420 protein-coding genes, 7 tRNA genes and 1 other RNA gene (1 of these 428 running past the window's edge) are annotated in these 452,704 nt (G+C 64.3%); 211 read left to right on the top strand and 217 right to left on the bottom strand.

Features of this window, described 5'->3' with window-relative positions:
* Positions 1-68 precede the first annotated feature (68 nt).
* The 4 genes from ctrA (at position 69) to AC04PT_RS04600 (ending at position 5,295) form a co-directional block, all read left to right on the top strand.
* Entirely contained in the window at positions 69-791 is a 723-nt protein-coding gene (gene ctrA, locus AC04PT_RS04615) for a response regulator transcription factor CtrA (RefSeq protein WP_482872358.1), read from the top strand.
* A 59-nt stretch (positions 792-850) separates the two neighbouring features.
* Complete coding sequence (gene ligA / locus AC04PT_RS04610) at positions 851-2,983, top strand: NAD-dependent DNA ligase LigA (RefSeq protein WP_482872356.1); 2,133 nt, start codon at positions 851-853, stop codon at positions 2,981-2,983.
* The gene (recG, locus tag AC04PT_RS04605) at positions 2,980-5,070 is read left to right on the top strand and encodes an ATP-dependent DNA helicase RecG (RefSeq protein WP_482872355.1); all 2,091 of its coding nucleotides are present in this window, start codon (positions 2,980-2,982) and stop codon (positions 5,068-5,070) included. The genes ligA and recG overlap by 4 nt, the downstream gene beginning before the upstream one ends.
* A 102-nt stretch (positions 5,071-5,172) precedes the next feature.
* Positions 5,173-5,295 carry a hypothetical protein gene (locus AC04PT_RS04600; protein WP_482872354.1) on the top strand — a complete coding sequence of 41 codons (123 nt, stop codon included), beginning with the start codon at positions 5,173-5,175 and terminating at the stop codon, positions 5,293-5,295.
* A 182-nt stretch (positions 5,296-5,477) separates the two neighbouring features.
* Here the strand turns inward: AC04PT_RS04600 and AC04PT_RS04595 are convergent, their stop codons facing one another.
* Positions 5,478-5,924 (bottom strand): iron-sulfur cluster assembly scaffold protein, encoded by a 447-nt coding sequence (locus AC04PT_RS04595; RefSeq protein ID WP_482872353.1) that lies wholly within the window; start codon positions 5,922-5,924, stop codon positions 5,478-5,480.
* Between the two features lie 71 nt (positions 5,925-5,995).
* Between AC04PT_RS04595 and hisI the strand changes: the two genes are divergently transcribed.
* Positions 5,996-6,355, top strand: a complete 360-nt coding sequence (gene hisI / locus AC04PT_RS04590) for a phosphoribosyl-AMP cyclohydrolase (protein ID WP_482872352.1) — start codon at positions 5,996-5,998, stop codon at positions 6,353-6,355.
* On the opposite strand, the gene gluQRS is transcribed toward hisI, so the two are convergent.
* Positions 6,352-7,203 (bottom strand): tRNA glutamyl-Q(34) synthetase GluQRS, encoded by an 852-nt coding sequence (gluQRS, locus tag AC04PT_RS04585; RefSeq protein WP_482872351.1) that lies wholly within the window; start codon positions 7,201-7,203, stop codon positions 6,352-6,354. The two genes, hisI and gluQRS, sit on opposite strands and share 4 nt — an antisense overlap.
* Positions 7,204-7,229: 26 nt before the next feature.
* Positions 7,230-8,585, bottom strand: coding sequence for a methylenetetrahydrofolate--tRNA-(uracil(54)-C(5))-methyltransferase (FADH(2)-oxidizing) TrmFO (gene trmFO, locus AC04PT_RS04580; protein ID WP_482872350.1), 1,356 nt, complete (start codon positions 8,583-8,585; stop codon positions 7,230-7,232).
* 125 nt (positions 8,586-8,710) lie between these two features.
* Here trmFO and AC04PT_RS04575 point away from each other — a divergent pair, with 125 nt between their 5' ends.
* Positions 8,711-9,133: a PaaI family thioesterase gene (locus tag AC04PT_RS04575; protein WP_482872349.1), complete on the top strand. Its 423-nt coding sequence runs from the start codon at positions 8,711-8,713 to the stop codon at positions 9,131-9,133.
* A 197-nt stretch (positions 9,134-9,330) separates the two neighbouring features.
* Here AC04PT_RS04575 and AC04PT_RS04570 read toward each other — a convergent pair whose 3' ends face one another.
* Positions 9,331-9,555 (bottom strand): YjiS-like domain-containing protein, encoded by a 225-nt coding sequence (locus tag AC04PT_RS04570; protein ID WP_482872347.1) that lies wholly within the window; start codon positions 9,553-9,555, stop codon positions 9,331-9,333.
* Positions 9,556-9,650: 95 nt separating this feature from the next.
* Between AC04PT_RS04570 and AC04PT_RS04565 the strand changes: the two genes are divergently transcribed.
* The 4 genes from AC04PT_RS04565 (at position 9,651) to AC04PT_RS04550 (ending at position 13,302) form a co-directional block, all read left to right on the top strand.
* Positions 9,651-11,045, top strand: coding sequence for an aminotransferase-like domain-containing protein (locus AC04PT_RS04565; RefSeq protein ID WP_482872345.1), 1,395 nt, complete (start codon positions 9,651-9,653; stop codon positions 11,043-11,045).
* 163 nt (positions 11,046-11,208) lie between these two features.
* Positions 11,209-11,673, top strand: coding sequence for a 50S ribosomal protein L13 (gene rplM, locus AC04PT_RS04560; RefSeq protein ID WP_482872344.1), 465 nt, complete (start codon positions 11,209-11,211; stop codon positions 11,671-11,673).
* Positions 11,673-12,158: a 30S ribosomal protein S9 gene (gene rpsI / locus AC04PT_RS04555; RefSeq protein WP_482872342.1), complete on the top strand. Its 486-nt coding sequence runs from the start codon at positions 11,673-11,675 to the stop codon at positions 12,156-12,158. Before rplM ends, rpsI begins: the two co-directional genes overlap by 1 nt.
* Before the next feature lie 97 nt (positions 12,159-12,255).
* Positions 12,256-13,302, top strand: coding sequence for a glycosyltransferase family 2 protein (locus AC04PT_RS04550; RefSeq protein ID WP_482872341.1), 1,047 nt, complete (start codon positions 12,256-12,258; stop codon positions 13,300-13,302).
* Here the strand turns inward: AC04PT_RS04550 and AC04PT_RS04545 are convergent.
* The 15 genes from AC04PT_RS04545 to AC04PT_RS04475 form a co-directional block, all read right to left on the bottom strand.
* Positions 13,287-14,141, bottom strand: a complete 855-nt coding sequence (locus AC04PT_RS04545) for a sulfotransferase family protein (protein ID WP_482872340.1) — start codon at positions 14,139-14,141, stop codon at positions 13,287-13,289. The two genes, AC04PT_RS04550 and AC04PT_RS04545, sit on opposite strands and share 16 nt — an antisense overlap.
* A gap of 9 nt (positions 14,142-14,150) precedes the next feature.
* Positions 14,151-14,768: a TetR/AcrR family transcriptional regulator gene (locus tag AC04PT_RS04540; RefSeq protein ID WP_482872339.1), complete on the bottom strand. Its 618-nt coding sequence runs from the start codon at positions 14,766-14,768 to the stop codon at positions 14,151-14,153.
* Positions 14,761-15,645 (bottom strand): polyphosphate kinase 2, encoded by an 885-nt coding sequence (gene ppk2 / locus AC04PT_RS04535; RefSeq protein ID WP_482872338.1) that lies wholly within the window; start codon positions 15,643-15,645, stop codon positions 14,761-14,763. The genes AC04PT_RS04540 and ppk2 overlap by 8 nt, the downstream gene beginning before the upstream one ends.
* Positions 15,646-15,906: 261 nt before the next feature.
* Positions 15,907-16,866, bottom strand: a complete 960-nt coding sequence (locus tag AC04PT_RS04530; protein ID WP_482872337.1) for an alpha/beta fold hydrolase — start codon at positions 16,864-16,866, stop codon at positions 15,907-15,909.
* Position 16,867: 1 nt separating this feature from the next.
* Entirely contained in the window at positions 16,868-17,806 is a 939-nt protein-coding gene (gene metA / locus AC04PT_RS04525; protein ID WP_482872336.1) for a homoserine O-acetyltransferase MetA, read from the bottom strand.
* A 35-nt stretch (positions 17,807-17,841) separates the two neighbouring features.
* Positions 17,842-18,714, bottom strand: coding sequence for an ATPase (locus AC04PT_RS04520; protein ID WP_482872335.1), 873 nt, complete (start codon positions 18,712-18,714; stop codon positions 17,842-17,844).
* 112 nt (positions 18,715-18,826) lie between these two features.
* A complete protein-coding gene (locus AC04PT_RS04515; RefSeq protein WP_482872334.1) occupies positions 18,827-19,942 on the bottom strand; it encodes an OmpP1/FadL family transporter in 1,116 nt (371 codons plus the stop codon).
* A 124-nt stretch (positions 19,943-20,066) separates the two neighbouring features.
* On the bottom strand, positions 20,067-20,984 hold the full coding sequence (locus AC04PT_RS04510) for a DMT family transporter (protein WP_482872333.1): 918 nt from the start codon (positions 20,982-20,984) through the stop codon (positions 20,067-20,069).
* Positions 20,985-21,076: 92 nt separating this feature from the next.
* Positions 21,077-21,427 (bottom strand): DUF3147 family protein, encoded by a 351-nt coding sequence (locus tag AC04PT_RS04505; RefSeq protein WP_482872331.1) that lies wholly within the window; start codon positions 21,425-21,427, stop codon positions 21,077-21,079.
* 10 nt (positions 21,428-21,437) lie between these two features.
* The gene (locus AC04PT_RS04500; RefSeq protein ID WP_482872330.1) at positions 21,438-22,052 is read right to left on the bottom strand and encodes a COG3650 family protein; all 615 of its coding nucleotides are present in this window, start codon (positions 22,050-22,052) and stop codon (positions 21,438-21,440) included.
* An 89-nt stretch (positions 22,053-22,141) separates the two neighbouring features.
* Positions 22,142-22,966: a DUF533 domain-containing protein gene (locus tag AC04PT_RS04495; protein WP_482872329.1), complete on the bottom strand. Its 825-nt coding sequence runs from the start codon at positions 22,964-22,966 to the stop codon at positions 22,142-22,144.
* Positions 22,967-23,052: 86 nt separating this feature from the next.
* Complete coding sequence (locus AC04PT_RS04490; RefSeq protein ID WP_482872328.1) at positions 23,053-24,003, bottom strand: CorA family divalent cation transporter; 951 nt, start codon at positions 24,001-24,003, stop codon at positions 23,053-23,055.
* On the bottom strand, positions 24,003-25,250 hold the full coding sequence (locus tag AC04PT_RS04485) for a cation:proton antiporter (protein WP_482872327.1): 1,248 nt from the start codon (positions 25,248-25,250) through the stop codon (positions 24,003-24,005). The genes AC04PT_RS04490 and AC04PT_RS04485 overlap by 1 nt, the downstream gene beginning before the upstream one ends.
* Positions 25,251-25,371: 121 nt before the next feature.
* Positions 25,372-25,821, bottom strand: coding sequence for a GNAT family N-acetyltransferase (locus tag AC04PT_RS04480; RefSeq protein ID WP_482872326.1), 450 nt, complete (start codon positions 25,819-25,821; stop codon positions 25,372-25,374).
* On the bottom strand, positions 25,818-26,759 hold the full coding sequence (locus AC04PT_RS04475; RefSeq protein WP_482872325.1) for a nucleoside hydrolase: 942 nt from the start codon (positions 26,757-26,759) through the stop codon (positions 25,818-25,820). Before AC04PT_RS04475 ends, AC04PT_RS04480 begins: the two co-directional genes overlap by 4 nt.
* Before the next feature lie 111 nt (positions 26,760-26,870).
* Here AC04PT_RS04475 and AC04PT_RS04470 point away from each other — a divergent pair, with 111 nt between their 5' ends.
* Positions 26,871-27,749, top strand: coding sequence for a hypothetical protein (locus AC04PT_RS04470; protein ID WP_482872324.1), 879 nt, complete (start codon positions 26,871-26,873; stop codon positions 27,747-27,749).
* On the opposite strand, the gene mazG is transcribed toward AC04PT_RS04470, so the two are convergent.
* Positions 27,733-28,560, bottom strand: a complete 828-nt coding sequence (gene mazG / locus AC04PT_RS04465) for a nucleoside triphosphate pyrophosphohydrolase (protein WP_482872323.1) — start codon at positions 28,558-28,560, stop codon at positions 27,733-27,735. The genes AC04PT_RS04470 and mazG overlap by 17 nt on opposite strands.
* 87 nt (positions 28,561-28,647) lie before the next feature.
* Here mazG and speB point away from each other — a divergent pair, with 87 nt between their 5' ends.
* Positions 28,648-29,619 (top strand): agmatinase, encoded by a 972-nt coding sequence (gene speB, locus AC04PT_RS04460; protein ID WP_482872443.1) that lies wholly within the window; start codon positions 28,648-28,650, stop codon positions 29,617-29,619.
* Between the two features lie 3 nt (positions 29,620-29,622).
* On the top strand, positions 29,623-30,039 hold the full coding sequence (locus AC04PT_RS04455; protein WP_482872322.1) for a DUF1499 domain-containing protein: 417 nt from the start codon (positions 29,623-29,625) through the stop codon (positions 30,037-30,039).
* Here AC04PT_RS04455 and AC04PT_RS04450 read toward each other — a convergent pair.
* The gene (locus AC04PT_RS04450) at positions 29,980-30,240 is read right to left on the bottom strand and encodes a hypothetical protein (protein ID WP_482872320.1); all 261 of its coding nucleotides are present in this window, start codon (positions 30,238-30,240) and stop codon (positions 29,980-29,982) included. The genes AC04PT_RS04455 and AC04PT_RS04450 overlap by 60 nt on opposite strands.
* A 75-nt stretch (positions 30,241-30,315) precedes the next feature.
* Between AC04PT_RS04450 and prfA the strand changes: the two genes are divergently transcribed.
* The 4 genes from prfA (at position 30,316) to AC04PT_RS04430 (ending at position 33,039) form a co-directional block, all read left to right on the top strand.
* Positions 30,316-31,368 (top strand): peptide chain release factor 1, encoded by a 1,053-nt coding sequence (prfA, locus tag AC04PT_RS04445; RefSeq protein WP_482872319.1) that lies wholly within the window; start codon positions 30,316-30,318, stop codon positions 31,366-31,368.
* Positions 31,365-32,201 carry a peptide chain release factor N(5)-glutamine methyltransferase gene (gene prmC, locus AC04PT_RS04440; RefSeq protein WP_482872318.1) on the top strand — a complete coding sequence of 279 codons (837 nt, stop codon included), beginning with the start codon at positions 31,365-31,367 and terminating at the stop codon, positions 32,199-32,201. Before prfA ends, prmC begins: the two co-directional genes overlap by 4 nt.
* An 89-nt stretch (positions 32,202-32,290) precedes the next feature.
* Complete coding sequence (locus tag AC04PT_RS04435; RefSeq protein WP_482872317.1) at positions 32,291-32,452, top strand: hypothetical protein; 162 nt, start codon at positions 32,291-32,293, stop codon at positions 32,450-32,452.
* A complete protein-coding gene (locus AC04PT_RS04430) occupies positions 32,449-33,039 on the top strand; it encodes a DUF4167 domain-containing protein (RefSeq protein ID WP_482872316.1) in 591 nt (196 codons plus the stop codon). The genes AC04PT_RS04435 and AC04PT_RS04430 overlap by 4 nt, the downstream gene beginning before the upstream one ends.
* Positions 33,040-33,165: 126 nt before the next feature.
* Here the strand turns inward: AC04PT_RS04430 and rsmA are convergent, their stop codons facing one another.
* Genes rsmA through lptF form a run of 6 tightly spaced genes read right to left on the bottom strand, consistent with a single transcriptional unit; the run spans position 33,166 to position 40,539 of the window.
* A complete protein-coding gene (gene rsmA, locus AC04PT_RS04425; protein ID WP_482872315.1) occupies positions 33,166-34,014 on the bottom strand; it encodes a 16S rRNA (adenine(1518)-N(6)/adenine(1519)-N(6))-dimethyltransferase RsmA in 849 nt (282 codons plus the stop codon).
* Positions 34,015-34,054: 40 nt separating this feature from the next.
* Positions 34,055-35,014, bottom strand: a complete 960-nt coding sequence (pdxA, locus tag AC04PT_RS04420) for a 4-hydroxythreonine-4-phosphate dehydrogenase PdxA (RefSeq protein ID WP_482872313.1) — start codon at positions 35,012-35,014, stop codon at positions 34,055-34,057.
* Positions 35,011-36,243: a peptidylprolyl isomerase gene (locus tag AC04PT_RS04415; RefSeq protein WP_482872312.1), complete on the bottom strand. Its 1,233-nt coding sequence runs from the start codon at positions 36,241-36,243 to the stop codon at positions 35,011-35,013. Before AC04PT_RS04415 ends, pdxA begins: the two co-directional genes overlap by 4 nt.
* On the bottom strand, positions 36,231-38,342 hold the full coding sequence (locus AC04PT_RS04410) for an LPS-assembly protein LptD (protein WP_482872311.1): 2,112 nt from the start codon (positions 38,340-38,342) through the stop codon (positions 36,231-36,233). The genes AC04PT_RS04415 and AC04PT_RS04410 overlap by 13 nt, the downstream gene beginning before the upstream one ends.
* Positions 38,342-39,433 (bottom strand): LPS export ABC transporter permease LptG, encoded by a 1,092-nt coding sequence (gene lptG / locus AC04PT_RS04405; RefSeq protein ID WP_482872310.1) that lies wholly within the window; start codon positions 39,431-39,433, stop codon positions 38,342-38,344. The genes AC04PT_RS04410 and lptG overlap by 1 nt, the downstream gene beginning before the upstream one ends.
* Entirely contained in the window at positions 39,430-40,539 is a 1,110-nt protein-coding gene (lptF, locus tag AC04PT_RS04400) for an LPS export ABC transporter permease LptF (protein WP_482872309.1), read from the bottom strand. Before lptF ends, lptG begins: the two co-directional genes overlap by 4 nt.
* A 186-nt stretch (positions 40,540-40,725) precedes the next feature.
* Between lptF and AC04PT_RS04395 the strand changes: the two genes are divergently transcribed.
* Positions 40,726-42,201 (top strand): leucyl aminopeptidase, encoded by a 1,476-nt coding sequence (locus AC04PT_RS04395; RefSeq protein WP_482872307.1) that lies wholly within the window; start codon positions 40,726-40,728, stop codon positions 42,199-42,201.
* Positions 42,202-42,204: 3 nt separating this feature from the next.
* Positions 42,205-42,663, top strand: coding sequence for a DNA polymerase III subunit chi (locus AC04PT_RS04390; RefSeq protein ID WP_482872306.1), 459 nt, complete (start codon positions 42,205-42,207; stop codon positions 42,661-42,663).
* A 351-nt stretch (positions 42,664-43,014) separates the two neighbouring features.
* Here the strand turns inward: AC04PT_RS04390 and mgrA are convergent, their stop codons facing one another.
* The 10 genes from mgrA to tpiA form a co-directional block, all read right to left on the bottom strand.
* Positions 43,015-44,061 carry an L-glyceraldehyde 3-phosphate reductase gene (gene mgrA, locus AC04PT_RS04385; protein WP_482872305.1) on the bottom strand — a complete coding sequence of 349 codons (1,047 nt, stop codon included), beginning with the start codon at positions 44,059-44,061 and terminating at the stop codon, positions 43,015-43,017.
* A 112-nt stretch (positions 44,062-44,173) separates the two neighbouring features.
* A complete protein-coding gene (locus AC04PT_RS04380; RefSeq protein WP_482872304.1) occupies positions 44,174-45,805 on the bottom strand; it encodes an alpha-D-glucose phosphate-specific phosphoglucomutase in 1,632 nt (543 codons plus the stop codon).
* On the bottom strand, positions 45,793-47,781 hold the full coding sequence (locus AC04PT_RS04375) for a 4-alpha-glucanotransferase (protein ID WP_482872302.1): 1,989 nt from the start codon (positions 47,779-47,781) through the stop codon (positions 45,793-45,795). Before AC04PT_RS04375 ends, AC04PT_RS04380 begins: the two co-directional genes overlap by 13 nt.
* Positions 47,778-49,901 (bottom strand): glycogen debranching protein GlgX, encoded by a 2,124-nt coding sequence (gene glgX, locus AC04PT_RS04370; protein ID WP_482872301.1) that lies wholly within the window; start codon positions 49,899-49,901, stop codon positions 47,778-47,780. Before glgX ends, AC04PT_RS04375 begins: the two co-directional genes overlap by 4 nt.
* Positions 49,898-51,334 (bottom strand): glycogen synthase GlgA, encoded by a 1,437-nt coding sequence (glgA, locus tag AC04PT_RS04365; protein ID WP_482872442.1) that lies wholly within the window; start codon positions 51,332-51,334, stop codon positions 49,898-49,900. Before glgA ends, glgX begins: the two co-directional genes overlap by 4 nt.
* Position 51,335: 1 nt before the next feature.
* Entirely contained in the window at positions 51,336-52,595 is a 1,260-nt protein-coding gene (gene glgC, locus AC04PT_RS04360; protein ID WP_482872300.1) for a glucose-1-phosphate adenylyltransferase, read from the bottom strand.
* Positions 52,596-52,643: 48 nt separating this feature from the next.
* Complete coding sequence (gene glgB / locus AC04PT_RS04355) at positions 52,644-54,854, bottom strand: 1,4-alpha-glucan branching protein GlgB (protein ID WP_482872299.1); 2,211 nt, start codon at positions 54,852-54,854, stop codon at positions 52,644-52,646.
* On the bottom strand, positions 54,851-57,229 hold the full coding sequence (locus AC04PT_RS04350; protein WP_482872297.1) for a glycogen/starch/alpha-glucan phosphorylase: 2,379 nt from the start codon (positions 57,227-57,229) through the stop codon (positions 54,851-54,853). Before AC04PT_RS04350 ends, glgB begins: the two co-directional genes overlap by 4 nt.
* Positions 57,230-57,457: 228 nt before the next feature.
* Positions 57,458-58,102, bottom strand: coding sequence for an HD domain-containing protein (locus tag AC04PT_RS04345; RefSeq protein ID WP_482872296.1), 645 nt, complete (start codon positions 58,100-58,102; stop codon positions 57,458-57,460).
* Positions 58,103-58,113: 11 nt separating this feature from the next.
* The gene (tpiA, locus tag AC04PT_RS04340; protein ID WP_482872295.1) at positions 58,114-58,860 is read right to left on the bottom strand and encodes a triose-phosphate isomerase; all 747 of its coding nucleotides are present in this window, start codon (positions 58,858-58,860) and stop codon (positions 58,114-58,116) included.
* Positions 58,861-58,974: 114 nt separating this feature from the next.
* Between tpiA and AC04PT_RS04335 the strand changes: the two genes are divergently transcribed.
* The gene (locus AC04PT_RS04335) at positions 58,975-59,889 is read left to right on the top strand and encodes an isopenicillin N synthase family dioxygenase (protein WP_482872294.1); all 915 of its coding nucleotides are present in this window, start codon (positions 58,975-58,977) and stop codon (positions 59,887-59,889) included.
* A 93-nt stretch (positions 59,890-59,982) separates the two neighbouring features.
* Here the strand turns inward: AC04PT_RS04335 and AC04PT_RS04330 are convergent, their stop codons facing one another.
* Positions 59,983-60,378 (bottom strand): HesB/IscA family protein, encoded by a 396-nt coding sequence (locus AC04PT_RS04330; protein ID WP_482872293.1) that lies wholly within the window; start codon positions 60,376-60,378, stop codon positions 59,983-59,985.
* A gap of 73 nt (positions 60,379-60,451) precedes the next feature.
* Positions 60,452-60,814: an SUF system Fe-S cluster assembly protein gene (locus AC04PT_RS04325; protein WP_482872292.1), complete on the bottom strand. Its 363-nt coding sequence runs from the start codon at positions 60,812-60,814 to the stop codon at positions 60,452-60,454.
* Between the two features lie 196 nt (positions 60,815-61,010).
* Here AC04PT_RS04325 and AC04PT_RS04320 point away from each other — a divergent pair, with 196 nt between their 5' ends.
* Positions 61,011-61,316 (top strand): DUF1330 domain-containing protein, encoded by a 306-nt coding sequence (locus AC04PT_RS04320; protein ID WP_482872291.1) that lies wholly within the window; start codon positions 61,011-61,013, stop codon positions 61,314-61,316.
* A 23-nt stretch (positions 61,317-61,339) separates the two neighbouring features.
* Here the strand turns inward: AC04PT_RS04320 and AC04PT_RS04315 are convergent, their stop codons facing one another.
* The 3 genes from AC04PT_RS04315 to rimK all read right to left on the bottom strand — a co-directional run bounded on the left by AC04PT_RS04315 (position 61,340) and on the right by rimK (position 64,075).
* Positions 61,340-61,615 carry an NfeD family protein gene (locus tag AC04PT_RS04315; RefSeq protein ID WP_482872290.1) on the bottom strand — a complete coding sequence of 92 codons (276 nt, stop codon included), beginning with the start codon at positions 61,613-61,615 and terminating at the stop codon, positions 61,340-61,342.
* Positions 61,615-62,502, bottom strand: coding sequence for an SPFH domain-containing protein (locus tag AC04PT_RS04310; RefSeq protein WP_482872289.1), 888 nt, complete (start codon positions 62,500-62,502; stop codon positions 61,615-61,617). The genes AC04PT_RS04315 and AC04PT_RS04310 overlap by 1 nt, the downstream gene beginning before the upstream one ends.
* 187 nt (positions 62,503-62,689) lie before the next feature.
* Positions 62,690-64,075 carry a 30S ribosomal protein S6--L-glutamate ligase gene (gene rimK / locus AC04PT_RS04305; protein WP_482872288.1) on the bottom strand — a complete coding sequence of 462 codons (1,386 nt, stop codon included), beginning with the start codon at positions 64,073-64,075 and terminating at the stop codon, positions 62,690-62,692.
* 175 nt (positions 64,076-64,250) lie between these two features.
* On the opposite strand from rimK, the gene tgt reads away from it, so the two are divergent.
* Both tgt and lon read left to right on the top strand, forming a co-directional pair.
* On the top strand, positions 64,251-65,378 hold the full coding sequence (tgt, locus tag AC04PT_RS04300) for a tRNA guanosine(34) transglycosylase Tgt (RefSeq protein ID WP_482872287.1): 1,128 nt from the start codon (positions 64,251-64,253) through the stop codon (positions 65,376-65,378).
* 298 nt (positions 65,379-65,676) lie between these two features.
* Positions 65,677-68,082, top strand: a complete 2,406-nt coding sequence (lon, locus tag AC04PT_RS04295; protein WP_482872286.1) for an endopeptidase La — start codon at positions 65,677-65,679, stop codon at positions 68,080-68,082.
* Between the two features lie 85 nt (positions 68,083-68,167).
* Here the strand turns inward: lon and AC04PT_RS04290 are convergent, their stop codons facing one another.
* Together AC04PT_RS04290 and AC04PT_RS04285 are read right to left on the bottom strand one after the other, a co-directional pair.
* On the bottom strand, positions 68,168-68,353 hold the full coding sequence (locus AC04PT_RS04290; protein ID WP_482872285.1) for a hypothetical protein: 186 nt from the start codon (positions 68,351-68,353) through the stop codon (positions 68,168-68,170).
* Positions 68,354-68,771: 418 nt separating this feature from the next.
* A complete protein-coding gene (locus AC04PT_RS04285) occupies positions 68,772-68,966 on the bottom strand; it encodes a hypothetical protein (RefSeq protein ID WP_482872284.1) in 195 nt (64 codons plus the stop codon).
* Positions 68,967-69,219: 253 nt separating this feature from the next.
* Between AC04PT_RS04285 and AC04PT_RS04280 the strand changes: the two genes are divergently transcribed.
* Together AC04PT_RS04280 and AC04PT_RS04275 are read left to right on the top strand one after the other, a co-directional pair.
* Positions 69,220-69,294: transfer RNA gene (locus AC04PT_RS04280), tRNA-Val, on the top strand.
* A 105-nt stretch (positions 69,295-69,399) separates the two neighbouring features.
* Positions 69,400-69,475: transfer RNA gene (locus tag AC04PT_RS04275), tRNA-Val, on the top strand.
* 728 nt (positions 69,476-70,203) lie between these two features.
* Here the strand turns inward: AC04PT_RS04275 and gap (AC04PT_RS04270) are convergent.
* Both gap (AC04PT_RS04270) and AC04PT_RS04265 read right to left on the bottom strand, forming a co-directional pair.
* On the bottom strand, positions 70,204-71,205 hold the full coding sequence (gap, locus tag AC04PT_RS04270; protein ID WP_482872283.1) for a type I glyceraldehyde-3-phosphate dehydrogenase: 1,002 nt from the start codon (positions 71,203-71,205) through the stop codon (positions 70,204-70,206).
* Between the two features lie 111 nt (positions 71,206-71,316).
* Entirely contained in the window at positions 71,317-71,460 is a 144-nt protein-coding gene (locus AC04PT_RS04265) for a hypothetical protein (RefSeq protein WP_482872282.1), read from the bottom strand.
* Positions 71,461-71,597: 137 nt separating this feature from the next.
* On the opposite strand from AC04PT_RS04265, the gene ggt reads away from it, so the two are divergent.
* Positions 71,598-73,391 (top strand): gamma-glutamyltransferase, encoded by a 1,794-nt coding sequence (gene ggt, locus AC04PT_RS04260; protein ID WP_482872281.1) that lies wholly within the window; start codon positions 71,598-71,600, stop codon positions 73,389-73,391.
* Positions 73,392-73,400: 9 nt separating this feature from the next.
* Here ggt and AC04PT_RS04255 read toward each other — a convergent pair whose 3' ends face one another.
* Complete coding sequence (locus tag AC04PT_RS04255) at positions 73,401-73,754, bottom strand: c-type cytochrome domain-containing protein (protein ID WP_482872280.1); 354 nt, start codon at positions 73,752-73,754, stop codon at positions 73,401-73,403.
* A 153-nt stretch (positions 73,755-73,907) separates the two neighbouring features.
* Here AC04PT_RS04255 and AC04PT_RS04250 point away from each other — a divergent pair, with 153 nt between their 5' ends.
* Positions 73,908-74,486, top strand: a complete 579-nt coding sequence (locus tag AC04PT_RS04250) for a hypothetical protein (protein ID WP_482872279.1) — start codon at positions 73,908-73,910, stop codon at positions 74,484-74,486.
* Between the two features lie 39 nt (positions 74,487-74,525).
* Here the strand turns inward: AC04PT_RS04250 and gap (AC04PT_RS04245) are convergent, their stop codons facing one another.
* Entirely contained in the window at positions 74,526-75,530 is a 1,005-nt protein-coding gene (gene gap, locus AC04PT_RS04245; protein ID WP_482872277.1) for a type I glyceraldehyde-3-phosphate dehydrogenase, read from the bottom strand.
* Positions 75,531-75,723: 193 nt separating this feature from the next.
* Here gap (AC04PT_RS04245) and AC04PT_RS04240 point away from each other — a divergent pair, with 193 nt between their 5' ends.
* The 3 genes from AC04PT_RS04240 to AC04PT_RS04230 are packed head-to-tail and all read left to right on the top strand — an operon-like array spanning position 75,724 to position 77,462.
* Positions 75,724-76,104 (top strand): DoxX family protein, encoded by a 381-nt coding sequence (locus tag AC04PT_RS04240; RefSeq protein WP_482872276.1) that lies wholly within the window; start codon positions 75,724-75,726, stop codon positions 76,102-76,104.
* A gap of 36 nt (positions 76,105-76,140) precedes the next feature.
* A complete protein-coding gene (locus AC04PT_RS04235) occupies positions 76,141-77,121 on the top strand; it encodes a DUF808 domain-containing protein (RefSeq protein WP_482872275.1) in 981 nt (326 codons plus the stop codon).
* Between the two features lie 41 nt (positions 77,122-77,162).
* Positions 77,163-77,462 carry an N-(5'-phosphoribosyl)anthranilate isomerase gene (locus AC04PT_RS04230; RefSeq protein ID WP_482872274.1) on the top strand — a complete coding sequence of 100 codons (300 nt, stop codon included), beginning with the start codon at positions 77,163-77,165 and terminating at the stop codon, positions 77,460-77,462.
* Positions 77,463-77,559: 97 nt separating this feature from the next.
* Here AC04PT_RS04230 and tkt read toward each other — a convergent pair whose 3' ends face one another.
* Positions 77,560-79,581 (bottom strand): transketolase, encoded by a 2,022-nt coding sequence (tkt, locus tag AC04PT_RS04225; RefSeq protein ID WP_482872273.1) that lies wholly within the window; start codon positions 79,579-79,581, stop codon positions 77,560-77,562.
* Between the two features lie 223 nt (positions 79,582-79,804).
* Here tkt and AC04PT_RS04220 point away from each other — a divergent pair, with 223 nt between their 5' ends.
* Together AC04PT_RS04220 and AC04PT_RS04215 are read left to right on the top strand one after the other, a co-directional pair.
* On the top strand, positions 79,805-80,320 hold the full coding sequence (locus tag AC04PT_RS04220) for a hypothetical protein (protein WP_482872272.1): 516 nt from the start codon (positions 79,805-79,807) through the stop codon (positions 80,318-80,320).
* Positions 80,320-80,718 carry a cell division protein ZapA gene (locus tag AC04PT_RS04215; RefSeq protein ID WP_482872271.1) on the top strand — a complete coding sequence of 133 codons (399 nt, stop codon included), beginning with the start codon at positions 80,320-80,322 and terminating at the stop codon, positions 80,716-80,718. Before AC04PT_RS04220 ends, AC04PT_RS04215 begins: the two co-directional genes overlap by 1 nt.
* A 185-nt stretch (positions 80,719-80,903) precedes the next feature.
* Here AC04PT_RS04215 and grxD read toward each other — a convergent pair whose 3' ends face one another.
* The 5 genes from grxD to purL form a co-directional block, all read right to left on the bottom strand.
* Positions 80,904-81,269 carry a Grx4 family monothiol glutaredoxin gene (gene grxD, locus AC04PT_RS04210; protein ID WP_482872270.1) on the bottom strand — a complete coding sequence of 122 codons (366 nt, stop codon included), beginning with the start codon at positions 81,267-81,269 and terminating at the stop codon, positions 80,904-80,906.
* A complete protein-coding gene (locus tag AC04PT_RS04205) occupies positions 81,266-81,505 on the bottom strand; it encodes a hypothetical protein (RefSeq protein WP_482872269.1) in 240 nt (79 codons plus the stop codon). The genes grxD and AC04PT_RS04205 overlap by 4 nt, the downstream gene beginning before the upstream one ends.
* A 4-nt stretch (positions 81,506-81,509) precedes the next feature.
* Positions 81,510-81,740 carry a BolA/IbaG family iron-sulfur metabolism protein gene (locus tag AC04PT_RS04200; protein WP_482872268.1) on the bottom strand — a complete coding sequence of 77 codons (231 nt, stop codon included), beginning with the start codon at positions 81,738-81,740 and terminating at the stop codon, positions 81,510-81,512.
* Positions 81,741-81,809: 69 nt separating this feature from the next.
* Complete coding sequence (locus AC04PT_RS04195; RefSeq protein WP_482872267.1) at positions 81,810-82,679, bottom strand: hypothetical protein; 870 nt, start codon at positions 82,677-82,679, stop codon at positions 81,810-81,812.
* Positions 82,680-82,682: 3 nt separating this feature from the next.
* Positions 82,683-84,842, bottom strand: coding sequence for a phosphoribosylformylglycinamidine synthase subunit PurL (gene purL, locus AC04PT_RS04190; RefSeq protein WP_482872266.1), 2,160 nt, complete (start codon positions 84,840-84,842; stop codon positions 82,683-82,685).
* 150 nt (positions 84,843-84,992) lie between these two features.
* Here purL and AC04PT_RS04185 point away from each other — a divergent pair, with 150 nt between their 5' ends.
* The gene (locus AC04PT_RS04185) at positions 84,993-85,739 is read left to right on the top strand and encodes a maleate cis-trans isomerase family protein (protein WP_482872265.1); all 747 of its coding nucleotides are present in this window, start codon (positions 84,993-84,995) and stop codon (positions 85,737-85,739) included.
* A gap of 219 nt (positions 85,740-85,958) precedes the next feature.
* Here the strand turns inward: AC04PT_RS04185 and AC04PT_RS04180 are convergent, their stop codons facing one another.
* Entirely contained in the window at positions 85,959-86,858 is a 900-nt protein-coding gene (locus tag AC04PT_RS04180; RefSeq protein WP_482872264.1) for a LysR family transcriptional regulator, read from the bottom strand.
* 165 nt (positions 86,859-87,023) lie between these two features.
* Here AC04PT_RS04180 and AC04PT_RS04175 point away from each other — a divergent pair, with 165 nt between their 5' ends.
* The 8 genes from AC04PT_RS04175 to AC04PT_RS04140 all read left to right on the top strand — a co-directional run bounded on the left by AC04PT_RS04175 (position 87,024) and on the right by AC04PT_RS04140 (position 96,025).
* Positions 87,024-90,443, top strand: coding sequence for an indolepyruvate ferredoxin oxidoreductase family protein (locus AC04PT_RS04175; RefSeq protein ID WP_482872263.1), 3,420 nt, complete (start codon positions 87,024-87,026; stop codon positions 90,441-90,443).
* A gap of 193 nt (positions 90,444-90,636) precedes the next feature.
* Positions 90,637-91,515 (top strand): lysophospholipid acyltransferase family protein, encoded by an 879-nt coding sequence (locus tag AC04PT_RS04170; protein ID WP_482872261.1) that lies wholly within the window; start codon positions 90,637-90,639, stop codon positions 91,513-91,515.
* A 6-nt stretch (positions 91,516-91,521) separates the two neighbouring features.
* Complete coding sequence (gene murI / locus AC04PT_RS04165; protein WP_482872260.1) at positions 91,522-92,334, top strand: glutamate racemase; 813 nt, start codon at positions 91,522-91,524, stop codon at positions 92,332-92,334.
* Between the two features lie 89 nt (positions 92,335-92,423).
* Positions 92,424-93,452, top strand: a complete 1,029-nt coding sequence (gene argC / locus AC04PT_RS04160) for an N-acetyl-gamma-glutamyl-phosphate reductase (RefSeq protein WP_482872259.1) — start codon at positions 92,424-92,426, stop codon at positions 93,450-93,452.
* A 10-nt stretch (positions 93,453-93,462) separates the two neighbouring features.
* Positions 93,463-93,906 (top strand): cytochrome c maturation protein CcmE, encoded by a 444-nt coding sequence (ccmE, locus tag AC04PT_RS04155; protein WP_482872258.1) that lies wholly within the window; start codon positions 93,463-93,465, stop codon positions 93,904-93,906.
* A gap of 124 nt (positions 93,907-94,030) precedes the next feature.
* Positions 94,031-94,648, top strand: a complete 618-nt coding sequence (locus tag AC04PT_RS04150) for a holin-associated N-acetylmuramidase (RefSeq protein WP_482872256.1) — start codon at positions 94,031-94,033, stop codon at positions 94,646-94,648.
* Positions 94,639-95,172, top strand: a complete 534-nt coding sequence (locus AC04PT_RS04145) for a holin family protein (protein ID WP_482872255.1) — start codon at positions 94,639-94,641, stop codon at positions 95,170-95,172. Before AC04PT_RS04150 ends, AC04PT_RS04145 begins: the two co-directional genes overlap by 10 nt.
* Before the next feature lie 76 nt (positions 95,173-95,248).
* The gene (locus AC04PT_RS04140) at positions 95,249-96,025 is read left to right on the top strand and encodes an enoyl-CoA hydratase-related protein (RefSeq protein WP_482872254.1); all 777 of its coding nucleotides are present in this window, start codon (positions 95,249-95,251) and stop codon (positions 96,023-96,025) included.
* Positions 96,026-96,186: 161 nt separating this feature from the next.
* Here the strand turns inward: AC04PT_RS04140 and AC04PT_RS04135 are convergent, their stop codons facing one another.
* The 5 genes from AC04PT_RS04135 to AC04PT_RS04115 all read right to left on the bottom strand — a co-directional run bounded on the left by AC04PT_RS04135 (position 96,187) and on the right by AC04PT_RS04115 (position 99,927).
* Positions 96,187-96,666 (bottom strand): DUF4188 domain-containing protein, encoded by a 480-nt coding sequence (locus AC04PT_RS04135; protein WP_482872253.1) that lies wholly within the window; start codon positions 96,664-96,666, stop codon positions 96,187-96,189.
* A gap of 253 nt (positions 96,667-96,919) precedes the next feature.
* Positions 96,920-97,981 (bottom strand): methyltetrahydrofolate cobalamin methyltransferase, encoded by a 1,062-nt coding sequence (locus tag AC04PT_RS04130; protein WP_482872252.1) that lies wholly within the window; start codon positions 97,979-97,981, stop codon positions 96,920-96,922.
* Positions 97,978-98,637, bottom strand: a complete 660-nt coding sequence (locus tag AC04PT_RS04125) for an HAD family hydrolase (protein ID WP_482872250.1) — start codon at positions 98,635-98,637, stop codon at positions 97,978-97,980. Before AC04PT_RS04125 ends, AC04PT_RS04130 begins: the two co-directional genes overlap by 4 nt.
* 21 nt (positions 98,638-98,658) lie before the next feature.
* Complete coding sequence (locus AC04PT_RS04120; protein WP_482872249.1) at positions 98,659-99,588, bottom strand: methylenetetrahydrofolate reductase; 930 nt, start codon at positions 99,586-99,588, stop codon at positions 98,659-98,661.
* A 42-nt stretch (positions 99,589-99,630) separates the two neighbouring features.
* Positions 99,631-99,927, bottom strand: coding sequence for a virulence factor (locus AC04PT_RS04115; protein ID WP_482872248.1), 297 nt, complete (start codon positions 99,925-99,927; stop codon positions 99,631-99,633).
* 312 nt (positions 99,928-100,239) lie between these two features.
* Between AC04PT_RS04115 and AC04PT_RS04110 the strand changes: the two genes are divergently transcribed.
* Complete coding sequence (locus AC04PT_RS04110) at positions 100,240-101,352, top strand: Ppx/GppA phosphatase family protein (RefSeq protein WP_482872247.1); 1,113 nt, start codon at positions 100,240-100,242, stop codon at positions 101,350-101,352.
* A gap of 115 nt (positions 101,353-101,467) precedes the next feature.
* Positions 101,468-102,196 (top strand): RlmE family RNA methyltransferase, encoded by a 729-nt coding sequence (locus AC04PT_RS04105; protein ID WP_482872246.1) that lies wholly within the window; start codon positions 101,468-101,470, stop codon positions 102,194-102,196.
* Between the two features lie 375 nt (positions 102,197-102,571).
* On the opposite strand, the gene AC04PT_RS04100 is transcribed toward AC04PT_RS04105, so the two are convergent.
* From AC04PT_RS04100 to AC04PT_RS04085, 4 genes are all read right to left on the bottom strand, one after another.
* A complete protein-coding gene (locus AC04PT_RS04100; RefSeq protein ID WP_482872245.1) occupies positions 102,572-103,786 on the bottom strand; it encodes an NADP-dependent isocitrate dehydrogenase in 1,215 nt (404 codons plus the stop codon).
* A gap of 108 nt (positions 103,787-103,894) precedes the next feature.
* Positions 103,895-105,103, bottom strand: a complete 1,209-nt coding sequence (locus AC04PT_RS04095) for an MFS transporter (protein ID WP_482872244.1) — start codon at positions 105,101-105,103, stop codon at positions 103,895-103,897.
* Between the two features lie 176 nt (positions 105,104-105,279).
* Positions 105,280-105,915 (bottom strand): DsbA family oxidoreductase, encoded by a 636-nt coding sequence (locus AC04PT_RS04090; protein ID WP_482872243.1) that lies wholly within the window; start codon positions 105,913-105,915, stop codon positions 105,280-105,282.
* A gap of 131 nt (positions 105,916-106,046) precedes the next feature.
* On the bottom strand, positions 106,047-107,552 hold the full coding sequence (locus AC04PT_RS04085) for a class I adenylate-forming enzyme family protein (RefSeq protein ID WP_482872242.1): 1,506 nt from the start codon (positions 107,550-107,552) through the stop codon (positions 106,047-106,049).
* 88 nt (positions 107,553-107,640) lie between these two features.
* On the opposite strand from AC04PT_RS04085, the gene AC04PT_RS04080 reads away from it, so the two are divergent.
* The gene (locus AC04PT_RS04080; protein WP_482872240.1) at positions 107,641-108,267 is read left to right on the top strand and encodes a helix-turn-helix domain-containing protein; all 627 of its coding nucleotides are present in this window, start codon (positions 107,641-107,643) and stop codon (positions 108,265-108,267) included.
* A 78-nt stretch (positions 108,268-108,345) separates the two neighbouring features.
* Here AC04PT_RS04080 and AC04PT_RS04075 read toward each other — a convergent pair whose 3' ends face one another.
* Together AC04PT_RS04075 and AC04PT_RS04070 are read right to left on the bottom strand one after the other, a co-directional pair.
* Positions 108,346-108,579 carry a hypothetical protein gene (locus AC04PT_RS04075; RefSeq protein ID WP_482872239.1) on the bottom strand — a complete coding sequence of 78 codons (234 nt, stop codon included), beginning with the start codon at positions 108,577-108,579 and terminating at the stop codon, positions 108,346-108,348.
* A 284-nt stretch (positions 108,580-108,863) separates the two neighbouring features.
* Entirely contained in the window at positions 108,864-110,681 is a 1,818-nt protein-coding gene (locus AC04PT_RS04070) for an extracellular solute-binding protein (protein WP_482872238.1), read from the bottom strand.
* A 315-nt stretch (positions 110,682-110,996) separates the two neighbouring features.
* Here AC04PT_RS04070 and AC04PT_RS04065 point away from each other — a divergent pair, with 315 nt between their 5' ends.
* The 4 genes from AC04PT_RS04065 (at position 110,997) to AC04PT_RS04050 (ending at position 113,798) form a co-directional block, all read left to right on the top strand.
* Positions 110,997-111,770: a 3-hydroxybutyrate dehydrogenase gene (locus tag AC04PT_RS04065; protein WP_482872237.1), complete on the top strand. Its 774-nt coding sequence runs from the start codon at positions 110,997-110,999 to the stop codon at positions 111,768-111,770.
* A 120-nt stretch (positions 111,771-111,890) separates the two neighbouring features.
* A complete protein-coding gene (locus AC04PT_RS04060) occupies positions 111,891-112,931 on the top strand; it encodes a patatin-like phospholipase family protein (protein WP_482872236.1) in 1,041 nt (346 codons plus the stop codon).
* A 149-nt stretch (positions 112,932-113,080) separates the two neighbouring features.
* A tRNA-Ser gene (locus AC04PT_RS04055) sits at positions 113,081-113,170 on the top strand.
* A gap of 205 nt (positions 113,171-113,375) precedes the next feature.
* The gene (locus tag AC04PT_RS04050; RefSeq protein ID WP_482872235.1) at positions 113,376-113,798 is read left to right on the top strand and encodes a DUF2267 domain-containing protein; all 423 of its coding nucleotides are present in this window, start codon (positions 113,376-113,378) and stop codon (positions 113,796-113,798) included.
* 69 nt (positions 113,799-113,867) lie between these two features.
* Here AC04PT_RS04050 and AC04PT_RS04045 read toward each other — a convergent pair whose 3' ends face one another.
* Positions 113,868-114,245 (bottom strand): SnoaL-like domain-containing protein, encoded by a 378-nt coding sequence (locus AC04PT_RS04045; RefSeq protein ID WP_482872234.1) that lies wholly within the window; start codon positions 114,243-114,245, stop codon positions 113,868-113,870.
* A gap of 197 nt (positions 114,246-114,442) precedes the next feature.
* Here AC04PT_RS04045 and AC04PT_RS04040 point away from each other — a divergent pair, with 197 nt between their 5' ends.
* From AC04PT_RS04040 to AC04PT_RS04030, 3 genes are all read left to right on the top strand, one after another.
* Complete coding sequence (locus AC04PT_RS04040; protein ID WP_482872233.1) at positions 114,443-117,136, top strand: cation-translocating P-type ATPase; 2,694 nt, start codon at positions 114,443-114,445, stop codon at positions 117,134-117,136.
* Entirely contained in the window at positions 117,133-117,642 is a 510-nt protein-coding gene (locus tag AC04PT_RS04035) for a c-type cytochrome (protein ID WP_482872232.1), read from the top strand. The genes AC04PT_RS04040 and AC04PT_RS04035 overlap by 4 nt, the downstream gene beginning before the upstream one ends.
* A gap of 102 nt (positions 117,643-117,744) precedes the next feature.
* Positions 117,745-118,152, top strand: coding sequence for a universal stress protein (locus tag AC04PT_RS04030; RefSeq protein WP_482872231.1), 408 nt, complete (start codon positions 117,745-117,747; stop codon positions 118,150-118,152).
* A gap of 33 nt (positions 118,153-118,185) precedes the next feature.
* Here the strand turns inward: AC04PT_RS04030 and AC04PT_RS04025 are convergent, their stop codons facing one another.
* From AC04PT_RS04025 to AC04PT_RS03985, 9 genes are read right to left on the bottom strand one after another with little or no spacing between them, the layout of a single operon-like run.
* Complete coding sequence (locus tag AC04PT_RS04025) at positions 118,186-118,578, bottom strand: CBS domain-containing protein (protein WP_482872230.1); 393 nt, start codon at positions 118,576-118,578, stop codon at positions 118,186-118,188.
* Entirely contained in the window at positions 118,575-118,754 is a 180-nt protein-coding gene (locus AC04PT_RS04020) for a hypothetical protein (protein ID WP_482872229.1), read from the bottom strand. The genes AC04PT_RS04025 and AC04PT_RS04020 overlap by 4 nt, the downstream gene beginning before the upstream one ends.
* A 15-nt stretch (positions 118,755-118,769) precedes the next feature.
* Positions 118,770-119,741: an FAD:protein FMN transferase gene (locus AC04PT_RS04015; RefSeq protein ID WP_482872228.1), complete on the bottom strand. Its 972-nt coding sequence runs from the start codon at positions 119,739-119,741 to the stop codon at positions 118,770-118,772.
* Positions 119,742-119,745: 4 nt separating this feature from the next.
* Positions 119,746-120,969, bottom strand: coding sequence for an NADH:ubiquinone reductase (Na(+)-transporting) subunit F (gene nqrF / locus AC04PT_RS04010; protein ID WP_482872227.1), 1,224 nt, complete (start codon positions 120,967-120,969; stop codon positions 119,746-119,748).
* Positions 120,966-121,580 carry an NADH:ubiquinone reductase (Na(+)-transporting) subunit E gene (nqrE, locus tag AC04PT_RS04005; protein WP_482872226.1) on the bottom strand — a complete coding sequence of 205 codons (615 nt, stop codon included), beginning with the start codon at positions 121,578-121,580 and terminating at the stop codon, positions 120,966-120,968. Before nqrE ends, nqrF begins: the two co-directional genes overlap by 4 nt.
* The gene (locus AC04PT_RS04000; RefSeq protein WP_482872225.1) at positions 121,577-122,242 is read right to left on the bottom strand and encodes an NADH:ubiquinone reductase (Na(+)-transporting) subunit D; all 666 of its coding nucleotides are present in this window, start codon (positions 122,240-122,242) and stop codon (positions 121,577-121,579) included. The genes nqrE and AC04PT_RS04000 overlap by 4 nt, the downstream gene beginning before the upstream one ends.
* A 3-nt stretch (positions 122,243-122,245) precedes the next feature.
* The gene (locus AC04PT_RS03995) at positions 122,246-123,040 is read right to left on the bottom strand and encodes an FMN-binding protein (protein ID WP_482872224.1); all 795 of its coding nucleotides are present in this window, start codon (positions 123,038-123,040) and stop codon (positions 122,246-122,248) included.
* Positions 123,027-123,809 carry an RnfABCDGE type electron transport complex subunit D gene (locus AC04PT_RS03990; protein ID WP_482872223.1) on the bottom strand — a complete coding sequence of 261 codons (783 nt, stop codon included), beginning with the start codon at positions 123,807-123,809 and terminating at the stop codon, positions 123,027-123,029. Before AC04PT_RS03990 ends, AC04PT_RS03995 begins: the two co-directional genes overlap by 14 nt.
* Positions 123,806-125,071, bottom strand: coding sequence for a Na(+)-translocating NADH-quinone reductase subunit A (locus AC04PT_RS03985; protein ID WP_482872222.1), 1,266 nt, complete (start codon positions 125,069-125,071; stop codon positions 123,806-123,808). The genes AC04PT_RS03990 and AC04PT_RS03985 overlap by 4 nt, the downstream gene beginning before the upstream one ends.
* A gap of 123 nt (positions 125,072-125,194) precedes the next feature.
* On the opposite strand from AC04PT_RS03985, the gene AC04PT_RS03980 reads away from it, so the two are divergent.
* Positions 125,195-126,373 carry a cytochrome c3 family protein gene (locus AC04PT_RS03980; RefSeq protein ID WP_482872220.1) on the top strand — a complete coding sequence of 393 codons (1,179 nt, stop codon included), beginning with the start codon at positions 125,195-125,197 and terminating at the stop codon, positions 126,371-126,373.
* On the opposite strand, the gene AC04PT_RS03975 is transcribed toward AC04PT_RS03980, so the two are convergent.
* The 3 genes from AC04PT_RS03975 to AC04PT_RS03965 are packed head-to-tail and all read right to left on the bottom strand — an operon-like array spanning position 126,365 to position 128,051.
* Complete coding sequence (locus tag AC04PT_RS03975) at positions 126,365-127,339, bottom strand: glutathione S-transferase C-terminal domain-containing protein (RefSeq protein WP_482872219.1); 975 nt, start codon at positions 127,337-127,339, stop codon at positions 126,365-126,367. The two genes, AC04PT_RS03980 and AC04PT_RS03975, sit on opposite strands and share 9 nt — an antisense overlap.
* Before the next feature lie 51 nt (positions 127,340-127,390).
* On the bottom strand, positions 127,391-127,603 hold the full coding sequence (locus AC04PT_RS03970) for a hypothetical protein (protein WP_482872218.1): 213 nt from the start codon (positions 127,601-127,603) through the stop codon (positions 127,391-127,393).
* 19 nt (positions 127,604-127,622) lie between these two features.
* Positions 127,623-128,051: a DoxX family protein gene (locus tag AC04PT_RS03965; protein ID WP_482872217.1), complete on the bottom strand. Its 429-nt coding sequence runs from the start codon at positions 128,049-128,051 to the stop codon at positions 127,623-127,625.
* 101 nt (positions 128,052-128,152) lie between these two features.
* Here AC04PT_RS03965 and AC04PT_RS03960 point away from each other — a divergent pair, with 101 nt between their 5' ends.
* Both AC04PT_RS03960 and AC04PT_RS03955 read left to right on the top strand, forming a co-directional pair.
* Entirely contained in the window at positions 128,153-128,599 is a 447-nt protein-coding gene (locus AC04PT_RS03960) for a MarR family winged helix-turn-helix transcriptional regulator (protein WP_482872216.1), read from the top strand.
* Between the two features lie 294 nt (positions 128,600-128,893).
* Positions 128,894-129,964 carry a pectate lyase family protein gene (locus AC04PT_RS03955; protein WP_482872215.1) on the top strand — a complete coding sequence of 357 codons (1,071 nt, stop codon included), beginning with the start codon at positions 128,894-128,896 and terminating at the stop codon, positions 129,962-129,964.
* 56 nt (positions 129,965-130,020) lie between these two features.
* On the opposite strand, the gene AC04PT_RS03950 is transcribed toward AC04PT_RS03955, so the two are convergent.
* Positions 130,021-130,230, bottom strand: coding sequence for a hypothetical protein (locus tag AC04PT_RS03950; protein ID WP_482872214.1), 210 nt, complete (start codon positions 130,228-130,230; stop codon positions 130,021-130,023).
* Positions 130,231-130,280: 50 nt separating this feature from the next.
* On the opposite strand from AC04PT_RS03950, the gene AC04PT_RS03945 reads away from it, so the two are divergent.
* Positions 130,281-131,054, top strand: a complete 774-nt coding sequence (locus AC04PT_RS03945; RefSeq protein ID WP_482872213.1) for a heparin lyase I family protein — start codon at positions 130,281-130,283, stop codon at positions 131,052-131,054.
* Between the two features lie 9 nt (positions 131,055-131,063).
* Here the strand turns inward: AC04PT_RS03945 and AC04PT_RS03940 are convergent, their stop codons facing one another.
* Positions 131,064-131,690 (bottom strand): hypothetical protein, encoded by a 627-nt coding sequence (locus AC04PT_RS03940; protein WP_482872212.1) that lies wholly within the window; start codon positions 131,688-131,690, stop codon positions 131,064-131,066.
* A gap of 167 nt (positions 131,691-131,857) precedes the next feature.
* On the opposite strand from AC04PT_RS03940, the gene AC04PT_RS03935 reads away from it, so the two are divergent.
* On the top strand, positions 131,858-132,727 hold the full coding sequence (locus AC04PT_RS03935) for a protein kinase domain-containing protein (protein WP_482872211.1): 870 nt from the start codon (positions 131,858-131,860) through the stop codon (positions 132,725-132,727).
* Positions 132,728-132,776: 49 nt separating this feature from the next.
* Here the strand turns inward: AC04PT_RS03935 and AC04PT_RS03930 are convergent, their stop codons facing one another.
* From AC04PT_RS03930 to AC04PT_RS03915, 4 genes are all read right to left on the bottom strand, one after another.
* On the bottom strand, positions 132,777-134,288 hold the full coding sequence (locus AC04PT_RS03930) for a tetratricopeptide repeat protein (protein WP_482872210.1): 1,512 nt from the start codon (positions 134,286-134,288) through the stop codon (positions 132,777-132,779).
* A 209-nt stretch (positions 134,289-134,497) separates the two neighbouring features.
* Entirely contained in the window at positions 134,498-135,058 is a 561-nt protein-coding gene (locus AC04PT_RS03925; RefSeq protein WP_482872209.1) for a hypothetical protein, read from the bottom strand.
* Positions 135,055-136,836, bottom strand: a complete 1,782-nt coding sequence (locus AC04PT_RS03920) for a hypothetical protein (protein WP_482872208.1) — start codon at positions 136,834-136,836, stop codon at positions 135,055-135,057. The genes AC04PT_RS03925 and AC04PT_RS03920 overlap by 4 nt, the downstream gene beginning before the upstream one ends.
* A 3-nt stretch (positions 136,837-136,839) precedes the next feature.
* On the bottom strand, positions 136,840-139,047 hold the full coding sequence (locus tag AC04PT_RS03915) for a glycosyltransferase (protein WP_482872207.1): 2,208 nt from the start codon (positions 139,045-139,047) through the stop codon (positions 136,840-136,842).
* A gap of 6 nt (positions 139,048-139,053) precedes the next feature.
* On the opposite strand from AC04PT_RS03915, the gene AC04PT_RS03910 reads away from it, so the two are divergent.
* On the top strand, positions 139,054-140,937 hold the full coding sequence (locus AC04PT_RS03910) for a class I SAM-dependent methyltransferase (protein ID WP_482872206.1): 1,884 nt from the start codon (positions 139,054-139,056) through the stop codon (positions 140,935-140,937).
* Between the two features lie 28 nt (positions 140,938-140,965).
* Here AC04PT_RS03910 and AC04PT_RS03905 read toward each other — a convergent pair whose 3' ends face one another.
* A complete protein-coding gene (locus tag AC04PT_RS03905) occupies positions 140,966-141,265 on the bottom strand; it encodes a hypothetical protein (RefSeq protein ID WP_482872205.1) in 300 nt (99 codons plus the stop codon).
* A gap of 662 nt (positions 141,266-141,927) precedes the next feature.
* Here AC04PT_RS03905 and AC04PT_RS03900 point away from each other — a divergent pair.
* Positions 141,928-142,947 (top strand): hypothetical protein, encoded by a 1,020-nt coding sequence (locus AC04PT_RS03900; RefSeq protein ID WP_482872204.1) that lies wholly within the window; start codon positions 141,928-141,930, stop codon positions 142,945-142,947.
* 49 nt (positions 142,948-142,996) lie between these two features.
* Positions 142,997-143,500, top strand: coding sequence for a hypothetical protein (locus tag AC04PT_RS03895; RefSeq protein WP_482872203.1), 504 nt, complete (start codon positions 142,997-142,999; stop codon positions 143,498-143,500).
* Positions 143,501-143,683: 183 nt separating this feature from the next.
* Here AC04PT_RS03895 and AC04PT_RS03890 read toward each other — a convergent pair whose 3' ends face one another.
* Entirely contained in the window at positions 143,684-143,920 is a 237-nt protein-coding gene (locus AC04PT_RS03890; RefSeq protein ID WP_482872202.1) for a hypothetical protein, read from the bottom strand.
* A 564-nt stretch (positions 143,921-144,484) separates the two neighbouring features.
* On the opposite strand from AC04PT_RS03890, the gene AC04PT_RS03885 reads away from it, so the two are divergent.
* The 4 genes from AC04PT_RS03885 to AC04PT_RS03870 all read left to right on the top strand — a co-directional run bounded on the left by AC04PT_RS03885 (position 144,485) and on the right by AC04PT_RS03870 (position 146,627).
* Entirely contained in the window at positions 144,485-144,820 is a 336-nt protein-coding gene (locus tag AC04PT_RS03885; RefSeq protein ID WP_482872201.1) for a hypothetical protein, read from the top strand.
* Between the two features lie 44 nt (positions 144,821-144,864).
* Positions 144,865-145,428 (top strand): c-type cytochrome, encoded by a 564-nt coding sequence (locus AC04PT_RS03880; protein WP_482872199.1) that lies wholly within the window; start codon positions 144,865-144,867, stop codon positions 145,426-145,428.
* 1 nt (position 145,429) lies between these two features.
* Positions 145,430-146,323 (top strand): c-type cytochrome, encoded by an 894-nt coding sequence (locus AC04PT_RS03875; RefSeq protein ID WP_482872198.1) that lies wholly within the window; start codon positions 145,430-145,432, stop codon positions 146,321-146,323.
* 121 nt (positions 146,324-146,444) lie between these two features.
* Positions 146,445-146,627, top strand: a complete 183-nt coding sequence (locus AC04PT_RS03870; protein ID WP_482872197.1) for a hypothetical protein — start codon at positions 146,445-146,447, stop codon at positions 146,625-146,627.
* Here the strand turns inward: AC04PT_RS03870 and AC04PT_RS03865 are convergent.
* On the bottom strand, positions 146,624-147,949 hold the full coding sequence (locus tag AC04PT_RS03865; RefSeq protein WP_482872441.1) for a GH1 family beta-glucosidase: 1,326 nt from the start codon (positions 147,947-147,949) through the stop codon (positions 146,624-146,626). The genes AC04PT_RS03870 and AC04PT_RS03865 overlap by 4 nt on opposite strands.
* A 113-nt stretch (positions 147,950-148,062) precedes the next feature.
* Here AC04PT_RS03865 and AC04PT_RS03860 point away from each other — a divergent pair, with 113 nt between their 5' ends.
* Positions 148,063-148,191, top strand: a complete 129-nt coding sequence (locus AC04PT_RS03860) for a hypothetical protein (RefSeq protein ID WP_482872196.1) — start codon at positions 148,063-148,065, stop codon at positions 148,189-148,191.
* Positions 148,192-148,281: 90 nt separating this feature from the next.
* Here the strand turns inward: AC04PT_RS03860 and AC04PT_RS03855 are convergent, their stop codons facing one another.
* The 9 genes from AC04PT_RS03855 to AC04PT_RS03815 form a co-directional block, all read right to left on the bottom strand.
* Positions 148,282-148,560, bottom strand: a complete 279-nt coding sequence (locus AC04PT_RS03855; RefSeq protein WP_482872195.1) for a GNAT family N-acetyltransferase — start codon at positions 148,558-148,560, stop codon at positions 148,282-148,284.
* On the bottom strand, positions 148,557-149,213 hold the full coding sequence (locus AC04PT_RS03850; RefSeq protein WP_482872194.1) for a DsbA family oxidoreductase: 657 nt from the start codon (positions 149,211-149,213) through the stop codon (positions 148,557-148,559). Before AC04PT_RS03850 ends, AC04PT_RS03855 begins: the two co-directional genes overlap by 4 nt.
* 104 nt (positions 149,214-149,317) lie before the next feature.
* Positions 149,318-150,847 carry an aldehyde dehydrogenase (NADP(+)) gene (locus AC04PT_RS03845; RefSeq protein WP_482872192.1) on the bottom strand — a complete coding sequence of 510 codons (1,530 nt, stop codon included), beginning with the start codon at positions 150,845-150,847 and terminating at the stop codon, positions 149,318-149,320.
* 37 nt (positions 150,848-150,884) lie between these two features.
* Complete coding sequence (locus tag AC04PT_RS03840; RefSeq protein WP_482872191.1) at positions 150,885-151,613, bottom strand: ribonuclease activity regulator RraA; 729 nt, start codon at positions 151,611-151,613, stop codon at positions 150,885-150,887.
* Positions 151,614-151,851: 238 nt separating this feature from the next.
* Complete coding sequence (locus tag AC04PT_RS03835) at positions 151,852-153,270, bottom strand: carnitine 3-dehydrogenase (protein WP_482872190.1); 1,419 nt, start codon at positions 153,268-153,270, stop codon at positions 151,852-151,854.
* Positions 153,267-154,184 (bottom strand): 3-dehydrocarnitine:acetyl-CoA trimethylamine transferase BcoG, encoded by a 918-nt coding sequence (gene bcoG / locus AC04PT_RS03830; RefSeq protein ID WP_482872189.1) that lies wholly within the window; start codon positions 154,182-154,184, stop codon positions 153,267-153,269. Before bcoG ends, AC04PT_RS03835 begins: the two co-directional genes overlap by 4 nt.
* 37 nt (positions 154,185-154,221) lie before the next feature.
* Complete coding sequence (locus AC04PT_RS03825; protein WP_482872188.1) at positions 154,222-155,007, bottom strand: carnitinyl-CoA dehydratase; 786 nt, start codon at positions 155,005-155,007, stop codon at positions 154,222-154,224.
* Positions 155,004-157,034: an acetate--CoA ligase family protein gene (locus tag AC04PT_RS03820; RefSeq protein WP_482872187.1), complete on the bottom strand. Its 2,031-nt coding sequence runs from the start codon at positions 157,032-157,034 to the stop codon at positions 155,004-155,006. The genes AC04PT_RS03825 and AC04PT_RS03820 overlap by 4 nt, the downstream gene beginning before the upstream one ends.
* Entirely contained in the window at positions 157,034-158,194 is a 1,161-nt protein-coding gene (locus AC04PT_RS03815; protein ID WP_482872186.1) for an acyl-CoA dehydrogenase family protein, read from the bottom strand. The genes AC04PT_RS03820 and AC04PT_RS03815 overlap by 1 nt, the downstream gene beginning before the upstream one ends.
* Before the next feature lie 73 nt (positions 158,195-158,267).
* Between AC04PT_RS03815 and AC04PT_RS03810 the strand changes: the two genes are divergently transcribed.
* Entirely contained in the window at positions 158,268-159,218 is a 951-nt protein-coding gene (locus tag AC04PT_RS03810) for a GlxA family transcriptional regulator (RefSeq protein WP_482872185.1), read from the top strand.
* A 42-nt stretch (positions 159,219-159,260) separates the two neighbouring features.
* On the opposite strand, the gene AC04PT_RS03805 is transcribed toward AC04PT_RS03810, so the two are convergent.
* From AC04PT_RS03805 to gspG, 6 genes are all read right to left on the bottom strand, one after another.
* Positions 159,261-159,644 (bottom strand): carboxymuconolactone decarboxylase family protein, encoded by a 384-nt coding sequence (locus AC04PT_RS03805; RefSeq protein WP_482872184.1) that lies wholly within the window; start codon positions 159,642-159,644, stop codon positions 159,261-159,263.
* A 62-nt stretch (positions 159,645-159,706) separates the two neighbouring features.
* Entirely contained in the window at positions 159,707-161,620 is a 1,914-nt protein-coding gene (gspD, locus tag AC04PT_RS03800) for a type II secretion system secretin GspD (RefSeq protein WP_482872183.1), read from the bottom strand.
* Between the two features lie 8 nt (positions 161,621-161,628).
* The gene (locus AC04PT_RS03795) at positions 161,629-162,531 is read right to left on the bottom strand and encodes a type II secretion system protein N (RefSeq protein WP_482872182.1); all 903 of its coding nucleotides are present in this window, start codon (positions 162,529-162,531) and stop codon (positions 161,629-161,631) included.
* Positions 162,532-162,543: 12 nt separating this feature from the next.
* Positions 162,544-162,885 (bottom strand): type II secretion system minor pseudopilin GspI, encoded by a 342-nt coding sequence (gene gspI / locus AC04PT_RS03790; protein ID WP_482872181.1) that lies wholly within the window; start codon positions 162,883-162,885, stop codon positions 162,544-162,546.
* A complete protein-coding gene (locus AC04PT_RS03785) occupies positions 162,882-163,358 on the bottom strand; it encodes a prepilin-type N-terminal cleavage/methylation domain-containing protein (RefSeq protein ID WP_482872179.1) in 477 nt (158 codons plus the stop codon). The genes gspI and AC04PT_RS03785 overlap by 4 nt, the downstream gene beginning before the upstream one ends.
* Positions 163,355-163,831, bottom strand: coding sequence for a type II secretion system major pseudopilin GspG (gene gspG / locus AC04PT_RS03780; RefSeq protein ID WP_482872178.1), 477 nt, complete (start codon positions 163,829-163,831; stop codon positions 163,355-163,357). Before gspG ends, AC04PT_RS03785 begins: the two co-directional genes overlap by 4 nt.
* 106 nt (positions 163,832-163,937) lie before the next feature.
* On the opposite strand from gspG, the gene gspL reads away from it, so the two are divergent.
* The 7 genes from gspL to AC04PT_RS03745 are packed head-to-tail and all read left to right on the top strand — an operon-like array spanning position 163,938 to position 170,723.
* The gene (gene gspL, locus AC04PT_RS03775) at positions 163,938-165,071 is read left to right on the top strand and encodes a type II secretion system protein GspL (RefSeq protein WP_482872177.1); all 1,134 of its coding nucleotides are present in this window, start codon (positions 163,938-163,940) and stop codon (positions 165,069-165,071) included.
* Positions 165,068-165,520: a type II secretion system protein GspM gene (gene gspM / locus AC04PT_RS03770; protein WP_482872176.1), complete on the top strand. Its 453-nt coding sequence runs from the start codon at positions 165,068-165,070 to the stop codon at positions 165,518-165,520. The genes gspL and gspM overlap by 4 nt, the downstream gene beginning before the upstream one ends.
* Positions 165,517-166,998 carry a GspE/PulE family protein gene (locus AC04PT_RS03765; RefSeq protein ID WP_482872175.1) on the top strand — a complete coding sequence of 494 codons (1,482 nt, stop codon included), beginning with the start codon at positions 165,517-165,519 and terminating at the stop codon, positions 166,996-166,998. Before gspM ends, AC04PT_RS03765 begins: the two co-directional genes overlap by 4 nt.
* Positions 166,999-167,001: 3 nt before the next feature.
* Entirely contained in the window at positions 167,002-168,210 is a 1,209-nt protein-coding gene (locus AC04PT_RS03760) for a type II secretion system F family protein (RefSeq protein ID WP_482872174.1), read from the top strand.
* 46 nt (positions 168,211-168,256) lie between these two features.
* Positions 168,257-169,336: a penicillin-binding protein activator gene (locus AC04PT_RS03755; RefSeq protein ID WP_482872173.1), complete on the top strand. Its 1,080-nt coding sequence runs from the start codon at positions 168,257-168,259 to the stop codon at positions 169,334-169,336.
* Positions 169,333-169,872 carry a PulJ/GspJ family protein gene (locus tag AC04PT_RS03750; RefSeq protein WP_482872171.1) on the top strand — a complete coding sequence of 180 codons (540 nt, stop codon included), beginning with the start codon at positions 169,333-169,335 and terminating at the stop codon, positions 169,870-169,872. Before AC04PT_RS03755 ends, AC04PT_RS03750 begins: the two co-directional genes overlap by 4 nt.
* Positions 169,869-170,723, top strand: a complete 855-nt coding sequence (locus tag AC04PT_RS03745) for a type II secretion system minor pseudopilin (protein ID WP_482872170.1) — start codon at positions 169,869-169,871, stop codon at positions 170,721-170,723. Before AC04PT_RS03750 ends, AC04PT_RS03745 begins: the two co-directional genes overlap by 4 nt.
* A 69-nt stretch (positions 170,724-170,792) precedes the next feature.
* Here the strand turns inward: AC04PT_RS03745 and AC04PT_RS03740 are convergent, their stop codons facing one another.
* Positions 170,793-171,029, bottom strand: coding sequence for a hypothetical protein (locus AC04PT_RS03740; RefSeq protein ID WP_482872169.1), 237 nt, complete (start codon positions 171,027-171,029; stop codon positions 170,793-170,795).
* A 15-nt stretch (positions 171,030-171,044) separates the two neighbouring features.
* The gene (locus tag AC04PT_RS03735; protein WP_482872168.1) at positions 171,045-172,616 is read right to left on the bottom strand and encodes a DUF4331 domain-containing protein; all 1,572 of its coding nucleotides are present in this window, start codon (positions 172,614-172,616) and stop codon (positions 171,045-171,047) included.
* A gap of 278 nt (positions 172,617-172,894) precedes the next feature.
* Between AC04PT_RS03735 and AC04PT_RS03730 the strand changes: the two genes are divergently transcribed.
* The gene (locus AC04PT_RS03730; protein WP_482872167.1) at positions 172,895-173,950 is read left to right on the top strand and encodes a LacI family DNA-binding transcriptional regulator; all 1,056 of its coding nucleotides are present in this window, start codon (positions 172,895-172,897) and stop codon (positions 173,948-173,950) included.
* Between the two features lie 24 nt (positions 173,951-173,974).
* Here the strand turns inward: AC04PT_RS03730 and AC04PT_RS03725 are convergent, their stop codons facing one another.
* On the bottom strand, positions 173,975-175,216 hold the full coding sequence (locus tag AC04PT_RS03725) for an AGE family epimerase/isomerase (protein WP_482872166.1): 1,242 nt from the start codon (positions 175,214-175,216) through the stop codon (positions 173,975-173,977).
* A gap of 169 nt (positions 175,217-175,385) precedes the next feature.
* Between AC04PT_RS03725 and AC04PT_RS03720 the strand changes: the two genes are divergently transcribed.
* On the top strand, positions 175,386-176,366 hold the full coding sequence (locus AC04PT_RS03720; protein WP_482872165.1) for a sugar phosphate isomerase/epimerase family protein: 981 nt from the start codon (positions 175,386-175,388) through the stop codon (positions 176,364-176,366).
* A gap of 10 nt (positions 176,367-176,376) precedes the next feature.
* Here the strand turns inward: AC04PT_RS03720 and AC04PT_RS03715 are convergent, their stop codons facing one another.
* The 6 genes from AC04PT_RS03715 to AC04PT_RS03690 form a co-directional block, all read right to left on the bottom strand.
* Positions 176,377-178,980: an AAA family ATPase gene (locus AC04PT_RS03715; RefSeq protein ID WP_482872164.1), complete on the bottom strand. Its 2,604-nt coding sequence runs from the start codon at positions 178,978-178,980 to the stop codon at positions 176,377-176,379.
* A complete protein-coding gene (locus AC04PT_RS03710) occupies positions 178,977-180,107 on the bottom strand; it encodes a metallophosphoesterase family protein (protein ID WP_482872163.1) in 1,131 nt (376 codons plus the stop codon). The genes AC04PT_RS03715 and AC04PT_RS03710 overlap by 4 nt, the downstream gene beginning before the upstream one ends.
* A 141-nt stretch (positions 180,108-180,248) precedes the next feature.
* Complete coding sequence (locus tag AC04PT_RS03705; protein ID WP_482872162.1) at positions 180,249-180,656, bottom strand: universal stress protein; 408 nt, start codon at positions 180,654-180,656, stop codon at positions 180,249-180,251.
* 20 nt (positions 180,657-180,676) lie between these two features.
* The gene (locus AC04PT_RS03700; RefSeq protein ID WP_482872161.1) at positions 180,677-182,995 is read right to left on the bottom strand and encodes a TRAP transporter large permease subunit; all 2,319 of its coding nucleotides are present in this window, start codon (positions 182,993-182,995) and stop codon (positions 180,677-180,679) included.
* 93 nt (positions 182,996-183,088) lie between these two features.
* Positions 183,089-184,183 carry a TRAP transporter substrate-binding protein gene (locus AC04PT_RS03695; RefSeq protein ID WP_482872160.1) on the bottom strand — a complete coding sequence of 365 codons (1,095 nt, stop codon included), beginning with the start codon at positions 184,181-184,183 and terminating at the stop codon, positions 183,089-183,091.
* Positions 184,184-184,309: 126 nt separating this feature from the next.
* The gene (locus tag AC04PT_RS03690) at positions 184,310-185,911 is read right to left on the bottom strand and encodes a GMC family oxidoreductase (protein WP_482872159.1); all 1,602 of its coding nucleotides are present in this window, start codon (positions 185,909-185,911) and stop codon (positions 184,310-184,312) included.
* Between the two features lie 109 nt (positions 185,912-186,020).
* Between AC04PT_RS03690 and AC04PT_RS03685 the strand changes: the two genes are divergently transcribed.
* The 7 genes from AC04PT_RS03685 (at position 186,021) to AC04PT_RS03655 (ending at position 193,754) form a co-directional block, all read left to right on the top strand.
* Positions 186,021-186,806, top strand: a complete 786-nt coding sequence (locus AC04PT_RS03685) for an IclR family transcriptional regulator (RefSeq protein ID WP_482872157.1) — start codon at positions 186,021-186,023, stop codon at positions 186,804-186,806.
* Between the two features lie 208 nt (positions 186,807-187,014).
* Positions 187,015-188,640: a peptide ABC transporter substrate-binding protein gene (locus tag AC04PT_RS03680; RefSeq protein WP_482872156.1), complete on the top strand. Its 1,626-nt coding sequence runs from the start codon at positions 187,015-187,017 to the stop codon at positions 188,638-188,640.
* A gap of 52 nt (positions 188,641-188,692) precedes the next feature.
* Complete coding sequence (oppB, locus tag AC04PT_RS03675) at positions 188,693-189,616, top strand: oligopeptide ABC transporter permease OppB (protein WP_482872155.1); 924 nt, start codon at positions 188,693-188,695, stop codon at positions 189,614-189,616.
* A gap of 1 nt (position 189,617) precedes the next feature.
* Positions 189,618-190,571 carry an ABC transporter permease subunit gene (locus AC04PT_RS03670; protein WP_482872154.1) on the top strand — a complete coding sequence of 318 codons (954 nt, stop codon included), beginning with the start codon at positions 189,618-189,620 and terminating at the stop codon, positions 190,569-190,571.
* Position 190,572: 1 nt separating this feature from the next.
* Entirely contained in the window at positions 190,573-191,550 is a 978-nt protein-coding gene (locus tag AC04PT_RS03665; protein WP_482872153.1) for an oligopeptide/dipeptide ABC transporter ATP-binding protein, read from the top strand.
* On the top strand, positions 191,547-192,572 hold the full coding sequence (locus AC04PT_RS03660; RefSeq protein WP_482872152.1) for an ABC transporter ATP-binding protein: 1,026 nt from the start codon (positions 191,547-191,549) through the stop codon (positions 192,570-192,572). Before AC04PT_RS03665 ends, AC04PT_RS03660 begins: the two co-directional genes overlap by 4 nt.
* Positions 192,573-192,704: 132 nt before the next feature.
* On the top strand, positions 192,705-193,754 hold the full coding sequence (locus AC04PT_RS03655) for a fatty acid desaturase (protein WP_482872151.1): 1,050 nt from the start codon (positions 192,705-192,707) through the stop codon (positions 193,752-193,754).
* 19 nt (positions 193,755-193,773) lie between these two features.
* On the opposite strand, the gene AC04PT_RS03650 is transcribed toward AC04PT_RS03655, so the two are convergent.
* The 6 genes from AC04PT_RS03650 to AC04PT_RS03625 form a co-directional block, all read right to left on the bottom strand.
* Positions 193,774-194,709 carry a dimethyl sulfoxide reductase anchor subunit family protein gene (locus AC04PT_RS03650; protein ID WP_482872150.1) on the bottom strand — a complete coding sequence of 312 codons (936 nt, stop codon included), beginning with the start codon at positions 194,707-194,709 and terminating at the stop codon, positions 193,774-193,776.
* Positions 194,710-194,718: 9 nt separating this feature from the next.
* Positions 194,719-195,459 (bottom strand): 4Fe-4S dicluster domain-containing protein, encoded by a 741-nt coding sequence (locus AC04PT_RS03645; RefSeq protein ID WP_482872149.1) that lies wholly within the window; start codon positions 195,457-195,459, stop codon positions 194,719-194,721.
* Between the two features lie 124 nt (positions 195,460-195,583).
* Positions 195,584-198,430 carry a molybdopterin oxidoreductase family protein gene (locus AC04PT_RS03640; RefSeq protein WP_482872148.1) on the bottom strand — a complete coding sequence of 949 codons (2,847 nt, stop codon included), beginning with the start codon at positions 198,428-198,430 and terminating at the stop codon, positions 195,584-195,586.
* Positions 198,431-198,650: 220 nt separating this feature from the next.
* On the bottom strand, positions 198,651-199,601 hold the full coding sequence (locus AC04PT_RS03635; protein ID WP_482872147.1) for an NAD(P)-dependent oxidoreductase: 951 nt from the start codon (positions 199,599-199,601) through the stop codon (positions 198,651-198,653).
* A 65-nt stretch (positions 199,602-199,666) separates the two neighbouring features.
* On the bottom strand, positions 199,667-200,647 hold the full coding sequence (locus AC04PT_RS03630; protein WP_482872146.1) for a glucokinase: 981 nt from the start codon (positions 200,645-200,647) through the stop codon (positions 199,667-199,669).
* Between the two features lie 34 nt (positions 200,648-200,681).
* Complete coding sequence (locus AC04PT_RS03625; RefSeq protein ID WP_482872440.1) at positions 200,682-201,740, bottom strand: LacI family DNA-binding transcriptional regulator; 1,059 nt, start codon at positions 201,738-201,740, stop codon at positions 200,682-200,684.
* 244 nt (positions 201,741-201,984) lie between these two features.
* On the opposite strand from AC04PT_RS03625, the gene AC04PT_RS03620 reads away from it, so the two are divergent.
* From AC04PT_RS03620 to lpxB, 18 genes are all read left to right on the top strand, one after another.
* Positions 201,985-203,340: an ABC transporter substrate-binding protein gene (locus AC04PT_RS03620; protein ID WP_482872145.1), complete on the top strand. Its 1,356-nt coding sequence runs from the start codon at positions 201,985-201,987 to the stop codon at positions 203,338-203,340.
* A gap of 88 nt (positions 203,341-203,428) precedes the next feature.
* Positions 203,429-204,427, top strand: a complete 999-nt coding sequence (locus tag AC04PT_RS03615) for a carbohydrate ABC transporter permease (protein WP_482872144.1) — start codon at positions 203,429-203,431, stop codon at positions 204,425-204,427.
* Positions 204,428-204,439: 12 nt separating this feature from the next.
* Positions 204,440-205,579, top strand: coding sequence for a carbohydrate ABC transporter permease (locus AC04PT_RS03610; protein ID WP_482872143.1), 1,140 nt, complete (start codon positions 204,440-204,442; stop codon positions 205,577-205,579).
* Positions 205,579-207,234 (top strand): beta-galactosidase BglA, encoded by a 1,656-nt coding sequence (bglA, locus tag AC04PT_RS03605; RefSeq protein WP_482872142.1) that lies wholly within the window; start codon positions 205,579-205,581, stop codon positions 207,232-207,234. The genes AC04PT_RS03610 and bglA overlap by 1 nt, the downstream gene beginning before the upstream one ends.
* A 20-nt stretch (positions 207,235-207,254) precedes the next feature.
* Entirely contained in the window at positions 207,255-208,343 is a 1,089-nt protein-coding gene (locus tag AC04PT_RS03600; protein ID WP_482872141.1) for an ABC transporter ATP-binding protein, read from the top strand.
* 44 nt (positions 208,344-208,387) lie between these two features.
* Complete coding sequence (locus tag AC04PT_RS03595) at positions 208,388-210,022, top strand: hypothetical protein (RefSeq protein ID WP_482872139.1); 1,635 nt, start codon at positions 208,388-208,390, stop codon at positions 210,020-210,022.
* A 96-nt stretch (positions 210,023-210,118) separates the two neighbouring features.
* Positions 210,119-210,682, top strand: coding sequence for a ribosome recycling factor (gene frr / locus AC04PT_RS03590; RefSeq protein WP_482872138.1), 564 nt, complete (start codon positions 210,119-210,121; stop codon positions 210,680-210,682).
* 60 nt (positions 210,683-210,742) lie between these two features.
* Entirely contained in the window at positions 210,743-211,477 is a 735-nt protein-coding gene (locus tag AC04PT_RS03585; RefSeq protein WP_482872137.1) for an isoprenyl transferase, read from the top strand.
* 3 nt (positions 211,478-211,480) lie between these two features.
* Entirely contained in the window at positions 211,481-212,275 is a 795-nt protein-coding gene (locus tag AC04PT_RS03580; protein ID WP_482872136.1) for a phosphatidate cytidylyltransferase, read from the top strand.
* A complete protein-coding gene (gene dxr, locus AC04PT_RS03575) occupies positions 212,272-213,441 on the top strand; it encodes a 1-deoxy-D-xylulose-5-phosphate reductoisomerase (protein WP_482872135.1) in 1,170 nt (389 codons plus the stop codon). The genes AC04PT_RS03580 and dxr overlap by 4 nt, the downstream gene beginning before the upstream one ends.
* A gap of 21 nt (positions 213,442-213,462) precedes the next feature.
* Positions 213,463-214,812, top strand: coding sequence for an RIP metalloprotease RseP (gene rseP, locus AC04PT_RS03570; protein ID WP_482872133.1), 1,350 nt, complete (start codon positions 213,463-213,465; stop codon positions 214,810-214,812).
* A gap of 142 nt (positions 214,813-214,954) precedes the next feature.
* Positions 214,955-215,083 (top strand): hypothetical protein, encoded by a 129-nt coding sequence (locus AC04PT_RS03565; RefSeq protein ID WP_482872132.1) that lies wholly within the window; start codon positions 214,955-214,957, stop codon positions 215,081-215,083.
* Positions 215,084-215,244: 161 nt separating this feature from the next.
* On the top strand, positions 215,245-217,560 hold the full coding sequence (gene bamA, locus AC04PT_RS03560; protein ID WP_482872131.1) for an outer membrane protein assembly factor BamA: 2,316 nt from the start codon (positions 215,245-215,247) through the stop codon (positions 217,558-217,560).
* Positions 217,561-217,576: 16 nt separating this feature from the next.
* Positions 217,577-218,191 (top strand): OmpH/Skp family outer membrane protein, encoded by a 615-nt coding sequence (locus tag AC04PT_RS03555; RefSeq protein WP_482872130.1) that lies wholly within the window; start codon positions 217,577-217,579, stop codon positions 218,189-218,191.
* A 100-nt stretch (positions 218,192-218,291) separates the two neighbouring features.
* Complete coding sequence (gene fabZ / locus AC04PT_RS03550; protein ID WP_482872439.1) at positions 218,292-218,753, top strand: 3-hydroxyacyl-ACP dehydratase FabZ; 462 nt, start codon at positions 218,292-218,294, stop codon at positions 218,751-218,753.
* Positions 218,753-219,544, top strand: coding sequence for an acyl-ACP--UDP-N-acetylglucosamine O-acyltransferase (lpxA, locus tag AC04PT_RS03545; protein WP_482872129.1), 792 nt, complete (start codon positions 218,753-218,755; stop codon positions 219,542-219,544). Before fabZ ends, lpxA begins: the two co-directional genes overlap by 1 nt.
* A 4-nt stretch (positions 219,545-219,548) precedes the next feature.
* Positions 219,549-220,352 carry an LpxI family protein gene (locus AC04PT_RS03540; protein WP_482872128.1) on the top strand — a complete coding sequence of 268 codons (804 nt, stop codon included), beginning with the start codon at positions 219,549-219,551 and terminating at the stop codon, positions 220,350-220,352.
* A gap of 1 nt (position 220,353) precedes the next feature.
* Entirely contained in the window at positions 220,354-221,523 is a 1,170-nt protein-coding gene (gene lpxB / locus AC04PT_RS03535) for a lipid-A-disaccharide synthase (protein ID WP_482872127.1), read from the top strand.
* Between the two features lie 53 nt (positions 221,524-221,576).
* Here lpxB and AC04PT_RS03530 read toward each other — a convergent pair whose 3' ends face one another.
* Positions 221,577-222,242: an invasion associated locus B family protein gene (locus AC04PT_RS03530; protein WP_482872126.1), complete on the bottom strand. Its 666-nt coding sequence runs from the start codon at positions 222,240-222,242 to the stop codon at positions 221,577-221,579.
* Positions 222,243-222,778: 536 nt separating this feature from the next.
* Here AC04PT_RS03530 and AC04PT_RS03525 point away from each other — a divergent pair.
* A complete protein-coding gene (locus tag AC04PT_RS03525; protein ID WP_482872125.1) occupies positions 222,779-224,326 on the top strand; it encodes a helicase HerA-like domain-containing protein in 1,548 nt (515 codons plus the stop codon).
* Between the two features lie 3 nt (positions 224,327-224,329).
* Here AC04PT_RS03525 and AC04PT_RS03520 read toward each other — a convergent pair whose 3' ends face one another.
* From AC04PT_RS03520 to AC04PT_RS03490, 7 genes are all read right to left on the bottom strand, one after another.
* Positions 224,330-226,672 carry a methyl-accepting chemotaxis protein gene (locus AC04PT_RS03520; RefSeq protein WP_482872124.1) on the bottom strand — a complete coding sequence of 781 codons (2,343 nt, stop codon included), beginning with the start codon at positions 226,670-226,672 and terminating at the stop codon, positions 224,330-224,332.
* Positions 226,673-226,842: 170 nt separating this feature from the next.
* A complete protein-coding gene (locus AC04PT_RS03515; protein ID WP_482872123.1) occupies positions 226,843-228,144 on the bottom strand; it encodes a branched-chain amino acid ABC transporter permease in 1,302 nt (433 codons plus the stop codon).
* Positions 228,141-229,151, bottom strand: coding sequence for a branched-chain amino acid ABC transporter permease (locus AC04PT_RS03510; RefSeq protein ID WP_482872122.1), 1,011 nt, complete (start codon positions 229,149-229,151; stop codon positions 228,141-228,143). Before AC04PT_RS03510 ends, AC04PT_RS03515 begins: the two co-directional genes overlap by 4 nt.
* A gap of 3 nt (positions 229,152-229,154) precedes the next feature.
* Positions 229,155-229,526: a hypothetical protein gene (locus AC04PT_RS03505; protein ID WP_482872121.1), complete on the bottom strand. Its 372-nt coding sequence runs from the start codon at positions 229,524-229,526 to the stop codon at positions 229,155-229,157.
* 1 nt (position 229,527) lies between these two features.
* Positions 229,528-230,241: an ABC transporter ATP-binding protein gene (locus AC04PT_RS03500; protein ID WP_482872120.1), complete on the bottom strand. Its 714-nt coding sequence runs from the start codon at positions 230,239-230,241 to the stop codon at positions 229,528-229,530.
* 78 nt (positions 230,242-230,319) lie between these two features.
* A complete protein-coding gene (locus AC04PT_RS03495) occupies positions 230,320-231,096 on the bottom strand; it encodes an ABC transporter ATP-binding protein (protein WP_482872119.1) in 777 nt (258 codons plus the stop codon).
* 87 nt (positions 231,097-231,183) lie between these two features.
* Entirely contained in the window at positions 231,184-232,380 is a 1,197-nt protein-coding gene (locus AC04PT_RS03490) for an ABC transporter substrate-binding protein (protein ID WP_482872118.1), read from the bottom strand.
* Positions 232,381-232,556: 176 nt separating this feature from the next.
* Between AC04PT_RS03490 and AC04PT_RS03485 the strand changes: the two genes are divergently transcribed.
* On the top strand, positions 232,557-233,648 hold the full coding sequence (locus AC04PT_RS03485; protein ID WP_482872117.1) for a PQQ-dependent sugar dehydrogenase: 1,092 nt from the start codon (positions 232,557-232,559) through the stop codon (positions 233,646-233,648).
* Positions 233,649-233,704: 56 nt separating this feature from the next.
* On the opposite strand, the gene AC04PT_RS03480 is transcribed toward AC04PT_RS03485, so the two are convergent.
* Positions 233,705-234,706: a GlxA family transcriptional regulator gene (locus AC04PT_RS03480; RefSeq protein WP_482872116.1), complete on the bottom strand. Its 1,002-nt coding sequence runs from the start codon at positions 234,704-234,706 to the stop codon at positions 233,705-233,707.
* Between the two features lie 195 nt (positions 234,707-234,901).
* Here AC04PT_RS03480 and AC04PT_RS03475 point away from each other — a divergent pair, with 195 nt between their 5' ends.
* Positions 234,902-236,272 (top strand): class II 3-deoxy-7-phosphoheptulonate synthase, encoded by a 1,371-nt coding sequence (locus AC04PT_RS03475; RefSeq protein ID WP_482872115.1) that lies wholly within the window; start codon positions 234,902-234,904, stop codon positions 236,270-236,272.
* A gap of 74 nt (positions 236,273-236,346) precedes the next feature.
* Here the strand turns inward: AC04PT_RS03475 and AC04PT_RS03470 are convergent, their stop codons facing one another.
* Positions 236,347-236,988 (bottom strand): PAS domain-containing protein, encoded by a 642-nt coding sequence (locus AC04PT_RS03470; RefSeq protein ID WP_482872114.1) that lies wholly within the window; start codon positions 236,986-236,988, stop codon positions 236,347-236,349.
* Positions 236,989-237,342: 354 nt separating this feature from the next.
* Here AC04PT_RS03470 and AC04PT_RS03465 point away from each other — a divergent pair, with 354 nt between their 5' ends.
* The 11 genes from AC04PT_RS03465 to AC04PT_RS03415 all read left to right on the top strand — a co-directional run bounded on the left by AC04PT_RS03465 (position 237,343) and on the right by AC04PT_RS03415 (position 249,157).
* Positions 237,343-238,233, top strand: coding sequence for a YicC/YloC family endoribonuclease (locus AC04PT_RS03465; protein WP_482872113.1), 891 nt, complete (start codon positions 237,343-237,345; stop codon positions 238,231-238,233).
* 4 nt (positions 238,234-238,237) lie between these two features.
* Positions 238,238-238,885 (top strand): guanylate kinase, encoded by a 648-nt coding sequence (gmk, locus tag AC04PT_RS03460; RefSeq protein ID WP_482872112.1) that lies wholly within the window; start codon positions 238,238-238,240, stop codon positions 238,883-238,885.
* Positions 238,886-239,052: 167 nt separating this feature from the next.
* Positions 239,053-240,231 carry a trans-sulfuration enzyme family protein gene (locus AC04PT_RS03455; RefSeq protein ID WP_482872111.1) on the top strand — a complete coding sequence of 393 codons (1,179 nt, stop codon included), beginning with the start codon at positions 239,053-239,055 and terminating at the stop codon, positions 240,229-240,231.
* Positions 240,232-240,235: 4 nt separating this feature from the next.
* Entirely contained in the window at positions 240,236-241,282 is a 1,047-nt protein-coding gene (locus AC04PT_RS03450; protein ID WP_482872110.1) for a sensor histidine kinase, read from the top strand.
* Positions 241,283-241,649: 367 nt separating this feature from the next.
* Entirely contained in the window at positions 241,650-242,690 is a 1,041-nt protein-coding gene (locus tag AC04PT_RS03445) for a substrate-binding domain-containing protein (protein WP_482872108.1), read from the top strand.
* Between the two features lie 85 nt (positions 242,691-242,775).
* Positions 242,776-244,248, top strand: a complete 1,473-nt coding sequence (pstC, locus tag AC04PT_RS03440; protein ID WP_482872107.1) for a phosphate ABC transporter permease subunit PstC — start codon at positions 242,776-242,778, stop codon at positions 244,246-244,248.
* Positions 244,245-245,564 (top strand): phosphate ABC transporter permease PstA, encoded by a 1,320-nt coding sequence (gene pstA, locus AC04PT_RS03435; protein WP_482872106.1) that lies wholly within the window; start codon positions 244,245-244,247, stop codon positions 245,562-245,564. Before pstC ends, pstA begins: the two co-directional genes overlap by 4 nt.
* 24 nt (positions 245,565-245,588) lie before the next feature.
* Positions 245,589-246,392 carry a phosphate ABC transporter ATP-binding protein PstB gene (gene pstB / locus AC04PT_RS03430; protein ID WP_482872105.1) on the top strand — a complete coding sequence of 268 codons (804 nt, stop codon included), beginning with the start codon at positions 245,589-245,591 and terminating at the stop codon, positions 246,390-246,392.
* Positions 246,393-246,405: 13 nt separating this feature from the next.
* Positions 246,406-247,125 carry a phosphate signaling complex protein PhoU gene (gene phoU / locus AC04PT_RS03425; RefSeq protein ID WP_482872104.1) on the top strand — a complete coding sequence of 240 codons (720 nt, stop codon included), beginning with the start codon at positions 246,406-246,408 and terminating at the stop codon, positions 247,123-247,125.
* Between the two features lie 3 nt (positions 247,126-247,128).
* Positions 247,129-247,818: a phosphate regulon transcriptional regulator PhoB gene (phoB, locus tag AC04PT_RS03420; protein WP_482872103.1), complete on the top strand. Its 690-nt coding sequence runs from the start codon at positions 247,129-247,131 to the stop codon at positions 247,816-247,818.
* A gap of 85 nt (positions 247,819-247,903) precedes the next feature.
* On the top strand, positions 247,904-249,157 hold the full coding sequence (locus AC04PT_RS03415) for an NAD(P)/FAD-dependent oxidoreductase (protein ID WP_482872102.1): 1,254 nt from the start codon (positions 247,904-247,906) through the stop codon (positions 249,155-249,157).
* Positions 249,158-249,166: 9 nt separating this feature from the next.
* Here the strand turns inward: AC04PT_RS03415 and AC04PT_RS03410 are convergent, their stop codons facing one another.
* Positions 249,167-250,699 carry a hypothetical protein gene (locus tag AC04PT_RS03410; protein ID WP_482872101.1) on the bottom strand — a complete coding sequence of 511 codons (1,533 nt, stop codon included), beginning with the start codon at positions 250,697-250,699 and terminating at the stop codon, positions 249,167-249,169.
* Between the two features lie 358 nt (positions 250,700-251,057).
* On the opposite strand from AC04PT_RS03410, the gene ilvD reads away from it, so the two are divergent.
* Both ilvD and AC04PT_RS03400 read left to right on the top strand, forming a co-directional pair.
* Positions 251,058-252,893 (top strand): dihydroxy-acid dehydratase, encoded by a 1,836-nt coding sequence (gene ilvD / locus AC04PT_RS03405; RefSeq protein WP_482872100.1) that lies wholly within the window; start codon positions 251,058-251,060, stop codon positions 252,891-252,893.
* Positions 252,894-253,053: 160 nt separating this feature from the next.
* Positions 253,054-253,815 (top strand): helix-turn-helix transcriptional regulator, encoded by a 762-nt coding sequence (locus tag AC04PT_RS03400; RefSeq protein ID WP_482872099.1) that lies wholly within the window; start codon positions 253,054-253,056, stop codon positions 253,813-253,815.
* Positions 253,816-254,198: 383 nt separating this feature from the next.
* On the opposite strand, the gene tsf is transcribed toward AC04PT_RS03400, so the two are convergent.
* The 3 genes from tsf to pyrH all read right to left on the bottom strand — a co-directional run bounded on the left by tsf (position 254,199) and on the right by pyrH (position 257,036).
* Complete coding sequence (gene tsf / locus AC04PT_RS03395; protein WP_482872098.1) at positions 254,199-255,074, bottom strand: translation elongation factor Ts; 876 nt, start codon at positions 255,072-255,074, stop codon at positions 254,199-254,201.
* 107 nt (positions 255,075-255,181) lie between these two features.
* Entirely contained in the window at positions 255,182-256,057 is an 876-nt protein-coding gene (rpsB, locus tag AC04PT_RS03390) for a 30S ribosomal protein S2 (RefSeq protein WP_482872097.1), read from the bottom strand.
* Between the two features lie 232 nt (positions 256,058-256,289).
* Positions 256,290-257,036, bottom strand: coding sequence for a UMP kinase (gene pyrH, locus AC04PT_RS03385; protein ID WP_482872096.1), 747 nt, complete (start codon positions 257,034-257,036; stop codon positions 256,290-256,292).
* Positions 257,037-257,076: 40 nt separating this feature from the next.
* Between pyrH and miaA the strand changes: the two genes are divergently transcribed.
* The 3 genes from miaA (at position 257,077) to thpR (ending at position 259,634) form a co-directional block, all read left to right on the top strand.
* Positions 257,077-258,039 carry a tRNA (adenosine(37)-N6)-dimethylallyltransferase MiaA gene (miaA, locus tag AC04PT_RS03380; protein ID WP_482872095.1) on the top strand — a complete coding sequence of 321 codons (963 nt, stop codon included), beginning with the start codon at positions 257,077-257,079 and terminating at the stop codon, positions 258,037-258,039.
* A 72-nt stretch (positions 258,040-258,111) separates the two neighbouring features.
* On the top strand, positions 258,112-259,065 hold the full coding sequence (locus tag AC04PT_RS03375; RefSeq protein ID WP_482872094.1) for an AraC family transcriptional regulator: 954 nt from the start codon (positions 258,112-258,114) through the stop codon (positions 259,063-259,065).
* Positions 259,066-259,073: 8 nt separating this feature from the next.
* A complete protein-coding gene (thpR, locus tag AC04PT_RS03370; RefSeq protein ID WP_482872093.1) occupies positions 259,074-259,634 on the top strand; it encodes an RNA 2',3'-cyclic phosphodiesterase in 561 nt (186 codons plus the stop codon).
* A gap of 56 nt (positions 259,635-259,690) precedes the next feature.
* Here thpR and AC04PT_RS03365 read toward each other — a convergent pair whose 3' ends face one another.
* Complete coding sequence (locus AC04PT_RS03365; RefSeq protein ID WP_482872091.1) at positions 259,691-260,284, bottom strand: lytic transglycosylase domain-containing protein; 594 nt, start codon at positions 260,282-260,284, stop codon at positions 259,691-259,693.
* 172 nt (positions 260,285-260,456) lie between these two features.
* Between AC04PT_RS03365 and ssb the strand changes: the two genes are divergently transcribed.
* The gene (gene ssb, locus AC04PT_RS03360; protein ID WP_482872090.1) at positions 260,457-260,957 is read left to right on the top strand and encodes a single-stranded DNA-binding protein; all 501 of its coding nucleotides are present in this window, start codon (positions 260,457-260,459) and stop codon (positions 260,955-260,957) included.
* 88 nt (positions 260,958-261,045) lie between these two features.
* Here the strand turns inward: ssb and AC04PT_RS03355 are convergent, their stop codons facing one another.
* Entirely contained in the window at positions 261,046-261,456 is a 411-nt protein-coding gene (locus AC04PT_RS03355) for a SufE family protein (RefSeq protein ID WP_482872089.1), read from the bottom strand.
* Between the two features lie 119 nt (positions 261,457-261,575).
* On the opposite strand from AC04PT_RS03355, the gene AC04PT_RS03350 reads away from it, so the two are divergent.
* Positions 261,576-262,097, top strand: a complete 522-nt coding sequence (locus AC04PT_RS03350) for a hypothetical protein (RefSeq protein ID WP_482872088.1) — start codon at positions 261,576-261,578, stop codon at positions 262,095-262,097.
* A gap of 105 nt (positions 262,098-262,202) precedes the next feature.
* On the opposite strand, the gene rnd is transcribed toward AC04PT_RS03350, so the two are convergent.
* From rnd to purM, 3 genes are all read right to left on the bottom strand, one after another.
* Complete coding sequence (rnd, locus tag AC04PT_RS03345) at positions 262,203-263,360, bottom strand: ribonuclease D (protein ID WP_482872086.1); 1,158 nt, start codon at positions 263,358-263,360, stop codon at positions 262,203-262,205.
* An 81-nt stretch (positions 263,361-263,441) separates the two neighbouring features.
* Positions 263,442-264,023 (bottom strand): phosphoribosylglycinamide formyltransferase, encoded by a 582-nt coding sequence (purN, locus tag AC04PT_RS03340; protein ID WP_482872085.1) that lies wholly within the window; start codon positions 264,021-264,023, stop codon positions 263,442-263,444.
* Positions 264,020-265,072, bottom strand: coding sequence for a phosphoribosylformylglycinamidine cyclo-ligase (purM, locus tag AC04PT_RS03335; protein WP_482872084.1), 1,053 nt, complete (start codon positions 265,070-265,072; stop codon positions 264,020-264,022). The genes purN and purM overlap by 4 nt, the downstream gene beginning before the upstream one ends.
* Positions 265,073-265,364: 292 nt before the next feature.
* On the opposite strand from purM, the gene AC04PT_RS03330 reads away from it, so the two are divergent.
* Positions 265,365-266,942 carry an ATP-binding protein gene (locus AC04PT_RS03330; protein WP_482872083.1) on the top strand — a complete coding sequence of 526 codons (1,578 nt, stop codon included), beginning with the start codon at positions 265,365-265,367 and terminating at the stop codon, positions 266,940-266,942.
* 76 nt (positions 266,943-267,018) lie between these two features.
* Positions 267,019-267,095 (top strand) — tRNA-Ile (locus AC04PT_RS03325).
* An 81-nt stretch (positions 267,096-267,176) separates the two neighbouring features.
* Here the strand turns inward: AC04PT_RS03325 and AC04PT_RS03320 are convergent.
* Complete coding sequence (locus AC04PT_RS03320; RefSeq protein ID WP_482872082.1) at positions 267,177-268,490, bottom strand: ATP-binding protein; 1,314 nt, start codon at positions 268,488-268,490, stop codon at positions 267,177-267,179.
* 47 nt (positions 268,491-268,537) lie between these two features.
* Between AC04PT_RS03320 and AC04PT_RS03315 the strand changes: the two genes are divergently transcribed.
* The 5 genes from AC04PT_RS03315 to AC04PT_RS03295 all read left to right on the top strand — a co-directional run bounded on the left by AC04PT_RS03315 (position 268,538) and on the right by AC04PT_RS03295 (position 276,771).
* On the top strand, positions 268,538-269,455 hold the full coding sequence (locus AC04PT_RS03315; protein WP_482872081.1) for an MBL fold metallo-hydrolase: 918 nt from the start codon (positions 268,538-268,540) through the stop codon (positions 269,453-269,455).
* A 69-nt stretch (positions 269,456-269,524) separates the two neighbouring features.
* Positions 269,525-269,599 (top strand) — tRNA-Asn (locus AC04PT_RS03310).
* 444 nt (positions 269,600-270,043) lie between these two features.
* On the top strand, positions 270,044-272,437 hold the full coding sequence (locus tag AC04PT_RS03305) for a type I restriction-modification system subunit M (protein ID WP_482872080.1): 2,394 nt from the start codon (positions 270,044-270,046) through the stop codon (positions 272,435-272,437).
* Positions 272,434-273,729 carry a restriction endonuclease subunit S gene (locus tag AC04PT_RS03300; protein WP_482872078.1) on the top strand — a complete coding sequence of 432 codons (1,296 nt, stop codon included), beginning with the start codon at positions 272,434-272,436 and terminating at the stop codon, positions 273,727-273,729. Before AC04PT_RS03305 ends, AC04PT_RS03300 begins: the two co-directional genes overlap by 4 nt.
* Before the next feature lie 9 nt (positions 273,730-273,738).
* A complete protein-coding gene (locus tag AC04PT_RS03295; RefSeq protein WP_482872076.1) occupies positions 273,739-276,771 on the top strand; it encodes a type I restriction endonuclease subunit R in 3,033 nt (1,010 codons plus the stop codon).
* A 226-nt stretch (positions 276,772-276,997) separates the two neighbouring features.
* On the opposite strand, the gene AC04PT_RS03290 is transcribed toward AC04PT_RS03295, so the two are convergent.
* The 9 genes from AC04PT_RS03290 to AC04PT_RS03250 form a co-directional block, all read right to left on the bottom strand.
* Complete coding sequence (locus AC04PT_RS03290) at positions 276,998-277,663, bottom strand: hypothetical protein (RefSeq protein ID WP_482872075.1); 666 nt, start codon at positions 277,661-277,663, stop codon at positions 276,998-277,000.
* 1 nt (position 277,664) lies between these two features.
* The gene (locus AC04PT_RS03285; protein ID WP_482872073.1) at positions 277,665-278,660 is read right to left on the bottom strand and encodes a DUF4747 family protein; all 996 of its coding nucleotides are present in this window, start codon (positions 278,658-278,660) and stop codon (positions 277,665-277,667) included.
* Positions 278,661-278,884: 224 nt separating this feature from the next.
* Entirely contained in the window at positions 278,885-279,229 is a 345-nt protein-coding gene (locus AC04PT_RS03280; protein WP_482872072.1) for a hypothetical protein, read from the bottom strand.
* A 97-nt stretch (positions 279,230-279,326) separates the two neighbouring features.
* The gene (locus tag AC04PT_RS03275; protein WP_482872071.1) at positions 279,327-279,743 is read right to left on the bottom strand and encodes a hypothetical protein; all 417 of its coding nucleotides are present in this window, start codon (positions 279,741-279,743) and stop codon (positions 279,327-279,329) included.
* Between the two features lie 216 nt (positions 279,744-279,959).
* Positions 279,960-281,594, bottom strand: a complete 1,635-nt coding sequence (locus AC04PT_RS03270) for a hypothetical protein (RefSeq protein ID WP_482872069.1) — start codon at positions 281,592-281,594, stop codon at positions 279,960-279,962.
* 56 nt (positions 281,595-281,650) lie between these two features.
* On the bottom strand, positions 281,651-283,504 hold the full coding sequence (locus AC04PT_RS03265; RefSeq protein WP_482872068.1) for a hypothetical protein: 1,854 nt from the start codon (positions 283,502-283,504) through the stop codon (positions 281,651-281,653).
* Positions 283,505-283,749: 245 nt separating this feature from the next.
* Positions 283,750-284,541 carry a hypothetical protein gene (locus AC04PT_RS03260; protein ID WP_482872066.1) on the bottom strand — a complete coding sequence of 264 codons (792 nt, stop codon included), beginning with the start codon at positions 284,539-284,541 and terminating at the stop codon, positions 283,750-283,752.
* A 287-nt stretch (positions 284,542-284,828) separates the two neighbouring features.
* Positions 284,829-285,470 (bottom strand): hypothetical protein, encoded by a 642-nt coding sequence (locus AC04PT_RS03255; RefSeq protein WP_482872065.1) that lies wholly within the window; start codon positions 285,468-285,470, stop codon positions 284,829-284,831.
* A gap of 19 nt (positions 285,471-285,489) precedes the next feature.
* Positions 285,490-286,818: a tyrosine-type recombinase/integrase gene (locus tag AC04PT_RS03250; protein WP_482872064.1), complete on the bottom strand. Its 1,329-nt coding sequence runs from the start codon at positions 286,816-286,818 to the stop codon at positions 285,490-285,492.
* Positions 286,819-287,609: 791 nt separating this feature from the next.
* On the opposite strand from AC04PT_RS03250, the gene AC04PT_RS03245 reads away from it, so the two are divergent.
* The 4 genes from AC04PT_RS03245 (at position 287,610) to AC04PT_RS03230 (ending at position 293,370) form a co-directional block, all read left to right on the top strand.
* On the top strand, positions 287,610-288,458 hold the full coding sequence (locus tag AC04PT_RS03245) for a phosphate/phosphite/phosphonate ABC transporter substrate-binding protein (RefSeq protein WP_482872063.1): 849 nt from the start codon (positions 287,610-287,612) through the stop codon (positions 288,456-288,458).
* The gene (locus AC04PT_RS03240) at positions 288,458-290,275 is read left to right on the top strand and encodes an ATP-binding protein (protein WP_482872062.1); all 1,818 of its coding nucleotides are present in this window, start codon (positions 288,458-288,460) and stop codon (positions 290,273-290,275) included. The genes AC04PT_RS03245 and AC04PT_RS03240 overlap by 1 nt, the downstream gene beginning before the upstream one ends.
* Positions 290,276-291,092: 817 nt before the next feature.
* Entirely contained in the window at positions 291,093-291,329 is a 237-nt protein-coding gene (locus tag AC04PT_RS03235) for a hypothetical protein (RefSeq protein ID WP_482872061.1), read from the top strand.
* Positions 291,330-291,387: 58 nt separating this feature from the next.
* Positions 291,388-293,370 carry a multicopper oxidase domain-containing protein gene (locus AC04PT_RS03230; protein WP_482872060.1) on the top strand — a complete coding sequence of 661 codons (1,983 nt, stop codon included), beginning with the start codon at positions 291,388-291,390 and terminating at the stop codon, positions 293,368-293,370.
* A gap of 69 nt (positions 293,371-293,439) precedes the next feature.
* On the opposite strand, the gene AC04PT_RS03225 is transcribed toward AC04PT_RS03230, so the two are convergent.
* The 8 genes from AC04PT_RS03225 to AC04PT_RS03190 all read right to left on the bottom strand — a co-directional run bounded on the left by AC04PT_RS03225 (position 293,440) and on the right by AC04PT_RS03190 (position 302,214).
* A tRNA-Ser gene (locus tag AC04PT_RS03225) sits at positions 293,440-293,529 on the bottom strand.
* A gap of 125 nt (positions 293,530-293,654) precedes the next feature.
* Positions 293,655-294,374: an alanyl-tRNA editing protein gene (locus AC04PT_RS03220; RefSeq protein ID WP_482872059.1), complete on the bottom strand. Its 720-nt coding sequence runs from the start codon at positions 294,372-294,374 to the stop codon at positions 293,655-293,657.
* Positions 294,375-296,864 carry a DUF3772 domain-containing protein gene (locus AC04PT_RS03215; protein ID WP_482872058.1) on the bottom strand — a complete coding sequence of 830 codons (2,490 nt, stop codon included), beginning with the start codon at positions 296,862-296,864 and terminating at the stop codon, positions 294,375-294,377.
* A complete protein-coding gene (locus tag AC04PT_RS03210) occupies positions 296,864-297,898 on the bottom strand; it encodes a cysteine synthase A (protein WP_482872056.1) in 1,035 nt (344 codons plus the stop codon). The genes AC04PT_RS03215 and AC04PT_RS03210 overlap by 1 nt, the downstream gene beginning before the upstream one ends.
* Before the next feature lie 55 nt (positions 297,899-297,953).
* Positions 297,954-299,099 (bottom strand): NUDIX domain-containing protein, encoded by a 1,146-nt coding sequence (locus AC04PT_RS03205; RefSeq protein ID WP_482872055.1) that lies wholly within the window; start codon positions 299,097-299,099, stop codon positions 297,954-297,956.
* A gap of 5 nt (positions 299,100-299,104) precedes the next feature.
* Complete coding sequence (locus tag AC04PT_RS03200; protein WP_482872054.1) at positions 299,105-299,545, bottom strand: TrgA family protein; 441 nt, start codon at positions 299,543-299,545, stop codon at positions 299,105-299,107.
* On the bottom strand, positions 299,545-300,753 hold the full coding sequence (locus tag AC04PT_RS03195; protein WP_482872053.1) for a class I SAM-dependent methyltransferase: 1,209 nt from the start codon (positions 300,751-300,753) through the stop codon (positions 299,545-299,547). Before AC04PT_RS03195 ends, AC04PT_RS03200 begins: the two co-directional genes overlap by 1 nt.
* 60 nt (positions 300,754-300,813) lie before the next feature.
* On the bottom strand, positions 300,814-302,214 hold the full coding sequence (locus tag AC04PT_RS03190) for a cryptochrome/photolyase family protein (RefSeq protein ID WP_482872052.1): 1,401 nt from the start codon (positions 302,212-302,214) through the stop codon (positions 300,814-300,816).
* Between the two features lie 333 nt (positions 302,215-302,547).
* Here AC04PT_RS03190 and AC04PT_RS03185 point away from each other — a divergent pair, with 333 nt between their 5' ends.
* On the top strand, positions 302,548-303,153 hold the full coding sequence (locus AC04PT_RS03185) for a nucleotidyltransferase family protein (RefSeq protein WP_482872051.1): 606 nt from the start codon (positions 302,548-302,550) through the stop codon (positions 303,151-303,153).
* 61 nt (positions 303,154-303,214) lie between these two features.
* Here AC04PT_RS03185 and AC04PT_RS03180 read toward each other — a convergent pair whose 3' ends face one another.
* The 3 genes from AC04PT_RS03180 to AC04PT_RS03170 all read right to left on the bottom strand — a co-directional run bounded on the left by AC04PT_RS03180 (position 303,215) and on the right by AC04PT_RS03170 (position 312,748).
* Positions 303,215-309,253, bottom strand: coding sequence for a Hint domain-containing protein (locus AC04PT_RS03180; RefSeq protein ID WP_482872050.1), 6,039 nt, complete (start codon positions 309,251-309,253; stop codon positions 303,215-303,217).
* Positions 309,254-309,671: 418 nt separating this feature from the next.
* Positions 309,672-311,648 carry a Hint domain-containing protein gene (locus tag AC04PT_RS03175; RefSeq protein WP_482872049.1) on the bottom strand — a complete coding sequence of 659 codons (1,977 nt, stop codon included), beginning with the start codon at positions 311,646-311,648 and terminating at the stop codon, positions 309,672-309,674.
* An 812-nt stretch (positions 311,649-312,460) separates the two neighbouring features.
* On the bottom strand, positions 312,461-312,748 hold the full coding sequence (locus AC04PT_RS03170; protein ID WP_482872048.1) for an SH3 domain-containing protein: 288 nt from the start codon (positions 312,746-312,748) through the stop codon (positions 312,461-312,463).
* A 155-nt stretch (positions 312,749-312,903) separates the two neighbouring features.
* Between AC04PT_RS03170 and AC04PT_RS03165 the strand changes: the two genes are divergently transcribed.
* Both AC04PT_RS03165 and fdhD read left to right on the top strand, forming a co-directional pair.
* The gene (locus AC04PT_RS03165) at positions 312,904-315,207 is read left to right on the top strand and encodes an FdhF/YdeP family oxidoreductase (protein WP_482872047.1); all 2,304 of its coding nucleotides are present in this window, start codon (positions 312,904-312,906) and stop codon (positions 315,205-315,207) included.
* Entirely contained in the window at positions 315,204-315,971 is a 768-nt protein-coding gene (gene fdhD, locus AC04PT_RS03160) for a formate dehydrogenase accessory sulfurtransferase FdhD (RefSeq protein ID WP_482872046.1), read from the top strand. The genes AC04PT_RS03165 and fdhD overlap by 4 nt, the downstream gene beginning before the upstream one ends.
* Before the next feature lie 2 nt (positions 315,972-315,973).
* Here the strand turns inward: fdhD and ccoS are convergent, their stop codons facing one another.
* The 8 genes from ccoS to ccoN form a co-directional block, all read right to left on the bottom strand.
* Positions 315,974-316,123: a cbb3-type cytochrome oxidase assembly protein CcoS gene (ccoS, locus tag AC04PT_RS03155; protein ID WP_482872045.1), complete on the bottom strand. Its 150-nt coding sequence runs from the start codon at positions 316,121-316,123 to the stop codon at positions 315,974-315,976.
* On the bottom strand, positions 316,120-318,264 hold the full coding sequence (locus AC04PT_RS03150; protein WP_482872044.1) for a heavy metal translocating P-type ATPase: 2,145 nt from the start codon (positions 318,262-318,264) through the stop codon (positions 316,120-316,122). The genes ccoS and AC04PT_RS03150 overlap by 4 nt, the downstream gene beginning before the upstream one ends.
* A complete protein-coding gene (locus tag AC04PT_RS03145; RefSeq protein ID WP_482872043.1) occupies positions 318,261-318,713 on the bottom strand; it encodes a FixH family protein in 453 nt (150 codons plus the stop codon). The genes AC04PT_RS03150 and AC04PT_RS03145 overlap by 4 nt, the downstream gene beginning before the upstream one ends.
* Positions 318,710-320,137 carry a cytochrome c oxidase accessory protein CcoG gene (ccoG, locus tag AC04PT_RS03140; protein ID WP_482872042.1) on the bottom strand — a complete coding sequence of 476 codons (1,428 nt, stop codon included), beginning with the start codon at positions 320,135-320,137 and terminating at the stop codon, positions 318,710-318,712. The genes AC04PT_RS03145 and ccoG overlap by 4 nt, the downstream gene beginning before the upstream one ends.
* A 102-nt stretch (positions 320,138-320,239) precedes the next feature.
* Positions 320,240-321,106, bottom strand: coding sequence for a cytochrome-c oxidase, cbb3-type subunit III (gene ccoP, locus AC04PT_RS03135; protein ID WP_482872041.1), 867 nt, complete (start codon positions 321,104-321,106; stop codon positions 320,240-320,242).
* Positions 321,103-321,297, bottom strand: a complete 195-nt coding sequence (locus AC04PT_RS03130) for a cbb3-type cytochrome c oxidase subunit 3 (RefSeq protein ID WP_482872040.1) — start codon at positions 321,295-321,297, stop codon at positions 321,103-321,105. The genes ccoP and AC04PT_RS03130 overlap by 4 nt, the downstream gene beginning before the upstream one ends.
* Positions 321,298-321,307: 10 nt before the next feature.
* Positions 321,308-322,132 (bottom strand): cytochrome-c oxidase, cbb3-type subunit II, encoded by an 825-nt coding sequence (gene ccoO, locus AC04PT_RS03125; RefSeq protein WP_482872039.1) that lies wholly within the window; start codon positions 322,130-322,132, stop codon positions 321,308-321,310.
* A gap of 13 nt (positions 322,133-322,145) precedes the next feature.
* Positions 322,146-323,747 carry a cytochrome-c oxidase, cbb3-type subunit I gene (gene ccoN / locus AC04PT_RS03120; protein WP_482872037.1) on the bottom strand — a complete coding sequence of 534 codons (1,602 nt, stop codon included), beginning with the start codon at positions 323,745-323,747 and terminating at the stop codon, positions 322,146-322,148.
* Between the two features lie 144 nt (positions 323,748-323,891).
* On the opposite strand from ccoN, the gene AC04PT_RS03115 reads away from it, so the two are divergent.
* Positions 323,892-324,731 (top strand): universal stress protein, encoded by an 840-nt coding sequence (locus AC04PT_RS03115; RefSeq protein WP_482872036.1) that lies wholly within the window; start codon positions 323,892-323,894, stop codon positions 324,729-324,731.
* Positions 324,732-324,740: 9 nt separating this feature from the next.
* Here the strand turns inward: AC04PT_RS03115 and fnrL are convergent, their stop codons facing one another.
* The 3 genes from fnrL to AC04PT_RS03100 form a co-directional block, all read right to left on the bottom strand.
* Positions 324,741-325,466 (bottom strand): transcriptional regulator FnrL, encoded by a 726-nt coding sequence (gene fnrL / locus AC04PT_RS03110; protein ID WP_482872035.1) that lies wholly within the window; start codon positions 325,464-325,466, stop codon positions 324,741-324,743.
* Between the two features lie 101 nt (positions 325,467-325,567).
* A complete protein-coding gene (locus AC04PT_RS03105; protein ID WP_482872033.1) occupies positions 325,568-326,827 on the bottom strand; it encodes an ABC transporter substrate-binding protein in 1,260 nt (419 codons plus the stop codon).
* Positions 326,828-326,832: 5 nt separating this feature from the next.
* Positions 326,833-328,701, bottom strand: a complete 1,869-nt coding sequence (locus AC04PT_RS03100) for an SUMF1/EgtB/PvdO family nonheme iron enzyme (protein ID WP_482872032.1) — start codon at positions 328,699-328,701, stop codon at positions 326,833-326,835.
* Positions 328,702-329,020: 319 nt separating this feature from the next.
* Here AC04PT_RS03100 and AC04PT_RS03095 point away from each other — a divergent pair, with 319 nt between their 5' ends.
* Genes AC04PT_RS03095 through AC04PT_RS03080 form a run of 4 tightly spaced genes read left to right on the top strand, consistent with a single transcriptional unit; the run spans position 329,021 to position 333,531 of the window.
* Positions 329,021-329,212, top strand: a complete 192-nt coding sequence (locus AC04PT_RS03095) for a hypothetical protein (RefSeq protein WP_482872031.1) — start codon at positions 329,021-329,023, stop codon at positions 329,210-329,212.
* Between the two features lie 23 nt (positions 329,213-329,235).
* On the top strand, positions 329,236-329,634 hold the full coding sequence (locus tag AC04PT_RS03090) for a hypothetical protein (protein ID WP_482872030.1): 399 nt from the start codon (positions 329,236-329,238) through the stop codon (positions 329,632-329,634).
* Positions 329,627-331,861: a glycosyltransferase family protein gene (locus AC04PT_RS03085; protein WP_482872028.1), complete on the top strand. Its 2,235-nt coding sequence runs from the start codon at positions 329,627-329,629 to the stop codon at positions 331,859-331,861. The genes AC04PT_RS03090 and AC04PT_RS03085 overlap by 8 nt, the downstream gene beginning before the upstream one ends.
* Positions 331,858-333,531, top strand: a complete 1,674-nt coding sequence (locus tag AC04PT_RS03080) for a sulfotransferase (RefSeq protein ID WP_482872027.1) — start codon at positions 331,858-331,860, stop codon at positions 333,529-333,531. The genes AC04PT_RS03085 and AC04PT_RS03080 overlap by 4 nt, the downstream gene beginning before the upstream one ends.
* A gap of 50 nt (positions 333,532-333,581) precedes the next feature.
* On the opposite strand, the gene AC04PT_RS03075 is transcribed toward AC04PT_RS03080, so the two are convergent.
* The 4 genes from AC04PT_RS03075 to AC04PT_RS03060 all read right to left on the bottom strand — a co-directional run bounded on the left by AC04PT_RS03075 (position 333,582) and on the right by AC04PT_RS03060 (position 335,315).
* The gene (locus tag AC04PT_RS03075; protein WP_482872026.1) at positions 333,582-333,965 is read right to left on the bottom strand and encodes a hypothetical protein; all 384 of its coding nucleotides are present in this window, start codon (positions 333,963-333,965) and stop codon (positions 333,582-333,584) included.
* Positions 333,966-333,982: 17 nt separating this feature from the next.
* On the bottom strand, positions 333,983-334,372 hold the full coding sequence (csgH, locus tag AC04PT_RS03070) for a curli-like amyloid fiber formation chaperone CsgH (protein WP_482872025.1): 390 nt from the start codon (positions 334,370-334,372) through the stop codon (positions 333,983-333,985).
* 62 nt (positions 334,373-334,434) lie between these two features.
* The gene (locus AC04PT_RS03065) at positions 334,435-334,875 is read right to left on the bottom strand and encodes a hypothetical protein (protein ID WP_482872024.1); all 441 of its coding nucleotides are present in this window, start codon (positions 334,873-334,875) and stop codon (positions 334,435-334,437) included.
* Between the two features lie 354 nt (positions 334,876-335,229).
* Positions 335,230-335,315: transfer RNA gene (locus tag AC04PT_RS03060), tRNA-Leu, on the bottom strand.
* A gap of 182 nt (positions 335,316-335,497) precedes the next feature.
* Between AC04PT_RS03060 and AC04PT_RS03055 the strand changes: the two genes are divergently transcribed.
* Positions 335,498-336,112, top strand: a complete 615-nt coding sequence (locus AC04PT_RS03055) for an exopolysaccharide biosynthesis protein (protein ID WP_482872023.1) — start codon at positions 335,498-335,500, stop codon at positions 336,110-336,112.
* Positions 336,113-336,203: 91 nt separating this feature from the next.
* Positions 336,204-336,671, top strand: coding sequence for a disulfide bond formation protein B (locus AC04PT_RS03050; protein WP_482872022.1), 468 nt, complete (start codon positions 336,204-336,206; stop codon positions 336,669-336,671).
* Positions 336,672-336,846: 175 nt separating this feature from the next.
* Here AC04PT_RS03050 and AC04PT_RS03045 read toward each other — a convergent pair whose 3' ends face one another.
* A complete protein-coding gene (locus tag AC04PT_RS03045) occupies positions 336,847-337,272 on the bottom strand; it encodes an Lrp/AsnC family transcriptional regulator (protein WP_482872021.1) in 426 nt (141 codons plus the stop codon).
* A 117-nt stretch (positions 337,273-337,389) separates the two neighbouring features.
* Between AC04PT_RS03045 and rocF the strand changes: the two genes are divergently transcribed.
* The 4 genes from rocF (at position 337,390) to AC04PT_RS03025 (ending at position 341,013) form a co-directional block, all read left to right on the top strand.
* Entirely contained in the window at positions 337,390-338,316 is a 927-nt protein-coding gene (rocF, locus tag AC04PT_RS03040; protein ID WP_482872020.1) for an arginase, read from the top strand.
* Between the two features lie 35 nt (positions 338,317-338,351).
* A complete protein-coding gene (locus AC04PT_RS03035; RefSeq protein WP_482872438.1) occupies positions 338,352-339,395 on the top strand; it encodes an ornithine cyclodeaminase in 1,044 nt (347 codons plus the stop codon).
* Positions 339,396-339,637: 242 nt separating this feature from the next.
* A complete protein-coding gene (locus tag AC04PT_RS03030) occupies positions 339,638-340,339 on the top strand; it encodes an SDR family NAD(P)-dependent oxidoreductase (protein ID WP_482872019.1) in 702 nt (233 codons plus the stop codon).
* Between the two features lie 104 nt (positions 340,340-340,443).
* The gene (locus AC04PT_RS03025) at positions 340,444-341,013 is read left to right on the top strand and encodes a carboxymuconolactone decarboxylase family protein (protein ID WP_482872018.1); all 570 of its coding nucleotides are present in this window, start codon (positions 340,444-340,446) and stop codon (positions 341,011-341,013) included.
* A gap of 39 nt (positions 341,014-341,052) precedes the next feature.
* Here the strand turns inward: AC04PT_RS03025 and AC04PT_RS03020 are convergent, their stop codons facing one another.
* From AC04PT_RS03020 to purC, 8 genes are all read right to left on the bottom strand, one after another.
* Positions 341,053-341,652 carry a rhomboid family intramembrane serine protease gene (locus AC04PT_RS03020; RefSeq protein WP_482872017.1) on the bottom strand — a complete coding sequence of 200 codons (600 nt, stop codon included), beginning with the start codon at positions 341,650-341,652 and terminating at the stop codon, positions 341,053-341,055.
* Positions 341,653-341,791: 139 nt separating this feature from the next.
* The gene (locus AC04PT_RS03015) at positions 341,792-342,463 is read right to left on the bottom strand and encodes an aminotransferase class IV family protein (RefSeq protein ID WP_482872016.1); all 672 of its coding nucleotides are present in this window, start codon (positions 342,461-342,463) and stop codon (positions 341,792-341,794) included.
* Entirely contained in the window at positions 342,421-343,542 is a 1,122-nt protein-coding gene (locus AC04PT_RS03010; RefSeq protein ID WP_482872015.1) for an aminodeoxychorismate synthase component I, read from the bottom strand. Before AC04PT_RS03010 ends, AC04PT_RS03015 begins: the two co-directional genes overlap by 43 nt.
* A gap of 58 nt (positions 343,543-343,600) precedes the next feature.
* Positions 343,601-344,938 (bottom strand): sigma-54-dependent transcriptional regulator, encoded by a 1,338-nt coding sequence (locus AC04PT_RS03005; protein ID WP_482872014.1) that lies wholly within the window; start codon positions 344,936-344,938, stop codon positions 343,601-343,603.
* Between the two features lie 22 nt (positions 344,939-344,960).
* Positions 344,961-346,745 carry a sensor histidine kinase gene (locus AC04PT_RS03000; RefSeq protein WP_482872013.1) on the bottom strand — a complete coding sequence of 595 codons (1,785 nt, stop codon included), beginning with the start codon at positions 346,743-346,745 and terminating at the stop codon, positions 344,961-344,963.
* A gap of 52 nt (positions 346,746-346,797) precedes the next feature.
* Positions 346,798-347,472, bottom strand: a complete 675-nt coding sequence (purQ, locus tag AC04PT_RS02995; RefSeq protein WP_482872012.1) for a phosphoribosylformylglycinamidine synthase subunit PurQ — start codon at positions 347,470-347,472, stop codon at positions 346,798-346,800.
* A gap of 72 nt (positions 347,473-347,544) precedes the next feature.
* Complete coding sequence (purS, locus tag AC04PT_RS02990) at positions 347,545-347,775, bottom strand: phosphoribosylformylglycinamidine synthase subunit PurS (protein WP_482872011.1); 231 nt, start codon at positions 347,773-347,775, stop codon at positions 347,545-347,547.
* An 80-nt stretch (positions 347,776-347,855) separates the two neighbouring features.
* Positions 347,856-348,617 (bottom strand): phosphoribosylaminoimidazolesuccinocarboxamide synthase, encoded by a 762-nt coding sequence (purC, locus tag AC04PT_RS02985; protein ID WP_482872010.1) that lies wholly within the window; start codon positions 348,615-348,617, stop codon positions 347,856-347,858.
* A 165-nt stretch (positions 348,618-348,782) separates the two neighbouring features.
* On the opposite strand from purC, the gene AC04PT_RS02980 reads away from it, so the two are divergent.
* The 3 genes from AC04PT_RS02980 to AC04PT_RS02970 all read left to right on the top strand — a co-directional run bounded on the left by AC04PT_RS02980 (position 348,783) and on the right by AC04PT_RS02970 (position 351,584).
* Positions 348,783-349,097, top strand: a complete 315-nt coding sequence (locus AC04PT_RS02980; protein ID WP_482872009.1) for a DUF1476 domain-containing protein — start codon at positions 348,783-348,785, stop codon at positions 349,095-349,097.
* Between the two features lie 120 nt (positions 349,098-349,217).
* The gene (locus tag AC04PT_RS02975; RefSeq protein WP_482872008.1) at positions 349,218-350,123 is read left to right on the top strand and encodes a nitrilase-related carbon-nitrogen hydrolase; all 906 of its coding nucleotides are present in this window, start codon (positions 349,218-349,220) and stop codon (positions 350,121-350,123) included.
* A 63-nt stretch (positions 350,124-350,186) separates the two neighbouring features.
* Positions 350,187-351,584 carry an MBL fold metallo-hydrolase gene (locus tag AC04PT_RS02970; protein WP_482872006.1) on the top strand — a complete coding sequence of 466 codons (1,398 nt, stop codon included), beginning with the start codon at positions 350,187-350,189 and terminating at the stop codon, positions 351,582-351,584.
* Between the two features lie 67 nt (positions 351,585-351,651).
* On the opposite strand, the gene AC04PT_RS02965 is transcribed toward AC04PT_RS02970, so the two are convergent.
* A complete protein-coding gene (locus AC04PT_RS02965; RefSeq protein WP_482872005.1) occupies positions 351,652-352,146 on the bottom strand; it encodes a DUF421 domain-containing protein in 495 nt (164 codons plus the stop codon).
* Positions 352,147-352,381: 235 nt separating this feature from the next.
* Between AC04PT_RS02965 and AC04PT_RS02960 the strand changes: the two genes are divergently transcribed.
* The 5 genes from AC04PT_RS02960 (at position 352,382) to bmt (ending at position 357,172) form a co-directional block, all read left to right on the top strand.
* Positions 352,382-352,816 carry a YeeE/YedE family protein gene (locus AC04PT_RS02960; RefSeq protein ID WP_482872004.1) on the top strand — a complete coding sequence of 145 codons (435 nt, stop codon included), beginning with the start codon at positions 352,382-352,384 and terminating at the stop codon, positions 352,814-352,816.
* A gap of 3 nt (positions 352,817-352,819) precedes the next feature.
* A complete protein-coding gene (locus tag AC04PT_RS02955; RefSeq protein ID WP_482872003.1) occupies positions 352,820-353,263 on the top strand; it encodes a DUF6691 family protein in 444 nt (147 codons plus the stop codon).
* A complete protein-coding gene (locus AC04PT_RS02950) occupies positions 353,260-354,177 on the top strand; it encodes an MBL fold metallo-hydrolase (protein ID WP_482872002.1) in 918 nt (305 codons plus the stop codon). Before AC04PT_RS02955 ends, AC04PT_RS02950 begins: the two co-directional genes overlap by 4 nt.
* Positions 354,178-354,199: 22 nt before the next feature.
* Complete coding sequence (locus AC04PT_RS02945; RefSeq protein ID WP_482872001.1) at positions 354,200-355,915, top strand: SulP family inorganic anion transporter; 1,716 nt, start codon at positions 354,200-354,202, stop codon at positions 355,913-355,915.
* Positions 355,916-356,161: 246 nt separating this feature from the next.
* Positions 356,162-357,172, top strand: coding sequence for a betaine--homocysteine S-methyltransferase (gene bmt / locus AC04PT_RS02940; protein WP_482872000.1), 1,011 nt, complete (start codon positions 356,162-356,164; stop codon positions 357,170-357,172).
* 163 nt (positions 357,173-357,335) lie between these two features.
* On the opposite strand, the gene AC04PT_RS02935 is transcribed toward bmt, so the two are convergent.
* Entirely contained in the window at positions 357,336-358,451 is a 1,116-nt protein-coding gene (locus AC04PT_RS02935; protein WP_482871999.1) for a PA0069 family radical SAM protein, read from the bottom strand.
* Between the two features lie 166 nt (positions 358,452-358,617).
* Between AC04PT_RS02935 and AC04PT_RS02930 the strand changes: the two genes are divergently transcribed.
* From AC04PT_RS02930 to AC04PT_RS02915, 4 genes are all read left to right on the top strand, one after another.
* Positions 358,618-359,319, top strand: coding sequence for a corrinoid protein (locus AC04PT_RS02930; RefSeq protein WP_482871997.1), 702 nt, complete (start codon positions 358,618-358,620; stop codon positions 359,317-359,319).
* A gap of 127 nt (positions 359,320-359,446) precedes the next feature.
* Positions 359,447-360,082 carry a DUF1638 domain-containing protein gene (locus tag AC04PT_RS02925; protein ID WP_482871996.1) on the top strand — a complete coding sequence of 212 codons (636 nt, stop codon included), beginning with the start codon at positions 359,447-359,449 and terminating at the stop codon, positions 360,080-360,082.
* A 233-nt stretch (positions 360,083-360,315) separates the two neighbouring features.
* Positions 360,316-360,579 carry a DUF6471 domain-containing protein gene (locus AC04PT_RS02920; protein WP_482871995.1) on the top strand — a complete coding sequence of 88 codons (264 nt, stop codon included), beginning with the start codon at positions 360,316-360,318 and terminating at the stop codon, positions 360,577-360,579.
* Entirely contained in the window at positions 360,537-361,592 is a 1,056-nt protein-coding gene (locus AC04PT_RS02915) for a hypothetical protein (RefSeq protein ID WP_482871994.1), read from the top strand. Before AC04PT_RS02920 ends, AC04PT_RS02915 begins: the two co-directional genes overlap by 43 nt.
* A 186-nt stretch (positions 361,593-361,778) precedes the next feature.
* On the opposite strand, the gene aroB is transcribed toward AC04PT_RS02915, so the two are convergent.
* Together aroB and AC04PT_RS02905 are read right to left on the bottom strand one after the other, a co-directional pair.
* On the bottom strand, positions 361,779-362,891 hold the full coding sequence (gene aroB, locus AC04PT_RS02910; RefSeq protein WP_482871993.1) for a 3-dehydroquinate synthase: 1,113 nt from the start codon (positions 362,889-362,891) through the stop codon (positions 361,779-361,781).
* Positions 362,891-363,439, bottom strand: a complete 549-nt coding sequence (locus AC04PT_RS02905) for a shikimate kinase (RefSeq protein ID WP_482871992.1) — start codon at positions 363,437-363,439, stop codon at positions 362,891-362,893. Before AC04PT_RS02905 ends, aroB begins: the two co-directional genes overlap by 1 nt.
* Positions 363,440-363,607: 168 nt before the next feature.
* Between AC04PT_RS02905 and AC04PT_RS02900 the strand changes: the two genes are divergently transcribed.
* Genes AC04PT_RS02900 through AC04PT_RS02890 form a run of 3 tightly spaced genes read left to right on the top strand, consistent with a single transcriptional unit; the run spans position 363,608 to position 366,235 of the window.
* Positions 363,608-363,760, top strand: coding sequence for a hypothetical protein (locus AC04PT_RS02900; protein ID WP_482872444.1), 153 nt, complete (start codon positions 363,608-363,610; stop codon positions 363,758-363,760).
* Positions 363,750-365,300 (top strand): hypothetical protein, encoded by a 1,551-nt coding sequence (locus tag AC04PT_RS02895; protein ID WP_482871990.1) that lies wholly within the window; start codon positions 363,750-363,752, stop codon positions 365,298-365,300. The genes AC04PT_RS02900 and AC04PT_RS02895 overlap by 11 nt, the downstream gene beginning before the upstream one ends.
* 5 nt (positions 365,301-365,305) lie before the next feature.
* On the top strand, positions 365,306-366,235 hold the full coding sequence (locus tag AC04PT_RS02890) for a site-specific tyrosine recombinase XerD (protein ID WP_482871989.1): 930 nt from the start codon (positions 365,306-365,308) through the stop codon (positions 366,233-366,235).
* Positions 366,236-366,238: 3 nt separating this feature from the next.
* On the opposite strand, the gene AC04PT_RS02885 is transcribed toward AC04PT_RS02890, so the two are convergent.
* A complete protein-coding gene (locus AC04PT_RS02885) occupies positions 366,239-366,766 on the bottom strand; it encodes a flavodoxin domain-containing protein (protein ID WP_482871987.1) in 528 nt (175 codons plus the stop codon).
* A 251-nt stretch (positions 366,767-367,017) separates the two neighbouring features.
* Here AC04PT_RS02885 and AC04PT_RS02880 point away from each other — a divergent pair, with 251 nt between their 5' ends.
* From AC04PT_RS02880 to ssrA, 4 genes are all read left to right on the top strand, one after another.
* Positions 367,018-368,319, top strand: a complete 1,302-nt coding sequence (locus AC04PT_RS02880) for an HlyC/CorC family transporter (RefSeq protein WP_482871986.1) — start codon at positions 367,018-367,020, stop codon at positions 368,317-368,319.
* A gap of 80 nt (positions 368,320-368,399) precedes the next feature.
* A complete protein-coding gene (locus tag AC04PT_RS02875; protein ID WP_482871985.1) occupies positions 368,400-369,458 on the top strand; it encodes an alpha/beta hydrolase in 1,059 nt (352 codons plus the stop codon).
* A 98-nt stretch (positions 369,459-369,556) separates the two neighbouring features.
* Entirely contained in the window at positions 369,557-370,414 is an 858-nt protein-coding gene (locus AC04PT_RS02870) for a DMT family transporter (protein WP_482871984.1), read from the top strand.
* 155 nt (positions 370,415-370,569) lie between these two features.
* Positions 370,570-370,920, top strand: a transfer-messenger RNA (tmRNA) gene (ssrA, locus tag AC04PT_RS02865).
* Positions 370,921-370,963: 43 nt separating this feature from the next.
* On the opposite strand, the gene AC04PT_RS02860 is transcribed toward ssrA, so the two are convergent.
* Complete coding sequence (locus AC04PT_RS02860) at positions 370,964-372,136, bottom strand: FAD-dependent monooxygenase (protein ID WP_482871983.1); 1,173 nt, start codon at positions 372,134-372,136, stop codon at positions 370,964-370,966.
* Between the two features lie 71 nt (positions 372,137-372,207).
* Complete coding sequence (gene dksA / locus AC04PT_RS02855; RefSeq protein WP_482871982.1) at positions 372,208-372,630, bottom strand: RNA polymerase-binding protein DksA; 423 nt, start codon at positions 372,628-372,630, stop codon at positions 372,208-372,210.
* Between the two features lie 179 nt (positions 372,631-372,809).
* On the opposite strand from dksA, the gene AC04PT_RS02850 reads away from it, so the two are divergent.
* Positions 372,810-373,649 (top strand): AAA family ATPase, encoded by an 840-nt coding sequence (locus AC04PT_RS02850; RefSeq protein ID WP_482871981.1) that lies wholly within the window; start codon positions 372,810-372,812, stop codon positions 373,647-373,649.
* Positions 373,650-373,768: 119 nt separating this feature from the next.
* Here AC04PT_RS02850 and AC04PT_RS02845 read toward each other — a convergent pair whose 3' ends face one another.
* Positions 373,769-373,957: a hypothetical protein gene (locus AC04PT_RS02845; protein ID WP_482871980.1), complete on the bottom strand. Its 189-nt coding sequence runs from the start codon at positions 373,955-373,957 to the stop codon at positions 373,769-373,771.
* A 28-nt stretch (positions 373,958-373,985) separates the two neighbouring features.
* Here AC04PT_RS02845 and AC04PT_RS02840 point away from each other — a divergent pair, with 28 nt between their 5' ends.
* The 5 genes from AC04PT_RS02840 (at position 373,986) to AC04PT_RS02820 (ending at position 378,012) form a co-directional block, all read left to right on the top strand.
* Positions 373,986-374,450 (top strand): GNAT family N-acetyltransferase, encoded by a 465-nt coding sequence (locus AC04PT_RS02840; RefSeq protein WP_482871978.1) that lies wholly within the window; start codon positions 373,986-373,988, stop codon positions 374,448-374,450.
* A 3-nt stretch (positions 374,451-374,453) separates the two neighbouring features.
* A complete protein-coding gene (locus tag AC04PT_RS02835) occupies positions 374,454-375,830 on the top strand; it encodes a DUF2927 domain-containing protein (protein ID WP_482871977.1) in 1,377 nt (458 codons plus the stop codon).
* Between the two features lie 39 nt (positions 375,831-375,869).
* A complete protein-coding gene (locus AC04PT_RS02830; RefSeq protein ID WP_482871975.1) occupies positions 375,870-376,037 on the top strand; it encodes a hypothetical protein in 168 nt (55 codons plus the stop codon).
* Positions 376,038-376,044: 7 nt separating this feature from the next.
* On the top strand, positions 376,045-377,229 hold the full coding sequence (locus AC04PT_RS02825) for a vWA domain-containing protein (RefSeq protein WP_482871974.1): 1,185 nt from the start codon (positions 376,045-376,047) through the stop codon (positions 377,227-377,229).
* Positions 377,230-377,325: 96 nt separating this feature from the next.
* Positions 377,326-378,012, top strand: coding sequence for a M48 family metalloprotease (locus tag AC04PT_RS02820; protein WP_482871973.1), 687 nt, complete (start codon positions 377,326-377,328; stop codon positions 378,010-378,012).
* 162 nt (positions 378,013-378,174) lie between these two features.
* On the opposite strand, the gene AC04PT_RS02815 is transcribed toward AC04PT_RS02820, so the two are convergent.
* The gene (locus AC04PT_RS02815; RefSeq protein WP_482871972.1) at positions 378,175-378,714 is read right to left on the bottom strand and encodes an RSP_2648 family PIN domain-containing protein; all 540 of its coding nucleotides are present in this window, start codon (positions 378,712-378,714) and stop codon (positions 378,175-378,177) included.
* Complete coding sequence (locus AC04PT_RS02810; protein ID WP_482871971.1) at positions 378,711-379,904, bottom strand: RSP_2647 family RNA methyltransferase; 1,194 nt, start codon at positions 379,902-379,904, stop codon at positions 378,711-378,713. The genes AC04PT_RS02815 and AC04PT_RS02810 overlap by 4 nt, the downstream gene beginning before the upstream one ends.
* Before the next feature lie 174 nt (positions 379,905-380,078).
* Between AC04PT_RS02810 and edd the strand changes: the two genes are divergently transcribed.
* Together edd and eda are read left to right on the top strand one after the other, a co-directional pair.
* Positions 380,079-381,884, top strand: coding sequence for a phosphogluconate dehydratase (gene edd, locus AC04PT_RS02805; RefSeq protein ID WP_482871970.1), 1,806 nt, complete (start codon positions 380,079-380,081; stop codon positions 381,882-381,884).
* Between the two features lie 83 nt (positions 381,885-381,967).
* The gene (gene eda / locus AC04PT_RS02800; RefSeq protein WP_482871969.1) at positions 381,968-382,612 is read left to right on the top strand and encodes a bifunctional 4-hydroxy-2-oxoglutarate aldolase/2-dehydro-3-deoxy-phosphogluconate aldolase; all 645 of its coding nucleotides are present in this window, start codon (positions 381,968-381,970) and stop codon (positions 382,610-382,612) included.
* 27 nt (positions 382,613-382,639) lie between these two features.
* Here the strand turns inward: eda and AC04PT_RS02795 are convergent, their stop codons facing one another.
* Together AC04PT_RS02795 and glnE are read right to left on the bottom strand one after the other, a co-directional pair.
* The gene (locus tag AC04PT_RS02795) at positions 382,640-382,900 is read right to left on the bottom strand and encodes a hypothetical protein (RefSeq protein WP_482871968.1); all 261 of its coding nucleotides are present in this window, start codon (positions 382,898-382,900) and stop codon (positions 382,640-382,642) included.
* A complete protein-coding gene (glnE, locus tag AC04PT_RS02790; RefSeq protein ID WP_482871967.1) occupies positions 382,897-385,686 on the bottom strand; it encodes a bifunctional [glutamate--ammonia ligase]-adenylyl-L-tyrosine phosphorylase/[glutamate--ammonia-ligase] adenylyltransferase in 2,790 nt (929 codons plus the stop codon). Before glnE ends, AC04PT_RS02795 begins: the two co-directional genes overlap by 4 nt.
* Positions 385,687-385,845: 159 nt before the next feature.
* On the opposite strand from glnE, the gene AC04PT_RS02785 reads away from it, so the two are divergent.
* From AC04PT_RS02785 to AC04PT_RS02770, 4 genes are all read left to right on the top strand, one after another.
* On the top strand, positions 385,846-386,313 hold the full coding sequence (locus AC04PT_RS02785; RefSeq protein WP_482871966.1) for a YbaK/EbsC family protein: 468 nt from the start codon (positions 385,846-385,848) through the stop codon (positions 386,311-386,313).
* A gap of 111 nt (positions 386,314-386,424) precedes the next feature.
* The gene (locus AC04PT_RS02780) at positions 386,425-386,877 is read left to right on the top strand and encodes a DUF2852 domain-containing protein (RefSeq protein WP_482871965.1); all 453 of its coding nucleotides are present in this window, start codon (positions 386,425-386,427) and stop codon (positions 386,875-386,877) included.
* 60 nt (positions 386,878-386,937) lie between these two features.
* Complete coding sequence (locus AC04PT_RS02775) at positions 386,938-387,375, top strand: RDD family protein (RefSeq protein WP_482871964.1); 438 nt, start codon at positions 386,938-386,940, stop codon at positions 387,373-387,375.
* A 101-nt stretch (positions 387,376-387,476) separates the two neighbouring features.
* A complete protein-coding gene (locus tag AC04PT_RS02770) occupies positions 387,477-388,301 on the top strand; it encodes an arginyltransferase (RefSeq protein ID WP_482871963.1) in 825 nt (274 codons plus the stop codon).
* A gap of 16 nt (positions 388,302-388,317) precedes the next feature.
* On the opposite strand, the gene AC04PT_RS02765 is transcribed toward AC04PT_RS02770, so the two are convergent.
* The 5 genes from AC04PT_RS02765 to AC04PT_RS02745 all read right to left on the bottom strand — a co-directional run bounded on the left by AC04PT_RS02765 (position 388,318) and on the right by AC04PT_RS02745 (position 394,743).
* On the bottom strand, positions 388,318-389,127 hold the full coding sequence (locus AC04PT_RS02765; RefSeq protein WP_482871962.1) for a metallophosphoesterase family protein: 810 nt from the start codon (positions 389,125-389,127) through the stop codon (positions 388,318-388,320).
* Positions 389,127-390,026 carry a diacylglycerol/lipid kinase family protein gene (locus AC04PT_RS02760; protein WP_482871961.1) on the bottom strand — a complete coding sequence of 300 codons (900 nt, stop codon included), beginning with the start codon at positions 390,024-390,026 and terminating at the stop codon, positions 389,127-389,129. Before AC04PT_RS02760 ends, AC04PT_RS02765 begins: the two co-directional genes overlap by 1 nt.
* Before the next feature lie 233 nt (positions 390,027-390,259).
* Positions 390,260-392,614: a TRAP transporter large permease gene (locus AC04PT_RS02755; RefSeq protein ID WP_482871960.1), complete on the bottom strand. Its 2,355-nt coding sequence runs from the start codon at positions 392,612-392,614 to the stop codon at positions 390,260-390,262.
* 12 nt (positions 392,615-392,626) lie between these two features.
* Complete coding sequence (locus tag AC04PT_RS02750; RefSeq protein WP_482871959.1) at positions 392,627-393,550, bottom strand: TRAP transporter small permease subunit; 924 nt, start codon at positions 393,548-393,550, stop codon at positions 392,627-392,629.
* Positions 393,551-393,660: 110 nt separating this feature from the next.
* The gene (locus tag AC04PT_RS02745; protein WP_482871958.1) at positions 393,661-394,743 is read right to left on the bottom strand and encodes a TRAP transporter substrate-binding protein; all 1,083 of its coding nucleotides are present in this window, start codon (positions 394,741-394,743) and stop codon (positions 393,661-393,663) included.
* Between the two features lie 236 nt (positions 394,744-394,979).
* Here AC04PT_RS02745 and AC04PT_RS02740 point away from each other — a divergent pair, with 236 nt between their 5' ends.
* The 4 genes from AC04PT_RS02740 (at position 394,980) to ilvN (ending at position 399,829) form a co-directional block, all read left to right on the top strand.
* Entirely contained in the window at positions 394,980-396,410 is a 1,431-nt protein-coding gene (locus AC04PT_RS02740; RefSeq protein ID WP_482872436.1) for a cache domain-containing protein, read from the top strand.
* The gene (locus AC04PT_RS02735; RefSeq protein ID WP_482871957.1) at positions 396,407-397,045 is read left to right on the top strand and encodes a response regulator transcription factor; all 639 of its coding nucleotides are present in this window, start codon (positions 396,407-396,409) and stop codon (positions 397,043-397,045) included. Before AC04PT_RS02740 ends, AC04PT_RS02735 begins: the two co-directional genes overlap by 4 nt.
* Before the next feature lie 398 nt (positions 397,046-397,443).
* Complete coding sequence (locus AC04PT_RS02730) at positions 397,444-399,198, top strand: acetolactate synthase 3 large subunit (RefSeq protein ID WP_482871956.1); 1,755 nt, start codon at positions 397,444-397,446, stop codon at positions 399,196-399,198.
* Positions 399,199-399,265: 67 nt separating this feature from the next.
* Positions 399,266-399,829: an acetolactate synthase small subunit gene (ilvN, locus tag AC04PT_RS02725; RefSeq protein ID WP_482871954.1), complete on the top strand. Its 564-nt coding sequence runs from the start codon at positions 399,266-399,268 to the stop codon at positions 399,827-399,829.
* A 103-nt stretch (positions 399,830-399,932) separates the two neighbouring features.
* Here ilvN and AC04PT_RS02720 read toward each other — a convergent pair whose 3' ends face one another.
* Positions 399,933-400,295, bottom strand: a complete 363-nt coding sequence (locus tag AC04PT_RS02720) for a hypothetical protein (RefSeq protein WP_482871953.1) — start codon at positions 400,293-400,295, stop codon at positions 399,933-399,935.
* A gap of 237 nt (positions 400,296-400,532) precedes the next feature.
* On the opposite strand from AC04PT_RS02720, the gene AC04PT_RS02715 reads away from it, so the two are divergent.
* Positions 400,533-401,354: a helix-turn-helix domain-containing protein gene (locus tag AC04PT_RS02715; RefSeq protein ID WP_482871952.1), complete on the top strand. Its 822-nt coding sequence runs from the start codon at positions 400,533-400,535 to the stop codon at positions 401,352-401,354.
* 98 nt (positions 401,355-401,452) lie between these two features.
* On the opposite strand, the gene AC04PT_RS02710 is transcribed toward AC04PT_RS02715, so the two are convergent.
* A complete protein-coding gene (locus tag AC04PT_RS02710) occupies positions 401,453-403,129 on the bottom strand; it encodes a divergent polysaccharide deacetylase family protein (RefSeq protein WP_482871951.1) in 1,677 nt (558 codons plus the stop codon).
* A 171-nt stretch (positions 403,130-403,300) separates the two neighbouring features.
* Between AC04PT_RS02710 and AC04PT_RS02705 the strand changes: the two genes are divergently transcribed.
* From AC04PT_RS02705 to lexA, 7 genes are all read left to right on the top strand, one after another.
* Positions 403,301-403,882, top strand: coding sequence for an anthranilate synthase component II (locus tag AC04PT_RS02705; protein ID WP_482871950.1), 582 nt, complete (start codon positions 403,301-403,303; stop codon positions 403,880-403,882).
* Positions 403,879-404,895, top strand: coding sequence for an anthranilate phosphoribosyltransferase (gene trpD, locus AC04PT_RS02700; RefSeq protein WP_482871949.1), 1,017 nt, complete (start codon positions 403,879-403,881; stop codon positions 404,893-404,895). The genes AC04PT_RS02705 and trpD overlap by 4 nt, the downstream gene beginning before the upstream one ends.
* Complete coding sequence (locus tag AC04PT_RS02695; protein WP_482871948.1) at positions 404,892-405,545, top strand: uracil-DNA glycosylase; 654 nt, start codon at positions 404,892-404,894, stop codon at positions 405,543-405,545. Before trpD ends, AC04PT_RS02695 begins: the two co-directional genes overlap by 4 nt.
* Positions 405,542-406,351, top strand: a complete 810-nt coding sequence (gene trpC, locus AC04PT_RS02690) for an indole-3-glycerol phosphate synthase TrpC (RefSeq protein ID WP_482871947.1) — start codon at positions 405,542-405,544, stop codon at positions 406,349-406,351. Before AC04PT_RS02695 ends, trpC begins: the two co-directional genes overlap by 4 nt.
* Positions 406,344-406,820, top strand: a complete 477-nt coding sequence (gene moaC, locus AC04PT_RS02685; protein ID WP_482871946.1) for a cyclic pyranopterin monophosphate synthase MoaC — start codon at positions 406,344-406,346, stop codon at positions 406,818-406,820. Before trpC ends, moaC begins: the two co-directional genes overlap by 8 nt.
* Positions 406,817-407,995: a molybdopterin molybdotransferase MoeA gene (locus AC04PT_RS02680; protein WP_482871945.1), complete on the top strand. Its 1,179-nt coding sequence runs from the start codon at positions 406,817-406,819 to the stop codon at positions 407,993-407,995. Before moaC ends, AC04PT_RS02680 begins: the two co-directional genes overlap by 4 nt.
* A gap of 134 nt (positions 407,996-408,129) precedes the next feature.
* Positions 408,130-408,825 carry a transcriptional repressor LexA gene (lexA, locus tag AC04PT_RS02675; protein ID WP_482871944.1) on the top strand — a complete coding sequence of 232 codons (696 nt, stop codon included), beginning with the start codon at positions 408,130-408,132 and terminating at the stop codon, positions 408,823-408,825.
* On the opposite strand, the gene AC04PT_RS02670 is transcribed toward lexA, so the two are convergent.
* The gene (locus AC04PT_RS02670; protein ID WP_482871943.1) at positions 408,819-410,840 is read right to left on the bottom strand and encodes a ComEC/Rec2 family competence protein; all 2,022 of its coding nucleotides are present in this window, start codon (positions 410,838-410,840) and stop codon (positions 408,819-408,821) included. The genes lexA and AC04PT_RS02670 overlap by 7 nt on opposite strands.
* A gap of 78 nt (positions 410,841-410,918) precedes the next feature.
* Between AC04PT_RS02670 and gltX the strand changes: the two genes are divergently transcribed.
* Positions 410,919-412,340, top strand: a complete 1,422-nt coding sequence (gene gltX, locus AC04PT_RS02665) for a glutamate--tRNA ligase (RefSeq protein ID WP_482871942.1) — start codon at positions 410,919-410,921, stop codon at positions 412,338-412,340.
* Between the two features lie 73 nt (positions 412,341-412,413).
* The gene (gene gltA, locus AC04PT_RS02660) at positions 412,414-413,709 is read left to right on the top strand and encodes a citrate synthase (RefSeq protein ID WP_482871941.1); all 1,296 of its coding nucleotides are present in this window, start codon (positions 412,414-412,416) and stop codon (positions 413,707-413,709) included.
* Between the two features lie 161 nt (positions 413,710-413,870).
* Here the strand turns inward: gltA and lpdA are convergent, their stop codons facing one another.
* The 5 genes from lpdA to AC04PT_RS02635 form a co-directional block, all read right to left on the bottom strand.
* A complete protein-coding gene (lpdA, locus tag AC04PT_RS02655; RefSeq protein ID WP_482871940.1) occupies positions 413,871-415,265 on the bottom strand; it encodes a dihydrolipoyl dehydrogenase in 1,395 nt (464 codons plus the stop codon).
* A gap of 70 nt (positions 415,266-415,335) precedes the next feature.
* The gene (locus tag AC04PT_RS02650; RefSeq protein WP_482871939.1) at positions 415,336-415,911 is read right to left on the bottom strand and encodes a DUF924 family protein; all 576 of its coding nucleotides are present in this window, start codon (positions 415,909-415,911) and stop codon (positions 415,336-415,338) included.
* 89 nt (positions 415,912-416,000) lie between these two features.
* Positions 416,001-417,257 (bottom strand): MFS transporter, encoded by a 1,257-nt coding sequence (locus AC04PT_RS02645; protein WP_482871938.1) that lies wholly within the window; start codon positions 417,255-417,257, stop codon positions 416,001-416,003.
* Between the two features lie 97 nt (positions 417,258-417,354).
* On the bottom strand, positions 417,355-418,410 hold the full coding sequence (gene queA, locus AC04PT_RS02640) for a tRNA preQ1(34) S-adenosylmethionine ribosyltransferase-isomerase QueA (protein ID WP_482871937.1): 1,056 nt from the start codon (positions 418,408-418,410) through the stop codon (positions 417,355-417,357).
* Positions 418,411-418,514: 104 nt separating this feature from the next.
* Positions 418,515-421,835, bottom strand: a complete 3,321-nt coding sequence (locus AC04PT_RS02635) for a YhdP family protein (protein WP_482871936.1) — start codon at positions 421,833-421,835, stop codon at positions 418,515-418,517.
* Between the two features lie 89 nt (positions 421,836-421,924).
* Between AC04PT_RS02635 and AC04PT_RS02630 the strand changes: the two genes are divergently transcribed.
* The 4 genes from AC04PT_RS02630 to AC04PT_RS02615 all read left to right on the top strand — a co-directional run bounded on the left by AC04PT_RS02630 (position 421,925) and on the right by AC04PT_RS02615 (position 425,212).
* Positions 421,925-422,398, top strand: a complete 474-nt coding sequence (locus tag AC04PT_RS02630; RefSeq protein WP_482871935.1) for a peroxiredoxin — start codon at positions 421,925-421,927, stop codon at positions 422,396-422,398.
* Between the two features lie 17 nt (positions 422,399-422,415).
* On the top strand, positions 422,416-423,210 hold the full coding sequence (locus AC04PT_RS02625; protein WP_482872435.1) for a ferritin-like domain-containing protein: 795 nt from the start codon (positions 422,416-422,418) through the stop codon (positions 423,208-423,210).
* 198 nt (positions 423,211-423,408) lie between these two features.
* On the top strand, positions 423,409-424,722 hold the full coding sequence (locus AC04PT_RS02620; RefSeq protein ID WP_482871934.1) for a DUF5930 domain-containing protein: 1,314 nt from the start codon (positions 423,409-423,411) through the stop codon (positions 424,720-424,722).
* Positions 424,712-425,212, top strand: a complete 501-nt coding sequence (locus tag AC04PT_RS02615; RefSeq protein ID WP_482871933.1) for a bactofilin family protein — start codon at positions 424,712-424,714, stop codon at positions 425,210-425,212. The genes AC04PT_RS02620 and AC04PT_RS02615 overlap by 11 nt, the downstream gene beginning before the upstream one ends.
* A 72-nt stretch (positions 425,213-425,284) precedes the next feature.
* Here the strand turns inward: AC04PT_RS02615 and AC04PT_RS02610 are convergent, their stop codons facing one another.
* The 3 genes from AC04PT_RS02610 to AC04PT_RS02600 are packed head-to-tail and all read right to left on the bottom strand — an operon-like array spanning position 425,285 to position 428,082.
* On the bottom strand, positions 425,285-425,476 hold the full coding sequence (locus AC04PT_RS02610; RefSeq protein ID WP_482871932.1) for a DUF2783 domain-containing protein: 192 nt from the start codon (positions 425,474-425,476) through the stop codon (positions 425,285-425,287).
* 9 nt (positions 425,477-425,485) lie between these two features.
* On the bottom strand, positions 425,486-427,105 hold the full coding sequence (locus AC04PT_RS02605; RefSeq protein ID WP_482871931.1) for an FAD-dependent oxidoreductase: 1,620 nt from the start codon (positions 427,103-427,105) through the stop codon (positions 425,486-425,488).
* Between the two features lie 26 nt (positions 427,106-427,131).
* Positions 427,132-428,082 carry an MBL fold metallo-hydrolase gene (locus AC04PT_RS02600; protein ID WP_482871930.1) on the bottom strand — a complete coding sequence of 317 codons (951 nt, stop codon included), beginning with the start codon at positions 428,080-428,082 and terminating at the stop codon, positions 427,132-427,134.
* A gap of 125 nt (positions 428,083-428,207) precedes the next feature.
* Here AC04PT_RS02600 and AC04PT_RS02595 point away from each other — a divergent pair, with 125 nt between their 5' ends.
* A complete protein-coding gene (locus tag AC04PT_RS02595) occupies positions 428,208-428,696 on the top strand; it encodes a MarR family winged helix-turn-helix transcriptional regulator (RefSeq protein WP_482871929.1) in 489 nt (162 codons plus the stop codon).
* A gap of 58 nt (positions 428,697-428,754) precedes the next feature.
* Here AC04PT_RS02595 and AC04PT_RS02590 read toward each other — a convergent pair whose 3' ends face one another.
* The 5 genes from AC04PT_RS02590 to AC04PT_RS02570 all read right to left on the bottom strand — a co-directional run bounded on the left by AC04PT_RS02590 (position 428,755) and on the right by AC04PT_RS02570 (position 434,282).
* Positions 428,755-429,399: an ABC-type transport auxiliary lipoprotein family protein gene (locus AC04PT_RS02590; protein WP_482871928.1), complete on the bottom strand. Its 645-nt coding sequence runs from the start codon at positions 429,397-429,399 to the stop codon at positions 428,755-428,757.
* Positions 429,396-431,573: an MlaD family protein gene (locus AC04PT_RS02585; protein WP_482871926.1), complete on the bottom strand. Its 2,178-nt coding sequence runs from the start codon at positions 431,571-431,573 to the stop codon at positions 429,396-429,398. Before AC04PT_RS02585 ends, AC04PT_RS02590 begins: the two co-directional genes overlap by 4 nt.
* Position 431,574: 1 nt before the next feature.
* Entirely contained in the window at positions 431,575-432,372 is a 798-nt protein-coding gene (locus AC04PT_RS02580; RefSeq protein ID WP_482871925.1) for an ABC transporter ATP-binding protein, read from the bottom strand.
* A complete protein-coding gene (locus AC04PT_RS02575; protein ID WP_482871924.1) occupies positions 432,369-433,466 on the bottom strand; it encodes an ABC transporter permease in 1,098 nt (365 codons plus the stop codon). The genes AC04PT_RS02580 and AC04PT_RS02575 overlap by 4 nt, the downstream gene beginning before the upstream one ends.
* Before the next feature lie 231 nt (positions 433,467-433,697).
* Positions 433,698-434,282, bottom strand: a complete 585-nt coding sequence (locus tag AC04PT_RS02570; protein ID WP_482871923.1) for an HNH endonuclease — start codon at positions 434,280-434,282, stop codon at positions 433,698-433,700.
* 227 nt (positions 434,283-434,509) lie between these two features.
* Between AC04PT_RS02570 and AC04PT_RS02565 the strand changes: the two genes are divergently transcribed.
* Positions 434,510-434,926 carry a VOC family protein gene (locus AC04PT_RS02565; protein WP_482871922.1) on the top strand — a complete coding sequence of 139 codons (417 nt, stop codon included), beginning with the start codon at positions 434,510-434,512 and terminating at the stop codon, positions 434,924-434,926.
* 60 nt (positions 434,927-434,986) lie between these two features.
* On the opposite strand, the gene AC04PT_RS02560 is transcribed toward AC04PT_RS02565, so the two are convergent.
* Both AC04PT_RS02560 and AC04PT_RS02555 read right to left on the bottom strand, forming a co-directional pair.
* The gene (locus tag AC04PT_RS02560) at positions 434,987-436,633 is read right to left on the bottom strand and encodes a thiamine pyrophosphate-binding protein (protein ID WP_482871921.1); all 1,647 of its coding nucleotides are present in this window, start codon (positions 436,631-436,633) and stop codon (positions 434,987-434,989) included.
* A 37-nt stretch (positions 436,634-436,670) separates the two neighbouring features.
* Positions 436,671-437,840, bottom strand: a complete 1,170-nt coding sequence (locus tag AC04PT_RS02555; protein WP_482871920.1) for a pyridoxal phosphate-dependent aminotransferase — start codon at positions 437,838-437,840, stop codon at positions 436,671-436,673.
* Between the two features lie 165 nt (positions 437,841-438,005).
* Between AC04PT_RS02555 and AC04PT_RS02550 the strand changes: the two genes are divergently transcribed.
* The 15 genes from AC04PT_RS02550 to AC04PT_RS02480 all read left to right on the top strand — a co-directional run.
* Positions 438,006-438,857, top strand: coding sequence for a transketolase (locus tag AC04PT_RS02550; RefSeq protein WP_482871919.1), 852 nt, complete (start codon positions 438,006-438,008; stop codon positions 438,855-438,857).
* Positions 438,854-439,885, top strand: a complete 1,032-nt coding sequence (locus AC04PT_RS02545; RefSeq protein WP_482871918.1) for a transketolase family protein — start codon at positions 438,854-438,856, stop codon at positions 439,883-439,885. Before AC04PT_RS02550 ends, AC04PT_RS02545 begins: the two co-directional genes overlap by 4 nt.
* Positions 439,882-440,652 (top strand): SDR family NAD(P)-dependent oxidoreductase, encoded by a 771-nt coding sequence (locus AC04PT_RS02540; protein ID WP_482871917.1) that lies wholly within the window; start codon positions 439,882-439,884, stop codon positions 440,650-440,652. The genes AC04PT_RS02545 and AC04PT_RS02540 overlap by 4 nt, the downstream gene beginning before the upstream one ends.
* Positions 440,653-440,755: 103 nt before the next feature.
* Complete coding sequence (locus tag AC04PT_RS02535) at positions 440,756-441,073, top strand: STAS domain-containing protein (RefSeq protein WP_482871916.1); 318 nt, start codon at positions 440,756-440,758, stop codon at positions 441,071-441,073.
* The gene (locus AC04PT_RS02530) at positions 441,070-441,435 is read left to right on the top strand and encodes a response regulator (protein WP_482871915.1); all 366 of its coding nucleotides are present in this window, start codon (positions 441,070-441,072) and stop codon (positions 441,433-441,435) included. Before AC04PT_RS02535 ends, AC04PT_RS02530 begins: the two co-directional genes overlap by 4 nt.
* A 9-nt stretch (positions 441,436-441,444) precedes the next feature.
* Positions 441,445-443,571 (top strand): chemotaxis protein CheA, encoded by a 2,127-nt coding sequence (locus AC04PT_RS02525; protein ID WP_482871914.1) that lies wholly within the window; start codon positions 441,445-441,447, stop codon positions 443,569-443,571.
* Positions 443,572-443,596: 25 nt separating this feature from the next.
* The gene (locus AC04PT_RS02520) at positions 443,597-444,031 is read left to right on the top strand and encodes a chemotaxis protein CheW (RefSeq protein WP_482871913.1); all 435 of its coding nucleotides are present in this window, start codon (positions 443,597-443,599) and stop codon (positions 444,029-444,031) included.
* Positions 444,031-444,933: a CheR family methyltransferase gene (locus AC04PT_RS02515; RefSeq protein WP_482871912.1), complete on the top strand. Its 903-nt coding sequence runs from the start codon at positions 444,031-444,033 to the stop codon at positions 444,931-444,933. The genes AC04PT_RS02520 and AC04PT_RS02515 overlap by 1 nt, the downstream gene beginning before the upstream one ends.
* Positions 444,930-445,316, top strand: a complete 387-nt coding sequence (locus AC04PT_RS02510) for a response regulator (RefSeq protein WP_482871911.1) — start codon at positions 444,930-444,932, stop codon at positions 445,314-445,316. The genes AC04PT_RS02515 and AC04PT_RS02510 overlap by 4 nt, the downstream gene beginning before the upstream one ends.
* Positions 445,297-445,680 carry a hypothetical protein gene (locus AC04PT_RS02505; protein WP_482871910.1) on the top strand — a complete coding sequence of 128 codons (384 nt, stop codon included), beginning with the start codon at positions 445,297-445,299 and terminating at the stop codon, positions 445,678-445,680. The genes AC04PT_RS02510 and AC04PT_RS02505 overlap by 20 nt, the downstream gene beginning before the upstream one ends.
* 338 nt (positions 445,681-446,018) lie before the next feature.
* Positions 446,019-446,900: a hypothetical protein gene (locus tag AC04PT_RS02500; protein ID WP_482871909.1), complete on the top strand. Its 882-nt coding sequence runs from the start codon at positions 446,019-446,021 to the stop codon at positions 446,898-446,900.
* A gap of 147 nt (positions 446,901-447,047) precedes the next feature.
* Positions 447,048-448,958 carry a methyl-accepting chemotaxis protein gene (locus AC04PT_RS02495; protein WP_482871908.1) on the top strand — a complete coding sequence of 637 codons (1,911 nt, stop codon included), beginning with the start codon at positions 447,048-447,050 and terminating at the stop codon, positions 448,956-448,958.
* 140 nt (positions 448,959-449,098) lie between these two features.
* Complete coding sequence (locus AC04PT_RS02490; protein ID WP_482871907.1) at positions 449,099-449,617, top strand: chemotaxis protein CheD; 519 nt, start codon at positions 449,099-449,101, stop codon at positions 449,615-449,617.
* A gap of 138 nt (positions 449,618-449,755) precedes the next feature.
* Positions 449,756-450,907 (top strand): CaiB/BaiF CoA transferase family protein, encoded by a 1,152-nt coding sequence (locus AC04PT_RS02485; protein ID WP_482871906.1) that lies wholly within the window; start codon positions 449,756-449,758, stop codon positions 450,905-450,907.
* Between the two features lie 102 nt (positions 450,908-451,009).
* Positions 451,010-452,704, top strand: the 5' portion of a protein-coding gene (locus AC04PT_RS02480) for an ASKHA domain-containing protein (RefSeq protein ID WP_482871905.1). Its footprint extends 354 nt past the window's final position; only the first 1,695 of its 2,049 coding nucleotides appear in the window; its start codon is at positions 451,010-451,012; its stop codon lies beyond the right edge, outside the window.

Raw genomic sequence — 452,704 nt, 5'->3', positions numbered from 1 at the left:
CTACGGTAACTGTCGGTTAACCTTTCTTCTACAGGTTATCGTAAAAGGCCGACCCAGTGGAGATGATTATGCGCGTTTTGCTTGTTGAGGATGATCCGACGACCGCGAAGAGCATCGAGTTGATGCTGACGCATGCGAACCTGAACGTCTATTGTACCGATTTGGGCGAGGAGGGCATCGATCTAGCCAAGCTTTACGATTATGATCTTATACTTCTCGACCTCGGGCTGCCGGACATGCACGGGCACGAGGTGCTGCGCCAGTTGCGGCTGGCGCGGATCGAAACACCGATCCTGATCCTGTCAGGCTCCGACGATACCGAGAACAAGCTCAAGGGCTTCGGGTTCGGCGCAGACGATTACCTGACCAAGCCGTTCCACCGCGAGGAACTTGTGGCGCGCATCCATGCAATCATCCGCCGCTCCAAGGGGCATTCGCAGTCGATCATCCGTACCGGGCATATTTCGGTCGATCTCGATGCCAAGACGGTGGAGGTCGGCGGACACCCGGTGCATCTGACGGGCAAAGAATACCAGATGCTCGAATTGCTCAGCCTGCGCAAAGGCACCACGCTGACGAAAGAGATGTTCCTGAACCATCTCTACGGTGGCATGGACGAACCGGAGTTGAAAATCATCGACGTGTTCATCTGCAAGCTGCGGAAGAAACTCAGCCAGGCCACCGGTGGCGAAAACTACATCGAGACCGTCTGGGGCCGGGGCTACGTCCTGCGCGATCCCGCGCCGAGAGAGCTCGACGGCGGCACCGACCGGCTCGCTATCGGCGCCTGATCCCTCTGGACCCTCCGCACGCACCGCCCTATCACTTCGGGCAAAAGGCTGGGGGTCCGATGACACGCGACATCGCTGTTTCAGAACTTACGAAGAAGCAGGCCCAGGATGAACTGGCCGCGCTGGCAGATGAACTTGCCCGTGCCAATGCCGCCTATCACCAGCAGGACGCCCCCGATATCAGCGACGCCGAGTACGATGCGCTGAAGCTGCGCAACGCGGAGATCGAGGGACGTTTCCCCGATCTGAAGCGCGACGACAGCCCCTCGGAGCAAGTCGGTGCGGCCCCCGCCGAAGGCTTTTCAAAGGTCACCCACGAGGTTCGGATGATGAGCCTCGGCAATGCCTTCTCGGATGAGGACGTGGCCGACTTCGACGCCTCCATCCGCCGCTATCTCAACTGGCCCGAGGATGCGCTGCTGGCCTATACTGCCGAACCCAAGATCGACGGCCTGTCCCTGTCGCTGCGATATGAAAATGGCAAGCTGATGCAGGCGGCCACCCGTGGCGATGGCGAAACCGGTGAAAACGTCACTGCGAACGCCCGCACCATCGACACCATACCGACCGAGATAGAATGCGCCCCGGATGTCCTCGAGGTTCGCGGCGAAGTCTATATGCGACACGCCGATTTCGAAGCGCTGAACGCCCGGCAGGCCGAGGCGGGCGCCAAGACCTTCGCAAACCCCCGCAATGCCGCCGCCGGATCGCTGCGCCAGCTTGACGCCGCCATTACCCGCACCCGTCCGCTGGCCTTCTTCGCCTACGGCTGGGGCGCGCTCAGCGAACCGCTGGCGGACACCCAAAGCGGCGCGCTGAAACGGCTTGCCGCGATGGGGTTTCAGACGAATGCGCTGACCCGTCGCTGCGAAACGCCGGCCGAGATGATCGCGCACTACCGACAGATCGAGGCCCAACGCGCCACGCTCGGCTATGACATCGACGGTGTGGTCTACAAGCTAGACAGGCTCGACCTTCAGGACCGGCTCGGCTTCCGCTCGACCACACCGCGTTGGGCCATCGCCCACAAGTTTACGGCCGAGCTCGCCTGGACCCGGCTTGAGGCCATCGACATCCAGGTTGGCCGCACCGGAGCGCTCAGCCCCGTCGCACGCCTGACCCCGGTCACCGTCGGGGGCGTGGTCGTCTCCAACGCGACGCTTCACAACGAGGATTACATCGCCGGCCTCGGCCGCAGTGGCGAGGTGATCCGCCCCGACCCCGACGGCCGCGCCAAGGACATTCGCGTCGGCGATTGGGTGCAGGTATACCGCGCCGGTGACGTGATCCCCAAGATCGCCGATGTCGATCTATCGAAACGCCCCGAAGATGCGCGGCCCTACGCCTTTCCCGCCACCTGTCCGGAATGCGGGTCCGATGCCGTCCGTGACGAAGGCGATGCCGTCCGCCGCTGCACCGGCGGCCTGATCTGCCCCGCGCAACAGATCGAGAAGCTGAAGCATTTCGTCTCGCGCGCGGCCTTTGACATCGAGGGTCTCGGAGCAAAGCAGGCAGAGCAATTCTATCGCGACGGCTGGATCGCCGAGCCCGCCGATATCTTTACCCTCAAGGACCGGTACGGGTCCGGTCCGCAGCAGTTGAAAAACCGCGAAGGCTGGGGCGCGAAATCGGCGCAGAAGCTCTTTGATGCGATCGACGAACGCCGCCAAATTCCGCTGTCCCGCGTGATCTTCGGCCTTGGCATCCGCCATGTCGGTGAACAGGCGTCGAACCTGCTGGCCGCCCACTACGGCAGTTGGAGCGCATTTGACCGTGCCATGACCGAGGCGCAGCCGATGGAAGGCTCGGCCTGGAATGACCTGCTGGGCGTTGATGGCGTTGGCCAGGTCCTCGCGACCTCGCTGGTTGCTGCTTTCGGGCAAGAGGCTGAACGCGCCGCCATCATCCGCCTCGTCGAGCAACTTCAGATTCAGGACGCCGCGAAACCCAAGGTCGAGGGCAGCCCGGTGGCGGGCAAGACCATCGTCTTCACCGGTAGCCTTGAAAAGATGACCCGAGCCGAGGCGAAAGCGCGGGCCGAGGCATTGGGGGCCAAGGTCTCGGGCTCGGTTTCCGCCAAGACCGATCTCGTGGTCGCGGGGCCCGGCGCAGGGTCCAAAGGCAAGAAGGCCGCCGAACTGGGCATCGAAACCCTTGACGAAGAGGGCTGGCTGGCCCTCATCGGGGCATGAGCACGCGGCCCGAGCCGCTGTTTCCGCTGTTTGCGGGGCTCGAAACCTTGCCCGGAGTTGGCGCCAAGACCGGCAAGGCGTTGGCCGCGCTGGCCATTGAGGCGCCGCGCGACCTGCTGTTCACCTTGCCCTATTCCGGCATCGACCGGCGCCGCCGGGACACCGTGCAGGGCGCCGACCTGCCCGGCGTCATCACCGTCGAGGTCGAGGTCGGCCGTCATGTGGCGCCGCGCAGCCGCTCCGGCGCGTACCGGATCAATGTGACCGATGCGCAAACCAGCTTTCAGCTCGTGTTTTTCCACGCCCGCAGCGAATATCTGAAGAAGATCCTGCCGACCGGGCAGCGCCGCATCGTATCGGGCAAGGTCGAGCTGTTCGATGGCATCGCCAATATGGTGCACCCGGACCATGTGCTGCCGCTGGCCGAAGCCGCCGATATCCCGCAATTCGAGCCGGTCTATCCGCTCACCGCCGGCGTGACGCAGAAGCTCATGACCAAGGCCGCGCAGGCGGCGCTGGTCCGCGCGCCGGAGTTGGCCGAATGGATCGATCCGGCGCTGCTGGCCCGGGAAGGCTGGCCGCATTGGCGCGCGGCGCTTGAAATCGCGCATCATCCACAGGATTTGGCTGCGCTCTCCGCTATGCATCCGGCACGCCTGCGATTGGCCTATGACGAGCTATTCGCACACCAGATGACCCTCGCGCTGGCGCGCATGAACCGCCGCCGCAGCAAGGGGCGCGTGACACGCGGGACCGGGGACCTTCAACGTAAAGTATTGAAGACGTTGCCCTATACACCCACCGGTGCCCAGACCCGTGCGGTGGCAGACATTGCCGCAGACATGTCCGGCACTGAGCGGATGAACCGGCTTTTGCAGGGCGACGTGGGTTCCGGCAAGACGCTGGTCGCCTTCATGGCGCTGCTGATCGCTGTCGAGGCGAGCGGGCAGGGGGTGATGATGGCCCCAACCGAGATTCTGGCCCGGCAACATCTGGAGGGCTTGCAGCCGCTGGCGCAGAGCGCCGGCGTGGTGTTGGAACTGCTGACGGGCCGGGACAAGGGGGCCGATAGGGCGGCCAAGCTGGCGGCTCTGGCCCGTGGCGATATCCAGGTTCTGGTCGGCACCCATGCGGTGTTTCAGGACGACGTGATTTTTCACGACCTGCGTCTTGCTATCGTCGACGAACAGCATCGCTTCGGGGTGCGTCAACGGCTGGCACTGGGGGCCAAGGGCAAGACGGCCGACGTGCTGGTTATGACCGCGACACCGATTCCCCGCAGCCTGGCGCTGGCGCAATACGGTGACATGGATGTCTCGGTGCTCGACGAGAAGCCACCAGGTCGCAAACCGATAAAGACCGCGCTGATTTCGACCGAGCGGCTGGACGAGGTGGTCGGCCGCGTCCGCGTCGCCGCCGAAGAGGGACGGCAGGTCTACTGGGTCTGCCCACTGGTCGAGGAAAGCGAAGTCTCTGAACTGATCGCGGCCGAAGAGCGCTTCAAACGCCTGCGTGCCGCGCTTGGTGAGGGCCGTGTTGGTCTGGTGCATGGCCAGATGGCACCCGCCGACAAGGATGCGGCCATGGCCCGGTTCCAGTCCGGCGAGACCACTGTGCTGGTGGCGACCACGGTGATCGAGGTCGGCGTCAACGTGCCCAACGCGACAATCATGGTGATCGAACGGGCCGAGATCTTCGGACTGGCGCAATTGCACCAGTTGCGCGGGCGGGTAGGGCGCGGCGATCAGGCATCGACCTGCCTGCTACTCTATCAGTCGCCGCTCGGCGAGGCCGGACGCAAGCGGTTGGAAACCCTGCGCAATACCGAGGACGGCTTTGTCATCGCCGAGACCGACCTTGAAATGCGGGGCGCGGGCGACGTTATCGGCACGGCACAGTCCGGATTGCCGAGGTTTCGCGTCGCCGACCTCGAATCTCAGGCAGGTCTGATGCAGACCGCGCAATCGGACGCCCGCGCGCTCCTGCAGGCGGACCCGAACCTTGACAGCGCCCGCGGCACAGCCACCCGCCTGTTGCTCTGGCTGATGCGGCAGGATGAAGCAATTCGTTTATTGTCAGTAGGTTAGCGCTTTCGAAACCAGTTTGTTCCGGTATGTTCTCAAAAAGTTCTTTACAGGTGGTTTCCGATATGAGAACAAATAGGCAACAGACAGTGAGGAGATGTCGAGATGCTGAAACGCCTGACCAAGACGCGCAGAGAGGCGGACCTGAGCCTGGTTCAGGATGCCGTCGGCGCGCTCTCCATTGTCGTTATGCTTGTGACGGCTCTGCACGTCCCTGCAATCCTGTAAGGATTTCCTCTGCCTGCTTCGCGTATCGCCTTTCGCGCACCTGTCCCACACCGCGCGACCTGCCTTATCCCGTTCCCCTGGGAGTTTCGGGGTCTGCCTCAACACCCCGCCAGCGGCACGCGACGCTTCCTTGGCCGCCTTCTTTGGAAGGCGGCCTTTTTTACATAAGTTTTTCGTATCTTTCAGGCCGAGACTGAAAGCGCCTGATGGGCGGCCTCTGCTGCGGCCTCGACCGCCAGCAAGATGGATGCATGGCGGTTCTTGTAATCGCGCGCGGGCTCCAGAACCTCGTAGCCATCGAAGGGCGCCGAGGGCACCGGCCCGCCCTCTTTCAGCATGGCGCGCAGTTCGTCGCGGGCGCGGTCCAATTCCTCAGGCGTCCGCCCTATAACCACCGACCCAAGCACCGAGGCTGCCGATTGCCCAAGCGCACAGGCCTTCACGTCCTGCCCGAAGCGGGCGACCTTGCCATCTTCCATCGCGACATCGACCGTCACAGTCGAACCGCACAGCGGCGAGCGTTTCTTCACCGTTGCCTCGGGCGCCTCCAGCCGCTCGGCATGGGGAATGTCCGCCGCCAAGGCGAGAATCCGGTTGGAATAAAGCTTGATCAGGTCGGTCTCGGCCATTGTGGCTTTCTCTTCTGCTGTGCATTTTCTAAATAGGCGCGCGAGAGCGTCATGCAAAAGGTTTTTCGCCCATGTCCTTCGATCCCGCGACTTTGGTCTTTAACGACGCCGGTCTGATCCCCGCAATCGCCCAGGACGCCGCAACTGGCGAAGTGCTTATGATGGCCTGGATGAATGCTGAATCCGTGGCACGCACGCTGGCCACCGGCAAGGTGACCTACTGGTCGCGCTCGCGGCAGAATTTCTGGGTCAAGGGCGAAAGCTCGGGCCATGTGCAGGAGCTGGTGGAGTTGCGTATCGACTGCGACCGCGATTGCCTGTTGGTGACGGTCAGACAGACCGGTCCAGCCTGCCATACAAACCGACGCAGCTGCTTCTATACCGCCGTGCGCAGCGGGGCCGAGGTTGAGGTGATGCAGCCCGAGACCTAGCGTTCAAGGCCCACCAGGGCACGAATATCCGCAGGCGCAGCCCCTTCCGCCCGATAGGTGGCAATAGCGCGTGCATCGTCGCGTTTGGCAAGGCGTTTTCCAGCCGCGTCGCGGATCAGACGGTGATGGTGATACCGAGGGACGGGCAGGTCCAGCAGAGCCTGCAGGACCGCGTGAATTTTCGTGGCTTCAAAAAGGTCCTGGCCTCGGATCACGTCGGTTATCCCTTGGTCGGCGTCGTCGATAACGATCGAAAGATGATAGCTCGCGGACATCCCACGGCGCACCAGCACAACGTCACCCAAGTCAGAGATCATCTCCAAGGCCGTGATCTGCCTGTCTCCAGCGCCGAACTCCATTTCTGAAAATGAAACGCTTTCAACGCTCTGAATTGCCATCTTCATGTCGAGCCTCAATACCGCATCTTCAGGCATAGAACCGCTGCGCGAGGCGCCCCGACAGGTGCCGGGATAGACAATCCCGTCCGGTCCATGATGGGCGGCGCCCTCTTGCGGCGCATTCGCTGCCTCCTGAATATCGCGACGGGTGCATATGCAGGGATAGAGCAATCCCTGCGTCCAAAGCTGTTGCAAAGCGTCCCGGTAACGGCCCCCGCGTTCGGACTGACGCCAGACAGGCTCTGGCCAATCGAGGCCTAGCCAATGCAGGTCGTCGAAGATTTGCGCCTCCCAATGCGGTCGCGCGCGGCTTTGATCGATGTCGTCGATACGCAGGTGAAACACGCCGCCCGCCGCCTGCGCCGCCTCGTAAGCCCGCAGTGCCGAATAGGCATGGCCAAGGTGGAGCGGGCCTGTGGGCGATGGGGCGAAGCGCGTGCGAAACGTCATGTTATCAGAGGTTTGCGCTCATGTCTTCATGCAAATTCGCGGGCGAAGGCAGACAGCCACCCGGTCCAGGCCGTCTTCGCGCGGTCGGTATAGGCCTTGTATCGGTCCTTGCGACCGCGACGCCCGCCTTTAAGCCCGTCAACCGGGCGGAACAGGCCGAAGTTGACGTTCATCGGCTGGAAGGTCTTGGCTTCAGCTCCGCCGGTGATGTGATGGATCAGCGCGCCCATGGCACTGTCCTGCGGCACCTCTGGCAGCGGCGTCCCGAGAATTTCGGCCGCGGCCAGCCGCCCGGCCAAAAGACCCATGGCGGCGCTTTCCACATAGCCTTCGACGCCGGTGATCTGCCCGGCAAATCGGATGTTAGGCCGCGATTTCAACCGCATCTGTGCGTCGAGCAGCGTGGGCGAATTCAGGAATGTGTTGCGATGGATCCCGCCGAGACGCGCGAACCGCGCGTCCTCGAGCCCCGGGATCTTGCGCAGCACTTCGGTCTGGGCGCCATATTTCATCTTGGTCTGGAAGCCCACGATATTATACAGCGTTCCCAGCGCGTTATCGCGGCGCAGTTGCACAACGGCCCAAGGTTTCACGTCAGGCTGATGGGCGTTGGTCAGACCGACCGGCTTCATCGGGCCGTGGCGCAGCGTCTCGCGCCCGCGCTCGGCCATGACCTCGATCGGCAGGCAGCCGTCAAAATAGCCTGCGGTCTCACCCTCGTGGAACTCTGTCTTGTCGGCGGCCAGCAGCGCGTCGATGAAGGCGTCATACTGGCCCTTGTCCATCGGGCAGTTGAGGTACGCCTTCTGTTCTTCCTCCGTCTCGCCCTTGTCGTAACGCGACTGCATCCAGGCCTTCGACATGTCGATGCTTTCGGCATAGACGATGGGCGCGATGGCATCGAAGAAGGCCAGCGCCTCGCTGCCGGTCTCGTCGCGGATTGCCTGACCGAGGGCCGAAGAGGTCAGCGGGCCGGTGGCAAATATCCAGTGGCCGTCGCGCGGCAGTTCGGCGATTTCGCCGTATTCCACGCGCACGTTGGGCAGGGCGGTCAACGCCGCGGTCACGCTTTCGGCAAAGGGATCGCGGTCAACGGCGAGGGCGCCACCGGCCGGCAGCCTGTGCTTGTCCGCCATCGCCATGATCAGCCCATCGGCGGCGCGCATTTCCCAGTGCAACAGCCCGACGGCGTTCTGTTCATCATCGTCCGACCGGAACGAGTTGGAACAGACCATTTCCGCCAGGTGGCCGGTCTTGTGAGCAAAGGTTTCGACCTTTGGCCGCATCTCGTGGATCACCACGTCGACGCCCAGTCTTGCCGCCTGCCAGGCCGCCTCGGACCCGGCCATGCCGCCGCCCACGATGTGCAATGTCTTTGTCATGGGCGCTCACATACGCCGTTTTGCAGCGCTGTCAAAGACCCTGTGTCGTCACGTTTCGCTATGCGCCACCTTGCCCTCGCCGTCCGCTCGGGCCAGCTTGGCGCTGCATCAAATCGGAGGACAGCATGGCAATCGTGATCGGCGCAGAAGAGATGTCGGGATTCCTCGACGAGGTCTTTCCCCAGATCGCCGGGATGTTCAGCATCGACCGGCTGGACGAGGACCTGCTGATCATGCGCCTGCATGCCGATGACCGGCACCTGCGCCCCGGTGGTACGGTGTCGGGGCCGTCGATGTTCGGGCTGGCCGACGTGGGGGCTTACGTGGCGACGATGGCGCGCATCGGGCGAGAAGCGCTGGCGGTGACGACGAATTGCTCGATCGACTTCATGCGCAAGCCGGCGTCTGGGGCGGATGTTCTGGGCCATTTCCGGGTGCTGAAACTGGGCCGCAGCCTGAGCGTGGTGGACTGCCTGTTGTTTTCCGAAGGGCAGGAGACGCCGGTGGCGCGTGCCAGCCTGACCTATTCGATCCCGCCGCAGCGGTAGCGGCGCCCGCAGGCAAGGGCGATCCTCGCAATGTTTCCCAACGCAGTTCCGGACCCGCTCCGGGACCTGCTGAAATCCCGCTATCGGTGGATGATGCCAAATTAAGGTGAGGTTTTTCGTCGGCTCCCACGGCATGAAAAAAGCCCGAGGCGCGAAGCCTCGGGCACAGGAAGAGATCTGGCAGACTCAGGGATCCGTCAGCCTTGCCAGAACGTGCGAGTGGCCTCCTTGTTGGCCAGATCGCGCGTCACGCCGATATCGTCGAGCAAATGGTCATCAAGGTCCTTCAGTCGCAGGCGGTTGCGCCGCGCGGCTTCCCATTTCACCAGCTTCGCCACCACCGACAGCGCCACCGCGAAGGGGGCGGGGCGGCCATGGGGGATGCCGGGTGCCTGCGGGGTGAGGGTATGAAGCTGTGCCATGAGCGTACCTTTCTAAATTGTATTGACACAATGTGGCTGATGCCGTAGATAAATTGGTACAAAAACTTTCAGCAGGGGTCCATGGATATATTGTGATGGGTACAATTTCGATTGGTGATATATCGTCCTTCGACGGCCCCAAGTATCGTGCCGTGGCCGAGAGTATCCGCACTGCCGTGCGCGAGGGGCAAATCTCGGAAGGTGACAAGCTTCCGCCCGTGCGCGACCTTGCCTGGGACCTCAAGATCACGCCGGGGACGGTGGCCCGCGCCTATTCCTTGCTGACCGATGAGGGCCTTCTCACCGCTGGCGTGGGTAGGGGGACATTCGTCACATCCCCGGCCGATGCACCGCTGACCGAGGCGCCGCTGACCCGCACGCCGGCCCTGAATACCGAGATTGTACCGCTTTTCAGTCCGCGTCTCCCCGATGTAGGGCAGGACGATCTGATCCGTCGCTTGCTGCGCGCGGTGGCCGACAATCCGGGCTCTGACCTGTTGAACTATCCAACCCGTGCCGGCACCGAAGCCGCTCGCCGTGCCGCCGCCGCCTGGCTGAAGGACGCGCACCTTGGCGCCATCGACCATCGAGACATGGTGCTGACAAACGGCGGACAGAACGGCATATCACTGATCATGCAATGCGTGCTGCGCGGTGCGCGTCCGGTGGTTTTCGTCGAAGAACTGTTCTACCCCGGCTTCCGCCACGCCGCCGAACTGCTCCGCGCCGAGGTGGTGCCGGTGCCGATGGACCGTCAGGGCATCCTGCCCGAGGCGCTGGACCGGCTGGCGGAACAGCATGGACCACAACTGTTGTGCACCGCTCCCGAGGTGCAGAATCCCACAGGCGTGCGGACCACGCTGGAGCGCCGCCGGCAGATCGCCGAAATCGCCGCGGCCCGCGGCTTCGACATCCTCGAGGACGACTGCTATCGCCTGTCGCGGCCCGAATTGCCCGGCTACCGCGTGTTGCTCCCGCGCCATTGCTGGTTCGTCTCGTCGATCTCCAAGACACTTACGCCGGGGCTGCGGATCGGGTTTGCGGTCGCCCCGCATGATAGGGCGCAGGAACTGCGCCGTGCCGCCGAATACGGCTATTTCGGCCTGTCGCGGCCGTTGACCGACCTCGTCGAACGCTTGCTGACCCATCCTGATACGCCGCGTTTGGCAGCAGAAGCGGTCCAGATCATCGGCCAATACGTGCGCACCGCCGTCAATGTGCTGGGCGCCTATGATCTGGTCTGGCGCGAGGACGTGCCGTTCTTCTGGCTGCCACTGCCGCAGGGCTGGCGCGCCGCGGCCTTCTGTCAGGCCGCCGAAGCCGCGGGCGTCCAGATCCGCAGCGCCGAGGATTTCGCGCTGCGCGATGCCCGCACGCCGCATTCGGTGCGCGTCACCATCAACGCCCAGGTCACGCCCGAGGCTTTCGAGGGCGCGATGTTCCGCCTGCGCAATCTGCTGGACCATCCACCTGAGCATATCGGGGTATAAGGTTGGGGTATAGTGATACCTAATTTGTAAGCTGCTGAATTTGAACGAGTAATACGCGCAAACCCATCTTGACTGCGCACCAACAACCTTTATAACCCGCCCATCGAATTTGGCGGCGTGGCTTTGGCCGCGCCCGGACTTCAGACCCAAGGGTAAACCCGATATGAAAACCTTCTCTGCGACCCCGGCAGACATCGAGAAGAAATGGATCGTGATCGACGCCGAAGGCGTGGTTCTGGGCCGTCTCGCCTCGATCGTCGCCACCCGCCTGCGCGGCAAGCACAAGCCGTCCTTCACGCCCCACATGGATTGCGGTGACAACGTTATCGTCGTCAACGCCGACAAGATCCAGCTGACCGGCAAGAAGCGCGAAGAAAACCACTATTGGCACACCGGCCACCCGGGCGGCATCAAGTCGCGCACCAAGCAGCAGATCCTCGAGGGTGCCCACCCCGAGCGCGTCGTGACCCTCGCGGTCAAGCGCATGCTGCCGGGCAACCGTCTGGCGCGTCAGCAGATGACCAACCTGCGCGTCTATGCCGGCACCGAGCATCCGCACGAGGCGCAGTCGCCCGAAGTGCTCGACGTCAAGAACATGAACTCGAAAAACACCCGGGTGGCGAAATAATGGCTGAGCAAGTGAATTCCCTGGAAGACCTGAACGCCGTCACCGGCGGTGTCGAGGCCGTGGAAACCGAAACCCCGCGCGAGCCGGTCCGTGACGACCTCGGTCGCGCCTATGCCACCGGCAAGCGGAAGGACGCGGTCGCCCGTGTCTGGATCAAGCCGGGTTCGGGCAAGGTCTCGGTCAACGGCCGCGAGCTTAACACCTATTTCGCGCGTCCCGTGCTGCAGATGATCCTGCGCCAGCCCTTCACCGTGGCCGGTGTCGAAGACCAGTTCGACGTGCAGGCGACCGTCAAGGGCGGCGGCCTGTCCGGTCAGGCCGGTGCGGTCAAGCACGGCATCTCGAAGGCGCTGCAACTCTACGATCCCTCGCTGCGCGGTGCGCTGAAAGCGGCGGGCTTCCTGACCCGCGACAGCCGCGTGGTGGAACGGAAGAAATACGGTAAGCGCAAGGCGCGCCGGAGCTTCCAGTTCTCGAAGCGTTAAGCTTTGTGCAGATCACACGAAAGGCCGTCCCTCGGGGCGGCCTTTTTCGTGGCACCAAGGGCTTGACGCGCGTGCCGTGAAAGCCGATGGCTCGGACATGGCAGAGTATCGGATCGAAGACGCGGGACAACTGGCCAAGGTGGCAAGCGGGCAGGTCGACGCCGACAAGCTGACGCTGTTTTCGACCATGCGCAATGAAATGGGCTTTCTGCCTGCCTTCCTGTCGCATTACCGTGCCATCGGGTTCGAGCAGTTTCTCATCATCGACGACGGGTCCGACGACGGCAGCTTCGACTACCTGTCCGCCCAGCCCGATTGCGCCGTCATCCACACCGCGCTGTCCTACGGTGCGCCGCTTACCTATCGCGACCCCGACGGTACGCGGCAGCAAACCCGCGCTGGCATTTACTACAAGATCGCCCTGCCGCACCTCTACTGTTCCGGCGCCTATGTGGCCTATGTCGATGCTGATGAGTTCATGTTCCTACCGCCGGGTGTGGCCTCGATTTCCGAGGTGATTGCGCGTCTCAAGGCCGAAAACGCGCCTTCTGCCGTGGCCACGGTGGTCGAGTTCTTTCCCGAAACCGTTGCCGGATTGCAGGGTAACCTGCCGCAGAGTTTCGGAGACCTGCTTCAGGCCTATCCCTACTTCCAATGCGAAAAGCTGGTGGACCTGCAGCGCGGTCGCCAGCCTGACCTCATCGGTCAGTCCAAGACGGCGCGCCTGTTCATTCAATTCGACGTTCAGCCGAAGGTCGAGCGCAAGGGACTGCAAAGGCTCTACATGCCGTCGAAGGCCCGCAAGGCGCAACAGTTTCAGAAATCGCCGCGCCACAAGACCCCGTTGCTTCTGCGCAGTGACACCAGCCGCCTGACCGGCACCCACAACGCCAACCAGCCGCCCAGCTCGGAAGTGCTTCTGACTATCGCGCACTTTGTTTTCACCGCGCAATTCGCCGAGAAGATTGCCCGCGCCCGCGCGTGGGGTGCCCATGCCAATGCTGCCGCGAAGTACCGCTATTACGCCGAGCTTCTCGACCGTATGGAAGCGCAATCCGGCAGCTTCCTCGACGAAAATTCCGTAAAGTTCGAAAGGGTCGAGCAGCTTATGGATTGCGGTTTGATGGCCTATCCCGCCAGATAGCGCGCCGAGGGCCAAGCAGTCATCACCTGCGGCAGCCGCTCGGCGACCGCATGATAGACCGGTGCGTAATGCCTTGCGATTTCCGCCGTCAACTCATCGGAGATGCCGGAAGAGGGGCCGCGTGCGTTGACCTTGTCGCCGCCCGCCTGCGCCTCGATCGGTACTCCGGCGAATTGGGCCAGTGCCGCGATTCCCTCGGGCGCAAACAACTCTTCGAAAAGGCAGATGAACCGGTCCTCGGGCGCAAAGACGGCCTCCATCGCCTCCAGCGTCAGGTCGTAACGCGTCCTCGCCGCCGCCTCCTGACTGGCATAGAAGTTCCGCAAGCCGGACTCGAAATCCTGTAATTCCGATGCGGTTCCCTTGTCCACGTCCATACGATAGTGCGACTTGATGCGGGCCACCGGGTCGCGCATGGAAAACAGGCATTTCACCGCGATTCCATCAGCTTGGAATCCGTCCTTGATCTTTGCCAGCAGCCCGGCGGGCAGGGCGGCGTAGCTGGGTGTGATGTCGCCCGTCATCCGGACGCCGGGCTTGTTCAGCAGCGCTGCGAAGTAATCGAAATACTGACGGCGATCATGCTGCATCCGCCAGCGCAGGTGATCCTTTGGTTCCGACATGCCCAACCTGCGCTTGGCTTCGGCGCGCAGCATCTGGAACGCCGAGGGCTCCGCAACCCGGTAGCGCGTGAAGACCGATCCAAGGTCGGCCTCCCAGACCTGATACTCGCCCAGGCGTCCGAAATCAGCGTCCTCCTGGCGATTCAGGTAGGCCTGGATCCAGCTCGATCCGCATTTCTGGCCACCGAGGCCGAGGAAGAATGTCTTGTCGGTCATGACGTGGGTTTACGCGTCCGGCGGGATTAGGCCAAGCCCGCGCAGATAGATGCCGATGCCGGATTCCAGCAGATCCTCGGGCGGGTAGGGGCTGCGGGTACCGGGTGAGCCACGGGCGAAAAGCTCCACCACCCCGTGCGACAGCGCCCAGATATGGGCCGAAAACATCGCTGCCGGCGGGCGCTTGTGCTCGGGGATGTGTTCCGACAGGCCCACTGCCGCGGTTTCCAGAACACCACGCGCCCGGGCCGAGGCCGAGGCCAGATCCGGGGTCCGGTTTACCGACACGCCGCTCTCAAACATCGCGATGTAGTGGCCGGGGTGCTTGCGGGCAAAGGCAAGATAGGCCCGACCCGTCGCTTCAAAGGCCGCCAGCGCGCTCGGCCGCCCTTCGTCGTAGGCATAGGCCATCACGTCGGCAAAGATCTCATAGCCTTGCAGCGCGCATTCCGCGATCAGATCCTCACGGCCTTCGAAATGCCGGTAGACCGCCGCCGGCGTGACACCCGCCTGCTTTGCCGCTTCCGACAGCGTGAACCCGGTCGGACCGCGCTCCTCGATCAGCCGCAGCGCGGCGTCGATCAGGGCCTGGCGCAGGTTGCCGTGGTGATAACCGCGCTTAGACATCTTTCGCCTGGGCGTGCCACAGGTCCGGCCCGCCCACGATCAACGGATCGGTCTGCCCGATGGCGGCGGTGTCCTTGCTGGCATAATCGACCTGGTGCAGCAGGTGCCGGATCGCGCCGATCCGCGCCCGGCGCTTGTCGTCGCTGCGCACCACGGTCCAGGGCGCCGTGTCGCTATGGCTGCGGTCCAGCGTCTCGGCGATGGCCTGGGTGTAGGCGTCCCAGCGCTTCAGACCCTCGACGTCGATCCAGCTCAGCTTCCACTGTTTCAGCGGGTCGTTTTCGCGCTTGAGGAAACGGCGCAGCTGTTCGCCACGCCCGACGTTCAGCCAGAACTTCACCAGTATGATGCCCTCTTCGACCAGCATGGATTCGAAATCAGGCACTTGCGCGAAAAAATGCGCACGCTGATCGTCGGTCGCGAATTCGAAGACCTTTTCGACGACGCCGCGATTGTACCATGACCGGTCGAACAGCACGATCTCGCCCTTGGACGGCAGATGCTCGACATAGCGTTGAAAGTACCATTGCCCGGCCTCTCGGTCCGAAGGCTTCGACAATGCGACAACGCGGGCAACCCGCGGATTGAGGTTTTCACGCACGCGCTTGATGGTGCCGCCCTTGCCGGCGGCATCGCGCCCTTCGAAGACCACGGCGATGCGGGCGCCGGTCTCCTTCACCCAGGCCTGAAGCTTGACCAGTTCGATCTGCAGCCGGGCCATGTCTTTCTCATAGGCCTTGCGCGGCAGTCTTTCGGAATATGGATAGCCCTCGGACAGCATCTCGCCTTTCTCGGCGCGGCGGATTGCGTCACGAATCTGTTTCGGGGCGTCGGATTCGAAATAGGCGCTGATTGCACCGTCGAACGGCTTTGCCATGGGGGCCTCGCATATTTTTCTTGGAATATGGCGGTTTGGGAGACGCAGTTCAATGTTAATGGGGTTCACGCGTCGCGGCGGGCATCCGAGCCTTGGGCGCGTCTCGACCGAAAATCGTGGGGGCCTCTTCGATCTGAGACGGAAGATGCTGTTGCGGGCAGTATGCCCGTTTCAGCAGTCTCCTGAGGCGTTCCAGTATGGCGCCATCGCCACGGTCTGCTGATGGCGCGCCTGTAGAGTAGAGACGAGGGCCTACGTCTTCTACCAAAGCCGGGCGCGCTTGGCGGCGCGGTGGACGGCTCCGATCACCGCCTGCGGGTCGGCATGATGCGGCATGTGCCCGATCGCGGGCATCCGGGTCAGCGCGGCCTGCGGCATCTGCCGGCTCAGCGGTTCCGAGTGGACATGCAGCGGCACGATGCTGTCCTGCTCACCGTGCAGGATCTCGGCAGGCATATGCAGGGTATCGTAGTATTCGGACATCTCGACCACATGTGGCCGCAGTCCGGCGACCTGACGGGCGTTGGCGCGCAAGCTGTTACGTCGGAGCGTCAGGCCCGCGCCGACGTGGGTGCGATAGCCTTCGGGGACGGGCTGTGGTGCGAAGATCGACGCCAAGGCCTGTTCGACACGCCGGTCGGGCGCGAAGGCGGCAATCAGCGGGACGATAATGGTGCTGCCCAGCCATGACGAATTGACCCGGTACATCGGATCGAGGGGGCCGGGCCACGGGTTCGACACCGCGCCCAGAAGAACCAACGCCGAGGTCTCCTGCGGTCGTTCCAATGCCCAGGCCAGCGCAACCGCGCCGCCGAAGGAATGGCCCAGAACAATCGGCGCGCTGACGCCCAGCGCGTCGGCCGCCTGCTGCATGTGGCGCGCCTGTTCGCGGGGTGTCTCGCCGCCATCGTGCAACGGTTCAGACCAGCCCAGGCCCGGGCGGTCGATGGCAATCACCCGGAAGTCGCGCGACAGCGGCTCGATCAGTTGATAAGTGAAATCCCGCAGGTTGCCCGATGCCCCGTGGATCAGCACGAGGTCCGGCCCAGCACCGCGCATCAGGACGTGCACCGCCCGGCCGTCCACCGCGATGATCTCACCCTGGGGCGTGAATTCGGCCTCGGCCTTCGCCTCTTTCAGATCCGCTAGGCGGTCGATCACGAACGCCCCACCGGCAAGCGCCGCTGCGGTGGCCAGTGCAATGGGCACGGTCTGGATCATTTCACCCCCTGAGGTCGGTCGACTTCATTCCGATTTCGGCCATGTCATAGGGCGTAGTCAAATAGATCTCGCTGATCCAGTTGCCATAGAGAAGATGCGCATGACTGCGCCACCGATTTTGCGGCTTTTTGGTCGGATCATCGCCGGGATAATAATTGATTGGCACGTTGATCGGCGTGCCGTTGTCGATGTCGCGGTCGTATTCTTCCTTCAGCGTGAAGCTGTCGTATTCGAAATGGTTGAAGATATAGAGCGCGCGGTGCGCCCGGTCCTCGACCAGCGCGGGCCCGACCTCATCGCTGCCCAGCAACGTGCGCAATCCGTCCGCGGCGTCGATCTCTTCCTGCTTCATCTCGGTCCAGCGGCTGACCGGGATCACGCACTCGTCGGAAAACCCGCGCAGATAGGGCGAGGCCGGATTTAGGTTGGCATGGCGGAAACAGCCGAAGGCCTTGGCGTCGAGGATGTGTTTCCGCACTCCGTGGAAATAGTTGATCATCGCCATCCCGCCCCAGCACACGCCGAAGGTGGAGTGCACGTTGGTTTGCGTCCAGTCGAAAATCTCGGTCAATTCGTCCCAATAGGTGACATCGGCGAAATCGAGGTGCTCGATCGGGGCGCCTGTGATGATCAGCCCGTCGAATTTCTGGTCTCGCACCGCGCGGAAGGTGTGGTAGAAGCTCTCCATGTGCTCGGCGCTGGTGGTCTTGGTTTCGTGCTCGCTCATCCGGATCAGCGTCAACTCGATCTGCAAGGGCGAGGCGCCGATCAGCCGGGCGAACTGGGTCTCGGTGGTGATCTTCTTGGGCATCAGGTTGAGAAGCCCGATCTTCAGCGGTCGGATGTCCTGATGCTCGGCCTGCGCCTCCGCCATGACCATCACGCCCTCGCGCGACAGCACGGTAAAGGCGGGCAGGTCATTCGGCAGCTTGATCGGCATCTGACGGGTCTCTTTTCTGGATCGGAAGGCTGGACTTAGCCGGTCGCGCTGCGCCGTTCAATGGCCCGGGCCACGACGTCGGTAAATCCCGCCTCATCGACGACGGAGTGGATCTCTTCGGCGGTTACGGTGACGCCCCAGTTGTTCGCCATCGCTTCATAGAGCGGCTGGCGGTGGGCCAGTGCGCGGCCATATGTCCAGCGGATGAAGGCATCCGGGTCGACCTCGGCTTCGCCCAGCCCGGTTTCAGGCAGATAGTCCGCCCAGCAGCGTGCCAGAAAGGCGGGTTGATAGGCCATCGGCTTGGGGGCGCGGTGGAAGCGGCGGATCAGTTCCTGCGTGTGCGCCTCGGAGCCCTTGATCCAGATCATCAGCGTGTGCTCCGACAGGGCCTTCAGCACCGGGTCTGACGGATCGTCGGGATCGACCCATTCGCAGATCGATCCACCGGTATCGCAAATGAAATGCGGATAGCCATAAAGCGCCTGCGCGCGTTCGATGAAATAACCGGTGTCCTGAAGCGCATGGATCTCGGCCTGGCGGAACTGCTCCTGCCGACGGGTGTATTCGCCCAACGCCATGCCGCCCTTCGCCGGATCGCCGGGCTTGCCCAGATAGGTCGACACCGGCGCGAGGTTGTCGAAGGTCAGGTTCGATCCGATGTAGATCGAATCGCTGAGCAGCAGCTCGCGCAGGAATGGCACCTGCATGGCGTGTGCCTTGGCATTGTCTGCAATGAATTCGCCCATGTAACGGGTGCCGATGCGGTAATCGATGGAATAGTGAAACCAGTCGCCGCCGTCGCGCAACAGGTTCGACACATGGGTCTTGCCCAGTCCCGACATGCCGAAAAACAGCACGCGCTTGTTGGGCGCGTCGCGCCAGTCCTGAGCAGAGGCATAAAGCATGGGGCGAGCTTCCCGCAAAAGTGACCGCCTGTCGCCTAGCACGTTCCCCTGCCACGAAAAAGCCCCGCCGGCAAATGCGGGCGGGGCTGGTTTTCAGGCGTGGCAGCGGGGCTCAGAAGGCGAAGCCCACCGTGACACCGAAGCCGGTCGCCGTATTGTCGCTGAAGTCGGTGGGCGTACCGGTTTCCGCGTCACCAAGCCAGGCGTGTTCGACACCTGCCGTGATCCTGGTGTTGCCGATCTGGTAGCTGCCGCCGACCCCGAACGAGGTATAACCGTCGGTGGGCGATAGACGGCTGGCCTCGCCACCCTTCGAGGTTTCGTGGCCGACACGAGCAAACACCGAAATGTCGTCGGTCAGCGCGCGGCCGACACCCAGCGAATAGGTGAAGGTGTCATTGTCGAAGCCGGTGATCTCGCCGCCGGTTTCGGATTCATAACCGCCGGGGCGGACTTCCCACTTCGACCATTCGGTCCATTTGACCGAGCCGAAGACCAGCGTCTTGGGCGCAACGCCGGTCTGGAAGTCCAGCGCCACCGATTGCGGCATGATCACCGGGGTGTCGGTTGTCACCGAGACCGGTGCCGGGCCGCCGGCGCCAAGCTGCAGATAGGTTTCCGAGGCCTCGAACTCATGCTCGATTTCGGACCGGTAGGTCAGCGCCACGCGGGCCGCATACTGCGGGATCTCATAGGCCGCACCGACGATGAAGCCGACATCGGTCTCTTTCGAAGACGATGCCGAGTAATCCGAGATGATGGTGCCGGGCAGGGGGCCGCCTAACGGGGCCGGGCCGTCCGGGTCGGACGAGATGTTGGCCAGAACCAGCGGAATGTCGAGCTCTGCCGACGAGGTCAGGATGCTCGCACCACCATAGACCGACATCTGCTCGTTCACGTTATACTTGACGATGGCGTCAAGCGCGGTGCTGCGCCAATTCGCCTTCAGACCGTCGTAGAAACCTTGCTCGTATTCCGCCTTGGCGGCATAGGGCTGGCTGAGCAGCAGGGCGACGTCGAACTTGTCGGTGACTGCGTACTTGAGCCCGAAGCCGAAGTGGGACGTGGCGCCGGCCATGTCATCGGTGTCGCCGCCGCCGACAAAAGCGGGATAGTCGCCCGAAACGTCGGCATTAGTCTGCTTGAAGGAGAACTGAAGGTAATTCCCTTCCTCGAAAAGAATTGATTCGGCCGGGCGGTCTCTCTCCAACCCGCCAGCATGAGCCATTCCAGCGGCAAGACATGCCGCGGATACGGTAGTACCTACGATTTTCATTGTGCGTGATTTCCTGTCTCTTCCCTGCAGGCACGCTAGGGGAAAAGGCATTTTTGGGTCAATTATTGACCCAGCGTCAGGATTTGCGTTGTGCCGCTGCGTTACTTTTTTGCGACAAGCCTGCGCCGAGGGTAATTTGGTTGCGCGCCCCAGCCTGTATGTTCAGGTAATTGCCGGCAAAAATCACCGCCGCGCCAAGCAGGACCCAGAGGTCCAGCGCCTCGCCGTATACGGTCATACCGACCAGCGCGATCACCGGCAGACGGGCGAAGTCGATGGGCATGACGACACCCGCAGGCGCCAGTGACAGCGCCGTTGTAAGGCAGTAATGCGCCACCAGCCCTGCCACAGCAATCAGCGCGACCCAGGGCAGGGTGGCGGCAGTGGGCAGGGCAATGTCCGCGTCGAAACCCGCGCAGAGCAATCCGAGGATCGCCTGCATCAGGGTCAGGTAGAACAGGATGCAGGTGATGGTTTCGGTCCGGGTCAGCAGCCGCGTGAACACCGCTGACCCGGCAAAGCCTATGGCCGCTGTGGCCGCCGTGAGTTGCCCGAATTCCAGCGTCTCGGGGCTCGGGCGGGTGACAATCAGGATGCCCGCGAAGCCGATGACCGCCGCCAGCACCCCGATGCGTGTCAGCCGTTCGCCAAGGATCAGGGGCGCCAGCACGATCACCCAGAGCGGCGAAGTGAACTCAAGCGCGAAGACCTGCGCCAAGGGGATAGCGGTCAGCGAATAGAACCACAGGTTCTGTCCGGTGAAATGGCACAAGTTGCGCACAGCATGGATGCCGAGGCTGCGCCGCGTGACCTGTCCCAAGGTCCCGGCGGCACCTGCCACCGCCAGCACGACGACGAAACCGATCAGACTGCGGTACAGCATGATCTCGAAGGTATCGAGATCGAGGCTCACCGCCCGCCCGGCAATGGCCATCGAGGTGAAGGACACGATCGCGCCGATCATCCACAGCGCCGCCTTGATCGTATCGCTCATCGGGACGTTCCGGGCGAGCAGGGATCAGGCGGTATGGGGTCCGGGCGCGGCATGGCGGCAAAGGACCACAGGCCGCCGCGATTGAAAAGACCTCACAGCAGGCGGAACCCCCAGCGCTGCACCGCAAGGTGCGTCAGCACCACGCAGACGGCTGTCACCAGCAAGGACACGCCCAGCGCCGGCCAGAACCCCAGACGCGTCAGCAGAAAGGGAAACACCGCGAACATCGGCAGGGTCGGCACCACGTAGATCAGCGTATAGACCGCATGGTTGCTCAGCTTCTCGGCCTCCGCGCCTTCGACCTTGAGCCAGATCAGCACGAGGATCGTGGTCAAAGGCATCGCCGCGATCAGACCGCCAAACGCATCCCAGCGCTTGGCCACTTCGGACACGATTACCACGATCACCGCGGTCAGGAGTGTCTTGAAGATCAGGAAAGCCATGGCCGCGCAGTCAGTTGGACCCGACTTCCAAGGGCAGAGTACAGCAGCCTTCGAGAAACTGTTCGCCCTCTGCCGTGGCCAGAAGCTGGCTGATCGCATAGCCGTAGGTCTGATCGCTCATCCCGTCGCTGCAGTCCTGCGCTCGGATGATTGACAACGCGCTGGCGGTCTCCGACCCGAATCGCAGCGCCGCCGGAAAGGCCGGACGCCCGTCCGCCACGCGGCCGTCGCGCAGTTGCATGTTCTGAACTGCTCCTCCGGGGTCCGAGAACGTGGCATTGGCCTGCGAGATCCGGATCGACCAGAACGGCTCGGTCCCGCTGCAGAGCAGCCCCGCCGGCAGGGCGGTTCCGCCGACCCGGGCCACTGGGTCGGGCTGTAGAAACCGCATCGCGATCCAGCCGTCGCCGCCCTGCCAGAGAATGCGGCCCCAATTGCCCTGTCTGCCCACCACCTCGACACCGCGCGCGTCATGCGGAATGTCGCCGATATCGTCGCTGCGCGCATCCGCCCGCGCGCGCACGTTCAGCGTATCGTCCGCAGCGACGCCAACCACACGGTAATATTCGGGATCGGCCAGCGCGGGGGTGGCCAGAAGACAGGCGACAAGGGTCAGACGCAACATGGCAGGCTCCGGGTTCTTTCAGGGTTGTTGACACAAGGCCGGTCCGCCGTGGGCGGACACCCGGCCCACCCACGGTATCTGAACCGCCCTCAGGCATACAGCGGCTGCACGCCCATCTGCATATGCAGCATGTTGACGGTCTGCTGGTCCAGTCCCAGCGCGGCGGCCAGCTTGTCGAGGTACTGTGCCTCTGCCTCGGTATCCACCCGGATCGGCATCAGAGACATCGAATAGACCTGCATCTTCTGCGCGTCCGGCGTGTCGGCGGCCAGTTTTTCGACGTCGACCTTGGCCTGCAGCAGTTTCTTGACATGCGCCACGTCGTCGGGGTCCGCGTCGTCACCCAGCGTCTCGAGGATCTTGGCCTGTTCGTCCTTGTCGATCTTGCCATCGGCCTTGGCCGCTTGGATCATCGCGCGCAGCATCAGCCCTGCGGACTTCTCGGCCTCGGTCGAGGCCGGCGTGTCCTTGAACTGGTCGAGCATCGTACCGACGCCCTTGCCCGAAGCCGCCGCCGCGCTGCCCGCCATCGCCAACAGCCCAGCAAGGCCCGCGCCGCCGGCGCCCGAAAGCAGCCCGCCCTTGGCCTCTCCCGAACCGCCGCCGCCGCCGAGCAGGGCCGACAGGTCGAACCCGCCCGCGCCGCCGGTCATCTTGCTCATCATGTCCTTCAGGCTGTCCATGTTCTGCGCGCCGGTCTGCTGCATCTGGCCCATCATGCCGCGCATCTGGTCCATGCCGGGCACCTTGCCCATCGCCTCGGCCGCCGGGTTCTGTCCGGCTTTCGCCTCGTCCGAGGGCACCTGCGCCCCTCCCAGCAGACCGCCCAGACCCTGATTGCGGCTCATGTGATCAACGCCGCGCGCCGCGGCATAGCCCATCGCGATCTTGGCCAGTGTGCTCATCAAACCCATTCGAATATCCTCCCAGAATGAATAACCTCGTCCTTGCCCCACTGTGGCAGGTTTCGCGGCGTCTCATAAGGGTGAATTAGGCCGGCTCAGATAAGCCGCAAGATCCGCAGCGCCGCCAGCACCACCACCACCGATCCGGCCATGCCGAGGCAGACGATGGCGAAACCCCAAGGGTCGCCGGTAAAGGGCAGGCCGCCGACGTTCATGCCGAACAGCCCGGTCAGGAACCCCAGCGGCAGGAAGATCGCCGCCACCACCGACAGCCCATAGCCGTTGCGCGACAGCTGGTCGGCCTTCTGCGCGTACTGGTGATCGGCCAGTGCGCCCAGCCGCTGGTGCACCGCGTCCAGCTCTTCCAGCGCCCGCTGCGCCCGTTCGGCGCTTTCGCGGATCTCGTCCTGCGGCAGATCGATCGGGCCACCGGGCTTGCGGGCTTCCAGCCGGCGCAGGGTCTCGCTTTGCGGGCGCAGGTAGCGCAGCAGGCGGATCGAGGCGCGGCGCAGTTCCGGCAGCGGGTCAAGGATACGCGGGTCGCAATCGGGGTCGAGGATCGCTTCCTCCAGTTCGTCCACCCGGTCGTCGAGCTTGAGGCTGACCTGTTCGACCCGGTCCACCAGCCGCTCGGTCAATTCGGCCACAAGCTCGCCGGGACCGCCCGGCAGGGCGCGTCCACCCTCAAGCTGGGCCTGTAGGTCGCGCACCGCATAGATTGGTCGGTGCCGCAGGGTGATCACCAACGCAGGCCCGGCCCAGAGCCTAAGCGACACCATGTCGTCGGCCTGTTGTCCGGGGTTGAAGTTCGCGCCCCGCAGGATCAGCACCAGCCCGTCGGGCAAAGCCACGTAGCGCGGCCGCGTCTCCGGTTGCAGCAGGATCTCGGCGGCCTCTTCAGTGACCATCTGGCTCACCCGCGCCACCGTTCCCGGCACCGCCAGGTCGAAATGCACCCAGCGCCAGTGACCGTCGGGCACCGGTCGGTCCAGCGCCCCGTCACTTGCGCGCCCATCAGCATCGATATCGAACACGAAGAGCGCCATCAGACGAGGTCCGGCTCGCGTCCGAAACGGTTGGCCACGCGCGTCACCGTCAGCCCCTGCACGATGATCGAGAAGATCACCACGACATAGGTCGCGGTCAGGATCACCGGCTTCCATTCGCCCTCGGGCAGCGACAGGGCCAGGGCGACCGAGATGCCGCCCTTCAGCCCGCCCCAGGTCATGATCGGGATCACGTCACGCGGAAACGTCCGGAACGGGCTCAGCACCAGCACCGGCACCGCCACGGCCACCAGCCGCGCCACTAGCGCCAGCGCGATTGCCATGACGCCTGTGACCAGGTCGGAGGCGTCGAAGGCCAGCGCGAAGACCTCGAAGCCGATCATCAGGAACAGCACGGCATTCAGGATCTCGTCGACCAGCTTCCAGAAGGCATCGACATATTGCCGGGTCTCCTCGGTCATGCCGTGCTTGGCGCCGATGTCACCGATCAGCAGACCGGCGCAGACCGCCATGATCGGGGCCGAGACATGCAGAAAGACCGCCAGTTCATAGCCGCCGAAGGCCAGTCCAAGGGTCAGCAGCACCTCGAGCGAATAATCGTCGATCTGCCGCATCAGCCGAAAGGTCAGCCAGCCCAGCACCACGCCCAGCACCGCGCCGCCCAGAGCTTCCTGCACGAACAGCAGCACCGCCGCTTCCAGCCCGCTGCCATGCGCATCGCCGCTGGGAAACGCAAGGCCCACCAGCACCAGAAACACAACGTAGCCGACACCGTCGTTGAACAGCGACTCGCCCGCGATCTTGGTCTCAAGCGCCTTGCGCAGGTTTGCCTCGCGCAGCACGCCCAGCACCGCGACCGGATCGGTGGGCGAGATCAGCGCGCCGAAGACCAGCGCAATCAGGATCGGCATGCCGGTCAGCCAATGGAACCCCATACCAGCGATCACCGTAGATAACGCCACGCCCAGTGTCGCCATGAGGAAGACAATCCGCCAGTGTTCGCGCAGGTCCGAAATCTTCACGTGCAGCGCCCCGGCAAACAGCAGGAGCCCCAGCATGCCCTCCAGCAGGGCCTCGGAGAACTCCAGCCCGCTCACCGCCTCGCGCACCGTGTCGGCCAGTCCAAGCGCCGGCCAGACGAAGTCCAGCCCCATGATCCCGAAGGACGCCAGCAGCGCCACCACGAGGATCCCGATCGCCGAAGGCAGTTTCAGCACGAGGTAATTGATCGCCCCGAAGAGACCCGCCAGCACGACCAGAAGCGAGGTGATCTGCAGAAATGTCATACGGCCGCCCGCGTCAGGAAATCACATATCGCGTAACATGGTGCGGCCGGGCGGGCCATAGGCAAGCCGTAGAAGGGGTTATTTCGGCCATTGATGTGGGAAGAAGCGTGGGATCGATATCCTACAATTCGCGCGTCATCAGCGAATTGCCGTCCCTCAGCGTGAAATGCGCCTTGCGATAAAGCCGCTGTGCGCCCTTGTCCTCGCGGTTGACCTCGAGATGCAGCGCCTTCAGTCCGGCATCCTTCAACGCGCGGGGCAGGGAATACAGAACGTCCGACGCCATCCCGCGCCCGCGCACGGCGGGGCGGATGTAAAGCTCGTCGATGAACCCGTCCATGCCGGCGAACTCCAGCGACCAACCGAAGCTGAGGATGACGTAGCCCACGGGCGATTTCGAAGGCCCGATCAGGTAGACCGCGCCGTGCGGTATGCCTTCAAGCAGCGGCATCAACCCCGCACGGCGATGATCCTCCGAGGTCTCGATGCCGGTCTCGCCCGCGAAGGCGGTGACCAAGGGCATCAACCGGTCGATATCTTCCGGTCCCGCAAGGTGCAGTCGTGTGCTCATAGCCTCGCAAGCCTTTCGGTCAGAAGATCGAAGAAGCCGTCGGCATCGACGTCACCGATGAACAGCGCATTGGCAGGTCGGTCGGTCACGCCCCACCAGTCGGCCACGGTCATGCCGAGGGTCAGTTCGGACGAGGTCTCGATCTCCACGTTGACATGCCGCCCCGAAAACAGGTCCGGCCGGATCAGCCAGGCGGTCACGCAGGGGTCATGCAAAGGAGCACCGTCAGAGCCGTACTTCTCCTTGTCGAAGCGCTCGAAGAAGTCGGTCATCTCGGCCACCGCCTTGCCCACAGGAGTCCCGATGTTGCGGAAGGCCCGGTTGCGTTCGGCGGTCACCAGCGCCTTATGTGTCACGTCCAGCGGCATCACCACCAGCGGCACGCCCGCGCCGAAAACCACCTTGGCCGCCTCGGGGTCGACGTAGATGTTGAACTCGGCGGCAGGGGTGATGTTGCCCACCTCGAAATAGGCGCCGCCCATCAGAACGATTTCCTGCACCTTGCCAATGATATCCGGGGCGCGCTGGAACGCCGTCGCGATGTTGGTCAGCGGTCCCAGCGGGCAAAACGTCACCGTCCCCGCCGGCGCGGCGCGCAGGGTGTCGATGATGAAATCCACCGCATGCGCGGTTTGCAGCGGCATTTCGGGGTCCGGCAGCACCGGCCCGTCCAGCCCGGTCTTGCCATGCACGTGTTCCGCCGTCACCAGCTTGCGCTGCAAAGGGGCCTCGCAGCCGGCGAAGACCTTGACCTCGGGCCTGCCTGCCAGTTCGCAGATGATCCGCGCATTCTTTTCCGTGTAGGACAACGGGACGTTGCCCGCGACGGCGGTGATGCCCAGAACCTCGATCTCCTCGGGGCTGGCCAGCGCCAGAAGGATGGCGACGGCGTCGTCCTGCCCGGGATCGGTGTCGATGATTATCTTGCGTGCGCTCATGCCGCCCCCTCGCATTCCGGCGCCAAATTGGCAATGGTGCACGGCAAAGTCCATAAGCGGTTTGCTGCCGTAAGCGAAGCCGATAGTCTGCGGGCAAAACCGGGGCAGAGCATGACCAAACACGTCTTCATCCACGCGGGCGCGCACCGCACCGGGACCTCGTCGTTCCAGTTGTGTCTCGACCTGAACCGCCAGGCCCTGCAGGACGCAGGCTTCGATCTGGCCTATCCCGGGCGTGATGACATTCCCGGCGGGACGCTGAAACTGCGGCTCAATCCAAGGGGAGACGTCGGGCCTGTCACCCGCCGCGCGGCCGATGAGTTGCAGCGCCATAGCCCCGACCCGCATCGCGCGCTGATCCTGTCCGAAGAAAACATCTCCGGCCGCATGTACCAGTTCCAGAAGGGGCGGTTCTATCCGGCGGCCGAAGGGCAGATGGCCGTGTTGCGGGACGCATTGAAAGCCTGTGGCGCATGGCCGGTTACCCGGATCCTGCTGGTTGTGCGCGACTACGGCGACCTCTTCGTCAGTGCCTTTCGCAAACGGGCCGAGGACAACATGGTCGCGCCGTTCCGAAAGGTTGCGCCAAGCTATCTGGCAATGGACCGTGGCTGGCCGGCGCTGGTCAAGGCCTATCGGGATATCCTCATGCCCGAAGAGATGCTCGTGGTGGCCTATGAGCGGCGGGGCAACAGTTCTGCCCTGATCCGGCGGTTGGTCCCCGACCTGACACTTCCCTTGGCCGAGCCTGTAAGGCCGCTGAACCGCAGCGCCACGGACGCAGCGCTGGAAGAACTGCAAGCGCGCTACCGGGCAGGAGAAACACTGGATCGCGCGGCATGGCAAATGGTGCTCGACAGGCTGGCCGACCGCACCGAGGACACTGGATTCACCTGTCTCGATGCCACCGAAAGGCAAGCGCTTTCAGATCGTTACGCCAGGCACCTCGACAAGATCGAACGGATCCGCGACATCACTTTCCTGCGCTGACCGTCGCGCGTTCGGCGGCCTTCGCCGCGTCCCAGAGCGCATCCATCTCTTCCAGCGAGGATTCCACCGGGGCCTTTCCATCAGCCTCAAGAGACGATTCTATGTATTTGAAGCGACGCACGAATTTCGCGTTTGCCCGTCGCAGCGCGGCTTCCGGTTCGACCTCAAGGTGCCGTGCCAGGTTGGCCATGACGAAAAGCAGGTCGCCCAGTTCCTCTTCGATCTTGTCCTGCGGTAGGCTGTCCCTGGCTTCGACAAGCTCTCGCGCTTCCTCGGCGATCTTGTCCAGAACCTGCGCGGTTTCGGGCCAGTCGAAACCCACCCGCGCGGCACGCTTCTGCAGCTTGTAGGCCCGCAACAGCGCGGGCAGCCCCACCGCGACCCCGTCCAAGGCGCCTTTTTGCGCCTTTTTCGCGCGCTCTGCCGCCTTCATCCTCTCCCAGTCGATGGTCTGTTGTTCCGCGCTCTTGTCGCGGCTCTCGTCGCCGAAGACGTGGGGATGCCTGTCCACCATCTTGTCGGATATCGCTTTGACGACGCTGTCGAAATCAAAATGCCCGGCCTCGTCGCCCATCTGCGTGTGATACACTGTTTGTAACAGCAGATCGCCCAATTCGCCCTCAAGTTCGCGCCAATCTTCGCGTTCGATGGCATCGGCAACCTCATAGGCCTCTTCGATCGTGTAAGGCGCGATCGAGCGAAAATCCTGTTCGATGTCCCAGGGGCAGCCGGTCTCGGGGTCGCGCAGGCGGCGCATGATCTCCAGCAGCCGGGGAAGGCCACCGTCCGGATTTTTGATCAAATCGTCCATTGCAGCCTCCGGTGGATTGCGCTTGTCTGCACCCTGTCGCGGGCCGTGACCGAAGTCCAGACCCGCACCTGCAAACCGGAGAACGCCATGGCGCTGGAAGACGCAAAAACCAAGGTGGACGAAGCCTTTACGCGGCAAAGCTTGAGTGGTCTCAGCTATGAGAACACCTTTGGCGGGGCAACCTCCTTCCTGCGCCGACGCTACACCAAGGACCTGACGGGCGTCGATCTGGCCATCACCGGCGTGCCTTTCGACCAAGCCGTCACCAACCGTCCCGGCACCCGCCTCGGGCCCCGCGCCATCCGTGAGGCAAGCGCATTGCAAAGCCCCGACGCACCCTACGGATGGGGCTTTAACCCTCTGGAACGGCTGAACATTGTCGACTACGGCGATGTCGCCTTCGACTATGCCAAGGTCTCCGAGTTCCCCGATGCCCTGCAGGCTCACATCGCTGGCATCCTCGCCAAGGATGCGGCAAGCGTGACGCTCGGCGGCGATCACTTCATCACCCTGCCGATTCTGAAAGCCCATGCCGAGAAGTACGGACCGCTGTCGCTGATCCAGTTCGACGCCCATTCCGACACCTGGACCGATGATGACATGGAGCGCATCGACCACGGCACCTTCGTATACAAGGCGATCAAGCTGGGGCTGATCGATCCGTCCCGCTCGGTCCACGTCGGCATCCGCACCGATAATCCCGACACGCACGGGATGCACATCATCGACGCCCGGGAGGTCCATGACATCGGGCCGAAGGAAACCGCCCGGAAGGTGCGCACCATCGTCGGCGATCACCCGACCTACCTGACCTTCGACATCGATTGCCTCGATCCCGCCTTCGCACCCGGCACCGGAACGCCGGTCTGGGGCGGGCTGAGCACGGCACAGGCGGCGATCGCCCTTCGGCATCTGGCCGGCATCAACATGGTCGGAGGTGATGTGGTCGAAGTTTCTCCGCCCTTCGACACGACCGGAGCCACTGCGATCGCCGGTGCCCACGTGGCAGTGGAACTGATCTGCCTCTGGGGCTGGAACCACCTGAAGATTGGCCGCTAAGTTATGAAGATCGCATTGATCCTGATCGCTGTCCTTCTCGGGGGATACCTCGCTTTCGTGCGGCTTGCACCCAGCGATCCCGCGCGCTGGCACGTGGCCGCCGACGGCAGCGCGCCCGGACACCATCCCGGCAGCAACCTGCACATATACCGGGAAGCGGTGGACAAGGGTGCGCCGCGGTTGGCGGAACTGGACGCCGCCATGCGGACGCTGCCGAGGACCCGCGTGCTGGCGGGCTCTGTCGAGGACGGCAAGATCACCTATGTCACGCGCTCGCGCGTCATCGGCTATCCCGATTACACGACGCTGACACTCAAGGGCGATGTGCTCGAGGTCTTTGCCCGCGCCCGCTTTGGCGGTTCAGATATTGGGGTCAACCGTGCCCGTGTCATGGGCCTGCCCGGTGTCCCGCAGTCGTGAACTCAGGCAGCCTTGCGCCACCTCGCGCCACATCGGCACGTTCAGCGACATCTGGCACTGCGCCATGAACATCCGCCCGTCGACCTGCAGGCAGATCGTCTGCCCCAGCTCCACGCGCGCGCCGCCACTGTCGGTGCAATAGCAATCCACCGTCCGCCCGCTTGGGCTTGTCACATCGGCCATCGCGGGCGCGGCCAGCATCAGTAAAACGACACTTCCTCTCAGCATCCGCTCAGTTTATCACGAGTGACCGATGAGGCAAAACAAAGACCCGCGATGATCCCCGAAGAGCGCCTGCGCCAGATCGAAGACCGATTCCAGTTCTTGGAAGCGAAGATGAACGCCGGCGCCGATGCCGGCGACATCGCGCGGCTGGCCAAGGAATATTCCGACCTCAAGCCCGTGGTCGACCAGATCGCCGCCTGGCGTGGGCTGCAGGACGATATCGCCGAAGCGCAGGCAATGCTGGATGATCCCGACATGAAGGAATTGGCGGACGAGGAATTGCCGATCCTCAAGCGCAGGCTGCCCGAGGCGGAACACGCCCTGCAGCTGGCGCTCTTGCCGCGCGACGAGGCCGATGCCCGGCCCGCCATCGTCGAAATCCGACCCGGCACCGGGGGCGAGGAGGCCGCGCTCTTTGCCGGCGACCTCTTGCGCATGTACCAGCGCTATGCCGAAACGCGCGGCTGGGCCTTCGACATCATCGAGGAGAACGCCACCGAACTGGGCGGGATCAAGGAAGTCATCGCGCATGTAAAGGGCGAGAACGTCTTTGCGCGGCTGAAATACGAATCCGGCGTTCACCGCGTGCAACGGGTGCCAACCACCGAGTCGGGCGGGCGCATCCACACCTCTGCCGCCACCGTCGCCGTGCTGCCCGAGGCCGAGGATGTCGACATCCACATTGATCCTGGCGACATCCGCATCGACACCATGCGCGCGAGCGGTGCGGGCGGACAGCACGTCAATACCACCGATTCCGCTGTCAGGATTACCCATATCCCCACGGGCATCGTCGTCACCAGCTCCGAGAAGAGCCAGCACCGCAACCGCGAAATCGCGATGCAGGTCCTGAAAACAAGGCTTTACGATCAGGAGCGCAGCCGGGTCGACAGCGAACGCTCCGCCGACCGCAAGAGCCAGGTTGGCAGCGGCGACCGGTCCGAGCGCATCCGCACCTACAACTTCCCGCAGGGCCGCATGACCGACCACCGCATCAACCTGACGCTCTACAAGCTCGATCAGGTGATGGCGGGCGATCTCGATGAAATCGTGGACGCCCTGACCGCGGACGCCCAGGCGGCGCAACTGGCGGCGATGGAATGAGCGAGACCGGATCCATCCTGCTGGCCCGCGCCACCCGCACCTTGAAACAGGCGGGTATCATGGGGGCCGGCCGCGACGCCCGTCGTTTGCTGGCGCACGCCTTGCAGGTCGCCCCCGGCCGCCTCACGCTGGAACTGCCCGAGCCGGTCGACGCGGCGACGGCAGACCGGTACGGGGCCCTGATCGCCCGCCGCGCCGCGCGTGAACCCGTTTCGCACCTGACCGGACGCCGTGCCTTTTATGGCCGCGAGTTCGAGGTCAACCGCGACGTGCTTGACCCGCGCCCCGAGACCGAGACGCTGATCGAGGCCGCGCTGTCTCAGCCGTTCGAGAGGGTGCTGGACCTTGGTACAGGAACGGGTTGCATCCTGCTGACCTTGTTGGCGGAATCGCAGGGCGTCTGGGGTCTGGGCGTAGATATCTCGGATGCCGCTCTCGACGTTGCGGCGCGCAATCGGGCCGCTCTGGAGCTTGAGGAATGTGCGCTGCTCAGACGCTCGGACTGGTATGACGCGGTGACTGGTAGCTTTGACCTGATCGTATCGAACCCGCCCTATATCGCCGCCGACGAGGTGGCGGCGCTGGCCCCGGAACTTCTGCACGAGCCGCGCGTGGCGCTGACCGACGAAGCCGACGGCCTGACAGCCTACCGTTCGATCGCCGCCGGTGCCTTGCAGCATCTCGAGCCGGGCGGCCGGCTGCTGGTCGAAATCGGCTGGCAACAGGGGCAGGCGGTCGCCGGGCTGATGGCCTCGGCCGGGTTGGGTGATATTCTCGTCGTGCCCGATCTCGATGGACGCGACCGGGTCGTTAGCGCTCGCAGATCGGTGTAGGTCCACAGGCAAAACGGTGCAAATGTGCCGCTTTTGCGCGCTCTGCACGGGGTTTTGACCATTTACCCCCTTGTAAGGCGCCCTGTGACATGTTTAGTGCTGAGGTGTCGCCGCTGATGGGTCGCTACTACAGCGCCCCGCGCGACACCCGCCGAACAAAGAGCAAGACCGCCGGCAGCTTCCGCGCATATGCGCCGCACCCGGTGGACCGGCAAGAGATTTACCGAAACGGGCTGGACTACATTACATGAGATCTTCCAAGTCACGGTCGCGGTCGCGATCCAACCGCAACAAGCCGTCGGGCGGCAACATCATCAACCGTGTGTTCGACAGCTCGGGCCCCGAAGGCAAGGTGCGCGGAACTCCGCAGCAGATCATCGACAAGTACAACCAGCTGGCCCGCGACTCGCAATTGTCCGGTGATCGCGTGGCCACCGAGAACTTCCAGCAGCACGCCGAACATTACCTGCGGCTCCTGAGCGAGGCGCAAAAGGAGCAGGACTCCAAGCGAGAGGAACAAGAGCGTCAGAACCGCGAGCGCCAGGCCCAGCGCGATCGTGAACGCTCGGACCGGCAGGACCGTGACGGCAACGGCAACCAGCAGCCCCAGCAACAGAACCAACCGGAACCGTCCTCGGACCCTGCCGACGCGCCGCAGCCCGACGTGCTGGAAGTGGCCGGCGACGATGGCGACAGCGGGCTGGTGGAAACGCCCGAAAGCAAGGTCGAGGCCGCGCCGGAAAAGCCCAAGCGCACCCGCCGCAAGCCCGCGAAGAAGAAAGACGATGCCGCCACGTCTGAGGACAATGGCAAGGAAAGCTCACAAGCCGCCGAGTAGACCCCAAGGTCTTATCCCGTCCGCCCCGGATATGATCCGGGGCCTCCATGGGGGCAGTGGATTAGAAAGAGGTTCCGGCTCACATCCGGGATGCGTACCAATCGGGCGCAAAGCCGGTCTGCCGGTTCAGCCCCGCGCCGCCTTGACCGCGCGTGCAAGGGCACAGAACCCCTCCAGCGGCACCTGCTCGGCGCGTTCGGTCGGCGCGATCCCCGCCGCCTTCAGGATACCCTCGATCCCCGGGTGCAGCCCCTTCAAACTCGACCGCAGCATCTTGCGGCGCTGGTTGAAGGCCTTGGCCACCACCTCCTGCAACACCCCCGCATCCGCCGGGAACACGGGGTCGGGCCGCGCCTCCAGATGCACGACGGCCGAAGATACCTTGGGCGGGGGCGAAAATGCCTCGGGCGGCAGATGCATTACCACCTTTGCCCGGCAGCGCCATTGCGACAGGATCGCCAGCCGGCCATATGTCTTCGATCCCGGTTCCGCCACGATCCGTTCGGCCACTTCCTTCTGGAACATCAGTGTCAAGGATTGCCAGAACGGCGGCCAGTCCGGCGGCGTCAGCCAGCGCACCAGAAGCTCGGTGCCGACGTTGTAGGGCAGGTTCGCCGCCACCCGGATCGGTGGCATCAGGTGCGCGCGCGGATCGACCTCAAGCGCATCGCCGTTGATGACCTCGAGCCGCCCGGGATAACGCTCCGCGATTTCGGCCAGCGCCGGCAAACAGCGCGCATCCTTCTCGATCGCCAGCACCTTGCGCGCGCCTTCGACCAGCAATCCGCGCGTCAGCCCGCCGGGGCCGGGACCGATCTCCAGCACGTCGCACCCGGTCAGATCGCCGGCCAGCCGCGCGATCTTGGCCGTCAGGTTCAGGTCGAGCAGGAAGTTCTGCCCCATCGACTTCTTCGCAACCAGCCCGTGGTTCTCGATCACCTCGCGCAGCGGCGGCAGGTCGTCTATCGCCGCCATGGCAGGTCTTCTCCGTTGGAAATACGCAAAGTCCGGCCTTTCATCCTGCGCCGCCCGCCATCCGAAGGGCCGCGATCAGCGAGGCCGGGTTGCCAAGCCCCTTGCCCGCGATATCGAAGGCCGTGCCATGGTCCGGCGAGGTGCGCAGGAAGGGCAGGCCCAGCGTCACGTTCACGCCGCCGTCGAAGTCCAGCGTCTTGATCGGGATCAGCGCTTGGTCGTGATACATGCAGATTGCAACGTCATAGCGGGCACGGGCCGGGGCGTGAAACATCGTGTCCGCTGACATCGGCCCGGCAATGTCGAAACCTTCTGCGCGCAGCTGCTCCAGCACCGGGGCGATCACCTCGATCTCCTCGCGTCCCATGCGACCGCCTTCGCCGGCGTGGGGGTTGAGCCCCGCCACCGCGATCCGGGGGGCGCCAAGCCCGAAGCGCTCGGTCAGGCCGCGCGCGGTGATGCGTATCGTGTCTTCCAGCAGGGGCGCTGTCAGGGCCGCCGGCACCTCGGCAAGGCTCATGTGAATGGTCACCGGGACCACGCGCAGCAAGGGCGAGGCCAGCATCATCACCACACGCTCGACCCCTGCCAGAGCGGCGAGGTACTCGGTGTGTCCGGGATAGGCAAAGCCCGCGCCCTCGGCCAGTGCCTGCTTGTGGATCGGGGCGGTGCAAATGGCGCGGGCCCTGCCGGACATGACCAGCGAGACGCCTTCGGCAATCGCGTCGATGACGGCCTGTGCATGGGCAGCCTGCGCCACTCCGGGTGTCACAGGCGGACCAAAGTCGCGGTGCAGGACAGGCAGCCCGCGCGGCATGGCCTCGACAGCGTCAAGCGGGTCACCAATGCGGACCACGGGCGCATCCGGCGGCAGATGCCCGGCGTCACCGATCAGGAAGAAGGGCAGGGTGTCCCGCAGGGCCTCCCACGCCTTTGCTGCCAACTCGGGGCCGACACCCGCCGGTTCGCCGCAGCTCAGGGCAACCGGCAAGGGGCTCATTGCAGCTCGACGATCCGGGCGTCGGCGCGCAGCTGTTCCAGATAGCTTTCCGCCAGCGAGGCCAGCCGGCGCGAGCGCAGCCCGTTCAACACCGCCTCGCGGTCGGGTTGCTCCTCGACCGACGGGCTGCGACCGCAGAGCATCAGCAGCACCAGAGTCTGGCCGCCCGCGCGGGTCAGCGTGGTCGACACCTCGCCAGGATCCAGCTTGGACAGTTCGATCGCCACGTCAGAGGGCACCTCGGCAGGCGGCAGGGCACTACGCTCCAGTACTTCTTCGGGCTGCCCCTTGGCGACGCCATAGAGATCGTCGCAGGTGTCGACGCGGGCCTCGATGGCGCGGGCCTGGGCCAGTGTTTCTGGGCTGCGGCCGCCGGGCAGGTAATAGGCGGCATATTCCACCGCCGAATAGCTCGGCGCGCTGTATTCGGTCTCTTCGATGGCGCGCAGCTGAAACAGTGCCACGGCCTCGGGCAGGGTGAGCGGCTGGGTCACCTCGCCGGGCCCCAGCGCCAGCACCAGCGGGCGCAGGATCGGCGGCAGGTCCTCGATCTTCTGCCATGGCAGCTTGCCACCCGATCCGGCGGTACGTGTGGCAGAGAACTGGCGCGCCGCACGGGCGAATTCCAGCTCCGACGTCATCTGCGAAATCCGTTGCGCGCGCTCAAGAACCGCGGCCGCCTCCTGCGGCGGGGCCGGCATGATGATCTCCGACAACAGCACCCGCACCGAGCTGCCGCCGCCGGCCGACGACAGCGCGCGGTCGATCTCCGCTTCGGAGACCTGCGCCTGGTTGGCAAAGCGCGCCCGCACCAGTTGCCGCCACGCCTGACCCGAAATGACGAAGTCGCGGAAGGTCTGTTCGTCGATCCCGGCCTTGGCCAGCTCGGCGATGAACTGGTCAGCGGTCAGGTTGGCACGGCCGGCGAATTCCTCCATGCCCTGCCGGATGTCGGTGTCCGACACCTCGATCCCGGCGGTCCGCGCCGCCGCGACCTTGAGCCGGTCCTCAATCAGCTGGGTCCGCGCGGTATCGCGCGGATTGCCGGGCGCGCGCAGCACCTGCAACATCAGCGCCCGCTGGTTCAGCTCGTAAGTGGTGATCACCTGATCGTCGACCTTGATCGCCGGCGAAAACAGGCCCTGCGCCATGGCCGGAGCCGCGCCCAGCATCATGGCGGTCACGCCGGCAAGCAGGCCGCGGAATATCCTGGTTTTCATGGTCTGCATGTCCTGCTGTAGCCTCCTGCGTCGCCGCCGGTACTGAATCCCTTGAGCTCGACAGTTAGACCATATTCGGTGGAAGGGTCCAGATTGGATGAATCCGCGAATGTCCGGCTGGCGGTAAACGCCGCCTCGATGCACTCGTTGCGATAGCCCAGCCCCAGCCCGGCCTCGGCGGCGCGGTTGTCGGCCATGTCGTAACGCACGTCGGCGCTGGCGGTCCAGTGACGGCTGACGCGGACCGATCCGTCGAAGGACCATTCCGCGACGTCGTCCTCGCTTTCGATGCGCTTGTCGGCGTCAAGCAGCAGGAAAGTGGCGCCCAAATCGACCCGGTCGTTTGACCAGGCGCCGCGGGCGGCGGATTTCCTGACATATCCGGTGTCGTCCACCAACGTCCGCGAAATCAGGTAAAGCCCGTCAACGTGCCGCATATGCGCCGCAACCAGCCAGTCCGAGACTGCTTCGTCGAGACCCGAGATATCGGTGAAGTCGCTCTCGGTTTCGCTGCGCAGGACGCGGCCCACGATCAGACCGGCCTCCCAGCTTTTGGGTTGCTGATGCAGGAAGCGCAGGCCCAGCACTGCCGAAGCGCCGCGTTCGCGCCGGTCGGGCTCCGGAAAGCGCGACAGCGACAGCAGGTTTCCGGCATCCAGCTCCTGGCGGGTGCTTTCGTCATTGGCCACGTCGGCATTTTCGCCCCCGGTCCAGCCGATCTGCGCCACCGGTTCCAGCAGTTGCCGGGCGCCGGTCAGGGTGGTGCGCAGCAGCGGGTAGCGGAAGGTCAGCGCGGCGCTGGGGGCGACGCTGTAGGCCTCGGACGCCACAGTGCTGTCGTCGAAGGTCGCGAACTGATCCAGCGCCAGCCCCGTCTGCGCCGCGATCTGAAGCCCCGAGCCGAGCGTCCATTGATCGAGCCATTCCGCCTCGACCGTGGAGCGGGCGACGTCGCGGCCATCCACGTCCTTGCCGGAATAGCGCACATGCCCGTGACCTTGCAGCGAAAATCTCAGCTCGCCTCCACCAAGGCCGAAGCGCCGCTGGTAACGCAGGTCGGGGATGATCGTCGCCTGGGTCGAGTTGATCTCGTCGTCGCGGAGCGTGTTATAGAGCACCAGCCCCGCCGCCATGTCCGATTGCCGCGTGGTCCGCGCCAGCGTGATCTCGCTGTCCAGGCGGTCGGTGCCGGAATAGCCGTACTCCGACAGGTAGGATTCATCGGTGGTGGTTTCGAAGTCGAAGGTCAGCCGATACCGGTTGCCCAGATCGAAGGCACCTTCACCGAACAGGTAGGCCCGTGTCTCGTCGGGCTTCAGCGTGTCACGGGTGACGGCGCCGTTCAGCTCAATGTCCCCGTTGTGGAACGCCTGCCGATAGCGCAGCTCGACGGTGGTGGTTTCCTGCGACAGGTAGGGCGTGATGGTCACGTCCGCATGATCGCCCAGCGGCAGGAAGTAAGGAACCTTGATGCCGGTGCCCAGTTCGGTCGTTGTGCGGATCGACGGGAACAGGAACCCGCGGGTACGTTCCACCGTCGGGTCGGGCAGGCGCAGCTGCGGCAGATAGAACACCGGCACGTCCAGCACCCGGAACTGCGCGTTTTCGAAGTAAAGCTGCCGTTCCTGCTGGTCGTGGATCACCCGACGGGCGCGGATCGACCACAGCGGCACACCGTTTGGGCCGCAGATCTGGCACGAGGTCACGGTCGCTTTGGACAGCTGGGCATAGCGCCCCTCGACGCGGGCAAGCTGCACCGCGGCCAGCTGCAACTGCTGATCCAGCACCAGCCGCGCGCCGATGAGCAACCCGTTCTCAAGATCGGTGTCCAGCTCCGCCCGGTCGGCCAGCACGATGGTGCCCCGGCCGTCGTCGATGCGGATCGGTCCTTCGATGATCAGTTCCTCGGTGGCGCTGACATAGATGATCCGTTCGGCCCAGATGCGGGTGCTGTCATAGATCGCTTCGACGTTGCCATCGGCGATCAGCCGCTCGTCGGGGGTGACGACCACGGTGTCGGCCACCAGCACCGCCGGGTCCTCGGTCTGGGCGAGGGCTGTCAGCGGCGCAAGACACAGCGCCAGCAGCAAGGTCAGGCGGGCCAGCATCATCCGTCCTCCATGTGCAGGATCAGCCCCAACCCGATGAAAACCGAGGCCAGGGGCGGCGCCCAGGCCGCCAGCAATGCCGGGATCTGGCCGTTCTCACCCAGGATTTGCGCGAAGTTGCGCACGTAGTAAAGCCCGAACCCCAACAGAAGCGCCGTCAGTACCGACAACCCGGTGCGGCCGAAGCGCGCGTGCCGCATGGTGAAGGCCGCGCCCAGAAGCACCATGGCCACAAGAAACAGCGGCCGGGCCAGCTCCATCTGCAGCCAGACGCTGTGACGGCGCGCAGAAAAACCGGCCCCTTCGAGATTGCCGATGAATTCGGGCAGGTGCCAGATCGACACCGCCGAAGGCTTGCCGAAACTGTCGCGGATCTTCTCCTGTGTCAGGCTCGAGGGAATACGCAACTCGTCATGGGTGACCGAATTGGTCTCGGGATTGAGCCCGGTGATCAACGGCCAGGACTTGGCCTGCCGCAGAACCCATTGCCCTGTGGCCAGCGCCGCCTCGTCGGCGATGATGCGCCGGACCGGGCCGCCATCGGTGGTGTAGTCGATGAAGGTCACATCGTGCAGAACCGTCGCCGTCGGGTTCGAGCGTTCCGCGTGGATCACCGTCTGCCCGCGCTGGTCGCCCTGCCGCAGCCACAGCCCCTCGCGCCCGATCGACAGCGTCGAGGTCCCGCCCGAGTCGTAGAGCTCGCGCAGGTCGTGATAGCGCTGCGAGGTTGCCGCCACGATCGGGTTGAATGCCGCCACGGCAAGCGCACCCACCAGCGCCGCCACCAGGACCGGCCCGGTCAGCGCCGACAGGCCCGAGCGGCCCGAAGCCCGGCTCACCACCAGTTCCGAGGACCGCGCCAGCGCCAGGCAAAGTGCGATCGCCGAAAGGATCATCACCAGCGGCAGCATCTGGTAAAGCCCTTCCGGCGTGTTCAGCAGCGTGATCCTCAACACCTGCCCAAAGCCGATGTTGTCGAAGTTCTGCAATTGCTCGATCAGGTCGAGCAGCATCACGAACAGGAAGAACACCGCCAGCATCCCGGCAAACAGCGTGGCGAAGCGGCGCGCAAAGTAAAGATGTAACGTCATGCCGCTACCTCCGCCTGGCGCTTGCGCCGGAAAGCGGCCGGGTGATCCGCCCGCCAGTAAAGGACAAAGGCCATCAGCAGCCCCAGCACGATATTGGTGTAATAGAGTGGCCAGAGGTCAGGATCGTTGCGCACCGGATCGGTCATCATGCCCTCGACCAACTGCACGACCACCAGCAGGAAGATTGCCAGCACGATCTGCCGCGTCACCCCGAAACGGCTGAAGCCGCCGGCCAGCAGCGCCGCCTGGCCGATCAACGCCGCCACGATGCACAGCAAGGGTTGCGCAATGCGCTTGTGACCCTCCAGCACCACGTCACCGGGTTCCTCGCGCGTCTCGACCGCGACGGCCTCGGTATCGAACAGCAATTCGGGCGTCGGCACATAGCGCAGCTTGCGGCGACCGACGCCGCCCTGGTTTATCAAGCCGCTGATATCGCGGGAAAACTGCGCGAAGTTGGTGGTCGAAAGCTGCCCATTCTGGGGCGAGAACACCTGCGCCATGCCGTCGACCATGATCAGCTTCGGCCCCTCGTCCGCACGCAGCAGGTAGGCGCGTTCCGCGGTATAGGTGATGTGCCGGTCGGCATCGCGGCGGTCGGACATGAACACATCCGCCAATTCTCCCTCGGGCGAGATATCGCGAATATAGAAGGTCACGTCTGACGCCGGATGCAGGAAAACCCCCTCGCGCAGCAGCCGTGCGCTGATCGAGCCCGAGATCTCGCGCTCGCGTTCCTTCAACTGTTGCAGGCTGGCCGGGATCAGCACATGGGTCAGCACCGACATCAGCACCGCCAGCGCCACGCCGTAGATCAGCAGCGGCCGCGCCAGCCGCCAGGGCGAGAACCCGGTGGCCTGCATCACGGTAAGCTCGCTGTCGTTGGACAGCCGGTTGGTCACGTAAACCGCCGCAGCAAAGGCCGCCATCGGCACCACCATGCCGATCACCTTGGGCAGCGACAACGCGGTGAACTCGACGAAGACAGAGGCCGCATGGCCGTCGGCGATCAACTGATCGAACAGGATCACGGCCCGGTTCACCCAGTAGACGGCAACCAGAACCAGCGCGAAGAAGCCGAAAAGCATGAACAGCTGTGACAGCATGTATCTGTCAAATCTCGCCAAGCCCTGTCCCCAACCTCTTGATGTGGCCCGACCCTAGAAGATTTCGCCGGGCCTTCAAACCGGATTATACCAGCGGCCCTACATTAAGGGGTGGTTCAGCGGGGTCCCGCGCACTAGGACTGGTGTCAGACGTGACAATCGTGCCACTTTTCGGAGCAGACAATCATGACCAATCCCGCCAAGATCACATTTGCCGAGACCGACCTTGATCAGGTGGAAACCGCCCCGGGTCGGATCGCCGTGATCCTCGACGAAGAGGCCAAGATGGACCCGGGCGCCCGCCGGGTGAACCGGGTGACCAAGCAGGCGCTGAAGCGGTTCGCGGAAGGCAAGCAGTTCGAGAAGATGAAGGACGGCGAGGTTGCGTCGCTGATCTCGCCCGCCGGTCTCGAGGCCGAGGCGCTGGACGTGGTGAAACTGTCCCGTCGCCCTGCCCAGGACGCGGCCCGCCGCGCCGGGGCGGCCTTGGCCAAGGCACGCGGTGACGCCGACCTGCTGGTGCTGGCCGGCGGCCGCGCCGGCATGGCCGACCTGGCGCTGGGGCTGGCCTTGCGTGGCTACGAATTCGCCGATCACAAGACCGGCAAGGACGCCCCGCGCGAGGCGTCGCTGACCGTGATGTGCTCGAAGCCCGCCGAACTGGAAGACGACTACGCCCCTCGCGCCGCCGCCGCCGAGGGCGTGTTCTTCACCCGCGACTTGGTCAGCGAACCTGCCAACGTGCTCACCACCTCGGAATTCGCCGCCCGCCTCCAGGGCCTGCGCGGATTGGGGCTCGAGGTCGAGGTGCTGGAGGAAGACAAGCTGGCCGAACTCGGCATGGGCGCGCTGCTGGCCGTGGGGCAGGGGTCCGACAGCCCGTCCAAAGTGGTCGTGATGTCGTGGAAGGGCGGAGCGGAGGGCGAACCGCCGCTGGCGCTGGTCGGTAAGGGCGTGGTCTTCGACACCGGCGGCATCTCCCTCAAGCCCGCCGCAGGCATGGAGGACATGACCATGGACATGGGCGGCGCCGGTGTCGTGGCCGGCGTGATGAAGGCGCTGGCGCGCCGCAAGGCCAAGGCCAATGTCGTCGGGCTGGTGGGGCTGGTCGAGAACATGCCCTCGGGCAACGCCACCCGTCCCGGCGATATCGTCACTTCGATGAAGGGCGACACCATCGAGGTCATCAACACCGATGCCGAAGGCCGGCTCGTGCTCTGCGACGTGATGTGGTACGCGCAGGAAACCTACAAGCCTGCCGCGATGGTCGATCTGGCGACGCTCACCGGCGCGATCATCATCGGGCTGGGCCACGACAAGGCCGGGGTGTTCTCGAACGACGACGGGTTCTGCAACAGCTTCCTCAAGGCCGCCGATGCCGAGGGCGAGGGCGCCTGGCGGATGCCGCTGGCGCAAAGCTACGATGATCAACTGAAGTCACAGAAGGCCGACATGAAGAACGTCGGCGGACGGCCCGCCGGGTCGATCACCGCGGCGCAGTTCCTGCAACGCTTCGTCAGGGAGGATTGCCCATGGATCCACCTCGACATCGCCGGGGTGGCGCAGGTGACCAAGGACACCGACCTCGCGCCGAAGGGGGCCACCGGCTGGGGCGTCCTCGCGCTCGACCGGCTGGTCAGGGACCGATACGAGACGGAGTGAGCCATGGGCGCCGCCTATTTCTACCACCTGACCCAGAGGCCACTTGAGGCCACGCTGCCGGTGCTGCTTGAAAAAGCGCGCGGCGCGGGCTGGCGGGTGGCGGTGCGCGGCGTGGACGAGGGGAAGCTGGACTGGCTGGACGAGAAGCTGTGGCAGGGGGCCGAGGATGGCTTCCTGCCGCACGGCCGCGCCGGCGGTCCGCATGACGCGCTGCAACCGATCCTGTTGACCTCCGGCACGGCGGGGAACGACCCGCAATGCCTGATGTGCGTCGACGGAGCGAGCGTCGCCGCCAACGAGGTGCAGGGGCTCGAACGCGTCTGCATCCTGTTCGACGGCAACGACCCGCAGGCGGTGGACGCCGCGCGCGGCCAGTGGAAGGCGCTGACCGGGGCAGGCTGCGGCGCGCAATACTGGTCCGAGGAGTCGGGGCGGTGGGAGAAGAAGGCCGAGAGCGGGTAGCTCAGGGCTGTCCGCGACGCGGCGCCTGTTTGCGTCCTGAAACGGCTTTTGGTTGACCCTGCGCGTGTCGTAACCTCAATGAGCACACGGCGCGCATACGCCCTGTCCGACTTCCCCCCGGGAGGGCAGACTCCGACATTTGTCGCGCCCGGTGCGGTCGAAGTATCACGAAACGACAGCCTCATGGAACCGAGAGGCATTCCCGAGGTCGGGCAGGGCGCATGCGCGCCTTCCACGCCGGTGTCGCCAACACGATGAAACCCCCGATGCAGGCCAAAACCACTGGCTTGGCGATAGAACCGCGCGTTGCCAATCGGCACCGCACGCCTGCATCACACGTTTCCCACCAGCTCACTTCCGCGCGGGCCCCTCACGTTCTGCAGACGCCGCCCAGAGGTTGATGTTCATGTCCTTGGCATGCGTGTCGATCCGCGCCAATTCGTCTTCGGTGAACTCGAGGTTTTCCACCGCACCCACGCAATCCACCACCTGCGAAGGCTTCGACGCGCCGATCAGCGCCGTGGTCACCCGGCCGCCGCGCAGCACCCAGGCCAGCGCCATCTGCGCCAGGGTCTGGCCGCGATCCTCGGCAATGGCGTTCAGCGCGCGGATGTGCTCCAGCGCCGCGTCCGACAGGAATTCCTCGCGCAGCGACTTGCCCTGGGTGACGCGGCTGCCCTCGGGGATGCCGCCGAGGTACTTCGATGTCAGCATGCCCTGCGCTAGCGGCGAGAACACGATCGAGCCGATGCCCAGATCGTCCAGCGCATCCAGCAGACCGTCGTCCTCGACCCAGCGGTTCAGCATCGAATAGGACGGCTGATGGATCAGGCAGGGCGTTCCGAGGTCCTTGAGGATTGCCGCGGCCTCGCGCGTGCGCTGCGCGTTGTAGGACGAGATGCCGGCATAAAGCGCGCGGCCCGAGCGCACGATATGATCCAGCGCCATCATGGTCTCTTCCAGCGGCGTCTCGGGATCGAAGCGGTGCGAATAGAAGATGTCGACATAGTCCAGCCCCATCCGCTTCAGCGACTGGTCGCAGGACGCCACCAGGTACTTGCGGCTGCCCCATTCACCGTAGGGACCGGGCCACATGTCATAGCCCGCCTTGGACGAGATGATCATCTCGTCGCGGTAGGGCTTGAATTCTTCGCGCAGGATCTGGCCGAAGGCTTTCTCGGCGGCGCCGGGACGGGGGCCATAGTTGTTGGCAAGGTCGAAATGGGTGATGCCGTGATCGAAGGCGGTGCGCACGATCTGTTGCTTGGTCGCATGCGCCGTGTCGTCGCCGAAGTTGTGCCACAGCCCCAACGAGATCGCCGGCAGTTTCAGCCCCGACCGCCCGCAGCGGCGATAGGGCATGGTGTCATAGCGGGTGTCGGCGGCGGTCCAGGTCATGGCGGTCTCCTCGTGACGGTCGCGGCATGTGTCGCGCGACAGGCGAGGGTTTGCAAGGCCGGAGGATCTTCGCCGTAGGATGGGCAAGGATTGCCCATCCTACGAGGTTCCGTCAGGTCATCACGTCGGGCTTCGTCCGCCCGGTGCGCGCCTGCAATCCGCCTAGCTCGCCGATCGCCGCGGCCACGTCCTTCAACGCCGCCTGCGTCTCGATCTCCAGATCACCCTCCGCTGGCATGTAGCGTTCCAGATAGACCCTCAGCGTCGCGCCCTCGGTGCCGGTCCCCGACAGCCGCAGCACCCCGCGCGAACCGCCCTCGAAGAGGATGCGGATGCCCTGGTTGCGGCTGACCGATCCATCGACCGGATCGTGATAGGCGAACTGGTCGGCTTCGGCCACATTCAGCCCGTGCAACTCGGTCCCCGGCAGATCGCCTAGCTTTGCTTCAAGATCGGCCATCAGCGCATTGGCCGTGTCGCTATCCACCGCTTCGTAATCATGCCGCGAATAGTAGTTGCGGCCGTAAGTCTGCCAGTGATCCATCAGGATCTCTTTCACCGACAGCTTGCGTTCCGCAAGGATGTTCAGCCACAGCAGCACCGCCCAGAGCCCGTCCTTCTCGCGCACGTGGTCCGACCCAGTGCCGGCGCTTTCCTCTCCGCAGAGCGTGGCGCGGCCCGCGTCCAGCAGGTTGCCGAAGAACTTCCAGCCGGTGGGGGTCTCAAAGCATTCGATCCCCAGCTTTTCGGCCACGCGGTCGGCGGCCTGGCTGGTGGGCATCGACCGTGCCACCCCGGCCAGCCCCTTTTCGTACCCCGGCGCGAGGTGGGCGTTGGCGGCCAGAACGGCAAGGCTGTCCGACGGCGTGACATAGATGCCGCGGCCCAGGATCATGTTGCGATCGCCATCGCCGTCCGAGGCAGCGGCAAAGTCGGGGCCGTCCTCGGCCATCACCATGTCGACCAGCGGCTTGGCCCAGATCGGGTTGGGGTCGGGGTGTCCCTTGCCGAAATCCACCTGCGGCACGCCGTTCATCACCGTACCGTCGGGCGCACCCAGTTCACCTTCGAGGATGCGTTTCGCATAGGGGCCGGTGACCGCGTGCATGGCGTCGAACTTGACGGTGAAGCCGCCAGATACGAGCGAACGAATGGCATCGAAATCAAACAGTTGCGCCATCAGCTTCGCGTAATCCTCGACCGGATCGACGATCTCGACCGCCATCTCGCCGACGCTGGTCTCGCCGATCTCACCCAGATCAACGTCCCCGGTCTCCAGCGTATGATATTCCGAAAGGCTCTTTGTCTCTTCGAACATCGCCTCGGTCACCTTCTCGGGCGCCGGGCCGCCGTTGGCGGTGTTGAACTTCAGCCCGAAGTCCTCGTCGATGCCGCCGGGGTTGTGGCTGGCCGACAGGATCAGCCCGCCGTCGGTGCCGCGTTGACGGATCAGGTTTGAAGCGGCCGGCGTCGACAACAGCCCGTTCTGCCCGACGATGATCCGCGCAGCGCCGTTGGCGGCGGCCATGCGCAGGATGGTCTGGATCGCCTCGGCGTTGAAATAGCGCCCGTCGCCGCCAACGACGAAGGTCTTGCCGTCCGCCCCGCCGATGGCGTTGAAGATCGACTGCACGAACGCCTGAAGATAGCCGTCCTCCATGAACACGCGGGTCTTCTTGCGTAAACCGGAGGTGCCGGGTTTCTGGCCGTCGAAGGGGGTGATGGAGCGGGTTACTCGGGGCATCTGACGGATCCTCTCTGTTCGGTAGCTTTGGATTGGCGGTCGCTCGCCTGCATGGTCCGGCCGGTTTCGGAGATCTCGGGCGCGGCGGCGAAATCCTCGACCGGCACCGGGCAGCGGCGGCGCCAGTTCGGGTGTTCGTCGATGGTGCCAGGCAGGTTGGGCGCATCGATCTGGCCGAAGATATCGTCCAGTTGCAGCGCGACCATGGCCGCCGGCGACCGGGTCAGCGCGTCATGGATCGCACCCGCGACCGCCTCGGGCCCTGCGTCACTGGGTATGGCGCAATGCTCGCGCAGGCTGGCGCGCTGGTGGGCGCGGTGGCCGTGGCGCGACATCGCCTCGCCCGCGCCGATCCAGCCCATCTCGCGCCACAGCTCAACATCGGTGCCATACCAGAAGCCGCGCAGGGTGGGGGTGTCGTGGGTCGAGAAACAGGCAAGAGAGAAGGGCCGCAGGTCGCGCGCCGGACGCAGCCAGCCGTCGTCGAAGGTCTCGTACTGCCAGACCGCATAGGAATAGAGCCCGGCGGCGTTCATCCGTTCGCGGAAGCCCGCCGGGACAAGGCCGAGGTCTTCGCCCACCACCACGCAGCCCGCCAGATGCGCCTCGATGGCGACCACCGCGAGCAAACTGTCGAACGGTTGCGTGATGTAGGCACCGGGGCTGCCGTCGTCAGGCAGCCAGAAGCTGCGCATCAGTCCCAGCGCATGGTCGATGCGGATCAATCCGCATTTGCGCATCAGCTTGCGCAGCATGGCCCTGATCGGGGCGTAACGCGCCGCCGCCAGCCGTTCGGGCGCGTGGGCGACAAGGTCCCAGGACTGGCCCTCGGGACTCAGCTGATCCGGCGGCGCGCCGATGGTGACGCCCCGCGCGATGGTGTCGCCGTGCATCCACGCCTCGGCCCCGCCGGGACGCGACCCCACGGCAAGATCGAGGTAGAGCCCCAGAGGCATCCCCGCCTGCACCGCCGCCTGCTGGGCCGCGTCGATCTGCGTCTCGGCGCGGTATTGCAGCCAACGGTGAAACCCGGCGCAATTGCCAGCGGCGCGTTTCGCATCCGGGCCGGGGGCCTGCATCTCGGCGGGCCATGTCCGGCAGTCGGGACCGTAGTGCTCTGCCAGCGCCTCGAACTGCGCAAAATCGTCCAGCGATGGCCCGGCGTCGCGGCAGAAGGCCTTGTAGCCCGCGGCGTGCTTCGAGGCCGCGAATTCGGCCTCCAGCGCCGCGCGGTGACGATTGCGGAAAGCCCCGTAATCGATCAGGTCGGTGGCGGGGGCGGGGCCCAGGCCGTCCGCGGTGACGATGTGATCGGTGTTGAAGAACCCGCGATGCGTGGGCGAGTAGGGGCTGATGGTGTCCTCGGCCGACCAGCCCAGCGCATGCACCGGATTGATGCCCAGAAATTGCGCGCCGTGCCCCGCCAGTGCCACCGCAGCGGTTGCAAGATCAGCATAATTGCCCAACCCGCCGTTCCGGTCCGACCGCATCCCGTAAAGCGCCGCCGTCACGCCCCAGCTGCGCGGGTGGCCGGTGGCCTCGGTCAGCCGCGGCGCATGCGGCGGGCGGACCATGACGAAGCTCGTCTCCTGCCAGCCGCGTCCGGACAGGTGCAGTTGGTAATACCCCACCTCAAGCCCCGGCAGGCCGAGACTGTCGCCGGCCTTGCCAGACCGTACCTCGGCCCCGGCCTCGCTCTCCAGCGTCCAGTCGCAGCCGTCCGATAGCGGCAGGTCCACCGGCTCTCCGGCCCGCAGGATGATCTCCCCCGGCAGGCGGCGGGCCTGTCCTTGGGCCGTCTCCCGCGACAGCGCTTCGGCGACGGCGGCGTCTGATGCTGCATCCACCCCCAGCGCGCCCAGCAGCGCCCGCAGGGTCGGCGGCGGCGTTTCCTTGCGCTGGCCGGTCAGATCGTGGAAATCCAGATGCACGCCGTGCGCCTGTGCCAGCCGTCGCAGAGCTGCATCGGCGCTCATGCCTCGGCCTCCTCGGGACGGGCCTCCCTGTCGGCCAGGACGAAGGCCGCCAGCGACTGTGCCGCGACGCGGGTGCGGCGGACGTCCATCCCCACGTCGACCTGCTCGCCCACCGAGGTGTCGATCTTGCGCACCCATTGCCGGTCACCGGGATCGGGCAGCACCAGCACTTCGGTCCGGGCCTCGCGGTTCAGCGCCAGCAGCACGGTGTCGTCCGAGGCCAGCCCGCGCGGGTTCTCGGCGCAGCCGCGCAGTACGAGGCAGAGGCTCGACAGGCCCGGATCGCGCCAATTCAGCGCACTGCCGTCGAAATCCCGCCACTCCACGTCCTTCTGGCCGTCGTTGTCGCGCACCGCGCCGTGCAGGAAACAGCTTTGCCGAACCACCGGGTGATCGCGGCGAAACCGCGCCAGCGCGGCGGTAAAGCCGATTTGCTCTTCGTCCAACGTCGCCCAGTCAATCCACGTGGTGGCGTTGTCCTGGCAATAGGCGTTGTTGTTGCCGCCCTGGCTGTGCCCGCCCTCGTCACCGGCAAGGATCATCGGTGTGCCCTGCGACAGCAGAACCGTCGCCAGCATGTTGCGCTGGCGTTGCTTGCGGGCGGCGACGATCATCGGCGCGCGGGTCTCGCCCTCGACGCCGAAGTTGTCGGAATGGTTGGCGTGGTGACCGTCGCGGTTACCCTCGCCATTGGCCTCGTTGTGCCGCTCGACATAGGCGGTGGTGTCGGCGAGGGTGAAGCCGTCATGCGCGGCGACGAAGTTCACCGATGACCACGCCCGGCGGCCCCGCCGGTCGAACATGTCGGCCGATCCCAGAAGCGCCGAGCCCAGATCCTGCGCGCTGTGTCCGTCGCCGCGCCAGAACCGCCGCACGGTGTCGCGGTAGCGGTCGTTCCATTCCGAAAAGATCGGCGGGAAGCTTCCCAACTGATAGCCGCCGGGCCCGATGTCCCAGGGCTCGGCGATCATCTTGATGCTCGACAGCACCGGGTCCTGCCGCAGCGCCGTCAGGAACGATCCGTGCCCCTCGAAGCCCTGCCAGCCCCGGCAGAGCGTGGTCGCCAGATCGAAACGGAAACCGTCGACGCCCATTGTCTGCACCCAGAAGCGCAACGAGTCCATGATCATCCGCAGCACAAACGGGTGGCTCGCATCCAGCGTGTTGCCGCAGCCGGTATCGTTGACGTTGTAACGCGCCTGTCCGTCGAGCAGCCGGTAATAGGCGGCGTTGTCCAGCCCGCGATAGCACAGCGTCGGGCCAAGGTGATCGCCCTCGGCGGAGTGGTTGTAGACCACGTCGAGGATCACCTCGATGCCCGCCGCGTGGAAGCGCTCGACCATCTTGCGGAAACCGTGCACGCCCTCGGGCCCGAAATAGCGAGGTTCGGGCGCGAAAAACCCGATGGTGTTGTAACCCCAGTAGTTCACCAGCCCCTTGGCGCGCAGCATCGGCTCGGATTTCAGCGCATGCACTGGCAGCAGCTCGATCGCGTTCACGTTCATCCGTGTCAGGTGGTCCAGCATCGCCTCCGAGGCCAGCCCGTCATAGCTCCCGCGCAGCTTCTCCGGCACCTCCGGATGCAGCATGGTGGCCCCCTTGGCGTGCGCCTCGTAGATCGGCCCGTCATAGACGCTGCGGCCCAGCGGCGTGGCGTTCGATGCGAAGTTCTTCGGATCCGAGACAACGGATTTCGGCACATGCGGCGCGCTGTCGGCGGTGCTGAACGTCAGGTCGTCGCCGGTCTCCAACTCATAGCCGTAGGTGGCGGGGTGATCGGTGAATTCCCCCGACAGCTCGCGTGTGTAGGGATCCATCAGCAGCTTGTGCTTGTTGAACCGGTGTCCCCGGTGCGGATCATAGGGCCCGTCCACCCGGTAGCCGTAAAGCGCCCCCGGCTTCAGCCCCGGAACATAGCCGTGCCAGATCGCGCCGGTGCGCTCGGGCAGGTCGATGCGGTGTTCTTCCTGCTTGCCGTCCGACGAGAACAGGCAAAGCGTCACCTTCGACGCGTTCTCGGAGAATACCGCGAAGTTGGTGCCGCTGCCGTCGTAATGCGCGCCCAGCCGGTACGGCCGTCCTGACCGGATTTCTGCCGTCATGGGCGCGACGCTGTTCATTCCGCAACGACTCCTTCGTACATGTCGGCATAGGCCCGCGCCGAGATGTCCCAGCCGACCTCCTGTGCCATAGCCGCCTGTTGCAGCGCCGGCCAGCCGCCGCTGTTCCACACCCGGAAGGCGCGGTCCAGCACCTCTTCGACACCCGCCACGCTGACGTCGTCGAACAGGAACCCGGTGCCGACACCGGCCCGCAGCGCCGCGACATTGGCCTCGATCACCGTGTCGGCAAGCCCGCCGGTGCGGGCCACCACCGGAACCGTGCCATAGCGCAGCCCGTAAAGCTGGGTCAGCCCGCAAGGTTCGAACCGCGAAGGAATCAGGATGGCGTCGGAACCGCCTTGCAGAAGGTGCGAAAACGCCTCGTCATAGCCGATGTAGGTGCCGACCTTGCCGGGATGGTGGGCGGCCGCCTCGCTAAAGGCCGCCTCCAAATCCGGCGCGCCCGAGCCCAGCACCGCCAGTTGCCCGCCACCCGCAACCAGATGCGGAATGGCCCCGGCCAAGGCATCGAGCCCCTTTTGCTCGGTCAACCGGCTGACCACGCAGAACAGCGGACCGTCATGGCCCGGGTCCAGCCCCAGCCGGTCGCAGATGGCGACGCGGTTTGCGGCCTTCCGCTCCAGCGTGTCGGCGGTGTAGGTCCGCGCCAGCGCCGCGTCCGATCCCGGATCCCAGACGCCGGTGTCGATGCCGTTCAGGATGCCCGACAGGGCACCGGAGCGCGCCTGCAACACGCCGTCCAGCCCCATGCCGAAGCGCGGCGTCAGGATCTCGCGCGCATAGGTCGGGCTGACCGTGGTGATGCGGTCGGCATAGACCAGACCCGATTTCAGAAACGAGATGTCCCCGTGATACTCCATGCCTTCCGGCGTGAACCAGTCCCAGCGCAGGCCAAGCTGCTCGCCCTCGTGGGCGGCGAAGCGGCCCTGAAAGGCGATGTTGTGGATGGTCATCACGGTCTTGGGCACAGGCACACCCGCCTGCTTCAGGTATACCGGGGTCAGCCCGGCCTGCCAGTCATGGGCGTGGACAACATCGGGCTTCCAGCCGTCGCAACCCTCGAAGCTGATCCGTGCCGCCGCCTGCGCCAGCGAAGCGAAGCGGCGGTGGTTGTCCTCCCAGTCGCGGCCCTGCGGATCGGAATAGGGCCTGCCGGGGCGGTCGAACAGCTGCGGCGCGTCAAGCAGCAGAAGCGTGATGCCCTCCGCCTTGACCTCGACCAGCCGGCCCGCGCCGCCGGGAAGGTCGCCGAAGGTGGCGACCTCCGTGCCTTTGGCCACCAATGGCATCAGCGACGGATAGGCCGGCAACACCGTCTTGACGTAAATGCCCAGCGGCTTCAGCGCGCCCGGAAGCGCGCCAGCCACGTCGGCCAGCCCGCCGGTCTTGATGAAGGGCGCGCATTCCGAAGTGACCATGAGCACGTTCATGTCAGCCATCCAGCTTGTCGATCATCGCCTGGGTAATCAGGCAGATCCCGTTCTCGGTCCGGCGGAAGCGCCGGGCATCGGCCTCCGCGTCCTCGCCGACGACCAACCCGTCGGGGATCTTCACGCCGCGGTCGACCACGCAGTTCTTCAGCTTGGCGTTGCGCCCGATGTCGGCATAGGGCAGCACCACGACGCCCTCCAGTTCGGCAAAGGAATGCGTCCGCACGCCGGTAAACAGCAGGCAGCGGTGCAGCTTCGATCCGGAGATGATGCAGCCGCCCGACACCATGGACGACGTGGCAGAGCCGCGCCGGCCTTCCTCGTTGTGAATGAACTTTGCGGGGGGCGTCAGTTCCGAATAGGTCCAGATCGGCCAGTCGTGGGTATAGAGGTCGAGCTCGGGCTTGAAGTCGGTCAGATCGATGTTGGCTTGCCAGTAGGCGTCGATTGTCCCCACGTCGCGCCAATAGGGCGTGTCCTCCAGCCCGGACATGACGCAGGAGCGCCCGAAGGGATGGGCATAGGCGCCGCCTTCGGCGACGATGCCGGGGATGATGTCATTGCCGAAGTCGTGGCTGGAATTGGGGTCGTCGTTGTCCTTCTCCAGCAGACCGTAAAGGTACTCGGCCTCGAAGACGTAGATCCCCATGCTGGCCAGCGCGCGGGTCTCGTCACCGGGCATGGCGGGCGGATTGTCGGGCTTCTCTACGAACTCGAGGATCTTGTCGCTGTCGTCCACGCCCATCACGCCGAAGGCCTTGGCCTCTTCGCGGGGCACCTCGATGCAGCCGACCGTCACCTTGGCGCCGGTCTTCACGTGCTGCTCGATCATCAGCGAATAGTCCTGCTTGTAGATATGATCGCCCGCCAGCACGAGGATGTACTTCGGACCGTAGCCGCGCAGCACGTTGATGTTCTGCGTCACCGCGTCCGCGGTGCCCTTGTACCAGTTGTCCTCGCCCATTTGCTGCGAGGCGGGCAGGATGTCGAGGCTCTCGTTGCGCTCGGCGCGGAAGAACGACCAGCCGCGTTGCAGGTGACGGATCAGGCTGTGCGCGCGGTACTGCGTCGCAACCCCGATCCGGCGGATGCCCGAGTTGACGGCATTCGACAGGGCGAAGTCGATGATCCGCGTCTTGCCGCCGAAGAAAACCGCCGGCTTGGCGCGGATATCGGTCATTTCCTTCAGCCGGCTGCCGCGCCCCCCGGCCAGCACATAGGCCATCGTCTGTTGCGCAAGTTCGTGTCGTGCGTCTGCCATCGGGTCCTCCCCCTTTGATCGAAATATGATTGGGCCAATTCGGTCCTGTCAGGTGCCTTTGTATCGCAGGAACATCGCCCCCAGCGGTGGCACCGTCAGGTCCAGCGATTGCGCACAGCCATGTGCCGCCTGGTCCGTGGTGCCGAGCGTGCCGGCGTTGGTCTGTCCGCTGCCGCCATAGACTTCGGCGTCGGTGTTCAGAGCCTCTTCCCAGATGCCGGCCTCGGGCACGCCGATCCGGTATCCCGTCCGCGTCACCGGCGTGAAGTTGCACACCACCAGCACCGGGGCGCTGCCGTCCTTGCCCTGCCGCACCCACGAGAAGATCGATTCCTCGGCATTGCCGCCGTCGATCCAGCGGAAGCCCTCGGCCTTGCTGTCCAACTCATAAAGGGCAGGGGTCGCGCGGTAGAGCTTGTTCAGGTCGCGGATCAGCGACTGCACGCCCCTGTGCGGCGCGTAATCCAGCAGATGCCAGTCGATGCTGGTCTCGTTGTTCCACTCGGTCCACTGGGCGATCTCGTTGCCCATGAATTGCAGCTTTTTGCCCGGGTGGCCCCACATGAATCCATAATAGGCCCGCAGGTTGGCAAAGCGCTGCCACTCGTCGCCCGGCATCCGGTCGAGGATCGAGCCCTTGCCGTGCACCACCTCGTCATGGCTCAGCGGAAGCACGAAGTTCTCCGAGAACGCATAGTGCAGCCCGAAAGTCATCTTGTCGTGGTGGTACTTCCGGTGCACCGGGTCTTCCTGCATGTAACGCAGGGTGTCGTTCATCCAGCCCATGTTCCACTTGAACCCGAAGCCAAGCCCGCCGGTGTCGGTGGGGGCCGAGACGCCGGGGAAGGCCGTGCTTTCCTCGGCGATGGTCATGATGTCGGGGCTGTCGCCATAGACCGCCTCGTTCATGCGCTGCATGAAGGCGATGGCTTCGAGGTTCTCGCGCCCGCCGTGGATGTTGGGCACCCATTCCCCATCCTTACGGCTGTAATCGCGATAGAGCATCGAGGCCACGGCATCCACGCGCAGCCCGTCGATGTGATACTCCTGCACCCAGAATTTCGCGTTGGCGATCAGGTAGTTGGCGACCTCGTTGCGGCCGTAGTTGTAGACCAGAGTGTTCCAGTCCGGGTGGTAGCCCTCTTTCGGATCGGCATGCTCGTAAAGCGCCGTGCCGTCGAAGCGACCCAGCCCGTGCTGGTCGGTCGGGAAGTGGCCCGGCACCCAGTCGATGATGACGCCGAGGCCCGCCTGGTGGCAGGCGTCGATGAAATAGCGGAAATCATCCGGCGTTCCGAAGCGCGAAGTCGGCGCGAACAGCCCCACGGGCTGATACCCCCAGGAGCCGCCGAAGGGATATTCGCTGATCGGGGTCGTCTCGATATGGGTGAAGCCCATGTCGGTGGCATAGGTCACCAGCTCGTCTGCCATCTCGCGATAGGTCAGCGAGCGGCCTTCGTGCTCGGGCACCCGCCGCCAGCTCTCGAGGTGCACCTCGTAGACACTGATCGGTCGGTCGATCTTGTGCTCGCGACCGCGCCTGGACATCCAGTCGCCGTCGTTCCACTCGTAATTGCTCAGGTCCCGCACGACCGATGCGGTCGCCGGAGGCACCTCGGCCCCGAAGCCCACCGGATCGGCCTTCAGCGGCAGCATCTGCCCGCCGGCATCGAGGACCTCGTACTTGTAGGCCGTGCCGTCTCCGACACCGGGCATGAAGATCTCGTGCACGCCGGTCGCACCGCGCCGCCGCATCATGCCGCGCCGCCCGTCCCAGGAATTGAAATCGCCCACAACCGAGACGCGCTTGGCGTTCGGTGCCCAAACCGCGAAATGCGTTCCGTCGACGCCGCCGTGGGTCATCACATGGGCACCAAGAGCGCGCCAGATATAGCCGTGGGTACCTTCGCCCAGCAGGTATTCATCCAACTCGCCCATCACCGGACCGAAGCCGTAGGGATCGGCTTCGGTCCAGGTGTCACTGCCTCGCGTCATCCGCAGGCGATAGTCGAAACGGCTCTTGCGCCGCGGGACAACCGCCGCAAAGACGCCATCCCCCCCGTCCGCCCGGTGAAGCTCGACCACCGGCTTGCCGGTCTTGGCGTCCAGCATCTCGACCCTGTCGGCCTCGGGCCTGAGCGCGCGGATCACCAGTTTGCCGTCGTGGTCGTGCAGGCCAAGCACCGCGAACGGGTTGCCGTGGCCGCCAGAGGCCAGCGCGGCCGCTTCATCGGGATGGATCAGGGGGGTGTCGCTCATGCAGATTTCTCCAGTCCGCCGATGTCCGCCGGGGTTGCGTGCCAGATATCGCGCGCATAGCCGCGGATCGTCCGGTCGGACGAGAACCAGCCCATGTTGGCCGTGTTCTTCAGCGCCATCGCCGACCAGCCCGTCTTGTTGCGATAGGCCACGTCCACACGGCGCTGCGCGTCGAAATAGCTGTCGAAATCGCAGGTCACGAGAAAGTAGTCGTGATCGTAGAGATTGCCGACAAGCTCATGATAACGCGTGGCTTCCTCGGGCGAAAACACGCCGTCCACGATCTGGCCAAGTACGCGGGATAGCCGCGGGCTGGCCTCGATCGCGGCGCGGGCGAAACCATGTTCACGGCGGCGCTCCTGCACCTCCTGCGCGGTCAGGCCGAAGAGGAAGAAGTTCTCCGATCCCACATGTTCGCGGATTTCCACGTTGGCGCCGTCGAGCGTGCCGATGGTCAGCGCGCCGTTCAGGGCAAACTTCATGTTGCCGGTGCCCGACGCTTCCTTGCCCGCGGTCGAGATCTGCTCGCTGAGATCCGACGCGGGGATCAGGCTTTCCGCCATGGTGACGTTGTAGTTCGGCGGATAGACCACCTTGAGCAGGTCCTTGGTCACGGGATCGTTGTTCAGCTTCATCGCCACGTCGTTGATCAGGTGAATGATCTGCTTGGCCACGTGATAGCCCGGAGCCGCCTTGCCGCCGAAGATCTTGACGCGCGGCGTCCAGTCACCCTTGGGATTGTCGCGGATCTCGTTCCAGAGCGCGATGGTCTCGAGGATGTTCATCAGCTGGCGCTTGTATTCGTGGATGCGCTTGATCTGCACGTCGAACATCGCGTCGGGGTCGATCTCTACGCCGCAGTGTTCGCCGATCCAGTTCGCCAGCCGCACCTTGTTGACGCGCTTGGCTTCGCGGAACTCGGTGAGGAAGGCCTTGTCGGCGGCCTTGTCGTTAAGCTGTGACAGCTGTTCGAGGTCCGCCACCCAGCCGTCGCCGATTTCGCGGGTGATCAGGTCCGACAGCGGCTGGTTGCAGGTGTGAAGCCAGCGGCGCGGGGTGATGCCGTTGGTCTGGTTGATGATCCGGGTCGGGTGGATCTTGTGGAATTCCTCGAACACGGTCTCCTTGACCAGTTCGGTGTGCAGCGCCGAGACGCCGTTGACCTTGTGCGCCATGACGAAGGCCAGTTCGCCCATGCCGACGTGATGCTCGTCGATGATGCGGGGGCTGCCGGGGAATTTTTCCTGCTGGTCGGCGTCGATGGCGCGAATGATTTCAAGGTGACGCGGCAGGACATAACCCATCAGCCCCTCGTGCCAGCGCTCCAGCGCTTCGGGCAACAGGGTGTGGTTGGTGTAACCAAGGCAGCGGCGGGCCAGTTCGATCGACTCGGCCATCGGCAGGCCGTGGTCGTCCACCAGTTGCCGCACCAGTTCCGGCCCGGCGATGGCGGGGTGGGTGTCGTTCAGCTGAATGGCGACGTGATCGGGCAGCTTGCGGATATCGTCATGATCGGACAGGAAACGCCGCACCAGGTCCATGATCGAGGCTGCGGTGAAGAAGTATTCCTGCTTCAATCTCAACTGCTTGCCGGCGTCAGTCGTATCGTCGGGATAAAGCACGCGGCTGATCGTCCGGGCAAGCGCCTCGGACCGGCCGGCGGCAAGGTAATCGCCGCGGTTGAAGCTTTCCAGATCGAAGGCTCCGGCCGCCTTTGCCGACCACAGGCGCAGCGTGTTGCCCCAGGTGCCCTGCCAGCCGATGACCGGCGTGTCATAGGCGGTGGCGATCACGGTCTCCGACGGGTGCCAGTAGGCCTTGCCTTCGTGGTGATCGACGTGGCCGCCGAAGCGGATGCGATAACGGACCTCGGGGCGTTCGAATTCCCAGGCGTGGCGCTGGCTCAGCCAGGTCTCGGCGGTCTCGACCTGCTTGCCGTCCGAGAACTTCTGTTCAAACAGCCCGTGCTCGTAGCGGATGCCGTAGCCGTAGGCGGGGATGCCGAGCGTCGCCAGGCTGTCCATGAAACAGGCCGCCAGACGCCCCAGACCACCGTTGCCGAGCGCGGCGTCGGGCTCGTCATGGACGATCTCATCGTAGTTTTGTCCCATACCTTCAATGGCTTCCCGGGCTTCCTTGTCAAGGCCGAGGTTGGCGGCCATATCCTCGACCAACCGGCCGATCAGGAACTCCAGCGACAGGTAATAGACCCGCCGCGCGCCGGTGTCATAGGTTTCGCGCGTGCTGCGATACCAGTGGTCGACCATGCGGTCGCGCAAGGCAAGCGACAGCGCAATGCGCCAATCGTAGACCGAGGAATGCTCGGCGTCCTTGCCAAGCGAATAACGGATATGGTGGAGGATTTCGTCTTTCATGTCACTCTGCTCACAGCGCTGCGTTGCGGTGGTGTTAGCGCTAAACCTGCTTCAAATCCACCTCAAACGCGGAACTAAGCGAATATGCCACACCTTCAAGGCGGGGGTGCCGGTCTCAGAATGGCTTGGAGGGGCGTCGGGGGCAAGGGCCGCAGGTGGCGGCACGCATCTTGTGTCGCGCGTAGAATTCTGATGGGGGTCAAGAGGTTGGGTGCCGCGGCGCAGGTTTTACCCGCCCTTGGCCCGGGCCCGTGTCAGCCGGTCGACCTTTTCCCGCAGGGCGCGCAGCAGCGGCGTCTTGTCGGTGCGGTCAATGCCGTAACCGAGATTCCAGAGGTAATCGAACCCGGGCGCCTGTTGGCCGGTCACGTGCTGCGTCATGGTCTCGATCTTGTCGAGCCCCTTGGCCAGTTGCGCTTCGACGGTGCCACCGATTTCATATTCTTGCCAGAGGCTTACGATGCGATCCTGAACTTCTCTCGGAAGCCCGTCGCAGAGCGTCAGCAGGTCGGCATGCTCCTGCGCGGCCTTATCGGTGTCGGCGTTCTGGTGAATCGCCGGGATGTCGCCCGAGATCGCCTCGCCCAAATCGTGCACGATGCAGAGCCGCAACAACTGCAGGATATCCACGCCCTGCATGTCATCCTCGAGCAGGAGCACCAGCAGGCAGAGCGACCATGAGTGCGCCGCGACGTTTTCAGGGTGGCCGTCCGAGGTCCGGGCCGAGCGGTGAGTGTCTTTCAGCCGTTCGGCGCGTTGCAGGAAGGCCAGCAGACGGTCGAGCCGGTCGGGGGCGGAGGTGTCGGTCAGGGCTGGCTCCTGTCGGGGCGCGTTTTGTACAAATTGTACAAAACCACCCCCTGTTTTGTACAAAAGCCCCCGGGTCAGCTTCCGCTGGCGTCGAGCGCGTCGATGATCGGGCCGAAATCCTCGGGCTTCAGGCTGGCGCCGCCGACCAGCGCGCCGTCGACATTGCCGACCGCGAAGATCTCGGCGGCGTTCGATGCCTTGACCGAACCGCCGTAGAGCAGACGCATGGCGTTGCCCTTGTCGGCGCCGAACCGGTCGACCAGACGGTTGCGGATGAAGTCGTGGACCTCGCCGATCTGCGCAGTGGTGGGGACCTTGCCGGTGCCGATCGCCCAGACCGGCTCGTACGCCACGACCGTTTCGGACGGGGCGTCGTCGGGCAGGGAGCCTTGCAGCTGGGTGCCGATCACTTCGAGCGTGGCGCCGGTTTCGCGTTCCTCGAGGCTTTCGCCGATGCAGACCACGGTGGTCAGACCGGCGGCGATGGCGGCTTCTGTCTTGGCGCGGACGTCGGCGTTGTGTTCGTGGTGGTCGGTGCGGCGTTCGGAGTGGCCCGTGATCACGTGGGTGGCGCCGGCATCCTTGAGCATCACGGCCGAGGTGTCGCCGGTGTGGGCGCCCGAGGTTTCGGCGTGGCAATCCTGACCGCCGACGGCGACATGGCTGCCCGAGACGGCATGGGCGGCGCGGCTGATCAGCGTGGCAGGCGTGCAGATCAGCACCTCGCAGTCCGCCTTGTGGCCGGCCAGCGTCTTCAGGCGGTCAAGGTCCGCCGAGGTGCCGTTCATCTTCCAGTTGCCGGCGGCAAGCTTGCGTCGCATGTGATCTTCCTTTTCCCGCGTGTCGGCGCATCATTGCCCGGAACGGGCCGAGGTCAACCCCGCTTGCACTTGGGCACCATGGGATTTAGGTCGGGCGGCGAAGGGAGACCGGCGATGATACCAAGGATCGATGCCTGTTCGCTGCGCCAGCAGGATCCGCTGACCATGGAGGCGCTGGCGGTGGCGGCGCGCGAGATCGGCTTCCTGACGCTGACCGGCACCACGCTGGATGCGGCCCGCGTGCGCGAGGTGATCGAGACCTACCGCGCCTTCTTTCGCTTGCCGGAGGCCGAGAAACGCGCCGTCGACATGGCGCGCACCGGGTCCAACCGCGGCTGGGGCGCGCCGCAAAGCGAGCAGGTCGATCCCGACGCCAATCCGGATTACAAGCAGGTGTTCGATTGCGGTTACACGCTGGAGCCGGGCGATCCGCTGCGCGCGCTGGAGTTGCCGGTCTATGCCGACAACCTGTGGCCCGCGCAGCCGCCCGAGTTCCACCGCGTGATCCGGGCCTATTACATGGATGCGCTGGGGGTGGCGATGGATACCTTGCGCGGCGTGGCGCGGGCGATCGGCGCGCCGCCGGACTATTTCGACGACAAGTTCACCCGGCCGATGGCGCTGCTGCGGGGCAACTACTATCCGGAGCGGCCGTCATGGGCCGGGGAGAAGGACTTCGGCATCGCGGCGCATACCGATTACGGTTGCCTGACGTTGCTGGCCACTGACGGGGTGCCGGGGCTGGAGGTGCAGACCCGCGACGGCGGCTGGCTGCCGGTCGAGGCGGAGCCGGGTTGTTTCGTCATCAACTTCGGCGAGATGCTGGAGATGTGGACCGAAGGGCAGGTGGTGGCGACGCCGCACCGGGTGAAAGGGTCCGAACAGGAGCGGATTTCCGTGCCGATGTTCTTCAACCCCAATCACGACGCCAATGTCGCGCCGCCGGGATCGGACGAGGTGATCCTTGCCGGGGAACACCTGGCGAAGCGGTTCAACGAGACGTACCTGCATTTGAAGAACAAGGCCTAGCGGAGAGAGAACCCGCGCCCCGGACCTGATCCGGGGCCTCTTGGCCGGCACTGGAGGAGAGGTCCCGGCGCGGGGGCCGGGATGGGGACGCGTTCAGCTCAGCTTGGGGACGCCCTCGGGGAATTCCTCGGACAGCTCCTCGACATCCTTGAACTTGATCGACTCGCCGCAGCCGCAGGCGTCGGCGACGTTGGGGTTGTTGAATTTGAAACCGCTTTCCAGAAGCGAGACCTCGTAGTCGATCTCGGTGCCGAAGAGAAACATCTGCGCCATCGGTGCGATCAGGACGCGGGCGCCGTCCTGTTCGACCACCTCGTCGTGGTCACCGATCTCGTTGACGTAATCCATGGTGTATTCCATGCCCGCGCAGCCGCCCTTCTTGACGCCGATGCGCAGACCGGCGCGGCCGTCGCGCTGCATCAGCTTGACGATCTGGCGGATGGCGGCGGGGGTCATGGTTACCGCCTGTTTGCCGGGAATGCCGAACATGTCTCTGGTCTCCTTCGTGCCTTAACTAGGCATCCGCACGACGCCGGACAAGCGGTCGCGCGGCATCGAGGGGTTACATGAAGCCCAGTTCAAGGCGGGCTTCGTCGCTCATCATGTCCATGCCCCAGGGCGGATCCCAGGTCATTTCGACATCGACGTCCTGCACGCCGTCGACGGGCAGCACCGCATCGACCAGCCAGCCCGGCATCTCGCCCGCGACGGGGCAGCCGGGGGCGGTGAGGGTCATGATGATCCTGACCTTGTTCTCGGCGTCGATCTCGACCGTGTAGACAAGGCCGAGGTCATAGATATTCACAGGAATTTCAGGGTCGTAGACCGTGCGGCAGGCCTCCACGACCTTGTCATAGAGCGGGTGCTCGGTGCTCGACGGCTTGATCAGCGGCACGCCTTCCATCGGCGCGGTGGCGTCATTCATCGGGGGCCTCGTTTGATTTCTTAGCAAACATATAGGGAATAGGTGCGGCAGGGTCCAGAGGGGGGTGGGCCTAGGTCGTCAGATACGCTGCGGCGGGGTCGGCGCACAGGGCCTGCGGAGCGTTGCACACCGGCGCAAGGTTGACTTGCCCAACGGTGCGCACATGCTTGGCAGACACCGTGGAGGACAAAGTAACATGAGCGTTTTCCTGATCTGCGATGTCGTGGTCAAGGATCGCGACAAGCTTTCGGAATATCTCGGACTCGCCCGTGACACCGTGGAGCAATACGGCGGCCGTTATCTGGCACAGGCGGGTGGTGTTTCGGTTCTTGAAGGCGGATGGGATCCGCAAACGATGGTAATTGTCGAATTTCCGTCGCGGGACAATGCCATGGCCTGGTACAGATCGGCGGAATACGGCCCGGCGCTGGCGGTGAACCCGCAGGCGATGACGCGCAACATGATCCTGGTCGACGGGGTGGACGCGAGCGCAGTCAGTTGACAGGCAAGCCGGACCGGCGTTGGCTAGTCGTTGATGTCACGATCGAAGCGTTTGACCTGTCCGTGGGGCAGCGAGAAGACCTTGCGCAGGATCAGCCATGCGGCCAGCGACAGCCCGGCGAAGATCAGCAGGATCACGGCGGGCGAGAGCCAGGCCAGCGGCCCCAGCATGGCAAGCCCCATCAGCGCCGCGCCGATCGCGAACCCGAGAAAGACAAAGCCGGGCAGCAGCACTTCGGCGATGGCGAAGACGATCGCGGCGGCGAACCAGACCCACCAGGTGCTGACCAGATCCCACATCAGCCCTGTCCCCGGAGCAGCTTGAAGGCGTCGCCGAAGGCTTCGAGCGCCTGCGCCGGGATCACCAAGGTCTGGTTGCCCTCGCTGGCGCCGAGCCCGGCCATGGCCTCGACCTGTTTCAGCGCGACTTGATATTGCGCGGCCTGTATGCCGTGGTCCGCGATGGCCTTCGCCACGACTTCGGTGGCATAGGCCTCGGCGTCGGCCTGAATGCGGCGGGCCTTGGCGGTCTGCTCGGCAGCGTAAAGTTCGGCGTCGGCGTTCAGTTCGACCGCGCGTTTCGCGCCTTCGGCCTTGGTGACCTGGGCGCGGCGTTCGCGTTCGGCGTTAAGCTGTTGCAGCATGGCGTCGCGGGTCGCCTGATCGAGATTGACGTCGAGGATCTCGGCGCGGGTGACCTCGATCCCCCAGTCGTCGACCGCGTCCTCGACGCTGTGCTTGATGGTTTCGATCAGCGCGGCGCGGTTGGATTGCACGTGGTCGAGCTCCATCTTGCCGATCTCGGCGCGGACGATGCCGGCCACCGTGGTTTCGATCGCGGCGTCGATGTCACGGATGCGGTAGACGGTCTTTTCGGGCTCGATGATGCGGTAGAAGACCGATGTGTCGACCTGCACCAGCACGTTGTCGGAGGTGATGGCATCCTGGCTGTGGGTGGGCAGCTGGCGTTCGAGGATCGAGATCTTGTGGGCCACCCGGTCGAGAAAGGGCACGATGAAGTTGATGCCGGGGCCGAGCACGGCGTGCAACCGGCCGAAGCGTTCGACAACGTATTTCTCGGACTGGGGAACGATCTTGATACCGCGGAAGATCACCAGGATGAGGAAAACGGCGGCGAGCAGGTATACGAGGTTGTCCTGCAAAAGGGTAAGGATCATGTCTTCCATGAAGGCTCCGGTTCTTGTGGGGCCCGAAATGTGGGCTGACCGTGGGAATGGGTAATGTTTCCGACAGTATACCGGTTGGAGGGCAACGGGGAAGGCTGTTGTTGCGGGCGGCCGCGCGGCGGCCCGCGACCGGGAGTGGCGGCGGCGCAGGCCGGGTCCGGACGACCCGCCCTGCGGGCTGCGCCGGTCAGGCGGTCTTGCGCTTGCGGACCGGCTGCGGCCGGACGTGGGTTTCGATGTGGTCGTAGAGCAGGCCGGCGATGTTCTTGCCGCTGGCCTTCTCGATCCCTTCGAGGCCGGGCGAGGAGTTGACCTCGAGCACCTTGGGACCGGCTTCGGAGCGCAGCAGGTCCACCCCGGCCAGTTTCAGGCCGAACACGCGCGCCGCCTTTACCGCGGCCTCGCGTTCGGCGCGGGAGATGCGCACCACCTCGGCCGAGCCGCCGCGGTGGAGGTTGGAGCGGAAGTCGCCCTCGGCGCCGGTGCGTTTCATCGCCGCGACCACCTTGCCGCCGACGACGAGGCAGCGGATGTCCTCGCCCGCGGCCTCTTTGACGAAGTCCTGCACGAGAAAGTTGGCCTTGAGCCCGCGGAAGGCATCGATCACCGATTGCGCGGCCTTCTTGGTTTCGGCCAGCACGACGCCCTTGCCCTGCGTCGATTCCAGCAGCTTGACGATCAGAGGCGCGGTGCCCACCAGCCCGATCAGCCCGTCGGTGTCCTTGGGCGAGGCGGCGAAGGCGGTGTTGGGCATTCCGATCTTGTGCCGCGCCATCAGCTGGTGGGCGCAGAGCTTGTCGCGGCTTTGGGTGATGCCCTGAGAGCCGTTGATGCAATAGGTGCCGATGGTTTCGAACTGGCGCACCACGGCGGTGCCGTAGGAGGTCACGGACGCGCCGATGCGCGGGATCACCGCGTCGTAACGCGGCAGGCGCTTGCCGTCGTAATAGACGTCGGGCGACAGCGCGTTGATCGCCATGTAGCAGCGGGTGGTGTCGATGGTCTCGACCACGTGGCCGCGTTCCTCGCCTTCGGCCACGAGGCGCGCGGTGGAATAGTTCTGCTCGCGGCTCAGGACGGCGACGCGCAGCGCCCGGTTGGGGGCCATCTTGCGCACGCGGGTGGAGTGATAGACATCGAAGCTGAGTTCGGGCTGCTGGAACTTCTCGGACGGCACAACGGTGACCTGATCGGCCAGCGCCTGCCGGCCCAGCAGCATGTGGTTGGACATGCCGCGCCGGTCGGTCAGCGTCACTTCGATCGGCCAGGACTTTTCACCGACCTTGAGGTTGGTGCGGATGACGTAGCGGCTTTCAGCCTCGCCGTTCGACGAGATGACCTCGCGCCGGTCGATGATTTCGGCCGAACAGGGGATCGACAGGTCGTCGCGGCCCGGAATCGGATGGACGGCAAAGCGGACCTTGGGCTTGGAGGCGGGGCCGAAGCGCTCGATCTCGTAGGCGTGAAGCGCCGAGGTGCGGGCGCCGGTATCGACCTTGGCACGCAGGGCGGGCAGGCCGAGATCGGGCAGCGAGACCCACTCTTCCCAGCCCAGCTTGATTTCGTCGCTCATGTATTGCCCTCTCGTTCGCCAAGATGTTCAGCGGTAACGGGTGCGGGCGTAGGGATCAAGGACCGTGCGGGGGCGAGGCCGGGGGCGACTGTCATCCGTCGCAAGATATAGCGGCGCGGGGGCGCGTCAAACCGGCGGTCTCGACAACGGCGGGCAAAGCGGGCACATCGGCGGCATGACCGAGACATCCTTCACGCTTCATGCGACCGATGGCCGTGCCCGCCTTGGCACCATTTCCACCCCGCGCGGGGATATCCGTACGCCGGCCTTCATGCCGGTGGGCACCGCCGCCACCGTCAAGGCGATGCTGCCCGAAAGCGTCCGCGCGACTGGCGCCGACATCCTGCTGGGCAATACCTATCACCTGATGCTGCGGCCCACCGCCGAACGGATCGACCGGATGGGGGGCTTGCACAAGTTCATGAACTGGGAGCGGCCGATCCTGACCGACAGTGGCGGCTTTCAGGTGATGAGCCTTGCCGATCTGCGCAAGCTGACCGAGGAGGGGGTGTCGTTCAAGAGCCATATCGACGGGTCGAAGCACATGCTGACGCCGGAGCGGTCGATGGAGATCCAGCGGTTGCTGGGGTCGGACATCGTGATGTGTTTCGACGAATGCCCGGCGCTGCCGGCGGATCGCGACCGGATCGCCGAGAGCATGGAACTGTCGATGCGCTGGGCCGCGCGGTCGAAGGCGGCGTTCGGCGAGCGGCCGGGGCACATGCTGTTCGGTATCCAGCAGGGCGGGCTAGAGCGGGATTTGCGCGAGACCTCGGCCGAGGCGCTGCGCGAGATCGGGTTCGACGGCTATGCGATCGGCGGGCTGGCGGTGGGCGAGGGGCAGGAGGCGATGTTTTCCTGTCTCGACTATGCGCCGGGGCAATTGCCGGAGGACCGGCCACGTTACCTGATGGGCGTGGGCAAGCCGGATGACATCGTGGGCGCGGTGGCGCGGGGCGTGGACATGATGGACTGCGTGCTGCCGTCGCGTTCGGGGCGGACAGGGCAGGTGTTCACCCGGCGCGGTGTGCTGAACATCAAGAACGCGCGGCACCAGGACGATCCGCGGCCCTTGGACGAGGACTGCACCTGTCCGGCGTGCCGGAACTATTCGCGGGCCTATCTGCACCACGTGTTCCGCGCGCAGGAGATGATCTCGGGGATGCTGCTGACCTGGCACAACCTGCAATATTATCAGGACCTGATGGAGGGCATGCGGCAGGCCATCGCGCAGGGCAGCTTCGCGCAGTGGGCGGCTGATTTTCACGCCGGCCGGGCCGAGGGCGACATCGAGCCGATATGATGTGAAACGGGGTCCGCCCACCCATTCCGGGGCGGTTCGGGCCTCATCGCCGTTGCGATCATCCAACGGTTCTGGCGCATGGTCTTGTCGTGCCGGTCACCGTCGCGCGTCTGGAATTCATCCAAGATCGGCGCTTGCCCCTTGCCGCCGCAGCAGGCATTCTGATCCGCAACGAGAACAGGCCGGGCGATGGTCTTGAAGGAACCCTTTGCGGGTCTTACCTAGACTGCCTGACAGGAGCCGGACAGTGCTGCCGCGAAGCGGGGCCGGGCCGGTTTGCCAAGAACAAGGAAAGAGCATGCAAGAGCCCCTCAATTCCAGCTACCCCGTGCTGCCGCTGCGCGACATCGTGGTGTTTCCCCACATGATCGTGCCGCTGTTCGTGGGGCGCGAGAAATCGGTCCGCGCGCTTGAAGAGGTGATGGCCGACGACAAGCAGATCCTGCTGTCCAGCCAGATCGATCCGTCGGTGGACGATCCCGCCGAGGACGGCATCTACAAAGCGGGTGTGCTGGCCAATGTGCTGCAACTGCTGAAGCTGCCCGACGGCACCGTCAAGGTGCTGGTCGAAGGCGTGGCGCGGGTGCGGATTGTCGAATACCTTGAAAACGAAGACTTCTTCGAGGCCAAGTGCGACTACCTGACCGAGATGCCGGGCGATCAGGCCTCGATCGAGGCGCTGCTGCGCACCGTCGCGGGCGAGTTCGAGCGCTATGCCAAGGTCAAGAAGAACATTCCCGAAGAGGCGCTTGTCGCCGTGTCCGAAACCGAGGAACCGGCGAAGCTGGCCGACCTTGTCGCCGGGCATCTGGGCATCGAAGTGGACCAGAAACAGGACCTGCTTGAGACGCTGAGCGTGTCCGAGCGGCTGGAGAAGGTCTATGGCCTGATGCAGGGCGAGATGTCGGTCCTGCAGGTCGAGAAGAAGATCAAGACCCGCGTGAAATCGCAGATGGAGCGCACCCAGCGCGAATACTATCTGAATGAGCAGATGAAGGCCATTCAGAAGGAGCTGGGCGACGGCGAGGACGGCGCCAACGAGATTGCCGAACTGGAAGAGCGCATCAACGAGACCAAGCTGTCGAAGGAAGCGCGCGAGAAGGCGGATGCCGAGCTGAAGAAGCTCAAGAACATGTCGCCGATGTCGGCCGAGGCCACCGTGGTGCGCAACTATCTCGACTGGATGCTGTCGATCCCGTGGGGCGTGAAGTCGCGCGTCAAGAAAGACCTGCACAAGGCGCAGGGCATTCTCGACGACGATCACTATGGGCTGGAGAAGGTCAAGGAGCGTATCGTCGAATACCTTGCGGTGCAGCAGCGGTCGAAGAAGCTGAAAGGCCCGATCATGTGCCTTGTCGGCCCTCCGGGCGTCGGCAAGACCTCGCTGGGCAAGTCGGTGGCACGGGCCACCGGGCGTGAGTTCATCCGCATTTCGCTGGGTGGCGTGCGCGACGAGAGCGAGATCCGCGGTCACCGCCGGACCTACATCGGCTCGATGCCCGGCAAGATCATCCAGGCGCTGAAGAAGGCCAAGACCACGAACCCGCTGATCCTGCTCGACGAGATCGACAAGATGGGGCAGGACTTCCGTGGTGACCCGGCCAGCGCCATGCTGGAAGTGCTCGACCCGGAACAGAACGGCACCTTCGTGGACCACTATCTTGAGGTGGAATACGACCTGTCGAACGTGATGTTCCTGACCACGTCGAACAGCTACAACATGCCCGGGCCGCTGCTTGACCGGATGGAGATCATTCCGCTGGCAGGCTATACCGAGGACGAGAAGTGCGAGATCGCCAAGCGGCACCTGATCCCGAAGCAGATCAAGAACCACGGCCTGAAGAAGACCGAGTTCGAGCTGACGGATGCGGCGCTGACCGACATCGTGCGGTACTATACCCGCGAGGCCGGCGTGCGGAACCTTGAGCGCGAGATTGCCAAGCTGGCCCGCAAGGCGGTGACGGCGATCATCAAGGGCGAGGACGGCAAGGTCACGGTGACGCCGGAGAACCTGAGCGATTATCTGGGCGTGCGCAAGCACCGCTTCGGCTTGGCCGAGGACGAGCACCAGGTCGGTGTGGTGACCGGGCTGGCCTATACCTCGGTCGGCGGTGACCTTTTGCAGATCGAGGCGCTGCGCCTGCCGGGCAAGGGCCGGATGAAGACCACCGGCAAGCTGGGCGACGTGATGAAGGAGTCGATCGACGCGGCTTCCAGCTATGTGCGGTCGATCTCGCCCAAGATCGGGGTCAAGCCTCCGAAGTTCGAGAAGTGGGACATCCACGTCCACGTGCCGGACGGGGCCACGCCCAAGGACGGGCCCTCGGCCGGTCTGGCGATGGTGACGTCGATCGTTTCGGTGCTGACCGGCATTCCGGTCCGCAAGGACATCGCGATGACCGGCGAAGTCAGCCTGCGCGGCAACGCGATGCCGATCGGTGGCCTGAAAGAGAAGCTGCTGGCAGCACTTCGGGGTGGCATCCAGACGGTGTTCATCCCGGAAGAGAACGAGAAGGACCTGGCAGAGATCCCCGACAACGTGAAGTCGGGGCTGAAGATCATCCCGGTCAACCACGTCTCGGAGGTGCTGGAACAGGCGCTGATCCGCAAGCCCGAGCCCATCGAATGGGACGAAGCGGCGGAAGAGGCGGCGGCGCAGGCGCTGTCCAAGGGCGAGGATACCGCCAGCGCCGTGGCGCACTGATCCTGGCAGGCCATGCTGGCCGCTTGAATGAAACAAAGGCCGCCCGTCCCCGGGCGGCCTTTTTCGTGTTCGGCCGGTCGCCTATTCAGTGAGAATAATATCCACCGCCGCCGCCGCCGCCGCCATCTATGGCGGCTGCCGCTATCAATACCAGAAGCAGTATGCCTATCGTCAGCATCGCCCCGCCGCTGGATTCGGCCTGCGCATGCTGCCGTGTCGACACCACCGTCTGTTTCTTGATGTCCTTGGCGCCCGAACTGGTGTCAGCCACCGACGCCGTCGCGAACCCGGCGACAAGCGCCGCGATAAGAGTCTAATTTATTTGGTATGGTAATTAAAATTCGCAGACCGTGATCTGCTGACACCTATTATTGCCTCAGGTTCGCAGGCGATGACAGATTCTAAAAGGCGACCGTGTTTTCGGCCGATGGGGCGTTCCGTTTCGCGGCTGGGCAAGACGCCAGCGGACGCGTTGTCTTTGGAGGGCAGGGCGAGGGTGATCCATTCGGCCGAGATCCGTTCGGCGGCTGTCCTGAGAGGCAGGCGTGCATGATCGCGGCGGCCAGCCCGGGGAAGCTGAGAACAGGGACCTACCGCACTGCCGGAATGATAGAGCACCCTTGCCTGAAAGGCCCCCTTTGCTGGAAAGGGCCGCATCGCGCAGCCCTTTATCGTTGGCGGTTGCCGGATCAATTGCCCGATGCGGCCGCGGTCGCGAAGGTGACGAAGGCCGCGATCAGCACGAGGGCCATAGCGCTCACGGATGAGGCCTGCGTGGTCTCGGCGATGATGAACTCTTCAGGCATGACAGGCTCGTACCCGCCGGCCAGCGCCGGCGTGGTGAGACCGGTCGCGAGCGTGGCGACGAGGATTGTCTTTTTCATGATGGGTTTCCCTGCGGTTCCAGACGATTGCAACTGAACGGCATATTTTCCTGCCGGGTCAAATCCTTGGCCGAGACTGGCCATGATTGTTGCCGGACCAGTGCCAATCCGCGCGGGATGGTGCTTTTGTGGCTGTCAGCGCACCAACGTGCGCATGCCGAGGACCGGGTGTGCCGGGCCGGATCATCGCCGCGATTTTCTGGCCCGGACCCCCTTGCACCGCTTTGGCGGGGGCGCTAATAGACGCGTCACCGGGTGATTAGCTCAGTGGTAGAGCGCATCGTTCACATCGATGATGTCGGGGGTTCAAATCCCTCATCACCCACCAGAATTCGGCAGCGCGCTCCGGGGTTTCAACCTTGAGCGCGTTGTTCGTTTCCCCGCCTAAACGGCCTTGCACCCTGCGGGCGCTTGCGGCACAAGGCGGGGGTCCGGGTGATTAGCTCAGTTGGTAGAGCGCTTCGTTTACACCGAAGATGTCGGGAGTTCGAGTCTCTCATCACCCACCACCTTCCTTAGCGATTTCGCCTCAGTCATCTCATTCGGACAGGCGCAAAGGTCCGCTCTGCGACCAGAGTTGGATGCTGGATGCACGAACGGCGCCGTCAGCTTTATCATACCGCCGGATATTTAGCCGATAGCATTCCAAATAGTACTATGCTGCGCGACCTCGCTTCGTTAGGCTTGATTGCGATTTTACTGTGCTTATGGGCTGGGGAATTAATCTGTCGTCGAATTCCATCGAAGAGAGTTTCCGCGACACGAATGCATTCAGCATCAAGGCACTGTGATGGCGACAATTAATTTTAGAATGGCCAGCCGCGAGCTTCAGTTGTTCGGCCTGACAATAAGGGTGCTTGAGTGATGTTTGAATTCTTCCGAAAACTGATAGCTTTGTTCCGTCCGCCGACTTTTGATCCCAAGAACCCTCCGCTCGGAATGGAAGCGATGGATTTGGACCTGGTGAATAGGACGATTTCTGAGAACGAACGGATCACAGAAGAAAATCGGAAGGATATGAACCGTTTTTAGAAGAGAACGAAATTGGCAAGTTCGTGGCCGCATTGGTTTGTCAAATGCAGTAGAATCGGTTGGTTTCAATCAAGACGCGGACCTTGGCGCAGCCGCAGCGAAAGGTAGCAAAGCCGGCAGACCGGACCCACGCGACACCAAGGCAGATGCCACAAAAAAGCCCCGCACGCTGGCGGGGCTTTGTCGTTTAGGACGGCTTGTCGCCTCAGATCAGCTTGCCCATCGCCACGGCGGTGTCGGCCATGCGGTTGGAGAAGCCCCATTCGTTGTCGTACCAGCTCAGGATGCGGCACATTGTGCCTTCCATGACCTTGGTCTGGTCGGTGTGGAAGATCGACGAATGCGGGTCGTGGTTGAAGTCCGAGCTGACCAGTTTCTTGTCGGTATAGCCCAGAACGCCCTTGAGCGGCCCGTCGGCGGCGGCGCGGATGGCGTTGTTGATTTCCTCGACCGAGGTTTCGCGCGCGGCCTCGAACGTCAGGTCGACGACCGAGACGTTGGGGGTTGGCACGCGGATCGCCACGCCGTCGAGCTTGCCGTTCAGTTCCGGCAGCACGAGGCCAACGGCCTTGGCGGCGCCGGTCGAAGTGGGGATCATCGACAGGGCCGCCGCGCGGGCGCGGTAAAGATCCTTGTGCATGGTGTCCAGCGTCGGCTGGTCGCCGGTGTAGCTGTGGATCGTGGTCATGAAGCCTTTGACGATGCCGATCTCGTCGTTCAGCACCTTGGCCACCGGCGACAGGCAGTTGGTGGTGCAGGATGCGTTGGACACGATCAGGTCTTCGGCGGTCAGGCTGTCGTGGTTGACGCCGTAGACGATGGTCTTGTCGGCGTCCTTGCCCGGCGCCGAGATCAGCACCCGCGACGAGCCATTGTCGAGGTGCGCCTGACAGGCCTCTTTCGAGGTGAAGATGCCGGTGCATTCCAGCACGACGTCGACGTCCTTCCATGGCAGGTCGGCGGGGTTGCGTTCGGCGGTGACGCGCATCTGGCCGCGGCCGACGTCGATCCAGTCGTCGCCGGTTGTCACCTCGACCGGGAAGCGGCCGTGCACGCTGTCGTATTGCAGCAGGTGGGCGTTGGTCTCGACCGGGCCGAGATCGTTGATCGCCACCACTTCGATGTCGTTGCGGTCACTTTCGATGATGGCCCGCAGCACGTTGCGGCCGATACGTCCGAATCCGTTGATGGCAACTTTGACAGCCATGGTCCTCTCCTTTGTTTCGAGGCGCTCGTTGCGACCCGCCGGCGCACCCGCCGGGCCCGATTTTCCGTTAACGCTAACAAGCGCATTTGCCTGCGAAAGTCAACGCCGCGCTCAGCGCCAGAAGGCGACCCATTCCAGCAGCGCGAGGAACTTCTTCGCAAGGAAGAGAAACTGGTCGGTGCCATGCGCCAGGTAGCTCAGGCTGATGGCGGCCAGAACGAACAGGCCCAGGAAAAGCGCGATGCGGTTGGTCATGGGATGGCTCCGGTTTGCAGGCAAGGTGCCGCAGTCCGCGGCGCGGGGCAACCCCGGCGGCCCGGAAAGGGGTTTCGGGGATGGGTTGTGCCGTGTCAGGCTGGCCGGGTGAGTCTGGAACCGTGGGAGGAACGATCATGAAGCTTGTCCGGGAATTTGTCTGCATCACCTGCCTGTCGGCCATGCCGGCAATGGCGCAGCAAGCCACCGACGCGGTGACGCCGGAGGCGAATGTCGGGCCGCCGGCGTCCTTCGAGGGCATCTCTGACGCCGCGAAGGCATCCTGGGACGCCAAGCAGACCGGTGTGCCGGTGGAAGCGCAGGACTGGATGGTGGCGGCGGCCAACCCGCTGGCGGTCGAGGCCGGCGCGCGGGTGCTGCGCGACGGCGGCAGCGCGGCGGACGCCATGGTGGCGGTGCAGGCGGTGCTGGGGCTGGTCGAGCCACAATCCTCGGGCCTGGGCGGCGGGGCGTTCCTGGTGTGGTACGATGCGGCCAGCGGAGAGCTGACCACGCTGGACGGGCGCGAAACGGCGCCGCGCGCAGCCACGCCGCGGCTGTTTCAGGATGAGACCGGCGCGCCGCTGAAGTTCTTCGACGCGGTTGTGGGCGGCCTCTCGGTCGGCACGCCCGGCACGCCGGCGCTGATGGAGGAGGCGCATGCCCGCTGGGGCAAATCCGAGTGGTCGGGTCTTTTCGACGAGGCGATCGCGCTGGCGGAAGCGGGCTTCACGGTCTCGCCACGCATGTCGGGGATGGTGGGCAGCGACGCCGAGCGGCTGTCGCGGTTTCCGGCGACGGCGGCCTATTTCATGCCCGGGGGCAAGGGCGTGCAGCCCGGCGACAGGCTGGTGAATGCCGAATACGCCGAAACCCTGCGCGCCATTGCCGAGGGCGGCGCGTCGGTGTTCTACGAGGGCCCGATCGCCGAGGACATCGTGGCCACGGTGCAGGGCGCTAAGGGCAATCCCGGCGTGCTGTCGGCCACGGACCTTGCGCTCTATGAGGTCAAGGAGCGCCCGGCGGTCTGCGCCACCTACCGTGCGCACGAGGTCTGCGGCATGGGGCCGCCGTCGTCGGGGGCTCTGACCGTGGGGCAGATCCTGGGAATGCTGGACAACTACGAACTGGCGGAGCTGGGGCCGCAATCGGCCGAGGCTTGGCGGTTGATCGGCGATGCTTCGCGATTGGCGTTCGCGGACCGTGGACGCTATATGGCCGACAGCGATTACGTGCCGGTGCCGGTCGAGGGGCTGGTGGCGCCCGGGTACTTGCAGGAGCGTGGCGAGCTGCTGGGCGGCGACGATGCCTTGCCGGAGGTGGCGCCGGGCAATCCCGAGTTCGATCACGCGCTGCTCTGGGCTGATGACGCCAGCCTCGAGCTGCCCTCGACCTCGCACATCTCGATCGTCGACGGCGACGGCAACGCGCTGTCGATGACCACCACCATCGAGAATGGCTTCGGGTCGCGGCTGTTCGTGCGGGGCTTCCTGCTGAACAACGAGTTGACGGACTTTTCCTTCAAGACCCATGCTGACGGCGTGCCGATTGCCAACCGGGTGGAGCCGGGCAAGCGCCCCCGGTCCTCGATGGCGCCGACCATCGTGATGAAGGACGGCGCGCCGGTGCTGGTGACCGGCAGCCCCGGTGGAAGCCGCATCATCGGCTACGTGGTGCAGTCGATCATCGCGGTACTGGACTGGGGCATGGACGTGCAACAGGCCGCCGCCATGGGGCACCTGGTGAACCGCTTCGGCACCTATGACGTGGAAGAGGGCACCGACGCGGTGGCACTGAGCGAGGCCCTGACCGAGATGGGGTTCGAGGTGAACAGCCGTGGGCTGACCTCGGGGCTGCACCTGATCGCGGTGGGAGAAGGTCTGAAGGGAGGCGCAGATCCGCGGCGCGAGGGGATTGCGCTGGGAGAGTGACCGGACCGGTCAGTTTCCGGCGCGAGCGGCTGCGGCCTCGGGCAGGCCGGCCTCGATCCAGCGGCGGATCAGGTCGATCTCCTCGGGCGGCAGCGGACGTGACAGGAAGGGCATTCGCGGCGTGCTTTCACCGCGAATGCGGAGCAGCAGTTCGCTGGCCGCAGTGTCTCCCGCGATCAGTACCGCGCCCCGGTCTCCGCCGCGTAGCGTGAAGTCGTACCGGTCGAGCCGCAGACCACGCGCGGCTTTCGGGCCGGAGTGACAGTTGACGCAGCGCACCTTGAAGATTTCAGCAACGGCGAGCCAGTCGGGCGGCCCGGCTCGTTCTGTCCCTGCCTGCGCGGCCGTGGCAAGTATCGGCACGAGGCATATTGCGGTTCGTAGCGGGGTCAATCTGTCGCCTTTTCGATAGGACCGTGCGAACCGCACCAAGAATTGCAATTCGGATCGTGGTATTATGGTGCCTTCGACGGCGGTGCTTTTTCACCGTGAGTCGTCAACTTGGAGGATTCTATCATGAAAACTTGGACAGTAGGTATTCTGACGGCGTTTCTTCTACCGACCGCAGCATGGGCGGTGGATGTCGACCTGGACGAGCTGCGCTCTGCGGTCGAGAAGTACAAGGACATCGAGGTCGCCAAGGCCGACGGTTACATCACCCCCGACAACCATTGCGTTTCGGCAGCAGCCGAAGGTCTACCTGCGGATCTCGGAGCGATGGGCATCCATTACATGCGGCCCGATCTGTTGCAGATTTCTGCCACCGATCCAACGGTGGACGGCACCGGAACGTATACAGACTGGATGGCGCCGGCGATCCTGATCTACGAGCCGCAGGCCGACGGTTCGATGGAGCTGGTTGCCGTCGAGAATCTGGTGTTCGAGGCGGCGTGGAATGACGCCGGCAAGATGGAAGACCTGGTCTTCAACGGCCGTGCGTGGGATCACATGGCGGACGACCCGAACACTCCGGGCGACGAGGCGCATGGCTTTGCACCCCACTACGACCAGCATGTCTGGCTGTTTCGAGACAATCCTGCCGGGGAACTGATGCCGTTCAATCCTGCAGTGACCTGCGACAATCACCAACAGTAGGCACCGTGAATTACCCGGCGGCAGAGCCGCCGGGATGTCTCAGTGCAGCAACCGACCCATGTGAGCCGCCACATCGGCCATGCGCACCGAGAAGCCCCATTCGTTGTCGTACCACGCCAGCACGCGGACGGTACGGCCTCCGACGACTTTTGTCTGGTCGGGCGCGAAGATCGAGCTGTGCGGGGTGTGGTTGAAATCGATCGAGACCTTGGGCTCGGGATCGTAGGACAGCACGGCGCCCATGTGGCCGGCGGCGGCTTCGCGCACCACCTCGTTGACGTCTTCGACGGTGACGTCCTTGGCGGCCTCGAAGGTCAGGTCCACCGCCGAGACGTTGGGCGTAGGCACGCGCATGGCGGTGCCGTCGAGCTTGCCCTTGAGGTTGGGCAGCACCTCTCCCAGCGCTTTCGCCGCGCCGGTGGAGGTGGGGATCATCGCCATGGCGGCGGCGCGGGCGCGGTAGAGATCGTTGTGGCGGCGGTCCAGCGTCGGCTGGTCGCCGGTGTAGGAATGGATCGTGGTCATGATGCCGCGCTCGATGCCGATCGCCTCGTCCAGCACCTTGGCCAGCGGCGCGAGGCAGTTGGTGGTGCAGGACCCGTTCGAGATCATCGTGTCGCCGGGCACCAGGTCGCGGTGGTTGACGCCGTAGACCACGGTCTTGCCAACATTCTTAGCCGGCGCCGAGATCAGCACCGACTTGGCGCCGCGCTTGAGGTGGACGTCGGCCTTGTGACCGTCGTTGAAGTTGCCGGTGCATTCCAGCACCACGTCGCATCCGGACCAGTCGAGCTCTTCGGGATTGTAGGTCGAGAACATCTCCATCGGGCCACGGCCGAGGTCCATCGTGCCATTGGCAACCTTCACCTCGCCCGGGAAGCGGCCGTGCACGCTGTCATAGCGCAGCAGGTGCGCCGAGGTTTCCAGCGGGCCGGTGGCGTTGATCTTGACCACCTGCACATCGTTGCGCGCGCTCTCGGCGATATGGGCGAGGGTGCAGCGGCCGATGCGGCCGAACCCGTTGATCCCGACAGTAACCGTCATGTGTCTCGTCTCCTGCGGATGCCTTTGCGCGTGGGTTTACCGGCAGAATGTGGCATGGCAAGGGAAAAGGACATATTTCTCAATATGATAGCGTTAACCGTGGCAAGCGGGCACATGGTGGCGCTAACCCTGCGGCATGGTTGCGATAACGAAACCGCGGGGCTTCGCGGCTGGCCGTGCTAGGTGGGGGGCCATGACGACTCGGTTCGACGATATCGCGGTCCTGATGGGCCGTATCCTGATTGCGGTGCTGTTCCTCGGTGGGGCGGTGCAGAAGCTGGCCGATCCCGGTCCGGTGATGGATCTGCTGGCGGAGAAGGGGCTGCCGCCGTGGCTGGTCTGGCTGGCGCTGGCGTTCAATGCGCTGGCCGGGCTGGCGTTGATCGCAGGTGTCCAGGTGCGGGCGGTGGCGGCGCTGCTGGCGGCCTATTGCGCGGTGACATCGGTGTTTCACTTCCTGCCGGACGACCCCTGGCAGATGACGATCTTCGTCAAGAACTGGGCGATTGCCGGCGGCTGCCTGGTGCTGGCGGCCCATGGACCGGGACGCTGGGCCTTGCAGAGGGACGGTTGACCGCTACATTGCCGGGAAACCAGACGGGAGATCGACATGAGCGGCTTGCTGGCCTTGATGGACGACGTGGCGGCGATCGCCAAGGTTGCGGCGGCTTCGGTCGACGATATCGCGGGGCAGGCGGCCAAGGCCGGCGCCAAGGCGGCGGGCGCGGTGATCGACGATGCGGCGGTGACGCCCAAGTACCTGACCGGGTTTGCACCGGCGCGGGAACTGCCGATCGTCTGGCGCATCGCGCGCGGGTCGCTGATCAACAAGCTGGTGTTCCTGTTGCCGGCGGGGTTGGCGCTGTCGGCCTTCGCGCCGTGGCTGATCGCACCGCTGCTGATGCTGGGCGGGGCCTACCTGTGTTACGAGGGGGCCGAGAAGATCGCCCATGCGCTGGGGTTCGGTGCCGATCACGGCGGGCCGGACGGGAGTCATGCTGTCAAGGACCCCGAGCACCTCGAGGAGGCCAAGATCAAGGGGGCGATCAAGACAGACTTCATCCTCTCGGCCGAGATCATGACCATCGCGCTGGCGGCGATCCCGCCCAGCAGCTTCTGGATGGAGGCGGCGACGCTGGCCACCGTGGCGGTGATGATCACCGTTGCGGTCTATGGCGCGGTGGCGCTGATCGTGAAGGCCGACGACGTGGGGCTGTTTCTGGCCGCAAATGGGCGTCTGGCGGCCACCAAGGCGCTGGGACGCGGCATCGTGCAGGCCATGCCCTGGGTGATGAAGCTGCTGATGGTGGTGGGCACGGCGGCGATGCTCTGGGTCGGCGGGTCGATCATCGTGCACGGGCTGGCGCAGATGGGCTGGCACGGGCCGGAAGAGGTGATCCATCACTGGGCGGTGGCCTTTGCGCAACTCTGGCCGGAGGCCTGGTCCGGAATCATGGAATGGATCGGCAAGGCCGCCATCGACGGTCTGCTGGGGCTGGCGCTGGGGGTGCTGCTGATCCCCGTGGGCACGAAACTGGTGGCGCCGCTGTGGCGGTCGGTGTTCGGCGGCGAGGAAGCAACCGGGCATTAACCTTGCCGTGGCAGGGTGAGCCCATGCCAGAGCCGGATTTCATGTCGCCTGACCGATGGCTGCAATCGGTCTTTTCCGCCAAGGCGGTGAACCAGGGCGGGATCGTGCATCGCAAGATGCGTGACGTCGAACGCTACGCGGGGCTGCAGCGGTTCCAGGCCGAGGTGCAGCGGCGCGGGTTTCAGCTGGTGGAGAACAACGGATTTTACATCGTCCTATGCAACGCGGCGCGCGCACGGATGGTGGTGCGGGCCGATCCATCAATGGATCGGAACCGATCCGTTGACGGATCGGGGGCGCCACGGGGCCAGGACAGGGAACACCACCTGCGAAGGTACTGAACGGCGCGGAGGCCGACCTTGTGTGGGCCGGCCTCCGGAACGGAATGGAAAATCCATCAATGGATTTTGACCGATCCGTTGTCGGATCGGCGCACGCTCAGCCGAGCAGGTCTTTCACCTTGGCGACCGTCGCCTCGGCGGTGATGCCGAAGTGCTCGAACAATTGCTCCGCAGGCGCCGACGACCCGAAGCTGTCCATGCCGACGAACCCGGCCTTGGCCTCGCGGCCGCGTTCACCCAGAAGCCAGCGGTCCCAGCCCGCGGCGCGCACCCCGGCCTCGATGCCGACACGCACCGGACCGCCCGGCAGCACCCGTTTGCGGTAGCTTTCGTCCTGCGCCGCGAAAAGCTCCATGCAAGGCATCGAGACGACCCGGACACCGATGCCCTCGGCTTGCAGCATCTCGCGCGCCTTCATGGCGACGGAGACCTCGGAGCCGGAGGCGATCAGGATCGCCTGACGCTTGCCCTCGGCATCGGCCAGCACATAGGCGCCCTGCTCGGTCAGGTTCTTGGTCTTGTGCTCGGTGCGCACGGTGGGCAGGCCCTGACGGGTCAGCGACAGCACCGACGGCGTGGCCTGTTGGGTCAGCGCGATTTCCCAGGCCTCGGCGGTTTCGACCGTGTCGGCGGGGCGGAACACCAGCGTGTTGGGCGTGGCGCGCGAGATGGCCAGATGCTCGACCGGCTGGTGGGTCGGGCCGTCTTCGCCCAGACCGATGCTGTCGTGGGTCATCACGTAGACCACCGGCAGCCGCGACAGGGCCGAAAGCCGCATCGAGGGGCGCGCGTAATCGGTGAAGCACATGAAGGTGCCGCCGTAGGGGCGCACGCCGCCGTGCAGCGCCATGCCGTTCATCGCCGCCGCCATGCCGTGTTCGCGGATGCCGTAATAGACGTAGCGGCCATCACGGCTGTCCACGTCGAAGACGCCCAGATCGCCGGCCTTGGTGTTGTTCGAGCCGGTCAGGTCGGCCGAGCCGCCGACGGTTTCGGGCATGATCGGATTGACGACTTCCAGCACCATTTCCGAGCTCTTGCGGGTGGCCGCCTTGGGCCGTTCGTCGCTGATCTGCTTCTTGAGCGCCTTGATAGTGGCCGAGAGCTTCTTGGGGGCTTCGCCCGCCAGTTGCCGCTGGAATTCCTTCTGTTTCGATCCGGAGGCCGCCGACAGCCGCTGCGACCACTCGGCATGGGCCGACGCACCGCGTTTGCCGATTTCTTCCCAAGCGGATTTGACGTCCGCGGGCACCTCGAACGGGCCATAGGGCCAGCCGTAGGCCTCTTTCGCGGCGGTCAGCTGCTCGGGATCGGTCAGGGCGCCGTGGCCCTTGGAGGTGTCCTGCGCGGCGTGGCCCAGCGCGATGTGGGTCTTGCAGGCGATCATCGAGGGCAGGTCGCTCTTCTTGGCCTCGGCGATGGCGGCATCGATGGCCTGCGGGTCGTGGCCGTCAATCTCCTGCACGTGCCAACCGGCGGCTTGGAACCGCGTCACCTGATCGGTGCGGTCCGAAAGCTCGACCTTGCCGTCGATGGTGATGTTGTTGTTGTCCCAGAACACGATCAGCTTCGACAGCTTCTGACGGCCGCCGAGGGTGATCGCTTCCTGGCTGACGCCCTCCATCAGGCAGCCGTCGCCGGCGATGACATAGGTGTGGTGATCGACCAGCTTGGCACCAAAGCGAGCGCGCTGCAGCTCTTCGGCCATGGCGAAGCCGACCGAATTGGCGATGCCCTGACCGAGCGGGCCGGTGGTGGTCTCGATCCCCTTGGCGAGGAAGTTCTCGGGGTGGCCGGCCGTCTTGGAGCCCAGCTGGCGGAAGTTCTTGACCTGGTCGAGCGTGATTTCGGCATCGCCGGTCAGGTAGAGCAGCGAATAGAGCAGCATGGAGCCGTGGCCGGCCGACAGGATGAAGCGATCGCGATCGGGCCACTGCGGATCGGCCGCGTCAAACTTCAGGTGTTTTTCGTAGAGCACCGTCGCCACATCCGCCATGCCCATCGGCATGCCCGAATGCCCGGAGTTCGCGGCCGCCACCGCGTCCAGCGTCAGCGCCCGGATGGCCGCCGCCTTTTTCCAGTGTTCGGGGTGGGCGGATTTCAGTGCGTCGATGTCCAAGGGATCATTCCTTAAGAAGGTGCGGTTGCACGCTCAATACCAGCCGCGGGGCAGAGTTCAAGGCGGGGTGAACAGCGGCGTCTAAGTGCTTGATGTCAATAGGGGGGGCAATTTCACACAGGGTTGGGTAAACTCGTTGGAAAGCGCCGGAAAAGCGATTCGCGGCGCCAGGTTGCGGGTGGGCGGTGCAAAATCGTCGCGACGGACAGGGAAGGGAGGCCAAATGGCCGACATTGATGAGTTGCAGCGCAGGATAACGGCTGCGATCGAGCGGATCGGAAAGGGCGTGGACCTGCTGGATGCGGCACCGCCCGAGGATGCGGACGAGGTTGATGTTCCTGGCTTGCAGAAGAAGCTGGAAGAGACCGAGGCGGCGCTGGAAGAAGAGCGGCTGGCGGGTCAGCAGCGGGAAGAGCGGATCAAGGCTCTGCACGCCAAGCTCGGAGATGCGGAGGCCACGATGAGTGCGCGGCTCGAGGCGCAATCCGAGGCGACCGCCCAGATCGACCTTGAATTGCAGCGCCTGCGGCGCGCGAACGAGGCGCTGCGCGAGAACAACAAGGCCCTGCGGGCGGCCGTCAACGAAAGCGTCGCCGACCCGCATCTGATCAACACCGCGATGATCGCCGAACTGGAAGGTCTGAACGCGGCGCGCGCGGCCGAGGTGGCCGAGGCGGCGGCGATCGAGGCAGCCCTGAAACAGTTGCTGCCCGGCGACGGCGCACGGGAGGAAAGCTGATGCCTGAGGTCAACATCACCATCGGCGGCCGCTCGTTCGAGGTGGCCTGCCAGGACGGCGAGGAACATTTCCTGCACGCCGCCGCCGCGATGCTGGACACCGAGGCGCGGGTGCTTTCGGACCAGATCGGGCGGCTGCCGGAATCGCGGATGCTGCTGATGGCCGGGCTGATGCTGGCCGACAAGACGGCGGGGCTGGAAGACCGGGTGCGCGAGTTGGAAGACAAGCTGGTGGCAACCGAAGCCGAACGCAACAAGCTGCGCGACCAGCCGCGGCCCGATCCGGAAAAGGTCGAGGTGCCGGTGGTGCCCGCGGCGGTGATCGACACGCTGGCCGAACTGGCGGCACGGGCCGAGGCGGTGGCCGGCGCGGTCGAGGAAAAGGCGGGGACGGCCTAGCAGGTTGCCGCCGTCCCGGGCCCGAACCGGGACCTCCACGCCATCGCTTATGTCGAGGCCCCGGATCGGGGTCCGGGGCGTGTCACGCATCGGGTGGCAGAGGCCGTAGGCCGGGCTTCAGCCCGGCCCGTGTGCAAAGGCCGGGCTGAAGCCCGGCCTACATCTTGCGATCAAGCGACAGCGCGTCAGCCGTTGGCTTCGCGGATCTTCTCTGCCGCGTCCTTGTCGTAGGCGACGCCGTTTTCGTCGAACATGGTGTCCAACTCGCCCGAAAGGGTCATCTCGGTGATGATGTCGCAGCCGCCCACGAATTCGCCCTTGACGTAGAGCTGCGGGATGGTGGGCCAGTCGGAGTAATCCTTGATGCCCTGCCGAATGCCATCGTCGGCCAGAACGTTCACGTCCTGATAGGTGACGCCCATGTAATTGAGCACGCCGGCGACACGGCTGGAAAACCCGCATTGCGGCATTTCCTTGGTGCCCTTCATGAAGAGCACCACGTCGTTGGCCTTCACGGTGTCGGCGATCTTGTCTTTCACGTCTTCGGTCATTTCGTCTTCCCTTTCGGAACAAATCGTTTGGCGTATTCCTGCGGATCGCGCGGCACCTTGTAGGAGGTCTGCTGACCGCCGAGGCCCGAGGAGTAGTTCGAGTGGAGCGTGTGGTAGCCTTCGCCGGGCTCAGACCCGCGGCTCTTGCCCTGATCCTCGCGCAGGGCGCGGCGGGCAAGCAGCAGGGTCACCCCCACGATCGCCACCACGAGCAGCAGGATGAGGGCCGCGTCCATGGCGCTAGTCCGGCGCGCGGGTGGTCAGAGCCAGCGCGTGCAACTCTCCGCTGTCGAGCTTCGGGCGGATGGCGGCGTTGACCGCGCGCTGTTGCTGCACCCGGTTCTTGCCGCGAAAGCTTTCGTCGATCACTTCCGCCGCGAAGTGCTGGCCATCGTCGCCCTGGACAATGATCTTGGCCTCGGGAAAGGCCTCGCGGATCAGGTTTTCGATTTCTCTCGCGTCGATGGGCATATGCGCTTCCTGTGTTTGCTTGCGCGGAATCTAGGGTTTGGCGGGCGGGAACACAAGTGGCGGCAGGCGTCAGGGACGCAGGACCGTGGCGAGGCCCCGGCTTTCGATCTTGTCGAGGTCCGCGGCGTAACGGACTGACATGGCTTGGGATTCCGCGTCTGTCCATGGCTGGAACGGGGGGTGGTCCGGGCCTTTGGGGAAACGGTGGAGGGCTTCGGCCGTGGTCTCTTTGGTGACCTCACCGACCGTGGCCAGATAATCCAGCGCGTCGGCGGAAAATCCGGGGTTGGCGGCGCGCTGTTGCAGGGTGACGCGGGTCGCGGCGGGGCCGAGGCAATGGTGCAGGACGGTCGGGGCGACGGTGGGGTAATCCTCGTACCGCCAGAGGAAAAGCTCCGTGTCGCCAAAGGCTTGTTTCAGTCTCTTCACCAGCTTCAGCCAGCTGAGCGCGGTGACGTCGGTCGCGCCGAGGTAGTCGCGGAACGGGCGGAAGGCGTGGCCCTTGATGTGCTCCTGCCATGCGGACACCAGAAAGCCGGCGGGGTTGCGCACCGCGAGGCCCACCCGGACCTCGTGGCCGTCGAAGAGGTTCAGCACACGTTTCACCCGCCCCGGTGCGTGCTTGTAGAGCTGATCGTCGCGCAGCGCCATTTCAGGGGCCAGCGACATGCCGAGGATGTTTTCGTTCATCAGCAGCACCTCACGGTGCTCATCGGCGTGTTTGGCCAGAAACCCTTCGGCGGCCAGCGCCAGCAGCGCCGGGTCGGCGCGGCCGCGCAGCAGGTCCGACAACGGCAGGATGTCGCCACCGATGGGCATCGGGCCGATGACGCCGATACCCGCACCGTGCAGCACGCCGCGCTGTGCCGTCAGCGAGCGTTGCAGGTGCGTCGAGGCGGTCTTGTGCGCGCCGATCAGGAACGTCAGGCGGCGCTGCATGGGTCAGCCGAAAAGCGCGGGCAGGGTGCCGCGGGACACCTCGCGCAGCTCGGCCAGCGGCGCGGAGGAGGTGCCGATGCGGACCTCGGATCCGGTGAACTTGCCGACCGTGACCAGCGGAACCTCGGCCTTGCCAGCGGCGATCATCAGCGCCTCGGCCTTGTCGAAGCTGCAGGCGATCAGGTAGCGGCCCTGATCCTCGCCGAACAGGCCCGGCGTGTCGGTGACATCGAGGGTGAGGCCCACGTTACCGGCCTCGGCCAGATCAAAGGCGGCCAGTGCGAGCCCGCCGTCGGAGATATCGGTGCAGGCGTCGATCCAGTCGCGGTTGTCGCGGATGAAATCGCCGGCGCGGCGCTCGGCCTCCAGATCGACGCGGGGTGCGTCACCGTCGGTGCGGTTGAACACCTCGGCCAGGAGGGCGGACCGGCCCAGGTGGCCCTCGACCTCGCCCAGCATCAGAAGGACATGGCCTTCGCGGGCGGTGCCGGTGATGGCGTGGTCCGCGTCGTCGATCAGCCCCACGGCGCCGATGGTGGGCGTGGGCAGGATGCCGGTGCCGTCGGTTTCGTTATAGAGCGACACGTTGCCCGACACGATCGGCATGTCGAGCGCGGCGACGGCCTCACCGATGCCCTTGATGGCACCGACGAACTGGCCCATGATCCGCGGCTTTTCGGGGTTGCCGAAGTTGAGATTGTCGGTCGTGGCCAAGGGCTTGGCGCCCACCGCTGTCAGGTTGCGGTAGGCTTCCGCGACGGCCTGCTTGCCGCCTTCGACCGGGTTGGCGAAGACATAGCGGGGCGTCACGTCGGAGGTGAAGGCCAGCGCCTTCCTGGTGCCGTGAACGCGGATGATGCCGGCGCCCTGGCCGGGCTGGCGGATGGTGTCGGCCATGACCTGGCTGTCGTATTGCTCAAACACCCAGTTGCGGGCGCAGTAGTTGGGCGAGGCGAGCAGCGCCTTCAGCCCGTCGAGACCGTCGATGGTGGGCACGTCCGAAAGCGGCTCGGCCTGCGGCGTCGGCTCCCACGGGCGGTCGTATTCGGGGGCGGTCGAGGCCAGCTGCGACAGCGGCAGGTCGGCCTTTGTCTCGTTGTTGAGCATGATGAGGAAGCGGTCCTCGGCAATGGTCTCGCCGACGATGGCGAAGTCGAGGTCCCACTTGTCGAAGACGGCCTTGGCTTCGGCTTCCTTTTCCGGGCGCAGGACCATGAGCATGCGTTCCTGGCTCTCCGACAGCATCATCTCGTAGGCGGACATGCTGTCTTCGCGCACCGGCACCTTTTCGAGATCGAGCCGGATGCCGAGCTTGCCCTTGTCGCCCATTTCGACGGCAGAGCAGGTGAGACCGGCGGCACCCATGTCCTGGATCGAAATGACCGCACCGGTCTGCATCAGCTCCAGCGTCGCTTCCATCAGGCGCTTTTCGGTGAACGGGTCGCCGACCTGCACGGTGGGCCGCTTTTCCTCGATGGTCTCGTCGAACTCGGCCGAGGCCATGGTCGCCCCGCCAACGCCGTCGCGACCGGTCTTCGCGCCGAGGTAGACGACGGGCATGCCGACTCCCGAGGCCGCCGAGTAGAAGATCGCATCCGCGTCGGCCAGACCGGCGGCGAAGGCGTTGACCAGGCAGTTGCCGTTATAGGCCGCGTCGAAGCGCAACTCGCCGCCGACGGTGGGCACGCCGAAACAGTTGCCGTAGCCGCCGACACCTTCGACCACACCATTGACCAGTTGCTTGGTCTTGGGGTGCGTGACCTCGCCGAAGCTGAGCGAGTTCATCGCCGCGATCGGCCGCGCGCCCATGGTGAAGACGTCGCGCAGGATGCCGCCCACGCCGGTGGCCGCGCCCTGATAAGGCTCGATATAAGAGGGGTGGTTGTGGCTTTCCATCTTGAAGACCACCGCCTGACCGTCGCCGATATCCACCACGCCGGCGTTCTCGCCGGGGCCGCAGATCACCTGCGGGCCGGTGGTCGGCAGGGTGCGGAGCCATTTCTTCGAGGACTTGTAGGAGCAATGCTCGTTCCACATCGCCGAGAAGATGCCCAGCTCGGTGAAGGTCGGCTCACGTCCGATGATCTCGAGGATGCGGTCATACTCGTCGGGGCTGAGCCCATGGGCGGCGATCAGATCGGGCGTGATGGATGGTTCCTGCATCGTGCGAATGTTCCCCCGGGGATGATGTCGCGCACCGTTTACGCCATGGGCGGGATGGGGGCAATGCGCCTTGCAGGGATTGACGGGGTCGCGGTTTCGGCGTTTCGTGGCGCGGTGAGGGATGCGCATGACCATTGACGAGATGCGGCGATGACGCGGGTGCTGCCGTTCGAGCTTGGGCCGCCCATTGGCACCAAGGCCAACCTCGGGCTGGTGGTGTTGCAGGCAGACGAGACCATAGAGCACGACTTTCGCCGCTTGCTGCCCGGGACCGGTGTCGCCCTGTATGTCACCCGTGTCCCTTCGGCCCCGGAGGTCACGCCCGAGACGCTGGCCGCGATGGAGGCGCGGCTGACCGAGGTGGCGGCGCTGTTGCCGCCGCCGGTTCGGTTCGACGTGGTTGGGTACGGCTGTACCTCGGGCACGTCGGTGATCGGCGCAGCGCGGATCGCGGAACTGGTCAAGGCGGGCTGCACGACGGCAGCGGTGACCGAGCCGGTGAGCGCACTGATCGCGGCCTGCGCGCATCTGGGCGTGTCACGGCTGGGGCTGCTGTCGCCCTACGTGGAGCATGTGTCCGAGACGCTGCGCCGGGTTCTGGCGGCGGACGGGGTGGAAACCCCGGTGTTCGGCACCTTCGACGAGGCCGAGGAAACCCGGGTGGCGCGGATCGACCGCGGGTCGCTGGTGGCGGCGGCCTGCGACTTGGGGTCCGACCCGGGGTGCGAGGCGCTGTTCATGTCCTGCACCAATCTGCGCACGCTGGATGCGATTGCCGAGATCGAACAGCGGATCGGCAAGCCGGTGTTGTCAAGCAACCAGGTTCTGGCCTGGCACATGATGGCGCGGGCCGGTGCGGAAATTTCGTGCGGATGGGCGGGGAGGTTGCTCAACTGAGCGGCAGCCAAAAAAAAAGGCCGAGCACTAAGCTCGGCCGAAGTCCAACAGGGAGGTATGAAGTCTGGCGCGAGTGCGCAATCAAACTTCATACAGACCAATTAGTAGGCAGAGCCGACCCGATCAAGAAAATTCATGCCGCACTTGCAGCATAGTGGATATGCGTTGCACGCATACCTCACTTTTTCGTGGCCATTTTATGTGCGCCAGAGCGATTTCTCAGCTTTGATCGCGCATCTGGCGACGATAGGCAAAGATTTCTTCCTGCACGAAATCGCGGAACGCCGCGATGCGGCGAGATTGCCTAAGTTCTTCCGGGTAGGCAAGAAATACCGGGATTTCGGCGCTTTCCTCGTCCGGCAGGACACGTTCGAGCGCGGGAAAATCCTCGGTCACGTAATGCGGCAGCACCCCGATTCCGAGGTTGTTGATCACCGCTTGCAGCACACCGAAGTAGTTATTGACGTTGAGCGTCGACCGCAGGTTGTTGGTCAGCAGGGTCTGTACGAAGCTTGCCCCGGCGCCGACCTGGGTAGAATCAGTCCGCTGGCAGATCAGGCGATGGGTCTCCAGATCGCTCAGCGCGGCGGGGCGGCCGTTCTTTTCAAGGTACTCCGGCGACGCATACAGCCGCATCCAGACGCTCATCAGCCGCTTGCGCACGAGGTCGGCCTGGCTGGGTTCCTTCATGCGGATGGCGACATCGGCCTCGCGCATCGGCAGGTCGAGCACCCGCTCTTCCAGCATCAGGTCGATGTTAAGGTCGGGGTACTTTTCGTAAAGCTTGGCCAGACGGGGCGCCAGCCAGAGCGAGCCGAACCCGGTGGTGGTGGTGACGCGGAGCGAGCCGAAGACCTCTTCCTCGGCGTCGCGGATGCGGGCGGCGGCGGCTTCGAGCCGCTTGTTCATCGACGACGTGGCGTCAAACAGCAGTTCGCCCTGCTCGGTGAGAATCAGGCCCCGCGCGTGACGGTGGAACAGCGTGGTGTTCAGGCTTTCCTCAAGCGCGCGGATCTGGCGGCTGACAGCCGATTGCGACAGGTGAAGCACCTCACCCGCGTGGGTCAGGCTGCCGGCGTCCGCCACGGCGTGAAAGATTCTGAGTTTATCCCAATCCATAAGATCGCTTTCGTTATAGATGCGCCCGAGAATAGCAAGAAAAACCTAATATCCTCCGAGCTAACGCTAACATAGCCCTCTCACAAAAGTTTTCCTAGTAAGGTCAGTAATTGTGACCTAATATAACGCTATATTGAAAGTAGCCAGCCACCTTGGGAGGGGTCGATGAGCGAGCAGAACATCTCACTGAATGACCGGTTCGATCTGACGAAATCGCCGGTGCTGTTGAACGGCACTCAGGCGCTGGTGCGGCTGATGATGGCGCAGAAGGCGCGCGACACCAATGCCGGGCACAACACGGCCGGGTACGTGACCGGCTATCGCGGCTCGCCGCTGGGCGCGGTCGATCTGCAGATGATGAAGGCCGGCAAGTGGCTGGCGGGATCGGACATCACCTTCAACCCGGGCCTGAACGAGGATCTGGCGGCCACCGCGCTCTGGGGTTCGCAACAGGCGGAGCTGCGCGGCGAGGGCAAGTACGACGGCGTCTTCGGCCTGTGGTACGGCAAGGGGCCGGGGGTGGACCGGTCGGGCGACGTGATGCGCCATGCCAACATGGCAGGCACCTCGGCGCTTGGCGGCGTGCTGATGGCGATGGGCGACGACCACACCGGCGAAAGCTCGACCGTGCTGCACCAGTCGGAATGGGCGCTGGTCGATGCATATATGCCGACCGTCAGCCCGGCGGGGGTGCAGGAGATCCTCGACTACGGGCTCTATGGCTTTGCCCTGTCTCGGTTTTCCGGCCTCTGGGTCGGCCTCAAGACGATGAAGGACACCATCGAGACCACCGCCGTGGTCGATGGCGATCCGTTCCGCAAATCCTTCGTGCTGCCGCCGTTCGACATGCCCGAGGGCGGTCTGAACATCCGGCTGGGCGACACGCCGCACGCGCAGGAAGCGCGGATGATCGACTACAAGCGCTTCGCCGCCGAGGCGTTTTCCCACGCCAACAAGATGGACAAGCGGGTCTGGGGCAAGCCGGGGGCCAAGATCGGGTTCGTCGCGGCAGGCAAGAACTGGCTGGACCTGACGCATGCGATGAGCCTGCTCAATATCCATGCGGACGAGGCCGAGCGGCTGGGCATCACCACCTACAAGGTCGGCCAGACCTTCCCGCTGGACATGAAGGGCTTCCACGACTGGGCCGAGGGTCTGGACCTGATCGTTATCGTCGAGGAAAAGCGCAAGCTGATCGAGGTGCAGGTCAAGGAGGCGATCTTCGACGACCGCCAGGGCCGCCGTGTCTATGGCTGGTACAAGGGCGGCGCCGGCGGGATGCATCGCGAGGAACTGTTCCCGACACGCGGCGCGCTGGACCCGATCTGGATCGCCGAGAAGCTGGGCGAGATCCTGATCGAAGAGGGCCGCGGTACCGATGGCATCCGTGCCGGGCTGGCATCGCTGAACGAGGCGCGCGCCGGGGACAACGCGCCCGAAATCGCGTCGCGGCTGCCTTATTACTGCGCCGGTTGCCCGCACAACACCTCGACCAAGGTGCCCGCAGGCAGCCGCGCCTACGCCGGTATCGGCTGTCACTACATGGTGCAATGGATGGACCGTGAGACGACCGGATTCACCCACATGGGGGCCGAGGGCGCGAACTGGATCGGCGAGGCGCCGTTCTCCAACACCGGCCACGTGTTCCAGAACCTCGGCGACGGCACCTACAACCACTCGGGATCGCTGGCGATCCGCGCGGCTTTGGCGGCGGGCACCAACATCACCTACAAGATTCTCTACAACGACGCCGTAGCGATGACCGGCGGCCAGCCGAACGAGGGCGATCTGTCGCCCTACCGCATCGTCAGTGAATTGCAGGCGATGGGCGTAAAGAACGTCTTCGTGGTCTACGACGAAAAGGAAGACGTTGACCTGAAGAAGTTCCCGCAAGGCATTGAAACCCTTGAGCGTGCCGAGATGGAGAACGTGCAGAAGCAATGCCGCGAGATCGAGGGCGTTTCGGCCATCGTCTATATCCAGACCTGCGCTGCCGAAAAGCGGCGCCGGCGCAAGCGTGGCAAGTTTCCCGACCCCGACAAGCGGGTGTTCATCAACACCGATGTCTGCGAGGGCTGCGGCGATTGCGGGGTGCAATCCAACTGTGTGGCCGTGGTGCCGGAAGAGACGGAGCTGGGCCGCAAACGGGCCATCGACCAGTCGGCCTGCAACAAGGATTTCACTTGCCTGAAAGGATTTTGCCCGTCGTTCCTCACCCTGGAGGGCGCGAAGGTCCGCAAGGGCGCGACGCAGGAATTGGACCTGCCGCACCTGCCGCAGCCCAAGCTTCCGGCGATCAATGGCACCCACAACGTCGTCATCACCGGCGTCGGCGGCACCGGGGTGGTGACCATCGGCGCGGTCATGGCGCAGGCGGCGCAGATCGACGGCAAGGGCGCAGGCATGATGGAAATGGCCGGGCTGGCGCAAAAGGGTGGCGCGGTGGCGATCCACTGCCGGCTGGCCGAGAAACCGGGCGACATCAGCGCCATCCGCGTGGCGACCGGCGAGATGGATGCGCTGATCGGCGGCGATCTGGTGGTTTCGGCCGGGGCCAAGACCATCGGGCTGATGCGCGAAGGGCGCACCGGGGGCGTGGTCAACAGCCATGAGATCATCACCGGCGACTTCACGCGGAACACGGAATTTTCCATTCCGTCCGACAGGTTACAGCTTGCTCTTCAAGCGCGGCTGAAGGATCGGCTGACGATGTTCGACGCCAGCGAATTGGCGCGGGCCGTGATGGGCGATTCGATTTATTCGAACATGATTCTGTTCGGCGCGGCCTGGCAGAAGGGTCTCGTGCCGCTGAGCCATGACGCCATCCTGAAGGCGATCGAGTTGAACGGACAGGCGGTCGAACGCAACAGCCGCGCCTTCGAGATCGGCCGCTGGGCGGCGCTGCATCCGGCCGAGGCCGACGAGATGGCCAAGCCGACGGTGGTGCAACTGCCGAAGTCGCTGGACGAGCGGATCGCGTTCCGCGCGGATCACCTGACCGCCTATCAGGGCAAGCGGCTAGCGCGGAAATACCGCGCGCGTGTCGATGCGATCGAGGACAAGGACCTGCGCGAAGCGGTGGCGCTCGGCTATCACAAGCTGCTCAGCTACAAGGATGAATACGAAGTCGCGCGGCTTCTGCTCGACAGTCGGGAGAAGGCGAAGGGCACGTTCGACGGCGACTTCAAGATGACCTTCCACATGGCGCCGCCGGTGCTGAGCCGCGAAGGCTCGGACGGGCGGCCGCAGAAACGGCAGTTCGGCGAATGGATGCTGGGGCCGCTGAAGGTGCTGGCGAAGCTGAAGGCGTTGCGCGGCACGCCGCTGGACGTCTTCGGCTACCAGAAGGACCGGCGGATGGAGCGGGCACTGATCGCGCAATACGAAGCCGACCTCAACGAGGTAATGCCCAAACTGAACGCCGACACCCGCGACGCGGTGATCGCACTGGCGCGTCTGCCGCTGGAGATCCGCGGCTTCGGTCCGGTGAAGGCCGCGAACGAGGCCAAGGCGGCGAAACGGCGCGAGGAGTTGTTGGCGGTGATCCGCGCCGGTGGACCCGAGATGAAGAAGGCCGCGGAATAGACTGATCTGGAAGGGATTTCGCCACGCCTGCGCGTGCCGACAGCCCGGGGGGCCAGCCCCCCGGACCCCCCGGGATATCTGTAAACCGAAGAAGCATTGGGCGGCGCCGCGGGAACGTGGCGCCGCTTTTTGCGTGACGGGCGGGTTGGATGCGGTCTAAGTGCCTGTCGAACGGCAAGGAAGGTGCGCAGCCATGTCGGCCCGGAGGCAGGTCGCCCGCGATATCTCATATGCCTGGTCCGCCGGGACGCGCGGCGGTCGGGCCCTGATCCGGTTGATGGAGAACGCCACCGGGCGGCTGGACCTGATCCGGCGGGCGGAGGGCTATGATCTGGCCGTGGCCGGGGGGCAGGATTTCTGGCAGGTCATGGTCGAACGCTACGGGCTGGGGCTGGAGGTGACTTCGGGCACGCTGGACAGCATCCCACGGGACGGGCCGCTGATCGTGGTGGCAAACCATCCCTACGGCATCCTCGACGGGCTGATGATGGGGCACATCCTGTCGGTCATGCGGGGCGATTTCCGGATCCTCGCGAACGCGGTATTCCGCAAGGCCGAGGAACTGGACCGGGTGATCCTTCCGGTGGATTTCGGCGAGACGAAGGAGGCGGTGCGGCTTAACATCGAGACGCGGAAGCGGGCGCTGGACTACCTGTCGGGCGGCGGCGCCATCGGCATCTTTCCCGGCGGCACTGTAAGCACGGCGGCCAAGCCGTTCAAAAGGCCCATGGATCCGGGTTGGCGCACCTTCACGGCGCGGATGATCGCCAAGTCCGGCGCCGCCGTCGTCCCGATCTACTTCGACGGCCATACCTCGCGCCTGTTCCAGTTGGCGAGCCATCTGCACGTGACGTTGCGCATGGGGCTGCTGATCCAGGAGTTCCGGCGGCGGGTGAACACGCCGGTGCGGGTGGCGATCGGCGCGCCGATCGACCCGGGGGAATTGCAGGCGCGGGCCAGGGACGGGCGGGCAATGATGGATTTCCTTCGCAAAGCCACGTATGAGCTGTCTCCGACACCTTATGAATCCTATGACTACGGGTTCGAATTCGAGGAGCGGCGCAAGTCGTAAGTGCTTATGGCAGTTGGAATTTTCGATAGTGGCCTTGGCGGGCTGACGGTCTGGGACGTGGTGGCGAAACGGCTGCCGGAGGTGCCCTTCGTCTATTACGCCGATTCCGCGAATGCGCCTTACGGGGTGCGCAAGGCGGATGACATTCTGGCGCTGACGCGGGCCGGGGTGGAACGGCTCTGGTCCGAGGGCTGCGACCTGGTGATCCTGGCGTGCAACACGGCGAGCGCGAATTCGCTGCGCAAGATGCAGGAGGCCGGGGTTCCGCAGGGCAAGCGGGTGCTGGGCGTCTTCGTGCCGATGATCGAGGCGCTGACCGAGCGGCAATGGGGCGACCAGTCGCCGCCGCGCGAAGTGGCGGTGAAGCATGTGGCGCTTTTTGCCACGCCGGCGACCGTGTCGAGCCGGGCCTTCCAGCGGGAATTGGCGTTTCGCGCCATAGGGGTAGACGTCGAGACCCAGGCCTGCGGCGGGGTGGTGGACGCCATCGAGGAGGGCGACCTGATCCTCGCCGAGGCGCTGGTGCGCAGCCATGTGGATGCGTTGAAACGCAAGATGCCGGAGCCGGAGGCGGCGGTGCTGGGCTGCACGCATTATCCGCTGATGGTCGACGTGTTCCAGGAGGCGCTGGGGCCGCAGGTGAAGGTGTTCAGCCAGGCCGAGATCGTGGCGGAGAGCCTTGCGGATTACCTTGAACGGCGTCCGGAGATGCGGGGCGAGGCAGGCGAGACTCGGTTTCTGACGACCGGGGATCCGAAGCGGGTGAGCGCAGGCGCGACGCGGTTCCTGCGACGACAGATCGACTTCGACAGAGCCTGAGCGAGTTTTGTACAATTTGTACAAAACCACCCCCGGTTTTGTACAAAAGCCCCCAATTCCACGAATACCCCCATGTCGGGAGAGAACGCATGAGCAAGAAAATCGCAATCATTGGCGCGTCGGGCTATACCGGGGCCGAGTTGATCCGGCTGATCGCCACCCACCCGGACATGGAGATCGCCGCGCTGGGAGCCGACCGCAAGGCCGGGATGAAGATGGCGGATGTGTTTCCGCATCTGCGGCATCTGGCGCTGCCGGATCTGGTGACGCTTGACCAGATCGATTTTGCGGAGATCGACCTGTGCTTCTGCGCCCTGCCGCACAAGACCAGCCAGGAGGTGATCCGCGATCTGCCAAGGGACCTGAAGATCGTCGATCTGAGCGCCGATTTCCGGCTGCGCGATCCGGCGGCCTACGAGACGTGGTACGGCAACGCGCATGGCGCGGTGGAGATGCAGGGCGAGGCGGTCTATGGACTGACCGAGTTCTATCGCGACGAGATCCGGAACGCGCGGCTGGTGGCCGGGACCGGGTGCAACGCGGCGACCGGGCAATTCGCCCTGCGGCCATTGATTGCCGCGGGCGTGATCGGGTTGGACGACATCATTCTGGACATGAAATGTGCCGTCTCCGGGGCCGGGCGGAGCCTGAAGGAGAACCTGCTTCATGCAGAGTTGTCAGAGGGTTACAATGCCTATGCCGTGGGCGGCACGCACCGGCATCTGGGCGAGTTCGACCAGGAATTCTCGAAACTGGCGGGGCGGGAGGTGAAGGTGCAGTTCACGCCGCACCTGTTGCCGGTGAACCGGGGCATTCTGGCGACGACCTACGTGAGCGGCGACGCCGGGCAGGTGCACGAGACTTTTGTCAGCGCCTACGCGGACGAGCCCTTTGTCGAGGTGCTGCCATTTGGGCAGACGCCCAGCACGCACCATGTGCGGGGGTCGAACTTCGTGCATGTGGGCGTGACCGGCGACCGCATCGACGGCCGGGCGATCGTCGTCGTCGTGCTCGACAACTTGTGTAAGGGATCCTCTGGACAAGCGCTTCAGAATGCCAATCTTATGCTGGGGATCGAGGAAACCGAGGGGCTGATGCTGGCACCTCTGTTCCCGTGAGGGGAAGCTGATGAAGAACCTTAAGAAGCAGCGGCGAATCCAGATCGTCGCGATTGCCGCGGTGGCGCTGGTGCTGGCCACGGGGCTGATCGGCTATGCGATGCGGGACGGAATCAACTTCTTCCGTTCGCCGACGCAGGTGGTGGAAGACCCGCCGCGCGAAACCGAGGTGTTCCGGATCGGCGGGCTGGTCGAGGAAGGCTCGCTGGCGCAGGGCGAGGACAATCGGGTGCAGTTCCGCGTGACCGACGGCAATGCGGTGGTGCCGGTGTCCTACAAGGGAATGCTGCCGGACCTTTTTGCAGAAAACCAGGGCATGGTGGGCACCGGGACCTACGTGAACGGTGTCTTCGAAGCCTCGGAAATCCTTGCCAAACATGATGAGACCTACATGCCGCGCGAAGTGGTGGACGCGCTGAAGGAACAGGGCGTCTATCAGGAACCGGAAGGATAACCTGCGGTAGGATGGGTGCTGAGCACCCATCCTACGATGTGGCGCGGACCGTACGGTCGGATGAGCCGGCGTTAACTGCCCTTGGACGACGCTTTGCCTGCAACAACAGGCGAGCGAGGCCAAGATGCAGCAACTTTCTGTCAGGCAGATTGCCGGTGAGATCATTGCCCGCGAGGGTGGGTTTGTGAACGATCCGGACGATCCGGGGGGCGCGACGAATTTTGGCGTGACCATCCATACCATGCGCCGGCTGGGGCTGGACCTCGATGGCGACGGGGATGTCGATGTCGAGGACGTCAGGCGGCTCAGCCGGGATCAGGCGGTGGATATCTTCATCCGGCACTACTTCGTGAAACCGGGGATCGCGCGGCTTCCAACGTCGATCCAGCCGAGCGTCTTCGACATGTATGTCAACGCCGGCAGCCACGCGGTGAAGATCCTGCAACGGCTGCTGCGGGACATGGGACATGCGGTGACTGTCGACGGGGTGATCGGGCCGCAGACCGCCACCGCGGCGGCGCAGGCGGATGTGGCGGGGCCGAAGCATTTCGCCGATGCCTACGGGATCGCCCGGCGGAACTATTATTTCCGGCTGGCGGACAGGCGCGCCGCGTCGCGGAAATACGCGCGCACGCGGGCCGGCGGCAAGGGCGGCTGGATCAGGCGGGCGGAGGAGTTCATCTCGCCGCGCTATCACATGACGGAGGCGGAGTTCGGCAGGCGGGTGGCGGCATGGGGCTGATCGAGACATTGCTGGGCACGGTCTTCGGCGGCGGCCGCAATGCGCTGACCGAGACGGTCGAGGTGTTCCGCGAGAATGCCGAGAAGGGTGCGGGGCGCGAGGCCGTGCTGCGCGGCGCCACGCTGGAGCAGTTCGCGCGGGAATTCCGGGTCGCGCGGCGCGGCTGGTTCGACCGGCTGATGGATGCGGTCAACCGGCTGCCGCGGCCGGCGATGGCCTTGGGAACGCTGGGGTTGTTCGTGGCGGCGATGGTCGATCCGGTCTGGTTCGCGGCGCGGATGCAGGGCATTGCGCTGGTGCCGGAACCGCTCTGGTGGCTGCTGGGCGCGATCGTCAGCTTCTATTTCGGAGCGCGCCACCAGGCCAAGGGGCAGGAGTTCCAGCGCGAGATCGCGGGGCAGGTGGCGCGGGTGCCGCAGGTGGTGGACAACCTGCGCACGCTGGATGCGCTGGCGCACCCGGACGCGGCGCCCGCGCGCGATGCCAATCCGGCGTTGGAGGATTGGCGGCGGGCGGCGGCGTGACGCCGCGTTTGCACTGGTCTCGGCGTCGGGCTTGGGCCAGTCTCCGCGGCAACACGAGACAGCCGGAGAGCAGGACATGCAGTACGAGGCCATTACCTTTGAGATCGCGGATGACATTGCTGTCCTGACGCTGAACCGTCCGGACGTGATGAACGCGCTGAACACGCAGATGCGCGCCGAGATCACCCACGCAGTGCGCGCGGGCGGCGAAAAGGCACGGGTTGTGGTGATGACCGGGGCGGGCGATTGCTTCTGCTCGGGGCAGGATCTGGGCGACGCGCGGTCGATGGCGACGATGGACCTCGAGCGGGTGCTGCGCGACGAATACGTGCCGATGCTGCGGGCGATCTACGAGTGCCCGGTGCCGACGATCTCGGCGGTGAACGGCGCGGCCGCCGGCGCGGGCGCGAACCTGGCGCTGGCGGCGGACGTGGTGATCGCGACCGAGCGGGCGTTCTTTCTGCAGGCGTTCACCCGGATCGGGCTGATCCCCGACGCCGGCGGGACCTATTGGCTGCCGCGGCAGATGGGGGCGGCCAAGGCGATGGGCGCGGCGCTTTTTGCCGACAAGATCAGCGCCCGGCAGGCGGACGACTGGGGGATGATCTGGGAGGCGGTCGAGGACGACGCCTTTGACGGCCACTGGAAGGCGCGGGCGGCGCATCTGGCGAAGGGCCCGACCGAGACCTACCGGCACGTGAAGGCGGCGATGCGGGCGTCGTTCGACAACGATCTTGAGGAACAGCTGCTGCTGGAGGCGCGGCTGCAGGGCAAGTGCGGACAGACGCGGGATTTCAAGGAGGGTGTGCTGGCCTTCATGGAGAAGCGTCCGGCGCAGTACGAGGGGCGCTAGACGTGGCGAGTGAAAGGTGGGCTGAAGTGCCCACCCTACGAGCGCTTACCTTCGGATGACAGCAGGGGAATGATTGCCCGCCTAAGCCGCAGATCGCGTCATGTGGCAGCCATGCGGACCAAGCCGACGCTCAAATACACACTCGGAGCATCCGTATCCATTCACGCGCCGGCCCCGAGGCGTTGCCTGGCCCCTTCGCGACTTCCTGTTGCGGGCACAAGTTCCCCGGCTTTCCCGAGGCCGTAAGCTGGCATGCCAGAATAGACCGCCTCGTAAGCGCCGTCCCGCACCAAGTATGTTTCATGCCAAATCCCGACATCGCCCCGCCGGGTCTTGTAACGCCGGTTAAATTCGATCCATTCAGGGAAGTGCTCGTGATCCTTGGAACGTGCGTATGCTTCCAGATGAGAGAAACTGCGCCAGTACTGGACATTCACCAACATGCTCAGGGTTTGAAAGCCAAGAAATCCGGTTTCGTCGCGTGGCAGCGCTGAAAGCTCCTTGAGCATCTTCGGCATTGTTCTCGAGAACCAGATCATGTCTCGAACCTGCCACCATTTATTCAATCGCGCACCGATCAGGAATACGACGAAATCGCCCTCAATGTGGGCAGCTAGTCTTTCGCCATTGATGGCAACCATGCATTGTCCCCCGCAATCAATTTCCCTCGCGGTAAAATCCTACCGCAATACAGCAGAGTTCGATACAAAAAAGAAGCAAAAGGGGGCCGTGCAAGGCTGCTGCCTCGCTGGGTTTCAACACGCCATTCCATGCCGCGAAGGGCTCGGAAAGGCCATTGCCGACACGAGCCACTCGGTGCGCACCCGAAACCAGCAGGGGGCCGACCTGTGCGGACAACCCCTCGCAGAAATCGGAGAACGGAACAAAGGAGAGCTATGCCCTCCGTCGCCGTCCGCCGGTGCGTCCGGCGCGGCCGCGGCCTTCGTGGCCGGCTTTTGGGGCGACCTTGTTCGAGGCGATCCAGGCGGTGCCGTGGGGGTCGTTGTCGGTGAGGAAGTTGGCGGCGCGGATGGCCTCCATTTCCGAGCCGGGGCGTGCTTCGGTGGAGCCGAGGCCGAAGAGCTGGCAGAAGGTCTCGTCGTCCATGTCGTCGGGCAGAATGAGGCCCGAGGCGGCGACCTCGGCCTTTTTCTCGGCAATCTTGGAGGCGGGCACCGGCAGGGCGATGGGGTTCATGATGGCGGAGGTCATGCCTGCGCCCATGGCCATCGGCAGGAAGGCGTTGTTGATACCGTGGCGGTTGGGCAGGCCGAACGAGATGTTGGAGGCGCCGCAGGTGGTGTTCACGCCCAGTTCGTCGCGCAGCCGGCGGACAAGGGTGAAGACCTGCTTGCCGGCGGTCGCCATGGCGCCGATCGGCATGACCAGCGGGTCGACCACGATGTCATGCGCGGGAATGCCGAAATCGGCGGCGCGCTCGACGATCTTCTTGGCGACGGCGAAGCGCACGTCGGGATCTTCGCTGATGCCGGTGTCGTCGTTGGAGATCGCCACCACGGGCACGTTGTATTTCTTGACCAGTGGCAGGATCACCTCGAGGCGCTCTTCCTCGCCGGTGACGGAGTTCAGCAGCGGGCGGCCCTCGACGGTTTCCAGCCCGGCCTCGAGCGCGCCGGGGACCGACGAGTCGATGCAGAGCGGCACGTCGACAAGACCCTGCACCAGTTGCAGCATCTTGCGCATCAGCGGCGGCTCGGTCTCGTTCGGGTTGGGGTTGGAGTTGTAGACCACGCCGGCGTTGACATCCAGCACGTTGGCACCGGCGGCGACCTGCGCGATGGCGTCCTTTTCGACGGTCGAGAAATCGCCGGCTTCCAGTTCCGCGGCCAGCTTCTTGCGGCCGGTGGGGTTGATCCGTTCGCCGATGACGCAGAACGGTTCGTCAAAGCCGATCACGGCGGTTTTGGTCTTCGACTCGACGATGGTCCGGGTCATGCGGCTACTCCTGTGAAGCGCTCCAGTATGGCTGGCAGCGCTGGGTCATTGAAATCTTGCATCGTGATGTGGGCGCCGGCCTGGCGCAGCGTGTGGTCATCGAGGCCCGAGCGGATGCCCACGGTATAGGCGCCGGATGAGCGGGCGGCGCGGGTGCCCGAAGGGCTGTCCTCAAAGGCGATGGCCTCGTTGGGCGTGACGCCGAGTTGGCGCATCGCCTCTTGGTACGGGTACGGATCGGGTTTGCCGCGGGGGCATTCCTCGCCGATGACGATGACGTCGAAATGCTCGCGCAGGCCCACGGCGCCCAGCATGGCCTCGGCATTTGGACGCATGGCATTGGTGACGATGGCGCGGGGCCAGTCCTCGGCGACGGCTTTCGCGATCAGTGTGTCCACGCCGGGCATCGCCGGGTAGGGACGGGGCAGGCGGTCGCGGAACTGCGCTTCCTTCCATTCCGAAAGCGCCTGCGGATCGGCCTCGTCCGGCAGGAACTCGGCGAAGACATCGACGTTCAGCCGGCCATGGACATGATCCATGTAGAAGGCTTCAGAGAACTCCAGCCCGCGCGCGGTCCAGAGCTCTTCGAACACGCCCATGTGGATCGGGTCCGAGTTGAGCATGGTGCCGTCGAGATCGAAAAGCAGCGCGGGCATGACGTGTCCTTGCAGGTCGGATTAGTGCGCGTTGACCGGGCGGGTGGCTTCGCCGCCGTTGTCGATGGCCCATGTCGCATTGGCCTTGATGCCGCCGAGCGGGAAGAAGTGCACGTGCTCGATGTTGAAATCGGGGTTCTTCGCCTTGTGCAGCGCCAGTTCGGTCACCACGTCGGTGGGCTCGTAGGGCAGGAGCAGCTTGGTCACGTCCATGGCGCGTTTCTGCAGGACCTTGAGCGAGGGGCCGACGCCGCAGGCGATGGCGAACTTTATCAGGGTTTGCAGTTTGGCGGGACCGGCGATGCCGATGTGGATGGGCAGGGTGATGCCGGCCTCTTTCAGCGCGTCGGCCCAGGCGATGATCGGCTTGGCGTCGAAGGCGAACTGGGTCGCCAGCGCCATTTCGGCGTCGGTGGTTTCCGAGAACTTCTGTTTCCAGCGCAGCGCGGTATCAACGTTCAGCGTGCTGCCGTCGGGGTCGATGTCGCGGTTGCCTTCGGGGTGGCCGGCGACGTGCAGACGCTTGAAGCCCGCCTTGTCGAAGAGACCGGTTTCCATCAGCGCGATCGAGCTGTCGAAGTCGCCCTGCGGTTCCGCGACGCCACCGGCCAGCAGCAGCGCCTGATCGACGCCGGCTTCGCCCTGGTACATGGCGATCCAGTTTTCCAGCGTGGCCTTGTCCTTGATGATGCGCGCGGGGAAGTGCGGCATCACCGGGAAGCCGTCGTCGGCGAGGCGGCGGGCGGTGGCGACCATGTCGTCGATCGGCGTGCCGTCGATATGGGCGATGTAGACGCGGGTGTCGGGGGCCAGCAGGTCGCGGAAGTTTTCGACCTTTTCGGCGGTGCGCGGCATCACCTCGATGGAGTAGCCCTTGAGGAAGGCTTCCACTTCGGGCGAGGACGTGTGGACCGGAGCGGTGTCACGACGCTTGAAGTTCAACAGAGCCATTGCGGCCTCCCATAATTTGCGCGGGTTTTGCACGCGCGGGCCTCAGGCCCATCCATCGTTGGCGATCAGGGCCTTGATCCGGTCCCGATCGTATTCCGCGTCGAGCCGGGCGGCTTCCGCCGTGGCCACGTCGGACGCCTCGCCGTCGACCGGGTAGGGATCGGCCTTGCGCCACTCTGCAAGGTAGTCATCGGTGCCGTCCGCGCCAACCTTCATGGCGGCGCGGTCGATGGCCTGCTCGAACCGCTCGGGGAGCTGCACCTTGGCAGCCCGGCGGCCCTTGCCGACGATGACCTGTGCCGGGATGTCCCGCCAATAGACCACTGTCACGTCAACCATGCGAATCCCTTTCTCCGGTTGCCCCCTGATTAGACGAGGGGATCTTTCGGACACGTTCCAATATCGACAACATGCGTGTGTCGTGCGACCTGCGCGATGGATGCGGCATGGATAGGCGCTTGCGCCACGCGGCGAAACCCGCAATGCGGCTCATAATTCTCATGCAGATGATGAGCTGTCCTCATGGCGGCAGGGTGACGCAGGGTCATGCGCATGCCGGCGGATGAATTGACAAATGCGCGAAAGGGTGACTTGCGCGGAGGCAGGCGCATCCCTATCCTGACCGGTAACAAGATATCGGAGGGCGTGATCATGGCGCCCAGGCGTCCCAAAGGTGCGGGCGCATTCCCGAAACCGGTTGAGAGCCCCGCGCCCAAACCGCCCAGTCCCGACGCGCTTTATGCCGCGCTGGACCTGGGCACCAACAGTTGCCGTATGCTGATTGCCCAACCCAAGGGCAGTCAGTTTCATGTCGTGGACAGTTTCTCGAAATCGGTGCAGTTGGGATCGGGGCTGGAACGCTCGGGCCGGCTGTCGCGTGCCTCGATGGGGCGCACGGTGCAGGCGATGCGGATCTGCGGCCAGAAGCTGAAGCGCCACGGGGTCACGCGGATGCGGCTGGTGGCGACCGAGGCCTGCCGGCGCGCGAAGAACGCCCGCGATCTGGTGAAATTCGTGCACCGCGAGACCGGGCTCAAGCTGGACATCATCGAGCCGGAAGAGGAAGCCCGGCTGGCGGTGATCTCCTGCGCGCCTCTGGTGTCGACCAAGACCGAGCAGTTGCTGGTGGTCGACATCGGCGGCGGGTCCACCGAACTGGTGTGGATCGACCTGTCGTCGGTGCCCAACCATGACCGGCCGCGGGCGATCATGCGACTGCACACCGGGTTTCAGAACGCCGACAGCCCGTTTCCGGTGGCCCGCGTGGTGGACTGGATCAGCGTGCCGCTGGGCGTGGCGACGCTGCGCGACCAGTTCAACGATGTCGAGGACGACGGCGCGCGCTATGCGCTGATGTCGTGGTTCTTCGAGGAGAACCTCGCTGATTTCGCGCCTTACAAGGATGTGCAGGCGCGGGAGGGGTTTCAGATCGTGGGGACCAGCGGGACCGTGACGACGGTGGCGGCGTCTCATTTGGGGCTGAAGCGGTATGATCGCAACAAGGTGGACGGTCTCAGGATGACCTCTGACCAGATCGATACGGTGATCAACCAGTATCTTGAGCTGGGGCCCGAGGGACGGCGGCGCGATCCGCGGATCGGGCAGGACCGGCAGGCGCTGATCATGTCCGGCGCGGCGATCCTGCAGGCGCTTTTGCGGTCTTGGCCGACGGACCGGCTGTCGGTGGCGGATCGGGGGCTGCGCGAGGGGTTGCTTTACGCGCAGATGTCGGCGGACGGGGTGCTGGAGGACGGGCCGTTCTGACCCCACGGGGTGGATTTACATTGTGCGCTGCGCGCGCTTTATGAGCCCTTCGGGCGAACCGGGGGCTCTGCCCCCGGACCCCCGGGATACTTGTGGCCAGAAGAAGGGCTGTGGAATGGCAAAGACACCTTCGGGCAAGAACACCTCGGGACGCGGGCAGCGGGACCTGAAGGTCAAGGTGAAATCGGCGCGGGGGCGCAAGCTGAGTTCCACGCGCTGGTTGCAGCGGCAGCTGAACGATCCTTACGTGAAACGGGCGCAGGCCGAGGGGTACCGGGGGCGGGCGGCCTTCAAGATCCTCGAGCTGGACGAGAAGTACCGCTTCCTGGTGCCGGGCGCGCGGGTGGTGGACCTGGGCTGCGCGCCGGGCGGCTGGTGCCAGGTGGCGGTGAAGCGGGTCAACGCCCTGGGCGAGAAGTCGGGCAAGGCGGTGGGGACGGTGCTGGGGATCGACCTGCAGGAGGTGGAGCCGATTGCCGGGGCTGAGATCCACGTGCTGGATTTTCTGGACGACGGCGCGGACGAGCAGGTCAAGCAGTGGCTGGGCGGCAAGGCGGATGTGGTGATGTCGGACATGGCGGCGGCCTCGTCGGGGCACAAGCAGACCGATCACCTGCGGATCATGAACCTCTGCGAGACGGCGGCGCATTTCGCCTTTGACGTGCTCGACGAGGGCGGCACCTTCGTGGCCAAGGTGCTGGCGGGCGGGGCCGAGGGGGACCTGCAGAAACTGCTGAAGCAGAAATTCACCAAGGTGGCGAACGTCAAACCGCCGGCGTCGCGGTCGGACAGTTCGGAAAAGTTCGTGGTGGCGACCGGGTTCCGGGGGCGCGACGCGGAGTGACCGGAGCGCCGGACGGAAAAAGGCCGGCCCGCTTGTGAGAGGGGGCCGGCCTTTTTACGGAGAACTCGTGTGAGAGGGTGTCAGTCTTCTTCGGAGACGAAGCAGGAGAAGATCAGACAGTCGAGTGCGGCGAAGGCCGCGAGACCGAGCAGGATGACCATGGAACCACTTTCTGTTTGAACCTTGGATCATGGGTAGAATTTGGCCTCGGTTTTGACAAGGTTCATGGCGAATTGTGGCGATATTCCAGCAATTTGGGCAGCGATCTTTGCGCGCTGGGAACCTTTGGGCGCAGCCTGCGGGGATTGGTGTGAGGGTGGAAACGACGCCGCCCCGGGATGTGGCGGAAATGGGGCGGCGTGATTCTTTCCTGTCCTACCCGGCCAGCGCCTTGTTCAGGTTTTCGTCGATCTTTTCGAGGAAACCCATGGTGGTGAGCCATTTCTGCTCGGGGCCGACCAGCAGCGCGAGGTCCTTGGTCATGTGGCCGGATTCCACCGTGTCGACGATCACCCGTTCGAGCGTTTCGGCGAAGGCGCGCAGCGCCACGTTCTCGTCGAGCTTGGCGCGGTGCTTGAGCGCGCCGGTCCAGGCGTAGATCGAGGCGATCGAGTTGGTGGAGGTCTGTTCGCCGGCCTGATGCTGGCGGTAGTGGCGGGTGACGGTGCCGTGGGCGGCCTCGGCCTCGACCGTCTGGCCGTCAGGCGTCATCAGGATCGAGGTCATCAGCCCAAGCGAGCCGAAGCCCTGCGCCACGGTGTCTGACTGCACATCGCCGTCGTAGTTCTTGCAGGCCCAGACGAAGCCGCCGGACCATTTCAGCGCCGAGGCCACCATGTCGTCGATCAGGCGGTGTTCGTACCAGATGTCCTTGGCCTTGAACTTGTCGGCGAACTCGGCATCGAAGACCTCTTGGAAGATGTCCTTGAAGCGGCCGTCGTAGACCTTGAGGATGGTGTTCTTGGTCGACAGGTAGACCGGCCAGCCGAGATTGAGACCGTAGTTCAGCGAGGCGCGGGCGAAGTCGCGGATCGAGGCGTCGAGATTGTACATCCCCATGGCGACGCCGGCTTCGGGGGCGTCGTAGACCTCTTTCTCGATCACTTGACCGTCTTCGCCCACGAACTTCATGGTCAGCTTGCCGGCGCCGGGGAAGTGGAAATCGGTGGCCTTGTACTGATCGCCGAAGGCGTGGCGGCCCACCACGATGGGCTGGGTCCAGCCGGGCACGAGGCGCGGCACGTTGCGGCAGATGATCGGCGCGCGGAACACCACGCCGCCGAGGATGTTGCGGATGGTGCCGTTGGGCGAGGGGTACATGCGCTTGAGGCCGAATTCCTCGACGCGGGCCTCGTCGGGGGTGATGGTGGCGCATTTGACGCCGACGCCGACCTCCTTGATCTTGTTGGCCGCGTCAAATGTGACCTGATCGTCGGTGCGGTCGCGCTCCTCGATCCCGAGATCGTAGTAGAGCAGGTCGATGTCGAGGTAGGGTTCGATCAGCTTCTTCTTGATGAAGTCCCACATGATGCGGGTCATCTCGTCACCGTCCAACTCGACGATGGGGTTGTCTACCTTGATCCGGGTCATGCTGCGCTCCTGCTCGCGGGAATCGTGATCTGCTGTGTCCCGTAGCCTAGTGCCGCCGCTTTGGGAAGCAATGTATGCAATTGTATGCAATTTAGGGTCGGATGCGGGTCAGGCGGGCAGGCGGGCCTCGACCCGGCGCAGGTGAAGCATGAGCGCGGCGGCGGCCACGGCGAAGATCAGGATGCCGGTGATCAGCGGCGTGGGGGTGCCGTCGAAGGCGAGGCTGACCGGAACCGCCAGCATGACCGAGGCGACGGTGGCCACGGCGCCGATGACGCTGGCGGCGAGGCCGGCGATTTCGCCCAGCGGCTCCATCGCGAGGGCGTTGAGGTTGCCGGTGCACATGCCGGTCTGGAAGAAGATGGTAATGTGCCAGAAGACGATCAGGCCGAAGCTGACATCGGGCGGCAGCGGCAGGTGCATGAGCACCAGCATGGCGGTGGAGATCGCGACCTGCGCCAGCAGGGTGACGGTGACCAGAAAGCGCATGCCCAGACGCATGACCAGCGCCGAATTGAGAAAGCCCGAGGTGCCGGCAACCAGCGCGATGAAGCCGAACCAGAGATGGAAGGTATCGGCCGCGCCGTAGCTTTCGAAGATCGGCTGGGTCGAGGACAGCACGGCGAAAAGCATCCCGAAGGTGAAGGCCAGCGCGGCGATGGCGGTGCGGACCGGGGCGTGGGAAAAGACCTCGCGCGTGCCGCTGGCGATGGCGGCCCAGGTCAGCGGGCGGCGCGCGGCGCGGGGCAGCGGCTCGGCCAGGCGCAGGCTCATCCAGAGCGAGGCCAGCAGGGCGAAGACGATGAACATCAGGAAGACCGCGCGCCAGCCGCCCCAGCCGATCAGCACCGCGCCGATGGTGGGGGCGAAGGCGGGGACGAGGGTGAAGATGATCATCACGAAAGACATCAGGCGGGCCATTTCGCGGCCCTGATAGAGGTCGCGGATGATGGCGGTGGTGACGATGCGTGGAGCGGCGGCGCCGAACCCTTGCAGGATGCGGGCGGCGATGGCGAGGTCGAGCGTTTGCGCGCGGTAGGTGAGAAAGGCGCCGAGGATATAGATTGCGGCGCCGGCAAGGATCACCGGCTTGCGGCCGAAGGTGTCGGACAGCGGGCCGGCGACGAAGGTGCCCAGCCCCATGCCGAGGATGAATGTGGTGACGATCAGCGTGGCGCGGTTGGGCGCATTTGGCGTCAGGTCGGCGGCGATTTGCGCCATCGCGGGCAGCATGGCGTCGACGGCAAGCGCCACGGTGGAGACGAGGATCGCCATCATCGCCACGAATTCGAACTGGGACATGCGCTGAGCGGTCATGGGGATCCTTTGGCGCCCGGGGCGGGCAGGGTTGTCTCGGGGCTATGTCAGGCAGGCATCCCCGTCAACGCGCGGCAGGCTGTGCGTCAGTGCACCGACCGTTAGGACCGGGAACGGCGCTGGCCGGGAGGCCCCGGGTCAGGCCCGGGGCGCGGGGGGCGTGTGGGGTGGCGGGGTCAGCCGGCCTGCTGGTTCAACTCGGCGATGACCTTGGCCCAAAGCTCGGGCGGCTGCGCGCCGGGCACCGCGTGCTTGCCATCGATGATGAAGGTCGGCACCCCGGTGACGCCCATTTCGCGGAAGGCCTTGTCGCGGTCGGTGATCTCCTGCCGGTCGACCTCGGTGCCCAGCAGGCGCAGGATCACCGCCGCGTCCAGTCCTATGCTGTCGGCGACATCGGCCAGCGTCTCGTGATCGCCAATGTCGCGGCCTTCGGTGAAATAGGCCTTGAACAGCGCCGAGACCATGGCGGTCTGCTTGCTCTCGATCCCGGCCCAGTGGATGACGCGGTGGGCGTCGAGCGTGTTGGGCGTGCGCCGGATGGCTTCGAAGTCGATGTCGAGCCCGGCGGTCTTGGCGTGTTCGACCACGGGCATGTAGGCTTTGACCGCGCCGTCCTTGCCGCCGAATTTGGTCTCGAGGTATTCCCGCCGGTCCATGCCCTCGGTGGGCATGTCGGGGTTGAGCTGGAACGGGTGCCATTCGACGGTGAAGGGGTGGTCGCCGGCGGCTTCCAGCGCCCGGTCGAGGTTGGTCTTGCCGATGTAGCACCAGGGGCAGATCGGGTCGGAGATGATGTCGAGCTTGACCATGGGCGGCGCCTTTCCTGCGGTTGCAGGGCGTTTAGCAGGGTGATCGGGGAATGGCGAGGGGTGTGGGGGCACCGGTGCGGTCAGGTGGTGCCGGGCTGAAGCCCGGCCTACGTTGCATCGGGGAGGTGCGGTCAAGCGGTGAAGCCATCGCGCAGCTGGCGGCGGGACAACTTGCCGTTGGGGCCGGTGGGCAGCGCGTCCAGCCGGCGGTAGAGCCGGGGCTGCTTGTAGCGGGCGAGGGTGGCCTCGGCACGGGCGGTCAGGGGGTCGGTGAGTTCGCTGTCGGCGGTATAGAAGGCAGCGATCACGCGGGTGCCGGGTTTGACCTCGACATCGGTGACGGCGATGGCGGTCAGGCCGGGCGTGTCGTGAAGTGCATGTTCAACCTCGGCCGGGGAAACGCGGAAACCGCCGGCGTTCATCATGTCGTCGGCACGGCCGAGGTGGGCGATCTGGAAGTCATCGTCCATGCGGCCGAGATCGCCGGTGTGGAACCAGCCGTCGTGCAGTTTGTCGGCGGTGGCCTCGGGCGCGTCGAGGTATTCCAGCATCAGGCCGGGGTCACTGTCGGCGATGCAGATCTCGCCCGGCGCGCCCAGGGCCACGGGGCCTTGGGCGTCGCGGATGGCGATGCGGCGACCGGGCTGCGGCGTGCCCAACATGCCGGCCCGGGCCGGATTGGCGGGCCTGGCGGAGATGAAGGTAGAGCATTCGGACATGCCATAGGCTTCGAAAATCTCGGTGCCGGTGGCGGCGCGCCAGGCGGTGCGGATCGCTTCGGGCAGTTTCTCGCCGGCGGAGAGCGCGTGCCGCAGGCGCGGCAGGGCGGGCAGCGGGCCGGCCAGCAGCTTGCGGAAGATGCCGGGCGCGGCGGCGAAGAGGGTGGCGTCATGGCGTTTGAGCAGCAGAGGCAGCAGCGCGGGATCGGTGCCGGGGGCGGGTATCAGCGCGGTGGCCCCGGCGGCCCAGGGGTCCAGCAGTCCGGTGCCAAGGGTGAAAGACCAGTTGAAGGCGCCGGCATGGCACAGGCGGTCGGTCTCATCCAGGCCGTACCAGCCGGTCACCATCATCTGCCGCGCCCAGATCGCGCGGTGGGCATGGACCACGGCGCGGGGGGTGCCGGAGGTGCCGGAGGTGAAGAGGATGTAGGCCGGGCGGTCCGGGTCCCCCATCGTGTAATTGGCGCCGGGCAGGGTGGTCATCTGCGCGAGGTCGGCGGTCGGGATTTGGCGCGCGGTCGTATCCGGGCAGGCGACGGCGGGATCGCGGAGGACGGCGGCGGGGTTCAGAATATTGACGAGCTTCGCGGTCTCGGACGCGGTCAGCTCTGCCGAGGTGGGCACCGGGATCAGCCCGGCGGTGACGCAGCCGAGAAAGGCCAGCGGGAAGTCGGGCGTGTTGCCGAGACGCAGGAGGACGCGGTCGCCCGGGTGCAGGCCCTGCGCGGCAAGCCCGGTGGCGATTCCGCGCACCGCGGCCTCGAGCCGCGCATAGCTCCAGCGTTGGGCCCCGGCCGCGCCCATCACCGCCAGCGCGATCTTGTCGGGCTGGCGGGCGGCGTGGCGCAGGGCGAAAGCGGCCAGATTGAAGGGCGCGGGGCAGGCGGGGGGCGGGCCCTGATCGTAGAGGCTGGTCATGGCGGGTCTCATCGGCGGCGACGTGTCTTCGCATAAGCGACAGGCGGGCGGAGTTGCAAGCGCGGCAGCGGCTGCCTATAGCATGGCCATGACACGCAAGGATAATGCGCACCTGATTTCGGTCGCCCGCGGACGCGGCGATGAGGTGGTGCACACCGAACCGCTCGACCTCGGGCTCAGGGTGCGCGAGCTGCGCAAGGGCCACGGCTGGACCTTGGAGCAGGCGGCGCAGAAGGCCGGGCTGGCGCGATCAACCTTGTCGAAGATCGAGAACGGCCAGATGTCGCCCACCTATGACGCGCTGAAGAAGCTGGCGGTGGGTCTGGACATCTCGGTGCCGCAGCTGTTCACGCCGCCGAAGAGCGGGCGAGTCAACGGGCGCATGGCCATGACGCGATCGGGCGAGGGCGCACGGCACGCCACCACCACCTATGAGCACGACCTGCTGGCCGAGGGGCTGACCAAGAAGAACATGCTGCCCTATCGCGCGCGGGTGCGCGCCCGATCAATTGAGGAATTCGACGGCTGGGTGCGCCATGACGGCGAGGAATTCCTCTATGTGCTGACCGGGGTGGTCCGGCTTTACACCGAGTTCTACGAGCCGGTCGAGATGCGGCGCGGCGACAGCGCCTATTACGATGCCACCATGGGGCACAACGTGGTTTCGGTCAGCGAAGACGATGCGACGATCCTCTGGGTGACGTCGCTGGTTTGAATGTTAGGGGCCGGGGCAGGCCCCGGTGCGGCGGTGTTTTGCCAGACCCGGTCGACCCGGGCGCGACGCAGGACCGGCCTAATGCGCTTCGAGATCGGTGGCCTGTCGCGCAAGGCTCTGGATATAGAGCCAATCCTTCAGCTCTTCCTCGGCCTCGAGCGGCGTCAGGTCATGATGACGGGCCAGATGTTCGGCAATCGCCTGTGTCGCGGGTGGACAGCGGGCGATTTCCTTTTCGTCGAGATGGGGAAAACGGTCCTTGAGGCCGCGCAAGGCAGTTCTCCAGTCGGTCGTCGGGTCAATCAGGTTCATCAGGCGTCCTTCCACAAACGCCCCTCGCGACGGTGACCTTAGCAGCGCCGGGAAACACCGCAACCCGGGAAGCCGGTATACATCGGTTTTTCAGCAAAAAGCCGCGGGCCGGGACCGTCGCCGCGCATGACGATCGGTCCCGGCCCGCGGCCCGTTCCATCGGTCACAGAACGGTGTCGACCACCGCATCGGCGATCTTGACCGGAGCCTTGATCACCGCCTTGACCGGGCTGCACCCCGCCACGAGGGCGCAGGCCAGCGCCAATACACATGTCCGCATCGTGTCAGTCCTCTTCGTACCACCAGACGTCCGGCTGCCAGCCAACCCAGTCGCCGTACATCGGAATGTGGTCGGGGTATTTGAGTTCCTTCACATGGGCAATGCGTGAAATGTTCCACTGGTAGATCGGGATCACGTAGCGGCCGGTGGTCAGGATCCGGTCGAGCGCGCGCACCGCGGCGACGAAATCCTCGCGGCTTTCGGAATTGACGAGAGTGTCGACCATCGCCTCGGCGGCGGGCGAATTCATGCCCATCCAGTTCTTGGTGCCGGGATTCTCGACACCGTCGGCGCCCCAGTAGAGGTACTGCTCGTTTCCGGGGCTGAGCGAGACGCCGACGCGGTAGTAGGTCATCCCGAAATCGTAGGTCTGGATGCGTTCGTTGTACTGCGCGCTGTCGACGACCGTGACGGTCGGGGCGATGCCCAGCCGTTCCAGCCCGCGCAGGTAGATGTCGATGATCGACTGCTCTTCGGTCGAGCCCTGGCTGAGCAGGATCTCGAAGGTGAAGGGCTGGCCGTCGGCGTTCTTCATGACGCCGTCCTGCACCGTCCATCCGGCTTCCTCGAACAGCGCCATGGCCTTGCGGATGTTGCTGCGGTTGCGGGCGGTGCCATCGCTTTCGGGCAGGTTGTAGCCTTCCAGCGCGCCGGGCAGGAGGTCGTCCTTGAAGGGTTCCAGCAGCTCGCGCACGCGGCCTTCGGCCGGGCCGTCCTGCATCGCCAGAACGGAGTTGGAGAAATACGAGGTGATGCGCGGCTGTTCGCCGCCGGTCAGGGTTTCGTTGATGTATTCGAAGTTGAAGGCGTGGATCAGGGCGTCGCGGACGCGCCAATCCTCGAACTGGGGCTTGCGGGTGTTCATCACGAAGCCGGTGATCCCCGACGGACGCTGGTGCGGGATCACCGATTTCACCACGTCGCCGCGTTCGATGGCGGGGAAGTTGTACTGGCTTTCCCATTTGCCGGCGTTGAATTCGCGGTTCGAGGTGACCTCGCCGGCCTTGAACGCCTCGAAGGCGACGGAGCCGTCGCCGTAGAATTCCATCCGGACCTCATCGATGACGTTGGTGCCCTTGCGGAAGGGAACATCCTTGCCCCAGTAGTCCGGGTTGCGCTTGAGCGAGACGAAGCGGCCGGCTTCGAAGTCGTCGATCACATAGGGCGCGGTGGTAATGGGGATGTTGTCGAGCCCGGATTCGGTGAAATCCTTGCCCTCCCACTGGGCCTTTTTCAGGATCGGGCGGAGACCGGTCAGCAGCGCAAGTTCGCGGTCCTCGGTGTTGAAGGTGAACCGGATCTTGCGGTCGCCGGTCTTCTCCATGTTCTCGATCTTGTTCCACAGCCCGTGATAGCGGGGGTGGCCGACGGTGCCCAAAGTCTCGAACGACCACATGACATCCTCGACAGTGACGGGGCTGCCGTCGGAGAACGCGGCCTCTTCGCGAAGGGTGAATTCCACCCATTCGCGATTCGGCCCGGTGTCGATCGATTCGGCCAGAAGACCGTACAGAGAGAAGGGTTCGTCGTAGCTGCGGCCCATCAGGCTTTCGTAAACCAGAAAGCGTAATTGCCACGGGGTCGACCCCTTGGAGATGTGCGGATTGAGGCTGTCGAAGCTTCCGGTCTCGCCCGTGACGATGCGCCCGCCGGTGGGGGCGTCAGGGTTGGCGTAGGGCAGATGCGCAAAATCTGGGGGCAGCGCGGGGTCGCCATACATAGCTATGCCATGGCTCGGCTCGGCACTGGCGAATCCGGCGGCCAGGGCAAGTGCCGCCGCGGAACCCAAGGTAACTAGTCTGCGGAAAAAATTTGGACGCATTTTGGCAACAATCTCCCCGGTGCCTTGTTTTGCTGGATCGGACCGTAGCCGGGGATTTCTGCCTTTTCAAACTTTTAGCTTGGACGCCGGCGCGAGATTGCTTATAAAGGGGTCACTGCTCGATAGGTTTCTTGCCTGTATGAAACCTGCCTCAATAACTTAACCCCGGCTTCGCGCCGGGGTTTTTTTTGGGCGCGTCATACGGTCGGAGGCCTTGATATCAAGGCTCTGCCGGGTGACCGCCGGCCCTTGGCCTTTTGCACATGCAGCGATTAGGCTGCGGTGCAGAATCGGTATGAGGCAAGGGAGTTTCACATGTCGTTGAAGGGCAAGACCGCCGTCATCACGGGATCGAATTCGGGCATCGGGCTGGGGGTTGCGCGTGAACTTGCGCAAGCCGGCGCCGACGTGGTGCTGAACTCTTTCACCGATCGCGACGAGGATCACAAGCTGGCACGTGATCTTGCCGCCGAGTTCGGCGTGACCGCGCGATACATCAAGGCCGACATGTCGAAGGGCGCGGAGTGCCGGGCGCTGATCGAACAGGCCGGGGCCTGCGACATCCTGGTGAACAACGCGGGCATCCAGCACGTGGCGCCGATCGATGAATTTCCCGAGGACAAGTGGGACGCGATCATCGCGATCAACATGAACTCGGCCTTTCACACCACCGCCGCCGCCCTGCCGCTGATGCGCAAGGCCGGCTGGGGCCGGGTGGTGAACATCGCCAGCGCCCACGGTCTGACGGCTTCGCCCTACAAGGCAGCCTATGTGACCGCGAAGCATGGCGTGGTGGGCATGACCAAGACCGTGGCGCTGGAAACCGCCAGGGAGCCGATCACGGCGAATGCGATCTGTCCGGGCTACGTGCTGACGCCACTTGTCGAGAGCCAGATCCCGGACACCGCGAAGAAGTACGGCATGACGGAGGAAGAGGCCAAGCAGAAGGTGATCCTCGAACGGCAACCGTCGAAGGAGTTCGCCACCGTGGAACAGATCGGCGGCACGGCGGTGTTCTTGTGCTCGGACGCGGCGGCGCAGATCACCGGCACGACCATCAGCGTGGACGGTGGCTGGACGGCGCTGTGAGGTGCGGTCGGCGTGATTTGAAGGAGGGCTGCGCCCGCAGGTCTTGTTTGGGGAGGGACTTTGCCCCTCGGCCGTTGGCCTCACCCCAGGATATTTGCAAACCGGAGAAGGACCGGGGGCGTGCCTGAGACCGTGCGGATCAACCTGGCGCTTCAGGGCGGTGGTGCGCATGGCGCCTTTACCTGGGGGGCGCTCGACCGGCTGTTGCGCGAGGAGTGGATCGAGATTGCCGGAATCTCGGGCACGTCGGCGGGGGCGCTCAATGGCGCGGCGCTGAAATCAGGCTGGGTGGCCGGCGGGCGTGAGGGCGCGCGCGCTGCGCTGGCCGAGGTCTGGGCACAGATCGGCTGGCTCAGCGACCTGCGCGTGCCCGCGTGGATGCAGGGCTTTGTGCCCGATCCCTTCGTCACGGCGCGGGCGCTGGAATTTTCCCCCTTCTATGCCTTTGCCGATGCCATGAGCCGGGCGGTATCGCCCTATGATTACGGCCCGTTTTACCGCAACCCGCTGGAGAAGATCGTCGAGGGATTTGACTTCGGACGTGTCTGTGACGTGGATCACGGGCCAAGGCTGCACATCTGCGCCACGCGGGTGCGCGACGGCAAGGTGCAGATATTCACCGGCGATCAGATCGGCACGCAGGCGATCCTGGCCTCGGCCTGTCTGCCGACACTGTTCCAGGCGGTCGAGATCGCACAGCCGGACGGCGCGACCGAGGCCTATTGGGACGGCGGCTATACCGGCAACCCGGCGCTGTTTCCGCTGTTCGACCGGGCGCTGCCGGACGACATCGTCATCATCAACATCAACCCGCTGGAGCGTGATCGCGTGCCGCGGACGGCGCAGGAGATCCAGAACCGGATCAATGAGATCAGCTTCAATTCGTCGCTCCTGCGCGAGCTGCGGGCGATCAGCTTCGTGCAGCGGCTGATCGCGACGGGGCACATGGAAGAGGGCGCCATGAAGGATGTGCGCATTCACATGATCGCCGACGACGGGCTGATGAATGCGCTCAACGTGGCGACGAAGCTGGTGCCGCTGCCGGGCGTGATTCAGCAATTGCATGATGCGGGCGAGGCGGCGGCCGAGGCGTTCCTGTGCGCGCATGGCAGCGATCTCGGCAAGCGGCAGAGCGCGGTGCTGGCGGAGATGTTCGGCTAGTCAATCGGTCGGCCGTACAGCGCCGAAAAGAGGGCAGGGCGCGGTCGGATACCGCCGTGGATCGGCCTATTGTCGGGGAAACAAGGTTTTTTCGTCGATGCCCAGTTTTGCCTTGTACTGCCCGGGTTTGCTTGGCTATACGCGTCGGCGGAGACGTGGCCGAGTGGTCGAAGGCGCTCCCCTGCTAAGGGAGTAGGCCCGAAAGGGTCTCGTGGGTTCGAATCCCATCGTCTCCGCCACCTTCCCCTGAGAAAGCGTTGTTCCGATCCGGCTGGGGCCGGATTTCTACAATGGTTCAGTGGCTTTGACGATCGGGATCGCCAGCCTGCCTGTTGCGGTGTTTCGCTTCGGTGAAATGAGTGTCGGGCTTGACCGAGGTCAATGTGCGGATCGCTCGGTCAGGGCATTCTGGGGCTTCAGATGCTCTGATCCGGAGGGAATGTCATGACCACGACCGGTATGAAAACTCTCGACCATTCGCCGCAGGTTGTCGCGGAATGGCTCAACGAGCTGTGCGACGATCTCGGTTGGGAGAAGCCAAGGGCCTATCTGCTGTTGCGCGAGACCCTGCATACGGTCCGCGATTTCCTGACCGTCGACGAGGCCACCGACCTGGCCTCGCAGCTGCCGGTGCTGGTGCGCGGGGTCTATTACGATGGCTGGGTTCCGTCGAGGACGCCGGTCACACCGCGCAACAAGACCGATTTCATCGCCCGCGTCGCGGCGCGGTTCCAGCGCGAGCCGTTGGACGATCCGGAGCGGGCCGTCGCCGCGGTCTTCGACCTGCTGCGGCGTCACATCTCGCGCGGGGAGTTCGATCAGGTCAAGGGCGCGTTGCGAAAACCGCTTCGGGAGCTTTGGGAGTAGTTCGGGCGCGGGGGGCACGGCCAACCGCCGTATCCGGCAGGAACCGGGCGTTCCTGCCGCCTGCGTCGCCTAGTTCGGCCTCATGAAGAACTCTTCGCGGACGATCCTGCCGTCCTCGACCGAGTAGACCGCCACCTCGCGCAGCAGCATTTTCCGGCCGGTGGCCTTCTGCGTCACCTCGGCCTCGAAATGGACGGCAAACCGGTTCGGCGGATGGACGTAGGGGCCTTCCGCCTCGAGCCGGTGGATGTCATGTGTCGCGGCCCAATCCTCGCGTTTGGCCTTGATCGCGCCGCGCCCCTTGGCAATGCGGACATCGCGGCCGGGCGGCACGACCGCCTCAACCGACTCCGCGTTTTCCGCATAGATGTCATCGACATGGTCGATGCCGCGGCGCTCTTTCATGGCCTCCACAAATGCCCGACCAATTTCTATTAGCTCTTCCATAGGATCCTCCTCGTGATGCCAGCGAGTCTAGCCGCGCAGCGCGGCCCGGACCTTGACCGGGATCAAACCGCGCCGCGTCTGTCTCGGGTCCTGCGTGCCCGGAGCCGTCGGATCGCGTTGATCTGGATCATGGGTCGCGTGCCGCCGGGCCGTGTTATGGTGATGCCTTGTGCAATGCCCCGGGGGACGCGACGGACATGGACAATCTCGATGTGGCCGACCCGCATGCGCTTTCAGCTGCCGAGGTTGCCGCACGGCTGGCGGTGGCGCCGGATCAGGGCCTGACACCGGACGATGCGGAGCGGCGTGCGCGCGTTGTCGGCCCCAACCGGTTGCGACAGCAGAAACCGGCGAGCGCGCTGGCGCTGCTGGGCCACCAGTTCCGTAGTGTGATCGTCTGGCTGCTTGCTGCCGCGGCGGCGTTTTCCCTGCTGATCGGCGACCGGGTCGAGGCGGCGGCGATCCTTGTGGTGCTGATCCTGAACGGCGCGATCGGGTTTGTCACCGAGTTTCGCGCCGCCCGGTCGATGGAGGCCCTGCAGAAGATGGCGGACGTGCGTACGCGGGTGCGGCGCGCCGGGCGCGTCCGCATGATCGACGCCCGTGCGCTGGTGCCCGGCGACGTGGTGATCCTTGACGGTGGCGACGTGGTGACCGCGGATCTGAGGGTGATCGCCGGATCGAACCTGCAGGCGGACGAATCCGTGCTGACCGGTGAATCGGCGCCGGTGGCCAAATCGCCTGATCCGGTGCGGGCGGACGCGGATCTGGGCGATCGGGCCGGCATGGTGTTCAAGGGTACGGCCATCACGCAGGGCGCGGGCGAGGCCGTTGTCGTGGCGACCGGCATGAACACCGAACTGGGCCGGATCAGCCATCTTGCGCAATCCGCCGAGGCTGCCACCTCGCCGCTGGAAATACGGCTGGAGCGGCTGGGGCGTACGCTGATCGGTCTGACGCTGCTGTTGGCCGCTGGGACCGCGGCGGCGGGGGTCTGGCGTGGGCATGATCTGTTCGACATGGTGCAGACCGGCGTGGCGCTGGCGGTGGCGGCCATTCCGGAGGGCCTTCCGGTCGTGGCCACGCTGTGCCTGGCGCGCGGCATGTGGCGCATGGCCGCGCGCAACGCGATGATCCGGAGGCTTTCGGCGGTCGAGACGCTGGGCGCGACGACCCTGATCCTGACCGACAAGACCGGGACGCTGACGGAAAACCGCATGACGGCGGTGAGCTACCTGCTGGACGGCGGCGACGTCGAGACCGAGGCGGGCGACGCCCCGCCGCTGGCGGAGCCGTTTCACCTTGCGCTGAAGATCGGTGCGCTCTGCAACACCGCCACGTTGGGCGACGCGGCGGACGAGGGCAGCGGCGACCCGATGGAGCTGGCGTTGCTGAAAGCGGCGCGGGCGGCGGGCGGCATCGAGTCGGAGCCGATGATTGCCCAGCACGCCTTCGACCCGGACCTGCGGATGATGGCCACCGTCCATGACACCGCGGACGGCGCGCTGTTTGCCGTGAAGGGCGCATTGGAAGCGGTGCTGGACGTCTGCACGCAGGTTCTGGGCTCTGCGGGGACAGCCCCGCTGGACGGCGCGGCGCGCGACGACTGGACCCGGCGCAACGAGGCCGCTGCGGCCTCTGGCCTGCGCACTCTGGCCCTGGCGATGAAACATGCTGCAAGTCCCGAGGAAGCGCCCTATGCGGACCTGACGCTTGTCGGCGTGGTCTGCCTTGCCGACCCGTTGCGCCCCGAGATACCGCCGGCGATCATGGCCTGCCGCGCGGCGGGCATCCGGGTGATCATGGTCACCGGGGACCATGCCGCCACCGCCGCACGGATCGCGGGCGAGGCAGGCATCCGGCGCGGCGAAACCGAGGTGATCGAGGGCCGCGACCTGACCGGGTTCGAGACCGGCATCGACGAGCCGCTGCGGGTGCGCCTGCGCGCCGCCGACGTCATCGCGCGCGTCGCGCCACAGACCAAGCTGGCGCTTGTCGCCTTCTACCAGTCGGAGGGCCGGGTCGTGGCGATGACCGGCGATGGCGTCAACGATGCCCCGGCGCTGCGCAAGGCCGATATCGGCGTGGCGATGGGCCAGCGCGGCACCCAAGCCGCGCGAGAGGCGGCGCATATCGTTCTGGGCGACGACAATTTCACCACAATTGTCGAGGCGGTGCGGCAGGGCCGGGTGATCTTCGGCAATATCCGCAAGTTCATCGTCTACCTGATGTCGTGCAACCTGTGCGAGGTGCTTGTCGTGGCGCTGGCGGTCGGTGCCGGGCTGCCGACGCCGCTGCTGCCGCTGCAGATCCTGTTTCTGAACCTGATCACCGACGTTTTCCCGGCATTCGCGCTGGGATTGGGGCAGGGCGACGGGCAGGAGATGCGGCGCCCGCCGAGAGATCCGGCCGAGCCGATCATCGGGCGGCGCGAATGGGTCAGGATCGGCACTCTCGGCGCGCTGATGACCTTGGCGACGCTTACCGCATTCGCTCTGGCGCTGTTCCAATTGGAACTTGCCGCGCCCGAGGCGGTGACCGTCGCCTTCGTCTCGCTGGCCCTGGCGCAGCTCTGGAACGTGTTCAACGTCCGCGCCGCCGGTACATCGGTGCTGCGCAACGACGTGACGCGCAATCCCTACGTCTGGGCCGCCCTGGGCCTGTGCCTTGTGCTGACAGGGCTGGCCGTCTGGTGGCCGGTGCTGTCGGACATCCTGCGCTTGCCCGCGCCGGGCGCTGCCGGGCTGGGGCTGGCGCTGGCGATGAGCTTGCTGCCGCTGTTCCTGGGGCAGGTTTTCGTCGGACTGCACCGGGCGCAGCAGGACGACGGATCGCCGCCGGCCGTTCCGGTGGCCGATGGCGGATCGTCTGCCGCGGGGGGCGGCGGTTGACCTGGATCAAGGCGGCGGGTCCGGCGCGCGACTACCCAGAGGCAGGAAACCGCAACGGGGTGCAGCCTATGACGACGTCGATCCAAGTGCATGAGGCTGACCGGCCCAGCTGGGCGCAGGCAGTGGCGCTTGCGCTGTCCGCCGGCCTGCTTGTGGCCGGTTGCGCCGTCGAGCCGGACGCCACGGACCGCCTGACGGGCCAGCGCTATTACGAGGCGGATTGCGCCGGGTGCCACGGGCCGACGGCCAAGGGCAGCGCAATCGACCCCGGCTTGCCGGGTCCGTCCCTGACCGGGCTTGCCCGGAAGCACGGCGGAACCTTCCCCTTCATCCCGGTCATCGGACAGATCGACGGGTTCCATCGCGGGGGCGGCAGCGGAATGCCGCGCTTCGGCGACGCGGATCTTGGCCCGATGGTGTTGGCCGACCTGGGCGACGGCCGGCCGGTGCCGGTGCCGGCACGGCTGCTGGCGATCTCGAACTACCTGTCGACCCTGCAGGAGTGACCGCTGCCGTGTTGGCCGCCGGTCCCGGGCGCCGTTGACAGAGATCAATGCTCACCACGCGCCACAGTGACACCATCGACCGATCACAAGGGAGCATGAACCATGTACAATCGCATCCTCGTACCGATCGCCCCCGGTCAGGACCGTCCGGCGCAAAAGGCGCTTGAGGCGGCGCACAAGCTGCGCGCCCCGGACGGGCGGATCATTGCCTTGCATGTCGTCGAGGAAGTCTCGGCCTATTTCGAAGGCTATCTGTCCGAGCATCACGTCGAGGAGGCGAGCGCCGCGGCGCTGGTGACGCTGTCCGAAACCATCGCCGGGCACGACGACGTGCAGCCTGTGGTGGTGGTCGGACATGCGGCGCGCACCATTCTGGACTATGCCGAGGCCAACGGCATCGACTGCATCGTGGTGGCCTCTCACCGGCCCGAATTTACCGATTACCTGCTTGGGTCGACGGCGGCCCGCGTTGTCCGCCACGCGCCTTGCGCGGTCCATGTGGTGCGGTGACTGACACCGTTCGGGGAAGCGGCCCGGCCGGTTTCAACCCAGCCGGGACAGAAGCGACAGCACGTCCGACCGGCGCAGGAGGCCCGCGATCTGCGCGCCATCGAGCACCGGAAACACGCGGTGGGGATGGGTCAGGAACATTTCGGCGGCGCGGATGACCTCTTCGTCGAGATCCACCGTAACCACGTCGCGGGACATGTGATCGCCGACACGGCCGCTCCATTCCTGGTAATAGGCGGCGTGGAGGGCGGGCCGGAAGCAATCCTTCTGGGTCAGGATGCCGATCAGCCCGCCGTCGTCGGCCAGAACCGCCGCCACATCCGCACCGGTTTCCACAAGAACCGATATGGCCTGCCGGATCGGCGTGTCGCCTTTGACCGTCGGACATTCGGTGCTGATGATCGAGCCGACCCGGTATTCGGTCACGATGCGCCCTCCGCCGAGGCCGAGGCCCGCCGCAACGGGCAGTCGGCGCAGTCCGTATCCGGCAGGCAGGCGGCCGCGCCGCAGCTCGTCCGGGGCGCATCGCGCCCCAGCAGGACGCCGAGACCGAGGCCGAGCGCAGCCAGCGCGATGATCGCGAAGGCGATGAGAAATTCCATGTCGCGCTCCTTTCCTTATCGCAACAGGGCGTCGATGGCGCCGGTGCCGATCTGCCTGAGGCCGGTCTGATCCTCGATCAGGAACAACGCGGCGACGCCCTGCTGCCGCGCCAGGTCCGGCCCTGCCGCTGACCCGGCGGCGAAGAGAGCGGTGGCCCAGCCGTCGGCTGCCATCGCGCCGGGGCCGACGACCGAAACCGACCTCAGGGTGCCCGCGGCGGGCTGGCCGGTGACGGGGTCGATGATATGGCCGTAGGTGCGGCCGGCGAGGTCGTATCCCTGATGTCGCAGTCCGGACGTGGCCACCGCCAGACCCGGAGGCAGTTCGATCATTGCCGCGCCATGGCCGGTTCCGGGGTCCTCGACCGCGACACGCCAAGGCCGGCCCGAGGGGTGACGGCCGAGACAGCGCAGCTCGCCCCCCAGATCGAAGAGCAGGTCGTGTACCCCTGCGGCCCGCGCCAGCGCCACGGCGCGGTCCAGCGCCCAGCCCTTGGCGATACCGCACAGATCCAGCGTCAGGTCAGCGCGCGGCTTGAAGATGCGCCCGGACCCGACAACCAGATCGCGCCAGCCCGGCGCCCCGCCCACCACCGGCCCGAACCCCCATCGGGCGACCAGCGGTCCGACCGTGGGATCGAAGGCGCCATGACTTCGCGCGGCGATCGACAGGGCCGCGTGAGCCACCCGGGTCAGGCCGGGATCGGTCAGGTGCCGGCCGCCGGGCGCGGCGTTGAAGCGGCTCAGTGCGCTGTCGCGCCGATAGGGCGACAGCAGGGTGTCGATCTCGCGGAAAAGGCTGTCGATGGCCGGCCCAAGGCGGTCGATGTCGGTACGGCCGTCGGTGGTGAGCTGCCATGTGGTGCCGAAGGCCCGGCCGGAGAGCGTTGTCGGGGGACCGGCCCAACCGGCGACGGGCAGCAACAGCGTGGCACCGGCGAGGCCGATAAAATCGCGGCGGGTCGGGTGTTTGATGGGATGTCTCATGCGCTCAGGTCCCGAAATCATCGAAGAAGATCGACCCGGGGTCGACGCCCAGCCGGTCGAGGGTGGCAAGGACCGCGGAGATCATCACCGGCGGTCCGCAGAGGTAATATTCGCAGGTCTCGGGCGCCGGGTGCGCGGCCATCTCGGCGCCGAGGACCTCATGGATGAAGCCGGTGGCCCCGGTCCAGCGGTCGCCCGGTGCCGGGTCCGAGAGAGAAGGTGTCCAGCCGAAGTTTGGGTGTGCGCGGGCCAGCGCTTCGAATTCGTCCGCGTAGAACAGATCGAGTGCGCTACGCGCACCGTAGAAATAGCGGATGCGGCGTGCGGTGCCGCGACCGAATTCCTGATGGATCATCGCCCTCAGCGGCGCCATGCCGACACCGCCGCCGACGAATATCATCTCGCGCCCGGTCGGCTGGACATGGAAATCGCCGAACGGACCGGAGGCGAGGACCGGATCGCCGGGTGCCAGCGAGAACAGCCACGAGGAGACAATGCCCGGTGCGATCTCGGCCTCGCGCCCCGCCGGGGGCACCGCAAGGCGGATGTTCAGGACGATGCGGTTCCGGTCCTCGGGACGGCTGGCGAGCGAATAGGCGCGGGTGACTTCGGCCTCGGAGGTCACGGACAGCGTGCGCAACCCGGCGAGGTCCCAGGCGTCGCGGACCCACTCGGGCAGGTCGAGCGTGGCGAAGTCGAGCCGAAAGGGCGGGGCGGTGATCTGCATGAAGTCCCCGGCCTCGAACACCAGCGGGCGGTCGTCGGGCAGGTCCAGCACGATCTCGCGGATCAGCGGCGCGAGCATCCGGGTCGCGGCGACGGTGCAGGTGAACTTGCCGCCCGCCGTCAGGATGGTGTCGGGCAACTCGACCGCGCAATCACCGTGCATTCGGGTCTGGCAGGCCAGCCGGACGTGCGCACGCCGGTCCCGCGCGGACAGCACCCCCCGTTCGGTCGCCTGCGGCACACCCGCGCCCGCGCCGGTCACCGTCACGCGGCACAACCCGCAGGTGCCCGCGCCGCCGCAGGCCGCCGGGATTTGAAGCCCCGCCCCGTGCAGCACGCCGAGAAGCCGGCTGCCACGCCGGGCGGTGAGGTGCAGCGCGCCGTTGACGGTCACGTCGATCCCGCCGTCGGGGATCAGTGCGCGGCGCGCGGCCAGAAGCCCGGCGGCGAGGCCCACCATGAGCGCGACGATGACGAGGCTGCCGAGGAGGATTTCGGTCATTGTGCGCCCGCCATCTGTGAAAACGAAGCGAACCCGAGCGACAGCAGCCCGGTCAGGATGAAGGCGGCGCCAAGCCCCCTCAGCCCCGCGGGCAGGTCGGCATAGGCCAGCCGCGAGCGGATCGCGCTGAGCATGGTGACCGCCAACAGGAAGCCGGTGCCGCTGCCAAGGCCGAAGACCGCCGACTGGGCCAGCGTATAGCTTCGTTCGACCATGAACAGGCTGCCGGCGAGGATGGCGCATTGCACCGTCAGAAGCGGCAGGAACACGCCAAACGCCGCATGCAGCGCGGGCAGGAAGCGGTCGAGCAGCATCTCGACCAGTTGCACGGTCGCGGCGATCACCCCGATGAAGGCGATCAGCGCGAGGTAGGACAGGTCGATCTGCGGTCGTCCGGCCCAGGCCCAGGCGCCGGGGGCCAGCAGGCCGTGATAGATCAGGTGATTGAGCGGCACCGTCACGCCGAGGACCGCGATCATCGCGACGCCGAGGCCGAGCGCGCTTTCGGTCCGCCGAGACAGCGCGAGGAAGGTACAAAGGCCGAGGAACAGCGTCAGGGGCATGTTGTCGACGACGGCAGCGAACAGGAAGAGGGACAGCGCGGCGCTCATTCGACAGGCTCCGCTTTGGCTGCGGTCAGGTAGTCGGGGGCTTCGGCCTGCTCGGGCAGCAGCGTGCGGATCAGCCAAACCAGCCCGCCCAGAAGAAAGAAGGCCGAGGGCGCCAGCAGCATGAGGCCCAGCGGCGTGAACCAGCCGCCGCTGTCGGCCAAGGGCAGCACCTGCCGGCCCATCAGTTCGCCTTTGCCCAGCAATTCCCTGATGCCGCCGATCACCAGCAGCACCAGCGCATAGCCAATCCCGTTGCCGAAGGCATCCGCCATCGCGGTCAGCGGCGGGTGGTGGCGGGCATAGGCTTCGGTCCGGCCCAGCACGAGGCAATTGGTGGTGATCAGCCCGACATAGACCGACAGCGCCCGGCTGATCTGGGAGAACCACGCCTGCAGGATCTGGTCGATGACGATCACCAGCGACGCGATGATGACGATCTGCACGATCAGCCGGATGGTATCGGGAATGTGGGCCCGGATCAGGCTGACGATCCCGGCGGCAAGGGTGATGACGGCGATCAGCGAGACCGACATCGTGAGCGCGGTGATGAGCGACGTGGTGACGGCCAGCGCCGAACAGATGCCGAGGATTTGCAGCGTCACCGGGTTTTGCCGGATCAGAGGCGCACTCAGCGTGGTCCAGAGGGCAGGGGGCTGGCGCATCGCTCAGAACTCCCCCTCGCCGATTGCCCGGATCAGGGGGCCATAGCCCAGTGGGCCGAGCCAGAAGCGTACCATGCGGGTGACGCCGGAGCCGGTGCGGGTGGCGCCGGTGATGCCATCGACTTCGTGGACGCCCGAGGCCGGGCCGCGTGCCACGGTGAAGCGGATCGTCCCGCCGGCATCGCGGACCTCGGTGCCCGGGAACGCGCCCTGCCACGCGGCCTCGTCGATCCGGGCGCCGAGGCCCGGGGTTTCGGAATGCTCGGTGACCACAAGCCCGGCGATGGTGTTCATGTCTTCGCCCAGCGCGAGGATGGCGTCGATCCGCCCGCCGTAGCCGCGCCCGGCGATCGGCAACAGCAGCAGGACCACACGGTCGCTCTGTCGCAGCAGGAAGACCTGCGCGTAATCCGGGCGCCGGCCCAGCCCGGCCACATCGTCGCCGGGCTCGAGGGTGGTCCAGTTGGCCGCGTCCGACAGCGCGGTGTCCAGCGTCGCCGGCGTGATGCCCGTCGCGGCACGGCCACGGTCGAGGTCGACGACCACGCGGGACAATTGCCCGCCCGGCCTGTCCAGCAGGGCAGCCATGCCGGGCACGCCGCCGATGAGGTCGGCGATCCGCGCCTGTTCCTCCGCCGCCCGGTTCGCGGCTTGGATCGGGCGCAGCACGACCGTCGCCGTGCTGACCAGCGCGGCACAGAACGCCGAGACGAGGAACGCCACCAGAATGGTCTTGGTGCGGCTCTCGTTGGGCAGGGCGAGCAGGCGTCGCCAGGGGTTCCGGTCAGGCTGGGCCATGGCGTCTCCTGCGTCGGGCGAGCCACAGCGCCAGCGCGGCTTCGTCGAGCAGCGGTACGCTCAGCGATGTCAGAAGCGCCGCGGCGACGGCGATCTGCACGGCGTCCGCGCCGGTCCAGAAAAGGGCGAACAGCATCACCAGAGCTGCATAGAGCGCGCCATTGAGCCAACGGCCGAGTCGCGTGGAGGCGCTGGTCACCGGATCGGCGACCAGCAGGACCAGCACCAGCCCGGCGGTCTGCATCGCGGCGGGCGACGCAACCCCGGCCCATCCTGCCGCCGCCAGCACCATCGCGCCGCCGATCAGGACGCCCGCGCTCAGCACCCCGAAGGCAAGCCCGATCACCGCCGCAGGCAGCGCCGCCCAGAGGACCGGCGCGACGATCTCGGGCCAGGCCAGACCGGGGAATCCGAAACCGAGAAAGGACAGGGCCACCGTGGCGGGGTTGACCACGTTGCGGCCCCAGCCGCCGAAAATCAGCTCGCCCACCACGACGCCGAAACTGGCGCCGAGGGCCAGTTGAAAAAAGCCCAGATCCTCTGGCGCGAGCATCGCGATGGCCAGGGCGGTGATTCCGGCCGTCAGCGATGGCGGCTGCGCACGCGCCAGCACGAAAACCAGATGCCAGAGCGCAAGCACGAGCACCACCAGACCCAGCCGTTCCGCGGCGTCCGGGCCGTTGAGGCCAAGCCAGAACGCGGCCAGCGGCAGATGGGCGGCCAACAGGATCACCGCCACGGTCTCGCGGTCCCAGAGCCCCCGGATCATGCCGCGACCTCCTTGCGGATATTTTCGAGCATGCTGCGCAACAGCCGGGTCAATCCGGCCTCGCCGCCGAGAACATAGTCGGCCAGCGCCATGTCCTCTTCCACGAGGGACAGAACACCCAGCTTCATCGCGGTTTCGTCATCCCCGGCGCTGAGCGCCCGCACCAGCGCCATCGCGGGAAGCCCACCGCCAAGGGCCTGATCGAGCGCCGCCGTCGGGATCACCGGCTTGGCGGTGGCAGATCGCGTGAGTGCCGTCACCAGCCAGTGCCGTGGACTGTGCGCCTCGGCGTCTGCAAGGGCCGAAACCTGCCGGTCCCGCGGTGCCAGCCACCGGGCCGCATGGCCGTCGATCGGCGAGCCCGAGAGCAGGGCATGCCGGCCGGGACGCAGGAGGCGCTGGGTCAGCCCGCGCAGATCGGCGCCCGGCTGGGTGCGCAACAGCCGTGCCTCGCGCAAGGCGCCGCCTGCCACGCTGACGAGGCGGGTCATGGGAAGTACGCCGGTTTTGAGCAGGTCGCCCAGCGCCGCAGCATCTTCGGCGTGGAAATCCCAGACCGGCCGTTCGAGGGTGGCGGGGCAGATATCATGTATCCGGATGCCGGCCGACCCCTGCGGATGGCGTGCGCCGCATTCCACCACGCGGACGCGCCCGCCGAAGGTCTGCGGCGCGAGGATAGGCGGGCCGGGCAGCGTGCAGAGGAAGATCGGGCCATCGGTCAGCCGTGTCAGCGCATTCAGCCCTCGCGCCAGCGCCGCTTCCCGCCCGGCGATGGCGAGGCGCGGATCCGGGGCGAGCGGCCGGGTGTCCGCCGCCATCACGACAATGGCCGCCGGCCGTTCGTCTGGCGCGGGCATTCCGCCGAAAGGGCGCCTTTGGAACCAGGGCCACGCTCCGGCGCGCTGCAAAAGGCGGCGCAGGCCGGTGCCGGTCTCTGCCCCGGTGTCCGGATGGCGCAGGATGTCGCCCTTGGCCTCATGGAACAGAACGATTTCGGACAGCTTGCGGCCGGGCCGCAGGGTGATGCGGGCGACGCGCGCGGCCATCGGCGCGACGAAGCGGACGTCGGGCGCGTCTTGCAGGCTTGCCACAGGCGCGCCCTGCGCCACGACGTCGCCCTCTTCGACCAGCATGGTGACCCTCGGGGTCCGGCCCTGCGGGCCGCGCACCCCGGCTTCCTCGGTGATCATGTTCCGGGGAGCCTCTGGCACGACGTCCGGCGAGGCGATGCGCAGTGTCAGACCTGTGTCGAAGCGAATCATGGTTCCAGTCCTAGTCGGAATTCTCGTTCCGTTTGTTGATCTGAAACAAGTCGGGGGAGGCGGATCGGGTGTAGGATCGGCGGCAAAACCGTCGTTCTTCTGGTCCTTCACGGAGTGAGTTTCATGTGCCGATCGCCCAGCCTGTCACGCCCTGTCCTGCCGCTTGCCGTCGTTGTTGCCCTGCTGGGGTCACTTGGCCCGTCCCATGGACAGCAGGCCGAGACCGGTGCGACGGCCGAGGGCGACGGCATGTCCTTCGTGCTTCCCAAGTCCGGTCCGTTCACCCCCGCCGAGATCGAGATCGGCAATGAGACCGCGATCGCGAACTGGTTTCGATCGGCGCATGCCGACGCCGCCGCCGAGGCGTTCAGCCACTGGGACGAGGACGAAGAGATCCGCCCGGCCTGCGCGTCCTGCCACTCCGGCGAGGGATTTCGCGATTTTCACGGTCTTGACGGCACCGCCGCAGGCAAGGTCGACGGGCCGATCCGCCCCGGGGGGGTGGTCGATTGCGGCACCTGTCACAATGCGGGGCTGGCCGAGATCCGCGAAGTCGCCTTTCCGAGCGGATTGCTGCATCCGGTCGAGGGGGTCGAGGCCTCATGCCTGACCTGCCATCAGGGCCGTACCGCCGGTGTCACTGTGGAGCAGGCGATCACAGGGCAGGAGCCGGACACCCCCAACCCGGAATTGCGCTTCATCAACCCGCACTACGCCACCGCCGCCGCAAGCTGGTTGGGCGGCTACGGCGGTGCCGGTTATCACTACGAGGGACAGGACTATTCCGGCCGCTTCTTTCATGCGCGGCCGGTTGCGACCTGCAATTCCTGCCATGAGCCGCACACTCTGGAGGTCGCTTTTGAGCCGTGCCTGACCTGTCACCAGGCCGACAGCCCGCAGGGCATCCGCATCGCGCGCCAGAGCTATGACGGCAGCGGCGACACCGCGGTCGGGATACGCGCAGACATCCAGAGCAACGCGGCGGTTCTGATGGACATGATTACATCCTACGCGGCCGATGTCGCTGGCGCCCCGTTGGTTTATGACGGGACGCGCTATCCCTACTTCTTCCTCGATGCGAACGGCGACGGGTTCAAAGACGAGGCCGACGGCAAACCGGTGGCCTACAACGGCTGGACCCCGCGCAGCCTGCGCGCGGCCTATAACTGGAAACTTGTCACCGCCGATCCGGGAAATTATGTCCACAACCCCGCCTATGTGCTGGAGTTGCTGTACGATTCCATCGCCGACCTCGGCGGGCCGCTCGGTGTCGATCCGAAGGCGATGGGCCTGCTACGATAGGAGGGTCGGGCTTTCGATTGCCGGCGCGGCAGGAGTGTCGAGACGGAAATCGGGTGTTCTGGGTATGATGAAACGGCCCTGCCTGTCCGGGCGGCGGATCGTGAAGGCGTCATCATCGAAGTAATGGATGCGATACTCCTCGAACGCGACCGTATCGGACACGCCGGGCATTGAAAGGATGGTCTCAAGGTGCGCTTGCAGACCCGGAAAATCCCGCCACCGCAGGTCCAGGATCATGAAGGCGCCCTGATAGGCCGCATCGAAGCGGATCGCCGTCGCGAACAGCAGGATGTCGGCTTCGCTCGGACGGTCGCCCCAGACATACGGGTACCCTGTCAGCCTGATGTCCAATTCGTTCAGGGCGTCGGCGAATTGCCTGCGCGCGGCATCGTATTCCGATTGGCTTGTTGCGAAGCCGATCCGGTAGACGCCGATATTCACCCGGTCCCTGATCCAGTCGCACCACATCGCAAGGCTGCGATGATGCGCTGCGGGAACGACCGTGGGGTTCACCCCGTCGCCGGAGAAGGCGGCGAGGAACTGCGACAGGATTTCTGCCGAATCCGTGCTGGCGATGGCCTTGCGCTCGCGGTCCCACAGAACCGGCACGGTGACACGGCCGGTGTAGGTGGGATCATTAGCGCGGTAGACCTGCCAGAGCGCTGTCGCTTGCGGCAGCGGCGCGGTGTCATCGCGCGCGAAGGTCCAGCCCGACGGGCCACCCAGCCAGGCATCGGCCAGCGTTACCGGCATCCTGCCGGCCAATCCGAACAACGCATGGGCAATCAGCGCGCGATGGGCGAAGGGGCAGGCGCGCGCGGCGTAGAGGTGATAGCTTTGCGGCCTGTCGCGCAACCTGTCGGTATCAATCCCCACCGCAGGGGCCGGTGTGCGGAACGAGGTGGCAAGGTCCGCGGTCCAGCCTTGCGGATCATCGAGGTTTCGGTGCCATGTTCCGTTGATCATCCCACGCATTGAATTCTGCTCCGGTAAAAGGGGGTTGGCCGACAGCCGTTGTCACGCGTCGAAGATGCGGCGGATCTCCTCCGGCGTGATGCCCATGTCTTCGAGCCGTTGGGCAGGCATCCGGCGGAGTTTTCGTTTGCTGCGGTAACGCTGGTCGCGGTCGACAAGCCAGTGCAGAAGTCGCAGCAGGCGGGGGCGGCCGGACGACCGGATTTCGGACATCGCGGGTGTTCCGCATCGGGGGCAGGAGGTGGTGTCAGACATTGCTTTGCTCCTTTCGGGTTCAGGCATTCGCCGATGGCGCGGCGCGGGGCAGCGGCGTCGAGGGCTTTAAGGCAAAGGCGCCGTCACCCAGCAGGGCCTGAACCACTGCCAGCAGGGTCAGGTAGGCCGGGTATTCCCAGCCGCCGTTTGGGTAGGCGAACATCCATCCGTTGCCGAGGTGCGCCCAGGTGGCTCCGGCAAGGATCGGCGCCAGGGCCATCGCCACCCAGCGGGTCTGGACGCCAAGCACCAGCATGACGCCGCCGATCACTTCGGCGCAGAAAACCGCGTAGGCCAGCCAGCCGGGCAGCCCGAGGGCCTGAAAGAACTCTGCCGTTCCCGGCAGGGTAAAGACGAAAAACTTCAGGATGACGCTGTGGGTCAAGAACATGAGGCCCAGCGCCGTTCGCAGGAGAAACACTCCGATTTGAGTTTGATTGGTGTGCATGACATGGTCCTTCCGATATACATGCAAGTGCATCTATATTGCGCCCCGGAGCCCGATCTGTCAATGTTGATGCAACTGCATCTTTATGATCTACTGGGGTCATGGACACGCTCGCACCCACCACGATCACCGCATGGACAACGCTTCTGACGGTCAGCCGTACGCTGCTGGAAGAGATTGAAGCGGCCCTCAAACAAGAGGGATTACCGGCACTTAGCTGGTACGATTCACTTCTGGAGATCGAGAAGGCGGGCGCGGAGGGGATACGCCCCTACGTTTTGAAAACCCGGCTTCTTCTGCCGCAATACGGCACATCACGTTTGCTTGACAGGCTCGTGGCCGCCGGATTGGTCGAACGGCTGGCCTGTGATGACGACAAGCGCGGATACTCGGTCCGGATCACGGAAGAGGGCCGCGCATTGCGCCGGAAGATGTGGCCGGTGTATCGCGATACCTTGCGCCGGTGCCTTGAAGATCGTCTTACCGAGGCCGAAGCGGATAACCTGATTGGCATTCTCGGGGCGCTTCGCGCACAGGATGCCGATTGAGGCCCGTTTGCCCGGTAGACCTGCGCTGTCCGGGTGACGTCTTGTGCCGATTCCTGCCGACCGAATATTTTCGATTTCGGAAACACTTCGTTATTCGATATGAGGTCTTCTAACAAAAAGAAGCAGTGATCGAGGCAGCAGATGGGCGGACCCTTTTGGGATGCATTGCGCGTGGGCGCAATACGATGGTCCCTTGCCGCCCTGCGGTGTCTTGCGGCCAACGCCGGGTGCCGCACGGCCGTTTTGGCCACGTTGCTTGCCCCAGCCCTTGCCGTGCCGTCCCATGCCTTGTCGGTGGACGATCGCTTTGCGGAGTTGAAGGCGCAGTATGATCCGCCGGCGCCAACGACCGCTTCAATGGCGGAGTATACCGTGACAAGCCTTGCCGATGCGGGGCCGGGAACCTTGCGCCATGCGCTTGGCTGGGCGGAAGACCAGACGATGATCGCACGGATCCGGTTTGGAGTATCAGGCACGATCAAGCTTGAAAGCCCGCTGGTCGTCAAGGGCGACGACATCATCGTCGATGCGCGCGAGGCCGGGATCGTGCTGGATGGTCAGCATCATTGGAGCCAGGTCGACAGGCTTGAGCGCGACGGTAATCACTACGACTGCGTCCTGACCGAGAAGCGCGATCGGACCCTTGTACGGATGATCGGCGCGCGAAACCTTGTCTGGGCGGGGTTCGTGTTCGAGACCGGCATCAGCGGCACCGCGCCGTCGTTTCCGGCGCATGCCGAAGACGATCACAAGCGGCTGGACACCGGTTGCTTCGGCGATGCGATCACCGTGAGCAGCCGAGAGGCGGAGGGCAGCTACAACAACATCGCCGTGCTGAATTCCCACTTCCAGGCCTGTCCGGATGGCTGCATTGACATCGTGAAACCGATGAAGGGTCGGAAGACTTTTGTCGAGGTGGCCGGAAACGTCTTCCGCAACGCGCGCAAGACGATGCTGGTGGGGCGTCAGGACACGCCGCCGGGCAGCTTGACGGTCGCGATCCACAACAACTATTTCCTGGAGAACGACCAAAGGCAGCCGCGGGTCCAGAACGCCCGGGCCTGTGTCTACAACAATGTGCTCGAGAACATCGGCTCTTACGCTGTCGGGGTCTTTCCCGGCGGCGAGACCGTGATCCTCAACAACGTGTTCCTGACCGACGATGGCAAGAGAAAGCCCTGGCGGACCTTCCGGGGCGGCGACCAGATCGCGCTTGGCAACACGTCGAACAGCGCCTTGCCGTCGCAGGGGACCGAGGGCGCACAGCCGGAGTGGTGCCGTCCACGCACGTTGGCGGCTGCGGATGCCAGATTGCTGCAATCGGTGCGCAATGCGGGCCGCGCCAGCGCCTATCTTCGACGCTGAACAAAGGTCTTCGGGACGGTCCCGAGGCTGTTGGCCATGCGTGATTTGATCGCCGATCAGTCTGGATCGTCGTGATGGAGCCGGTGATCCGACGAGCCATGCTTTTGCCGTTTGATATTGTTGAGAATGCGCAGGGCGACCGCAAGGAGCACCGAGCCGAGGACGGCCGCGATCACGCCGAGGTATTTCAGGTCGTCCGGCAGAAGGCGCATGAGCACTGCCAGGACGGCGACGAACAGTCCGAGTGAGGGCCATACCGGTTTCACGACGGTTCCCCACAATTGCCACGGCCCGTTCCGGCGCGTAGGTTCGAGCCATGACCTTTTCCGAAACCGTCATTTCCTTGGCTTCGCGTGCGCATCGTGGCGTGACCTCTGCCCTTGTCATTGCCTTGACCCTAGCCAATTGGGGCGCGACTGCGAAGGCCCAGGCTGTCGTCAACGAATTCGAAACCACGGATTTCACCTATTTGCCCAGTTGGATCGACCATGCCGCTGATCTGGCGCGGGTGCGGCACGGCGTTCTTGCGGTCACCATTCGCCCGGGCACTTACGGCAGCCCGTCGGACGGGCCGGACAGCACCGAGAGGGTCGAGCTTGGGCAGCACGCGGCGGGGCTTTACACGGTACAGCGGTTTCGCTTTCGCGTGGCCGACGGTTTCCAAGCCGACAGGCGCACCATGATCGCCCAGATCAAGGCGCATGTGCGGGGCGGGTTTTCACCTGCCGCGGCGCTGTACCTCGATCGCGGCGGCGCGGCCAAATGCGTCGATTATCAAGGCGCCCGGTCCGCTGCGGACAAGCACAAGCAGGTGCAGAACCTCGTGACGATCGACCGGGGTGTCGTCGATGTGCTGGACGGCGACTGGCACGAGGTTGAGATGCGGCTTTTCCGGTCCGATCGGGACGGGTATTGCCGGATCTCGATCGACGGGCATGTCGTCACCGAACGGTCCGGCCATGACAGCCTGGAGGTCGACACGCGGCGCTATGAAGCCCGGATCGGCATCTACCGTGATGTCCTGCCTTACGATCAATCGGTGGACTTCGACGACTGGGTGGTCAGCAGCAGCGATGCGCCCCTTTGGTAGCGGGTCGCTTCACAACGGGATGATCTTGGTGCGTTCCCAATCGGTCGGGACGATAGAGGCCACGTGCAGACGCGCAAGATCGACCTGGAACACCATGTCATTCAGTTTCCAGCCGCGTCTGACGCCGGCGTCTTCGAACCTGGCCCGCAAGGCGGCCATCAGGACATCGGCCTGTGCCTCCAGATGGGCGAGCGCGTCCGGCGTCAGCCCCTGAGCACCGCGCTTGGCCGCGGCGCGAAGTTCGCAGTGACGCCACCCCGGGATACGCGCGGTCAGAAACAGGTAGGTTCCTGCTTGCGCGATCCGGCCGACGACGGCCGCTGCCGGCAGATCGAGGCGGCGCAGGGCTTCGAGGATGTCGCATTCATGAAACGGGTTGCCCGACGCACCGACCTGACCCTTCGCCGTATCGACCCGCTTGGCCACGGTCAGGAGCGGTGGTCCTGACCGCCTTCGCCAGCCGGGCAGGTCCTTGACGGCAGAGGGGTCATCCCGCACCCGGCCATCTTCGTCGATCTTGATCTTGCCCGGCTTCACGTTGATGCCGTGCTGTTCGAAATAGTGCAGAGGATCGCGCAGGAAGGCGTCCGGGCAAGCATTGCGGTAGCTTGGCTCAATTTCAATCAGGTCTGTCACGTCTCGCGCCATTCCTACGGGGGCCGGACGGAGCGCATCGGGGCCGGCCGCCAGACAACTTAGAACCGTGATAATCCCGGCTTTTCGACAGTTTCTCAAGCCCTTCGGCCAAAGCTGCGGGTTCGGCACGCTTGCCTCGTGGCGGCGCGGTCTCTATCAACTATGCCATGACGACACTCGATGACGTACACCTGCGGTCGGCGCAGATCCTGGGCAGCCTGGTTTCGAGGTATTCCATTCAGGACGTTTTCAGCAGCTCGCGCCATTTCGCGATAAAGGCCTGGACCGCCGAACATGGCGTGACCTGCCTGAAGATCCACCGCAACCTGTTCGATCATCGCGCGGTCCAACACACACACGTGAAATTCCCCGATCGCGATATCCGTACATTGGAAGAGGTCGTCGCCGGGCGGCCCTGGGCCCCCACGCTGATCGAGAAGGCAGACGACACGTCCTGGCTGCTGCGGTCCTGGGTCGGCGGCCAGACCGTCGACAGGCAGCGCAAGACCGACTGGGATCGGGCCCGGCTGATCGTGTTCTGGACCTTCATTCACGAGGTGTTCGAGGTTTTTCATGGCCAGCCCGATCCGATCCTCCTGAAGGACCTGAAGCCGGCCAATGTCGCCTTTGTCGACAACGGTTTCTTTCTGTTCGACTTCGACTCGTCGATGCCCGTGTCCTATTTCCTCAAGTACAAGGGACCGGATTCTCTGGGTAACGGAACCTACCTCTATCTGGCGCCGGAGCTGATCAATGCGGATCGGACCCGGGCGTCGGTCCGGTCGGATTACTTCGCCTTTGGCAGCCTGATGTACAAGTTTGTCGTCGGCAAGGCGCTGTGGTCGAACTCGGTCGCGGGCGAGACCGGATCGGCCCGGCAGTATCGCGAGGAATTCCTGAGCGGCAGGGAGAAGCTGCTGGCGGGACTGGACCGGCACGGCATGACCGACGAGGACAAGCACTTCCTCGCCGCCTGCCTGGACCCGGACCCGGACGGCCGGCCGGATGAATTCCGGCTTCCGGAAACACCGAGATAGCCCGGACCCCGGCGGCGGCGTGACGCGCCGGGATCAGGGCTGCGCCTGTCTAACGGTTTCGCTTCTGCGACAGTTCGTGCCCGATCAGGCGGGCCGATGCGCTGCGCAGCGGACCGTGGCGGCAGTCACTCCAGACCCCGGCATCCTGACAGAAACGCTGTATGGCTGCGATGGTCCTCCGGGTCATCTTTCCGCTGTGGCGGCCGCGGTAGTAGCCAAGATCGGCCAACTGGTTCTGAAGCACGTAGGTATAGGCGCGACGGTCCGCCCGGAACGTCGTCAGGACCCCGGCGGTAAAGGCGTCCCCGGTTGCGGTGTCGAGGATCTCCTTGACCTTGATATAGCGCTGCGGGCGGCGGTTGGTTTCCACGGCCAGGTGTATCCGCTCGGAGGTCAGGACCTCGGGGTCCAGTGTGGCGCCGTAGGCGTCGAGAAGTTCGATGCGCCTGGCGCGGGCGTTCTCGGCCATGCGGGGCCGTTCGCGGTAGAGCTCGATCAGGGATTCGAGGATGCGATCGTCCGTCTTCGCGGCGTCTTCGGCAGCGCCGAGAACGGGGGTCATGTCGAATGTGAACTTCGCACCGCGGGCGGCCTGCCGCAACACCGTGCGCAAGGCCGAAGTGTCGCCGGCGGCACTGAGACGGGCCAGCTCGGACTGTCCGTAAGCGGGGTCGGAGCGCGCGCCGAACTTGCGCAGGGCATGGCCCTCGGCAAGCGGCAGGGTGGCCTTGGTAATGCCGGCCGCAGCGGCCTGTTCCAGCGCGTCGAGAGCCTCTTCCTGGCGGCCCACCCGCAGCAGGGTGCGCGACAGCGCCACGAGCGAATAGTCCCGCCCGGCGGCAACGGCGGCGGCATAGTTTTCGGCGGCGCGTTCATTGCTTTGCGGGACGCTCATCCCACGTTCGTGGAACAGTCCGACGCGTTCGATCGCGCGCGCATTGCCGTCGGCGGCGAGCCGCGTGAATATCGCCAGACTGGCGGCGTGGTCTTCGGGCACGCCGTCACCCTTCCGGTAGGCATCGGCGAGGGCAAATTGAGCCCGTGCGTTGCCCGAGTCGGCCAGAACCTTAAGGCTGGCGAGGCCCACTTCGGGATCGGACTTCGTGCCGAAATCGCCGCCAAGGTGCCCGAGCGCCAGTTCCAGCCGTGCCTTTTCCTCTCCGGCATCCAGAGCGCGGTTGAACGTGTCCAGCGCCTCCTCGCCACGGTCCAGCTTCACGAGTGACCTGCCCAGCGACAGCAGCGAATAGGTGCGGCCCGCCGCCACGGCGGCCCGGTAATTCTCGATCGCGCGCTCTTGATCGCTTTCGACCCCCATGCCCCGGTCATAGAACATGCCGACGCGCTCCATGGCGCGGGCATTGCCCTTGTTTGCCAGGTCGACGAAAATTTCGAGGCTGCGGGCATAATCGCGGTTCTGGCCCGTGCCGCGCCACAAGGCATCGCCCAATTCGAATTGGGCGTGCTCATCGCCTGCCTCCGCCCTATCGTTCAGCGTCGCGATTTGTGCCGGGGTAAGCTGGTCCTCGGCCGCCGCGGCTGTCCCTGCAATAAATGGCAAGCCCGCAAAACCAAAGATTAACAAGATCAAGAACCGAACCGACATAAAGTCATCCTCCCGTTACATTCAAATAATTGTCCGCCAGCCGGCGGGGGATTAATTCCCGCAGTCGCTGATAATGCCCGAAAAATCGTCAGAAATCCAACTTTTCCACAGTGTAGAACATTCTGCGCCGCTTGGTTTGGCGGCGACGGCCTTTATAGGCCCTGTCAGGTCGACGGCCAAATCACGTGGCCGTTTTCGATATCGCGGACCTGCAACAAGCCATATCTGAGTTTCAGCAATTCGAATTCGTCCTGCAATTCCGGCCGAACCAACCGATAGCTGGCAAACCCATAGCGGCCAAGAAACGGCACCAATTCGAGGCCTTTGCAAATGAACAGCAGCCGCCCGAATGGCTTGCGATGATGTTCGCTCATCAAACGGATGAAGGCCATCGTGAGATTCCGCGCCGGGATGTCCCGGACAAGGATGCCGATCGCAGGAAGCGACGCCGGCGCGCGATGCGTGGCGGTCCGGCCCAGCGGCACGTTGAGGGACGGCAGCATCCGGGCACGCATTTCGCTGGCAGAGGTGACCGGATGCGAAACGGCAGGGGCGTCGCCGGGCTGGTCCGGGCCAGCAGGGTCCGCCGGCGCGATCCTCCAGGTGCCTGCCTCGAGTTCGTAGACCATGTTGCGGAATTCGAGGTTGGCCAGACGGGCCTGTGCACCTGTCTCGGGCGCGGTCGCGGGACCGTCTGCGCGTGGGGCGAGGGCAGGGGGCTTCATGCGCGACGGCCCGTGGCAGGAAGGTCATCCGCGTCCGAGACATTCGCCTCCCCCAAAGCGATCCGGCAGATTTCGCGGCTCATCTGCGCCACGCCCTGCGGCTCGTCCAGCTTGCGGTCGACCGATTGCCTGCGGCGCACGACCTCGAGAAAGGCGTTGAAGACATTGGTTTCTCCGGCGGCATCGGTGTCATCCAGAACTTGTCCCCATCCCTGCGACTGCGCATATCGGGCACGTGCCATCTGATCGTCCAGCCGCGCATGGACCGCAGGGGCGAACAGCACCGGCATCTGTCCCAATACCATCGTTTCGTGAAAGCTGTTGTATCCGGCGGCGGTAATGATCCCGTCGGCGGCGTTGAACAGCGGGGCCAGGGGAAAGGTGGACACCTGCTGCACCACGCCGTGCAGATTGGCGGCGGGGGTGGCCAGCGGTGAGCGTGCCCAGAGGAAGCGGATGCCCGTGGTCTGCGCCGCATGCGAGATTTGCGCAGCCAGCGCCGTATGGGTGGTGAGCGACTCCGCCCCGAGGTTGACGAGGCAGAGCGGCCGGAACCGTGACACGTCCAGACGCCGCCGTGCCGCGCGTCGGGACAGCAGGTCGGCGCGGCCGGTCAGCAGCACCGGCGCGGTGCGCAGATATCTGGAAAACCCCGAATATTCCGGCCGAGACGTGACCGTCGGACCACGGTCCATGGTCTCGGCAAGATCGCCGGGTTCGAGGATCAGGTCGCAATATTGTTCGGCCTCGAGAACGCTAGCGTCCGAGCCCTCTTGCCACATGGCCCGGCGTATCCAGATCAGCGCGCAATGGCCGGTCCCCGGTTCGCGCAGCGCCTGATGGAAGGCGGGGTTGATCGTGCTGCCATCGTAAATCAGGGCCGCGACGCCGTTGTCGCGCAGGAACGCGGCGATCTCGGCGGTCTCCCATGTCTGCCAATCGGACCGCTCGGCAGACAGATGTGTTGCGGTTGGCCGTGAGATCACCGGAAAGCCGTGTCGTTCGATCAGGTAGGCGGCCCATGAGTAGCACCAGAATACCGGTCGCACGCCGGATGTGCGCCGGATTTCCATCGCGATGGCCAGAAGCCGGGTAAGATGCCCGAGGCCGGTGCCGTTGGTGACGATGAACAGCACCGCCGGGGCGGCGGCGGGCGTGGATACGGGGGCAGGGGCGTCCGTCGTGCCGCGGGCGAATTCAAGGATATCGTGCGTGTCGTCCGGCGCGGTCTCTGTCGTGTCCAGCCGGAGGCGTCGCCGCAGGCGGGCGTAATTCACGGCGCTGGAGGCCATGCTCCGCGGCTCCAGACCCGCGATGGTGATTTCATTCTGTTCCGGATCGAGATGCGCGGTCGGCAGGCGCCCGGCCACGGCAGACAGCGGGTCAAGCACCTCGATCTCTGCACCCGTGGCCTCGGCGATGGCGGCCCCGGCTGAGGTGGTCAGTGCCACCATCTCGACAAGAGCCAGATCATCGCGCCGAGTGAGCGCGCTGGCCAAGGCCAGCCCGTTCAGCCAGTCCTGCCGGGTTTCGCCCGGTTGCTGTCTTCGCAAGATCACGGTCGCGGGAACCTTCGCCTGTGCAAGGCTTTCGGCGGCGGCGATGAACGCCTGCTGCGATGTTGCCAGCACCGCGTCGACGATGTGCCTTGCGGCGGCAATATCGTGAATGGCGACTAGCTTTGCATCCCGCGTGACGGGATGATCCTGAAGCAGGTCCGCAACCGGATCGTTGCTGTCCGACAGGATGCCGAGTGTTCGGGCGCGTGACTCTGCCAATCGTTACTCCGCTCCGCCGGACGGCGACATAGTGTAAAGACCCGCGATGGTGCGGCCCAGCACGTCGAGGCTGAACTTCTCTTCGACGTGGCCTACCCTAACCCGGTGGTCGCTGCGCAGGGCGCTGCCCAGCCAGCCGTCGATGCGCGCCGCGGCGTCCTCGGCCGAGATGTCAACCGGCAGCAGCAGCCCGGCCTCCGGCGTGGCCTGACACAGCGCTTCCCCGGTGCCGCCGGTGTCGCAGGCCGCCACCGGAAGGCCGGCGGCCTGGGCTTCGAGCACGACATTCGGCGTCCCTTCGATGCGCGACATGAGCAGAAGCACATCCATGCCGGCATAGATATTGTCAGGTCCGGACAGGCCACTTTCGATCCGGAAGTTCTGCAACCCCAGCCGGAGGGCGAGGTCCTGCAACCTTGCGGCATAGGGACCGGCCCCCACCAGCCTGGGCTGGATGCTGAATTCCGAGATCTCGGCAAGCCGCGCCACGGTTCTGAGCCAGAGCTCGGGGCGCTTGTTGGCGGCCAACCGAAACACCCCCCCGACCACGACGGTGTCACCGGGTGAAGGCCGGCGGTCATCAGCTTTGTGCAGCGACCGGTACTCTTCGGTCCTGAGAGCGTTGTTGACGGTTGGCACCGTGCCCGACGACAACGCGAGCCACTCTTCGTAATCCCTTGCGCCCGCGACGGAATTCGCGGTCAGCACCGCGTTGTTCCGATGCGCCAGCGTCTTCAGGAGCGACGCGGTATAGGGCGTGAAGTCGCCGTGCTTCTGCGGCTGCATATTGCGCGCGCTCATCACGATGCGGTCCGTGTTTATCAGCAGCGACACCAACCCGGCCGCCATCGACGCCCGGTCCTGCCAGCCGTGGATGACCTGCGGGCGCAAGCGGTCGGCAAGGTGCAACAGCACCAAGACATCGTCGCGCAGGGGCTGCGGCAGGGCAGCGATCAGCGGCTTGACGGGGTCAGGCAGGGTGGCAAACCGGGTGTTGAGGTTTCTCAGATCGTGGATCGTGACGCCCAGCGCCTGTAATGGGGGAAGAAAGTGCGAATGGTTGCGATCGCGAACGAGAGAGAATACCGCGACATGTATGTCCTCGGGCGCATGACCCTGCGCCAGCAGCGCCTCAACCAGCATGAGGAATTGACGTTCCGCGCCGCCCGCGGACAAGGTCGCGTTGACAAGCAAGATCGTTCCCGGCCGGCTGCCGACATCGCTTTCCTCGTGCAGGCTTTCGCGGATCTCTTCCATCACGTCGCGGGGAATCGGCAGAAAACACTCGGGACTGCGCAGACGTGCGGCCTGCGCGAGCGACTGGCGGGCCACCTCGGCACGCCGGTCGGCACTCAGCACGAGATTGACGACCTTCCTCAGTCGCTGCCCGATCCTGATGTTCTGACCTGCAAGCCAGGCCAGGATCCCGATATAGCCGCGATCCAGCAGCCAGTTGCAGGTTTTCTTCCAGTCCTCGGGGTCATTGTCCTGAATGGCTTTGAGCTGGCCGGGCGTTCCCAGCAGTTTGCAGATCAGGTGCTCTTGCCCCAGCAGCCGGGCGGCTTCGACACGATGCAGAAGCCGCGCATCTTCGGCGAACAAGGCGCTGGCGACCTCAATCGCCTCGTCGCGCCGTTCGAGCCGCAGCAGAAGGTGGCATTGATTGATGCGGGCTTCGCTTTGAAAATCGCCGGCGGTGTTGCCGAGCGCGCGCCAGATTTCAAGCGCGCCGTGCCAGTCGAACAGCGCTTCCCTGATGCGCGCCAGTCGCGCCCTGAGATTGTCGCTGTCCGCGAACTGGTTCAGTGCCCGTTCGGCGATGGTTTGTGCCTCTGTCAGGCGGTCGGCGCGCCGCAAGCCGTCTATGCAGACGACGGCCTGCTTGGCGCTGATCAGGGTGCCGTCCTGCAAGAGGCGAAGCGCCTTGTCCGGGGATTTTCGCGCGATCGCTGCCGCAAGGATAGACCGGGCCTCGTCATCGTCGGGCTCGGGTCCGAAGGTCTCGGTCAGGTAGTATTCGGCGCGTGCGTTCTGACCCTGTTCCAGCGCGTAGCGGGCCAACTCGAGCGCCGTATCGGACGAGTGCATTCCGGTGTCATACAGCGCCAGCTGGACCTCTTGCGCGATGCCGTGAAATCCATTGTCCCGCGCACAGTGGCCCAGACGCTCCCATAGGGCCGGGGCATCTTCGAGCTGTAAGCCTGACGACATAAGCTTTTGAAATGCGACAAGAACGTCCCCCGCCGCTATCAAGTCCGATACCATGCGGCGGGCTTGAAGTTCTGTGACCGGGAAACTACGGTTGAGGTCGAGTGGGCCAGAATTCATGGAGCGATCATGAGCACGCAAACGCGAGATGGCAACGAATTTCGCGAGGCGTTCAGCGAGGGAGTGCCGCGCATGGTCGCGGAGTCCGACATCGAACTTGTCGAAGAACTTGCGCGCGACGTCGGCTCTGGCGAAACCATCGTGGAATTCGGGCCCTGGCTGGGTGCATTCAGCGTGGTGCTTGGCCAGCGGGGCCGCCTGCATGTCGTCGACAATTTCCAATGGACGTCGCTTCACGACAAGCGCTTGCCGGGCCTGGTCGAAGCCGGAAAGTCCTTCCGCCCGGTGTTCGAGGCGTCGCTTGCGGAGCACGCGGTTGATGCGACGATCCATGATGTGAGCTTCGAGGACTTTCAATGGTCGGACGGGCCGATTTCACTGTGCGTCATCGACGCCCCGAAAACCGCGGATCAGCTTGAACACTGCCTGCGGCCGGTCCTGCAACATCTTTGTGCCGATGCGCGGATCTGCCTGAAGAACGGTCTGACGCCGCTGCTGGCGGATATGACTGCCTATGTGGAGTGGCTGCTGGCGGAGGGGGTGCTGGCCGCCCCGGAGCAGGAGGTCGACGCCGGCAGCAATATGCTGGTGCTGACCAAGGGCCCGCAGGCCGGGCGGTATGATGATCTGAGCGGACAGAGGCCGGATGAGCGGGCACGATTGCCGGGCATGCCGGATACGGTGCGCCTTGCGGAGGAGCATCCGTATCGGTTCGCGGCCGTAATCAGGTCTTTCCTTGCCGGGGATTTCTCCGAGGCGTTTCAGCATGTGTCAGACATGCCGAAGGCGCGTCGATTGAAACGTGTCTGGGAAAAACTCGCATCCCGGATGCATAAGACCAAGGGCGTGGACCAGTTGCATCTCGACGCCCTGACGGAAGTGATCGGCGCACATCACGCGGTGATCCCCAAGGAGGTGCCCGAGAAGTTCCACCACGGGATCGAGCGGGTCTATCGCGGGTACTGGATCAACACGGCGAATCGCCCCAACCGGGCACAGGACTTTTGTCCGGACATTCTGGCCCGTGCCTACCAGTTCGGCTATCTGGCCTGGCCCAGCAAGGTCCGCAACGAGGTTCATGACCGAGACATCATCGATATCGGCTGCGGCCCGGGCCTGCATGGCCTTGGCTATCTTGCCGCCGGTGCAAAAAGCTATTTCGGGGTGGATCCGATCATCCGGATGGACAAGGACCGGGTCAAGAACATGAGCACCGCCGATCGGGAGGGGTTCGGCTGGACGCCCGATGAGATCGCCGCGCGCGTCGGCGCGTGGCGCGTGTCACCGCAGACGGTCGAGGAAATCGGTGCCGACGAAACCTTCGATCTGGCGATCATGCATAATGTGACGGAGCATCTGCATGGGCTGGAACAGGCCTTTGTCAATACCGCGAAGGTGCTTCGCGACGGCGGCAAGCTGTTGTTCAACCACCACAATTATTATTGCTGGAATGGGCATCACTGCGCGCCGAAGACGGTCAAATTGATGGATGTGACAGACCCGGCACAGCTTGAGCTGATCGATTGGGGACATGTCGAGTACCAGCCGGAACCCGAGCATTACATCGCCCGCGGTCTGAACAGGATCCGCCTTGATGACATCATGGCCCTGACGGAGAAGTATTTCGAGATCGAAAGCTGCGACGAGCTTCCGTCGGGCAAAGAGGTCGGTGGCGATCGACTTACGGATGAGATCCGCGAACGGTATCCCTATCTGACCGACCGTGATTTCCTGACCCAGAACCTGACGTGCCTGGCCCGCGTGAAGAGATAGACCGGAACGGACCGAAACGATTCGGCTGTCAGAGCTTGGCGTATTGCTGCGGCAGCTTCTTGTAGCCCTTGCCGGTGGAGATCAGGCAAGTCAGCCCGCCCGCCTTGGTCACCGTCACGCTCCAGGTGGCATAGGACTTCGACGCGTAGACCTCGACCACGTAATCCGTCGGCGTGCGGCCGACCGATTGTACTGTTTCGCCGAACTTTTCCTGCAAACGCTGCGCCACTGTTTCGCGCGGCGCGCATACTTTCGGGGCCGCCAGCGCGGTCTGCGCGATGCCCAACATGACAGCTGCGCCCAGCGCAGTTTTCAAGCCTGTTTTCATTCCTCTGCTCCGTAGCCCGTGCTCGTGTTCTTGGACGGGTGTCTGTCCCCGCTCAGGTGAGGGTCTAGCTTATCGCAACGCAAGTTGGCAAGATTGAGGCAATCGCGTGTCCCGAATTCGACACTTCATGTGGTGGTCGAAACACATGAAAACCACTGTATCTTGCGCCTATGCGGAAGGATACCGGAGAGGTCTTAAGCATAGGTTTAAAGGCACCACCGCCGGGAAAAGCGGCGCTGCGCAACAGCGTTCCGGGCAGTGCCGGCAATTGAAACAATCTGTTTCCTATATTTGTCGTCGCCGCCGCAATTGGCCGTCGAATTGGTTGCCGGGCGCATTTCGAGGCCGGGATATCGGCCCAATTCGTGCGATTTGCTGCGTAGGGCACGGGGTATCGTCCTCCCACTAAAGTAGTTCTGCTTTAGCGGTATTTAGTATGGGGCTAATTCCACTTCGGTTGTGGGGCCGGGACCTGGTCCGTCGACGGAAATATCAAGCCGGCTTACGGTACGTCAAAAAAAATAGACAAGCTGATGAAATCGTGTCTACAATCGGTCTGATGTCGAATTTCTTAGGAGTGCGGCATTATTTGAACAGGCAATAGTCGAGCAGGACGCACGCCTGGGCGGTATCGACATCTGGTGGGAACTATTACCGATCGGATGAAAATGCGCTACGAATATGTATTGTTTTACTTGTTGATTAGTTTTGCGGCACAGAGCTCCAATGCAGCCGACCGCAATGTGATCGATCAGGAATTGAAGGGTGAGCTTGATTTCCGTGAGATCAAGTATCGCGAATGCTTTGGTGTGGATACCTGCACCATCGATGGCGTGACGATTTCAGCGTTCACCCGGCTTGATTCATCGGGCGAAAGCCAGAAGGCCGAGATCTACTGGGACCCGGTGGATGGCCTTGGGATTCTGGGTGGCGGTCAGGATGACGAGATCGACTTCAACGAGCGGCTCGAAATTTCGTTCGAACAGCCGCTCAGCATCGAGAAGATCTGGCTTTCGGACCTCTTCTACGGCGAATCGATCCGGTATACGGATGCCGCCGCGGCACTTGCCGAGGAAGAGGACTATGAGCTCGCCCGGGTAGAGATAACCGGTGACAGCACCGATCCGTCGGTTATCGAGATCAGCGGCCGTCGGTACCTGCCTGAGGACATGTTCAACAAGGTCATCAGCAAGTTCGATTTTCAGAATGGAGGCGACTTCATCAACCGACTGGTCATCTCGGACGGTGTGGCGATGCTCATCGTTCCCGACATCGATGGCGAGGCCGGTCTTCTCGAAATCAAGCTCGGCGATGTCGACCCGGAGAAGCTGAACCTGTTCGAGGACGGTGAAGAGTTACAATACGACCTGTCCGAAGTCTTTCCGGACGGCTCGATCATCAATCTTTATCCCGAGGGCACGCACAACGCCAAGATCATCGTGAGCATCCTGGACAACCCGAGCGAATTGGACAGCCTGCAGACCGCGGCGGAACAGGGACGCACCTTCGGGGACGTGCCGAACGGCGAGATCGGGGTCGAAGTGAGCCAAGCGACCACCGCAAGGCAGGTGACGCTGGTCGCGCCTGCGGGAACCAGCAACGACTTCTCGGTCGCGGGGCTTGTCATCGGCGGCGAGCCTTCGACCCAGCTTGGCGCATTGATCCAGCAGGACTCTGAATGATGACGGCTGGAGCATGTAAAGCCGTCAGGCTGCGGGAAGCGCACGCGGCATGGGTTTCGACGCGGATCCTGGCCACTGGCAGGTGCACGACATGATCATGTTCAAGCGCATCTGGTACGTCGTCAAACACGTCATCCTGTTCTCTGCCCTGGCAACCAAGGCCACGGGTTCTATGCTGTCGACCTCGTATCTCAGTGACGAAGGGTCGGTCTGGCAAACACTCAGAGATGAAGTCGATGCTGAAATGCAGCAACGTCGGTTGCCGGGTCACATCCGCGCCCTTATCGATGAACTCCTGCGCAGGGAGGTCGAGATGGGTGTGGCGATCCGACTGTCTTACGCTGCCGTCGACGAGGCCGACTACGAAAACCTCGATCACTTCTGGCTGACGTCCGAGTTGATTGCCGATGATGCCGGCGCGATGCGCCTGCTGGTGGAGATCCGGGGCGGGCTTGCGCCGCTGGATGCGTCCGGTGGGCCAGATGAGTCCGAGGTTGCTGTCCTGATCGACGAGGCCGTGCTGGATAGGCACTCGCATTACGACGCAGTTTGAGCGGTCCGCGATCTGATCGAATATCTGTTCCCGCGCGGCAGTCGGGCGGGCGCCGATTGGCGCACGGTTTCGGCGTGGTGATCAAAGGTCGATACGGGCTGGATCAAAGAAAGGCCGACCTGAAGGCCGGCCTTGTGGATGTGGCCATCCGATGGGACCTTCACGGTCCCGAAGGCGGTGGGTTCAGCCGCGCTCTCTGAAGAAGGTGTGGACCTTTTGGCGAATGTGGTCTTCGCGTTCGGTGCTGCTGATGATCGTCAGGAGCACGTGAACTTCTTCATGCGTCAGGCCGTACACGTCGGCACCTTCGGGCGCATAGGCCAGGATCGGCATCCGGTCGTCGTGATCTGCGCTTTGAGCGGATACGGCGGTGGCAGTGCCTGCCAGAAGAAGCGCGACAATGGAAATAATTCTTGTCATAGTTCCGTTCCTTTTAAATATTCCGAGACATCAGAAGGCCGAACGACGGGTTTCCAAATTGTCCGGAAGCACGGCGCACCGCCCTTGAATGGAAAACAGACTGCGCCTCTCGGCACCACCGCTCAAGACAAGACTTGCGTCACAGGTGATCACGCAATCGTTCCGTTGAACGTGAGGTTTTTCCCGCCGTGTGGGTGCGCTGGCGTGGAGGTCGTTGATGTTTCGCTCACGCTTTCGTTACGGGCCGTGATATCTGCTTCGCGAATGCTTACGTTGCGTAATCTTCACGATATTTTGCGCCGTGGTGAACGCTGGTTGTTTTGCGCTGCCTTGACGGAGCATTCATGCAAAGCGCCCAACCCCGGCGCGCGCCAATTGTTTTGAGACGTCACGGGACGAATCGCACGGTGGGCCCAATGGTGGTGTCGAAGGTGCGCAGGATGTCTTCGGTTATCGTATAAGTAGTATCCGGTTGGGCAGCGCCTGTGAAGGGTTGACCGCCCGGGCAATCGGAGTGATCGTAATACCACCCATTCATAGGAACCACTCGGCGGGATCAGACCAATGACGGATCGCGCGGTCGCTTGCAGACTTTCGTTTTACATCATGGCGATCCTCGTCGTGATGTTGGTAAGCGTGCCTGACAGCGCGCGTGCCCACACCGGTCTGTCGACCGACGCACAGTTCTTTACGGTCGGGTTGGAGCCGGGCGAAGCAGAACGTGCGGAGCGCTGGCATGCCCATGATGTGGCGTCGGGCACCAGCGGTCTGCATATCGCCTTCGTGATTCATGCGCCCGCGCAGTCCCAGCCACCGCTGCCTGCACCGGACCGCACCGCGACCAAATTTCATGACACCAGTCCCGGCTGCGAGCCGCCGGTGCCAATCGCCCTTCTCTGATGCATCGTGGCTGCGGCCGCATCGTTTTTCAGAGGAGAAAGATCATGAAAATTGCAGGGTTTGCAGCAATGTCGCTGAGTGTGGCACTGACCGGAGCCGTTTGGGCCCATGCCGGCGCGACCGGCGTCGTGAAGGAACGCATGGACGGCATGAAGGCCATGGGCGACGCCGTAAAGGCGATCACGCCGATGATGCGCGGCAAGGTCGATTACAATGCCGACGAGGTCCGGAGCTTCGCAGAGGGCGTAAAACAGCATTCGGGCGAGGCCATGACCCGCCTGTTTCCGCACGGGTCCATGGACGCACCCACGGAAGCGAAGCCCAACGTCTGGGAGCATTGGGACGAATTCGAAGCCTTGGCGGTCCAACTGGGTACATTGGCCGAAGGTTTGGCCCTTGCCGCCGACAACGGGGTGAAGGGCCTGGGGCCGGCGGCCGCCGGAATGGGTGGCGAGACCATGATGGGTGGCGGCGCCATGATGGGCGCCGGACATATGATGGCCGACCTTTCGCCCGAGCATCTTGCGGAGATGCCGGCCGACGCGGTCTTTCATATGGTGAGCCAGACCTGCTCTGCCTGCCACACCAAGTTCCGTGTGGAAAAGTAGGATGACGAAGCTGACCAGGTGGCTGGTGGCCGCCGTGGTGACGGGCGCGGCGGTTCTGGCGGTGATCGTCGTATGGCCGATCGGCAGGCCGGTCGATGCCATCGCGCTGGAGGGCGATGTCGGGCGCGGTGCCTATCTGGCGCGGGCGTCGGGCTGCATTGCCTGTCATACCAACTTCGAAAACGGTGGCGCGGCGCTGGCGGGCGGTGTCGAGATGGATACCCCATTCGGCGCGCTTTATTCGCCCAACATCACGACCGATCCGGACCACGGCATCGGAAGCTGGACGATTGAGCAATTCGCAAAGGCCGTCCGGCAAGGTATCTCGCCGGGGGGCAGGCCCTATTATCCTGCGTTCACCTATCCGTTCTACCAGCAGTTCACCGATCAGGAGATCGCCGATCTCTGGGCCGCGTTCCGGACGGTGCCGCCTGTGGCCGAACCTTCGCGGGAACACAATATGCCGTTCCCGTTCGACCAGCGTGCGCTGATGAAGGTCTGGCGGGCGCTCTATCTGGACCCGCCACGAACCGACCCGGTCCCGGACGCGGATCCGGAGTGGAACCGGGGCAAATGGCTGGTCGAGGGGGCGGCACATTGCGGAGCCTGCCACACCGGCCGGTCGATGCTGGGCGGCCGCGATCACGAGACACAGCACTTCAAGGGCAGCAACATGTTGCCCGGCGGCGGAAAGGCTCCGGCTATCGACGCGGAAACGCTGCGGGCGCGGGGATGGGATGCCGACAGCCTTTCGTATGCGCTGCGGTCGGGGATCACGCCTCGGGGCGATGCCTTCGGCGGGCCGATGGGCGAGGTGGTGCTGTACAGCACCCAGTACCTGACCGACGAGGATCTCGAGGCGGTGGCGCTCTATGTGATGGGCGATGAGAGTTGAGCGTGCCGATGAGGGCAGGGGGGTTGTCAGGTATTGCAGCGCTCAGGTCTGGGCCTGAGCGAAGGGGGCCAGCGTCGCGAGCTTGGCATCGGCGATCCCGGGATTGACCGCGCCGGTACCCGTGAAGGGTGCCGAACCCGCCGTCCAGCCTGGCGACCAAGCACTCGCGGCCAACGAGATCGGCGAGACGGTGGATCCGTTTGGCCGCGAGGTTGGGATGCTTGACGAAGTTCGTGCTGCTGCCGGCAACGCCCGGCACTACCACCTTGGTCCGGGGATGTCCGCCTTGCGGTCGCGGGCCTAGCGCTTCAACGCTGCGGCCAGCGCGTGGTACGAGGCCTTGGGCACCCTCTCTTGCGTATCGTAATCGACATGGACCAACCCGAAACGCTTGGCATATCCGAAGGCCCATTCGTAATTGTCGAGCAGCGACCAATAGAAGAAGCCGCGCAGGTCCACACCGTCGTTGACGGCGTCGCGAGCGGCGGCAAGGTGGCTGTCGATAAAACCGATCCGCACCGGATCGTGCAGCGCGCCGTCGGCGAGGATGTCGTCGCCGGCCATGCCGTTTTCGGTCACGTAAAGCGGCACACCCTTGGCCGGGCCCTTGGACAGGCGCAGCAGGATCTCATGCAGGCCCTCGGGACGGATTTCCCATCCCATCGCGGTCTTGGGCAGCGTGCCCTCGACCACCTTGCAGGCCGGCCACGGCACGGTGTCGTCGGCGGCGTATCTGGCGCGGGTGTAGTAGTTGACGCCCAGCCAGTCGAGCGGCTGCGCGATTTGTGTCATGTCGGTTTCCCACCCCGCGGGCATATAGGGCGCGAGGCCTTCGAGCGCCTCTTCGGGATAGCCCTGACCGGCGATGGCCTCGATGAACCAGCGGTTATAGATCGCGTCGGCGCGGGCGGTGGCGGCAATGTCCTCGGGCGCATCGCTTGCGGGCGAAGCGGTTTCGAAGTTCATCACGATGCCGAGGTTCTTGGCGCCCTTGGCGCGCAAGGCTTCGGTCGCGGTGCCGTGGGCCAGAAGCACGTGGTGCATGGCGTGGGAGGCGGCGCGAATGTCGCGCAACCCGGGCGCATGGGCGCCGATGAAATGCGACAGCCAGGTCACGCACCAGGGTTCGTTGATGGTGGCGGTGGCGGCGACGCGGTCTCCTATGCGGTCCCAGACGACCTCGGAATAGTCCGAGAACCATTTGGCGATGTCGCGGTTTGTCCAGCCGCCCAGCATGGCGAGCCTGGAGGGCAGGTCCCAGTGATAGAGCGTCAAATAGGGTTTCAGGCCGCGATCCAGCATTCCGTCGACAAGGCGGTCGTAGAAATCGAGGCCCTCGGCATTGGGCGTGCCGCTGCCCTCGGGCATCACGCGTGACCATGAGGTCGAGAATCGGTAGGCGTCCATCCCGGCTGCCTTGAGAAGATCGAGGTCTTCCTCCCACCGGTGGTAATGATCGCAGGCGACAGCACCATCGTCGGCACCCACCACATTGCCCGGCGTCGCGGCAAAGCTGTCCCAATGGCAGGGTCCGGCACCGCCGAAGCTCATGCCTTCGATCTGGTAGGCCGCGGTGGCAGCGCCAAACAGGAAGCCTTCGGGGAAATCGCTACGGGCGCTGTGCAGTCGTTCGGTCACGGGGTCTTTTCCTTTCGCCTTGTCGGGCCGAATTCTCGGTGGCCGCGACGTGATGTAGCCCGGCCCCGCCGGTCATCGAGGGTTTCGCAACTGGGAGAGCGATGGGCATGATCACCGCGCGCGTGTCGGCCGCGGCCACAATGGCCGATCTGCCGGTCCAGTCAACGTATCTGACGCCCTTTGGTGGGGAATGTTCGGGGCTGATCGACATGTCGGCCATTGCCCGGTGAGGGCCGGGAGGTTCGTGGCGGGCCTTGCATGCTTGGGTGTGTCGCGACATCACGGTCCGGTCCGGGGCGCCGCCCGTCCGGACACGGGCGTCAGAGCACGTCCTGCCACTCGACATGCCGCGCGATCTGCGCCTTGGCGAAGGGGCAGAGCGGCACGACCTTGCGCCCTTCCGCCCGCGCGTCTGCGATGGCACGCGCCACCAAAGCCTCGCCAGTGCCTTGACCGCGCAGCCCGTCCGGCACGGCCGTATGGTCGATGATGATCGAGGCGGCGCCAAGCCGTGAATAGGTCAGCTCGGCCGTCTGTCCGTCCCGGCGCAGCACGTAACGGCCTTTGCTGGCGGTCTCTTCGCGGGTGACGTCGGTCACGCCGCCTGTTCCCGGCTCAGGTGATCGAGGATACGCGCATAATTGTCTTCGCCCTGCGCGCCGGTGACGAGGTGTTTCTTGCCGAAGATCATCGCCGGCACGCCACTGATGCCGCGCGAGGTCCAGAACTGTTCCTTGGCGCGCACCTGTTCGGCCCGGTCGCCGCTGTCCAGCATGGCGCGGGCAGCTTCGCGGTCGAGCCCGATCCGACCGGCGACTTCGGCCAGGACGTCAGGCTTCGACAGGTTTTCACCGCGGGTGAAGAAGGCCTCGAACAGGGCCATGTTCATCGCATGTCCTTTGCCCTGTTCCGCGGCCCAGTCGATCAGCTGGTGTGCCTGAAAGGTGTTCCACATCCGCGAAGTATCGCTGTAGTTGAAGGTGAACCCCAGCGCCTTGCCCAGTTCGGTCAATCGTGCGCGCGCCTCGGCCGATTGCTCGGGCGTGCTGCCGTACTTTCGGGCGATGTGGTCGCGCAGGTCTTCACCCTCTGCGGCCATGTCGGGGTTCAATTCGAAAGGGTGCCAGTAGACGTCGATGTCGGTACCCGTCTGCTCTGCGGCCTTGGCAAGCTGGGCATAGCCGATGATGCACCATGGGCACACCACGTCCGATACGATGTCCACCCGAATGGGGTCGGTGTTAAGGGTCATGGGGCCTGCTCCTTGCGCCTTGGTCGCTCACCCTGACAGATGGCCCTGATTTCGCGGGTTGCAAGGCGGGGTGGGCGGCCGGAAGGTCCGGCCGCCACGTCAGTTCAGTCGCGAAGCTCGGCGGGCAGCAACGCGTCGGGCATGTTCTGATAGCTGACGGGACGCAGGAAGCGCCGGATCGACAGGGTGCCGACCGAGGTCGCGCCGAAATTGGTCGACGCCGGGTAGGGGCCGCCATGGACCATCGCGTCACAGACCTCCACCCCGGTCGGGAAACCGTTGGCCAGTACGCGCCCGGCCTTGCGCTCCAGCACCGGCATCAGCTTGCGGCCGAGGTCGGTGTCGCCGTCGTCCAGCTGCAGCGTGCAGGTCAACTGGCCCTGAAGACCGCGCGCGATCTGAAGCATCTCGGCTTCGTCCTTGGCGCGCACGATCAAGCCGAGCGGGCCGAAGACCTCTTCGGCGAGGCCCTCGTCAGCAAGGAAGTGTTGACCCGTGGTCTCATAGAGATAGGGGCCGGCCTCGCGCACGCCACAAATCGAGCCGTGGATCTCCGTCACGCCCTCGGATCCGGCCACCCGGTCACGGCCGGCGCGATAGGCGGCGGCAATGCCATCGGTCAGCATGGTCTGCCCGCCGACCTGCTCCAGCGCCTTGCCGGCGGCCTCGGCAAAGGCATCGGCCTGCGGTCCGTCAAGAACGACTGCGATGCCGGGGTTGGTGCAGAACTGACCCGCGCCCATGGTCAGCGATCCGGCCCAGCCTTCGGCGATCTCGGTGCCACGCGCCGACATGGCCTCGGGCAGGAGGAACATCGGGTTGACGGACCCCAACTCGCCGAAGAACGGGATCGGTTCGTCCCGCTGCGCGCAAAGATCGAAGAGCGCGCGGCCCCCACCGAGCGAGCCGGTGAACCCCACTGCGCGGATCAGTGGATGGGTCACCAAAGCCGTGCCGACATCCCGCTTGCCACCCTGGATCAGCGAGAAGACACCGGGATGGAGGTTGCATGACGTGATGGCCGCATGGATCGCCTCGGCAACGATCTCACCGGTGCCGGGATGTGCGCTGTGGCCCTTGACCACGACCGGACAGCCAGCCGCAAGCGCCGCTGCGGTGTCGCCACCGGCGGTGGAGAATGCCAACGGGAAGTTCGAGGCCCCGAACACGGCAACCGGACCGATCGGGCGCTGCACCAGCTTGAGGTCGGGGCGGGGCAGGGGCGCACGGTCGGGCAGGGCACCGTCATGCCGCCGGTCAAGATGAGCGCCTTGACGGATGTGCTCGGCAAACAGCTTGAGCTGGCCGCAGGTCCGGCCACGTTCGCCGTTGAGCCTTGCCTCGGGCAGGCCGGTCTCCTGCACGCCGATCTCGGTAATTTGCGGTCCGCGTGCCTCGATCTCATCGGCGATGATGTCGAGGAAGGCTGCCCGCTCTTCCGCGCTTGCATAGCCATAGGTCCAGAAAGCCTCTTCCGCTGCGGTGCAGGCGGCATCGACGTGTTGTGGCGTGCCGACAGAGTAGTCGTGCGCCGGACCGCTGGCAGGGGCAGACCGGAATGTCGCGTCGCCAGCGACCCATTCACCGGCGATTAGGTGTTTGCCATGCGGGGTGAAGGTGATCTCGTCTTTCATTTCATGTCCTTGAGGTTGTCGCGGAATTGCGGCGCTGTCACGGTGCCGCGCGCTTGCGTCTCCACTCGTCGAAGGCGTCGAGGGTTTCCTGCCTGGTGCCGGGGTACAGCCCGATGATCGCCGCTCCGCCGCGCACCTGCTCGAGGACGAAGTCCTCGTACTCCGTCATCGCGACTGCCTCTTCCGCGATCTCGTCCGCAAGATGCGCGGGAATCACGATCACGCTGTCATCGTCGCCCACCAGCACGTCGCCGGGAAACACCGGCGCATCGCCGCAGCCTATAGGTTCGTTGATGGCAATGGCTTCGTTCGTGGTCAGGTTGGTCGGGCTGGCCGGACGGTTGTGATAGGCGGGCATGTCGAGCGCGGCAATGTTCATGGCGTCGCGAAAGCCGCCATCGGTGACAACCCCGGCCGCGCCGCGCATCATCAGACGGGTGATCAGGATGTCACCGGCCGAGGCCGCGGTGGCGCTTTTGCGGCTGTCCATAACCAGTACGTGACCCTCCGGGCATGTCTCGATGGCGACGCGCTGCGGATGATCGGGGTTGCGAAACACGGCCAGCTGGTTGCGGTCTTCGCGGGCGGGCATGTAGCGCAGGGTGAAGGCGGGGCCCACCATGTTGCGGCCCTTCGCCTTGAGCGGACGCACATCCTGGATTACCTGGCCGCGCAGCCCACGCTTGTAGAGCGCCGTCGCGATCGTCGCGACCGAGACCGTTTCCAACTTGGACCGCGTCTCGGCAGAAAGCGTCGGTGTCGTCATTGGAAATCCTTTCGTACAGTGGCCATTGGACCCATCCGGTGTCGTTTCAATCCGATGCCGGGTGCTTTGTAAATTTCAAATTGAACTCGATGGTCGCCAATTAAACGTCGAAGAGCAAATCCGTCGAATTGGGGGTGTAAGGCCAAGGGGCCAAGTCTCTAGGCCCCGTGATCTTCTTAGAGGTAGGTTGAGTGGGGGCGGAGCCCCGGCCCCTCGGCACGCATTCGTGATGAAAGTCTCAGGGTTTTCGTCCAACGGCCTTCCCGGCCCCCTCGGGCCAGGCCATGCTGGCATGGGCAGTCGCATATTCCTCCAGTCGTTGGGCGACTTCCGCCGAGGGCGGGCCGCTGCGCCGGGTGGTCATGTCGATGTGCAGCAGCAGCGTCTCGACCGTTGCCGCCAGCTCTCCGTCCGCCCGCAGCAGCCGGTGGAACAGGTGCATCTTCTTGCCTTCGCCCGAAAGAACCTGCGTGGTCACCGTCAGCACGTCGCCCGCGTGGACCTCGGCCAGATAGCGGACATGGTTTTCAACCGTGAAATAGCTGCCGCCCGCGGCGACGTAATCGGCATCGGCGCCGACCATCTCCATGAACCGGTCGGTGGCCTGGCCCGAAACCTCGACGTAATGGGCCTCGTTCATGTGTCCGTTGTAATCGGTCCAGCTTTGCGGCACGGCGCGGTGCACGGTGACGGGCAGATCGACCGGCTCGGGGTCGGGCAGGTCGCGTTCGTGGGCGGTGATTGTGCCGCCCGCACCGCTGCCGGATTTCTTAAGCGCGCGCATCATGCCCACGAGGTTGTCGTCGCGCAGCCGCTCCAGCTCGCGGATCGTCAGGTGACCGGACTGTGCGTCTGACTGACCGGCGATCAGATCCACCAGTTCGGGCGTGAACGCCGGCACGTCCATCAACTTGGTCCAGGGCCATTCCAGCGCCGGGCCGAACTGCGCCAAAAAATGCGCCATCCCGGCTTCGCCGCCGGCAATGCGGTAGGTCTCGAACAGGCCCATCTGCGCCCAGCGCAGGCCGAAGCCCATGCGGATCGCCTCGTCGATTTCCTCGGTGGTGGCAATGCCGTCCTTGACCAGCCAGAGGCTTTCGCGCCAGACCGCTTCCAGAAGCCGGTCGGCGATATGGGCGTCGATCTCCTTGCGCAGAGTCAGGGGATACATGCCGATGCCGCGCAGGATGTCTGCGGCAAGGGCACAGTGAGCGGCTTCGCCCACCAGTTCCACGAGCGGCAGCAGGTAGACGGGATTAAAGGGATGCGCGACGATGGCGCGCGCGCCCTTGGTGGTCAGTTCGGAGGGTCGGAAGCCCGAGGTGGACGAGCCTATCACCGTCTCTGCTTCGGCCAGCCGGGTGATCCGGCCCAGCACCTTGTGTTTCAGGTCGAGCCGTTCCGGCACGCTTTCCTGCACCCACCGGGCGCCTTCGACGGCCTCGGCAAGGTCGTCGTGATACGTCAGCCTGCCCTCGTCGGGCAGCGCCTTGTCATAGAGCGCGGGCAAGGCGCGGCGGGCGTTTTCGAGCACCTCGCCGATCTTGCGCGCCGCCTCCGGGTCGGGGTCGAACACCGCCACGTCCCAGCCGTTCAGCAGGAACCGCGCCGCCCAGCCGCCGCCGATGACGCCGCCGCCGATAATTGCCGCCTTCATGCCGCCACCGGTGCGCGCTTGGTGAGGCCGAGCGTGTCGCGCACCTCGGACGGTCCGATCACCTTCGCGCCCATATTCTCAACCACAGTAACCGCGCGTTCGACAAGCTGAGCGTTGGTTGCCAGCACACCCTTGTCGAGCATCAGGTTGTCTTCGAGACCCACCCGCACGTTGCCGCCCGCCAGGACCGCCGCCGCCGCGTAGGGCATCTGGTCGCGGCCCAGCGAGAACGCCGACCAGGTCCAGTCGTCGGGGATGTTGTTCACCATCGCCATCAGCGTGTTCAGGTCATTGGGCGCGCCCCACGGCACCCCCATGCAAAGCTGCACCAGCGCCTGTGGCGCCAGCGTGCCTTCGCGCACCAACTCCTTGGCGAACCACAGGTGGCCGGTGTCGAATGCCTCGATCTCGGGTTTCACCCCGAGTTCCGTCATCATCGCCCCCATGGCACGCAGCATCCCCGGGGTGTTGGTCATCACGTAATCGGCCTCGGCGAAGTTCATTGTCCCGCAGTCGAGCGTACAAATCTCGGGCAGGCAGTCCCGGATGTGGGCCATGCGCTCGGCGGCGCCGATCATGTCCGTACCCTCGGGATTGACCGGCAACGGTGCCTCGGTCGAGCCAAAGACGATGTCACCGCCCATGCCTGCCGTCAGGTTCAGCACCACGTCGACCTCGGCGTCGCGGATGCGCTCGGTCACTTCGCGGTAGAGGTCCAGCCGCCGCGACGGCGCGCCGGTGTCGGGGTCGCGGACGTGGCAATGCACGACGGCCGCCCCGGCCTTGGCCGCGTCTATGGCGCTTTCGGCGATCTGTCGGGGCGAGCGCGGCACATGCGGCGACCGGTCCTGGGTGCCGCCCGAGCCGGTCACGGCGCAGGTGATGAAGACCTTGCGGTTCATGGCGAGGGGCATGTCATGTCCTTTCTGTCGCGCCGCAGGCGTGGACAGGTCATTTCCCTGTCCACACCGGATCGCGCTTCTCGGCGAAGGCGCGGGCGCCTTCCTTCTGGTCCTCGGAGCGGTAGAGCCTTTCCACCGTCTCGAACTGGCTTTTGGTGATGCGGTTCATCGCATCCTGAAATTTCATGTCCTCGGCCTCGCGCACGATCTCCTTGATCGCCGCATTGACCAGCGGCGGACCGGCGGCGATCAGATCGGCCATCGTGCGCGCCTCGGCCATCAACGCGTCCGCCGGCAGCACGCGGTTGATCAGCCCCCAGCGCGCGGCCTCGGCGGCGTCGAGCCAGCGGCCCGTAAGCAGCATTTCCATCGCGATGTGATAGGGGATGCGTTTGGGCAGCTTGACAGAGGCGGCATCTGCCACGGTCCCCGAACGGATTTCCGGCAGGGCAAAGCTGGCATGGTCGGCGGCCAGAATGATGTCCCCCGACAAGGCCAGTTCCAGCCCGCCACCGCAGCAGATGCCGTTGACCGCCACGATCACCGGCTTGTTCAGGCCGCGCAGCTCCTGCAGGCCACCGAAGCCGCCGACGCCATAGTCGCCATTCACCGCGTCGCCCTCTGCGGCGGCTTTCAGATCCCAGCCCGGGCAGAAGAATTTCTCTCCGGCGGAGGTCAGAAGGGCCACGCGCAAATCCGGGTCGTCCCGGAACTGAGTGAAGACCTCGCCCATAATCCGGCTGGTCACCAAGTCGATGGCATTCGCCTTAGGGCGGTCGAGGGTGACTTCGAGCACGCGGTCCCGGCGTACTGTCCTGACTGGGGTGTCGGTCATGCTTTTTCTCCGATCCTGATCAGCGCATCCACCGCCACAGCGCCCGAAGGCGTGCAGATCAGCGGGTTGATCTCAACTTCCAAAGGCAGCGCCTGTTTCACATAGGCCTGCACCGCCATCGCCGCGTCAAGCACCGCATCAAGGTCCGCTGCAGGCCGGCCCCTGTACCCCACAAGCAGGGGCGCGATACGCAGGCTTTCGAGAGCGTCGCGGACATCATCGCGGGTCGCCGGCACCAACAGCGATGCGCGGTCCTGCGATAGCTCGGTCAGCGTCCCGCCGGCGCCCAGCGTAAGCACGTAGCCGTGCGCAGGGTCCGCGACCACGCCGATCAGCAGTTCCGCGACACCTTCATCTATCATGCGTTCGACGAGGAAACTGTCGCAGGGCATGGCCTCGGCAGCCTGCCGCACGGCGTCCGGGTCGCGCAGGGTCAGCGCTACCGCGCCGGACTCGGTCTTGTGCGCCAAGCCCTGCCCCTTGAGCGCGACGGGAAAGCCGATGTCGCCGGCGACACGCGCGGCGTGGGCGGGGCTGCTGGCTGTCTGTGACATCGGCACCGGGACACCAAATCCCGCGAGGGCTGCCTTGGCCTCGGCCTCTGTCATCACGCGCCCCGACCGGCAATCAGGCGGCAGAAGGACCGGCGCGGCGGGTTCGGTGCGGGCCATGCGGGCGGCAAGGGCCATGGCCGTGACCGCCTCCTGCATTCCGGCAAGAGGGGCCACGCCGCGGTCCATCAGGCGGCGGGCCATCGGTTCCGGCATGGTTTCGGGCAGGGATGACACGACGGCCATGGGCCGCCCCGTCGCGGCCATGGTCCGGGTGACGGCCTCGATCGCCGGTTCCCAGGCGGCCGGATCGCAGCGGTCGGCGCGGGGAACGTCCAGCACCACGCAGCCCATCGCCAGATCGCCCTGCATCATGGCCGTGTAGCAGGCTGTCATCGCCACGACGTCGCCCCAGATGTAGGTGTGATAATCCAACGGGTTGGCCAGGGCGACCTTGGGCCCGAGCGCTTCGCGCAACTCGTTCGTTTGCCGTGCGTCCAGCGGCGGGAAGTCCAGCCCGGACCCCTCGGCGGTGTCCGCCATCAGGCTGGCCTCACCGCCTGAGCACGACATCGACGCTATGCGGTTCGACGCAAGCGGGCCGCACACATGACAAAGCTTCAGCGTCTCCAGCAGCAGCGGCAATGCGGTGACCTGCGCGATTCCAAGCCGCCGGAACAGAGCCCGGGCGCCCGCGTCACTGCCCGCCAGTGAGGCGGTGTGCGATACCGTTGCCGCGCGCGCACGGTCGGACAGGCCGATCTTCAGCGCGACGATGGGTTTGCCACGCTCCCGTGCCTCGGCGGCCAGAGCTTCGAAGGCGCGCAGATCGTCGATCCCCTCGATATGTAGCCCAAGCGCCGTCACACGGTCGTCGCGCAGGAGGTGGCTTGCGACGCGGGACAGGCCGGTCTGCGCTTGGTTGCCCACCGTGACCACATAGGCCAGCGGCAGGGCCCGCGCCTGCATCGTCAGATTGAGCGCGATGTTCGACGATTGGGTGACCAGCGCGACGCCGCTCTCGACACGGACGCCGCCATGCTGGTCGGGCCAGAGCGCCGCACCGTCGAGATAGTTGATGAAGCCGTAGCAATTAGGTCCGAGGAAGGTCATACCCTCGGCCGCCTGCCGCAAGGCCGCCTCCTTGGCGGGTCCGTCGTCGGTCTCGGCCTCGGCTTCCCGGAACCCAGAGGCGAAGCAGACAGCGCCCCCGGCGCCGATCTTTGCCAGGGCGCGCACTGCCTCGACCGTCAGGTCGCGGTTGATCCCGATGAAAGCGGCGTCCGGCGCGCCGGGCAGATCTTCGATCCTGCGATAGGGCGCACAGCCGCCCACGGCGTCGCGCGTCGGATGCACCGGCCAGATCTCGCCAGCGAAGCCGATCTTGCGGCACTGCTCGATAACGTTGGCGCACCATGTTCCGCCGCCGATTACGGCGATGGAGCGCGGCCGCAGCAACCGGTCCAGACCGGTCATCACGCCCCCAACGGCCGCAGCAAGTCGCGGCTGATGATGTGCCGCTGAATTTCCGAGGTGCCGTCCCAGATCCGCTCGACCCGCGCGTCGCGCCAGAACCGCTCGATCGGAAAATCGTCCATCAGCCCCATGCCACCGAACACCTGCAGTGAGGCATCCGTCACCCGCGCCAGCATCTCCGAGGCATAGAGCTTGGCCGAAGCGATCTCGCGATTGGCCGGCAGCCCCTGGTCCAGTCGCCAGGCCGCTGCCAGTGTCAGCCAGTCGGCGGCGTCGATCTCGGTGATCATGTCGGCGATCTGGAAGCTCACGCCCTGGAACTTGCCGATTGGCTGGCCGAACTGCTTGCGTTCGGCGGCATAGTCGAGCGCGAGGTCGAAGCAGCGGCGCGCGCGCCCGACGCAGAAGGCGGCGACGGTCAGCCGGGTGGCATAGAGCCAGGTGTTCATCACCTCGAAGCCGCCATCGACCGCGCCCAGCACCTGCGATGCCGGCAGGCGGCAATTGTCGAAGTCGAGGATGCAGTTCTTGTAGCCGCGGTGGCTGACCGAGCGATAGCCGTCGCGCACCTCGAATCCGGGGGTGCCGCGATCCACGAGGAATGTGGTGATCCTCTTCTTCGGTCCCCTGGGTGTCTCGTCCACCCCGGTGGCCACGAAAACAATAAAGAAATCGGCATGTTCCGCGCCGGAGATGAAGTGCTTGGAGCCGTTCAAGACCCAATCGCCGCCGTCGCGCACCGCGTTGCATTTCATGCCGCGCACGTCCGATCCGGCGTCCGGTTCGGTCATCGCCAGCGCGTCCATCTTCTCGCCCCGGACGGCAGGTAGAAGATACCGTTCGCGCTGATCGCCTTCGCAGGCCATCAGGATGTTCTGCGGTCGGCCGAAGAAATGCGTCAGCGCCATCGATCCACGGCCGAGTTCACGCTCGACAAGGGTAAAGTCCAGATGGCTCAGCCCGGCACCGCCGACCTCCACGGGGAAGTTGCAGGCGTAGAACCCAAGGTCGAGGCACTTGCGTTTAATCTCCTCGCCCAGTTCTGGGGGAACGTGGCCAGTGCGCTCGACCTCGGCCTCGTGGGGGTAGATCTCGTTCTCGACGAAGCTGCGCACCGTCGAGACGATCATCTGCTGTTCATCGCTCAATCCGAAGTTCATGTAACCCCCAATGCCGGTCACCCCTAGCGTAGAGTCCTTGACGCGACCCATCATGCGAAATTAGACAAAATTCATGCGCTATTGGCATCGTGATCCGCCCGATCCCCAAGACATCGCGGTGCTGCTGTTTCCGCGGTTCTCGAACCATTGCCTGGCCAATGCCATCGAGCCGTTGCGCGCGGCCAACGAACTGCTCGACCGGGACTTCTATCGCTGGCGCTTCGTGACGCTGGACGGCGGGGCGGTGACCTCATCGAGCGGCTTGCCGGTGTTGCCGCACTGCCGGTTGCGCGATCACCCCGGCGGCGACGCGCTGTTCGTACTGTCGAGTTATGACGCCCGCAGTCACGCGGGCCCGGCCACGGCGCGGGCGCTACAGGCGGCATCGCGCAGGTTCGGTCGGATCGCGGGCATGGACACCGGCGCGTGGCTCATGGCGGATGCAGGGTTGCTGGACGGGTGCCGCGCCACGATCCATTGGGCCGAGCTCTCGTCTTTTGCCGAGACCTTCGACGCGGTCGAGGCCACCGCCGACCGTTTCGTTTCCGACAGGGCGCGCCAGACCTGTGGCGGGGCAATGACCGCTTTCGATCTTGTGCTCGACCTGATTGGAGGCATTCACGGCGAGGCCTTGCGGCTTGAGGTGGCGGGGTTTTTCCTGCACCAGTCTACCGCGCCGCCGCCCGAGAGGATCTTTCGCCGACGCGCATCGCCCTTGGTCGAGGATTGCGTGGCGATGATGTCGGCGGCGCTGGAGGCGCCCTTGCCGGTGGGGGTATTGGCGCGCCGGCTTGGCACCACCCAGCGCACGCTGGCGCGCGCCTTCCGGGCCGAATTGGGCGCGCCGCCGGTTACCGTCTACAAGCGGCTCAGGCTGGCGGAGGCGCGTCGCCAAGCGCGGCAATCGCGCTATTCGATTACCGAGATCGCCCTGCGCTGCGGCTATGCCAATGCCGCCGCGATGACACGCGCCTTCGTCGAGGAATACGGACGTCCGCCCAGCAGCTTCCGGCCGCAGGGCTGAGCGCGGGCAAGGCAATGCTGTTGGCAGTCCGCCCTGCCAGCGTCACCGATCCTCTTCAAGGACCTTGCGTGCGACCCGGAAGCATTCCAGCGCTTGCGGGACGCCGCAATAGATTCCGACGACGTGAATGATCGCCCGGATCTCGTCCTGGGTGACGCCGTTGTTGATTGCCCCGCGGCAGTGGATCTCCCATTCGTGCATCTTGCCCAGGGCACCGATCATCGACAGGTTCATCATCGACCGGGTCTTTGCGTCGATGACGTCGTCGCCCCAGCCGAAGCCCCAGCACCAAGCGGTCATCGCCTCCTGGAAGGGGCGGGTGAAGTCGTCGGCAGCGGCGAGGTTCTTCTCGACATATGCGCTGCCGAGCGTGGCCTTGCGCTGCTTCAATCCCTTGAGGAACAGATCCTCGTCGAATGTGCTCATGTCCGGACCTTTCGTCATGCGGTCGCGCGCAGGCTGTTAGACCCCGGGGCCAAGTTGCCCGATCAGTAAAGGCCGTCGATCTCCAGCGGTATCCGTTTGACCTTGCGCGACTTCAAGAGATTGCGCGGCAGTTCGTCGGCATCAGCCTTGCGGAGTTTCTGATAGCGCCGCTGCGCGACGGCCTCCATCTTGTGTTCGCTGTCGATGACCGTCGGCCGCATGAAAACGAACAGGGTGCGGCGGGTTTGCTGGCGGTTCTTCGAACGGAACAGCTTGCCGACGATCGGCGCGTCCCCAAGACCCGGCACCTTGCTGTCGAGCGCTTGGCTGTCGTCGGAGATCAACCCGCCGAGAACCACGGTGCCGCCGTCCCGCGCCTGCACCGTCGTTTCGATCAGCCGGCGGTTTGTGATCAGGTCGGCGGCGCCCTGCACGTTGACGTTGACCAGCGACGAAACCTCTTGGCTGATGTCTAGCCGCACGACCCCGCCGGCAGTCACACGTGGCAGGACCTCCATGGTGATGCCCACGTCGCGCCGCTCGATCGTCGTGAACGGGGCGACTGTATTGCCGTCGGTGGCGAAAGACCCGGTGCGGAACGGCACGTTCTGGCCAACGACGATGGTGGCCGAGCGGTTGTCCATGGTGGTGATCGAGGGGGTCGACAGCAGGTTGGCGCGCGAGGATTGCGAGAGGGCCTGAACGAGGATGCCGAAATCGTCGACCGCGCCACCCACGGTCAGGCCCGCGGCCAGAGCGCCGGCGGGCGCAACACCCAGCGCCGCCAGGACAGCCGACAAGGGCGTGCCGCCGTTGTTGAAGGACGAGGTCGCGAACGCCCCTTCGGGCAGGTCTCCGCCAAGCCCCAGTTGCGTGCCCAGCCGGTCGGCGACGTCGCCCGAGACCTCGACGATGGCGGCTTCGATCACAACCTGCGCACGCTTCTGATCGAGCGCGGCGACCAGCGAGGTGACTTCGGCAACCTGCCGTTCGGTGCCGCGGATCACCACGGAATTGGTTTCCGTCGAGGCCTGCACCGACACCTCGGTGACGGGGGCTGCGATGACCGGCGCGCCTTCAGCCTCGGCTTCGGCCACCGGGTTCGCGATGTCCGCGCCGCCACGAATGGTGCCGGTTACGATCTTCGCGACGGTTTCGGCATCGGCGTACTTGAGCCGGTAGATCGACGTGCGGAGCACCGCCTGCGGACTGCTGCGCGGGGCCCGGTCGAGGCTTCCGGCAAGCAGACGGATTTCATCGAGTTCGTCCTCGCGGCCGCGCACCAGCAAGGCATTCGCTGCCGGATCGACCGAGACCCGCGCACCGGTGCCGGACGAGCCAAGCACTTCGGTGATGGCCGTGGCGACGGTGGAAGCATCCGCGTAGGTGAACCGGATCACCTCAGTGCGCAGGTTCTCGCGCCCGTCGAAGGTGGCGGCAATTGCCGCGATGCGGTCGACGTTGGCGCGGGCATCGGTCACGATGATGGCATTGGGATCGGTCAGCGCCTCTATATAGCCGTCGGCGGCAACCAGCGGACGCAACACTCGGACGGCCTCTTCCGCAGGCAGGCGGTCCAGCGGCAGAAGGCGCGTCACCACGTCCTGTCCGCCGGCGTTATCGGCGCCCGCCAGCGTGCCGCCCTTTGAGCGCGACTCGGCTTCGGGCACGACCTCCCAGATCACGCCGCTTTCGACGGCGACGAAGCCGCGCACGCGCAGAATCGACTGGAAAAGCGTCCAGACCTCGTCAGGCGACAGGGCCTTGGCCGACACCACGGTGACCGGTCCGGTCAGGGCTGGGTCCATGACCAGCGTGCGTCCGGTGATGGATGAGACCTGTTCGGCCAGAACGGTAATCTCGGCGCCGCGGAGGTTGATCACGAAGGTTTCGTCCGTCTGGGCCATGAGCGGCCCCGAATATAGCAGGGCCCAGAAAAGCGCCGTCATGTAGAAGAAGTGCCGGATCGCTTTCATACCCACCCCTAGTTGAGAGAAAAGGTCATCAGCAGGGTCTCGCCGGACCGCTCGACCTCAAGACGCGCCACACCGGCCGCTGCAACTTGGTCGTAGAGTTTGCGGTCATTGTCAATGTCGCCGACCTGCTGGCCATTAAGCCGTGTGACAATGTCGCCCGGGCGCAACCCTGCGAGCGTGACGCCGATGTTCGGGTCGGACTTGATCTTGTAGCCGCGTTCGGTGGGCTCGACGCCGATGGTTTCCATCACGGCGACGGGATCGCGCAGGATGCGGGTGCGCCACATGTCGATGTGTTCGTCTACGGTTTGCGCTGGCGGCGCTTCGCGCAGGTCGAGCGACCCGCGACCGGGCCGCACCGCGGCGGCCAATTGGGCCATGGGGTCTGTCTTGTCGTCGGGGGCCACGGCGACCGGCGTATCCTGCGTGGCCCCGGGCGCGTCGCTGCCGATCAGTCCGCCAAAGCCCAGTTCGTATCGCCGGCCGTCGATCTCGAGCATCACTGTCTCGGGCAGGATGTCGACGAGGACGATACCGTCCTCAAGCGCGTCGCCGATGCGATAGGCGGCTGTCCCCGAACCATCCGAGATGAAGGCCCGCGAGATCGCGGCATCGCGGTAAGCCATCACACCGCGCAGGATATAGTCGATCCGGACCGGATCGGGCCCGCGCGCGCTGGCATCGGCCTGCAATTCCGGTTGGATCTGGCGGCCAAACGGGGCGAGGTCGCGGATGGCGGCAATGTCGGGCGGCTGCTCTCCGGCGATTTCGAGCGGCCGGAGGATATCAGGCGGCAGGTTCGAGACCCGCGCAAGCTGAAGCCAGCCCATCTCGCGCGCTTGCCAGGAGAGGCTGGCGATCACGCCTGCCACGACAAGCCCGACCAGGATCCAGAGCTGTTTTGCATTCATGCCCGTTCTCTCCTACCAGGCAACATAGCCGCGCAGGACCACGCCACCATCCCGACCCTGCACTGTCACGACGGATTCGGTCAGCCCTTCGTCGGTCAGTTCACGGTTTTGTTCCGTGACGGTGAAGCGTTCGCCGAACACCTCGTCCCAAACCGGCTGGCTTTCCAGACCCAGATGCCGCGCGGCAAGCCGGTTCTCGGCGACCCAGCGCATGGCGATGCGATCCTCGAGCCCGCCGATCCGCCCGGTGTGATCCTCAACCACGCCAAGCAGTGCGACGGCCCCGGTGGCCAGCACGGCCAGCGCGACGAGCGTCTCGATCAGCGTAAATCCCTTATCCGCTTCGGAGTTCATGACCCGCTTTCCAGCGTGGCTGCGAAACCGTCGAACAGGATCGTGACCGGGGGGCTGCCCTGCAGAACCAAGGTTGCCATTGCGCCTTCGGGCGGCAGGACGTCGGGGGAGAGGGGCAGGGTGCCCTCGTCCTTCAGCGTCAGCCCGCCGGGCAGTTCGTGACGCTCGGCCAGAACCGGCGCGCCGTGCGGCTGCCATTCGGTCCCGTCCCATTCCTCAAACTGGTAGCCGCCGGATTGCCAGCGCAGCCGAGCAGGGCGCAACGAGGCGAGCGCCCCGTCCGCCGCGCGGTGCAGCCGGGCCTGTAGCAATTGCGCCTCCCTCAGTGCCGTCGGGTTGTCGCGGTCGCCGGGCAGGGCCAGCATCGTCGCGCCAGCCGTAACGCCAAGTATCGCGAGGACCACGAGCACCTCGATCAGGGTCGCACCCGCATCAGAGGGCCGAAAGTGGGTATGCCTGACTGCCCCCTTCATCCCGACCCCAACAACACCCCGTGCGAGATATCCGCATTGACGCCGTTCCCGCCGACCACGCCGTCGGCGCCGAGGCTGATCAGGTCGAAGGCCCCGGCCTCGCCGGGCGAGCGATAGACGTAGGCATTGCCCCAGGGATCAGCGGGCAGGGCCGACAGATAGCCGTCCGTCGCCCAGTTCTGCGGCACTGGGGCGGTGGTCGGCCGTTGCACCAGCGCGTTCAGCCCCTGGTCCGAGGTTGGATAGACACGGTTGTCCAGACGGTAGAGTTCCAACGCGCTGGCAATGGAACGAATATCGGTCTCGGCAACGGTCACGCGCGCCTCGTCCGGTCGTCCGATGACATTTGGAACCACCATCGCCGCCACGACCGCGATGATCACCAGCACCACCATCATTTCGATCAGCGTGACACCGGCGTCGGAGGGCCGACGATTTTGCCACCGCCGGGATGGATATTTTCTGCGCAACATGAAACTTTTGCTCCCGATCGACGTATACCTAGATGTGAGACCAGAAACCGTACCGCAGGAGGCAATTGACAAGCTAGCAGGCAAACGGAGAGGAGGAAACCGGAAAATGAAGGTTTCCCAAAAGCTTATGGATGACTCCGCTGGCGACCAAGCGGTCGAGGAAGCCGTGCCTGCGCCAATGTCTGCCAATCCGCTGTCGCCAACGATCTTGTCCCCCGAGATGATCGCGCGGCGGTGTGCCGGGCAGGATGTTCACATCGTCCCGGCTTATGAAGTGACCTTGCTGACCGTGCAATTGCCATTGCGGGGCCGGACACAGCGATTGGCTGCTCTGCCCTACGCTCTTGAAGAAGACGTCTCCGGCCCGGTTGACGAGATCCATCACGCCATCTGCGCGACCGGGTCCGACGGTCAGACCCTTGCCGCGGCGACTTCGAAACGTGTCATGGAGCAGGTACTGGAACGCGCAGGCGACAAGCCGGTGACACCCGAGCAGTTGCTGCTGCCCGCGCCGGTTCCGGGCGAGGGTGAGAGCGACCGCTGGGCGGTCTGGCGCGTTGACGATCATGTGCTTGTCCGGCGCACCGACGGCACCGGGTTCGGCGTCCGGGTCGATATGCTGGCCCATCTGTGGGTTCACGCAGACCGACCGCCAATCGATAGCTACGGGGCTGCCTTGCCGATTGAAGTCGAGGCGGAAGCGCGTGACCTGTCAGACCTGCCCGCCACCGGCCCGCTGCCGGACCTTCGCCAAGGCGCCTTCGGGCGGCCAAAGCGTCTGCGTGCCCCGCTAATCGGGATGGGGCTGGTCATAGCGCTGGGGCTGGCGGCCCATATCGGGCTGGCCTACGCCGACCTTGTGCGGCAACGCGCTGTTGCCGCCGATTTGCGTGCCGAGGCAGTTGCATTGCTGGCAGAGAATGTGCCTTCGGCGCACGTCAGCGATGATCCGCGGCTGCTTTATCGCCGGTTGGCGGCCGGGGCGGGCGATGGGCCGGGGTTCCTTTCGGTGCTAGCGTCGGTCGCCGAGGCGCTTTCCTCCGCGCCGGTACAAGTCTCGAACCTGGGGTGGTCGGGCCGCGACGGCATGCTCACCCTGCAGGTCGAAGCTCCGGGGATCGAAAGCCTGCAATCTGCCGAGACCGCCTTGCGAACCGCATCACTGGATGTGACATCCGGGGCCGTGACAGCGGGTGGCGGCAGTGCACGCATGGCGCTGAACGTGAGGGCGTCACCATGATCGCAGCTTTCGCAACGCTGACCCGCCGGGAACAGGCGCTGATCGGCCTCGCCGCCGTCTTTCTGCCCTGCGCGCTGATCTGGCAGTTGGTCTGGACGCCTCTGCAGGCGGACCGCGCCGCGCAGGCGGTCGAGATCGCGCGACTGGACGCGCTGATCCACGTCGCGTCCCAAGCCAGCGCCGCGCCGGTGCCGCGCGCGGATTTTTCCACGCCCCCCAGCCAGCGCATCAGTCAGAGTGCCGCCTCTGCGGGCATAACCCTGAGCCGGATAGAACCTGAAGGGCAGCTTTTCCGGGTGACGGTAGCCGAATTGCCCTTCGACACGGCGATGACATGGATCGCGGACCTGCATTATGATCACGGGCTGCGCGCGTCGCAGGTTGATATGGCGCGCCGCACCGCGCCCGGGTCGGTGACGATGACCCTTGCATTGGAGCCGCTGCCATGAGCCTGCCCCGTCTCGACTATGGTTTCGCCCGCCGTCACGGCGTGGTGCTGCGCGCCGGTGCTGACGGCACCCCGGAATGCGCCCATCTGGCCCGGACGCCGCTGTCAGCGCTGATCGAAGCTCAGCGATGCACCGGTCGGGACGTTTCGTTTTACGAGCTGGATGCTGCCGGCTTCGACACCGCGTTGTCGAGCGTCTACAGCAATGCCGCCACCGAGGCGGCGCAGATCGCCGCCGAGGATGACACCGATCTCAGCGCGCTGGCCGAGACCGCAGCCTCGGTCGACGACCTGCTGGACCAGAAGGACGACGCCCCCGTGGTGCGGCTGATCAATGCGCTCTTGCTGGAGGCCGTGAAGGCCAATGCGTCGGATATCCATATCGAGCTGGAGGAGAGCCGGCTGGTGGTGCGCTTCCGTGTGGATGGCGCATTGCGCGAGGTTCTGGAACCGCGCCGGGCGTTGGCGCCGCTGCTGGCCAGCCGGCTCAAGATCATGGGCAAGCTCGACATCGCCGAGAAACGCCTGCCGCAGGATGGCCGGGTTTCGCTGAAGGTGGGCGGCTATGCGCTGGACGTGCGTATCTCGACGCTTCCATCGCAGTATGGCGAACGGGTGGTGCTGCGCCTGCTGGACCGCGGGCAGACCCGGCTGGGCATCCCGGCGCTGGGCCTGTCCGATGCCGACCGGACCCGGTTCGAACGGATGATCTCGTCCCCCGAAGGGCTGGTGCTTGTGACCGGGCCGACCGGGTCGGGCAAGACCACGACGCTCTATGCCGCGTTGCACCACCTCAACGACCGGGCGCGCAATATCCTGACCGTCGAGGATCCGATCGAATACGCGATGGACGGCGTAGGCCAGATGCAGGTCGACAGCAAGACCGGGCTGACCTTTGCGCGTGGTCTGCGGGCCCTGCTACGGCAGGATCCCGACGTGATCATGGTGGGCGAGATCCGTGACGCGGAAACCGCCAAGATCGCCGTCGAGAGCGCCATGACCGGCCACTTGGTCCTGTCGACCCTGCACACCAATACCGCCGTCGGCGCGGTGTCGCGGCTCCTTGATATGGGGGTGGAGCGTTACCTGCTGGCGCCGATGCTGCGCGGACTGGTGGCGCAGCGGCTCGTGCGCAGGCTTTGCCCGGATTGCCGCGAGCCGAGGCCGCTGTCGGCGCGGGACTCGGCCTTGCTGGGGCATGCCCTGCCGGAAGGAGCGCCCGCCTATCACGCGCTGGGCTGCGAGGCCTGCGCGCAGGAAGGCTATCGCGGGCGGCTGCCGATCTACGAGGTGGTGGAAACAGGCGGTCAGCTCGAGGCGATGGTACACGATGGCGCCTCCGAAGCCGATCTGCTTGCCGAAGCCCGCAAATCCACGACCAGCATCCTTCAGGACGGCGTGGCCAAGATCCGGGCCGGGCTGACCAGCGCCGAGGATGTGGCGCGCGCCGTGCGCGACAGAACCGACGGAGCACGTTAGGCCATGTCGGCGTTTCTATATACGGCCGTCGACGGAAGCGGCAAACGCAGCAAGGGGCTTGTCGATGCAGGCAGCGCCGCCGAGGCCCGCGCGCAACTGCGCGCTCGCGCACTTCTGCCGATCAGTGTCGAGGCCACACGCGCCCGTTCGGGCGCGCGCAGGACGCTGTTCCGTCACCGGCTGTCGCTGAAGCGGCTGACCCTGATCACACGCCAACTGGCCACCCTGATCGGGGCGCAGGTCCGGATCGACGATGCGCTGCGGATCGTGGCCGACCAGCAATCGAAGCCGCGTGATGCCTCGTTCCTGCTTAACCTGCGCAGTTCGGTGCAGAACGGGCAGAGCCTTGCCGATGCTCTCGATGCCGAACCGGCGAGTTTCAGTGCCGCCTACCGCGCCTCGGTGCGGGCAGGGGAGCGGGCAGGGCAATTGCCCGACGTGATGAACCAGTTGGCCGACCATATCGAGGCACAGGCGCGCAACCGTCAGAGCATCCAGCTGGCGCTGATCTATCCCAGCCTGCTGGCGGTGGTGTCGCTGGGCGTGATCCTTGCTTTGCTGGGCTTCGTGGTGCCCGATATCGTGCGGGTGTTCACCGCGCGCGGTGCCGATCTTCCGGCACTGACCCGCTATCTGATCGCGCTGTCGGACGGGTTGCAGCGGTACGGTCCTGCGATGGCGGTCGCCGTGGCCTCTGTGGTGTTGGCGGGGCTGGCGCTGCTGCGGCGCCCCGGGCCGCGCGCGGCGTGGCACCGCGTGCTGGCGAACGGGCGCGTGACCCGCAAGCTGGTGCGACGGGTGAATTCGGCGCAGTTCACCGGCACGCTGGCGATGCTGTTGCAGAGCGGCGTGCCGCTGGCCGATGCGCTGCGGGCGGCGGCCGGAACGGTCGAGAACCTTTATCTGCGTGACCGCATTACCGCGATCACCCGCGAGGTCGAGGATGGCGCAGCGCTTTCCGCTGCCTCCCGCCGGGCCGATATCTTTTCACCAATGCTGGTGGCGATGATGGCCAGTGGAGAGGCCGGCGGCACCCTGAGCAGCAGCCTCGACCGGGCGGCGGCGGACCAGTCGCGCGAACTGAAGGCCGCGGTGGCCACGCTGGTTGCGCTGGTCGAACCGGGGGTGCTGCTGGTGATGGGCGGAATCGTGATGATGCTGGTGCTTGCGATCCTCATGCCGATCATGCAACTCAATTCACTCGTGGGCTGACGACGCCGGCCCAAACTGCCAGCTGACCCGAACCGGAAAGATCACCATGTCCAACCAGACCCCCTTGTCCCGGCGCCGATTCCTCGGTTGGTCCTGTGCAGCGGTCTCGGTGTCGGCTTTGCCGGGGTGCGCCTCGCTGGAGGGATTGGGCAGCGTTGGCGGATCGGCAACGGACGGGCCCGGAAACGCGGCGATCCTGCTGCCACTGACCGGTGAACAGGCTGCGCTTGGCAAGCGGCTTGAAGCGGCGGTTCGGCTGGGCGGTGGGCCCGGCATCGGCATCGAGGTCCTCGATAGCGGTTCCTCGCCCGATACGGCCGTGATCGCGGCGCGCCGCGCGGTCGAGGCCGGCGCAAACATCATCGTCGGCCCGGTCTTCGCCGCACAGGCCCGCGCCGTGGCGGACGCCGTGAGCATCCCGGTCGTCACCCTGTCAAACGACAGCTCCCTTGCCGGCAGGGATACCTTCGTCTTCGGCGTGACACCGTCGCATTCGGCGCGCGCCGTCTTTGGCCTCGCGTCGCAGAGGGGCATTCGTGAAATCGCCGTGGTCGCGCCTCCGGGGCCGCTGGGCCAGCGCAGCGCCGCCGAAGCCGTGCCGGTTGCTGCAGCCCTCGGGATCACCTTGCGGCCGCCGGTCATCACAGACACGCCCGGCGCGGTCGTCGGGCAATTGCAGTCCGGCGGCGGCATGCCGGACGGGGTCTATCTGCCGTCTGCGGGGGGCAGCCTCTTGCCCTTCGCCGAGGCATTGGCCGGGCAGGACGTCCAAATCCTCGGCTCGACGCAATGGTCCGCACGGAACCTCGATGCGGTGTCGGCGCTCAGGGGGGCCTGGTTCGCCGCGCCGGATCCTCTGCGGTTCGCGGCTTTCACAAAGGCTTACGAGGAACAGACGGGTCAGCCCGCCGGGATCATCGCGGGGCTTGCCTACGACGGGGCGGAACTGTTGCGCGTGCTGGGCCAGACCGGCCGGCAGACCCGCCGCGGCCTGACCCGCGACGAAAGCTTTACCGGCGTGCTCGGCCCTTATCGCTTCCTGTCCTCAGGTCTGACGGCGCGTGGTCTGGCGGTGCTCGAGGTCGGCTCGGGCGACATCAACCTGATCGGGTCCACCTCGATATGACACGCCGGCCCGACGCCGGCCTGACGCTTGTCGAGGTGCTGGTGGCGCTGGCAATCCTGTCGGTGATCGGGGTGGCGGGGCTGACGATGCTGGACACCACGATCAAGGTGCAGCGCGGCACCGAGGACCGGCTGGAACGCATGCAGCAGATCGAGCGGGCCATGATGGTGCTGAGGCGAGACCTGGTTACCGCCGCGCCGGGTTTCGTGGACCTCGGCGCGGGCGGGCTTGTATTTCAGCGTGAAACCAGTGGTGACAGGCTGACGATCACGGTCGCGCTCAAGGATGATACGCTGACCCGGACCGTGCAACGCCAGACCCAAACCGGGGCATCGGTTCCGCAACGCCTGCTTGCCGGCGTACGTGCCGCCGACTGGCGTCTGCTCGACACGGGCCGCACCTGGCAGGCAGACTGGCCCGACGCCACCCTGCGCCCCCGTGGCGCAGAGCTTACATTGCAGTTGGACCTTCCGGGCCGGGGCGCCACGGGCGAGGTCACGCGGCTGTTTCCGATGCCGGCCGGAGCCGCGCCGTGAGATTCGGAGCGCCCGGTCAGGACGAGGGCGTGGCGCTGGTCAACGTTCTTGTGCTGCTCGCGGTCACCTCGGCCCTCGTGGTGCTGTTGCTCGGTCAGCAGGAAAGGGGACAGGACGCCGTCGCCCGCGCGGCCCGATTGTCTCAGGCCGAGCAAATCGCGCTTGGGGCCGAGGCCTCCGTCCTTTCGGCCCTGCGTGCCGATCTGGACAGCGGGCCGGACAGCGACCACTTCGCCGAGCCATGGGCGGCGGTCATACAGGATGAGGTCGCCTTGCCCGACGGGCGCTTTTCGGTCGCCGTCGAGGACCTGCAGGCGCGGTTCGATATCAACACGCTTGCCGCCCGCAGCATCGGCCCGCAGACGCTGTTCCTGCGGCTCGCTGCCGCTCTGGGTTTGCGCGATGAAGCGGCGCGGCAGGTCGTGCGTGTGCTGACGCTGTCGGGCCCTGTGCGTCGGGTTACGGATCTGGGGCGCGCAGGTATCAGCGACGAGACTTTGGCGCTTCTCGCGCCGCATGTCACCGCGCTCGCCGTGCCGGGGCGGATAAACCTGAACACCGTCGATCCGCTGCTGATGAACGTGCTGTTTCAGAACCCCGGCATCACCGCGCAATTGCAAAGGCGACGGCGTTCAGAGGGATTTCTTACGCGGGACAGCCTGACGGACTACGGGGCCCTGCGCCCCGAGATGACAGGGTTCGGGTCGCATGCCTGGGCCGTCGACATCCTAGCGCAATCCGGCGACGCGACGGTCCGATTGAGGAGTGTGATCCAGCGACAGGATGACCTGTCCGGCAAGGTGATTACGGTCCTGTCGCGCCTGATCTCTTACCAGCCCGCTCCCGAGTGACCATCCCGGCATGAAAAAGGCCCCCCGGAGCGTCCGGGGGGCCTTGCCAACCAATCCGTTCGAGAAGGGTCAGGGGTTGAACGGTTTCTGGTTCGGCGTCAGCGTCAGTTCGACGCTCTGGGCGTCCACCGGATCATCGTTGCGATCAAGCGAGAAGGCCTGGAAGAAGCTCAGGCCAAGATTCTTGATGATCTTGGCGTTTGTGCTGCCGCCTCCGCTGCCGTCGCCGTCGCCGCCTCCTCCGCCGCCGTCACAGGCGGCGAGGAAGACTGCGCCCAATAAGGCCAGATGCAGTTTGCGTTTCATGTACATTCACCCCGCTCAGTTGACTGCGCCGGGAAGCGGCGTGTTGAGGTAGGGGAACGCGTTCTGCATCTCGGTCGCGTCGATCGGCGCGCCATCGATGAAGGGTTGGTCGCCCACCGGGGCGTCGTCCGGAACGCAGAACCCGAGGTTCACCAGATCGCTTTCGGTGTCTTCCACCGCGCCATCGACACCAAGCTCGGCACCAAGCGGCACCGGGTGGCACAGGGCCCCCATGGCCACGCGCAGCGCGACGTCGACAACGTCATCGCCCGGACGACGTCCGTTCGGGAAGCCGGCGAGGTCTTCGGCGACCACACCGTAGGGGTGCTGATCGGCCTGCGGTGTCGGCGGAACACCGGTGTTCAGGCGAAGCATCTCGGACGCGGTCACGGTGGCCTGCTGGTTGAACGTCCCGTTGGGTCCGGCAAAGCCGGTCAGGAAGGTCGCGACAAGATCGTCACGCGGGATGTTCGTCGGTGCGATGTTGTCGCCGCCGTTGAGCGCGTCCTTGAACAGGATGTTGATCAGTTCAGGCAGCGTCGGGTTGGTCACGTAGACCGCCAGGGCGCTGTCCTGCGTCGGATGAGCCGCGTTGAACAGGTCCTTGTCGGGCAGACCGATCACGACTTCGTTGACCAGAGGGTTCGACAGACGGGATTGCTGCACCCATGCGCCGCCGTAGATCGACGGGTCTTCATAAGTTGGCGAGGGATCCTCGATCTCGGCCTGCGGGACGCTGGCCGTGGTCCAGGCACCGATCACGCCATTGCCATCACCGGTCAGGCAGTCCCTCGGGATTTCCAGCGCCAGCGAGGTGACGTTGAAGCGGTCGACCAGATCGTCATTCTCGCGCGAGTTCGAGATTGACCCCTCGAGCGGAACGAGATTGATCAGATCGAAGACCTCGCCGAGGTTGACGGCGAATGCTTCTTCCCGCTGGCCCGCGAAAACCCGGCCCGGGGTAGAGCATTCAGGAATGTCGATGTCATAGATGAACCGGTTGGCATATCCCTCGTAGTCGGGGAAGGTCTTTTCGCCGATGTAGTCCAGCGGCTTTGTGAAATTGCCCTCGCCGCCCGAGGTGATCGACTGGGTGTTGTTACCGCGGCCCGGACCTGTCTTCAGCCTGAGAGAATAGCTCTCGAACTCGTTGATGGGGCCGCTGCCATCGGCCTGAACCTGGCCGGCGGTGCGCAGTGGGATGGCCACGTCGGTGTCGCCGATGGTCAGGGCAAGTCCGGCGCCGTTTGCGGCCAACGTGTTGTTGAAGTCGAACTGAAACGTCAGGTCTTCGACGGCATCCCCATCGTTGTCGATGTGGATCTCATAGATCGCGTCCTCGTCCATGGTGAAATAGTTCGGTCCGCCGTAGGGGGCCTGAAGCGGCTGATAGTTTGCGATGAAAGTGACAAAATCTTCACGGCCGGGCTCGTAGCTGCGGAACATGTAGAAATCTGTGCCGTCCACCTTGGGAGACAGCGTGATCGCAGGAGCCTCGCGGTGCGACGCTGCCATCGCGCCCGTGGCAGCGACGGCAATCACGCTGACCGCGGCACCGAAGCGGCATGTTACGGTGTTGTATCTCATTGAAATCTCCCTGCTGATTGGTCCGTCGGGCACGACGGATTTCTGTCACGAATTCTCGTGCGCAGGAGGAGTTACGTATTGCGCGCAAAACGAGTTTCAAAATAAAACGCGATATTTTATCGATTTTTTTCTGCAGTAATTCCTGGCTTCCATGGACAGCAGCGCCTGCGGCAGCCATGCAATCGCTTGCATGGCGTCCGTCGCGCCGCCCTGTTATAGGTTTGGCAATGGTTTGGCCTATTCTCCGGTGTCGGAAGGGCATGAATCGGGAGATACAGATGGACAAGGCTCCCTCTCGGCGTCAGGACGCCCGACGCGGCGTTGAAACTCCGACACTGGAAGATGTGGCGGCGCGTGCGAAGGTATCGACGGCGACCGTGTCGCGCTGTCTGAATAATCCTGCGAAGGTCTCGGAAGAGACCCGCAATCGGGTTCTGGATGCGGTCAACGCCATCGGATATGCGCCGAACTTCGGGGCGCAGGCGCTTGCCGCCAAACGGACCAATACCTTCGGGGCCATCGTTCCCACCCTCGAGAACGCCATTTTCGCACGCGGTCTTCAGGCCTTTCAGGAAGAGTTGCGCGGGCACGGGATTACCCTGCTTGTCGCCAGTTCGTCCTACGATCCGGACGTCGAGGAACAGCAAATCCGCAGCCTCGTCGCACGCGGAGCGGACGCGCTGTTGCTGATCGGTCACGACCGGACGCCCGAAAGCTATGCGTTTCTCGAGAAGCGGCAAGTGCCGCATGTGGTGGCCTGGGTTCACGACGGGACGAAGGGCCGGATCTCCATAGGCTTCGACAACCGCCGGTCCATGAAGGTCCTTGCCGATCGCGTGCTGGACCTTGGGCACAGGTCGCTTGCCTTCATCACCGCCGACCGCCGCAGCAACGACCGCGCCCGGCAGCGCTGCGAAGGGGTGGTGGACGCTATGACGCAACGGGGACTGGACCCGGACACACTGCGCATTGTCGAAACGTCGTACTCGATCTCGAACGGTGCGGAGGCATTGGAAACGGTCATGCAGGCAGGCCAAAGACCGACCGCTGTGCTTTGCGGCAACGACGTTCTGGCGGCCGGTGCGCTGACACAGGCCCGCAGGATGGGGCTGAAGGTGCCGGACGACCTGTCGATTACCGGGTTCGACGATATCGAGATCGCGGAGATCGTGACACCGGCGCTGACCACGGTGCATGTGCCGCATCGGCACATGGGGCGCGGCGCGGCCGAACTGTTGCTCGCGATGCGCAACGGTGACGCGGTGGGGCCCAGCGTCGAGCTTGAGGCGACGATCGTGATGCGCGAGTCGCTTGGACCTGCGCCGGGCCTGTGAACGCCCAATCCCCGGTTCTGCCGATCAGACCTCCGCAAGGCCTTCGGCGATACGTGACACCCGTGGCGTCTGCGCAAACAGGGATGCCTGTACGGCATGATAGATATCCGGTTTGCCGCGAAACTGCGTCGACGTAGGCCGGTTGTCCGCGTCGAGTTCGGGATACCAACCGCCTCTTTCGTGGTCGATCAGATGCGCGGAAGCAAAGGTCCAGAGGTCACGGTAAAGCGCGTCGTCAGCATCCGAAGTGTTGATTTTCAGGAAGGCGGCGAGTGCGCCGATGGCCTCGGTCACCGGCCACCAGTAGCGGTCCCGGTTCAGCCATGTCCCGTCGAAGTCGACGGTATAGACAAAGCCGCCGCGCACAGGGTCGTGCGCGTCCTGCAGGGCGGCGTCGAACAACCTGCGGGCACGGTGGACGGCGCCGTCGTCCGGACGGCCGCTGAGGTCCCAGTATTGCAGCAAGAGCCGGGCGAATTCGAAGGAGTGGCCCGGGGTCGTGCCGGCGGGCCGGAACATCGGGTTCCCCGAATAACTTCGGTCGACCTCCCAGTCGTGCGAATAGTGTTCGGGCAGGCGCCAGTCATGCTCTTGCGCCATTCGGTTTGTGAAGAAGTCGAGGATGCGGCCCGCGCGCGTCAGATACCCGTTGTCGCCGGTGGCCTCGAAGGCGGTCAGCAACGCCTCGGTGGCGTGCATGTTGGCATTCATCCCGCGATAGTCCGAAAACGGTGTCCAATCGCGATTGAATTCGTCCGCGAACAGCCCGCGATCCTCGTCCCAGAATTGGGCGTCCAGAACCTCGGTGGCGTCAGCAATCAGCCGGTCAGCGTCCGGGTGCCCGACAATCTTGGCGCTTGACGCTGCCAGCAGCACGAAGACATGGCCGTAGGCCAGCTTGCGATCGTCGGCGATCGCGCCATCGTTTGCCATGGCCCAAAGATAGCCGCCGTGGGTGGCGTCGCGGTGATGCGACCAGAGATAGCGCATGCCATGATCGACGATTTCCGAGGCTCCGGGCGCGCCCGTGATCTGGCCGAGCGCATAGGAGTGTACCATCCGTGTCGTGCTGTGCAGTTCCTGCAAGGCGCCCGGGATCGGACGGCCCTCGACGTCGAGGAGGTGAAACCCCGGTTCGGGGCGAAGGCAGCCACGGAAGAAGCTGAACTGCGCGCGCGCCTCTTGTGCCAGCCATGCCTTGTGATCCGGGTGATGAAGCCAATGGAACCCGGTGTCGGACGGGCCGGGCGCGGCGGGAAGAGGCATCGGGGTTTCCTTGCGGCAGGGATATCGGGTCGTGCGCAAACTGCCATCGTCCCTTGGCAAGGTCGAGCGGTTTCCGAACCCGGACCGGACCCCGGGCATGCCTGTCGATGGAAACCTCTCGGAAAGGTTTGACTGTTAGATCAGCTTGGCATTGCCAAGGATGAAACACATGAAGCTCGGGATGGTCTCTGATGCGCTGGCGGAACTCGCCTTGCCGGACATGCTTGCGCAGGCGTCACGCCTCGGGCTCTCCGGGGTCGAGGTGACGACCGGGGGGTGGTCCGCTGCTCCGCATGTCGATCTGGCCCATCTGCGCACAAGCGCAGACGCGCGGCGGGCGTTTCAGCAGCGGTTTGACGATCACGGGTTGACCATTGCCAGCCTGAACGCCTGCGGCAACCCTTTGCACCCCGACGACCGGGCGCAGGGTGACTGCTTGCTCGACACCATCCGGGTGGCCGGCGATATGGGAATCGAAACGGTTTGCGCCCTGTCCGGCCTGCCGGGCGGTAGCCTTCAGGACAAGACACCCAACTGGGTGGTGTCTTCCTGGCCGGACGAGACGCAGGACATCCTGCGCTTTCAGTGGGAAGATGTGCTTCTGCCATTCTGGCAGGGGGTTGTCGCGGTGGCCCGCGAAAGTGGCGTTCAGCGTATCGCGGTGGGCCTGCACGGCAATCAGTGCGTCTACAATGTGCCGACCCTGCAACGCCTGCGTGACATGGTGGGCCCAAGGGTGGGTGCGATGATCGACCCGGGACAACTGGCTTGGATGGGGGCCGATCCTCTGGCCGTGATTGAAGCCTTGGACGACGCGGTTTTCCACGTCCATGCGCGCGACACGCTGTTCAGCCCGGCGGTCCGAAACACCGTGTCCCTTCTGGATACCAGCAGCGCGGCTGCGTCTACGCGCAGCTGGTGCCCGGTCACGCCCGGCTATGGTTACGGACCGGACTGGTGGCGGCAATTCTGCTACCGGCTTCACATGATCGGCTTTGACGGCTGGATAACCATGGGACACGAAGACAGGCTGATAGGCGCGCTGGACGGGCTGAAAATGGCAGTCGACCTGTTGACCGATTCCCTGCCGGTCAGGAACGGGCGGGACACCTGCCAACTGCGCCACGTGTCACGGCTGTCTGGAGAGTGACAGCCGGTCGCTACTCGGATGTTGCAGTCAGGCGCAGGACATTACCGCCGAGGTCGCGGAAAGCACGCTGACGACAGGACAGGACGATGATCTGCAGATCGCTCGCCTGACGATGCAAGGCCACGAACATGCGCTCGATCCGGTCGTCATCGGTAAACACCAGCGCATCGTCGAGGATCACCGGAACGACGCGACCGGCGCGTGCCAGCATCCGGGCAAAGGCCAGCCGGACCAGCAGCGCAACCTGTTCCTGGGTGCCGCCGGACAGGACATCGATGGGTTCTTCCTGACCGTCGCGGATCATCGAACCGGGCAGCAGCGAGTCTTCTTCCCAGGTCAGTTCTGCTTCCGGCCAAAGCAGGTGAAGAAGAGGCTTCAACTCTCTCGCAACAGGAGAGAAATAGCGTTCACGTGCATCATTCCGGGCGGCTTCCAGCGCCTGTTCGAGACGGATCAGAACGGCCACCTGATGCTGGATGCGCCGAAAATCGGCCTGCGCCGCGGCCAGCTCTTCTTCGGTTTCGCGTAGGCGTTCCTCGACCGCGTCGCCCGAGGCGCGACCAATGCGTTCGTCAAGCCGGGCCAGCAGGGGCTTCAGGCGGGCGATCTCGGCCCGGGCGCGTTGATCGGCCGAGACCGCGCGCGCCAGTGCCGCTTCGGTGCTTGTCAGCTCGGGCGCATTTCGGGTCATCTCTGCATGTTCCGCTTCGGCCACTTGCATGGCCTCCCGCGTTTGTCTTGACGCATCGGCGACATCTGCCTCGCCCACATCGTCGAATTGCACCAGCGCAGCCTCGGCCCGGTCCAGCCGGTCGCGATAAGACGCCAGCTCCGTCTCACATCGGGTTACGTCTGATCGGGCGTCCGCAAGCAGGTCGCTGGCGGTCTGGCGTGTCGCACGGGCCGTGTCATGCGCCGCGCGAGCGTCGTGCATCGCAGCTTCGGTGTCGGCAACTGTGGGGGCGTCCGGGTCTTCGTCGGGCGACGGGATCTGCCCCAGAACCTCGCGCAGGGCGGCGATGCCGTTCGGGGCGAGGCTGTTGTAGACCGCCTTGGCCTCGCCGTGTTGGCGTTCCGCCGTCACACGCGCGGCAGCCGCCTTGCGCGCTGCATCGACGCTGTCCGCGCTCATGTCATCCAGCGCCTTGCGCAATGCTGCCTCTGCCTGTTCGACGGCGTCACCGTCGTGACCGGTTTCGCCGGGGCGGATCTCGAGCATGCCGACGCCGTCGATCACCAGGCGGCTCACGCGCGGCACCGGCAGGGGTTGGCCGTCTTCCAGCGCCATGTCTTCCAGCCGGACAGCACCATGACGCCCGGTGTCGTAGTGCGCAGTGACATGCGGGACGGTGGCACGACGGGCGGCGAGGGCCGCCGCATGGGACGCAGAAAGTGCCTCGATCCGGCGCAGGGCGGCGGCGTCAGGGCCGGTACGGGCGGCGACGTCAGCCTGTTCCATGGTGGCGCGGGCCGCTTCGGCCTCGGCGATGCGGGCCGTCAGTTCCTGCCGACGATCGGCCCCCTCCTTGGCGGCCTTGGCACGTTCGGCGCGACGCCACATTTCTTCGGCGGCGGTCAAATCGGACTGGGCGGCGTCTAGTGCGATTTGCGCGGCATCGAGCGCGCTGCGTCTGTCCTCCAGCAACGCGGCCGCCTTTTCGGCCTCGGCCCGTGCGATTTCCGCGCGCTGCGCCGCATCCTTGTGTTCGGTCATTGCCGCGCGCAACGCATTCAGCTGCTGTTGGGCGCGGTCGGCCTTCAAGCGCGCGAGATCGACTTTGCGGGCCGCATTATCCAACTGTTCGGCATGGCGCAGCGCGGCATCATGGTCGGCACGCGCGCTTTCAAGTTTCCGCTGTCGATCGAGGTCGGCGTCAGGGTCCTCCCAGCCGCGCAGTTCGCGCCGTGCGCGTTTACGTTCGTCCAGAGCGTCATGCAGGTCGGCGGCGGTGGCGGCCAATCCGTCGCGGCGGGCCGTCAAGTCAAGCACGCGCTCCTGCGCAGCTTTCCAGGGTCCGTTCCTGCTTGGCTTGCGGGTGCCGGCGGTGGCATAGGTTTCCAGCTCTTCGCGGCATCGGGCCAGCGCCTGGTCCATACGCCGCCCGCCGGTCATCGCGGCGACCTCCTCGCTGACCGAGGACATCAGGTCGCGCCGGGCCTCGAGCGCGGCCTTCTGCTCTTTCGTGGTGCCGCCGGTCAATCCGGTCAGCCCCTGCCGCACCCAGATCAGGCCTGAGGGACCGCCACCGTCTCCGCCCAGCTGATCTGCGATCCAGGCCTCGGCCGCATCGGCCTGCGCGATCAGCCTGCCGTCCTGATGAACCGTCGCCCGCGCCTTCTGGAACCAGCGCTTGGCGACGGTGAACCGGCCGGCCTCGGTCTCGATCTCGACAGTCACCTCGGGCGCGCCTCCGGCATGAGGGCGCAGCGCCGCAACCTCCTTGTCGCGGGAGCCGTGAGGCTTGAAGAACAGCGCCTGAAGCGCGTCGAACAAGGTGGATTTGCCGTGCTCGTTGGGCTCGCAAAGGATATTCAGCCCATCGGTCAGCCCATCCATGCGAACCGGGTCGGTGAAGCGTCGGACGTTTTCCAGCGTGATGGCGCGCAGCTTCATTCCGCCGCCTCCTTCACGTAGGCATAAAGCCGCGCCAGCGCGTCGCGTGCGATGTCCCGATCAGCGGTGGACAGGTGTTCGGCCTCGGCCTCGTCGCGCAGCGTTTCAGCGGCCAGCCGCAGTGCGCCGCCCCGGTCGATCTCGTCAAGGTCTGCGGCGTCATACTGGGTGCCCAGTGCCTCGGTCAGCAGGGCGAAGTGGGCGAACTCGGGCGCCCATCGGTCCGCCGCTCGGTCGAGCGCGGCGCGGTCCGAAAGGCTGGCCCAGCCTTTCGCGGCCACCCGCAGCAAGGTATCGCGGCGGCCTGCCTGCGGCAGGACCTCGGCCAGCGCGGCGCCGGCGTCCTGATGCGGATGCAGGGTCAGGTCGGATTCGCTCCACAGGAAGGCACCTGTCTCGATCTCCTCGACCTGAGGCACCTTGCCCGCGCCCTCGATGACGACCGACAGGCAGACGCCGCGCCGGTTGTGGCGAAAGCGGTCTTGTTCGGGGCTGCCGGAATAATGCACGCGATCGGACACCGCCATGCGCCCGTGCCAGTCGCCCAGCGCGAGGTAATCCAATCCGGCAGACCGGTCGCGATCGGGCGCGATCGCCTCGCCGCTTTCGGTGAAATCGGTAACCCCGCCATGGGCCAGCGCGATGCGCATGTGACCCTCGGGGCTGGTCATGGTGGTCAGGGGATCAGTCGGATCGCTGCCGCCGGAGCGGAAGGCGATAGGGCAGGGTAGAAGGGTGGCGCCCTCCGCCAGCGTCACCGGCTCGGCCTCGGTCACGGCGACGACATTGTCCGGCGCATCGCTGCGGATGGCGTCCCACAGCGGCTCGGCCTCACGCAGGTTGTCGTGGTTGCCGGGCAGCAGCCACCAGCGCACATCCGGGGCGTCGCCCATCGCCGCCAGAGCCTGACGGATAACCGCAGGCGATGGCGTGGTGGTGTCGAAGGTGTCGCCGGCCAGCAGCACATGCGCCGCGCCGCGGCTACGGGCGGCCTCGGCCAGACGTCCGATGGCGCCGTGCCGGGCCTCCATCAGGCGGCCGCGGACGTTGCCGTCAGGCGGTTCGGGGATGTTGGCGAACCGGCGACCGATGTGAAGGTCGGAACTATGAATGAAGCGATAGACCAAGAAAACCCCCGACGTCCGTGGCGGAACCTGCCGGATCCGCGCCCTGTCCGTTAACCTCCGGACGGGCCCGGAGGTGTCCAAGGCTTTTCACGTCGCAAGGGATTGATCAACCGGGGTTTCGCCCGGTCGTCGCCGAAGGGTCTAGCTGCGAAAGACATGCACCGCGCAGGGCGCATGGCGCACCACGCGGGCGGCCGTCGACCCAAGCAGGTAATCGCTGAACTCAGGCTGGTGCGAGCCGATGACGATGCAGTCGACTTCGTGCTCGGCCGAGTAGTCGATGATCGTGCGATAGGTATGCCCGCGCACGATCCGGGCGGTGATGCCTTCGAGATGCGCGGTCTTTTCGGCCATCAGCTTGCGTGCCCTCTCATAGCCTTCGCGGACCGCGCCTTCCCCGAGATAGGCGTTGACCGACGACGGCGGCGCTTCGAAAACGTGAAGGGCCATGATCTCGGCGCCAGGATTGCACAGGGCCTTGGCGATTTCCAGCATCTGCGGCGAAATCCCGTGATCAAGCGCCATTGCCACCAGAACCTTGTTGTACATGCGGGTCTCCTTTGCGGCGATCAATTTCCATAGATGTAGTTGGGCAGCCACAGCGCGATCTGCGGAAAGACGAAGATCAGGATCAGCCCGACGAGTTGGATCACCATGAACTGCATCATCCCGAGATAGATGTCGCGCAGATCCCATTCCGGCACCACCCCCTTGAGGAAATAGGCCGAGAGTGCCACCGGCGGGCTGAGCCACGCGGTTTGCAGGTTCACCGCGACAAGTATGGCGAACCAGATCAGCATGTCGTTCTGGTTCTCGAACCCGAGGTCGAGCGAGGTGACGGTGGGGATCAGGATCGGCACGATGATCAGCACGATCGGCACCCATTCCAATGGCCAGCCCAGCAGGAAGATCAGTGCCATGATCAGTATCAGGATCAGCACCGGCGACATGTCGAGTGACAGCAGAAGCTCGGTCAGCATCTTGGGCGTGCCGAGGTTGGAAAAGACCGCGCCAAAGAAGTTCGACGCCGCGACGAGGAACATGATGAGGACGGTGATCTCGAGGCTCTTGATCAGCGCATCGTATAGGCCGGGGATGGTGAACCTGCGGTAAAGCATCGAGAGCAGTACCGCACCGAAGGCCCCACAGGCCGAGGCCTCGGCCGGGGTGGCCCAGCCGGCGAGGATGGAGCCCAGCGCAAAGGCAATCAGCACAGTGGGCGGCACGAGGCCCATGAAGAACTCGTACCACAGGTCCGAAAAGTAGAAGCCGCCCGGTTTCGTGCGATGCAGCCAAGAATAGACCGCGTACATCACCGCGATCCACAAAAGCGGCACGATCAGCGCGCCGAAGAAAAAGCCGAAACCGTCGGTGATGCCCTTGGTGATCAGCCAGATCAGCACGATTAGCGAGGCCATGACGAGGATGACCTCGAGCAGGTAGTACCGCGAGGTTTCCGGTTGGTCCTCGGGCGGCAGGATCGGGCCGAGGTTGGGATTGATCCAGCAGCGTCCCAACGCATAGAGCAGGTAGAGGCCGGCCAGCATGACGCCGGGGATGATAGCGGCGCGGAAAAGGTCGGTCACCGGTACCTCCAGCACCGGGCCCATGACGATCAGCATGATCGACGGCGGGATCAGGATGCCCAAAGTGCCGCCGGCGGTGATGGTGCCCGCCGCAAGCCGCACGTCGTAGCCGGATTTGTTCATGGTGCGCGCGGCCATGATGCCGAGGATGGTCACCGAGGCGCCGACGATGCCGGTGGCGGCGGCGAAGATCGTCGAGACGAAGAGCACCGCGATGAACAGCGCGCCACGGGTGCGGCTCATCATCATCTGCACCGCCTGGAACAGGCGCTCCATCAGCCCCGCCTGCTCCATCACGATGCCCATGAAGATGAACAGCGGCACGGCGACCAGCTGGTCGGACAGCATCACCGAGTTGGTTTGCAGCGTCATCAAAAAGGTGGCCAGCTTGAAATTTGCGCCCCAGGTGCCGAAGACGAACCCGAGGAAGATCAGCGTGAAGGAGATCGGGAAGCCCACGAAGATGGCAAACAGCATCGCCGCCAGCATAATCAGCCCGATCACCGGCTTGTCGACGTCCAGCAGGCCTTCGCGGCCGAAGGCGGCGGTCCACCAGTCGGCGAGGGGCACGATATCGGGAAAGAACACCGCGCCGGTGACGATCAGCAGGGCGACCGCGTAGAAAGGCAGCACCCTGAGAAACTTCGCTTCGCGTTCCTTACCCATCTTGTGAAAGGCGCGGAACAGTTCCGGGAAGCCTTGCAACAGCAGCAGGAAGGCGCCTACCGGCATGGCAAGCCGCGCGGGCCACAGAAGCGGCGCCCAGGTGCTGTCGCTGGCCTGTTCGCCGCTGACGAAGGATTTCAGCCAGTATTCGGTCGACACCCACGTAAAGAACAGCATCGCCGGGATGTAGAAGGCGAGATAGAGCACCGCGTCCACAGTGGCCTGCGTCTTCGGGTGCCAGTTGCGGTACAGGAAATCGGCGCGGATGTGCACGCCGCGCATCAGCGCATAGCCTGCGGCAGCCATGAACAGGACGCCGCCTAGCATCCGCGACACGTCATAGACCCAGAGCGTCGGGCCGAAGCCCCAGGCGATGGCCCGTTCGTTCATGCCATTGTCGGTCAGGATCGCGAACATGTTGCGCGAAAAGACCTCGTAGACGATGGCAAGGATCAGCGGAATCATCAGCAGGCAGATGATGCGACCGGCCCAGAGGTTGATGACGTCGATGGTGGCGGTGATCGGACGCTGCCAAGCGGTCATGTCCTCGGGCGTCTGGCCCGGCTCCTCGACGCGTCGCTCCGCGATCAGCTCGTCGGTGATGTCGAGCTCGTCGGGGATTACCTCTTCGGCCATGCCACTCGTTCCCTTCGGGTCAGTCTTGTCGTGTCTTGCGTCTGGATGGAAAAGCCCCGGACGTATCCGGGACCTTTCCTGCTCGGTGAGTGATTACTTCAGGCTGTCGGCATAGGCCCGGCCTAGGTTGGCGTTCGAGGTCTGCGCCCCGGCCCAGAACGGCACCGCGATCTCGGCGAAGTCCTTCTGGCTCTGCCAGACTTCGGCGAAGAATTCGTTCTCGGCGGCGTTGGTCTCCAGCGCGGCCTTGGCAGCGGTCATATACTCCGAGAAATAATCCTCGGGCGTGTCGTGCAGTTGCACGCCGTGGTTCTCGGTCAGGTCCTTCAGCGCCTTGCCGTTTTCATAGATGCGGTAGGACATGGCCTTGGACAGCGAGGCATTGGCCGCCACTTCCAGCGCTTTCTTTTCAAGGTCGGTCAGCCCGTCATAGACATCGCCGTTGATGTAAAGGTCGGCGTTCACCACCACCTGGTGCAGTCCTTGCAGGTAGTAGTGTTTCAGCACCTTCTGGAAGCCGAACACGCTGTCGGGCTTGGGGCAGCACCATTCGGCGGCGTCGATAGTGCCTTTCTCAAGCGCCGGCAGGATGTCACCGCCGCCCATGGCGACCGAAGCGACGCCGATGTCCTTGTAGGTCTGGCCGGGGATGCCCGGCGGGGTGCGGAAGCGGTACTTGCGGAAATCGTCCATGCTGGCGATCGGTTCCTTGAACCAGCCCAACGCCTCGGGGCCTACGGGTTGCAGCATGAAGCCCTTCACGTTGACGCCCATCTCGTCCCAGAGCTGGTCGTAGAGTTCCTTGCCGCCGCCGTATTGGAACCACGACACGAAGGCGATGTTGTCGATGCCGACGCCGGCGCCTGCGACGGGCGAGCCGAAAAGCATCGCCGCCGGGTGCTTGCCCGACCAATAGTGCGTCCAGGCGAAGCCGCCCTCGATCAACCCGCTGTCGACCGCGTCGAGCGTTTCGCGCACGCCGACGACGGCCCCGGCGGGCAACACCTCAATCTTGAGCGAGCCGCCGGTCAGGTCCGAAACGTCCTTGGCGAATTCGTTGAGCATGGTGACCTCGTCGGCCTGCGCCGGGATCACCGACTGCACCCGGATCACGGTTTCGGCGAGACCGGCCGAAGCGGTCATGGCCAGGGCCGCGGCCCCAACGGCCAGGGTCTTGAGACTGAACATCAGATTTCCTCCCTTGATGTCGTACCTTCTTGTTGTTCCGAACCGGGGGCGAAGGCGCTGTCCCGGCCTTGCGGTGCACCGGTGACCCCCCTCCCAAAGAGCCACCGGGACCGTCACGCTGCCCGGTCAGGGCACCGTATCCTCCAGTATGAGGTCGCTTGCCTTTTCGCCGATCATGATGGCGGGGGCGTTGGTGTTGCCGCTGACGATCTGCGGCATGATCGAGGCGTCGGCCACGCGCAGGGCACGAATGTCGCGCACGCGTAGGCGAGGGTCGACAACGGCCATCGGATCGATGCCCATCTTGCAGGTGCCAGTTGGGTGATAGATCGTGACCGCCGTCCGACGCGCCCAATCCAGCGTCGCGGCCTCGTCGTCGAAGGCCACGCCGCTGCCCGGTGCGTGTTCCTCGGTAATGTAATCCTTCAGGGGGCCGGTACGCGCGATGCGACGGGCGATCTGGATGCCCTTGACCAGCGTGCGCCGGTCGGTGTCGGTGGCCAGATAGTTTGGATGTATGGCCGGGTGATCATCCATGTCGTCCGAGCGCAGGGCGAGATGACCGGCGCTCTCGGGCCGCAACTGCAGGACCGAGGCGGTGAAGGCCGAGAACCGATGCGGCCCCTCGGCCGGGTTGTCGGCGCTGAATGGCTGGATGTGAAACTGGATGTCCGGCGTTTCGAGGTGCGGCTCGGTCTTCAGAAAGCCGGTGCCGAGGCTTGCCGCCATGGTCATCGGGCCACGCTGGGTAAGAGCGTATTGCAAGGCGATGCGGGCCTGCCTGAAGACGTTCGCGGTCTCGATGTTGATGGTGCTCAATTCGGTCTTGAACACGGGACGCGCCTGCAGATGGTCCTGGAGGTTCTTGCCGACGCCCTTCAGGTCCGCCTTGATGCCGATCCCCAGCGGGCCGAGATCGGCCGCGTCACCGATCCCCGACAGCATGAGGATTTGCGGTGAACCGATCGCGCCGGCGCTGAGGATGACCTCGCGGCGGGCGTCGATGGTGCGGAACGCACGGCCGACGCGGACCCGGACGCCGGTGGCCCGACCATTGCGGATCAGGACCTTCTCGGTCTGCGCGCCGGTGATGATCTCAAGGTTTTGTCGCCCGCGCGCGGGCCTGAGATAGGCCGCGGCGGACGAGCAGCGGCGTCCGCCTTTCATAGTCAGTTGGAAATAGCCGACACCCTCCTGGTCGCGGCCATTGTAATCGGGCGTTCGGCGATAGCCGGCCCGCTCGGCGGCGTCGATCCACAGGTCGACGACCTCGCGCCGGAGCCTCGAGGTCTGCACCGACAGCGGCCCGTCGTGGCCGCGCAGCCCGTCGGGATCGTCGCCCGCCCAGGTCTCGGCGCGTTTGAAGAGCGGCAGCACATCGTCCCAAGACCAGCCGGTGCAACCGGCTTGCGCCCAGCCATCGTAGTCCTGCCGCTGGCCCCGGACGCAAAGCAGCCCGTTGATCGAACTGGACCCGCCCAGAACCCGCCCACGCGGCCAGGGGATGGAACGCCCGGCGATGCCCGGGTCGGGCTCGGTGCGGTAGCGCCAGTCGGTGCGGGGGTTTCCCATGGTGCGGAAATAGCCGACGGGAATGTGGATCCACGGGTTGGTGTCACGCGGACCGGCCTCGAGCAACGCTACCGTGTAACGGCCGCAAGCCGAAAGCCGATTGGCCAAGACGCACCCGGCAGAGCCGGCACCGACGATGACGAAATCAAATTCCATGACCCCCCTGACAGCAAAAAAAGGGACGCACAGTCTCGATTTTTGCTACGGTGGCACGCTACAGTGATTCGGTTACAAATCCACAGAAAAAACTCGGGGGCGCGATCCAATGGCCGACAAAGAGCGGATACCGACCAATCTTAGGACGCTGTTGATCCTTGAAATTCTTGGAAAAAGCGACCGGACGCTGACCGCGACCGAGATCAACGAAAGGCTCGGGCTGCCCAAGCAAACGGTGCACCGGCTTTGTGCCACCCTGGAGGAAGAGGGCTTTATCACCCGCCACGGCGCCGACCGGAAGTACCAGGTGGCGCGCCGATTGCGGGAACTCGGTGCTGGCCTGCTTTACAATTCCCGCGATCATATCGCGCGCCATCAAATCCTGCTCGACGTCGCGCAGGAGGTGAAGGAAACGGTCAATTACGTGATCCCCGAAGACACTGGCATGCGCTACCTTGACCGGGTCGAGACCGACTGGGCCTTCCGTATCCAACTACCGATCGGGACCAACGTGCCGTTCCACTGCACGGCCAGCGGCAAATGCTTTATGGCCAGCCTCGCACCCGACGCGCGCCGGCGCTTCGTTGCCTCGCTTGACCTGCGCCGGATGACCGAGAAGACGTTGGTCGAGCCGGAGGCGTTGCTGGCGGAACTCGATAAGATTGCTCGAGCAGGCTATTCGCTGGACCGCGAGGAATTCCTCGACGGTATGGTGGCGATCGCGGTTCCGGTCACCGATCCGGCAGGCCGCTTCGTCGCCGCGCTTGCCTTTCACGGACCGACGCAGCGTATTTCGCTTAACGAGGCCACCGGTCAGTTGCAGATGATGCACGACGCGGCACGGCGATTGCAGTCAGCTCAATTCATGGATGAGGACCGACCCTTATCTGATTGATTGTAATGCTTTATTGCTGATCATATACGATCCGCCCGGAGATGCGGCTTGGCGGAAAGTCGCCTTCTTTCCAAGCTTCGCGGGGTCAAGTGCAACTTCAGCGCTAACGGCTCTGGACTATCTGTTTTCTGTTGATGATGCTGCACGCAGTATCCACGGCCCGAGAAAGAGGCCCGGACAAATCAAACAGTAAATGGGAGGATCACGTATGACCCGCCACCTCATGTTGACCACGGCGACAGCCGTCCTGCTGGCCGCCGGTGGCACCGCCGCGCTGGCGCAGGACACCCACCCCGAGACCGGCGAAACCCTGGCCGAGACCCAGGTCTTCAAGTACCGCCTGCTTGACCAGTTCCCCACCATCGACCCACAGCTGATCGAGGAAACCGCAGGCGGTCACGTCGCCCGGCAGATGTTCGAGGGGCTGCTGACCCAGAACGCCGACGGCACCCTGCGGCCCGGCGTGGCGACCGAGTGGTCGTCCGAGGACAACAAGACCTGGACTTTCAAACTGCGTGACAATGCCAAGTGGTCGAACGGCGATCCGGTCACGGCGAACGATTTCGTCTATGCTTGGCGTCGCGCCGCCGATCCGGCGACCGCTTCGGAATACGCCTGGTATGTCGAGTTGACCCAGATGGAGGGCGCCAAGGAGATCATCGAAGGCAACGCCGCGACCGACACGCTGGGCGTGCGGGCGGTGGATGACCACACGCTTGAGGTCACGCTGACCCAGCCCTTGCCCTACTTCCCGCAGATGGCCGTCCATTACACGCTGATGCCGGCGCATCAGGCGACCATCGAGGAACATGGCAACGACTGGACCGACCCTGAGAACATCGTGGTCAACGGCGCCTACAAACTGGCCGAGATCGCAGTTAACGAATTCTTCCGGCTTGAGAAGAACCCCGAGTACTGGGGGGCCGAAGACGTCATCATCGACGAGGTCACGGGCTATGTCATCAATGACGCCAACCAGGCGCTGAGCCGCTTCCAAGCGGGCGAATTCGACATGATGGACGACCTGCCGGCGGGATCGTATCCTGACCTTGAGGAAGAAAGCCCCGAGACCGCCCACGCCGTTCCGCGTCTCTGCTCGTACTACTACACCGTCAACCAGTCCGAGAGCGGCCACGAAGCCCTGAAGGACCCCAATGTGCGCAAGGCGCTCAGTTACGCCGTGCGCCGTAACGTGATCACCGACCAGATCCTGCAAGCCGGCCAGAAGCCCGCCTACAGCTTCACGCACTGGGCCACGGCCAATTTCGAACTGCCCACCATAGACTATTCCGAATGGTCGCAGGACGAGCGCATGCAGAAGGCGATGGAGCTGATGAAAGAGGCCGGATACGGCCCCGACAATCCGCTTGAGCTGGACCTGATCTACAACACCTCGGAAAACCACAAGCAGATCGCCATCGCGGTCAGCCAAATGTGGAAACCGCTGGGCGTCGAGATCAACCTGTCGAACTACGAGTGGCAGTCCTACCTCGACATCCGTGGCAACCAGCAGTTCGACATCGCCCGTTCGGCGTGGTGCGCAGACTATAACGAGGCGTCGACCTTCCTTGACCTGCTGACCTCGAACAACGCCAACAACGACGGCAAGTATGTGTCGGACGAGTTCGACAAGCTCTTGGATGAAGCTGCCAAGGCGGAAGATCCGCAGCCGCTCTATACCCAGGCCGAAGAGGTGCTGGCCCGCGACATGGCGATCATCCCGATCTATCACTACACCCAGAATTTCGTGCTGAACCCGTCCATCAAGGGGTGGGCGATGGAGAATGCCGAAAACAACTGGTACGTGAAAGACATCTACCGGGTCGCCGACTGATAAAGGCTGCCGGGGCGGGTGACGCCATCCGCCCCGGTGCTAAGTACACCCCATGATTGCATTCATCCTTCGTCGCCTGCTGTTCGCGGTTCCTGTTCTGCTGATCCTGATCGTGCTGACATTCGTGCTGATGTACACCGCGCCGGGCAGTCCCTTCGCCTCGGACCGGGGCGTGCCGCCGGCTGTTCTGGCCAACCTCGAACGGGAATACGGGCTTGACCGTCCATTCCTGGCGCAGATCGGCACCTACATCTGGAACATCGTCACCCAGTTCGATTTCGGACCTTCGTTCCAGTACCGCGATCAGGACGTGAACGACCTGATCGAGCAGGGCTTTCCGGTCACGCTGACCTATGGCTTCTGGAGCTTCGTTGTGGCCGTCGTCGTCGGCGGCACGCTGGGTATCGTCGCTGCGATCCGGCAGAATACTTGGCTCGACTATTTCGCTGTCGGCATCTCCATCGGCGCGCAGGTGCTGCCCAACTTCGTGATGGCGCCGATTCTCGTGCTGATCTTTACGGTCTGGCTGGGCTGGCTGCCGGGCGGCGGCTGGCAGGGCGGGCAGGTCGAATACCTGATCATGCCGATCATCGCGCTCTCGACTTCCTTCATGGCGTCCATCGCGCGGATCGCCCGTGCCTCGATGCTGGAGGTGATGACGTCGAACTTCATCCGCACCGCCCGCGCAAAGGGCCTTCCGGGGCGCACCATCGTGCTGCGCCACGCGCTGAAACCGGCGCTCTTGCCGGTGATCTCATACCTCGGGCCGGCCTTCGTGGGGATGATTACCGGCTCGGTGGTGATCGACCTTTACTTCTCCACCGGCGGCATCGGTCAGTTTTTCGTCGCCTCGGCGCTGAACCGCGATTACGGCGTGATGATGGGGATCACGGTGCTGCTGGGGGCGCTCACCATTCTGTTCAACCTGCTGGTCGATATCCTCTACGCGTGGATCGACCCCAAGATCCGGTACTGAGATGGTGGTGTCCCGTTCCCAATCCGCGGCACTGGCCGCCGCGGCCCCCATGGGGCCGCCCCGCTCGCTCTGGGCTGATGCCCGGGCCCGTTTCTTCCGCAACCGCGCCGCCGTCGGCGGGCTGATCGTTCTGGGCCTCGTGGCCGGTTTCGCGATCTTCGGCCCCTTCGTGGCGCAGCATTCCATCGAGGAAATCAACTGGTCGATCCTCGGCAAGGTCGATGATGCCGGCGGGCCCTGCTTCCTGTCAGGCCCCGACAACGAGATCCCGCCCTGTTCCGAGACCGGCCATTGGTTCGGCACCGATGCACAGGCGCGCGATCTCTTTGCCCGGACGGTGCAAGGCACGCAGATCAGCCTGATGGTCGGCGTGGTCGGCGCGCTGATTGCCGTGCTCGTGGGCACGATCTACGGCGCGGTTTCCGGCTATTTCGGCGGCCGGCTCGACAACGTGATGATGCGCATCGTCGATGTGCTGATGTCGGTGCCTTACATGTTCGTGCTGATCCTGCTGCTGGTGATCTTCGGCCGGTCGATCCTGATGCTTTTTATCGGCATCGGGCTGATCTCCTGGCTCGACATGGCGCGGATTGCTCGCGGCCAGACGCTTTCGCTCAGGGGCCGCGACTTCATCGAAGCCGCCATCGCCACCGGCGTGCACCCGTTCCGCATCATCCTGCGCCATATCGTGCCCAACCTGCTGGGCGTGGTCATCGTCTATGCGACGCTGCTGGTGCCCTCGATGATCATCTACGAAAGCTTCATCTCCTTCCTCGGGCTCGGCGTGCAGGAGCCGCTGACCTCCTGGGGGGCGCTGATCAATGAAGGCGCGGACCAGATGCGCCAGGGGCTCTGGATGCTGCTGTTACCTCTCGCTTTCTTTGTCGTCTCGCTGTTCGGCTTCTTCTTTGTTGGCGACGGTTTGCGCGACGCGCTTGATCCGAAGGACCGCTGAGATGACAGAGCAACTTCTCTCCGTTCGCGACCTCTCGGTCAGCTTCGACACGCCCGACGGCACGGTGCGCGCGGTCAACGGCATCTCGCTCGATCTGGCCAAGCAGGACACCCTGGCCATTGTCGGCGAAAGCGGGTCCGGCAAGACGCAGCTGGCCTTTGCCATGTTGGGGCTGCTGGCCCGCAATGGCCGATCCGAGGGCTCGGTCAAGATCGAGGGCCAGGAGATCCTCAACCTGCCCGAGGCAAAGCTGAACTCCGTTCGGGCCGAGCGGGTGGCGATGATCTTCCAGGATCCGATGACCTCGCTGAACCCCTACCTCAAGATCGGCACGCAGATGGCCGAGGTGCTGCAGTTGCACCGCGGCATGTCGAAGCGCGAAGCGCTGAACGAATCCGCCAAGATGCTCGACGCGGTGCGCATTCCCGACGCCAAGCAGCGGCTGGGGATGTATCCGCACGAGTTCTCGGGCGGGATGCGTCAGCGCATCATGATCGCCATGGCGCTGCTCTGCCGTCCGGCACTGCTGATCGCCGACGAGCCGACCACCGCGCTGGATGTGACCGTGCAGGCGCAGATCATGGAGCTTTTGAGCGAGGTGCGCGAGGAATTCGGCACCGCCATTATCCTGATCACTCATGACCTTGGCATCGTCGCGGGCAGCTGCGAGCGGACCATGGTGATGTACGGCGGCCGGGTGATGGAAAAGGGGCCGACCGACAAGGTCTTCGCGGCCCCATCGCATCCCTATACGCTGGGCCTGCTGGCCGCTGTGCCGCGCCTGGACATACCGCAGGATGACTTGCTGACCATTCCAGGCGACCCGCCCGACCTGCTGGGCCTGCCCGCCGGCTGCCCGTTCACGCCGCGCTGTCCTTTGGCGCACGGGCCGTGCCCGCACCAGATGCCCGAGCTTGTTGCCTTCGACGGTGATCGCCGCCGTGCCTGCCATGCCCCGCGCGAGGAGGTGCACAGATGAGCGACGTGCTCTTGGAAACCCGCGATCTCGACGTCACCTTTCCGGTGACACGGCGGGGCGCCATGCCCTGGACGAAGCCGGACCAGTTGCAGGCGGTGTCAAAGGCGAGCCTGACCGTCCGGCGCGGCGAGACGCTGGGCCTTGTGGGTGAAAGCGGGTCGGGCAAGTCAACGCTGGCGCGGGCCATCGTCGGCACAGTGACGCCCACAGGCGGGCAGGTGCTGTGGAAAGGCAGGGACATCACCAAGCTGAAACCGGCCGAGCGCCGCGCCCACGGCCGCCACGTTCAGATGGTGTTCCAGGACCCGCTGGCGGCGCTCGATCCGCGCATGAACGTGGGCCAGATCATCGCCGAGCCGCTGACCACCCACCGCGGCGATCTGGACAAAGCGGAACGCCGGCGTCGGGTGGGCGAGATGATGGAGCGCGTGGGACTTCTGCCCAATCTCCAGAACCGATACCCGCACGAGTTCTCGGGCGGGCAGTGCCAGCGCATCGGCATCGCCCGGGCCCTGATAACCGAACCGGAGCTGGTGATCTGCGACGAGCCGGTCTCGGCGCTCGACGTTTCGGTGCAGGCGCAGGTGGTCAACCTTTTGAAGGGGCTGCAAAAGGACATGGGGCTGAGCCTGATGTTCATCGCCCACGACCTGTCGGTTGTGCGCCATGTCTCGACCCGGATCGACGTGCTCTATCTTGGCCGCATCGTGGAAACCGGCACTGCCGAACAGGTCACCGGCGACCCGCGCCACCCCTATACCCGTGCGCTCATCGCCTCGGTTCCGGTGCCCGACCCGGCGCAGGAGCGCAGCCGGCATCGCCCGGTATTGAAAGGCGAACTGCCTTCGCCGTTGAACCCGCCGTCGGGCTGCGTCTTTCGCACCCGGTGTCCCATTGCGCGCAAGGTCTGTGCCGAGGCGCGCCCGCCGATGCTGGAGCCCGCACCCGGACACTGCGTCGCTTGTCCCTTCCATGCGGAAGCAAGACCCGAGGTTCCCGTGGGGATGGGAGCAGAGCAGTAGCGCCCCGAGCAGGGCCAATTTCCGCTTTCACGCTAACGCTTCGTTCACATTCGCGACGTTAGACACAAAGGACCATTTGCCTCTGCGCCGCCATCGTTTATGAAGCCCTCACACAAATAACAAAGCAGGCATATGTCCGAACATTCCGAGCAGCCCGGGCCGCGGCCCGAGGCCAAGGCAGCGAGAGACTGGGTCAAGGTTCTCTCGTCCTACCGCGAACCCTCTGCGCTGCGCAGTTCCTTCGAACTCGCCGTCACGGTGGGGCCCTTCATCCTTCTGTGGGTTCTCGCCTGGTGGGCGATGTCTGTCAGCTACTGGCTGACCCTGGCGATCTCGCTCCTGAACGCGGGGTTCCTGTTGCGTCTTTTCTGCATCCAGCACGATTGCGGCCATGGCGCGTTCTTTGCCAACCGGACGGTCAGCGACTGGCTGGGCCGGGTCCTGGGGGTGCTGACTCTGACGCCCTATGACGTGTGGCGGAGGGCCCATTCGATCCACCACAGTTCGCACGGCAATCTGGCGCGGCGGGGCCTGGGCGAGATCCACACCATGACCGTGGCAGAATACCGCGACGCGTCGTGGAAGGGCCGTCTGCTCTACCGGCTCTATCGTAACCCGGTGGTGATGTTCGGCATCGGGCCGGGCTATACCTTCTTCCTTGAAAACCGGCTGCCGGTGGGCCTGACAAACCAAGCCCGCTACTGGGTCAGCGCGATGGCCACCAACGCGGCGATCTTCGCGGTGCTGGGGCTGATCTTCTGGTTCCACGGGCTGGCGCCGATCCTGCTGATCTTCGTGCCCTCGACGCTGCTGGCGGCGACGGCAGGCGTGTGGCTGTTCTATGTGCAGCACAACTTCGACGAGTCGCACTGGGACCACGATGAGGACTGGAACCTGCACGAGGCTGCGCTGCATGGCTCTTCGCACTACGTGATGCCGAAGGTCCTGCAATGGATGACGGCCAACATCGGCGTCCATCACGTGCACCACCTTTACAGCCGGGTGCCGTTCTATCGTCTGCCCGAGGTGCTGCGCGATCACGCGTTGCTGGCCGATGGCAACAGGATGACCATCCGCGAAAGCCTTGCCTGCGTAAAGCTTCACCTGTGGGACGAAGAGACCCGCCAGTTGATGTCCTTCAAGCAAGCTCGCGCAAGGTTTGCCGGTACTGCCGCGGCCTGAGGGTCACGAAGCGGGCCGCTCAGGCCCGTTTCGCTCCGTAGTAGAGCGTGACCACGTGCTCCGCCTCTGCGAAGAACAACCAGCGTTCCACGAATAACCCGCAGGCCATCGACAGCACCGCAATGGGTACCAAAACCACGCCCAGCGTGCCGGTAAGCGCAATGACGAGCAGGATCGCCCCGGGCACGATGTATCCCCAGAATGTCACTTGGCGGCGCAGATCGGCAGAATGCTTGCGCGCCACCTGATAGCCCATTTCCCGCATCACATAGTTGGGCCGCGAGTGCGGTGCCTCCAGTTGGCGTTTCACGCCCGGCAGGCCCAGCGCCATGTCGGCGGTATAGGCACCCTCATCGCCGTCAACCGCTCGCCAGTAGCGCAGTTTCATGACCGCCGCGACCCCCAGCGCGATCAGGGATACAAGGCTTGCGGCCTGCAACGCGCCGGCGCTGAACGCGATTATCAGCATAAGCAGAATGGCCCCCGATGCCGCCGAGTTGGCCAGGTAGATCAGCGGCACGTCGGTCCGGTGCCACTGCCGGATCGCCTTGAGCGAGGCATAGATCATGCCGGTGCACCAGACCGTCGCCACCGCACCGATAGCAGAGAGCAGCGCCAGCGGCAGCGACAGCCAGCCGTCGACGCCGAAGAGCGACATCAGCGCCAGCAGGCCCGAGGGCACGTAGGTCGCCACCGAGGCGACGCCTTCGCGCGAGAGCCACGAAGACCGCCATTGCGAGAACGCCCGCCAGGCACGTTCGGGCCGCCCGAGGTGAAAAGTCGAGCTGAGCAGCCCCACGGTGATCAGCACAAGTGCCAGCGCGATGGCGGTGAAGAAGGCCCAGCCGGTCAGCGGGAAGCGCCCGATCACATGGGCAAGGCTCAGCCAGAACAGCAGGCCATAGCCGGCGCCCGAGGCGGTGGTGAACAGGATCACGGAATAGGCGGGATGCATGTCAGTCCTTCACCTGCTGAGCGCCCGGTCGGCCCAGGCAAAGAGTTTCTCAATCGCCGAGCCGGTGGCGGCGGCGGGCGGCTCGGCGGCGACCTGCGGGGCCTTGTCGGACCCCTTGCGCGGCGGCAGGTACTTGTTGACCGGCTTGTAGCCGAATTCGTCGAGCAGGTTGAAACCGTCGCGCGCGGCCACGTTGCGCGACACGGCACTGTCGGGATCGGCGAGGTCACCGAAGGCGCGGGCGCCGGTCGGGCAGGCCTTGACGCAGGCGGGCACCCGGTCCTCTTCGGGGATGTGCTGGTTGTAGATGCGGTCTACGCAGAGCGTGCATTTCTTCATCACGCCGTGATCGTAATCGTATTCCCGCGCGCCGTAGGGGCAGGCCCATGAACATAGCTTGCAGCCGATGCAGGTGTCGGGATTGACCAGCACGATGCCGTCCTCTTCCCGTTTGTAGCTGGCACCGGTGGGGCAGACGGTGACGCAATCGGGTGTTTCGCAATGCAGGCAGGAGCGAGGGAAGTGGACGGTGCCCTTCCAGTGTTCGTTGTCGATCTCATAGGCATGGACGCGGTTGAGGAAGGCGCCGTGCGGATCGGCGCCATAGGGCTCCTGATCGGTGAGCGGGGCGGAATAGCCACCGGTGTTCCACTCCTTGCAGGAGGTCACGCAGGCGTGGCAACCGACACAGATGTCGAGGTCGATGACGAGGCCGAGGCTCTTTTCGGTGCGGTCGGGGAGGGTGGTCATATGCGGCCTCCGGTCGCTGGCTGGCTGGGAGAGACTTCAAGCCAAGGTGTCGTCCGGCGCGCGTGCGCCCGACCCGACCTCCCTATCGCACCGTAGGTGCGCCTTTCGGGATGATGTACCGCGCTCATTCCGCCGGTTCCTTCCATTCCTTGCCGAACGCCAAGCTCTCCGGCGCCTCGGGCAGGACCGCATCCCCCAAAGGCTCGAACATCGGCTCTTTGCCCGCACTCTCGGCCTTTTCGATCTTCACCCGCAGGTCGAACCATGCCGCCTGACCGGTCAGCGGATCCGAATTGGAATAGCGATAGCCGCCGCCGCCCTTTGGCAGCAGTTCCGAAATCAGGTGGTTGAGCACGAAGCCCTCGGTCATCTCGGGCGCGTCATCGTCGAGGTTCCACGCGCCGCGCCTCTTGCCGATGGCGTTCCAGGTCCAGACCGTGTGCGGATTGACCCCGTCCATCAACCGCACCTGACACTTCACGCGGCCCAGATGCGATGACAGCCAGACCCAATCGTCGTCCACCACGCCAGCCCGTGCACCTACCGACGTGTGGATGTACAACCGATTGCCCGCCGTGATCTGCCGCAGCCAGGCGTTCTGCGACCCCCAAGAATGGTACATGTGCATTGGCCGCTGGGTGATGGCGTGCAGGTCGAAGCCCTCGACCATCTGCTCCTCGAACGGCGGGTACCAGAACGGCAACGGGTCGAAATGCGCCTTGATACGGTCGCGCGCCCGGTCGGGGGGCTGACGCTCGCCATGGCCCATGGCGGCAAGGCGGAATTTCTGCATCGGCTCGGAATAAAGCTGGAAGATCGTCGGCTCCGCCGACAGCCGGATGCCCTTTTCGATGCCCCAGTCGAGGTAGCCGCGGTTGGCGTGGCGGAAATAGGCATGGCTCGGGTCGAGCTTTTGGCCGAACCACGCCCCGTTCTGGATGTATCGGTCCAGCTGCGCAGGGTTGGGTTCCCCCACGCAGGATTTGTCGCCGTTTTCGCCGCGCCACCCGGCCAGCGGGCCGATGCCCGGCTTGCGTTCGTGGTTGACGATGTAATCGGCATAGCCGCCGGGATAGGCCGGGCTGCCGTCGTCCTTGACGAAGCCGGGCAGGCCCAGCCGCGCGCCGAGATCGATCAGAACCTCCTGAAACCCCCTCACGTCGCGGTCGGGCTGCACCACCGGGTGACGGATCGCGTCGGCCACCATCTCGGGCTCGGAAATCGGACGGTCAAGCAGGGAGATGCAGTCGTAGCGCTCCAGATAGGTCGTGTCGGGCAGGATCAGGTCGGCGAAAGGCACCGTCTCGGAATAATAGGCGTCGGAATAGATGATCTTGGGGATCACGTAATCGCCGTTTTCGTCCTTGGCGGTCAGCGCGTCCAGCGTGCCGCCGATGTTCATCGAGGAGTTCCACGCCATGTTGGCCATGTACATGAACAGCACGTCGATGCCGTAGGGGTCTTTCTTGGCCGCGTTGTTTATGACCATGTGCATCAACCCATGGGCCGAGATCGGGGCGTCCCAACTGAACCCCTTGTCGAGACGGCTGGGATTGCCTTCTTCGTCCAGCAGCAGGTGCTCCGGTCCATGCGGGAACCCAAGGTGCGGGCCGCCCAAGGGCATCTCGGGTTTGATGTCGCCCGCCGCGCCGTGTGGCAGCAGGTTCGGCGGGGTCTGCTTTGGGTAGGGCGGTTTGTAGCGGAAGCCACCGGGGCAGTCGATCGAGCCCAGCAGGATCTGCAGCACGTGGATCATGCGGCAGGTCTGGAAGCCGTTGGAATGGGCCGAGATGCCGCGCATCGCATGCATCGACACCGGGCGGCCGATCATCTTGTCATGCTTGCGGCCGGCCCAGTCGGTCCAGGGCTGGTCGATGGTGATTTCCTCCTTGAAGGCCACGTGCGCCAGTTCGGCAGCGATCTTGCGGATCTGCCCCGCGGCCACACCGGTGCGTTCGGCAACGGCGTCCGGTGTGTAGTCGTTGCCGAGGTATCGTTCGGCCATCAGTTCGAATACCGGACGCGCGCGGCGGCCCTCTTCCAGATCGCGCGCCCCGGTCAGTGCGGGCTGGATATCGGCCAGCTTGCCGCTTTTCAGGGCGCCGGCCTCCTTGCACCAGACCTGCGGGTTGCCGTCACCGTCGCGCAGGAACAGCCCGTCGTCGGCGGTGCCGGGCGCGTCGATCACCAGCCAGCCGGCGTTGGTGTAGCGCACGAGGTAGTCCAGATCGACCTGCTGGGTGCGGAACAATTCGTGGATCAATGCGCCGACGAATAGCCCGTCGGTGCCGGGGCGGATGCCCACCCATTCGTCGGCCACGGCGTTGTAACCGGTCCGTACAGGATTGACCGAAACCACCTTGGCACCGCGCTGCTTCAGCTTGCCGATGCCAATCTTGATGGGGTTGCTGGCATGGTCCTCGGCCACCCCGAACAACATGAAGTATTTCGTATAATCCCAATCGGGGTCACCGAATTCCCAGAACGCGCCGCCAAAGGTATACAACCCGCCGGTGGCCATGTTGACCGAGCAGAACCCGCCGTGTGCGGCATAGTTTGGGGTGCCGTATTTCATCGCCCAAAGGCCGGTGAGGCTCTGGCTCTGGTCGCGACCGGTGAAAAACGCGAGCTTGCGCGGATCGGTCTTACGGACGTGACTAAGCCAGCCGGTGGCGATCTCCAACGCCTCGTCCCACGATATTTCTTCGAACTGGCCTGACCCGCGCGGCCCGACCCGCTTCATAGGCGCCTGCAATCGGGCAGGCGAGTAATGCTGCATGATCCCGGCTGACCCCTTGCCGCAGAGCACGCCCTTGTTGACCGGGTGATCGCGGTTGCCCTCGATATAGCGGACCTTGCCGTCCTTCAAGTGCACGTTGATGCCACAGCGGCAGGCGCACATGTAGCAGGTGGTCTGCTTCATCTCGTCGCCGACCGGGCGGCTGGTCTCGACCGTCGGGTCTTGGGTCATGCTTGTCCTCCCCGTCACCCCAAAGAGAGGCGAGTCGGGAAGACGTTGGCACAAAAGATCGGCAGGGGGAAAGTTTTCCTTGCAAGAACGTGAGTTGCAGGTGGTTCTTCCCAAGAATGGCGTTGCTGGACAACCATCCAGTGCCCCGGGGCCCGACACGGGGCATCATAGTGGCCTTGTGCCACGAGGTGCCGGCGCGGGGGCCGGGACGCGGTGCCGCTCAGGCGCGCCCGCGTGGCACGACCTCGTATCCCGGTTCTTCCGGCTCGTCGTCGACCATCTCGGGCGGGAAGCCTGGCGCGGTGACCTGCATACCAGTCGCCTCTTCCAGCCGCCGGATGATGTTGGGTGACAACTCGCGCGGACCGAACCGGGCGATGCCGTCGTCGACGATCCGCATCATGAGCGGGTTCATCTCAAGCGGCACCCCGGCGCGGTCGGCGACCTGCTGGAACAGGCCAATGTCTTTCTTCACGAGGTCCATGGTGAACGAGATATCGCGCGAACCATTGAGGATCACCTGACTTTCGGTCTCGTGCACGAAGGAGGTGCCGGAACTGATCGCGATCGCCTCGTAGGCGGTGGCAAGGTCCATGCCGGCGGCCTTGCAGGTCACCAGCGCCTCGGCACAGGACAGCAGGTTGGCGGTGGCGAGGTAGTTTGTCACCACCTTCAGTACCGAGGCAGAGCCGAGATCGCCGGTGTGGAGCACCCGCCGGCCCATGCAGGTCAGCAGTGGCAGCACCCGGTCAAAGGTGGCCCGGTCACAGCCTGCGAAGATCGAGATATTGCCGGTGTCGGCCCGATGGCAGCCGCCGGAGACCGGGCAATCGACCGCCGCGCCGCCATGGGCGATGACCTGCGCACCCAGCCGCTTGACCTCGGCCTCATCAGTGGTGGACATCTCGAGCCAGACCTTGCCGGGGCCGACCTCGGTCAGCATCTTCTCAACGACCGCGGCCGAGGCGGCGGGCGAGGGCAGGCAGGTGATGACCGCGTCGCAATCGCGCATCAGCTCGGCCGGGCCGATACCGTCGCGGGCGCCACGGTCGACCATGCTGGTCACCAGCAGCGGATCGAGGTCGTGGATCGCGAGGTCGTGACCATTGCGCAGCAGCGAGCAGCTCAGCTTGCCGCCGACATTGCCCAACCCTATGAAACCGATCTTCATGCGCGCCTCCGCCACCTGCCATGTGCCAACTCTGGAGGACGGCAGTGCTGCGTCAATCGATTCCTTCAGGCAACGGCGATCTGCTCGGCCATGTGCGAGGCACATCCCAGCAGCGCGGCGTCGTCGTTCTCGATCAGCCACGCCGGGAATTGTGCCATGAAGTCGGAGAACCGGCCCTTGTCGCAGAAGGCTTCGGCAAACCCCTTGGTGCCAAAGTAGGCGGACAGCGACCGGCTGACCCCGCCGATGAAGTAGATGCCGCCGAAGGGAAGTTGCATCAGCGCCATGTCGCCCGCGACACGACCGACGAACCGGACGTAGTATTCCACGGCCTCCTCGGCCTTCGGATCTGACCCGTCGGCCACGCCCGCCATGATGTCGGCCGCCGGTTTCGCCGCGCCACCGCCGGCCTCGGCCTGACGCCAGCGATAGAGCGCTTCCAGACCGCGGCCGGACAGCGCCTCTTCGACGGATGGAAAATCCCCCTCGGACAGCAGGAATTCGGCCAGAGACTGCTCTTCGCGGGTCCGCAGAGCGAGGCTCATGTGTCCGGCTTCCGACGGCGGAACAAGCGTCAGCCCGCCGCTCTGGAACACCATGGCGATGTTGACACCTGTGCCGAGACCGATCACCAGCCGGGTGTTGCTCTGCGCGGCGTCGCCGGCGCGATCTTCATGCAGCAGGGGGCGCAGGTCGTCGGGCCCGAGCAGGCTGAGGGCGTGGCCCTGGGCCTGAAGATCGTTGAGCACCGCCACATGCCGGGCGCCGGTGGCCGCCCTGACGCTGTCGGGGTCGATCACCCACGACAGGTTTGTCATCTGCAAGACACCGTTCATCACAGGTCCCGCTCCGGCGACACAGGCAGCGGTGGGCTTGGCGCCGGTCTCATCCAGATAGGCCGCGATAACCTCGTTGAATGAGGTGCGCCCCGCGTTGCGGTAACGGCGGATCAAGCCGGCCTGCAACTCTGTGCCACAGGCCAGCGCGACGCGGGTGTTGGTGCCGCCGATATCGGCGACGAGGGTCAGGTCTTGGTGCTGGGTCATGAACAGGGTCCGGAAATCAGGGTTTTACGCAGAATCAGCTGTCGCTCACAGGTCCGCTGGTCGACCCGGCGAGAAACCGGTAGGGGATCATCTCGGTAGCCAGGGGGGCCGTGGGGTTCGCGATCCGGTCCGTGAGGATCCGCGCGGCGCGGCTGCCGGCCTCGCGCACCGAAGAGCGCGCGGCGGTGAACACGGGCTGCGCCTCGGTCCCGTTGCGCAGGTAGGACAGGTCATCATCGAAGGTCACGACCGATACGTCGCGACCGATGGTCATGCCCCGCGCTTCGATGGCGCGTCGGACGCCGAAGGCGGTAATCATCGAGGACACGACCAACGCGGTGGGAGCAGGATCTGTCGCCAGCATCACGGTGGCGGACTCGTAGCCCACGGTTTCGGTCATGTCGGAAGAAATCATCCATTCGGGGTTTGCGCTCAGGCCCGCCGCGTCGAGCGCCTGAAGAAAACCCTTGCGCCGGCGGTAGGCGAAATCATGAAGCTCGACACCGTTGATCAGGCCGATCCGTTCATGGCCGAGGTCGATCAGGTGTTGCGTCGCCTCCTGCATGGCGCGGACGTTCGAGACGTCGACGTATGAATACGGCACGGTGACGTCGCTGGCGCGCCCGTGTACGACGAAAGGCAGGCCGATTTCGGTCAAGAGCGCGATGCGTGAGTCGGACATGCGCGGCGAATGCACGACGATACCGTCGACGTTGCCCTTGATCTTGAGGTCACGATACGATGCCTCTTCGTCGATGTCGGGCACCAACGACAGCAGCATGTCATACCCTTCGGCGGAATAGACCTCACCCGCGCCGGCGACGAAATCCCCGAAGATCGGGTTGACCAGTTCGTGTTTGGTCGAGACCGGGATGACGTGACCGATGGCCATGGCGCGGCCCGTCGCCAGCGACCGGGCCCGGGTGTTGGGTTTGTAATTGTTCTCCCGGGCGGCCGCGAGCACCTTCACCCGCGTCGATTCACTGACCTCGGGATAGCCGTTCAGCGCACGACTGACGGTTGTTTGCGACAGACCGAGTTGTTCGGACAGCTGTTTGAGGTTCATGTTGAGCATATTCCGATTGCGTTGAATTCCGAACCATTCGGGTTCTAACTGGTTAACAGCCCGCGGTCAAAACCCCTTTAGCGCTAACCAAAATTGCTGCGTTGCGGCGAAGCGATTGTATTCTCAGGGATATTCCACATTGACTTTTATCGTCACATGCCGCATTTATAACGAACCCAAAGCGCTTTGGAAAGGGCGGGAAAAAGCTTGAAATCGTGAGCCGGCGGGTGTTCGATGACAGGGTGCGCTGATCGCACAAGGGAGGATAATCATGAAAGTTTCGCTTTATGCGAGTGTCGCGTCGTTGGCCTTTGCCGTCTCCGCCGCGCAGGCCGAAAGCCATATGCCGTTCAATCCGGGAGAGGGTGACTTCAACTGGGACAGTCTGAACGCCTTCGCCGATGCACATAACCTCGAAGGTGAGCAGATGAGCATCTTCGGGCCCTGGCGCGGTGACGACCAGCAGCTTGCCGAGAACCTGATTGCCTATTTCGAGGATGCGACCGGCGCCGAGGTTTCCTATGCCTCGTCCGAATCCTATGAACAGCAGATCGTGATCGACACCGAAGCCGGGTCTCCCCCCAACGTCGCGATCCTGCCGCAGCCCGGCCTGATCCAGGATCTGGTGTCCAAGGGTTTTGTCGAACCTCTGGGCGACGAGACCGCCAACTGGCTGAAGGACAACTATGCCGCTGGCGAAAGCTGGGTGAGCTTGGGCACCTATACCGGGCCCGACGGCGAGGACCGGCTGTATGCCTTCCCCTACAAGATCGACCTAAAATCGCTGGTCTGGTATTCGCCCGAGAACTTCGAGGACGCGGGCTACGAAGTGCCCGAGACCATGGAAGATCTGAAGGCGCTGACCGAACAGATCGTTGCCGACGGTGAAACGCCGTGGTGCATCGGGTTGGGATCGGGCGGCGCGACCGGCTGGCCGGCAACCGACTGGGTCGAGGATCTGATGCTGCGCACCCAATCGCCCGAGACCTACGACAAGTGGGTTTCCAACGAAATCCCGTTCACCGATCCGGCAGTTGTGGGCGCGATCGAGGAGTTCGGCTATTTCGCCCGCGACGACGCCAAGGTGGCGGGCGGGGCAGGGGCCGTGGCCTCGACCGACTTCCGTGACAGCCCCGACGGCATGTTCGATTCACCGCCGCAGTGCTACATGCACCGTCAGGCTTCGTTCATCCCCACCTTCTTCCCCGAGGGCACTGAACTGGGCGTCGATGCCGATTTCTTCTACTTCCCGGCCTATGCCGAGAAGGATCTCGGCAAGCCGGTGCTGGGCGCGGGCACGCTGGCCTTCATTACCAAGGACAGCCCCGGCGCGCGGGCCTTTATCGAGTTCCTTAAGACCCCGATCGCGCATGAGATCTGGATGGCTCAATCCGGCTTCCTGACGCCCTATACCGAGGCCAACACCGAGCTTTATGCCAATGATGTGCTGAAGAAGCAGGGCGAAATCCTTCTGGACGCCACCACCTTCCGCTTTGACGCTTCCGACCTGATGCCCACAGGCGTCGGCGCGGGATCGTTCTGGACCGGCATGGTGGATTACGCCGGCGGCACCCCGGCCGAGGATGTGGCCGAACAGATCCAGCAAAGCTGGGACGGGTTGAAGTAGGCCCCGACCTGACGGCGCCCCTCCCGCGTGTGGGGCGCCGGTATTCCTGACGACAGCACGCACAAGCCACGTTCAGAGGGAGGCGGACATGCATCCAGCCATCATGGGTCTTTTGACCATCGTCATCGGTGTCGGGGGCTGTATCGGATACTTCTACTTCTCGAACATGCTGCTGGACAAGGTGCTGTTCCCGGCCTCGGGCCCCAACGCCGGGCGGAACATCAACCGCGCCAACCAGATCCGGCCGTGGCTGTTTCTCTTCCCCGCTCTCTTCGCGCTCGGCCTCTACCTCGCCTATCCAGTCTTCGCCACGCTTTGGCTGTCGCTGACCGACCGCGATCAGGGCGGCGCCTTCGTGGGGCTCGCGAACTATCGGCAGATGATGAGCGAGGACAAGTTCTGGGAAGCCATGCGCAATAACATGCTCTGGCTGATCGTGGTGCCCGCAATGTCGACCGGGTTCGGCCTGCTGGCGGCGCAACTGACCGATCGGATTTCCTGGGGCAACTTCGCCAAGTCGCTGATTTTCATGCCGATGGCGATTTCCTTCGTCGGGGCCTCGGTGATCTGGAAACTGATCTATGACACCCGGCCCGAAGGCACAGACCAGATCGGCGTGCTGAACGCGATCTGGGTGGCGATGGGCGGCGAGCCGCAGCAATGGCTGACGCTGATCCCTTGGAACAACTTCCTGCTGATGGTGGTGCTGGTCTGGATCCAGACCGGTTTTGCCATGGTGATCCTCTCGGCCGCCCTGCGCGGCATCCCGGAAGAGACCATCGAGGCAGCAATCATCGACGGCGCCAGCCCGATGCAGATATTCTTCAAGATCAAGGTACCGCAGATTATGCCGACCATCGTAGTGGTCTGGACGACGATCACGCTGGTGGTGCTGAAGATCTTCGACATCGTGCTGGCGATGACCAACGGCCAGTGGGAAACGCAGGTGCTGGCCAACTACATGTACGACAAGCTGTTCCGCGCCTTCGACTGGGGTGTGGGGTCTGCCTCGGCGATGGTGATCATGCTGCTGGTCACACCGATCCTTGTCTGGAACGTGCACAACGCGCGCAAAGAGATGCGCTGAGGGGGCCGGGACATGGACAATATCGCAGGACAGAAATCGACGTTGACATGGGCGGTCCACATCGCGGTGCTGCTTTTGGTGCTGGCGTGGGTGTTCCCGACTTTGGGACTGCTGGTCAGCTCGTTCCGCACGTCCGACCAGATTTCGTCGTCGGGATGGTGGGCTTCGCTTACCACGCAGGAACAGCAGTTGCCGGCGATACGGCTTGCGGGTGAGCAAACGCGGGACGCCGACCTTTACGTGATCGAGGGAAACCTGTTTCCCGACAGCGCCACCACGGTGACCGCTTGGGGAACGTCGTCCCGCGCGCCCACCGCCTATGCCGCCGGCGATACCGCGGATCTGGGCGATGGCGAGACCCTGACCCTGGACGCAACCGGGGATTACCGCCTTTCCGGACCGGAAAGCTGGGAGGGGCAACGCCTGCCGCGGGTCTTCACCACCGCGTCCACACCGCCCGAGTTCACGCTCGACAACTACGTCAACGTGCTCACCTCGGATACCGCGGGGGCGGGCATTTCGCGGGCCTTCATCAACACGCTGACGGTGGCGATCCCGGCGACGATCATCCCGATCCTCGTGGCGGCCTTCGCTGCCTATGCACTGGCCTGGATGGACTTTCCGGGGCGCGCCCTGCTGATTGCGACCGTGGTCGGCCTGCTGGTGGTTCCGTTGCAGCTGGCGTTGATCCCGCTGCTTCAACTTCACAACGCAGTGGGCATCGGCAAAGGCTATCTCGGCGTCTGGCTGGCGCACACCGGCTTTGGCCTGCCGCTGGCGATTTACCTGCTCAGAAACTACATGGTCGGACTGCCGCGCGACATCATCGAAAACGCGCGCGTCGATGGCGCCTCGGAGTTTCAGATCTTCACCAAGATCATTCTGCCGCTCAGCTTCCCGGCGCTGGCCTCTTTCGCGATCTTCCAGTTCCTCTGGACATGGAACGACCTGCTTGTGGCGTTGGTCTTCCTCGGCACGGATGACGAGACGCTGATCCTCACCGGCCGGTTGGTCAACCTGATGGGCTCGCGCGGCGGGCAGTGGGAAATCCTTGCGACATCGGCCTTCGTCTCGATCGTAGTGCCGCTGATCGTCTTCTTCGCAATGCAACGTTACCTCGTACGCGGCCTGCTGGCCGGATCGGTGAAATAATGACCCTTCATACGGATATTCAGATGAAACCTTCCCGACAGGAAGATCAGGACTGGTGGCGCGGCGGCGTGATCTACCAGATCTACCCGCGCTCTTACCAGGACAGCAACGGCGACGGGATCGGCGACCTGAACGGCATCACCAGCCGCCTGCCGCATATCGCATCGCTCGGGGTAGACGCGATCTGGATCTCGCCTTTCTTCACCTCGCCGATGAAAGACTTCGGCTATGACGTTTCGGACTATTGCGACGTCGACCCGATGTTCGGCACGCTGTCGGATTTCGATGTGCTGGTGCAGACGGCGCATGATCTGGGTCTCAAGGTGATGATTGACCAGGTCTTGTCGCACACCTCTGACCAGCACGCCTGGTTCAAGGAAAGCCGGCAGAGCCGCGACAACCCCAAGGCCGACTGGTACGTCTGGGCCGACCCCAAGGAGGATGGCACGCCGCCAAACAACTGGCTGTCGATCTTCGGCGGTTCCGGCTGGCAATGGGACACCCGGCGCGAGCAATACTACCTGCACAACTTCCTGACCACGCAGCCGGACCTGAACTTCCACTGCCCCGAGGTGCAGGACGCATTGCTGGACAGCGTGCGCTTCTGGCTGGACCGCGGTGTCGATGGCTTCCGTTTAGATACGATCAATTTCTATATCCATGACAAGCAGTTGCGCGACAATCCTCCATTGCCGAAAGAGATGCGCAACGCCTCGATCGCGCCGTCGGTGAACCCCTACAACTACCAGCTTCACATCCATTCGAAGAACCAACCCGAGAACCTCGACTTCCTGCGCCGGTTTCGAGCGTTGCTGAACGAATACCCCGGCACCACGGCGGTGGGCGAGGTGGGCGATGCGCAGCGCGGACTCGAAATCATGGGTGAATACACCTCGGGCGGCGACAAGGCGCATATGTGCTATGCCTTCGACTTCCTGTCGGGCAAGGATCTGACGGCGCAGCGGGTGGTCGACGTGCTGACGGCGGTGGACGAGGTCGCGCCCGACGCCTGGCCCTGCTGGGCGTTTTCCAATCACGATGTGCCGCGACATGTCACCCGCTGGGGACTCACACCGCAGGCGGCCAAGGCCTATGCGACGCTTATTCACTGCCTGCGCGGCTCGGTGTGCCTGTACCAAGGTGAGGAATTGGCCCTGCCGGAGGCCGAGGTCGCTTTCGAAGACCTGCGGGACCCCTATGGCATCGAGTTCTGGCCTGAATTCAAGGGTCGCGACGGCTGCCGCACGCCGATGGTCTGGAACCCCTCGAACCAGAACGGCGGTTTCACCGACGGCACACCCTGGCTTCCTGTCAGCCGCGAGCATCTGCGCCTGTCGGTCGCCGATCAGGAGATTACGCCTGATGCGGTCCTGCACCATTACCGGCTGGCGCTTTCCTTCCGGCACGCCCACACAGCGCTGGTCAAGGGCGCCCATAGCGAGATTACCGCCACTGGCGATGTGCTTTGTTTCGTCCGCAGCCACAAGGATGAAACGCTGTTCTGCGCTTTCAATCTGAGCGACCAGCCCGGCGCCATCGACATGCCCGAGGGCGACTGGATGCAGATCGGGCAGGAGCTGGGCTCTGCCGCGCCTCAGCCCGACGGCAAGCTGCATCTTGGACCGTGGCAGCCCGCGCTCGCCCGCAAACGATAACGCCCGAAGGAGACAGACCCATGGCCAATCTCAAGTTGACCGATGTCGAGAAAACCTACGCGGGCGCGGTCAATGTGCTCAACAACATCGACCTCGATATCACTACCGGCGAACTGGTGGTTTTTGTCGGGCCCTCGGGTTGCGGCAAGTCCACGCTTCTGCGGATGATCGCGGGGCTGGAGAAGATCACCTCGGGCACGCTGGAGATCGACGGGCAGGTGGTCAACGACGTGCCGCCCAGCCAGCGTGGCATCGCCATGGTGTTCCAGTCTTACGCGCTCTATCCGCATATGACGGTGCGCGAGAACATGTCGTTCGCGCTGAAGATCGCCAAGAAGCCGCAAGCCGAGATCGACACGGCGGTGGAACGCGCCGCAAAGCTTCTGCAACTCGAACCTTACCTCGACCGTCTGCCCAAGGCACTGTCGGGCGGTCAGCGTCAGCGTGTCGCCATCGGCCGATCGATCGTGCGCGACCCCAAGGTCTATCTGTTCGATGAACCGCTGTCGAACCTCGACGCCGCGCTGCGGGTGGCGACGCGGATCGAGATTGCCAAGCTGAAGGAGCAGATGCCCGAGTCCACGATGATCTATGTCACCCATGACCAGGTCGAGGCGATGACGCTGGCGACACGGATCGTGGTGCTGGCCAACAAGGGGATCGCTCAGGTGGGCAGCCCGCTGGAGCTTTACGAGCGGCCCAACAGCGAATTCGTGGCGCAGTTCATTGGATCGCCGGCCATGAACCTGCTGCCCGGCCAGGTTGTCAGCACCGGGGCGCAGACCCGCGTGCAAATGGCCGATGGCGGCATCGCGCTGTCGGAGTATCCGACGCGCGAAGGCGACATGGGCATGATGGTCAATGTCGGCGTCCGGCCCGAGGATTTCGTCGAGACCGAGGGCGAGGCCATTTTCGAAGGCAAAGTCGATATCATAGAAGCCTTGGGCGAGGTCACGCTGCTCTATTTCGAGAAGCAGGGCGACAGCGAAGCGGTCATCGGCAAGCTGCAGGGTATTCACACCGACGTTCGCGGCAAGACCGTGCGCCTGACGGCTGATCCGGCCAAGGTGCACCTGTTCGCAAACGGGGTGTCGTTGCTCTATCGCTAGGCTTTTGCCAGTCAGGCTTCACCGACTATTGATCGGTCTCGGAGGTGCAGGCCAGGCTTTCGCGGTCTATCCCATTTGAGGTAACTGATGACCTTCTCCGATGGCCGCAGACTGGCGAAGACGCCGGTTTGCGGCTATTGTTACGGAATACTTTGCGTGGGATTTTCAGCGTGCGGTTCGTTTTCTTTCTGCTTTTCATTTGCTTGTCCGGTGCAGCTCAGGCGGGCACGTTCGATGCCGGCACGCCGGGTGCCTGCCAGCTTCGATTCGACGGATCTCTTGCGCCCGGCGATGCGGACGGTTTGACGGACCACCTCGACGCTTTCACATTGGGCGAGGGCGACACCAAGGAGCAGTTCCTCTGCCTCTCCGGCGGCGACGGATCGCTGTCCGAGGCCCTGCGCATGGGCCATATTTTGCGCGAACATGGGATCGGCACGCGGATCGAGGCCGGGCAGGAATGTCTGGGAAGCTGTGCCATCCTCTTCTTGACCGGCAGCCGGGTCTACTATGACGACTTCCAACCGGATGTCGTTGCCCGCCGCTTTGCCAATCGTGTCATGCATGCAACCGCTCGGCTCGGGTTCGTCAGGCCGCAGTTTCGTCTGAAGGGCGATGATGCCACGGTTGAATTCGCCGAGGCACTCGACGCGACCATCGGGCTGATTGAAATCGCCAGCCAGCGCACCGAAACCGGGACGGTCATGCCCCCGGACCTGCTGACCGAGATCTTTGCCGACCGTGGCGGCGACATCTTCTTCATCCGCACGACGGGACAGTCTGCGCGCTGGCGTATCGATGTCGACGGTCTCGACCTGCCGCCGACGTTGACGCCTGTCGCCGCTTGGCACGCTTGCACCAACCTCGCGATCTGGCAGGTGCGCTATGACCCGACGCCGTTCGACTTTGACGAAACCGCCGTGCGCAAACTGCCGGAGTTCGAACGCGATCCGGCTTATGAGGTCTACGGCCCCATGGCCAACGACGCAGAGCACTACTGCCTGCTGCAATATTGGCCGCTCGACGACCGCGAGAATGCACTGTTTGGCTGTGGAGTGCTGGGCGACGAAGGGCTCGTGATCGGCCGGCAGGATTGTTACACCCCGGACGAAACCGACCGCATGGACCTGATCGATACCGACGCCCGCGCCTTCCTGCCTCCGAACACGCCACTGGCCAGTGTGGCCGCGACCCGTGACGGGGATGGCACGGTGGCTTCGCGCGGCCCGGCTCCACCGCAACCGTCCGATCCCGATCGCGGGGCAACCGTTCTGCGCATTCCCGGCCTCTCTCCGTCGGACGTTGCGCAGGATGCGGCTTTCGACGTCACCGGCAAGGCCGAGGCATTCCGTGCGCAGTGCGCCGCAAATACCGGCAACGCCTTCATCACCAATGTGCAGAGCTTCACCAACCTGCGGCCGCAGGCCACTGTTGGCGGCCCCATTCTGGAAGAGGTTGCCCGCGATACGCCGGTGCAGATCACTGCGGGCATGGCGCCCGACCTCGCCGGCATTTCCCCCGCCTGTGCAGAACTCTGCGGGCGCGCCACCGATGCCGCGTTGTCAAGCGCCGAGCAGGCTCTGCTGGATGCCTGCTACGATGACAACGCCTTTTGGTACGAGGTGCGGACGCCCACCGGGCAAGTCGGCTTCCTGTCGGGCAAATTCCTCCGCAAATGACCGTGACATTTGAAACCCGGCGGCATCTGTGCAAAACGGGAGCGCCGGTGTATACCGACGCCAACAGGCTGCCAGACAGGAAAAGAGCAAGCAGACATGTCCGACGATTTCATTCTCGATACCGACGATCTTGAACGCCGCATGCAAGGCGCGATGGCCAGCCTGCGCACTGAATTTGCCTCGCTGCGGACCGGGCGGGCCTCGGCCTCGATGCTCGAGCCGGTGATGGTCGATGCCTATGGCAGCCCGACGCCGATCAATCAGGTTGGCACCGTCAACGTGCCCGAGCCGCGCATGGTTACCGTCAACGTCTGGGACAAGGGATTGGTCGGCAAGGTCGAGAAGGCCATCCGCGAATCCGGACTGGGTATCAACCCGCAGCTGAATGGCACGATCATCATGCTGCCGATCCCTGAGTTGAACGAGGAACGCCGCCGCGATCTTACCAAGGTTGCCGGCCAATATGCCGAAAGCGCTCGCGTCTCGATCCGCAACGTCCGCCGCGACGGGATGGAGCAGATCAAGAAGGCGAAGGCCGACGGGCTCTCCGAAGACGACCAGAAATTCTGGGAAGGCGCTGTGCAGGAGCTGACGGACACCTACGTCAAGAAGGTGGATGCCGCGCTCGAGACCAAGCAGGGCGAGATCATGCAGGTCTGAGCGGCTGCAGGGCTTCGGCCCTGTGAGCATCCCGACATGCGAACCTGAGCAGGAGCCCATATGGCGCGCGACGAGAAAGACCTTGGCCAAGGACAGGGCCCGCGCCATGTGGCGATCATCATGGACGGAAACGGCCGCTGGGCGCAGATGCGCCACCGGCCACGGCTCTTCGGCCACCAGGCCGGCGCGAGAAGAGTGCGCGAGATCGTCGAGGCCTGCCCGGAGTTCGGCGTCAAATACCTGACCATCTTCGCCTTCTCGACCGAAAACTGGAAACGCACCCAGACCGAGGTGGCCGGGTTGATGAGCCTGTTCCGGCGCTACATCCACAAGGAGATGGAAGCCTTTCGTAAGGAAAACGTGCAGGTCCGCTTCATCGGCGACCGGCTGCGGCTGGACGCCAAGCTGCGCGCGCTCATGGACGATGCCGAGGAAACCACCAAGCATTGCACGGGCACCAACCTGACCATCGCGCTGAACTATGGAGGCCGGGATGAGGTCGCCCGCGCAACCAAACGGCTGGCGCAGGACGTCAAGGATGGCCGGCTCGATCCGGCGGATGTGGATGAGGAAACCCTGCCAAAGTACCTGGACACCTGTGTTTTGCCCGATCCTGACCTTGTCATTCGCACCAGCGGAGAGGCGCGCGTTTCGAATTTCCTGCTGTGGCAGTCCGCCTATGCGGAATATGAATTCATCGACACGCTCTGGCCGGATTTCTCGGCCGAGGAGTTCGGCCGGCTGGTCGGTGCCTATGGCCGCCGCGATCGCCGCTTTGGCGCTGTGAGGGTCTGAGCGATGGCAGCTTCGCAGAAATGGGATGACCTCGTGGCGCGGCTCGGCTCCGCCGTGGTGATGATCGCTGTCGGATTGCTGGCGATCTGGATCGGAGGTTGGGTGTTCGGTGCACTCGTTGCGCTGATCGGCGGCGCAATGATCTGGGAATTGGCGCGCATGATCGGCGGAACACAGCAGGTGGCGCTGTTGCTCGGCGGTCTGGCGGGCGGCTGCCTGCTGGTGGCGGGGTTGATCCCCCCCGGCTTTGCGCTGCCCTTGCTGATGGCGCCCGCCTTCGTCGGTCTCAGCCAGTTGAAGCGTCACCGCGCGCTTTTCATGCCGTTCGGCACTGCGATCCTGCTGGCAGGGTTCGGCATGGTGGCGTTGCGCCTGAACTTCGGCCTGACGTGGCTCTTGTGGCTGGTGATTGTTGTCGTCGTCACCGACGTGGCAGGCTATTTCGCCGGCCGAATGATAGGCGGACCCAAGTTCTGGCCCCGCGTGAGCCCTAAGAAAACATGGTCGGGCACCGTTGCCGGCTGGGTCGGCGCGGCGATCGTAGGCCTGATCTTCTGGCTCAGCGGCTTGTCGGGGGCCAATGTCGTGGGCGTCAGCATCGCCATCTCGATGGCGTCGCAGATGGGCGATATTGCCGAAAGCGCGATGAAGCGACGCGTGGGCGTCAAGGACAGTTCCTCGCTGATCCCCGGCCATGGCGGGCTGCTGGACCGCTTCGACGGGATGCTTGGCGCGGCGCTCTTCCTGCTGCTGGTCGAACAGATCATCGCCTTCCCGACCGTTGGTGCAACTCCATGAGAAAAGTGTCGATTTTCGGCGCCACGGGATCCATCGGACAGAACACAATCGACCTGATCGCCCGCGCGCCGGAAAGCTATGACGTGGTGGCTCTCACCGGCGGCCGCAATGTCGCGCAATTGGCGCGCGATGCGCGGCGGTTGAAGGCTCGGGTCGCCGTGACGGCGCATGAAGACTGCCTCGGCGACCTTCGCACGATGCTGGAAGGAACGGGCATAGAGGTGGCGGCGGGCGAGGCGGCGCTGATCGAGGCGGCCTCGCGTCCGGCCAACTGGGTGATGTCGGCCATTGTCGGCGCGGCCGGGCTGGCGCCCGGGCTGCGCGCCTTGGAGCAGGGCGCGACACTGGCGCTGGCCAACAAGGAGAGCATGGTCTGCGCCGGTTCGCTGGTGACAGAGACCGCGCGTCGGAATGGCGGTCGGGTGCTTCCGGTGGACAGCGAACATTCTGCCGTGTTTCAGGCCTTGTTAGGCGAAGACATCGCCGCAGTCGAGCGGGTCATCATCACCGCCTCGGGTGGCGCCTTCCGCGACTGGCCGCTTGAGGATCTGGCCAAAGCCACACCGGCGCAGGCGGCGACGCACCCCAACTGGAATATGGGCCAGCGCATCACCATCGACAGCGCATCGATGTTCAACAAGGCGCTGGAACTGATTGAGACGCGGGAATTTTTCGGCCTTGATCCCAGCCAGATCGAAGCGCTCGTGCACCCTGAAAGCCTGATCCATGCTCTGGTTGGGTTTCGTGACGGCGCGCTGATGGCCCACGTCGGCCCGCCAGACATGCGCCATGCCATCGGCTTCGCGCTGCACTATCCGGCACGGCAGGCGCTTCCAGTGGAACGGCTGGACCTCGCGCAGATCGCCACGCTCAGCTTCCGCGCTCCGGATGACAAGCGCTACCCCGCGTTGAGACTTGCCCGCGAGGTCATGGAAACCGGCGGCCTCTGCGGTGCCGCCTTCAATGCCGCGAAGGAACGCAGCCTCGACCGGTTCATTGGGGGCGACATCGGATTTCTCGACATGGCAACGGTCGTGGAAGAGGTCCTCACCCGATTGTCAGGCCGCGCGGGCCTCATTGACGCCGCAATGACACTTGATAACGTCGCGCGATTGGACCATCTCGCACGGCAAGAGGCGGATAACGTCATCTCCGACAGGACGTAGGGAAACAAAGGGTAGGGCAGCTTGGATATCGCACAATTGATCCCGCAATTCGGTGGCACCTTGTTCACGCTGGTGGCTTTCGTGGTCGCCCTGTCGATCATCGTTGCCATCCACGAATACGGCCACTACATCGTCGGCCGCTGGTCCGGGATCAAGGCGGATGTGTTTTCGCTGGGCTTCGGTCCGGTGCTGTTCTCGCGCGTCGACAAGCACGGCACGCGCTGGCAGGTGGCGGCGCTGCCGCTCGGCGGCTATGTCAAGTTCCGGGGCGATGCGGATGCAGCCTCGGCCACCACTGACGACACTGCGATGCAGGGCATGACCGAGGCCGAGCGCCGGTCGACCATGGCGGGCGCGCCGCTTTGGGCGCGGGTGCTGACCGTGGCGGCGGGGCCAGTCTTCAACTTCATCCTCGCGGTGCTGCTGTTCGCCGTGCTGCTGCTATCGCGCGGCGAGATTTCCGAGCCGCTGACCGTCGGCGACCTGCGTCCCATGCCCACGACGCAGGAGTTGCAGGAAGGCGACGTGCTGCTGGCCATCGAGGGGCGGGAGGTGCCCGCAATCGAAGACCGCACGGCCTTCGATGACCTCGTCACGGCGCTGCCGTACGAGAATGACCTTGCGTATCGTGTCCGCCGCGACGGCGAGGAAATGACCGTCACCGGTCCTTATCCCTATCCCGCGCTGATCACACGGCTGGTGCCACGCTCTGCCGCCTATGACGTCGGGCTGGAGCAGGGCGATGTGATCACCAGTGTGGACGGGCAGGAAATCGCATCGTTCGAGCAGGTCAAGCAGGCGGTCGAAAGCTCGGAGGGCAGGGCGCTTCTGCTCGAGGTCTGGCGTGACGGCGAGGTGCTGGAATTTGCCCTTGCCCCGCGAAGCGTCGACGAACCGGGTGCCGAGGGCGGCTTCGTGAACCATTGGCGCGTCGGTATTGTCGGTGGCGTGTTCTTCGAACCCGCCCGTTCGACGCCCGGCCTGGGCGACGCGGTCACCGGCGCGGTCGTGCAGACATATGCGATCATGGAGGCGTCGATTTCGGGGCTGTGGCACATCATCACTGGCCAGATCTCGACCTGCAACCTGTCGGGACCGGTGGGCATTGCCGAGACCTCGGGCCAGATGGCCGCGCAGGGCACGTCGAACTTCCTGTGGTTCGTGGCTGTGCTGTCTGCGGCGGTGGGCCTGCTGAACCTGTTCCCGATCCCGGTGCTCGATGGCGGCCACCTTGTGTTCTATGCATACGAGGCTGTGGTAGGCCGGCCCCCGCATGACAAGGTGCTCAACGTGCTGATGGCTATCGGTCTGGCGCTGGTGCTTGCGGTGATGGTCTTTTCGATCGGCAACGATCTGGTGCTCTGCCCGTGACGAGCGGGCGTCGGCGGAAATCTCCGCCGCCACCGGCCTTATCGTGTTCGGTTGCGTCATTTTGGCTGGGGCAGATGCCCTAATCCTGCCAGAATCCTTTGCTAGGTGTCCTGCAACACGTCACGCAAGAGAGAGCGGAAAGATGCAGACACTTACCCAAGGCTACCGGGGTTTGCGGCTGATAGCGCACCTCAACACCGACCGTATCCTGTTCATCGTGACCCTGACCGGCGCGTTGGGCCTGTCCGGATATCTGGCGTCCCTTCTCTGAAAAGACCCACATTTTGTGGTCACACTCTGAAAAAACCCGCCTTCGCGGGGTTGCTTGCTTTTGACAACCCGGAATGATCCCGATACTCACCAAGATGAGGGAAGTTTACGGATTGGCGCATGCATATTCGAGTGGGAGCGCCGGCTGTTCGCAGCGCGGCAATGAAATCGGTTAAATCCGTTCTGTTTGCGGGGGTTGCGACCGTCGTCGTTCAGGCAACCGTCATACCGGACCCGGCGCTGGCACAGAGCTATACCTTCAGCCAGGTCAGTATCGAGGGTAATGTCCGCGTCGAGCCCGCGACCATTCTCAGCTATGCCGGAATCGCACGCGGTGAGACCGTCTCGGCGGCACAGTTGAACGACGCCTACCAGCGCATCATCGCCTCCGGTCTTTTCGAGGACGTTGACATTGTCCCGTCGGGCAACACGCTGGTCATCCGCGTTGTCGAGTACCCGACGGTCAACCGGGTGGTGTTTGAAGGCAACCGGCGGCTCAAGGATGAGGATCTGGCCGGACTGGTCACGTCTGCATCCCGCCGGGTTTTCAACGCCGCCGAGGCTGAACGCGACGCTCAATTGATCGTTCAGGCCTATTCCGAGCAGGGACGCGTCTCGGCGCGGGTCACCCCGAAACTGATCCGCCGCTCGGACAATCGTGTCGACCTGGTGTTCGAAATTCTCGAAGGCGGGGTGGTCGAGGTCGAGCGGATTTCCTTCGTCGGCAACTCGCAGTACTCCGACCGGCGCCTGCGCCGCGTTCTTGAAACTAAGCAGGCGGGCCTGTTCCGCGCCATCATCCGCCGCGACAACTTTGTTCAGGACCGCATTGCCTTCGACCGGCAGGTGCTGACCGATTTCTATCAGTCTCGCGGTTATGTCGATTTCATCATCCATTCGGTGAATGCCGAGCTGACCGAGGAACGCGACGGCTATTTCATCAGCTTCAACGTTCAGGAAGGTCAGAAATTCACCTTTGGCGATGTGTCCGTCGTCTCGGACGTGACCGGGGTCAATACCGACGATTTCGCCGATATCATCAAGATTCGTCAGGGCGTGACCTATTCACCCGCGCTCGTCGAGAACGAAATCGCGCGCATGGAACGGCTGGCCAACAAGAAGGGCCTCAACTTTATCCGGGTCGAACCCCGCGTGACACGCAATGAGCGGACGCTGGAACTGGACATCGAATTCGTCATCAGCCGCGGACAGCGCGTCTTCATCGAGCGGATCGACATCGAGGGCAATACCACAACGCTGGACCGCGTCGTGCGGCGGCAGTTCAAGGTGGTCGAGGGCGATCCCTTCAATCCGCGTGAAATCCGGGAATCCGCCGAGCGGATCCGCGCGCTGGGGTTCTTTTCCTCCGCCGACGTAGAGGCGCGGGAAGGTTCCTCGCCCGATCAGGTGATCGTCGATGTCGATGTCGAAGAGACACCGACCGGCTCGATCGGCTTCGGCGGGTCCTATTCCACCGACGGTGGCGTCGGCGCGAACATCTCGTTCCGGGAGCGCAACTTTCTGGGACGGGGTCAGCAGCTGGCCTTCAGCTTTTCGACCGGATCGGGCACTTCCAACTATTCGTTCAGCTTCGCTGAACCCGCATTCCTGAACCGTGACGTCCGGTTCGGCATATCCCTTGGCTATTCCGAGACCGACAACCAGTATGACGACAGCTTCGACACCACCACCGGTTTCTTTTCGACCAGCCTGACGTTCCCGGTCGCCGAATACAGCACCCTGCAAACCCGTTACGGGCTGCGCTATAACGAAATGCGCAATGCCGGCGACAGCGTCGGTGATATCATCGGCGCCGAGGTCGCGCGGGGCGGGCTTTATACCAGCGGGATCGGCTACACCTACAGCTATGACACCATCGACCGCGGGCTTGACCCGACGGCCGGCGTCCGTCTGGAATTTTCGCAGGATTTCAACGGTGTCGGCGGCGATGTGACATCGGTGTCCAGCACGGCGCGCGCGATTGCGCAGAAGAAGGTGCGCAACGAAGAGGTCACCCTGCGCGCGGTGTTCGAGGGCGGCGCACTCTGGACCCAAGGCGACGAGGGTAGCCGCGTGGTGGACAGGTTCCGCCTCGGCTCCGGCCGTATGCGCGGGTTCGAACCCGGCGGTCTCGGACCGCGCGAAATCGGGCCGGGCGTGAACGACCCGCTAGGCGGCAACTATTTCGCCGTGGCACGGTTCGAAGCCGAGTTCCCGCTGGGTCTGCCAGAGGAATACGGTCTGTCGGGCGGTCTGTTCTACGACGTCGGCGCGCTCTGGGGTTTGGACGATACCACGACGACCACCGCCGGCCACAGCGTCGTGGGCGAGGACGCCTCGGCGCGTCACGTGATCGGGGCCTCGCTGTTCTGGACCACCGCCATCGGTCCGCTGCGCTTCAACTTCACCAGGACGTTGCAGAAGGAAGAGTTCGACGAAGACCGGCTCTTCGAATTCACCATTGCGACCGACTTCTGACAAGGCCCCCAAGGCAATGACCGGCTGGCTGGCACGCGTCGCCGCGATGCTTGCGCTCGTGTGGACCGTTCCGGCGCTGGCGCAACAACAGCAGGACCCTGCCCAGGGCCTGCGCAGTCCGATCCTGGTGATCGACTTCGATGAGCTGTTTCAGGTCTCGGACTACGGCCAGCGCATTCAGACCGCGCTGGAAGAGCGTCGTCGGGCGCTTGCCGAGGAGATCGCTGCAATCGATGCCGAAATGGCGGCTGAGGAAAAGCAGCTCACCCGGCAGCGCAGCGAATTGTCCGCCGAGGAATTTCGCGACCTCGCGGACGCCTTCGACGAAAAGGTGCAGCGGCTCCGGGCCGAGCAGGACGAAAAGGCGATGGCCCTCAACCGTGAGCAATCCGAGGAGGAGCTGCGCTTTCGCCAGGCGGCGCTTCCCATCGTCGGCAAGCTCATGCTCGACACCGGTGCGCTGATCATCGTCGAGAAACGCAACCTTGTCGTGTTCAACGACGGCATCGACGTGACCGCGCTTGCCGCTCGCAGGCTTGATGCGGCGGTGGCCGCGCGCGAGGTCGGCGAAGAGGATACGCCGCCTGAAACCGATGACACCCTCGATCCCGAAGCCCTGCCGCAGGAATAGCTTGCCTGCGCAAATGCTTGCCGCGACGCGCGTCGGTTGCTAGGGGTTTTCACAAGGAGCGCCGGCCGCGCCGCTGCCCATGACCGATAGAGGAAACGCCATGACCGAAGCCCTGCAAAGCGCGGATATCCAGTTGATCCAGAAGATCCTGCCGCACCGCTATCCGTTTCTGCTGGTGGACAAGGTGGTCGACATCGACAGCTACAAATCGGCGCGTGGCATCAAGAACGTCACCATGAACGAGCCCCACTTCCAGGGCCACTTTCCCGGCGTGCCGATCATGCCCGGCGTCACAATTGTCGAGGCGATGGCCCAGACCTCCGGCGTCATGATCGGGGTCGGAGCGGACTTGGTGGGAACCGACCTGCTGATCTATTTCATGTCGATCGACAAGTGCAAGTTCCGGCGCAAGGTGATACCCGGCGACGTGCTGGAAATGGAGGTCACAACCCTGCGCGGCAAGCCCGGCGGCAAGGTCTGGAAATTTGCTGGCAAGGCCACGGTCGATGGCGAAATGGCGGCGGAATGCGAATTCTCGGCCATGGTGGACATGTCCTCCTGATGGCCGAAAGCGTCATCCATCCCAGCGCCGTGATCGAGCCCGGTGCCCAGATCGGCCCCGGCTGTCGCATCGGTCCGTTCTGCCATGTTGGGCCCGACGTGACGCTGGGGCCGGGGGTGGAGCTGAAAAGCCACGTTGTCGTCTCGGGCGTGACCGACATCGGCGAGGACACCGTGATATTTCCCTTTGCGGTGATCGGAGAGATTCCGCAGGATCTCAAATTCGCCGGCGAGAAGACCCGCCTTGTGATCGGCAAGCGCAACCGCATCCGCGAGCACGTGACGATGAACACGGGGACCGAGGGCGGCGGCGGCCTGACCCGTGTCGGCGATGACGGTCTGTTCATGGCAGGCTGCCATGTCGCGCATGACGTGCAGATCGGCGACCGCGTGATCATCGTCAACAACGCCGCGCTGGCGGGCCATTGCGTGCTGGGCGACGAGGTGATCGTCGGCGGGTTGTCGGGCGTGCATCAGTTCGTCCGCATCGGCCGTGGCGCGATCATCGGCGCGGTTACCATGGTCACCAACGACGTCATTCCGCATGGGCTGGTGCAGGCCCCGCGCGGCCGTCTCGACGGGCTGAACCTCGTCGGTCTCAAACGTCGTGGGCTGAGCCGTGCGGACATCTCCGAGCTGCGCGCGGCGTTCCAGCGGCTCTCGAAGGGCGAAGGCTCTTTCGTGGAACGCGCCCGCGCCCTGGGTGACGACAGCGACAACGAACATGTCCGCCAGATCGTCGACTTCGTGCTGGGGCAGAGTGACCGGCACTACCTGACCCCGGGCGGCTAGGGCGATGGGCGGCAAGCTGGCAATCCTGGCGGGCAGCGGCACCATGCCCGCGGCCTTGGCCACGGCACATCCCGACGCGGTCTGCATCACCTTCGAGGGTGTCGAAGCACCGCTGCCCCGGGTCGATGCGCACCACCGGTTTGAGGCTTTCGGAGGTTTTCTGGACGATCTCAGGGCGCGCGGCGTCACGCGGGTGGTTCTGGCAGGCGGGGTCGGGCGGCCTCCGCTCGATCCGGCGCAGTTCGATCCCTTCATGGCCGCGCTCGCCCCGCGTCTTTTGGCGGCCCTGCAGGGCGGGGACGATGCGCTGGCACGCCTGGTGATCGGGGTATTCGAAGAGAACGGCTTCGACGTCATCGGTGCGCATGAATTGCTGCCGGGCCTCACGGCGGCGCCGGGTCTTCTTGCCGGACAGACGCCGACCGAGCAGAACCAGGCCGATATCGCGCGGGCTACCGATATTCTGCTGGCGCTCTCACCGCTGGATGTGGGGCAGGGCGCGGTGGTGGCCAACGGTCTCGCACTCGGGATCGAGACGCAACAGGGCACCGACGCCATGCTTCGTTTCGTTGCCGAGACCCCGGCGACCCTGCGGGGCACAGGCGGCGTGCTGGTCAAGCGTCCCAAGGCCGGGCAAGACCTGCGCGTCGACATGCCCGCCATAGGCCCCTACACCGTCGCGAATGCCGCGGCAGCCGGCCTCGACGGCATCGTCATCGCCGCCAACCGCGTGGTGCTGATCGAGCGAGACGCGCTGATCACGGCCGCGGAGACGACCGGCACCTTCATCCTCGCCGACGACAGCTGAGATGCGCATCTTCCTGATCGCGGGCGAACCTTCGGGCGACAAGCTGGGCGCGGCGCTGATGCAGGGCTTCCGCAGGTTGCTGCCGGACACCGAGTTAGACTTCATCGGGGTCGGCGGTCCACGGATGGAAGAGGAGGGCCTCGCCAGCATATTCCCGATGGACGACATCAGCGTCATGGGCGTGGCCGAGATCCTGTCTCAATACGGCGCGCTCAAGGCTCGCGTGGTGCAGGCCGCGGACGCGGTCGTCGCGGCGCAACCCGACGTGCTCATCACCATCGACCTGCCCGAGTTCTGCCTGCGCGTCGCGAAGATCGTGAAGTCGAAAAGCGATCTCCGCACTGTGCACTACGTGGCGCCGACCGTCTGGGCCTGGCGTCCGGGCCGGGCCGCGAAAATGGCCCGCCACATCGACCATGTGCTGGCGCTTCTGCCGTTCGAGCCCCCCTATATGCGAGCCGCCGGGATGCGCTGCGATTTCGTGGGGCACCCGGTGGTGACCGACCCTGTCGCAACCGAGGCCGAAGCCACCGCCTTCCGCGAAGCCCACGGACTGGGTGATGCGCCGTTGCTGCTGGCCCTTCCCGGATCGCGCAAGAGCGAAGTCTTGCGGCTGGGGCCGATCTTCGCCGACGTGATGGGGCACATTCGGCAACATCGGGATGACATCCGCGTCGTCGTGCCAGCGGCGGCTCCGGTCGTCGATCTGGTGCGTGCGGAAATCTCAAGCTGGCCCGGGGATGTGCTGGTCCTCGATGGCACCGCAGCCGACGCCCAGGCCGAGAAAAGAGCGGCCTTCCGTGCTGCCGATTTGGCTTTGGCGGCATCCGGCACCGTCTCGCTCGAGCTTGCGGCCGCGGGTACGCCCATGGTGATCGCTTACGACATGAGCTGGTTGTCGCGGCAGATCATTCCACGGCTTCTGCGCATTGATACCGTTACGCTGGTCAATCTGGTCTCTGAAACCCGCGCAGTCCCCGAATTCATCGGCCGGAACTGCATACCCGAAGACATTGCCCAGGCCCTGATCGCGCTGGCCCACAATCCCGACACGCAAGCGGATGCCATGGCACTGACTATGCAGCGGCTGGGAAATGACAGCGATCCGCCAGGGGAACGGGCCGCGCGCGCGGTGCTGGACGGGCTCGGGATATTTCCGACGGCGCAATGAAAACGCCGCCCCCGACTTACGGGGACGGCGTCAATTTCGCGAAGTTTCAGGGTTTACGGCTGTTCGAGCACGCTCGCCTTGTCGTAGCCCGCCGTGAAGCCGCGCAGCGACATCACCGAGATCGCCACTTGGTCGGGTGCGGCGAAGGGGCGGATCATCACCTTGGCGGCATTGCCACGCTTGAAGGCGGCGATATCCTCGGCGGTCAGGCCGATCCGCGCATAGCACCCCTGCTGATTGCAGAACGAGAACGGATAGCTCTTGGGCTGGCCGTCATCCACCGACACACCGAGCTGCCCGGTCAGAAGGGTCATGAGCGGCACTACGATGGTTGCCCCGGCAGGCAGCTTGCTGTCTTCCGGCAGGCGAAACAACGAGATCTCGGCCAGCGGATTGCCGTTTTCCTCTTTCAGCAACTGGTACAGCTGGCAGGGATCGGTCTCGGGGTTTTCCGTGCGCACGCAGCGCACATCCCAGTCGCCAGATTCCTCCTTGGTATAGGTCTGGCCAAGTTCCGGCTCGCCGGTTGCGGTCTCGCCGGTCGACAACTGATCCTCAACTGAAAATTCGGTGTCCGGAGCTTCCTCGGCGGCGGTTTCTGCTGCGGGCTCTTCCTGGGTCGCCGTGTCTTCCTCGGCGGCGGCCTCGTCCTGGGCGGCAAGCGGAGATGCCAGGGCCAGTAGGGCGATCAAGGGAAGAAAGGAAAGATTTCTGGGCATAAGGCCCCCCTCTGTTTGAACCTCTTCGGATGCGGACAATGGTGCATCCGTCGCGAAGCGCTTAACACGGTCGTTTCAAAGTGTCAGGAGAATTGTCCCGACCAGCGCAGCGACAATGGTGCATTTTTCCGTGAAGCACTGTCAACGCGACAAGAACCGGCATGGCAAACCCTTGCCACCAAATGAAAAAGAGGCCGAGTGATCGACCCCTTTTTCTTTTTTCTTGCTCCCCGTCGGACTGGCCGACTTAGTCATTGCCGGGACGTTATGAATATTTTGGCGCCCGGTCAACAGCCAAGATCGCAATTCTTTCCCGGTAACCGGAAGCGCTTTGGCAGATAGCGCTATCAACTGTTCCCGGACGGAAAAAGACCGCGCCACGAAGGCGCGGTCAGTCTGACAGGGAGGAAGTCAATCCAGCGGACCTAGCGTAAGCCGCGCCACTGGACATTGATGATCATGACGCCGAAAGGTTAAGTTACCATTGCGGTCTCCGGATTTCCGGCGACAGGATTGTTCTTGCGGCGGAGAGACTTATGGCTGAGATTTTCATCGGCGGCGGTGGCCCCGACTATGGCGAGAAGCAAGGGCTCAGCCTGAAGTATGCCAATCGGCATGGGCTGATTGCCGGCGCCACGGGCACCGGCAAGACCGTGACGCTGCAAATCCTCGCCGAGGGCTTTTCGTCAGCCGGGGTCCCGGTCTTCCTCTCCGATGTCAAAGGCGACCTGTCCGGGCTTGCCGCGGCGGGTCGGGCCGATTTTAAACTGCACGATGCCTTTACCGAGCGGGCCGCCAAGATCGGCTTTGACGACTACACCTACGACAGCTTCCCGGTCACCTTCTGGGACCTCTTCGGCAAGCAGGGCCACCCGGTGCGCACCACCGTGGCCGAAATGGGTCCGCTGCTGATCTCACGCCTGCTGGAACTGAGCGAGGCACAGGAAGGCATCGTCAACATTGCATTCCGCCTCGCCGATGAGCAGGGTCTGCCGCTGCTCGATCTCAAGGATCTGCAGGCTTTGCTGGTCTGGGTGGGCGAGAATCGCAAGGACCTGTCGCTGCGTTACGGAAACATCTCGACCGCCTCGATCGGCGCGATCCAGCGGCGCCTGCTGGTGCTGGAAAACCAGGGCGGGGCAGGGCTGTTCGGTGAGCCGGCGCTGGAGTTGAACGACCTGATGACCCGGGATTCGGACGGGCGCGGGCGGATCAACATACTGGCGGCCGATACGCTGATGGCGTCGCCACGGCTCTACGCGACCTTTTTGCTGTGGCTTCTGTCCGAGCTCTTCGAAGAACTGCCCGAAGTGGGGGATCCGGACAAGCCCAAGCTGGTGTTCTTCTTCGACGAGGCACACCTGCTTTTCGACGACGCCCCGGACGCGCTGGTCGACAAGGTAGAGCAGGTGGCGCGGCTGATCCGCTCCAAGGGGGTAGGCGTCTTTTTCATAACCCAGAACCCGGACGACGTTCCCGAGGACATCCTTGGGCAGCTGGGCAACCGGGTGCAACACGCCCTGCGCGCGTTTACCGCCCGCGACCGCAAGGCGCTGCGGCAGGCTGCCGAAACCTATCGGGACAACCCGCGTTTCGACGTGGAAGAGGCCATTCGCGAGGTCGGGGTAGGCGAGGCAGTGACGTCGATGTTGCAAAAGAAGGGTGTCCCCGGGATGGCCGAGCGCACCCTGATCCGCCCGCCATCGTCGCAGCTTGGCCCGCTGGAGGCCGCACAGCGCCGGCAGGTCGTCGCCAGTTCACCGGTCGCGGGCAAATACGACACCTTGCGCGACCGGGAATCCGCCTACGAGATGCTGGCAAAGCGCGCCGAGCAGGCAGCGCAGGAGGCCGAGGCGGCCGAACATGAGGAGCAGGAGGCCGAGATTGCCGAACGCGAATACCGGTCGGCCCGGCGGTATTCCGGCAAGCGGGTGGCCCGGTCGACGTCGCGCAGCAGCCGCAGGTCATCACGCGACGAAAGTTTCGGCAAGGCCATGACCCAGGTTGTCATGAAAGAGCTCAAGGGCACCACCGGGCGCCGCCTCGTCCGCGGCATCCTCGGCAGCCTGTTCAGGGGGCGCTGAGCCTCAGCGCTCTGCCGCTATCGTTCCGAGTCCTGCACCATCGTCGGTCGCGTGTCCGGTATCGAATGCCTCGACAGCATCGCGTAGCGACCGCGACAGCGCCTTGAGCGCCAGTGCCTCGGAGGCCGTGTCCTGCGCCAGTCCGGCGGAACGCGCTGCACCCTCGGTCATCCGGGCCGCAGACCGGTTGCTGCCCTGCAGCCTGGTGGCAGTGCGATCGGACTGCGCGCGGGCCTCATCGATCTGATTGGTAGAACCGGCGATCATTGCCGAAACCTCGCTGGTGTCGCGGTCAAGCTTGTCGACCCGGTCCACCATGTTCATCGAAGCGCCGATCTGCATGATAACACCCTGACGGATGGCATCGGTGGCACCGCCGATGGCTTGCACCATGCCGGCAACGTTGGACAGTCTGGTCGACAGCGACACGCTGGCCGTGCGGATGCGCGAAATCCGGTTGGCGATGCGGTCGGTCGAATTGCGCGTGCGCAGGGCCAGCGCGCGGACCTCCTGCGCCACCACACCGAATCCCTGCCGCTCCGATCCGCCGCTGCGCGCAGCTTCCACCGACGCGTTGATCGACAGCAGATGCGTCTGAAAGGCGATGTCCTTGATGATCTCCACCACTTCGGTGATGCTCACCGTCACTTCGTCAAGGCTGGCCATGGCGGCTGTCGCCTCGGCGCATTCGCCCATTGCGTCACTGACCCGGGCAGAGACTTCGTCGGTGCGCACACCGATTTCGCCGGAAACATCGTTCAACTCGCCCACGCCGGCATTGATTTCTGTCAGCTCCTCCGAGATCGACGCCGCTATGGCCGAGATGGTCTGATATGTCTCGCTGACGCGTTGCAGGGTCTGCGAATTGGCGAGCGAGTCCTCCGCCGAAGTTCCGGTTGAGGCAGCCATTTCCGCCGATTTGGCTTCGGTTTCGCGCTGGCTGAAGGTCAGATCCTGAGCGTTTTCGGCCAGCGCCATGGCGGAGGTGTCCAACTGCATCGCATCCTTCTGGAGCTGCGTCATCACTGCCGCCACCCTGTCAAGAAAGGGATTGAGCGCCCTTGCAATGTCGGCGGGGTCGTCCCCGGTCCCGGTGTCGAAGCGCCGGGTCAAGTCCAACCTTTCTGATGCGACCATCTGGATAAGAGCTTTCTGCATGATGTCGACGCCGGCCGCCGCACCGTGGTTCGCCGTGTTCACCCCCCGGTCTTCTGCCTCCGCAGACACCCGCAGCGCGAAGAATCGCTTGAAGACAAGAAGCAGCGCCAGCCCAACGCCGAAGGCCACACCGAACGCCACGGCCACGCCCGCCGCCTGCACCCAGAACTGGGCAAGCCGCCCGCCCGCGGCCAGGGTCTCGGCCGGGGCCAGCACGGCGACCATCAGCGTGCCCATCGCACCGCAGACGCCATGGACAGAGACAACGTCGGTGGCATCGTCCAGCCTCAGCACCTGCTCGATGAACCCCTGGCAAAGAGGACAAAGCAGACCCGCGACAGCGCCGCAGGCCAGGACGGCCGGGGTGTCGAAGACGTTCACGCCGGCGCTGACCGCGACCAGACCCGCAAGCGCGCCGCCTGCCACGCGGTGAGGCAGGAACGCCCCGTCAAGCAAGCGACACAGCGCAAGCGCCGCCCCGCCGCCGGCGCACCCGGCCAGCAGGGTATTGCCAAAGATGCGGGGCAGGGCGGGATCGTCGAAGCTCATGCCGCCGCCGACCACACCGAACCAGCCGACCCAGATCAGTATGGTGCCACAGGCCGCCAACACGCTGCTTCGTCCGGGCAAGGGCCGCGCCCGACCCTCGGCGTCGAACTTGCCGCGCCGCGCCCCGACCACAATGATTGCCGCCAGTGCCATCCATGCGGCGGTGCCATGCAGCATCGTTCCACCGGCAAAATCCATGAACCCCATGTCGGACAGCCAGACAGTATTCGCAGTGTGAAAAAGATCACCCCGGATCCAACGGCCGACGACGGGATAGACAACCGCCGACAGGGCGATGATCAGGCAGAGATGGGCGGTAAGAGAAATGCGTTCGGCCACGGCACCGGAACAGATCGCTACGGCGCAGGCCGTCAATGCCGCATGGCCGACGAACAGCATCGCCAGATTTGTCGCCTCAAGGTCTGGCAGGAACAGCCCTTTACCGATCCACCCGTCGAGACTTGGACCGAACAAGATACCGAAACCCAGCACGTAAAAGGACGCCACGGCCACCGGGACAGTCGTCATAGCCTTTTGCGCCACGTGGACCGAATTCTTCCTCCGGGTCATTCCGGCGGCATGCAGCAGGAACCCCGCCTGCATCAGCAGAACAAGGACCGCACAGCCCAGAACCCACATTACTTGTCCACTCGCCAACCGCGCGCGCCTCCGAAGGAATCGATGGCACTGTGGCGCATGCAGCCTTCACGGGCCGTTAATGTGGCACCTCACGCCGGCCGGTCATGCGATGTTGCGCCATGCACAACCTTGTCCCGGACTTGATCCGGGACCTCATGACGCGTCGTGCATCAACGCTCCGGCAGCAGCCCCCTTGGCGCAAAGCGCAACACCAGCAGCAGGATCACACCCATTGTCAGCAGCCGCATGTGCGCGACCGAATTCAGCAGGTGCGCCTTCAGGGCAGATCCGTCCGCCATGCCAATGGTAACAAGGTCCATGACTGCCGCACCTATGGGCTCGACCTGAACCCAGAGGAACCAGATCAGGAACCCGCCCAGAACCGCGCCGTAGTTGTTGCCCGATCCGCCGACGATCACCATGACCCAGATCAGGAAGGTGTAACGCAGCGGCTGGTAGGAGGCCGGCGTCAACTGCCCGTCAAGCGTCGTCATCATTGCGCCGGCCACCCCGCAGATCGCCGAGCCCAGCACGAAGACCTGCAAATGCCGTGCCGTGACGTCCTTGCCCATCGCCCGCGCCGCCGTCTCGTTGTCGCGGATGGCGCGCATCATCCGGCCCCAGGGCGAGTTCAGCGCCAGTTGCGCCAGCACCAGAACCACGATCAGCACGGTTGCGAACATCGCGCCATAGAGAAGCTTGACATAAAGCGTCGACGCGGTAGTGACATCGATCCCGAGGCCCGTCGCACGCTCGACGAAGGCCGGATCCTGTTGCAGGTCGATCTCGAAAGGAACCGGCCGGGGCAGGCCGATCACGTTCTTGACGCCGCGCGCCAGCCAATCCTCGTTCTTCAGGACGGCGATGATGATCTCGGCAATGCCAAGCGTCGCGATGGCCAGGTAATCCGACCGCAGCCCCAGCGCCGTCTTGCCGATCACCCAGGCCGCGCCCGCCGCCAGCAGCCCGCCCACGGGCCACGCCAGCACGATGGGCAGCCCCAGCCCGCCAAGGTTGCCGAAGAGCGCCGGATTGATGCTTTCGATGGCATCGACGGCCGGATCAAACAGCGCCCGGTAGCCGATGAACCCCACCACCAGCACGGCAAGCATCGCCGCGGCCCTCAGCCTGCCCTTGGGCATGGCCCGCGTCATCCAGACCGCCATGGCAATCGTCAAGGCTCCGACGGCGAGCGCCAGCAACACGCCGACGCCGCCAGCGGACCAAGCCTCGCGCACCGGCGGGGTCGCAACCAGAACCGCCGCCAGCCCGCCCAGTGCCACGAAGCCCATGACGCCGACGTTGAACAGCCCCGCAAAGCCCCATTGCAGGTTCACCCCCAGCGCCATCACCGCCGAGACCAATCCCATGTTGAGGATCAGCAGGGCCGAGTTCCAGCTCTGCACCACACCGGTGCCGATGATCAGCACCGCCACCAGCGCGAACAATCCTGCCGTGCGCACCCCGCTCATACCGATTTCCCCTTGAACAGGCCGGTGGGCTTGACCAGCAGAACGATCACCAGGATCACGAAGCTCACCGCGAATTTGTAGTCGGTGCCCAGGAGTTGCAGCAGCCCTTCGGGCTCCCAGGCCTCTGGCACCAGGTATTCCACCACTTTCTTCCAGGCATAGGTGATGCCCACCTCGGAAAAGGCGATTACGAAGCCCCCCGCGATGGCCCCGATGGGTGAGCCCAGCCCGCCGACGATGGCAGAGGCGAAGACCGGCAACAGCAGCTGGAAATAGGTGAACGGCTTGAAGGTCTTGTCTAGCCCGTAGAGCGTGCCCGCAATGGTCGCCAGCGCCGCCACGATCAGCCAGGTTATCATCACCACACGCTCGGGGTTGATGCCCGACAAAAGCGCCAAGTCCTCGTTGTCGGAATAGGCGCGCATCGACTTGCCGGTACGGGTCCGGTTCAGGAACCAGAACAGCGCCGCCACGGTGATCACCGCCGTCACCAGCGTGATCCCTTGCGTCGTGCGGATCGCCAGCCCTTCGTCCAGCCCGGTCATTGCCTTGAAGTCGCGCACCGAGACGATGAAGCGCTCGCCGTCGGCGAAGCGCTGATCGTCCACGCCGATGATGAAACGCACCAGCCCGTTGTAGATGAACATCACACCCATCGACACGATCACGAGGATCACCGGCTTGACCTTTTGCGCCCGGTAGAAGCGATAGACCACGCGGTCCGTCACCAGCACCAGCACCATGCAGCCGAGGATGCCGAAGGGCAGGGCAAGCAGGGCCGTTGGCAAGGGCCCGAGGCTCACGCCCCAGCCTTGCAACAGCCATGTCACGAGGATCGTCACCATCGCGCCAAAGGCCATTGTGTCGCCATGTGCAAAATTTGAAAACCGCAGGATGCCATAGATCAGCGTCACCCCCAGCGCGCCAAGCGCCAGTTGCGCGCCATAGGCAACCGCCGGGATAAGGACGAAGTTCGACAGCGTCACGAGGGCGTTCAGAATCTCCATCGGTTACCTCTTGCGGTTCGGGCCGCAATGACCTGCATAGGCCATTGTCTTGCCGTCATGGAAATTGATCTGCCAGAACGTCTCGCCGCCCGGCCCGATCATCATGGCCTCACGCGATACACCGGTGTTGAAAGTGACCGAAGTCGCGCCGCCGGCGGTCCGCCCCATCACGGCACGGTACTGCCCCCCAAAAGCCACGAGAACCTCGCCGCGTCGACCGTCACTCTCGACGATGACAGGCAGATCGACGGTCCGGCTGACCCCGTCCACGATCTGCCTCTCGAAGCGACAAAGCCGCTCCTTCCCGGAGGCACTGGCGGCCAGAGGCGTGAGAGCAGCAGCGGCGACCATGGTGAAATACAGAACTGGCTTCACGTCATCCCCCCAAGAAACTGCGCCGGACCTCGGGGTCCGCCAGCAGTTCCTTGCCGGTACCAGTATGGGCATTGCGCCCCTGCACCAGAACGTATCCCTTGTCGGCAATCGCCAGCGCCTGGCGGGCGTTCTGTTCCACCATCAGGATGGAAATCCCGGTCCGCGCCACTTCGATAATGCGGTCGAAAAGCTCGTCCATCACGATGGGCGACACCCCCGCCGTCGGCTCGTCCAGCATCAGCACACGGGGCTGCGTCATCAGCGCGCGGCCCACCGCAACCTGCTGGCGCTGCCCGCCTGACAGTTCCCCGGCCGGCTGCCGCCGCTTCTCCTTGAGGATCGGAAACAGCTCATACACCTGCGCCATCGTCCCCCTGATATCGTCGTGTCGGATGAAGGCCCCCATCTCGAGGTTCTCCTCCACGCTCATCGAGGTGAAGATGTTCGAGGTCTGCGGCACGAAGCCCATGCCCTGCGCCACCCGGTCCTGCGGGCTGAGGCCGGTGATGTCCTCACCCTCCAGCCGCACCGTGCCCGCGCGGACATCCAGCATCCCGAAGACTGCCTTCATCGCCGTCGACTTGCCGGCCCCGTTGGGCCCGACGATCACCGCGATCTCGCCGCGTTCGACCGCGATGGTACAATCATGCAGGATATCCGGCCCCTTGCCGTATCCGCCGGTCATCGTATCCCCGATCAGGAACGGCTCAGCCACGCAACCGATCCTTCTTCTGGCGTAAAATATCTTGGGGAGCGCGAGGGGCTGGCCCCTCGCTGCGCAACGCATCCATTCTCACGCCGTCTCCTTGTTCTTCAGACCCGTGCCCAGGTAGGCCTCGATCACCTGCTCATTTGCCTTGATCTGGTCGATCGTGCCTTCCGCCAGCTTGCGGCCTTCGGCCATGACGATCACCGGATCGCAGAGCCGGGCAATGAAATCCATGTCGTGCTCGATCACGCAGAAGGTATAGCCACGCTCCTTGTTGAGCCTCAGGATGGCGTCAGCGATCGTGTTCAGCAGCGTCCGGTTCACGCCGGCGCCAACCTCGTCGAGGAACACGATCCGCGCGTCCACCATCATCGTGCGGCCAAGTTCGAGTAGCTTCTTTTGCCCGCCAGAGATCGCGCCGGCCGGGTGGTCCGCCAGATGTTCAACGGTCAGGAACTCCAAAACCTCGTCGGCTTTTGCGCGCAACGCGCGCTCCTCGTCGGCGATGCGCTTGCGCCCGAACCAAGTGTTCCACAGGCGCTCGCCCGATTGCCCGCCCGGCACCATCATCAGGTTCTCGCGGCAGGTCATCGACGAAAATTCATGCGCGATCTGGAAGGTCCGCAGCAGACCCTTGGAAAACAACACGTGCGGCGGCAGGCCGGTGATGTCCTCGCCATCCATGAAGACCTTGCCCGAGGTCGGTGGAAGAACGCCGGCTATGACGTTGAAAAGTGTTGTTTTTCCAGCGCCATTTGGCCCCACCAGCGCGGTGATCGACCCCTTGGCGATGTCCAGCGTCGCGCCGTCCACGGCGTGGAAACCACCGAAGTGCCGGTGCAAGTTCTCAACCCGGATCAATGCGTTACCCCTGTCCCGGCGCCTTCACGGCGCTCATTCGGTGGTGGGAGACAGCCGATCCCGGCTGTCTCCGTTGGTTTTCGAGGATCAGCGGAAGCCTTTTTCCACCAGCTTGCCGCCTTCCATCTCCATCTCGACGTAGCCGCCCGAAGCCTCGCCCGGCTCGATCAGCTCGACCGCCGATGCGCCGACGTAGTCGATGTCGGTGCCCGCCGCGATCAGCTCAAGCGCCTTGGCCAACTCGCCGGCATAGATCTTCTCGCCCGGAGCATTGGCCAGTTCCATCACCTTGGCCGCCGCCTCGGAGCCCGTGGTGGAACCCGCCGCCGCCATCGACAGCAGGATCAGCGCCATCGAGTCATAGCCTTCGCGGGTATAGACCGAGGTGCCGTCAAATCCGGCTTCTTCGGCCATGCCGAGGAATTCTTCGGCGCGTTCATTCTGAACGCTGGGGATCTGGCCGAAGCTTCCGTCGATATCCGCACCGAAGTTTTCCTCCAGCGCGGTACCGATCATGCCGTCAGGCAGCACGAAAGTGTCGAATGCGCCGGTGTCCAGCGCCGCCTGAATCACGCCCGAACCGCCCTGATCGACGTAGCCGATCACCACCAGCGCGTCGCCGCCGGCCGAGGCCAGCGACCCCACTTCGGCCGAGTAGTCGGCCTTGCCGTCCTCGTGACTGGCCGACAGCGTGACCGAGCCGCCCATCTCTTCGAAGGCTGCCGTGAAGCTGTCCGCGAGGCCCGAGCCATAGTCGTTGTTGGTATAGGTCACCGCGACCTCTTCGATGCCGCGATCCGTGATGATCTGCGCCATCACTTCACCCTGACGCGCGTCCGAGGGAGCCATGCGGAAGAAAAGACCGTTGTCTTCCTGGCTCGACAGACCGGGCGAAGTGGCCGAGGCCGAGATCTGCAGGATGCCGTTTGGCATCGCCACGTTGGTCAGGACAGCGCCGGTGGTGCCCGAGCACATCGCGCCCATGATCGCCGCCACGCCATCGGACGTCACCAGCCGTTCCGCCGCAGCGGTTGCCGCCGCCGCATCAGCACAGGTACCGTCACCGCGCACCGCTTCAAGCATCTTGCCGTCGAGGATACCGCCGGCCTCGTTGACCTCGTCCAAGGCCATCTCGGCGCCGCCCGCGATCGGGCCAGCCAACGATTCCAGCGGCCCGGTAAAGCCGAGGATGATGCCGATCTTGACGGTCTCGGAGTGGCTTGCCGCCTGAACAGATACCGTAGACAGCGCGGTCAAGGCCGTGGCCATCAGAAACTTTTTCATGCTTTATCTCCCTGAGTGGATACGTTTATCCGATCCGCAGCCTATGCCCCGGTGTGGCGAATGAAAAGCCCGATTGCCGCGGGGTTCCGGCTTGTCGATCACGAATTACCGAAGCCGGTGGAACCGCCCACCACGGGCGCTATCCTCAAAGCCGATCCAATCGCACGGAGATCGTCATGCTGCGTCTGAGCCTGTTCCTTTTGCTGACCGTGACGGCCGCCTGTGCCGAAGATCTCGAAACCTCTGCCGGACCGGTCGACATCACCCCGATCGTCGAGAACCTCGACGAGCCTTGGGCCGTCGGTTTCCTTCCGGAGGGCGATCTGTTGATCACCGAACGCGACGGGCGCCTTCTGCACATCGCTCCGGACGGTCGCCGGCAGGAGGTCTCGGGCCTGCCGGAGATCGCGGCGGTCGGGCAGGGCGGTCTGCTCGACCTGTTGGTCCCCGGTGATTTCGCTGAGACCGGCATTCTCTTCATGTCCTACGCCCAGCCTGCAAAGGCCGGCGCCGGCACGGCCATCCTGCGCGCGCGCTTGTCCGACGACCGGGCGCAGTTGTTGGACGTGACCACCATTTTTTCGATGACCACGCCGACGAAGTCGGGCCGGCATTTCGGCTCACGTCTGGTCGAGGCACCCGACGGCACCCTTTTCCTGACCATCGGCGACCGCGGTGACCGGCCTTCCGCACAGGACCCATCACGCCACAACGGATCGGTCCTGCATCTGACCCGCGACGGGGCGCCAGCGGCTGACAACCCTGACCTCGGGCCCGACGCATTGCCTGAAATCTGGTCTTACGGCCACCGCAACCCGCAGGGTGCGGCGCTGGATCCCGAGGGCATCCTCTGGATCAACGAGCATGGCGCGCAGGGCGGCGACGAGGTCAACCGGATCGAGAAAGGTGCAAACTACGGCTGGCCGGTGATTGCCTACGGTCAGCACTACGGCGGTGGCCGGATCGGCGAGGGGACGTCGAAGCCCGGCATGAAGCAGCCCGAGCATTACTGGGACCCGTCCATCGCGCCCTCGGGGATGATGTTCTACTCCGGGGCGCTCTGGCCTGAGTGGAAGGGCGATCTTTTCGTGGGGTCCCTGAAATTCGACTACATCGCGCGCCTCTCCGGTGATCCACTGGACGAGGTCGAGCAGATCAAGGCGGACGCGACCGAGCGCGTGCGCGACGTGCGCGAAGGCCCCGACGGCGCGATCTGGTTTCTCAGCGTCGGGCAGGGCGCACTTTATCGCATGACGCCCGCGAAATGACGGCGATCTTATCCATCGTTGGATCGGGGCCGATCTGATGACCGATTGGCGCGGCGTCAGTGCGGATCGCGCGTTCCGTGGCTGCCGCGTTCGCGATAGGGCGTGGTCGCGTAATGCGCCCGGTAGCACTTGGAAAAGTGCGACGGCGAGGCAAAGCCGCAGGCCAGCGCCACGTTGATCACGCTCATGTCGGTCTGCATCAGCAGGTTGCGCGCCTTCTCCAGCCTGAGCTCCATGTAGTAACGCTTGGGCGAGCGGTTAAGGTAGCGCCGGAACAGCCGCTCCAACTGACGCGTCGACATGCCGACTTCGGAGGCCAGGATCGACGGGCTAATCGGCTCCTCGATGTTGGCTTCCATTTTCTGGATAACCTGACTCAGCTTCGGATGCCGCACACCGATGCGCGTCGGCACCGAAAGCCTCTGCGTATCCTGATCGGTCCGGATCGCGGAATAGATCATCTGGTCCGCAACCGCGTTGGCCAGCTCGGAGCCGTAGTCATCGGCCAGCATCTTCAGCATCATGTCGATGGAAGACGTCCCGCCCGCCGTGGTGATCCGGTTCCCGTCAATGGCGAAAACCGCCTTCGACAGCGACACATCCTCGAATTCCTCGGCGAAGCTGTCGTGGTTTTCCCAGTGGATCGTCGCCCGCTTGCCGTCCAGCAAGCCGGCGCGCGCCAGCGCATAGCTTCCGGTGCAGAGCCCGCCCACCTTCAGCCCCTTGCGCGCCTCGCGCCGCAGCCAGTTCAGCAGCCGCTTGGTGGTGGCATGCTGGATCTCGATCCCGCCGCAGACCATGATCACGTCGTCGCGCTGCAATTCGTCCAGATCGCCCTGAAGGTTGAACGACGTCCCCGCCGAACAGGTCTGGCTTTCGCCGCCTTCTCCGAGGATGCGCCAGCTGTACAGCTCTTTTCCCGACATCCGGTTGGCGATGCGCAGACATTCCAGTGCGGCCGCGAAGGGCAGAAGCGAAAACTTCTCGAGCAGGACAAAGACGAAACGGCGCGGTTTGCCGACATTCTCGACCTCGATTTCGGGCGCTGTCTGGTTCATGGTCCCGACCCTTGTCTTTCAAGCCTTTCTTGCGACTCGCAAAGTGTCACTTTCCGGCTGGGTTGACGCAGTTGGACCGAAGCTCCATGCCGCGTCAAGAGCCGGGAAAACACATATGGCAACCCACGACGCGACTTTGTATAAGCGGGCCCGAACACGGCCCCGGCCGATACCGCTAACCACCGGAGAGAAATGATGAGCGAGTGGCAAAAATCCGACTGGCGCAACAAGCCCCGGGTTCAGATGCCCGACTATACCGACACCGGCGCCCTGAACGCCGTGGAGGCGCAATTGTCGAAATATCCGCCGCTCGTCTTTGCCGGCGAGGCGCGAACGCTGCGGGAACGGCTGGGCCAGGCCGCGCGCGGCGAAGCCTTCCTGCTGCAAGGTGGCGACTGCGCCGAAAGCTTCGATCAGTTCTCAGCCGATGGCATCCGCGACACCTTCAAGGTGATGCTGCAAATGGCGATGGTGCTGACCTTCGGCGCCAAGGTTCCGGTGATCAAGGTCGGCCGCATGGCAGGCCAGTTCGCAAAGCCGCGCAGCGCGCCGACCGAGGTCAAGGACGGTCAGGAACTGCCCAGCTACCGGGGCGACATCGTTAACGAACTTGCCTTCACTCCCGAGGCGCGCATTCCCGATCCGCAGAAGATGCTGCAAGCCTACACGCAGGCGGCCGCGACGCTGAACCTGCTGCGGGCCTTCTCGACCGGCGGGTATGCCGATGTGCATCAGGTGCACCAGTGGACGCTGGGCTTCACCGACCGTGACGAAGCCGAAAAATACCGCGAGATGGCCGGCCGCATCACCGATACGCTGGACTTCATGAAGGCCGCCGGCGTCGACGGCGAAAGCGCCCATGCGCTGCACACGGTGGACTTCTACACCAGTCACGAAAGCCTGCTGCTGGAGTATGAAGAGGCGCTTTGCCGTCAGGACAGCACCTCCGGCAAGTGGCTGGCGGGGTCGGGCCACATGATCTGGATCGGTGACCGCACGCGGCAGCCGGACGGTGCCCATGTGGAATTTGCCCGTGGCGTGCTCAACCCGATCGGCCTCAAGTGCGGGCCGACCACCACCGCCGACGACCTCAAGGTGCTGATGGAGAAACTGAACCCCGAGAACGAGGCCGGCCGCCTGACCCTGATCGCGCGTTTCGGGGCCGGATCGGTGGGCGAGCATCTGCCCCGCCTCATCAAGGCGGTGCAGGAAGAGGGCGCCAACGTGGTCTGGTCCTGTGACCCGATGCACGGCAACACCATCAAATCGGCTTCGGGCTACAAAACGCGGCCCTTCGACAGCGTGCTGCGCGAGGTCCGGGAATTCTTTGCCGTGCACAAGGCCGAGGGCACCATCCCCGGCGGGGTGCATTTCGAGATGACCGGCCAGGACGTCACGGAATGCACAGGCGGCGTGCGTGCCGTGACCGACGAGGACCTCTCGGATCGGTATCACACGGCCTGCGATCCGCGGCTTAATGCGTCGCAGGCGCTTGAGCTGGCCTTTCTCGTGGCTGAAGAACTGGTTGCGCGCCGTGACAATGGTGCCTCCAGCGTCGCGGTCTGAGATCGCCCTGATCTGGAAAAGCCCCGGACCTGACGTCCGGGGCTTTTTCCTGTCTACCGCGCGTGTTGGCCGGATTAGTCGCCGTCATTCCTGACCAGTCGCAGATAGGGCTTCTGACCGGTCTTGAACGCGCGCTTCCGCTCGGCGAACCCCGCAGCCTTCAGCGGGGCCTTGCGCGTCTCTGCCGAATAACGCGCCGGACCCTGCATATCGGCGACATCAGCTTTCACGATCTCGAACCGGCGCGGCGCCCGACCCAGCGCACCGTCTGTGACAAGGCACCCCAGCACCCGGCTGACATCGCCGAAATCATCCGTCAATGGCAGCAGCAACATGCGTCCGGTCAGTTGCGGTTGGCCAAGACGGCGTTCAGCCTGCAGGGACAGTTCGATCCGGGCAGGTCCGTCGAAAGCGCTCTGCAACGCCGAAGCCAGCCGGTCGCGGGACACATGCACCATCATCGCAGACAACGGCATGCCACGCACTTCCATACCCATCAGGTCGCACAGATGCGTTCCGCCGATGCGGATTCGTCCATGCGTCGGCGCGATCCTTTCGGCGATGAAGGCATATTCCAGCGCATTTTCTATGCCCCGGGGATCGATATCCGCCCGCGCCGGCACGTTGCGCCCATTGCGCATGGCCTGCCAGTAGGCCTCGACCTGTTGCAGCGGCTGGATCCATTTGGCGCGAAGCTTGTCGCTCAGCGGCACCACATCGGCTGCGCCTGCACTAACCTGTGCATTCCGCGTAACCCCATTCGTTTTGTCGCACGGAGACATGATTATATCCTCAACAAACGCCCACCCCATCAAAACGCCACGGACATCGCTGTGTCTGGTTTTACGTAACGATGGTTACCCAATTCCTAATATGACATGATTTCATCTAAATTAGCGGACTTTCGGAACCGTTGGTTAACCGACATCGGCTCCGCGCACCCGGGTCATCCGCATTTGTCAGTTGCCCGCGTGATTTAGATTGCCTATGCCGAAACAGATCATGAGACCATGCCTGTGCCGACCGCTAGATATTGCGGATCCGGGACTGGCGTGAAGGGGGAGAGCACCGTGCTGCATTCGATGACGGGATTTGCCGCGGGCCAGGGCGGGTACGAGGCATTCAGCTGGTCATGGGAAATCCGAAGCGTTAACGCGAAGGGGTTCGACCTGCGCATCCGCGTCCCCGACTGGATCGAGGGACTGGAGGCCGAACTTCGCAAGCGGGTCGGCGGCGCGGTAAAGCGCGGCAATGTCACGGTGAACCTGCGCCTCTCGCGGGAAGAGGGAACCGGCGGACAGAGACTCAGCGGACCCCAGCTGGACATTGTCTTGACCGCGATGGCCGAAATCGAACAGCAGGCCATCACCCGCGGCGTCTCGCTCGGGCCGTCGACCGCGGCCGAGATCGTGGCCCTTCGCGGTATGCTTGAGCAGGATGAAGACCTGCCCGACACGGCCGAATTGCGCGCAGCGATCCTCGCTGATTTCGCATCGGTGCTGAACTCGTTCAGGGACATGCGCGCGGGTGAGGGCGCATCGCTGCACAAGGTACTGACCGGACACCTCGATGAGATCGAAGGGCTGGTCACCCGCGCCGAAGAGGCGGCCGAAGCCCGCAGGCCAAAGGCCCGCGAGGCTCTCAAGACGGCGTTGGCCGCCGTGCTCGAACAGGCTGACGACATCGACGAGCCCCGCATTCACCAGGAGCTTGCCCTGATTGCCGTGAAGGCCGATATCACCGAGGAAATCAATCGCTTGCGTGCCCATGTTCATGCCGCGCGTGAACTGATTGCCGCCGAAGGCAGCGTCGGCCGCAAACTCGATTTCCTGATGCAGGAATTCAACCGCGAGGCCAACACGCTTTGCGCCAAGTCCGGCGACGCCGCGCTGACCTCGGTCGGGCTCGACCTGAAGGCGGTGATCGACCAGATGCGCGAACAGGTTCAGAACGTGGAGTAGACCGATGCCCCATTCCAAACGCCGCGGCCTTCTGATCATCCTGTCCTCGCCCTCGGGCGCCGGAAAATCCACCCTCGCCAAGCGCCTGCGCGCCTGGGACGACAGCATCGTCTTCTCGGTCTCCGCCACCACACGCAAACCGCGCCCGGGCGAGGTCGACGGTGTGGACTACCACTTCGTCTCTGAATCCGACTTCAAGAAAACCGTGTCCGAAGGCGGAATGCTGGAGCATGCCCACGTCTTCGGCAACTTCTACGGCTCCCCCAAGGCCGCGGTGGAAGAGGCGATCGACGCCGGCCGCGACGTGCTGTTCGACATCGACTGGCAGGGCGCGCAGTTGATCGAGAACTCCGATCTCGGGCGTCATACGCTGTCGGTGTTCCTGCTGCCGCCCTCGATCACCGAGTTGCGCCGACGTCTCGAGACCCGTGCGCAGGACAGTGACGACGTGATCTCGAAGCGGATGCAGAAGAGCTGGGACGAGATAAGCCACTGGGGCAGCTACGATTTCGTGCTGGTCAACGACGATCTCGATGCGACCGAAGACAAGCTGAAGACCATAGTCACCGCAACCCGCCTGCGTCGCCTGCAACAGCCTGGCCTGACCGAACACGTGCGCAAGCTGCAGAGTGAATTCGACGAGATTTCATGATGTTGCACGTCTCTCCTGATGTAACTCCAACAATGGCGGCATGCGGGCCTCGTCCAGCACTGTCCTGACGGGCCGGATTAGGCGCCACACTACGCCGGGCCTTGATTGCGCGACGGCACAGTGCCGGGCCCGCCGCCACCCACTTTCCAATTGAAGGACCCTTTTTCATGAATGCCAAAGGCACCCTGATCCGCCCGCAAACGTTCCGCGAAGGCGTCAGCCGCCCGGTCGTCACACCGTTGTCGCCCTCCGTGGTTTATGCCTCGCCCGATCCCGACACGCTGGATGCGCAATACGAAGGCAGGGAAGAGGGCTTCACCTATGCCCGGGAGGGTCACTCGAATGCCGACCTGCTGGCACGGCGCATCGCGGCGATGGAGGGCTGTGACCAAGGTCTCGTGACCGGCTCGGGCATGTCCGCGGTGACGGCGGTGCTGATGGGGCTCTGCAAGGCGGGCGATCACGTGCTGGGCGGAGACCAGCTTTACGGCCGCTCGCTGCGCATGATGCGTGACGACCTGCCGCGACTGGGGATTGAGACCTCGCTGGCCGATCCCACCGACGCCAAATCCTTCCGTGCCGCGATCCGCCCCGAAACCAGGCTGATCCTCGTCGAGGTCGCCTCAAACCCGACGTTGCGGGTGGCCGACATGGAAGGCATTGCCGAGGTCGCGAAAGAGGCCGGTGCGCTGCTGGTGGTCGACAACACTTTCACGACCCCGCGGGGCTACCTGCCGTTCGACCATGGTGCCGACGTGGTGCTGCATTCGGTCACCAAGCTGATGGCGGGACATTCCGACGTCACGCTGGGCTGGGTCGGCGCGAAGGATCCGGCACTGCAAAAGGCGATCTACGACTTCGCCGTGACCTGTGGGTTCACCGCCAGCCCCTTTGACTGCTGGCTAGCCGAGCGCGGGCTGATGACATTCGACCTGCGCTTCGACCGCGCGCAGGCCACAGCCGAAGCCCTTGCCGAAGCGCTGTCCGGTATGGAAGGCGTAAAGCGCGTGCTCTATCCCACCCGTGACGATCATCCCGAGGCCGCCCGCGCCCGCGACCTGCTGTCCGGCGGGTGCAACATGGTCTCGTTCGAGATCGACGGCGGTCGCGCGCAGGCCAACGCGCTGACGCAGGCAGCGACCGGCATCGCCTTTGCGCCCACGCTGGGTGACGTCGGCACCACGCTGTCGCATCCGGCGTCCTCGTCGCACCGGGGCCTCACCGAAGAGGGCCGCGCGGCGCTCGGCATTACGGAGGGTTTCTTTCGCGTCTCCGTCGGACTCGAGGATCCGCAGGCTCTGATCACCGAGTTCGAACGCGCCGTCGCGGCGGCCTGCGCGGTCTGACGCCATGACCGACGCGCAGGATCTTCTGCAATCGGTGGTCGATGCGCTGCCGCAGCCGCTGGTGGTGATCGGCGACGACGAGCGCATCCACCACGTCAACGATCCGGCGCGCAAGCTGGTCGGCGCCAACGCGTTGGGCCGGCATTTCATTACCGGGCTGCGCCAGCCCGGCGTGCTCGACACTGTCGAGGCCACGCTGCGCGATCACCAGACCCGCGAGACGACCTTCCTGACGCGTGAGGACGGACAGGACGTGACCTATGCGGTGCGTTGCGCGGCGATCTTCCAGGGCGACCGTCACGGGGTTCTGCTCAGCTTTCAGGATGTCACCCATATCGAATCCGCCGGCCAGATGCGCCGCGATTTCGTCGCCAACGTGAGCCATGAGCTGAAAACTCCGCTGACGGCGCTGCTGGGTTTCATCGAAACCATGCTGCACGGTCCCGCACGTAACGACGCCTCCGCCCGCGATCGTTTCCTGACCATCATGGAGTCCGAGGCCGAACGAATGAACCGCCTTGTCGGTGATCTCTTGTCGCTCAATCGGGTCGAGGCGACCGAACGGATGCGCCCAACCAGCCGCGTGGACCTGAACGGGCTGGTGCAGGCAGTGGTGAACGGCCTGTCGGGCATGGCCGCGGAGGCGGGGGTGGAGGTCGTCGTGGACCTTCCGCCGGATCAGGTTCTGGTGCCCGGCGACGAGGACCAACTGCGGCAGGTGCTGACCAACCTCATCGAAAATGCCATCAAGTACGGTGCCGCCGGCAAGCGCATCGACGTCAGCCTGTCCGAGCCCGCACATCATCCGCGACTGCGCTGCGAGGCGGTCCAACTGGTGGTCCGTGACCACGGGGCCGGGTTTGATCCCGTGCACATCCCGCGCCTGACCGAGCGTTTCTATCGCGTCGACACCCACCGGTCGCGTGAACAGGGTGGTACGGGACTGGGGCTGGCCATTGTCAAACACATCGTCGGACGCCACCGGGGACGCATCCAGATCGAATCCACTCCGGGGCAGGGTGCATTGTTCCGCGTGTTGCTGCCGGCCTGAGTCTCAGCGGGGCGACTCAGTTAGGGCGATATGTGACAGATTCCTTAACCGTGAGAAAAGATCCGGACCATCACGTCAGGTCCGGCAGGCGGATGTTGCTGATGGACGCCGAAAGGCCCTTCGCCGCGCCATCGGGCAGCCCGATTATGCCTCCGTAGAAAACCAAACAAAACTGAATGCTTATCCGGCAAGCCTCATCTCAGATGCGTCGTTTTCTGCCAAGAACCCCGGCAGACGACAGGGTGTCATAAAAGCGTTACACAAGTGTCACAAAAGGATAGCGCAATGCCCGTAGCAGTACCGTCAACGGACGCCGCCATATGAGCAACCCCGGCGACCGCATGTGAGACAACAGGAGTTCCTCCCTATGACATTCACCAGACTGACCGCCTCGACCCTGGCGATCGTTGCCGTATCGGCCGGCGCGGCCGTTGCGCGTGACAATGTGCAGGTCGCAGGTTCGTCCACCGTGCTGCCCTACGCCTCGATTGTCGCCGAGCTTTTTGGCGAAAACACCGACTTCCCGACGCCCGTGGTCGAATCCGGCGGCTCCTCGGCGGGTCTCAAGCGCTTCTGTGAAGGCGTCGGCGAAAACACCATCGACGTCGCCAATGCCAGCCGCAGGATCCGCGACAAGGAAATCGAAGCCTGCGCCGCCAACGGCGTCACCGACATCATCGAGGTCCGCATCGGCTATGACGGCATCGTCTTTGCCAGCCAGCAGGACGGCCCCGCCTTCACCGCATTCACCCAGTCCGACATCTACAACGCCCTTGGCGCCAAGGTGATGAAGGACGGCGCGCTGGTCGACAACGGTCACCAGACCTGGGCCGAATTCAACGCCGACCTGCCTGACGTTGAAATCGCCGCCTTCATCCCCGGCACCAAGCACGGCACCCGTGAGGTTTTCGAAGACCAGGTGCTGCTGAAGGGCTGCGAAGACACCGGCGCCTTCGAGGCCATGGTCGAAAGCGGCATGAGCGAGGACGAGGCCGAGGACAGCTGTCTCGACGTGCGCCAGGATGGCAAATCGGTCGACATCGACGGCGACTATACCGAGACGCTGGCCCGTCTTGACTCCAACCCCAATGGCGTCGGCGTCTTCGGCCTGGCGTTCTATGAAAACAATACCGACAAGCTGAAGGTCGCCACGATGGGCGGCGTAGCGCCCTCGACCGAGACCATCTCGAGCGGCGAATACCCGGTGTCGCGTCCGCTGTTCTTCTACGTCAAGAAGGCACATATCGGCGTGATCCCCGGCCTGAAGGAATACGCCCAGTTCTTCACCCACGACCAGATCGCAGGCCCCGGCGGCCCGCTCGCCAACTACGGCCTGGTTGCGGACCCGGAACTGGCCGAAACCCAATCGGCCGTCGAGGCCGAAGCCACGCTGGGCGGTGACATGTAATCAGGCCGAAGGCCTGGCAAGGGGGGCGGCATATTGCGCCGCCCCTTATCCTTTTAGGACCTTTTCTCATCCGCAAGGGGGGCACATGCCTTTACTCTGGCTCATCCTGATCGTGGCGGGAATCGCCGTGGGCGGCTACTTCGCCGGCCGGGCCCGTGCGCTGTCCAGTGCAGGGGGCGACAGCAGGGGGTTGCATTCGCTGCCGTCCTATTACGCCTGGAATGTCGCGCTCAAGATCTTGGTGCCGGTGGGGCTGCTGCTGATCGGCTGGTTGTTGCTGCAACCGCTCTATGTCAGTTCGACCGTTTCGGGGATGCTGCCGGACAGCGCGATCTCTCAGGGCGCATCTCGCGGGCTGCTGATGGCCGAGGTGCGTCGCACCGCCGACGGGCTGGACAACGCCGTGCAGACAGGCGCGATGAGTGCCGGCCTGGCCGCCGATCCCGATGCTGATGTGACCGACGTGACCCAGAGGCTGCGGGACGCCGGCCAGATCGTCACCTCCGAGCTGACCCCGCCGATTCTGCGCGCCGCCCAACGCTACCGGGTGCTCAACGACTACGGCCGAATTGCCATGAGTGTTGTGGCCCTTCTCGCCGCCATTGTTGGCCTGCTCTGGGCGCTGCGCGAGACCCATGCGGATTTTCGCGCCCGCAACGTCGTCGAAAGCGGTCTGAAGGCACTGCTGATCGGCGCGGCATCGGTTGCGGTGCTGACCACGCTCGGCATCGTGCTGTCGCTGGTGTTCAACACCGTGGAGTTCTTTCGGCTTTATCCCGCATCGGAATTCTTTACCTCGCTGGAATGGGCGCCAAGCTTCTCCGGCCGTGGGGGATCGTCCGAACTGGGGGTGCTGCCGCTTCTCTGGGGCACTTTCTACATTTCGATCGTGGCGCTGGCCGTGGCCGTGCCGATCGGGCTGTTCGCCGCGATCTATCTGTCGGAATATGCCTCGCCCAGAATGCGCGCCGTCATCAAACCGCTGCTTGAGGTGCTCGCGGGCATTCCGACCATCGTCTATGGTCTCTTCGCGCTGCTCACCGTCGGCCCGCTGCTGCTCAAGGTCTTCGGCGACGACGGCCTCGGCTGGATGCAGGCCGGCACCGCCGTGGCAACCGCCGGCCTCGTGATGGGCATCATGCTGATCCCCTTCGTGAGCTCGCTGTCTGACGACATCATCAATGCCGTTCCGCAGGCGATGCGTGACGGATCTTACGGGCTTGGCGCCACCAAGTCCGAAACCATCAAGCAGGTCATCTTGCCCGCGGCGCTCCCCGGCATCGTCGGCGCCATCCTTCTGGCCGCTAGCCGCGCCATCGGCGAGACCATGATCGTCGTGCTGGGGGCAGGGGCGGCGGCACGGCTGTCGCTCAACCCGTTCGAAGCAATGACAACCGTGACCGCCAAGATCGTCAGCCAACTTACCGGCGATGCCGATTTCGCCTCGCCCGAGGCGCTGGTGGCCTTCGCGCTGGGCATGACGCTCTTCGTCCTGACCTTGGCGCTCAACGTCCTCGCCCTCTACATCGTGCGCAAATACCGGGAGCAGTATGAATGACCGATACCAGCAGCAGCACCGCCGGAAAATCGTCGCTCACCACGCCCGACGCCCGCACCAAGAAACGCAACGCGTCCGAGAAGCGCTTCAAGACCTATGGTCTGATCGCGATCCTGATCGGGTTGTTTTTCCTCGGCGTGCTGGCCTTCAGCATCCTGCGGTCCGGTCTGCCCGCGTTCACCAACACGGTTCTGGATGTCGAGCTGACGCTGACCGAAGAGCAGATCGCCAAGGCCGAAAGCGACCTTTTCAAGACCAAGGCCTATGAAGGCTTCTTCATTGCCTCGCTGCAGGGCCAGCTGGAAGACCGCGGTCTCGACGTCGCTTTCGACCCCGCGGCGCTGGAGCGGATCGTCGGCAAGACCGGCGGCACCATTCGCGAATTTTATCAGGCAAACCCCGGTGCCGCAGGCGAGCCCGTAGATTTCGAACTGAAAGCCGCCAGCCGCGTCGACGGCTACTTCAACGGTCGGGTGAACCGGGAGACACTGCAGGACAGCCGGTTTCTGGAACGGGGCGACCTTGACCTCGTCGATGCGCTGGAAGAGGCGGGCATCATCCGCAGCGCCTTCGCATGGTCGTTCCTGACCGGCGCGGACTCGGGCGTGGACAATCCCGGCGGCGCCGGCATCGGCGCCTCGGTTGTGGGGTCGTTCTTCATGATGCTGGTGGTTCTGGCGCTGTCGCTGCCCATCGGCGTCGCGGCCTCGATCTACCTTGAGGAATTCGCGCCCAGAAACAAGTTCACCGACCTGATCGAAGTCAATATCTCCAACCTCGCCGCCGTGCCGTCGATCGTCTTCGGTATCCTCGGCCTCGCGGTCTTCATCCAGTTCATGCACCTGCCGCAATCGGCGCCGCTGGTGGGCGGGCTGGTGCTGACCCTGATGACCCTGCCCACCATTATCATTTCCACCCGCGCCTCGCTGAAGGCGGTTCCGCCGTCGATCCGCGATGCGGCGCTGGGGGTAGGGGCCTCGAAGATGCAGGCGGTGTTCCACCATGTGCTGCCGCTGGCGATGCCCGGCATCCTGACCGGCACGATCATCGGCCTTGCGCAGGCTTTGGGCGAAACCGCGCCGCTCCTGCTGATCGGCATGGTGGGCTTCGTGGCGCGCGGCTACCCCGACGGTTTTGTCGCGGGCTTCACCGAGCCGAACTCGGCCATGCCCGCGCAGATCTATACCTGGGCCGCCCGTGCCGATGTCAGCTTCTACGAAAAGGCCTGGGGCGGAATCATCGTCCTGCTGGTCTTCCTGCTGACGATGAACATCGTCGCCATCCTCCTGCGCCGCCGGTTCGAGCGGCGTTGGTAAGCGGGACGAGAAAGGACTAACATCATGTATGACGCGCCTCGCACCGTGGAGAACGAATTGGCCACCCAGCAAGACATCAAGATCGAAGCCCGCAATGTGCAGGTCTGGTACGGCGACACCCACGCCATCAAGGACGTGGATGTGGATATCGAAGACAAGACCGTCACCGCCTTCATCGGCCCTTCGGGCTGCGGCAAGTCGACCTTCCTGCGCTGCCTCAACCGGATGAACGACACCATCGACATCGCCCGCATTGAGGGCGACATCCGGCTTGATGGCGAAGACATCTATGACAAGCGGGTCGATCCGGTGCAACTGCGCGCCAAGGTCGGCATGGTGTTCCAGAAGCCGAACCCGTTCCCGAAGTCGATCTATGACAACATCGCCTATGGCCCGCGCATCCACGGTCTGGCCCGCAGCAAGGCCGACCTCGACGAGATCGTCGAAAAGTCGTTGCGCCGCGGGGCAATCTGGGACGAGGTCAAGGACCGGCTGCACGCGCCCGGCACCGGGCTGTCGGGTGGCCAGCAGCAGCGGCTCTGCATTGCGCGGGCCATCGCCACCGAGCCGGAAGTGCTGCTCATGGACGAGCCGTGTTCGGCGCTCGATCCTATCGCTACCGCCCAGGTCGAGGAACTGATCGACGAGCTACGCAGCCGCTATTCGGTGGTGATCGTCACCCACTCCATGCAACAGGCCGCCCGGGTCAGCCAGAAGACCGCCTTCTTCCACCTCGGCAACCTGGTGGAATTCGGTGAGACCTCGAAGATTTTCACCAACCCCGAAGACCCGCGCACCGAAAGCTACATCACCGGCCGGATCGGCTGAGGGAGACCCTGTCATGAAAGAACATATCGCCAGCGCCTTCGACCGCGATCTCGAAGGTATTCAGGCCCAGATCATGAAGATGGGCGGCATGGTCGAACAGGCCATCCGCGACGGCGCCAAGTCGCTTGAAACCCGCGACGAGGAACTCAGCGAACAGGTCCGCCGCGGCGACAAGGTGATCGACGCACTGGACGAGGAAATCCACGAAGCCGCCGCCCGCGTCATTGCCCTGCGGGCACCCACCGCGATCGACCTGCGGGTCATCCTGTCGGTGATGAAGACCTCCAGCGACCTCGAGCGGATCGGAGACCTCGCCAAGAACATGGCAAAGCGCAATTCGGTCCTGACCCATCTGAACGCCATCGAAGGCACCACCGCCGCGCTGCGCCGCATGGCCCGCGAGGTCGAGGCGATGCTGAAGGACGCGCTCGACGCCTATATCCAGCGCGACGCCGCGCTGGCCCGCGACGTGATCCTGCGCGACCGCGACGTCGACCAGATGTACAACGCCACCTTCCGCGAATTCCTGACCTTCATGATGGAAGACCCGCGCAACATCACCGCCTGCATGCACCTGCATTTCATCGCCAAGAACATCGAACGCATGGGCGATCATGTGACCTCGGTGGCTGAGCAGGCGGTCTTCCTCGTCGAAGGCGAAATGCCCGAAGCGCGCCAGAAGGGCGATCAGACCTCGGTCGACAAGTCGCTCTCGCCCCAGACGGGCGGCTAGGCCATGTCCGCCGAACAGCCCACTGTTCTGGTGGTCGAGGACGAACCGGCCCAGCGCGAGGTGTTGTCCTACAACCTCGAAGCCGAAGGCTTCCGGGTCAGCCGCGCCGAGGACGGCGAAAAGGCGCTGCTGCTCGTCGAAGAGGAAGCGCCCGACATTATCGTGCTGGACTGGATGCTGCCAAATGTCTCGGGGATCGAGGTCTGCCGCCGCCTCAAGTCGCGGCCTGAGACCCGGTCGGTGCCCGTGATCATGCTTTCGGCCCGCTCTGAAGAGGTCGACAAGGTGCGCGGTCTGGAAACCGGTGCCGATGACTACGTGGTCAAACCGTATTCGGTGGTCGAACTGATGGCCCGCGTTCGTGCGCAGTTGCGCCGTACCCGTCCGGCGACCGTGGGTGAGCGGCTGGAGTACGAGGATATCGTGCTGGACGCCGAAAGCCACAGGGTGACCCGCGACGACAAGCCGTTGAAACTGGGCCCGACCGAGTTTCGCCTGCTCAGCACTTTCATGGAAAAACCCGGCCGGGTCTGGACCCGCGAGCAACTGCTCGACCGTGTCTGGGGCCGCGACATCTATGTCGACACGCGCACCGTTGACGTGCATATCGGCCGGCTGCGGAAGGCACTTTGCCAACACGGCGGCGGTGATCCGCTGCGGACGGTGCGCGGCGCCGGTTACGCGCTGGGCTGAAACGCGCCTTGTCCGCGCCGTCGCGCTTTCCAGCGAAGGCGCAGTCACGCTAGGCTGTGCTCCGGACACCACAACCGGGGCACAGATGATACCGTCGGCCAACCTCTGGGAGCAAACCGCGCAAGAGCGGTTTTCGGCGCCGCACCTCGACGGCGCGATGGAGGTCGATATCGCAATTGTCGGCGGCGGCTACACCGGGTGCTCCGCCGCGCTCGCGGCTGCCGGTCAGGGCGCGCGGGTGGCCTTGTTGGAGGCCAAAACCGTCGGCCACGGCGGATCGGGCCGGAACGTCGGATTGGTGAACGCCGGGCTCTGGCTGCCGCCCGATGCGGTGCAGGCCCGCCTCGGGCAGGCGTATGGCGAACGCTTGAACACTGCCTTGGGGCAGGGCCCGGACCTGGTGTTCAGCCTGATTGACCGGCATGCCATAGCCTGCGAGCCACGGCGATCCGGAACCCTGCACTGTGCGCACGCCCCGCGTGCCATGCCCGGTCTGGCTGGCCGACAACGCCAGTGGGGGACGCGCGGCATCGACCTCGACCTGCTCGATACCGATGAGGCGCAGAGGCGCACCGGAAGCAGGGCCATCCACGGTGCGTTGTTCGACAGCCGCGCAGGCACCATCCAGCCCTTGGCCTACCTCCGCGGACTTGCCCGCGCTGCTGTGAGCACCGGCGCGCAAATCTCTGAAAATTCGCCCGTTTCAAGGGTTGAGCGTGTCGGGGACTTATGGCGCCTCAGCACCCCCTCCGGTGAGGTCACCGCAGATCAGGTGCTGTTGGCAACCAACGCCTATCACCGATCCTTCGCCGGTCTGGAACGCGCCGCAACTGCAACAGCGTTCTACTTTCAGGTCGCTTCGGAACCACTTGATTTTCAGCACATCCTTCCCGGCGGCGAAGGGTGTTGGACGACCGCGCCCATCATGACGTCATTCCGTCGTGACGTGGCCGGCCGGCTCATCATCGGCGCAATGGGCCTGCCGGAGAAAGGCGGTAGGATGCATCTGTCGTGGCTGAGGCGGCAGTTGGCCCGCCTGATTCCTGCGGCTGCCGATGTGTCGCTTTGCGGCCAATGGTCTGGCCGGATCGCGATGAGCCAAGACAAGATACCCAAGCTGGTGCATACGGCCCCCGGCGTCTACGCGCTCTTCGGCTACTCCGGAAGGGGCATCGCGCCGGGCACTGTCATGGGGCAGGCGCTTGGGCTTGCGATGGCAACCGGGGATCACTCGAAGTTGCCCCTGCAAACAATTGATAAATATCAAGAACACTTCTGTAGTTTGCGAGGAGTGTTCTACGAGGCCGCTGCTCGCGCCGCGCACATGTTCGACCGTTAGAGGCCTGCCTCAGAAGTCCAGGAACTTGGCGCTTGCATAGCCCTCGGTGCCGTCTTCGGTGGTGATCTTGAACCACATCCAGTTCTCGAACACGCAAGAGCCCAGTGCGTCCCGATCGAACGGTTCATTGGCGTTAGCCGCCTCGCACAGCGCCGCGCATTCCGCGTGATCCTCGTGAGTTGTATCCGGTGAGGGTGTGCTCGGAATCTCGTGAACCGACCCCAATGGCAGCTCGCCAACCTTCGCGGAGGTCACACTAGGTTCGGCGCGCAACGATGTGTAATTGTTCACGTTTATGACCTCAGCTTCACCATCTTCGGACAAGCAGGGCGTGGGTCGTGTCAGCGCATCTTCCTCTTCCGGAATTGCACTGCCGTCCGCCAGAGCGGTCAGTGCCGTCTCGGCCGGAAACATTGCGAGGGCAGGGATCGGCGCCCAGAGATAAAGCAGATCGGGATCGCGGCAGTCGTCCGGCCCGATGCCGCTGTCCTCGTCGCCCCGGTAGCCACAGATCAAAGGCAGCGCCGCTCCGCTGTCGAGCCCGGCCACGGTAGCCGAGCATTCAAACGCATCGCGGCTGGCGAACAGAAGGTCATACCGGTCGCGGACGGCACCGCCGGCGGTCCAACTCGACACCGAAAGGTCGAAAATCTCGTCGTTGCGCTCAAAGGGCACTTGGCCGCCCGCCAGTCTTTCCGGCCAGATCGTCAGGTTCTGGCAGGCGTGAAAGAAGGCGCGGTCCGACAGGGACGGGGTTTCGAACCCGGTGACGTTGATGCCCCAGCGTCCAGCCTCGTTGACGGTATCGATCTCGATCCGTTCACCTTCGCTCAGCGTCCGGATCATCTCAACGAGGTCGGCGTCAATATACGGACGCGGGGTCTCGGGCCGAGGTCGGGTCGCAAGCGCCTGAAATCCAAGCATCTTCTGTACAATCGCATCACTGTCTTCCGGGGGTGCCTCGAGGACCGGTCGAGTAAAGGCCAGCGTGGCGTTGCCGTGCATCTGCCTGTGTGTCAACCCGCCGATCTGGCCTTGCGCCGCAGTGCCGAACATGAAGACCAATGCGCATTCATCGGTGCAGCTTGCCCCCTCCGGGACCACGGTTCCGATATTGTTGACAGTAAGATAACGGGCAATATTCATGCTCTCCGTGAAGTCCCCGCCAGAGCTGTCAAGACACAGGGTCTTCCAGCGACCGTCATCCTCCAAAATCCAGGTTTCGGGTTGTTCAAACGCAACTTCGGCAAGCGCCTCCGCATCGCCTTGGGTGATTTCTCCGCTAAGCGTGGCAAGGCATGTACCGGGATCGCCTGGGCCGATCTCGGCCGCCGCAAGGGGCGCGGCGGTTGTCATAAAGACGGTCAATAGGTGCCAATGACGGGCCAAGGTGCGCATGAGATGCTTTCTCCTGTAAGCCGTGCCGGAAGCGTACCGCGCAGGCACACCGGCAATCAAGCGAAGACCTCCAGACGCTGCCGGTCTGCCGTTCTTTTGCGGCGGCTTCGGCCCGGCAGCTTCGGAAATCGAAGTGGTTTTCACTCACATAGCCGGGCCGGGCTGACGGTCCAGTCACACGGACCCACATTGGAGTTTCCGGGTTGCCTTCGTCGTCCGATCGGCATTACGCGTCGCGCGGCCATATGCGTGGCGACGGGTTCCAGTGCACACTTCTCAAGGCTTGCATTTTCTCAGGGGTGGAGGGTGAAACAGTGCTGCAAGACCCAAACCATGGCAATTGCGTACATCTTGTAATCGGTATTATGTGAAGTATGTATGGCCGTCACACCAGCGATATAGCCCCTTGGCGGCTTCTCTGACACGATGATTTGCGCTTGTGCCCCTTGCGTTCGACCAGTGAATATTGTTCCTGTGCGCCACAGCTTCGGAGGATCCCCACATGCCGCACTACCGTTCCAGAACCTCGACCCACGGCCGCAACATGGCCGGTGCGCGCGGCCTGTGGCGTGCGACCGGCATGAAGGACGATGACTTCGGCAAGCCGATCATCGCCATCGTGAACTCCTTCACCCAGTTCGTGCCCGGCCACGTCCATCTGAAGGACCTCGGCCAGATGGTCGCGCGCGAGGTCGAGGCCGCCGGTGGCGTCGCCAAGGAGTTCAACACCATCGCGGTCGATGACGGCATCGCCATGGGCCACGACGGCATGCTCTACAGCCTGCCGTCGCGCGAGGTCATCGCAGACAGCGTCGAATACATGGTCAATGCCCATTGCGCCGACGCTATGGTCTGCATCTCGAACTGCGACAAGATCACCCCCGGTATGCTGATGGCCGCGATGCGCCTGAACATTCCGGCGATCTTCGTCTCGGGCGGCCCCATGGAGGCCGGCAAGATCGATATCGAAGGCCTCGACATGAAGAAGATCGACCTCGTCGATGCCATGGTCGCCGCCGCCAGCGATACGATGACCGACGCTCAAGTGCAGCACATCGAGGAAAACGCCTGTCCGACCTGCGGGTCGTGCTCTGGGATGTTCACCGCGAACTCGATGAACTGCCTGGCCGAGGCGCTGGGGCTTGCGCTGCCCGGAAACGGCTCGACACTGGCCACGCACGCCGACCGCAAGAACTTGTTCCTGCAGGCCGGACGTCAGATCGTCGAGATTACCAAGCGTCATTACCAGCTTGAAGAGAAAGGCTTTCTCCCGCGCGAGATCGCCACTTTCGAAGCCTTCGAAAACGCCATGAGCCTCGATATCGCAATGGGCGGGTCGACCAACACCGTGCTGCACCTGCTGGCCATTGCCCACGAAGGCGATGTCAACTTCACCATGCACGACATCGACCGGCTCTCGCGCAAAGTGCCGTGCCTGTGCAAGGTGGCGCCCAACATCGAGAACGTGCACATGGAGGACGTCCATCGCGCCGGCGGGATTTTCTCAATTCTCGGAGAGCTTTACAGGGCGAACCTCCTGCACGGAGACCCGGCGACGGTGCACAGTTCCACCATGGCCGAAGCCATTGGACACTGGGACATCAAGATCGCCAACAATCCCGAGGCCGAGCAGCTGTTCAAGGCCGCACCCGGCGGCGTCCGCACGACCGAAGCCTTCAGCCAGTCCAACCGCTTCAAGGAGCTCGACACCGACCGCCAGTCGGGCGTGATCCGGTCCAAAGAACACGCCTTCAGCCAGGACGGCGGTCTCGCCGTGCTGTTCGGCAACATCGCCGAGGACGGCTGCATCGTGAAGACCGCGGGCGTCGACGACAGCATCCTGAAATTCACCGGATCCGCCTATGTCTGCGAAAGCCAGGACGCGGCTGTCAACGACATCCTGACCGGCAAGGTCAAGGCAGGCGACGTGGTGGTCATCCGCTACGAAGGCCCGCGCGGCGGCCCGGGCATGCAGGAGATGCTGTACCCGACGAGCTACCTGAAATCGAAGGGTCTGGGCAAGGAATGCGCGCTGCTCACCGACGGACGGTTCTCGGGCGGCACCTCGGGGCTGTCGATCGGCCACGTCTCGCCCGAGGCAGCCGAGGGTGGCGCCATCGGTCTGGTCGAACACGGCGACACCATCGAGATCGACATCCCGAACCGCACCATCCACCTGGCGGTCGACGATGCCGAACTGGCGCACCGCCGCGAACAGCGCGATCAGAAAGGCTGGCACCCCGAAAAGCCGCGCAAGCGCAAGGTTTCGACCGCGCTCAAGGCCTATGCCAAGCTGGCGACATCAGCCGCACGCGGCGCGGTGCGCATGGTCGACTGACCTGCACGGGCGGTCAAGTGCCGGCCGCCCTGCCCTTCGGCACCTGCATTTCTCTGGACAGATCTGCGTGTCGCTGTCTAACTATCGGACAGCCAACACCTATTGCAGGTTCAGCCACGGTGGGCCTCCGCCCATGCCGGCGCCCGCAGGAGCCGTCCAGATGACCGATGCCCTTACCAGCTATCTTCTCGATCTGACCAACGCGCGGTCAATCGAGGTTCTGTGGGACATGCACACCCGCAAGATGGCTGATTACGGCTTCGACCGTCTGCTCTACGGCTTCACCTATTACCGGACCGAGACCTCGCTCGGCGATCCCAACGATTTCCTGATGCTGACCAATCACGAGCCCAGCTACACAGAGGAGTTCCTCGGCGGCGAGCTCTACAAGAACGCGCCGATGACCCGCTGGGCGATGGAGCATGAGGGCGTCGCAAGCTGGCGCATGGTTCAGGAACTTGCCGAACAGGGTGCGCTGACAGATGAGGAACTGGCCGTCGTCCAGTTCAACCGCAAGATGGGCGTCACCGCCGGCTACACGATTTCGTTCAAGGCCGTATCGCTGCGGTCCAAGGGCGCAATCGCGCTGACCGCACGCCCCGAGTTGTCGCAAAGCGATGCCGATGCGATATGGGCGAAACACGGCGAAGACATTGTGATCATGAACAATGTCGCTCACCTCAAGATCCTCACCCTGCCCTTCACTGTCGCTGGAAAACCCCTGACCCCGCGCCAGCGCGAGGCGCTTGAATGGGTCGGTGACGGCAAGACCACTCAGGATATCGCACTGCTGATGGGCCTGACCGCGGCGACGGTCGAGAAACACCTGCGACTCGCGCGTGAGGCGTTAAATGTCGAAACCACAGCTCAGGCGGTGCTCAAGGCGTCGTTCCAGAACCAGATGTTCGTGCTCGATCTCTGATACGCTGACCCTACGTAAGTTCGTTAACGGATTTTTCACAATTCAAAGCGCTTTGAGCGGCATGCCGCGGCTAAGGTAGGGAAAACCGGACTTCATAACGTTACGGAAATGGTGCAGTCTGAAGATGTTCCGTGAGTGGTGGCAATTCAGCCAGGGAACGTCAGGACAGTGTCCCTTGGGATTTCAAGGCTCCGCCGTCCTGCCCGGGTAACCGGAGGTCGGTCCGAGGTGAATATTCCCGCGTCGGACCGGCCACCTGGGCCGCTCTGTCTCATCCCCATTAGTCCGGGGTGGTCCAGTCAAAAAAGCGGAGCTGGTGGTCGCAACCAGCTCCGCATTTTTTTGTCTTGTCGGTCCCGCAACACGCGCGGGACCAAGGGATATCAGCCCTGAACCGCCTTGGCGACTTCAGCTGCGAAATCCTCTTCCTTCTTCTCGATGCCTTCACCGACCTCCAGACGGACATAGCCGGTCACTTCGACACCGGCGTCCTTGGCGGCTTCGGCCACGGTCTTGTCGGGGTCGACGACGAAGGCCTGGTTTAGCAGGGTGACTTCCGACATGAACTTCTTCATGCGGCCGACAATCATCTTCTCGATCACCTGCTCGGGCTTGCCGGATTCACGGGCGATGTCGATCTGCACATTGCGCTCTTTCTCGACAACGGCCGGGTCGAGGTCATCCTCGGACAGCGATGTTGGGTTTGCGGCGGCGATGTGCATCGCGACCTGCTTGCCGAAGGCTTCGTTGTCACCCGACAGCGCCACTAGGACGCCGATCTTGCCCATGCCCGAGGCAACGGCGTTGTGCACGTAGGACACCACCGAAGTACCGTCGAGCTTTTCCATGCGGCGCAGCGACATGTTCTCGCCGATCTTGGCGATCTTGTCGGTCAGCGTCTCCGAAACGGTGCGGCCGCCCAGGTCGGCGTTGGCCAGCGCGTCAAGATCGTCTGCCTTCAGCGCGGCATTGGCGATGTCGGACACCATCGACTGGAACTCGGCGTTCTTGCCGACAAAGTCGGTTTCCGAGTTCACTTCGACTGCGACACCGGTGCCACCTTCGACGACGACGGCGACAAGGCCTTCGGCGGCGGTACGGCCGGATTTCTTGGCGGCTTTCGCCAGGCCCTTGGTGCGCAGCCAGTCAACGGCGGCGTCCATGTCGCCATCGGTCTCGGTCAGCGCCTTCTTGGCGTCCATCATGCCTGCGCCAGTCATTTCGCGCAGTTCTTTCACCTGCTTGGCGGTAATGGCCATGTCAGATCTCCTTAAAGGATTGGGGCCGGGATCGGCCCGGAAAGATTGGGGCCGGGGGCAGCCACGCCGCCCCCTCAGATATCACAGACGTGAAGCTGGCGTGACGCTCAGCCGTCTGCCTTCTCGGACTTGGCTTCCGGCTGGTCCAGGTCGTAGGGCGCGTCCTTGGCCTTGACGTCGTCCGCCTTGGTTTCTTCCGACGGGTTGCCGACGACGGTCTCGGTCACGGGCTCTGCGGCCGCTTCCTCTTCCGGGGCGTCTTCCATGGCGCCGATGTCGACACCGGCCGCACCCAGCTGGGCCGACATGCCGTCAAGCGCCGCGCGCGAGGCCAGATCGCAGTAGAGCGCGATGGCACGGGCCGCGTCGTCGTTGCCGGGGATGATGAAGTCCACGCCGTCGGGCGAGCAGTTGGTATCGACAACGGCGACGACCGGGATGCCCAGCTTGTTGGCTTCCGCCACTGCCAGCGCTTCCTTCTTGACGTCGATGACGAACAGCAGGTCCGGCACACCGCCCATTTCGCGGATACCGCCGAGCGAGGCGTTCAGCTTGGACTGGTCACGCTCCATGCCCAGACGCTCTTTCTTGGTCAGGCCCTCGGCGCCACCTTCCATCTGCTCGTCGATTGACTTCAGACGATTGATCGACTGCGACACGGTCTTCCAGTTGGTCAGCGTGCCACCGAGCCAGCGGTGGTTCATGTAATACTGGGCACATTTCTCGGCCGCTTCCGCGACCGGCTGTGCCGCCTGGCGCTTGGTGCCGACAAACAGCACCCGGCCGCCCTTGGCGACGGTTTCGCGGATCGCCTGCAGCGCCTGGTCCAGCATCGGGACGGTCTGCGTCAGGTCCATGATGTGGATGCCGTTGCGCGCGCCGTAGATGAACTCGCCCATGCGGGGGTTCCAGCGTTGCGTCTGGTGGCCGAAGTGAACGCCAGCTTCCAGCAGCTGACGCATGGTGAACTCGGGAAGAGCCATGCTTTCTTTCCTTTCCGGTTTATGCCTCGGTGCGGGGAGAGAAGCGGATTGCTTCAACCGGTGGACGCGATGGGGATGTCTCCCCCAAAGGCCCGCCCGCACCTGCGGATTAGTGGCGCGCGTATAGACCGGTTGGCGTAGGGGCGCAAGGGGCAAAGCCACGGCTGCCCAGGGGCGCCGAAATCTTCAAAAGATTTCGGACCGCATTCTTTCAAAGAATGCGGTGAAGCCGCTATCCACCCACCTTCGTATAAGTCCCCTGCCCCGCAAGAATTCCCCGGAAACCGCCCGGCTCGTCCAGCGAGAACACGATGATCGGCAGGTTGTTGTCCCGTGCCAGCGCAATGGCGGAGGCATCCATGACGCCAAGGTACTTCTGCAAGACCTCGTCATAGCTCACCGTCTCATAGCGCTTGGCATCGGGGAATTTCACCGGGTCCTTGTCGTAGACCCCGTCCACCTTGGTGCCCTTGAAGATCGCCTCGCAGGACATCTCGCTTGCTCGCAAAGTCGCCGCCGTGTCGGTGGTGAAATAGGGGTTTCCCGTCCCGGCGGCAAAGATGCAGACCCGCTTCTTTTCCAGGTGGCGCACCGCGCGGCGGCGGATGTAGGGCTCGCAGACCTGGTCCATCGGAATCGCGCTGATCACCCGCGTGAACACCCCGAGTCCCTCCAGCGCCGATTGCATCGCCAGCGCGTTCATCACCGTGGCCAGCATGCCCATGTAGTCGGCCGTCGTCCGCTCCATTCCCTGGGCCGAGCCCTGAAGCCCTCGGAACACGTTGCCGCCGCCGATCACCATGCAGATCTCGACGCCCATGTCGTGGACCGACTTCACCTCCTGCGCGATGCGCTGCACCGTCGGCGGGTGAAGACCGTAGCCCTGGTCGCCCATCAGCGCCTCGCCCGAGATCTTCAGCAGAACCCGCTTGTAGGTGGTCTTCGGCGCGTCGGCATCGACCGTGATATTGTCAGGCATGGTGTACTCCGGTAGGGGCTGGGCTTGAGTTGGCGGCAAAATGTCGGAAAACACGGATCAGTTCAATGCGCCATTCACCTCGAAACCCGGCGTCAAGCAAGACCGGGGCCGCGCCATGCCCTCGGTAATCGGCACCCTCTCGCCAGAGTTGCCGGTGCTTATCGCCGGACCGACCGCAAGCGGCAAATCCGCGCTGGCGCTCGAGATCGCCGAAACCCAGGGCGGCGTCATCGTCAATGCCGACGCGATCCAGGTCTTCGAAAACTGGCGCGTCCTGACCGCCCGTCCCGGCCCCGAAGACCTTGCGCGTGCGCCGCATGCCCTTTACGGCCACGTGCCCTGGGATGGCGCATATTCCGTCGGCCACTGGCTCCGCGATCTGGAGCCGGTCCTCGCAGGACGCGCGCGGCCGATCATCATCGGCGGCACCGGGCTCTATTTCGCGGCCCTGACCGAAGGTCTCGCGTCGATCCCCGGCACGCCGCACGACATCCGCACCGAGGCCGACCAGATTCGGCGAACCCGCGGGCACGAGGCCTTTCTACCCGAGATCGACGCCGAGACCCTGTCCCGGATCGACCAGCGCAACCCGATGCGGGTCCAGCGCGCCTGGGAGGTGCAGCGCGCCACCGGGCGCGGCCTCGCCGCGTGGCAGGGCGACACACCGCCCCCGCGCCTGCCCCTTGCGCAGACCCAGCCGCTGCGCGTCGATGCCGACCGCGACTGGCTGAACGAACGGATCGCGCGCCGCTTCGACCTGATGCTGGAACATGGCGCGCTCGACGAGGTGCAGCAGAACCTGCCGCGCTGGAATCCGGAGCTGCTGAGTTTCAAGGCGATCGGCGCGCCCGAGCTTGTCGCCTATGCACATGGCGAAATCCCGCTTGAGCTTGCGCGGGAAAGGGCCACCGTCGCCACCACCCGATTTGCCAAACGCCAGCGCACATGGTTACGGTCCCGCATGGGGACGTGGCAAGGCGTGCCGGCGGCGCAACTCGGCTGAAAACGTGCCGCCGGGCCGAACCGCCGCCCTTCGGGCGCTTGCCAAGACCGCAGTGGTGCGGCACTCACGGCGATGCGCGGCCGTACAGGCGGCAGGGACAGGGGCGACAGGAACGTGACAGTGCAACAGCCTGACCGGATGGCAATGTCCGAGGCAACCCGGGCCATGCCCCTGCGCGTGGTGACGCTGGCGCAACTGGCCGCCGGCGGAGCCTGGCAGGTGACCCTGCCACATGCGCGCCGCGACCACCTGTTCATCTGGATCACGCGCGGTCAGGGCCGGGTCACCATCCGCGGGCTGCGTCGCGGTATCGGCATCAACAACGTCCTCTATCTGCCTCCGGGCACACAGTTTTCGCTTGAAACCGGGTCCCAGTGTTTCGGACAGGCGCTGATTTCGGACAGCGGCGCCCCGCTCTTGCCCGACACCCCCCAACACCTGCGGATCCGCGACGTGACAGCGCAAGGCGAACTGAGCAGCATCGTCGAGACGCTCCAGCGCGAACAGCAAATCATGCGCCCCTTCCAGACCGAGGCGCTGCTGGCCAAGTTCAACCTCGCCGCCATCTGGCTGCGCCGTCAGATGCTGACGATGGATGAGCAAACCGACAAGGTCTCACCGGCGCTGCAAGGCAAGGAGACCGCCGGCCAGCGGCTTAGCCGCGCTTTCGCAGACCTGATGGAGGCCGAGTTCCGCTCCGGGCTGAACATGGCCGATTACGCCGAAAGGCTCGGGGTCACGCCAACCCACCTGACCCGCGTGTGCCGTGACAACTCGGGCCTGACCGCCGCCGACCTGATCACCCAGAGGGTGCTGCACGAAGCGCGCATCCTGCTGGCGCAGCCGGTGCCGGCAATTCAGGATGTGGCCAGCCAGCTCGGCTTCGGCTCCGCCGCCTACTTCAGCCGCTTCATCCAGCATCATGCCGGACAGACGCCCACCGCCCTGCGCCAGTCCGCTCAGCCGGAACCCAAGGCAAGACCTGCGGGCACCGTGCCGGTGTTTCGGCACCACGGCGGCGGCTGAGGCCGCTCTTGCGGGTTTTCGTCGCCCTGCCGGTTCCGGAAGAGGTGCAGGATCGCCTGTCGGACCTGACAGAAGGTCTGCACGCCGGCCGCAAGGTGGCCCCGGACCAGATGCATGTCACGCTGGCGTTCTTCGCCGATGTGCCGTCCCAGCCCCTCTCGGATCTGCACGACGCGCTCGACGGCATTCGCGCCTATCCGTTCGACGTCATGTTCTCCGGCCTCGACGTATTCGGCGGGTCGCGGCCCCGACTTCTCGCCGCGATGATCCGGCCTTCGCCGGAACTCGACACCCTGCACCGTGCCGTGGCGTCTGCCGCACGCGCCGCCGGGCTCACGCTGCAACGCCAGCGCTTTCGCCCGCATGTCACGCTGGCGCGCTTCGGCCCGCGCCCCTCGGCGGGACTGCTAACCGAACTACAGCACTTTCTGTCCGATATGGCCGCCGCGCCGCTGCCCGGTTTCACCCCCGATCGCCTGACGCTCACGCAGTCCATCCTCGGCGGCGGCGCTCCGGTCTACGATGATCTCGCCGACTATCCGTTCCATCCCATGCCGTGGGCGGACTGAGCCTCCCGATCCCCCAAGGGTTCGGTCCCGAACTGCAAACGATCCAGACGCCGCGCTCAGCTGCCCCAGATTACCTTGACGTAATTCCGGGTCTCCTTGTAGGGCGGCACGCCGCCGTATTTCTCGACCGCGCCGGGGCCGGCGTTATAGGCCGCCAGCGCCAGCCGCCACGTTCCGAACCGATTAAATTGCTGCTTGAGATACCGCGCCCCGCCATCGAGGTTCTGGCCCGGGTCCTTCGGGTTCACACCCAGCCTCGCGGCTGTCCCCGGCATCAGTTGCGCCAGCCCCATCGCACCCTTGTGGCTGACGGCCTTGGGGTTCCATCCGCTCTCCTGCTGCACCAGCCGCAGGAACAGGTCTTCCGGCACGCCATTGCGGCGCGCGGCCTCACGCGCCAGCGCCGAATAGACGCCCTTGTACTTGCCCGTGTAGCGCTTGGTCGGCGCCGCCTTGTCCCACTTGGTGGGCGTGACCACCTTGGGCGGCTGCAACCGCACCGAATTCTTGTATTGCTGCGAGGCACGTCGGTCCAGAACGCTGGTCTGCGACTTGAAGAGCAACACCCGCCCCTTCGAGGACACCGTCTCGGCCGACACCCCCCAAGGCAGCAAGGCCGCGACAAGACCCAAGCTCAAAAGCTTTCGCATATCCCTGTCCCCGATTATCTCTTTTCGCGCACTATACGGGAAATCTCGGATTCGGCCAGCCGGGGGGACGTTAACCAGTTTTTCACTGCCGCAAGCTGAGGTAGGGTCAGCCGGACAAACGCGCCGGATTCGCAATTCGGCACGATCAAGACAAGAAATCGGGGGGCATCACATGGCCGGGTCAGTCAACAAAGTCATTCTCATCGGAAACCTCGGGCGCGACCCGGAAGTCCGCACGTTCCAGAACGGCGGCAAGGTCTGCAATCTGCGCATCGCCACCTCCGAAACCTGGAAAGACCGCAACACAGGCGAGCGGCGCGAGCGCACCGAATGGCACAGCGTGGCGATCTTTTCCGAAGGTCTGGTGCGCGTGGCAGAGCAATATCTGCGCAAGGGATCAAAGATTTACATCGAAGGCCAGCTGCAGACCCGCAAATGGCAGGACCAGTCCGGCCAGGACCGCTATTCCACCGAGGTCGTCCTTCAGGGCCCGGGCAGCACGCTGACCATGCTTGACGGTCGCAGCGGCGGTGGCGATCAGGGCGGCGGCGGCGGTGGAGGTTACGGCGGTGGCTATGACAGCGGACCGCAGGACGATCGCTATGGCGGCGGCGGCCAGCAAGGTGGCGGGAATCCGCCGAGCCGCGACATCGACGACGAAATCCCGTTCTGAAATCCCGCTTCAGACGCGGCGGGCGGTGGCCGATCTTTCGAAAAGATCGGCCAAAATCCATCAATGGGTTTTCGCCCCGTCGCGACGGTCAGGCCGATTCCGCTGCCTGTTCCCGGATACGCGCCACCATTGCCCGCAGCCCGTTAGACCGCTGCGCCGACAGGTGATCGTTCAGCCCCAGCCGCGCCAACTCACCGCCCGCGTCGACCTTCGGCACCTCACCGATCGGCAGCCCGTCGTACAGCGCGCGCAGCACCGCGATCAGCCCACGCACGATCATCGCGTCACTGTCACCATCAAAGTGGAACTGGCCGTCGCGCGGCCGGACATGCAGCCAGACCTGACTGGCACAGCCGTCCACCTTGGTCGCAGGCACCTTCAGCGCATCGTCCAGCGGCTCCATCGCCTTGCCCCGTTCGATGACATAGCGATAGCGGTCCTCCCAGTCCTCAAGGAACTCGAAATCCTCGACGATCTCTTCGAACGCTGCGCTGGCCATGTCACCTCCGATGCATCTTATCCTCACCTAGGCATCCCGACGGCCCACGTCCAGTCGCAATCGCTTTTCAACGCGGCGCCAATGCGCTAACCCTCATGCGGAACCAACGGAGCGGCCCCATGCGCACATTGCTACTGGCATCACTGGTCACGACGATGACGCTGGGCGGCTGCGCGACGATCCGGGACTCCGCGGTCAATCCGTTCAACTGGTTCGGCGGCGGCACAACCCAGGTCGTGGTGGCCGAGCCGCAGGAGTCCGAGGTCAATCCCCTGATCCCCCGGCGCAACGCCCTGCGCAGCGCCTTGTTCAACGATGATGCCCCGCTGTATGGCGGAACGCTGGTGCAGGAAGTGACCGAACTGCACATTCGCCGCACCGTCGGCGGCGCGGTGGTCGAGGCCACGGGTGTCTTCCGCGCGCTCGGCAGCTACGACGTGCGTCTGGTCGAGCAGGACGACGGCGAGCCTTCGCTGCTGACCTATGAGTTCCGCGCCCTGCAACCCCGCTCCGGCACCGGCCTCGGCACCCAGCATGCCCGCACCGTCACCGCGGCCGTGCGGTTGACCGATCAGGATCTTGCGGGCATCACCGCCATCCGGGTCATCGCTGCCGGCAACGCGCGTACCGTCCGGCGCTGAACCGCGCGGTTCGTCCAAGATTTCCAAAAATACGACCCGTCATCCGAACCGCAAGGCCGTCCCGGACATCGTCCGGGACCTCGTGTCGCGCGCCGGCGCACATCCTCAGAGCTCAACGATCTCCACATCGTTGCCCTTGACCGTCAGCGCGATCTTGCCGTCACACAGCCGCAACGCGTCGCGCCCGAACAACTCGTCGCGCCAGCCGTGCAGCGCCGGAACGTCCCGTACGCCCGCCGCCAGCGCATCCAGGTCCGCCGAGGGCGCCACCAGCCGCGGCGCAACGCCGCCCGCTTCGGTCTTGGCCTTCAACAGCACCCGCAGCAGGTCAGCCAGTGCCGGGTTCACCTGCAACTTGTCACGGGACCGGTCCAGTTGGGGCATCTCGTCCGGCGGACAATTCATCCCCTTCTTGACCGCGGCCAGGATTCCCTCGGCGATGTCACCCCGACGCGCCTCGCGCAGCAACAGCCGCGAGCGTCCCAGATCGGCGGGCGACTGCGGCTTGGTCGAGGCCAGTTCCAGCAGCGCATCGTCCTTGAACACGCGGTTGCGCGGCACGTCACGCGTCTGGGCATAGGTCTCGCGGAACCGCGCCAGCTCGCGCACCACCGCAAGGAACTTCGGCGTCGTCGTCCGCGTCTTCAGCCGCATCCAAGCTTCTTCCGGTCGCACGATATAGGTCTCGGGGTTTTCGAGGATCGCCATTTCCTCTTCGACCCAACCCTTGCGCCCGGTCTCGTCCAGCTTCTTGGCGAGGAATTCGTAGATCTGGCGCAGGTGCGTGACATCGGCCAGCGCGTATTTCATCTGCGCCTCGGTCAGCGGCCGCCGCGACCAGTCAGTGAAGCGCGACGTCTTGTCCAGCCCCTGCCGGGCAATCGCCTTCACCAGCTTCTCATAGCCCACCTGCTCGCCGAAGCCGCAGACCATGGCCGCGACCTGGGTGTCGAACAGCGGATGCGGGATGACCCCGGCGTCGACATGGAAGATCTCGAGATCCTGCCGCGCCGCGTGGAACACCTTGACCACGTTGCCGTCGCGAAACAGATCGTACATGGGCGCCAGTGACAGGCCCTCGACCAGCGGATCGATCAGCGCGGCATTGTCGTCGCCGCGTCCGGGCATTGCCATCTGCACAAGGCAGAGCTTCGAATAATAGGTCCGTTCCCGCAGAAATTCGGTGTCCACGGTGACATAGGAATGCCGACGCGCTTCCGTGCAGAACTCGGCCAGGTCTTCCGTCGTTGTGATGATACGCATAGGCGCCTTTTCTGTTCTTCTCGCGCTCCCCGTCCGGTTGGTATACCGGTTTCCCGAAACGAAGGAAAGTCGTGCAGGCGGTCACTCGGGTTGCAACTTCTCCGCAAAATCTCGCAGGACGGCGGGGTAAAGTCGATGTTCCTCGGCCAGAACCCGCGCACTCAGGCTGTCTGCCGTATCGGCGGGGTGCACCGGCACCCGCGCCTGGCCAAGCACGGGCCCGTCATCCAGCTCTGGCGTCACAAGGTGGACCGAGCAGCCGTGTTCCACGTCGCCTGCCGCCAGTGCCCGCGCATGGGTGTCCAGCCCCTTGTACTTCGGCAACAGCGACGGATGGATGTTCAGCATCCGCCCTTGCCAGCGTCCGACGAACTCGGGCGTGAGCACCCGCATGAACCCCGCGAGGCAGATTATCTCCGCCCGCGCCGAGTCCAGCTCCGCCTGTATCCGCGCCTCGAACGCCGCGCGGTCCTTGCCGAAGGGCCGGTGATCCACCACTGCCGTCGAAATGCCGCGCGCCCGGGCCTTGGCCAGCCCCCCGGCCTCGGCGTTGTTGGACAGGACAAGACAGGGCCGCGCCGGGTGGTCGCCGGTCATGCTGTCGGCCAGCGTGACCATGTTGGACCCGCCGCCCGAGATCAGGATCGCGACCCGAAGGCTCATGCAAGCGTGCCGGAATAGGCGACGCCCTCGCCCTCCACGACCTCGCCCAGCCGGTACACGGTCTCGCCCGCCGCCTGCAACTGCTCCGAAAGCGCAGCCGCACGTCTGGCCTCAACCACCAGCACCATGCCGATCCCGGCATTGAAGGTCTTGAGCATCTCGGCCTCGGCCAGCCCGCCCTCTTGCGCCAGCCAACGGAACACGGGCGGCAACCTCCAGGCCCCCAGGTCGATGCGCGCGCCCTGTCCCGCGTCCAGCACCCGCGGCAGGTTCTCGGTCAGCCCGCCGCCGGTGATGTGCGCCAACGCATGCACGCCACCCGCGCGCACCGCATCAAGCGCCGGCTTCACGTACAGACGCGTCGGCCGCAGCAGCGCCGCCCCGAGCGAACCTTCGTCCCACGGACAGTCGTCGTTCCACGACAGCCCCGAACGCTCGACGATCTTGCGCACCAGCGAATAGCCGTTCGAATGCACCCCGTCGCTGCCCAGACCCAGCAGCACGTCACCGGCCTGAACCCCCTCCGGCAGGGCGCGACCGCGTTCCATCGCGCCGACCGAGAAGCCCGCGAGGTCGAAATCGCCCTCCGGGTACATGCCCGGCATCTCGGCGGTTTCGCCGCCGATCAGCGCACAGCCTGACCGGGCGCAGCCCTCGGCAATGCCTTCGATGATCCGCGCCGCAACGTCCGTCTCCAGCTTGCCGGTGGCGAAATAGTCGAGGAAGAACAAAGGCTCCGCGCCCTGGCACACCAGGTCATTGACACACATCGCCACGAGGTCGATGCCGACCCCGTCAACCTCGCCGGTGTCGATCGCAATCCGCAGCTTGGTGCCGACGCCGTCGGTGGCGGCCACCAGAACCGGGTCGTCGTAGCCCGCTGCCTTCAGGTCGAACAGCGCGCCAAAGCCGCCCAGCCCCGACATCACGCCGGGCCGCGTCGTGCGTTTCGCCGCCGGCTTGATCCGCTCCACCAGCGCGTTGCCCGCGTCGATATCAACGCCAGCCTCGGCGTAGCTCAGCCCTTGCTTGCCCGTGTCAGCGCTCATCTCCGGCTCCGTCTGTGAGGGGTCTCGGGCCGGGTTAGAACATCGCTCGCGGCCATGCAATCCGAAAGCCTTGTGACGGGCTTTCGCACCCACACGTATTAATTGAGCAACTCCTTGAAAATTTCTTACTCAGGTAATGAAGACTTTATGAAAAATGTTAGCTGAAATCATTTTGGATATTCCCGAGTTCATGACAATCCTGTCAATCAGAGGGCTTAAGGTTGTGTGATATTGCCTGCGCGGGACGGCTGACAATCTCGGGACCGACGCTTATGCCAAACGGGTGCGGTTGATGATCAAGAGTATGTTTCAGGCCAACTGGCTGGCCGTTGTACCGACCCTTGTGGTCATGACGGCCCTGGAGGCCTCTCATCACCTCAATCCGGTCTTTCCGGTCCCGTTCCTTCTGTTGATGGTGTCGGTGGTCATCGCCAGCGTGGTCGGCGGTCTGCGCGTCGGGATCGTGTCCGGCCTGCTCGCATCGGGCAGTGTGCTGCATTCGCATTTCGTCGGAATCGGCCCGGCGTCGCTGGTCGGCGACATCTGGCACACGATGGCCGGCATGGCGCTGTACATCGGTGTCGGCTTCTTCGTCGGCCGCACCCGCGACCAGCGCGATGCCAATTACGAAGCCCTGCTCATGGCCCAGCGCAAGGAACAGGAAGAACCGCTGCTTCTGGCCAGCAAGATCGCCAAGATGGGCTACTACATCTGGGACGTGGATACCGGTGAACCGGTCGTCGTCTCTGAACAGCATGCCCGCAACTACGGTATGAGTGTTGAGGATTTCGTGCCCGAGGCCTCCCGCGCCCGCGGAGATTTCGAACCGGTCCATCCCGATGATCGCCAGAAGGTCGAAGGCTGGTGCCAGGAAATCCGCGCCGGCAAATCCGTCACCATGGAATACCGCATTCCAACCTCCGAGGGCGTAAATTGGATACACGCCGTCGTCAAACCCGTCACAGATGAGACCGGCAGGGTCGTCAGGGAGATCTGTGCATCGCTCGACATCACCGATCAGAAGGCTTCGGAACAGGCGCTGGCAGAGGCACAGAAACTCGACGCGGTCGGCCGCCTCACCGCCGGAATTTCGCATGATTTCAACAATATACTGACCGTTGTTATCGGAAACCTCGAACTGTGTATGTTATCCGAACCGGACAGGGACACCGCCGAGTTGCTGACCTCGGCGCTGGATGCCTCGCATCGTGGGGCGCGTCTGACCAAGCAGCTTCTCGCCTTCGGCCGCAAATCCGACCTCACGCCCGAGCCGGTCGACGTCAATCTGGTGATCGACCGCATGGACAACCTGTTCCAACGCACCTTGCCGTCGACCATCCGGGTCCGCAAATCCCTGACCCCGGTTCCGCAGATCGAGGTTGACCGGACGCAGCTGGAAAGCGCCCTTCTGAACCTTGCCATCAACGCCCGCGACGCCATGAACGGCGGCGGCCGGCTGACCTTCGCAACAGCGACCCACCGCATTGCCGACGCGCGGCGAACCGGACGCAACGGCGGTCTGGAACCGGGCGAATACACAGAGATATCGGTCAGCGACAACGGCTGCGGCATGTCCGAGGACGTCAAGGCAAAGATATGGGAGCCCTTCTTCACGACCAAGGCCGCCGACAAGGGATCGGGCCTCGGCATGCCCATGGTCTATGGCTTCGTCAAGCAATCCGGCGGCGACGTCCATATCGACAGCACACCCGGCGCGGGAACCACGGTGCGGCTCTACTTTCCGCAAATCCAGGCTTCGGACAGGATCGCACCGAAGGCGGCGCATGGGGCCGTTCGCAAAGCCGCCTCCAGGCCGCGTGCCGATGACGTAATCACACCTCGCAAGGTCACGCGCATCGCCGCGCAATAGGTTCATGTGGGCCTCGCACGGCGGACATCTCAGGGACTTGACGCCACCCGGTTGGCTGGCTACTCCAACCGAAGGCGGGCCTGTAGCTCAATTGGTTAGAGCAGAGCGCTCATAACGCTTTGGTTGCGGGTTCAAGTCCTGCCGGGCCTACCATCCTTCACCTTCCGCCCGCGCCACCGAACGGCGCATTAACATATTGATGATAAACCAAAAATGTTTCGCGCGCGAAACATTTCATCGGGCGATTGCCAGCTCGGCCAGCAACCCGCCCAACCGGTCCGATGCCCCCAACCGCAACACCCCACCATGCGCCCGAGCGATATCGGTGGCGATCGCCAGACCCAACCCGACCCCCGGCGCCTTGCTCTGGTTGCGCGCCTTGTCAAGTCGCACGAATGGCCGCACCGCCGTTTCGCGCAGGTCTTCGGGTATCCCCGGCCCGTCGTCCTCGACCATGATGCTCAGCGTGGCGTTGCCGAGTTCGACACTCACCTCGCATCGCTCGCCATAGCGCACCGCGTTCTCGACCAGGTTTTCCACCGCGCGGCGGATCGCAAGCGGCCTCAGCGGCACCTCACCCGCACCCTCGCAGCGCTCCAGCGTGACCGGCTTTCCCGCCCTCTGCGCATCCTCGACAACCTGCCGGACCAGGGCCATCGGATCGGTCGGCACCGGATCGCCCGCTTCCGCGTTGCCCCGCACAAAGGCAAGGAATTCGTCCAGCATCCGCTCCATCTCGGACAGGTCGCGTTGCAGGTCGTCGACGTCCTCACCGTCAAGCATCGACAACCCCAGCTTCAGCCGCGTCAGCGGTGTGCGCAGATCGTGACTGATGCCGGAGAGCATCAAGGTCCGTTGCTCGATCTGCCGCTCGATCCGCGCCCGCATGTCCAGAAACGCGCGCCCCGCCGCGCGCACCTCGGTGGCGCCCCCCGGGGAATACCGCACCACCCTGCCCCGCCCGAAGGCCTCGGCGGCCTGCGCCAGCCGGGTGATCGGACGCAACTGGTTGCGCAGGTAGATATAGGCGATCGGCGTCATGATCAGGCTGAAGATGATCATGTTGAGGATCAGTTGGTGCGGGTTGCTGGCCGAGACCCCCTTGCGGTCGAATCGCATCTCGAGCACGCCCTGCGGCAGGTCCATATAAACCAGCGTGTCGCGATCGTTCGGCAACGCCACCGCCGCCACGTTGTCCAGACCGGCGCGCAACTCGCGGATGACCACCAGTCCCGACAGGTCGAACCAGCGCCGCAGATCGCCTTCGGTCATGGCCGCGTTCCACGACAATCGGTAATCCAGCGCCCGCGCCAGCGGCAGCATCCGGCGCATGGCCTCCCGCGGCGGCACCCCCTCAGCCTGGGCCACGATCAGCCGGATTTCGTCGCGAACCGAGCGGGTCAACTGCTCGGTGACGCCTTCGAAGTGGCGCTGCACGAAGATCACCGTTACCACCAGTTGCAGCGTCACCACCGGCAGCACCAGGATCAGCGCCGCCCGCCCATAAAGGCTGCGCGGCATATATCGTTTGAGCCAGGCAAAGAACATGGGCTAAGGCTTAGCCGCTAAGCCCCGCTCCGAGAAGGAAAACCCGCATGACTGACGGCGAAAACCCGCCCGCCCCCGGCGTGGCCGAGACCCTCGCCCCCGGCCTGCGCCGGCTGCTGGCCCCCAACCCTTCGCCGATGACCTTCTGGGGCACCAACACCTACCTCCTGGGCGAGACCGAGATCGCGGTGGTCGACCCCGGCCCCGACCTGCCCGCGCATCTGGATGCGATCCTTGCCGCCGTCCCTGCGGGCGCCCGGATCACCCATATCATCGTGACCCACGCACATCGCGACCACTCTCCGCTCGCCGGTCCGCTGGCGGCAGCGACCGGCGCCCCCGTCCTTGCCTTCGGACCGCCGCAGGCCGGTCGCAGTCCGGTGATGCAGCACCTCGCCGACAGCGGCTTCGCGGGCGGGGGCGAAGGCATCGACCACGGCTTTCTTCCCGACATCAGCCTCGCCGATGGCCAACACATCACCAGCCGCGACTGGAGCCTCGAGGTCCTGCACACGCCCGGCCATATGGGCAACCACATCTGCCTTGCCTGGGCCGACGTGCTGTTTTGCGGCGATCACGTCATGGGCTGGGCTTCGTCGCTGGTGTCTCCGCCCGATGGCGACGTGACGGATTTCATGGCCTCCTGCGCCCGCCTGAAGGCGCGCCGGTGGTCTGTCTTTCACCCCGGACACGGCGCCCCGATCGACACCCCGTCCAGCCGCCTTGAATGGCTGATCGCGCACCGCCTCGACCGCGAAGCCTCGATCCTGGCCACGCTCGCCGACGGCCCGGCAAGCGCGGGCGCGATCGCGGCCCTGCTCTACACCGAGGTCCCCCCCGCCCTTCTGCCCGCCGCGGCGCGCAACGTCTTTGCCCATCTCGTCGATCTGACGCAAAGAGACCGCGTCGCCCCGGCAGGCCAGCTGTCTTTCGACGGCGAATTTCGCCTCTCCCCCGGCAGCTGAATTTTTCTGAGAAAACTTCGAAATGCCTCTGGACGCCTGAAACCGGCATTGCTATATCGCCCCTCGTGTTCCGGCGTAGCTCAGCGGTAGAGCAGTTGACTGTTAATCAATTGGTCGTAGGTTCGATCCCTACCGCCGGAGCCAACTAAAACTTTAAGTCTCTGATCCGATGGACTTTTTGTTTTGGATTTTTTGGCAACCCACCCAAACGCCCTCCCAAAAATTGCCTTAGGTTCATTGGGAAAAAGCGCGGTCGGTTCCCCGTCTCTGCTTGAAGCGTTGATACTTACCATACGATCAGAGCGCCCCTTTCCTCGTTGAGCGCCATGGCCGCGAGGCCGTAGCCGAGAACGAGCGTGACTTTGTCGTCATGGGCAACTTTTCCCAAGCGACCCGGTCTTCTGTCTCTTCTCCACGAGTTTCGCCTGACACACGCACGTCCTTGGATTTCCCTGAGGTCAATGACTCGCCGCTGCTCACAGTTCGAAGGCAACCCGGCACGGCGGTTCATTGTGAAATTCCCAATCAGATGGTAGTTTCCAATCAAGCTCGCGAGTAGGCGAGAAACAAAAGAAAAGAGGGCTTTAGATGAATCAGGCATCCCATAATTCACTGGTCGCATTTATCTGGCGAATTGCTGATGACTGCCTGCGGGACGTCTACGTCCGAGGCAAGTATCGCGATGTCATCCTGCCCATGGTCGTTCTGCGCCGCCTCGATACCCTGCTGGAGCCGACCAAAGACGCTGTTCTGGATGAAGTTCGATACCAGAAGGAAGATATGGGTGCCTATGAGCTGGACGACGAGCCGCTCAAGGACGCTTCCGGCTACGTTTTTTTCAACACCAGCGAGTGGACCCTGAAGAAACTCCACGGCACCGCCACCAACAATCAGCAGATTCTCCTTGCCAACATCGAGGACTACCTCGACGGCTTCAGCGACAACGTCAAAGAGATCGTGAATCGCTTCAAGCTGTTCGAGCAGATGCGGCACATGGCGGACAAGCAGGTCTTGCTGGACGTCATCGAAGCTTTCGTTTCTCCCAAAATCAACCTGACACCACATGACAAGGAAGATTCCGACGGGAACATGCTTCCTGGCCTGTCCAACCTCGGCATGGGTTACGTCTTCGAAGAATTGATCCGGAAATTCAACGAGGAGAACAACGAGGAAGCCGGGGAACACTTCACCCCGCGTGAGGTGATCCACCTCATGACGCACCTGATGTTCGACCCGATCAAAGACCAGCTTCCTCCGGTCATGACGATCTACGACCCTGCCTGCGGCTCGGGCGGCATGCTGACCGAGGCACAAAACTACATCAAGGAACCCGACGGTCCGATCCAGGCGCGAGGGGACGTGTATCTCTACGGCAAGGAGATCAACGACGAGACCTACGCGATCTGCAAGTCAGACATGATGATCAAGGGCAACAACCCCTACAACATCCGCGTCGGCTCGACCCTGTCCACCGATGAATTTTCGGCCCATCGGTTCGACTTCATGCTGTCCAATCCGCCCTACGGCAAAAGCTGGAACAGCGAGGTCAAATACATCAAGGACGGCAAGGATGTCATCGACCCTCGCTTTCAGGTCGAACTGAGCGACTATTGGGGGAAAAATGACACCATGGACGCAACGCCGCGCTCATCGGACGGCCAGTTGCTGTTCCTCATGGAGATGGTGAACAAGATGAAGCCGGAGGGCACCAGCCCGCTCGGCTCGCGGATCGCCAGCGTTCACAACGGGTCAAGCCTCTTCACCGGCGATGCGGGCAGCGGCGAATCCAATATCCGGCGCTTCATCATCGAAAACGACATGCTGGACACCATCATCCAGCTGCCGAACAACCTTTTCTATAACACGGGCATTACGACCTACATCTGGCTTCTGACCAACGCCAAACCCGCCGCGCGCAAGGGCAAGGTGCAGTTGATCGATGCCAACCTGCTGTATCGCAAGCTCCGCAAAAACCTTGGCGACAAAAATTGCGAATTTTCGGACGATCACATCCAGCAGATCACCGACGCCTACCTGAAAAATACCCCTGTCGAGCGCGTGATCGATGAGAAGAACGACCCCGTCGGCATCGCCGTAAAAATCTTCGACAACGAGGATTTCGGCTACCACAAAGTCACTATCGAACGGCCAGACCGCCGCCGCGCGGGTTTTTCCGCCGACCGGATCGAGCCTCTGCGCTTCGACAAAGGCCTGCGCGAGCCGATGGAATGGCTCTGGGCGGAACATGGCGACAAGGTCTACGAGACCGGTTTCCTCAAGGGCGAGGCCAAGACGATCGTGGCCTGGTGCGAGGAACAGGGGATCACCCTGAACGCCAAGCAGCGCGGCAAGCTGACTGACACGAAATTCTGGGTCGGGCTCCGCGACCTGCTCAAGACCGCAACATTGCTCATGGGTGATATCGGCACAGAAGAGACAGCCGATTTCAACGTCTTCCGCAGTCGCGTGACCAAGGCGATCAAGGCCCGCAAGATCAAGCTGTCGGCGACCCAGAAAAACGCGATCCTGAACGCCGTCAGCTGGTATGACGAGACAGCCGAGAAGGTCATTGCCAAGCGGCACAAGCTGTCCAAGGGTGATCTGGAGGAACTCACCAGCCATCTGGGCTGCGCCACCGGCGATCTGGCGGATTTCGGATGGTATCGCCAGCCCGACGGCAGCTACCTGACCTACGAGACGGCGACCGACCTGCGCGATGCGGAAAGTATACCGCTCAAGGACGACATCCACCGCTACTTCGTGGCAGAGGTGAAACCGCATGTGGAGGAAGCTTGGATCAATCTCGACAGCGTGAAGGTCGGCTACGAGATCAGCTTCAACAAGTATTTCTACCGCCACAAGCCGCTGCGCAGCCTTGAGGAGGTGACGCAGGACATACTGGCGCTGGAGGAAAAGGCCGACGGGCTGATCTCGGATATTCTGGGCGTTGAGGTGGCTACGACGCTGGAGCCGGCGCAATGAACATCGCGGCCTATCCGAAATATGATAGTTACCGCGATAGCGAGGCCGATTGGCTCGATGAAATCCCGGCGAATTGGTCAACCAAGCGAACCAAATACATTTGGCGCGAAACTATGGAAACCTCATCGGACGGCTCTGAACAGTTACTCTCAGTTTCCCAGAAAAACGGTGTTATTCCCCGCGCAGAGCAATCACGAAGTGAAGATTTGACCGGTTATCGCATCGTCAAGAGCGGTGAATTGGTTTCGAACATCATGCTTGCATGGATGGGGGCACTTGGTGTTTCTAAACATGACGGAATCGTAAGTCCCGCCTATTCGGTCTACAGATTGCAAGATGAAGCCGATCAAGGCTTTCTCGATTACCTCTACAAAACAGACGCATACCTTGCCGAATTTGCTCGGCGCTCTTCCGGCGTAGTTCCTTCGCGTTGGCGGCTTTATACAGACGACTTTGGTGAGGTTTTGACCTTACTGCCCCCACTCGCCGAGCAACGCGCTATCGCAGCGTTTCTGGATGGGAAATGCGCGACGATTGACGAGGCGGTGCGGATCAAGGAGGAGCAAATCACGCTCTTGCGCGAGCGCAGGCAGATCCTGATCCAGCAGGCCGTCACCCGCGGCCTGAACCCCTCCGTCCCCATGAAGGATAGCGGCATCGACTGGATCGGCCAGATCCCCGCGCATTGGCAAATCGCGAAGCTGAAATTTCTGACGAACAAAATCGTCGATGGCACACACTTCACGCCAGAATATCTGGATCATGGAGTTCCGTTTCTTCGAGTAACTGACTTGACGAGGATAAAAGAGGGAGAAATTCAGTGGGATGAGGTTCGGAGGATTTCACCAACCGCCCACAAGGAACTGAGCAAACGGGCTGACGCTGCGAAGGGTGACATTCTCATTTCCAAAAATGGGACAATTGGCCTGACCAAGGTAGTCGACTGGGACGAAGAATTCAGCTTTTTCGTCAGTCTCTGTCTAATCAAACTCCGGGCGGAGCTTAATGCTCATTACTTCGAAGCATTCTTCAATAGTCCCTTGGTCGATCAACAGGTGTATTTTGGTAGCTTCCGGACCTCTGTCACAAATTTGCATCTCGAACGCATCAAGGAGTTGTTGATCGTAGTTCCGCCATTGGAAGAGCAACTGCGGCTTGTTGACCATGTTGCAAAGATCGCAGCGCCGTTGGACGATGCAATATCACTCAAACAATCTCAAATCGCCGCGCTCAAGGAATACAAGACGAGCCTGATCAACGCGGCGGTCACGGGCAAGATCAGAGTCACATAAGGTTCGATTATGAATATCTCGGTCAGCAACACCAAGGAAATCGCGCTGGAACAGGCCATCGAACGGCACCTGACCGGCGTCATCTCCGAGGATCTGGCCACGGGCGCGACCCCGACAGGCCCTTTCCGCATCGGCCGCCCCGCCGACTACGACTCGGCCCTCGCACTCGACGCTGCGCTGTTCTGGGAGTTTCTGGAGGCCACCCAACGTAAGGCACTCGACAAGCTGCGCAGCCGCAACCCCGCCGACTGGCAGGCCAAGATCCTCGGCCAGTTCGACAAGCTGGTAAAGCGCAAGGGCGTCCTGCACATCCTGAAAAAGGGTCTGCCCGTCGATGACGCCCATTTCACGCTGATGTATCCTGCGCCGCTGGCCAGTTCGGCGCAAAAGGTCCACGACAACTTCGCCGCCAATATCTGGAGCGTGACGCGGCAGGTTCATCATTCCCTCGCCAACCCGAATGAATCCGTCGACATGGTGCTGTTCCTGAACGGGCTACCCATCGTCACACTGGAGCTGAAGAACGCCTGGACCCACCAGACGGCGCGTTTCCACGGCCAAAAGCAGTATCGCGATCGCGACGTCAGCCAGCCCCTGCTACAATTCGGGCGCGTGCTGGTCCACATGACCGCCGATACGGACGAGGTCTGGATGGCGACCAAGCTGTCAGGCGGTTCAACCTGGTTCCTGCCCTTCAACAAGGGCCACAACGAAGGCGCCGGCAATCCGGCTAACCCCACCGGCCACAAGACCGCCTATCTCTGGGAGGAGGTGTTCCAGCCTCGAAGCCTTTCCGGGATTATCCAGCACTTCGTCCTGCTGGAGGGCAAGCCAACCGACCCGCTGGCGAAAAAGACTCTGATCTTCCCGCGCTACCATCAGCTCGACGTGGTGCGGAAGCTCCTGGACCACGCGGCCAGGCACGGGGTGGGCCACAGCTACCTGATCCAGCATTCTGCCGGGTCCGGGAAGTCGAACAGCATCACATGGGCGGCCTACCAGCTGATCGAGAGCTACCCCGAGCGGCTGGACGTGCCCGGCGCGCGCGGTCTCGATGTGCCTCTCTTCGACAGCGTGATCGTGGTGACCGACCGGCGCCTGCTGGACAAGCAGCTACGCGACAACATCCGCGACTTCTCGGAGGTGAAGAACATCGTCGCCCCGGCGATGCGATCTTCTGATTTGAAGGCAGCACTGGAGGCCGGCAAGAAGATCATCATTACGACGATCCAAAAATTCCCCTTCATCATCGACGGCATTTCCGACCTCAGCGACAAGCGCTTTGCCGTGATCATCGACGAGGCCCACAGCGGCCAGAGCGGCCTTGCGCATGACAAGATGAACCAGGCCATGGGTGGCGGCACGGACCCGGATGCAGAAGATCCACAAGACAAGATCCTCGCAGCGATGCAGGCGCGGAAGATGCGCGGCAACGCGTCCTACCTCGCCTTCACCGCCACGCCGAAAGGAACCACCCTTGAGAAGTTCGGCACGAAGCAACCCGACGGCCGGTTCAAGCCCTTCCACCTCTACAGCATGAAGCAGGCGATCGAAGAGGGATTCATCCTCGACGTGCTGACCAACTACACGACCTACAAAGGTTACTACGAAATCCAGAAGTCCATCGAGGACAACCCTCTCTTCGATACAGCCAAGGCCCAGAAGAAGCTGCGCGCCTATGTCGAACGCAGCCAGCAGACGATCAACACCAAGGCTGAGATCATGGTAGAGAACTTCGTCGACAACGTCGTGAACGCCAAGAAGCTGCGTGGCAAGGGCAAGGGCATGGTGGTGACCCAAGATATCGAGATGGCGATCCGCTACTACAGGGCTGTGCAAGCCGAGTTAGCGAAACGCGGTAATCCGTTCAAGGCCTTGATAGCCTTCTCAGGCGAGAAGGAGGTCGACGGTATCAAGTATACAGAGGCCGACATGAACGGCTTTCCGGAGGACAAGACCCGGACGGAGTTCGACAAGGACGAATTCCGTCTGCTGGTCGTCGCGAACAAATACTTGACCGGTTTCGACCAGCCAAAGCTCTGCGCGATGTATGTCGACAAGAAGTTGCAGTCGGTCTTGGCCGTGCAGGCCCTATCGCGGCTCAACCGATCGGCACCCAGGCTCGGAAAGCGCACCGAAGATCTCTTCGTCCTGGATTTCTTCAATTCGACAGATGACATCAAGACAGCCTTCGATCCTTTTTTTACGGTGACAACGTTGTCAGAGGCGACCGATGTGAACGTCCTCCACGAGCTGAAGGCGACGCTCGACGACGTCGGCGTTTACGAATGGTCCGAGGTTGAGGAATTCTGCGCCCGGTTCTTCGCAGGAGAGGATGCACAGAAGCTGAGCTCACTAATCGACGCGTCCGCCGAAAGGTTCAACAAAGAACTCGATCTTGAGGACAAGGACAAGATCGACTTCAAAATCAAGGCCAAGCAGTTCGTGAAGATCTACGGCCAGATGGCGTCGATCATGCCCTTCGAGGTGCTGGATTGGGAAAAACTGTTCTGGTTTCTCAAATTCCTTGTCCCGAAATTAAAAATCCAAGACCCGAACCAGGATGCGCTCGATGAGCTCCTTGAGGCCGTTGATCTATCCTCCTATGGCCTCGAGCGGACCAAGCTTGGACAAGCCATCGGGCTGGACACATCTAAAACGGAACTTGAGCCGCAGAACCCGAATCCGAGGGGCTATCGCGAGGGCGATCCTCAAGAAGATCCGCTTGAGGAAATCATCCGTAGCTTCAACGAGCGTTGGTTCCACGGGTGGAGCGCAACACCGGAAGAGCAACGCGTCAAGTTCCTGAATATCGTCGAGAGCGTTCAGGCACATCCCGACTTCGAGGAGAAGTTCAGCGATAACACCGACCCCTTCTCACGAGATTTGGCCTTCGAAAAAATCATGAGGGAGGTGATGTTGAAACGACGAAAGGAGGAGCTTGAACTCTACAAACTTCACTCGCAGGACGAGGCCTTCAAGTCGTCATTGTATCAAAGTATCAAGGAGGCCCTTGAGAGGGGAAATGCAACACGAGGCTGAAGGACGGACACATAAATTCCTTGTGCTGATCTTCGTCCTCACGCGCCACCCGGAAGCTGGCGATCTCCGGTAGCCGCCGCTCCAATGGGCTACCAGCACCTCAGTTCAGTATACAAAAATAAAATCGCCTCAAAATTTCGGTCGAAGCCGAGATACTTTCCCACTCTCAGGCTCGCGGACAACAAGATATCGAGCTAATTAAATCCAGTTCTTTCTATTTGAACTTTTATGGATGTGAGTCCGGCGAATTGGGGAGTTTCTTCTCAAGAGCGGCGATCTGATCGCCAGTCACGATGACTACCAACACTGCCTGATAAATGTTCCAGATGAACGATTTCAACAGCATTAGTAAGAAAGTAAGCCAACCAAGCAGTATCGTTGCTAAACTAATAGAAACCCACCATGCAAACGGCGCTTCGAGCCCGGTCTGCTCTTGGATCACAGTTGCAACCGCCGGAGCTATCGGGAGAGCCAGCTTGAGAAATATGCTGAATGCTAAAAACGCAAGATAGTGGATGAAAACCAGGAGGAAGTTGAAGAAAATGAATTGCAGGCGGGAAAGACCGGAATCCTTATGATCCAATTTTGCCAATCCCGCAAAAATTGCGGGTTTGGTAATGCTTGCAAAGATCGAAAAACCAGCAATTAGAAATCCGAGGATTGCTGTCGTAAGCATGAACCCGATCTCGCCGATCTGTATCACCATAGTTCCAACAACGGCCAGAGAAAGCACGCAAAGTTCGTAATACCGATCGGCAAGAGCAAGCAGGCCGAAAACAATGCTCACGAGCACAGCCAGACCAACGTTTCCGCGCGTCGAAGCCACACGACGAGCCTTCCAGTAAACGTCACTAAGGTTTTTTTCTTTTGTTGCTCTCGTTTGCCAGTCCATCTTAAAGCAACTTTTTTAGCTTGCTGACCCTTTTAGGATTATGGTCAGCCTTAGGTGCATTGATGATTCCATCAGAAACAAGCTGACTGAACTTGTTGACAAGCCTCTTAACCAAGGAATCCTTCCTCAACGGAACGTTCTCGATCTCAGCACTAAGCCTAAATTGCTCATTGTTTCCAGAAAGGGCGTTTCCATTTGTGTCGATACCGGACACGGTGACGTCCTGGTTCCCGGAACTCGTTGCCTCTGTGATCGCCTCGGTAGCCGCGTCTATGTCCAGACCGTCGCCGCTTGATGCAGTCACTCTCGTGCTGGTCGATCCAAGTGCATCAGACAACTCTCGAACTTGTCCGAGTATTTCTCCAGCGTTGATGTCATCGTTCGGCCTCACAACCCGGAAGTTGATCTTCTTGAGTTTTTCGAAACGGCTCATGAATGTCGCAATATCGGCCTTTCCGGTGAGTGGGACAACTTCCACTGAGGGGCGAGGGTGAGCTTCGAAGAGAGATTTCTTGGTGGGCGGTTCGTCGTTTCCACGTGTCGCTTCGTATTTCTGGTTGATGTATTCTTGATGTCGCTGCCGAATGAATTGCTGAGCAGTCACCCGAAACGCATTGAGGTCTGGCGCATGTGGAGTTTCTGGAAAGTAGATAAGCCTGTGATTATTCAGAATTAGCACGAAGAATGCTGAGGGAGCAGAAAGAAGGGATGCTTCATCTTGCACCAAACCTTTTCTATCATCGAAAACTTGGGTGCGCTTCAACTCCGTTTGCTTCACAAAGCGACCTGCCAGGACCATGATTGGATCATGATTATCCTCGGCCACGTTGAATAACTCCGTTTCATAGAAGTGGTAATGGGTCGTTTTTCCGTAACTGCGAACATACGTGTCCTTAGTGAAAGCAGGAATCACGATGCGCTTCGCGTAATCCAGCAGAACCTTGTCGTCACCGAAGCGGCAGATAAAATTTGCAAAGGTGGCGTTGTGCTGTCGCATTTAAGATCTCTCTTTCTCTCACCGTATCGATACTTCGAAATGGTTACATCGGGTTGTGAGCTACCGCTACCCCTTGTTCAGAACCCATATTAATTATCGATTCATGAGGTCATCTTTATGCTATCTTGCGAGTCACAGTCCTGTGGTAAGTGAGGCAATGTCGAGCGCCCTTTAGGCGCCCGACGACGGTGAGCAGACACAGCGGCGAGATCAGAAACTTCTTTTTACGAAAAATCTGCCAAGAAGTCGTCGACCCTCGCTCCAAACCACCTCACGGCAGCATCGAGATCGGGGCGATCAAGATACTCCGGCACACTAATACTGTTCGGCATATCGAGCAGCATCTCACGGAGCTTGACGAGCACTTTATATGCTTCGGACGTCTCGGCTTCGCCTTGCGCCATCGCGTATATATGGAATCGCATAGTGACCAACTGCTCATCCGCATAGGTAGTCCTCAGAAGCCATTCGAGCTCGTCCATATTCTCGAGCATGAAGCGGGCCAGGTCAGGCGGCAGGGAAAGAGCCGCAGTGTTATCATGCATTGCGCTGGTAAGCGGAAAATTCATTTGGATAGTCTCCGGACGCACGGGTCCGACCAGTGGGCCGAACTGAAACCGTCGTCGTCAAGCGACCGCCGAGCTATCGGCGGTCTCGCGGCGAGGATCACGCCGCCTTTCCATCGCTCGCGCGGGCTTCAGCCCAACGCCGCCGCGCTGCAACCTCTGAGATGGCGGAACGAAGCTCATCGGTGAGGACGCATATCTCTTCAACGATGGGGTCGGACGGGTCGATCACCGCGAAGTATCCCATGTAAGGTTTATCGGGATCGTCAGACCATTCGAGGCTGAGAATAGCCAGAATCTGGTCCAACATGATACGGACGCGAGGACTGATCACAGCTTCGCGCTCCAGAGCTGCCGCACATCGATCGACCAATCGCGACGCTTCGTAGCCACCCAATAGCCTGGCTGAGTGCCAGATGGCTGAATGCTTGCGGGCAAACAGCGCGAGGACCGGTTTCGCAACGAACTGAGACGGCGAGTCCGGTGCCTTCGCGACAGACTTAAAGGAAAATTTCATTTTACTCTCCAGCTTGGTTTCCGCGGCGAGCGCGGGTCAAGGAGTGCTGCTGGAGCGCGGGTCAGTCATAGCGGGATGCGGCGTATCAATCCCTCCTAAGTTCCTCTTCCTTTCGTATTTTGCTGACGGCTGTCAGCGTGGCTTCACGAGGAATGCCACGCTGACAACCGCTCAGCTATTCGTCTCAACCAGACAATCATTCTACCATTGCGACAGCTAACGTGGATTCCTACCAATCGTCACCCTGTCTCCAATTTCCCGGAGAGCATCGATTGCACGAAGGCGCCGTATCTTGCCGGCGACAATCTGATACTCCTCCTGCGTGATTGCAGACCTGTGCTGAAGCATGACGCCGATCGTTGTGCGATCGGCCCCAAGAGCAACGAGTTCATCACACCAGAGGGTTCGCAAGATATGCGGCGTGTGTCCTGTCCATCGTTTGAACAACTCGGTGAAGGGACCACGGGTATAGGCTCCGTCCTGCCGAGGCGATCGCAACAGCGGGGAGCCAACACGCTGAGCGTAGATCTCCGGGAGGCGCGACCTGTCAGCGCCAGCAAGCAGACACATATCCAAAAGATCGCTCCCTTCCGCCGGCAGGACGATTGGATCGACGACCTCACCAGTTTTCCGTGTTGACCCCGGCATGAGAACCCATGATCCGGACTTTCGGACCAATTCCTTTCCGATATGAAGTTTCCGAAGGTCGCTTTGGCGCAGCGGATAAAAAAGCAGAACGCCAAGTGCGCCAAGAACAGTCAGAACACCGTGACGGATCTGGATGTTGGTCTCAGCCTCGGCGCGGTGATAGAGTTCGTTCGTTAGAAGAAACAGCTCCTCCAGGGTAATTGGGCGATCAGCGAGAGCCCGCTGTTTCTTCTTCATCTCGCCTGCCGCCATCTTTTCGAAATGGGCTGCGAAGCGATACCATTTACGCTTCAAATCAGGATCGCGGATAAACGGTGCGAGCGACTGGCACATTGTCGACGCCGTCTGGGCAGTCCAACTCTTGTTAGGATAACCGCGCTTTCGGTGGTCTTTGTCGACCCGACATCGAGCGTTGCCCGAACCGAGTTTGATCCAGACGTGATCCGCAAAAGTGTCGAGTGCGGCACGATCGAATGCGAGAGGTCTTCCATCCGCAGCAAGGAGGTCGAAGTGCAAGTGGAGAGTTCTCCGGTGCCGCTCGACAGTATCGGGTTTTAGTGGTTGTCCCGTCCTCCGGTGCCTCCGCTCGCGGAGCAACTCTTCAATTTGCGGAATTCGCCGGGCCGTCCGGGTGGCAAATTGTTTTGACGGCCGGACTTGCGCCGCCAGCTTCGATTGTAGCTCCCGCAAGCAGGCGAGGTCCTTGTCCCCTGGCAACACAGTATCGAGACCCCGACAAAGACGACTGATGCGGTGATATCGCGTCGCCTGGCTCATTTTTTCATCGAGAAAAATGTTCTGGAATCGCGCTCTGGCATGATCTCCTTCAGTGCGCTGCTGCCACCGGAAGAAATTGTCCAACTCTTGGACGATGCGTCGCCGCTCTGAGATTGCAAGACTGCTTGCGAGCACTCGTGGCATGTTCGGCCACCATGGCTCTCCCAACATGTCATCTATGCTTCTGCGGTCGAGGCTGTTGGCGAACAAGTAATCACGAAGCTCTAAGTCTTCACTTGAAACACCAATATGAAAAAGGTCGCGCATCCTTTTCTTTACTGTCGCTTCCGAGAATGTATCCCGAAGTTCACCAAGGAACCCCATATAGCTTTCCTTCGTTAGTGTAGCCGACATTCCATTCTTTTCACACCATGCTGTGAACATCATAAATGTGCGATCGCTTCGAGGCTGAATAGCGTTCTTCATTCTGTATTTCTCCTTTTTGGCGACTGGCCGATCGCGACCAATCGCCCTACGCATTCTTAGATTCCGAGATTGCGATAAATTTTTCCCTGAGCGTCCATGACGCTCTGGATGACAAGATTTCTGGCGACGAATGCGTAGTTTCTTTCTGTGACCTTCACACTGTCGCAGAGAAGCTCGGCAATGTCCTCAAGAGGGACACCAGATGCCAACAGGAGGCTGGCAGTGAAATGCCGGCACCTATGGGGTGTGAGATTGAGCCCCACATCCTCAATGTGACCACGCCAATACCGTCGAATACTGTCGATGTTGAGCCCAGTGAACAGCAACTCCGGTCGACGAAGGTCGCTCCTCTTGTGCTTATAGCGGAGAACAAGAGGATGAACTTCGTCGATATACCAAGTCAGGACCTCCCGGGAATTTCGCATCTTTGACGATTGAATCGTGACACCCGATGCAAAGCGACCGTTCTTCACGATATTGCCTGGTATCTCAAGAATAACGGTCTCTTGTCTCTTTTCGTCCTCGGGGAAAAAAATGTGTTGCCTGGGGCCAAGTATCTCGAGTTTCATTAGCGTGGCGAGTCGAGCCGGAAACACCGTATTGATCGATGTTAGGGCTGCTATGATTGCCAATTCCAGCGCTCTGTTTTGTTCCATCGAGATACCGAAATCGTTGGCACGGCTCAACGAGTGAAAATTTTCGATGAGCGGCCGGGCCTCATCATAGAAGCGCTTTGGTAACAAGAAGAACTGTCGCTGCTGATCTTCATCCTGAATAAACTCAAGACACGCTCGGCGTTTATTGATCCGGTCTTCGGTTTCTTCAGGCGCCGCCCGGAGCTTTATAGATTGAAAGAAGCGGTCGGGAATTTTGGCATTGAATTTGGGATCAAGCCAATTAAGAAATGATTTGACGACAAGAGTTCTTGCGCGGCGGGTATCTGCTTGGCAGACCGGTCCGAGGAGGCCACTGGCACACGCACCGACGAGATCTGATAGCAGCGCTGGCCTCGTCAGCTTAGCTTGGTCGACCGGAGTTGTCATGGATGCAATATCCAAAGCGACAAGCCCATGCCAGAGCCAGCGGAGGGCTACTCGAATGTTCTTGATGCGAGCATTGCTGAGTTCACCTGTCTCGACGGTGCGCTCCTCGCTTCCGAACATCTCCACGCTCCGCCCCGTCGCCTGCTCTGCGATGTAGGCCTCCATGAGGACGCTGAAGGAGGTGTGCAGAGGTGGGACCACGCGCGTTGCGGGCTGGGCCAGTCCGGTAAGTTCGTCCGGCGACACGGTCGGCAGAAGATGGCTCGGCACACGCTCATCGGTATGCAGGCTGTTCAGCCGTATGACAGCTGTGACAACGGCAGTTACTGTTTTCGGTGGGAGTTCGCGTGCGAATTCCCGGATCAACTCGGCGGTCAGACCCGCGATAGGAATGCTGCGTAGGCGGCATTGGGTGACAAGCGACATGATCGCAATCATCTCGTAGTTGCCGAAGACCTGGGGGATCTCTCGCTGTCCCAAAAGATAGGACAGGAGCACGGCCCAGTCGTCATCGCATGTGCGGGAGGCCACCTTCGCTCCACGCGCACCATTCACGACATCGACGATGACTGAGTAGTCCTTCATCCATCGTTTAGCTTGCTTCACGGTCTTGAGCCGGCTCTTGTTCGGGAAATTTCCGGACTTGACATGCCGATCGAAGAAGAATTCGATCTCAGCCCGAGTGCTCGGCATCTCTTCCGGGGTCGTGACCCCGTAGGCTTGGAAAATCTTCGCCGTCTTGTTCAGTGTGGCGATCTTCTTCTTGCGTGTCTCTTCGGTTCGCCAGAATTGGTCGAACGCACCAGCCTCGAGATCAGCCTTGATCGCCGACGGGGCAATAGTGCAGGTGAATGTTGCATCAAACATGGATTCTCTCCGGTTTTTCATTTCTTTACGGTTGGATATACCGATTCATTTTCTCCTACGTCGGCTCGGTATCGACACGGAACGCAGCCATATCGGGGTGGGAGGATCAGTTTGACCCGGACGGGTTGTCGGGCCCTTGAACCGGGTCCGACAGGATGTCCGGTTCGATTTTGTCGCCAACCAGCGCTGCCGGGTCGCTATACGGGCCAGCTTCAGGCAGTCGGAAAGATGGGAATTTGCCGACCTCATGCCTGTGTTTCCTGGTCGGAAGCATCGCCGCTCTGAGCCATTTCGGAGGTCTGCCGAAACCGGTGCTGTGCTCCGATCATGATCGAGGTGAGCTGACCCTTTTTCAGCTGCCGGTAATATTTGGTCTTGTCGCCCGTCCTTTTTTTTGGGTGTCGCGCGAGCCACTCATCGAGCGTTAGAAGATCCGCGGACAAAATGTTGCGGCCATCAGGTCCTCCGAATATCCAAGTCTCCAGAGGGTGAGAAAGTCCCTCGCAGACCAAGATAGAAGTCAGTGGGATTTTGAGGTTTTTGCCTCCACCAGCGGCCACGCCGAAGCCGCGCAAGATATTGCGGGTAGTATCCGGTCCGACTTGCCAGCGATGGGCAATGGAGTGCCTGGTCAGTTCGGGTATCGGTGCTCGCCGGAGTGCCAGTGCGAGAACACGAGTATCGCTTGCACTGCGAAACGCTGAGCTTGCCGGGACGGACGACAAACCTGGGATTGGTCGTGAGCAAGTGTCACATAGGTTCACTGGCGCCGGGGACCAATCCATACCTCCCGGTGACGAAAGGTAACCGGCAAAGCTCCCGATTGTCGATGACTGACCGAATGGCTTAGTAAGTGCACGCGTGTGGGGATGCTCCAGACCATGGTCACCTTTGGCGCACATGCATTCAAGTTTCAGCTTTTGATGTTTGATTTTCACGTTCAGACCTCCGTTCTTTGAAGGAGGTCGGTTCGATGCCGGCGAAGCGGAAAATTCAGATTTATATTCTGGGCAATATGCGTCTTGAACGAAGCTCATCCGGTGGTGCTCCCGGACTGCAAGGCAGATTCCCAAGCTTCGAGATCAGATAGCCGCCAGTAGTTCAGGCCATTGATTTGGATAGGCTGCGGAAATCCCAGCTCGGGGTCGCGTTGCCATCGCCAGATAGTCACATGCGAGCGCCTATAGCGAAGCTGGACGTCTGGACCGGATAGGAATGAATTTTCGTTGTTTGGGGTGTAAGGTTTCATCGAGGGCACTCCTTTTTCGTGCCCTGATGAAACACACGGTGTATCGCCGTGTCTTGCTAACTCGCCTATGATTTATTAAGAAAATAAATCTTTCATGAACCTTACAATCACTGCCTTTCCAAACTCGCTGGAAGATATCCTTTGAACCAATTCACGAATTTCCTCAGCATCGGATGTCCCGTATATCTTGCCGAGCATCGAATTAACGTGTGAATAGCTTACGCCAAAATACTCTTCAATTTTTGCAATGATGGCATCTTTCTTTTTTTCACCCTCGACAATTTCGCACCACAATAACACGGCAAAATATGCTTGCGGTGTATTCTTCTTCTTGCGACCTCTTTTGAACTTCAATTTTCCTTCAGCCCTATCTGCAAGAAGATCTCGCTCCTCCTGCGATAGTGGAAGGTCTCTCACTCTCAGTCTTGAGTGAATCGCAGCAAAATTGCCGGATTTCGCCAATTCAGTTGCTCTTATGGTAGAGACGAGATACAGCATCTCCCAGCTTTTGATAGGATGCCCGCCAAGGAATTGAGACCATCTAAAGTAGCTTGCAATTGCGTCCTCCGCCTTCTGGAACTCTTTGTTTTGGCCCCAAGGTGCAAATAACATCTCAGGATCGATAATTCTAAAAACTGGAACCTTTACCGGCTCAAAGTCATAGTTTTCAAGAGTTGAATCTATCACGATTTGTGGAGTAAAACTCGTTTCAAACATAGAATCTCCATTGATTTCCTTAATCGGGGCTCGTTCCGGTTAAGAATTCATGCCACGCGCCCATCATGACACGCCGTTTCTCGATCATGTCGGCTCGATCATATGCACGTTGGACTTTGGTCCCAACCTTGTGGAACAGCGCAATTTCCGCCAAATCTGCGTCGAATTCCGTGCTGTCGGAGATCCAGGTTCTGAAAGTGCTCCGTAAGCCATGAGGCACTGCCGGGAGCTTGGAAACCCCATCGACATACCCGTTTCCACCGCGCGATATGTCGGATTCGTGAAGGGTGCGCATTGCCTTGCCAATCGTTGCATCTGAGAGGAAGCCGCCTCGCGGTGCCCAAAAAACGTATTGAGAGCCTTCGCGGCGGGGAAGACCTCTGAGGAGCCTTACACCTGCTCTTGTCAAAACGACCTTCTTTGCTTTGTCATTGCTGTAAATTTTTGAAGCTGTTCTGCCTGGCTGTATTGTCCAGAGGCCTTGCTCGAGGTCGAACTCGTCCCAGGTGGCAAAGCGTATCGCGCCTGTCCGTGTAACGGTCATTGCTTGGAAGCGGAGCGCGGCCGCCCCCATTCCCTCAGGCTCCGAAAGGTGCTGCCACCACCTTTGGGTATCTTGAAGTTGGATGGCCGGGTAGTTCTGTTCTACGCTGATCTTTGATGGCGCACCAAGCACCACCGACAAGTTTCCCTGCCAGCGAGCTGGGTTATCGCCTTTCCGATAACCATGGACTGTGGCGAATGAGAGTGTCCCCTCGATGATCTGGCGGAGCTTAGTAGCGGTTGGGTTTTTTGTCTCCCAGATGGGCTTGAGCACATCCAGCACGTGTGAGATCTGAATACCTTCGACAGATAGTTCACCCAGAGATGGGAGCGCGTGCCGCTCCGCAACCGAGATCCACTGCTTCCGATACTTTTCGCCGCTGAATTCGCTTGCCTTGGCACGCGAATATTCTTGGAAGACTTGCGCGAAGCTTCGTTGGCGGCTTTCCGCTTCTACCCTCGCGACTTGCGCGGCTTTTCGTTCGGCAACCGGATCGATGCCTTCACGCAGCTTCACTTTGATCTCACGCGCTTTGTCCCGGGCTTCGCCCGGCAGAACCTCTGGGTATGGCCCGAGCCCAATTTCGCGTTTCTTCCTTTCGCGAACCTGCTGACCTTGGGCGTCGGTCTTAGTTTGCCAATTACCGTAGCGGCCGCGTAGCACCCAGGATTTCGAACCGCTTGGCCGCACTTGGATCATCAACCCGGAAATTCCGCCGACTGCCACCAGCACCGGACGGTTCCCACCTGGATGCTTCAGTCGCTTGATCTGAGCCGGCGTCATCTCTGTCGCGAGACGTGGCATAGGAACCCTCCCAATGACCCATCCAAAGAAAAGTTCTGTGGTGAAACATGATGATAGTTGGTGCCACCGAAATTTCCATAAGATATTGTTTGAAATCAAAAAACGAAACATCATGCAATACTATGAAATAGATAATCGGCCCCTACCGCCGGAGCCAAAGAATTCAAGGACTTAGCATTAATTTGCTAGGTCCTTTTTCTTTGCACGTTTTGTCTAGGCCTCACATGGGACGCAATAAGTTGCCGTCCTGCAGAAGTTCGTTCGGTATAAATCGGTAGATTGTGTAAAGCAGCGCCGCGATAGCTAAAGGATCATACTGACGCTCAGCTGCCGTTCGAACAAGTTGCGACGGACGTCGGCGGACAGCCCGGAGACTTGATTAGCTATCAGCGGGCCTCGGTGAGCATCACCAAACCTGACGTTCGTCACTGCGCAGCAACTGGATGTACCGCAAGGTCGTCACCACCACGGCCAAATTTCCGTGCAACCTTGCAACCAGCCCAACCCCTGCGGGCTATCAAGGCGGCCTGCAATGGCAATGTAGCGGGTCATTGCTGCCACAGGAAAGTGGTGCGGTTTTCTTCGAGGTTAGCATCGAGCGCTGATCGCCGCGGCCTGGATATGGCTGCACTCCGGCGCGCAACCCGGGAACCGCCGACGTGGACGAAAGACTTCGTTCACTCGCAAGCTATACGAAAGAGCTGCACGCCTATGCGTTGGAAGGGACTGTCTGCAAAGTCGGATTGGTAGATACATCTCGGAGCATGAATATATTGGAAGAGGATCCTTGAATGGCTTGGTATGAGAAATGTCTTCGACCCATACAGCTGGTAGCCGCCAGCCTTTTCCTCGTTCCCCTCTCTGCCGCGGCGCAGGAAACCTATACGTTTGGCGTCGTGCCGCAATTCGAAGCGCGCAAGCTTTCGGATATCTGGACGCCGATTCTGGCGGAAATCAGTGACCGTGTGGGCCACACCTTGCTCATGGTCGGCTCGCCGAATATTCCCGAGTTTGAAAACGGCTTCAACGATGGCTCTTTCGACTTCGCCTACATGAACCCGTATCATTCGATCATGGCGCTCGACAGCCAGGGGTACATGCCGCTCGTCAATGACAACGGGCGCCAGCTTTTCGGTGTGCTCGCCGTGCCCAAAGACAGCCCGCTCCAGGATGTGACCGAGCTGGACGGCAGGAAGGTCGCCTTTCCCGCGCCGAATGCGCTTGGCGCTTCGCTGTTGATGCGGGCCGAACTGGACCTTGTGCAGAAGATCAAGATCGAGCCGAGCTACGTGGCGACGCATTCCTCCGCCTACCTCAATGCCGCGCTGGGCGAGACCGCAGCCGCAGGCGGTGTCATGGGCACCTTCAACCGGCTTGATCCGGCCATCCGGGACCGCCTGCGTATCCTCTATCGCACCCAAGAGGTGTCTCCCCATCCGGTTGTCGCACATCCGCGCGTCCCGCAAGAGGTGCAGGACGCCGTCAGGCAAGCCTTCCTGGATCTGGGCCAGACAGAGGAGGGTCGCGCGCTTCTCGCGGCGGTGCCGATCAGAGAGATCGGTGTGGCGACGACAGAGGATTTCAAACCGCTGCGTGACCTGAACCTTGGCGCATATCTCGTGAGCTCGAGCGACGAATAATGTTTCGGTTGCTGCGCTTCGGGTTGAGCCGTTGGCTGCTTCTGGCGCTTGTCGCCGTGGGCATCATTTCGGGCCTTCTGTTCGTCCAGGTCTGGGTGCCGCAGTTCACCCGGCTCTGGCTCGACGTAGCCAGCCGCGAAACCGAGCAGCAGATCGCCATCGTGGCAGACAGCCTGACCCCGTTCATGCTGAACAATCAGTTTGCCGGTATCTATGAAACGCTGGATGCCTTGCTCGCACGCAACGAGCACTGGCGCCAGATTGTGATCCTGAACGAAGACGGGCGGCGAATTTACCCGATCTTCGATCCAGCGCCCCAAGTTGGCCCGCACCTCTGGCAGACGACACAAGACCTGACCTTTCGCGGTGAGCCGATCGGGCAGCTTTCGGCAACCGTAGATTTCTCGGGGGACCTGATGCGCCTGAGCGGCATGACGCACGGCCTTGGCATCCTCGCCTTGCTGCTGTTTCTGTTGGCCGTAGGGATCATCGGCGCTGTTGTCGAAATCTTCGTGCTGCGTCGGCTCCGGATGCTGTCGCGGGCGTCGAGCGAGCTGTCGCATGGCAACTATTCCGCCGTACTGCCCCCGCAATCCAACGACGAGGTCGGCGCGCTGTCCGGCGTGTTCCGGTCGATGCGCGAAAGCATCCGCGACAACGAGCGCGATCTGAACGCGGCACGCAAGGCCGCCGAAAAGGCCGCCAGCGCCAAGGCACAGTTCCTTGCCACCATGTCGCACGAGATCAGAACGCCGATGAACGGTGTCATCCCGGTGGCCGAGCTGCTGGCATCCACCGAGCTGGACGCGCATCAACAACGGCTGGTGAACACGATCCAGATCTCGGGCCAGGCGCTCAGTTCGATCATCGAAGACATCCTCGATTTCTCACGCCTGGATGCGGGCCACGTCACGATCCGGTCCGATCCCTTCGACCTTCAGAACCTTGTCACGGGTGTCCGCGACATGCTGGCCACGGCGGCGGACATGAACAACATCGAGCTTCACACCGACGTCTCCGAAGACCTCTCGGGCCGTTTTGACGGCGACGGCGCGCGCCTGCGCCAGGTCCTGCTGAACCTTGCGGGCAACGCAGTGAAATTTACCGAGCGGGGGCGTGTTGTCCTGCGCGCCGAGCGCACCGAGGACGCCGCCGGATCGCCCTGGATCAGGATATCGGTCGAGGACACCGGGATCGGCATTCCGGCCGATCAGATCGAAAGCATCTTCGACAGGTTCGCGCAGGCCGACAGCTCCATTTCGCGGGATTTCGGCGGCAGCGGGCTCGGCCTGTCGATCAGCCGGATGCTCGTGGGGGCCATGGGGGGCGACATTGGCGTCGAAAGTCAGGTCGGAACCGGCAGCGCCTTCTGGTTCACCCTGCCATTGATCCGCGCGCAGGAGAAAGCCGTGCAAACGCCCTCCTCGGCCAAGGCCGCAGACTCCGGCGCTCTGCGCGTTCTCGTGGCCGATGACAACGATATCAACCGGGTGGTCGCATGCGCGATGCTTGAAAAGCTGGGCCATCATTGTGTGACGGTCGACGACGGGCACGAAGCTGTCGAGGCCGTTCGCACCGAGGACTATGACCTCGTGCTCATGGATGTTCAGATGCCAAGGCTGGACGGGCTCGCGGCCACGCAAGCCATCCGCGCGCTAGATGGCGCCCCCGGCCAAATCAGGATCGTCGGCCTCAGCGCGAGCGCAACGAACGACGACTCGCTGCAATGCTTCGATGCCGGGATGGATGGCTTCCTGAGCAAACCCCTTGAAAATAAACAACTTATCGAGGTTCTGCGTGACCACGCCAAGGTCTGACGGCTTGAGGGATGCAGCTGGCTTCCTCAGGCTTGATGAATGCTTGCGTCATGCTTGCCTGCAATCCACTCAAGCTTGGCAAAGCTACAAATACAAAACGAACCGCATAGCTGCTGAGGCGTTTTTGGCAAAGAGACACTAGCAAGACCAAGGACGGTCACAGCTTGCCAAATGTTCACGTTGGTGACCGTCGCACTGACATTGGAACCAGCGAAAACGATTTCTAGTCCGAATATGGCCGACAGCTTGAAAGGTCGCACGTTAGGTTGCACAAACAATAGAAGAGCTTGCGTCGGCGGACGAAAAGTATAGCAATAACAATGCCTTGACCGACCAGCGGAAAAACACGACGCCGGCCCCTACCGCCGGAGCCAAAACTTCCTGAAGGTTTTGGAAACACACGAAAAAGCGCTCCCTCGGGGCGCTTTTCGCGTTTCGGGCGCGGGGTCGCCACTTCGGCTTTCTGCTCAGGACACGCCGGCATTTCGCGTATACAGAGCTGGGACCTCAAGGCAGAACCGGGCACGCCGTGCTACCTCCGCTCGGGAGTGTGCTGTCGTTCGGGATGGAAATTGGATACCAGCCCCGGTCTTACACGCCTGTGCCAAGGAACGAATTTTGCCCCTCCGCCCCACCTTTGCGTCCGCTGCGGCGCGGCTCCGGAACTGACAGGAACGCCGGATTATGATAGGATCGCGGGGTAACTTTTTCAGATTTGGATTGTCCCATGAAACCTATCATTGCAATTTCTGCGTGTTATTTGGCTGCGCCGATTCAGGCCTTCGAATGTCCCCGGCACTTTGAAGAAGCTCAAGCCATGCTCGACAAGGTCGCGGGCGACATGGAGGGTATGGCGGTCCTGATGGACGCCGAGGATATCTCTCAGCTCCATGCCCTGCTGGATGAAGCCCGGATGCATCTGGCGGCCGCCCGACAGGCCCATGAGGAAGCCGAGGATACTGCCGGTCACGCGCAGTCCATTGCAGAAGCGCGGGCCGCTCTGGGCTATGCGCTTGCCGCCGACATCCTTCATTTCAAGCAGATGGGTCACTAGCGACGTGGGCTGGAAAACTGGTCAGCAAAAAGGTTGCACAGCCGTAGGGTGCCAAGCTTTGCTGACGAAGGCCCTTCGCGCCCTGGGGGTCTGCCTGGCGCTCGGCATCGCTGGTGGCCCCGGTCGGGCCGAGGAGTCGCATCTGCCTAGCGGGAGTGCGCCGGACTCGGTTACCTTCGGCGCTGATCTGGATGGCGACGGCGATCCCGACGAGATCGAGTTGCGGCTGGAAGTCATCGAGGTCGTGCAGGAGGTCCTGCCGGGTGAGGAGCTGGCGTTCTGGGTCTTCGCCCCAGCCGGCGCCGGGATGAGTCCCGTCGCCCGGATGCCAAGCCCCACCATCCGCGTCGAGCAGGGCGACCATGTGCGCGTGGTCCTTGAGAACACGCACTATTTTCCGCACACCATCCACTTTCACGGCACGATCCATCCCAACGCGATGGACGGCGTGCCCGACATCACTCAGTTACCGGTGCGGCCCGGCGAAAAATTCGTGTACGAATTCATAGCGGTAAACCCCGGTACCCACTTCTATCACTGTCATGTGCAGCCCGACGTGCATGTGCGCATGGGCCTTGCCGGGATGTTTGTCATCGAGCCTAACGCGCCCAACAACGTCTTTGCGCCGCTTGTCATTGGTGCCGGAGCGATCCCGGATCCGTCCGCCACCGTCGCGCGGGACTACGCGCATGAATATTCACTGGTCTATTCCGACATCGACAGCGATCTTCACCGGCTTCCCTTGCAGGTGCGCGACCCGCGCGAGATCGAATGGCGCATGCACCGGGATTACGACAGCACGGCGGCCCGGTCGGACCTCTTCCTGCTGAACGGGCGCGCCTTCCCCTTCACCTTGCTCGACACACCGATCGAGGTGCGCGAAGGCGGAACCGCGCTCTTGCGGATACTCAACGCCGGTGCGCGGATGATCAACCTTCACACCCACGGCCATCACCCCGTCATCAGGGCCCGTGACGGTGAGGCCATGCCCACGGAACCCGCGATCCGCCGTGACACCTTCACCATCGGTGCGGCCCAGCGGCTCGATCTGGACTTGCGGACGACGCCGGACGGGATACACGCCTCGGGGCCCGGCGTCTGGCTTGTCCATGATCACACCGAAACCACCGTGTCCAATGCCGGGATCAACCCGGGCGGGGACATGACGGCCATCGTCTACGATGGGTTCCGCGATGACAGTACCGGGTTGCCACAGGTGGCCGGAGACCTGAGCAGGTTCTTCGATCCAGCGTATTATCGCGGAGAAGTGCCGGTGTTTCCCCCTGAGATTTTCGGTACAACCCCCGAGCGCTACGCCGAGGGCTGGATGGCCGATGACGATGGTTCGCTGGCTTATACACGGCTGGCACCGTCATGGGCCATCGAGGGCATCCCCGACATCCTCGCCTCGCACCGCGTGCTGGCGGAGGAATGCACCAGCCCGCCAAGGGGCAGCCAGCGCATCCTGATCCGGGGCGGGACCGAGTTGGCACGCGAGGGGGAAGTCTTCGGGTTCGAGCCTCGCCGGATCCATGTCGGCCGTTGCGAGGAGATCGAGCTGGTGTTCGCCAACACGGACGACGTGCGCCATGCCCTGATGGTGCCCGGGCTCAACCCGATGCTGGTTTCTGAATTCGCCGGGCCGGGGCTGCGAAGCGTTTCGTTCGTGACGCCCGACAAGGATGTAACCTTGGAATTCCACTGCCACGTGGAAACCCATGAGAAGATGGGCATGCTCGGCCAGATCGTCGTGGGCACCGGCGGATCCGGCGGCGCCGAGCATGATCCGCTGGCGATCCATGGTGCCGGTACGCCGGGGCTGTTTCAAGGCGTCGGCACGCTGGTTTCGGTGGACCTGCGCGGCGGCCGGGTCGTTATAGACCACGAAGAGATCGAGGGGCTGATGGCGGCCATGACCATGAGCTTCGCGGTCGAACCCCGCGAGCAGATCCTCGGCCTCGAGCCGGGGTCGGAGGTCCATTTTACCGTCGACCCCGACGCCCGGGCGATCGTGCAGATCGAGGCGCACGATCACGAGTGAAACATCGGTCTGCGGCACCCGTGAGTCTTGGACACAACCAGATAAGGAGAACGCTTTCTCAGGGGAAGGTGGCGGACAGTGAGGGATTCGAACCCTCGAGACGGTCTCCCGCCTACACACTTTCCAGGCGTGCGCCTTCGACCACTCGGCCAACTGTCCGTGGGCGGGTGTTTAGCCTCGCTGCCGATGGGAATTCAAGAGCAAATACAGCCCCGCACGAGGAATAGTCAGGCGGGTGCGTTTATGTGCGACGCGGCCCTGCCCATGCCCGGGGCCCGACGACCTCAGCTGTCGAGGATCACGTTCAGGCGGCGGTTTTGCCGGCCCTTCTTTTCGATCTTGCCAAGGCGGATGGCGCCGATCTCGCCGGTGCGGGCGACATGGGTCCCGCCGCAGGGTTGCAGATCGACCTGATCGCCGCCCTTGCCGATCCGCACCAGCCGCACCCTGCCCTGCCCGCGCGGTGGCTTGACCGACATGGTCTTGACCAGTTCGGGCGTGGCCGCCAGCACCTCGTCGGTGACCCAGGTCTCGCTGACGGGCAGATCGCGCTCGATCAGCAATTGCAGCGATTCCTCGATCACGTCGCGGTCTGCGGGTGCATCGGGCATGTCGAAGTCCAGGCGGCCCTTTTCGGTGGTGATCGCGCCGCCCGTGACGGGCAGCGGCACCACCACCGACAGAAGGTGCAGCGCGGTGTGTACCCGCATGTGCCGGTGGCGCCGGTCCCAGTCGAGGAATTGCGTCAGATGGGTGCCCGCCTCCGGCAAGGGCAGCGGCTCGGCGGGGACAAGCACGACCTGCTGGCCCTCGCCCTTGACGGTGGTGGCGATGGGCATGTCGATGCCGTCCCAGCTGAGCGTGCCGCTGTCGCCGGGCTGGCCGCCGCCGGTCGGATAAAAGATCGTCCGGTCCAGCACGATGCCGCCCTCCGGCGTGTGCCCGGTGACCTGCGCCCGGGCCTCGCGCAGGTAAGGGTCTTCGCGAAACAGCAGTCGGGTCATCTAGCGGCCCTCGCCGTCCGGGCCGTCCGACGGCTCGCCGCTGCCGTCCCCGGGGGACGGTTCTTTCGGGCCGAAGGAAGGCTTGGGCGCGGTCGGAGCCTCGGATTCGTCTTCGTCCTTCCTGCGCGGCTGCTCCTGCGGGCGCAGCGCCTCGGGATTGCGCACCCAGATGTCGCGCTGTGCGAAAGGCACCTCGATACCCTCCTTGGCGAAGGCTTCGATGATCTGGTGGCGCATCTCGGTGCGCACGCCCATGCCCTCGCCGATGTCGCGCAGCACGGCGCGGATCTGGAAGTCGAGCGAATCCGCCCCGAAGCCAACGAAATCCACCGCCGGTTCCGGGTTCATCAGCACCTGGTCGTGATGGCGTGCGATGTTCATCAGGATCGACTGCACCTTGCGGGTGTCGGTGCCATAGGCCACGCCCACAGGGATCACGATGCGCCCGATGGAATTGCCGCGGGTGTAGTTGGCCACCGTGCCGGAGACGAAATCGGCGTTCGGGATGATGACGTCATAGCGGTCGAAGGTCTCCATCCGGGTCGACCGGACCGAAATGCGCTTGACCGTGCCATGCACGCCGCCGACCTCGATCCAGTCGCCTTCGGCGATGGGACGTTCGATCAGCAGGATGATCCCCGATACGAAATTCGACACGATGTTCTGCAAGCCGAAACCGATGCCCACGGAAAGCGCACCGGCGACGATGGCCAGTGACGACAGGTCGAGCCCGGCGGAGGTGATCGCCACCAGCGCCGCGATGAATATCCCGACGTAGCCGATGCCGGAAATAATCGCGTTCTGTCCGCCGGTGTCGATCTTGGTCTTGGGCAGGATCGAGTTCTTCAAGGCGCCTTGCAACAGCCGCGTCGCCATGTAGCCCAGAACAAAGACCAAAAGCAGAACGAAGAAATCCATCGGCGAGATGCGGCTTTCACCGATCGCGAAACCTTCGCGGAAGCGCGCCCAAAGCTCGGTCAGATCCGCGACACGCGCCCCCCAGATCAGCGCAAGGAAGGGCAGCGCCGCCAGCCCCAGGACGAATCCGATCAGCACCGTGATCAGGCTGTCGGCCTCCTCGTCGGACTGCCGCATCAGGAAACGGTAGAGATCATTAGTGAAGCGTTGCAGCACCACGACCAGCCCCAGCAAACCCAGCGTCTTGATGGATGGGAAGATCAGCGCATCGGCCGCGGTGCCATAGCCGGTGGCCGCCAGCACCGGTCCGACGATTGAGACCAGCATGACGATATGGCCGAGAAAGGCCGTCACGCGGGCGCGCACCTGGCGTTCCGCATTGCCGGTCTCGAACCTTATGTAGTTCACCATCAGGTGGCCAAGGCGGAACAGGATCAGCGCGGCAGCGACGATCAGCGGGAAGTCGATGACCGCCGAGGTTGCCTCAGAAAAGTTTTCGACCACGGCATATTCCGTGTTCACGTCGCGCAGGACCAGAATGATCGCCAGCAAGGTGGCATAGGTCCGGGCCTCGCGCCGCTGCGTCTTCGGCATCGGCAGCATGCGGTCGCCGTCATGGGTCGAGAACAGCCGGTCGGCCAGCCAGCGCAGCCCGAGGATCAGCGCCCCCCACTTCGGCAGGTTGTCGAGCAGCAGGGTCACCCTGACACCCGGAGCGCCGGTGGCGAAAACCGCCTCGGTCAGGGCCAGCAGGCCCAACAGCGGCAGCGCGATCTGAAGAACCGAGGCGAGGAAGCTGTAGACCGTTCCGCCACGCAGGCTGTTGTTGCGCAGCCAGCGGCCGGCGCCGCTTGCCCAGGCGCGCCCGCGGACCACCAGCACCAGTCCGATCACGCTCAGAAAGATCACCGCGGGAAGATTGCGGCGGGCCTCGGACTGGCGGACATCCGATCCCCAGGATTGCGAAATTTCGGTGACCGTGGCGCTCCAGGCGAGACCGATCTCGGTCAGCGCGGTCGACCAGTTGTCGGGCGCGACCGGCAGCGGCCCCACTTGAAACAGGCGGTCGGTCTGGCGCGCGCGGATAAGCACGTCGATTTCGCCGATCAGCCCGTCGGCGCGATTATAGGCCTCTTCGGCAGCCATGATCGGCGCGCGCAGTTCGGCCAGCTGGGCCGTCAGTTCGGCACGCCGTGCCGCGACTTCCTCGGCTTCGGTCTCGCCCTCCGCGGGCGCCGCCCCGAGCGCATCGATCTGGCTCTGAATGGTGCGGATGCGTGACTGGTTCTGATCCTGCGCGGCAAGGAAGCGTGCGCGCCAGTTGGCCAGCTCGGTGCGCAGCGTTTCGAAGGCAGAATCCGAGGCGCGACCGGCCTCAAGCGCCGCTTCGGCCCGTTTTGCCAGCCCGTTCCATTCGGTATAATCCAGCGGGGCAGCGGCGCCTGATGCCGCGTCGGACGCGGTCAGTTCCTCGGTCACGGCAGTCTCTTGCGCGTAAAGCGGCCCGGAGGGACCGACCAACGCCATAAAGAGCCCTGCGGCGAGGGCTGCGAACATGAAATTGCGAAGCATCAGACGTCCTCGAAAACGCCGGGGATCGAGGCGGGCGCGCGGGTCAGCCAGTCCGGCGTCGGCAGGCCCTTCGAGCGCAGGAACTCCGGGTTGAACAGCTTGGATTGGTAGCGCGTGCCATAGTCGCACAGCACGGTGACGATGGTGTGCCCCGGCCCAAGTTCCTTGCCCAGCCGGATCGCGGCAGCGACGTTGATGCCGGTCGAACCGCCCATGCAGAGCCCCTCTTCCTTCAACAGGTCGAAGACAATCGGCAGCGCCTCGCTGTCCGGGATATTGTAGCTGAAATCGGGCGTGAAGCCTTCGAGGTTGGCGGTGATCCGCCCCTGTCCGATGCCTTCGCTGATCGAGTCGCCCGACGCCTTGTGCTCACCGTGGTTGTAGAAATGGTGCAGCGTCGCGCCGTCGGGATCGGCCAGCGCCATCTTCACGCCCTTGGGTTGCAGCGCCATGCCGACACCCGCCAGCGTCCCGCCGGAGCCCACCGCCGAGACGAAGGCATCGACCTTGCCGCCGGTCTGCTCCCAGATCTCGGGGCCGGTGGTCTCGATGTGGGCCTGCCGGTTGGCGACGTTGTCGAACTGGTTGGCCCAGATCACGCCCTTGTCCGAGGTCTCGTTCATCTTCTCGGCCAGCCGGCCCGAGTAGCGCACGTAGTTGTTCGGGTTGCGATAGGGCGCTGCCGGTACCTGCACCAGCTCTGCGCCGGCCAGCCGGATCATGTCCTTTTTTTCCTGGCTCTGGGTTTCGGGGATCACGATCACCGTCTTGAAGCCCATCGACGCGCCCACCAGCGCCAGCCCGATACCAGTGTTGCCGGCCGTGCCTTCCACGATTGTGCCGCCGGGCTTCAGAAGGCCCTTTTCCATCGCGTCGCGGATGATGAAAAGCGCCGCGCGGTCCTTGACCGACTGGCCCGGGTTCATGAACTCGGCCTTGCCCAGAATGGTGCAGCCGGTGATCTCGCTTGCCTTGCGCAGCTTGATCAGAGGGGTCTTGCCAACGGCGTCGGCGAGATCGGATGCAATTCGCATGGGCTTGGCACTCCTTGCAGTGTTTGTCGCTGTTTATGCGGCTGTTTGCGTGAACTCAAGGGCGTGCGGGAACGGCGTCCTTGCGCAGACCCTCACGATGACGTGCGAGCCAGAGCAGCATCAGGCACAGCGGACCGGCGTTGACCTCGCCACTGTCGACCAGCGCCATCGCCCGGTCGAAGGAAATCACGTGGCTGCGGATGTCCTCGTGCTCTGCCTCGACGCCGGCGATGCCGCCGGTGTCCCCGTTCAGCTGGCAGAGCCCCAGATAGCAGTGAAAGAACTCGGTCGAGTAGCCGGGCGAGGCATAGACCTTGGTCATCGGTCGCAGGTCGCCCAATTCGAGCCCCGCCTCTTCCTGCGCCTCGCGCCTTGCGCAATCGGCCGGGGTCTCGCCGGCTTCGATCAGCCCGGCGACGGGTTCAAGCACCCTGACCGCCGGATCCTTGCGCCAGATCGGGCCGAAGCGCAGCTGTTCGATCAAGAGCACCCGGTCGGTCACCGGGTCGTAGGGCAGCACCAGCGCGGCGTCGAAGGCGACGAAAGCCTCGCGCGGGAAGGTCGCGCTCTGGCTGCCATCGAAGCGGCGATAGCTCAGGTCGAAGGCCCGCAGGCGAAAAAAGCCCTCGAACCCCGGGCGCAGGGCCTCGATCCGGTAATCCTCCGGGCCCGGACCCTCGCGCAGGTCACATGGCGCGGTGTCCTGCGCCATCACCCGCGCCCAGGCGCGTGCGCGAATCCATGGAAACAGCTTGCCGATCTCGAGCGCCGGCGTGGTGCCGAAGCGCTCCATCACCTCATCGGCGGCCTCCATCGTCATCGCCCCGAACCGCGCCACCCAATCCTGCAGCCGCCATGGCGCCCCGGGTGTCCAAAGCTTGGGATCGGGCAAGAACACCCGCGCCTCGACGATTTCGCCGGCATCGGTCCGAATTGGCAGCGGTTCGAGCGCATAGCCGAACCCGCCCTCGTAGTGATCCAGCCGCGCGAGGTCCGTTTCGTCCAGTCCGCGCATCAGCACGCCTTCGGCCGCCGCCCCCGCCTCGGGCAAGATCATCGGAAAGCATTCGCGATCGACCCAATAGGTGGCCCAGCCCGGCAAAACCGCAGGTTCTGGTGCGAAATCGCCAGACGTTCGCGCAAGCACGCGCGCCAGAAGCGGCACGTGACACAACGTGCCGTAAAAGAACAAATCCGCCATGCCGCTTAATTCCAGCGTCGCGAGGCCATGTGCGACAGGAACCCGGCCAGCAATCCGCCGATGGCGAGAGTCAGCACCACTTCGAAGGTCAACACCTCCACCGCGTATTCGACCCCGATCTGGAACACCGCCGCAATCGCCTCGATCGGTCCGTTGAAGCGGTGCCGCAGTGCCAGGCGTATCATCTCGTTCGCCGATTGGGCGCCCAGTGCCACGAACGTCAGGATCGCCGCCCCGGTCAGGCCGTAGCTGAGCGCATCGGCAAAGCGGCCGGTGGCCAGCGTTCCGGTGTAGAACCAGCCCGTCACAAATCCGATTGCCATGTTCAACGGCAGGAAGATTCCGAAATCCGTACTTTCGGGCAGAAGCGCCATCACCATTTTCGATACAATGAAGGCCAATACCGACAGGCAGACAGCGGCAACGAGCTTGGGGACTGTGGGCATCAGGCGGCGGGCCTCCTCAGCGTGATCTGCGTTACGTCGCAGTTTCCGCTGTGAAACGTCGCGGCGCAAGAGGTCAGGTAGAAGTTCCACATCCGCCGGAAGCGGTCGTCAAAGCCCATATCGGCGATCTCGTCCCAACGCGCGTTGAAGGTCTCGTGCCAGCGGCGCAGCGTCTGGCTATAGCTTTCGCCGAATTCGACCGAGCGCAGCACCGAAAGCCCGGCCTTTTCAACCTCGGCCAAGAGCGCCTTGCGCGAGGGCAGCATGCCGCCCGGGAAGATGTATTTCTGGATAAAGTCCACGCCCTTGCGATAGACCTCCCAGCGCGCATCCTGCACGGTAATGATCTGCAAGGTCGCCGCGCCGCCCGGTTTCAGCCGGTCGCGCAGGGTGTCGAAATAGACCGGCCAGTATTTCTCGCCCACTGCTTCGAACATCTCGATGCTGGCGATGCCATCGTAAGTGCCCGTCTCGTCACGATAATCCTGTAATTTGAGGTCCACCCGGTCCGACAGCCCCGCGCGTGCGATCCGCTCTTGCGCATAGGCCAGCTGTTCGCGGCTGATGGTCAGCCCGGTCACCCGCAGCCCACGTTCCTTGGCCGCGTATTCGGCAAAGCCGCCCCAGCCGCAGCCGATCTCAAGCACGTGATCGCCGGGTTTCGCCCCCATCTGATCCACCATCGAGGCGTATTTCGCGGTCTGCGCCGCCTCGAGGCTTTCCTGCCCAGTGCGGAACAGCGCCGAGGAATAGGTCATCGTGTCGTCCAGCCACAGTCGATAGAAATCGTTGCCGAGGTCATAGTGGTACGAGATGTTGCGCCGGGCCTGCCGCTTCGAATTGGACCGCAGCCAGAATCGCAGCCGCTCATAGGCGCGCACAAGGCTCATCCCCGGAAACCCGTCGAAAAGCTCCTCGTTGACATGCAGCAGGTCGAGAAAGGCCAACAGGTCCGGGGTATCCCACCAGCCGTCGAGGTAGGCGTCGCAGAACCCGAGATCGCCCTCGCGGATCAACCGTCCGAAGATGTCGGCGTTGTGGATGCGCAATTCCGCCACCGGCCCCGGCTCCGCCCCCTGGGCACGGAACACCCGGCCATCCGGCAGGCGGAAATCAAGACGTCCCTGCCGCATTCTGCATGCGGTGGCGTGGACCCGGGCGAAATACCTCGGCAGATTGCGCTGCCCGTCAAGTGACGCAAGCACCATGGCCGTCACACTCCTTATTGTTAATCATTTTGCGATCAGGCGACTTCTGAGGCAACCCGCCTAGAAACTCCGGCTCTCATAGGCCGCGAGGGCGCGTTTGCGACCCTCGTCAAGCCCCACCACCGGCTCGGGATAGCTGTCGTCCAGCGCCATGTTCCACCGCTTGGGGATCGCCTCGAAATACTGCACTGCGGTCTCTGGCGGGTTTTCCTGCCCCTCGGCGATCCAGCGGTTCACGTAGGTCTTGTCGGGATCGAACTTTTCGCGCTGCGTCACGGGGTTGAACACACGAAAGAAGGGCGAGGCATCCGGCCCGGACCCTGCAACCCATTGCCATCCCAGCGCATTCGAGGCCGGATCCCAGTCTATCAGGCAGTCCTCGAACCATTTAAGGCCGACTTTCCAGTCGGTCATCAGGTGCTTGGTCAGGTAAGAGGCGGTGATCATGCGCACGCGGTTGTGCATCCGCCCGGTGACGTACATCTCGCGCATGCCCGCATCCACGAAGGGCACCCCGGTGCGCCCCTGTTTCCAAGCCTTGATCTCGGCGGAACGCTCGTCGTCCTTCCAGTCGAAAGCGTCCCATTTCTCGCGCCAGTTGTCCGTCAGAAGGCGCGGCATGTGCCACATCAGGTGATATGCGAACTCGCGCCAGCCCAGCTCACGCAGAAACGCCTCGGCACCCTTCTTGCCCTCTTCCCTCGCGCGCAGCCCGGCGTGCCAGCACTGGTGCGGGGTAATTTCGCCCAGACTGAGGTATTCTGACATCCCCGAGGTTCCGTCCACCGCCGGGCAGTCGCGCTGCGCGCCGTAGTCTGCGACCGCCTCGTCCATGAACCACGCCAGCCGGTCCTGCGCTGCCGTCTCGCCGGGGTTAACGTGAGATCCCACCACCCCGGCGCCGCGCTTCATGGCTGCGTCCAGCGCCCAAGTCCCGAGGTCTTCGCTCTCAGGCCAGCTATCCGGCGCCGGCAGCTTGTCAGGGGCAGCGCGGGGCGCCTGCACGTCGCGGCCTTTCACCGCCTTCCAGAAGGGTGTGAACACCTTGTAGGGCCCGCCCGACTTGGTCTCGACCGAGGTCGGCTCGAACATTACATGCCCGGCGAAGTCCTCTGCCTCGACCTCCAGCGTCTCGCGCACCCTGTCATCGCGCGCCACGCTGTCGGGATCGTAGGCGCGGCTCCAGAAAACGCGCTCGGCCCCGGTCTCGGCCACCAGTTCGGCCAGTATCTCTTCCGCCTTGCCCGACCGCAACACCAGCCGGCTGCCCTTGTCCTGCAAGGCTGCCTGCAACTTCTTCAGCCCCAACCCCAGACGGTATTTCGGCGCCGCGCCCAGTCCGTCCACAAGATCGTCGCGAATGAAGACCGGTACCACCGGCCCCTTCGCGTTGCAGGCGGCGCAGAGCGCCGCGTGATCTGAAAGCCGCAAATCCCGCCGGAACCAGAGAAGTGTCGTCACTTGAAAACCCCGCTTTTTCCAACTGATACGTAGCCCGCCGCCCTCCGGATCAAAGATCGCCGCTCTTCTTGGGGTCAAGCCGTCCGGCAGTGCAGCACACCCACGCCGAGCCCGTCACGCCGGACCCATGGCGCGCAACCCCTCCACAGATCTGCCAACAGCACGCGGCGGGGCGCATTATGCGCGGTCAGCCCCCGCCAATGTTGATGCGATACACAAACTATGGTCCGCAAACAACTGAAATAATGACGAAAAACACCGTAACGGAAACCCGCTTGCTGCCACGGCCGAACCTGCCCTAGACTGCCCCACCCGCCGTAAGGACGCCGCTGCATGCACTGTACCCTGATCCTGCCCGCTGCGGGCAAGTCCAGCCGAATGCGCGGCGCCGACAAGCTGCTCGAAGACGTCGATGGCCAGCCCTGCCTGCGTGCCATGGTGCTGCGGGGACAGGCGGCGGGGCTGCCGGTCGTCGTCACGCTGCCCGGAATCGATCACCCGCGCGCCAGTGTCTTGTCAGGTACCCAAGCCACGATCCTGGCCGTCGCGCAGGCCGACAAGGGCATGGCGCAGTCGCTTCGCGCCGCCGTCGCCGCGCTGCCCCGCGATAGCGAGGCCGCGATTGTCCTTCCACCCGACATGCCCGGCATCCAGTCGGCGGACCTGAACCGGATCATCGACGAGGCCGAGGCCACGGTCGAGGCGCGCATCGTCCAGGCCGCCACCGAGGACGGCACCCCGGGTCACCCGATCCTGTTCCGCGCTGCGCTGTTTCACGAATTCGCAGCGCTGGACGGCGACACTGGCGCCCGCGATATCGTCCGGCGCCACATGCCTCACCGCCAGCTTGTCCCGCTGTCGGGCAACCGCGCGCGGCTTGATCTCGATACCCCGGAAGATTGGGCGGCCTGGCGAGCAGGACAGGCCGCCCCGAAGTAAGGACCCGGCGGCAGAACCGGGTCCGGCACCTACCTACGACAACTCGTCAACAACAACCATATCAACTCGTCAACAACACCTGCACCTGATGCCCTTTCAACGTGGTCCGGGCCGCGGGATAGACCTCGTGAAGGTTTTCCCGTCCCTCCAGTTCGGGGAACAGCGTCAACAATTCGTCGCGCTGGTCGCGGTCGAGCGCCGCCAGCGTCATGTCACCGGGCTGGAAGCTCTCTGACCAGATGCCATCACTCAGCACGACCTCATGCTGATCGAACAGGATGTGGATATAGGTCACGTCCTGGTCTGCCCCATCGACCTCGGCACCATCGAGACAGGTCAGGTGTTTCGCCGCGACCAGAACCTCCTCTTCGCCGAACCACAGCTGCGTCGCGGCATTGCCGATCAGGACCCGGTGCTGCGGCGACACCTTCATGTCGCGTTCGGGCATGTCCGGTCCCAATGCGCCGCGGGCGATCGCAACCGGACGCAGCTTGGGGCACTCCGCCAGTTCCGCCGCCTTCAACCGGCGCACCCCGACCCAACGGATCGGCTGGTAGCCATTGTCGCGCGTCAGCACGCGGTCGTTCACGCGCAGCCGCTCGACGGCCACTTCACCGCGCGCGGTCTTGATCTGCGTGCCCGGCGTGAAACAGGGGATGTAGTTGATGGTCTCGATGTCGGTGAAGCTCAGCGATGCCCCGTCAATCCAGGTGACGGTGCCGTTTTCGCTGTTCAGCGGATCGAAGGTAATCACCGCCGGGCCGCGGATTTCCAGTGTGTCGTTGTCCACCCCGGTCGAGCCGCCGTCGATCACATCACCGCGCCCGCCGACGATATAGTCGGCATCCGCACCGCCCAGAATGGTGTCGGCGCCGCTGCCGCCGCGCAGGCTGTCGTTCCCGGCGCCGCCGTCGATCGTCATGCCGATGTTGCCGCCGCCGCCCTGGACCGTGTCGTCACCCGCGCCCAGTTCCAGCGCCTCGATCTCGGTGAAGGTCGCGCTGCCGCTGCCGGTAGTGACGGTGCCGGCCTCGTTGCCGGTCAGGGTGACTGTGGCGCCCAGAGCGTCGGTCAGGCCCAGTGTATCCTGATCGGTGCCGGTGCTGCCGCCGTCAATGACATCGACGCCTTCCGAGGGGTTCAGCGTGATCCTGTCCTGATCGGCCCCGCCCTGGATAACGTCGTTTCCGGCACCGCCCTCCAGCGTGTCCGCACCTATCCCGCCGTCAAGCGTGTCGTCGCCTGCCCCGCCGCTCAGGCTGTCGGCTGCTTCGCCACCGCTCAAAAGGTCCGCACCGGCGCCACCGTCCAGCGTGTCGGCGCCGTCCTGACCGGCCAGGGTATCGTTGTCGGCCCCGCCGGTAATCAGGTCGGCGCCCGCGCCACCGAGGATACTGTCGTTGCCGGCGCCGCCGTCCAGCGTGTCGTTGCCGAAACCGCCGTCAATGTCGTCATTGCCAAGTCCCGCGACAACGCTGTCGTCACCGAGGCCCGCGCGGATGATGTCGTCCTGCGGCGCCTCGCCGGGCAGATGCGCGTCGCCGCCGTCGACAACGTCCGTGTCTTCGTCGATCCAGCTGCCCGCGACGATGGTGTCATTGCCGGCCGTGCCGGTCAGGATCCCGTCCGTGGGGATGCCCGCCGCGACCAGCCAGGCCGGATCGCCGGCTGCGGCGGGGGCGACCCCCACAAGTGTCAGGCTCTCGCCACCGGGGAAAGTCAGTACCGCGTTGCCGAAGCCGTCGTCGCTGACCACCACGTCGCCGACATGCACCGGCGTGACACCGCCGTCCGAAGTCAGCCCGCTGACGTCAAGCTGGTCGCCGCCGGTGTAGGTGCCATCGCCCACCGGCGTCGGTCCGGTGAAACCGGCCACGCGGTCCGCGCCCGAGCCATCCGCCAGCACCAGCGTATCGGTGCCGCCGCCCAGCGTGATCGTCTCGATCTGAGAGAAGGTGGTGGTCGCGGTGCCGTCGCTGACGGTGCCCGCTTCGGGATCGACGCCGGTCAGGTCGACCGTCAGATCCTCGGTCACGCCCGACAGGTCGAGCGTGTCGCCCGCCGTCTCTGCGGTCTCGCCGCCGATGACGGTCGCGTTGCCGGTGATATCGCTGAAGACAAAGGTATCGTCGCCCGCACCGCCGCTCAGGCTGTCGTTGCCCGCGTCGGCCGTCAGCGTGTCGTTGCCCGTGCCACCGTCGAGCGTGTCGTTGCCCGCCCCGCCGGCCAGCACATCCGCGCCGTCGCCACCCGAAATCTGGTCGTTCTCGGTGCCGCCGTCGATGGTGTCGTTGCCCGAGCCCCCGTCGAGCGTGTCGGCACCCGCACCGCCGGCCAGCACATCCGCGCCGTCGCCGCCCGAAATCTGGTCGTTCTCGGTGCCGCCGTCGATGGTATCGCTGCCCGTACCGCCCAGGATCACGTCGGCGCCGGCCCCGCCCGAGATCAGGTCGTTGTCGGCGCCGCCGTCGATGGTGTCGGCCGCCAGCCCACCGTCGATGGTGTCATCGCCGGCATAGCCCATGATGGTGTCGGCAAGCCCGTCGCTGCCGTCAATCTGGTCGCCCTGGCTGTCGACATAGGTGGTGCCCATGGCGTCGGCCCCGGTGGTGCCGTCGACGATCAGGTTCGACGGAATGCCGATCGCAATGAGGAAACCGTGATCCGCCGCCGTTGCAGGGGCGATCCCCACCAGCGTCAGGCTCTCGCCGCCGGGGAAGTTCAGCACCGCGTTGCCGAAGCCGTCGTCGCTCACCACCACGTCGAGCACGTTGACCGGAGTCGTGCCGCCGTCCGAGGTCAGCGCGCTCACGTCCAGCACGTCGTTGCCGGTCAGAGAGCCGTCGCCGTTCACCGTCGGCGCCGAAAAACCCTGAACGATGTCGGCGCCGCCCAGATCGGCCAGCGCGATGGTGTCGTTACCGCCGCCAAGAACGATGTTCTCGATATCGGTGAAGGTGGCCGTGCTGGTGCCGTCGCTGAAGCTGCCGTTCTCGGGGTTCACGTCACTCAGGTCGACACGCAGGCCGGTGGTGGTGGCGCTCAGGTCCAGGGTGTCGCCCAGCGTCTCGTTCGGTGCATCACCGTCGATGGTGTCGTTGCCGAAGCCGTCCTCGATGACGAAGGTGTCGTCGCCGAACCCGCCCCAGAGACTGTCCGCGCCGGCACCACCGTGCAATTCGTCCGCACCGAAGGAGCCGCGCAGGTAATCCTGCCCGTCACCGCCATGCAGGGTATCGTCGCCGGTGTTGCCGAACAGCGTGTCGTTTTCGCTGCCGCCGAAGAGCAGGTCGTTCTCGCTGCCACCGTCGAGCGAATCCGCACCGGCGCCGCCCATCAGCGTATCCGCGCCCTCGTCGCCGAACAGGCTGTCGTTGCCGGTGCCGCCGGTCAGGCTGTCGGCCTCGGTGCCGCCCCGCAGGGTGTCGGCGCCCGTGCCGCCGTCGATGGTGTCCGCCCCCTGCCCGCCCAAGAGCGAGTCCGTGTCGTCGCCGCCGAGGATCAGGTCGTTGCCCAGCCCACCGTCGATATCGTCGTTGCCGGTGCCGCCGACAAGGGTGTCCGCGCCCGCCCCGCCGAGAATCGAATCGTTGCCGGTCCCGCCGGACAGGCTGTCGCCGCCGTCGCCCCCGAGGATGGTGTCGGAACCGAGACCGCCAAAGATGGTGTCCGAGCCCTGCCCGCCCAGCAGCGAATCGTTGTCGGCATCGCCGAAGATCAGGTCATTGCCCGCACCGCCTTCGACGGTGTCCGAGCCGGTGCCCGCATGGACGGTATCCGCGCCATCCCCGGCCAGCACGCTGTCGTTGCCACCATAGGCCTCGATCGAATCGTCGTTGTTGACCAACAGGTTGTCGGCCGCGTCGATCAGGTCGCCCTCGGGATCGCCAAGATAGCCGCCGTCGATCGTGTCGGCGCCGGCGGTGCCTTCGACGATGAAGTCGCGGCCCGGCGGGATGCCGATGTGCACCAGTTCGGCGAAGCTGTCGACCTGCGCCGGCGCGACACCGATCAGGGTAAGCGTCTCGCCGCCCGGAAAGGTCAGCACCGCGTTGCCCAGACCGTCGTCGGTGACCACCACGTCATCGGCGGTGACCGGCGTCACGCCATCGGTGGTCATGCCCGAGACATCGACCTGGTCGCGGGTATAACCGTCGCCCCGGTCGGTCATGTCGAAGCCTTCGACCCTGTCCGCGCCCGATCCGTCCGCCAGCACCACGGTATCCTGCCCGGCCCCCAGCGTGATGTTCTCGATCTCGCTGAAGGTGGCGGTGTCGGTGCCCGCCGAGACGGTGCCTGCCTCCGGGTCCGCGCCGCTCAGGTCGACGGTGACGCCAGTGGTGTTGCCCGACAGATCGAGCGTGTCGCCCAGCGTCTCGCCGGTCTCGCCGCCGATGATGGTGTCGTTGCCAAAGCTGTCGCCCAGCCGGATCACGTCGTCGCCGCTGCCGCCTTCGACGCTGTCAGCGCCGGTGCCGCCATCCAGGGTGTCATCGCCGACACCGCCGACAAGATGATCGTTGTCCGCACCGCCCGACAGGCTGTCATTGCCGCTGCCGCCCAAGATGGTGTCGGCGCCTGCGCCGCCCTCCATGGTGTCGCTGCCGCCGCTGTTGACCTCGGTCACCACCGGCGTGCTCAGTTCCGCGCCGTTGAAGCCATAGGCCGCACCGTTCTCGACCGCGCCGAGGGTGAAGTTCAGCTGCGACTGATCGGTGAACAGGCCGGTCATCCACGCCGGTTGGTCGGCGGCCCCGTTGCCCTGCGTGCCGGTGCCGGTGATGCCGTCCGGCCCGGTCACGACGTTCAGCGACGAGGCGGTGTCGAGCGCATAGCCGTTGAAGTTGCTGGGATCGAGCGTGACGAATTCGGCGCCTGCGCCGGCGTTGTCATCGATGTCGATGATGTTGGCCGCGCCGCTGACCACCAGCGGCTCGAGCGTGTTGCCGTTCAGGAACTCAACCGTGAAGGAAACCGATTCCCCGGCCATCCCCGGGTTGCCATTGCCGTCGATCAGGATCGGGCCGTTGGAGGTGTTGTAGTTCAGCGTGACCGTCAGCCCGGGATCGGTGATTTCGGTGACCGTCAGCCGGATCACCACCGGATCGCCGTTGGCCATGTTGCCGGCGTTGTCATAGATCACGCTGTCGCCGACCTGCGCGTCTGTCAGGTCGCCGGTGTTCGATCCCGCGCGGATATTGCCCGCCGTCATCAGGATCGAGCCGATATCGTCCGATCCCGTGCCGATCGCGCCGCCGGTGCTGTCACCATGCATCAGGTCAGCGCCGTCGCCGCCAGCCATGCTGTCGTCGCCACCACCACCATGCAGCGTGTCGGCCTCCAGCCCACCGTCGATGGTGTCGAGCCCGTCTCCGCCCAGGATCTCGTCGGTCCCGGCATCGCCATTCAGTTGGTCGTTGCCGGCGCCGCCGTCGATCGTATCGTTGCCCGCGCCTCCGGAAACAACGTCGTCGCCATCGCCGCCATCGAGGGAATCGTTGCCGGCACCGCCGTCGATCGTATCGTTGCCCGCATCGCCCGAAATCTCGTCAGCGCCCGCGCCGCCCATCAGGCTATCGGCACCGTCGCCACCGTAAAGCGTGTCGTCGCCGGTTCCGCCGTCAACGGTGTCGTCACCGGCTTGGGCAAAGACCACATCGGCCTCCAGCCCGGCATTCACGCTGTCGTTGCCGGCGCCTGCAAGGATGGTGTCCTCGTGACCCAGCGCACCGCTGCCATCGCCGCCGTCGACCACCTGGCCATCCGGATCCACATAGCTGGCGTCGATCACGTCCGCCAGATCGGTGCCGTTGAGGAACAGATCGCCGCTGTTCGGTGGCGTGGAGGCTACCGATGCCGTGCCGGCGGTGACGTCCCAACGGTCGGGCACGAAGAACACCTGACCGGAGGTCGCGAGGTAGAAGGTGCCGCCGTCGTTGATGTTGTTGTAGTTCTGGCCATTGCCGGCCCAGGTGCCCGACCATGTCCAGGACCCGGCTCCCAGAACGGAATGGATCGTGAAGTTCGACGCCGGAATCCCGATCGCGTCGTTCACGTCTAGGGAGTTGTCTCCCAAGTTGACCAGATAACCGCTTGGCATGTTTGCCCCTGATTCTCGTTGACCTGCTCGTCACGGCGTCATCGCGCCTTGATCTTTATCGCGAGAATTTTAGGCGAAAACGGTTCAAAATAAGGCCCGTGGTGGGGTAGAGGCTTTGATCCAAAGCGATTTTAGGGTGACGTTGCGGCAGTTCACGTCAGGCTGCACCTGCAGCCAACGCATAAAGGGATAACTCAACCTAAATTATAAACTACCCTTTGGTATACTGCTTCAAGAAACAACGCTGACGAGAGATTGTGGCGCAAATCGGGCAGGTCTGGGTCTTTTGCGTGTCAACACCGTGGCATCGCGCAGGCACACGCATAAAGCCAGGGACAGTTTCCCGTCCCTGGCTTCATTGTCCGCCGGGCGCCAAGTCTGCCGGCCGGCGAGCTGCATATGCCGGATGGTCTGGCGCTCAGCGCGCCAGAAGCTTGGCTTCGTGTTTCTTCAGCGAACGGCGCGCCGCGGTGTAGTCGCGGATGCCCTCTTCCGTCTCCAGCTCTGGGAACAGCTCGTAGATCTCCGCCTTCGACTTCTCGCCCATGCCCTGCATCGTCATGTCGCCGGGCTGGAAGCTTTCGGTCCATGCGCCGTTCGACAGGACGACCTCGTGCTGGTCGAACATGAAGTGGATATAGGTCACCCCGAGGGTGCCCACCTCATCGACGCCATCGAGATGCGTCAGGTGCTTGGCCGCAACCAGAACCTCGCGCTCCTCGAAGTAGAGCTGCGCCTTTTCACTGGTCATCAGAACGCGGTGCTGCGGGCTGACCAGAATGTCCTGCTCAGGCAGGTTGTCACCGAGGCTGCCAGCCTGGATCAGGATCGGACGCAGGTGCGGCGCGCGCGCCAGCCTGTGACCGGTCAGTTCCGTGGCGCCCAGCCAGCGGATTTCCTGCAGGCCATTGTCGCGGGTGATGACCCGGTCGCCCTCTTGCAGATCCTCGATCAGCCGTTCGCCGGTGGGCGTCGCGATCGTCGTTCCGGGCGTGAAGCACGGGATGACGTTCTCGATGTCCTCGAAGGTCGAGGTGCCCAAAAGCGTGCCGGTGTCGTCGAAATACTCGACGAAGCCGTCTTCGCGGTCGGCCGAGGTATAGGTCACCGAAAGCGAACCGCCCGCAGGAGCCGAGCCGGTCAGGTCCAGCGTGTCGTAGTCATTGGGCAGGCCGTCCGGGCCATCGCCCGCCGGGCCGTCACCGCCGTCGACGCTGTCACCGACGTTCGAGCCGACGATGGTGTCGCGCCCGTCGCCGCCGAAGATGGTATCGGCGCCTTCGCCGCCTTCCAGCAGGTCTTCGTCGATGCCGCCGTCCAGCACGTCGTCGCCGGCGCCGCCGATCAGCGTGTCGTCGTCGTCGCCGCCGAACACGGTGTCGTTGCCGTCACCGGCATCGACAAAGTCGCGGTCGTTGTCCTGCACCGGGTCCGTCGCGTCGGGCTCGTTGTTGAAGTCCGTCGCACTGGTCTGCGCGCTGGCGTCGATGCTGTCGTCGCCCGCGCCACCGGTGATGGTGTCCGAACCGTGACCGCCGATGATGCTGTCCGCGCCGTCGCCGCCGTCGACAAGGTCATCGTCGATGCCGGCGTCGATGGTGTCGTTGCCGGTGCCACCGTCGATGGTGTCGCTGTCGTCGCCGGTCATGATGCTGTCGTTGCCGGCACCACCGCTGACATGGTCGCGACCGTCGTCGGTATTGGGGTCCGAGGTGATGGACCCGATCGGCAGGTTCGGATCGTCGCCCTCGTAGTCCGAGAAGGTGTCGAAGCCGGCAATGATCGTGTCGTCGCCGTCGCCGCCGTCGATGGTGTCGGCGCCCTGGATGTCCTCGATCAGGTCATTGCCTTCGCCACCGCTGACAAGGTCATCATCGATGCCCGAGTAGATGACGTCATCGCCTTCGCCGCCGTCGATAGTGTCGCGGTCGTCGCCGGTCCTGATGGTGTCGTTGCCGAGGCCGCCGTCAACGCTGTCACGGTCGTTCTCGGGATCGGGATCGACCGGAACGCCGGGAAATGTCTCGCGGTCGATGGCCGGATCGTGGCCGCTGGTATCGATCTCGTCGTTGCCTTCGCCGCCGAGGATGGTGTCATTGCCGTCACCCGATTTCAGCGTGTCGTGGCCTTCGCCACCGTCGACAAAGTCGTCGCCGTCACCCGCAAGGACGCTGTCGTTGCCTTCGTAGGCCTCGATGATATCGTCCTCGGAATCCGCCGGATCGTCCGAAAAGATGTTGTCGGAATTGTCGACCATATCGCCTTCGGGGTCGCCGGTATAGCTGACGTCAATCGTGTCGTCGCCACTGGTGCCTTCGACGATGCCGTCAAGTTCCGAAGGGGGCGGACCGCCGCCGTCGCTCTGGTTCGATACGTTGTTTCTGGTAATGGGCACGTTACCAACGCCTCCCCTCGTAATAGCTGTTACATTTGGGCTCGATGTACGCAGATTGTCCGCGGCCGCCGGTTTTTGCCTCTGCGCCTGGCCGTTCCAATTGGCCTTCGAGAGTTCTCAAGTCTGGCATCCACGATCCCTTCACGTTCCACCTTCGGACGGTCCCGGGCATGGTTTCACCCCGGTCGCGCGCCGCCTTGCGTTTCATGTTGTACGGGCTCGATATGGCCGGACGGGACTTGTGCTGCGGGCAAGTCTTACCCGGCAGCGGCCAGCGTCACCTTGCGGCGAAGCCAATCACATTCCATCCGTCTTGCGACGTACAACGGTTCAGCGGCCGCCCCCGTGGCCAGCAGATTTTCACCCCCCAGTGGGCAGTTGAGAGAATATGGCGGGCTTCGCCTTAAACAAAGGAGAAATTGTCTGAAAAAAGTCCACATCGCGTTCGCAAACAGATACTTACGGGTATTGCGTAGCGGTTAAATCAACCTATGGATGTTCCTTCGATCAAGGGGCATATGCTGACTAACCCATTGTATGAAAACAATTATACCATTGGATATCCAGTCTGAATCCAATACCCTGGTACACACTTCGTGAAATCAGGCACATGGATCGGGAAGGCTGACATTGTGGTTAAAATCGGGCAAGCGCTGTTTGTCTTAGAGAACCAATCGGCAGGCATCCTCTGAATTGGCCACCCGTTGGCGACACACCAAGGGCTTTGCTCGATTCGACTGCCCCGGTCTTGCCGCAATTGGTGCCGCAGGGGCAGCACGCCCCCGCCGCCGGCCGCGCGGCGCACCTCCGGCTCAGCGTGCAGTAAGGTAGTCCGCCGCCACGTAGCCGGTCATTCCCGGCGCATCGGCAAGCGACACCCGGCACCAAAGCTGCCCCAGCTCGGTCACGCAATCCCGCCGCACCACTTCCGTGCCCTCGGGCAGTCCGAGGATCGTCCTGAATTCCAATCCCGGCCCGGCCCTCAGCTTCAGGAAGTCGTCCTCGCCAACGCGGTCCACGACCGAGCGGCTGCCGCCGACGCCGCCGCACCCAGCGACGAGAAGAACTGCGAAAAGGCTGGGAAGGATGATCCGGCGCATGTCTGACCCCGTTGGCATTATTGCCGCCTGTTTCGCAGACCGGCGTGGGCAAGAAAAGCCAAAACACCGGCAGAGGCGCGCTGTTGCCAAGCCGCCACCGGAACACCCCAGTCGCTTCACCAGTTGAGCTTGCAAGGATCCGACAGGAGGGCTCCATGGCCGACAGACCCCGACACCCGCAGCACAACAAGACCGGACAAGACCCCGACACGCCGCATTACGAAAGCGCGACCGGAGGCTGGGGGTCCCTGCACGGCGTAACCCGCATCTTCGGCGAGGCGAAACCCTCGGCCGTCGCGCTGAAGATCCTGTCGACGCAAAACAAACCCGGCGGCATGATGTGCACGTCCTGTGCCTGGGCCAAGCCGGCCAAGCCCCATACCTTCGAATTCTGCGAAAACGGCGCCAAGGCCACGCTTTGGGAACTCGACAAGAACCGCGCCGACCGCGACTTCTTTGCCAGCCACACCCTGACCGAGCTGAAGACATGGCATGACCACGACCTCGAAAAGGCCGGTCGCCTGACCGAGCCGATGAAGTACGACGCCGCCACCGACCGCTATCGCCCGGTCAGCTGGGACGCGGCCTTTGCCGACATCGGCCAACAGCTTCAGGCCATCGACCCCGATGAGGCGGTGTTCTACTCTTCCGGCCACGCCGGGCTTGAAGCGTCATATCTCTACGCGCTGTTTGCCCGCGCCTTGGGCCATCAGAACCTGCCGCAGTCGTCCAACATGTGTCACGAGACGACCAGCGTGAACCTGCAGACCTACATCGGCACCCCGGTGGGCACCTGCACGCTGGAAGATTTCGACCATTGCGATGCGATCTTCTTCTTCGGCCAGAACACCGGCACCAATGCGCCGCGCTTCCTGCATACCCTCAAGGCCGCCGTCGAGCGCGGCTGCCGGATCGTCACCTTCAATCCCATTCGTGAACGCGGCCTGATCGAGTTCGTCGATCCGCAGAACCCGGTACAGATGACCGTCGGCAAACCGACGCGGATCTCCGAGAAATACTTTCAGGTCCGTCCCGGCGGCGACGTCGCCGCGCTCGCCGGCCTCATCAAATGCGTGTCGCAGGCCGAAGACGCGGCCCCAGGCACCGTCATTGACCGCGCCTTCATAGAGGCCGAGACCGAAGGCTACGACGCGATGATCGCGGCTGTCCGTGATACACCGTGGGATGAGATCGAGCGGAACTCCGGTCTGAGCCGCGCCATGATCGAGGAAGCTGCCGAAATCTACCTGTCCGCCGACCGCGCCATCGGCATCTACGGCATGGGCCTCACCCAGCATGTCAACGGCTGGCTCAACCTCGGGATGCTCTGCAACCTGCTGCTGATGCGCGGCAACATGGGCAAGACAGGCGCCGGCATCTCGCCGGTGCGCGGCCATTCCAACGTGCAGGGCCAACGCACCGTCGGCATCGGCGAGAAATCCGCCCACATGCCCGCCGACAAGCTCAGCCAGATGTTCGACATCAACGCCCCCACCAAGGACGGCCTGAACGCCGTCAAGGCCTGCGAAGGCATCCTGAACGGCTCTGTCAAGGCGATGATCCTGCTCGGCGGCAACCTCGTCCGGGCCCTGCCCGACCGCACCCGGATGGAAGAGGCCTGGCCCTCCCTGCCCCTCACCGTCTGCATCGCCACCAAGCTGAACCGCACCCACCTTGTGCCCGGCCGGACGGGCTATTTGCTGCCCTGCCTTGGCCGAACCGACACGGACATCCAGGAAACGGGTCCGCAGGCGGTGACCATGGAAGATTCGCTCTCGCACATCTACGCCTCTCTCGGTGAGGCCGAGCCCCCCAGCGATCATTGCCGGTCCGAACTGGCCATCATCGCGGGCATCGCCAAGGCCACCTTGCCACCCAACCCAAAGCTGCAATGGGATGCCTGGACGGCCAATTACGACATTGTCCGCGAACTGATCGCCGAGACCTTTCCCGACGATTTCGCCGACTTCAACGAACGCATGTTCGAACCCGGCGGCTTCTATCGCGGCAACCCGGCCCGCCACCGCCAATGGCAGACCGACAGCGGCAAGGCCCAGTTCACCACCCCGACCACGCTCTCGGCGCTAGGCGAGGCACCCGCCGGTGACCGTACCATGACCCTCGTCACCCTGCGCTCGAACGACCAGTTCAACACCACGATCTACGGCTTCTCCGACCGCCTTCGCGGGCTTGAGGGCAGCCGCATGATCGTCCTGATGAACCGCGACGAGATTGCCCGTCTCGGCCTGGAGGATGGCCAGAAAGTCAGCCTTAGCTGCGCCATAGACGACGGCCACCGCCGCCGCGTCGACGGTCTCACACTCACTGCCTACGACCTGCCTGCCGGCTGTGTCGCGGGGTACTTCCCCGAGCTCAATCCCCTGGTTCCGCTGGCCTATCACGAAAAGAATTCGCAGACCCCGGCCTACAAGGGCACCCCGGTGGAGGTGATCGCATGACCCTTTACACACCCCTCACCGCGCCGCTGCCGCTGGTGCAGGAGGCCCCGGTCGCCATTGTCTGCAACGCCACGACGTTGGCCGTCATGATGGCCACTCCGCGCAACCTGCACGACTTTGCCACCGGCTTCGCCCTCACCGAAGGCATCGCCACCACACTTGACGAGATCGAAGACCTCGAGATCGTCGAACATGACGAAGGCTTCGAGGCCCGGTTCTGGCTGCGCGGCCCTGCCGCCGCCCGCATCGCCCAACGCCAGCGGTCGATGATCGGCCCCGTCGGCTGCGGCCTGTGCGGCATCGACAGCCTCGCCAAGGTCGCTCGCCGCCTGCCCCGTCTGCCTGACGGCCCCCTTCGCCTGTCCCGCGCCGAAGCCTGCGCCGCCCCCGACCTGCTTCGCGCCCACCAGCCCGAGCACGACCGCACCCACGCCAGCCATGCCGCCGGATTCCTGCAACCGGGCGCCGGCATCGTGCTGGCGCGGGAAGACGTCGGCCGGCATAACGCCCTCGACAAGCTCGCGGGCGCGATCTCGGGCGCGGGGCTGGACCCCGCCACCGGCGCGCTTGTGCTGACGTCGCGCGTCTCCACCGAGATGGTACAGAAGGCCGCTGCCCTTGGCGTCCCGGTGGTCATCGCCGTCTCGGCGGCCACCGATTATGCCGTACGTCTGGCGCAGGAGTGCAACCTCACCCTCGTGACCCGCACCCGCAACGGCCGCTGCGAGGTCCTGACCGCCCCGAACCGGCTGCACCTCGGCTGATCTCACTCAGGCGGATCATCCCTGCCCAGGATCCGCCAGGCATCGCCCTCGAGGTCCTCGTACTGGTTGGCCCGTATCGTCCAGAGAAACGCCGCCAGCCCCAGACCTCCGAGGATCAGCGACACCGGCACCAACACCACCAAAACATTCATCGTCCCGGTCCCCGCATTGCGTTCAACACCACCGTGATCGACGACGTCGACATCGCCAGCGCCGCCATCAGCGGGGTCGCCAGCCCGGCCAGTGCCAGCGGAATGGCGATCATGTTGTAGCCTGCCGCGATGGCGAAATTCTCGCGCATCCGCCGCCGGGCCGCCCGCGCCGTCCGTATGGCCAGCGGCAGCAGCGCCATGTCCTCGCGCACCAGCACCACATCCGCCGCCGCGCGCGAGGCATCGAGCGCCGAGGCCGGCGCCAGCGAGGCATGCGCCGCCGCCAGCGCCGCCGTGTCGTTCAGCCCGTCGCCGATCATCAGCACCCGCGCGCCGTGCTCGGCCAGCCGTTCCAGATAGGCGATCTTGTCTTCCGGCTGCATCGCCGCCGCGACGGTCGCGATCCCCAGCCGCCGCGCGACCTCTGCCGCCGCCTCCGGACGGTCGCCGCTCAGCAGGTGGACCGGCAGGCCCAGACGCTGCAGGTCGGCCACCGCCTGCGCGGCCCCCGGCCGCAGGTGTTCGTCGATCCGCAGCGCACGCACTGTGCCGTCGCCCAGCCGGAACGCGGTGCCGTCACCGTCACCGCCAACCCAATCCGAACGCCCCAGCCGCGCCACCTGACCGTTACACACACCTTCCACTCCGCGTCCCGCGACCTCGCGCACACCCGTGATCGGGGTGCTGACCGGCAGCGCCGCTGCCAAGGCCCGCGCCACCGGGTGATCCGACGCCCCGGCCAGCGCCGCAAGCGCCGTCTGCTCGTCGTCACTCAACTCCGACAGGTCCAGTGCGGCCTGCCCGATGGTCAGCGTTCCGGTCTTGTCGAACACCACGGTGTCGATTTCGCCCAGCCGCTCTAGCGCCGTGTCGTGCCGCAGCAGAAAACCCGCGCGATAGAGCCGTCCGGCCGCCGCCGTGGACACCGCGGGCACCGCCAGCCCGAGGGCACAGGGACATGTGATGATCAGAACCGCCACCGCCACGTTCAGCGACAGCCGCGCATCCCCCGTGGCCCAGACCCAGCCTGCGAAGGCAAACAGGGCCAGCAGGTGCACCACCGGCGCATAGATCGCCGCCGCCCGGTCGGCCAGCGCCGTATAACGGTTGCGCGCCGTCTCGGCCCGCTCCACCAGCGCCGCCAGACGCCGTAGCGTGGTGTCTTCGCCCGCTGCCGTCACCTCGACCGTCACCTGACTGTCGAGCACGATCTCACCGGCCTTCAGCGGCGCGCCCGCCGCCACCGCGACCGGCGCGCTCTCGCCCGTCAGCAGGCTGCGATCCACCCGCGCCATGCCTTCGCGAAGCACCCCGTCCGCCGCCAGCCGCTCGCCGGCGCGCAGCCGCAACAGGTCGCCCGGCTGCAAGTCCGCCGGGCGGGCCAGCACCGGCCCCCCGGCCTCGAGCCGCGTCACCCGCCGCGTCTCAAGCGCCGTCAGTTCCGACGCTGCAGAGCGCGCCGCCCTCCGGGTCAGGTGATCGAGATAGCGCCCTGCAAGCAGAAAGAAGGTCAGCGACAGCGCCGCGTCGAACCAGGCGTGGTGCCCGCCGGCCGCGACCTCGTAAAGCGACATCCCCGAGGCCAGCAGGATCGCCAGACTGATCGGCACGTCCATGTTCAGCCGCCGGGCCGATAGCGCCCGCCACGCCGACCGGAAGAACGGCTGCGCCGCGAACGCCACCGCCGGCAGGGCAATCGCTGCCGAAATCCAGTGAAACATCTCCCGCGTCGCATCGGTCGCCCCCGACCAGACCGCGACGCTCAGCAACATCACGTTCATCATCGCGAAGCCCGAGACCGCGAGGCTGGTCAGCAGCCTGCGCCCCTCCGGATCGGCCTCTGCGTCCAGCAAATCGCCGTCCAACTCCTGCGCCGCATAGCCTTGGGCCTGCAATGCTGCGATGGCTGCCTCCGGGTCCACGCGGCCCGCGACCGTCACCTGCTTGCGGCCAAAGTTCGCCCGCGCACCCAACGCGCCGGGCAGCCCGGCCAGGGCGGTCTCAACCGTCGTCAGGCAGGCCGCGCAACGCATCTCCGGCACCGACAGCACCAGCTTGTCGCCGGCTTCCGCAACCTCGGACCGCGTCCAGCCGCCGCCTTGCACGGCGACGCATCCGGGACAAGCGGCGAGGCTCGTCATGGCGCCACCCGCAGGGCAAACCGGCGCCGGAACCGGGTGCCGTCCGCGGCCTCGGCCACCAGACGCAGGTTCCAGTTGCCCGGCGCAAGCTCGACCGGCGCGACAAAGCCATCGCCGTCGAAGCGGAAGGCCGGTTCCATGTCGGCTGCCACATGCGTCGCCCGCCCGAGCGCCGCGCTGACGATCCTCGGCTGCACCGGTCCGACGTCGTCGCGGAAACTCAGGTGCAACCGCCCCTCTTCCGCCCGGACCGCCACCGACCAGCCCAGGCCCTCTTGCGCCGCACGATCTGCGTCGAAGCTCTGGCTGGCGACATAGGTGTTCGCGGTTTCCAGCCCCGGAAAGGTCGCCACGGCCTTGACCGCGAGAGTCAGGTTGACCGCAATGATCGTGCCGAAGGCCAGCACGAAGCCCGCCAGCACATGCCAGCCTCGAATTTCACCCGTCATCGCACTTCCTTTCCATGAAACGTGGTCTCGCGCGAGGTCCGCGCGCCCTCGGCGGTGGCCGCCCACAGCCTGACATCACTGGTGGCGCGCACCGCGGCCTCGGATCCGGCCGGCGCCGTCACATAGGCCCGCACCTGAAGCATGTCGTCCGCTGGCACCGTGACGGTGGTCACGTCCGCCGGTGCCCCCTCCAGCGCGAGCCTCAGCCCCGGCGCAGCAAGGGACAGCATCACCTCGGTGGCCGCACCGGTCTGGTTCCTGAGCCGCAGCACGTAGGTGTTGCGGATCGCGCCGTCCGACAGGGTGACGAAGGTGGGGTTGCGCACCGGGGCCACGCTCAGCCCAAGGTCCGACCGCACGAAAAGCGCCACCAGCAGGCCGACGCCGACCAGCGCCCAGAGCCCGGTATAGATCAGCGTCCGCGGCCGGAACACGTGCCGCGCCAGCGACGGCACCGGCCGGCCGGCGCGCTCGTCGGCCTCGTCCGCCAGCGCAAGATAGTCGATCAGCCCGCGCGGCTTGCCGATCTTGCCCATCACCTCGTCGCAAGCGTCGATGCAGAGCGCGCAGGTGATGCACTCCATCTGCTGGCCGTCGCGGATGTCGATGCCGGTCGGGCAGACGTTGACGCAGGCCATGCAGTCGATGCAGTCGCCCAGAGCTTCCGCACCCTTGGCCTTGCGGTGCTTGCCACGCGGCTCGCCGCGCCAGTCGCGATAGGCCACGGTCAGCGACCGGTCGTCCATCATCGCGCCCTGGATACGCGGCCAGGGGCACATGTAGATGCAGACCTGTTCGCGCATGAAACCGCCCAGCACGAAGGTCGTCGCGGTCAGCACGCCGATGGTGGTCCATGCGATCGGCGGCGCCTGCAAGGTCAGCAGGTCCCGCGCCAGCGTCGGTGCATCGGTGAAATAGAACACCCAGGCGCCACCGGTCGCCGCGGCGATCAGCAGCCAGGCCGTCCATTTCGTCACCCGCAGCCGCCACTTCTTCGCCGACCATGGCGCGTTCCACAGCCGCACCCGGGCGTTGCGGTCGCCTTCGATCCAGCGCTCGACCAGCATGAACAGGTCGGTCCAGACCGTCTGCGGGCAGGCATAACCGCACCACACCCGCCCCAGCGCCGAGGTGAACAGGAACAGCCCGAAGCCTGCCATGATCAGCAGCCCGGCCACGAAATAGAACTCGTGCGGCCAGATCTCGATCCAGAAGAAATAGAACCGCCGCCCGGCCAGATCGACCAGCACTGCCTGGTCCGGCAGGTCCGGCCCCCGGTCCCAGCGCAGCCACGGAGTCAGATAGTAGATCGCGAGCGTCACGCCCATGATCCACCACTTCAGCCGCCGGAAACGGCCCGAGACACGGCGCGGAAAGATCGGCTCATGCGCCGCGAAAAGAGATGGGGTTTCGGTCTGGCTCACCCGAGGCGCTCCGATGCTGTGGTCAGGGATTGTCTAGGCCGCACGGCGGGCGCCTGCCTTGATACAGGTCAAGCGCCCGCCTCCGTTTTTCCGACGCGGCCTTTATTCGCCGCCGCCGAGCGCGTGCACATAGGCGGCGACGGCATTGACGTCCGCCGCCTGCAGCCGCCCACCCCAAGGGGGCATCACGCCGAACCGCGCCGCGCGCACACTGTGCTCAATCGCCTCGGCCGAGCCGCCGTAAAGCCAGATGGCATCGCCCAGGTCCGGCGCGCCCAGCTCGGTCATGCCGCGCCCGGCCTCGCCGTGGCAAGCGGCACAATTGTCGGCGAAGACCTGCGCACCCAGAGCTATGTCAGCGCCCTCGGGCGCGTCCCCGCTCAGCCCCTGCACATGCGCGACCACCGAAGAAATTTCGGCGTCGCTCAGCATCTCGTCGTAGGCCGGCATCTCCGACCAGCGGGCGTCCGGATCGGTGTCCGTGCGGATGCCGTGCCGCACCGTCCAGGCAATCGCTTCGATGTCGCCGCCCCAGAGCCAGTCGTCGTCCAGCAGGTTGGGATACCCGACCGCGCCTGCCGCGCCCGCGCCGTGGCACTGCGAACAGTTTGTGCGGAACACTGCCGCGCCCCGCGCGACGGCATAGCGGTGCAGATCGGCGTTGTCCGGCAGTTCCGCCAGTTCGGCACCCGCAAGAGCCTCGGTCAGATCGGCATTCTTGGCCTCGTGCGCGGCAATGGCCTCGGCCACCTCGGCGCGGGTGGAATAGCCCATCACCCCGGCGGTCGCCTGGTTGATCAGCGGCCAGGCCGGATAGGCGATGGTGTAGATCACCCCCCACAGGATGGTGGCGTAAAAGGTCCAGAGCCACCAGCGCGGCAGGGGATTGTTCAGTTCCTCGATCCCGTCCCAGGTGTGGCCGGTGGTGCCGGGACCCTCGGTCTCGGCCGTCTTCTTGTGATCGCTCATGTGTCTTGCTCCGATTGGGTCTCGCCCGGGGCGCCTGCCTCGTCATGGCGGAACGGAATGGCCGCGGTGTCGCGATGGGTCGGGCCGCTGCCCGGGCGGAACGCCCAGACCACGACCCCCAGAAAGAACAGCGTCAGCGCCAGAAGCATCCAGCTGTCGGCGAAGGCGCGCAGCAGGGTATAGGTTTCCATCACACCCTCCTCAGCGGCTCGCGTCGGCGACGAAGGTCGAGAAATCGACCAGCGTGCCAAGCATCTGCATGTAGGCGATCAGCGCATCCATCTCGGTGATCCCCGGCGCGCCGTCGAAATTCGACACCACCGCGCCCGGATAGCGCGCCACCAGCCCGTCCCAGTCGCTGTCGGGATCGGCCTGCGCCCGGAAGTCCGCCACCGCCTCGGTCATCATCTCGTCACTGTAGGGCACGCCCACCGCGCGATGCGCCGCCAGCAGGTCGGGGATGTGATCGGCCTCGATCGGCGTTTCGGCCAGGAAGGCATAGCCGGGCATCACCGACTCGGGCACCACCGACTGCGGGTCGATCATGTGCTCGACATGCCAGGCGTCGGAATAACGCCCGCCGACCCGGGCCAGATCCGGCCCGGTGCGCTTCGACCCCCATTGGAACGGATGGTCGTACATCGACTCGGCGGCCAGCGAATAGGGTCCGTAACGCTCCCATTCATCGCGCATCGGGCGGATCATCTGGCTATGGCAGGTGTAGCACCCCTCGCGGACATAGACCTCTCGGCCGGCCAGTTCGAGCGGCGAATAGGGCCGCACGCCCTCGACCTTCTCGACCGTGTTCTCGAGGTAGAACAGCGGCGCGATCTCGACGATGCCGCCGATGGTGACCACCAGGAACGAGAAGACCAGCAGAAGCGTCGGGCTCTTCTCGAGGATGTGGTGGCGCTGGATCAGCGAGGTGTGATGCGGCAACTCGTTGGGGATCTCGCCGGGGAAGTCCTTCAGCGTGCTCACCAGCGGATCGTTCTCCGGCTTCGGAACCTTGGGATTGTCGGCCATGCTCGTAGTCTCCTTATTCGGCGGCGACCGGCAGGGGCGCGTTGGCACGCTGCCCGCTGCGGATCGTCATCCACATGTTCCAGATCATGATGATGGCCCCGGCCAGGTAGAGGATGCCCCCCAGCCCGCGCACGATGTACATCGGCAGCTTGGCGGCGACGGTGTCGGCGAAGCTGTGCACCAGGAAGCCCTGGTCATCGACCTCGCGCCACATCAGCCCTTCCATGATGCCGGTCACCCACATCGAGGCCGCGTAGAGCACGATGCCCAGCGTCGCGAGCCAGAAGTGCCAGTTGATCGCCGCCATCGAATGCATCTGCACCCGGCCCCAGAGCTTGGGCGTCAGGTAGTAGATGCAGGCGAAGGTGATCAGCCCGTTCCAGCCCAGCGCGCCCGAATGCACGTGGCCGATGGTCCAGTCGGTGTAGTGGCTCAGCGCATTGACCGCGCGGATCGACATCACCGGGCCTTCGAAGGTCGACATGCCGTAGAACGCAAGGCTCATCACGAACATGCGGATGATCGGATCGGTGCGGATCTTGTCCCATGCCCCTTGCAGGGTCATCAAGCCGTTGATCATGCCGCCCCAGCTGGGCATCCACAGGATCACGCTGAACACCATGCCCAGAGTCGAGGCCCAGTCGGGCAGCGCGGTATAGTGCAGGTGGTGCGGACCGGCCCAGATATACAGGAAGATCAGCGCCCAGAAGTGGATGATGCTCAGCTTGTAGCTGTAGATCGGGCGACCGGCCTGCTTCGGCACGAAATAGTACATCATGCCCAGAAACCCGGCTGTCAGGAAGAAGCCCACAGCGTTGTGGCCGTACCACCACTGGGTCATCGCGTCCTGCACGCCGGCGAAAAGCGGCACCGACTTCGACCCCCAGATCGACACCGGCACCGCGAGGTTGTTGACGATGTGCAGCATCGCCACGGTCACGATGAACGCCAGGTAGAACCAGTTGGCGACGTAGATATGCGGCTCGCGACGGCGGAAGATGGTGCCGAGGAACACCGCGAGGTAGGCCACCCAGACGATCGTCAGCCAGATGTCGATGTACCATTCCGGCTCGGCGTATTCCTTCGACTGGGTGGCGCCCAGAAGATAGCCGGTCGCGGCCAGCACGATGAACAGCTGGTAGCCCCAGAACACGAACCACGCGAGGTTGCCGCCCCAGAGCCTTGCGGCGCTAGTGCGCTGCACCACGTAGAACGAGGTGGCGATCAGCGCGTTGCCGCCAAAGGCGAAGACCACGGCGCTGGTGTGCAAGGGCCGCAGCCTGCCGAAGTTGGCATAGGGCTGCGCCCAGTCGAAATTGAGCACCGGAAAGGCCAGCTGGAAGGCGATAAAAGTGCCCACAAGAAAGCCCGCGATGCCCCAGAAGGCGGTGGCGATTACCCCCGCCCGGATCACCCCGTCGTCATAGCCGGGCGTGCCCGACGGCGCGCTGCGCGGCTCGTCCGCACCGCGCAGCACCCAGAGGAAAAGCCCGCCCGCAACGGCAAGCACGATCAGCGCGTGTACCTGATAGGCAAGGTCACGCCCGAAGTTTGCGGCAATGGCCGCGAGAAGCGCGATCAGCGCGAGCGCGGCAAGTTTCACATAATCCATCATCAGCTCATCCGTTGCAGTCGCGCACCCTCGGTCCGCAATTGCCCCGCTTATTGCATCGCCGCAGAAGCCCGACCTTGATCCACGTCAAATCGCACCGGCGCGCTCTGTGGCAGGGTCGCGGCATATCCAGACCGGAGAACAGCCATGGACTATCCCTCAATCGCCACCTTCGTCTCCGTCGAAAGCCTTCTCGGAGACGCATTCGAAGCCGCCGTCACCCAGGCGGTACGCACCGACGCCCACCTGAGGGTGATCGCCCCCGGCATCGACCAGACCGATCCGGGCTTTTATTACGCGGGCGCCAATGCGGTGCTGCTGCGCGAGAACGCCGATCAGGCCAAGGCCGAGGGCGCGGTGCTGCGCGATGCCATCCACCGGCGGCTCGAGGGCGAAACCCTGCGCTGGGAACTTGCCGATCATGTGGTGCAAGCGCCGGGCCTCGGCCGCTACATCGCCGAACAGACGCGGTTCTGCGATCTGTTCGTTCTGGCTGCGCCCTATGCGCCCGCCGAGACCGTCCACAGTGTCACCGCGCTGGAAGCCGGGCTGTTCGAAGCCTCGGCCCCCACGCTGGTGGTTCCCGAAACCGTCACCGTACGCATGCCGCCCGAGCGCATCCTGATCGGCTGGAACGAAAGCGACGAGGCGCTCCGCGCGACCCGTGCCGCCCTGCCGTTGCTGCGCCAGACCAAGCTGGCCGAGATCGTCATCGTCGATCCGCCCAAGCACGGCCCCGGCAGATCGGACCCCGGCGGCGCGCTGGCCAGCTACCTGTCACGGCATGGCGTGCAGGCCGAAGTGTCTGTTCTGGCAAGGACGGAATCGAGCGTGGCCGACATCCTGATCCGGCGCGCGGCGGAAACCGGTGCCGGGATGATCGTCATGGGCGCCTATGGCCACACCCGGATGCGCGAAGCCATCGTCGGCGGCGCCACCCGCCACATGCTGGAACGCGCACCGCTGCCGGTGCTCATGGCGCACTGACCGCGGGGATCAGTCGATCAGCGCGTCCTCGCCGGCCTCGGCCGCCAGCCGCGTGTGGCTCAGAACCTCGACGCCACGGTTGCCATGCAGCCGGATCACCCCGTCGCGCTTCAATGCCGAGATCTGACGGCTGACCGTCTCGATGGTCAGCCCGAGGTAATCGGCCATCGTCTCGCGCGTCAGTGGCATCTCCATCACCGTCGCGCCGACCTCGCCCCCCGGCAACTGGCTGCGCCGCGTCAGCATCCGCAGGAAGGTGGCGATCTTCTCGCGCGCGGTCTTGCGCCCCAGAAGCAGCATCCATTCGCGGGCCGCATCCAGCTCGTCCAGCGTCATCTCGAGCAGCCGGCGGCTGATGCCGTGCGAGGTCTCGATCAGTGTCTCGAACGGCCGCCGCGCAAAACAGCACAGGGTGACATCGGTCACCGCCACCACATCATAGGGCGCCCGGTCCCGCCCCGGCCTGCCGATGAAATCCGATGGCAGCAGCAGCCCCACCAGTTGCGTCCGCCCATCCTCGAGCGACTGGCTGATCGAGGCCACCCCGCGCACCAGCGAGGCCACGTTCTCAAGCCGGTCGCCGCGCCACAGGATGGTCTGTCCGGCCTCGACATTGCGGTAGTATTTCATTGATTCCAGCCGGGCGAACTCATCCGCGTCGCACCGGGCACAGACCGCCCGGTGGCGGATAGGACAATCGCTGCAGGTCGGGCTTCTGGAAAGATCAAGGGTCACTCGTTGCTCTCCGCACCAGGGGTATGCCTCATCTTAATCGGAACGACACAATACACCCACCAAAAATCACACATCGCGTTATGGCAATACATACCCCAACGTCACCAGCCGCGCCGTTCCAGCCGTTCCATCTGTTCCTGAAGCTCATCGAATGCCGGCTGCGGGTCATCCGCATCCCCGGCCAGATAGTCGTGCACCGCCTGCGACCAGACGTTCGACACGTAGATGTAACTGCCCTTCAGCTTGGCATTGGGCCGGTTCGCCGCCTGCTGGAGCCCGCCGAAGATCACTTGGAAAAACTCGGATATGCTGCGCACGTCCGGATCGGCGTATAGCGCCGGCCGCGTCGGGTTCTGGCTCTGGAACAGGGCGCGCTGCAATTGCTCGTCCTTGCTGGTCATGAACAGCGCGAGATCGGCGGCAATCTCGGGGTGCGCGCTTCGTTTCGACACGCCCAAATACCAGCCGCCGTGGGTGCCGCCCGCGCCCGCCGGTCCGGTCAGCATCGTGGTCACACCGACCTTGCCCTTGAGCGGGCTGTCGGATTTCTGCGACAGCGCCCAGGCGTATGGCCAGTTGCGCATGAACAGCGCCTTGCCCTGCTGGAAGAACTGCCGCGCGCGTTCGTTGTTCATCTCGACCACCTCGGGCGGCGTGATCTCCCCGATCCAGCCCTTGACGCGGCGCAGGGTCGCCAGCGCCTCGGCGTCGTTCACCCGCACCTTGCCGTCGGCGTCGATGATCGGTTGCCCGCCCATCGCCACCAGCCATTCCAGCGCGTTGCAGGTCAGCCCCTCACCCGGCGTCGCCTCGAAGACATAGCCCCAGAAATCCCTGTTGGACTTGCGCTCCGCGGCCTGCACCCGCGCGGCGATGGCCTCCATCTCGTCATAGGTGCGCGGCACCGGCTCGCCGTATTTTTCCAGCAGATCGGTGCGGTAATAGAACAGCCCCACCCCGCTCCACAGCGGCAGCGCCTTCAGCCCGCCCTCGAAGGTGGCATTCTCGATCAGCCGCGCGAAATGCCGATCCTCCGCGCCATCGCTGTAGGGAGCGACGTCGACGAGGTATTGCTCAACCAGATTGATCCAGATCGCGTCGATCTTGACCACGTCCAGCGCCTCTGCCGGGTTGGGCTGGGCCAGTTTCAGTCGGAAGAAATCAAGCTGGTCGTTGGTCTTCTTGGGCACCTGCACCAGCCGGACGGTGTGGCCGGTCTTCTTTTCCCAGCGGTCGATGCTCTGCTGGCAGATGTTGTAGGTCGACCCCTCGGTGCCGCACGACAGGGTGATCTCGACCGCCGCCACCGGGGCGGCCAGCAGCGCCGTCAGCAGCAGCACGAAAAGGCGCATGCGGGTCATGAGGGTCAGTTCTCCTGTTGCGTGACGCGGACCACGCGAAAGCCTATGGAATCGGACCGCAGTTCGGGTTTCTCCCAGTTGCGGTTCGAGGTGCTGAGCGAGGTCAGCGGATCGCTCCAGCCGCCACCGCGCACGGCGCGGGCATCGCAGCCTGCGCTGTCCGGGGTCAGCGCCCGCTCGGCGGCGGCCTCGGGCGTGGGCTCATAGCAGTTCTCCATCCACTCCCAGACATTGCCCAGCAGGTGATGAAGACCGAAGCGGTCGGGCTCCAGCGCGCGCACGGGTACCACGCCGGGGCCGAGCGCATCCGTGCAACTGAAATTCCGCCAGCTGAACGGCGATCCGAGGTCGGCGATATTGACCATCTCGCAGACGTTCCGGCCGCCGATGATCTGCTCCATGTCCATGTTGAAATGGAACGCCTCGGCGAAGTACTCGAACTCGATCTCGGTCATCAGCCGATAGCTGTGCCCGGTGGTGTCGGTCAGCCAGCGGGCATAGGCCTTGGCATCGGTCCAACTGACACAGACAGCCGGCAGGTCGTCCCCCTGCGGTGTGTCCGCACGGCGTGAGCCCCCGAACAGCAGGGAATCGTTGTCAGGGGTGATCAGGCAGGCGTCGGGCCAGTCGTGACCGGTGGCGTCGACAAACCGTTGAAATTCGGCCTGAGTGGTCTCGGTCACCGCCACCGCGATGGGCGTGCTCAGCGCCAGCCGCTGGGCGGGGCGCTCGTCGGACTGGCCGCGCAGAATGGTCTCGGGGGTGCCGAACAGCACCTCGGTTCCCCGGATCTCGACCAGCTCCGGGCAGGCGTCGCAATCGCGCAAGGTGCCCAGAATCTCCGGCGGTCCGGGCTCGGCGAAGAAGGCGGCAATCTGGCGCTCGCGTTCTTCCGCCTCGCGCGCCTCGCGCTCGGCCTTCGCCGCCAGATCCTCGGCCTTGCGGCGCGCGGCCTCCTCGGCTTCGCGCAGCGCGGCGGCGCGCTGGTTGGCCTCCTGCAGGTGACGGCTTTGCGGGAAACGCGCCGCGAAACGCTCGAACACCACCGGATCGTCGCTGGTCGAAATCCACTCCCACATGTCTTCGTCCCCGATTGCGTCGGCATCCGGGTCGGGCAGCGGCGCCGCCGCCAGCACCACCTCGTCAACCAGCGAAGAGTTCTCCCACGGGACCTGCCGGCCGTCGGTGATGTCCAGCACCTCGCGACGGACCTTGATCATGGTGCGGCTGATCGAATCCCCGGGCGTACCAAGGTGCCGGGCCAGCGCCACCGCGAAGGGGCTGTTGCCCTCCAGCACACCGGGAACCCGGTCCAGCGCCACGTTGCCCGGCGCCGCCGCGAACGAGATCATCGTGTTGCGGTCCGCCGTCACCCGCGCCAGCCCGCGGGTCGAGGCGTCGCTGCCACGGGTCTGGTCGAAGGGATTGTTGCGGCAGGCGTCGAGAAACAGCAGCGAGGTCTTGCTGGCGGTGTTGAGCCGGTCGGTCACCACGTCGAGGTCAAGTGCCTCCATGCTGAGGAATTCCCGCGACTCTAGTGTGGCATCGATGGGCAGCAGATAATTGCGACCGTCCACCTGCACGCCGTGACCCGCGTAATAGAAGGCACCGGTCTCGCTGCCCTCCAGCAGTTTCTGAAACTCGCCCAGCGTGCGAATGAAGCCGCGCCGGTCAAGATCGGTGCGCAGCATCACCTCGAAGCCCACCGCCTCCATCCGGGCGGCCACCAGCGCCGCGTCCCGGGCCGGGTTGTCCAGATAAGGTATCCCCGAGTAGGAGCTGTTGCCCACCACAAGCGCGACCCGCTTGCCCGGCATGTCGCTTGCCTGCGCCAGCGCCGCGCCCGTCAGGACCAGCAAGGCGGCAAGTGACATCAGAAAAGTTCTGGCTGTGACCATGGCGGTGACGGATTTCTGCCAAGCGGCGATAAATCGATGCGGATGCAATGCACGCCATGCCCGAAGAACACCAAGACACCAGCGCCTTTTCATTGTGCCGCAAAAACCTCGTCACGGCAAATCCCGCGATTTACCGGAAAAACCAAAGTCTTCGCCGGCACAAACCAGTTGTGCGATTGCGAGACCCGCCCTATAGTCACTTCACGATTAGTTGTACTCACGTCATGCGCATGGTTGCCTTCAGGGCGTATTTCCCGGCGCTTCATCCGTCTCTTCTGTCAAGATTGGTATCACCGTGAAGAACAAGATTTTCAACTTTGCCTCCTCCGCTTTCGCCATGGTCGCCCTTGTGGGTTGCAGCACCTCTGACGGCGCCAGACCGCAATATTGCGAACCCGGCTCATCCGAACGCTGCCCCTATATCAAGGACGCCCCGATGGCGGGCGAACGTACCGTGATCGTTCCGCGCGCGGGTCGGGAATACTGAAGCTCAGCCTGAAACTGCCAGGCATGTCACGCCGCGGTGAAGACGCGGGCGAACAGGACAGCCTTTCGCTTCATCCCGACGGTCGCCGCGTCCTCATGATTTATGCCCTCGACCGCGCGCCCGAGGCGCTGGCCCCGGTGATCGGTCCGCTGTCGCGCCGTTTTTTCCGCCACCAACTCGTCTTCGTGCACACATCGCTCGATTTCCGGACCTTCATGGACGCCAAGGCCGCGTTCGAGGCCCTGCCTTCGCTCGCGCAGATCGCCGCCTTCCCGAAGCTCACCGACTGGCCCGCCTATCTGGCCGAACGCCGCGCGCTTCTGGTCACCAAATGGGCGCCGCGCCGTGCGATATCCTACGGGATAGGCTTCGACGACTACCTCTCCCAGGCCCGGCGGATTGCCCTTGCCGACGATGAATGAACTCGACGTCGTATACGTCGTGGACGGCCGCTTCGAAGGCGGCGTCTCCACCGCCGTCGCCAGCGAGCTTGACGCCATCCTCACCGAGAACGCCCATATCCGCGTCGGTCTGCTGCTGGTCCGCGCCCATCTTTTGAATCTGCCCTGGCCGGTCCACCCCGGAATCCGCGCCCATGTGGAAAGCGGCCGGCTGCATCTGCTCCGCCCGGGCGAGGCGTGGCACGCCCAGCTTGCGCTGGTGCATCACCCGGTGGTGTTCCGCTACCTGCCGCGCAGCCGCCTGCCGGTCAGTGCCGACCGAGCGCTGCTGATCCTGCATCACCCGATGTACGACAACGACGGCCAGCGCCAGTACGATCTGGCAGAGGTGCAGGCCAATATCGCCGCCACCCTTGCGCCCGAGGTCTGGGTGGCCCCGGTCAGCCCGGCCGTGCGCCGCACCCTTGCCGGGCACCGTTCACCGCATGGCCCGGTGGTGGCCGAGGACTGGATCAACCTGATCACCCCCGCGCAATGGCCGTTCGATCCCGACCGCTCGTCTCCGGACCCGGCGCATATCGTCATCGGCCGCCATGCACGGCCCCACGCGCAGAAATGGCCCGACACCTGGGACGAGGCCGCCCAGGCCTATTGCGCAGACCGGCCCGAGATAGAGCTGCGTATCCTCGGCGGCGGCGATTTCCTGACCGAGCACTACGGCCGCGCCCTGCCCGCCACATGGGTCTCGCAGGATTTCGACCCTGCCGGCGTGCCGGATTTCCTGCAAGACCTCGATTTCTACGTCTACTACCATTCCGCAACCTGGCTCGAAGCCTTCGGCCGCACCGTTCTGGAGGCCCTCGCCTGTGGGATCGTCACCATTCTGCCACCGCATTTCGAAGACCTCTTCGGCGAAGCCGCCGTCTATGCCGAGCCCGAGGACGTCAGCCACGTGATCGATGGCTTCCTTGCCGACCCCGACGCCTGGCAGGCGCAGCGCCAGCGCGCCCGGCTCTGGGTCACCTGTCATCACAACGCGCAGGAACGCGCCTTCGACCGGCTCATGCTCTATGGCCTGCGCGACGTCCGCGCCCCCAAGGCCCCGGTGGTCAAGCGCGGGCACAAGGCGCCGGTCCTGTTCCTGTCGACCAACGGCATCGGCGTCGGCCACCTGACCCAGCAACTGGCCATCGCAGACCGGCTGCCGCAGGACGATCTGCAACCGGTCTTCGCCTCGATGAGCTTTTCGCTCAAGGTCGCCCGCGATGCCGGCTACCCGGCGTTCTACCTGCCCCACCACCGCCACCTGGACGCGGAGCCGCAAGCCTGGAACCGGGTCTTCGCCGAAGAACTCTTCGACCTGATCCGCCACCTGCGCCCCGCCACGCTGGCCTATGACGGAACCGCCGTGTTCGGCGGCCTCGCCGATGTGCTGCGCGAGGTGCCCGACCTCTGTTCGCTCTGGGTCCGCCGCGCCATGTGGCGTGAATGCCACCGGCCCTTTCTGGAACACGCGCACCTGTTCACCGGCGTGCTGGAGCCCGGCGAATTGGCCGGAGACCTTGACCACGGTCCCACGCGCGAGGTGCGCGATTACGTCCATACCGTCGGTCCGGTGCTGCATATCGACCCGGCGGCAAGGGCGGATCGCGAAACCGCCCGCGCCGCCTATGGCCTTCACGACAATGATCTCGCCGTGGCCCTGCAAATGGGCTCGGGCGCCAACTTCGACCTGAAGGACCTGCGCGAAACCGTCATCGACCGCCTGCTGCGCGATCCCCGCGTCCGGGTGCTGGAAATCGTCTCGCCGCTGGCCGCCATGCCGCCCGAGGTACCCGGCGCCGGCGGCCGCGTCATCCAGATGCGCGAATTTCCCAGTTTCCGGAACAGCCGCGCGCTCGATGCCGCCATCGGCGTCGCGGGCTACAATTCGTTCCACGAACAGCTTCTGGGCCACATCCCCACCATCTTCATCCCCAATGAGGCCGAGGAGATGGACAGCCAGCTTACCCGCGCGCAATGGGCCGACGTCACCGGGCTGGCGCTTTGCCTGCGCGCGCGCCATGATATCGGCGCGCTGGACGACACCCTGCGGCGCATCCTCGATGATGACGAACGCGCCCGCCTGCGTCAGGCCATGTCCCGCTTGGACCCGCCCACAGGCGCACAGGAACTGGCCGAGATCGTCGCCGACCACAGTGCCATGATCCGCACCGACATCGCCCCGGAAGAGGCCTATCCGCGATGAGCCTGCCCGCGAAACGCCTTCTGGTCCTGTTTGCCGGTCCGCGCTCGGGCTCGAACTACCTGATCGACATTCTCGGCCGCATCCCCGACATCGTCGCCCTGTCCGAGATCTTCAATCCGCGCGGCGCCTATGGCCTCAATCTCTATCCCGACCTCGAAGCCCGCATGCTGGAAACCTACGGTTCCCCCGAGGCCGTCAGCCACCACATGCGCAGCGCCCCGGCCGAGTCGCTCGACACCCTGATGCACAACGTGCCGGACGCGACCCCGGTGATCGTCAAGGTCCAGCCCAACCAGGTCCATCAGCTGGCCATCCGCCGCATCCTGCACGACCACGCCGCCGGCGCCCTGATCCTGAACCGCAACCGGCTCGATCAGTATGTCTCGCTGCGCAAGGCGCGCGAAGCCGACACATGGTTCAAGACCGACACCACCGGGATACGCCCCATCATCAGGGCCGAAGCCTTCCTGTCCTGGACCTCTACCCAGGAGGCCTGGATCAGCCGGATGGCCGATCTCTGCACAACCGAGCAGGTCCCCACCAGCCATCTCTCCTATGACCGCGACCTCAAGTCCGGCACCCCGCAGGACATCGCCGAAACCCTCTGCGACAGCCTCCGTGCCATGCCGGTCACCGTCAAACCCGGAAATCTTCTGGGAAAGTCGTGGTTCACCCGACAGGACAAGACCGAAGACCCCTTCGACAAGATCGCCAACGGCCCCGAGCTTCGGGCCGAGCTTGACCGGCTGGGCGTGCTCGACATGGCGCTCGCCGCGCCCGAGCTGAACGCACCCTCCGCCGATACACCGCCCGACCTGATTCAGAACCCCGACGCCGGGGCCGATCTGCTGAAGGCAGGCGAATTCGCAACCCTGCGCAGGGCGGTCGACCGGGTCGGCCACGACGCGACGCCGGAGATTTTCCGGCCTGACACCCACGATGCCCCAATGCACGGCTTCACCCGCGTCACCTTCGTCTGTGGGCTGCACCGCTCCGGTACGACGCTGATTCACGATCACATCGCCGCCCGCTTCGACCTTGCCACCCTGCATCATGACGGCGTTCCGCGCAGAGAAGGCCAGTTCCTGCAGGACGTGCTGCCACAAGAGGCGCCCTTCGGCGGCCCCGGCCACTTCGCCTTCGCACCGCAGATGGTGCCGCCCCCGGTGCGCGACCGCCGGCAGGCCCGGACCCTCGCCGATCGTCTGCTGGACGGATGGTCCGCCCATGCCGACCGGCCCGAGCATCCGCATCTGCTTGAAAAATCGCCCACCAACCTGACCCGCATCGCATGGCTTCGCAGCGTCGTGCCCGGCGCCCGCTTCGTGATCGTCGCGCGCGACCCGCGGGCGGTGGCCCTGTCGACGCTGGAATGGCGCCCGGCCTCGCTCGACCTGTTGCTAGCGCATTGGCACAGCGCCTATCTGGCGGCCCTGGCCCAGCTGGACAGCGACTGCCATGTTTTACGCTACGAGGATTTCTGCGCCGATCCCGACACCCATCTCGCGGACATCGCCGCCTTCTGCGATCTGGAGCCTCGGGACACTCCGCTGCCCGACCCCGAAGAGCCGATCCGCGACCGAACCCCGGACCGGCTGGCCGACTGGCCGTCCGACACGCAATTCGCCCCCGCGCTCAAGGCGTGGGAGCTCTTCGGCTACAGGTTCTGACCGGGCCGGGCAGGCCGGGCAAATCGCCCGGCCCCGCCTCTGCACCGTGCTCAATATCCGTATTGCATCACGATCCCGGCCTGACCACCGCGCTGGTGGATGTTGGCCCGGGCGCCGTAACCGCGCTGGATCACCGCCAGACCATTCGGTCGGCCACTCTGGATGACGTCGGCGCTGTGCCCGCCACCCTGCTGGTCGATCCGGATGCAGTGGCCGCGGCCGATCTGGCGAATGCCGGTCCGCTGGTAATAGCCGTCCTGCATGACCTGCGCGCTTTGATGCATCGCCCGGCAGATGGCGCGGGCCCGTTGTTCGGGCGTCGGCAGCGGACGGTCGGTGTGCATCGGCGGCGCCCAGGTATATTGAACCATTTCCGCAGACGCAGGCATCGCGGTGGCGGAAATCCCGAGGGCGAGGATGAGAAGACGTAGCATGGCTGTTTCCTTTCGGATCAAAGTGTCGTGGGAACGGTACGCAGCGGGCAGACATAAGTGGTGCCGCCCGTGCGCAGGGTGAACTCGGCCTTCAGGCGCCGCGCCGTGGTCGACAGCTCGATCTCGCTCAGCACGAGGTCATCCCCCCGCGCCGCGCTGAAATCGCCCGACTGATCGATGGTCGCGCTGCCGCCATGGCCGCTGTCGCGGACCGTTACGGTATAGCTGCCAGACATGGTGGCCTGCGGACGCAGGCGCGCCTCGATCAGAGTGCCACCGGCGATCGGGGTCAGCCGCAATTCGCAAAGGCCGTCGGTCCTGCGGTCATGGGCCATCGTCGATGCGGCGCCGGCGACTAGGCCAAGACCCGCGACCGAGCCGATCAGAAGTCTGGATACAGAAGTCATTGCAAGCTCCTTTCCGGGTTGCGGACAGCCGTCTTGATGACGGCTGCCCGGGGCGGTGCCGATCAGTCCTGCACGATCACCGAGATGTTGCCGCGGCCGCGCTGGATGGTCTCGACCCGGCCACCATTCCCGCCCTGGATCACGCCCACCGCGTTGCAGCGACCGGACTGGTCGACCGAGGCGGAGTTGCGATGGCCGAACTGCGCGACCCCGGCGATGTTGCAGCGGCCGCGCTGGCCGGTTTCGGCATAGTTGTCGGTGCCGTTCTGGCCGACGACGGTGCGGTTGCGGGCTCCGTCCTGGGTGGCGATGGTGGTGTTGCGCCAGCCGTCCTGGGTGATGGTCAGGCGGTTGCGGTGCCCACTCTGGCCGCCGCCGATGCCATTGTGATAGCCCCACTGCTCGATCTTGACCTTGTTGCCACCGGCATAGGCAGGGGCGCCGGCGGTCACGGCGATCATCAGGGTCAGGGCGGCCGATTTGAAGAAAGTCGTAGCGGTCATGTCGTGTGTCCTCGTGGCTGTCAGGTTGCTGTGTCCGACCCGGTGCAGGGCCGATACAGCAACCAGACGCCGGGACCGGTCAGGCAGGCAATAACGCGCCGACGACATCCGATGACGGGCCAATGTTATCAGCTATCAAGAGCCCTAACGCATTGAAATATAATCTGCATATCACCACCCGGTGGCAGTGCCCCGGGCCGGGTCGTCCGCCCCCGTCGCGCCGCCGGTCAGCCCCACGAAGCGCGAATCCCCGACTCGCCCGCCGCGGCACACCGACGCGCAGCGCAGCGGGTGACACTAGTCGCCCAAACATTACCTGAAAGAATAAATGAAAGCGGAGATCGGCGAGATCTTTGGTACCCAAGGTCGGACTCGAACCGACAAGGCCGTTAAGCCGGGGGATTTTGAATCCCCTGCGTCTACCATTCCGCCACTTGGGCCCGGGCCTGTCCTACAACGCAATTTGAACGCCTGCAAGCGTATGGACGCCATGACAGCGTGAATTGCCGGCGCCACAGTTACAGATTGAAAGCGCCGACCGCTGGTGATGCGCCCGGGGATTTGCTATCCGGCAGGCAACCCCCCGATTGCCGGGAGAACAACCCCCAAGGAGAGCCTCTTAATGTCGGCCGCAACCTCGCAGGACATGGCAATTTCCGACCGCATTGCCGCGCTCGTTGATGAGGCGCCGGACGAGACGGTGACGCTGCAATGGCTTATGGAGCACCTGCACGAACGCGCCTTCGGGCTGTTGCTGCTAGTCCTCGCCCTGCCCTGCTGCATTCCGTTTCTCTACGGCATTCCGCAGGTGGTGTCGCTGCCGCTGATGTTCGTGTCGGCGCAGATTGCCCTAGGCCGCCGTGCGCCGTGGCTGCCAGGCCGGCTAGCGGCACGCACCGTGACCACCGGCGACCTCGCCAACCTGTCGCGGCGCGCAGGCCCATGGCTGCGCAAGATCGAAGCCATCAGCCACCCTCGGCTGTCGGTTCTGACCCGCGCCCCGTCGGACCGAATCGTCGGTCTGGCGCTTGTGCTGTTCAGCGCCTCGATCATGGTGCCGCTGCCGGCGACGAACACCGTGCCAGGCTTTGCCGTGGTGCTGGTGGCCATGGGCCTGTTGCAGCGCGACGGCCTGCTGGTGATCCTCGGCATGGTGACAGGCACCGCATGGATCGCCTCGCTGCTCTTTGCCGGCGCCACCCTGATCAGCCTGATCAAGGCCTGGCTGGGACTTTAGGACACACCACCGCGCGCCGGCGCTTGCGGGCTTGTCCGTCGCCACCGCAAGCCGCATATCACCACCAAACCGAACAGACCGAGGAACGCCCGTGCCACGCCAGACCCTGATCATCCTCGCCGCCGGAGGCTCGCTCGCCCTCCTCGCCGGAGCCTTCCTGTTCCAGGCCCTCGGCTGGGCGCCCTGTGCGATGTGCCTGTGGCAGCGCTGGCCCCATGCGGCCGCCATCGTGATCGGGGCGCTCGCCCTCGTCCTGCCCGGCCGCGCCCTGCCGCTGCTCGGCGCCCTCGCCGCCGCCACCACCGCCGGCATCGGCGTCTATCACAGCGGCGTCGAACGAAAATGGTGGGAAGGTCCGGCCAGCTGCACCGGCTCCGGCGGCGATCTCGGCGGCCTGTCTGGCGGAGACCTCCTGCCCGGCGGCAGCGATGTGCCGCCGCTGGTGCTCTGCGACGCGTTCGAGCCCTTTCTCTTCGGCCTGACCATGGCCAACTGGAATGCGCTGTTCTCGGCGGTGCTGGTGCTCGTCTGGCTCAAGGCCGCCCGCGCCCCTGCCTGACCCGCCGGGCTCCTGATCCGTCAACGGATCAGTCCTGATCCATCAATGGATCAGCCGCCACCCGGCATCGGCCCCAGGCACACCCCCGAACCGTCAACGGATCAGTCCTGATCCATCAATGGATCAGCGGCCACACAGCACCGGCCAAGGCCACAAGCATCCGGCCCAAGCCGCCTCAGCCCGACTTGCGCGTCGACAGCAGCAGGCTGGTTTCCGAGGTCGCCACCCCATCGAAGCGCCGGATCCGCGCCAGCACCGCGTCGAACGCTTCCAGCGTGTCCGCCCCGATCTCGGCGATCACGTCCCAGCGCCCGTTGGTGGAATAGAGCGCCCGCACCTCGGTCATCCCGTGCAGTTGCCGCAATATCCGGTCCGTTCCGCGGCCCTCGATCCCCAGCATCATCAGCCCGCGCACCGGGTCGGTCTGTGCATCGCCCTTCAGCACCACCGTGAAACCGACAATCTCACCCCGACCCTGCAATCGCTCGATGCGCGCCCTGACCGTCGTCCGCGACAGCCCCAGCCGCGCCGCCAGATCCGACAGCGACGCCCGCGCATCGTGCCGCAAGGCCGCGATCAGGCGCCGATCCGTATCGTCCATTTCGAAATCTCACTCATCCGTTTTGCACAAACCCTCCCCGATACGATCACTTTGGCCGCTCCCGGACAACCGTTTTATCGGGCATAGTCGCAGCAACCCAGACATCGCGGAGGCCTCATGAAACCCAAGACCTGCATCCTGATCGGAGCCCCAATGGACAGCGGCAAGCGCCGCGACGGCTGCCTTATGGGACCCGATGCCTATCGCACCGCGGGGCTCGCCCGCGCGCTCACCGACCTCGGCCTCAAGGTCATCGACGACGGCAACCTGACCCCCGCCAGCCACCCCGCCGACGACGGCACAGGCCGGCTGCACAAGCCGCAGGAAACCATCGCCTGGACCTACCGCCTGATGCGCGAGGCCGAGCAGGCCATGACCCGGGGGCTGCCGATCTTCCTCGGCGGCGACCATGCCCTGTCGCTTGGCACCGTGCCCGGCGTCGCCGCCCATGCCGCCAGCAAGGGCCGGCCGCAGTTCGTGCTCTGGCTGGACGCACACAGCGATTTCCACACCGCCGAAACCACCACCTCGGGCAACCTGCACGGCACCCCGCTGGCCTATGCCACGGGCCGCAAAGGGTTTTCGGGTTTCCCGAAGGTCACCGCCCCGATCCCCGAGGAGAACATCTGCATCATCGGCCTGCGCTCCGTCGACCCCGAGGAACGCGCCATGCTGCAGGCAAGCGGCATCCACTACCATGACATGCGCGAGATCGACGAAACCGGTATCGCGACGCCGCTCTCGGCCTTCCTGAGCCGCGTTGAACAGGCCGGCGGCGCTCTGCATGTCTCGCTCGACGTCGATTTCCTCGACCCCTCGATCGCGCCCGCCGTCGGCACCACCGTTCCCGGCGGCGCCACCATCCGCGAAGGCCACCTTGCTATGGAACTGATCTGCGACAGCGGACTGATGACCTCGCTCGACCTCGTCGAACTGAACCCCTTCCTCGACGAACGCGGCCGTACCGCGCAGGCCATGGTCGACCTCGCCGCCTCGGCGCTCGGCCGCCGCGTCTTCGACCGCCCGACCCGGTCCTACATCTGATGGAGCGTCCCGTGAAACCGCTGAAACCCGCCGAGCTGCAACCCTCGGACAAGGCCCTGGTGCCCTTCGTCTCGGTCGACAACATGATGCGACTGATCCACCACGTCGGTATCGCGCCGATGCTGCGCGACCTAGCGGGCTATATCGAGGCCGACTTCCTGCGCTGGGAGAAGTTCGACAAGACCCCGCGCGTCGCCTCGCATTCCGACGTCGGCGTGATCGAGCTGATGCCCACCTCGGACGGCGAGGCCTATGGCTTCAAATACGTCAATGGCCACCCGAAGAACACGAAGGAAGGCCTGCAAACCGTTACGGCGTTTGGATTATTGGCCGATGTCTATACCGGCTACCCGGTGCTGCTGACGGAAATGACCCTGCTCACCGCGATGCGCACCGCCGCCACATCCGCCATGGCGGCCAAGTACCTTGCGCCTGCGGGTGCCACCACCATGGCGATGATCGGCAACGGCGCGCAGGCGGAATTCCAGAGCCTCGCGATGCAGGCGCTGGTGGGCATCGACACCGTGCGGCTCTATGACATCGACCTTCGCGCCACTGAAAAGGCCGCCCGCAACCTCGCCGGTTCCGGCCTGACCGTGGTGCCCTGCACCACTGCCGAAGAGGCCATCGAAGGCGCGCAGATCCTGACCACCTGCACCGCCGACAAGCAGAACGCCACCATCCTGACCGACAACATGGTCGGTGCCGGCGTGCACATCAACGCCATCGGTGGCGACTGCCCCGGCAAGACCGAACTGCACCGCGACATCGTCGCCCGCGCCGAGATGTTCGTCGAATACCCGCCGCAAACCCGTATCGAGGGCGAATTGCAGCAGATGCCCGACGACCACCCCTTCACCGAGTTGTGGCAGGTGATCGCCGGCACCGCACCTTGCCGCCGCGACGCGCGGCAGGTGACGCTGTTCGATTCCGTCGGTTTCGCGATCGAGGATTTCTCGGCGCTGCGCTACGTGCGCGACCGGATCCGCGGCACGGAGTTCTACATCGACCTCGACCTGCTCGCGGACCCGGACGACCCGCGCGACCTGTTCGGCATGCTCATGCGCTCCGCGGGGTGACGGCGGGACGCGCCGGCGCTGCCCGGCCGTTGTGTAAACGTCTGCGATGACTTTGCCGGGCCCCTTCGGCCCGGCTGCCAGTCGGAAAGCGGCCATTGCTGCTTTTGGTCCGCAGGGTGATTGCTTTCAGCCCTTACGATACCGGCCAGACCGCCGGCCAAGGCGGACGCATGTCCAGTCCTTGCGCGAAACTGGTCGTTAAACGATGATGATCAGGCGCAGACAATGTTGGAGAAATCGACATGTCGGGAAAAGTTTGCACGATCGTCGGGTTCGGGCCCGGCCTTGGCAGGGCATATGCAGAGACCTTCGGAAAAGCCGGATTCGACCTCGCTCTCCTGAGCCGGACTGGTGCCGATTTGGGCCTCGGTAACGCCGAAACGACTGTAAAAGCCTATACTTGCGATGCAGCGAACCCGGATGACCTCCGGTCCAGGCTCCAATCGGTCGAAAGCGAGATGGGGCCGATCGACGTGTTGATCTACAACGCCGATCTTGCCCAGTTCGGCACGCTTGACGACATTTCCGAAGATCAGTTCGAACAGAGCTGGCGGGTAAGCGCATTCGGACTTTTCACCACGATGAAGCATCTGGGCCCGCAGATGGCGGAACGCGGTTCCGGTTCGATCATCGTGTCCGGTGCCACCGCTGCCCTGCGCGGCAACCTGTGGACAACCGCCTTCGCGGCCGCAAAGTCGGCACAGCGCAATCTGGCACAATCCCTAGCCAAGCAACTCGGCCCCAAGGGTGTCCATGTCGCCTATCTCGTGATCGACGGAGTGATAGACACTGCGGATACTCGGAAAAACTTCGCGCCGGACAAGCCCGATGAGTACTTCATCCAGCCCGGACGGATTGCCGAGGCCGCATTGATGCTGGTCAGGCAGGACCCCTCGGCCTGGACCTTCGAACTCGACCTGCGGCCATTCGGCGAGAAATGGTAGATGCAACGCGGTGCGAGGACACTCGCGGGATTTGTGGCGGGGTGATCCGTACCCGCGCCTTCCCCCCGTGACCGTCGTCAATCACCTTGTGAGTGAGGTTTGATTTGAAACGCCTTTTTCCATCCCTGCCCGAAGGGTCCACGTTGGGAAGTGTGTATCGCGCATTTCCCGAAAAGCTGCCCGCATGGTGCGCTTATGAAAGTTTGGTCATGCGCGGCGACAGTGACCTTTCTGTCGCCGAACGTGAACTGATCGCAGCCTATGTCTCGGGGCTGAATGCATGTGTTTATTGCCACGATGCCCACACCGTCTTTGCAAGAGCGTACGGAATCGATGTCCAGACGATTGAAGCGATGATGCAGGACCTTGAAACCGCCCCGGCTGACCCGAAGTTGAAACCGGTCCTTGCCTTTGTCGAAAAGCTCACCCTTTGCCCGTCACGCATGGTCGAGGCCGATGCGCAGGCCGTCTACGATGCTGGCTGGTCCGAACGCGCGTTGTTCGACGCCATTCAGGTCTGCGGTGTGTTCAACCTTGTGAACCGGCTTATCGAAGGCACCGGCATCAGCGTCGATGGTCGTGAACCGGCCCCGATCGACGAGGAAAAATTGGCCGATCTTCGCAGCGACACTTTTTACACGGATTTTGCACGGAAGCATGGGATCAAGTTGTGATGAGACGTGTCGCCATCACGCTTGCCACGGCGGCACGTGTCACTCCCGATCGACGCTGCCAAGGCGCGGCGCATGGACGTGCGTTCGGACAAGGAATGCAGCAGCCACGCCCGCGATAGCGCCGAACAGGTGGGCCTCCCATGAGACGCCGGGTTGACCCGGCAAGACGCCCCAAAGAATGGAGCCATAGAGGAAGCCGACCAGCAGTGCCGCGCCCAGCGTGACCGGCGAGCGGTCCACCACGCCCCGCGCCACGAGGAAGCCGAACCAGCCGAAGACCAGCCCTGACGCGCCGATATGGATCGCGGAACTGCCGAACAGCCAGACCAGCCCGCCGCCAAGCCCGATCACCACGGTATTCACAGCCAGCAAGGCCCGTGTGGCGGTGGCCACCAGCAGCCCGCCCATCACCAGAAGCGGTGGCGTATTGGACACCAGATGCGCAAAGCCTCCGTGCAGGACGGGCATCGCGATGATGCCGTCCAGCCCGCTGACGTGCCGGGGGATTAAGCCAAAGGCCGGGTTGAGGCCGTAGCCGGTGATCCAGTTGGCGATCTGGATTGCCCAAAGCAGCCCGATAAAGGCCGCAAGCGCCGCGGCGCGCCGCAGGAATGGGCGCATGTGATCCCGGTTAATCATGTCGGCAAAGGTATACGCCTTCGCAGCACCTTCAATGGCTATTGCGCGGCGTGCCGTTCCGCGGCCAGCGGAACGCAGCGGCGAACCGCCATGCAGAACAATGCAGGGAACACTGCCGCAGCCTGCGGTCACCGGCCAGTCACGACGCCTGAGACGCCCTCCTGCCGTCCGGCCAGTCGACGAGGGTCGCCGCGATGCGTCCGCGCAGGGCGTTGCAAAGGTGCAAGCCCCGGGCGGTACGCAGGTCGCCCGGCGTGACAGAGGCCTCGCGGACCCTGCCCTGTGCCAGAAGCTCACCACGCATTACGCCCGGCAGCACGCCGTCGGAAAGTGGCGGGGTCACCCAGCCGTCGGGACGCTCGACCAGCAGGTTTGTGATCGTGCCTTCGCAGACATGGCCTGCCTCGTTGAGAAACAGCGCCTCGTCGATCCCCGGCGGCAGATCGGCGCGGGTCCTGTCATAAAGGGCACGGTTGGTAGATTTGACACCCAGCCACGGATCGCCGCTGTCCAGCCGCTCGGGCGCGATGGCCACCCGCCAGACCCCGGCCGGCACCGGCGCGGCCCCCGAGGTCATCTCCAGCCGCCCCGCCGCATCCAGCGTCAGCCGCAACCGCAGCGGCGTGGTGCCGGCCACCGTGGCAAGGGCGGCATCGAAGGCACGGGCGTCGAAGCCGAACCCCAGCCGCGCCGCTGCGTCCTGCATCCGCGCCCGGTGACGCGCCGCGAGGGCAACGCCCTGCCCCGGCTGCCACAGCATGGTCTCGATCAGGCGGGTATCGGCTGGAGGGTCGCGAAACGGCTTTTCCAAAGGGCTTCCTCGTATTCCGATGCGGCGCGGCTGTCCCAGACCAGCCCGCCGCCGACGTTCAGTCGTGCCGTTTGGCCCTCGACCGTCACCGTCCGGATTGCCACGTTGAACTCGGCGCGGCCGTCCGGCGCGGCCCAGCCGATCGCGCCGCAATAGACGTCACGCGGGGTTTCTTCCAGCGCACGGATGATCTCCATCGCCCGGATCTTCGGCGCGCCGGTGATCGACCCGCAGGGAAACAGCGCTCGGAACACATCGGCCAGCGTCACCTCCGGCGCCAGCTCGGCCTCGATCTGGCTGACCATCTGGTGCACGGTGGCATAGGTCTCGACCTTGAAAAGCTCGGGCACCTGCACCGATCCGGGCACCGCCAGCCGCGACAGGTCGTTGCGCAGCAGATCGACGATCATCAGGTTCTCGGCCAGCACCTTTTCGTCGCCGGTCAGCCCATCGCGCAGCGCCGCATCCTGCGCCGCTGTCGCGCCACGCGGCGCGGTGCCCTTCATCGGCCGGGTGGCGATCCGGCCGCCCGAGGCGATGCGAAAGAACAGTTCCGGCGAACGCGACAGGATCGACGGCCGCCCGGTCTCTTCGATCAGCACCCCGTGCGCCACCGGCTGACGCGCGGCAAGCGCAGCATAAAGCGCCTCGGCAGCCCCCTCGGCGCGGGCCCGCATCGGGAAGGTCAGGTTGGCCTGATAGACGTCGCCGGCCCTGATCCAGTCGTGCACCCGGCGAAACGCGCGCGCATAGCGTGCCGCGTCCCAGTCCGGGCGCAGGTCCGACAGTCCCGCCGGGCCGCTCCGCAAGGCCGAAGCCGCGCGGGGCGCCTCGAAACCGCCGAAGGACATCAGCGGCACCCGGCGCCCGCCGGGCATCAGCCCCGCCAGCTTCGGCTCCAGCGCATAACCCATCTCATAGCTGGCGTAACCGGCCAGCCACAGGCCCTCGGCCTGCGCCTCTGCCAGCGCCTCCAGCGCGGCGGGCACCTCCGCAGCGTCGCGGGCCTCGATCCGTCGCACGGGACGGATGAACTCCGCCGCCCCGCCGTCAGGCCCCTTGTCAAACCGTATCCGCATCGTCCTCAGCCGTTCTTCGTCGTCCGCGTGCGTCGAAACTATCAGACGCCGCCGCCAATCAGCTCAGGTAATCCGACCTCTGGAGCCCGTATTTCGCCATCTTCTCGTTCAAAGTACGCCGTGGCAGGCACAATTCGTCCATCACGGACGAGATCGACCCCTTGTGACGTCGCATCGTATTGTCGATCAGCATCCGTTCGAACGCCTCGACATATTCCTTCAGCGGCTTGCCTTCGGTGGTCATTACCGGCTGCATTTCCTCGTGGTCGTTCATCAGCAGCGAAGCGATGGTGCCCGAGCCGCGCCGCGATTGCAGCACCGCGCGTTCCGCCACGTTGATCAGCTGCCGCACGTTGCCGGGCCAGGGCGCCTGCAACAGCTGCGCCGCTTCCTGCGCGGAAACCTCCGGGGTTTCGCAGCCGTATTCATCGGCGAACTGCTCGCTGAGACGGGTGAACAGCGTCAGGATGTCTTCGCCCCGCTGGCGCAGCGGTGGCACCGTGATGCGCAAGGCCGCCAAACGGTAGAACAGGTTCGGCTTCAGCACGTCCTCGGGCGTCTTGTCCTGCTCCTGCAGGTTGGAAATCGCCACGATTCGGGTCTCGGACGGCGTCCCCTGATCGTTGATGAAGCTCAGCAGCCGCGCCTGGTTGGCCTCGGACAGCGATTCGATATCCTCCAGCACCAGCGTGCCGCCGCGCGCTTCCTCCACCGCCGGCAGCCGCGATTCGTCGGGCTGCACCGGCCCGAACAGCCGCCGCGCCAGCGCCTCTTCCTCGAAGGCCGCACAGGAAACCAGCACGAACTTCTTGCCCGCCCGCGACCCCACGGCATGCAGCGCATGGGCCACCAGCGTCTTGCCGGTGCCGGTTTCGCCGTCGATCAGCACGTGTCCGTCGGCCTGCCCCAGATCGAGGATGTCCTCGCGCAGACGTTCCATCACCGGGCTGGCGCCGATCAGCTTCTTCATCAGCTCGCCACCGTCCGACAGCTCTCGCCGAAGCTGCCGGTTGTCCAGCGTCAGCCGCCGCGCGTTGACCGCCTTCTTGGCCAGCTGGCTCATCTTGTCCGGATTGAACGGCTTTTCGAGGAAGTCGAACGCACCCAGCCGCATGGCTTCCACGGCCATCGGCACATCGCCGTGGCCGGTGATCATGATGACCGGCAGCGCGCTGTCCTGCGACATCAGCCGTTTCAGGAACTGCATCCCGTCCATGCCAGGCATGCGGATATCGGTGATCACGATGCCGGGATAATCCGGCGTCAGCGCCTTCAGCGCGTCCTCGGCGCTGGCAAAGGTTTCGGTGTCATAGCCCGACAGCGCGAGCCATTGACCGATCGACTGTCGCATATCCTGTTCGTCGTCGACGATCGCGATTTTCATGAGCTTGGCCATTATGCCCTCTCGACTTCATATTTCATTCGGCGGCTTCGGTTTCCGCGTCCTCGTTCAGGATCGGCAGCTGCATCTCGAAAACCGCGCCGACCTCTTCTCCGTTCCGCGCGATCAGCCGGCCGCCGAGGTCCTGCACGATCCCCGATGAGATCGCCAACCCCAGCCCGACGCCTTCGCCGGGCTGTTTCGTCGTATAGAACGGCTCGAACAGCGCATCGAGGTCCTCGATCCCATGCCCGTTGTCGCGCACTGTCAGCGTCGCGGTCTCGCCACCCGACAGGATCACCTCGATCTGCGGATCACGCAGCCCCTTGGTGGCATCTAGGGCGTTTCGCAGCAGATTCACCATCACCTGCTCGACTCGCACCCGGTCGGCCATCACCCGCACCGGCTGCGGCGGCAGCACACGGCTCAGGTTGATGTGCCGCTGCTTCAGTTGCGGCTCCATCATCGCCAGCGCCGAGGCCAGCGATTCGCCCATGTCCACCGGGCTCAGCCGCTCGCCGCCCTTGCGGGCATAGCTCTTCAATTGCCGCGTGATCGCGCCCATCCGGTCCAGCAGGTCGTCGACCCGCGCAAAGGAACTCAACGCCTCGTCCGGCCGGTTGCGGTTGATCAGCAGGCGCGCGCCGGCAAGATAGGTCTTCATCGCCGCCAGCGGCTGGTTCAACTCGTGGCTCACCGCGGCCGACATTTCGCCAAGGGCCGCCAGCTTGGAGCTTTGCGCCAGTGTCTGCTCGGCCACCGCCAGCGTCTTTTGCACCCGCTCGCGTTCGGCGATCTCGCGTTGCAGCCGGGTGTTCAGCGCCCGCAACTCCGCCGATTCCCGCTGGAACAACGCCATCTTGAACGCGGTCTTGCGGCTGAGGAAATAGAACGCCAGCGCCAAGAGCATGGCAAAGCCCATGATCTCCATCGCTAGCACCGAATTCACCTTCTCGCGCACGCTGGCATAGGGCGTGAACGACACGATCCGCCACCCCCGAAACGGGATCCGCGCCTCCATCCGCATCACCGCCTCGCCCTGCAGATATGCATCCGCCGGCACCTGCGTCCAGTCCGAGGTCGCCCGGATCGCCCGCTCGATCGCGGTATCCGCGGGTTCTCGGCGCAGCGCGTCCACTTCCGCCAGCCCGCGCCACCGCGGCTCGGTCGCAAGGATGATCCGCCCTTCGCTGTCGGTGATCAGCACCGCATCGGCAATCCCCGCCCAGGCGCGTTCGAACTTGGCCAGATCGACCTCGACGACGATCACGCCGACAAGGTTGCCGCTGCTCTCGATCCGCCGGGAATAAAGAAACCGGAAACCTCCGGCCTCGCGCGGGATCGCGGAAAATACCGTCGCGTTCGACCGTTGCGCGCCGATGAAATACTCCTCGGTGCGGTGCAAAGAGCCGAGGATATTGCGGTCCGTCGCCGCCACCGCGCGCCCGTCGCCATCCAGCAGGATCAGCGAGGCCGCGCCGATTTCGTCCACGAACGAGATAAGCCGCTGTGTCGACTGGGAATAATCGCCCGAATTGAGCGCCCCGATCAGCGCCGGGTCCCGCGCCAGAAGCTGCGGCACGATCGAGTTCCGCCGCAGTTCCGACAGCACGTTGCCGGAATAAAGCGCCAGCCGCAGCTCGGCCCGGTTGCGCGTCGTTTCGGTGAAACGGTCGGTGAGCAGCCGGTTGGTGAACCAGACGGTCGTGATCGCCAGAATGAGCAGGCAGAACAACGCCAGCCGCACCCGCCAGCTCAGCGGGTTGCTCCGGCGCCAGAGGCCTTCGCCCGACCGGTATGTCCTGCGCGGTGAGGGTTCCATCAGCCGACTCTACGCCGCCGCTGTCCTGCGCTCAAGCAACAGGCCCGCGATGTCAGGCGGTGACCCGCCCGAGCGCCGCCGCAAGCGCGTCGAACATCGGCTTGCCGTCGGTGTTGCCATGCGCCGGTTCCGCGGCCCGCTCGGGATGCGGCATCATGCCCAGCACCCGGCGGTTCGCCGACAGCACGCCGGCGATATCACGGGCAGAGCCGTTGGGGTTGTCGCCATAGCGGAACGCCACGCGGTCATCGCCCTCCAGCCGGTCGAGCGTGGCATCGTCAGCGAAGTAATTGCCATCGTGATGGGCAATCGGGATCAGGATTTCCTGTCCTTTTTCATAGCCTTGCGTGAAGATGCTGTCACCGGTTCCGACCACCAGCGGCACGCTGCGGCAGATATACTTCAGCCGCGCATTGCGCAACAGCGCGCCCGGCAGCAGCCCGGTTTCGGTCAACACCTGAAAGCCGTTGCACACGCCCAGCACGTATCCGCCGGCCTCGGCATGTTGCTTCAATTCGCGGCAGATCGGCGAATTCGCGGCAATCGCGCCGCAGCGCAGATAGTCGCCATAGGAAAAGCCGCCGGGCACGCCGACGATATCGACCCCCTCGGGCAGCGCGTGATCCTTGTGCCAGATCATCGACACGTCGAACCCGGCCTGTTCAAAGGCCATGGCCATGTCACGGTCGCAGTTCGATCCGGGAAAAACGAGAACGGCAGCTTTCATCGCGGGACTCCTTTGCGCACCCTTTGGTCGAAATCGCGCGGTTTCGCAAGCCGCGACCCGATGTCGTCCATGTCAGCCAAGCTCGATGCGGTAGCTCTCGATCACCGTGTTGGCCAGCAGCTTCTCGCACATCTCGCCCACTTGCGCCTCGGTGGTGCCCTCCTCCAGTTCAAGGTCGATCACCTTGCCCTGCCGCACCCCTTTCACACTGTCGAACCCCATGGCGCCGAGCGCGTGGCGCACTGCCTCGCCCTGCGGATCCAGAACTCCGGTCTTCAGCATCACATGCACACGCGCTTTCATCTGGCCTCGTCTCCTGCACCCGGACACCGGGTCTGTTGTCTTTTCAGATACCCAAAATTCACCCGAAGAACCGGGCGCAATCAGTTGATAAGTTTCGGCTTTTCCATCGGTGTGGCCTTGCGCGGCATGACCCCCAGCCGGGTCGCGACCTCGGTATAGGCATCGGTCAGATTGCCCAGATCCTGGCGGAACACGTCCTTGTCCAGCTTCTTGCCGCTTTCGATATCCCAAAGCCGGCACGAATCCGGGCTGATCTCGTCGGCGACGATCAGCCGCTGGAAATCGCCGTCGTAAATCCGCCCGATTTCGATCTTGAAGTCCACCAGCCGGATGCCGACGCCGTACATCAGCCCCGACAGATAGTCGTTGACCCGCAGCGCAAGGCTCAGGATGTCGTCCATGTCCTGCGGGCTGGCCCAGCCGAAGGCTGCGATATGCTCTTCAGTGACCAGCGGATCGCCCAGGGCGTCGTCCTTGTAGCAATATTCCACGATGGGCCGCGGCAGGCGCGTGCCTTCCTCGATCCCCAGCCGCTTCGACATGGTGCCTGCGGCATAGTTGCGCACGATCACTTCCAGCGGCACGATCTCACAGGCCTTGACCAGCTGCTCGCGCATATTCAGCCGTTTGATGAAATGCGTCGGCACACCGATCTCGTTCAGGCCGGTCATGAAGAACTCGCTCAGGCGGTTGTTCAGCACGCCCTTGCCGTCGATCACGTCCTTCTTCTTGGCGTTGAAGGCGGTGGCATCATCCTTGAAGTATTGCACCAGAGTGCCCGGCTCGGTGCCTTCATAAAGGATCTTCGCCTTGCCTTCGTAGATTTTCTTGCGACGCGCCATTTCGCGATCTCTCCTGCCAATGCGCGGCCTCCGGGCCAACATGGCCCGCCGCGTGCGCCCTCTTACGCCATGCTCCGCTTTGTCGCAAGCGGACCTAAACCCTTGCGGCGCGCGGTGCGGAGCGGCATATCTGTAGGAAAGCACAACGCTCCGGAGAACCTGCCCATGACCACCTTCGACGACCGCGAACGCGCCTTCGAAAACAAGTACGCCCATGACGAGGAAATGAAGTTCAAGGCCGAGGTGCGGCGCAACAAGCTGGTGGGCCTCTGGGCGGCCGAACTGCTGGGCAAGACCGGCGACGACGCCGACGCCTACGCGCTGGAAGTGGTCAAGTCGGATTTCGAAGAGGTCGGCCACGAAGACGTGGTGCGCAAGGTGTCCGGCGATCTTGGCGACAAGGCCAGCGAAGACGAGGTCCGCGCCAAGATGGCCGAGCTGCTCGTCGTCGCCAAGGGCCAGATCCTCACCGAGGCCTGAAACACGGCCTGAATTACCTGCCCTCGCGGTCCGACGCGGGGGCAATCTGCCGGTGCCCCATTGCCGCCTGACCGGTGGGCGCTACCTGCCGCCGATCATTCTCACACGGCAGGACATACAGTGGACCACGTTTCCATCGACCTTTGGGCAGCCAACCTCGAACCGGCGGTGCCCTACCTCCAGACCTGGCTCGACCAGCTGGACGCCCGCGCGGCGCAGACTGCCGCCCGCGGTGCCCAGATGCTTGTCATGCCCGAATTCGCCTGCGCCCAGTGGCTCAGCTTTGCGCCGCCGGAACTGGCCAAGGCCGACACGCTGGGCTGGCTGGCCGAAACCGGCGGCCCCGCGCTTGACGCCATTGCCGCCATGGCCACCCGCTACGGCATCTCGATCCTGCCCGGCACCATCCCGGTCGCCGCCGGCAAGCAGGGGTTCTACAACCGCGCCTTCCTGCTCACCCCCGACGGTCAGCGCCACACCCAGGACAAGCTCAGCCTCACCCCGCTTGAGGAACAGGGCGCCGGCGGCGCCACCGTCCACGGCGACAGCATCAACGTCATTGCCTGGAACGGGCTGCGCATCGCCATAGTGATCTGCCTCGATACCGAGTTCACGGCCCTCTGGTCGCGTCTCGGCGCGCTCGACCTCGACCTGATCGTGATTCCCGCCAAGACCGACATGATCACCGGCTACAACCGCGTCTTCGGCTGCGCCCGCGCCCGCGCCATCGAGCTTCAGACAGCCGTCTGCGTGCTGGGCGCGGTCGGCGTGCCGATGGGTCAGCCGGTCACCGACACCGGCGTCGGCGGGGCCAGCGTCTTCCTGCCCTGTGACGTCGCGGTCTCGCTCGACGGCACCTTCGCCACCCTGCCGCCCCAGACCGCGCCGATGATGACGGATCACGTCCTCGCCGCCGCCAACATCCCCGTCGGCCTCTGCCGCAGGATCCGCAATGGCGAGGCCGAGGCCGAGGTCCTCCCCGCAGGCTGGTCCGCCGATCACCTGAAGGTCAACGATCCGGGCTGAGGCTGTCGCCGGAACAAACCCTCCTCTGCACCGGTTTTCACAAGACAGCCATAGGAGGTCCCGATGACAGTCCGATTCGAGCAAATCCTGGCCGATGGCGTCGCTGAATGTTCCTACCTGCTGGGCGATGACGCCACCGGCACCGCCGCGGTGGTCGATCCCACCCCCGATGTCGAGGTCTATCTTGAGACCGCGCGGCGCTTCGGCCTTTCGATCACCCATGTGTTCGAAACTCACATTCACGCCGACTTCATGTCCGGCGCCCGCGAACTGGTCGACAGGCTGAACGGCGGCGCGCGGCTTTTCGTCAGCACCGAGGGCGGCGCGGACTACGATTTCGATCACCAGCCTGTCCGCGACGGCGACCGCTTCGAATTCGGCGGTATCGCCATCGAAGCCCGGTTCACCCCCGGCCACACCCCCGAACACATGTCCTACCTGCTCTACGATCAGGGCTGCGACGCGCCTTGGGGCGTGCTCTCGGGTGATGCCTTCTTCGTCGACAGCGTCGGACGGCCCGACCTGATGGGCGACGACAAGACCGATGAGTTGACCGAAAAGCTGTTTCACACCGTGCAGGACGTCTTCATGCAGCTTGACGACGGCGTCATCGTCTATCCCTGCCACGGCGCCGGGTCGGCCTGCGGGCCCGACATCGGCGACCGCATGTCCAGCACCATCGGATACGAGCGCCGCCACAACCGCTATGCTCAGATCACCGACCTGCAAGAGTTCTGCGAAACCATGAAGCAGGATGCCCCGCCGACCCCGACCCATTACCCCCGTCTGAAGAAGGTCAACGCCGCCGGCCCGCCGGTGCTGCGCAACCTGCCGCGCCTGCCCGGCCTGACGCCTGAACGCTTTGCCGAGGCCGCGACAGACGGCCAACTGCTCGACACCCGCGACATGCTGGCCTTCGGCGCCGGCCATATCGCGGGCGCGCTCAACATCGGCGCCCGACCCGAGTTGTCGGTCTGGGCCGGCTGGCTGCTCGATCCCGACACGCCGATCTATCTCGTCACCGGCGACGATCGCGACGTGGACCGGGTGCTAACCCTGCTCTGGCGCACCGGCTTCACCAAGTTCGGCGGCTACCTTGCCGGCGGCATGGGCGCCTGGCGCGAGGCTGGCCACGACATGGCCGCCATACCTCAGATCACCGTGCATGATCTCAAGGATGCCGACGACCTGCACCCGCTCGATGTCCGCAAGGACGAGGAATGGCAGGGCGGTCACATCCCCGGTGCAACTCATGCTTTCCTCGGCAACCTGCGCGACCGGATTGATAAGCTCGACCGGTCGAATCACTACGCCACCTATTGCGCCAGCGGCTTCCGGGCCAGTATCGCGTCAAGTCTGATGGCCGCGCACGGGTTCGACAATCTCAGCAATGTCCCCGGCAGCTGGAAGGCCTGGACCGCCGCCGGCTACGATACGGAAACCCCGGAACGGGGGAGTTGACCCGCACGCAACCGGGCAGATCGGCGGTCTCCGCATCCGACGCTGACCTTTTCGGGGGAGCCACGCCCTACGGGTCGCGCTTGGTGATGATGCTGATCTGCCCGTTGCGCTCAAGATAGGCCTCTTCGACCTCCGAGATATCCCTGACGCCGTTCAGCCGAAGCTGCTCGGTTATGTCATGGTGTCCCAGCCGTTCGCGCCGGATGGCCTGCCAGTCGACCTTGCCCTCGTGGACCAGCCGGATCGGCCGCCCCTTGACCGCCCGCGACACCAGCTTCGATCTTGGCGCGAGCGCGGTCATCAATGCATAAAGCGTCACCAGCAGCGCCGTCGCCATCAGCGTCGGCACCAGCGGAGCGTTCCCGGTCAGCGCCCGGCTCAGGCTCGACCCCAGCACCACCGTAATCACGATGTCCAGCGCCGACAGGTTCGAAAACGACCGTCGGGGCGCCAGCCGGTACAGCAGCGCCGCGTAGCAGAAGATGATCGCCGCTCGCAGGCACATCTGCCACCAGCTGATATGCGGGGTTTCCTGACCTGTCAGAAAGTTGAAAGTCTCCATGCGCGGCCCTCCCGGACGGTTACATCCCGATATAGCGCGTGCGCCCCGCAGGACACCTTGTGCCCTTTCTAGGAACCTGCCGGCGTCCCGACGGTTGATTCAGGCAGAGACTTCAGGCATTTCCGTGCGGCACAGGCACAGAAAAACATATTCTAACTATTGAATATCAAGCATGGCGTCTCTATCCTTCGTTTGAGGGCGCGGTGCCGCCGCGCAGGAATAAGGAATCGTAACGATGGAAACCACCTTCACCCCATGGCTGTCGCTGGGCGGCGGCATGATGATCGGGGCCGCGTCGGTGCTGCTCATGGCCACCAACGGCCGTATCGCCGGCATCAGCGGGCTGACGTCGCGCATCTTCGCGCGGTCGACCGACGGCGAGGCACGCGGTGTGTCTGCGCTGTTCGTGCTGGGCCTGCTGCTGGCCGCCCCGATCTGGATGCTGGTCTCTGGCGACTGGCCCGACCAGTGGGTGCCCTCGAACCCTGTGCTGATGGCACTGGCCGGCGCGCTGGTCGGCTTCGGCGCGGTTTTCGGCAATGGCTGCACATCGGGTCACGGGGTCTGTGGCATCAGCCGCGGATCGCTGCGCTCGATCATCGCCACCGTGACCTTCATGGTGACCGCCGTGATCACCGTCTTGATCATGCGCCACGTGGTCGGAGGCTGAACGATGAAGCAAGTTTTCGCTCTTCTCTCCGGCCTGATCTTCGGCTTCGGCCTCATCGTCTCGGGCATGTCGGACCCGGCCAAGGTGCTGAACTTCCTCGACCTGTTCGGCACATGGGATCCCAGCCTCGCCTTCGTCATGGGCGGCGCCATCGCCGTAACCGCGCCCGGGTTTGCCCTGCTGTTCCACCAACGGGACACGCCGCTCTTCGATGTCAGGTTCGCGCTGCCCACCAGCCGCGACCTTGATCCCAAGCTGCTGACCGGCGCCGCGATCTTCGGCACCGGCTGGGGCCTCGGTGGCTTCTGTCCCGGACCGGCGCTGACCGCGCTGCCCATCGCCGCAACCGGCACGCTGATCTTCGTACCCTTCATGCTGGGCGGCATGTGGCTGGCCCGGCACATCGGAAATTTCCCCAATCCCTTCGCGAAAGGAGCGACCCAATGAGCACGCCTCTCGAGAGTCCCATCGTCCGTCACTCCCCCTCGACCGGCGCGAACAGCCCCGATGTCTGGGGCATCTACGAGCCCGATACTGGCTCGATCCAATATATCTGCGCCGATCCGGCCACCAAGCAGGCCGCGCTGATCGACGTGGTCTGGAATTTCGATCCCAAGAACTATCGCTTCTCGACCGAAAGCATGGATCAGGTGATGGATCTGGTCCGCGACAACGGCCTCACCGTGCAATGGGTGCTCGACACCCACCCCCACGCCGATCACGTCATGGCCTCGGCGCACCTGAAAGAGCGTACCGGCGCGCCCAACGCCATCGGTGCCATGGTGCCCGAGATCGCCAGGATCTGGGCCGATCTCTACAACCTGCCCGATGCCTTCAACCCCGCCCGCGATTTCGACCACCTGTTCAAGGAAGGCGAAACCTTCCCGCTGGGCGATCTGGAGATGCGCGTCATGCTGTCGCCCGGCCACACCCTCGGCTCGATCACCTATGTCTGCGGCGACGCCGCCTTCGTCCACGACACGCTGATGCAGCCCGACGTCGGCACCTCGCGCTCGGACTTCCCGGGCGGCAAGACGCACGAACTCTGGGACTCGATCCAGCAGCTTCTGGCCCTGCCGGAGTCCACGCGCCTCTACGTCGGCCACGACTACGGCACCGACGACCGGAACGAACCCGAATGGGAAGCCACGGTCGCCCGCCACAAGGCCGAGAACCGCCACGTGAAGGACGGCACCACGCGCGAAGACTTCATCCAGCGCCGGCAAGAGCGTGACGCCACGCTGGCCCTGCCCGACCGCATCCTCGCGGCGCTGCAGATCAATCTGCGCGGCGGACGGCTGCCCGCAGCCGAGGACGACGGCCACCATTACCTGAAACTGCCGGTCAACCGCTTCGACTGACCGCCCCGCCCCCGAGGCCCCAATGCTGTCACGCTACCTGCCCGTCCTCGACTGGGGCCGCCGCTATGATCGTGCCGCCTTTACCGGCGACGCGGTCGCGGCGGTGATCGTCACCATCATGCTGATCCCGCAATCGCTGGCCTATGCGCTGCTGGCCGGGATGCCGCCCGAGGCCGGGATCTACGCCTCGATCGTGCCCATCGTGCTCTACGCCATCTTCGGCACCAGCCGGGCGCTGGCGGTGGGGCCGGTGGCGGTTGTCTCGCTGATGACCGCCGCCGCGATCGGCAACATCGCCGAGCAGGGCACCGCAGGCTACGTCACCGCCGCCCTGACGCTGGCGGCTTTATCGGGCGCCATGCTGCTGGCGCTGGGCCTCCTGCGGCTGGGCTTTCTCGCCAACTTCCTGTCGCACCCGGTGATCGCGGGGTTCATCACCGCCTCCGGCCTGCTGATCGCCGCCAGCCAGCTGCGCCACATCCTGGGCATCGACGCCCACGGCCACACCCTGCCCGAACTTGCGGCCAGCCTCTGGGCCCATATCGGCGACATCAACCCGATCACCCTGACACTCGGGGCTGCGGCCACCGGCTTTCTGTTCTGGGTCCGCAAGGGGCTGAAGCCGTTGCTGCGCCGCATCGGCCTCGGCCCGCGCATGGCCGACATCGGCGCCAAGACCGGCCCGGTTCTGGCTATCGTCGCCACCACGCTGGCGGTCTGGGCCTTCGATCTCGCAGGCCACGGCGTCGCCATCGTGGGCGAAGTGCCGCAAAGCCTGCCGCCCTTCACCCTGCCGTCCGTCTCGCCCGACCTGCTGCGTCAACTGGCCCTGCCGGCGCTGCTGATCTCCATCATCGGCTTCGTCGAATCGATCTCGGTGGCCCAGACCCTCGCGGCAAAGAAACGCCAGCGCATCGACCCCGATCAGGAACTCATCGGCCTCGGCGCCGCCAACCTCGGCGCCGCCTTCACCGGCGGTTTCCCGGTGACCGGCGGCTTCTCGCGCTCGGTCGTCAACCACGACGCCGGCGCCGAGACCCCCGCCGCCGGCGCCTTCACCGCGCTGGGCCTCGCGCTCGCGGCGCTGTTCCTGACGCCGCTGATCCACTACCTGCCCAAGGCCACCCTGGCCGCGACCATCATCGTCGCCGTCCTCAGCCTCGTCGACCTGTCGATCCTCAAACGCGCCTGGGGCTTCAGCCGCGCCGATTTCGCCGCCGTCTCGATGACTATAGTTCTCACCCTGCTGGCCGGTGTCGAACTGGGCGTCAGCGCCGGTGTCGTCACCTCGATCCTCGTCCATCTCTACAAGACCTCGCGTCCGCACATGGCCATCGTCGGCCGCGTTCCGGGCACCGAGCACTTCCGCAACGTGCTTCGCCACAAGGTCGAGACCCAGCCTCACGTGCTGTCGCTGCGCGTCGATGAAAGCCTCTACTTCCCCAACGCCCGCTATCTCGAGGACCGGATCAGCGCGCTGGTGGCCGAGCAGCCCGAAGTGACCGACGTCGTGCTGATGTTCCCCGCCGTCAACGAAATCGACCTTTCGGCGCTGGAATCGCTGGAAGCCATCAACACCCGCTTGTCCGAGGCCCAGATCCGCCTGCACCTGAGCGAGGTCAAAGGCCCGGTCATGGACCGTCTCGAACGCAGCCATTTCCTTGGCGAACTGACCGGGCAGGTCTTCCTCAGCCAGCATGAAGCCGCGACGAAGCTGGCCCGGACGAAAATCGCGTGACACGTCCGGTGCTTGCGCTGCATCCTACCCATTGATCCCACCGGAGGCCCCGCCGCCATCCGCTCTGCGCCGATGCGCCGTCCCATGCCGACATCGCTGACATGGCCCGCGCCGTACATGCGCCCGACACGCCGCTGATCAGGTCTCTCAACGGACGCAACCTCATAATGATCTTGCAAATTATGCATTTGCTTCATCACTGCCGCTGTGGCATCCGCGCCTGACACCACAGGAAGGATCGCCGCCATGAGCAACGCTCTCAGCAAGCTACTCGAGACCCGCGACTGGCTGCTCGCCGATGGCGCCACCGGGACCAACCTGTTCAACATGGGGCTGATGGCCGGCGACGCGCCCGAACTGTGGAACACCGATGCGCCCGACAAGATCCGTGCGCTTTATCGCGGTGCGGTCGAGGCCGGATCGGACATCTTCCTAACCAATTCCTTCGGCGGCAACGCCTCGCGCCTGAAATTGCACGACGCGCAGAACCGCGTGGGCGAATTGAACCGCACCGCCGCCGAACTCGGCCGCGAAGTCGCCGATGCCGCCGGCCGCCCGGTGGTTGTCGCAGGCTCCGTCGGCCCCACCGGCGACATCATGCAACCCGTCGGGACGCTCAGCCACGACGACGCCGTCGAAATGTTCCACGAACAGGCCGAAGCGCTGAAAGAAGGCGGCGCCGACGTGCTCTGGGTCGAGACCATCTCCGCGCCCGAGGAATTCCGCGCCGCCGCCGAGGCCTTCGCCAAGGCCGACATGCCGTGGTGCGGCACCATGAGCTTCGACACCGCCGGCCGCACCATGATGGGCGTCACCGCGGCCGACATGGTCAAGCTGGTGCAGTCGCTGCCGAACCCGCCGCTGGCCTTCGGCGCCAATTGCGGCACCGGCGCCTCCGACCTGTTGCGCACCACGCTCAGCTTCGCCGCCGAAAGCCCCGAGATCCCGCTGATCGCCAAGGGAAACGCCGGCATTCCCAAGTACGTCGAGGGCCATATCCACTACGACGGCACGCCCGCGCTGATGGGGGATTACGCCGTCATGGCCCGCAACGCCGGCGCACGCATTATCGGCGGCTGCTGCGGCACCATGCCTGACCACCTGCGCGCCATGCGCGACGCTCTGGAAACCCGTCCCGCCGGCGATCGCCCGACGCTCGACCAGATCGTCGCCACGATCGGCCCGTTCAGTTCCGACAGCGACGGCTCGGGCGACGCTCCGGCGCCCACGCGCACCCGCCGCCGTCGTCGCGGCTGAGCACCGACCAACCCGGACCAACCCAGCGGGGTGCAGACCTGTGGCATGTTTCCCGTGCCCAACACCGTCCGTCCGGACCGCCGACCGCCCGCATGGTCCGGGCCGGTGGTCGGGCGCGCGCGCCCGCGGCTTCGCGCCGGCACCAAAATCCATCAATGGATTTTCAAAAATCCGTCGACGAATTTTCCCGGCCCAGAAACAACGACAGCTGATCCCCTGCAACTTCCGGCCTGCGGAACAGATCGCAGCGCAGCGGCGCCACCGTCCGGTCCAGTCCCAGCGCCCGCGCCTTGCGCCGGAATCGCGCCGCCACGATCTCGGCATAAGCGCCTTCGCCGCGCATCCGGTGCCCCCAGCGGGCGTCGTAATCCTTGCCGCCGTGCATCTCGCGCAGCCGCGCCATCACCCGCGCGGCCCGGTCCTGGTAATGCTCCGCCAGCCAGGCCTGCCACAGCGGCGAGACCTCGCGCGGCAGCCGCAGCATGATCCAGCTTGCCGCGTCGGCACCGGCCTCGGCCCCGGCCTCCAGTATGGCCTCCAGCTCCGGATCGGTCAGCGCCGGCACCACCGGCGACACCATCAGCCGCACCGGGATGCCCGCCGCGCTCAGCCGCCGCACGGTCTCCAGCCGCCGCTTCGGTCCCGGCACCCGTGGCTCCATCTTGCGCGACAGCCCGGCCTCCAGCGTGGTGACGGAGATCCCGACCCGCGCCAGCCCCTTCGCCGCCATCGGCGCAAGGATGTCGATATCGCGCTCCACCAGCGTGCCCTTGGTGACGATCGCCACCGGATGATCGCAGCCCGCCAGCACCTCAAGGCATTGCCGCATGATGCCCCGGTCGCGCTCGATGGGCTGGTAGGGGTCGGTATTCGTGCCAATCGCGATCGGCGCGACCGCGTACTTTGTCGCCCGCAACTCCCGCGTCAGAACCTCCGCCGCGTTGGGCCGGGCCACCAGCCGGGTCTCGAAATCCAGCCCCGGCGACAGCCCCAGATAGGCGTGCGAGGGCCGCGCAAAGCAGTAGATGCACCCGTGCTCGCATCCCCGGTAGGGATTGATCGACCGGTCGAACGGCAGGTCGGGCGAGCGGTTGTAGGTGATCAGCGACCGCGCGACCTCCTCGCGCACCTCGGTCCGCACCACCGGAAGCTCTTCCTCGATCTCCCAGCCGTCCCAGGCCGCCACCCGCGCATGCCGTTCGAACCGACCGCTTTCGTTGCGGTTGGCCCCGCGCGCACGGCGTTGGCGCGGATCGATTTCCGGCGACAGTTCCTCCATTCCGCCAGAATAGAACAAACGCGGAACACATGCAATCGGGGCACTTTCCGCGCCGCTTTCGTCGGTTGCGGCAGGCTCCATGTCGCAATCCGCCAACTGAACCTTAAACAATCCGGCTTTAGCTGGCAGAAACGGGCCAGCAGCGCCCAAGCAAGGGAATCGCGCAATGTCTGACGAAGAAGACGACATCATCCTCTCCGAACTGGACGACGAAGAGCTTGTCCAGCAGATGCACGACGACCTCTACGACGGTCTGCGCGACGAGATCGAGGAAGGCGTCAACATCCTGCTCGGTCGCGGCTGGCAGCCCTACGACGTGCTGACCACCGCGCTTGTGGGCGGCATGACCATCGTCGGCAAGGACTTCCGCGACGGTATCCTGTTTGTCCCCGAGGTGCTTCTGGCCGCCAACGCGATGAAGGGCGGCATGGCCATCCTCAAGCCGCTCTTGGCCGAAACCGGCGCACCGCGCATGGGCAAGATGGTGATCGGCACCGTCAAGGGCGACATTCACGACATCGGCAAGAACCTCGTCAGCATGATGATGGAAGGCGCCGGCTTCGAGGTCGTCGACCTTGGCATCAACAACCCGGTCGAGAACTATCTCGAGGCGATCAAGGCCGAAGAAGCCGACATTCTCGGCATGTCCGCGCTGCTGACCACCACCATGCCCTACATGAAGGTGGTGATCGACACGATGGTCGAAATGGGCATCCGCGACGATTACATCGTGCTGGTGGGCGGCGCCCCCCTGAACGAGGAATTCGGCCGCGCCATCGGCGCCGACGCCTATTGCCGCGACGCCGCCGTCGCGGTGGAAACGGCGAAGACCATGGTGTCGCGCAAGCACAACCAGATGGCCGGCTGATACCCGGCGGCATGGGGCACCCTGTCCCATGCCCGCGCGTCTCCCTGCGCGCTCCGAACGACGCGCCGAATACGTCGGGCCGACCGGGCCCCTTGCCCCGGCCGCCCGGCCGCCCCAGATTGCCACCATGCACCTGCCCAGCGATCAGACACTCACCGAAACCGGCCTCGCCCCCGCCCGCAGCGGCCGCATCCTGCTGATCGCCTGTGGCGCGCTGGCCCGCGAAATCCTCGCGCTCCGGGCGGCCAACCGCTGGGACCACCTCGACCTCACCTGCCTGCCCGCAAAACTGCACAACACGCCCGAACGCATCACCGATGCGGTCCGCGCCGCCGTCGCGAAACACCGCGACCAGTACGACCGGCTGTTCGTGGTCTATGCCGATTGCGGCACCGGCGGGCTGCTGCAGGCCGCCTGCGACGAGATGGGCGTCGAGATGGTCGCCGGCCCGCATTGCTACAGCTTCTTCGAAGGCAACGAGACCTTTGCCGCCCGCGACGAATTCACCGCCTTCTACCTGACCGATTTCCTCGTCCGCCAGTTCGACGCCTTCGTCTGGCAGCCCCTAGGCCTCGACCGCCACCCCGACCTGCGCGAGATGTACTTCGGTAATTACGACAAGCTGGTCTACCAGGCCCAGACCGACGACCCGGCCCTGACCGAAAAGGCGCAACACTGCGCCGGGCGCCTCGGCCTGCCCTTCGAACGCCGCTTCACCGGCTACGGCGACCTCGGCACGGCGCTGGCCACCCTCACCCCGTGAGTCGTCCACGGGTCAAGGATGCGCAGCACCGGCGCAGCCGGCCGAAGGTCCTTGACGCGCGGACGACTCACCTCACCATGGAGATGGCGCGTTCAGGGCAGACCTGCGGCCTTATGTATCAAACGCACCAAGATCATAGCTGCATAACGCGCCGGTACAGTCGCTTGCGCCAGTCATGCCGCGCAGGGCGTTGTCAGAGCGTGTCAGGACGTGTTTGAAGCGGATGGAGGGGCGTGGCGTTGTGGGGCGCGAAGGGCGGGTGTGGAGGCTGGCCCTGTAGGGCCAGCCGAGGTATCATACACCCATTTCACATCTTGAAATCGAACACGAAGGGATGGTTGCGCCTTGGGGTCGGCTTGCCCTTGAACTTCAAGAGCTTACTAATCGAAGACATCGAGCGGAATCTGCGCAATAAAGTGAGTCGTGGGAAATTTACCGCAGGATTCTTTTTACAATGTCTTTCCGCGCTTGGGTGTTCGCATTTGCACTTGGACTAACGCTCCACTCCTTTACAGCTGTTTCACAGGAAGGCGTACAAAGCGGCGAAGGTTCCACCAACGCCACTAGCACTCAACAAAAAGAACAACCACGTCCGAGCTTTGTGACCGCTATCGAAGGCGTTGAAGCTGCAATACGCGAAGCCATAAGCCAAGAAAGCGAGGAAGCCCGCAAGGCTGAGGCCGAACAAAGTGCTGCGGACTTGAGAGCGCAAAAGGAAATGGCCCGATGGGCTGCTGACATGGCGATAGCTGGCATTGCCGGGGCTTTGTTCACGTTTTTTGGCTTGGTCTTGATTGGCTTTACGCTCCGGGAGACCCGAAAGGCTGCGGCGTATGCTGGCCAGATGGTCAAGCCCGCCCGAGACAGCGCCAAGGCCGCCATAGACGCTGCCAACGCGGCCATCGCCTCCAATGCCACCATGCAGCGGTTTGGTGAAATCGAAACCCGCGCTTACCTTTCCGCCAGCAAAATTGTCGTTGAAACAAACACTAGCGAAACACAGCTTTTCATCAGTTTCGTTCTGTCGAATTCGGGCAGTAGTCCAGCCTACAACGTCAGTGCCTACTATGTCGTTTTTAGTGGGGACAATCAGGCCATTGGAGATCAACGCGTTGCCCCGGGTCAGAAGGTCACGCACTTCCCACTTGCTGCTGTCGTCGCTCCAAACGCATCCGCAAGGGTTTGGTTTTGCGCCCATACCCACAAGACCTACAACTCCGACTTCGAAGAAACTCCCGGCGCAATCCCGAGGCAGGTTGAAGCAGTCATACCCTACCAAACCGAGTTCGATTTGGCGCGAGACACCTTCTCCGGCGAACTCAGTATTCGCCTTGAAATCACCGAGGAGATACGGGCCTCGATGGGCAAGGAAATGTGCCACAAACCCGGCACCACATTCTCTGAGTTCCGGTCGGCCTGGATGAACAGTGTTGTAGAAACGCTCAGCGCTAGTCACTCCTACAGGCTGTTCCGGCAGTACGTGAAACCAAAGGGCAGAAGCGATGATTAAGACGATCCCAATCATCGCTCAGCCCTCGCGGGCTTGGTGCGTTTGATACATAAGGCCGTAGACCTGCCCCTGAACCGCCTCCCCAGCAAACCCCGAAACAGCCGCACCAGCCACAGGCACCGGTCCGGCACGTCACCTCTCCCGAACCTGAATAAAAGCGCGCGGAAGCGCTCAATTTGACAGGCTCTACCTTGCCGAAAGTCCGTCGTGCAGCACTCCCAGCACCGCCTCGCGCGGCACCTCGGATGTCACGAAGGCCTCGCCGATCCCGCGCGCGAGGATGAAGCGCAACTGGCCGTCCACCACCTTCTTGTCCTGCCCCATCAGGTCCAGCAGGGCCTCGGCCGAGGGCAAGTCGCCGGGAATGTCACGCAGGTCGCATTTCATTCCCATCGCCTTCAGGTGCTGGCGCACCCGGCTCGGGTCTTCCTGCGCACACAGGCCCATCCGTGCCGACAGCTCGAAGGCCAGCGCACAGCCCACCGCCACGCCCTCGCCATGCAGCAGCCGGTCCGAATAGCCTGTCGCCGCCTCCAGCGCGTGACAGAACGTGTGCCCGAGGTTCAAGAGCGCCCGGTCACCCTGCTCTGTCTCGTCGCGCACCACGATCTCGGCCTTCATCTCGCAGGACCGCCGCACCGCCCGGATCCGCGCGGCATCGTCGCCGGCAAGCATCTTCGGGCCATGGTCTTCCAACCACGTGAAGAAACCGGCATCGCCCAGCAGGCCGTATTTCACCACTTCGCCGTACCCGGCAAGGAAATCCCGCTCCGGCAGGGTCTTCAGCACGTCGGTATCGGCCAGCACCAGCGACGGCTGGTGAAAGGCGCCGATCAGGTTCTTGCCCTGCGGCGCATTGATCCCGGTCTTGCCCCCCACGGAACTGTCGACCTGCGCCAGCAGCGATGTCGGCACCTGCACGAAGCGCACCCCGCGCCGCAGGACAGCCGCCGCAAACCCGGCCAGGTCGCCGATCACCCCGCCCCCCAGCGCCACCACCACGTCGCGCCGCTCGACCTTTTCCGACAGCAGCCACTCCACCGCCCGCGAAAACTGCGGCCAGCCCTTTGTGGCCTCGCCGGGCGGCAGCGCCAGCGCCACCATCTCCACGCCCTCGGTGGCCAGCCCGTCGCGCAGAGCCTCCAGATGCGCCGCCGCGACATTCTCGTCAGTCACCACGGCGACGCGCGGCCGCGCCAGCAGCGGCGCGATCTCGGCCCCGGCCCGCGCCAGCAGCCCGCCGCCGATGCGGATGTCATAGGCGCGGTCGCCCAGCGGCACATGAACGGTCTCGGTCATCACTCCTGCCTCTCAAGCACGTCGGGGCGGTCTTCCAGCTTCTCCAGCACACGCGCCGCCATCTGGTCGATGGTGAAGCTGCGATCCGCCTTCACCTGCACGTCCGCCTTGGCATATTGCGGAACCCTCAGCTCATAGAGCTCCTTCAGCGTGGCGTAGGGATCGGCGGTCCGCAGCAGGGGCCGCGTGTCCTTGTGGCGAACCCGGTTCCACAGGATCTCGAGGTCCGCGTCCAGCCAGACCGCGACGCCCTTTTCGGCGATCATCTCGCGGTTGGTGCCCGACAGGAACGCCCCGCCCCCGGTCGACAGCACGCAGCGCTCGGTTTCCAGCAGCCGTCCGATCACCTGCGTTTCCTTGGCCCGGAAGAACGCCTCGCCATCGCGGGCGAAGATCTCGGCGATGGTCATGTTGGCGGCCTCGACGATCTCGGAATCGGAATCGAGAAACGGCACCCCCAGCCGATGCGCCAGCGCACGGCCCACGGCGGTCTTGCCGGCCCCCATCATGCCCACCATGACTATGGTCTTTTTAACCACCCAACGCATGAATCCGCCGATTTAGGCCCCAAATGCTCAAAATTTCGTATCCCGGACGTGAATGACGTGAACTTGGCGAAAAGGCCAGATATAAGAACAAAAAAACCATCTCCGACGCGCGGTGTGCCGATCCTTCCGGCATGGCCGGGGCGCAGGGGGCAAGGGCAGAGGCAGCTGATGTTGGGCCGACTGATCAAATACCTCTTTTTCCTCGCGATTCTGGCGGGCGTCGCGCTTGTCGGCTATGCCTACATCGGGCCCTTCTTCGGCGCCGATTTCTCGCCTCCCGCGACAGAGATTCGCACGCCCGTGGTGCTCGATGCGGACTAGGTCCGCGATTCCCGCGGCGCTGGCCGTCTGGGCGCTGACCGGCCCTGCGGCGGCGCAGGATCCGCTGTCGGCGATCGACTGGCTCGACCGGCAGCAGCAGCAGGATTTCGGACTGGTGCCCGACGCCGCCACCTTGGCTCCACCGCTGGACGAGCCGCCCGTCACCCGCAACGCCACCCGGCCCGATGTCACCGTCCAGCAGCTGGACGCGCCCAACCCCGACGCCACCGGTCTCTTGCCGCCGCGCATCACCGGCTTCCCCCAGACCCTCTGGCAGGCCAGCGAGGCCGAGCGTCTGGCCGACCTGATCACCGCTCAGAACGTCGACGACCAGCCCGCCATGCAGTCGCTGCTCTTCGCGCTCCTGCTGGCCGAGGCGCTGCCGCCGTCCGGCTCGCACGGGCGCTTCCTGCTGGCGCGCATCGACCGGCTGATCTCGCTCGGCGCGGTGGCGCAGGCGGCCGAACTGATGGCGCTGACCGATCCGACCCGCGATCCCGAACTGTTTGCCCGCGTGCTTGACCTGTCGCTGCTTTCCGGACCCGGCGACGCCACCTGCAAGGTGTTGATGAACCGCCCGATACTGGCGCCGAACCTCAGCGCGCGGGTATATTGCCTGGCGCAGTCCGGCCGCTGGGACACTGCCGTCACCACGCTTCAGACCGGCTATGCGCTGGGCGACATCGATGAGGCGCGCTACAACCTGCTGCTGGCCTTCCTCGATCCGGAACTGGCCGAGGAACTGCCCGCGCTGCCGCCCTCGCTGCGCATGACCCCGCTGGAATACCGCCTGCATGAAGCCATCGGCGAACCGGTTCCGACGCATACCCTGCCCCGCGCCTATGCCAATGCCGACCTGCCCGGCGACAGCGGCTGGAAGGCCCAGATCGAGGCCGCCGAACGGCTGGTCCGCGCCGGCGCCCTGTCCGAACAGCGGCTGTTTGCGATCTACAACCTCGGTCGGCCCTCGGCCTCGGGCGGCGTCTGGGACCGGGTCGACGCGGTGCAGGATTTCGAACGCGCGCTGACCGAGGGCAAGCCTGACAAGGTGTCCCGCACCCTGCGACGCGCATGGCCCGCGCTCAGCGAAGCCGGGCTCGCCATCGCCTTCGCGAAGGCCTACGCCGAGGACCTGTCCGAGCTGTCGCTGACCGGCAGCGCCGCCGCCATGGCGCTGCAGGTGGCGCTGCTGTCGCCCGCTTACGAAAAGCTGTCGCGCCGGTTCGAACCCAGCGGGCTGACCCAGAAATTCGCCGTGGCGCTGGCCCTGGGCCGCCCCGACACGGCCACCGCGCCGTCGTCTCGGGCGCGCGCCATCGCAGAAGGGTTCGCCTCGGAGCCGCCCGAAACCCTTCAGGCCCTGCTTGACGCCGGCAAGCTGGGCGAGGTCATCCTGCGCGCCATGTCGCTGGCCTATCAGGGCCACGTCGGCGACGACGCGGCCCTGGCCGAGGCGCTGGCAACCTTCCGTGCGGTCGGTCTCGAAGATACTGCGCGGCGCACCGCGATCCAGGCGCTGCTGTTATCGGCAGACAGCTGAGGCGGATGCGCGATCACGCCCATATCTCGGCCTTCCTCGAGGCGCAGGCCGCCGAACTGGGCGCCGCCAACAATACTCTGCTGGCCTATGGCCGCGACCTGCGCGATGCCGCGCTCTGGCTGGCCGGCCGCGGCCGCGACTTCGAAACCGCCAGCCGCGCCGATATCGAGGATTACCTTGTGCATTGCGAAGTGCAGGGATTGGCGCGCTCCACCCGGGCCCGCAGGCTCTCGGCGATCCGCCAGATCTACCGCTTTGCCTTCGATGAAGGCTGGCGCGAGGACAACCCCGCCATCCAGATCTCCGGCCCCGGCAAGGACAAGCGCCTGCCCAAGACGCTGTCGATCGAGGATGTCGAGCGCCTGCTTCAGGCCGCCGAAACCCAAGGCAAGACCCGCGCCGAACAGGTCCGCGCCACCTGCCTGATGCAGGTGCTCTATGCCACCGGTCTGCGCGTCACCGAACTGGTCTCGTTGCCCGTGGCCGCCGTGCGCGGCGATCCCCGCCTGATCCTCGTGCGCGGCAAGGGCGGCAAGGAACGCATGGTGCCGCTGTCGCCGCCCGCCCGCACCGCGCTGACCGACTGGCTGGCGCTGCGCGACGCCGCCGAAGAGACCGCGCGCAGCAAGGGCACGCCGCCCTCGCCCTTCCTGTTTCCCTCCCGTGGCAAGGCCGGGCACCTGACCCGCCACTGGTTCTTCACCCTGATCAAGTCGCTGGCCGTGACCGCCGGGCTCGATCCCGCAGATGTCACGCCGCACACCCTGCGCCATGCCTTCGCCACGCATCTTCTGCAAAACGGCGCCGATCTGCGCGCCATCCAGACCCTGCTGGGCCACGCCGATGTCGCCACGACCGAAATCTACACCCATGTGCTTGAAGAGCGCCTGCGCGAACTGGTGCTCGATCACCACCCGCTGGCGCGCGAAAGCTGAGCCTCAGGCCGCGGCGAAGGCCGTCACCCGTTCGGCCAGCGCGTCCCAGTCGGTGAATTCGCGCACCCCGTCCTCGGGGCGGTAGCCGCCCTGACCGCGCAGGACCACATGACGCAGTACCTGCGTGGCAAAGTAGTCATAGCTCGACGGCCGCACCGCCCCGGCCACCAGGATCGAATGATCCGCTGCAAACCCGGTGCGCATCTCCATTTCCTTCAGGAAATCCTCGGCCGCCTCGCGGGTATCGGAAAACGCCGCCATCAGGCTGACCGAGATCATCAGCGTGCGCGCGGGATCAAGCGCGTTGCGCTGCGCCGCCAGCGACATCTCGAAACTGGATGGATGGCGCCGCTCGTGGACCGGTGCCGCAAGGATCACCCGATCGCGGCGCTCCAGCGCCAAGTCCGAAGTCTTGTCGTCGGCACCGATCAGCGCGACCTCGTGGCCCTCCGCCTCGAGCCGATCCTTCACGAACCGGGCTATCTTGGCGGTCTGGCCCTCGACCGTGGCATAGAAAACGAGGATGTTCATGGTGCTCACTCCTGCGCAGCCTGCATCCCCGCCAGCCTATGCCGCGCCCAGGTCCCCGGCCTTGTCCCAGATCAAGGATCGCCACCCATCCCCTGCACCCGTCGCCGCAAGACCCGTCAACGGGCCTTCCAGGATCGGCGGTCGGATCTGCCCCCTCGCCGCCGCGGCCGTCTCCATTCCGCCCCGCCTCCCTTGATCACCGCCCCTCCACGCTCCATAACCTCGTCCAGACCAACCGAAAGTCAGGCCCCATGGAAACCTCACTGCTCGACGGCGCCTTCTGGATCACTGCAGGCGCGATCCTGTTCCTGCTGGTGCTCTCCGGCTTCTTCTCCGGATCCGAGACCGCGCTGACCGCCGCCTCGCGCGGCAAGCTCCGCGCGCAGGCCGACCGCGGCAGCATCGGGGCGCAACGGGCGCTCACCATCACCGAGGACAACGAGAAGCTGATCGGCTCGGTCCTTCTGGGCAACAACCTCGTCAACATCCTCGCCACTTCGCTGGCCACCGCGCTCTTCACGCGCATTCTAGGCGAATCCGGCGTCGCGCTGGCCACCCTCGTCATGACGCTGCTGGTGCTGATCTTCGCCGAGGTCCTGCCCAAGACCTACGCCATCACCAATGCCGAAAGCGCCGCCGCCGCCGTGTCGGGGCCGATTGCGGTCGTGGTGCGCATCTTCGCTCCCATCGTCGGCGCCGTCCGCCTGCTGGTGCGCGGTATCCTGCGCATCTTCGGTGTCCAGACCGACCCCGACAGCCACATCCTTGCCGTGCGCGAGGAAATCGCCGGCGCCCTCAACCTCGGCCATTCCGAAGGCGTGGTGGAAAAGGAGGACCGCGACCGCATCCTCGGCGCGCTCGATCTGGCCGAACGCACGGTCGAGGAAATCATGCTCCACCGCTCCGGGATCGAGATGATCGACGCCGACACCCCGCCCCGCGACATCCTCACCCAATGTCTCGAAAGCCGCCACACCCGCCTGCCGATCTTCCGCGACGACCCCGAGAACATCATCGGCGTGATCCATGCCAAGGACCTGTTGCGCGCCATGTACCGCCTTGTCGACGCCGGCGAAACCACCGAGCAGATCGACAAGTTCGACATCGCCTCGGTGATGATGAAACCCTACTTCGTGCCCGACACCACATCGCTTGACGACCAGATGCGCCAGTTCCTGCGCCGCCGCACGCACTTCGCCCTCGTGGTCGATGAATACGGCTCGCTCGAAGGCCTGATCACTCTGGAAGACATCCTCGAAGAGATCGTCGGCGAAATCACCGACGAATTCGACCCCGACGCCGATCACCCGGTGCGCAAGGGCGACGACGGCGACTTCATCGTCGACGGCGCCATGACCATCCGCGATCTCAACCGCGCAACCGACTGGAACCTGCCCGACGAAGAGGCCAACACCGTCGCCGGGCTGGTGATCCACGAGGCCCAGATCATCCCCGCCGCCGGGCAGGTGTTCTCGTTCCACGGGTTCCGGTTCGAGGTCACCGGCCGCAAGGACAACCGCATCACCAAGCTGAAAATCCGCCCGCTGAACTGATACCCCTTGCGCAAACCGCAGGCCCGCCCCATGTTAAGATCGTTTACATTACGTAACGTCACATCATGAGGACCAAGACCATGTGGAATTTGACCCGCGCGTGCCTCTGCGGTCTCGCACTGGCGATTGCGACCCCTGCCGCCCTGTTGGCGAATGGCGCCGGGCGCGTCGTCGAAGCGCAGGTTCCCGCCCCGTCTCTCGAAGGCAACCTGCTCGGCACCCCCAGCACGCAAGACGCCGCCATCTACCTGCCACCCGGCTACGACAGCAGCGACGACCGGTATCCAAGCGCCTACCTGCTGCACGGCGTCTTCGACGATTACGAAACCTTCACCGAATGGATGAAGCTGCCGGAGATGCTCGACCGTCTCATCGCCAGCGGGCAGATCCCGCCGATGATCGTGGTCATGCCCAATGCCGGCAACCGCTACGGCGGCGGCTTCTACCGGAACTCGTCTGTCAGCGGCAACTGGGCCGACTACATCGCCGACGACCTGATCACCCATGTCGACACCGGATACCGCACCCTTGCCAGCGCCGACAGCCGCGCCGTTCTGGGCCACTCTATGGGCGGCTACGGCGCGCTGCACCTCGCCATGGCACGGCCCGGACGGTTCTCGACCGTCTGGGCGATGAGCCCCTGCTGCCTTGATGCCATCGACGACTTCGGCTTCGGCAACGATGCCTGGAAACGCGCCTACGCGGTCCAGACCCCCGAAGACATCGACGCGCTTGTCGAGGCCCGCGATTTCTTTGCGGTGGCTGCCCTGGGCGTGGTGACCGCCTTCAACCCCGACCCCAGCGCCGCGCCGGTCTACGGCGACTTTCCGTTCGAACTGGAGCGCAACGAAATCGTGCTCGATGCCCCGGCCTACGACCGCTACCTCGACAACCTGCCGACCCGCCGGATCGACGAGGCCCGCGACGCGCTTCAGGGCCTGCGCGGCCTCGCCCTCGGCGTCGGTCTCGACGATCAGTTTCTCCACATCCCCCGGGCCACGCTGGCGTTTTCCCAAAGGCTCGGGCAGGAACGCATCCCCCACCTGCTGGACGTCTATGACGGCGATCACCGCGAAAAGGTCAGTGTGCGTCTTGAAAAGATCATCCTGCCGTGGATCGGCAAGACGCTCGCGTACTGACCCGCGGGCGCTGACCGGCGCGCGCTCGGCAAGCCCGATTGACCACCCCCGCCGCGTGCCGTAGGCCAAGACCGACCCCACAACCCGGACGGCGGACCATGCTCAGAAGCGGCCCATTCCTGATGACCGCCGCCATGGCGCTCTTCGCGCTTGAGGACATGTTCCTGAAAGCCGCGCTGCGGCAGATCTCGGTGGGGCTCGGCCTGATCCTCTTCGGCACGCTCGGCACACTGATCTTTCTGGTCTGGGCACGGATCCGCCGCGAACGCCTGTGGCACCCGGCGATCTTCACGCGGCCGCTCCTGCTGCGCTCCACCTCCGAAGTGCTCGGCCGGCTGTTCTACACCCTCGCCTTCGCGCTGGCGCCGCTGTCGCTGGTCTCGGCCATCCTGCAGGCGACGCCGCTGGTGGTCGCGCTCGGCGCCGTGGTCTTCTTTTACGAATCCGTAGGCTGGCGGCGCTGGCTCGCCATCGCGGCGGGCTTTGTCGGGGTCCTGATGATCCTGCGCCCCGGCACCGACGCCTTTACCGCAACCTCGATCTTCGCCGTCCTCGGCATGCTGGGCTTCGCCGGCCGCGATCTCGCCACCCGCGCCAGCCCGCCGACGATGTCCAATGTCCAGCTTGGCGTCTACGGCTTCCTGATGCTGGTCGTCGCGGGCCTCATCATGGTGGCCGTCACCGGTCTCGGACCGATGCCATCCGGCCCGACGTCCGCACAGGTCGTCGCCGCCACGCTCGTCGGCGTCGGCGCCTACACCTGCCTCACCGCGTCGATGCGCGTCGGAGAGGTCTCGCTCACCGTACCGTTTCGCTACACCCGGCTGATCTTTGCCATGATCCTCGGCATCGCCGTGTTCGGCGAACGCCCCGACCTGATGACATGGCTCGGCAGCGCGGTGATCGTCGGCAGCGGCCTCTACACCATCTACCGAAGCCGCCGCGCCGACGCCTGACGCGTTGCGCGAATTCATCGAATTATCGGACGCCGGAGATGGTCCGACGGCACCGCCATCGCGGCCACTGCCTGCCCGGGCCGACGTTTCAGAAACGCAGGGGGGGGCTTTTGTACAAAACAGGGGGTCGTTTTGTACAATTTGTACAAAACCCGCCCCTTAACATCCCCGGCTCACCGCCCTATATTGATCCTTGTCCTTCGGGACTATGGACATAAACGCGCTCGTAATAAGCGGATCGGACCCGGGGGCGGTACCCGGCGTCTCCACCAAAAATCCTTCGTTTGGGGATCATGGGGACGAAACAGGATCGACGAACGTCTAAAGGGGTTAGCTTTGTCCCGGTGAGTTACCACCGTTATCGGTACACCTAAGCTAGTTGCAAACGACAACAAAGCTCCGATGGCGATGGCTGCGTAAGCAGTTGGAACTATCGAAATCTTAAGTCCTAGAGCTTAGCAGCACTAGGCGGGGTTCGCAGGTACCTGGCAACAGAAACCTGCACTTTCACTACATTTCCGGACGCTGTTGATGTGGATGAAACGGGTATTACCCGCGCCGCGTGACGTCGTGCCCATAGAGCCAGTCGAACTGCCCCATCATCCGGTTCGGGGCCAGTCGCGAGCCCAGTCTCAGCACCGTGTGCGCCGCAAATCGTAACGCCCCGTGGGGCAGATGATACTTCCATGCGTTCCTGCTGGCCGCCTCGACGACCTGTTTCGCCCGCGTGATCCGCGCTGCCTGATAGGCCTCAAGCCCCGTCGCCTCATCCTCGCTTCCGTCGAGTTCCGCCGCCAGCACCCAGGCATCCTCCAGCGCCAGATTCGCCCCCTGCGCCAGAAACGGCAGCGTCGGATGCGCCGCATCGCCCAGCAGAGCACAGTTGCCACCGTGCCATCTGGGCGAGACTTGATGCCTAAAAAGTCCCCATATATGAACCACTTGCACGGCGTCCAGCATGTCCCGCACCTGCCGGGAAAACCCCGCGAAGGCCGCACGAAGGTGCTCGGGGTCATCCTTATGGTGCCAGCCTTCCGCCGCCCACGCCGCGCGCTCCTCCACCGCCACGATGTTCAAGCGATCCCCCGTCAGCGGGTAACACACCAGATGCCGCCCCGGCCCCATGTGCACCTGCGCTTCGGCCGGTTGCCCTGTCACGTTCGGGATCACCGCTCGCCATGCCACCTGCCCCGAAAACTGCGCCTCCGCCGCGCCGATCAGCGCATCGCGCATCACCGAATGCACCCCGTCCGCGCCGACGATCACACTGCTTTTGTGTTGCGTTCCGTCCTCCAGAAAAAGCGCCGGACGGGCGCCGGGACGGACCTCGCGGACCCGGCTTTGCAGCCGGAAAGCGATGCCACGCTGCGCGGCGGCCTCGGACAAAATATCAATTAGATCAGTACGATGCACGAAGAAGTAGCGTTGAGCATAGGGCAGAAGGCCAAGGTCCAGCCGGGCGACTTCGCGCCCGCGCCGGTCGTCGCGCAAGCTGACCGTCCCGGCACGCACCGATCGGGCGGCCAGCGCCTCACCCAATCCCAACGCCTCGATCACCCGCAACCCGTTGGGACTGATCTGCAGCCCGGCCCCGACCTCGCGCAGCGCCTCGGCCTGTTCGAAGACCGTGACCTGCGCGCCGCGCCCGGCCAGCGCAAGTGCAGCGCTCAGTCCGCCGATACCGCCGCCGACGATGCTGATATCCAGACCAAGCAGGCTCATCCCGTTCCCCTGTCGTAAAAACGCCGGAGCGTGAACCCCGGCGTTTTCCTATTCGATCGCAAGTGCTTGCATCAATCGTCGCGGTGCACTTTCTCGCGGCGCTCGTGGCGTTCCTGCGCCTCGAGGCTCATGGTGGCGATCGGCCGCGCGTCGAGGCGCTTCAGCGAGATCGGCTCACCGGTCACTTCGCAATACCCATATTCGCCTTCGTCGATGCGACGCAGGGCCGAGTTGATTTTGGCAACGAGTTTGCGTTGACGATCCCGGGTGCGAAGCTCGATGGCGCGGTCAGTCTCCTCACTGGCGCGGTCGGCGACGTCGGGAATGTTGCGAGTGCTTTCCTGCAGGCCCTCGATGGTATCGCGGGTTTCGTCGAGAAGTTCGTTTTTCCAGGTGATCAGCTTGCGACGAAAATATTCAAGCTGGCGTTCATTCATGAATGGCTCGTCCTCGGCGGGACGATAGTCTTCCGGCAGAAACGATTCCTGTTTCATATCCGCTCCCTCTTTATGGCCAACCTCAGATTCAATCACTTTTAACTCCTTCTGGCCGGCAACCCCTGCGCGCAGGGATTACTCCTTGAGAGCGCGAATGTCACTACACAATGCGCTGTATTGCAGCGAATAAATCCCGACTGTAGGGTCCGCGCCATGGCGAGGATCAAGGAGCGGATATGAAATTTCAGGGCACGGACAGCTATGTCGCAACCGAGGACCTGACGGTGGCGGTCAATGCCGCGGTGACGCTGGAACGGCCGCTTCTGGTCAAGGGCGAGCCGGGCACCGGCAAGACCGAGCTTGCCCGCCAGGTGGCGGATGCGCTGGGGCTGCGGATGCTGGAGTGGAACGTGAAATCCACCACCAAGGCGCAGCAGGGCCTTTACGAATATGACGCGGTGAGCCGGCTGCGCGACAGCCAGCTGGGCGAAGAACGGGTGCACGACGTCCGCAATTACATCCGCAAGGGCAAGCTGTGGCAGGCTTTCGAGGCGGACGAAAAGCTGGTGCTTCTGATCGACGAGATCGACAAGGCGGACATCGAGTTTCCCAACGACCTGTTGCAGGAACTCGACAAGATGGAATTCCACGTCTACGAGACCGGCGAGACGATCCGCGCCAAGCAGCGCCCCATCGTCATCATTACCTCGAACAACGAGAAAGAATTGCCGGATGCCTTTCTGCGGCGGTGTTTCTTTCATTACATCCGCTTTCCGGACGAAGCCACGATGCGCCAGATCGTCGAGGTGCATCATCCCGGAATCAAGGGCGAATTGCTGACCACCGCGCTGACCCAGTTCTACGAGATTCGCGATCAGGCGGGGCTGAAGAAAAAGCCGTCGACCTCGGAGGTGTTGGACTGGCTGAAGCTGCTGCTGGCCGAGGACCTGTCGCCCGAGGACCTCAAGCGCGACGGCGCTAGCGCGCTGCCGAAGCTGCACGGGGCGCTGCTGAAGAACGAGCAGGACGTGCACCTGTTCGAACGTCTGGCCTTCATGGCGCGGCGCGGGCGGTAGTGGTGGTCGCCGCGGCCAGGACCCCCGCGTCCCGGTCCCGATCCGGGACCTCCAGGCTGGCGCCGGAGCGGTTGTGCCGTTTCGCAGGCGGGGAGGTCCAGCCTTGGATCGCGGCGTTTTCAGGCGGCTTGGATCACCACATCTGGTGTGGCGCAAAACATATATCCACAAGCCAACCCCTTGATCGGGCTGAATTGCAACGGTTTGACCTCGTGCCGATAAGCAGCCGCAATCGGCCCTCGGAAAACATAAACATGCCCTATACTCTCCCCAAAGGCGACAAAGCCGTTAGCGATGTCTGAAGGCATCTGAGAGAGCAGGCAGAAGAAGACACCAATGTCCAACGAGACGACAGGGCTCGCCATTTACATCCGACCCTTGCGGCCTGAAGACGGCGATGAATGGGGCGTGTTGTGGCAGCAGTACCTGGCGTATTACGAGACCGAGCTTCCCGCCGAGACATATGACATGGCATTCGCGCGGCTGCTGGGCGACGATCCCCGAGACTTTCATGGTCTGGTGGCCGTGACCGGCGACAGGCTGGTCGGGCTCGTGCATTACCTCTTCCACCGTCACGGGTGGAAACGCGACGATGTTTGCTACCTGCAAGACCTCTTTGCCGTCCCTGACCTTCGGGGCCGCGGCATCGGACGCAGGCTGATCGAGGCGGTCTATGCCGCCGCCGATGAAGCAGGCGCCCCTTCGGTCTATTGGCTCACTCAGGAGTTCAACCACACCGCACGCGATCTCTATGACCGCGTCGGCGTGCTGACCCCCTTCATCAAATATCAGAGAGCCTGAGCCATGCGCCGCACCCGCCGACTGCTGCTTCCCCTCTACCTGATGCTCTCGGCCTGTGTGCCGATTCCCAGCGCGGAAATGCCGACCCGCGCCGCAAGCATCGACAGCGCCCTGCCGGCGATGAAGACCTTCTCGGTGCCGCGCCCGGTGCCGGCTGGACGGTCAAACTCCGATATTGCCCGCGATTTCATGGACCTGACGTTCAAGCTGGAAAGCGGCCGCCCCCTGCCAAACTTCTCGCGCTTCGAAGGTCCGATTACCGTGCGTATGACAGGCGACGCGCCGCGCCAACTGGACGCCGACCTGAAGCGCCTGCTGCACCGGCTGCGCAGCGAAGCGCGGCTCGACGTGCGCCAGGTGAGCCCCACCGAGGCGGCCTCGGTCACCATCCACGCCGTCACCTCGGCCGAGATCCGCAAGGCGCTGCCGATGGCGGCCTGCTTCGTGGTTCCGAATGTGTCGTCCTTGGGCGAATACAAGCGGATGCGCCGATCAGGCACGCTGAGCTGGGCACAGGTCACCCGGCGCGAGAAGGTGGCGATCTTCGTGCCCAACGATTCGACCCCGCAGGAGATGCGCGATTGCCTGCACGAAGAGCTGGCGCAGTCGCTGGGCCCGCTGAACGATCTCTACCGGCTGTCGGATTCGGTGTTCAACGACGACAACGTGCACACCGTGCTGACCGGTTTCGACATGCTGATCCTGCGCGCCACCTATGACGGCGATCTGCAGACCGGCATGACCCGCGCGCAGGTTGCGGCACGCCTTCCTGGCATTCTCGCGCGGCTCAACCCCGGCGGACAGAGCCGTGCCGTGCAGCGGCAGAGCCATACCCCTCGGGTCTGGATCGACGCCATCCAGACCGCGCTCGGCCCCGGCACCAAGCCGCACCGGCGGCAGCGGGCGGCGCTGGAGGCCCTGAAGGTGGCCTCGGCAATGGGCTGGCAGGATCACCGCCGCGCGTTTTCGCATTACGCCATGGGCCGCATCACGCTGGCCACCGATCCCGATCAGGCCCGCGCCGAGTTCGAGGAAGCCGGACGCTACTATCGCAATGCCGGGGGCACCCCGTTGCACCTGGCCTATGTCGCTTCTCAGCTGGCGGCGCTGGAGTTGACGCGCAACCGTCCCGAGCAGGCGCTGAGCCTCGTGGCACCGCATGTGGACACTGCTGCGCGCTACGAGAATGCGGCGCTCTTGTCGACGTTGCTTCTGATCCGCGCCGAGGCACTGGACCTGATGGGCCGGGTATCGGAGGCGCGGCAGGTGCGCATGGACTCTCTGGGTTGGGCGCGCTACGGCTTTGGCGCGGACTGGGCGGTGCGTGCCAAGCTGCGCGAGATCGCGTCGCTGAGCCCGCTGAAACGCTCTGGCGGCTGACCGCATGGCGCGCACTGACGCCACCAAGGAGGATGACAGATGCTGGTACTCATCGGCGCCGTGTTGGGCGGTATCATCGGCGGCACGATCGCCAAACGGCGCGGCGGAGAGCGGCTGGATATCGTGCAATACGTCGGCATCTACGCGCTGGCCTTCGGCCTTGCCGCCTTTGTGCTGACGCTGATCTTGCACCGGGCGGCGCTCTGAGGCCGCAATGTTCGTTCCTTTTTTCGAGACGCTTCGGAAGGCCGGCATTCCGGTCTCCTTGCGCGAATACCTGACGTTTCTGGATGGCATGACCGCCGGTCTGGCGACCTATGACGTCGAGTCCTTCTACTACCTCGCCCGTGCGGCGATGGTGAAGGACGAGCGCAATCTCGACAAGTTCGACCGCGCCTTTTCGCATTGCTTCAAGGGGCTCGAGGAGATCGCGGCGGCGGACGTGCTGAAGGCCGTCGACCTGCCCGAGGACTGGCTGCGCAAGATGGCCGAAAAGCACCTCAGCCCCGAGGAAATGGCCGAGATCGAGAGCCTTGGCGGCTTCGACAAGTTGATGGAGACGCTGAAGCAGCGGCTCGAGGAGCAGAAGGGCCGTCACCAGGGTGGATCGAAGTGGATCGGCACCGCCGGAACCTCGCCCTTCGGCGCCTATGGCTACAACCCCGAGGGCGTGCGCATCGGCCAGAACGAAAGCCGCCACCAGCGGGCGGTGAAGGTCTGGGACAAGCGCGAGTTCCGCAACCTCGACGACCAGGTCGAGCTTGGCACCCGCAACATCAAGGTGGCGCTGAAACGGTTGCGCAACTGGGCGCGCACCGGGGCCAATGACGAGCTTGACCTCGACGGCACGATCCGGGCCACGGCGGAACACGGCTACCTGGACGTGAAGACCCGGCCCGAGCGGCATAACGCGGTCAAGGTGGTGCTGTTTCTCGATGTCGGCGGTTCGATGGATGCGCATATTCGGGTCGTGGAAGAGCTGTTCTCGGCGGCGCGGTCGGAGTTCAAGCACCTTGAGTATTACTACTTCCACAATTGCCTTTACGAAGGCGTCTGGCGCGACAACCGCCGCCGCTGGTCCGAGGTGACGCCGACCTGGGAGGTGCTGAACACCTACGGCTCGGACTACAAGTGTATTTTCGTGGGCGACGCGTCGATGTCGCCCTACGAGGTCGCCTATGCCGGCGGTGCCAACGAGCACTGGAACGAAGAGGCCGGACAGGTCTGGCTGCAACGGGCGCGGGAACAGTGGCCGCAGCACCTGTGGATCAACCCGGTGCCGGAGGCGCATTGGCAATACACCCAGTCGATCCGCATGATCCACGAGATATTCGAAGGCGCCATGGTGCCGATGACCCTGCAGGGGCTGGAAAGCGGCATGAAGGCGCTGGCACGCTGACACCTCTGTGCTGGATGGGTCTGCACCCATCCTGACTGCGGCCGCAGGCGAGCTTTGCGCATTGCCCCTTCGTTCCGGCGCCCCCATATTCACCCCATGCTGAAGTTCACCCCGATCCTGCTGGCCATCCTCTATGCGTTCGCCATGTACCATTTCTCGGCCTGGCGCACCCGCAAGGAGCTGGACGCGCGCTCGACCGAGCTGGCCGATCCGGGCCTGAAGGCGCTGACCGACCGGATGGCGCGCGCGCTCGATATCAAACGCATCCCGGTGCACATCTACGAGATCGACCCGGTCAACGGGCTGGCCGCGCCGGACGGGCGGATCTTCATCACCCGCGGCTTCTATCGCAAGTACCGCAATGGCGAGGTCAGCGCCGAGGAACTGGCCAGCGTGATCGCCCATGAACTGGGCCATGTCGCGCTGGGACATTCGCGGCGGCGAATGATCGACTTTTCCGGTCAGAATGCCCTGCGCACCGCGCTCGGCATGGTGCTGAGCCGGCTGCTGCCCGGCATCGGCGTGATGATTGCGAGCGCCCTGACCTCGCTGCTGGCGGCGCGGCTGTCCCGGTCAGATGAATACGAGGCCGACGCCTATGCCGCGGCGCTGCTGACCAAGTCGGGGATCGGTGTCGGGCCTCAGATCAGCCTGTTCCACAAGCTGGATGCCTTGACCGCGAACCGGTCCGGCGCGGTGCCGGCATGGTTGATGAGCCATCCCAAGACGGCGGAGCGGGTGGCAGAATTGGAAAAGCTGGAGGGACGCTGGCGCGGCGAGTGACGGTGCTCGAGCTTGTAAGGATGAGTAGGCCGGGCTTCAGCCCGGCATCGCGGGTACGTGCGTTCCGGGCTGAAGCCCGGCCTACGGAACAAGCAACGGACGAAGGGCAGCGCAGGGTGGGTGGCTGGTCGGCCGCCACGGTGTCGAGGCCGCGAACCGGTCCTAGCCGAGCGCCTTCGCCAACCTCGGTAGTCGCGCTTTCTTCAGCAGCGGTCGCTTCTGCCAGTCATGTTCCGAGAGGCTCCGGGCCTTTTGCAGTACCTGATCGCCCACATGCGCCACCAGTTCCGGGTGTGCCTGCCAGATACCATGCAGGAAGGCGTCCGGGTCCTGCCGCGACAGCCCCTCTTCCGCGAGGATCTGGCGCGGGAAGTCCTTGGCGTTCAGCGTGCAGATCATGTCGGCAGAGGCGGCGATCGCCGCCGCCAGCACATGGACATCCGCCGGGTCCGGCAGCCAGAGCCGCGCCTCCAGCGACGCGGGCCATGTGACTTCGGCGTCCGGCCAGTCGATCGCCAGTAGGGCGATCTCGCCACGCGCCTGCGTCTCGCCCCCCGGCCCCAGCTTGCGCGTCGCACGGGCCCATTCCTCGAGGATGCGCGCCGACCATAGTGGCGTGAACACCCCCTGCGCGGCCACGCCCAGCAGCATTTCGCGCATCACCGTGGGATAGATCACGCAGGCGTCGAGCAGCACCTTCATAGCCGGTAGAACAGCGCCTTGAGGTAGCCTGACTCGGCCAGTTGCGGCATCAGCGGATGGTCCGGTCCGGCAAAGCCCGTATGGATCAGCGCGCCCTGCCTGCCGGCCCGTCCGATGCCGCGCGTACAGGCGGTGCGGAAAGCGCCCAGATCGGCGGCATGAGAGCAAGAGCAAAGCCCGAGATAGCCGCCATCCTTGACCAGAGCTGCCGCCAGCCGCGCCACGCGCTCGTAGGCGCGCAGGCCGGCGTCCAGCGCCTGTTTCGACGGCGCGAAGGCCGGCGGGTCGCAGATCACCACGTCAAAACGCGCGCCTTCCTCGGCCAGTGCGGTCATCGCGTCGAAGGCATCGCCCTGCCGGGTGTCCAGCCGGTCCGCTTGCCCCATCGCCTCGGCACCGCGCTGTGCCAGATCGAGAGCCGGGGCCGAGCCGTCCACGCAGGTGGCTCGCCCTGCCCCGGCCGCCAGCATCGCCAGACCGAAACCGCCCACGTGAGAAAACACGTCTAGAACCTCCGCACCCGACGCGACCAGCCGTTGCGCAAACCCGTGGTTGCCGCGCTGGTCATAGAACAACCCGGTCTTCTGGCCGCCGGTCAGGTCGGCCATATAGGTGGCGCCGTTCATCTGCACCGGCAGCGGCGCCTCGGGCGCCTGCCCGGCCAGCACCGCGTTCACGTCGTCCAACCCCTCCAGCGCCCGCGTCCGCCCGGCCGCGTTCTTCAGCACGTGGGCCACCCCGGTGACCTCCTGCAAGGCGGCGCAGAGCATATCCAGGCGCACGTCGAGCCAGGCGGCGTTGGGTTGAACCACGCAGGCGTCGCCGAAACGGTCGATCACCAGCCCCGGCAGCCCGTCGGCCTCGGCATGAACCAGCCGATAGAACGGCGCGTCGTAGAGCTGTTGCCGCAGGTCCAGCGCCCGCCTCAGGCGCGAGGCGAACCATGCCTGATCCACCACCTCAGTTACGTCGCGCGACAATACCCGCCCGATGATCTTCGAGGCAGGATTGGCCGCCACAAGCGCCAGCGGCTCGCGCGCGGCATCCTCCAGCACCGCCAGCGCCCCCGGCGAGATGGACTTGGTGCGGCGGTCTGTGACGACCTCGTTGGCGAAGACCCACGGGCCTCCGTGGCGGATGGCGCGGGCGTTGGCCTTGGGTTTCAGGCGGATCACGGGTAAATCTGTCATGCGGTCCCTGATAGGGCTTTCCTCCCCCGGCGGGAAGCCCCGTCGCGCCGTCGGACACCATGCCCCTTCAGCCACAGGTGCGAGGGTTGCATTCCCCCGGCGGAGCGGCTAGAAGACCCGCAAAGTTAGCGCTAACAGTCCCGTGGCGGTATTGCCGCGACGGTAGGAGCCAGCATGACCCTCAACGCAACCATCGCAGACGTCACCGACCGTATCCGCAAGCGGAGCGAACCACGCCGCGCCGCTTATCTTGAAAAGATGCGCCGCGCCGCCGAGGAAGGCCCCCGACGCGGCCACCTGACCTGCGGCAACCAGGCCCATGCCTATGCTGCCAACGAAGAGGACAAGGCCGCGCTGGCCGAGGGCCGGGTGCCCAACCTCGGCATCATCACCTCATACAACGACATGCTTTCGGCGCATCAGCCGTTCGAAACCTATCCGCAGATCATCAAGGCAGCGGCCCGGCGTGCCGGGGGCACCGCGCAGGTCTCGGGCGGGGTGCCGGCGATGTGCGACGGCGTCACCCAGGGCCAGGTCGGCATGGAGCTGTCGCTGTTTTCCCGCGACGTGATCGCGCTGGCCACCGGCGTGAGCCTCAGCCACAACACCTATGACGCCGCCGTTTACCTGGGCGTCTGCGACAAGATCGTGCCCGGGCTGGTGATCGCGGCGGCCACCTTCGGCTATATCCCCGGGCTGTTCATCCCGGCGGGGCCCATGGTCACCGGCCTGCCGAATGACGAAAAAGCCGCGGTGCGCCAGAAGTTCGCCACCGGCGAGGTCGGGCGCGATGCGCTGATGAAGGCCGAGATGGCCTCTTATCACGGGCCGGGCACCTGCACCTTCTACGGCACCGCCAACACCAACCAGATGCTGATGGAGTTCATGGGGCTGCACCTGCCGGGCACCAGCTTCATCAACCCCGGCTCGGAGTTGCGCGACAAACTGACCGAGGCCGCCACCGCCCGCGCGCTGGCGATCACCGCGATGGGCAACGATTACACCCCGGTCTGCGATGTGCTGGACGAAAAGGCATTCGTCAACGGTATCGTCGGGCTGATGGCCACCGGCGGGTCGACCAACCTGGTGCTGCACCTGCCGGCCATGGCGCGCGCCGCCGGGGTCGAACTGGCGTTGGAGGATTTCGACGCGATCTCGAACGCGGTGCCGCTGATGGCCAAGGTTTATCCCAACGGGCTGGCGGACGTGAACCACTTCCATGCTGCCGGCGGCCTCGGCTTCATGATCGGCAACCTGCTGGAGGCGGGCCTGCTGCATCCCGACACCACCACCGTCGCCGGCAAGGGGCTGGCGGCCTATGCGCAGGAACCCAAGTTGCGGAACGGTGAGCTGGTCTGGGAAGACGGCAGCCGCGACAGCCAGAATGACAAAATCCTGCGCCCGGCGTCGAACCCGTTTCAGCCCACCGGCGGGCTGAAGCAGATGTACGGCAACCTCGGCCACGGCATGATGAAGGTGTCGGCGGTGGCACCAGAGCGTCACATCATCGAAGCGCCGGCGCGTGTGTTCCACGACCAGGAGTCGGTCAAGGCCGCCTTCAAGAACGGCGAGTTCACCTCGGACACGGTGATCGTGGTCCGCTTTCAAGGGCCTAAATCCAATGGCATGCCAGAACTGCACGGGCTGACCCCGACGCTGGCCGTGCTTCAGGACCGGGGGCTCAAGGTGGCGCTGGTCACCGATGGCCGGATGTCGGGGGCGTCAGGCAAGGTGCCCTCGGCCATCCATATTTCACCCGAGGCCGCCGCCGGCGGACCGTTGGCCAAGCTGCGCGACGGCGATATCGTCCGCGTCGACGCAACCAACGGCGTGATCGAGACGACAGCCGCTGATTTCGACGCGCGCGAACCTGTCACCGCCGACCTGTCGGGCAACGGCCACGGCGTCGGACGTGAGCTGTTTCAGGTGTTCCGCGACACCGTCGGCCTTGCGGCGGACGGCGCGGCCGTCGTCGTCTAGAAAGTGCCAGTTCCGTTACCTTGCCAGACAAACTCCCGCCGGAGGCTCCTGCCGCCGGCCCCATCCTCAGGAGTATCATTGACATGACCCCAGAAGCCGCCAGCACCAATACCGAAGCCCTCTGCCGTCGCGCGCCGGTGATCCCGGTCCTCGTGGTGGACGATGTCGCCCATGCCCGTCCGCTGGCCGAGGCGCTGGTCAAGGGCGGGCTTCCGGCACTGGAGGTGACGCTGCGCACCCCCGCAGCGCTTGAGGTGATCCGGGAAATGAGCCAGGTCGAGGGCGGCATCGTCGGCGTCGGCACGCTGGTCACGCCGCAGGACGTGGAGAACGCCAAGAAGGCCGGCGCCCAGTTCGGGGTGACGCCCGGCTGCACCGACAGGCTGCTTGACGCGGTCGAGGCCAACGACCTGCCCACCCTGCCCGGCTCGGCCACCACCTCGGAGGCGCTGAAGCTGCTGGAACGCGGCTACACGGTGCAAAAGTTCTTTCCGGCCGAGGCCAATGGCGGCGCCAAGGCACTGGCGTCGATCGGCGGGCCGCTGCCGCAGATCAGGTTCTGCCCGACCGGTGGCATCTCATTGAAGAACGCGCCGGATTACCTGAAGCTGGGCAACGTTCTTTGCTGCGGCGGCAGCTGGGTCGCGCCGAAGGACATGGTGCTGGCCGGCGACTGGGACGGGATCGAGGCACTGGCCCGCGAGGCCGCCGCGCTCGCCCGCGCCTGAGCGCCGACGGCATCAAGGAACGGTCTGCTACCGGTCGCGCGCGCGCCAGCCACCGCGCCGGCGCGGCCGGTCCGGCGTTTCGAGCCCGTCGCGCAGCACTTTGGTCATCGGGTGCTCCGGATGCACACTGCCGTATCGCGTCAGCAACTCGGCCACGGCCGCCCGGCTGTCGCCCTCCACCCCAAGCGCCCAGTCGAGGAAGATCGAACGGCACTCGCCTTCCGTGATGCCGTCGATCCTGTAGCTTTCCGCGATCAACCCGCGCGGGTCCAATGCATCGCCTTTCATGCGCCCTCCTCCACCCGCGGCAGCGCCGCCGTGATTGCCTTATTCGCCCGCTGCCGCAGGTCGTCCAGCCGCGCCAGCAGCTCCGGCATCGTCTCGGCGCCGCATTCGCGCAGCAAGAACGCCGCACCGCCGCCGGAAAGCGCCTCGGCATCAAGCGTCCCGTCGCTGAGCAGCCGCGAGGCCATTTGCAGGCTGCCCTGCAATACGTAAGCCTCGGCCAAGGCCGCTGCCGCCGCTGCGTCGAGCACGCCGCAGCGTGCCGCCGCCGACAGGCCCTCCGCTGTGGCCCGAGCGGGGCAGCCCTCGATCAGCGCCCCGGCCTGTGCGGTCAGTTCGATATCCTGCATGCGCCCCGGTCCGATCTTGGCATCCAGTGGGCCGTTGGACGATTTCGCCGCCGCGATCCGCGCCCGCATCTTGGCCACCTCGGCCAGCACCTCGCCACGCTCACGCGTTCCCAGCACCGACAGCCGCAGCGTCTCGACATCGTCGCCCAGCCCGTTCGCGCCCGCGACCTGCCGCGCGCGGGTCAGGGCAAGGTGCTCCCAGACCCAGGCCTCGGTCTTCTGATAATTCTCGAAGCTCTGCCACGACGTCGCCACCGGGCCCTGCGTGCCCGATGGCCTGAGCCGCATGTCGACCTCGTAGAGCCGGCCCTCGGCCATCGGCGCGGTCATTCCGGTCACCAGTGCCTGCGTCAGACGCGCATAGTAGGCCCGAGCCGCGAGCGGACGCCTTCCGTCGGAATATTCCACGCCACAGGCATCGTAGATCACGATCAGGTCGAGGTCGGAGGCCGAGGTCAGCCGCGCCGCCCCCAGCGACCCCATGCCCAGCACGATCGCGCCGCGCCCGGGCGGATCGCCGTGCTTCAGCGCGAATTGCGCCACCACCTCGGGCCAGAGCGCGGCGAGGTTGGCCTCCGCCAGTTCAGCGTAATGCGCTCCGGCCTGAGCGGCATCGATCAGCCCGCGCAGGTGGTGGACGCCGACGCGGAAGTGCCATTCCTTGGCCCAGCGCCGCGCGGCGTCGAGCTTGCGTTCGTAGTCGTCGCCTTCGCGGGCCAACACGCGGGTCAATTCGTCGGTCAGCGTCGCGGTGCCAGGCCAGTCGGCGAAGAAATCGCCGCCAATCACCGCGTCGAAGACCGAGGAGTTCCGCGACAGGTATTTCGCCAGCGTCGGCGACGTCCCGGCGATATCGACCAGCAGGTCGATGAGCTGCGGGTTGGCTTCGAAAAGCGAGAACAACTGCACCCCGGCGGGCAGCCCTGCGAGGAAACCGTCAAAGGCGCGCAGCGATTCATCGGGGCGCGCGGTCTCGGCCAGCTGGCGCAGAATCTCGGGACGGATGCGATTGAAGATCTCGTTGGCGCGCGGGCTGCGCAGGGCGGCGTAGCTGCGCCAGCGGCTGGTGATCTCTTCGTCGAACTCGGTCTGGAGGCCGGTCGGTTGGTCATCTTCGGCGTCGGGTGCGAAGAAACCCTCGGTCCGTTCGTGCACCTCTTCGAAGCGACCGATCAGCTCGGCCTTCAGCGCCTCAACGTCCTTGCCCATCATCGCGGCGATGCGGGCAAAGCCCTCGTCGGATTTCGGCAGGGTCTGGGTCTGGGCGTCGGCCACCATCTGCAGGCGATGCTCGACCTCGCGGTGAAAGCGGTAGTGCCGCGTCAGCGTTTCGGCCAGATCATCGGGTATCCAGCCTTTGCGCGCCAGCACCGCCAGCCCCTCGACGGTGCCGCGCACCCGGAGATCCGGATCGCGTCCGCCGGCGATCATCTGCTGGGTCTGGGTGAAGAACTCGATCTCGCGGATGCCGCCCCGGCCCAGCTTGACGTTGTAGCCCGGCAGGCTGATCGCCCCGCCAAGCCCCTTGTGGGCGCGGATGCGTAGCCGCATTTCGTGCGCGTCCTGAATGGCGGCGAAGTCGAGATGACGGCGCCAGACGAAGGGCTTGAGGGTCTTGAGGAACCGCTCACCGGCCGCGATGTCTCCGGCGCAGGGCCGCGCCTTGATATAGGCGGCACGTTCCCAGTTGCGGCCAAGGCTCTCGTAATAGCGCTCGGCCGCCTCCATGGTCATGCAGACCGGGGTGACGGACGGATCGGGCCGCAGCCGCAGGTCGGTGCGAAAGACATAGCCCTCGCCGGTCTGGTCGTTGAGTATCGCAGCCATCTTGCGGGTGGCGCGGACCAGTGCGGAGCGGGCGTCGAGATAGTCGTCGCGGTCGAACTGGGTTTCGTCAAACAGGCAGATCAGGTCGATGTCGGAGCTGTAATTGAGCTCGTGCGCGCCCATCTTGCCCATGGCCAGCGCCACCATGCCGCCGCCGGTGTCGGCGTCTGCTTCCGTCTTTCCGGGCAGCTTGCCGCGCCGGATCTCGTGTCCCACGCAGGCCCTGATTGACAGCTGCGTGGCGAGATCGGCAAAATCGGTCAGGGTGCCGGTGACCTCTTCGAGGCTCCAGACACCGCCGAGATCGGCCAGCCCGGTGAGCAACGCGATGCGCCGCTTGGCGCGGCGCAACTCGGTTGGCAGCGCATCGGGGGCGGCTTCGGGAAGGCCGGCGAACAGCGCCCCGATCGCGCCCTCGGGATCGTCGAAGGCACCGGCCAGCCAGTCGCGTTCCTTCTCGGCAAGGCCCTTGAGGTAGGGGCTGCTGCCGCCGGCGCCATTCAGCAGGTCGGCGACGCCATTCGTGACCTCGGGGAAAAGGTCGCGTGTCTCGCGCCCGCGATCGGGTTCGAAGGGGTGCGGAAGGCGGCTGATGCGTCTGGCGAAATTCATGCGGCGAGTTGTGCACTTGGGTGGGGGAGCGTCAAGTGGCAGGCGGGGTTTGCGGGCTCTGCCCGTCACCGTGGGCTGTTTGGCAAGCCAAGCCTCGGAGCGGGTGTTGACCTTGCCCCGCGCCGGGCGTTTCTTGCCGGGGTTTGCAGGGAGTGTATGATGAGCAAGTCGCTGAAACGGGTGATGCGGGCGCTGGAAGAGGCCGGGATCGCCGCCGAGATGCGCGAGGTGGGTCAGGCAAGGACCGCGCAAGAGGCGGCGGACGCGGTCGGGTGTCACCTCGACCAGATCGCCAAGTCGATGATCTTTCGCGGTGCGGTGAGCGGCGAAGCGATCCTGTTTCTGACCGCCGGCGGCAATACCGTCGATGACGGCAAGGCCAGCGCAGTGGCGGGCGAGCCGCTGGGCAAGGCGGATGCGGCGCTGATCCGGGCGCAGACGGGGTTTGCCATCGGCGGCGTGGCACCGGTGGGGCACCTGAACCCGATCCGGGCATTTCTCGACCCACGGTTGCTGGAATTCGTCGACGTATGGGCCGCGGGCGGCACGCCGCGTCATGTCTTCGCGCTGAATTCCGCGAAATTGGCTGCGCTGACCGGTGCACAAGTCGCTGATTTCATTCGGTAACGCAGAAAAATGTAAAAATCGTTCACATTAGCCCTTGTGAAACTGCGGTCGGGTTTCCATCTCTTGTGATGTGAACAGCATTCACATTGAACCCAACCACGGAGAACCTCGATGACAACCGTCGCAACTGAAGTCCATACGACCGGGTCCACACAGGGCTGGTTTTCGCGCAGCGAGGCCTGGCTCGACAGCAAGGGCAAAGGTGCCTGGATTGCCGCGGTCGTCCTGGGTTTCATCTTCTTCTGGCCCGTCGGCCTCGCCCTTCTGGCATACATGATCTGGAGCAAACGCATGTTCGGCAAATGCAGCAAATCCTCTCGTTCGGGTCGTCATTCCGCCCGCTGGGCGGCGATGAAGCCGTCTGGCAACATGGCCTTCGACGCCTACAAGGAGGAGACCCTGCGCCGGCTCAAGGAGGAGCAGGACAGCTTCGAATCCTTCCTCGATCGACTGCGCGCCGCCAAGGACAAGGCCGAGTTCGACCAGTTCATGGACGAGCGTGCCCGCGAAGCCGCGCGTAACCGCGACGACCGCGACGAAGACACGCGTCGGCAAGACGCCTGATAGAAATAGCAAACGACCGGGCGGCCCAATTGCGGGCCGTCCTTTTCAACGGAGACCACGATGCATACCGCCGCCCTGCCCGATCCGCAGTATCAGCCCGAGTTCTATTCCGACATTCCCCCCAAGCGCCTGATGGCCTGGGTGATCGACGTGGCGCTGATCCTGCTGCTGACACTCATTGCCCTGCCCTTCACCGCCTTCATCGGGTTGTTCTTCCTGCCAGTGCTTTATGCCGCGATCGGCTTCGTCTACCGGGTGCTGACGATCTCGGGCGGGTCGGCAACGCTGGGGATGCGGGTGATGTCGGTCGAGCTGCGCAGCGCTCAGGGTGACAGACTGGATTTCGGGGCCGCCTTCCTGCACACCACTGGCTATTACATCAGTTGCATCATGGCGCTGGTCCAGCTTGGATCGATGGTGTTGATGCTGACCTCCGAACGCGGTCAGGGGCTGACCGACATGTTCCTCGGCACCGTGATGCTGAACCGCCGCGCCTGAGCTTTCGCCCCGTCACGTGCAAATGGCCGCCGCCGCCCAAGCCCGACGCTTGGCGGCGGCGGTTTTCGTTGCTATCTTTGCACGAACCAAGGGATGACTTGATGCGCCACACCCTACCTCTTGCGCCGCAGTTCTATGTGACGGCCCCCCAGCCCTGTCCGTATCTTGACGGTCGGATGGAGCGCAAGCTGTTCACCGCATTGCAGGGCGACTCGGCCGAGAGGCTGAACGATTCCCTGTCGAAACAAGGGTTTCGGCGATCCCAGAATGTGCTGTACCGGCCGTCCTGCACCGAATGCGCAGCCTGCATGTCGGCGCGGATCGCGGTGGACGATTTCACCCCGTCGAAGAGCCAGAAACGGACCGTGAAGCGCAATGCCCACCTCGAACGGCGGGCGACCTCGCCCTGGGCCACCGACGAGCAATTCGACCTGTTCCGCGAATACCTTGAGCACCGTCACGCCACCGGCGGCATGGCCGATATGGATGTCTTCGAATTTGCCGCCATGGTCGAGGAAACCCCGATCCGTTCGCGGGTGGTGGAGTACACCGACCGCGACGGCGACGACGATCTGACGGCGGTCTGCCTGACCGACGTGCTCGATGACGGGCTGAGCATGGTTTATTCGTTCTACAAGCCCGACCTGCCCAAGCAGAGCCTTGGCACCTACATGATCCTCGATCATATCGAGATCGCGCGCGAGGCCGGGCTGCCTTACGTCTACCTCGGCTACTGGGTGCCGGGCAGTCCCAAGATGGGCTACAAGGCGCGGTTCGAGGGGCTCGAGGTCTATACCGGCGGCGCTTGGCAGAAGATGCGCGACCCGCAGGCCTATTCGGCGGACAAGCACCCGCTGTCGACCGATCCGATCGCCGAGCAGGTGGCCAATATCTCGCTGCCGGATCTGGGACCGCGGGCACGATAACGAGCGCCGCGTCCCGTCAGTCCTGTCGTTCTTCGCGGATCCATCCGTTTGGAGCCACCTTGTAACACCAGGTCGCCGTTTCCGCGAAGCCCGCCGCGGCCGTATCCGCCACGAGACGGCGGATGCCCAATTCCTGCGGACCGACGTCTAGCAGGGCGAATTCGTTGGGCTCGCCGCGCAGACGGGTCGACAGCCCGGTGCCACAGTGGATTTGCAGCGTGGCCGAGCGGTTCTTCTGGGTGATGAAGGGCTCGACCAGCCAGCGGTGCAGGTGCCCCGTCAGGATCACGTGCGGGCCGGCGTCGGCCCAGGTCTGAAGCGCCTCGGGCGCGCCCAGCATCAGCTTCTTGGCAATGTCCTCGCCCTGGTGGAACGGGTGATGCGTGACAATCAGCACGATACGGCGGGCGTGGTTGTCGCGGATCACGCCGGCGATGCGATCGATCTGCGCCCGGTCCACGTTGCCGCGCTGGCGGCTGGTGCGGTGGGTCGTGTCGATGCCGGCGACGATGCAGGTATCGGTTTCAAACAACGGCTCAGTGTCGCGGGCAATCCAGCGGCGATAAGCCGCGCGGGGCCAGGCCATGCGGGCGACGATGTTGAACAGCGGGATGTCGTGGTTGCCGGGCACCGCCATCCAGGGTGCCGGCAGACGGTCGACGAAATCGCGGGCCATGCGGAACTGGCTGTCGCGGGCGCGCTGCACGAAATCGCCGGCAATGATGATGCGGTCGGGGTCTGCCGCGCGCAGCGCGTCGAGCAGCGGCGGCACAAGGTCCGGGTCCGCGCGACCGAAGTGCAGGTCAGACAACAGCGCCAACCGCATCAGGCCGCGCCCTCGGCGGCCTCAGAGGGGACACGCACGGTCAGGCCTTCCTTGAGAACGCGAAAGCGGTAGGGTCCGGGCATGCGCTGTTTCTCTCCGTCGTGGGCAACAAGGCGGTTCGATCGCTTGGTCTCGATAACGATCTCCTCGCCGGTGAGCAGGATGTAGTCGGTGCCGGACCGTCCGCCGCGGAAGAAGATGCGGACGGCCCGCCATAGCAGCATCAGACGGCCCACGTCACTGGCGACGAAGAGCGCCAGCTTGCCCTGCCCCACCTCGCCCGCGCCATCCAGATCGAACTCCTCCAGTTGATAGGCGCGAATGGCGCAGAACGCCATGGGCGAGCGCAGGTGATGCGCCTTGCCGTCGACGGTGATCTTCATCTTGAGCGTGCGGTAGATCGTGGCCATGGCGAGGATCACCGACCAGTAGGCGGCGAAGCGCGACCGCCCCCAGTTGCGATAGACGTCCTCGCGTACCTTCAACACCGAGGCATAGGCACCGAGGCTGGCGTTGTTGAGGAACACCTTGCCGTTGACCTCACCCACCGCGATGGTCCGGTCGCTGCCGCGCAGCGCCACTTCGAGCGCCTCGCGGGGGCTTTCCGGCAGGCCCAGGCTGCGGGCGAAGTAATTGAAGGTGCCCATCGGCACGATGCCCAGCCGGGTGCCGGTGCCGACCAGAGCCTCGGCGACGGCGCCGATGGTGCCGTCGCCGCCGGCGGCGATGATCGGATCGCAGCCATCGGCCACGGCGCGTTTCACGGTGTCGCGCAGCCTTTTCGGTGCGGGCACCTCGTAGACCGTCAGTTCGGGATGGGCCCGAACCGCGTCATCGAAGGCCGCGCTGCGGCTGTCTCCGCGGCCCGACTTGGGGTTGAGGATGATGCAGGGGCGCATGTGTGCAGGCGGTGTCCCGTAAGTTCGTCGTCGGTGAGTCAATGCGGGGTTTGGCTGGGAGTTCCGTACTTGCGGTGAAAAGAGCATCCTTGCGCTGATTGCCGCCGCCTGGCACTCGATTTAGGACTTCGGATCGCCTGTTGAACGGGCGCCCGCCAATCCAAGGGACCTTGGGCCGCAACGAAAAGGGCCGGACGCTTCCGCCCGGCCCTCTTGCAGCAGTGTCACCCCGGTCAGTTCGGGATCAGGTCCGGCACGATGGTCACGATCGAGGGGAAGGACCACAGGATCGCCAGCCCCACCACCTGGATCAGCACGAAGGGCAATACACCCTGGTAGATGTGCCCGGTGGTCACTTCCTTCGGTGCCACCCCGCGCAGATAGAACAGCGCGAACCCGAAGGGAGGTGTCAGGAAGGAGGTCTGCAGGTTCACCGCGATCATGATCGTCACCCACTTGGGATCGAAGGTGCCGCCGTAGATCACCGGCCCGACGATCGGGATCACGATGTAGATGATCTCGAGGAAATCGAGCACGAAACCCAGCACGAAGAGCACCAGCATCACGATCAGGAAGACCTTGAACTCGTTATCGAAGCTCTGAAGGAAGCTCTGGATGTAGTGTTCGCCACCGAAGGAGATAACCACGAGGTTCAGAAGCTGCGACCCGATCAGGATGGTAAAGACCATCGAGGTGACCTTGGCGGTCTCCCGCACAACCGGCGTCAGGATGCCGCCGGCGAACAGCACCCAGAGCGCGTAGAACAGCCCGAAGATGGCGAACAGATAGGCCGCCTGAGCCACGAAGAAGGCAATCCAGCTTTCCACCGTCACGTTGGCTAGCCCGACCCGCAAGTCGAAGTTCACGCCCACGAGGATCATGATGATAACCGCGAAGGTGGTCCAGATGATGATCCGGCCCGAGCGGTGGTCATCCGCCAGCTTGCGATAGGCCGCCAGCATGATCGCGCCACCTGCCCCGAGCGCCGCGGCGGGCGTCGGGTTGGTAATGCCGCCAAGGATCGAGCCGAGCACGGCGACGATCAGGATCAGCGGTGGGAAGACCACCCGCAAGAGCTCGTTCTGCGACAGGATGCCCGCCGCATAGCGGACGCCATAAAGCGTCATCAGAAGCGGGATCAGCAGGATCAGGAAGCTCACCCCCGAAGAGGTCACCGGCCCGATCAGCAGCACATCCGCCGCCAGCGCGAGAAGTACCCCCGCGCCGCCTATGATCAGCGGCAGTGGCTCGGCGGTGGGCGAAACGCCCCGTGCCGTGGTCAGCACCAGCGCGAGCAGCAGGAAGCCCACTGCGATGCCGGTACCGATGGGGGCGGCATTGGCGATCTTGGTCTGCCGGGCCTCAGCGCGTTCCTCATCGGAAAGCGCGCGGGCCGCGGCCACGCCGCCGGCTTCGTCGATGGCCTGTTGCTGGGCGATGGCGTCGTCCCAGGCCTCTTGCCCGTGCAGCTCGATCATCGCTTCCTGGCAGTCGGCTCCGACGTTTGTACGCAGGCTCGCGGTCTGGCCGGCGTCCGAGAAGCTGTCGACTGTGACGTTCTGAGAGCCGATCACATTGACCTGCCCCAGAGCGATCATCCCGACTATCAGGCCGACAGGCACGAAGAGGAACCACGTCAGCGCCTCGTTGCGCGTCACCGGTTCTCCGGTGCCGTCATCGAGCTCTACCGCAGGCGCCTTGGACGGATTGAACATGGCGAAGCCAAAGGCGTAGAGCCCGTAGAGAAACGCCAGCATTATCCCCGGCAGCAGCGCGGCCTGAAACAACGTCCCCACCGAGACCACCGCCGGTTCGCCCAGGTAGGTCAGCGCGTCGGTGCATCCTGCAAGGTTGGCGCGTTCTTCTTGCGCGGCGGAATAGAGGTCGCCCGCCAGCGTGCCCAGAAGGACGATCACGATCGAGGGCGGAATGATCTGGCCCAGCGTACCCGAGGCAGCGATCACGCCCGTCGCCAGTTGCGGCGAATACCCCGCCCGCAGCATGGTGGGCAGCGACAGCAGGCCCATGGTCACCACGGTCGCGCCGACGATGCCGGTCGATGCCGCGAGGAAGGCCCCCACCACGACGACCGACACAGCCAGACCGCCGGGCAAGGGGCCGAAGACCCGCGCCATGGTGGTCAGCAGGTCGTTGGCGATGCGCGAGCGCTCCAGCGTGATGCCCATCAGCACGAACATCAGCACCGCCAGCAGCGTCTCGATGGACTGGCCGGCCAGCACGCGTTCGTTCATGCGGTTGACGACGAAGGACACGTTGCGGTCCAGCGCGGTTTCCCAGCCCGCCGGGAACACCGGTTCGCTGAACCTTGGTAACTCCGGGAAGCGGAACTTGGTGATCGCTTCGGGCCTCACGCCTTCCCGCACGAGTTCGGCATAGCCCGCCGACGAGGTGTCGATCGCCTGGTGGATCAGCAGCCCGGCGCTGTCCAGCGCGGCAATGATCCCGAAGGAGATGACCCCGGCGCCGCCAATGGCGAAAGCCACCGGAAAGCCGGAAAGGATGCCCCCGAAGAGGCACAAAAAGACGATGATCAGGCCGATTTCGACGCCATCGAGTCCGAATAGCATGTGCCCTGCCCCTTAGTGTTTTTCTTCGATCGCGTGCACAAGCTCGGCTTCTTCGCTGCCGAGGTTGTCACGGTCGAGGTATTTGTGCTCGCTCTCTTCGCCTTCGACAAACTCCAGGTAGGAGCGGTAGAAGAAGGCCCAGGCGTGGATGAAGACCAGCCCGGCATAAGAGATCAGCAGGATCTTGAACAGGAAGTAGGCGTCGAACCCGTTGGGCGAGAACCCGATGGTCTCGACGTTCCAGCGCAGCGCGCGGGACTTGGTAATCAGCCGGTCCAGCGTGTCCGAGGCCGAGGGGTTGGGAACCACGAGGTGGCGCCAGAGGAAGAACCAGCCGTACATCCAGGTCAGCACCGCGGCGGGGATCATGAAGATCATGGAGCCGACCATGTCGATGATCCGCTTGGTGTGAAACGAGACCGCCGAATAGACAAGGTCGACGCGCACATGTCCGCCCTGCACGAAGGTGTATGTGGCGCAGAGCGCGACGATCATCGCGTTGTAGAGCTTCAGCTCCTCGCCCCACCAGCTGACGTCGCGGGCCAACATCGTGCCGAAGCCGATCGAGATCTCTGACGCCGCGAAGATTCGCTGCATGAAAACGATGACGATCTGTTGCAGGACCATCAGCAACCCGGCCCATGCAAAGAAGCGCCCGATACCGTTGGCAAAGCCCTCGAGGACGCGCACCACCCACCACAGGAAGCGGTTGCTCCAGAGGCCGATGGCGGTGATCACGAGGAAGAACGTGAAGACGACAAAGAAGAACTCGACCGATCCACCGTAGTAGATGAAGCGCATCAGCGCCTGCTTGTCCTCAGGCGTTTCCAGCCCGCCCATCCAGCTCAACCACAAACCCGGCTGCACCACCGCTGCCACGAGGTTGTAGAACGCCAGTCCGATATTCTGGATCACCCAGATCAGACCGTCCAGCATTGTCGCCCCCTAATCCCTGTTGTTCGTCTGCCGGATGTTGGTCCATCCGTGCGCAAAGGCCCCCGGCAGATGCTGCCGGGGACCCCTTTACTTTATGCTATCCCGAAGGATCAGCCCAACACGCGGTCACGCTGCGCGGCGAAGGCGTTGATCGACTTGTTGATCCAGCCGGCCGACGACTTCATCGATTCGTCCGCGCTGTTGCGGATACGGGCATAGAGCTCGTCATCCATGTACTCGTCGAGAGTTTCCTTGGCAGCGGTGCCGAAGGCTTCCCAGACGCTGTCGGGGAATTCCAGAACCTTGACGCCTGAAGCCTGCAGACGCTGCAGTGCCGCACCGTTGTTCGACAGGAACTGGGTGAGGTTCCACAGGTGCGCCTCGGCTGCGGCGTTCTCGATGATCGCCTGGTGTCCGGTGGACAGGCTGTCAAAAACGTCGCGGTTGGTGGCCAGCGACAGGGTCGCTGCCGGTTCGTGGAAGCCGGCGGTGTAGTAGATCTTGGTGATCTCCTGGAAGCCGGCCTTTTCGTCGGCCCAGGGACCGATCCATTCGGTGCCGTCGATCGCACCGGACGCCAGCGCCTGGTACACCTCGGCACCGGGCAGGTTCTGCACCGATGCGCCCAGCTTGCCGAGCGCCTGGCCACCCATGCCGGGCATACGGAACTTGAGGCCCTGGAAGTCTTCGGGGCTGGAAATTTCCTTGGAGAACCAGCCACCTGCCTGTGCGCCGGTGTCGCCGCCGAGGAAGCTTTTCAGGCCGAAGATTTCGCCCAGCTCGTCGTGAAGCTCCTTGCCGCCGTCCTGGTAGTACCAGTTGGCCTGCTCAAGCGAGGTCATGCCGAAGGGCACGGCGGTGAAGAACTGGTAGCCCGGGTGCTGGCCGGTGAAGTAGTAGTCGGCACCGTGGTACATGTCGGCCTGACCGGAGGTCACGGCGTCAAACACCTCGAACGCGCCGACGAGCTCGCCCGCGGCTTTCAGGTCGACGGTCAGGTCGCCGTCGGTCATGGCGGTGATGCGGTCGGCGCAGCGCTGGGCCGCGTCATGCACACCTGCAAGGCCACGGCCCCAGGTGGTCACCATGGTCAGCGTGCGTTTGCCCTGCGCATAGGCCGGCGCCGCCAGCGAAGTTGCCGCAGCGGCCGAGCCGCCCAAAGCGGAAGTTCTCAGAAAAGAACGACGATCCATTTAGGTCCTCCCCATATTATTTGTGCCCGCGTCCTGCCCCTTGGTCTTGTGACAGGGAGCGGGCGGATCGTTGATGGTGAGCGGACCCTAGCCAAAGCGCTGGCGGAGGGGAATACCAACAAACACGTAGGACACCCCAATATCTGCTTCGGTTCGGGCGCTAACAGCTCTGCAGCCAGCGGATTTGGCCGGCTCTGACTAGGCAAACCCCCATGATTCGGCGTATCGACCGCGCCATGATGCGTCTCATCGATCCGCTGCGGCTGAGTTACGGGCAGAAGCTGTTCTTCATCGCCACCGTGCCGCTTGTCGTCGCGGCCGCGGCGATTGCCTTTCTGGTGGCCGCCCAGTCGCGGCAGCTTGCCGACCGCGAGATCGCTTCGCTGGAACGTCAGTTGATCGAGGCCAAGAAGGACGAACTGAAGAACTACATCTCCATCGCCCGGACCGCCTTCGTCAACATCTACGGCCGCGCTGCGCCGGATGACGATGAGGCCAAGCTTGAGGTGACCCGGATTCTCGCGTCGATGCTCTATGGGCAGGACGGCTACTTCTATGTCTACGACTACGACGGCAGGAACCTCGTCGCGCCGCGCCAGACCTACCTGATCGGCAAGGACTGGTCGGGGCTGGAGGATCTGAACGGCACCCCAATCACCGACGAGCTGATCCGCATTGCGCGCTCTGGCGGCGGCTATCACACCTTCGACTGGCCCAAGCCCTCGACACGAGAGACCGCGCGAATGGTGACCTATTCCATAGGACTTCAGGACTGGCGCTGGGTGGTGGGCACCGGCGTCTTCATCGACGACGTGCTGGAGACGGTAGCGGCGGCCCGCGCCGAGGTGGAGGCCCGCATCCGCGAGACCTTTCTCTATATCGGCGCGATCACGCTTGCGGCGCTGTTGGCGGTCTACCTGTCGGGCATCGTGCTCAACATCCGCGAACGGCGGCTGGCCGACGCCAAGCTGAAGGCGCTGACCCAGCGGGTGCTGGATGCGCAGGAGGAAGAGCGCGGCCGCATCGCGCGCGAATTGCACGACGGCATCAGCCAGATCCTCGTGGCGATCCGCTATGCGCTCGACATCACCAAGCGGCGCATGGACAAGGGCGATGCGCGGGCCTCGGAGACGCTGGAAAAGGGCATCGACACGCTGGCCGGCGCCATTCAGGAGGTGCGGCGGATTTCCCGAGACCTGCGCCCCGGGGTGCTGGACGATCTGGGCCTCGGCCCGGCGCTTCGGATGCTGGTGGAGGATTTCAGCCAGCGCACCGGCATCGACGCGCGGTTCGAGACCGTGCCGTTCCGCAACCGGCTCGACACCAGCGCCAAGATCGCGCTCTACCGCATCGCGCAGGAGGCGCTGACCAACGTCGAGCGGCATTCGGGCGCCACCCGGCTGGAGGTCGACGCCCGCGGGCACAAGCGCGGCGCGACGCTACGGGTGTCGGACAACGGTGTCGGGTTCACCCCCAAGCGCAGCGGCGGCGGGCTGGGCCTGCGCAACATGGCCGAGCGCGTGGAACAGCTGGGCGGGACGCTGCGCATCATGTCGGCGCGCGGCTCGGGCACGGTGATCGAGGTCGAGGTGCCATTGACCCACATGCTGACGCCGGAGGTGCACAGCCCCGGGCCCCCGGACGAAGAAGGAAAGGCAAGCGCATGAGCTGTCGCACACGAGTCGTGATCGTCGACGACCATCCGATGGTGGCCGAAGGGATCGAGGCGATCCTCGAAAGCTATGACGACATCGAGGTGGTGGCGACCCTGTCCAATGGCCGCGAGATCGTCGAGCGCGCGCCGGAGTTGGACCCGGATGTCATCCTGCTCGATCTGAACATGCCCGGCGTCGGCGGGCTGACCGCGACTGAGATGCTGCTGGAGCAGCGCCCCGGCACCCGCATCCTGATCCTGTCGATGCATGACAGTCCCGAATATATCTCGACCGCGCTGGGCCACGGCGCCATGGGCTATGTGCTCAAGGATGTGCCCACCGAAGAGATCAAGGTCGCCATCGACAAGGTCATGGCCGGCGAGCGCTACCTGTGCACCGGCGCGAAAGGCTCGCTTGAGCCGGCGCCGGACCGGGAACAACTGACCAATCGCGAGCAGACGATCCTGCTGCAACTTGCGCAGGGCAAGTCGAACAAGGCCGTGGCGCTGGCGCTGGACATCTCGGTCCGCACGGTCGAGACCCACCGCAAGAACATCAAGCGCAAGCTGGGCATCTCCTCGACCGCGGGCCTCACCCGCTATGCGCTGGAACACGGCGTGTTGCAGGGCACCGGCGTCGATCTCTGAGGAGGCCCACCGCTTCTTCTGGCCGTAAGTATCCTGGGGGGAGGCCGCAGGCCGGGGGGCGAAGCCCCCCACCCCGTCGACGCGCGCAGGCGCGGCGAAACATGACATGCCACAGGCGACACACATCTCTCGGCGCGAAAAGTTTCTCACCGCGCTCTGATGCCGCAACTTTTGCAAAGAAAACCCGTTGATCCGGTGTTGACGCCCCTGCCCCCCTCACCTAGTGTCGCGCCCACGCACGCGGAAGGGACTCCAACGTGACCGAACTAGTCGTAGTGGTAGGCAAGTGGCGCATGGGCCGGTAACGGACACCATAACGGTACCCCATGCGCCCCCGAAGGTTTCGGGGGTTTTTTTGTGCGCGCAGTAAAAGATGACGTCATGAACGGAGCAACACGATGACACGTCAGATGACCGGAGCAAAGATGGTGGTTCAGGCCCTGAAGGATCAGGGTGTGGACACGGTGTTCGGCTATCCGGGCGGCGCGGTGCTACCGATCTATGACGAGGTATTCCAGCAAAACGAGATCCGCCACATCCTCGTCCGTCACGAACAGGGCGCGGTGCACGCCGCCGAGGGCTATGCGCGGTCGACCGGCAAGCCGGGCGTCGTTCTGGTGACGTCAGGCCCCGGCGCCACCAATGCGGTCACCGGCCTGACCGACGCGCTGATGGATTCGATCCCGCTGGTGGTTCTGACCGGTCAGGTCCCGACCTTCATGATCGGCTCGGACGCCTTTCAGGAGGCCGATACCGTGGGCATCACCCGGCCCTGCACCAAGATGAACTGGCTGGTGAAGGACACCAAGGATCTGGCGTCCACCATCCACGAGGGCTTTCACGTCGCCACCAAGGGCCGTCCCGGCCCGGTGCTGATCGACATTCCGAAGGACGTGCAGTTTGCCAGCGCGCAATACATCCCGCCGGCCAAGGCCGACCTCGGCCACTATCAGCCGCGGGTCAAGGGCGACATGGAGACCGTCACCGAACTGGTCGAGGCCATCGAGACCGCCGAGCGTCCGGTGCTCTATACCGGCGGCGGCGTGATCAATTCGGGTCCGGCCGCGAGCCAGTTGCTGCGTGAACTGGTCGAGGCCACCGGCATTCCAATCACCTCCACCCTGATGGGTCTGGGCGCCTATCCGGCGTCGGGCAAGCACTGGCTGGGGATGCTGGGGATGCATGGTCTTTACGAAGCCAACCTTGCGATGCACGGCTGCGACCTGATGATCAACCTCGGTGCGCGCTTTGACGACCGGATCACCGGGCGGCTTGATGCCTTCAGCCCGCACAGCCGCAAGGCGCATGTCGACATCGACCCGTCGTCGATCAACAAGGTGATCCGCTGCGATATACCGATCATCGGCGATGTGGGTCATGTGCTCGAGGATATCCTCAAGGTCTGGAAAGCCCGGGGCCGCAAGGTCAACCGCGAGGGCCTGCAAAAGTGGTGGGCACAGATCGAGGACTGGCGCGCGGTCGATTGCCTGTCGTTCAAGAACGACGGTCCGGGGATCAAGCCGCAGCACGCGCTGCGCCGGCTGGAAGAACTGACAAAGAAGTACGACCGCTACATCTGCACCGAGGTCGGCCAGCACCAGATGTGGGCCGCGCAATACCTGGGTTTCGAGGATCCGAACCGCTGGATGACGTCGGGCGGCCTCGGCACCATGGGCTATGGCTTCCCGGCCTCGATCGGGGTGCAGATCGCGCATCCCGACGCGCTGGTGATCAACGTCGCAGGCGAAGCGTCCTGGCTGATGAACATGCAGGAAATGGGCACTGCGGTGCAGTACAACCTGCCGGTCAAGCAGTTCATCCTGAACAATGAACGTCTGGGGATGGTGCGCCAGTGGCAGGAACTGCTGCACGGCGAGCGCTATTCGCATTCCTGGTCCGAGGCGCTGCCCGATTTCGTCAAGCTGGCCGAAGCCTTCGGCGCAAAGGGCTTCCTGGTGTCCGATCCCAAGGATCTGGACGACGCGATCATGGAGATGCTGGCCTATGACGGCCCGGTGATCTTCGACTGTCTGGTCGAGAAGCACGAAAACTGCTTCCCGATGATCCCGAGCGGCGAGCCGCACAACAAGATGCTGCTAGGCGAAGCGTCGACCAAGGATGCGATCGGTTCCAAGGGTGCCGTGATGGTCTGATGTTGCGCGCTTCGGGGGGCTCTGCCCCCGGAGTTTCCGAAGTATTTGTCAAACAGAAGAAGATATCATGTCAGCGCTGAAGATCAAAAAAGGCTCGTCCAAGCATTCCGCCTATAACCTGCGGCCGAACTTCTCGGACGTGCAGGAGCGTCATACTCTCGCAGTCATTGTCGACAACGAGCCGGGCGTGCTGGCGCGGGTGATCGGGCTGTTCTCGGGCCGGGGCTACAACATCGAAAGCCTGACGGTGGCCGAGGTGGACCACACCGGGCATCTGTCGCGGATCACCGTGGTCACGACCGGTACGCCGCAGGTGATCGAGCAGATCAAGGCGCAGCTGGGGCGCATCGTGCCGGTCCACGAAGTTCATGACCTGACGGTCGAGGGGCCGTCGGTCGAACGCGAGCTGGCGCTGATCAAGGTCACCGGCGACGGCGATGACCGGGTCGAGGCGCTGCGGCTGGCGGATGTCTTCCGGGCGCATGTCGTGGATTCGACGCTGCAGAGCTTCGTCTTCCAGATCACCGGGGCGCCGGACAAGATCGATGCCTTCGCAGATTTAATGCGCCCGCTTGGCCTGGTCGAAGTGGCGCGGACCGGTGTTGCCGCGATCAGCCGTGGGCCGGAGTAACCGTCCGGGGCACGATCGCCACCTGACCCAAGACAGAAAAAACGCCGCCGCGTGAGGACGCGGCGGCGTTTGCGTTTTTGCCGTGAGCGGCAAGCAGAAGCGTTCAGGCGGTGACCTGCGAATTGCGCCGCGACCAGTCCGCCGCGCGCGGGAACTGAACCACGTTCCCGGTCCAGCCGTTGGCCGGGTTCGAGCGTTTCTGATCGGTGGCAACGCCCAGATGACGCACGAGATCAGAAGCGTGGTCCTGCACCAGCAGCACCGGATTTGTCACCCGGCGATATTGTGGATCCTCGCGCAATTCGAATTCGATCAGGTCGCCGGCGTCCAGCGAGACACCCGACAGCGCATTATCCTCAGGTTCGACATAATAGGCCAGATTGCCCTGATCCTCGCACCAGACAACCGCTTTCTGATCGTCAGGGTTGCTCCAGAGAACGACCCCGCACATGCGTGTGAGTGACATTGCATAACCGCCTTTGCTACGTCCCGTAAGCTTAAATGTGGCACAATTTTTTGCCTTGCGAATGTGCCTTCCGGGACAGGTGCTCTTGTAATTTGTGCCAGCATCCGGCAGTTTTGCAGCTAATCAGCGTCGCATGACGTGATTTAGCATCAGTTACAGGTCGGACCGACCGATTTCGTAAGTTGTCAGCGTTAGTTGCTCCTGAAACGACGAGAAAGGACCCTGTGGGAATCAATCGTGTCGAAACCTGTCACATCAAAGTCCGCAAGCGCGACCTCGCCGGCCGAATTGCGCGCCATGTTCGGGGCCAACCTCAAGCATCTGTGCCGAAACGCGCAGTCGATTTCGGCCCTGTGCCGCGATCTTGGCATCAATCGCACCCAGTTCAACCGATACCTGAGCGGCGAGAGCTTTCCTCGCCCGGATGTTCTGCATCGGATCTGCACCTTCTTTGACGTTGATGCGCGCATATTGCTGGAGCCTGTCGACCAAATAGCGACAACCTCGGGCTTCGTGATGCACCACCCCGAATTGGCCGGGTTTCTGGGGCCGGACGTCACCAAAATCAGCCAGGAGCTGCTGCCCGACGGATTCTACCGTTTCATCCGCCGGTCTTTCATGGATCAGCAGAAATTCGTCGAGGCGCTGGTCTACGTTTACCGGCTGGGCGAGTTCTGCTTCATCCGCGGCCACGAGGCGCGCGAGGCAATGACCCGCGTGGGTCTGCCTGAAAGTCCGCGCACCCGCGAATTCGGCGGTTTCTTCTTTCGGCAGGAGCGCGGCGTTGCGGCGATCGTGGCACGGCGCGGGGCGACGACGGGTTCCTTCACCTTCCTTCATCGCGTGCCGTCGGTGCAGAACAACACCTGGACCGGCTATACCGCGCGCATCACCCATGAAAGCGAAAACAGCTACCGCATGACCCGCATCGTCTGGGAGCATCTGGGACGGCGCATGGGACCTGCGCTGGCGGTCGGTCGGGCCGCCGGGTTCCGCAGTTTCGGGCAATTGTCCGAAAGCGATCAGACGCTGCTTCGTCCGGACCGGCCTTTCGCATAGGCGGTCCGCGCGTCGCGCATCCGCGCCCCGGACCTGATCCGGGACCTCATAGCCTGTGTATCGACCAACCGGTGCGCCCAATCCGGGCCGCGCCGCTGCTAGCCGTCGTTGCCCGTCAACACCCGCGACACCGGCACGAATGCCACGCGGCTGGCGCGATCCTGCAATCCCCAGATCAGGAGGGCCGATATCGTTTCGGGCTGGAGCCGCCCCAGCATGATCACGGCCCCCTCCTGCCCGGCTTTGAACGCCGCCTGATCAAGGAAACGGCGCATCACGGTCGCGCTCTGGCCGGCGCCGTCGAAATCGCGGAACAGCACCGCCGAGGGCACGCCGACCCGCGCTGCAAGGGCCTGCCCGGTGTTCAAACCCTGCGGATAGAGCACCAGCCCGTGGCCCGTCTCGGCAAGGATGCGTGCCACCTGTTCCGAGGTCTGGCGGTTGGCCTGCAAGCCGCCCGCGTCGCCCTCCAGCACAGCAACCGCCTCGGGCACCCCGGACAGCACCGTGTTCAACGTCACCTCCGCGTCCTGCGGCTGCGCACCTTCGGGCAGATTCGCCAATGCCATCACCTCGAACCCGGCGTCGCGATAGGCGCGCATGGCTTCTTGCGCGCCCGGCCACGCGGTATCGACCGCGAATGTGATCGGATAGGGGAAGCTTTCCAGCGCCTCGAGCCCGAGCGGCATGCTGCCGTCGTCGATCAGGATGATCGACATCAGGGGCTTGTCCCCCGTCAGGTCAACGGTTTCGGCAAACCGGACGAGCGGCGACGCGCCGTCCCCGCCTGCCTTGGGCGTCGCATCATCGGCCTCGGCCGTCACTTCCGCGGTCTCGTCGTCACGCCCGATCAGAGATCGCGCAGGCTTGCCCACCAGCGGGCGTCCGGTGTCGGTGTTCCCGTTGTCCGTGAGCAAGGTGATGCGCGGGCGCACCTCGGGTTCTTCCGGTGCGGGCGGTGGCGGCGCGGGCGCCGTCGGCGCCTCGGCAACCTGCGGAGCCTCATCGGCGACAGGCGGCGCGGCGGGGCTTTCACTGACCCGTGGCGCGGCATCTTCGGCCGCGGGGCTTGCCGGCGGCGCGCTGACCTCAGGCGTGGCTGCCGTTTCCGGACCCGCGTCATCGGCGACCGGGGCCGCATCGGGCGCGTCGATCGCGACCTCCGGATCGGTGGTCGTCTCGGCCACGGCCCGAGCGGGATCGGTGGTTTCCGCGGCGATGGGACGCTCCGCCTCGGGGGTCTCGGCCACGGTGTCGGCCTCGGGTTCTATGGTCAGTTGCGGTGCGGCTTCGTCCACCGCCGGGGCTGCCGGTTGCGACGGGTTTACCGAAATCGACAGCTCGTCCTCCGCCGGCACGCTGGGCTGTACCGACTGCGGCGCGGCCAAGGCCGGGTCATCACCCGGTCTGGGCAGGGACGCGCTGTCCACATCTGCGGCGTCCGGCGCCTGCGCCAGTGCGCTGGCCTCGCCGGTCTCGGGCAGTCCGGTCGAGGCGGTGTCGGCCACGCCGTCCGCGGCCTCGGCTACGCTGTCGGGTTCCGGGATTCCCGGCGACGGCGTCTGCGGCGACGCCCCGTCACCCGGCGTGCCACTGGGCAAGGCGTCCGGCAAGGGCGCCTGCGGCGCACCCGGTGCGCCCGGCGCCCCGCTCACCGCTTCGGGCACATTCGGCGGAGGAGCCATCACCGGCCCGGTCGCGACCGAGACCGCCCCGGTCCCCAGACCCGCCACCACGACGCCCCAGAGCGCCCCCGAAACATATCCGCGCATCATGCCTGTCTACTCCTCGTGCCCGCCGCCGCGCCTTCTTTTCCACGGACGCGACCGCCTCGGATCAGGCCCGCCGCCCCTTGACGCTGGAGGCCAAGCCTGAACATGTATACCCCGATCTCTATACCCCGGTGAAGGCCCCGGCCTCCAGCCCCTAACGGCAAAGTTCATCCCATGCTGCTGCTCATCGATAATTACGACAGCTTCACCTACAACCTCGTGCATTATCTGGGCGAATTGGGCGCCGAGGTGCAGGTTCACCGAAACGACGCGCTGAACGTGCAGGAGGCGATGGCGCTCAATCCCGCCGGCATCCTGCTGTCGCCCGGGCCCTGCGATCCGGACCAGGCCGGCATCTGCCTGGCGCTGGTCGAGGCCGCGGCAGAGACCCGCACGCCGCTGCTGGGGGTTTGCCTCGGGCATCAGGCCATCGGGCAGGCCTTCGGTGGCCGCGTCGTGCGCTGCCACGAGATCGTGCACGGAAAGCTGGGCGCAATGCATCACAACGGCAAGGGCGCCTTCGCCGGCCTGCCCTCGCCCTTCATGGCGACGCGCTACCATTCGCTGGTGGTCGAACGCGACAGCCTGCCCGACTGCCTCGAGATCACCGGCGAGCTGGAGGACGGCACCATCATGGGCCTCAGCCACCGTGACCTGCCGATTCACGGCGTCCAGTTCCACCCGGAATCGATCCGGTCCGAGCACGGCCATGCCATGCTGAAGAATTTCACCGACCTGATGAAGGTGCCCGCATGAGCGACCGCCTGAAGCCGCTGATCGGCGCCGCTGCCGACCGCGCCCTGACGCGAGCCGAGGCGGAGGACGCCTTTCAGATCCTGTTCGACGGCGAGGCCACGCCGAGCCAGATCGGCGGTCTTCTGATGGCGATGCGCACTCGGGGCGAAACGGTGGACGAGTATGCCGCAGCTGCCGCGGTGATGCGGTCGAAGTGCAACAAGGTGAAGGCCCCCGAGGGCGCCATGGACATCGTCGGAACCGGCGGCGACGGCAAGGGCACGCTGAACATCTCGACCGCAACCGCCTTTGTCGTGGCGGGTGCGGGCGTGCCGGTGGCCAAGCACGGCAACCGCAACCTGTCGTCCAAATCCGGTGCCGCGGATGCGCTGACCCAGATGGGCGTCAACGTCATGGTCGGCGCCGACGTGGCCGAGCGCGCCCTGCGCGAAACCGGCATCTGCTTCATGATGGCGCCAATGCATCACCCGGCGATCGCCCACGTCATGCCGACGCGCCAAGAGCTGGGCACTCGAACCATCTTCAACATCCTCGGGCCGCTGACCAATCCTGCCGGGGTCCGCCGGCAACTGACCGGGGCCTTTTCGCGCGAACTGATCCGGCCAATGGCCGAGACCCTCTTGGCATTGGGGTCCGATCGCGCCTGGCTGGTACACGGTTCCGACGGAACTGACGAGCTGGCGATCTCCGGCGTCAGCTGGGTGGCGGCGCTGGCGGACGGCGCGATCAGCGAGCACGAGGTTCACCCCGAGGACGCGGGCCTGCCGGTGCACCCCTTCGAGGACATCCTCGGCGGCACCCCCGAAGACAACGGCCGCGCGTTTGATGCGCTTCTGGACGGCGCCGCCGGTGCCTATCGCGACGCCGTGTTGCTGAACGCGGCCGCGGCGCTGGTGGTGGCGGGCAAGGCACCGGACCTGAAGACAGGCGTCGAACTGGCCGCGCAATCCATCGATAGCGGCGCCGCCAAGGCCCGCATCACCGCGCTGGCGCAGGCCACCCAGGGCGCATGACCGGCCATACGGTCCCGCCCGCCTGGGCGCATCTGCCGTTCTTCGACGCGCATTGGCCGGGGCTATCGCAATCGCTCGCGGCCGAGACGCGGCCCGTTCTGCCGCCCGCCCCCCAGACCTTTGCCGCGCTCGATGCCTGCCCGCCCGACAGGGTGCGCGCCCTGGTCCTCGGTCAGGATCCCTATCCGACGCCGGGCCATGCGCATGGCCTTGCCTTCTCGGTCGCGCCCGATGTCGCGCCGCTGCCGCGATCCCTGAAGAACATCTTCAGGGAAATGACCGACGACATCGGCACCTGCCCCGCCAACGGCGACCTGCGGCCTTGGGCGGCGCAGGGTGTGCTGCTGCTCAACACCGCACTCAGCGTCCCGGCGGGCGATGCCGGCGGACATATGAAACTCGGGTGGGACCGGCTCACCACAGACATCCTGGCCGAACTCGACACCCGGCCCCGCGCGCTGCTGCTTTGGGGCAAGCCCGCGCAGAAGCTTGGCGCGCGTATGGCGAACCCCAGCCACCTGCGGATCGAGACCCCACATCCCTCACCGCTTTCGGCCCACCGCGGTTTTTTCGGCTCGCGCCCCTTTAGCCGGGTCAACGACTGGCTTATGAAACGGGGTGACACTGCGATAGACTGGACAGGCGCATGACTCAGACCGTTCTTGACAAGATCAAGGCCTACAAGCTCGAAGAGATCGCCGCCGACAAGGCCGCGACGCCGCGCTCGGCCATTGAAGAGGCCGCCCGCGCCGCAAGCCCGCCACGCGGTTTCGCCGAGGCCCTGCGCAAGGCGTCATCGACCGGATACGGTCTGATTGCCGAAGTCAAAAAAGCCTCCCCCTCCAAAGGGCTGATCCGCGCGGACTTCGATCCGGAGGCATTGGCCCGCGCCTATGAGAAAGGCGGCGCCACCTGCCTGTCGGTGTTGACCGACACGCCGTCCTTTCAGGGGGCCAAACGGTTTCTGACCGAGGCCCGCAACGCCACCAGCTTGCCGGCGCTTCGCAAGGATTTCCTTTACGACACCTATCAGGTGGCCGAGGCCCGCGCGCTCGGCGCCGATTGCATCCTAATCATCATGGCCTCGGTCTCGGACGCTCAGGCCGCCGAACTCGAGGATTGCGCCATGTCGTGGCACATGGATGTCCTTGTCGAAGTGCACGATGCCGGAGAGTTGGACCGGGCGCTCGCGTTGCGATCACCCCTCCTTGGCGTAAACAACCGCAATCTCAAGACCTTCGAGACCACTCTTGACACAACGCGCGAGCTTTCGAAACGGGCTCCTGGCGATAAGCTCCTGATCTCAGAGAGCGGGCTCAATTCGCCTGCTGACCTTGCCGACATGGCAAAATACGGTGCGCGCACCTTCCTGATCGGCGAAAGCCTAATGCGTCAGACGGATGTCGAGGCTGCGACTCGAGAACTGCTTTGCAACCCGGTGCCTGCCGATGCCTGAACTCACCCATTTTGACGCCGAGGGCGATGCCCATATGGTCGACGTGTCTGACAAGGCGGTGACCGCGCGTATCGCAACGGCGGAAGGTTACATCAAGATGGCGCCAAAAACCTATAATATCGTTACTGAAGGTCGCGCCAAGAAGGGTGACGTGATCTCTGTCGCGCGCCTTGCCGGGATCATGGGCGCAAAGCAGACCTCGACCCTTATCCCCCTCTGCCATCCGGTGCCAATTACCAAGGTCGCAGTCGATCTGACCCCCGATCCGGACCTCCCTGGCCTGCGACTGACCGCCACGGTCAAGACCACCGGGCAGACCGGCGTGGAGATGGAGGCCTTGACAGCCGTGTCGGTGACAGCGCTCACGGTTTATGACATGGCCAAGGCGGTCGACAAGGAAATGCAGATCGGCGGTATCCGCGTGACCTTGAAAGATGGCGGTAAGTCAGGTCGTTACGAGGCGACATGATATCTGTTTCCGACGCCCTGGATCGCCTGTTTTCGCTGGCTCCGACGCTTGGAACCGAGGAGGTTCCGCTGCTCGAGGCTGCCGGTAGGGTTCTGGCCCGCGACGGCATATCTCGTCGCGATCAGCCTCCCTTTGCGGCCTCGGCGATGGACGGATACGCCCTGCGCAACGAAGAGGCACGACCCGGAGCGCGATTTGCCGTCATCGGTGAATCGGCGGCAGGGCATAGGCACGACGGGACGGTCGGCCCGGGCCAGGCAGTCCGGATCTTTACTGGCGCGGTCGTCCCGGAGGGCGCCTCGCGCGTCGTGATACAGGAAGATGTCGTTCGCGACGGTGATTTCATTACCCTCAGTGATCGTCTTGACCGTGGCACCCACATCCGACCGCAAGGCGGTGACTTTCACGCCGGCGACCGGCTGACGGCACCAAGGCGGCTGATGCCCGAAGACATCGCCCTGCTCGCTTCAATGAATGTCGACAGGGTCACCGTGACCCGCAAACCGACGGTCGCGCTGATTTCCACCGGCGACGAACTTGTCATGCCGGGCGAGACACCGGGACCAGACCAGATCATCGCCTCCAATACCCTCGGGCTTCACGCCTTGCTTGGCAGCCTGGGTGCCATACCGCGCCTGCTCCCCATCGCGCGCGACCGGACAGACGCATTGGAGTTCGTGCTCGACCTGGCTTCCGGCTCGGACCTGATCGTCACTGTCGGCGGTGCCAGCGTCGGTGATCATGACCTTGTCGCCGGTGTCACCGAAGCCCGGGGGATGGACCGCGCTTTCTACAAGGTTGCGATGCGCCCCGGCAAACCGCTGATGGCCGGACGCATGGGCGACGCGATGATGCTTGGCCTTCCGGGCAATCCAGTGTCGGCCATGGTCTGTGGCCACGTGTTTCTGGCCCCCGTGGTCAGGGCCATGCAAGGGCTCGGGGCCACCGCAACTGCACGACATGACGCCCCGCTGGCCGAGGCCATCCCCGCGAATGGCCCGCGTGAACATTATATGCGCGCACGCCTGTCTCCTGAGGACATAACGCCCTTTTCGGCACAGGATTCATCGCTTTTGACCACCTTGTCACAGGCCGATGCGCTGCTGGTCCGTCCGCCGAACGACACGGCCCGATCCGCCGGCGAGACGGTGTCCTATATCGCACTCAGACCTTAACAATATATTATCGTTTGCGAGCGAATACTAACGGGCCATTGAGGGACAGTCGATGACTTATCCACAGCGGCATTGACACAAAACGGGAACAGGCCTAGAACAAAAGACAAATCAGACCGCAGAGGGCCGGAGACATGCTTACCAAGAAGCAACTCGATTTGCTGGACTTCATCAACCGGCGCATTCAGCGTGACGGTGTGCCTCCGTCTTTCGACGAGATGAAGGAAGCGCTGGACCTGCGCTCGAAATCCGGCATTCATCGCCTGATCACCGCGTTGGAAGAACGCGGATTCATCCGGCGTCTGGCCCATAAGGCCCGCGCGCTGGAAATCGTGAAACTGCCAGAATCGCTGGGCGGCGCTCCGACAGCCGCAGCGGCGTTTCAACCACGCGTCATCGACGGCGGTGCAGCGGCACCGCGTGGCACCGACGGGACGCCCATGCATGTAGCGGAACTGCCTGTCATGGGCCGCATCGCAGCGGGCGTTCCGATTGAGGCGATCAGCCATGCGTCCCATACCGTTGCCGTACCCGGGCAGATGCTGCGGCACGGTGCTGATCACTATGCGCTTGAAGTCAAAGGCGATTCCATGATCGAAGCCGGGATCAACGATGGCGACGTCGTGGTGATCCGGGAAACCGATAGCGCCGACAACGGCGATATCGTCGTCGCACTGATCGAGGGCCAGGAGGCGACGCTGAAGCGTTATCGTCGGGCCGGTGGTGCGATCGCGCTGGAAGCTGCCAATCCCGCCTATGAAACCCGCGTCGTGCCGGAAGACAAGGTGCGGGTGCAGGGCCGTTTGGTCGGACTGATCCGCACCTACTGATCCGGCGCCCAGAGACGTGTGCCGCTGACGAACGCGGAGGTTATGACCTTCAATCCGTCGGCAGACAGGTGGATGGACAGGGCACCGGTGTCGCGAAGACTGTCCGGGGTGAAGCTGCGGCATCCGTGGCCCGAGGCCCCGGGCGTGTTGAACACCGCGATGTCTTTGTCAGAGCAACCAGGAAAGGATGCCCGCCCGCGCTTGCCCGAAACGTGCCACAGCCGCACGCCGTCCGGCAGGTCAATCCATGCAAGCCCAGGCTCTCTCTGCGGCCAGCGCGCGGCGGCCCGTGCCTGCTCGACCCCGTCTCCGTCGTTCTCCAACCAGACCCGCGCGACGAACCCGGCGCCGCGATCCCGGCTGAGCGCGCGGGTTTCAGCCGTCATTACACCGACAAGCGCACCGGTCTCGGCAATCAGGATGGTCGGACGCTCTGTCTGCGCCCAGAGCACGAAGCCTGCAATCACGGGCAGCCCGCCCAGCAATGCAGCGCGCCCGCGCCACAGGATGAGGAACAGCCCGCCGAGCGCCAGAAGCGGCAGCACCGCCGGCGCGGGTGCCTGCAGGTGCGTCAAAGCGCCTTCCCAACCCGAGATTTCGTGGGCCACCCCCAGCACCCAGCGCAGGCCCTGCCCAAGCGCCCAAAGCGCAGGTGCTTCAAGCCCGACGAGCGACAGGCAGGCCGCCAAGACCGCCGCAGGCATCACCAGAATTCCCATCAGCGGCACGCTCAGCAGGTTCGCGATCAGGCCGAATTGCGCGATGCGGTTGAAATGCGCGGCTGCTACCGGCGCCGTGGCGAAACCAGCCACCGCCGAAGAGATCACTACCGCCAGCACCGGCCAGACCCAGCGCGGCATCGCCTGCGGTGCGCCCCGTAACCTGTTGAAGACCGCCACCAACGCGGTGGTGGCGGCAAAGGACATCTGGAACCCCGGCCCCGTCAGCGCCTCGGGCCGCAGGATCAGCACGATCATCGCTGCCAGCGCCACGGCACGCAGGCTGATGGCGCGGCGGTCGAAAAGCACTGCCACAAGGGCCACGGCGACCATGACGAAAGCCCGTTCGGTGGCCACATTACCGCCTGAGAGCGCAAGGTAGAAGGCCGCGGCGGCCAGCGCGAACACCGCGGCAATACGGTGCCCCGGCACCCTCAGCGCGATAAAGGGCACCGTCGCAATGGCCAGCCGGATGGCGCCGAAGACGAACCCGGCCAACAGCCCCATGTGCAGCCCGGAGATTGCCAGCAGATGCGCGAGGTTCGTGTCTCGAAGCGCTTGCTGCGTTTCCTGCCCCATGCCGGAGCGATCGCCGGTCGTGATCGCGGCTGCAAAGGCTCCGGTCTCACCGGGCAAGGCATCCTGCACCGCGCGTGACAGCGCCATGCGCATGGCAAAGACGGGCTGCGCGCCGTCCGAAGGTGCGCTCATGAGTAGCGGGACACGTGTGTAGCCGACCGCACCGATCCCGAGAAACCAGGCGTGGCGGCGGAAATCGAAGCCGCCGGGTTCGACCGGTCCCTGCGGGGGCGACAAGTGGCCGGTGGTCATCACCCGAAGCCCCGGCATCGCCGTGACCACCTCTGGCCCGTGCAGCGATATCCGTACCTTTCGTGGCACATTTCCAACCCTGTCGAGCCGAACGCGGTCTAGCGTCAGCCGCAGCGCCCCGCTGGCCGAGCGGTCGATCCCGACGATGCGACCCTCGATCGGACCGTAATAGCGAAAGTCCAGCACCGGCGCGGCCAGCGACTGCGCGCGTGCGCCTGCAAGAGAGACGCCGAAGGCAATCAGCCCCAGTCCCGTCAGGACCGGCGCCAGCAGTGGCCCAGCCCGCCAGGCCGCAAGGAACGCCGTGAATGCAAGCGCGGCGAGAACCCCCAGCCCCCAGACAGGTGGTTCCACGCGCAGGCCGAAGTAGAGCCCGATCCCGAGGGCCAGCATCACTGGCGACCACGGCATCAGCCCGCCCCGCTGGGCCAGGATCGCGTTGCCGATGGCCTGCATCATCCTCATGCTTGTTCCCGCGTGCTGCGGAGGGTAATCAGGCGCCAAGCTACTCCATTCATGGTTATCGAAAGGTAAACGGCCCTCATGACCGCTGACACTCCCGTGGTGACCCGCTTCGCGCCCTCGCCCACCGGCTTCCTGCACATCGGCGGCGCGCGCACCGCGCTGTTCAACTGGCTCTACGCCCGCGGTCGCGGCGGCAAGTTCCTGTTGCGGATCGAGGACACCGACCGCGCGCGTTCGACCCCGCAGGCCACGGCGGCGATTCTCAAGGGGCTCGACTGGCTCGGGCTGGATCACGATGGCGAGGTGGTCAGCCAATACGAAGGTGCCGCGCGCCACGCTGAGGTCGCGCACCAGCTTCTTGCTGAGGGTAAGGCCTACAAGTGCTTTGCAACGCAGGAGGAAATCGCCGAGTGGCGTGACGCGGCCAAGGCCGAGGGCCGCTCCACCCTCTACCGGTCACCCTGGCGCGACGCGGATCCTGCGACCCATCCGGACGCACCGTATGTGGTGCGGATCAAGGCACCGCAGGATGGCATCACCGTGATCCGCGACCAGGTTCAGGGCGAGGTGAGCATCCGCAACGACCAGCTTGACGACATGGTGCTGCTGCGCTCAGACGGGACGCCGGTCTACATGCTGGCAGTGGTGGTCGACGATCACGACATGGGCGTGACCCACGTGATCCGCGGCGACGATCACCTCAACAACGCGGCTCGCCAGATGATGATCTATCAGGCAATGGGCTGGGACGTGCCGGTCTGGGCGCATATCCCGCTGATTCACGGGCCCGACGGCAAGAAACTGTCGAAGCGCCACGGCGCACTGGGCGTCGAAGAGTATCAGACCATGGGCTATCCCGCCGCCGGCATGCGCAATTACCTGACCCGTCTGGGCTGGAGCCACGGCGACGCCGAATTCTTCACCGATGCGCAGGCAAAGGAATGGTTCGATCTGGATGGAATCGGCAAGTCGCCCGCTCGGCTCGATTTCAAGAAGCTCGAGAACATCTGCGGTCAGCATATTGCCGCCTCCGACGATGCTGCACTGCTGCAAGAATTGCAGGCGTACCTCGATGTTATCGGTAACAGTCCCTTGACCGTCACGCAGGCCGAGGCCATGCAGCGCGGGATGTATTGCCTCAAAGAGCGCGCGAAGACGTTCCCGGAACTACTTGAAAAGGCTCATTTCATCCTGACAGACACACCGGTCGAGCCTGATGAGAAGGCCGCCAAAAATCTCGACACGGTATCCCGTGGTATACTGGCCTCATTGACGCCGCAGCTGCAAAATGTTAGCTGGTCCCGAGAAGAATTGGAGACAGCGACGTCCCGGGTCGCAGAGGACCACGGGATCAAGTTCGGCAAGCTCGCAGGCCCGCTCAGGGCAGCCTTGGCCGGACGATCGGCAACTCCCAGCGTGTTCGACATGATGCTGGTACTGGGCCGGGACGAAACGCTCGCGCGATTGACTCATGCGGCCGAGGCGCCGGTTGAGGAATAATTAACCAATACCCGTCACGGGATGGATACACCGCCGCGGCACGCCTGCCCGGCCAAGCGACAGAGGGACCACCATGGCAGACAGCAAGAAGACCGCGAACCTGACGATTGGCGATCAAAGCTATGATCTCCCGATCCACAGCCCCACCGTGGGTCCCGATGTCATCGACATCCGCAAGCTTTACGGTCAGGCCGGGGTCTTCACCTACGATCCCGGCTTCACCTCGACCGCGGCCTGCGATTCCACGATCACCTATATCGATGGCGAAAAAGGCGTTCTGCTGCACCGTGGCTATCCGATCGATCAGCTGGCTTCGAAGTCGCATTACCTCGAAGTCTGCTTCCTGTTGCTCTACGGCAACCTGCCGACCGCGTCGGAGCTTGAAGATTTCGAGAGCCGGGTGACCAACCACACCATGCTGCACGAGCAGATGCAGTATTTCTTCCGCGGTTTCCGCCGCGACGCGCATCCGATGGCGATCATGGTGGGCGTGGTCGGCGCGATGTCGGCCTTCTACCACGACAGTACCGACATCACCGACGCTTGGCAGCGCGAGGTTGCCTCGATCCGGTTGATCGCCAAGATGCCGACCATTGCCGCATGGGCCTATAAGTACCACGTCGGCCAGCCCTTCGTGTATCCGCGGAACGATCTGGACTATGCGTCGAACTTCCTGCGCATGTGCTTCAGCGTTCCGGCCGAGGAATACGAGGTCGACCCGATCCTTAGCCGCGCGATGGACCGGATCTTCACCCTGCACGCCGACCACGAGCAGAACGCCTCGACCTCGACGGTGCGGCTGGCGTCCTCCTCCGGCGCCAACCCGTTTGCCTGCATCGCAGCCGGCATCGCCTGTCTCTGGGGCCCGGCGCATGGCGGCGCCAACCAGGCCTGCCTGGAGATGCTCAAGGAAATCGGCTCGCCCGAGAACATCCCCGAGTACATCGCCCGCGCCAAGGACAAGAGCGATCCGTTCCGCCTGATGGGCTTCGGCCACCGTGTCTACAAGAACTTCGATCCGCGCGCGACGGTGATGAAGCAGTCCGCCGACGAAGTGCTCGACCTGCTCGGCGTCGAGAACAACCCGATCCTGGCCACCGCCAAGGCGCTGGAAGAGGCGGCGCTGAACGATCCCTACTTCGCCGAGAAGAAGCTGTTCCCCAACGTCGATTTCTACTCGGGCATCATCCTCGAGGCGATGGGTTTCCCGACCTCGATGTTCACCCCGATCTTCGCGCTGTCGCGCACCGTCGGCTGGGTGAGCCAGTGGAAGGAAATGCTGAACGATCCGCAGAACAAGATCGGCCGCCCGCGCCAGCTCTACCGCGGCGAGACGCAGCGCGATTACGTGGACATCGAAAAGCGCTGATCGGTCCGGACGGCGGCAAGAAAGCGAAGGCGTTCCCTATGACGGGAGCGCCTTTTTTTCATGCGCGGCGTCTGGTTACCATTACTGGAGCCTCCGGTCGTTCTCTGGTGCCTGACCCGGGGGTGAGCAGCGCAGCCGCGAGGGCACTGCCCCTTCGTAATTCACATGTGGATCACCCGGTCGAAGGCGTCGAGCACGCTTTCGTGCATCATCTCGCTCAACGTCGGATGCGGGAAGACGCTGTTCATCAAGTCTTCTTCCGTGGTCTCCAATTGCCGGGCCACGATGTAGCCCTGGATCAGTTCGGTCACTTCGGCGCCGACCATATGCGCCCCCAGCAAGGCGCCGGTCTTGGCGTCGAATACGGTCTTGATCAGCCCCTCGGCCTCTCCCAGCGCGATGGCCTTGCCGTTGCCGATGAAGGGGAAGCGTCCGACCCTGATGTCGTGCCCGGCCTCCTTCGCCTGCGCCTCGGTCATCCCGACGCTGGCAATCTGCGGTTGGCAATAGGTGCATCCGGCGATGGCATCCGGGTCGACCGCGTGCGGCTGCCCCCCGGCGATGAGTTCTGCCACCATGACGCCTTCGTGGCTGGCCTTGTGCGCCAGCCATGGCGCGCCGGCGAGGTCACCGATGGCATAGAGCCCGTCAACCCCGGTGCGGCAGTGGCCATCGACCAACACATGGGTCTTCTCGACCTTCACGCCCAAATCCTCGAGCCCGAGGTCTTCGGTATTGCCGACGATTCCCACGGCCGAGATCACCGTGTCGAACGCCTCTTTCGTGACCTTTTCACCCTGTTCGATATGCGCGGTGACCTTGCCCTTGGCCCGGTCCAGCTGTTTGACCATGGCTTTCTCGCGGATCGTCATGCCCTGTTTTTCGAAGGCCTTCTTGGCAAAGCCCGAGATCTCGGCATCCTCCACCGGCAGGATGCGATCCATCACTTCGACCACCGTCGTGTCCGCCCCGAGCGTGTTGTAGAAACTGGCAAACTCGATGCCGATGGCGCCGGAGCCGATGACCAGCAGCTTCTTTGGCATCCGCGGTGGTAGAAGCGCGTGCTTGTAGGTCCAGACCAACTCGCCGTCGGCCTCCAGCCCCGGCAGTTCGCGCGCCCGGGCGCCGGTGGCCAGCACGATGTTGTCTGCAGAAAGCTGTTCGGTGCCCTTGTCGGTCTTGACCAGAACCTTGCCCTTCGCGGGCAGCGTCGCCGTACCCATGAAGGTGGTGACCTTGTTCTTCTTCATCAGGTGGCCGATTCCGGCATTCAGCTGCTTGGCTACCCCGCGCGAGCGTTTCACCACAGCGTCGAGGTCATAGGAAATCGCATCCGCCTTCAGCCCGTAGTCCCCGGCGCGTTGCATCAGGTGGAACACCTCGGACGACCGCAACAGGGCCTTTGTCGGGATGCAGCCCCAGTTCAGGCAGATGCCGCCCATGTGTTCCCGCTCGACGATGGCGACCTTGAGCCCAAGTTGCGCGCCCCGGATTGCGGCCACATAACCGCCGGGTCCGGCGCCGATCACGATCATGTCGAAACTCTGGCCTGACATTGTGGTCCTCCCTGAAACCGTCAGAGGAGGCTAGCCCATGGCCCGGCCGGCTTCAATCAACCGCCCGGGGTCAGCTGGCTTTCTTGAGCTCTTCCAGCGTCTCGCCATAGCCGCCACCGGCCAGAAACTGCTGCTCCGCGGCCGTGTCATGACGCGACAGCGCCTTGTTGCGGAACGGGAAGCGGCCAAACATGCGAATGATCTCACGGTGGACGCGGGCGTGAAGCATGTTGCCTTCCGCCTCGGGCATGCGCTCGGCCATCAGCCGCACGCAGCGATCCTGATCGCAGAGGTTTTCCGAATGCATCATCGGCAGGTAGAAGAACTGTCGCGCAGGTGCGTCGATCTTCTTGTCATAGCCCTTGGCGATGGCCTGTTTCGCCGCGGCCAGTGCAATCCGGTCGGACGCGAATGCCTTGGCCGTCCCGCGGAACATGTTGCGCGGAAACTGGTCCAGCAGGATCAGATAGGCCAGCGTGCCGCTGGGATAAGTCAGCCACATCGCGTAGCGACCCTCCATGGCGCTTTGCCACGCTTCCCCAAACCTGTCGCGAATGTCGGCATCGAGCGCGTCGCTGCCTTGATACCAGCCATCGGGTCCGATCTCGTCGAGCCAGAAGGAAAGTATGTCCTCGGGTGTCACCATACCTGGTCTCCTCACAATCACCCCCGGTATATGCATGTTAATGAATATTTCACGAGAATTAACTCACGTTTTCCTTCAAAGTTAACACGTTATGTTTTTTGGTCACTGTCCTCAGCCTCCTGCGCGGCGTATTCCTGCGCGTACTCCATGGCGACCGGCGATGACGTCGGATTGATGTGGGCATAGCTGATGGTATCGTTGACCGGCGGCGCGGGCCGGACAGTGGCGCGATAGGCCGCATAGCCGGCCAGCGTAAAGGTCAGCAGCGCAATCAGCAGGAAGTAGCCCGGAGGCCCGAAGACCCCCATCGCCCAGCCGGTGATCAGCGGGCCCGAGATGGCGCCGAGCCCGTTGATGAACACCATGCCACCGGACGCGGCCGCCATGTCCTCGAGCTCCAGAAAGTCGTTGGTATAGGCGATCAGCAGCGAATAGAGCGGGTTAGACATGCCGCCCACGAGGAAGGCCGCCACCAGCAAGGCCGTGAAATAGCCGTCCGCCACCATGCCCAGCACCGCGCCGCCGCCGCAGACGGCCGCCGCGACCATGATCAGCATACGCCGGTCCATTCGGTCCGACAGCCATCCCAGCGGATAGACCACCACCAGCGCCCCGATGTAGAAGGCCGAGACGAACATCGAGATTTGCCCCAGCGTCAGCCCCGCCTCGGCGCCATAGACCGCGGCCATGCCGAACTGCGAGGCGAAGACCCCGCCCAGCAGAAACATGCCCACACAGCCCAGCGGCGAGATACCGAACAGCTCTTTCAGCGACAGCGGCTTGGTGGTGGCGAAAGCCGGCGTCGGCGAGATCGACAGCAGGATCGGCGCGAACGAGATCGAGACCAGAACCGAGATGATGACGAACAGCGTATAACCCGATGGATCGGCGACCAGCAGCAGCCCCTGCGCCACCACGATGCCTGCCATTTGCACGATCATGTAGGCCGAAAGGGTCTGGCCGCGGGTCTCGTTCGAGGTGGTGTTGTTCAGCCAGCTTTCCGCCGTCACGTAGACGCCCGAGAAGCAGAAGCCGATGATCACCCGCCCGATGGTCCAGGAAATCGGGTCGGTCAGGGTCGGATAGAGGATCAGCACTGCCGAGATGAAGGACCCTAGCGCCGCGAAGACCCGCACGTGGCCTACCCGCCGGATCATCTCGGGCGCCAGCCGCGATCCGCCCAGGAAACCCACGAAATAGGCCGACATGACCAGCGACATCTCGAAGGTGGTGAAACCTTCAATTTCGCCCCGGACACCCAGCAGGGTACCCTGCAAGCCGTTGCCGATCATCAGCAGCATCATGCCCAGCAGCAGCGCCCAGGCGTTCGAGATCACGGCAAACATGCGACTTATCCCTTCGTTACCGGCAGGCTAACCCCCGGAGTGCGACTCGGCTGGCACAAATGCGACGCCATGCGTGCCTGCCCGGACGCGTCTCAGATTACCGTGGCGGGATCAAGAGAGAGGCGTCACCGTAAGAGAAAAATCTGTAACCATTGCGCAGTGCGTGATCGTAAACGGCCAGAATTCGCTCACGCCCCATCAGCGCCGAGACCAGCATCAGCAGCGTGGACTTCGGCAGGTGGAAGTTCGTCATCAAGGCATCGGTGACCTTGAAGTCGAAACCGGGGTAGATGAATATATCCGTGTCGCCCTGCCAAGGCTGTATCTCGCCGGTATCCCGCGCTGCCGTTTCAATCAGCCGCAGGGCGGTGGTGCCCACCGGGATGACACGCCCTCCGGCTGCCTTGGTGGCGGCAATCTCGCCCGCGGCATGGGCGCTTACCTCGCCCCATTCCGCATGCATCTTGTGGGTGGTCACGTCGTCCACTTTGACCGGCAGGAACGTACCGGCGCCGACATGCAGCGTGACCTTGGTGAACTGCACGCCGCGCGCATCGAGCGCGGCCAGAACCTCGGCATCGAAGTGCAGCGAGGCGGTGGGCGCCGCAACGGCGCCCTGCCGTTCGGCCCAGACGGTCTGATAATCCACGCGGTCGCGGTCATCGGCCGGCCGGAGCGCCTCGATATAGGGTGGCAGCGGCATGGCGCCGGCCTCGGCCAGCGCGGCATCGAAATCCTCGCCGTCGAGGTTGAAGCGCATGAAGCCCTGCCCCGCGACGCGCCGTTCCATCACAGCCGAAAGCCTGTCCGAGAACCGCACGATCTCGCCGTCCGCGACCTTTTTCAGCGGCTTGACCAGCGCCGACCATGTACCATCGGCCTGTGGCTCCAGCAGGGTCACGCTGATTTTCGCCTCGGTTTCGCCCTGAGCGCCGCTGCGCCGCCGCAGCCCGGACAGTCGCGCCGGGATCACCTTGGTGTCATTCAGCACCAGCCGGTCGCCCGGTCGCAGGATCGCAGGCAGGTCGAAGACATGCGCGTCGCGCGTCTCCGCCCCATCGGCCACCAGCAAACGCGCCGAGGACCGAGGCCGCACCGGGCGCGTCGCGATCCTCTCGGGCGGAAGGTCGAAATCGAAATCGGACAGTTTCATGGCCGGTCCTCTAGCCGACCCGCCAGACGCGATCCAGCCTTTCTTGTGTTCGCAAATGCTAAGATGGAGTTGAAGGCGGGAGCATCGCCCCAAGTGCCCTTACCTCATTGCTCCAGCTCTGGCGGCGGCCTGCGGAAAATCTCTCGGAACATTCCCGGCGTCAGCGCCGACAGCGGGTTGACCGAGATCTGCGGATCGTCTGCCTTGCCGCGCAGGTTGAAGTTGAAGCCGAACAGTCCCTCGCCCTTGCGCGAAAACAGCTGGCCCACGAAGTTCACCACGTAGATCGGCGACAGCACACCCTGCATGTCCATGGTCTTGCTGGCCAGATCATAGTAACCGTCCAGCGAAATTCCCATCGATGGACCCACTGCCGAGGACCGGGTCAGGATCACCTGCCTCGGGGTCAGCCGGAACCGCGCCTCGACCTCGGGAAAGGAGATCCCCTGCCCGCCCAATTGTTCGAGCAGCCCGATGACGGATATCGCGTTGAGCAGCTCCGCCATTACCGGCGCATTGCGGATGCGCGTGGAACGGATGTCGAGTTCGCCGTCGAAGGTGCCGGTGGCGCCGGTCGGCACCAACTTAAGGTGAAACTCGCCGCCATGCACGTTCTTGATCAGCCCGGCATCGCGCAGCACCCCGCCAGCGTCATCGGCCTTGATCACGTATTGACTGCCATTGCGGGTGGCCTGGATCTTGCCACGCAAGGGCGTGCCGCCGTTGAGCCGCGCGGTGAAGTCGCCGCGCATCCCGCCCCGCATGGAAAAATCGCCGCGGAACCCGGTCAGGGCGATGCCGTCGGTGATCTGCAGACGGTCCGGCGCCAGCGACAGCGGCCCTGCCGAGGACGATCCCCCGCCGCCACCTGCCTTGAACGGCGCGTTGCGCATGTCGATCCGCCCCCCTGCAATCCGCACCGCGGGCGCCGCGCCGTTGCCGCGCCCGGTCAGCACCACCGGAGCGTCCAGCCAGTTGCCTGCGCGCAGCCGGTCGAGAGTCAGCGCCTCCAGCCCGCCGCCATCACGCAGGCGCAGTCGGCCCTGCATCTCCATGCCGGGGCCGCTCAGCGCCAGCCGGTCGATCCGGGCGGGCGTGGTCAGTGCGCCGTCGATCTCAAGCCGCCCGGTAGCGGATTGAGACATCGACCAGCCCAGCGCATCCAGCCGCAGCCCCAACCCGCCGAGGTTCGACACCAGCGAAAACGTCGGCGGCTGTCCGCGCTTGAGGTCCATTTCCAGCCGCCCGGTGCCGCGCCCCGAGACCGACCCCGGCGGAAGTGCAATCGAGAACGCGTCGAGGAAGGCATTGGACAGTGTCACGTCTGCCTCGACCCGGGCGCCCTTCTCCGCCGCCCCCTGCCCCAGTGCCGTCTGCCACGCGCCGTCGAACGGCACGCCCTCGAGCGTGCCCGGACCCTCAATCCGCAGACTGTCATTGTCGGCGGCGAACTGCAGCCGCTCGGCGGCCAGCACCTTGTTGGGGACAAGGGTATCGCTGCGGATGTCCAGCCCGCGGCCGGTGACCGCAAAGCGCACCTCGCCGGGTTTCGGCTTTTTCTTCAGGCGGAAATCGATGTCGCCAGCCACCTCGACCCGCCCTTCGGCAAGGTCGACCGGACGTCCGGCCTTGTCGAGGGCCTGCATCGGTTTCCGGTTCAGCAGCCAGAGCGCCGCCTCGAGCGGGCCTGCCGCCGCCAGCCGGACATGCGCGGGCGCCTGCTGAATGCCCAGCTTGGGGATGGTGAAGACGGTTCCCGCCGCCTCCATCTCGCCGCCCTGTTCCGCCGTGACAGTGCCCTTGGTGACGCTGACCACCAGCCGGTTGTCCTCGATCTGCAAAAGGCCCTCGGCTCCGGTCACCGGCGGCAGGGTTTTCATGAAGCGGACTTCGCCCCCGCTCACCTCGCCGCCGACGTAGAGCCTTGGTTTTTCGTCACCGGGCCGGCTTTGCAGGCTGACGGCCACATTGCGCAAGGTGCCCGCCAGCACGTTCTGCGCCACCCAGTCGCGCGACTTCGGCTTGATGCCGGCTGGCCAGAAGCTGAGCAGCCGCTCGGGACCGATCTCGTCGATCCGGCCCATCATCGAGATGTCCCAACCCTCTTTCGCCGCCTCGACTCGGCCCTGCAGGCGCATCGCCTTGGCGCCGTCCATCAACGTCAGGCGACCGACACGCAGCTTGAACGGATCGAGCGCGAGGTGGAAATCGAGGTCCGCTGAACTGAGCTCACGCGGGGCATCGTAAATGGCGTTCGGATTGGCGCTGATCCCGCTCAGCCGCACCTGCCCCTGCAGGCCTTCGGGTAGCCCGCTGCCGGTGTCTTCAAGCACCGCCGTGCCTTCGCCCGAGGCATTGACCCAGTCACTGACGACTTCGAATTCGCTCACACGCATCGTTTGCGCCCGAGGATCGAAGGTGAAGTAGGTGCGTGCGCGAGAGAACGGGATGGGGCGGGTGGCGTCGCTGGGCTGTACCACGCCCTCGCCGATGGCGAGCGTGGCGTGCAGGGGGCCGAGATCGCCGGTGTCATTGAAAGAGGTGCGCAGGGACCCCGAGATCGGGGCCCGCAGCACCCCCAGCCAGGCCAATGCCGCGCTTTGACTCGCGATATCGACCGAGAAGATATCATCCACGGCGAGCCCGAGATTTACCGCCGTAGAGCCGATCGCACTTTCGCCGAAAACTTCGAGCGTCGCGGCAGAGGACCGCCCCGAGAGCAGCGCGAAATCGCCGCGCAACTGCAACACCTCGTCGGCGCGCGCAAGGGTGATGCGTCCGCCGTCGACCGTCCAGGACCGTCGTGCGCGGGCGTCCTGATAGGCAAGCGTGACGGCATTGACCGAGACTTCTTCGAGCGCCGCGAAACGAGGCTGATACAACAGGTTGTCGATCCCTTCGATCAGCCTGTCGACGCCGACCGCCTCTTGTCCGAGGTCGCCACCGAAGGCGAGGTCAAAGGCCCCTTCCTTGTCGCGGTGCAAGTTGAGGAACACGCCCGAGACCGCGACCGTACGCGGCTGAAGCTGTCGGTTCATCAGCGAACGGCGGGCGATCGTCACCTCGGCCTGGCTCAACTCCAGCAGCCTGCGCCCGGTGCCGGCCTCGCGCAGGACGACGCCCGACAGGGTGACCTCGGGCCGCAGGTCGGGTTGCACGAAGAGCGTCATGTCCGAGAACTCAAGATCGAACCCGGGTATCTGCATCTCGATCCGCGCGGCGATCTGCGCCCGCACCCAGTCCGGTGCGCTAAGCGGCTTGCCCAGCAGCGACCAGCCGATCAGCGCCAGCACCCCCGTCAACAGAGACAGGCCGAGCACGAGCCACATGCCGGCCTTCGCCACCACCACATGGTGGCGGCGGCGGGGTCTGGCCGCTGGCTCCACACCCATTTCTGAGGCGGTATCTTCGGTTTGGTCGCTCACCTGCGGGTCCGGTCTCCTGATGACGGTTGTCTGCCCCGTCCTGCCCTAATATGCAAAGCGGACCGTCCAACCAAGAGATTGCCGTTCACATGTCCACACCTCAGCTTCAAACAGGCGAGATCGTTCCCGACATCACCCTGCCGCGCGACGGTGGCGATAGCGTCACCCTGAGCGCGTTGCGCCCGGCGCCGGTGGTGCTGTTTTTTTATCCGCGCGACATGACTTCGGGCTGCACTAAGGAGGCCATCGCGTTTTCGGGCCTCAGCGCAGAGTTCGAGGCGGCAGGATGCCATGTCTTCGGGATCTCCAAGGACTCGGTCGCCAGCCACGACCGCTTCGTGGCCAAGCACAACCTGAGCATACCGCTTCTGTCCGATGAAGCCACGGATATCGCGGAAAAGTTCGGCGTCTGGCAGGAAAAGAAAATGTACGGCAAGACCTTCATGGGCATCGTGCGATCGACCTTCCTGATCGACGGCGAAGGCCGGATTGCGCACGAATGGCGCAAGGTCAAGGTCGACGGTCACGCGGAAGACGTGCTGGACGCGGTGCGCGCGCAGTGAGCCTGAGTCTGGCCGAGATGGCCGTCGAGGTGCTGACCACCGCCGACGGCCGCGAAAAGACCCGCCTCTCGCGTGCCCATGCCGCGACCTGGTTCGCCGCGCGCGACGCCGGAGAGCGCCTGCCGGTGGGCGACGCCACGCCGCCGCTGCAACCGTCCCGCCCGGCGCGGCCCGAACTGCTGTCACCGCGCGATGTGCCGAAGCGCAAGACCGGCAGCCCGGCGGGCCGCATCGCGCTGTTGCACGCGGTCGCGCATATCGAATTGAACGCCGTCGATCTTCACTGGGACATCATCGCGCGGTTTACCGGTACACGCTTCCCGCCCGGCTTCTATGACGATTGGGTCAAGGCCGCCGACGAGGAATCGAAGCACTTCAACCTGATGTGCGACTGCCTCGAGGCCGAGGGCAGCCGCTACGGCGCCCTTCCCGCCCATGCCGGCATGTGGCGCGCTGCTGAAGACACCGCCGAGGACATCCTCGGGCGGCTCGCGGTGGTGCCGATGGTGCTGGAGGCGCGCGGGCTCGACGTCACGCCTGGCATGATCGCCATCTTCCGCAAGGCCGGCGCGACCCAAGCCGTCGAGGCGCTGGAGGTGATCTATTCCGAGGAAGTGGCCCATGTGGCCTATGGTTCGAAGTGGTTTCACTTTCTCTGCGGGCGGCACGACCATGACCCGAAGGACGTCTTCCATACGCTTGTCACAAAATATTTCAAAGGCCCGCTTAAGCCGCCATTTAATGAGGAAAAGCGCGCCGAAGCCGGGTTGCCGCCGGACTTCTACTGGCCGCTGGCAGACCAGTCGCGTTGAGCGCCGTTTCAGAAATTACAACCCAACCCCTTCACCTATCGGCAGTTTTTCGCCCATCGGCGGGTTTTAGCAGGGGTTTGCCGACTCGGACGGTCTGCAAACTTGCGCGCGTGTAAAGGTCTGTTTAAGGGGTTTACAGGGGACGGTGCCTGAAAACGGTTGCACCAAGAAGACTGGAATAAGCAAGGAGCAGCTGCGGTGCGGACACGGCTGGCGATACACATCCACTCGGTACTGGAACATTTCTTTCCCGAGCGGCGGCTCTTTCTGAGATCCGAGACAGATACACGGTTCATCCGGCTGAAGCCCGAGACCCAGTTCATCGCCTTCACTGGCTCTGCCCTGGTGATCGCCTGGTCGATCATCGCCACTGCCATCCTGCTGATGGATTCGATTGGCGCCGGAAACTTCCGCGAACAGGCCAAGCGCGATCAGCAGACCTATATGGAGCGGCTCAACGTGCTCAGCCGCGAACGCGACGACCGTGCCGCCGATGCGCTGGCCGCGCAGGAGCGTTTCAACTCGGCATTGGAGCGCATTTCGGTGATGCAGTCCGAGTTGCTGACATCGGAAATACGCCGCCGCGAAATGGAAACCGGAATCGAGGTTATCCAGACCACGCTGCGCGACGCCATGAAGGCTCGCAAGTCGGTCGAATCCGAATATGACGCGCTGAAAACCGCGATGGAGACCGGCGGCACCCTTCCCGGACAGTCCGACATGGCCGACAGCGATACCGTCGACCTGCTGGCCGCCGCGCTGGAACGCACCGCAACCCAGCGTGACCAGGTCGTGGCCGACGCCCAGCAGGCGCTTGTCGCCGCCGATGAGATGGCCACCGAACTGAGGCTGATGAACGAGAAGAACGACGCCATCTTCCGCCAACTGGAAGAGGCGATGACGATCTCGGTCACGCCGCTCGACAAGATGTTCAAGGCCGCCGGCATGGACCCGGACAGCATCCTCGACAAAGTGCGCTCTGGCTACTCCGGTCAGGGCGGCCCGTTGACCCCGCTCAGCTTTTCGACCAAGGGCGGCGACCTGACCGACGAAAGCAAGCGCGCCAACCGTATCATCAACCAGATGGACCGGCTCAACCTCTACCGCATCGCGGCCGAGAAGGCGCCTTTCGCCAATCCGCTGAAAAGCGCCTACCGCTTTACCTCCGGGTATGGCTACCGTTGGGGGCGACTGCACAAGGGCACCGACTTTGCCGCGCCGCACGGCACGCCGATACACGCCACCGCCGACGGTGTGATCATCCACGCGGGCTGGCAGTCGGGATATGGCAAACTGGTCAAGATCCAGCATGAATTCGGCATCGAAACCCGCTATGCCCATTTGTCCAAAATCCACGTGAAGAAAGGCCAAAGGGTCTCGCGCGGGCAACGTATCGGTGATATGGGAAATACGGGACGCTCTACCGGCACACACCTGCACTATGAAGTCCGTGTCGGCGGTAAAGCCGTCAATCCAATGATATACCTGAAGGCTGCGAAAGATGTTTTCTAAAAGCAAGATCAACGAGCCCGGTCCGAAATCCGAAGAAGGGTCAGCACCCGTGTCGCAAGAAGCCAAGAAGCCGACGATGCCGTCACAGCAGGACTACAAGCCCGCAGCCAGCCCTAAGGCCAAGCCGCCCGCATCCGTCCTGTCTGCCGATCTGCACGTGATTGGCAACATGAAGACCACCGGTGACGTCCAAGTCGAAGGCACCATCGAAGGCGATATCCGCGCCCACCTGCTGACCATCGGCGAAAGCGCCACCATCAAGGGTGAATGCGTGGCCGACGACGTGGTGGTGAACGGCCGCATCGTCGGACGTGTCCGCGGCCTCAAGGTCCGGCTGACCGCAACCGCGCGGGTCGAGGGCGACATCATCCACAAGACCATTGCGATCGAGAGCGGCGCCCACTTCGAAGGGTCTGTCCAGCGTCAGGACGATCCGCTCAACTCGAAGGGCAAGACCCCGGTGCCGCGTCCGCAGGGCAGCGGTCAGTAAGCGACTGACGCCCACATCCGGAACAAACCAAGGGCCCCGCAATGCGGGGCCTTTTCTGTCTGGTCTGCGCTTTTAGTCCCTTTCGGCCAGCGCGATGGCCTCAGCCAGCACCTCTTCATCACCGATGTGATTGCTGAGGATCAGAACCAGGCGGGCGTTGATGGCATCGCTTTCCTGCCTTGTCCTGCCGTCGTGGGCGGCCAGCAGCCGGGCATAGAAGCCATCCGGATCGGGGATGTTGGGTTCGGTGTTCAGGGTACTCATCGGGTCTCCTCAATGTCGGGCGGTCGCGATAGCAACGGCCTTGCGGACCTCGTCCGCGTTGAACCGGTCCCATCGCGCCGCAACGTGCTGATCTGGACGTATCAGGTAGACAGCGGATCGGACCGTGCCGAGGTAGCGCTCGGACAGCTCCGCGTACCCCTCTGCGGGAATCGCCAGGCGCGTCACCGTGATGCCGTCCGCCTCAATGCTCTCCGGCGCTTCGGCGTTAAGGCACAGCAGCTGGAACTCACCGCCGAACCTGTCGAGCAGCCAGCCGTCATCGGTCGGTGCGTCAACCATCGGCGCCCCGACACGGCTGCAATCGGGGCCGCCCGGCAAAGCGTCGGGGCCGTTGAGCGACGACCTGTCGTAGACGCAAGGCACCGACAACCGACCTGAATTCACCAAGGGCCGGGCGAAAGAAACCTTGCCGGCGAGGTTCAGCACCGCATCGCGGAACAGCTTGCTGATTTCAGATTTCGGCGTGATGAAATCGGTGGATCGGGTGGAATTCAGGATATTTTCGTCTGCCCCGAACACCCGTTCCTCGGAATAGCTGTCAAGCAGCGCCTCGGGTGCCTCACCGCGCACCACCGCACCCAGCTTCCATCCGAGGTTGTCGGCGTCCTGCACGCCCGAGTTCGCGCCCCGCGCCCCGAAGGGCGAAACCTGGTGCGCAGCGTCTCCGGCGAACAGCACAGGGCCGTGCCGGAAGCTCTTCATGCGCTTGCACTGGAAGGTGTAGATCGAGGACCAGACGATTTCGTAATCGACGTCGCCAAGGAAGGCGTCGAGGCGACGGCGGAGGTTGGGCTCTTTCATTTCCTCGGCGCGGTCGATGTCCCAGCCGATCTGGAAATCGACGCGCCAGACATCATCGGGTTGCCTGTGAAGCAATGTCGAAGCGCCCTGCCTGTGGCTTGGCTCGAACCAGAACCAGCGTTCGGTGGGAAACTGGGTGTCGCCGGTCATGCGAATGTCGGCGATCAGAAAGCTGTCCCGGAAAACCTTGCCAGTAAATCCGAGGCCCATATGGGTGCGTATGGGCGAATTGGCGCCGTCGCAGGCGATCAGCCATTCCGCCTCGATCCTGTAGGGGCCCTCCGGGGTCATGACCTCAAGCGTCACGTGATCGTCCCGGACCTCGATTGCGTCGACCCGGGTCTTGCCGCGCAACTGGATCGGTGCGCCCTCGGTCTGGACGGCGCGCAGGCGCTCAACCAGGAAACGCTCGAAATGATATTGCTGGAGGTTGATGAAGGCCGGGTACTTGTGGCCCTGTTCTGGCAACAGGTTGAATTCGAAAACCTTTGCGTCGCGGTGGAACACCTTGCCTAGGTTCCAGACCACGCCCTTGTCCACCATCGGGCCCGCACAGCCATAGCGATTGGCTATCTCGAGACTGCGCTTCGAGAAGCAGATGGCGCGGCTGCCCTGCCCCACGCCCTCGTGATCGTCGAGCAGCAGCACCGGGACGCCCTGCAGCCCGAGGTCGAGCGCGGTGGCGAGGCCGACCGGGCCGGCACCGACCACCACCACCGGGTGACGAACCGGCTGCGCAAGGTCCTGATCGGCCGAGCGTTCGTAGGGATAGAGCCGGTGAGCCACGGTGTACCTGTCGTCGAACATCTCGCTCCTCCTGCTCGGCCCGTGGTTCAGCCTTGCAACTGTTCCCACATCTCGATGTCGCGCTGTGCCGTCCAGATGCGCGGGGTGTCGATGCCACGGGCCTCATCGAAGGCGCGCGAAACATTAAACGGCAGGCAATGCTCGTAAATCGCGTAATCCTTGAACTTCGGATCGCATTCGGCGCGCACCGCGTCCCATGCGTCCCTGAGACTGCCGCCCTTCGCGGCTACCTGCTTGGCAGGCAGATAGGTGGAGTTGACGAAATCGCGGGTCGAGGCGATTGCCCGGTCCACCGCTTCGCGCCCCACCAGCGCGCCGCCGCGTCCCGGCGCGACATTCTCCGGGTCATAGGCCTTGACCGCATCCAGCGTGTCGCCCCAGTCCTCAAAATGGCCGTCGCCGCAGTAGCAGGCGGAACGATCCTCGACGATGTCACCGGTGAACATGGTCTGCGCGTCGGGTACCCAGACCACGCTGTCACCTGCGGTATGGGCACGGCCGATCTGCTTGATCTCAACTTTCCGGTTGCCGAGATAGACGGTCATCTGGTCGCTGAAGGTGGTGGTGGGCCAGGTCAGGCCGGGAATCGACTCGTGACCTTCGAACAAGCGCGGGAAACGCTGGAATTCGCTGTCCCAGTCCTCTTGCCCGCGTTCCACCACCATCGCGCGCGCCTTGTCGGACATGATGATCTGCTGCGCGTCGAAGGCGCTGGCACCCAGCACGCGCACCGCGTGGTAGTGCGTCATGACCACATGGGTGATCGGCTTGTCGGTAACGCCCCGCACGCAGTCGATCACCTTGTTGGCCAGCCGTGGCGTCGCCTGAGCCTCGACGATCATCACGCTGTCGTCGCCGATGATGACGCCGGAGTTCGGATCACCCTCGGCGGTGAAGGCATAGAGCCCCTCGCCGATCTCGGTGAATGAGATCTCTTTCTCGGTCATATCCCCCTGCGATGCGAATGCCTTCGCCATGTTGGCCTCTCCTGTTGTGTCGACCATTACCAGCCGAAATCGTTGAACCTGCAACGGCCCGATTTATCGTTGCACCTGCAATGGAAGTCAATATCATTGCAGGTGCAACGAAATGGATGCGCGCCATGTCAGACGACTTCACCCTGTCTGCCTTTCTGCCCTATCGGCTTGCCGTGCTGTCCGAGCGGACCAGTCGTCGCCTGTCGATCATATACGAAAAGGCGTTCGGCCTCACGATGGCGGAATGGCGGGTGCTGGTGCACTTGGACCGGTGCGCGAAGGTTTCCGTCCGCGAGATACATGACTGCGTGAACCTCGAAAGATCACGTGTCAGCCGGGCGGTGACGCGGCTCGAAAGCGACGGCTATGTACTAAAGCTTCCAGGAACCGACGATGGTAGGCTGGTCGAGATCTCGCTCTCGAACAAGGGCCGGGCCGCACTGGCCGACATCCTGCCCGCCGCACTGGAGGTGGAACGCCGGTTACTTTCGGACGTGACACCAGAGGAGTTCGACACCCTGTGCCGGGTGATGGAGAAGATCCATACTGCGCTGGATGCCGATCCGGTCGCGAAACCACGCTCGCAAATGGACCTTGCGGCGACGGGCGCCTGAACCATACGCCAAAGTCACATCGCACGGCGGGTGCAACCCGAGCGAAGGTCTCTCGCCGTCAGCCGCGGACGACCCCGGCAATCCAAGTCGCGATCTCGGCAAAAAGATCGTCAGAGGCCGTGTTGAAAGCCTGCGCCACTACCGGCGTTTCGGTCGAGGGTGCGAGGGCGGAAGCCTGGAAGGTGCGACTGGCGACGATACGCGCATCGCGTTCGCGCACCACGCGGATGATCAGGGTCATTTCGACCGTCGCTGTGTCGTCGATGTCGCCCACCTCGGCCTGAAAATCGACCACCTCGGTGACCAGCGCGAAATCTCCGCTGGCCGCCAACGGCTTGCGTCCGACATAGCGTACGGCGCCGGTCGACTCGATTGCCCGCAGCATCAGCGTCTGCACCATGACCGGAACGGGATCAGCCCAGCGCACGTCCGGCAGGTATTGCGCCTGCAACGGATTGGGCCGGATCATGATGCGGTCGGTCGACAGGGCGCCCGAGGTGGTTGGCAATTCGACGATGACGTCTCTGGCTGCCGCGCGGCCGGCCACGGCCGGAATGTCCGAAGGCGCGCGCAACTCGTAAACCTCAAGCGGGGTGCTGATATCGCCGAGAGCGGACAATGCCGAGCATCCCGACACCAACGCGGGCGCGGACAGAACCGCGACGATCCTCAGGAGACGGGTGAGCTTGGAGGCTGCGGTCATCGTTTGAACTCCGGCGTATCGCGGTCGAGAAGAAAGCGGGCGGGATCGCGCTGAAAGCTGGTTGTGAGGCGATCAAGGTTGCCTATCAGACTCCGGCTTTCCTGCGCCAGCCGGGTAAACAACGGCAGCGCTGTGGTGGTGAATTCCTGCACCGCAGGCGCCGAGGCATTGGTGACGCGCCGGATGTCGGCAAAGGTCGCGGTGGCCGACCGGCTGGCCGCACGCAGGTCGGAGGTGATGCCGGGAATGTCGGCAGAAACCTGCGCGATGGCCTCTTGCAGGCTTGCGAGCGTGGTCTCGAGCCCGTCGATGATGCCGTCCATGTCTTCGGTGATGACGGTGTTGGCATTGGTGAAGGTCGTTTCGGCGATGGCCAGCGCGTCCTCGGCTGACAGCATGGCGCTGTCGATCGCCTCGAGCGTGACGTTGGCATTATTGAAAGCCACGGTGGCGTCGTCGAGCGTGCTGCTGGCCTTGGCGATCAGTTCCTCGACCCCGGCGCTGGAGGCGATCAGGCTGTTGCCCACTTCGGTGATGGTCTTGCTGGCACTTGCGGTGGCGGCGCGAATGTCGGCCACAACGACAGGCAGATCCTGCTCGGCGATCACGGTCACCGCAGATACGGCCTTGGTCGCTTCCGCCACCATCTTGCGGGTCTCCACAATCAGCGGCCGGCCCTCTTCGCGGATCACGGTGTCGACAAGCTCGCTCGTCTCACCGACCGAGGTAGCCACGGTGTCGAGCCGGGCGATGAGGTTATTGGCGGCTTCGATCGTCTCTCGCGCCTCGTCCAGTCGCGCGGTGGCGGTTTCGCCGGTCAGCTTGAAGGTGTCCATGACCTCGGTGGCATTGGTGCTGAGGGTTCCCACCTGCCGACGGACCTCGGCACTGGTGTCGCGCAACGCGGTCGTGGTCTGCGACAGGTCGTGGTCAATGAAGGTCTCGGCACTGGCGATAGCGCCCTGCGCCCGGGTCAGGGTTTCCCTGGCGACGGTCAGTGTCTCGCCGGTTTCGGTGAGAACGCCCTCGCCCTGTTCGGCCAAGTCGGTCACCGCGGCGGCCGCGCGGGACCCAGCATCGACCATGGCACGGGTCTCAACGACAAGCGGCCGGCCCTCGTCTTCTATCAGGCTGTCGACGCTGCTTGCGGCCTCGCCCACCACGCCGGCCACATCATCAAGCCGGGCGATCAGCGAATCCGCGGCTACAATCGTCTGCTGCGCCTCGTCCAGCCGCGCGGTGGCGGTTTCGCCGGTCAGCTTGAAGGTGTCCATGACCTCGGTGGCATTGGCGCTGAGGGTTCCCACCTGACGGCGAACCTCGGCGCTGGTCTCGCGCAGCTCGTTGGTGGTCTGCACCAGGTCCTGATCGATGAAGGTCTCGGTGCGGGCGATGGCAGACCGCGCGCTGGTCAGCGTCTCGCTGGTGTCTGTCAGAACGCCTTTGCCCTGCTCGGACAATTGGGAAAGCGATGTCAGCGCCGTGTCCGCCGTTTCCAGCACACCTGAGATATCGCCGGAAAGTTGGTCGAGCGTATCGTTGAAGGTTCCGATCTGCTCGGCGAATTCCGAGACGCTGCCGGTCACGGCCGAGAAATCCTCGAGCGAGGAGGCGAACTTCTCGGAGGCAACTTCAACGTTCTCGAGGATATTGTTGACGCGATCGGTATTCTCCTGATCGAAAATCTGGCCGATCTCTTCGACAACGGCGAGCGCGTTCTCAAGAAGCCGGGGCGCGTCTTCGCTGAGCGATTGCAGCGTCGACCGGCCGGCGTCGATTTCGGGAATGGGCTGCTCCGCCGTGGGTCTGAGGATCTCGGCCTCGGGTGTGCCGGGATCGATGCCAACGTAGGACACGCCGGTGACGCCCTGAGATTCGATGGTGGCGATGCTGTTTTCGCGAACCGGGGTGTCGGCGTTCACCTCGACCCGAACGAGGATGGTGCCGTCCCGGTTGGGCGACAGGCGCACATCCACCACCTGCCCCACCGGCAGACCGCTGAAGCGCACGTCGGAGGCATTGCTGAGCCCGGACACCGAGGGGAAATAGATATCGTAATACGAGAACTGGCGATCCAGCTCGACCTGGGCGAACCACAGGAAAAACCCCAGGATGCCGAGCATGCCGGCGATGGCAAAAGCGCCGATGAGTACGAAATTTGCCCGTGTCTCCAAACTATTCGCCTTTCCGTGCCGCGCTGCCCTGCGCATCCGCCGCTGCCGCGCGGGCGCGCGGGCCATGGAAATACTCGTGCACCCATGGATGGTCGACGTCCAGCATATCTGTCATGGTTCCGGTGACCAGCACCCTCTTTTCCGCGAGTACCGCAATCCGGTCACAGGTCGCGTGCAGGGTGTCAAGATCGTGGGTCACCAGAAACACCGTCAAACCGAGCGACCGGCTCAGACCGCGGATCAACTGATCGAAGTCTGCTGCACCGATCGGATCGAGCCCCGCTGTCGGCTCATCCAGGAACAACAGGTCCGGGTCCAGCGCCAACGCCCGTGCGAGGCCGGCGCGCTTGCGCATGCCTCCGGACAGTTCCGAAGGGTACTTGTCGCCCGCCAGATAGGGTAGCCCTACCAGCGAGACCTTGAGATCGGCAAGGGACCGGCGCACCTCGGGATCCAGCCCCTCGATCGCGCGCATCGGGACCTCGACGTTTTCGCGCACGGTGAGCGAGGAAAACAGTGCCCCGTCCTGAAACATCACACCCCAGCGGCGCTGGATGGCAGTGCGGGTGTCATGGTCGGCCGTTAGCACGTCGGTGCCCAGAACGGTGACGCTGCCCGCGGCCGGGGTCTGCAACCCTGCGATGGTGCGCAGAAGGACCGATTTACCGGTGCCCGATCCGCCGACAACGCCGAGAATCTCGCCTTTCCTCACGTCGAGATCGAGGTCGTCGTGCACGACCTGGCTGCCGAATTGGTTGCGGATGCCGCGCAGCCGGATGATGACGTCGTCGCTGCTCATATCCCCATCCGCGCGAAAAAGATCGAAAACACGGCATCGGCCATGATCACCGCAAAGATCGCCGTCACCACCGCGTTCGAGGTCATGCGACCCAGCGACTCGGCATTGCTTTTCACCTGCATACCGGCGTGGCAGCCAACGACACCGATGATCAGGGCGAAGACTGGTGCCTTCACGAGACCCACGAAAACATGGTCGATGTCAGTGCCCTCAACCAACCGGGTCCGGAACATCGCGGGCGATATGCCAAGATCGATCCAGGCCATCAGGGCGCCGCCGAACAGCCCCGAGATGTTGGCGATCAACCCCAGGATCGGCAGCATCAGCAACAGCGCGAGGATGCGTGGCACGAAGAGGTTCATCGCAGGGTCCAGTCCCAGCGTGCGCATGGCGTCGATTTCCTCGCGCATCTTCATCGAGCCGATGGCGGCGGTAAAGGCCGAGGCGGTGCGCCCGGCAACGATGATTGAGGTCAGCAGGATCCCCAATTCGCGTAAAATCGAGATGGCGATCAGGTCGACCACGAAAACCTCGGCCCCGAACTGGCGCAACTGCACCGATCCCTGAAAGGCCAATACGACGCCGATCAGGAATGACATGACCGCGACGATGGGGATCGCCTGCCAGCCGACCGCTTCGCAATGGTGGACGAGCGCCGTGAAGCGAAACTCAGTCGGATGTCGGACCGACCGGGCGAGCCGGTGCAGGAAGATGCCGAGATAGGCGGTCAGCGCGAGCACGAAGGTAACCCCTGCGGTGACGCGCCGCCCGGTTCCCTCCAGCACCCCGGCAAGGGTAAGACGCCGCGCCGGCGCCTCCTCAGGCATCGGCATGGCGCTTTCCACGGTGTCGAGCAGGCTTGCCGTGTGCTCGCCTGCACCTGTCAGCTCCAGTCCGTCAGACCGGACGAATGAGATCAGCACCCAAGCCCCGGCGGTATCCAGCCGCTCCAGCGGGGCGAGATCGACAACCTTCATCCCGTCGGCCATTCGCGCGGCCAGGGCCGCACGGGCGTCGGTCACCGTGTGGATGGTCAACCGACCCGAGAGGGCAACCCGACCAGAGGCATCGACAGGTTCGACCTTGATATCCAACGAATTCCCGGAGCCCCTGCTGATCGGCCTTTGCATGGCGACAAGACGCCGGACCGGTGATTGCCTCATTGCTCAGCCGTCACGGTAACGAGGATTTCTGCGCTGCAAAAGCCGATAGGAACAAAGCGGCGCGTCGGGGGGCCGAAGTGGGTCCGACCGGACACGCGGCCGAGCCTCGCCAAGACACTGATGAGCCTGTTGCGGGCCGGTAAAGCGTTTGGAAGACGCCGCTCAGGCCTCGAGTTCCGCATCCCAATAGAGGAAGTCCATCCAGCTTTCATGCAGGTGGTTCGGCGGGAACTTGCGGCCCATGTTGCGCAGTTCTTCCGCTCCGGGTTGGCGTGGCGGTTTGCGCAGCGACATATGGGCCTGTGCCAGCGACTTCGATCCCTTTTTCAGGTTGCAGGGCGCACAGGCCGCCACCACGTTCTGCCAGGATGTAACGCCACCGGCCGCGCGCGGCACCACGTGATCGAAAGTCAGTTCGCGCTTCGTGCCGCAGTACTGGCAGCGGAATTCATCCCTCAGAAAAAGATTAAAGCGCGTGAAGGCCACGCGCTTTTGAGGTTTTACATAGTCTTTCAGAACGACGACGCTTGGTATCCTGATGGTGGTCGATGGCGAATGCACCTCGGTGTCGTATTCGGCTACGATGTCCACCCTGTCGAGCCAGGCCGCCTTGATCGCATCCTGCCACGGCCAGAGCGACAACGGGTAATAGGACAAGGGCCTGTAATCCGCATTCAGCACCAGGGCCGGGAACTGCTTCAGCGCCGAAGGCTCGCGCACAAATTCCGTCCTGAAATCACCGTCCATGGCTCGTCACTTCCCCTTGCTTCCGCCTGCGGGTTCAAGGTCCGTTGGCAGCGGACCGCCTGTCGTTAAAGCCACTATATCTCGCGTTCGCCGTCAGGCAAGCCTCTAGAATTTGGCCAACGCTCTTAAGAGTAGTACAGGTTCTTAACGGTCACAGAACGGATAGCCCGGCAAGCGAACCCTTGGCCCCTTGGCTGAATGTAGCGCGTTTTGCTAGGCTGAGCACCATGTACACACCACCGACCGTCCAAGGCGTGCTCGAGGCTGCCCTATACGCCAGCGATCTGGATGCGGCGCAAGCCTTCTATGCGGGACTGATGGGCATGGAGATCGTTCTGCAGGCGCCGCCCCGTCACATCTTTTTTCGCGCCGGTCAGACGGTGCTGCTTGTCTTCAACCCTCAGGAAACGTCGAAAGCATCGGGCAATACCGCCATGCCGGTGCCTGCGCACGGCGCCACCGGTCCCGGCCACGTCTGTTTTTCGGCCAGCCGCGACGAAATCGCCCGCTGGCGCGACACCTTCACCGACGCCGGGCTCCCTATAGATGCGGAGTTCGACTGGCCGAACGGCGCCCATTCGCTGTATGTTCGCGATCCGGCCGGCAACTCGGTCGAGTTTGCCGAGCCGAAGCTCTGGTTCTGAATGACGGGCCGATCCCGCACCTGTCTTCGCCCTCGCGTTGTGCTTCACGGCCTGCCTGTGTCAGTGCCCCTCCAACCGCACCTTCGGTGACAGTGCCGCAGGATCCAGCTTGAGGTGCAGGATCGCGGGCAGACCGCTGTTGCGGGCCGCGGCGAACGCCGAAGCGAATTCCGAGGTCTCGCACACCGTCGCGCCGAACCCGCCATAGGCGCGCGCGAGGGCGGCGAAGTCGGGGTTTGACAGCTTGGTGCCCGACGGCCGTCCGGGGTACTGGCGTTGCTGATGCATCCTGATCGTGCCGTACATACCGTTGTCGGACACGATGACGACGATGTTTGCGCCGTGTTCACAGGCGACGCCAAATTCCTGCAAGACCATCTGGAAGCAGCCATCGCCGGCCATGCAGATCACTTCGCGTTCTGGGTGGTGCAGCTTGGCCGAGATGGCAGCAGGCAGCCCATAGCCCATCGACCCGGAGGTCGGAGCGAGCTGGGTCCGCCAGCTTCGGTAGCGATAGTAGCGGTGCAGCCAGGCCGCGTAGTTGCCTGCGCCGTTGGTCAGGATGGCGTCGTCAGGCAGGACCTCGTTCAGGTGGCCGATTACCTGCTCCATCTTCAGCGCGCCCGGCGTCTCCTGCGGCTGCTGCCACGCCTCATAGTCCGCGCGCGCCTGCGCCAACCAGTCGCCGCCGGTCCTATGCCGCGCAGCGCCGGCCAGTTGCGACACGACAGGACCCGGCTGGCCCACCACCGCGATGGCGGGGCGATAGACGCGCCCGATCTCGGATGGATCGGCGTGAACGTGGATGAGGTCCTGCGAAGGCACGGGCGGCGTCAGGAGTGTGTATCCCGAGGTGGTCATCTCGCCCAGCCGCGGCCCGAGCGCGAGGATGACGTCCGCGTCCCTCACACGTAGGGCCAGCGCCGGGTTGATCCCGATGCCCACGTCCCCGACATAGTTGGGATGCCGGTTGTCGAGGAAATCTTGGCATCGGAACGAGGCCCCGACCGGCAGGCCCATGGTCTGCGCGAAATGTCCGATGGCGCTGGCGGCCTCGGCACTCCAGCTTGCGCCGCCGACGATGACGAGCGGACGGTCCGCTGCCTCGAGCCGGTCGATGATCGCGCCTATATCGGCGTCAGAGGCCATGCCCGAGGGCAAGGACGCCGCGGGAACCGGCACACCCTCTGCCGGCCCCGAGAGCATATCTTCCGGTAGCGCCAGCACCACCGGTCCCGGCCGACCGCTCTGCGCGACGTGGAAGGCGTGGCTGATGTATTCGGGAATGCGGTCGGCGCGGTCGATCTCGGCCACCCACTTGGCCAGCGGGCCGAACATGGCGCGATAATCCACCTCCTGAAATGCCTCGCGGTCGCGCTGGTCGCTGGCGACCTGTCCGACAAACAGCACCATCGGCGTGCTGTCCTGAAAAGCCACGTGCACCCCGGAACTGGCATTCGTCGCGCCCGGCCCCCGGGTCACGAAGGCCACGCCGGGACGCCCGGTCAGCTTGCCCGCCGCCTCGGCCATCATCGCGGCGCCGCCCTCGTGCCGGGTGACGATGACGTCGATGTCGCGGTCGTGGAAGCCATCCAGCGCGGCGAGGAAGCTTTCGCCCGGGATGCAGAAGACCCGCTCGACCCCTTGAGCCGCCAGGCAATCGACCAGAAGCGCGCCACCGTGTGGCGATGCGGGTGCGTCGTTCATCGTATCGTGTCCTTTCTGGTCTGCGGTCATGGGCCGGTCAGAGTACCTTGCGGATACGGCCGATGGCCCTGACAATATTGTCCTCGGAGTTGGCGTACGAGAAGCGCACATAGCCCTCTCCCATGGCGCCGAAGGAGGTGCCCGCCACCGTTGCCACGCCAGCCTTGTCGAGGAACAGGTTCTGCGCCTCGGTGGCGTTCATGCCGGTCCCCTCGATATTGGGGAACGCGTAGAACGCGCCTCCCGGATCGGTGCAGCGGACGCCGGGCAGCGAATTGAGCTCGCGCACGATTACGTCGCGCCGAGCGTCGAATTGGGCAACCATGTCATGCACCGCGCCCTGCGGACCGGTCAGGGCCGCGAGACCGGCGTATTGCGCGCTTGCGTTGACGCAGGAGTGATCGTTGATGCAGAGCCGGGTGACGTGATCGACGGCAGCATCCGGCCAGACCGAGAAGCCCAGCCGCCAGCCGGTCATGGCGTAGGTCTTGGACCAGCCATCCAGCAGGATCAGACGGTCACGGATCTCGGGGTATTGCAGCAGGCTGACGTGTTCGCGCCCGCCATAGAGCATCTGGCTGTAGATCTCGTCGGACATGAGCGCGACATGCGGATGGTCCATCAGGCCGGCGACCAGCTTGTCGATCTCTTCGCGCGGGGTGACGCCGCCGGTGGGATTTGCTGGCGAGTTGATGATGATCAGGCGGGTCCTGTCGGTGATCTGGCCAAGCACCTCTTCGGCGGAGAAGGCGAAACCGTTCTTTTCGCTCAACCGTATCGGCACGGGCGTCGCGCCAGAGTAGTTGATGACCGACTCGTAGATCGGAAATCCAGGATTGGGATACATGATCTCGGTGCCCGGCTGACCGAGCATCATGACGGCGAAGAACATCGTTGGCTTGCCGCCGGGCATCACCACCACGTTGTCGGGGTTGACCGCCGCGCCGTGGCGCCTTTCGAGGTCGGCCGCCACCGCTTCGCGCAGCGCCGGAATGCCGTTGGCAGGCGTATAGCCGTGATGACCGTCGCGCAGCGCTTTGATGCCGGCCTCCACGATATGGCCGGGCGTCTGGAAGTCGGGCTGCCCGATGCCCAGGTTGATGATGTCCTTGCCCTCGGCGGCCAGTTTCTGGGCCCGCGCCAGCACCATGAAGGCGCTTTCGGTGCCAAGACGTGACAGGCTGTCGGCAAAGATCATCTGGGACATGAAATTCTCTCTGGTCAGGTGCGCCCTGCCCTGACCGGCGGTCCGGTCTTGCAGGGAGCTGGTGTTAAGTTCTGCTAAGCAGGCTTTCAGTTATTTGCTGGGGCCGGTCCGGCTGCGCGATGCTACACCTGCGGGATAGCTTGGCAAGCACGGGAGGAAAAGCAGATGGCCGACATGCGCCGCGCGGAACGGTCCAATGTCTCGCTGGCAATGCGCGCCTGGAACATCCGGCGCAAGGCGCTGCTGATGGGCGAAGTGCAGGGACAGGGCTATATTGGACAGGCTCTGGGCGTGGCGGACGTGCTGGCGACCTCGTATTTCCACGCGCTGGACTATTGCGCGGACGAACCCGAATGGGAGGGCCGCGATCGGTTCTACCTGTCGATCGGCCACTATGCGATAGCGCTTTATGCAGCGCTCATGGAGGCCGGTATCCTGCCCGAAGACGAATTGCAGACCTACGGCGCGGACGATAGCCGGATGCCCATGTCCGGGATGGCCTCTTATACGCCGGGAATGGAGATCACCGGTGGCTCGCTGGGTCAGGGTCTTGGAATCGCCGTGGGTGCCGCGCTCGGGTTGAAGCGGAAGGACAACCCGGCCTTTGTCTACAACCTCATGTCGGACGGAGAATTGGGCGAAGGCTCGACTTGGGAAGCGGTGATGTCCGCGGTGCAGTGGCGGCTCGACAACCTGATCTGCATCGTCGATTTCAACAACCAGCAGGCGGATGGACCGACGCGTGACACCTTGGCGCAGGTTCCCGAGGCGCCCAAATGGGAGGCCTTCGGCTGGCACGCGCAGGCGGTCGACGGAAACGATCTTGAGGCGCTGGTCACGGCCTTCGACAGCGCGCGCGCCCTACCGGATCCAAGGCCGCGGGTGATCATCTGCAACACTACGATGTGCAAGGGCGTCGATTTCCTCGAAACCCGCGAGATCACGCATTTCGTGCGGGTCGAGCCGGACGAATGGGCCAAAGCGCTGGACGCGCTGGAAAAAGGGAAACCGCAATGACGGTGGACTCGATAAAACGCAAGTACGAGCCGCGGAAGGTGCCCGACGGCCAAGCGACAACCTCGGCGATGATCGCCTCCCTCGCGGCCGAGGGTTACGACACCGTCGACGCCCCCTTCGGCGCGGCTCTGGTGAAGGCCGCCCGGGACGATGACCGCATCGTCGGGCTCACCGCCGACCTGTCGAAATACACCGACCTGCATGTCTTCGCCAAGGCGATGCCCGAGCGGTTCTATCAAATGGGCATGGCCGAACAGCTTCTGATGTCGGCGGCGGCCGGCATGGCGCGCGAAGGCTGCATCCCCTTCGCCACCACTTACGCGGTTTTCGCCTCGCGCCGGGCCTATGACTTCATCGCCATGGCCATCGCCGAGGAGAACCTGCCGGTCAAGATCGTCTGCGCCCTGCCCGGCCTCACCACCGGCTACGGCCCCAGCCATCAGGCAACCGAGGACCTGGCTATTTTCCGGGGGCTGCCCGGCATGGTGGTGATCGATCCCTGCGATGCGGACGACATTGCCGGCATGGTGCCTGCGATGATCGCCCACGACGGCCCGGTTTATGCGCGCCTCCTGCGCGGCAAGGTGCCCTCGGTGCTGACACGGAACAAGCCGGACTACCGGTTCCGGCTGGGCGACGCTCAGGTCATCAGAGAAGGCCGCGACGTGCTTGTGATTTCGTCCGGGATCATGACGATGCGGGCTCTGGACGCGGCCGAGGCGTTGGAGAAAGACGGTGTCGACGTGGGTGTGCTGCATGTACCGACGATCAAGCCTCTGGATGTCGAAACCATTGTTACGCAGGCAAGAACAGGCGGACGGCTGGTGGTCACGGCCGAGAACCACACAGTCAACGGCGGCTTGGGCGAGGCGGTGGCGAAAGAGCTGCTGCTGGCGGGGGTGACCCCGGAATTCCGCATGATCGGCTTGCCGGACGCGTTTCTCGAAGCGGGTGCATTGCCCACGCTGCATAATATGTACGGACTGTCGGTCGCGAAGGTCGCAGAGCAGATCAGGCGGTGGCTATGAACGGGAACGGGACAGGACTTCTGCAGGGCAAGGTGGCGATCATCACCGGCGCGGCCAGCCCACGTGGACTTGGCAAGGCGATGGCGATGCTGTTCGCCGAACACGGTGCCATCGTGGCGGTGCTCGACCTTGACGCGGGACAGGCGGCGGATGCGGCGCGGGATTTGCCCGGCAAGGGCCACCTCGGGCTGGCCTGCGACGTCACCGACCGGACCGCCTGTGCCGAAGCGGCCGAGATCGTACTGGGCACGCTGGACCGGATCGACGTGCTGGTGAACAACGCGGGCATCACCCAGCCGCTCAAGCTGCTGGAGATAGAGCCAGAGCATTACGAGGCGGTGACTGACGTATCGCTCCGCGGCACGCTTTATATGAGCCAGGCCGTCATTCCTGCAATGCGGGCGCAAAGCTCAGGCTCGATCGTCAACCTTTCATCGGTGTCCGCCCAGCGCGGCGGCGGCATTTTCGGGGGTCCGCATTATTCCGCCGCCAAGGCCGGCGTGCTGGGGCTGACAAAGGCGATGGCCCGCGAACTGGCCCCCGACAACGTTCGGGTAAACGCGATTTGCCCGGGCTTCATCGCCACCGACATCACCGCCGGCAAGCTGACGCCCGAGATGCGCGGGCAGGTGCTTGCCGGCATTCCCATGGGCCGCGCCGGCGAGGCAAGTGAAGTGGCGGGCTGCGGTCTGTTTCTGGCCTCCGAACTGTCCGCCTATTGCACCGGCACCGAGGTCGACGTGAACGGCGGATCGCTGATCCACTGAGCCGCCACCGGTTGTCCGCATCCCCGCGTCGAAACCATTTCTTAAACGCTGCCTCATAGCATCCGCCACGAGAGACCTGAGAATGGGATGCGGAGCGGCAGACATGTTGGAACCGGAAAGTGACGTGTGTGCCCCCGCGGTGAGGCTTGCCTCACAGCTGGATTATGCCGCCTGCGCCGAGCTTTACGATGCTATCGCCCGCCTGCGCGGAAGCGATGTGCTCGTGGATGCCTCCGAGGTCAGGCATCTCGGTGGAATGGCGCTCGATCTTCTATTGAGGCTTCAGGCGGAATGGCGCGATGACGGGCTGCGTTTCGCCATCTGCAACGCCTCGTCCGATATGAAGCACAGCCTTACGATCCTTGGCGTCGATCCAGACCTGCTTGGGATCCGCCCGGACGACGCGGAGGCCGCCGCATGAGCCATAGGATCCTCGCCATCGACGATTCCCGTACCATCCGCGCCATGCTTAAAACCGCACTGGTCGGCGCGGGATTTGCGGTGGATGTGGCCGAAGACGGCATTGACGGGCTGGAGATGCTGACGGCGGTGGCGCCGGACCTTGTGATCACCGACCTCAACATGCCGCGCCTTGATGGCTTCGGTTTCATCGAGACCGTTCGCACCCGCCCGGCCCATGCCGGCCTGCCCATTCTGGTTCTGACCACAGAGAACTTGGAGGAACTGAAGCACCGCGCCCGTGCCGCTGGGGCAACCGGATGGATCGTCAAACCGTTCGATGCGGACAAGCTGGTATCGGCGATCAACCGTTTGGTCATCTGAGGAGTTGCCATGAACGACCTGCGCGATCTCTTCTATCAGGAATGCGACGAGCTGCTGGAAAGCCTCTCGGCCGGGCTGGGCGCGCTGGAAAATGGTATACGGGACGAGGACACGACAAATGCGATGTTTCGCGCGGTACACTCAATCAAGGGTGGTGCCGGAGCTTTCGGACTGAAGCGTCTGGTTGCCTTCTCTCACGCCTTTGAAAACGTTCTGGCGGATGTCAGGGCAGGTACACTCAGGATCAGCGAATACAATCTGCCGCTGCTGTTCACCGCCTGCGACCACCTCAGTGACCTTGTCGAGGCTGAGCGGTTCGAAAGCGAGGTCGACGCCGATAATGCCAAATCCATTCTCAACGACCTGACACTGCTGAGCCAGTCGGTAGGCAGAGACGCAATGACCGAGGACGCACCAGAGCCGGAGTTCGAACCGCTGGCTCTGGCCTTCGACTTTGCGACCGACCTGCCGATATCGGACGGCAATGACGGGCCAACTTTCAGCATTCGGTTTGCGCCTGAGGCCGGTCTTTATGCGAATGGTCACGACCCCGTGCTGCTGTTCCGTGCGCTGGCTGCGCTGGGTGAGCTTGAGACCTGCGCCGACCTGACAACAATGAAACCGCTCGGTGGCGGCGACTGGCGCCAGCCTGCCCTGCGGTGGCACCTCACGCTAAATGCCGACCCCGGCGTTGATGAGGCCGCGGTCCGAGATGTCTTTGAATTCGTGGACGGGCTTGCATCACTGGAAATTACCCGAACAGGGCGCTCATCGGCCGCGGAGTTGGAGCCCGCGCAGAACGGTTCGGTTAACTTATCTGCGTCGCCAGTGTCCTCGACACAGGCGGACCCACTGCCCTGCCCGCCCCGGGACGGTCCCGCTCCCTGTTTGAACGAGCCTCCCGCCACAGGCTCCAGCACCATCCGCGTCGATCTGCAACGTGTCGACCGGCTGATCAACCTTGTCGGTGAACTTGTCATCAGCGAAGCAATGCTGCGCCAGTCGATGAGCGAGCTGCCGCGCTCGGCCTCGTCGAAGACGGTGGACGACGCCATGAGCCAGCTGAAGCAGCTTTCCGGCGTGATTCAGGAAAGTGTTATGGCGATCCGCGCCCAGCCAGTACGCAGCCTGTTCCAGCGCATGTCGCGCATCGTGCGTGAAACCGCCCGAGAAGCAGGCAAATCCGCACGACTGGTGACTGTGGGTGACGCCACCGAGGTGGACAAGACGGTGACAGAACGGCTGGTCGAGCCGTTGACCCACATGATACGCAACGCCGTCGATCACGGGTTGGAGGACGCGGCTGTCCGCCAGGCCTCCGGCAAGAACGACCGCGGCACCATCACGCTGGAGGCCGCCCACCGCTCCGGTCGGGTGGTCATCACCTTGAGCGATGACGGCGGCGGCATCGATCGCGCCCGCGTCCGGCAGATCGCCGAGGAAAAGGGACTGGTGCGCCCAGAAGACGACCTCACCGAAACCGATATCGACAACTTGCTGTTTCGCCCCGGTTTCTCGACCGCATCCGAGGTCTCGAACCTTTCGGGTCGCGGCGTCGGGATGGATGTGGTGCGCTCCGAGATCCAGGCATTGGGCGGACGCGTCGGCCTGCATTCCGAACCGGGGCGCGGCACGACGGTCACGATATCCCTGCCGCTGACGCTGGCCGTCCTCGAGGGCATGCTGGTGACGGTTGCAGGTGAGTCGCTTGTCGTTCCCACCCTGGCACTGCGCGAGACCCTGCAACCCGGCCAGGGACGGATTGAGGCTTTCTGTGACGGAGACCAGCTTCTGACGATCGGCAACGAACTGATCCCCATCGTGGAACTCGGGTTCGAGCTTGGCTATCGCGCAACGCCTGCCGACCTCGAGACCCTGTCGTTGCTGCTGATCGAGAGCGAGGATGGGCGCCGCACGGCGCTGGCCATAGACGGCATCGTCGACCAGCGCGAGGTTGTCATAAAGGGGCTCGAACAGAACTATCAGCGCATACCCGGTATCGCCGCTGCCACCATTCTGGGCGATGGCAAGATCGCGTTGATCGTAGACACCGACCAGATGATCGCACGTTCCCTTGGCGGGCATGCCTCAGCAGTACCGCCGCCGGAACCTTCGAGGCTTGTTCAACATGCCTGACACAGCGGCCCCAACGCCGGACATCATGCAGGAGATCGTGTCATTCGCCATCGGCGATCAGGCCTTCTGTTTCGACATCGCCCATGTGCTGGAAATCCGGGGTTGGACTCAGACCACCAGCCTCCCGCACTCGCCCGACTACGTGCTCGGCATGATGAACCTGCGCGGAACAGTGCTGCCTGTGCTCGACCTGTCCATGCGGCTGGGGCTGGGCAAGACCGAACCCGGGCCCCGGCATGTCATCATCATCGCGCAGGTCGCCACCCGAATCATGGGGTTCCTTGTCGATGCCGTTTCCGACATTGTGACGGTCAACCAAGGTGATCTTCTGGCGACGCCGGACGTCGCCTCTCCACGGACCCAGGCATATATCAGGGGTGTCTACACCCTTTCCGATCAGCTGGTTCGCGCACTCGACGTCCACCAGGTTCTACCCCAAGCCGATGCGGAAGTTACGTGATGGTGCGCCCGCAGACCCACGAGTCGCACAGTGGCGACCTGATATCGGAGGCCGAATATCGAAGGGTTGCGCGGATCCTACACGAATTGACTGGCATCCATTTGCCAATTGGTAAGCGGGCCATGGTGTCGGCGCGGCTGACGCAGCCGCTGCAACAGTCGCGCGTCCCTGACGTCGACACCTATTGCGACCTGCTGGCCAAGCCGGACACGACGACCATGCGTGAGGAGTTCATCTCCGCGCTCACCACCAACACCACCCAATTCAACCGTGAAGCGCATCATTTCGATCACCTTACAGCCAGTATCCTGCCTGATCTGATCCGGCGCGCAGTCGCGGGCGAACGGGTGAGGCTGTGGTCGGCTGGGTGTTCGTCGGGCGAAGAGGCATATGGGCTGGCCTTTCACGTCCTTGATGAGTGTCCCAACGCTTCGCGGCTGGATCTGCGCATTCTCGCAACCGATATCGACCGAAGCATCCTCGCGCAAGCCCGTGAGGGCGTCTATACCACCGCTGCCGCGCATCCTCTGTCCGCTACTCAGAGGCGGGTTCACTTCGATAGGGGACGACAGCCCGGGACGCTTTGCGTCAACCAAAGGGCGCGCGATCTCGTCACTTTCCGCGCCCTGAACCTCAAGGACGATTGGCCGTTCACCGGACGGTTCGACGTCATATTCTGTCGCAATGTGGTGATTTATTTCGACGACGCGACGCAGGTACGCCTGTGGCAGCGGATGTGCGAACGGATCGTGCCGGGCGGCGCGCTGTATATCGGACATTCCGAACACATTCCCGCGCACATCACCGGCGATTTCGCATTTGAAGGCAACGGCATATTCCATCGCCGCATCAGCCAAGATCAGTCTCGGGCCCACCGGTTCGAGCCAGGAGAACCCGCATGAGACTCAAGGATAAACTGCATGTGCTCGTGGTCGACGACATGTCCACCAGCCGCGGTCTGATTACCCAGTCGCTGGAGGAAATCGGTGTCCGCAATGTCCGCACCGAGGCCGATGGCGACACAGCCTGGCGCAGTCTCGCCAGCCGTCCGGTGCATCTGGTGATCTCCGATTTCAACATGCCGCGCATGAACGGGCTGCAACTGCTGGAGGCGATCCGCAATCACAAGCCGATCGCGCGCACGGGTTTCATCCTGATCACCGGGCGCGCCGAGAAGGAGATTATCGACCATGGCGTCAGGCTGGGGATGAACAATTACATCAAGAAGCCTTTCCAGCCGGGCCAGCTCAGGGCCTGCATCGAACGTGTGGTCGGTCCGCTGTGACGTCTGCATCCGGGTCACGAAGATGACGGCGCGCGCCATCGGCGAGGTGCTTGAAGTATTGGCTCTGGATGTTCAGAGGCTGGCAGGTTTCGCGCGGCGGCTGGAACTTGCCCTCTTCCAACGCCCGCCGGCCGAGGTGTCCGCGATCGACATGCACGAGTTGCAGAAGTTCGACGCGCTGATACAGCATCTCGACGACCTCGAAGCGATCCTGGCCAGCCTCACCGAGATGACCGGACCGGACCAGACGGTAAATCCAGAGATTTTGGCCCATGCCGCACGGATGGGTCACTACCGCCGCATATTCGGGCTTGTGCCGGCCGAGCTGCCGCCCGGCACCGCCGGTAACGTCGATCTGTTCTGAACCCTGACCTGCATCAGAAGAAGTACCGCGTCATGAGAAACCTTCCAATCGAAACAGCTGCCGCTGCTTCGACGGGGGAATCCCGGATACCCGCCGGAATTTTCCTGGCCACTGCCTCTGACCACGGCGGTGTGGTCCGCGGGGCCTCCCCGAAATTTTGCGACTTGACCGGCTTCGATGCAAACACCCTGATCGGCGCACGAAACGAGATCACCCGTCATCCGGACATGCCGAAGGCATTGATCCACCTTATCGCGCTTCGACTGGATCAGGGGCTGCCGACCTGCGGTTATATAAAATATCGCACAGCCTCTGGCGGCCACTACTGGGCCTTCAGCGTGGTGATCGCCACGGACGATCGCCACGTCTCGATCCGGGTCAGGCCCGGCTCCGCGCTGCTGGATCAGGTGCAGACGGTCTACGATCGCCTGATCCGCGCGGAACGTGATGGGCTCAGCGCGCGGAACAGCGCGCTCGCGCTTCAAGTCGCCCTGCGCGAGATCGGTTTCGCGGACTACGACAATTTCGCGAGGGCTGCGATGCACACTGAATTCGGTTACCTCGTCACGGATAACGGCGAGACATCGGTCATGCTGTCCAAACTTGACGACCTTAGCGATCTGCTTTCCGCAGCGCAGGACCTAGCAGACCGCATCGACCGCGATTTCGTTACCGTGCGGGGTGAACCGGTGAACATGCGCATCCTCGCCGGAAGGCTGGAAGGGGCCAGCGGGGCGCTCGGTACGATCTCGCAGAACTACGACATCATGGCCACCGAGATGCAGCAACTGGTAAATCGTCTGCGCTGCAGCGAGTCCGGTCTTTTGGGGCGGATGCGCGGAGCGCTGGATCAGGCGCGGTACATGATGCAGTTGCAGGCCTATCTCCGGCAGGCGGCAGAGCAACTCGATATTGGCGCGGCGTCAGGGCTGGCCGCGCAGGCCCGTCACCTGCAGCACGAGGAAGTGCGCGCACGCTCAGAGTTGGCCTCGGCCGCCCGCCTGATCCCGGATTCCTGCCGTCAGCTACGCCTCAGGATCAACGGTCTAAATGTCGTCAAGCTGCTCTGCCGTGTCGAAAGCGGCCGCATGCAGTCAAGCGATGACGGGCTGGAAGGGATCATCGCACGGCTTGAACGGTTTCATCACGACACGGAAACCCACCTCGCCGCGCTGTCCTCCAAATCCGACCAGATCAAAATGGCCAGTTCGGCGCTCTGAGCCGCCGGGTTTCAGCCCATCTTAAGTTTTTTGGGTGAAGGTCGCCGCATCGCTACCGGATCAGGAGGTTCTGATGGGTCCGCTTCCAGCCTGTCGCTCTGCGCAACGTGCGGCCACAAAGTGACTGTCACCACGGATCAACCTGCCATGACGCGGGCAAACGCTCCGGACCAGGTTGGGATCGCCAGACTGCGCGACGCATTCGCACGTCTGACGATCAGTACCAAGCTGGGGCTGGTGGTGGCCGTGGGCTTCGCGATCATTCTTGGCGTCTGTTTCATCCTGGTTGCCGGCACAACCCGGCAGGCGATCTTGCATCAACAGCTGGCTGTCGAAGCGCTCATGACCGACATGCTCGCAAGCCAGATGCGTGCCGCCCGTGAACACGGGACATCAGGCGTGCCGGACTATGCCGCGGTACTGGCACATGACCCCGGACTGGTGATGGTCAAGGCCGTGGCGGCCGATGGCTCGCCCCTGGCCAACCATCGGACAGGAACGGTGGACGCGCGTCACGCGGACCTGTCCGAGGCGGCCATCAATGCCGCTCGCCTCAGCCTTACGAAAGAGACCCTCGCCGCTGGGCCACGCTCGGTGACTGCGCAGCCGGTCCTGTCGGCGGACGGACAAACCTTGCTCGCGATCATCGCGCTCGGACGAGATCAAAGACTGTTCTCCACCGGTATTTATCAGATAGCCGGATTTGCGGCTGCAATTGGCCTTCTCATAGCGGTGGCGGGGTTGGCAACAGTCGCGGGGATCGTCGCCTATATGGTCAACCGTCCGATCTCGGCCATCGGCAAGACCATGACCGAGCTTGCGAATGGCAATTACGAGGTCTGGATACCCGGACGGCGCCGGAAAGACGAAATCGGCGCGATGGCCGCCAGTATGGCGCATCTGCGTGACACACTGGCAGCGCAGCAGATTGAACGCGACGCGCGTGATGCTGAAGCTTCGGAGCGCCAGAAGTTGTTCCGCAGACTGGCGGCGCATCTCAAGCAGCTTGCCGAGGGCGAGATCGACTGTCCGATCGACGTCGCGGACTTCAGCGGGCTCGACGACGATCACCTTGGGGTCAGTCGCAGTTTCAATGAGGTTCAGTCCAATCTGCGCGACGTGCTGACATCGGTCGTTTCGACCGCTCAGAACGTACGCAATTCCGCGCGCGAAATCTCGGAAGTTGCGGTCGACCAATCCCACAGGAGCGAGGCGCAGGCCGCCACGCTCGAGGAATCGGCGGCGGCGATAGAAGAACTCAACGCCAGCGTGCAGCAAACCGCGGAACACGCATCCGAGGCCGACAAGCGCATTGTATTGAACAAGAAACAGGCCCAAGCGGGTGGCGAAGTGGTCGGCCAGACCGTGGAAGCGATGAAATCGATAGAAGAATCCTCATTGCAGATCACCGCAATCATCGGTGTGATCGATGATATAGCCTTCCAGACAAACCTGCTCGCGCTGAACGCGGGGGTCGAGGCCGCCCGCGCCGGCGATGCCGGACGCGGCTTTGCGGTCGTGGCCTCCGAGGTGCGGGCACTGGCTCAGCGGGCTTCGGATTCCGCCAATGAGATCAAGGAACTGATTTTGCGGTCAAGCGAAGAGGTGACCCGCGGGAGCGATCTGGCGAACAAGGCCGGCGGAGCCCTGAACGAGATCATCGAAGGCGTCAATCACGTGTCCGACCTGGTTTCCCACATTGCCGCCGGGTCACGGGCACAGGCTAACAACCTTGCCGAAATCAAGGAGAGTGTCAGCAACCTGGATCGCGTGACCCAGCAAAACGCAGCGGTCATCGAGGAAAGCTCTGCCGCCAGCCGGTCGCTCAGCGACGAGGCCGAACGCATGACCGAGGTTCTGGCCAGTTTCCGTCTTGGCGACAGCCCGGCCGGGTCCCTGCCCGACACAACGCCCTTCGGCATGGACCAGGGATATGCCGGTTGGAGCGATGAAATAGACCGCAGCGAACATGATGCATTCCTTGCCGACGACATGTCACGCGTCGGTGAGCGTCGTCTTCGATCCGGGGAGGAAAGCTCCGGCTGGGATGAATTCTGAGCCACCAGCCCCGCCGCAACCCACACCTCGCCCCCTGCTCAATGCCTTGGCCAAATCAAAATTATCAGGACCCTTGAATGAACCGCCCGTGCGACCTTGCAGCCACAGAGCTTCGAAAAGAGCCTAACGCTTTCACGCGGGTGAACGTTCTGCAGGGCGACACGATGTTCTCGGACGATCCGGACGAGGTGCTGCTGGCCATTCTCGGCTCTTGCGTGGCCGCCGCGATGTGGGACCCCGAGGCCCGTGTCGGCGGACTCAGCCACTTTCTGCTGCCCGGAAACACTGCGCAGGCCACCGGCAATATGCGCTTCGGGGTCTATGCGATGGAGCTTCTCGTAAACGGGTTGATCAATCGCGGCGCCCGGCGCGAAAACCTTCAGGTCAAGCTATTCGGCGGCGCCAAGATGTACGCCGGCGGCAAGGAAATCGGGTTGGCCAATGCCCGCTTCGCGGAATGGTTCATGCAGACCGAGAAGTTTCCCGTTATCAGCCGGTGCCTCGGCGGTCAGCGCGGCCGCAAGATCCGTTTCTGGCCCTGCACCGGTCGGGCGCAGCGCCAATTTCTGGAAGAGACCCGGTCTCTGCCCGCATCGATGGGGCGGCAGAGGCAACCTCATGCGGTAATGCCCGAGACCGGAGAGATCGAACTGTTCTGACCGTCAGTTTACTCACCTTGTCGGGCGCACGCGCTTCAAGAAATGCGTTTCATCCGGGTGCGCCCCCTTGTCCCCGGCGCGGAAATATCCGTCATATCGCTGTGCCAAGCCTCGAATGCTTCAGACCGGGAATCGCTCATGCCAAGTCTTCTGTCCGATGTGACCGTGCTCGACCTAACCCAGGTGCTCGCGGGGCCGTTCTGCACCATGACGCTGGCCGATCTTGGCGCCACGGTCATCAAGGTCGAGCGGCCGCGCAGGGGCGATGACACACGCCATTTCCCCCCCTTCAAAGACGGCAAGAGCGCCTATTTCGCTGCAATCAACCACACGAAAAAGAGCATCGCGCTGGACCTGAAGTCCGAAGACGATCGCAAGGTTTTCGAAGCTCTGGTGTCGCGTGCGGATGTTCTGGTCGAGAATTTTCGCCCCGGTGTCATGGACCGGTTGGGCTATGGCTGGACCGAGATGCACGCCGCCTTTCCGCGGCTGATCTATGCCTCGGTGTCGGGTTTCGGCCAGACCGGTCCGGATGCGAAACGCCCGGCCTATGACATGGTGGTACAGGCGCGCGGCGGCGTCATGTCGATCACGGGCGAAAAGGGCCGCGACCCAGTGCGCGCCGGCGCATCCATCGGCGACATCGTTGCCGGGATGTACCTGACGCAGGGGATACTGGCCGCGCTCTACGACCGTGTCAGCATCGGGTTGGGACGGCAGATCGACGTCTCGATGCTGGACAGTCAGCTGGCTATTCTGGAACATGCGATCGCAATCACCACCACCGCCGGCACGCCACCCGAGCGCAGCGGCGCAAGGCATCCCTCAATTACCCCGTTCGAGACGTTTCACGCCTCGGACGGGTTGTTCGTGATCGCCGCCGGAAACGACGTGCTGTTCGAGAAACTCTGCATCTGCCTCGATCTGCCGCTGGCCGGCGATGCCCGCTTTGCCACCAATGCCGAGCGCTGCCGCAACGCGCGCCTGCTGAAACGGCTGATCGAGGCAGTGACGCTGGACAATACCTGTGTCTATTGGATCAATCGGCTGACAGCCGCAGGCATTCCGACCGGCCCGATCCAGAACGTGGCGCAGGTGCTGAAGGATCCGCAGATCCTCGCGCGTAACATGGTGGTGGACGTGCTCGACAGGAACGGGCGCTATGCTTTCAAGACGGCTGGCAATCCGATCAAGGTGTCGGGCACCGAGGACAAGACCACCCGGCCCGCCGCCCCCGACCTTGATGGCAACCGTGGCGAGATTCTGCGCTGGCTGGAGCAGGAGGACTGAGGCTGACCCGATGCCGCTTCCCCTGCCCGGCTTGCCGCAAGCAGGCCTTTCACCCGCACGTCACCGCCCTATGATCGCGGCAAACCCGCAGAAGTGAGTCCCATGTCCGAGCAGAACCCCCTTGTCGTCTTCACCCCGTCCGGCAAACGCGGTCGTTTCCCCGCCGGCACACCGATCCTGACCGCCGCGCGCCAGCTGGGCGTCGACCTCGACTCGGTTTGCGGCGGGCGGGGCATTTGCTCGAAGTGCCAGGTCTCGCCGGGTGTCGGAGAATTTCCCAAGCATGGTGTAACCGTGGCCAAGGATGCGCTGAGCGCGTGGAACAAGGTCGAGGAACGCTATGACCAGAAGCGCGGGTTGAAACCGGGCCGCCGGCTTGGCTGCCAGGCGACGGTGCAATCTGACGTGGTGATCGACGTGCCGGCAGAGAGCCAAGTGCACAAACAGGTCGTCCGCAAGGCCGCCACCGCACGCGCCATCTTAATGGACCCGGCAACGCGGCTCTACTACGTCGAGGTCGAAGAACCTGACATGCACGTCCCCACAGGCGATTTCGAGCGGCTCGAGCGGGCGCTGAAAGAGCAATGGGAGATCGAAGGCATCCGCGCCGATCTGAGCCTGTTGACCAAGTTGCAGAAGGTGCTGCGTAAGGCCGGATGGAAGATCACTGTGGCGCTGCACCGCGATCATAAGGCCAACCGCGCGACGGTGCTGGAGGTCTGGCCGGGCCTGCATGAGACCGGGCTCTACGGTTTGGCGATCGATCTCGGCTCCACCACCGTGGCGGCGCATCTGACCGATCTGGAGACCGGCGAGGTCAAGGCTTCGTCAGGCATCATGAACCCGCAGATCCGGTTTGGCGAAGACCTGATGAGCCGGGTGTCCTACGCGATGATGAACCCCGGCGGCGAGGTCGAGATGACCGCTGCCGTGCGGGAGGCGCTGAACACCCTGTCCGCCGAAATTGCCAAGGAGGCCGAAGTCGACCCCGCGCTGATCGTCGAGACAGTCTTCGTTTGCAACCCGGTGATGCACCACCTTCTGCTGGGCATCGACCCGGTCGAACTGGGACAGGCCCCGTTCGCGCTCGCCACCTCCGAGGCTCTGCGGCTGGATGCGAAGGATCTTGACCTCACCGCCATCAATCCACGCGCCAAGACCTACGTGCTGCCCTGCATTGCCGGTCATGTCGGCGCGGACGCGGCGGCGGTCGCGCTGTCGGAGGAGCCGGGCAAGTCGCCCGACCTCGCGCTGATGGTGGACGTGGGCACCAACGCCGAAATCCTGCTGGGCGACACCTCCCGCGTGCTGGCCTGCTCCTCGCCCACCGGACCGGCCTTCGAGGGCGCGCAGATCTCCTCCGGTCAGCGCGCGGCGCCGGGCGCGATCGAGGCGATCCGCATCGACCCCATGACCCGCGAACCACGCTTCCGCGTGATCGGCTGCGATCTCTGGTCCAACGAGGAGGGCTTTGCCGAGGCGACAGCCGCGACCGGCATCACCGGCATCTGCGGTTCGGGCATTATCGAAGCGGTGGCCGAGATGCGGCTTGCCGGGTTGGTCGATCCCTCGGGCCTGATCGGGTCGGCGGCACAGACCGGAACCGACCGCTGCATCGCCGAGGGCCGCACGCACGCTTACCTGATTCACGACGCCAGCGCCGACGGCGGGCCACGGATCACCGTCACACAAGGCGATATCCGCGCCATCCAGCTGGCCAAGTCGGCGCTCTACGCGGGTGCGCGGCTTCTGATGGACACCCGCGGCGTCGACAAGGTGGACCGCGTGGTGCTGGCC

Source organism: Litorisediminivivens sp. KMU-197 (genome assembly GCF_056858395.1).
Note: the sequence above shows the minus strand (reverse complement) of the source record. Positions and strands in the feature narration are given on the sequence as shown.

Excerpts from the sequence above, each read along its gene's own strand:
- ctrA (WP_482872358.1), top strand. The coding sequence starts at position 69 with ATGCGCGTTTTGCTTGTTGAGGATGATCCGACGACCGCGAAGAGCATC.
- ligA (WP_482872356.1), top strand. The coding sequence starts at position 851 with ATGACACGCGACATCGCTGTTTCAGAACTTACGAAGAAGCAGGCCCAG.
- recG (WP_482872355.1), top strand. The coding sequence starts at position 2,980 with ATGAGCACGCGGCCCGAGCCGCTGTTTCCGCTGTTTGCGGGGCTCGAA.
- AC04PT_RS04600 (WP_482872354.1), top strand. The coding sequence starts at position 5,173 with ATGCTGAAACGCCTGACCAAGACGCGCAGAGAGGCGGACCTGAGCCTG.
- AC04PT_RS04595 (WP_482872353.1), bottom strand. The coding sequence starts at position 5,924 with ATGGCCGAGACCGACCTGATCAAGCTTTATTCCAACCGGATTCTCGCC.
- hisI (WP_482872352.1), top strand. The coding sequence starts at position 5,996 with ATGTCCTTCGATCCCGCGACTTTGGTCTTTAACGACGCCGGTCTGATC.
- gluQRS (WP_482872351.1), bottom strand. The coding sequence starts at position 7,203 with ATGACGTTTCGCACGCGCTTCGCCCCATCGCCCACAGGCCCGCTCCAC.
- trmFO (WP_482872350.1), bottom strand. The coding sequence starts at position 8,585 with ATGACAAAGACATTGCACATCGTGGGCGGCGGCATGGCCGGGTCCGAG.
- AC04PT_RS04575 (WP_482872349.1), top strand. The coding sequence starts at position 8,711 with ATGGCAATCGTGATCGGCGCAGAAGAGATGTCGGGATTCCTCGACGAG.
- AC04PT_RS04570 (WP_482872347.1), bottom strand. The coding sequence starts at position 9,555 with ATGGCACAGCTTCATACCCTCACCCCGCAGGCACCCGGCATCCCCCAT.
- AC04PT_RS04565 (WP_482872345.1), top strand. The coding sequence starts at position 9,651 with ATGGGTACAATTTCGATTGGTGATATATCGTCCTTCGACGGCCCCAAG.
- rplM (WP_482872344.1), top strand. The coding sequence starts at position 11,209 with ATGAAAACCTTCTCTGCGACCCCGGCAGACATCGAGAAGAAATGGATC.
- rpsI (WP_482872342.1), top strand. The coding sequence starts at position 11,673 with ATGGCTGAGCAAGTGAATTCCCTGGAAGACCTGAACGCCGTCACCGGC.
- AC04PT_RS04550 (WP_482872341.1), top strand. The coding sequence starts at position 12,256 with ATGGCAGAGTATCGGATCGAAGACGCGGGACAACTGGCCAAGGTGGCA.
- AC04PT_RS04545 (WP_482872340.1), bottom strand. The coding sequence starts at position 14,141 with ATGACCGACAAGACATTCTTCCTCGGCCTCGGTGGCCAGAAATGCGGA.
- AC04PT_RS04540 (WP_482872339.1), bottom strand. The coding sequence starts at position 14,768 with ATGTCTAAGCGCGGTTATCACCACGGCAACCTGCGCCAGGCCCTGATC.
- ppk2 (WP_482872338.1), bottom strand. The coding sequence starts at position 15,645 with ATGGCAAAGCCGTTCGACGGTGCAATCAGCGCCTATTTCGAATCCGAC.
- AC04PT_RS04530 (WP_482872337.1), bottom strand. The coding sequence starts at position 16,866 with ATGATCCAGACCGTGCCCATTGCACTGGCCACCGCAGCGGCGCTTGCC.
- metA (WP_482872336.1), bottom strand. The coding sequence starts at position 17,806 with ATGCCGATCAAGCTGCCGAATGACCTGCCCGCCTTTACCGTGCTGTCG.
- AC04PT_RS04520 (WP_482872335.1), bottom strand. The coding sequence starts at position 18,714 with ATGCTTTATGCCTCTGCTCAGGACTGGCGCGACGCGCCCAACAAGCGC.
- AC04PT_RS04515 (WP_482872334.1), bottom strand. The coding sequence starts at position 19,942 with ATGGCTCATGCTGGCGGGTTGGAGAGAGACCGCCCGGCCGAATCAATT.
- AC04PT_RS04510 (WP_482872333.1), bottom strand. The coding sequence starts at position 20,984 with ATGAGCGATACGATCAAGGCGGCGCTGTGGATGATCGGCGCGATCGTG.
- AC04PT_RS04505 (WP_482872331.1), bottom strand. The coding sequence starts at position 21,427 with ATGGCTTTCCTGATCTTCAAGACACTCCTGACCGCGGTGATCGTGGTA.
- AC04PT_RS04500 (WP_482872330.1), bottom strand. The coding sequence starts at position 22,052 with ATGTTGCGTCTGACCCTTGTCGCCTGTCTTCTGGCCACCCCCGCGCTG.
- AC04PT_RS04495 (WP_482872329.1), bottom strand. The coding sequence starts at position 22,966 with ATGGGTTTGATGAGCACACTGGCCAAGATCGCGATGGGCTATGCCGCG.
- AC04PT_RS04490 (WP_482872328.1), bottom strand. The coding sequence starts at position 24,003 with ATGGCGCTCTTCGTGTTCGATATCGATGCTGATGGGCGCGCAAGTGAC.
- AC04PT_RS04485 (WP_482872327.1), bottom strand. The coding sequence starts at position 25,250 with ATGACATTTCTGCAGATCACCTCGCTTCTGGTCGTGCTGGCGGGTCTC.
- AC04PT_RS04480 (WP_482872326.1), bottom strand. The coding sequence starts at position 25,821 with ATGAGCACACGACTGCACCTTGCGGGACCGGAAGATATCGACCGGTTG.
- AC04PT_RS04475 (WP_482872325.1), bottom strand. The coding sequence starts at position 26,759 with ATGAGCGCACGCAAGATAATCATCGACACCGATCCCGGGCAGGACGAC.
- AC04PT_RS04470 (WP_482872324.1), top strand. The coding sequence starts at position 26,871 with ATGACCAAACACGTCTTCATCCACGCGGGCGCGCACCGCACCGGGACC.
- mazG (WP_482872323.1), bottom strand. The coding sequence starts at position 28,560 with ATGGACGATTTGATCAAAAATCCGGACGGTGGCCTTCCCCGGCTGCTG.
- speB (WP_482872443.1), top strand. The coding sequence starts at position 28,648 with ATGGCGCTGGAAGACGCAAAAACCAAGGTGGACGAAGCCTTTACGCGG.
- AC04PT_RS04455 (WP_482872322.1), top strand. The coding sequence starts at position 29,623 with ATGAAGATCGCATTGATCCTGATCGCTGTCCTTCTCGGGGGATACCTC.
- AC04PT_RS04450 (WP_482872320.1), bottom strand. The coding sequence starts at position 30,240 with ATGCTGGCCGCGCCCGCGATGGCCGATGTGACAAGCCCAAGCGGGCGG.
- prfA (WP_482872319.1), top strand. The coding sequence starts at position 30,316 with ATGATCCCCGAAGAGCGCCTGCGCCAGATCGAAGACCGATTCCAGTTC.
- prmC (WP_482872318.1), top strand. The coding sequence starts at position 31,365 with ATGAGCGAGACCGGATCCATCCTGCTGGCCCGCGCCACCCGCACCTTG.
- AC04PT_RS04435 (WP_482872317.1), top strand. The coding sequence starts at position 32,291 with ATGTTTAGTGCTGAGGTGTCGCCGCTGATGGGTCGCTACTACAGCGCC.
- AC04PT_RS04430 (WP_482872316.1), top strand. The coding sequence starts at position 32,449 with ATGAGATCTTCCAAGTCACGGTCGCGGTCGCGATCCAACCGCAACAAG.
- rsmA (WP_482872315.1), bottom strand. The coding sequence starts at position 34,014 with ATGGCGGCGATAGACGACCTGCCGCCGCTGCGCGAGGTGATCGAGAAC.
- pdxA (WP_482872313.1), bottom strand. The coding sequence starts at position 35,014 with ATGAGCCCCTTGCCGGTTGCCCTGAGCTGCGGCGAACCGGCGGGTGTC.
- AC04PT_RS04415 (WP_482872312.1), bottom strand. The coding sequence starts at position 36,243 with ATGCAGACCATGAAAACCAGGATATTCCGCGGCCTGCTTGCCGGCGTG.
- AC04PT_RS04410 (WP_482872311.1), bottom strand. The coding sequence starts at position 38,342 with ATGCTGGCCCGCCTGACCTTGCTGCTGGCGCTGTGTCTTGCGCCGCTG.
- lptG (WP_482872310.1), bottom strand. The coding sequence starts at position 39,433 with ATGACGTTACATCTTTACTTTGCGCGCCGCTTCGCCACGCTGTTTGCC.
- lptF (WP_482872309.1), bottom strand. The coding sequence starts at position 40,539 with ATGCTGTCACAGCTGTTCATGCTTTTCGGCTTCTTCGCGCTGGTTCTG.
- AC04PT_RS04395 (WP_482872307.1), top strand. The coding sequence starts at position 40,726 with ATGACCAATCCCGCCAAGATCACATTTGCCGAGACCGACCTTGATCAG.
- AC04PT_RS04390 (WP_482872306.1), top strand. The coding sequence starts at position 42,205 with ATGGGCGCCGCCTATTTCTACCACCTGACCCAGAGGCCACTTGAGGCC.
- mgrA (WP_482872305.1), bottom strand. The coding sequence starts at position 44,061 with ATGACCTGGACCGCCGCCGACACCCGCTATGACACCATGCCCTATCGC.
- AC04PT_RS04380 (WP_482872304.1), bottom strand. The coding sequence starts at position 45,805 with ATGCCCCGAGTAACCCGCTCCATCACCCCCTTCGACGGCCAGAAACCC.
- AC04PT_RS04375 (WP_482872302.1), bottom strand. The coding sequence starts at position 47,781 with ATGAGCGCCGATGCAGCTCTGCGACGGCTGGCACAGGCGCACGGCGTG.
- glgX (WP_482872301.1), bottom strand. The coding sequence starts at position 49,901 with ATGAACAGCGTCGCGCCCATGACGGCAGAAATCCGGTCAGGACGGCCG.
- glgA (WP_482872442.1), bottom strand. The coding sequence starts at position 51,334 with ATGAACGTGCTCATGGTCACTTCGGAATGCGCGCCCTTCATCAAGACC.
- glgC (WP_482872300.1), bottom strand. The coding sequence starts at position 52,595 with ATGGCAGACGCACGACACGAACTTGCGCAACAGACGATGGCCTATGTG.
- glgB (WP_482872299.1), bottom strand. The coding sequence starts at position 54,854 with ATGAGCGACACCCCCCTGATCCATCCCGATGAAGCGGCCGCGCTGGCC.
- AC04PT_RS04350 (WP_482872297.1), bottom strand. The coding sequence starts at position 57,229 with ATGAAAGACGAAATCCTCCACCATATCCGTTATTCGCTTGGCAAGGAC.
- tpiA (WP_482872295.1), bottom strand. The coding sequence starts at position 58,860 with ATGCGACGCAAGCTTGCCGCCGGCAACTGGAAGATGAACGGCACCTCG.
- AC04PT_RS04335 (WP_482872294.1), top strand. The coding sequence starts at position 58,975 with ATGATACCAAGGATCGATGCCTGTTCGCTGCGCCAGCAGGATCCGCTG.
- AC04PT_RS04330 (WP_482872293.1), bottom strand. The coding sequence starts at position 60,378 with ATGTTCGGCATTCCCGGCAAACAGGCGGTAACCATGACCCCCGCCGCC.
- AC04PT_RS04325 (WP_482872292.1), bottom strand. The coding sequence starts at position 60,814 with ATGAATGACGCCACCGCGCCGATGGAAGGCGTGCCGCTGATCAAGCCG.
- AC04PT_RS04320 (WP_482872291.1), top strand. The coding sequence starts at position 61,011 with ATGAGCGTTTTCCTGATCTGCGATGTCGTGGTCAAGGATCGCGACAAG.
- AC04PT_RS04315 (WP_482872290.1), bottom strand. The coding sequence starts at position 61,615 with ATGTGGGATCTGGTCAGCACCTGGTGGGTCTGGTTCGCCGCCGCGATC.
- AC04PT_RS04310 (WP_482872289.1), bottom strand. The coding sequence starts at position 62,502 with ATGGAAGACATGATCCTTACCCTTTTGCAGGACAACCTCGTATACCTG.
- rimK (WP_482872288.1), bottom strand. The coding sequence starts at position 64,075 with ATGAGCGACGAAATCAAGCTGGGCTGGGAAGAGTGGGTCTCGCTGCCC.
- tgt (WP_482872287.1), top strand. The coding sequence starts at position 64,251 with ATGACCGAGACATCCTTCACGCTTCATGCGACCGATGGCCGTGCCCGC.
- lon (WP_482872286.1), top strand. The coding sequence starts at position 65,677 with ATGCAAGAGCCCCTCAATTCCAGCTACCCCGTGCTGCCGCTGCGCGAC.
- AC04PT_RS04285 (WP_482872284.1), bottom strand. The coding sequence starts at position 68,966 with ATGAAAAAGACAATCCTCGTCGCCACGCTCGCGACCGGTCTCACCACG.
- gap (WP_482872283.1), bottom strand. The coding sequence starts at position 71,205 with ATGGCTGTCAAAGTTGCCATCAACGGATTCGGACGTATCGGCCGCAAC.
- AC04PT_RS04265 (WP_482872282.1), bottom strand. The coding sequence starts at position 71,460 with ATGACCAACCGCATCGCGCTTTTCCTGGGCCTGTTCGTTCTGGCCGCC.
- ggt (WP_482872281.1), top strand. The coding sequence starts at position 71,598 with ATGAAGCTTGTCCGGGAATTTGTCTGCATCACCTGCCTGTCGGCCATG.
- AC04PT_RS04250 (WP_482872279.1), top strand. The coding sequence starts at position 73,908 with ATGAAAACTTGGACAGTAGGTATTCTGACGGCGTTTCTTCTACCGACC.
- gap (WP_482872277.1), bottom strand. The coding sequence starts at position 75,530 with ATGACGGTTACTGTCGGGATCAACGGGTTCGGCCGCATCGGCCGCTGC.
- AC04PT_RS04240 (WP_482872276.1), top strand. The coding sequence starts at position 75,724 with ATGACGACTCGGTTCGACGATATCGCGGTCCTGATGGGCCGTATCCTG.
- AC04PT_RS04235 (WP_482872275.1), top strand. The coding sequence starts at position 76,141 with ATGAGCGGCTTGCTGGCCTTGATGGACGACGTGGCGGCGATCGCCAAG.
- AC04PT_RS04230 (WP_482872274.1), top strand. The coding sequence starts at position 77,163 with ATGTCGCCTGACCGATGGCTGCAATCGGTCTTTTCCGCCAAGGCGGTG.
- AC04PT_RS04220 (WP_482872272.1), top strand. The coding sequence starts at position 79,805 with ATGGCCGACATTGATGAGTTGCAGCGCAGGATAACGGCTGCGATCGAG.
- AC04PT_RS04215 (WP_482872271.1), top strand. The coding sequence starts at position 80,320 with ATGCCTGAGGTCAACATCACCATCGGCGGCCGCTCGTTCGAGGTGGCC.
- grxD (WP_482872270.1), bottom strand. The coding sequence starts at position 81,269 with ATGACCGAAGACGTGAAAGACAAGATCGCCGACACCGTGAAGGCCAAC.
- AC04PT_RS04205 (WP_482872269.1), bottom strand. The coding sequence starts at position 81,505 with ATGGACGCGGCCCTCATCCTGCTGCTCGTGGTGGCGATCGTGGGGGTG.
- AC04PT_RS04200 (WP_482872268.1), bottom strand. The coding sequence starts at position 81,740 with ATGCCCATCGACGCGAGAGAAATCGAAAACCTGATCCGCGAGGCCTTT.
- AC04PT_RS04195 (WP_482872267.1), bottom strand. The coding sequence starts at position 82,679 with ATGCAGCGCCGCCTGACGTTCCTGATCGGCGCGCACAAGACCGCCTCG.
- purL (WP_482872266.1), bottom strand. The coding sequence starts at position 84,842 with ATGCAGGAACCATCCATCACGCCCGATCTGATCGCCGCCCATGGGCTC.
- AC04PT_RS04185 (WP_482872265.1), top strand. The coding sequence starts at position 84,993 with ATGACGCGGGTGCTGCCGTTCGAGCTTGGGCCGCCCATTGGCACCAAG.
- AC04PT_RS04180 (WP_482872264.1), bottom strand. The coding sequence starts at position 86,858 with ATGGATTGGGATAAACTCAGAATCTTTCACGCCGTGGCGGACGCCGGC.
- AC04PT_RS04175 (WP_482872263.1), top strand. The coding sequence starts at position 87,024 with ATGAGCGAGCAGAACATCTCACTGAATGACCGGTTCGATCTGACGAAA.
- AC04PT_RS04170 (WP_482872261.1), top strand. The coding sequence starts at position 90,637 with ATGTCGGCCCGGAGGCAGGTCGCCCGCGATATCTCATATGCCTGGTCC.
- murI (WP_482872260.1), top strand. The coding sequence starts at position 91,522 with ATGGCAGTTGGAATTTTCGATAGTGGCCTTGGCGGGCTGACGGTCTGG.
- argC (WP_482872259.1), top strand. The coding sequence starts at position 92,424 with ATGAGCAAGAAAATCGCAATCATTGGCGCGTCGGGCTATACCGGGGCC.
- ccmE (WP_482872258.1), top strand. The coding sequence starts at position 93,463 with ATGAAGAACCTTAAGAAGCAGCGGCGAATCCAGATCGTCGCGATTGCC.
- AC04PT_RS04150 (WP_482872256.1), top strand. The coding sequence starts at position 94,031 with ATGCAGCAACTTTCTGTCAGGCAGATTGCCGGTGAGATCATTGCCCGC.
- AC04PT_RS04145 (WP_482872255.1), top strand. The coding sequence starts at position 94,639 with ATGGGGCTGATCGAGACATTGCTGGGCACGGTCTTCGGCGGCGGCCGC.
- AC04PT_RS04140 (WP_482872254.1), top strand. The coding sequence starts at position 95,249 with ATGCAGTACGAGGCCATTACCTTTGAGATCGCGGATGACATTGCTGTC.
- AC04PT_RS04135 (WP_482872253.1), bottom strand. The coding sequence starts at position 96,666 with ATGGTTGCCATCAATGGCGAAAGACTAGCTGCCCACATTGAGGGCGAT.
- AC04PT_RS04130 (WP_482872252.1), bottom strand. The coding sequence starts at position 97,981 with ATGACCCGGACCATCGTCGAGTCGAAGACCAAAACCGCCGTGATCGGC.
- AC04PT_RS04125 (WP_482872250.1), bottom strand. The coding sequence starts at position 98,637 with ATGCCCGCGCTGCTTTTCGATCTCGACGGCACCATGCTCAACTCGGAC.
- AC04PT_RS04120 (WP_482872249.1), bottom strand. The coding sequence starts at position 99,588 with ATGGCTCTGTTGAACTTCAAGCGTCGTGACACCGCTCCGGTCCACACG.
- AC04PT_RS04115 (WP_482872248.1), bottom strand. The coding sequence starts at position 99,927 with ATGGTTGACGTGACAGTGGTCTATTGGCGGGACATCCCGGCACAGGTC.
- AC04PT_RS04110 (WP_482872247.1), top strand. The coding sequence starts at position 100,240 with ATGGCGCCCAGGCGTCCCAAAGGTGCGGGCGCATTCCCGAAACCGGTT.
- AC04PT_RS04105 (WP_482872246.1), top strand. The coding sequence starts at position 101,468 with ATGGCAAAGACACCTTCGGGCAAGAACACCTCGGGACGCGGGCAGCGG.
- AC04PT_RS04100 (WP_482872245.1), bottom strand. The coding sequence starts at position 103,786 with ATGACCCGGATCAAGGTAGACAACCCCATCGTCGAGTTGGACGGTGAC.
- AC04PT_RS04095 (WP_482872244.1), bottom strand. The coding sequence starts at position 105,103 with ATGACCGCTCAGCGCATGTCCCAGTTCGAATTCGTGGCGATGATGGCG.
- AC04PT_RS04090 (WP_482872243.1), bottom strand. The coding sequence starts at position 105,915 with ATGGTCAAGCTCGACATCATCTCCGACCCGATCTGCCCCTGGTGCTAC.
- AC04PT_RS04085 (WP_482872242.1), bottom strand. The coding sequence starts at position 107,552 with ATGACCAGCCTCTACGATCAGGGCCCGCCCCCCGCCTGCCCCGCGCCC.
- AC04PT_RS04080 (WP_482872240.1), top strand. The coding sequence starts at position 107,641 with ATGACACGCAAGGATAATGCGCACCTGATTTCGGTCGCCCGCGGACGC.
- AC04PT_RS04075 (WP_482872239.1), bottom strand. The coding sequence starts at position 108,579 with ATGAACCTGATTGACCCGACGACCGACTGGAGAACTGCCTTGCGCGGC.
- AC04PT_RS04070 (WP_482872238.1), bottom strand. The coding sequence starts at position 110,681 with ATGCGTCCAAATTTTTTCCGCAGACTAGTTACCTTGGGTTCCGCGGCG.
- AC04PT_RS04065 (WP_482872237.1), top strand. The coding sequence starts at position 110,997 with ATGTCGTTGAAGGGCAAGACCGCCGTCATCACGGGATCGAATTCGGGC.
- AC04PT_RS04050 (WP_482872235.1), top strand. The coding sequence starts at position 113,376 with ATGACCACGACCGGTATGAAAACTCTCGACCATTCGCCGCAGGTTGTC.
- AC04PT_RS04045 (WP_482872234.1), bottom strand. The coding sequence starts at position 114,245 with ATGGAAGAGCTAATAGAAATTGGTCGGGCATTTGTGGAGGCCATGAAA.
- AC04PT_RS04040 (WP_482872233.1), top strand. The coding sequence starts at position 114,443 with ATGGACAATCTCGATGTGGCCGACCCGCATGCGCTTTCAGCTGCCGAG.
- AC04PT_RS04030 (WP_482872231.1), top strand. The coding sequence starts at position 117,745 with ATGTACAATCGCATCCTCGTACCGATCGCCCCCGGTCAGGACCGTCCG.
- AC04PT_RS04020 (WP_482872229.1), bottom strand. The coding sequence starts at position 118,754 with ATGGAATTTCTCATCGCCTTCGCGATCATCGCGCTGGCTGCGCTCGGC.
- AC04PT_RS04015 (WP_482872228.1), bottom strand. The coding sequence starts at position 119,741 with ATGAGACATCCCATCAAACACCCGACCCGCCGCGATTTTATCGGCCTC.
- nqrF (WP_482872227.1), bottom strand. The coding sequence starts at position 120,969 with ATGACCGAAATCCTCCTCGGCAGCCTCGTCATCGTCGCGCTCATGGTG.
- nqrE (WP_482872226.1), bottom strand. The coding sequence starts at position 121,580 with ATGAGCGCCGCGCTGTCCCTCTTCCTGTTCGCTGCCGTCGTCGACAAC.
- AC04PT_RS04000 (WP_482872225.1), bottom strand. The coding sequence starts at position 122,242 with ATGCGCCAGCCCCCTGCCCTCTGGACCACGCTGAGTGCGCCTCTGATC.
- AC04PT_RS03995 (WP_482872224.1), bottom strand. The coding sequence starts at position 123,040 with ATGGCCCAGCCTGACCGGAACCCCTGGCGACGCCTGCTCGCCCTGCCC.
- AC04PT_RS03990 (WP_482872223.1), bottom strand. The coding sequence starts at position 123,809 with ATGATCCGGGGGCTCTGGGACCGCGAGACCGTGGCGGTGATCCTGTTG.
- AC04PT_RS03985 (WP_482872222.1), bottom strand. The coding sequence starts at position 125,071 with ATGATTCGCTTCGACACAGGTCTGACACTGCGCATCGCCTCGCCGGAC.
- AC04PT_RS03980 (WP_482872220.1), top strand. The coding sequence starts at position 125,195 with ATGTGCCGATCGCCCAGCCTGTCACGCCCTGTCCTGCCGCTTGCCGTC.
- AC04PT_RS03975 (WP_482872219.1), bottom strand. The coding sequence starts at position 127,339 with ATGATCAACGGAACATGGCACCGAAACCTCGATGATCCGCAAGGCTGG.
- AC04PT_RS03970 (WP_482872218.1), bottom strand. The coding sequence starts at position 127,603 with ATGTCTGACACCACCTCCTGCCCCCGATGCGGAACACCCGCGATGTCC.
- AC04PT_RS03965 (WP_482872217.1), bottom strand. The coding sequence starts at position 128,051 with ATGCACACCAATCAAACTCAAATCGGAGTGTTTCTCCTGCGAACGGCG.
- AC04PT_RS03960 (WP_482872216.1), top strand. The coding sequence starts at position 128,153 with ATGGACACGCTCGCACCCACCACGATCACCGCATGGACAACGCTTCTG.
- AC04PT_RS03945 (WP_482872213.1), top strand. The coding sequence starts at position 130,281 with ATGACCTTTTCCGAAACCGTCATTTCCTTGGCTTCGCGTGCGCATCGT.
- AC04PT_RS03935 (WP_482872211.1), top strand. The coding sequence starts at position 131,858 with ATGACGACACTCGATGACGTACACCTGCGGTCGGCGCAGATCCTGGGC.
- AC04PT_RS03925 (WP_482872209.1), bottom strand. The coding sequence starts at position 135,058 with ATGAAGCCCCCTGCCCTCGCCCCACGCGCAGACGGTCCCGCGACCGCG.
- AC04PT_RS03915 (WP_482872207.1), bottom strand. The coding sequence starts at position 139,047 with ATGTCGTCAGGCTTACAGCTCGAAGATGCCCCGGCCCTATGGGAGCGT.
- AC04PT_RS03905 (WP_482872205.1), bottom strand. The coding sequence starts at position 141,265 with ATGAAAACAGGCTTGAAAACTGCGCTGGGCGCAGCTGTCATGTTGGGC.
- AC04PT_RS03900 (WP_482872204.1), top strand. The coding sequence starts at position 141,928 with ATGAAAATGCGCTACGAATATGTATTGTTTTACTTGTTGATTAGTTTT.
- AC04PT_RS03895 (WP_482872203.1), top strand. The coding sequence starts at position 142,997 with ATGGGTTTCGACGCGGATCCTGGCCACTGGCAGGTGCACGACATGATC.
- AC04PT_RS03890 (WP_482872202.1), bottom strand. The coding sequence starts at position 143,920 with ATGACAAGAATTATTTCCATTGTCGCGCTTCTTCTGGCAGGCACTGCC.
- AC04PT_RS03885 (WP_482872201.1), top strand. The coding sequence starts at position 144,485 with ATGACGGATCGCGCGGTCGCTTGCAGACTTTCGTTTTACATCATGGCG.
- AC04PT_RS03880 (WP_482872199.1), top strand. The coding sequence starts at position 144,865 with ATGAAAATTGCAGGGTTTGCAGCAATGTCGCTGAGTGTGGCACTGACC.
- AC04PT_RS03875 (WP_482872198.1), top strand. The coding sequence starts at position 145,430 with ATGACGAAGCTGACCAGGTGGCTGGTGGCCGCCGTGGTGACGGGCGCG.
- AC04PT_RS03860 (WP_482872196.1), top strand. The coding sequence starts at position 148,063 with ATGGGCATGATCACCGCGCGCGTGTCGGCCGCGGCCACAATGGCCGAT.
- AC04PT_RS03850 (WP_482872194.1), bottom strand. The coding sequence starts at position 149,213 with ATGACCCTTAACACCGACCCCATTCGGGTGGACATCGTATCGGACGTG.
- AC04PT_RS03845 (WP_482872192.1), bottom strand. The coding sequence starts at position 150,847 with ATGAAAGACGAGATCACCTTCACCCCGCATGGCAAACACCTAATCGCC.
- AC04PT_RS03840 (WP_482872191.1), bottom strand. The coding sequence starts at position 151,613 with ATGACGACACCGACGCTTTCTGCCGAGACGCGGTCCAAGTTGGAAACG.
- AC04PT_RS03835 (WP_482872190.1), bottom strand. The coding sequence starts at position 153,270 with ATGAAGGCGGCAATTATCGGCGGCGGCGTCATCGGCGGCGGCTGGGCG.
- bcoG (WP_482872189.1), bottom strand. The coding sequence starts at position 154,184 with ATGCCCCTCGCCATGAACCGCAAGGTCTTCATCACCTGCGCCGTGACC.
- AC04PT_RS03825 (WP_482872188.1), bottom strand. The coding sequence starts at position 155,007 with ATGACCGACACCCCAGTCAGGACAGTACGCCGGGACCGCGTGCTCGAA.
- AC04PT_RS03820 (WP_482872187.1), bottom strand. The coding sequence starts at position 157,034 with ATGACCGGTCTGGACCGGTTGCTGCGGCCGCGCTCCATCGCCGTAATC.
- AC04PT_RS03815 (WP_482872186.1), bottom strand. The coding sequence starts at position 158,194 with ATGAACTTCGGATTGAGCGATGAACAGCAGATGATCGTCTCGACGGTG.
- AC04PT_RS03810 (WP_482872185.1), top strand. The coding sequence starts at position 158,268 with ATGCGCTATTGGCATCGTGATCCGCCCGATCCCCAAGACATCGCGGTG.
- AC04PT_RS03805 (WP_482872184.1), bottom strand. The coding sequence starts at position 159,644 with ATGAGCACATTCGACGAGGATCTGTTCCTCAAGGGATTGAAGCAGCGC.
- gspD (WP_482872183.1), bottom strand. The coding sequence starts at position 161,620 with ATGAAAGCGATCCGGCACTTCTTCTACATGACGGCGCTTTTCTGGGCC.
- AC04PT_RS03795 (WP_482872182.1), bottom strand. The coding sequence starts at position 162,531 with ATGAATGCAAAACAGCTCTGGATCCTGGTCGGGCTTGTCGTGGCAGGC.
- gspI (WP_482872181.1), bottom strand. The coding sequence starts at position 162,885 with ATGAACTCCGAAGCGGATAAGGGATTTACGCTGATCGAGACGCTCGTC.
- AC04PT_RS03785 (WP_482872179.1), bottom strand. The coding sequence starts at position 163,358 with ATGAAGGGGGCAGTCAGGCATACCCACTTTCGGCCCTCTGATGCGGGT.
- gspG (WP_482872178.1), bottom strand. The coding sequence starts at position 163,831 with ATGTTGCGCAGAAAATATCCATCCCGGCGGTGGCAAAATCGTCGGCCC.
- gspL (WP_482872177.1), top strand. The coding sequence starts at position 163,938 with ATGAAGGTTTCCCAAAAGCTTATGGATGACTCCGCTGGCGACCAAGCG.
- gspM (WP_482872176.1), top strand. The coding sequence starts at position 165,068 with ATGATCGCAGCTTTCGCAACGCTGACCCGCCGGGAACAGGCGCTGATC.
- AC04PT_RS03765 (WP_482872175.1), top strand. The coding sequence starts at position 165,517 with ATGAGCCTGCCCCGTCTCGACTATGGTTTCGCCCGCCGTCACGGCGTG.
- AC04PT_RS03760 (WP_482872174.1), top strand. The coding sequence starts at position 167,002 with ATGTCGGCGTTTCTATATACGGCCGTCGACGGAAGCGGCAAACGCAGC.
- AC04PT_RS03755 (WP_482872173.1), top strand. The coding sequence starts at position 168,257 with ATGTCCAACCAGACCCCCTTGTCCCGGCGCCGATTCCTCGGTTGGTCC.
- AC04PT_RS03750 (WP_482872171.1), top strand. The coding sequence starts at position 169,333 with ATGACACGCCGGCCCGACGCCGGCCTGACGCTTGTCGAGGTGCTGGTG.
- AC04PT_RS03740 (WP_482872169.1), bottom strand. The coding sequence starts at position 171,029 with ATGAAACGCAAACTGCATCTGGCCTTATTGGGCGCAGTCTTCCTCGCC.
- AC04PT_RS03735 (WP_482872168.1), bottom strand. The coding sequence starts at position 172,616 with ATGAGATACAACACCGTAACATGCCGCTTCGGTGCCGCGGTCAGCGTG.
- AC04PT_RS03730 (WP_482872167.1), top strand. The coding sequence starts at position 172,895 with ATGGACAAGGCTCCCTCTCGGCGTCAGGACGCCCGACGCGGCGTTGAA.
- AC04PT_RS03725 (WP_482872166.1), bottom strand. The coding sequence starts at position 175,216 with ATGCCTCTTCCCGCCGCGCCCGGCCCGTCCGACACCGGGTTCCATTGG.
- AC04PT_RS03720 (WP_482872165.1), top strand. The coding sequence starts at position 175,386 with ATGAAGCTCGGGATGGTCTCTGATGCGCTGGCGGAACTCGCCTTGCCG.
- AC04PT_RS03715 (WP_482872164.1), bottom strand. The coding sequence starts at position 178,980 with ATGAAGCTGCGCGCCATCACGCTGGAAAACGTCCGACGCTTCACCGAC.
- AC04PT_RS03705 (WP_482872162.1), bottom strand. The coding sequence starts at position 180,656 with ATGTACAACAAGGTTCTGGTGGCAATGGCGCTTGATCACGGGATTTCG.
- AC04PT_RS03700 (WP_482872161.1), bottom strand. The coding sequence starts at position 182,995 with ATGGCCGAAGAGGTAATCCCCGACGAGCTCGACATCACCGACGAGCTG.
- AC04PT_RS03695 (WP_482872160.1), bottom strand. The coding sequence starts at position 184,183 with ATGTTCAGTCTCAAGACCCTGGCCGTTGGGGCCGCGGCCCTGGCCATG.
- AC04PT_RS03690 (WP_482872159.1), bottom strand. The coding sequence starts at position 185,911 with ATGGAATTTGATTTCGTCATCGTCGGTGCCGGCTCTGCCGGGTGCGTC.
- AC04PT_RS03685 (WP_482872157.1), top strand. The coding sequence starts at position 186,021 with ATGGCCGACAAAGAGCGGATACCGACCAATCTTAGGACGCTGTTGATC.
- AC04PT_RS03680 (WP_482872156.1), top strand. The coding sequence starts at position 187,015 with ATGACCCGCCACCTCATGTTGACCACGGCGACAGCCGTCCTGCTGGCC.
- oppB (WP_482872155.1), top strand. The coding sequence starts at position 188,693 with ATGATTGCATTCATCCTTCGTCGCCTGCTGTTCGCGGTTCCTGTTCTG.
- AC04PT_RS03670 (WP_482872154.1), top strand. The coding sequence starts at position 189,618 with ATGGTGGTGTCCCGTTCCCAATCCGCGGCACTGGCCGCCGCGGCCCCC.
- AC04PT_RS03665 (WP_482872153.1), top strand. The coding sequence starts at position 190,573 with ATGACAGAGCAACTTCTCTCCGTTCGCGACCTCTCGGTCAGCTTCGAC.
- AC04PT_RS03660 (WP_482872152.1), top strand. The coding sequence starts at position 191,547 with ATGAGCGACGTGCTCTTGGAAACCCGCGATCTCGACGTCACCTTTCCG.
- AC04PT_RS03655 (WP_482872151.1), top strand. The coding sequence starts at position 192,705 with ATGTCCGAACATTCCGAGCAGCCCGGGCCGCGGCCCGAGGCCAAGGCA.
- AC04PT_RS03650 (WP_482872150.1), bottom strand. The coding sequence starts at position 194,709 with ATGCATCCCGCCTATTCCGTGATCCTGTTCACCACCGCCTCGGGCGCC.
- AC04PT_RS03645 (WP_482872149.1), bottom strand. The coding sequence starts at position 195,459 with ATGACCACCCTCCCCGACCGCACCGAAAAGAGCCTCGGCCTCGTCATC.
- AC04PT_RS03640 (WP_482872148.1), bottom strand. The coding sequence starts at position 198,430 with ATGACCCAAGACCCGACGGTCGAGACCAGCCGCCCGGTCGGCGACGAG.
- AC04PT_RS03635 (WP_482872147.1), bottom strand. The coding sequence starts at position 199,601 with ATGAAGATCGGTTTCATAGGGTTGGGCAATGTCGGCGGCAAGCTGAGC.
- AC04PT_RS03630 (WP_482872146.1), bottom strand. The coding sequence starts at position 200,647 with ATGACCCAGCACCAAGACCTGACCCTCGTCGCCGATATCGGCGGCACC.
- AC04PT_RS03620 (WP_482872145.1), top strand. The coding sequence starts at position 201,985 with ATGAAAGTTTCGCTTTATGCGAGTGTCGCGTCGTTGGCCTTTGCCGTC.
- AC04PT_RS03615 (WP_482872144.1), top strand. The coding sequence starts at position 203,429 with ATGCATCCAGCCATCATGGGTCTTTTGACCATCGTCATCGGTGTCGGG.
- AC04PT_RS03610 (WP_482872143.1), top strand. The coding sequence starts at position 204,440 with ATGGACAATATCGCAGGACAGAAATCGACGTTGACATGGGCGGTCCAC.
- bglA (WP_482872142.1), top strand. The coding sequence starts at position 205,579 with ATGACCCTTCATACGGATATTCAGATGAAACCTTCCCGACAGGAAGAT.
- AC04PT_RS03600 (WP_482872141.1), top strand. The coding sequence starts at position 207,255 with ATGGCCAATCTCAAGTTGACCGATGTCGAGAAAACCTACGCGGGCGCG.
- frr (WP_482872138.1), top strand. The coding sequence starts at position 210,119 with ATGTCCGACGATTTCATTCTCGATACCGACGATCTTGAACGCCGCATG.
- AC04PT_RS03585 (WP_482872137.1), top strand. The coding sequence starts at position 210,743 with ATGGCGCGCGACGAGAAAGACCTTGGCCAAGGACAGGGCCCGCGCCAT.
- AC04PT_RS03580 (WP_482872136.1), top strand. The coding sequence starts at position 211,481 with ATGGCAGCTTCGCAGAAATGGGATGACCTCGTGGCGCGGCTCGGCTCC.
- dxr (WP_482872135.1), top strand. The coding sequence starts at position 212,272 with ATGAGAAAAGTGTCGATTTTCGGCGCCACGGGATCCATCGGACAGAAC.
- AC04PT_RS03565 (WP_482872132.1), top strand. The coding sequence starts at position 214,955 with ATGCAGACACTTACCCAAGGCTACCGGGGTTTGCGGCTGATAGCGCAC.
- bamA (WP_482872131.1), top strand. The coding sequence starts at position 215,245 with ATGAAATCGGTTAAATCCGTTCTGTTTGCGGGGGTTGCGACCGTCGTC.
- AC04PT_RS03555 (WP_482872130.1), top strand. The coding sequence starts at position 217,577 with ATGACCGGCTGGCTGGCACGCGTCGCCGCGATGCTTGCGCTCGTGTGG.
- fabZ (WP_482872439.1), top strand. The coding sequence starts at position 218,292 with ATGACCGAAGCCCTGCAAAGCGCGGATATCCAGTTGATCCAGAAGATC.
- lpxA (WP_482872129.1), top strand. The coding sequence starts at position 218,753 with ATGGCCGAAAGCGTCATCCATCCCAGCGCCGTGATCGAGCCCGGTGCC.
- AC04PT_RS03540 (WP_482872128.1), top strand. The coding sequence starts at position 219,549 with ATGGGCGGCAAGCTGGCAATCCTGGCGGGCAGCGGCACCATGCCCGCG.
- lpxB (WP_482872127.1), top strand. The coding sequence starts at position 220,354 with ATGCGCATCTTCCTGATCGCGGGCGAACCTTCGGGCGACAAGCTGGGC.
- AC04PT_RS03530 (WP_482872126.1), bottom strand. The coding sequence starts at position 222,242 with ATGCCCAGAAATCTTTCCTTTCTTCCCTTGATCGCCCTACTGGCCCTG.
- AC04PT_RS03525 (WP_482872125.1), top strand. The coding sequence starts at position 222,779 with ATGGCTGAGATTTTCATCGGCGGCGGTGGCCCCGACTATGGCGAGAAG.
- AC04PT_RS03520 (WP_482872124.1), bottom strand. The coding sequence starts at position 226,672 with ATGTGGGTTCTGGGCTGTGCGGTCCTTGTTCTGCTGATGCAGGCGGGG.
- AC04PT_RS03515 (WP_482872123.1), bottom strand. The coding sequence starts at position 228,144 with ATGAGCGGGGTGCGCACGGCAGGATTGTTCGCGCTGGTGGCGGTGCTG.
- AC04PT_RS03510 (WP_482872122.1), bottom strand. The coding sequence starts at position 229,151 with ATGGAGATTCTGAACGCCCTCGTGACGCTGTCGAACTTCGTCCTTATC.
- AC04PT_RS03490 (WP_482872118.1), bottom strand. The coding sequence starts at position 232,380 with ATGAAAAAGTTTCTGATGGCCACGGCCTTGACCGCGCTGTCTACGGTA.
- AC04PT_RS03485 (WP_482872117.1), top strand. The coding sequence starts at position 232,557 with ATGCTGCGTCTGAGCCTGTTCCTTTTGCTGACCGTGACGGCCGCCTGT.
- AC04PT_RS03480 (WP_482872116.1), bottom strand. The coding sequence starts at position 234,706 with ATGAACCAGACAGCGCCCGAAATCGAGGTCGAGAATGTCGGCAAACCG.
- AC04PT_RS03475 (WP_482872115.1), top strand. The coding sequence starts at position 234,902 with ATGAGCGAGTGGCAAAAATCCGACTGGCGCAACAAGCCCCGGGTTCAG.
- gmk (WP_482872112.1), top strand. The coding sequence starts at position 238,238 with ATGCCCCATTCCAAACGCCGCGGCCTTCTGATCATCCTGTCCTCGCCC.
- AC04PT_RS03455 (WP_482872111.1), top strand. The coding sequence starts at position 239,053 with ATGAATGCCAAAGGCACCCTGATCCGCCCGCAAACGTTCCGCGAAGGC.
- AC04PT_RS03450 (WP_482872110.1), top strand. The coding sequence starts at position 240,236 with ATGACCGACGCGCAGGATCTTCTGCAATCGGTGGTCGATGCGCTGCCG.
- AC04PT_RS03445 (WP_482872108.1), top strand. The coding sequence starts at position 241,650 with ATGACATTCACCAGACTGACCGCCTCGACCCTGGCGATCGTTGCCGTA.
- pstC (WP_482872107.1), top strand. The coding sequence starts at position 242,776 with ATGCCTTTACTCTGGCTCATCCTGATCGTGGCGGGAATCGCCGTGGGC.
- pstA (WP_482872106.1), top strand. The coding sequence starts at position 244,245 with ATGACCGATACCAGCAGCAGCACCGCCGGAAAATCGTCGCTCACCACG.
- pstB (WP_482872105.1), top strand. The coding sequence starts at position 245,589 with ATGTATGACGCGCCTCGCACCGTGGAGAACGAATTGGCCACCCAGCAA.
- phoU (WP_482872104.1), top strand. The coding sequence starts at position 246,406 with ATGAAAGAACATATCGCCAGCGCCTTCGACCGCGATCTCGAAGGTATT.
- phoB (WP_482872103.1), top strand. The coding sequence starts at position 247,129 with ATGTCCGCCGAACAGCCCACTGTTCTGGTGGTCGAGGACGAACCGGCC.
- AC04PT_RS03415 (WP_482872102.1), top strand. The coding sequence starts at position 247,904 with ATGATACCGTCGGCCAACCTCTGGGAGCAAACCGCGCAAGAGCGGTTT.
- ilvD (WP_482872100.1), top strand. The coding sequence starts at position 251,058 with ATGCCGCACTACCGTTCCAGAACCTCGACCCACGGCCGCAACATGGCC.
- AC04PT_RS03400 (WP_482872099.1), top strand. The coding sequence starts at position 253,054 with ATGACCGATGCCCTTACCAGCTATCTTCTCGATCTGACCAACGCGCGG.
- tsf (WP_482872098.1), bottom strand. The coding sequence starts at position 255,074 with ATGGCCATTACCGCCAAGCAGGTGAAAGAACTGCGCGAAATGACTGGC.
- rpsB (WP_482872097.1), bottom strand. The coding sequence starts at position 256,057 with ATGGCTCTTCCCGAGTTCACCATGCGTCAGCTGCTGGAAGCTGGCGTT.
- pyrH (WP_482872096.1), bottom strand. The coding sequence starts at position 257,036 with ATGCCTGACAATATCACGGTCGATGCCGACGCGCCGAAGACCACCTAC.
- miaA (WP_482872095.1), top strand. The coding sequence starts at position 257,077 with ATGTCGGAAAACACGGATCAGTTCAATGCGCCATTCACCTCGAAACCC.
- AC04PT_RS03375 (WP_482872094.1), top strand. The coding sequence starts at position 258,112 with ATGCGCGGCCGTACAGGCGGCAGGGACAGGGGCGACAGGAACGTGACA.
- AC04PT_RS03365 (WP_482872091.1), bottom strand. The coding sequence starts at position 260,284 with ATGCGAAAGCTTTTGAGCTTGGGTCTTGTCGCGGCCTTGCTGCCTTGG.
- ssb (WP_482872090.1), top strand. The coding sequence starts at position 260,457 with ATGGCCGGGTCAGTCAACAAAGTCATTCTCATCGGAAACCTCGGGCGC.
- AC04PT_RS03355 (WP_482872089.1), bottom strand. The coding sequence starts at position 261,456 with ATGGCCAGCGCAGCGTTCGAAGAGATCGTCGAGGATTTCGAGTTCCTT.
- AC04PT_RS03350 (WP_482872088.1), top strand. The coding sequence starts at position 261,576 with ATGCGCACATTGCTACTGGCATCACTGGTCACGACGATGACGCTGGGC.
- rnd (WP_482872086.1), bottom strand. The coding sequence starts at position 263,360 with ATGCGTATCATCACAACGACGGAAGACCTGGCCGAGTTCTGCACGGAA.
- purN (WP_482872085.1), bottom strand. The coding sequence starts at position 264,023 with ATGAGCCTTCGGGTCGCGATCCTGATCTCGGGCGGCGGGTCCAACATG.
- purM (WP_482872084.1), bottom strand. The coding sequence starts at position 265,072 with ATGAGCGCTGACACGGGCAAGCAAGGGCTGAGCTACGCCGAGGCTGGC.
- AC04PT_RS03330 (WP_482872083.1), top strand. The coding sequence starts at position 265,365 with ATGATCAAGAGTATGTTTCAGGCCAACTGGCTGGCCGTTGTACCGACC.
- AC04PT_RS03320 (WP_482872082.1), bottom strand. The coding sequence starts at position 268,490 with ATGTTCTTTGCCTGGCTCAAACGATATATGCCGCGCAGCCTTTATGGG.
- AC04PT_RS03315 (WP_482872081.1), top strand. The coding sequence starts at position 268,538 with ATGACTGACGGCGAAAACCCGCCCGCCCCCGGCGTGGCCGAGACCCTC.
- AC04PT_RS03305 (WP_482872080.1), top strand. The coding sequence starts at position 270,044 with ATGAATCAGGCATCCCATAATTCACTGGTCGCATTTATCTGGCGAATT.
- AC04PT_RS03300 (WP_482872078.1), top strand. The coding sequence starts at position 272,434 with ATGAACATCGCGGCCTATCCGAAATATGATAGTTACCGCGATAGCGAG.
- AC04PT_RS03295 (WP_482872076.1), top strand. The coding sequence starts at position 273,739 with ATGAATATCTCGGTCAGCAACACCAAGGAAATCGCGCTGGAACAGGCC.
- AC04PT_RS03290 (WP_482872075.1), bottom strand. The coding sequence starts at position 277,663 with ATGGACTGGCAAACGAGAGCAACAAAAGAAAAAAACCTTAGTGACGTT.
- AC04PT_RS03285 (WP_482872073.1), bottom strand. The coding sequence starts at position 278,660 with ATGCGACAGCACAACGCCACCTTTGCAAATTTTATCTGCCGCTTCGGT.
- AC04PT_RS03280 (WP_482872072.1), bottom strand. The coding sequence starts at position 279,229 with ATGAATTTTCCGCTTACCAGCGCAATGCATGATAACACTGCGGCTCTT.
- AC04PT_RS03275 (WP_482872071.1), bottom strand. The coding sequence starts at position 279,743 with ATGAAATTTTCCTTTAAGTCTGTCGCGAAGGCACCGGACTCGCCGTCT.
- AC04PT_RS03270 (WP_482872069.1), bottom strand. The coding sequence starts at position 281,594 with ATGAAGAACGCTATTCAGCCTCGAAGCGATCGCACATTTATGATGTTC.
- AC04PT_RS03265 (WP_482872068.1), bottom strand. The coding sequence starts at position 283,504 with ATGTTTGATGCAACATTCACCTGCACTATTGCCCCGTCGGCGATCAAG.
- AC04PT_RS03260 (WP_482872066.1), bottom strand. The coding sequence starts at position 284,541 with ATGAGCTTCGTTCAAGACGCATATTGCCCAGAATATAAATCTGAATTT.
- AC04PT_RS03255 (WP_482872065.1), bottom strand. The coding sequence starts at position 285,470 with ATGTTTGAAACGAGTTTTACTCCACAAATCGTGATAGATTCAACTCTT.
- AC04PT_RS03250 (WP_482872064.1), bottom strand. The coding sequence starts at position 286,818 with ATGCCACGTCTCGCGACAGAGATGACGCCGGCTCAGATCAAGCGACTG.
- AC04PT_RS03245 (WP_482872063.1), top strand. The coding sequence starts at position 287,610 with ATGGCTTGGTATGAGAAATGTCTTCGACCCATACAGCTGGTAGCCGCC.
- AC04PT_RS03240 (WP_482872062.1), top strand. The coding sequence starts at position 288,458 with ATGTTTCGGTTGCTGCGCTTCGGGTTGAGCCGTTGGCTGCTTCTGGCG.
- AC04PT_RS03235 (WP_482872061.1), top strand. The coding sequence starts at position 291,093 with ATGCTCGACAAGGTCGCGGGCGACATGGAGGGTATGGCGGTCCTGATG.
- AC04PT_RS03220 (WP_482872059.1), bottom strand. The coding sequence starts at position 294,374 with ATGACCCGACTGCTGTTTCGCGAAGACCCTTACCTGCGCGAGGCCCGG.
- AC04PT_RS03215 (WP_482872058.1), bottom strand. The coding sequence starts at position 296,864 with ATGCTTCGCAATTTCATGTTCGCAGCCCTCGCCGCAGGGCTCTTTATG.
- AC04PT_RS03210 (WP_482872056.1), bottom strand. The coding sequence starts at position 297,898 with ATGCGAATTGCATCCGATCTCGCCGACGCCGTTGGCAAGACCCCTCTG.
- AC04PT_RS03205 (WP_482872055.1), bottom strand. The coding sequence starts at position 299,099 with ATGGCGGATTTGTTCTTTTACGGCACGTTGTGTCACGTGCCGCTTCTG.
- AC04PT_RS03200 (WP_482872054.1), bottom strand. The coding sequence starts at position 299,545 with ATGCCCACAGTCCCCAAGCTCGTTGCCGCTGTCTGCCTGTCGGTATTG.
- AC04PT_RS03195 (WP_482872053.1), bottom strand. The coding sequence starts at position 300,753 with ATGGTGCTTGCGTCACTTGACGGGCAGCGCAATCTGCCGAGGTATTTC.
- AC04PT_RS03185 (WP_482872051.1), top strand. The coding sequence starts at position 302,548 with ATGCACTGTACCCTGATCCTGCCCGCTGCGGGCAAGTCCAGCCGAATG.
- AC04PT_RS03180 (WP_482872050.1), bottom strand. The coding sequence starts at position 309,253 with ATGCCAAGCGGTTATCTGGTCAACTTGGGAGACAACTCCCTAGACGTG.
- AC04PT_RS03170 (WP_482872048.1), bottom strand. The coding sequence starts at position 312,748 with ATGCGCCGGATCATCCTTCCCAGCCTTTTCGCAGTTCTTCTCGTCGCT.
- AC04PT_RS03165 (WP_482872047.1), top strand. The coding sequence starts at position 312,904 with ATGGCCGACAGACCCCGACACCCGCAGCACAACAAGACCGGACAAGAC.
- fdhD (WP_482872046.1), top strand. The coding sequence starts at position 315,204 with ATGACCCTTTACACACCCCTCACCGCGCCGCTGCCGCTGGTGCAGGAG.
- ccoS (WP_482872045.1), bottom strand. The coding sequence starts at position 316,123 with ATGAATGTTTTGGTGGTGTTGGTGCCGGTGTCGCTGATCCTCGGAGGT.
- AC04PT_RS03150 (WP_482872044.1), bottom strand. The coding sequence starts at position 318,264 with ATGACGAGCCTCGCCGCTTGTCCCGGATGCGTCGCCGTGCAAGGCGGC.
- AC04PT_RS03145 (WP_482872043.1), bottom strand. The coding sequence starts at position 318,713 with ATGACGGGTGAAATTCGAGGCTGGCATGTGCTGGCGGGCTTCGTGCTG.
- ccoP (WP_482872041.1), bottom strand. The coding sequence starts at position 321,106 with ATGAGCGATCACAAGAAGACGGCCGAGACCGAGGGTCCCGGCACCACC.
- AC04PT_RS03130 (WP_482872040.1), bottom strand. The coding sequence starts at position 321,297 with ATGGAAACCTATACCCTGCTGCGCGCCTTCGCCGACAGCTGGATGCTT.
- ccoO (WP_482872039.1), bottom strand. The coding sequence starts at position 322,132 with ATGGCCGACAATCCCAAGGTTCCGAAGCCGGAGAACGATCCGCTGGTG.
- ccoN (WP_482872037.1), bottom strand. The coding sequence starts at position 323,747 with ATGATGGATTATGTGAAACTTGCCGCGCTCGCGCTGATCGCGCTTCTC.
- AC04PT_RS03115 (WP_482872036.1), top strand. The coding sequence starts at position 323,892 with ATGGACTATCCCTCAATCGCCACCTTCGTCTCCGTCGAAAGCCTTCTC.
- AC04PT_RS03105 (WP_482872033.1), bottom strand. The coding sequence starts at position 326,827 with ATGACCCGCATGCGCCTTTTCGTGCTGCTGCTGACGGCGCTGCTGGCC.
- AC04PT_RS03100 (WP_482872032.1), bottom strand. The coding sequence starts at position 328,701 with ATGTCACTTGCCGCCTTGCTGGTCCTGACGGGCGCGGCGCTGGCGCAG.
- AC04PT_RS03090 (WP_482872030.1), top strand. The coding sequence starts at position 329,236 with ATGTCACGCCGCGGTGAAGACGCGGGCGAACAGGACAGCCTTTCGCTT.
- AC04PT_RS03085 (WP_482872028.1), top strand. The coding sequence starts at position 329,627 with ATGAATGAACTCGACGTCGTATACGTCGTGGACGGCCGCTTCGAAGGC.
- AC04PT_RS03080 (WP_482872027.1), top strand. The coding sequence starts at position 331,858 with ATGAGCCTGCCCGCGAAACGCCTTCTGGTCCTGTTTGCCGGTCCGCGC.
- AC04PT_RS03075 (WP_482872026.1), bottom strand. The coding sequence starts at position 333,965 with ATGCTACGTCTTCTCATCCTCGCCCTCGGGATTTCCGCCACCGCGATG.
- csgH (WP_482872025.1), bottom strand. The coding sequence starts at position 334,372 with ATGACTTCTGTATCCAGACTTCTGATCGGCTCGGTCGCGGGTCTTGGC.
- AC04PT_RS03065 (WP_482872024.1), bottom strand. The coding sequence starts at position 334,875 with ATGACCGCTACGACTTTCTTCAAATCGGCCGCCCTGACCCTGATGATC.
- AC04PT_RS03055 (WP_482872023.1), top strand. The coding sequence starts at position 335,498 with ATGTCGGCCGCAACCTCGCAGGACATGGCAATTTCCGACCGCATTGCC.
- AC04PT_RS03045 (WP_482872021.1), bottom strand. The coding sequence starts at position 337,272 with ATGGACGATACGGATCGGCGCCTGATCGCGGCCTTGCGGCACGATGCG.
- rocF (WP_482872020.1), top strand. The coding sequence starts at position 337,390 with ATGAAACCCAAGACCTGCATCCTGATCGGAGCCCCAATGGACAGCGGC.
- AC04PT_RS03030 (WP_482872019.1), top strand. The coding sequence starts at position 339,638 with ATGTCGGGAAAAGTTTGCACGATCGTCGGGTTCGGGCCCGGCCTTGGC.
- AC04PT_RS03020 (WP_482872017.1), bottom strand. The coding sequence starts at position 341,652 with ATGATTAACCGGGATCACATGCGCCCATTCCTGCGGCGCGCCGCGGCG.
- AC04PT_RS03010 (WP_482872015.1), bottom strand. The coding sequence starts at position 343,542 with ATGCGGATACGGTTTGACAAGGGGCCTGACGGCGGGGCGGCGGAGTTC.
- AC04PT_RS03005 (WP_482872014.1), bottom strand. The coding sequence starts at position 344,938 with ATGGCCAAGCTCATGAAAATCGCGATCGTCGACGACGAACAGGATATG.
- AC04PT_RS03000 (WP_482872013.1), bottom strand. The coding sequence starts at position 346,745 with ATGGAACCCTCACCGCGCAGGACATACCGGTCGGGCGAAGGCCTCTGG.
- purQ (WP_482872012.1), bottom strand. The coding sequence starts at position 347,472 with ATGAAAGCTGCCGTTCTCGTTTTTCCCGGATCGAACTGCGACCGTGAC.
- purS (WP_482872011.1), bottom strand. The coding sequence starts at position 347,775 with ATGAAAGCGCGTGTGCATGTGATGCTGAAGACCGGAGTTCTGGATCCG.
- purC (WP_482872010.1), bottom strand. The coding sequence starts at position 348,617 with ATGGCGCGTCGCAAGAAAATCTACGAAGGCAAGGCGAAGATCCTTTAT.
- AC04PT_RS02980 (WP_482872009.1), top strand. The coding sequence starts at position 348,783 with ATGACCACCTTCGACGACCGCGAACGCGCCTTCGAAAACAAGTACGCC.
- AC04PT_RS02970 (WP_482872006.1), top strand. The coding sequence starts at position 350,187 with ATGACAGTCCGATTCGAGCAAATCCTGGCCGATGGCGTCGCTGAATGT.
- AC04PT_RS02965 (WP_482872005.1), bottom strand. The coding sequence starts at position 352,146 with ATGGAGACTTTCAACTTTCTGACAGGTCAGGAAACCCCGCATATCAGC.
- AC04PT_RS02960 (WP_482872004.1), top strand. The coding sequence starts at position 352,382 with ATGGAAACCACCTTCACCCCATGGCTGTCGCTGGGCGGCGGCATGATG.
- AC04PT_RS02955 (WP_482872003.1), top strand. The coding sequence starts at position 352,820 with ATGAAGCAAGTTTTCGCTCTTCTCTCCGGCCTGATCTTCGGCTTCGGC.
- AC04PT_RS02950 (WP_482872002.1), top strand. The coding sequence starts at position 353,260 with ATGAGCACGCCTCTCGAGAGTCCCATCGTCCGTCACTCCCCCTCGACC.
- AC04PT_RS02945 (WP_482872001.1), top strand. The coding sequence starts at position 354,200 with ATGCTGTCACGCTACCTGCCCGTCCTCGACTGGGGCCGCCGCTATGAT.
- bmt (WP_482872000.1), top strand. The coding sequence starts at position 356,162 with ATGAGCAACGCTCTCAGCAAGCTACTCGAGACCCGCGACTGGCTGCTC.
- AC04PT_RS02935 (WP_482871999.1), bottom strand. The coding sequence starts at position 358,451 with ATGGAGGAACTGTCGCCGGAAATCGATCCGCGCCAACGCCGTGCGCGC.
- AC04PT_RS02930 (WP_482871997.1), top strand. The coding sequence starts at position 358,618 with ATGTCTGACGAAGAAGACGACATCATCCTCTCCGAACTGGACGACGAA.
- AC04PT_RS02925 (WP_482871996.1), top strand. The coding sequence starts at position 359,447 with ATGCACCTGCCCAGCGATCAGACACTCACCGAAACCGGCCTCGCCCCC.
- AC04PT_RS02915 (WP_482871994.1), top strand. The coding sequence starts at position 360,537 with ATGTCTTTCCGCGCTTGGGTGTTCGCATTTGCACTTGGACTAACGCTC.
- aroB (WP_482871993.1), bottom strand. The coding sequence starts at position 362,891 with ATGACCGAGACCGTTCATGTGCCGCTGGGCGACCGCGCCTATGACATC.
- AC04PT_RS02905 (WP_482871992.1), bottom strand. The coding sequence starts at position 363,439 with ATGCGTTGGGTGGTTAAAAAGACCATAGTCATGGTGGGCATGATGGGG.
- AC04PT_RS02900 (WP_482872444.1), top strand. The coding sequence starts at position 363,608 with ATGTTGGGCCGACTGATCAAATACCTCTTTTTCCTCGCGATTCTGGCG.
- AC04PT_RS02895 (WP_482871990.1), top strand. The coding sequence starts at position 363,750 with ATGCGGACTAGGTCCGCGATTCCCGCGGCGCTGGCCGTCTGGGCGCTG.
- AC04PT_RS02890 (WP_482871989.1), top strand. The coding sequence starts at position 365,306 with ATGCGCGATCACGCCCATATCTCGGCCTTCCTCGAGGCGCAGGCCGCC.
- AC04PT_RS02885 (WP_482871987.1), bottom strand. The coding sequence starts at position 366,766 with ATGAACATCCTCGTTTTCTATGCCACGGTCGAGGGCCAGACCGCCAAG.
- AC04PT_RS02880 (WP_482871986.1), top strand. The coding sequence starts at position 367,018 with ATGGAAACCTCACTGCTCGACGGCGCCTTCTGGATCACTGCAGGCGCG.
- AC04PT_RS02875 (WP_482871985.1), top strand. The coding sequence starts at position 368,400 with ATGTGGAATTTGACCCGCGCGTGCCTCTGCGGTCTCGCACTGGCGATT.
- AC04PT_RS02870 (WP_482871984.1), top strand. The coding sequence starts at position 369,557 with ATGCTCAGAAGCGGCCCATTCCTGATGACCGCCGCCATGGCGCTCTTC.
- AC04PT_RS02860 (WP_482871983.1), bottom strand. The coding sequence starts at position 372,136 with ATGAGCCTGCTTGGTCTGGATATCAGCATCGTCGGCGGCGGTATCGGC.
- dksA (WP_482871982.1), bottom strand. The coding sequence starts at position 372,630 with ATGAAACAGGAATCGTTTCTGCCGGAAGACTATCGTCCCGCCGAGGAC.
- AC04PT_RS02850 (WP_482871981.1), top strand. The coding sequence starts at position 372,810 with ATGAAATTTCAGGGCACGGACAGCTATGTCGCAACCGAGGACCTGACG.
- AC04PT_RS02845 (WP_482871980.1), bottom strand. The coding sequence starts at position 373,957 with ATGCCTTCAGACATCGCTAACGGCTTTGTCGCCTTTGGGGAGAGTATA.
- AC04PT_RS02840 (WP_482871978.1), top strand. The coding sequence starts at position 373,986 with ATGTCCAACGAGACGACAGGGCTCGCCATTTACATCCGACCCTTGCGG.
- AC04PT_RS02835 (WP_482871977.1), top strand. The coding sequence starts at position 374,454 with ATGCGCCGCACCCGCCGACTGCTGCTTCCCCTCTACCTGATGCTCTCG.
- AC04PT_RS02830 (WP_482871975.1), top strand. The coding sequence starts at position 375,870 with ATGCTGGTACTCATCGGCGCCGTGTTGGGCGGTATCATCGGCGGCACG.
- AC04PT_RS02825 (WP_482871974.1), top strand. The coding sequence starts at position 376,045 with ATGTTCGTTCCTTTTTTCGAGACGCTTCGGAAGGCCGGCATTCCGGTC.
- AC04PT_RS02820 (WP_482871973.1), top strand. The coding sequence starts at position 377,326 with ATGCTGAAGTTCACCCCGATCCTGCTGGCCATCCTCTATGCGTTCGCC.
- AC04PT_RS02815 (WP_482871972.1), bottom strand. The coding sequence starts at position 378,714 with ATGAAGGTGCTGCTCGACGCCTGCGTGATCTATCCCACGGTGATGCGC.
- AC04PT_RS02810 (WP_482871971.1), bottom strand. The coding sequence starts at position 379,904 with ATGACAGATTTACCCGTGATCCGCCTGAAACCCAAGGCCAACGCCCGC.
- edd (WP_482871970.1), top strand. The coding sequence starts at position 380,079 with ATGACCCTCAACGCAACCATCGCAGACGTCACCGACCGTATCCGCAAG.
- eda (WP_482871969.1), top strand. The coding sequence starts at position 381,968 with ATGACCCCAGAAGCCGCCAGCACCAATACCGAAGCCCTCTGCCGTCGC.
- AC04PT_RS02795 (WP_482871968.1), bottom strand. The coding sequence starts at position 382,900 with ATGAAAGGCGATGCATTGGACCCGCGCGGGTTGATCGCGGAAAGCTAC.
- glnE (WP_482871967.1), bottom strand. The coding sequence starts at position 385,686 with ATGAATTTCGCCAGACGCATCAGCCGCCTTCCGCACCCCTTCGAACCC.
- AC04PT_RS02785 (WP_482871966.1), top strand. The coding sequence starts at position 385,846 with ATGAGCAAGTCGCTGAAACGGGTGATGCGGGCGCTGGAAGAGGCCGGG.
- AC04PT_RS02780 (WP_482871965.1), top strand. The coding sequence starts at position 386,425 with ATGACAACCGTCGCAACTGAAGTCCATACGACCGGGTCCACACAGGGC.
- AC04PT_RS02775 (WP_482871964.1), top strand. The coding sequence starts at position 386,938 with ATGCATACCGCCGCCCTGCCCGATCCGCAGTATCAGCCCGAGTTCTAT.
- AC04PT_RS02770 (WP_482871963.1), top strand. The coding sequence starts at position 387,477 with ATGCGCCACACCCTACCTCTTGCGCCGCAGTTCTATGTGACGGCCCCC.
- AC04PT_RS02765 (WP_482871962.1), bottom strand. The coding sequence starts at position 389,127 with ATGCGGTTGGCGCTGTTGTCTGACCTGCACTTCGGTCGCGCGGACCCG.
- AC04PT_RS02760 (WP_482871961.1), bottom strand. The coding sequence starts at position 390,026 with ATGCGCCCCTGCATCATCCTCAACCCCAAGTCGGGCCGCGGAGACAGC.
- AC04PT_RS02755 (WP_482871960.1), bottom strand. The coding sequence starts at position 392,614 with ATGCTATTCGGACTCGATGGCGTCGAAATCGGCCTGATCATCGTCTTT.
- AC04PT_RS02750 (WP_482871959.1), bottom strand. The coding sequence starts at position 393,550 with ATGCTGGACGGTCTGATCTGGGTGATCCAGAATATCGGACTGGCGTTC.
- AC04PT_RS02745 (WP_482871958.1), bottom strand. The coding sequence starts at position 394,743 with ATGGATCGTCGTTCTTTTCTGAGAACTTCCGCTTTGGGCGGCTCGGCC.
- AC04PT_RS02740 (WP_482872436.1), top strand. The coding sequence starts at position 394,980 with ATGATGCGTCTCATCGATCCGCTGCGGCTGAGTTACGGGCAGAAGCTG.
- AC04PT_RS02735 (WP_482871957.1), top strand. The coding sequence starts at position 396,407 with ATGAGCTGTCGCACACGAGTCGTGATCGTCGACGACCATCCGATGGTG.
- AC04PT_RS02730 (WP_482871956.1), top strand. The coding sequence starts at position 397,444 with ATGACACGTCAGATGACCGGAGCAAAGATGGTGGTTCAGGCCCTGAAG.
- ilvN (WP_482871954.1), top strand. The coding sequence starts at position 399,266 with ATGTCAGCGCTGAAGATCAAAAAAGGCTCGTCCAAGCATTCCGCCTAT.
- AC04PT_RS02720 (WP_482871953.1), bottom strand. The coding sequence starts at position 400,295 with ATGTCACTCACACGCATGTGCGGGGTCGTTCTCTGGAGCAACCCTGAC.
- AC04PT_RS02710 (WP_482871951.1), bottom strand. The coding sequence starts at position 403,129 with ATGATGCGCGGATATGTTTCGGGGGCGCTCTGGGGCGTCGTGGTGGCG.
- AC04PT_RS02705 (WP_482871950.1), top strand. The coding sequence starts at position 403,301 with ATGCTGCTGCTCATCGATAATTACGACAGCTTCACCTACAACCTCGTG.
- trpD (WP_482871949.1), top strand. The coding sequence starts at position 403,879 with ATGAGCGACCGCCTGAAGCCGCTGATCGGCGCCGCTGCCGACCGCGCC.
- AC04PT_RS02695 (WP_482871948.1), top strand. The coding sequence starts at position 404,892 with ATGACCGGCCATACGGTCCCGCCCGCCTGGGCGCATCTGCCGTTCTTC.
- trpC (WP_482871947.1), top strand. The coding sequence starts at position 405,542 with ATGACTCAGACCGTTCTTGACAAGATCAAGGCCTACAAGCTCGAAGAG.
- moaC (WP_482871946.1), top strand. The coding sequence starts at position 406,344 with ATGCCTGAACTCACCCATTTTGACGCCGAGGGCGATGCCCATATGGTC.
- AC04PT_RS02680 (WP_482871945.1), top strand. The coding sequence starts at position 406,817 with ATGATATCTGTTTCCGACGCCCTGGATCGCCTGTTTTCGCTGGCTCCG.
- lexA (WP_482871944.1), top strand. The coding sequence starts at position 408,130 with ATGCTTACCAAGAAGCAACTCGATTTGCTGGACTTCATCAACCGGCGC.
- AC04PT_RS02670 (WP_482871943.1), bottom strand. The coding sequence starts at position 410,840 with ATGAGGATGATGCAGGCCATCGGCAACGCGATCCTGGCCCAGCGGGGC.
- gltX (WP_482871942.1), top strand. The coding sequence starts at position 410,919 with ATGACCGCTGACACTCCCGTGGTGACCCGCTTCGCGCCCTCGCCCACC.
- gltA (WP_482871941.1), top strand. The coding sequence starts at position 412,414 with ATGGCAGACAGCAAGAAGACCGCGAACCTGACGATTGGCGATCAAAGC.
- lpdA (WP_482871940.1), bottom strand. The coding sequence starts at position 415,265 with ATGTCAGGCCAGAGTTTCGACATGATCGTGATCGGCGCCGGACCCGGC.
- AC04PT_RS02650 (WP_482871939.1), bottom strand. The coding sequence starts at position 415,911 with ATGGTGACACCCGAGGACATACTTTCCTTCTGGCTCGACGAGATCGGA.
- AC04PT_RS02645 (WP_482871938.1), bottom strand. The coding sequence starts at position 417,257 with ATGTTTGCCGTGATCTCGAACGCCTGGGCGCTGCTGCTGGGCATGATG.
- queA (WP_482871937.1), bottom strand. The coding sequence starts at position 418,410 with ATGAAACTGTCCGATTTCGATTTCGACCTTCCGCCCGAGAGGATCGCG.
- AC04PT_RS02630 (WP_482871935.1), top strand. The coding sequence starts at position 421,925 with ATGTCCACACCTCAGCTTCAAACAGGCGAGATCGTTCCCGACATCACC.
- AC04PT_RS02625 (WP_482872435.1), top strand. The coding sequence starts at position 422,416 with ATGGCCGTCGAGGTGCTGACCACCGCCGACGGCCGCGAAAAGACCCGC.
- AC04PT_RS02615 (WP_482871933.1), top strand. The coding sequence starts at position 424,712 with ATGTTTTCTAAAAGCAAGATCAACGAGCCCGGTCCGAAATCCGAAGAA.
- AC04PT_RS02610 (WP_482871932.1), bottom strand. The coding sequence starts at position 425,476 with ATGAGTACCCTGAACACCGAACCCAACATCCCCGATCCGGATGGCTTC.
- AC04PT_RS02605 (WP_482871931.1), bottom strand. The coding sequence starts at position 427,105 with ATGTTCGACGACAGGTACACCGTGGCTCACCGGCTCTATCCCTACGAA.
- AC04PT_RS02600 (WP_482871930.1), bottom strand. The coding sequence starts at position 428,082 with ATGGCGAAGGCATTCGCATCGCAGGGGGATATGACCGAGAAAGAGATC.
- AC04PT_RS02595 (WP_482871929.1), top strand. The coding sequence starts at position 428,208 with ATGTCAGACGACTTCACCCTGTCTGCCTTTCTGCCCTATCGGCTTGCC.
- AC04PT_RS02590 (WP_482871928.1), bottom strand. The coding sequence starts at position 429,399 with ATGACCGCAGCCTCCAAGCTCACCCGTCTCCTGAGGATCGTCGCGGTT.
- AC04PT_RS02580 (WP_482871925.1), bottom strand. The coding sequence starts at position 432,372 with ATGAGCAGCGACGACGTCATCATCCGGCTGCGCGGCATCCGCAACCAA.
- AC04PT_RS02570 (WP_482871923.1), bottom strand. The coding sequence starts at position 434,282 with ATGGACGGTGATTTCAGGACGGAATTTGTGCGCGAGCCTTCGGCGCTG.
- AC04PT_RS02565 (WP_482871922.1), top strand. The coding sequence starts at position 434,510 with ATGTACACACCACCGACCGTCCAAGGCGTGCTCGAGGCTGCCCTATAC.
- AC04PT_RS02560 (WP_482871921.1), bottom strand. The coding sequence starts at position 436,633 with ATGAACGACGCACCCGCATCGCCACACGGTGGCGCGCTTCTGGTCGAT.
- AC04PT_RS02555 (WP_482871920.1), bottom strand. The coding sequence starts at position 437,840 with ATGTCCCAGATGATCTTTGCCGACAGCCTGTCACGTCTTGGCACCGAA.
- AC04PT_RS02550 (WP_482871919.1), top strand. The coding sequence starts at position 438,006 with ATGGCCGACATGCGCCGCGCGGAACGGTCCAATGTCTCGCTGGCAATG.
- AC04PT_RS02545 (WP_482871918.1), top strand. The coding sequence starts at position 438,854 with ATGACGGTGGACTCGATAAAACGCAAGTACGAGCCGCGGAAGGTGCCC.
- AC04PT_RS02540 (WP_482871917.1), top strand. The coding sequence starts at position 439,882 with ATGAACGGGAACGGGACAGGACTTCTGCAGGGCAAGGTGGCGATCATC.
- AC04PT_RS02535 (WP_482871916.1), top strand. The coding sequence starts at position 440,756 with ATGTTGGAACCGGAAAGTGACGTGTGTGCCCCCGCGGTGAGGCTTGCC.
- AC04PT_RS02530 (WP_482871915.1), top strand. The coding sequence starts at position 441,070 with ATGAGCCATAGGATCCTCGCCATCGACGATTCCCGTACCATCCGCGCC.
- AC04PT_RS02525 (WP_482871914.1), top strand. The coding sequence starts at position 441,445 with ATGAACGACCTGCGCGATCTCTTCTATCAGGAATGCGACGAGCTGCTG.
- AC04PT_RS02520 (WP_482871913.1), top strand. The coding sequence starts at position 443,597 with ATGCAGGAGATCGTGTCATTCGCCATCGGCGATCAGGCCTTCTGTTTC.
- AC04PT_RS02515 (WP_482871912.1), top strand. The coding sequence starts at position 444,031 with ATGGTGCGCCCGCAGACCCACGAGTCGCACAGTGGCGACCTGATATCG.
- AC04PT_RS02510 (WP_482871911.1), top strand. The coding sequence starts at position 444,930 with ATGAGACTCAAGGATAAACTGCATGTGCTCGTGGTCGACGACATGTCC.
- AC04PT_RS02495 (WP_482871908.1), top strand. The coding sequence starts at position 447,048 with ATGACGCGGGCAAACGCTCCGGACCAGGTTGGGATCGCCAGACTGCGC.
- AC04PT_RS02485 (WP_482871906.1), top strand. The coding sequence starts at position 449,756 with ATGCCAAGTCTTCTGTCCGATGTGACCGTGCTCGACCTAACCCAGGTG.